Origin of the sequence: Undibacterium sp. 14-3-2, assembly GCF_016595265.1 — a bacterium.
Lineage (GTDB): Bacteria > Pseudomonadota > Gammaproteobacteria > Burkholderiales > Burkholderiaceae_D > Undibacterium > Undibacterium aquatile.
Genome location: NZ_JAENGS010000003.1, coordinates 1 through 460836, shown reverse-complemented (window position 1 = coordinate 460836; position 460836 = coordinate 1). Strand labels below are relative to the sequence as shown.

Genomic DNA, 460836 nt, shown 5'->3' with positions numbered 1-460836 from the left:
GAACAGGACCGTGAAACGACTCTGCGCCAATGATAGTGCTGCAACCAGTGTGAAAGTAGGTTATCGTCAGGCTTGTATTCTGCGAACCCCCCGTTACCCAGCGTAACGGGGGGTTTTGCTTTTAGTGAGAGTACTAGTTTTTTAAATGTTTTTTCGCTGAAATTAAGCGAAAAAACGAATTGAGAGACTAGACAAAAAGCAGATGTTAAACTATAATGTTGCTTCTGTTGACGTTGGTGACACAGCGTTAAATGTTTGTCTGACTAAGCAAAAATATGGGTGCTTAGCTCAGTTGGTAGAGCGGCGCCCTTACAAGGCGTAGGTCGGGAGTTCGAGCCTCTCAGCACCCACCACAGATAAACATCGCAGTACAGGTTAAGTAGTTTCGGAGTGGTAGTTCAGTTGGTTAGAATACCGGCCTGTCACGCCGGGGGTCGCGGGTTCGAGCCCCGTCCGCTCCGCCAGTAATTGAGAAAACGAGTTGCGTAAGCAGCTCGTTTTTTTATTTGTACGTTCTGAATTCAATTTACCATGCGCTGTGTCACTTATGGTGCATCACTGTATTTTCCCGGACGTGACGCTAAGCATCAGGTATAAAAAAAGACGAGTGAGATACTCGTCTTTTAAATTCTCCCATCAAACTTGCTTACGCCGTTTTAGAACTTTCGAGTTCTCCATCCAGTGCAAACACAATGTCATCGAGCATTTTTGCTAATTCGGCCGTCATCAACATAAAGTCGGCATCGAAGCGTTCTTCCTCGTTGGTTCCTTTGTCTTTATCTTCGTCGAGAATATCCAGTGGCTTAATGCGTTTAATCGTCAGCGTATCTGTCAACACAAAGCTGATGCGGTCATCCCAGGTTAATGCCAGCTTAGTGCACTGCTTACCAGCCGCGATATGTTTCTGGACATCGTCAGGGTCAAGCGTATGACGCACATAGCGCACTGTCGCTTTATCTTCGGTTGACGATTTCAGCTCTGTATCCTGGTCAATCGTGAAGCCTTTTGGCGCTTCATTGCCAGCCAGCCAGCCTGTCATTGCAGCCTGAGGTGAGGATTTGACCCGTAAACCTTCGAGCGGAAGCTTGTCACAGCACTTCAATAGCAATTTGACGACTTCATCGGCACGAGACGGGCTTGATGCATCAATCACCAGCCAACGATTCGCCGGGTCGATCCAGACAAAGGTATTTCGTTTGACGCCAAATGCACGAGGAAGCAATTCGTCGGTAACGCGCTCTTTTAAATCTTTCATGGCTTTACGGCCGGGAGCAAAACCTTGCTGCTCTTCTATCTCAGCTGCACGGGCTTTTGTTACCTGATTGATGACGCTAGACGGCAGCAGTTTTTTTTCTGTTGCCAGTGCGATCAGAAACTGATGATTGACACTGTGAACCAGCATATCGTTGTTGCGAGGCGATGCCCAACCTTGGCTTTGCATTTCATTCGATGCACACTGCGCGAAAGAGATTCTGGATAATTGCGCATTTAATTCCTCTGCGCTGATGTTCCAGGGAGAGGTAAGACGAAAAACCTGTAAGTTCTTAAACCACATAGCGTATCCAAACGAAGAAAACTGACATTCTACACGCCGCCCCATCGCAACTCACGTCGTAAAACGCCAGCTTCACGACATTAAGCGTCCACTGGTCACATAGGATTGGAACGCAGTTCAATTGCCCACCATACTTCGCTCACAAATACATCAATTCATTATTTACCGAAGGGGGCAATCATGTTGCAACAAATTCTGATCAATACACCAATCTGGGTATGGGCGTTACTGGCTTTTCTTATCTATCGCGGCGTATTGATGAGCCTGGACCGTCAGGTCACGTTACGCGCTGTATTTATCTTACCTCTGCTCATGTTGGGACTGTCTTTGCAAGGGCTGATACAGCATTTTGGCATTCGCTTTGAATCAGTAGGGCTGTGGCTGCTTTCTGCCGTTTGCGTTAGCATTTTGAACGCTGCCTTTTTCGGTAAAAATAGTGTCCGTGTGGTATCAGAAAAGCTGATTCAGTTGCAGGGCAGCTGGATGCCACTCATCCTTATGATGTTGATTTTCTTCTTGAAATACTGTGAAAACATTGTTGTTGTAGTGCAGCCAGAGCTGCGCTCTAACGCTATGTTCATGAATGTCTGCAGCATCAGCTTCGGCATCATGAATGGTCTGTTTTTCGGTAAGCTTCTGAGAGTGCTGAGTTTACTGGCAAAACATAAACAACCTGCTTTGATGAAAACCACATCAACGCTTACACTTGCAGACGGACATGGCGCGGGGGAGACAGTATAATGACCGCTGTCCTTATTTAGATTTGTTGCGCAAACGCGATGAACCCTATGTGCCATGTTAGCTGAACAAAAACAAGAAATTCTCAATTCCTTAAAAAACGCGGTTGCCCCCATTTTGGAAGGCAGCGATTTGCAACCTACGATATTGCTTGAACGCCCGCGAGATCCTTCGCATGGCGATATCGCTTGCAATATCGCCATGCAGATCGCCAAACCTTTGCGTAAAAATCCACGTGAAATCGCTCAGGCAGTTGTTGCGAACCTGGAGGCACAAAATAATCCTCTGATTAGCGCCGTAGAGATTGCGGGTCCGGGCTTTATTAATATTCGTATCGCAACGGCTGCTAAACAGTCTGTAGTCAAAACGGTGCTGCAGCAAGGTGCTAATTACGGTCAGAGCCAACGCGGAGCCGGGCAAAAAGTTATCGTTGAATTCGTTTCGGCGAATCCGACCGGCCCCTTGCATGTCGGCCATGGTCGTCAGGGCGCGCTCGGTGATGCGCTCGCTGCCTTGCTGGATGTTCAGGGATACGATGTATCGCGCGAGTTTTACTATAACGATGCCGGTGTGCAAATCGGTAATCTCGCTTTATCCGTGCAGGCACGCGCCAAAGGCCATGCGCCGGGCGATGCCGCGTGGCCAGAATCAGCGTATAACGGCGATTACATCGCTGATATTGCGCGCGATTTTCTCGACAAAAAAACCGTTTCTGCCAGCAATGGTCAGCCAGTCACAGCAACGGGTGATGTCGACGATATAAATTCCATCCGCGAATTCAGCGTGACTTATCTGCGCCGCGAACAAGATACCGATTTGCTCGCATTTGGTGTGAAATTTGATAATTACTATCTCGAATCCTCTTTGTACACTGACGGTAAAGTCGAAGCCACAGTCAGTGCGCTCAAAGCTGCCGGTAAAACATACGAACAAGATGGCGCATTGTGGTTACGCACCACTGAGTATGGTGACGACAAAGACCGTGTGATGAAGAAGACCGACGGCACCTACACCTATTTCGTGCCGGACGTTGCCTATCACGTGACCAAGTGGGAACGCGGTTATCGTCAGGCGATTAACGTGCAGGGCAGCGACCATCATGGCACGATAGCCCGCGTCCGCGCTGGTTTGCAGGCATTGAATGTCGGTATTCCACAAGGCTACCCTGACTACATCCTGCACAAAATGGTCACCGTTATGAAGGATGGTGCCGAAGTCAAGATTTCCAAACGGGCAGGTTCTTATGTGACCGTGCGCGATCTGATCGAATGGTCGGGCGGCGGTGATGAACAGCGTGGCCGTGATGCAGTGCGTTTCTTCCTGATCTCGCGTAAAGCTGATACCGAATTTGTATTTGATGTCGACGTTGCCCTGGCGCGTTCGGACGAAAATCCTGTGTATTACGTCCAGTATGCGCATGCGCGTATCTGTTCCGTACTTGCACAATATGCGACCGATGAAGCCGCTTTTGCGCCATTGCTGAATGCTGATCTGTCGCCGCTGACAGCGCCGCGCGAAGCCAGTTTGCTTGCAAAAATTGCGGAATATCCTGAAGCATTGGAAAAAGCGCTGGATGAACTCGGCCCGCATCAGGTTGCTTTCTATTTACGCGATCTGGCTGGTGAATTGCATAGTTATTACAATGCCGAACGGGTATTAGTGGATGATGAGCCGACCAAGCTGGCACGTCTGGCACTGATGCTGGCAACCCGTCAGGTGATCCGTAACGGTCTGGCTCTGATCGGTGTATCTGCACCGAATAAAATGTAATCGTCATTTCCTTTCTGTCGTTCTGGTTGCAACTGTTGTTATGATTTTCAACCAGAATGACAGATCGCCTAAGCAGTACCGGTCAGTATTCACAGAGTACAATTTTTTCGTCGGAGACGCATGAAATCACATCACTCAACGCTGCAGCGTCAGCAAGGTAATACCTTAACAGGCATCATTATTGGTCTGGTCATTGGACTGGGCATTGCGGTGGCAGTCGCATTGCTGATCACAAAATCATCGACGCCTTTTACAAACAAAGGTGGAAAATCTGACAAACCCGATCAGCCGGTAACGCAGCTGCAGGATCCGAACCGACCTATGTATGGTAAGCCTGATGCGGTTAAAGAGGCGGCAAAGGAGCAGGCAAAAGACGCCGCAGTGGCCAAACCAGCCGACGTTGCACCGGCGCAGGCGGCTGTCCGCCCACCTGAAGTGAAAGCCGAAGCAAAGCCAGCGCAGGAAAAGACGGCAGCTGATAAAGTGAGCGACAAATCGGAAAAAGCAGCAGATGCGGCGGCGGATGATAAATACATCTATTTCCTGCAGGCCGGCGCTTTCAAAGAGCAGGCCGATGCTGATAGTGCCCGTGCCAAGCTGGCTCTGATCGGCTTTGAAGCCAGAGTGACAGAGAAAAATTCAGATACCGGTACGATGTATCGCGTCCGTGTCGGTCCGATAAATAATGCCGAAACAATGAACCGAATGAAGGCCAAATTGTCTGAGAATGGCGTTGATGTGGCAATTGTCAGAACTGCGAAGTAATCAGATTCAGTAATTCAGATTAATAAAGGAAAAGATATGCGTAGATTTACTCAAGCGATATATGCAGTATTTTTGCTGGGCTTAGGCCTGGTTTCAGCAGGTGCAGGAGCCTCTCCGGCCATGCCGCAATCCGGCGTTGAATACCGCGTACTCGGTCGTCCGCAGCCAACAGAAGCTGGTAAAAAAGTTGAAGTCATCGAATTTTTTGGCTATTTTTGCCCGCACTGCAATGCGCTCGAGCCTTTGATCGCAGAATGGGTCAAAAAGCAGGGCGACAATATTGTGTTTAAACGTGTCCACGTGAATTTTCATAATTTGGTGCAACAGCAAAAACTGTATCTGACACTGGAAGCAATGGGTAAAGCCGACGAGTATCAGATCAAAGCGTTTAATGCTTTGCACGTCGAACGTAACCGTTTGCAATCCGATGCAGAAGTCATGAGTTTCGTTGCCAAGTCTGGTCTCGATAAACAGAAATTTACTGATGTTTATAATTCCTTTGCGATTCAAAGCAAACTGAACCGTACCAATCAATTGCTGGAGTCGTACCAGGTTGATAGCGTTCCTATGGTCGCGGTGGATGGCCGTTTCCTTACTTCACCGGTAGAGTCCGTGCGCACCATGGGCCGTGTTTCTGAAGATACACAAAACCGTTCGCTATTGCAGGTACTCGATTTCCTGGTCAGTAAAGCGCAAAAAGAAAAAGCGGTTGCAGCGCCTGCTGCTGCGGCTGACAGTGGCAAGAAAAAATAAGCTGAAGTACGATGCAATAAGTCCGCTTCTGGCGGACTTTTTTTTTAATTGGACACTATGAAAAACGTTTTTATTACGGGTGCATCTTCCGGCATAGGCGCTGCGCTTGCGCGTGAATATGCGGCACAAGGCGCGACGTTGGGCTTGCTGGCTCGTCGCCGCGACAATCTTGAACAATTGCGCCGCAGCCTGCCAAATCCCGAGCTACATCATATTTACGCGCTCGACGTCACCGATCATGCGGCCTTAGCTGCTGCCGCTGCCGATTTCATACAAAAGACCGGCAAAGTCCATGTAGTGATTGCGAATGCAGGTATTTCCGTCGGCACCTTGACCGAATACGCTGGCGATCTCGCTGTTTTTGAACGCGTTGTACAAACCAATCTGACCGCCACCGTGGCGACGTTTGCGCCATTCATCCAGACCATGAAACGCGATGCGCAACAGGATGCATGCCGGCTCGTCGGGATTGCCAGCGTCGCCGGTATCCGTGGTCTGCCCGGCGCTGAAGCCTACAGCGCCTCGAAAGCCGCTGTCATCAGCTATTGCGAATCGTTGCGCGTTGAATTGAAAAAAAGCGGCATCCACGTCGTGACGATTGCGCCTGGCTACATCGATACGCCGATGACGCAGATCAACACCTATCGCATGCCCTTCCTGATGCCGGTGCAAAAATTCGCTGCGAAAGCGGTGCAGACGATAGACGCGGGTTGCTCTTATCGTGTTATTCCGTGGCAGATGGGCGTAGTCGCCAAGTGTTTAAGGCTGTTGCCAAATGCGCTGTACGACGCCGTATTTTCACGCGCCCCGCATAAGGCGCGGGCAGACGATCAGTGATAGATCAAATCAGATACCAGCGACGACTATGGTCAAAAAATGACGAACGATATCTTCCTTACCGATGCCATTGGGCAGCAACATCAGCCCGTGGCCGCAGCGCAAGCCAGAATCGTCAGTCTGGTGCCATCAATAACTGAGCTGATCTGCGATCTCGGTCTTGCATCTTCTCTTGTCGGGCGTACCGGGTTTTGTATACATCCCGCTGAGGCCGTGCAAGCGATTCCCAAAATCGGCGGTACCAAGGATGTGAATATTGAAAAAATCCGCCGGCTCGCACCGACGCATCTGATTGTGAATATCGATGAAAATGAAAAGCCGACGGTGGACTTGCTCGCAGAATTTATCCCGCATGTGATCGTGACGCACCCGAATACCCCGCGCGACAATCTTGCTTTATATCGTCTGCTCGGTGGAATTTTTCAGGTCGAGGCTGCGGCCGAACAACTCTGCTCGGCATTTGACAAGGCTTATGCCGATCTGACCGTGCCTGTCAGCCCACAACGCGTTTTGTACTGCATCTGGAAAGACCCGTGGATGACCATTGCGGGCGATACCTATATCGCGAATATGCTGAAGCTGGCGGGTTGCCAGGTCTGGGCTCCGGAAAACAATACCTTGCGCTATCCGGCTTTCAGTTGGAGCGACACAATGGCGACGCAATTTGACCACGTCTTATTGTCGACCGAACCTTATCGCTTCACGGAAGCCCATGTCGATGCGTTGGAACGCCAACTCGGCAAGCCTGTGCAACTGGTCGATGGTGAAATGCTGTCGTGGTACGGTAGCCGGGCGATCAAAGGCTTGATGTATTTAAAAACATTGAAATTTTAAATCTGAAAATATTTTTACAAATTTTGGCTATTCCGCATAAATGTCACACTGAGGACACAAACCAGACACACCAAGATTGACATGTTTTTCTTCAGGGGCTGATACTCAAATGCATAGAAATCTGTCTGAAACCAAGGGCTGGCCTGCACTTCGATTGGGCGTGGCCTGACGCGCTTGCTGCTTTGCCCGGCTGACAGATTTCTCATCAAATTGAATATCTCCCAATCAACATTGCAATTCTAAGGAATCTTGTCATGACCAAAATGCGTAAGGCCATTTTGCTCGCCCTCTATGGTGCCAGCTCTGCCGCAGCGTTGACTCCGGTTTGCGTGTACGCGCAGACCAGCCCGGAAAAAGCCTCTGATGCACCGGTACAAACGATGACCATCGTCGGTTCCCGCCGTATCAATTCTTCGGCCACGGAAACGCCATTACCAATCGACTTTATTTCTGTTTCCAAATCCGCTGAACAAGGTGGACAGTTCGATCTTGCTCAGACTCTGGCGAATATCTCGCCTTCGTTCAATTCCACCCGCCAGACTGGTGCCGATGGTGCCGATCTGGTGGATTCTGCGGCATTGCGCGGCCTGGGCTCAGACCAGACGCTGGTGCTGGTGAATGGCAAACGTCGCCACACCGTGTCGCTGGTCAATCTGTTCGGCGCGCGTAACCGTGGCAATACCGGTACTGATCTGAATGCGATTCCTGTCATGGCGATCAGCAATGTGCAGGTGTTGCGTGATGGCGCAGCGGCGCAATACGGTTCCGATGCGATTGCCGGTGTGATGGATATCAGCTTGAAAAAATCGCTAGGTTGTGAAGCCAGTTTCGGTTACAGCCAGTATTCTGTCGGCGATGGTAAAAACTATCTTCCGTCTGCCTATTGCGGCATACAGATTGGTGAAAAAGGCGTGCTCGGCGTGACGGTGGAATACACGGATCGCGGCCGTTCAAACCGGGCAGATCCGGGTAATCCGCGCACCATCGGTGACACCAAAGTCACAGGGCCTACCGTGTATCTGAACGGTGAAGTGCCGAATGGCGGCAACGATAAATTCTATTTCACGCTGGGAACGCAGCAACGTAAAGCCTCTTCAGCAGCATGGGCGCGTGGCGGTGTAGGTTCTGACGACATTCCTTCGCGCAATTCTACTGCGATGTACCCGAATGGCTTTGTGCCTTACATCAATGGCGATATCAACGACATCTACGGCATCGCCGGTTACCGCTTCAGCATAGGCGAATGGCGTGCGGATTTGTCGCAGACTTACGGTTTCAACGAACTCAAGTACAACATCAGCAATACTCTGAATGCATCCATCGCGAATAAAGATTTGCTGAGCGGCGGCAAAGGCATCAGCCCGAGCAGTTTTGATGCGGGCGGCTTCTCATTTTCACAAGCAACGACGAATCTGGATTTCAGCCGTTTCTTTGATGGTTTCATGAATGGCGTGAACGTCGCGTTTGGTGGCGAATACCGCCGTGAAAATTACAAAATTTTTGCCGGTGAACCAGGCTCTTACAATGATGTCGATGGTGTTGGTTTTGGTGGTAATGCTGGCAGTCAGGGCTTTCCGGGTTTTCAACCGGGGGATCGTACCGATCGCAGCCGCAACAGCCTGGCAGCGTATGTCGATATAGAAACCGATGTGACGAATCGCTTTAAAGTACAAACCGCAGTGCGTGGCGAACGTTACAGTGATTTCGGCTCCACGCTCACCGGTAAAGTTGCTGCGAGCTACAAAGCGACCGACGACGTGAATCTGCGTGGCTCGTTGAGCACAGGTTTCCGCGCACCGTCGCTGCAGCAAGTGTATTTTTCGTCGACCTTCACCGACTTCATTTCCGGCGTACCGATGGATGTGGTACTGGCACCGAATGGAGGCACCATTGCGAATGCCGCTGGTATCCCGAAACTACATGAAGAAAAATCGAAAAACTACACGCTGGGTCTGACGTATAAACCAAGCAATACGTTTTCTATGACAGCCGATTTGTACCGCATCGATATTTCTGATCGCATCGTTTTATCGGGTCGTTTTGATGCGAATAATTATCCGGCGCTGGGTGCAACGCTGTCTGCGCTGGGTGTTGGTCAGGCACAGTTTTTTGTGAACTCCATCAATACCAAAACGCAAGGTATCGATCTGACCGCATCGCATAAAACCAATCTTGGTGCAGGCAAACTCTCGACCTATCTGGGCCTCAATTACAGCAAAACTGAAGTCACGAAAGTGAATGCGCCGACATCGCTGAAAGGCTATGAAGATGTGTTGCTGTCCGAGCGTGAACGCCTGTTCATCGAACAAGGCGGCCCGCGCGTGAAAGGCACGCTGGCATTTAACTATGAGCAAGGGCCGTGGGCCAGCGAATTCAAAGTCATCCACTATGGTTCGCAAACACTGGGTACTTTCTCTGGTACGGCAGCAGGTGTGCCGAATGCGTATTACGAACCAAAAACCTCTGCCGATCTGGCAGTGACGTATGCATTCAATGACACCACCAAACTGACGGTTGGCGGTACGAATATTTTCAACGTCAAACCGACGCGTCAGAATCCGAATGAAACCGACAACGGTTTCTATTACGACAGCGTGCAGTTCGGTCTGGGCGGTGCGGCGTATTTCGTCAAACTGTGGAAAAAATTCTGATCAGGACACTGATCTTTCCGCCTGTATTTCCGGCGTAAAAAAAGGAGGCAAATGCCTCCTTTTTTATTTGATCATCGATGCAGAACATGCGCTGATATTATTGCCGGTTGGTCAGTGATACGCCCGCGATCACCAGCAAACCGCCAACGATCATCGACAACAAAATTGGTTCGCCCAGCAACAGCGCGGCGAGCGTGATACCGAACACCGGCACCAGATTATTGAATACCGCGGTTCGCGCCGGGCCGATGGCTTTCACGCCTTCGTAATACCAGACAAAACCGATCACCGTACCGAATGCACCCAGATACACGATGGCGGCCAGTACTGGCCAGGTCAGACGGCTGGTATCGAATTGCGGCCATTCCGTGACCGCGCCGCAGACCAATAGCGACAAGCCCCACAGCGATGCATACGTGGTTGCTGCGATCGGTGACAAACCGCGCAGCGCATGTTTGCCGATGATGGTGTAGGCAGCCCAGCCGCAGACCGCACACAGCATGAATAATTCGCCTTTACCGACTGATTGTGAGATATCACGGATCGCGCTGCCCAGATCGCCACGCGTGATCACCACCGCCGCACCGGCAAACGCAATCGCGATGCCCAGCCAGCGCCGCGCGCCGAGGCGTTCACCAAACAGTGCCGCCAGTGCCAGCGCCGTGACAATCGGATTCAGCGCGACAAACAAGGCCGTGCGCCCGGCGGGCATCAGTGCCAGTGCTGAAAAAAAGCAGATGTTATATAAAAAGATGCCCGTCGCACCGAGCGCAAATGTCGCCTGCATTTGCTGCCGCGTCAGTTTCGGCAAGCCGCCTTCGAGCTTCCACGCCAGCAACCACAGCAGGCCGCTGGCCACCGCAAAACGCAGCGCCGCCGCTGTCATATGCGGAATTTCACTCGCCACAATACGACCGGCAATAAAAGTGCCGCCCCAGAACAAGGCGACCGCAACCAGTTTCAGATACGTGGTGACAGGAACGGGAGTGTGGGCAGATTTCACGATTGCGCGCTTCAACAGAAAGCGTGAAGGGTACACGAAAATGCCGGTTCGCCGCATCAGCGCGACGCTGAGTTGTGCTATATCGCGTAAAGCCCGGCACGAAAGGAGCTGAAAATTCCCCGAAAAATGCCATAAAAAGCGAAAAAATGGGGAGTATCAGCCATTTTCGCCTTCATCTCCTTATAAACAAAGGGCGTTAAAAAATACTAGGGGGAGTATATTTTTGACTTCTGAAGGCCGGAATCACCGTTGCCGACGACTTGCAAGCGGATTGCCAATCGATCTGCATGCGGTTATCGTGCTGTGACCAGCAGAAAGATACGGAGCTCATCCATGCATCCCGACAAAGTTGACCGAAACCACCTGCGCCAGCTGACGGATTTACCGAATATCGGCAAGGCCGGTGCCGCCGATTTGCGTTTGCTGGGCATCAGCGCGCCTGCGGATTTGGTGGGGCAGTGTCCGTGGCAAATGTATGAAAAGCTGTGCCAGCTGACCGGCGTGCGGCACGATCCCTGCGTGATCGATGTGTTCATGTCGGTCACCGCATTCATGAATGGCGAACCTGCGAAACCGTGGTGGGAATTTACGGATGCCCGCAAGCTGGCGCAGGCGGAAAAAGCCGCTTTCTGAGTAAAAAGCGGGGAGTATCCCGGTTTTTTCCATTGATCTCCTTATAAACAAAGGGGATTGAAAAATACTCCACCCAGTATGTTGATGGTCTCAACAACGGCTTTGCTACGTTGTTGTGTTGCACAGCTGAGCCGTTACCTGTCGTATTCCTGATTTTTTGCCGTCGTTTTAATTGTCTTGTTACAAACCCCTTGTATAATTTTTGCAATAACTTCTTTGCTACTGATCGTAGTGATTGATTGCTGAGTAAACCGACAAAATAAGCCGACAAAAAGGAAGATGGATGAATACCTGTGTGAGCTGCGGTACTGACAACCGTGATGGTGCCAAGTTTTGTAAATCGTGTGGCACGTCGTTGTTACCGGCAGCGCCGCCGACGCCTGAGTGTCATCAATGCCATGCGCCACTGACCCCAGGCGCGCGTTTCTGCAAAAAATGCGGTGCCAGCACTGGCGCTGATGTGGCCGCTGTCACGGCAACGGATGTTGTGGCGGCAAATGCCAGCGAGGCACCAGTCAGCACGACAGAACAACCAACAGAACAGCCAGCAGATCTGCCGACAGCGCAGGCATTTATCGCCAGCATTGCCAGCGAAGCCGCGACAAATCCGCCTGTGCAAAGCGTGAGCGCCGCTGCTGACGATGTTGTGCCACCCGCAAACACGGATGTCCCTGTTACTGCAGCAACGCCAGCCGCAAGCACCGCGAGCGTCATTGAGACGCAGGCCGCCGCTAATGCAGCGGCGCAGCCATCGCTGCCAACTGGCGCTGACGGTTCCCCTTCCTATAACGCCCTGCCGGTCAGCAAGACGGCGACGCCGGTGACGGCCATCGTGCTGGTTGCGGCGGTCGTCGCAATTGCCGCAGGCGCTGGTGCTTACGTCTGGTATGCAAAATCCCGTTCGCAGACCGAGCCCGTTGTGACCAGTGCTGAACCCGTCGCCGCCTCATTGCCGAGCAGCCCGCCGGCGGATGTTGCACCGGCTCCAGCTTCCGCCGTTGCAATGCCGGAAGTGACGACAGCACCGACGACACCGGCAGCCACGGAAGCGCCTGCACCTGTGACCACCAAAAAGAAACGCCGGAACGACGATGATGAATTTGACGAAGATGACGATTTTTACGATGAACCAGTCAACGCTAAACGCCAACAGGGGGCACAGGCACAGCCAGGCGGCGAAATGATGCATGGTAAGGCGACGGCTTTGTTAAACCGTGCCGACAGTTTCATCGCCAGCGGTGATTACGATAATGCATTGGCGACGGCGCAGACGGCGCTGGCGCTGGACCCAGGAAATACCGCGGCTCTCGCAAAAATCAGGAAAATCAAACAACTGCGTTCACGCTATTAAACCAGTTCAGCACATGGGCATACGCATGATTTCGTGTGCCTATGTTCCGGCGTAGCATTGATAGCCCGCGCCGCACATCTTCCATCACCCATCATTGTTAACCCCGTCCAGAGTGACGACATCCATCGGAGACTACATGAGCAGCAATCCAAAGACTTCCGGCAGCCCATTTGTGTTGCTGCGTGCCGCAGAGGCCGCAACGAACTGGCGCGCGCTTGCCATGACTGGCATGGCAGCAATGGCTTTTTTCCTGTCTATGGCGATGACCGCCTGGCTGACACGCCACAGCTTTTTGCTGGGTGGCCTGTTTTCCATCGTGACGTTGATTGTCGGTATCACTGGCTATTCGGCGGTTGGTATTTTGCTGATGCGCCAGTCACAGGGACGTGAACTCAGTTTCACCGATGCGATTATCCAGGGCATTTTTACGGTACATCGCATGCTGGGCGTGGCGCTGGTGTTGCTGGTGATTTTTTTGCTGGTGGCGCTGCTTGCGTTTGCCGTGCTTTTTTTGTGTAAGTTGCCCGGGCTTGGTTCCTTGCTGTATGCCGTTATGTTGCCATTGCTGACGGTGATCATCGGCGTCACTTTTGCCAGTATATTTTATGTAGCCATGCCTCTGGCGGCACCGGCAATCTGGGCCGGTAACTCGGTAATGGAAACGATTGCCCGTTTGTTTGTGATTGTCCGTCAACGTTTGCTGATGACGATTACTTATATCGTCGTGCTGTCTTTCCTGGTGCTGTTTTTGTCTGGCGTGGTGTCTTTCATTTTGTTTTCCGGCTATGTCACGACAATGGGAATTTCTCAGGCCGTCGGCATTAATCCTATGGGAAATGTGATGGGAATGATGTCAGGCATCATGGGAAACCATATGGGAAATCAGATGGGATATGGCGGCGGCTTTGAGGCTCTGGAGAGCGGCATGGCGTACACCGGTGCGTTTGGTTTCGCAACCGGGCTGCTGTTCAGCGTTGGCATGGTCATTCCGTTTCTGACGATGATTAATGGTACCTGTCTGATTTATCTGCAAGTGACGGATGGTCTGAATTTCACCGAAGCGGAAGAACAATTACAGGCGCAGATGCAGGAGGCAAAACGTCGTGCCAACGAAGCCAAAGACCGCGCCGGGGCAAAATTGCAGGAAGCAAAAGACGCCGCAGCTGCGTCTGCGGCCAAGAATAATCAGCCGACGACGAAAGCCGAAGCAGATATCGCCCCAACAGTGACGCCAGCAACGCCGCCTGCGCCTGTTGCACCAGTTGCCAGAATATGTTCTGCCTGCAAAGCACCATTGGCAGCAGACGACATTTTCTGCGGTGAATGCGGCACAAAAAATGCGCTGTAAAAACTCTTATAAATCCGGTGCGATACAAGCTTCAGGCCAGTCGTCAAAGCGATATTTCAGCGTTGTACGACTGGCCTGACAGATCAGCTCAAACGCCATAGGCGGGTTGTTTTGGACGACAGAAATTTATGCGGAAATGGGTCGCACTCAGTTATATTGTGAATGCCGTTCGTGTTGAAGGCAGTGGATTTTGACTGAGTGACGATAGCCGATTTTCGGGAGCATTTCATGGGCATGAGCTGTTTTTATCTGACGCTGACACAGGAAAAACTGGATGAACTGAAACAGCATCCCGGACAAGTCCGCCAATTTATTTTTGCCAAAAACGGCGGCAATGACGAAGCGGAATTGTTTGATCTCGAAAAAGCCTGGCACGGCATACAGTATTTGCTCAATGGTGCGACTTTTGGCGGTGACGAACCTTTGGGGTGGGCGGTGTTTGGCGATCAGGAAGTCAGTGATGATCTTGGTAAAGGCCCCGCCCGTTGCCTGACCGCGCATCAGGTCGCCGCAGTCAGTGCCGCGTTGCAGGAAATGCCCGCATCCGCGCTGGCGCAGCGCTTTGATGCAGCAAAGATGGAAAAAGCGCAGGTTTATCCTGAAGGGATGTGGATCACCGACGGGGTGCAGGCATTAAATTATTTGCTGGAACATTATTCCCATCTGCAAAATTTTTATGCAAATGCCGCCGTACATGGCAAGGCGGTCATCTGTTTTATCAGTTAGATCGTTGAGGTGTGTGTTATCCAGATTAGTTAAGGAGCGGTGTGATGCATACAGCAACAGGATTCAGAAAGCGTTCATACATCGGTAAGTTGATCGGTTTGACGGCATTGATGGTCGCGTCTACTCAGGTTGTCGCGGCGGAGCGTATTTCGCTGACGCGTCAGGATGGTCAGAGTGTCCCCGCTTTGGTGTATCAGAATGTGTTGCCATGTCAGGGCGTGGCAATTATTTCCCATGGCGCTGGTGGTTCGGAAAAAGGCTATGTCTATCTGGCTGAATTCATGGCGAAAGAAGGTTTTCTGAGCATCGTTCCCGGACATCTGGAAAGCGGCAGACAATCTTTGCGTGAAGCCAGGCGTGGCGGCAGTTTGCAGGATGGTCTGACGGAATTAGTCACCGATGCCCCCGCTTATGCGGCGCGGCTGATGGACATTAATGCAGCGCGTCAATGGGCTGCATCACGTTGTACTGGCAGACGCGCGGTTTTAGTCGGTCATTCCATGGGGGCGGCAGTGGCCATGATGGATGCTGGTGCCGACAATAAAATGGGCGTGACCGGCGCTGCCAGTTTCGATGCGTATATTGCCTTGTCGCCACAAGGTGAAGGATTGATTTTTCCCGCCCATGCCTGGTACAAAATCAGTAAGCCAGTGTTATTGATGACAGGAACCAGAGACGATGATCTGGCACATGCTTCCTGGCGTACCCGTACCGAACCGTTTGCCGACATGTCTCCGGGCTGCAAATGGCTGGGTATCGTGAATGGTGCGTCACATATGAATTTTGGCGGGAATGGTTTATTGCATCGTACCGAAGGACTGACCACGCAAACCATCCATGCGTTTTTGCAAGGTGAGCAAAGCGGAAATTGTGCGGCGCCGTCACCGTTGGCGGGCATGGAACTCAGAACAAAATAGCCGCCTGCCATCAGTTCGTGTGAACCGTTGCAGGCAGGTCAGCTTGCTTGTTACCGCAATGTCAGTGCCTATGTTCTGGCAACAAAACGGATGATGCCGTCATCACTTGTTTGCCGCTGCAAAATGCCGTCAAACCACAGTTTGTGCAGATGCGCGAGTGCTTCGCCGATAGCAAATGTCAGCTGGTGGGCATCGAGCGGGCGGCGGAACATCAGTGGCACGATGTCACAGGCCGATTGCGGTGTCGTGCAAGCAGCAACGACTTCGGCCAGGCGTTCAGCGTGATGTTCTTCTAATTGCGTGATGCGCGTATGCAGACCCTTGAATGGTTTGCCATGCGAAGGCAGGATCAGCACATCCTCAGGCAGCGGCAGGTATTTTTTGAGGGAGTCGAGATATTGCTGAACCGGATTGGCTTCCGGCTCAATCGCAAACACGGATACATTCGTGGAAATGCGCGGCAACAGCATATCGCCAGAAATCAGAATATTCAGGTCAGCACAATACAACGACGCGTGTTCTGGCGAGTGACCAAAACCGGTGATGATTTGCCAGCGGCGCTGATGAATCGTCAGGTCGATGCCTTCCTGCAAGCGGCGGTAAGAAGTCGGCACCGTCGGCACCATGCGGCTGTAATGGCTTTTTCTTTCCTGTATCTGTTCCTGCATTGCCGGATCTAGCCCATGTTTGCGGAAATGCGGAAACATTGCTGTGCCATCCGCACCCGGTAAGCCAGCCGACATCATGCGGGCAAAGCCATATTCGCCCGCTGTCATCCACAGCGGCACGTTCCACAAGGTGCACAACCAGTCTGCCAGACCGATATGATCAGGATGGCAGTGGGTGGCAATCACCCGCACCACCGGCAAGCCGCGCAGATGATTGTGCAGATCACCGAACAACACTTCCCAGGCATCACGGGTGGCATCGCTGGCGATGCCGCAATCGACAATTGTCCAGCCATGTACCCGCCCCTGCGCGGTCTCGACTTCATCTTCCAGCAGCCACAGATTGATGTGGTTCAGTGCAAACGGCAGGCCCATCCGTATCCATAAAACGCCGGGCGCTATTTCCACCGTCTTGCCAGATTCCGGCAGGGTTTCGCCAAACGGATAATCGAGTTGTTGTTCCAGGTGATTCATTGTTGTCTCTTCTCTTTTTGGTACGTACGTTGTAGCCGGAATAGCCTACAATGCGTTTTTATGCAATTGACGTTAACGTCAATTCGATTTCAGCGATTGTAATCAGAAAAACGATTTTGTGTACTAAAACTATGGCCACCTACACCATTACCGACTTAGCCCGCGAATTTGATATCACGCCACGAGCGATACGTTTTTACGAAGATCAGGGCTTGTTAAGCCCGACCCGCGAAGGTCCCAGCGGTCGCAATCGCGTCTATACCGCGCGCGAACGCACGCAACTGAAGCTGACCCTGCGTGGTAAGCGTCTGGGTCTGAGCCTGTCGGATATCAAGAGCCTGGTCGACATGTACCGCTCACCAAAAGATACCGAAGCGCAATTACAGAGCTTTCTGGTGGTGCTGGCACGGCACCGCGCTTCACTTGAGCAGCAGCGCGAGGATATCGAAGTCATGCTGGCGGAAATCAGTGCACATGAAGATAAAAGCCGGCGTTTGCTGGCCTTACACACGAAAGCTGGTCAGACCGCGTAGAAATACCAGTCTGCACAAAACGCAATGAATTGACGTTTACGTTAACGTCAATTAGTCGTATTATTTCCTACGCTCAGATTTTGTATTTTCGGGGAACCTTTATGTATCAGGACGCCACATCCGCAGCACCCGCCGCACTTGATCACATGCTGGCGCTGACCTTGCTGCAGAGCTTCAACGGGCAGGGTGCGTTGATGGCGTGGAATGCGAAACTGACCGGAATGACGCCCGGCACCTGTGAGATCAGCTTGCCATACAGCGATGCTGTCAGTCAGCAACATGGCTATTTTCATGGCGGCGTGATTGGCACGCTGGCGGATGCTGCCGGTGGTTATGCCGCAAATACATTGTTGATGCCTGTAAGTGAGTGCTTAACTGCCGAGTATAAAATTAATATCGTTGCACCCGGCATAGGCGATACCCTGATCGCCCGTGGCAAGGTCTTGAAATCAGGAAAACCCCTGGTCGTTTCAAGCGCCGAGGTGTTTGTCGTCAATCAGGGGCAAGAAAAATTGTGCGCGATCATGCAACAGACTTTGTTTGTGATCGCAAAAAAATAACTGACGGTCCGCCGTGACGGTCAATGTAGTCGCAGCAAAAAATAACAGTATGGATGCAAAATTGGTTTCGCAAGGCTATCGCTGCGAAACCGGGATTGCGCCACTCTGATGAATAAAAAAGATTCTGTTCCATCATTACAGTGAGGATGACATGCTCCATTTACCCGGTTTAACTTTTGATCATGGCGACGATATCGCCGCTTTGCGTGAAGCCGTTCAACAATTTGCTGCCGCCGAAATCGCGCCGCGTGCGGCCGAAATCGACCGCAACGACCAGTTCCCTATGGATCTGTGGCGCAAGATGGGCGATCTCGGCATTCTGGGTGTGACCGTCAGCGAAGAATACGGCGGCGCCAACATGGGCTATCTCGCCCACATTATCGCCATGGAAGAAATCTCACGCGCCTCCGCTTCGGTTGGTCTGTCGTACGGCGCGCACTCGAATCTGTGCGTGAACCAGATCAAACGCAACGGCACCGAAGAGCAAAAACAAAAATACCTGCCGAAACTGATTTCCGGCGAACACATCGGTGCGCTCGCCATGTCTGAGCCGAATGCCGGTTCCGACGTCGTCAGCATGAAATTGCGCGCCGATTTCAAAGGTGACCGCTGGGTGCTGAATGGCACCAAGATGTGGATCACCAATGGCCCTGACGCCGACGTGCTGGTGGTGTATGCAAAAAACGATCTGGAAGCTGGCCCACGTGGCATGACCGCTTTCCTGATTGAAAAAGGATACAAAGGTTTCAGCATTGCGCAAAAACTCGACAAGCTCGGCATGCGCGGTTCCCATACCGGTGAACTGGTCTTTGAAGATTGCGAAGTACCTGCAGAAAACGTGCTCGGCGGCTTGGGCAAAGGCGTGAACGTGCTAATGTCCGGCCTCGATTTCGAGCGCACGGTTTTGTCCGGAGGCCCGCTCGGCATCATGCAAGCGTGTATGGATGTTGTTGTGCCTTACGTGCATGACCGCAAACAGTTTGGTCAGCCGATTGGCGAATTCCAACTGATGCAAGGCAAACTCGCCGACATGTATTCGACCATGATGGCTTGTAAAGCTTATGTGTACGCAGTCGGCCAGGCTTGCGACCGTGCCACCAATCCGGAACAAGTCCGCGCCTTACGCAAAGATGCTGCTGGCGCGATTTTGTACTCGGCAGAAAAAGCGACCTGGATGGCAGGTGAAGCGATCCAGACGCTGGGCGGCAATGGCTATATCAATGAGTACCCGGTCGGCCGCCTGTGGCGCGATGCCAAACTGTATGAAATCGGTGCCGGTACCAGCGAAATCCGCCGCATGCTGATAGGCCGCGAGCTGTTTGCGGAAACGAAGTAAACTGGATTTATCGTACTCGTGCGCACTCCCTTAAGCCACGCTTACACGTAAGGGATTGCGCGTACACAGCAACTATACTCAGTCATGACCCAATTACACATCACGACACCGGTGCTTGCGCATCGCCCGCTTTCCGCTCAGCTACATAAATCAGTCTGGCTGAAGATGGATAATTTGCAGCCCTCGGGCTCGTTCAAATTACGCGGCATCGGTCTGATGTGTCAGCGCGCTGCTGCGCTGGGGGCGCAACATTTTGTTTGCCCTTCAGGCGGCAACGCTGGGTTTGCGGCTGCGGTTGCGGGTGTGGCGCTGGGTCTGCCGACCACGATTTTTGTCCCTGAAACTACCGCTGAAAGTGTGCGTGCCGAAATTCGCGCGATCGGTGCGACCGTGATCGTCAATGGCAAAGTGTGGGACGAAACCAATCAGGCGGCTTTGCAAGCCTGCGAACAGCCGGGTGCGGTGTATATCCCACCATTCGACCATCCTGATATCTGGAATGGCAATGCGACTTTGATCGACGAGCTTGCTGGTACGCTGGATTTTGACGTTGTGCTGTGCTCTGTCGGCGGTGGCGGCTTATTAAGTGGCATTGTGCAGGGCTTACACCGCAATGGTCTGGCGCATATTCCTGTTATTGCTGTAGAAACAGAAGGTGCGGCATCTTTACATGCATCAGTACTAGCGGGTGAACTGGTGACATTGCCTGCGATTACATCAATCGCCACCACATTGGGCGCGCGTCGGGTGGCGCAACAAGCGTTCGACTGGACGCAGAAACATGAGATTCACAGTGTCATCGTCAGCGATGCACAGGCAGTTGCCGCCTGTCTCGCGTTTGCGGATGATATGCGCACGCTGGTAGAGCCCGCTTGCGGTGCCACGCTGGCGGTGGCGTACCAGAACCTGCCTGTATTAAAAGAATTTAAGCGTCCCTTGATCGTGGTATGCGGTGGTATCGCTGTTGATATGGTAAAACTAGAGGCTTGGAAAACCCAGTTCAACCTGCCCTGAGCCATCGCTATGCCAAACACGCATTTTCCTAAGTTATTGTCGTCCCAGATCGCGTTTGATATCGCGCGCACGATACTGGACGGCTTTGACAAGCATTACCATTTATTCCGTATCAGTAGTCAGCAGGCAAAGCAGTTTTTTGAGGCGGGCGACTGGAAAGCGGCACAAATCGCCGCCCGTGAACGTATTCAGTTTTACGACACCCGCGTGCGGGAATGTGTGCGCGTGCTGGAAGATGATTACGATGAAAACGATCTGACAGATGAGGTCTGGCGTGAAGTCAAACTGCATTACATGGGTTTGCTGATCGACCACTTACGTCCGGAACTGGCTGAGACTTTTTTCAATACCGTCTGCACGAAATTACTTAACAGAAATTATTTTCATAATGATTTCATTTTCGTGCGCCCGGCAACTTCAACTGAATACATAGAACGTGACGATACGCCGCCGACTTATCGCGTGTATTACCCGGCAACTGACGGTCTGAATTACACGATCAAACGCATCGTCACGAATTTTCAGCTCAATACCCCTTTTGAAGATCTTGATCGCGATGTCGCCGTCGTCGAGGCACGTTTGCGTGAACATTTCGGGCGTGAAAAGCTGGAACCGAATCACCAGATTCAGGTGTTGGCGAATTTGTTTTACCGGAATAAATCTGCCTACATCATAGGCAAAGGCATTAACGGCAATCGCGAATATCCGTTTGTGATTCCGCTGATGCATAAACGGAAAAATGAGCTGGTACTCGATACGATCTTGTTTGATGTGATGCAGATTACGGTGCTGTTTTCATTCACACGTGCGTATTTCATGGTCGATATGGAAGTGCCATCGGCGTATGTACAATTCATCCGCAGTATTTTGCCGAAGAAACCGCGTAGCGAAATCTATACGATGATCGGTTTGCAAAAACATGGCAAAAACCTGTTCTATCGCGATTTTCTGCATCATCTGAAATACTCGTCGGATCGCATCGAAGCGGCACCCGGTATTCGCGGTCTCGTTATGCTGGTGTTTGCACTGCCTTCTTTCCCGTATGTGTTCAAGCTGATCAAAGACAGTTTCCCGCCGCCGAAAGAAACCACCCGGGCGCTGATTAAAGAAAAATATCTGCTGGTGAAAAACCATGACCGTGTTGGTCGCATGGCCGACACGCTGGAATATTCCGATGTCGCTTTTCCACGTTCGCGGTTTTCTGAAGAATTGCTCGAAGAAATCCGCCAATACGCGCCGTCCATGCTGGAAGTGAATGATGAAGAAGTAGTCATCAAACATCTGTACATAGAACGCCGCATGACACCGCTGAATATCTGGCTGACAGAAGCTGAGCAGCGTGGTGATATGCAGGCGATGGAACAGGGCGTGCTGGAATACGGTAATGCGATTAAAGATCTGGTCTCGGCGAATATTTTCCCGGGTGACATGTTGTATAAAAACTTTGGCGTGACACGTCATGGTCGTGTCGTTTTTTATGACTACGATGAAATTGAGTACATTACCGACTGCACTTTCCGCAAGATACCGTTGCCGCGCAATGAAGAAGACGAGATGTCCGCTGAACCGTGGTATCCGATTGCAAAGAATGACGTATTTCCTGAGCAATTCGGCACTTTCCTGCTCGGAAATCAGAAAGTAAAAGAATTTTTTATGAAACACCACGCTGACTTGCTGACCGCCGATTACTGGCAGGGTCGCAAGCTACGTATCGTGGACGGCAAGGTGGATGATGTCTTCCCGTATCCGCAGGAAGTCAGGTTTATCAATAAAGAGTTAGCACAGCAAAAATAATTTTTTTATGTCTTATCAGTATCAACAGTCTTAATCGCGCTTGCAGATGTTTTCAGAGAAAAACAGACAAGCAGAAATTTTGTATCACCTCACATTCAATGGAGAAAAACATGACAGATCCTATCGTAATCGTTGGCGCAGCCCGTACCCCTATGGGTGCATTTCAGAGCGATTTCGCTTCCCTGACGGCAAGTCAGCTCGGTGCCGTGGCGATCAAGGCCGCGGTTGAACGTGCTGGCGTCAAGCCCGAGCTGATTGAAGAAGTCCTGTTTGGTAACTGCCTGATGGCAGGTCAGGGTCAGGCGCCTGCGCGTCAGGCCTTGCTGGCGGCAGGTTTGCCTATGTCCACCGGCGCGGTGACCTTGTCCAAGATGTGTGGTTCTGCGATGAAGGCAACCATGATGGCATTCGATTCCATCAGCGCAGGCAGCAATGAAGTGATGGTGACTGGCGGTATGGAGTCCATGACCAATGCACCCTACATTATTCCAAAAGCCCGTGGCGGCTATCGTATCGGCCACGGCATGATTTACGATCACATGATGCTCGACGGTCTGGAAGATGCCTATGACAAGGGCCGTTCCATGGGAACTTTTGCTGAAGATTGTTCTGCCAAATACCAGTTCAGCCGTGAAGATCAGGATGCATTTGCGATCGCTTCCGTCAAGCGTGCGCAAGCAGCGACAGCAGACGGCTCGTTCGCGTGGGAAATCGCACCGGTTACCGTATCCGGTCGTGGTGGTGACATTGTGATCGATAAAGACGAAGGCCCGCTGAAAGCCAAACTCGACAAAATCCCAGCGCTGAAACCAGCCTTCAAAAAAGACGGCACGATCACTGCTGCATCTTCTTCCTCCATCAACGATGGCGCTGCAGCGCTGGTGCTGATGCGCGAGTCTAAAGCCAAAGAACTCGGCCTGACACCGATCGCAAAAATCGTCGCTCACGCATCACATGCACAGGAACCAGGTTGGTTCACGACAGCGCCGATCGGTGCGATACAAAAGTTGTACAAAAAAACCGGCTGGACAACGGCAGATGTCGATCTGTTTGAAATCAACGAAGCTTTCGCTGCCGTACCGATGGCTGCAATGAAAGATCTCGGCATCTCCCACGACAAAGTTAACGTCCACGGTGGTGCCTGCGCACTCGGCCATCCTATCGGCGCATCCGGTGCACGTATCATCATCACGCTGATCGGCGCGTTGAAAAAACAAGGTAAGAAGCGCGGTGTGGCATCGTTGTGTATTGGTGGTGGTGAAGGCACAGCGATGGCCATCGAGTTGTTCTAAATAGTGTGCGCTGCGTTCATCCAATATCCGGACGCATAGCGGCGTTGCAAAGCCTCGCAATACCGACGTATTGCTGCGTTTTGCGCCTTGCTCTGCATCCCGGATATTGAATGAACTTGCGCACTTGAATTGCGGACGTAGCGTACGCCGCGCGCATCGTTAATCGCGGTAAGCGTGTCGACAATGAGATTGCAGCTACATTGTCGACATGCGGTTGAAAACACGAAAAGGAAGCAAGATGCCCACAGCACTTATCATCGGCGCGTCACGCGGTATCGGTCACGAACTGGCTTTGCAATATAAAACGGCTGGCTGGCGTGTGATTGCCACGGCGCGTAAGGCGGTTGATCTGACAACTTTGCAGGCGCAGGGTTGTGAGGTCGTTCCTTTGGATGTCACGAACATCAATGATTGCGGTGGTCTTGGCTGGCGGCTCGATGATGAAAAAATCGACGTCGCTATTCTGAACGCCGGTGTGTATGGCCCGCGTACGACAGGATTGCAAACGCCGCATGACACACAGTTTGATGAAGTGATGCACACCAATGTGCTGGCCGCGATGCGGATTCTCCCTATCGTGCTGCCGCTGGTCGAGAATGCCGGTGGCCGTCTTGCCGTCATTTCATCGATGATGGGCTCCATCAGTGAGCGTAACGGTAGTCACGGCTGGTTATATCGTGCCAGCAAAGCCGCGTTGAATTCTGTACTCAAGGATGTGTCTTTACAGACGCGACAAGCGATTTGCGTGGCGTTGCATCCGGGTTGGGTTAAAACAGAAATGGGCGGCGTCGGTGCTGAACTTCCGGTGGCAGACAGTGCGCACGGCATACGCAAAACACTGGCGGGTTTGCAGTCAGACGACAACGGCCAGTTTTTCAATTACAACGGTGCCAGCCTGAACTGGTAAGCAGAAAAATCAAAAAAACAGACAGAACAACATCAGAACGAGACCAGGTATGTTACTTACAGCAGAACACGAAATGATCCGCGATGCGATACGCGCATTTGCACAGGAAAAACTGGTGCCGAATGCGGCGCGCTGGGACAAGGAACACCATTTCCCGGCAGCAGAATTAAAAGAACTGGCGCAGATGGGCGCGTATGGCGTTGCGGTGCCGGAAGAGTTTGGCGGTGCCGGGATGGATTACCTGTCGCTGGCGCTGGTGCTGGAAGAAATCGCCGCCGGTGATGGCGGCACCTCAACGGTTGTGTCCGTGAATAACTGCCCGGTCTGCAGTATCGCGATGATGTATGCGAATGATGTGCAGAAACAGCAATGGCTGCGCCCGCTTGCACAAGGTGAGATGCTCGGTGCGTTCTGCCTGACCGAGCCGCATGCAGGCAGCGACGCGTCTGATCTGAAAACCACCGCGCGTCGCGAAGGCAATGACTATGTGCTGAATGGCGTCAAGCAATTCATCACCAGCGGCAAGCATGCAGATGTCGCGATTGTTATGGCCGTGACTGATAAAGCTGCGGGTAAAAAAGGCATCAGCGCATTCTGGGTGCCGACGAACACGCCGGGTTACATCGTCGCCGGGCTCGAAAATAAAATGGGTCAGCATTCTTCCGATACCGCGCAAATCCTGTTTGAGAATTGCCGTATCCCCGCTGAAAATCTGATCGGTGAAGAAGGCATGGGCTACAAGATTGCCTTGTCCGGACTTGAAGGGGGTCGTATCGGCATCGCTTCTCAATCGGTCGGTATGGCGCGCGCGGCATTTGAAGCTGCGCTGGCGTATGCCAAAGACCGCAGCAGCTTCGGCAAATCGATTTACGAACATCAGGCGGTGCAATTCAAACTGGCTGATATGGCAACCCAGATCGAAGCTGCGCGTCAGTTGATCTGGCATGCAGCGAGCATGAAAGATGCTGGCAAGCCTTGCTTGAAAGAAGCGGCGATGGCGAAACTGTTTGCGTCTGAAATGGCAGAAAAAGTCTGCTCCGATGCGATACAGATACACGGCGGTTACGGCTATGTCAGCGACTTTCCGGTGGAGCGGATTTATCGCGATGTGCGCGTATGCCAGATTTACGAAGGCACCTCAGAGATACAAAAAATCCTGATTAGCCGCGCGCTGGCCTGAGCGTACACCTTATCAACAGCATCCTGCATTTTCAAAAGGACACCGTGATGAAAGCACCCGTGGAATTCTGGTTTGATTTTGTTTCGCCGTATGCGTACATCGCTGCGCAATCCATAGAACAGCTGGCCGCCAGGCATGGGCGTGAAGTGAGCTGGAAACCAATGTTGCTGGGTGCCGTATTCAAAGTGACCGGCTCCAGCCCGCTGACAATGCGGCCACCGCAAATGGCGGATTATTTCAAGCATGATTTTTTGCGCTCTGCGCGTTATGCAGGAGTGCCGTTTGTTTTGCCGGAACTGTTTCCTATCGCAACCCAGAATACCTCACGGGTCTGCCTGTGGCTGCAAGACACTGCACCGCAGCGTGTCGGTGAATTCGTGCGTCAGGTCACACGTGCATATTTCTCCGGACCGGCAGCATTGAATGACACCGGCTGGCTAGCGGCGCAGATAACGGCGATGGGGCTGGACGGTGCCGCCGCAGCGGCTGCCTGCGAAGATACTCATTACAAGCAGGCGCTGAAAGCGCAATGCGAACAGGCGATAGAAAAAGGCATCTTTGGTGCACCGTGGATCATCGTTGATGGTGAATCGTTCTGGGGTAATGACCGTCTGCCGCAAGTCGAACATTGGCTGGCGCAAGGCGGTTTTTGATCAGTATCGCAAAGATAAAGTCTCGCATTCATAAAAAATAATCAGACAGAAAACGCAGAATTTTTCTGTGTCACGAGGAGAGCAGTATGTTAAAAAAAGGCTATCAGCAGTTGGTAGACGAAGCGTACGCACAGATCAAGACTTACAGCGTCGCCGAAGCGCTGACGAAGCTGGATAAAGGCGACGTGCAATTCATTGATGTGCGCGACATCCGTGAGCTTGAGCGCGAAGGCGTGATCGCTGGCGCATTCCACGCGCCGCGCGGCATGATCGAATTCTGGGTCGATCCGGATTCACCTTACTTCCGTCCTGTTTTTGGTGAGAACAAAGAATTTATTTTATTTTGTGCAGCAGGCTGGCGCAGCGCCCTGACCACTAAGACTTTGATGGATATGGGTCTGGAAAATGTTGCCCATATCGAAGGCGGCTTTACTGCCTGGAAAGCCGCGGGCGCACCTACTGTTGCCAAGGAAATCAAGAAAGTTGTATGAGTCGTCAAGAGCAAAAAAATGCTAGCCCGTGTCCCTGTGGTTCAGCAAAAAAGTATGAACAATGCTGCGGCGTGTATATCAGCGGTACTGCCGCCGCACCAACCGCGGAAGCGCTGATGCGCTCACGTTACAGCGCGTATACGCGCAATGATGAAGCCTATCTGCGCGCGACCTGGGATGAACGTACTTGTCCGTCAGAGCGCATCACACATGATGATCCGACCAACTGGCTGGGGCTGGAAGTGAGGAAACATCAGCAGGACGGCGCTCAGGCCATCGTGGAATTTGTCGCCCGCTACAAAATTGCAGGTAAAGCGCACCGCCTGCACGAAGTCAGTCGTTTTGTGAAATATGACGGCAAATGGTTGTATGTCGATGGCAGCTTTCCTCAAAAATAAATCAATACCGGAATCCAAATAATGACAATCCTAGAATCCAAACTGAGCCCACGTTCTGATGATTTCAAAGCCAACGCCGCTGCAATGCAGGCGGTGGTGGATGATCTGAAAGCAAAAATAGAAAAAATCGCGCTGGGTGGCGGAGACGAAGCGCGCAGCAAACATCTGGCACGCGGCAAACTGTTGCCGCGTGATCGCGTGCAAATGCTGCTGGATGCCGGCACACCGTTTCTGGAATTTTCCCAGCTTGCGGCCTACGACATGTACAAAGAAAAAAGCGGTAATGATGCGGCGCCGTCAGCCGGTGTGATTACCGGCATCGGCCGCGTGGCTGGTCAAGAGTGTGTGATCGTCTGTAATGATGCGACCGTCAAGGGCGGCACTTACTATCCGCTGACCGTCAAAAAACATCTGCGCGCACAAGAGATTGCGGAGCAAAATAATCTGCCATGCATTTATCTGGTCGATAGCGGCGGCGCGAATCTGCCGAATCAGGATGATGTGTTCCCGGATCGCGATCACTTCGGTCGCATTTTCTACAATCAGGCAACGATGTCGGCCAAAGGTATACCGCAAATCGCGGTGGTGATGGGGTCCTGTACTGCTGGCGGCGCGTATGTGCCGGCGATGAGCGACGAATCCATTATCGTTAAAAATCAGGGCACGATTTTTCTCGGCGGCCCGCCATTGGTAAAAGCCGCAACGGGTGAAGTCGTCAGCGCCGAAGACCTCGGCGGCGGCGATGTGCATACGCGTTTATCCGGCGTGGTCGATCATCTGGCACAAAACGATACCCATGCGCTGTCGCTGGCGCGTACTATCGTCTCGAATCTGAACCGCCAGAAGCCACAAACCGTGGTGCTGAAAGAAGTCGAAGAACCGAAGTATCCGGCCAGCGAATTGTATGGAGTGATTCCGGTCGATACGCGCAAACCTTTCGATGTGCGCGAAGTGATTGCGCGGATTGTCGATGGCAGCCATTTCGACGAATTCAAAGCGCGCTATGGCACGACTTTAGTCTGCGGTTTTGCGCATATTCACGGCATGCCGGTCGGCATCATTGCGAACAATGGCATTTTGTTTTCTGAGTCTGCCTTAAAAGGCACGCACTTCATCGAACTGTGCTGCCAGCGCAAAATTCCGCTGGTATTTTTACAGAACATCACTGGCTTTATGGTCGGGCGCAAATACGAAAACGAAGGCATCGCGCGTAACGGCGCGAAGATGGTGACGGCGGTTGCAACGGCGAATGTGCCGAAATTTACCGTGATTATCGGTGGCAGTTTTGGTGCTGGCAATTACGGTATGTGCGGCCGCGCTTTCTCGCCACGCTTCATGTGGATGTGGCCGAATGCGCGCATCAGCGTCATGGGTGGCGAGCAGGCCGCCAGCGTACTGGCGACCGTGAAACGCGATGGCATAGAAGGCAAAGGCGGTAGCTGGAGTGCCGACGAAGAAGCTGCGTTCAAGCAACCGATCAAAGAGCAATACGAACATCAGGGGCACCCGTATTACGCCTCCGCCCGTTTGTGGGATGACGGAGTGATCGATCCTGCTGATACCCGCATGGTGCTGGGGCTGGGCTTGAGCGCCGCGCTGAATGCGCCGATTCCGGATGTGAAGTTTGGTTTGTTCAGGATGTAAGGATCATGAGACTCGGCGACTTTTCTTCTGTTTTTTTATTGGCGCTTGTTTTCTTGTCTGTGCTGACACCCGCACAGGCACAGGCACAGGCACAGAATGCCGATGCGTTGGCTGCTGCACCAGCTGCCGCAGCGGTAAAGCTGGCAAAAGATTTAAACGAGTCGGTCACGGGAATCGATGTCACGGTGAAAGATCTGTATGGTCGTACCATTACAGGTAAAGTCGTTATCACGCAATTTAAACCCGATGGTGATGGACCATTTCCTATCCTGATTCTGAATCATGGTCGCAGCGCCACCAACCGTGCTGAGCCGCCGCGTTTTCGTTATACCCAGCAAGTACGTTATTTTGTCCGGCGCGGATTTGCAGTATTTGAACCAACCCGTCTTGGTTACGGTGAAATGGGAACGAATCCCGATCCCGAAGAAAGCGGCGCTTGTAACCGCAAGAATTACGCGCCGATGGCAGAAGCGGCCAGTACCGAAATTCTGGCGGTACTCGACTACGCGCGTCAGCAAAAATTTGTTGATGCCAGCCGTGTTGCAATCGTTGGTCAGTCCGTTGGTGGCTACAGCACGGTGGCAACGACAGCGAAAAATCCGCCTGGCCTGATTGCTGCGATTAATTTTGCCGGTGGTTCGGGTGGTGATCCTGTGGGGCATCCCGGTGAACCCTGCGAAGGGCATAAACTGGAAAAAATGTACGCCACTTTTGGCGAAACGAGTAAAGCGCCTATGCTCTGGATTTACACCGAAAACGATCAGTATTTTTCACCGCGTTACAGCCAGGCATGGCATGCCGCATTTGTAAAAGCCGGTGGCAAGGCCGAGTTCAGATTAATGCCGCCGTTCGCGAAAGATGGCCACAGCCTCTTTTCGTCGGGGATAAAAATCTGGGAGCCGCTGGTCAGCGAATTTTTAGATGCCAATGGCTTCCGTCAATAATCAAAAAATAATTGCAGAATATAAGAGACATTCACAATGACAGTTAATAATGATTCCCTGCAAACGCTGACCATTCACGTAGATCAGCGAGTTGCCACCGTGACCCTGAATCGTCCCGATGTGCGCAATGCGTTCAATGAAGCGACGATTGCTGAAATCACGCAGGTGTTTCAGGCACTCGATGCCGATGCCTCGGTGCGCGCCATTGTGTTGGCGGCGAACGGCCCGGCATTTTGTGCCGGTGCTGATCTGAACTGGATGAAAAAGATGGCGGATTACACGCATACGGAAAATCTCGCTGATGCGGGGCAACTGGCGGCGATGCTGGCGGCGATTTACCGTTGCAGCAAGCCGGTGGTCGCTAAAGTACAGGGCGATTGTTATGCGGGTGGCGTGGGGCTGGTGGCCGCATGCGATATTGCGGTCAGTGTCGATAGCGCGAATTACTGCCTCAGTGAAGTGAAGCTCGGCCTGATTCCGGCGACGATTTCGCCGTATGTGATCAAGGCCATGGGAGAGAGCGCAGCGCGGCGTTATTTCATCACAGCAGAGCGTTTCAATGCCGCAGAGGCGCAGCGTATCGGCTTCGTGCATGAAGTGGTAACCGCTGACATGCTCGATAGCAAAGTGGCAGAGATCGTCAAGGCGCTGGTATCGAACAGCCCGCATGCCGTGCGTCAGGCCAAGCGTCTGGTACAGGACGTTGCCAGCCGTGAGCTGACGCCGGAACTGATCGCGGCGACGGTGGAAGGGATTGCGCAGATACGCGCGTCTGATGAAGGGCGTGAGGGCGTGCGTTCTTTCCTTGAAAAACGCAAACCGGAGTGGTTAGTATGAAAAAGCGCACCTTATTGACCGGGGCCGTCGCAGTGACGGCGCTGGCAGCAGCAGGTCTGGCGACGTACCGCAAATCGACTGTAGAAATCACATCGGTAGAGCGTATGCTGACCCTGTTAGATAGTCTGAAGTCACGGCAGTTGGTCGCCAAAAGCGGCTGGTCGCCGTACAAGGTGTTTGTGCATCTGGCGCAGAGCATACAGTATTCGATGAGCGGCTATCCTGAGTTGAAATCAGAAGTATTTCAGCACACGGCGGGCAGTGCGGCTTTTTATGCATTTTCAGTTGCCGGTGCGATGCGCCACAATCTGACCGAGCCTATTCCCGGCGCCCCGGTTATTGCTGACGAGGGCAATGTGAATCAGGCGATTGATCTGGTGATTACTGCCTTGCAGCAGTTTCAGGCATATCGTGGTCAGCTGCAACCGCACTTCGCGTATGGCTTGCTGAGTAAGACTGAATTCGCGCATGCACATGTGATGCATATTGAAAACCATCTGCTGGAAATGCAGACCTGACCTGATTAGTGGCAGATACGGCAGGTGCATCGACTTGCAACAATGGCTGTAATGGCTGCATTCTCCGCTCAACGTGCGGCTTTCAGGCGGTAATAGCATGGTTTTTTGAAAACTTTCAATACAGATGCCCAGTATTTATGCGGCTTGCGAAATTAAATTAGCTGGAAATGCCCGTAAAATGTGCGGGTTTTAAAAGTAGTCTGGAGCAAGTTTGAATTTCAACACACAAAATGATTGGGTCGCACGCAGCCTGCAACATGTATGGCATCCGTGTACCCAGATGCAGCACCATGAAACGGTGCCCCTGATTCCGGTCAGTCACGGGCGCGGTGCATGGCTGTACGATATGGATGGCAAGCGTTATCTGGATGCCATCAGCTCATGGTGGGTGAATCTGTTTGGTCACGCCAATCCACGCATCAATGCCGCACTCAAGGATCAGCTCGATCAGCTGGAACACGCGATGCTGGCGGGCTTTACGCATACGCCAGTAATTGAATTATCAGAAAAATTAGCCGCGCTGACCAGTCATCAGCTCGGTCATTGCTTTTACGCCTCCGATGGTGCATCGGCGGTCGAAATTGCGCTGAAGATGAGTTTTCATTCGTGGCGTAACCGCGGGCAGACCGACAAGCAGGAATTCATCTGCATCCAAGGCAGCTATCACGGTGAAACCGTCGGTGCGCTGGCGGTCACTGATGTCAGCCTGTTCCGCGAAGCGTATGGCCCTATGTTGCAACGGGCACATGTGGTCGCTTCGCCTGATGCGCGTCTGGCGCAGGAAGGTGAAAGTGCAGCCGATGTGGCATTGCGTGCCGCCGCCGATCTGGAACGTGTGTTGCAGCAGCGCGAAGGCAAGATCGCCGCAGTGATTATCGAGCCGCTGGTGCAATGTGCGACTGGCATGGCGATGCACGATCCTGTGTATCTGCGCCGTCTGCGCGAGTTGTGTGACCAATACCATGTGCATCTGATCGCCGATGAAATTGCGGTAGGTTGTGGCCGCAGCGGCACTTTCTTTGCCTGTGAATCGGCACAGATCTGGCCTGATTTTTTATGTCTGTCGAAAGGCATCAGCGGCGGTTATCTGCCCTTGAGTCTGGTGATGACGACCGATGCGGTCTATCAGTCATTTTATGATGCCGATGTGCGGCGCGGCTTTTTGCACTCGCATTCGTACACCGGCAATCCGCTGGCCTGCCGTGCGGCACTGGCGACGCTGGCGATTTTTGCAGAGGACGATGTGCTGGCGCAGAATCGCCGTAAAGCACAGATGTTTGCCGATGCATTTGCACCATTGCGCGATGATCCGCGTGTGCGGCATGTGCGCCAGCAAGGGATGATTTTTGCGTTTGATGCGATTGTCGATGACGCTGAAAAAGCCGCGACATTTTCGCGCCGTTTTTTCAGCGCCGCCTTGCAGCAGGAATTATTGATGCGCCCGATAGGGCGCAGTGTCTATCTGATGCCGCCGTATATTCTGAGCGATGATGAAATCGCTTTGCTGGCACAGAAGACCATGAAAGTATTTGAAGAGGTTATGGCATGAGTGGCATAGGTAGTAATCAAAATAATCAAAGTAATCTACACCAGGATAGTAAAAACCTGGTGAATCAGAGTAATGAAAAGAGCGGCAATCTGCGGGTTGCTGCTGCCAGAATGCCGCTGTTGCAAACCCTGCGTGACGACCTTGATGTGCTGGAAGCACAGCATCTGATTCGTCGTCGCCGCACCGTAGAAACGCCATGCGCACCGAATGTGCGTGCCGATGGTAAAGACTACGTCGCCTTTTGCAGCAATGATTATCTGGGGTTAGCGGCGCATCCGCTGGTGACGCAGGCATTGCAAAAAGGTGTCAGTCTGTATGGGGCAGGAAGTGGCGCATCCCACCTGATCAGCGGTCACAGTCGCGCTCATGCGAATCTGGAACAGAAGCTGGCAGAATTCATGGCACCGAATATCGATCAGGCGCGTGCTTTGTATTTCTGCACCGGTTACATGGCGAATCAGGCCGTGATTACCGCCTTGGCAGGAAAAGATGCCACCGTGTTTTCAGAAGAACTGAACCACGCTTCGCTGATCGATGGTGTGCGTTTATCGCGCGCCGCAACCCAAGTTTTCGCGCACCGCGATTACGCTGCGCTGGAAACCATGCTAAAAAATTGCACGAGCAAAAAACGTATCGTCGTCACCGACAGCGTTTTCAGTATGGATGGCAATATCGCCGACATTCCTGCCTTGCTGGCTTTATGTGAGCAATACGATGCGTGGCTGATTGTCGATGATGCGCACGGCTTTGGTGTGCTGGGCGAACATGGTCGCGGTGTGTTGGAACATTTCCATCTGCGTTCACCGAATCTGGTGTACATGGGCACACTCGGCAAAGCCGCCGGTGTCGGCGGCGCATTTGTCGCTGCGCATGAAACCGTGATCGAATGGCTGATACAAAAAGCCCGTGCCTATATTTTCACCACTGCCGCCGCGCCCGCGCTGGCGCATGCGCTGCTGACCAGCATCGATATTATTGCAGGTGAAGAAGGGCAGCAAAGACGCGCACATCTGAATAAACTGATACAGATGTTCCGCCACGGGCAGGATTTAAAAGTCTGGCAAGGTATGCCGTCCGACACCGCGATTCAACCGGTTGTCATCGGCAAAAATGATGCGATGCTGGCCGTTGCAGGCAATCTGCTGGATCAGGGTTACTGGGTCGGGGCGATACGCCCGCCGACTGTGCCTTTGGATACAGCGCGTTTGCGCGTGACCTTATCCGCTGCACATACGGAAGTGCAGGTGCTGCAACTGGTGCAGGCAATTAACCGTCTGGATCAGATGCATTATGTGGCGCAGTGTTTTGCGGAGGTGGCCTGATGTCTGCGTTGCGTCCGCACGATTATTTTGTGACCGGTACTGACACCGAAATTGGCAAGACGCTGGTCAGCAGTGCTTTGTTGCTGGCCTTGTCACAACGCGGTGTACGCAGCCTGGGGATGAAACCCATCGCGGCTGGTGCTGTATTACAAGATGGCGTCTGGCATAACGATGATGTCGATAGTCTGGTGCAGGCGTCTGACGTAAAAGCGCCGCAACACATCGTTTGTCCGTATCTGATGCAGACCCCGGCAGCACCGCACATCGTGGCGCAACGCGAGAAGATCCGTATTTCGCTGCCGCAGATTGTGGCTGCGTATCAACAAGCTATGCAGCTCGCTGATGCGGTGATCGTCGAAGGCGTCGGTGGTTTCTGCGTACCGCTGGATGACCGCCACGACACCGCCGACATGGCGCAGGTATTGAATCTGCCGGTGATCATGGTGGTTGGCATACGCCTCGGTTGTATTAACCACGCCTTACTGACGGCGCAGGCGATTACAGCACGCGGGCTGCGGCTGGCGGGCTGGGTCGCGAATATCGTCGATACACAAATGCTGTATCCCGACGAAAATATCGCCGCATTACGTGATCGTTTGACAGCGCCGCTGCTGGGATGTATTCCGCGTCTGAACCTTGAGGATACGCAGAAGGCAAAAGCTGCCGCCGCATATCTTGATCTGAATTTTTTGAAGTGAAGGAAGTTTTATGCAAGCCAATGACACTCAGCAACATGCCGTACAGTTTCAAGCTCCCGTCAAAAAAATCGAAGCCGAAACCTGGCCGGTTGACGATGTGCTGGCGCTGTTTGATTTGCCATTCAACGATCTGATGTTCAAAGCACAGACCGCGCATCGCGCCAATTTCCCGGATGGCGATGTCGAGCTGGCGACGCTGCTGTCGATCAAGACCGGCGGCTGCGAAGAAGATTGCGGCTACTGCCCACAGGCAGCGCGTTACGATACTGGCGTGGAAGCCAAAAAAATGCTGGATGTGCGCGAAGTGTTAGACGCTGCTAAAGCGGCGCGTGAAAACGGCGCGACCCGTTTCTGCATGGGCGCGGCATGGCGTTCACCGAAAGACCGCGACATGGAAAAAGTCGAAACCATGGTGCGCGAAGTCAAAGCCATGGGTCTGGAAACCTGCGCGACGCTCGGCATGCTGAAAGAAGAACAGGCACAACGTCTGGCCGCTGCCGGTCTCGATTACTACAACCACAATCTCGATACCGCGCCGGAGTTTTACAGCAATGTGATTTCCACCCGCGACTATCAGGATCGCCTCGATACGCTCGGTCATGTGCGCACCGCTGGCCTGAAAGTTTGCTGCGGCGGCATCGTCGGTATGGGCGAATCACGCCGCCAGCGTGCTGGCCTGATCGCACAATTGGCGAATCTGAATCCGTATCCTGAATCGGTGCCGGTCAATCATCTGGTGCAGGTCGAAGGAACGCCTTTGCACGGGCTTGATCCGCTTGATCCGCTGGAATTCGTCCGCACGATTGCGGTCGCCCGCATCACCATGCCGAAAGCGCGTGTGCGCTTGTCCGCAGGCCGCCGTCAGATGGGCGAAGCCGTGCAGGCGATGTGTTTCCTCGCTGGCGCGAATTCGATTTTCTATGGCGATAAATTGCTGACGACAGAAAATCCCGAAGCCGCCGATGATCGCGTTCTGCTAGATAAATTAGGTTTGAAAACCCGTGGCAAAGTCGAAGCAAAAGCGGGTAGCTGCAGTTAAATCATTTCAAAAAAAGAGCCGATACACGCCGTAAAACATGTTCCCGCCTGTCTGACAGGCTTGTATCTGCTACTCCAAAAAATAAGGACAACGAGACATGTTCACCAAAATCCTGATCGCCAATCGCGGCGAAATCGCCTGCCGTGTCGCTGCTACTGCACGCCGCATGGGTATCAAAACCGTCGCCGTTTATTCGGAAGCGGACGCCAATGCCAAGCATGTGGCTGTCTGCGATGAAGCGGTGTTGATCGGTCCGGCTGCCGCCAAAGAAAGCTATCTGTGCGCTGACAAAATCATTGCAGTGGCATTAGCGACGGGCGCACAGGCGATACATCCGGGTTATGGTTTCTTGTCTGAAAACAGTGAATTTGCCGAAGCCTGCGCCAAAAACGGCATCGCGTTTATTGGCCCGCCAGCCTCCGCAATTCAAGCGATGGGCAGCAAATCCGCCGCGAAATCACTGATGGAAAAAGCCAATGTGCCGCTGGTGCCTGGCTATCACGGCGACAATCAGGATGCTGATTTTTTGCAGAACGAAGCGGATCGCATCGGTTATCCGGTGTTGCTGAAAGCCAGCGCTGGCGGTGGTGGCAAGGGCATGCGTGTGATCGAACACAGTAAGGATTTCAAAGAGGCGCTGGCATCGTGCAAACGCGAAGCGATCAATTCTTTTGGTGACGATAAAGTGCTGGCAGAAAAATATCTGCAACGTCCGCGCCATATCGAGATTCAGGTGTTTGCCGATACCCACGGCAATTGCGTGTATCTATTTGAACGCGATTGCTCGGTGCAACGTCGTCATCAGAAAGTATTGGAAGAAGCACCGGCACCCGGCATGACGCCGGAACGCCGCGCCGCAATGGGCGAAGCGGCGGTTGCTGCCGCGAAAGCGGTGGGTTATGTCGGCGCGGGCACGGTTGAGTTCATCGCTAACCAAGACGGTTCTTTCTACTTCATGGAAATGAATACCCGCTTGCAGGTTGAACATCCGGTCACAGAAATGATCACCGGCACTGATCTGGTGGAGTGGCAATTGCGTGTGGCAGCAGGCGAAGCCTTGCCACTGCAACAGGAACAATTACAGATACACGGCCATGCGATTGAAGCCCGCGTGTATGCAGAAAATCCGGAAAAAGGTTTCTTACCATCGATAGGCACGTTGCGCCATGCGCGCACCCCGGCCGCAGTTAATTTTGAACTTGGCGGCAGCGCAGAACCAGCGGCTTTCCGCATCGACAGCGGCGTGCGCGAGGGCGATACGATTTCGCCTTTCTATGATCCTATGATTGCCAAAATGATCGTCTGGGGCAAAGACCGCACCGAAGCTCTGGCACGCATGGCGCAAGCCTTGTCGCAATACCAGATCGTCGGTTTGTCATCGAATATCGCTTTCCTGTCGCGCCTGATACACAGCGACGCCTTCGCCAACGCCGATCTCGATACCGGCCTGATTGCGCGTAACGAAGCACAGCTGTTCCCGCCAGCCCAACCAGCATCTGTGGATGTGGTCGCATTGGCTGTCGTGTCGCTGTTGTTGTCTGAAAAATCCGGCGGCAGTGACCCGTGGCAGAGCAGCCACGGCTGGCGCATGAACGGCCTGATGCAGCGCGCCTTGCAATTTGCTGAAGAACATCACCAACACAGCGCACAGATCACGTATCTGGCCGATGGCTGGAAATTACGCACCGATAGTGGTGCGGTAGAGATCAAACTCGCATCGGCGAGTGGTAGCGGCGGCAACGATCTGGTATTGAAAATCGCCGACCGCACCATCAGCGGCACCGTCGTGCGCGATGGCGAACACTTCCACGTCTTCAGCCAGGGTGCGCATACCGATCTGCATTACAGCGATGCACTCGCCCATGCCGGTGAAACCGAAGCCGAAGGCGGCCGCCTGACCGCACCGATGCCGGGCAAGATCGTTGCGGTGTTGGTCGCGAAAGCACAGGAAGTCAAAAAAGGCGATGCGCTGCTGATCATGGAAGCCATGAAAATGGAACACACGATCTCCGCCCCACACGATGGTGTGATTGATGACGTGTTGTATGCCGTCGGCGATCAGGTCACGGAAGGCGCACAGTTATTGGCGTTTGCGCAGTAAGAGCGAAAATGGAATGAGCAGTCAGAACCCTTCGCCCGCGCGCGGGAGAAGGGCAGGGATGAGGGCGCTGGATCAGCCGTGGAATGATCAACGGCATTGCCCTCACCCTAACCCTTCTCCCACCAGTGGGCGAGGGGAGTAAAAAGCAGCGTTTGCCGCAGGTGCAGAATGAAGGCATTTGCGCAGTAAGCGCGAAGATAGAATTTGCAGTCAGAACCCTTCTCCCGTGCGCGGGAGAAGGGCAGGGATGAGGGCGCTGGATCAGCCGTGTAATGATCAACGGTATTGCCCTCACCCCTAGCCCCTCTCCCACCAGTGGGCGAGGGAAGCACAAAGCAGTGTTTGCCGCAGGCGCGGAATGACTAGCGTTGATGCAGTAAGGCAGTAAGCGCGAAAATAGAATAAGCAATCAGAATCCTTCTCCCGCACGCGGGAGAAGGGCAGGGATGAGGGCGCTGGATCAGCCGTGTAATGATCAACGGCGTTGCCCTCACCCCCAGCCCCTCTCCCACCAGTGAGCGAGGGGAGTAAAAAGCAGCCCTCTCCCGAAAGCGGGCGAACGAAGCACAAAGCAACATAAGCAGTTTTTGCCGATCGTAAGCGTTGAGAGTGAACAATATGCCCGACCTCTTTCCTCGTCATCCCAGCGTTGTGCCTGAAGATTTAAAGCGCTATGCCAGGGCAATGCGAACGTCGATGCCGGATGCAGAGGCCTTGTTATGGAGTTTGTTACGCAACCGTCGGCTGGCGAATGCCAAGTTCCGGCGGCAACATGTGATTGCGCCTTACATCGTTGATTTTTATTGTGCAGAACACCGACTGGTGATCGAACTCGATGGCGGGCAGCATAGCGAACAGCAAGACTACGATCAGCGGCGCGATGCATTTTTAGAACAGAAAAATATTACGGTGCTCCGTTTCTGGAATCATCAGATGCTGAATGAAACAGAGGCCGTGCTGGAAGCAATTTACCGTATTTGTGTCAACCGCGATCACGCCGGTATTGGACGTATCGCCTAAGGAATAAGCATGACTCTACTCTCTGTCAATATCAACAAAATCGCCTTACTGCGCAATTCACGCGGTCGCAATTACCCCGATGTCGATGCGTTTGCCGCGCGCTTTCTCGATCTTGGCGCGGCGGGCATCACATTGCATCCGCGTCAGGATCAACGCCACGCACGTTATTCTGATGTCGAAAGTCTCGGTCAGTTGTGCCAACAGCGCGGTGCTGAATTGAATGTCGAAGGTTATCCGGCCACGGAATTTATGGAAGTCGTCTATCGCTATCGCCCCGCGCAATGCACGCTGGTGCCCGACGCGCCGGATCAACTGACTTCCGATCACGGCTGGGACATGCGCAAAGATGCCGCCTTATTACAGCCAGTGCTGGCGGGCTTGAAAGCCGCTGGCATACGCAGCAGCCTGTTTGTGGACGCCAGTATCAGCGATGCCGATCTGGCGCTGGCAAAACAAATGGGTGCCGACCGCGTTGAGCTATATACCGAGCCGTATGCCGAAACCTATGGCACAGCGCAAAACGATGCCGTGTTGCAGACCTTTGCCGACACCGCCTTGCGCGCGCAACGCGCTGGTCTGGGCGTGAATGCCGGGCATGATCTGAACCTGCAAAACCTCGGCAAATTTTTGCAGATCAAAGACATACTCGAAGTCTCTATCGGCCATGCCGTGATCGTTGAAAGCCTGGAACAAGGCATGGACAATGTCACGCGCCAGTATCTCGACATCATCCGTCGCTCAGTACAGGCGCAGGCATAAGCATAAACATAAGCCAGCCGCCGCCATCCACAGACTATGCAGGCAAAAGGAAAACAGATGACACCATCACTACCGCAACAAGTCAAAATCGTTGAAGTCGGTCCGCGTGACGGCTTGCAAAACGAAAAAGAAAGCATCCCCGCCGACATTAAAATCGAACTCGTCAATCGCCTCACTGTTGCCGGTTTTGCGAACATCGAAGCCGCCTCTTTCGTCTCGCCAAAATGGGTGCCGCAGATGGCGACGTCGGCCGAAGTCATGGCAGGCATCAGCCGAAAACCCGGCGTGATTTATTCGGTGTTGACGCCGAACATGAAAGGCTTTGAAGCCGCGCTCGCTGCCGGTGCCGATGAAGTTGTGATTTTCAGCTCCGCCTCCGAAGCCTTTGCGCAAAAAAATATCAACTGCTCGATAGAAGAATCGATAGAACGTTTCCGCGATGTCGCGCTGGCGGCCAAGCAAAATAATATCCGTTTGCGCGGCTCCATCAGTTGTTCGTTTGGTTGCCCGTATCAGGGCGAAGTCGCACCTGCCAGCGTCGCCGATGTCGTCCGCCGTCTGCGCGATCTGGGTTGCGATGAAATCGACATCGCCGACACTATCGGCGTCGGCACTGCGCGCCAGGTGCAAAACGTGATGCAACTCGTCGCACAGGAATTCCCGCTGCACAGTTTATCTGGCCATTTTCATGACACCTACGGCCAGGCGCTGGCGAATATCTACGCCAGTCTGGAAGTCGGCATCAGCATCTTCCACTCCAGCGTCGCTGGCCTCGGCGGCTGCCCTTACGCCAAAGGCGCCACCGGCAACGTCGCCACCGAAGATGTGCTGTTCCTGATGCAGGGATTAGGCATCCACACCGGCATTGATCTGAATGCCGTGGTCGACGCCGGACAATTCATCTCCACCCACCTCGGCCGCAAAGCCGTCAGCCGCGCAGGCAACGCGATTGCGGCGAAACGGGCGGGGTGAAACAGAAAGGGTGCTGCTGAGGAGTGAGAAAGTCAGCGGTGCTCAAGCTGCTAAAAATAGTGGCGGGGAATGGTGTAATTTGACACTCGTTTTGAGTGGGATGTGAGGTATGACGATGTGTTTTTTTTGTATCTGCTACTGACTTTTTGTCGGGCGGTTTCAAGCGGAAAACGTTTAAGCTAAGGAGCGGACTTTAGTTTGTCCCTGCGAACGGAGTGAGCGATTTGAGCGCATAGCTATGTAACAGATTCCATGAATGACGATATTAAGTGCCAAGCCTCTCGGTACTGTTCAAGGTTTTCTACATTTTTCATGCTTACTTTTCCCCAATTGGCGCTACGGGGCAAAGAGGTTATAAGGCCAACTGGCAAAACATAGTAATCAGGAGCCGTAACTTCCTTGCGCCCGTCTTTGGAGCCCCGATTGAGGAAAACCGCAACAACAAATTCGCAATCAAAGTTCTTGATTGGGAAATCTTTTGCACCAGTGTTCCAGCGACTTTTTACCTGTATGCGTGCAGATGTATTTTTTTCTGGATTAGTTGCGACCAGATCATAGCCGGGCATATTGGTATATGTTTTATACGCAGGAATTCTGTGAATTAGTAGCTGGCCCAAAACAAGAAATTCTGCACCTTCACTTTCTAGCCTTGTGTCTAAACGACTCATGAATAACCTCTGTTACCTAACGCTGCTCAAGGAGCGAAGCGACTGTGCTTGAGCGACTTGTTTGAACTGTATACTCCTGATTTAAACTGTGACCAATTCTGCAATTTTTTTTGCAATCACGCTCATTGAATCCTCTGAAGTGTCCAGACCGCTTCTTGATGCGAGCAATGGGCTGACATTTCGCAGAGCTTCATATGTGGTGTTATGAACTATTGGTACGAGTTGATTGGTTGCTAACAGTGCAGAAAGCTCTTTATCAGCAACGCCCTCTCTCGGTAGACCAGTAATCATTGCTGGTGTCACCAACACAAGTCCAATTCGAGAGTTCGCTAGACCTTTGTCGATCGCTCGCATCATTGGTACGCCCAACCCAAGATCCTTTTCACTAAACCATACTTTTACGCCTTCCGCTTCAAGTAAGTCATGCAACTCTTTTGCTGCGCCCTTTCGGTCGTCCCATGCGTGACATAAAAAAACATCTCGGAGATCAGGTCTAGCCTCAGCTTTAGTTTCAACAGTTTCTCGAATTGGCGTTAGTGATTGAATTTGATTTACGGTATAAAAAACACTTGAACTCGATTTAGACCATTTAGGTTTTGAACTACCACTGGATCTAGTTCCTCCACTACTGTAACTATTGTAACTACTATTGCTAGATGAGTATGGCGAACTATAACTGCTATAGCGTCCGCTTTTGTACCGGCATGCTGGGCAGGCCGCTGCTGCATCCGCAGAGCTATGCCCTCTAACTGGTGCTGTACATCTTGCCATAATATTTTTCTCCCTCTTTGGGTTGTAGTTCTAACGTTGATCTGCCTGGAACTGCGCACAACACACAAAAACCAGAGAGCAAGTGATCAAAAAATGCCAAACGTCGAAATGCCTACATGCGAAGTTTCCGCGTCCAGCGTCGAGTTATAAGCTGCATCGTCCGACGCACTAATCCGCCGATATTCGTCTGATGCTCAGGTAGCTCACAATCTTCGACTTGTCATATACGATTGTTAGCTTTGCAGTGCCTTCAAGCACAGTGTATTTACTCCCAACCTCATCATATGCTTCAGGCTCGCCGAGCAAGATATGAATCTGTTCATCCGTCATACCAGATTTTATTTGAAACGGTAGATCTTCTTGGAACGATGAGTGTGTATTCGAACTTTGTACGTAAATTTGAATGTCAAAAACATTGTCTCGTTCGAAGAGTAAATCAACGCCTTTTGCAGCGGAACCAACATAATGGCGAAATGGCGGATCAACATACACGTCTCGAAGAGCGTATCGATCGATAGCACCAATTACCTCGTTCGTTCTAGCATCCTTGCCGAGGGTATCGAGCAAGTCTTCAGCGAAGGACATTATGACTTCTCCATACAAATAGGCTTCGATGTCTGGAACTGCGCGCGACACGCCGAAACCAAAGCCAAGATGGTTGAGGAAATGCTGAAAATAGAGATCCAAGTGCGCGCAGTTTCCGCGCCGAGCATCCTGTTAAACATGTTTTATTTCCTCACAGATACCATCAAAACGCGAAAAAAACTGTTGCTCGAAAGAAGACTCGGAGAGCGAAAAAGACTCACTAGAAAAATCCAATAATAGCTTTTTAGATTGTTCTGCGGCTTCTTTTTGCCAACCTGCATACATTTCACTCGCCTGACTAATGTCGCCAGCGTTGCGCATGCAATAGTCTGCTACCCACAAACAATAAATAAGTCTTTCTTTGGGTGACATCTTTGCGCCGTTATTGCCTGCCATCTTTCGTATGACTTCATCTCCCGCGTCAATAATCCAAGTCTCATTTTCGAAAGACGAATTCATATGTATAACGTAGAGCTAACCGGCGCTGCGCGGCTTTATCGCGCAGCGTCCAGCGACCGAAGGGAGCGAGGTTGAGCGCCATGTTAGACCTTAGGCGCGCTGTCGCCAGCGCTTGGTGAGCCAGAGTGCGCGTACAGGGTTAAGAGCTGCTTGGCAAGCTCTGCCTTTGTTTGGCTCTTCAGCTCAGCGCTCGCCTCAGGGATTGTTGCGATGACTTGTACCGCCATGCCAACGGCGTTGATTCTCTCAAGGACGGTAACGTATTCCTTGGACTGAGCCAGAATCGACCGATAGATGAGCAGGAAAGAGCCGCCAATGAAGCTAATGAGTACGCCAGAAGCGGCAGCAACAATTGATACGGGTAGCTTTTCGGGATTCTGGGATGCCTGAAACAGCCCGTAGCTAACAAAGCCGAAGCCGCAGAGCATGACGATCAGGGTGAGCCAATATATCGACCGTACCTGGCTGAGGTTGCGATCTAGGTAGCTTTCGAGCTTGACCCTAGCGAGATCCCATGCGAGTTGGGGTTTCTCGGGATGTTCGCGAAGGCGCTGTTCCACCGTCTCGATTTTTTGTTCTCGGGCCTCTTGCTCTGCGAGGCCTTGGTATGCCGCAACGCCAACCGCGACAAGCCCGGCCAGTGCACCTATTAATCCAGCAATTGTTTCGGTGATCTTTTTGTCGACCAACCCGGATTGGGCAAGCAGCGCGATCGAGATGGCGATAGCTGTGGCAGCAGTTGCCAGCAATAGCGCTGCCCGAACACGCTTGTCGTCGCGCTTCCATGCCTTTACCAGCGATTCAAAAAACGATATGTACGGGTCGAAGAGCATGATTTCCTAAGGTCTAACGTGAGTTAATTTTCATTTTTGAAAGATAACTGACTGCCAAAATAAATGCAATTTGTTTCCATCCTTTTGAAACCCGCATGGCGCTTGATTGTATTTGCTGATACCTGATTAATAGCAGGTATCACTGAATCGACAAAAAGTGCAGATCAAATCAACTCAACACGCATCTTGTCTGCACGAGGCAGGCAGTAAAAAAATCAGCCAAAGCCCCCGTTTCTCATCAAACCAAAAATCAGAATCTGACATTGCCCGGCGTAGGGGGAAACAGAGCTACATCACTCTTCAAATCATGCCGCTTTTGGCAAAAATAGGGGAGTATGTGCCAAAAATGCCTTATTCTCTGAATAAAACAAAGGGGTTTTAAATATACTCCACCCAGTATATTTTCAGCCCCAGCAGGCAAAAAAGAGGCAAAAAACAGGCAATGCTGGTCTTAATGTTCCAGCGATGTCAGCAATTTGGGGACGGCGGAAACGCCGCTGCGGGCGAGTGCGGTCAGTGGGGTGACGCCGGTGTACCACGTTGCGCGTATGAGGTCGGCGGCGGTTTTTTCTTCCGGCGAGAGTCGGGCTTCAACGCTGGTGATTCTTTCTTTTAACTGCGGCGTCACTTGCGGTGTCGCTTCTTTGTAGAGCAGCAACAGCGCGTAGCCGGTCGCCAGATCGGGCGTATCGTCGAGGCTCAGGTAATGGGCGAGCTGGCTGGTGGCGGGGATATTTTTTTGTCGTGAAGCACGTTCCAACCAGAGCGCGGCATTGCGGATGTCGCCTTTTTTAATCAGATGCAGGGCGATATCTGATTGCGCCAGATCGTAACCGGCTTCGGCTGCGCGTAGTTTGTATTTCCATGCGAGTTCTTCGTTCACTTCCACCGTGCCGGGAAACTGTCCGGCGTAATAGCAGCCGGTTTTATACGATGCCAGTAAGCTGCCTCCTTCGGCTGCTTCCAAAAAATAACGAAACGCGCTTTTGCTATCGCGCGCGGTGCCGATGCCATTTTGGTAGAACATGCCGAGGTTGTATTTCACTTCCGCATTACCACTGGCAAGCTGCTCATGCAGTTTTTTGAACATGGCGTCGGATGACAGATCAGCCGCGCTGACGCCAGCAACGCCGCAGCAAAGAAATGCAATTATCGTCAAGCGTGATGCCAGTGTGCGCATGGTTCAGTGAATCCGGTAGGAAGTTAAAAATCGGTGAGGATGATGTGATGCCCGCAAGTGCTGCCGCTCTTCCTGATTATGCCGCAATGTACATCAGCATTCGGCGTTCAGCGTTCAACATTGCGCGATCATCGCGCCATCATTGCCGCCGCGTGAGTGTATCGCGGGCAAAGGTTTTGCGGGTGCCATCTTTGGCGACGGATTGCAGATGGCAGCTCCATGTTTTTGTTTCCGGGTCCCAGGTGAAGGTGTTGAAGAAGGGGCCGTCGGGATATTCAAAGCGAAATTCCACCGAGTTGCCGTTGCGCTTGCCACGCCCAACAGCCGAAAACTGCGCGCCGAAATTATCGATCCAATGCGCGACGTATTCGGCACGTGCATGTGAATAGCCGATGTAGATGTCTGCTTCATAGCGTGAAGGGATGCCGGCATCGCGCATTTTCAGCAGCAGGAACTGATGTTGCAGCACCCATGTTGCAGAGGCGGTGTTGTTAAGTTTTTTGCTGCCGATGCTGCGCGTGAGCGACCAATCGCCTTCGAGATTACTAAACAAGTCATCGTCAAAGCGCCCGCCACGGCCATCCTGGGCGATGGCGAGCGAAGCCAGTGTTGTTAATGCGAGTGCGAGTAGTGCGCGACGATACATCAGGGGTCTCCGGGATGATGAAGTGTGAGATTGATCGATTGCTCAACGCAGCGGGGTGCGTTCACAGCATAGGATGGCGAATGATGGTTTTCCAATTGGCGGGGTTGGCACGCCGGATATCACTGAGATAAATTTCGTGGTGTTTGCCGGTGCGGCTAGCGCGGGCGTCGATGAAATCATGCAGACGTTGTATCGTTGGCCCTTCTGCAGAAAACGGGCCGATATGCAAAATCTGCGCGCAGCGTCCTTCGCTGAATGATTCCAGGCGCAGTTGCGATACGGCCAGCAATTTTTTCTTTTTCAACACTTCTGTCATCGCTTGTGCAATCGTTTCTGCATCAACGAATGCCGGTTGCATGATCATCATGGTCCATTTCCATTGCGCTTTGTCGTTGGCAACAAAGGCGGCCATATCGTCGGCCCACCACAAGCCTTCCAGCGGCATGACTGCGTAATCGAGCGCCTGCACGCCTTTTTTGAGCATGAACTTTGCCGTGTACGACACCGAAAATAATGCCTCCACAGCTTCAGTATATTCGGGTGAAGAATTGGGGTCGCCCTGACCATCGATCATCAGATATCTGAACGTTGGTACGTCCACCTCGGTCACTTCTTTTGCAGATGCTTGATAGAGGTCGGAAAGCTCTTTTTTCAAATCAACTTTTGCCATACGTTTCCTGATGAGGTGCGAAGGTTTGTGGTTTGGAGGTTGCTGATTTTGACTGATTTTGGTTGATGGCGAATGCGATCATCTTCATCGCGTTTGCTAATAGCGCGTGCCATCTTTATGCGCAAATTGCCATGTTCCGTCATCACCAAACACCGCCTGTAAATCATCATCGGGATAACTCACGCTATCACTTGGGCTGCGATCACCGATGTCGAGATACAGTACATCCGCATCGGTGCGGTTGACCAGATGATGGGCGTTTCCCGTACCCGCCTTGAATCCCGAACACATACCCGGCGCCAGAGGTGTTTCGCCATGATCGGTGATGAGTACCGGATAGCCTTCGAGAATGTAGATAAATTCGTCCTGCGTCGCATGTGCATGGCGTATCGCAGAGCCTGCACCGGGAACGAGTCGGGTCAGGTTGACGCCAAAGTTGGCAAGACCGAAAAAATCACCCAATGCGCGTTTTTCTCTTCCGGCCATGCGTGCCGCAAACGGCTCAGGATAATTGCTCGGCTTTGTTCTTGGTGGAACATCCAGCGCGACGACGGCTATCGATGAATCTGCTTGAGACATAAAAGGCTCCGAAGTGTAAGCATGCTGACACATTGCTTGGCATGAAAAAATGATGCGCGTTACTTCACGTAGGTGCCATCACCATGCGGTGCTGCGCGGAATTCTGGCAATGCTTCAAGCGCTTGTGAATACGCTGCCAGAAGTGGGAAGCTTGCCTCTGGCACGGCTTCTGGAATCATTTGCTGCGTGAAATGCCAGGCTACGCCGATGGTGACGCCAGCCTGACTCAGGCTGGCACTGGTGCGCGCGAGCGGCGTGGCAGCTAGTGCTGATTCCAGTTCCGTGTAGGCGGCGAGTACCTGCTCTGAAATCCGGTTCAGCCACGGTTCGTGCAGTTTTTCTGATGGACGGAGATTGCGCTCGTACACGATCTGCACACTTTTTTCAGTGGCGGCCAACGCCAGGCCAATCAGATGCAGTTCGTGCTGCAAGCCTTTTACATCGGAAGGAACCAGTGTGCTTGGCCGCGCAAGCGCTTCTGCATACTGAAGAATCAGCGTCGAATCCATGATCACGCATCCGTCATCACAGACGAGCGTCGGCGCTTTCACGACGGGGTTGATCTGCTGAAATTCAGCGTAGCCGCGGAATACCGATAGCGATTGGTGCTCAAAATCGATGCCCAACAACTGCAGTGAAATCGCCACCCGGCGAACGTAGGGTGAATCAAGCATGCCTATCAGTTTCATGGTTACTCCTGTGATGACGTTGGTATAGTTTCGATGCTGCTGCGATGTTGTTCCCATCAGAAAAGTCATTCACTGTAACCCCCTGCTTGAGAAAAAACAATTTTTAAAACCGTAGAAAAGTCGCATTGAGTAATGCATACACATCGCCGTTCTTCGTCTCATGTGGCGCACCTTTTACAGCCTCACTTGCCACTTCGCTTGCCACGTTTTTGCATCAATTTTTTCTGCCGTGCACGACACATATTACCGCACAGATGATGCTTTTTTTCCGACCGCCCAATATGCCTGCGCCGATGGCGGGAGTGTCGCTAGCACCCGCTCAAAGGTCACGAGATCAACATTTTTTCTGAGTGCAGCGGCAACGGCTTCAATCGCGTTGTCTGTAGCAAAATTGTGCTGTCTGCGAACCGAGCGTACGTCTTCCAGCATTTCCTCACGCGAACCAAATTCTGCTATCGGCTGATCGATATCCCAATTCTCAACAAAGAGCGCTCTGAGCACCAGCGGCAAGGCATCGGCAAAGGCCAGCGCCTGTTTGACAGAAAGCCGTCGACGGAAGGTATGAAAAACGCCCACCACCATATTCCACGCCATATTGGTTGTCGGCAAACCGGCAAAATCGCGCGCATCGACCATAAACTGATCGAACTGCAAAGACGCATTCTGGTATTCAAAAGGTAAGGGCATGAGTTACTTTTCCTGATATGTTCAAACTGGAATTTTACGCAAGATCATCACTGTTCAGCTTGCTCGTACCACCTGTCCCGCCCGGCATCAAGACAATAGTTCCATGGGCGAAGGCACAGGAATAAAGGGCATATATTCTTTCCATCCAAGTACAAGCGAGAACACCACATGAATCACCGGCGAACTGAACAAGGCCAGTATCAGATACAGCCTCAGTTCTGAGACACTCATCCGGAACACGACTGGAGGAAGAAGCAAGGTTACTAACGCGGGGACAGTGTAATAAATCCACCAAGGCAGCCCCATGTTATTGCCGTACTTGGCAAACAGCATCCCACCGACCACCACAATTGCCATCACTAGCATCAAGCTGCGGGTTTCTGGTTTGATTTCACGTTGCCGTAACGAGAACCGGATCAACCAGAAAAATACGACCATCGATACCAGAATAAAGATAATGAAACGAGCGATAGGGGGCATGGTATTCCTGAATGACCAGAGGCAGAGAGGTGCAGCTTAACATTGTGAATTGTCAGGCATATTCTGAACAACACAAAAAAGCAGCCATTCAAGATGTCGTGCTGAAATGAATTTACTTTTTATGTTGGGTAAAACTTTTGATGAGCCAACTTTTTGGCGTATCAGATTCACCGGCATTCTCAAGATCAAATATTTCTTTCACCTTCTTTCCTATCGCGGTATTCACTTCCACAAGTGAATTCTGGTGAATCTGAGTTTGATACTCCCTCATTAGTGCTTCGTTGTTTTGAATATTACAAAAAATATGATCTGTAATATCACGCATAAAATCCCGAACAATTTTTTCTGCGTAGTCATTTGGTTTTGACATTATTAACTCCATTCTTTTGGGGTGATTGTTAGGTGTTAATTTTGGATACCATGAACATTCGCTCTCCTGCTGGAATGACCGTGAACTTAGGTGGTACACCCCTTGGCCATGGCGCAAGGCTAGATGCTAATAGCCACTCTCCGATTTCTTTGTTTATTACCTCGTGACATGTCTTGTTCCAAAACGAGGGCTTCTCAATATTTAAAGCGACAATCTTGAAACCGCCTTCAACCGGTAGCATAAATTGCACGCTCTTCCAGTCAGTCTTGAAATACTTGTCGCGGCCTTCTATTGATAGTTTCAACCCATAGCCTGCGCCAGTTTTATGATGTTTGCCGTTGTTCCAGGCGCTGCATTTGAATGCCATTTCCTTACCTCCATTTATCTCTCAGTCGTCTGATAGAAGTCGCGAAACCAAGTTTTGTGCAATGTTGTGTGCCTCATCTTTTGTCACATCCTGATAAAGCATGTTGTCGAGCGACATTTCAAAGAGTTCGCGTATTTCTTTCAGTAGTGCTGTGCCGCCTTGTTCCTTGGCGAGTCTCTGAATACTCATCAAAATCGGCGGAATCAGGGTGTAGCAAACTTGGTTGCTCATCCTCAGATACTCCAGTTTTTTATCAACAGACGAATTGCTCGATTCAGACATAGAGGGCTCTAACTTGATTTAATTTGACAAAATGAAGCTTATCTTGGAATGTTAAAAATAACAGTTTTCTTAATATGCCCTGAACGCCATACGTGTTGTGCCTATGACGCGCACCATCAAAAACGTTGGCACTCCGCCCCCTACATCGATACCTACGGATAGGCAGCGGCTTCTGCTCCGGAGGCAAAAGCCATTTGGCTTTCTCATCGGCAGGGGGCAAAGATAATGGCTTTAAACGCTGGAATAAATTCTGATGTATACAACGGCTGCCGTGGTTAGAAAGTGATCACCACAGACGCTGAGCTGCGGCTTGCTTCACCGTGAAACACCGCTTCGATATTGTTGCCATCGGGGTCCACGACGAAGGCCGCGTAGTAACCGGGATGGTAAGCACGCTCTCCGGGAGCGCCGTTGTCTTTGCCGCCATGCGCGAGTGCGGTTTGGTAAAAGTGATCGACCATGTTTCGGTCCTGCGCCTGAAATGCCAGGTGATGGCGGCCAGTCAGCACACCCAGCGCAGCCGGGCTATCAATGGCGGTCACGAATAATTCGTCTGCCCAGAAGTAGCCGTCGCCAGTGCCACCCATCGGTACATTGAGCGCTGCAAAAATGGCTGTATAAAAAGCTTGGCTCGCTGAAATGTCTTGCACGACCAATTGAATGTGATCGATCAGCCGACCTCGATGTAGTTCTTGCGTTTCCATAAAATACCCTCTTCGTGATAAATTCAGTGACTTGCGCAAGGTCTGCGCGGCATAATGTTTGACCTGAGGGGGCTGCTTGCTTCCCCTCGAATGTTGGGTTTGGTGACACTGCCCTAAAGTTTAGATCTGCATTTTTTGCACTTCACTTCTGGGAACAATCCGGTCGGGTTTGGGATGACGCCAAAGAGCGCGTCAGCGTTTTCTTGGAAAAGATGATGGCAATAGCTGAACACACCTTCGATGTTCAGTTCGGACACTCCCTTATTCATCGGATCGTCGAGATGGTGCACGAGCTTATTGGCATGTTCACGTAACACCTTCAAAGTGGGGAACAGTCTTTCTCGGATTATGTTTTGGCCAATACTGGCTTCGTTGCACCGACCACAGCTAGTCGATAGTGTAGGTGCCAAATCTCCTTGAATAAGTTTCATGAGCTTTGTGTCCGCTGAACGCGTGGCGAGGGCAACAACATATGCGGTAGAAAGCTCCTCCATCCAATCTCGACCTTTTCCGAAGGCGTTGTATGCACGTAGAGCCGTTGTTCTTTGTATGATTGCAAATGCTATGAGGACATTTGGCCCATCACCCGCTCTCATGCCCACAGCATCAATTGTTTTGGGAACAAACTTCAAAAAGTCGTTAGTGCTCATGCTTGTACCACCCAACTTGATTTAATTCGACAGGCGTAAAGCTTAACTTGGAATGTTAAGAATAACAATTTTATCCAGCCGCCCTGAACGCCGTATGCTCCACCCTAAAATGCCTACGGATTTGCGTCATCCGTAACGCCAACATGCGCATGAAAATTCCCGTTTGAAAACAATGATTTTTATAAAAATGGGGGAGTATGTGCCAAAAATGCTTAAATCTCTTAATAAAATAAAGGGGTTGTAGATATACCCCACCCAGTATATTTAGCCCTTTAACGAGCGAAAAACTAGCCCTGGCGCGTGCTTGGGCGATTGACGCAGACCGTGCGTTGGCGTGTTACGCCATGTGTTCTATGTCGTCCGGCAGGCTTACCCAGGCGTGTTTGCGTTCTTCGTAGACAGAGAATGTTGGTGAAGGAAAGCCCGGTTCGGCAAACGCGCCGACGGGGATCATAATGTCGGCGTCGTTTCCCTCGATGTTGTAGTACACCGTTGCGCCACAGTGGGGGCAGAAATTGAAAATGGCTTTGCTGCCTTCATCCCCGATACGAACATATTGTGTCGATTCGCCTGTGATGGTGACGGCGTCGCGGTGAAAGCGTGCCTGTGCGCCGAAGACGCTGCCAGTCCGCCGTTGGCACGCGAGGCAATGACAGACTGAAACCCGTATTGGGTTATCGCTGGTTGTGGCTGAGAGTTGTCCACAGCTGCAAGAGGCGGTACGTGTTGTCATGGTTCCGAGCCAGGTATAGTCGTAACATTCGCGGAAAAAAAGCAGATTCATCAACGTATCAGCATGCGCAATTTTTCGCCCATTGCTTTGTCAGGCATGTTTGACCAGCCATTTTTCGCATTCTTCTTTGATGTGTCTTAGAAACTGAATTTCAGCCTGATCTCGCGGTAAATGGGTGTAATAAAAAATCGTTGAACCATCCCTGCAATCCCAGACTTCCCGCAACCAACAAAATATATATTCAAGACCGAGATTGCTACCTAGATATTCGCTTTTGGGCAGATCTTCTTCTACTTCAGGATAGATGTTCGAGTAAATAAAATTGGCACCTTCCATTAAATCGATTTCACCTGACACCATTTTTTGCATCGTATCTCTTAACAACGATTTTACTGCGTCAATTCTGGTTGGTATTTCTAATCCCAACTCTTGCATTGCCTCCTCGAACAGCGGTCCAACTTCCGCCATGATCGGGTGATCACACATGAAAATACAATTCAGCGAATAGGTATAAATGCCTTGATCCAGCCATGTGTTAGCCAGATTCACGATCATGTCACTCGACAGCTGATCGAGCTTGTAGTGTGCAATGGCGAGTTCTGGTTTCATACTGTATTTTGTGTAATGTGAGACGTAATCGGGACGAGCTACCAACGGAAAAAATCAGCGATCAAGTGAGATTCCTTGAATGGTATTTTTTCTCAACACGCGTTTTGGTAAAGAGTGCCACAACATTTTAATAGCGTCCATGATCACGTCTTAGGAGCGTACTCTGGTGGGCGATTTGACAGGTATGTCCCGGAACGGTAGAGGGCAGCTTATTCGCTGTTAGCTGGATCAATGGGCTTACTCATTGTGAACGAATGCGTGGCAAACCCGGCGCTTTCATACAGAGAGGCCGCTGGTTGATTGAACTGCCAAACGGTGAGACGCATCTCGTTGGCGCTGTGCTGTGCCGACCATGCCTCGGCAGTCGCGAGGAGCGATCGCGCAATGCCCTGATGCCGGAAAGATGGTGAAACACAAATGACACCGAGTCGCGCGTAGCGAACGGGTTGCGCGAGTGGATGCGTTTCGTCAATGACTTCAACGGTGCAGTAGCCTGCGACGGTTTGATCGATCTCGGCCACAAAGCAAGCCGCATTGGGCTTGGCTAACAGCGCAAGCCAAGTATCGTGTGCACCTGTAATTGCCTCGGGAGCGCGGAAAACCGACGGTGCCGCTTCGTAATGAGTGCGATTAAGTTCCTTCTCCAACTCACAGAGGGCGGAAACATCAGCGGCGATGGCAGGGCGACATGGATGCATTTTGGGGGTGATGTTGTTCTGCGGTTCAGTTGCGCATCTGTTTGAACTTATAGTTAGCGTATTTTGCATTTAGCTAGAGGATTCAATACTCTCCAAGAATCGCATGACACGAAGAAGCTCCGTGTCATCACGATTACCGAGAAAGGGTTCGACACGAATATGACATTTCGGCTGCCGTGCAATCTTCTCAGGGCTGTCATCAACGATCAGGATTTCTTCTGTAGCGTAGCCGAACTTTTGAACCTTTCTCAAATCTTTCACGTACACATAGCCATTGCTCTTTGCGTCAATGCGTTGAACGCAACGCGATACGGACCAAGCAAACTTGGGTTGAATGTTAAAAAAGAGGCGGCCGACGACTTCCGAAACGTATTTGTCGCTAGACGAGGACCAAACCGCTACGTCAAATCGGTTACCGGCAAATTCGACCAGTTCTTGAGCATGCGGACGTCGATAAACTCGATAAGGAGGAACCTCAAAATCGCAAGAGTAACCGAGGTCCCGCTCGGTGGCATGAACCAAGGTTTCGTCTAAATCGAAGATTATGAGGCGAGGCTTCATCGCTAACTCTTAGCGGTCCGGAACTGAGCGCAACCCACGGAAATCAAAGGCCAAATGATCGAATAAATACCGGATATCGAGGTACCAAAAAGAAGAGTGTCCGCGCTAAGTGTCCTGTTAGCGCTCATTTTATTGCCCCTATGATATACGGATTGATATTGCTGAGGTATTGCAAGGCATTAAGTTCAGCGTCGCGTTTCGACGGGAACGTACCGACGGTGTTTGCATCACGAATATCATAGATGACCAACTTCCATAAGCCAGCTGCCTCCTGAATTTCGATATCCCAACTGAGTGCCCCCTTCGGCAAACCGTTTTCCTTTACGAAATTCCGAACTTGCTCGGCAGTTACCGGAAGCTCGCTTTTGAACCTGCTGGGAATAAGCTCATTTGGGAGACTGCTAATCGCCTGGAATCCGATAACGTCTCTCAATAGAAACTTTGCTGATCCATCTAGTACTGCGATGATACGTTCAGTCAGTGGCACATCTGCAGGTGCTCGGTAAGGTTCAAAGCCATAGGTTGGACGTACTGCGTCGATCCTCGACGGTCTGAAAAAAAAACTCAATAGAGACTTGAACATGATCGCTAACGCAACGGTGGACGGCGGGTCGTCAACCAGATTAAAAAATTCTGAACCGCATCGCGGCCAGTCAGATTGACTATCTTGTTATGCTGGTCTTTACTCAAAAAAATCTGCAATTTCTTTATCATCAACGACCATATGATCAGTGATGTGGAATACATCGCTAATCCATTTATGTGACAAAGCCGATTCACGGTCAAGTATTTTTCCCAAGAATGTTACGTGGCTCCACGGTGACTTTTCTTTGTCAATTAGTCCGACTTGAAAATTATCTTCTTTTAGCCAAATTTGAAATGGAAATGCGACACGATGTTCAGAGGCTAAACTATCATCTCCCCATTCTCCAAGACCGATAATTCCGCTAAGTCGTTTTTCAGGGTGACCTTTTGTGAACGACGCGTAGTAAACAGCAAATGCATTATTATCTTTATACACATATCGGGTTAACCGAATTGTCGTGTTACCGCAGCACTCACAACGCGACTCTGTTGGTTCTTCAAATTCGATTTTAAGCATAGCGGTTATTAAATTTAGCAAAAATGAAGCTTAGCTCGAAATGTTAAAAATAACAATTTTCTCCAAAAGTCTCGAAAGTTTTATATAGCTTCGCTGTATTTGACTATGCTGAATAGAGATGCACGTCAGGTTGATGTGCTTATCGCGGGACGGAATCTTCGGATATTGGATGCAATGTGCTAAGCGTGGGCGATAACGCCATCCCGCTTGAGCGCAGGGTTTGCCTCACAACTGATGCCATACCTGGCGCAGACCAACCAGATGCACCAGGCCGATGATGAAACAAATTCCTGATGTGACCAGCCAGAATGTGTCGCTGTTGTCGGGAAAGGCGGGTTTCAGCAATGGGAAAGCCAACGCACGCAGAAGGTAGATTCCAGTGATTGCGCTCAGGACTAATTGAACAAAGGGCAGCCGGATCAGCAGCCCCGCGCCCGACAATGCGTAAGCGGCCCACACAGCGAGGAGTGTGCCGATCGCAAAAGCGATGAAGTTCGCATACCAATGTCCTTTTTCCGCCATTCGCGCAATCGGCTCACCGGCACCTAAAAACCGGAACAGTGGCGCACCCCAAATCATGCAAGCAAAGTGCAACGCTGCGGCCATTGCGCTCAGGGCTGCACCAAGAATCAGAAATACATTGTATGAAGATGACACGGGTAATACTCCGTTTGATTTGATAGTGATGTGTGATGCCTTTTGTGGCCGAACGTAAAGTTGATCAACACACTTGCGTGTCGATATCGGACGAACTGTTAGCGCAATAGTCACGCATAAAACTTGTCTCTTAAAATGGATATGGGTGCTAATTCACATAAAACGATGTTTGCTTGAACTCGTGCATCCGTCCATGCTTTATGCCGCATGTTTTCGACTGACTCCTGCGCAACTGTGGTCCAACGACGAGCGTCCGCTGGAATTGCCTCGACATTTTGTACTAGCTCCTGAATGGCTTTACGCTGATCTTCTGTCATGACCTGAATTGGATCAGAAATCATTAGTCTGACTTTTGGGATGAAGTACCAGAGTTCATGTGCGACATTGTAATTTCCTTGATCCTCAGAACAGTCTTCAGGACTCATCGCCAGTGATCGCACGTGACCTATGAACCAGTCGTATTCCAGATAGAATAATTCTTCCTCACTTATCTCATCTGGCATATGCGTCCTATTGCGTTAACGCTTATTTAACGTAACAAAAATGAAGCTAATTGGGCATCTTTAAAAAGACAATTGCTCCCAATGCCTTGAAAGCCTTATGCACCCTTGTTGTCTCTGCTTATGCTGAATATAGGCGCATAAACAAGCGGGCAAAAACATCACTTCACCACATCGCCAACACCCCGTTGACCAGACAGGATTTGTAGGCGTACATCGCTACTTGCTCACAAGCGGGCCAAGTGCCAGCGCTACTGCGTCAGATACCTCGCCGTCGTTGTCAAACAAATCCGGGCGAAATTCATTTTGCTTGGTGATCAGGTTGGCTCGCCATGGTAGCGACGCCCCGCCGTAGGTGCGTAACGCCAGTGCGCCATTCGACGTCAGGGCGATGAGCTGCACCGACACTCCCTGAGTATTGCCGTCGTAACGAATGGATCCGCCATCGAGGCCGAGCGTGGGCACGCGCCGCTGCTGACCATCCCACACCGCGCCAGCGCCTGTCAGCTTGGCGGTGCGCATGATCAGGCGCGGGCGCAATATCAATACCGCTTTGGTTTCCGCGCCTACCCTTTGCGCAAGCGCGACCAGTGCGCGCGAAAATTCGGTTTCGCGAGGGTTGCCGGTAACGGGGTCGTAGATGCCGCCAACTACCTGAACTTCCTGCGCCCAGATGGTTGCGTAGTTGCTTTCATCGAGTATGGCGACTCTGTAGCCCGCCGCCCTGAGCTGCTTGTGAAGCTGTGCCTTTAACGGCGCAAGGCCGGGTTGCAATTCGGGCAGCTCGGCTTCGGGCGGCAGCATGACAATGAATGCACCCGCATCGGGGCGCTGGAAATTAACGGCGACGTGATTGTCTGATGGTAAGGCGGGTGCAACTGAAGCGCATGCGACCAGCAACAGCGCAGAGAGAATGATTAGCAGTTGATTCATGAGAATGGAGTAGGGTTTTTAATGCAGAGCTGATGCCCACGCAGCGAGAGCTGCGATGGGTATTATTTTTTGTTCGTCACTATATGGACGAGTTCGATGCTGAAAGACTACTTCTGACCTTCAACATGGCGCGCAAAATTATTGAGAATTGCCTGCCACCCGTCTCGCTGCTGTTCATCAGAGTGCGTTGTTTCTGCATCGAATGAAACTCTTACTTTGACACCTTCCGGGCTTGCGCTGAATTCAACTGTTGCCGTCCGGTCGCCAAACGAATATTCAATGAGATGATTGGGGACTACGTTGGTATAGGTGCCGGCAAAGTCAAATCCAAAGCTGCCGTCTTTCGCTTCCATCCGTGATGAGAAAGTGCCGCCGATTCGAAGATCAACATTGGATCTGGTGGTGTGCCAGTCATCGGAAGCAGCATTCCATTGGACGATGTCGTCTGGCGTGGTATAGGCCTGCCAGACTCTTTCTATCGGTGCGCGGACATTGGTCTCGACGATAATTTTCATAAATTCTTCCTTCGTTTCAGTGGCAGTGAACGCGATGTAATTTGGAGACGACGTAGCTTAACTTGGAATGTTAAAAATAACAATTTTCTTACTATGCCTTGAAAGCCTCATGCGCTGTGCCTGTGGCACAGGCAACACCGAAAAATGCTGATGACTTCGCGCCGCTTGAAGCGCTTGCCTGCGCACGAAAATCGCCGTTTAAAAGCGGCGATTTTTATAAAAAAGGGGGAGTATGCTCAAAAAACGCCTGAATCTCTTAATAAAATAAAGGGGATGTAGATATACCCCACCCAGTATATTTTGCCTCTCCAGAGGCAAAAAACACCTCCGGCGCATGTATTGCTGGTGACTGCGCTTGGGTTGACGGTGGGTTTTCTGCTGTAGTGGAGTCACCGTTTGGTCGTTGTCTGGTCGCTATCGGGTCGTTTTTTGATCATTCTTTGATCGCCGTTTTGTGCGTGATTCCTGGCCTTATTCTGCGCTTTACGCTGTGCCCTGGTCTGCGCACTAACGAATACCATTCACGCCATTTTGCTGATCGTTCGCGACAGGAAATGGCAGGTAGTCGCATTCCTGTCGCACGTCTTCATCCCTCTCCTTAAGCTGGCATCTGCTGTCCCCACTTTCATTTTAAGGAGAACACGATGTCCACCAAATATACCGCTGCCTTGTTGCTCAGTCTGTGCGCATCTATGTTGACGATGCCTGACGCCAATGCGTATTCCGAAGCCGATTTTCAAACAGCGTTTCAATCTTTGCGCGCCGGTGCCGGGAATGAAGAACGTGCCGCTAAAGCGTTTCAGAATTTACTGAATGCCGAACCCGGCCAGCCTTTGCTGATGGCGTATGCGGGTTCTGCGACCAGCCGTCTGGCGGTGACGACGATCTTTCCGTGGAAAAAAATGTCGTATGCGGAAGAGGGGCTGGCGATGATAGATAAGTCGCTGATATTGGCGGAAAAGGAACCTGCGCAGTTGCACGGCAATACCTTGCAACTCTTGGAAATCAAGCTGGTGGCGGCATCCACTTTTCTGGCGGTGCCGGAATTTATGAACCGTCATGCGCGCGGTCAGAAACTGCTGGATGACATATTGGTTCACCCGCAGTTGTCGACGGCCGATCTGGGGTTCCGTGGTGAGGTCTGGATGCGCGCTGCGCGTCTGGCGCAACAGCAAAAGCGGATAGAAGATGCGAAAAAACTGGCGGAAGAAGTGATCCGCAATCAGGCACCGCAGGCAGAAAAAGCCAAACAATTATTGCAGGGCTTAAGCGCATGAGCGCCATCATCGAATTGCTGGGCGTGCATAAATCGTATCGCCTCGGGCAACATCTGGTGCGTGCTTTGCGTGGCGTCGATCTGCAAGTGCAGGCGGGCGAGTTACTGGCGCTGACCGGCCCTTCGGGTAGCGGCAAGAGCACGATACTGAATCTGTGCGGGCTGATTGATCAGGCAGATCAGGGCAGCGTTTCGATACTGGGCAGAGACATCGCCAGTTGTTCTGAACGCGAGCTGACGCTGCAACGACGCCAGACGATCGGCTTTATTTTTCAGAGTTTCAATCTGGTGCCGGTGATGACGGTGGCTGAAAACGTTGACTATCCGCTGTTCCTCAATGGGGTGCCGGAAGCCGAACGCAAAATCCGCGTGGCAGAACAGCTCAAAGCCGTTGGCCTGGAAGAGCATGCGCAGCACCGGCCCGATGCGCTGTCAGGTGGGCAGCGTCAGCGCGTCGCAATTGCACGTGCACTGATCAAGCGCCCCGCTTTAGTAATCGCCGATGAGCCAACGGCCAGCCTGGATTCTGTCACCGCCGATCAGGTGCTCGATCTGATGCGCGAGCGTGGTCAGGCAGAAGGCGCTGCATTTGTGATCGCCAGCCACGATGATCGTTTAACCCGCCGTGCGGATCGCATCGTGCATTTACTGGATGGGAGGCTGCAATGAGATTCGTGCGCTTTGATACAACCTGGCTGCGCTTTGCTTTTCACAATGCCTTGCGCAACCGCCGCCGCTCACTGGTGACAGTGAGTGTCGCGGCATTAGGCACGGCGGCGCTGCTGCTGGCAGGCGGCTTTGCGTATTCGACTTATGAAGGTCTGGCGCAAGCGGCAGCACGCACCAGCGGGCATCTGATCGTTGGCACAGCAGCGCATTTCGACAAAGAAGAAGACACGCCGTTGCAATATGGGCTGAGCAATGTATCGCAACTGGAAAAGCAACTGCTGAGTGACGCTGCGGTGCGCTATGTATTGCCACGGGTGGACTTCAGCGGACTGATCAGTAATGGCGATAAATCCACCATCATGCTGGGTGTGGGCATCGATGCGAATGCCGAGTTCGCGGTCAAAGGCCCGTTTCTGAAAGTCGTGGCGGGCAAGATATTGGAAGATCAGAAGACCGCAGAAATCGTGCTTGGCGAAGCCCTCGCCCGCAGCCTGAAAGCCGCGCCGGGCAGCAATCTGACGCTGATGGTCAGCACGACTGAAGGTGCGCTGAATGCGATAGATGTGAATGTCAGCGGCATCGTGACAACAGGCATTCCGGATATCGATAAACGACTGGTGTACACCGATATCCACACAGCACAAAGCCTGTTGCATACCGATAAAGTCAGCAGTCTTGGTGTGTTTCTGAGCGACATGAATGCGACGCCGATGGCGCAACAACGTCTGCAACAGCAGTTGCCAAGGCTGACCATACAGACATGGGAAGATCAGGCGTTTTTCTATAAATCGGTACGCGATTTGTATAACCGTATTTTTGGTGCACTCGGCCTCATCATCAGCCTGATCGTGGTGTTTGTCGTGGCCAATGCAATGGCGATGGCGATTATTGAACGTACCCGTGAAACCGGCAGTCTGCGGGCGATGGGCACGCTGCCTGCCGAGCTGATCCGCAGCTTTTCGTATGAGGGTATGTTCCTCGGTGGCAGTGGTGCGCTGCTGGGCGCGGCGATTGCCTTGACGGTGGCCTTGTTGCTGACATTTTTTCCGGTACAGATGCCACCGCCACCCGGTCGTTCTACCGGTTATCCGTTAATGATCAGCCTTGATCTGAGCATGTATTTACTGACCATCAGCGGCATGATTTTACTGTCCATGCTGTCATCTGCATTGATAGCGCGCCGCACACTACACCAGTCCGTCGTCGATGCACTGGCCCATACCTGAACCGAAAGACGAGCATGAAAAAAATATTCTATCCAGCCCGCATGAGTTTGCTGAGCCTGCTCAGTCTGAGCTGTATGTTGAGCATGACCACAGCGCAGGCCGCCTCGCAGTTACCTGATGTGAGTCAGATGTTGAAAGCCACCGACCAGTTGCGTGTGGGTGGCGGCAATATGCAGGTGGAAACTGAAATCACCACGTTTCAACGCGATGGCAGCGTTGAAAAAGAGCGCAAATACCGCGTCTATAGTCAGGCGCAACGGCAGTCGCTGGTATTGATGCAGAGCCCGGCTGAGAAAGGGCAGAAAGTGCTGATGTCGGGCGATGATTTCTGGATGCTGCTGCCCGGCAGCCTGCGGCCGATGCGCATCACGCCTATGCAGAAATTACTCGGCGATGCTTCGGTCGGTGATATCGCCACCATGAACTGGGCAGAGGATTATCAGGCAAGCCTGGTTGCGGAAGAAAAATGCGACGACAAAGCTTGTCTGCATTTACGACTGGATGCCAGCCGCAAAAGTCTCGCCTATCAACATATTGAACTCTGGATAGGTAAGAAATTTTATGAACCCTTGAAAGCCGATTTGTATGTGCAGTCGGAAAAATTGGCGAAGCAGGCGCGCTTTGTGATGGATAAAGCGCAGGCACCGACAGCGGTGGTGGAAATGCTGCTGGCAGATCAGCTCAGCAACCATAAAGAAACCCGCATACGCTATTTGCATCGTCAACCGAAAACCGTCCCGGAACAATGGCTGAACCCCATGTTCCTGGCAAAAAATCCGACGCTGGAGTGAGCAGTATGCGCCACACCCATCACACGCTGACTTGCCTGATGCCGTTGCTGTTGGCCGCCTTCAATTCAGCAGCGCACGCGGCGGATACCGCAGCGCTTGCCGCTATGGCTGACACGAATGAAGCGACGGCGACAGCAGCGACAACTGCCGCAGACTTCAGTTATAGCGGCAACTGGCGCACGCTGCTGAACTCCGCACAGATCAACACTGTCGGGCCTGCAGCACTCACCGGGCAACTTGAGCCCGGCATATTAACGCCGATACAAACGAGTGTGCAAAGTGAGCTGGAAATGAAGGCGCAGTACAAAAACTGGCATACCACGGCCACCCTGCACACAGAAAAATCCGACAGCAACAGCGCCCACAATACAGGTTGGGTCAATGAGTTCTATGGCAATCTGGATCTGGGCGCGTGGCAATTGAGCGCGGGAAAAAAAATCATTGCCTGGGATGTCGGTTATGGCTTTCGTCCGAACGACGTGATTCAGCAGGAAAAACGGCGCAGTCTGATCAGCCAGACGGCGATAGGCAAACCCCTGGCGAGTCTGGATTTTTTTACCGCAGATCAGGCGCTGAGTCTGGTCTGGGTGAATCCTGCGCAGAATGACGCCATCAATAATATCGAAGAACAAGCCGTCGCAGCGCGTTGGTACCAACGCAGCGGCAACGTTGACTGGCATGGTTTTGCGCGCTATGGCAAACATACACAAGCCAGTCTTGGCGCCGCTTTTTCGTGGGTCGCCAGCGATGCGATTGAGCTGCATGGGTCTTTGCGTGTACAGCAAAAAGCGGCGATATTGCAGCAAACCGCATTCACTGGTTTGGCACGCAGCGCGCCGTGGCAATGGGAAATGCAGAATCAGGTCAGCCAGTTGCTGCTCGGCGCGAATCTGACGACAGAAGATCAGCACAGTTTTTTTGTTGAATACTGGTATGACGGCGGCGCTCGCAGTCAGTCTGACTGGCGGCGGTGGCTGACGCAGAATCAGCAATTACTCAGCATGGGTCAGCAAGCGGTATGGCGTCTGGCGGCCGCAGCCAATCTTGCATGGCAGAATGATGCTTTTAACGCCAGCAGCAATTTGCGCCAACAGAACGTGTTTGCCCGCTGGAGCTGGCAACGTGACGCGTGGCAAACGGCGGTTGATGTGCTGTGGATGCCGGAAGACGGCGGCAGGATAACAACCTTCAGTCAGGAATGGCAGGGTGACCGCTGGCATTGGCAGACCGGCCTGCGCGTATTCAATGGCCCGCAACAGGCCATCGCGCGGCAATTACCGAATACCCACTCGGCCTATGTATCGGTAACATGGGCGTTCTGAATGAAGTGATTTGTGTGAGAAGAAACCGCGAGCGCTTACTTAATTCTGCTTCATCATCAGGCCGCGCACGACATCGTTGAACGCATTCACCAGTTTGGGATCAAACTGTACTTCGATGTTGGCATTGATTTCTGAAATCGCACTCAGCAAACTTTTTTTATAGCTGCGATCTGAGCGTTCGGTGGTGATAGAACAAAAGGTATCGACAATTGCCAGTATGCGTGCCCCCGGATGAATTTGTTCTCCGGATAAACGATTCGGGTAGCCGGTGCCATCGTAGGATTCATGATGATCCAGCACCATGCGTGCGGCCTCATCCCAACCCGAAAAGCGTTGCAGCATCTGATGGCCGATACGCACATGTTCCTGAATGATGCGTTGTTCTTCGCGCGAGAGATGGCCTTCTTTGTTAAAAATCGCATGCGGAATAAATGCCATTCCCATGTCATGCATCAGCGCCGCTGCCTGCAACTGTACCGGGTCAACGATCTGCCCAACTGCCTGATTTAACGCCTCGGTGAGCTGGGCTGTCTGCGTGCTGCGGTTCTTACGGAAGATGCTGAGATTATCGATATACGACGACCACTGCTGCATCAGTGCCAAGTCCGGTGGCAGCGGTAGTTCCACACGCTCATTTTTTTGCGCGTCACCTTTATCCGTCGCCCTGCCACCCAGCGCTTCAATCGCTGCGCGGAAATGTTCAACCTTCAGACCGTTGACGGTACTTTTTTGTAAGTTGTCACAAACTAGCGCAAGGCGGGCACGACGATGTTCGTCACCGACACCTTCGCTGATAAGCTCCGTGAGCAACTGCTCAATCTCATCGGTGGCGAGTAATAAAAATTCACCAAGCTCAGGAAAATACTGTTCCGGATGCGCACGTAATCTGGAAAAAATTTCTTCGACTCTGTGCATTAATGCATTGAGCGGCGCCAGCCCCACCATCTGGCAATTACCTTTGAGCGAGTGCATAGAACGAAACATGCGATGTATGTATTCCTGCCCGCCTTGCTTGTTCAGGGCTTTGACGCAGGTGTCGACTTCGATGCAACATTCTCGTGTGCAATCGACAAACTCATCAATAATCGTACGTTCCATCGTCAGGAACTCGGGACAGGTAAAGAAATTGTTTTGGTCGCTGGCGTTCATTGTTTCCTGGCTTTCATAGACTGAGATGGCATGAGTATTTAGGGCACAGCGAGAATGCGAGTGCCAGGCGATGGAGACATGACCAGCGCGGAATACAGCTATTTATTACTATAGGGCAATTTTTGAGCGAATAAAAAAATGCTGTTTGTACCGAAATACAAACAGCATATTTTTTTCAAACATTAACAAAAACGTCGGTTTTTCACGTCATTGGCAAGAGCATATTTTCAACATTTGTCGCGCCAGCAGATGCGGCAGAATATTGGTGGTGATGTCTGCCGGAAGGCAGGCAAGAGGATGGTGATCAGGACGCTAAGGTTAACCGCTAGTTAGGCTGTACGGGCACTCGATGGTGTAATGACGGGGCAATTTGAGCAGTTCACTTTGTGTTTTTAAGTACGTAATAGACGCTGACGATGACCGCGAGACCGAGGGCTGTGTTGATTACTTGTGAGCTGGTTGAGTTGCCATGGATAGCACGATTTGCAAAGCTTTCGCAATTGTTGACGACAAGATCATACGCAGCGTTGCCTTGCTTAACTTCTGAAAGTGCCCGCTGAGCTACTTGTGCGTTGGAGTTGGGGCCTTGATTCGGCTCTAGTCGTATTTGCCCGTTTCCCGCATATCTGCGATGAAAGTCAGTGTATGTCGTAATTTGGTACCCGTGGCTCATCAGTTCAGCGATGTAGATCTCGCCATCGAAGATGTTTTTGCCGAGGATAACCGCATGATGTTTAGGGCCGTCAAACCCAAGTTCCTTTGTTATGGCACCGACTATTCGTGCGCCCGTCACGTCAACCTGTTGCAGGTGCATATCTATTCCTTGAGGCCTAACGCGGCGTTCACCGGCCTGTCCGGTGAAACGCTTTGTTATAAATTTTTATTAGTACCTTCGATCAACCGAGAATTTAAATACGTTACCGCCAGTCAAATTCGCACTGTAGTCGGTGTTTCGTTTAAAGATCTCGGGAAGTAATTTCTTCGCAGAACCTAATTCCAGCTTCAATTTATTATCAACATCCACATACTTTATAGCCTCATCCTCTAGGGCATCATTCAAAAGCCATGATTCTAGAAGTACAAGTTTGTCATTTTCGTCGAAATTGTCGTGGTCATTCGCGGGAATTTTTTTGGAGATATCTACCGAACCTTTGAACGAACCCTGCAGCTTCATAGCTTGTCTGATCTCGTGGCATGCAGGGCCTAATGCAGCTGCAATTTCAGATTTATCACGTTTACCAGAATATTTTGCCGGGGTCACACCTACGAGATCAGAAGGAACATGAAGGTCTACATTGTCGGGCATAACGATGAAACAACGCCTCTTCCCAAGTTTTCCGATAAATAAGCCAAGCTCAAATAAAACGTTGTCTCTAACAGTCTCCGAGACATTGCCTCTCATTTTCGTTTCATCGTCTGGAGAGAATACAAATATTCCGAAATCTGAAGACGACAGTGCGTCAGTTATCGAATCTAATGGTGTGACAGAAAGAGAGAAAACACCCTGACTCCAAACAGTAATGTCTGCATCATGTTGGAGATTAACTTGGAGTGGATATGCGACATCTAATCCTTCTACAGACGACGCGACAAATACCTTCGGTTTCAAATGTTGCTCCTCAATTCGATGAATTTATAACGCTGAGATGACGAGATCGCCAAAACAGTCATAAAATTAATAGACATAGTCATTGGCGATTCTCTGTCGATTGATTTGTTATGCATAGCTCTGCATCATCCATTAGTCTCTATCTTTTTGAAGATGAGACTGAAGTAAAGCATGTGAAGCATTCATCACCGAGGTCACCTTTGGATGCTCAACTTTATAGAATTGTGGAAATAATGCTTTACGACATTCAATCATCAATTCATCAATTTGATTTTGCAAAGTGCTCCAATCGAGCATTTGAAGAACTTCGTTAGCATGCATTCTCAACGGCTCCCACTCAGAGTTCTCAAAGATATCATAATCATCGCAGTGAAAGGCTGGCTGGCTCAGTGAATTGCAAATTACCCATATCGCTTCAAGTTTTTCGCGCAAACTCGCACTGATCGGCTCAGAAAATGATTTTAGAAAGTCGTCTATAGGAAGCATCATTTCTGACCATGTTTCACACGCCGGACAATAAGGAATCAATGTGCTTTGCTCCAAAGCAGGAAAAGACAAAAATTCGAGAGCCTTAGCCAATTCACAAACTTTAAGAACTGGCTTGAACTCATCGACCGCATACCAACCCCATAGATCCAGTGAAATTTGATCAGCATTCATGATGCCTAACGTTTGACGTGAGGGGCCGCCGTAGCGGCGAAGCCGCGAAGGGAACCCACAAGCGCAGCTTGTGGGCGGTCCCTCTCGACGGAATTGTTAGGAGATTGGGCGCTTAACTTCAAGGTTGTCCTCTCCGATTAGCACCCCTTCATACTTGTACAGATACGGCAACTGCCCTTCAACCGGAACACAAAGGCACCACGTATTGCCTTGTGGATCGCTGTAGAGATGATCGCTACATCCGTAATCCCAAAGGCGTGCAACGGTCTTGGGCTTCTTGAGATAGGTCTGAAGCATCCAGGCAACTCGATCCGTATCTCTAATCTCTACTTCGTTTTCCTCGGGTGCACGAGCAGCCGCTGCAATCCTTCGCTGACGCTCCACATACCAAGGCGGAGGCTCTCCTGTTTGGATGAATTGGTAGAACCCGCCCCAGTCTTCAGGCTCTGGCCAATTAACTTGATAGCGCGTGCGCTCGATTTCTGGCAATGCAGAGAAGAACGAACACCATTCGTGCCAATGCTTTTCGCCAAACCCCATTCGCCATCCTGCGCTACCCCAAGGGATGCGAGGGAACGCTTTCCACGGAGGCTCGATCATTGGCATTTCCTAACGTGATTTAATTTTCATTTTTGAAAGATAACTGACTGCCAAAATAAATGCAATTTGTTTCATTTCTTCTGAAACTCGCATGGCGCTTGATTGTATTTGCTGATACCTGATCAATAGCAGGTATAACTGAATCGACAAAAAGTGCAGATCAAATCAACCCAGCACGCATTGTGTCAGCACCAGGCAAGCAGTAAAAAAATCAGCCAAAGCCCCCGTTTCTCATCAAACCAAAAATCAGAATCTGACATTGCCCGGCGTAGGGGGAAACAGAGCTACATCACTCTTCAAATCACGCCATTTTTGGCAAAAACAGGGGAGTATGTGCCAAAAACGCCTTAATCTCTGAATAAAACAAAGGGGTTTTAAATATACTCCACCCAGTATATTTTCAGCCCCAGCAGGCAAAAAAGAGGAAAAAACAGGCAATGCTGGTCTCAGTGTTCCAGCGATGTCAGTCATTTTGGAATGGTGAAAACGTCGCTGCGGGTGAGTGCGGATAGTGGGGTGGTGCCGATTGCCACAATGCGCCACGTTGCGCGGTGGATGTCGGCGGTGGGTTTTTCTTCTGGCGATATCCAATTACGCCAGATCGTCAGCAGGATGTGATCGTTAGTTGTGGCTATGCTGGAGATGGTGATTGCGGTCGTGGATGGCGGTGTGCATTTGTGCGCGCATGGCATCGGTCAGCGCTGCGCGGCGGCGATATTCGCTGCGTTTGTTGGAAGGCCGGGATTCAATCGGCTTTTCATCCGGTGCATGCGGGATCTCGAAATTTCCTCTGTGATTTTGATATCCGCCAGCGAGCAACCATAGCTGGTCATACTCAGCATGAATACATTTTTTCAGGCGATAACGCCATGCGCGGTGTATGTGGTTTTCTTTACTGACGCATTCTATCGTTGTGCAATGGATTTGCGAGGCGAGGTTGCGTAATACATCGATCAATAACAGGCGTGGCTGAATTCCGTGCAATGCGCTGGTGGCTGTGCGTGCCAGTTGACGACAATTGCCGCGGTTTGATTGAATGCCGCCGACCTTAATCGCATTGCCGTGGTGATTTTTTACCAGGGTGAACGTGACATAAAGCAGCGTCTCGTCATTCATACTCAGTGTAAGTGTGAGGCCGCCTTCGCGCTTAAATGCATCATCCCGCAACAGGTGAATGGTGAAACTTTCTTCGTTTTTTCCGGCAAACCGGGACAGTAAAAAACGATGGCCACTGACAATATCTGCGGTATTTTTTGCACCCAACAGACTATGCAGTAATTCGAAATGGCAGGCGAGCATGTTAACCCGTTCCATTACGCCGAGATTGCGGTCAAAGAATGGGCGATGAATAACATCAAGCAGGTTGGCATCGCGACCAACGAGCTGCCGTAAATAACTGCTTCTGACAAACTGATACCACGACAGGCTGGGTTTTAAATTGAGCAGCGTGCGGGCTACAAATTTACTTTTTCGCTCAAGGCTGACGGTGTCTGCGGCGGACGTCATTTTGTAGGCCCATGCCAGACTGGCTGTGACCTCATTTGTCCACTGATAGCATCGCTTCAGATGTGCAACCAGGCCGGGCGTACATAAAGCGGAAATATTTTGTTCAAGCTGTGACACAGCGCTACCTATTCATGCAACATAATGTGGCTGATTGTAACTCAATGTATCAACTTTACAATTGGAGCGATGCTTCAGGAAGGGGGAAAGCACCGCACAAATCTGGCTGATTTCTAACGATTTAACAATATTTATAGTTTTGAGGTCGCTTGCTGGTCAGGTTCGGGGCAACGGTGTCCCGTTGATCTGGAATGTCGCAAGAACGAACCGTGTGTGCCGGGTGCGACCCATGCCGCTATCAGCACTGGAAGATGAGCGCGTCGCCGTTTGTGCAACAACGCCGCACGATTGTTTTATCTATGTTGGCAGCGGGGAGGCCATCCCGCAATTTGAATGTCAAAAGACTTGCGCGTTCACTGGCCTTGCGGCGCTTGCCACAGTTCGACTTTATTTCCCTCAGGATCAATCACCCAGGCGAATTTTCCATATTCGGATTCATCTGTCTGATCGAGGACGTGACAGCCTTCGTCCTTTAACGCCTTGACTAATGCGTGCAAGTCTTCCACCCGGTAATTCACCATGAAGGAGGCCGAACCCGGTGCGAAATGATCGCTGTCTTGCGGGTGTATGCACCAGGCAGTGGTGCCCGCAACTGGTTTGCCATCGGCATCTGCCCAATCAAAAGCTGCGCCGCCCCAGACCTGAACATCAATTCCCAGATGTTGCTTGTACCACGCCTGCAATGCCGGTGCATCGTTGGCTTTGAAGAAAATGCCGCCTATGCCTGTGACTCGCTTCATAGCAACTCCGCTGTGATGGTAGAAAAAGAAATGGGCTGATCATGGGGGTATCTGAGAAAACAGAAACCTGAACGCAGGGAGAACAGCCATCGGGCGTGTCCAGCCGTTGTGAAGGATACTTGCCGTGCGCTATTTCTGCAACGATACCGCGCTCAGGCGGCAGCAATCAGGGCAACGATTTTTGCGATGGCGATCAGTAAATCCTGACGGTCGGCATCGTCGCTGATGGCGGTTTGTATGGCTTTCATTTGCGCCAGTTCTGCATCGCTGGTAATGGTGCCAGCTTTCAGCAAACGTGCCTGATAGTCACCGTAGTCTTGCAGCAGTTCTTTGAGTGGTGCGATCAGCACGGCTTTATCATCCAGTGTGGCAGCGCGATACTGGATTTGCAGATCGGTGATGGTGTTGCCCATCACGCGCAACATTTCAGCGTCATTGTCTTTGACTGGCATGGTTTTTCTCTCCTAAACAGCACATTATTTCTGGCTGACGACGGCATCCAGCAAAGGACTGAGCGCAGCGTCATTTTTCAAGTTTGCTTCTACGCGATTGATGCTGTTGATGGCGCTTTGTGCTGTGGCTGCGCGGTCGGTGATGGTGCCGTACAGGGCAGAAAATTCTCTGAGCGATTCCAGCAAATCAGCCACTGTCATCTGATCGTAATGGACGCTGGTTTGCGCCAGTTTTTCTCCGAGTACAGTCGCTTTTGCAAACTGGTTGAGGATGAGGTCGCGGCGTTGTGCCTCGTTGGTTTGATTCAGCAGGATATCGTCAGCAACACTGCCGAGCAACGCGGCGCGGGCTTTTTCGTCAGCAACGGCCATGGCTTTGCTGCGGGCTTCGATAATGCGGATGCGGGAAATATTATCGCGGCCGGTGGATGGTAATTCAGCAAAGATGTGGCCCAGTCTGGCAAAACGTGCCGTGACATTGACCACGAGTTTTTGCGCTTTTTTTACCTCATCCGTTGCCAGCAGATAGCCGCGCGGCAAATCGGTATACATAGCGGCGAGCTGCCGGTGTGCCTCGCACGCCTGATTCAGGGCAGTCAGCGCCGGGGCGTTTGCGCTGTCGGTGATGCTGTTGTCGGCATAGATTAAATCGAGCTCAGTAGCGCCAAATTTCTTTGCCTGCGCCAGTGATGTGGCAATGTCTGAGCGGGTAAGTGCTGGCATTGCCACAGCCGCTTGCAAACTATCGGCACCCATCTTGCAGGCGCGGTCTGCTTCATTGCTGAACGTGGTCGCGGCAAGCTGCAACGCCTGCGCTTTTTCCTGATTGCACGCGGAAAGACAACAAACGCTCAATAAGATCAGGGCGCACTTGATTGCTGGCAGGGTATTCACGCGATGCTCCTTGAGTTAGATGGCAAGGGAGTCAGAACTTTGAATGGCTGTTGGCAATTTAGCAGTGATTTTTAAAATGTCAATAATTTAATAATTGGCTGGATAGTTCTATCACACCGGAATCGCATCCAGCCCAAATCCGGTGTGATAAAAAAAGGAAGGCATTGATGTGATGCGCCTTGGCGGCTGGAATGTGGCCAGCACGCGCATCTTGATTGGGGGGTATATGCCGCTTATTTTTTTACGGCAGGCAGATTGTATTTTGCACGGCAGGATTGGCGCATTTCCATTTCCTGATTCAGGGTTTCTTGCAACGGTGTCTGATTGGCGGCAGATTGCGATTTGAGTGCGCGTTCGAGGAATTTATCCGCAAAACATTTGCAATAATCATCCAGCTTAGGATTGCCTTTGAGGTCGCTTTCCCCTGTCGGCATATTCACCGATTTTTTGCACATATCAGCATAACCATTCGATGCCTGAACGAGTTGTGCGGCGGTCTGTGCGGATGCCGTGACACTGAACAATGCGGCAGCAGCGCAGGCGGAAATGACGGAAGCGAGGCGAAAAGCTGAAGGGCGATGCATAAAATTTCCTTCTGATGTGAGTTGAAGCTCTATTTTTGAAGTTCTATTTTAACAATGCACGCTTTTTTATCTCTTGATAAAAGTGTAAGTAAATGTACGCGTGGCGACAGATCGGCGCGCTGCGTATGTTGAGTTGATGCAGCGCTGAGGAGATGATTAACTCAGTGTTTGCTGTATGACCCAGGCGGGATCGTCGAGTGGCAGGTCGTGTCCAGCCTCAGGGTGGATGCGCAATTCGACCTGCCAGCGGTGAGCCAGAGTGGCGGAGCATTGCGGGCTGACCAGCACGTCCTTGGCGCCACCCAGCATCAGCAGCGGCACTTGCGGTGCCTGTGCGGGCGCGCGGTAGCGCATCGCGGCGACCAGTTGACGCAGGATGTTGCGGCGGCGGATAGGGTATTGCTGCGCGTAATGAACCCAGTCGTTGAGCAGTTGTTCTGCTTGAGGGGCATCGCTCTGATGGCTGGTCAGGCGCAGGATCAGTTCTTCGCGCTGGCGCTGTGAGCCTGTCAGCATGGTGCTGATGATGGCGGGATAGTTGGCCGGGCGCAGGCGCTGATAAAACGGGTTGTGCGGCGCGAGGCTGGTGTTGATCAGCACCATGCGTTGCAGCTCTTGCGGATAGCGTTCTGCCCATGCCACCGCGACCATGCCGCCGAGCGAGATGGCGAGCAGTTTGATCTTGCCTTTGACTTGCTGCTGAAGTTGTTGTTGAACTTGCCCGCGCGCCTGTTCAACCATCGCGCCTATGCTGGTGGCGCTGGCTTGCTGATATAAAGCGCCATTACCGGCAAAATCGAGGGTGATGATGCGTTCGTGCGGATGGGCTTGTGCAAACTGTTGCGTGAAGTTGCCCCAATGCCGTTGTTCGCGCATCAGGCCACGCAGCAGTACCCAGGTCATGGACGATACCAGCGTTGCACGGCGCGCTCTTGCAGGCGCAGGCGGGTCGGGCCTTGCGCCAGCCATTCCTGATGACCACAGGTGGCGCGCATTAAAAAATCCAGCCACGAAGTATGCCGCCGTAAAACACGGTGCAGGCGATGCTCTGCCACCGGATTGAACATGCCGTGACGCGAAAATAATTGACGCGGATTTTTTTTGACCCACAGCCACGAGCCCATTTCCAGCGTCAGCGGCAGAAAGGTTTTGCCGGGCTGTTCTTGTGATTGCAGGTACAGATAATCCCAGACATCGCCATGTGTGCGGTATTGCAGGCTTTGCGGCTCAAACAGGTAGCGATGATTCGGATGAGTTTGCTGGAACAGTTCTTCGAGCGACAAAATATCGGCCAGATGCGGAATCGGATGCACGCTGTGCGCATGCGGGAACCAGACGCGGTCGCGCAGGCCAAAGCCGGAATGGCAGTCGATCGCGATGCTGAACTGGCGCGATAATAATTCTTGCTGAACCGTGCGTACCAGAGCAATATTTTCAGCTTCCATGTCAGCGTCTGCCGGCCCCCGGTACCACGGCAAGTGTCTGCTGATGCGATGCCCGCCGAGCAGGAATGGCACTTTTTCGGTTGCTTCTACCGGCGCATTGCGCATCAGATCGACGCCATTCGGATTAGCGCGCGTTGACTGCCACATGCCGCCCGGATTCACCAGCGGCATAAAAACCAGCCGCACATCCTGCAGCATGTGTTGCAGGCTTTTATCCCATTTCAGACGGGTCAGTAATCCACGCAGAAAAGATAAAAGCACTTGCGAGCCTATACGTTCCAGCCCGTGGATACCACCAAAAAAACCTATCGCAGGCAAGGATGGGTCGGGATTGCCCAGTGCCAGTTTGTACACCGGAAAGCGCTTGTGCTGGACATCGATCTCGCACAGTACGTCAACCTCCAGATGCGGATGTCCGAGTTGAATAATGTGTTCGAGTTCTTTTAATTCAGGCAAGGCGGGCATGGAGGTGTGCTTGAAAATGGACTGTGCCATGCTAGGGGAGTGGCGGCAAGAATGCAAGAATATCCTTGCGCAGTGCACATGGATCAGACGCTGACGGCCGACGGCCGCAGGTGCTCAGAAAAATAGCTGCCGGGCGACGAACTGATGTGTTTTGTATCGCGGTATTTTTAGAAAAATATTACCGGGCGAAAAACTAGCGTTCGCGCTGCTGTTCTGGCTACAATGCCGCTCGCTGTGTTTTGCACCGGTCAACCCTTTTTCATCAGGAAAATTCATCATGGCAATGGACGTTATTGATTATCAGATTTTCGGCGACGACATGCAGTTTGTCGAAATTGAACTCGACCCGAATGAAGCGGCAGTTGGCGAGGCGGGTGCGATGTTTTACATGGAAGATGATGTGCAGATGGAGACGATCTTCGGTGACGGCTCCGCTGCGCAAAGCGGCATTTTCGGCAAACTGCTGGGCGCGGGTAAGCGTCTGGTGACTGGCGAATCGATGTTCACCACGGTGTTCATGAACGGCGGCAGACAAAAACGCAAAGTGGCTTTTGGTGCCGCATATCCCGGCAAAATCATTCCTATGGATCTGGCGCAACTCGGCGGCACTTTGCTGTGTCAGAAAGATGCTTTTTTGTGCGCGGCAAAAGGCGTCGCGCTCGGCATCGCATTTCAGAAACGTCTGGGCGCAGGTTTCTTTGGCGGTGAAGGTTTTGTACTGCAAAAGCTCGAAGGCGATGGCCTCGCATTTATTCACGCCGGTGGTGCGATCATAGAAAAGACTTTGCAACCCGGCCAAACCTTGCGCGTCGATAGTGGCTGCGTGGTTGCCTTTACGCAAGACATCGATTTCGATATTCAGTTTGTTGGCGGCGTGAAGACCGCCTTGTTTGGCGGTGAGGGCATGTTCTTTGCGACCTTGCGTGGTCCGGGCAAAGTCTGGCTGCAGTCGCTGCCGTTATCCCGCCTGGCTAACCGCATTGTCGGTGCGTCTAAAATCGGCGGTGGTAAAGGCGCAGAACAGGGTTCTGTGCTTGGTGGCATTGGCAATCTGTTTGAGGACGAATAAGTCGCTCTGACTGAATAAAGAAGCCGCCAACAGTCTGATCTGTTGGCGGCTTTTTTAATATTCATCAAATCAGCATCGTCGTTACATCAGCTTTCGCAGCATAACTGACTGGATGTGCGGGAACGATAATCGGTGATGAACTCATCAAAGCTACCGGTTTGCGATCGTTCCATTTCTTCCTGTTCCGCGACGGAGGCTCTGGCCAGTTCTTCGAAATAGCGACGTTCTTCCTCGCTTGGCGGGCGGGAGCGGAATTGTTCTGCCAGTACCTTGCTTTGTTTCAGAGCAAACTGATAAAACGAATTATTTTCGGCACGTATCGCAGCCAAAACTTGCGCCGATGGTGTCAGATCGGGGTTTTGTAATTTTTCGCGCTGCACCTGCAGAGAATCGGCATGCACATGATCGCTGCGTTGTGCATCCAGCAGTGCGGCTACCGGTGCAATTTTTTCTAATAATTCCAGCCCCCAGGTTTGCAGGGAAATTTCTTGCCCGCCATGACGCAGCATGAGACCAGGGCGACGTCCTTCTTTGACTGTCAGCGCAAAATTGCGGGTATTTTCCTCGCCTTCGGCCTGATTGGTCAGCGGGCTTTCATCCAGCGCACAGAACAATAAAAACGCATCCAGAAAACGCGAGGTTTCCAGATTAATCCCCAGCGGATCAAATGGATTCACATCCATACAACGCACTTCGACATATTGCACACCGCGTGCGCAAAGCGCTTCGATAGGGCGCTCGCCGGTGCGGATCACGCGTTTCGGGCGTATGGTCGCGTAAAACTCGTTTTCGATCTGCAGGATATTGGTATTGATCTGTACCCATTCACCGTTGACTTGCGTACCGATTTTTTCATACGCCGGATACGGTTTGCGAACAGCGATGGACAGGCTGCGCATGTAATCCATCAGGCTGTTATACGGCGGAACCAGACCATCCTGTGCGTTATTCTGATAACCCAGATCGCTCATGCGCAGGCTGGTCGCGTAAGGCAGATACAGCGTGTCTTCTGACAGGCTTTGTAACTGATGCGTACGGCCACGCAAAAACGATGTTGCCAGTGCTGGCGAGGCGCCGAACAGATACATCAGCAACCAGCTGTAACGTTTGAAATTGCGGATCATGGCAATGTAATTTTCTGACTGCACGTACATGGCGTCGCCGCTGGTGTTTTCCGCTTTTTGTAATACCTTCCAGATGTTTTCAGAAATTGAGTAGTTGTAATGAATACCGGCAATGCATTGCATGCTTTTGCCATAACGCAATGCCAGGCCACGACGATACACATGCTTGATCATGCCGATGTGCGAGTTGCCATACCAGGCGATCTGTATGTCTTTTTCGTCTGGCAAAGGACAAGGCATGGACTGGCTCCACAGCATTTCATCGCCCAGTTCGGTATAGGCGAAACGGTGAATCTGATCCAGTTTTTCCAATGCCAGCGAGATATCCTGTTCTGCCGGCGTGATGAATTCCATCAGCGACTCGGCATAGTCGGTTGTGATCTGCGGGTGGGTCAGCGTTGCACCCAATGCGGCCGGGTGTGGCTTCGGCGACAGGTGTCCTTCTGCATCAACGCGCAGGGTTTCGCGTTCTATACCACGCAAGCCCTGTCCGAGCAGAGGGCGGTACGTGTCGTGATCCAGTAGTGCCAGTCGTCGGTTTAACAAGTTGCTCACGAGAATTCCTTCTAAATTACGGTGTTTTGCATCATCTGCATCAATTTTCGAGCAAGCATAGCCGAAATTTGGATTTGGCATCGTGACCCGCATCAGTGTTTGCTTTTCAGCGATTAATGAATCTGAAAATAAAAAAGCAAAACATTGTAATTTTGGTTATATTGTAATGATGACGCTGAGAAATTGTAGGGTGGATTTATTGCAGGCATATTTTCCCGGGTGGAGTCTCTTGTTGAGTCTGTTTTTAGTTCCCGGCCGCCTTAATCATTATTCATGGGGAGTCAGTTAATGCAATTTGCTTACACGATTATTTACGTACCTGACGTTGCCGCTTCGCTCAGTTTTTTTGAAAAAGCTTTTGGTTGTCGTCGTCGCTTTTTAGATGATTCAGGCATGTATGGCGAACTCGATACCGGTGCAACCAAGCTGGCATTTGCGGTGCATGAAATGGGGACTTTTAATTATCCCGGTGGTCATGTTGAAGCCCATCAGTCTGCGCAACCACTTGGTTTTGAAGTCGCCTTTGTCACTGATGATGTAGCACAGGCACATGCGCACGCTTTGCAGAGTGGTGCCAGAGAACTCTCACCGCCTTCACAGAAACCGTGGGGACAGACGGTTTCTTACCTACGCTGCCCCGATGGCATCATGGTTGAGTTGTGCACGCCGTTGCCAGACTGAATTCGTGAACGACCGGCGCAAGGAAGTGCTTAAAAAACTTGCAGATCTGTGGCGATAGTACAGAATACAGTGCTGTCCTCATCGTAATTTTTCAGTCGGAGTCCGCCATGATGACCGTGCCTATTGTGATCGCGTTTGAAGCCTCGGGTTTTGGCAGAGGCAGTTATCCGGTTGAAGTCGGTTTTTCTCAACGTCACGGCGAAGGCTGGTGCAGCCTGATCCGGCCAGAACATGACTGGAATTTGTGGGACGAGATTGCTGCTGGTTTACACCAGATTCCACGTGAAATTCTGGTGGCGAATGGTAATCCCGCGCGGATAGTGGCCGAACAGCTTAATAGCCAACTCGATGGATATACCGTGTACACCGATGGCTGGGTGCATGATTACATCTTGATGGCACGTTTGTTTGAGGCGGCGGCGTGTTCACCGAATTTCCGATTAGCCGATCTGCGCGAAATCATTTCACCGCAGCAGGAATCCCTGTGGCAGGCAACCAAAATACAGGTCGAGGACGAACTCAATCTGGCGCGTCATCGTGCCAGCAACGAGGCGCGGATACTGCAATTGACATGGTTACGTACATTTGATGCTTGCCGCATCCTTCATTAATGAGCGCAACGCCTCATTTTTTGCGGGCGCGGGTTGTTGCAGAAACTAGCCATTTTCCTCCTTTAACATCGGCCTGACAGGCTAGATGTCGATTCCATGTATCGCCATTGCTTCCCGTAACTGATCTGCAGCGGCGGCAAAATTAAAATCATGTATGGCGGATGCAAGTGTAATAAAACGTTCACCTAGAGCTGCCCGCATCAGCGCTTCGTGCTGATCAAAGGTATCGCCGCTGGCAAAATCATCCGCCGCAAGTTCTGCGGCGAGACGAATGCTTATTTCACGCAATTCGCCTAGGTCAACAGCCACAGCGGCCTGTACTGACTCGGCTACCGGGAAGTGCTTATCGATTGCGCTAACGAGTTCCGCCAGCGAGCCTGGAACGAGTTTTAGTGTTGCTTGAATTTTCTCCTTCGGCTCTCTATTCCTGATGGACTGTTCAAGTGACTCGGCCATCGTGCGCAATTCTCCGGCACCAATTTGTCCGCATAAACCTTTGAATGTGTGTGCCAGGCGTTCCGCCAACACCAGATCGCCTTGTGTCATTGCTTCTGCCAGCCGCTCTGGAAAATCTTTCTGGCCGTCACTGAACTTGCGTAGTAAAGACGTGTACAGCGCTTCTTTTCCCAGCGCGTGATGTAAGCCAGCCTTCACATCAAGCCCGGCAACAGGCGCAATCGTGACAACGTCAGATTGCTTATGTGCAGGTTTGACGGTGGCGAGAGTCACTTCCCGCAGCGGTTTAATCCAGCGCCGCAGAGTTATCCATAACTGATCAGGATCGATAGGTTTGACGAGGTAATCATTCATACCGGCGTCGATGCAACGGTCACGGTCGCTTGCCATCGCATTGGCTGTCATCGCTATTATCGGCAACGCCGACCACTTTTCCTGCTTGCGAATTTCGCGGGTTGCGGTGACGCCATCCATGACCGGCATTTGCATATCCATCAGCACCATATCGTAGTCCTTGTCCTGATTGTTCAGCATATTCATCGCAATCGCGCCGTTATCAGCAATCTCGACCAGAAACCCAGCCTGATGAAGCAGTTCCATCGCGACTTCCTGATTCAGTTCATTGTCCTCAACCAGTAAGATGCGGGCACCGGTAATCGCTGCCAGATCGGTTCCTGGCGCTGGATGTTCTGCCGAGCGCAACTGGCTGGTCTGGGTGGTGCCGAGGATGCGCATTGTGGTGTCGAACAAGAGTGACGAAGTCACAGGCTTGATCAGAACATCATCGATTTTAGCATCGTCCGCCGCCTTCATAACTTCATCGCGACCATAGGCTGTGATCATCACCATGTGCGGCGCATTCGTCGGCATGCTCTCGCTGATTTTCCTGGCGGTGGCAATACCGTCCAGACCGGGCATCTGCCAGTCTAGAAACACAATTTCATAGGGCTCGCCTGCGTTTGCGGCGCGTACAATTTCGGCGATACCGGCTAACCCTGAAGGCGCGAGTGAAACCGCAAACGACATGTTGCTTAACATGTCGCCAATCACTTCGCGGGCGTGATCGTTATCATCAACCACCAATACACGGCGGCCACGCAGATCCGGTGCCGGTAGCAATTGTTGTTGTTTTCCCTCGCGATGACCAAGCGGTACAGTGAACCAGAAAGTGGATCCTGTTCCCATTTTGCTGTCGACGCCAACCTCGCCGCCCATCAGGCTGACCAGTTGGCGCGAGATGGCCAGTCCCAGACCAGTGCCACCATACTTGCGGGTTGTGGAGGAGTCGGCTTGCTCAAAACTTTGAAATAAGCGGTTACGTTGTTCCTCATTCAGACCGATGCCAGTGTCGCTGACTGAAAAATTGAGAATCAGCTCGCGGGACGAAGCACGCGCAACGGCAACCCGGATCGCGATATTGCCTTGCTCAGTAAACTTGACGGCATTATTGGCATAGTTAATCAGCACCTGACCGATACGCAATGGATCTCCGATCAGGCTGTGAGGAACGTCTGCATCAATTTCCAAGATCAGTTCGAGGTTTTTGGCGGCTGCTTTTTCGGAAATTAACCCGATCACATTTTCTAATACCTGATCCAGCTCGAAATCGATGGATTCGACAGCCATCTTGCCAGCCTCTATCTTCGACAGATCCAGAATGTCGTTGATGATGCCGAGCAGATGCTGGCTCGACCACTGTATCTTTTTCATGTAATCGCGCTGGCGTGGCGTCAATTCAGTCTTCATCGCCAGATGTGACATCCCGATAATGGCATTCATTGGTGTGCGGATTTCATGACTCATGTTGGTGAGAAAATCCGATTTCATGCGCACTGCGTTTTCAGCCAGTGTTTTGGCCGCGCGCATTTGTTCTGTGGCGGCACGTTCGGCGGTAACGTCCTCGAAGACCACAACGTTGCCGCGCGTCGGATCAGCCGGATCAATCGCCCGGCTGAAGGTGCGGCACCAAAGCGAGCTGCCATCTTTGCGTAACAGATTCATCTCGCGGACATCGATTTTTCCATGCAGGATGTTCGGATAAATCTGATTGCCTGCGTTAATGTAGGCATTTTCATCATGGAACCAGATGCGGGTTGATTGTCCGATTTGTTCGCCGAAGGCATATCCCAACATTTCATCCATGCGCCGGTTGCAGCGCATGATGATTCTGTTTTTGAGCAAGACAATTCCGGTACTCGCCGCATCAAACAGCGCGTCCCGCTCGTGTATCGTGGTATTCAATTCGGCGGTTCGTATATCAATCAGTTGCTCAAGGTGTTCACGATGACGTTCAAGTTCATCGAGCATCGCCTTTTTCTCGGTGATGTCTTCCTTGATTGCAAGATAGTGCGTTATTTCGCCATCGGGTTGACGTATTGGTGCAATGTTGGCGAACTCCACATATTCGCTTTGATCTTTGCGCCGGTTGACGAGCTCGCCACGCCAGATTTCACCGCGCGAAAGCGTCGCCCACATGTCGTCGTAGGTTGACTGTGGTGTACGCCCGGATTTGAGGACGCGGGGATTGATGCCGATGGCTTCTTCTTTTGTGTATCCTGTGTTGCGCTGAAAAGCATCATTGACATATTCGATTCTGGCATCGATATCGGTAATGACGATACTTTCCGGGCTTTGCTCGACCGCAAGAATCAATTTACGTAATTGATTTTCCTGTTGCTTCCTGACGGTAATATCCTCTTTGATCGCAACATAATGGGAAATACTGCCATCCGGCTGCCGTAGCGGCACAATAATCGCCGCTTCTATCTGTTCCCGCCCCGCGCGATCGAGGTTGATGAATTCGCCATGCCATGTCGTGCCGTTTGTCAACGCCTGCCACATGGAATCATAGACTGTCGCCGTTGTTTTACCTGACTTGAGCAAGCGGGGGTTTTTGCCGATCACATCTTCGCGTGTGTAACCGGTATTGCGGGTGAAGGCATCATTCACATACTCAATGCGGCAATCCAGATCGGTGATGATAATGGAGTTGGGGCTTTGTTCAATGGCCAGCGACAGTTTTCGTATTTCTGCCGCGACTGCCTTCTCAGCAGTAATATCGCGCCAGATCGCCACCAGATAGTCGCGCTCTTTTTGCCGAATTGCCTTGACGTTGACACGAACCTCGATGACCGAGCCATCTTTGCGCCGATGACGATTTTCGAACTCCACTCGACCGTGGTCTGCGACGTTTTGCCTGAGCGCGGCGAATTTTTCTTCAGTGTCCATCGTTGCCTGCGTATCCGTCACGCGCATGCTGAGCATTTCTTCGTGCGTATAACCCAGCAGTTTGCAGCTCGTTGCATTTGCTTCGATAAAGCGCAGGGTTTTCATGTCCACGAGTTCAATGGCATCCGGTGCTTCAGCAATGACAGTGTCAATCAGTGCCTGCCGATCCGCTTCCTCGGCAGCGATACGGTGCCGCTCGACGGCAGCGGCCATGTGGGTCGCGATGGCTTCCAGCAGGAACTGTTCTTCGGGAATAAATGGCGCTCCCGCATCGGCAGGCAGCGTTGCGGTGTACACGATGGAGACCCGCGCATTTTGCCCCTGAATTCCAATGAAAGAGGTACTCAGGCGTTCCCCTGTTGCTTGCCTACCGTAATGCTTGTCACCGCAATCGATGAATCCTGTTGCCATATCGGGAAAGCGCATCGCCGCTGGCAGCCGCGCTGCGACTAAATCAAACATACTCTCAATCGCGATGTCGTCGCGGACAGTGATACGCAAGATATCGAACAGGCATGAAAGCTCTTTCATACGCTCACCAAGATCATACTGTGCTTGGCGGTGCGCCAGACTGGTCTCGCGAAAGGCAAGCACGGCACGCGCCAGATCACCCAGCAGACTGCCTCTTTTTTCTGCGATGACTTGTACGTCTGGCAGCGATTTCGGGGTCAGAACACCTTCTGATAAACCATCCAGAGCAGATGTCAGCATCGACAAGCGACCAGTCAGGCGCATGATCAGGCGTAGCCATATCACGATCAGCATCAGTATCAGCAAGCCGCCGATCACAATATTCCGGATCGCATGTGTCTGAAAGTTTTTTTCCCGTGCCGCACTGCGTTGTGCCATCTGATCGTTGAGGCTGGCCGCGACGATGCGCACTTGTTGCGAGATATGTTGCTGACTGAGGGTTGCCTGATACGTATGGCTCATCGCACTGGACGTATCGGTTACGGCCAACTTTGTCGCCGCAAGGACAGCGTCGCGATAATCCTGAAAATTTTTCTGCAAATCCCTTAGGTTCTTCTCATCCACCGCTTCTTTTGCTGCTACCAGCTGTTGTTCCATTTCGGTCAACTGCTTTGCCAGTTGCTGATGAATACGGCTGGCAACCGCCTCATCAATCTTCTGCAAACGGGCTTGCTCTATCAGCGTGGCGAGCTGAACCTGAATCGCTGTGATGCCATTGTTGATATTCCTGTTGAGTCTCAGTTTTCTTTGATCCTCGGCTGTTTCGGCAAGCGCGGTCTGATGTTCCTTGTTTAGTTCGCGGAAGGACAGCAGATTAAGCGTGCCTGCCAACAGCACAAACAGTGCTACCGGCAAAAAAAAGCCCATTATGTAAGGTAGCATCGGGCTACGTAAAAGCTTCATTTGTAATCCTGACGTCATTGATGAAATGTCTCAGCACTTACTGCAATCCCGACAAACTCTGTGGTGTTGACCTATGACCGACCGCCGCGACTAATCTGAGTGATGGCCGGTGTTGTCGGATAAATTTTCGTTGAAGTCTTTCTGACTCAGCTTTGCTCTGTGACAGGGTCAGCGTATCGCGCAGCAATCTCGGCAAAGCGTTCGCGGCAAGCGACAAAAGCATCAACGACCGCTGGATCAAAGTGCTTACCCTGGCCATCCATGATGATTTTTGTTGTCTCGTCGAGCGTCATTGGTGGTTTGTAAACACGGCGTGTCATCAGTGCATCAAAGACATCTGCCAGCGCCATCAGGCGTGCCGAAACCGGAATCGCGTCACCGGCAAGACCGGCGGGATAGCCGCTGCCATCCCATTTTTCCTGATGACTCAGAGAAATTTCGCGAGCTACCTTGAGAAACGCAAACGCACTACCTGCAATTTCTTCCATAGCGCCATCGGCACCAGCTAATGCCTGCTCCATTGCCTTGGTAATCGCATCGGCACCGATCGTCGTATGTGTTTTCATGATCTCGAATTCCTCCACAGTGAGACGACCCGGTTTGAGGAGGATCGCATCCGGTATGCCAACTTTGCCAAGATCGTGCAGCGGCGCTGCTTTGACAATCATGTTAAGTCTGGGGCCTGCCAGCGCATCGCGGAAACGTTCGTGCTCAGCCAGATTTCGTGCCAGCAAATCCACGTATATCTGGGTCCGCACGATGTGCTGACCAGTCTCGTTATCACGCGCTTCAGCAAGACAGGCGAGTGCCCGTATACTCAAATCCTGTATCAGCAGGTTTTCGCGCATACGGCGTGCCACCTCGCGTTCTAGCCAGTCGTTTTCATTGGCAAGGCGATCGCGTGCGCGCTTGAGTTCCAGTTGCGTATGAACGCGCGCCAACACGATAGAAGGATTGAATGGCTTGGTAATGTAATCAACCGCACCGAGTTCGAGACCAAATTCTTCGTTTTCCGCAGTCGCCATGGCGGTGATGAAGATGACGGGTATGTTTTTTGTATTTCCGTTAGCGCGCAGATGGCGTAATACTTCATAGCCATTCATTCCGGGCATCATCACGTCCAGCAGAATGAGATCAGGGCGAGGGTCAGAGTCGGCTGCATGCAAAGCCCGTTCACCGGAGTTGGCGGCACGGATGTGGTAGTCCTGTTTCAGGAGTTCTCCCAGCACCTTGATGTTTTGTGGGGTATCGTCGACGATCAGAATGGTGGTGGGTGACGCAGAGTCCGAAAGGGAACTTTGCGGTATGCTTTCATGCATGACATTATTCTCTTATTGTGACTGGCGATTGTAGGAGCCCCGAAACCAGTATATCTGAGATGCTATGGTCTGGAAAGCGGTGCATCTGCAGCGTTTTATCGACTACCTGACTACCTTTGATGTTGATGCGCAAGACAATTTTTCGCTGTATGTTTTCCCATCGGCATGAATATTTCCCCCCTCCTGTCTGCCGTTTCTGCATTTCATTCCTGGGTTTTGACACGCTGTCGCATGAACATCGCTTCGTGCTGAATAAATCCGTATTCTGTTTCCATCGTATCCGGAAACAGAATCAGGGAGGGAACATAGCATGACTAAAACCGATTATATGAATGCACTCAAGCTGGCTCTGCAAGATTTGCCGGGAGATATTCAGGAAGAGCTGTTGTGGACGTATGAGGGAAAGTTTATTGATGGCATGGTTGCAGGAAAAAGTGAGCAGGAAGTCATTGCCCAGCTACCTGCACCCGCGCTGGTTGCCATCCAGCAAAAAGCAGCAATACATCTTCGTCAGTTTAAAAACAAAGTTAGTGTCGGTAACCTCGCACGCTTAACTGTTGCTTTGCTTGGACTGGCGATTTTCAATCTGCTGATGCTGATTCCTGCGCTGTTCTGTTTCGCCATGTTAAGCAGTGCATTTATTACGGCATTGTCTTTGTATTTCGCGGGCATTTTGCTGACCGCTGGCGGTATTACAGGCGTTGATGAATTGCATATCCATGACACGCCGTATCAGCTTGTTATTGGTCACTCGCCTGTGACTGCAGATCGTCAGATAAATAATCAAGCCCGGGTCGATATTTCAGCGTCCGGGATTCAGGTCAATGGTGAATCTGTTGCGGAAGATGAGCAGCAGACAAAACGACTCCGGATCGCGGAGCCGGTCGATATCCAGATTAATCTCGGCAAACAACTTGATCTCTACGATGTATTCAAAGGTATCGGCATGATCATAGGATCGGTGGCTTTGCTGATGTTGAGTATGTTTCTGACCGGGCTTAGTTTCCGTGGATTCAGACAGTATCTGCGCTGGAATTTTTCGCAACTCAGACTCACCCCGGTGACCTGAGTCAATGCAAAATCTGATGAATATCATTCCCCCGTTACTGTTACTAACAGCGATTAACCAGAACGACTGAAAGGATTAGGAAATGAAATACATACTTCGCACAGGAGCAGGCATGCTGGTGCTGGCAATCATCCTGACCGCTGCTTCGGCTTTTATCATGCAAGCACATGCCGCTACCACGTTGAAAGAAGCTGCTGCCGGTAATTTTTTTTCCAGTGACAGCAACGATACCCGCCCGGTGACAGCACAGGTCACGCAAGTAGTGTTAAGTGGGCCGATTGATTTGCTGTTGCGCTCGTCTGCCGTTCCATCTTTGTCGGTGAAGGGCGACCCTAAGGTGGCTGGACGGGTGACCACCAAAATTGAGGGCAATACTTTATACATTGCAACGCGCGGCATTTTTATCATTTTAGGTAAGTACGAACCTATCAAGGTGGAACTGAATTTACCCGTGCTTGAAAAATTACAGTTGTCTGGCAGCGGCGAGACGAACGTCAAAGGCTTTAAAGGAAAGAGGCTGGAGTTCAGTATGCGCGGTTCCGGCGATCTGATATTTGACGGCGATTTCACTCAGATACAGGGCGGGATGAGTGGAAGTGGCGACTTAAATTTATCGCTGGCGAATAGTGAGCAAGTCATGTTAGGCATGCAGGGGTCAGGTGATGCGATGTTAAAAGGTCAGAGTGCTGCACTGACTGTCAAATTATCGGGTTCCGGAGACTTACATGCGGAAGCGTTGAAAGCGAAGCAGGTGTTCATAGAATCACGGGGTTCGGCAGACAGCAAGATTTTTGCGACTGAAGAGGTGAATGCGCGTCTGATGGGGAGCGGTGATCTGTCGGTACAGGGAAATCCGCTGCGGAGAAATGCTGAACGACTGGGTTCGGGCGACATTATCTGGCGATAAAAGTTGAAAACATCCGAAAAGTGTTGCAAATTGAACTCAAAATTTGCCTTGTTTTAGTGCGAAACAAAATTTTGAATGGTGCATTGAATTTTATGTAATTCAAAATATTGTTTAGTTGCCTGTATAAAAAATTAAATTGTATTTCGTCAGACTTGGTATTGAAACTCTATTTATCTCGAAAAAATTTCTGCAATAATCGTTTCGGAAATGTAAATATTTGTTTCAATTTGATTGATGCAACAACAAGTAACAGCGTAACTCAGCGTAAACAGACTGTTTCCTTGTATCAGAGACAGTCGTGCTGGTGAGTTTCGCATGATCCCTGTTGTTGCCATCTGGAAAAGATGAAACGCCCATCTGCGCAATCCTTGCGCAGTTTCGTTTTTAACCTGACCAACCAAGAACCATGACTGCTAAGCTAAGTAAATGCCTGACCGTGTTATTTGTTGTGTTTAGTTTCATCACTGGCGCGACAGCCCAAGAAAACCCCGTGCAATTCATGAGCCGTGCCAACGCTAAAGTGGCTCGCGCCGCCGCTTTAAAAAACCGCTGGGAAGGGCCGGTGGATGGCCCAAAGATACACAAGAAAAAGAAAATTATTTTTATTGCCGGTGATATGAGTGATGCAGCGATTGCAGGTGTCTTTCACGGTGTCCGTGAAGCCAGTGCGGCGGGTGCCTGGGAGACATTGTCGATTGATTGCCGTGGTCGCTGTAATCAGGGCGCAGCCATCATTTCTCAGGCAATCGATATGAAGGCGGATGGCATTATTCTGGCGGGTGTCGATGTCGCGACACAGGCCAAAGGAATCGCGGCAGCGGCAAAAGCGAAAGTACCTGTCGTTGGCTGGCACGCCTCTGTCAAGAGTGGTCCGACTGATGGTTTGTTCACAAATATCACTTCGAATCCAAAAGAAGCTGCGCAAGTAGCGGCCTTATTTACGGTCGTCGATTCGAACAGCAAAGCTGGTATCGTCGTTTTCACCGATTCCAGCAATCCCTATATGGCAGCCAAGTCGGCGGCAATGATAGAAGCGATCAAGCAATGCGACGGCTGCCGTATCCTCAGCGTCGAAGACGTACCGCTTAATGACGCGTATCTGAAAATGAAAGGTGTGGTGGAAAGTGTCGTCAAACGTCACGGTGCGAAATGGACGCATGTAATGGCAGTTAATGACTTTTATTTTGATTTGTTGGATGCCTCAAGTATCGCGCCATTGGTGGCGTCCAACAAACTCACGGGAATTTCTGCCGGTGATGGCTCTGCGACTGCCTACCGTCGTATCCGTAGCAAAGGAATACAAAGTGGCACGGTTCCTGAGCCTCTGACTATGCATGCGTGGCAACTGGTCGATGAACTTAACCGTGCATTCTCAGATCAGCCAGCCAGTGCGTTTGTGACGCCGGTACATCTGGTGACATCGCAAAATATCGCCTATGACGGTGGCGAGAAAAATACCTTTGATCCCGCCAACGACTATCGCAGTCATTATCAGCATATGTGGGCGAAATAGCTCGCAAGTACAGAGGCGTATCATTACGCCATCAATAAAAAAGGCAGCTCACGCTGCCTTTTTTATTATTCATCGATTTTTTTACATCAATCAATCACCCATAGTTTGTGCGCATCCAGCTCCAGGCGGGCGTGAGCAAACAAAGCATCGATTTGCGCGGCTTCAGCGGCGAGTGTCGCATCAATCGCATTACGACGGATTTGCAGTGTATCGCTGAGTGAGACTTCGCCCAGCTTATAGGCGGCCAGCGCCGTTGTTGCCTGCGCCTGGCTTTGCTGCTGTACTGCGTGCATGGTTTGCCAGATCGTATACTGCTTTTGACTTTCCGATACCACGCGCTGCGCTTCACGCGTTACTTTGAGCCGGGTGAACTGATATTTTTCTTCCGCCATTTTTGACTTCAGCGCCGCTGCACTGGCATCCGCTTTGCGGGCAGAACCTGATAAGGGGATAGAGATGCTGATGCCGTAAATGCGTTCCTGCCCGCTGCGCTCGCGCGCTGCGCGTATGGCCACGGTCAGGTCGGGCATCGTTTCGGCAGCAATTCTCGACGCCTGTAATTTTGACAGCGCCGCTTCTGCTTCGGCCAGTTCCAGCTCATGATTATCGTCCATGATCTGATCGACCCAATAGCTATGGCTTTGTTCTGTTTTCAAGGGCACCGGCAGTTGTGGCAGCTCGCTGATCTGCAGCCCTGAATACAAGGTTGCCAAGGCCTGTTTCTGCTGTTCTTCACGCAGTTGCGCTTGCTGCAATTGGGCTTCCACCCGTTTTGCTTCGGTATCTGCCAGCATCAGTTCCAGTCTGGCAGCGTCACCCGCTTTCACGCGTTTTTCTGCCATGCTGCGCAGTTGTACCGTGATATCGACTTGCTCTTGCAGGCGTTGGCGATAGGCGACCGCGCGCAAGGTGTCGAACCAGTCGTTGAGTAAGCTGCGACCCGCTTCATGCCAGCTGTCGGCATACGACAGTTGTGCCATATCGATGGTTTTGTCGCCGATGGCGGCATCTTTACTGGCTTTACCAAACCAGCGCAATGGCCGTTCTATGGCGATTTCCTGATCGCGTAAGCTGTCGCCATTTTGTTCGGTGCGGCGTGCTTGCGAGACCCGCATAACCCATTCGTGGTTACCGGCTTCCAGACGTTGCTTGCTGGCCTGTGCGAGTTCTTTATTCAGTGTGCCGGAACGCAGTTGTGGTAGATTTTCCAGCGTTTTTCTTACCACTTGCTCCGGCGGCAGAATGGCAGCGATATCTGCTGGCGTTGCCGGAGGCAACACATTGGTCGCTCCTGCGATGGCCGAATAACTGGCGATACTGATCAGAGCCAGACGCATGGCGGTAGGTAAGATGTTGTTCATGACAGTCTCCCGAATTGCAAAACGGGGGTAATCCAATAGCTGATGTCCTGGCTTTTGATTTCCAGCGACAATTCTTTTAACAGCTGGCGCAGTTTTTCCTGCTCGCCGACGACCAGGAACAGCTTGCGTTTGCAGCGCCCCTGCACCTGTTCCATGGAACTCAGCAGATTGGCGCCTTGTCCCATGCCTTGTGCTGCGACGATAGTGAAGCCGCTCGCCAGCCCCGGGCGGAGTAATAAGAAGTCAGCAACCTCGTCTTCGAGTGTCACCGGGATCGCCAGATTCAGCAGGGCATCCATGTTTTTTTCAGATTGAGTCATGCCATATCCGTTCAGTTTTGTTTCGCGCGTTTGTCGGTGGGAATGCCGAAACGCTGAAATAGTATCGGTAACAGGATCAGGGTCAGCAGCGTCGCTGACACCAGACCGCCGATCACCACGATCGCCAGCGGTTTCTGGATTTCAGAACCCGGGCCGGTCGCCATCAGCAAGGGAATCAGACCAAAACCCGTGATGCTGGCGGTCATCATGACCGGGCGGAAGCGCCGTAATGCGCCTTCAGAAACCACTTCTTTGAGGGCAATACCGCGCGCCACAAGTTGATTGAAATAGCTGATCATGACCAGACCATTGAGCACCGCAATCCCCATCAGCGCAATAAAGCCGACCGACGCAGGTACCGACAGATATTCGCCAGTGACTGCCAGAGCAATCACGCCACCCAGCAACGCAAACGGAATATTCACGAACACCAGCAAAGCCTGACGTATGCTGTGCAGGGTCGTGAACAGCAGCAGGAAAATCAGTGCCAGTGCGACCGGCACTACCACCGCCAGCCGTGCGGCGGCCCTTTGTTGATTTTCAAATTGTCCGCCCCAGCTCAGACGATAGCCCGCTGGCAGCTTGACCTGCTGCGCCACTTTTGCTTTCGCTTCATCAACGAAGCTGACCAGATCGCGATCACGTACATTCGCTCTGACGACAGTCAGGCGCGAGGAATTTTCGCGTTCGACTTTGACCGGTCCTTCAACCGTGCGCAGACTGGCAACTTGCGACAACGGAATAGACAGATTGTCGGTCACAGGCAAACGCAATTGCTGGAACAGTGAAGGTGATATCTGCATCTGATCGCTGCCGCGTATCAGTAAAGGCAGACGTTGCCCTTCCTGTATCACGACGCCGCTGATCTTGCCTTCCACCAGCGTACGCAAGTCATTTTGTATCTGCTCGACGCTGAGGCCTAATCTGCCTGCGGCTTCGCGGTTGATATCGACTTGCAGGTATTGCACGCCCTCGTTCTTGACGCTGAGTACATCCTGGCTGCCACTGACGCCAGAGACGACTTTCACGATCTGTTCTGCCAGCCCACCCAGAATCTGAGTGTTCGGGCCATAAATTTTAATCGCCAGATCACCGCGCACACCTGACAACATCTCGGATGTACGCATTTCGATCGGCTGCGTGAAACTGAAATTCACCCCGGAAAATTCCATCGTCACTTTACGTAACTGGTCGATGAGTTCGTCTTTGCTTTTGACCTTCCAGCTGGCGCGTGGCTTCAGTACCAGAAAGGTATCGGTTTCATTGAGCCCCATCGGGTCCAGACCGAGTTCATCGGAACCCGCGCGGGCGACAATGCTGGTCACTTCCGGCACTTTTTCCAGAATACGCTGTTGTACCGCCATGTCGATGCGGGCGGATTCCTGCAGATTGATCGACGGCAGTTTTTCTATCTGCATGATGATGTCGCCTTCGTCCAGAGTCGGCATGAATGACTTACCGATGAACGGAAACAGACAGGCGGTCAGCAGCAGGGCGGCGACGGAGGCAAATGCAACTTTGCGTCCGTTGACCAACGCCTTCGTCAGGGTGGCGCGGTACATCGCTTCCAGCTTCAGTACCAGTTTCGGGGTTCCGCTATGGCCGTTTTTGAGCAGGAAAGATGACAGCACAGGAATTACCGTCAGCGACAAAATTAATGACGATGCCAGTGCAAAAATAATCGTCAGTGCGACTGGTATGAATAATTTTCCTTCCAGTCCTTGCAGCGACAACAGCGGTAAAAACACAATCATAATCACCAGCATACCGGCGGTTACTGGTACCGCGACTTCCTTCACTGCGCGATAAATCACATGCAGGCGGCCAAGTTTAGGCTGACCGTGGTCACCACTGTGCGCTTCAATATTTTCGACCACGACAACGGCGGCATCGACCAGCATACCAATCGCAATCGCCAGCCCGCCGAGTGACATCAGATTGGCGGTCAACCCGAAACTTTGCATCAGCAGGAAAGTACCGAGTGCGGATAAAGGCAGGATGCAGGCCACGACCAGCGCCGAGCGTACATTACCGAGGAACAGGTATAGCAACACCACGACCAGGATGGTTGCTTCTGCAAGCGCTTTGGTGACAGTGGAAACTGCACGTTCGACCAGATTGCCGCGGTCATAAAAAGGCTTGATGGTCGTGCCTGCCGGCAGCGTCTGATTGATCGTGATCAGCCGTTCGCGAATGTTATCGACAACTTGCTGCGCATTCGCACCACGCATTGCCAGTACCAGTGCCTCGACCGCTTCGCCTTTACCGTCTTTCGTGACGGTACCGTAGCGGGTCAGCTGACCGATTCTGACTTTCGCCACATCGCCGACTTTGATTGATACACCATCTCTTTGAGCGATGGCGATCGCCCGCACATCGTCGAGTGTGCGGATGTTGCCATCACTGCGCACCAGCAAGGATTCTTCACCTGAGGATAAGCGGCCTGCACCGTCGTTACGATTATTCGCTTCCAATGCCGCCTGCAATTGCGTGAGCGAGATGCCACGCGCAATCAGTGCATCGGTATCAGGCACGATCTCAAAACTCTTGACCATACCACCGAGCGAATTGACATCCGCGACACCGGCGATATTGCGCAATTGCGGACGTATCGTCCATTCCAGCAAACTGCGTTTTTCCATCAGCGACAACGGGCCTTCAATGGTGAACATGAAAATTTCACCGAGTGGCGTGGTGATCGGTGCCAGACCACCGCTGACGGACGCTGGCAAATCTTTCATTACATTGCTGAGGCGTTCACTGACTTGCTGGCGCGCCCAGAAAACATCGGTGCCATCCTGAAAATCGAGTGTGATATCGGCAATTGCATATTTGGATTGCGAGCGTAGTATCGCCTGTTTAGGAATGCCCAGAAGTTCCTGCTCAATCGGCGCAACGATACGCGCTTCGATTTCTTCCGGGGTCATGCCCGGCGCTTTCATGATCAGTTTGACCTGCGTCGTCGACACATCCGGAAAGGCGTCGATAGGCAAGCCCTTAAAGGCCTGATAACCGGCCGCAATCATCAGTATGCTGGCAACGATGATCAGCAGACGCTGAGCGAGTGAAAATGCAATCAGTCGGGATAACATTATTTAGCTCCGCCTTCGTCAGCGCCAAGTCCGGCTCGTGCGCCTTTCAACTGAATAATGCCCTGTGTGGCAATCTGGCTGCCGACTTGCAATTTCGGATTACTGCTATTGACCCAGGCATGTTGTCCGACTGTGCTTAATAGCTTGACTTTGACTGCTTCAAATCCCTGCGCATTTTTGACGAAGACATAGTGTTCGTTTTTACTCTGGATCAGGGCTTTCGTTGGGACACCTATGCTATTGGGCGGTATCACGCCGCTCTGGTGACGCGCATCAACGAATTGATTGAGTTTCAGACATTGATTGCCATCGATGACTTGCGTGCGTATCAGTGTGGTCTGGTTACCGCTCTGAATCTGGGACGAGATGGCGGTGACTTTGGCACTGGCGCAGTTATTCACCTGCATCAGGTCGCCGATACGGATGCTGGATGCCTGCTGGGCCGATGCCTGCAATTCGACCCAGAATGCGCCGTCTTTGCTGATGCTTGCGATCGGTGTTCCCGCCTCTATGCGTTGCCCGGGTTTGACATTGATTTCAGTCAGTATGCCGTTACTGTTGGCGCTGATTCTGAGCACCGACGTCAGATTCTGATTACTGAGTAACTGACGAATCTGGGTCTCGCCCATGCCGGCGCTGCGCAGCGCCTGATAGCGTTCTCTGGCAGCGACATCGGCCTGTATCGCCGCGGCACGACTGTCTTGCAGACGGCTTTGGGCGATGATGCCTTCGTTGAATAAGCCTTCATCCCGTTCGCGTTTTTCTTTCGCCAGTCTGGATTGAGTGGCGAGTTGTACGTATTCACGCTGCATCTCCATCAGTTGCTGGCTGAAGATAGTCACAATCGGATTACCGCTGCGTATCGGCTGCATAGACTGATGCTGCACTTCCTGCACAACGCCGCTGACCATGCTACTGATCATGCTGACTGCATTGGGTGGTGCCACGACCGTACCGGATAAATGCTGACCTTCGGCCGCACTTGCTTTGCCGTCGCTTTTGGCGGTATCTGCTGCAATCGCTGCTTCGGTTTTGATTCCCGCGCGCAGTATCTGCTCGTTTGTCAGTTTGATCTGGTTATTGGTTTCTGCGACTGCCGCACCACAGCTCAATAACGCTGACAATGTACAGAAAATCAGTTGTTTGCGGACGCCGCTACGGTGTTGCAGTTGTCGTTTTTTCGTGATCATCATGATGTACCCTTGGCTTGAATAGACGTATTCTGGAATGAATATCTTAAGAACTCCTTAACAACTCGCCGTTACAATGCATTCGACAGTTACAGGAGGCCACAGGAGGTATGCAATGCGCATATTATTAGTTGAAGATGATCCCCAATTAGGTCGGGCGACACAAATCGGGCTGGATCAGTCCGGTTATGCCGTTGACTGGGTGCAGACAGCGGATAGCGCCTTATCTGCGGTAAAAACACATGACTATGCTTGTATTCTGCTCGATCTCGGCTTGCCTCAGGTGGACGGCATGGTGGTGCTGACGCGGCTGCGGGCATCAGGATTTGCCGGAGCGATACTGATCGTCACAGCACGCGAACAGATTGCAGATCGTGTCGCAGGCCTTGATGCCGGCGCTGATGACTTTATTATAAAACCTTTCGATCTCGATGAACTCGCGGCGCGTATCCGTTCTGCATCACGCCGTAGCGGCGGGCGTACGCGCGAAGTGATTCATCATGGTGACATTGTGATGGATATTGCCGCTCGCTCGGTCACGGTGAAGGCGGTTCCTGTCGTTCTCACCGCCAAGGAGTTCCGGGTGTTGCTGATGTTATTTGAACATCTGGGTCGGGTGCTCACCCGCGAACAACTCGAAGAAACGCTGTATAGCTGGGGCGAAGAAATCGAAAGTAATGCAATTCAGGTACACATTCATCATCTGCGCAAAAAACTTGGTAAACACCTGATCCGCACGATACATGCCGTGGGCTATGTGATTGATAAGCCCGGTGCAACTGCGCCAGAGGAGGCGCAATGAATATGAGCTTGCCCGCGCGCTGGTCGCTGCGCCGCACTTTATTGGCGCTGGTACTGACGCTGACGGTCAGTATCTGGTGCTTCAGCGCCGTGGTTGTGTATCTGGATGCCGATACCGAAAGCCGCGAATTGTTTGACCAGTCTTTATCCGAAACCGGACATTTACTGCTGGCACTGGCTGATCACGAACTCGAAGAACATGTGGAAATGGCGGCGCCGACTCTGACCGAAATACATGATGGCAAACACAGCAAATATCTGTTGTTTCAGATCTGGGACGGGCAGCATCGCCTGATCTATCGCAGCGCTGGGGCACCGGAAACGGCGTTCACGTCCTTATCGCCGGAAAGCGATAATCAGTTTGGCTGGATACGTATGGAAGGGCAGGAATGGCGCACATACAGCAGCTGGAACGCGCGTCAGAATATGCAGATACAAGTCGCCGAACCGAGTAGTCACCGCAAGGAAATCAGCAGCCGTTTTGCGTATAAATTAATGTTGTTCGCCTTGTTGGTGGTGCCATTACTTGTCGTCGGCTTGTGGTGGAGTGTGAACCGCGTCTTCCGTAGTCTGCAAACGGTGGCGAACGAGGTTTCTCAGCGTATGCCGGGAGATTTGCATCAGTTGAACCTGCGTGGTGCGCCGACAGAAATCCATCCTTTGCTGCATGCGATTAACCGGCTGTTTGAACGCGTCAGCCAGACGCTGGAACGGGAACAACGATTTACTGCCGATGCCGCGCATGAGTTGCGCACACCGCTGGCGGCCATTAAAACCAATCTGCAAGTCATACAGCGCGCACGTAACGATGATGAGCGGGCAGAGGCCGCAGCGGGCTTAGGCACCAGCGTTGATCGTGCGACCCGGCTGGTCGGGCAATTGATGACGCTGGCAAAGCTGGAGCCACCCTACGACAAAAACCTGGTATTGCAAGAAACCGATCTGGCGAATTTACTGCAACCGCAAATCGCAGGTTGGCAGACGCAGGCAGAAAAAGCGCAAATCAGCTTCAGCGCAGAGCTGCAGTCTGGGATTGCCTTGATCCATGCGGAAAGCATACTGATTTTATTCCGCAATCTGATGGACAATGCGCTACGCTACACGCCATTGGGTGGGCGTGTACAAGTCGCTTGTGGTCAGACCGAAAATGGCGTGTATCTGCGTATTGCCGATAACGGCGCCGGTATCCCAGAGGAGATGCGTGAACGTGTATTTCAGCGTTTCGTACGCTTGTCCGACGCGACGATTCCGGGCAGCGGTCTGGGATTATCGATCGTTAAAAGCATCGCCGACAATCATCATGCGACGCTGACGCTGGCTGAGGGGCTGGATGAACGAGGCTTAGGTGTGACGCTGGTCTTTCCTTTGTACGCTGCTGCGGTTCAGCCCGCCATACAGTCAACAATACCGCCAACGCCGTCAGCGCAGTAATAGTGCAGTAATAGTTTTTCCGGCTGCGCTGCGGCAGACGTATCCAGCGTAAAATGTCGCCGCTATCTACTTTTTATGCCTCGCGCGGTGTCTGCGTTCCCAGCACCGTGCATGTTCTGTTCAGCTATTCATGTCAATCCGATCCGCTCCTCATTCCACCACTTCAGCCACACCTGCGAGTAAACCTCATGTGATCGTGATCGGTGGCGGCCCTGCAGGTCTGATGGCGGCAGAAACGCTGTCCCAGCAAGGTGTGCAAGTGGATTTGTATGACGCAATGCCTTCGGTTGGACGCAAATTTTTGCTGGCGGGTAAAGGCGGCATGAACCTGACCCATTCAGAAGAATTTTCTGCGTTCATCCAGCGTTACGGTAGCCGTGCCGCCGATTTGCAGCCGCTCTTGCAAGCGTTTGACGCACAGGCATTGCGTGCCTGGGCGCAGGGGCTGGGCGTAGAGACTTTTGTCGGTAGTTCTGGCCGGGTGTTTCCGGTGGATATGAAAGCCGCACCTTTGCTGCGCGCATGGTTGCATCGCTTACGTGAACAGGGCGTGCGCTTTCATATGCGGCATCGCTGGACAGGCTGGGGCGAAGCACCGCAGACGTTGCGTTTTCAGACGCCTGAGGGTGATTTGAATGTCAGTGCCGATGCAGTGATACTGGCGCTGGGCGGTGCCAGCTGGGCGCGGTTGGGGTCTGATGGTGCCTGGGTGCCATTATTGCAGCAGCATGGCGTTGATATCGCGCCTTTGCAGCCTGCCAATTGCGGCTTTGATGTGCCGTGGACAGATTTTCTGAAAAACAAATTTGCCGGTCAACCTTTGCTGACGGTGGCCGCCCGTGCCCACGATGCTGATGTGCGCTCCAGCATGCGCAAAGGGCAATTCGTGATCACGGCCGGCGGTGTTGAAGGCAGCCTGATTTACGCCTTGTCTGCAGCCTTGCGCGAGCAGATCAATCGTCGCGGCCACGCGGTGCTGGAACTGGATCTGCTGCCCGATAAAAGTGCTGATCGTGTGCTGAGTGAAGTCAGCGCAGGGCGCGGTTCACGTTCTTTATCGAGTCACTTGCAGAGCAAGCTCGGTCTCGATGCATTGAAAATCGCCTTGCTGCATGAAGTGTTGAGCAAAGAGCAAATGCAACAGGCAGACGTTCTTGCGGCCACGATTAAACAGCTGCCACTGCGCCTTATTTCACCGCGTCCGATTGATGAAGCCATCAGCACTGCCGGTGGCGTCCGTTTTGAAGCTCTTGATGCCAGCGCCATGTTGCGCGCTTGTCCTGGGGTCTTCTGTGCCGGTGAAATGCTGGATTGGGAAGCACCTACCGGTGGTTATCTGCTGACCGCCTGCTTTGCCAGCGGCCGCCATGCGGCGCAGGCGGCGATGCAGTATCTCGACGCCCGCTAATACCCTCGCGCATGGCAAGGTTGTCGCCAGTATTTTTCTGATTCATTGTTACAATTCATAAAGTTTCCATATAGTAATTGTTATTGCATCAGTTGCATTGTTTCTTTATGAATGAATCCAGAAATACTCCGCGCCTTCCTGTGTCGTGGCGGGCTGCAATACAAGTTGTTCCCGGTCATATCGTTCCTGCCAAAGTCGTCAATTTTTCTGCGACCGGCATACAACTGCAAACCAGCGTGATGCTGAAAGAAAAACAGTCTTATCAGATGATGATGGAGATCCCCAGTGTCAAGGACGCATCGGCACGTACGCAGGTTGTTGTTAAAGCCAGTTGTGTATATACGATACTGAGCGGTGACGCCTATCGCGCGGGTCTGAAATGCACCGATTATCCGCCTGAACACCGTCCTTTACTCGAGAGCTGGGGCGGCTGATCGTCAGCTTCCTCGCCAGGTTCTTGCTACGTTTCGCCAGCGGATGTCCGGCAGCAGAGATGCGGCTGTGTTATAAACACTGCGTGCCAATAACAGAATTTTGTCTAAGCAGATGACTATGAGTACAGAGAATGCTCTTCCGGATACCGCGCAGCGGGTCGCCAGTTTGTTACGCGAATTAGGCCACGATCAGCCGGTCGTGATGCTGCCTGAAAGTGGCAGAACGTCCGCCGAAGCGGCAGCCGGATTAGGCTGCAGCGTTGCCGAGATTGCCAAATCCATCGTTTTTCGCCGGGTTGCCGATGATGCGGCAGTGATGGTGGTCGCCAGCGGCAGCAATCGGGTTGACGAGAAAAAAGTGGCGGCAATCGTCGGGCCGCTGGCGAAAGCCGATGCCCGTTTTGTCCGCGAAAAGATTGGTTATGCGATTGGTGGTGTGTGCCCCGTCGGTCATCTGCAAAAAAGTGTGATGCTGATCGATCAGGATTTATTGCAATACCCTAAAGTCTGGGCGGCGGCCGGTCATCCGCACGCTGTATTCAGCCTGACCCCACAACAACTGGTCGCCATGACCGCTGCGCCAGTTGCCGATATTGCCTTGCAAACATGAGTATTCTGTACGACTACGATCCAGATTCCGCCAGCCCTGAGCAGGCAGTTCCCTCACCATGCGTCGGCGTTTGCCGCATGGATGAAAAAAAAGCCTGGTGTGCCGGTTGTTTTCGCACCATAGACGAACTGACGGGCTGGAGCACGGCCAGTAACCCAGTCAAATTGCAGATCTGGCGTCAGGTAAAAGAACGGATGTTTTAAGCCAGCCAGCGGGAAAAATCCTATGCCAGACACGCTTATTCAACTTCCTGCCAGCATGCGTGTGTTTGAGCGCGGCTGGTTGTCGTCGAACAATATCCTGTTTATGGATGACGATACAGCGGCGCTGGTGGACAGCGGTTATGTGACCCATGCGCCGCAAACGCTGGCGCTGTTACAACATGCCTTGCAAGGTCGTGCGCTCGATTTGCTGGTCAATACCCATTTACATTCTGATCATTGCGGCGGCAATGCCTTGCTGCAGCAGACTTACGACTGCTGCACCCTGATTCCCGTTGCCGACATGCCTGCCGTGGCAGCGTGGGATGAGGAGGCACTCACCTACGCCGCGACCGGCCAGCAGTGTGATCCTTTTCGTTTTGATGGCAGTATCGCGGATGGCGACCAGCTGCGGCTGGGCGGACTCGACTGGCAGGTGCTGGCGGCACCCGGGCATGATCCGCATTCGATGATTCTGTATTGCCCGCAGGAATGCATACTGATTTCCGCCGATGCTTTGTGGGAAAACGGCTTTGGTGTGATTTTTCCTGAGTTGGAAGGTGAATCCGGCTTTGCCGAGCAGGCGGCCATTTTGCAGACCATCCGCGAACTCGATGTGCGGCTGGTGATACCGGGTCACGGCGCGCCATTCAGCGATGTACAGGGCGCCTTGCAACGCGCACGTCAGCGGCTGGATTATCTGAGCGCCGACCCGCAGCGTAATGCCCGCAATGCACTGAAAGTCTTGCTCGCGTTTATTCTGCTCGACACGCAGCAGTTGCATCTGGATCAGGCGCTGCTGCAATTCAACAGCAGCCGTTTGATGCGTTCTGCCGCCCGTCAGCTAGCCATGCCCGCGCAGGAATTGCTGCAACAGATCGCCGCCGAGTTGGTACGTGCTGGCGTTGCCCGCCTGGAAGACGGGCTGTTGCTCAATAATCGCTAAGGTCTGACTGCGGGCTTATTTCAACTTATTTCAACTCTTATTTCAACTGATAGTCAGCCTCAGTGAACGGATGCAGCGGTGCCAGATCACCGAATTGCGTCGCGCGCTCCTGTTGTTTTGCCATAAACGCTTCCATCAGATTCGCGCTTTGCCAGATTCCCGATTGCAGCCAGCCCATTTGTTGCAAGGCATCGTGGGTAGAATGATCGCGGGCATAATGTATTGCCTGCTTGCTGCCCCAGATCGCTACTGGCGGTTTTTCAGCAATTTCTTTCGCCATTTGCAAGGCCGCTTCCAGCATTGCTTCCTGCGTATCAAACACCTCATTCACGAGTCCCACCGCTTGCGCACGCTGGGCTGGTAAACGGCGTCCGGTGTACGCCATTTCATGCACGATGCCTTCCGGGATCAGTTTTGGCAGGCGTTGCAGTGTACCCAGATCGGCCGTCATGCCGATATTGATTTCCTGTATGCAGAAGAATGCGTCTTTGCTGGCGAGGCGGATATCGCTGGCGCAGATCAGATCGACGCCGCCACCGATACAGCCGCCTTGTATCGCCGCAATCACGGGCATGCGTAATTGTTCGATCAGGTTGAATGACTGATGCATATCCTGCAATACCAGCGCAATATTGGCGCGGCCGATTGCATTGTTATCGTCCAGCGTGATGCCGTTGCCGGAAAATACATCCAGTGCCATGCCAGCGGTGAAATGCTTACCCGTGGATGAAATGATCAGCACCCGCGCCGATGCTTCACGCTGTAATTTTTGCAGTATCTCGACCAGCTCGCGGAAAAAAACCGGTTGCATGGTGTTGAGGCTGTCGGGGCGATTAAAGCGCAGATGGGCGATTTTCTGATCGATGCTGAAGTCAAAACATTGGTAAGTCATCGTGTTTCCTTGTTTAGCCAGGTGGATGTTGAAGTGAGATCAAAACGGCGCGTACAGCAGATTGGAACAGCTCATCAGCATGTTCCTGTTTCAGATAAAAACCTTTCAGCTCCAGGCTGATGACGCCATGCATGGCAGCCCATAACAGACGCGCCGCAGCACTGGGGCTGGATGGCGGCAGGCTACCGGTTGCCATACAGTGTTCAAATTCGGCTATCAGCGGCGTGAACGATTCCCATGCGGCCTGGCGCGATTCCGGCGGCGGCACAAAGCCAGCAATCGCATCGCCAAACATCACCATGTAATAACTTGGATAACGGCGCGCAAACGCGTGATAGTTGTTCGCATACAGCCATAAGCGCTGGATGCCGCGGGCTTTTTGCTCGTCAGCTAAAGTGGCTTCGTAGCTCAGAAATTCACTTTTGAAACGCTCAAATCCTTCCAGATACAGCGCATTGGATAAGCCGTCTTTGCCGCCGAAAATCGAATACAGCAAGGTCGTCGAGCAATTCACTGCTTCCGCCACTTTACGCACCGTCAGCGCGGCAGCGCCTTCGGTTTGCAGCAAATGGCTGGCGGCATCCAGCATTCCTTCGCGCAGCGAGCTGCGCAGCGCTTCCTGACTCTGGCGGAAATCAACAACTTTCGGTTTCATCGGGTTCACTTGAATGGCAGGTAGGTTAGCTTTCGAGGCGGTTCATGCTGACGCCCATGAATAACAACGTTTTTTCTGATAACATCATATCAGGCTTGTAAAAAAATACCAAAATAGGACTGACGCAAAGTTGCTCCAGCAAGGCATGGCGACGAAGACAGTACGAATAGTACGGCGAGGAGCCATAACGCCGCTGGGGCAACTTTGCGTAAGTCCTACAAAAAAAGCAGCAAAATATCCACTACGATCTGTTCACCGGAGACCATCAGTATGACCAGTACCTCTCATCTGCCGAAAGCCTTACAAAATCTGGCTTTACCCGTTATCGCATCACCTATGTTCATCGCCAGCGGCCCTAAGCTGGTTGCTGCACAATGTAAAGCGGGTATCGTTGGCTCGTTCCCTGCGTTGAATGCCCGTCCGGCGGAATTGCTCGATACCTGGCTGACCGATCTGCAAAATGAATTAGCTGCCTACAAAGCCGCCAACCCTGATGCGAAAGTTGGCCCGATTGCCGTGAATCAGATCGTGCATCAGTCGAATGACAGGCTCGCGCATGATGTCGAGGTGTGTGTCAAGCATCAGGTTCCCATCATCATCTCGTCGCTGCGCGCGCCGCCGCCAGAAATGCTGGATGCGATACACAGCTACGGCGGCATCGTCCTGCATGATGTGATTTCTATCCGTCACGCGCAGAAAGCGCTGGAAGCCGGTGTCGATGGCCTGATTCTGGTCGCCGCTGGCGCTGGTGGTCATGCCGGTGGCTTATCGCCATTTGCGTTGGTCGGTGAAGTCCGCAAATTTTTCAAAGGGCCGATTGCGCTGTCCGGTTCGATTGCGACCGGCGACGCGATTCTGGCGGCACAGGCAATGGGCGCCGATTTTGCGTACATTGGTTCACGCTGGCTGGCAACGCCAGAATCGAATGTGGATGAGGCTTATCGTCAGGCCATCATAGAATCGAGTGCAGCGGACATCGTGTATACGAATCTGTTTACCGGGGTGCATGGCAACTACCTCAGAAAATCGATTATTGCCGCCGGGCTTGATCCCGACAACCTGCCTGTTTCGGACAAATCCAAAATGAATTTTGGTTCCGGTGGCAACAGCGGCGCGAAAGCCTGGCGCGACATCTGGGGTGCCGGACAAGGTGTCGGTCTGATGGATGATGCGCCGAGTGTCGCAGAAGTCGTACAGCGCTTCAGCGCCGAATACCAGGCAGCAAAAGCACGTCTGCTGGCGCTGTAAGCAGCAACCTAATCACACAGACTGACCGAAGACGGACTGGCAAGCGCAGCATGTCTTTCGTCGGCCAGTCTGTGGAGGATTGTTAAATTGCCTGATGGAATTCAAGCGGAATTCAAGTTTAAACAGCGCAGGCCGTAAACAGACTATCCCGACCTGAATCCGTCTAATTATGCGCCGCTGCTCTGCTCTCCTGATTTCCCTGATGCTTGCGATCTCCGCTCAGGCGAATGACGCGTCAACACCTCCGTCCAAGCCGATCAAACAGGCATCCGCTTCTGCGAAAGAAGAGGCGTCCGCGCCGAAGGAAAAAGAAAAAGAGACGCGCAAATCTTCCAAAGAAAAAGAGTCGAAGGAAAGCAAAGACGCTGCCAAAGATGCAATGGCTGCCGATGAACTGGCGGTCAAAATTGCAGAACGTCTCGCCCTGTTGCGTAAAGAAAAAGACGATGTGGCACGCGCCTCAACCCGTGCTGTTGCTCGTTCTCCTGCGTATGTCGCGCCAGTCAGAAAAGTAACGCCAGCCAAATCGAAAGAAGGAAACGAACACGGTTCTTCCGCGATTATCGCGGCGATGGGTGGGCACGGTGCCGTGCATTGGAGTTACGACGGCGAAGGCGGCCCGACCAACTGGGGCAAGCTCAACTCGGCGAATGCGAAATGCGATATCGGTGATCGTCAGTCACCGATCGATATCCGTGACGGTATCCGCGTCGATCTCGAACCGATCAACTTTGATTACAAGCCATCCGGTTTCAATGTGATTGATAACGGCCATACGATACAGGTCAATGTTGCGGCGGGTAATTACATCAGCATCATGGGCCGTAATTACGAACTGCTGCAGTTCCATTTCCACAAACCATCCGAAGAGCGCGTCAATGGCCGGAGTTTTGATATGGTCGTGCATCTGGTGCACAAAGATTCCGACGGCAAACTGGCGGTGGTCGCCGTATTGTTAGAACGCGGCAAAGCGCAGAATATCGTGCAGCAGATCTGGAACAATTTGCCGCTGGAAAAAAATCTGGCTCTGGCCGCACCGACAGCGATTGATATCAATCAGCTCTTGCCAGAGAAACGCGATTACTACACCTATATGGGCTCGCTCACCACGCCGCCATGCAGCGAAGAAGTGTTATGGATGGTGATGAAAGAAGCCGTGGAAATTTCCTCTGAACAGATCGCGATTTTCGGTCGTCTTTATCCGATGAATGCCCGCCCTTTGCAAAAAACGGCAGGCCGCCTGATCAAAGAATCTCGCTGAGAATTCAGCATACTCCCCCTTTATTTTATACAAAATCCCCTAATCTCCCTGAGAATAAAGGGCTTCAAAATATACTGGGGGGAGTATATTTTAACCCTCATGCGCCACGCTGTTCTGGACTACGCGTAGTCTGCTCAGAAAGTTTTCTGATTCTTCCTGTCAGATTTAGCCTATGCCGGATATTTTCAATGCAGATATTGACCGTCCTCAGGTCGATCAGAGCGAAAAGCCTGCACACTGAACACGTGGTTTCGCAGAGGGTGCTTGTTAATGCTTTCTTACCACTTTCGACTATGAGCACGTCTCATTTGCGTACATGACGATCGTACCAAATCGAGGTACCATATTCGACATAAAGCACAGAAGTGCCTGACCGCGGCGCTGTCCTTTCTCCAGAAAAAATAGGTTCGATATGAATTTGCATCCTCTCGCTCAGAGCAATACACCGTCGCCTGCTTGCCAGAAATGTAAAGAAGGTCAGCAGCTGGATTTTGATATCGCGTTTGCTTACCAGCCCATCGTTGATCTGCGCAGTCGTATTATCTACGCGCATGAAGCGCTTGTGCGCGGGCCGAATGGTGAGTCGGCTTTTTCGGTGTTGTCTAAAGTGACGGATGAAAATCGCTATTCATTCGATCAGGCGTGCCGGGTAGAAGCGATCCGGGGTGCCGCAGAACTCGGTTTGCAGGAATATTTGTCGATCAATTTTCTGCCAAACGCGGTCTATCAGCCCGCCGCCTGCATACGCAGTACGTTTGAAGCGGCGCAGCGCTATCAGTTTCCTATCGAGCGTATTATTTTTGAAGTGACCGAAGGCGAGCGGGTCGATGACCGGCCACATCTGGTCAACATTTTCCGCGAATACAGTCGCTTCGGTTTCCGTACCGCGATCGATGATTTCGGTGCTGGTTATGCAGGTTTGAATCTACTGTCAGAATACCAGCCGGACATAGTCAAAATCGATATGGATCTAATCCGCAATATCGACACCAGCAAGCCTAAACAAGTGATCGTCAATGGCATTGTGGCGATCTGTGCCGGTTTGAATGTGCGCGTACTGGCCGAAGGCATAGAAACAAAAGCGGAGCGCGACTTCCTGCGCGATGCCGGTATCGAGCTAATGCAAGGATATTTATTCTGCAAACCGGCATTTCGCGCAATCGGCGTGATCGATCCTGACGCCTGGGATTAATCAGTTAATCGTTACAGAGCTATTGTCTTAAGCAACGTGACGCCCGCGTTTAGTTTTGTAGTTTAGTTCTGTGCGTGTTGTTTCTCCACTGCCTCTCTCTGTCCTGCATTTGTCCGCAGGAGGGTATCCGGGAACTATTTTGCAATGCCTCAGGTGCACCGTTGATAGCTCTGATACATCTCATACTATCTGAACCTATTGCTGGTAAACCCGGATACCCAGTAAAACGTCAGTTTTCCTGCTGTTCCAGATAACGTTGTGCATCGAGTGCTGCCATGCAGCCGGTGCCGGCACTGGTGATGGCTTGACGGTAGATCTGATCCTGCACATCGCCCGCTGCGAAGACCCCGGCGACGGAGGTCGCGGTGGCCATGCCATCATTGCCGCTGTGGGTTTTGATGTAGCCGTGATGCATGGCTAGCTGGCCTTCAAAAATGGCGGTGTTCGGTTTGTGACCGATAGCGACAAACAGTCCGTGCACGGATAAGGATTCCAGTTCGCCGTTTTCCTGTTGCAGCATGAGGCCGGTCACGCCGCTCTGATCGCCGCACACTTCATGCAAGCGGGCATTGAGCTTCAGTGCGACGTTCCCCTGTGTGACTTTCGCCATCAGGCGATCTACCAGTATGGGTTCGGCACGGAATTTGTCGCGCCTATGGATCAGCGTGACTTTGGCGGCGATATTCGACAGGTAGAGTGCTTCTTCCACCGCGGTATTGCCGCCACCGATGACGGCGACTTCGCGTCCGCGGTAAAAAAATCCGTCGCAGGTGGCACATGCTGAGACGCCGCGCCCCATGAAGGCTTGCTCTGAGGGTAAGCCTATGTATTGTGCCGATGCGCCGGTGGCGATGATGAGGGCATCGCAGGTATAAACACCAGCGTCACCGATCAGGCGAATCGGTTTTTCATTCAGATGGGTGGTGTGTATATGGTCGGCGATCATGCGCGTACCAAAGCGTTCGGCATGGAGACGGAAGCGCTCCATCAGTTCCGGGCCTTGCACACCCATGGGATCGGCAGGCCAGTTTTCGACCTCGGTCGTGGTCATTAACTGGCCGCCTTGTTCAACGCCGGTGATCAGCGTCGGTTGCAGGTTGGCACGGGCGGCATAGACGGCAGCCGAGTAGCCAGCCGGGCCGGAGCCCAGAATCAGGAGTCGGGAATGAATAGTCATCAGGGGTTCTCGCTCAGTTGGTGATGCGCTGAAGCTGGCGCAGGAAGGTGTCGGGCGGCATGAAGCCGATCACGCGGGCTTGGGATACTTCGGCACCGCGGGCATTGAACATAATAATGCCCGGTGGACCGAAGAGCTGAAAGCGTTTCATCAGCGCACGGTCATCTGTGTTATTGGCGGTGACATCGACCTGAATTAACTGCATACCTTGCAGCGCCGCAGCAACGCGGTTGTCTGAAAATGTCATGCGTTCCATTTCTTTGCAGGCAACGCACCAGTCTGCGTAAAAGTCGAGCATGACAGGTTTGCTGGTCGCTGCCAGCACTTTGTCCAGATCGGCGAGAGTGCGGATGCGGGTGAAGTGTGTGTTTTCCTGAGCTGCTGTTTTTTCTCCGGCAAACGCTTTGCCGCCGCGCAGATGCGCCAGTGGCTGCAGTACATCCGTGCCGGAACTGGCGGCACCGATCAGTTCAAACAGACCAATCAGCAACATGACGATACCGAGCGCTTTGGCGGCGTAGGCTCCGATGCCAGCACCCGGCGGCAGGGCTTTGCCGGTGGGCAGGAAGGCAGCACACAGAATAGCGAATGTTCCCCACAGAACCATCATGGCGTTGACCGGCAGTATCGGGCTGATCATCCAGATCGCCACCGCAATCAGCAGCAGGCCGAAGACTTTTTTCACATTATTCATCCATGCCCCGGCGCGTGGCAGCAGACTGCCCGCGGACAATCCTGTCAGCAGTAATGGTGCGCTCATGCCGATTGCCATGGAGAATAAAGCCCAGCCACCGGTGGCTGCATTGCCGGTCTGGCTGATGTACAGCAGTGCCCCCGCCAGCGGCCCGGCGACACAAGGGCCGACGATCATTGCTGATAACGCTCCCATGATAAAGACACCGGCGATTTTGCCGCCGCTCTGACGTCCGCTCGATTCGCTCAGGCGGCTTTGCAGCGCGCTCGGCAGTTGCAACTGGTAGACATCAAACATCGACAGCGCTAACGCAAACAACAGTGCGCCAAAGGTCAGCAGCACCCACGGCTTTTGCAGTGCCCCTGCAAGTCCCTCACCAGCAAGCCCGGCAGCGACGCCCAGCGCTGTGTAGACGAGCGCCATGCCCAGACTGTAAGCCACTGCCAGCAGCAGGCCGCGTTTGCGTGTGACGCTGCCTTCGCCAACGATGATCGATGACAGAATCGGCACCATAGGCAATACGCAGGGTGTAAAAGAGAGCAGCAGACCAAATACCAGAAATGCGCCGCCGATACGCCATGCGCTGCCGCTTTGCAGGGTGCGTTGTGCGAGCGAGGTATCGTCTTCTGGTGCAGCGGCAGCCGGGGCTGGTGCTGCAGCTGGTGTGCTTACCTGCGTGGCAGCAGGTGCGGGAACGGGTTCATCCGTAGAGGCTGCCACCAGTTCCCCCGGAATGGCAGGGTTAACGGTGTAGGTGCGCGCGACAGGTGGGTAACACAGACCAGCATCGGCGCAACCCTGATAGCCCACGGTCAGTTCAAATGGTGCGGTGCCGGTGTAATGGACATCCAGCGCAAGCGACCCATAATAAACTTCCATTTCTTTTCCGAGGTTATCGTCAAACTGACGTTTTCCATTGGGCAGAGATGGTTGTTTGACGCCTGGTCCGGTAAAGGATAGCCGTTCGCGATACAGGTGATAATCCGGTGGCATCGTCCAGTGTAGCCGGATGGTGTGGGCATCGCGTAGTTCTGCTTTCAGCACAAACGCCTGCTCGGGGGAGAGAAAATCTTCTGCTTGTGCAGATGGCAGCCACACCGCGAACAGCAGCGCGCACAGCCAGTGAATAAAGGAACTCATTGTGTTCTCCGAAAAATTTGACCTTCGTCATTGATGGCCAGGTAACTCATGCCGGAACGCTCGAGAAAGCCGAGCCCGTCTTTTTCCAGCAGCATGGTCGTTGTTGTACAACTGCCTGCAGTAATTGCCAGCGGAGCCAGCACACTGACGGAACGCCAGTAAGACACCGGCATACCATTGTGTGGATTGAGTACATGACAGTAGCGCCTGCCATCGACTTCCATAAACCGTTCGTAATCGCCGCTGGTGGCCAGTGCCCCCCGGTTGACCGGAATGCTCGCCACGGTGGCATCGCTGGCACGCGGATCCTGAATGCCGATATGCCAGCTGCTGCCATCGGGGCGCGGCCCCATAAAACGCATGTCACCGCCGAGGTTGACGTAGCCGTGCTGCACACCCAGATGCGTCAGTATTTCAGCCGCACGGTCGACGGCATATTCTTTGCCGAAACCGCCGAAATCCAATTCCATTCCCAGTGTGGGCAGAAAGACGCCCGCCTTGTCGCGTACTACTTTTTTCCAGCCGATCAGCGGCAGTAATTTTTCCAGGTCGGCTGCATGTGGTATCGCGTTGTGGCGAAAATTCCAGGCCTGACGCAGAACACCGGAAGTGATGTCAAAACGCCCATCGCTTGCGGTGTACAGCATGTCGGCATACGTCAGCAGTGCCACGGTCTCTTCGTCACAGGCAACCGCATGCAGACCCGCAGCCGCATTGATGCGGCTGAGCACACTGTCGCTCTGGTAACGGGAGTATTTGCGTTCAATGCGATGGACTTCAGCGATAGCCCGTGCAGCGATGTGTTGCCCTTCCGCTGCATTTGCCGCTGCGATACGTATCTCGCAGCGGCTGCCCATGGCAATGAACGCGACAGTGTGAACCGGCATTACCACAGTCGTGTGAATCCTACTTGCAGGCTGGTTGCGCGTAGCGGTGCCAGACCCGGACTGCCGCTGCCAAACAGACGCCATGAGCCGCGTTGTTCGTAACGTTCCAGTTTCATATCCACACTCCAGTCCTGATTGATTTGCCGGGCGATTTTCAGCCCGGCGGTGATCGCACCGAACGCTGACAGACGTTGATCCGCCGAAGTCAGCGCCGGACCACCGAAGATATAGCCGGGCGGGAATGGCGGGCCGATTCTGGCATCGTAGACCGGGTCGAAATAGAAGTTGGCAGCGCGCTGCGAATACGCCCGCAGTGCCGGTGTGATGGTCCAGCCGCCGGATAAGGATTGCACCCATTCCGCCGACACGGTATTGGCACTGATGCCGAAGCTGTCGCGGTAATAGCGATAGCTCAGGCGGCTGCTGGCATCGGCATTGATGAAGCGATGATTCCATTGCAGCAGCAAGGTGTTCTGATCACGTGTACGCGGACGGTTGTCTGCCAGTTTATACGGATCGGAATAGTAGCCATGTCCGGCGCTGTGGGTGTAAGTCAGCTGCGCAATATCGACCGGCGTGAAGACGCGTGTGATGCCCGCGAGGACATTGATTGTCTGACGGCTTTCGCCTTTGACGATACGGTTTGTTGGATTGATGGCATCGTCCGAGCCGCCAACGCCGAATGTCCAGGTCGTGTTTTTATCTTCGCTGAGAAGGCTGCCTTGCAGCGACAGCGCACGTGAGCGATAGTCATGCTCGGTGGAGAATGCCGCACCGATGCTGATACTGCTTTGCGGCAGATAGCGCGTGACGGCAACATCGCCCGCTTTGCGCAAATCGGACATCCGCGAAGCACCTGAGACGGCGGTGTGGTAACGCGGTGAGGCACCCGAGACCTCATCCGTGGTCACGCTGGCCGCCAGCGACCACTCACCGGCGATCGGTGCCAGTACGGACACCGCAGGCGCATGTACCCGTATTCTGTCCATGCCCGGCTGGTCTTCTTTGTATTGCAGGTATTTGACACTGATGGCACCGCGTTCAGGTGCCGTTTCAGCGTGAACGACACCCGGCAGCAGCATCGCTGCCGCCAGCAGTGCCTGTCCTAAAGAGGGCTGTTTCTGTTGATCCATGGTAGTCCTTGTCAATTGCAACCGCAGCCGCCGCCGCCAACGGCACTGCCGCCGGATGCCGCTTCTTTGCTGGTGTAGATATGTTCATTGAAACGGGTGGCGAGCCCATCGTTTTGCATCAGCATGTCGGGACGCGCCAGCTCGCCTTTTTCCCAGGCTTTCACCGGCGTCAGCGCACAGCCGGAAAGCCCGCTGACGATGGCGCACAGAAGGAGTGCCGGACGGATTGCCTGGCGAATCTGAATATGGCGGCTCATTTGGCGACTCCCAGTGCTGTTTTGATGCGGCTTTCCAGCTGCTCGCGGTCAGCAGCGCGGAAGCCGCTGTGTTCATACAGCACCTTGCCGTCTTGTCCTATCAGCACGCTGCTGGGCATGCCCTTGATGCCATACGTGCGCGGCGCAGTACCGCTGGGATCGAAAGCGATAACGAAGCGGGCAGGGGTGCTGGCGAGGAAGTTGCGGGCGTCATCCACTTTGGCATCGACATTGATGCCGATGATTTGCAGTCCCTGATTGCCATAGCGTGCCTGCATTTCATTCATCCAGGGAAAAGACTGGCGACAAGGGCCGCACCATGAGGCCCAGAAATCGACGTAGATCAGTTTGCCCTGATACTGATCGAGTCTGACGCTGCCGTCAGGCCCATTGAGTGTGAAGGCTGGTGCAGGTTTGCCTGTTTCCAGCGCCGATGCCGGTGCAGGCAATGCGAGTACGGCGCAGGTTGCAACGCCAGCCAGCGTTGTGGCAATAGTCGCAGCGGTTGCAGTGGTCGCTGCGCTGGCACGGCGGCGTCGCCACACCAACACACCCGCAGCAAGCACAACGAGCACCGCTAACATCGGGTCATTGCCATCTTGCGCTACGGAGCAGCCGCCACCGCCACGATTCTGTGACTGTGCGCCCGTGTTATTCACCGGAGCAGCGGTTTCACCCTGACCGCTGAGAGCGATCGTCCAGTTGCCGTTGCTGGCCTGCAGTTGCAGACTGCCGCTGATGCTGCCAGCCGTTGACGGACGAAAACTAACCGGTAAATCGCAGGACGCACCGGCAGCCAGTGTCAGTGGGAAGGAAGCACAGGCGTTACTGTCGCTGACGATGGCAAATGGTCCGCTGAAGCTGGCGCTGTTGAGCGTCAGTGCGGCACTGCCGGTATTGGTCAGTGTGAAGCGTTTCAGCACACCCTGACTGCCGATGGTAGCCTTGCCGAAATCAAACGACTGGGGGTTGCTTGTCAGGCTGGGTGTTGTTGTCGGTACGGCGATGCCGTTACCGCTGAGGTGCACGCTGAATTGCGCACCGCTGTCTGTCACCAGCAGCAGATCGGCATTCCGGATGCCGGTGGCAGTCGGCTTGAAGCTGGAATCAATGCTGCAGTTGCCGCCGGGGCTGACTGTGGCACCGGTAACGCAACTACCTGCCAGTGCAAAATCCCCGGTATGACTGCCGCCGATGACCAGCGATGTGATCTTCAGCGCGGCATTGCCGTTATTGCTCAGCGTGGTGCGGTGTGCGCTGGTCTGCTGCCCGACCTGTGTATCAGCGAAAGCGATGGCAGCAGTATCCGACAGCACAGGGCGTGCAACGGCAGCGGTGGTGCCTGAACCGCTGATACTGACAGATAGATCCGGTGCATTGGAGCGTATCAGCAGTGTGGCGCTGATATTTCCTGCCGCCGTCGGTGCAAATAAGAGTGGCACGTTGCAACTGGTCGCGACCGCCAGCGTTCCGGCGCAACCGCCGCTACCGATCGAGACTGCCGGAGCGCCACTGACAGCAATGCTGCTGAAGTTAACCGGTACATTGCCTTGATTGCTGATGCTGATATTTTGCGTTGTTGCGGCGGCACCTATCGTTTGTGCGCCGAACGACACTGCGCCCGGATTGGCAGCCAGCGACGGTGCGGCGGCACTGGCACTGCCTGCCAGGCTGACGGTGACATTATTGTTGCTGGCGTTCGAGGCAAGATTCAGATTTGCGCTGAATGCACCGGCAACAGCAGGATTGGCGGTGACGGTGACGGTGCAACTGCCGCCCGCCGCTACCGGAGTGGATGTCGCGCAGGTGCCGCCCAGTCTGAATGTCGTGGCATTCGTACCGGACAGCGTGATGGCACTGAAATTCAGCGTTGCTTGTCCGGCGTTGTTCACCGTGATGGTCTGTGCCGGTGAGGTGCTGCCGGTCAGCAGTGAGCCGAAATTCAGGGAGTTGGCGGAAATAGCAACGGTGGCCGTCGGCACCGCATTGCCCGTGCCACTCAGCGGGATACTGCTGCTGCCACCTGTGGCGTTGTGACTGATCGTCAGCGTGCCGTTGCGCGCACCGGCTGCAGCCGGACGGAATACCAGTTGCACCTGACATGCGGCACCTGCAGCCAGTGCGCTGCCTGCGCTACAGCTACCGCCGTTAATGACAAAATCACTGGCATGACTACCGCCGACACTGATAGTGCTGATGTTCAGTGTGGCATTGCCGCTGTTGGTGAGGGTGGTACTGAGGGCGCTGCTGTTCTGGCCGACGGTGGTGCCTGCAAATGACAGACTTGCCGGTGCCAGCGAGGCGACTGCAGAGGCGGTCACATTCGGGTTACCGATGAAGGCGGCAAGATCGGCAATCTCGGTGGCATTGAATTTACCGTTGTACAGCGATCCCATACCACCACGGTTAGCGGCAATCGCGCCGCTGATCACGCTCGGGTTATTGGCGGCAGCGAGAATACCACTCACATTATTTGCGGGGGAGGCACTGTGACATGAAGCACATGAGGTGCCGCCGGAAGCGGGACCGTTCAAATACAGGCTCTTCCCATTGAGCGCATCGGCTGCCTGTGCTGCCGGTGTGAGGACAAAGAAAGCCCACATGCCGGCTGCGTATAACGCATGACGGTGTGGGGGGCGGATTTTTTTCATCGGTTCTCCAATCAGTTTAAGAAACACAAACATCAATCACCAAGAGATTGCACAGGCCATGTATCAGCGCGCACAGCCGCCAGTCCCGCCAGCGCTGGTAAATCGCGCCGAACAACAAGCCCGGCCAGAACACCAGCATCGCTGCCATCAGTCCCGCACCTAAGTGCAGGGCGCTGAAGACAAGCGCGCAGACCAGCAGCGCTGGCAGTGCTGCTGTCCGTTGCAGCAACCACGCATGCAGACCCGCGCGCATGATCCATTCCTCCAGCAGCGGAGCTACGAGGACGAGGCGCACAACGGTGCCCACGTCAGGAAAGAGAAGTGCATAGCTGCAAAAGAAAGGTGGCGAAGCAAACACGTTGGTCGGGCAATCCGTTATTGTTGTGACGGTCAATACCCGCATCCGTGAAAATGGTTCAAAATTGCGGCAAAAAATTATTTTTTTATTTGATTTGAACTTTTCTCCCCCCGCCCGGTATAGACGTGCCAGAAGGAGAAATTGCATGCGGACAGGCAGGAGCGCTGGTGTGGCGGATGAATTGGATGAGAATGCGGTATTACGGCGGATATGCGGCGGGGATAAACTCGCCTTTCAGGTGCTGTATCGTGTTTATTTCTCCCGTCTGGCGCGTTTTCTGAACCGTCTGACACGCAATGTGCCGCTGATTGAAGAGATCATCAACGACACGATGCTGGTGGTCTGGCAGAAGGCCGCTACGTTTGACGGCAGTTGCAAGCCGTCGACCTGGATTTTTGCGATTGCCTACCGTCAGGGTCTGAAAGCCTTACGCGGACTGGATGAACCGCTGGAGCCACAGGAGGAGCCGTCAGGCGAAACAGGAAACGGGCCGGAACACGCGATGGTGGCGCATCAGTTGCGGCAGGGTGTGAGCCAGGCGATTGATCGCTTGCCAGTCGAGCAACGCGTTGTTGTCAGCCTGACCTATTACCACGGCATGGCCTATCAGGAGATCGCTGACACGATGGGGTGTCCGGTAAATACGGTGAAAACCCGCATGTTTCACGCGCGCCAGAAACTGAAGGATATGCTGTCTGATCATATGGAAGAAATGTAATGAGTACCCCAATCACAATGAGTGACGCAGAACATGAGGCACTGCAGGAATTGCTGCCCTGGTACGCATCCGGTGCGCTGAGCGAGGCGGATGCAGGTCGTGTGCAGGAACACCTGCGCCACTGCGCCGTCTGTCGCGAAGAACTCACCTGGCAGCGCAGTCTGCTGGCAACGGAGAGCCCTTTACCTGCCGGTCTCGATCCGGAACGTGCCCTGGCGCGGCTGATGCCGCAGCTGGATGTCGCCGCGACCGCGCAGCCGGTTCACTTGTTTGCCCGCCTGCAGCGCTGGTTGCAGACGACCCGCTGGCAGGGGTGGGCGTTGGCCGGGCAGTTTGCCGTCATTGTTTTGCTGGCAGTTCAACTCTTGCCGCATCACGAAACGCCCGTATATCAGGCGCTGGGACGTGGTGCCGCTGCCACGCCGGATGTGCTGGTCGTTTTCAGGCCGGATGCCCGCCTGCAGGATCTGCAGCGTATTTTGCAATTGCACGGGGCGCAGATTATCGGTGGACCAACCGTAACCGGCGCCTATATGCTGGAAGTCGAACCGGATCATCAGATGCCATTGCTGCAGGCATTACGCGCTGAGCGCTCAGTGGAAATGGCTGAATCGCTGACCGCCGGAAGCCAGCCATGATGCGCGTTCTGATGCTGGTGCTATGTCTGTTCTCCGGTGCAGCGATAGTCGCAAGCGGGCAGGATTTACCCCAAATTGTGTCGTTTGCTGACGTGAAAGCTGAGCCGCCAGCGGTGGAAAGCGCTGAGATACTGGTGATGTTGCATCTCCCTGCGCCACACTTCCGTGCAGATGCTTATGGCAGCCTGAATTATCGTGAAGATGCCGGGCATGCAGCGCGTAAGCGCATTGCGGCCGAACTGGCACAGGAATATCAGCTGGAGCTGATAGAAGGCTGGGCAATGCCGGTATTGAATGTGGATTGTTACCGCATGCGCCTGCCTCCCGAAAAAGCAGCGGCACCCGTATTGGATGCGTTGTTGCACGACCGTCGTGTCGAATGGGCGCAGTTGATACAGGGATTTGTCGCACAAGCGGCCAATGATCCCTTGTATCGTATGCAGCCTGCTGCTGCGCCCTGGCACCTGGATGAGGTGCATAAAGTCGCAACCGGGCGTAAGGTCAGGGTCGCCGTGGTTGACAGCGGTGTGGAGAGCCGCCACCCGGATCTCAGCGGGCAGGTGGCAGTGGAGGAAAATTTTGTCGATGAACAGCAACGTGTACCTGAACTGCATGGCACGGCCATCGCCGGTGTCATCGTTGCGCGTGCTGGTAACGGTATCGGTATCGAAGGCATTGCGCCGGATGCGCGACTGATGGCTTTGCGTGCATGCTGGCAGGCAGGCACGGCGACACGCTGCAACAGTTTCACACTGGCCAAGGCCTTGAATTATGCAGTGTCGAACGGTGCGCAGATCATTAATCTCAGTCTCTCAGGTCCACCGGATCGGTTATTGCAACAGTTGGTTGAAGTGGCGCAGGCACGTGGGATCCGCGTGGTCGGTGCGGTAGATCCGGCGCGGGCAGATGGTGGTTTTCCGGCCAATATGCCGGGTGTATTTGCAGTGGCATCGGATGGTGGCGCATCGCGCTATGGCTTGCACCCCTTACTGGCACCCGGTCGCGACATTCCTACCACGATGCCGGGTGGTCGCTGGGGAATGGTGACAGGGTCATCTTATGCGGCTGCGCATGTCACCGGTATGCTGGCGCTGCTGGAAGAGCTCAGGCCTCAGGTTCCGGCAGCCAGACTGCATGATGCGATTGTACTGAGTGAAGGCACGGCGTTGACGGGGATAGATCTTTGTGCAACCCTTATGCGTATTTCAGGAAAATGTTCATGCGCGTGTCAACCCAGTTCCGGCAGCCGATTCTCACGCTCACCCTGAGCATTCTGTTCTTCCTTTCAGTACCTGCCGCGCACGCACAGATCAGTGGCAGCGCCGGTATTCTTTCCAATTACATGTATCGCGGTGTCTCGCTCAGCGATGACAAAGCGGCCGTGCGTCTGGCGTTGAACTATGACGATACGGCTGGCTGGTTCGCTGGCGGACAAGTTGTGTCAGGTCAGCTTTCCACGGAAAACAGTCGTCACGCACAATGGACAGCTTACGCGGGCTATGCGCAGCGTCTGTCGTCTGGTCTGGCGTGGGAGACGGGCATGACTTCCTATTCTTTTCCTTCCAGCCCGAACTGGAATTTTCAGGAAATTTATGCAGGCCTGTCAGGTGAGGCGCTGAATGTGCGCCTGCATTATTCTCCCGATTATCTGGGATTTGGCGAGCGCACACTGTATGCCGAGATCAACAGCGGCTGGGCCTTGATGCAGCGCTGGCAGGCATTTCTGCATGGCGGCTATCTCTATTCCCGCGACAATGCGCGAAACAGTCTGAGCGAAGCACGCATGGGTATTGCGACTTCGTACTATGGCTGGCAGGCACAGGTTTCTCTCGATCTGACCCGACTGCATGGCGCAAGGAAATCCGAATTCTATGGGACAGCAAGCAGTGGCGAATGGCAACGCAAAATCGTCTTCTCGGTAGGCCGTTCCTTTTGATCCAACTTATCGCCGCTGCCGCAGTCTTTAATTTTTTCGTAGAGATGCATTTTGATTAAGCCGCAGATGAACGGTGTTGAATCGCATGGCATCGCTGGCACGGCAGATTTATTTATAGACACCGCAAGCAAAAACCAGATCGCCTGCTTTTTCATAATAAGTGGATTTCTGCTCGATGGCCTTGGTGGTTGGATTTGGCCACTTGTAATCAACCCAGCCTTTTCCTTTGGTTGCGACGCCGGCCAATACTTCTTCAACAAATGCCTTGTTATCGACATCGCGCAGGCTGCGTAAATCTTTGCCGACCAGACGTGCATTCGCACCGTGTGCCAGTGCTTTGCCATTCAGTTCAGTGACCCAGATATACAAATCCCGGTCGACGAAACTGCCTTTAGGATTATTGAATTCGGCCAGCGCTTTTTCCTGACCATTCGCCTTCAGATAGGCTATCGCTTTTATAACCAAGGCTTCCGCTTCCTGCTGCGTCCCATGTTCCGCCGCCATTACCGACTGGCTGATGAACAAAGAGAAAAAAGCAAAAGTAAAAAATTTCAATATTGCACGCATAAACTTGTCTCCGGTTTAGATATTTAAGATTTATTTTTTTTAAAAAATACTGAGCACGTTGCCAGACTTCAGCAGCTCAGATGCCTGTTCGTAATCGGCTTGCCAGGATTACCCACAAGGCAGGAATGATCTTACTTCAGGTGCTACGGCTGTCGCTCTGTTTTTGCATGTTAACGTCGCGTTTTCGCAAAGAAAAAGTATCTCAGGATTGAAATTTTTTCAGCGTGATGCTTTGGTCATCGTTGGAATCCCATACTCATTCCGCTACTGGCAGCGACAAACGGAAAAACCTGATCCAGAATCAAATTTCATAGTGGCCTACGTGAGATTTTTTCCGTCGTGGAATATTCGCCGAAAGTGATGTGAATAAATAGAAAAACGGCGCATCGCTGAGTTAGCCGATGCGCCGTTTTTTTGGGTAGAAATAAGAGCTGATACAGAGTGCTGTCGGCCCGGTTTATTTTTTTTGCCGGATGATTTATGCCAGTTTAAATGGCAATTCGCGTAAGCGTTTTCCATTCAGGCGTGCCAGCGCATTCGCAAACGCCGGGGCGAGTGCTGGCAAGCCGGGTTCACCCATGCCTTTTGGTGCGTCGGCGCTTGGCACGATATGCACCGCAACTTTTGGCATGTCGGTAATGCGTGGCACAACGTAGTCGCCGAAATTGCTTTGTTCGACCACGCCGTCTTTGAGTGTGATCGCCGCGCCTGGCAGGCACATCGATAAACCCATCAAGGCGCCACCTTGTACCTGTGCTTCCACACTCTTAGGGTTGACTGCCAGATTACAATGCACGCCAGCGGTGGCGGTCAGCAGTTTCGGCACGCCGTTTTTGATGGTGGCGGTGACAACATAGGCCACTACGGATTCAAAAGACTCATGCACGGCAACGCCCCACGCCTGACCTGCGGGCAGTTTCTTTTTGCCATAGCCAGATTTTTCCACCGCCATCTGCAGCGCTGCTTCATGACGCGGATGTTTGCCTGCCATGAGTTTCAGGCGATACGCGACCGGGTCTTGCTTTGTGGTGGCAGCGATTTCGTCGATCAGCGTTTCCATCACAAAGGCGGTGTGGGTTGAACCGACGCTGCGCCACCACAATACCGGCACATTCTGTTTAGGATGATGCACGGTCAGGCGCATTGGCATGGTGTACGGTTCTTTCATGCCTTCAACCGCAGTACCGTCGATACCGTCTTTGATCATCATGGATTCAAACAGGGTACCGGCAACAATCGATTGTCCGACGATCACATGATCCCAGCCGAGGATATTGCCGCTCGCATCAAAGCCCAGATGCGCGGTGTGCAGATGCATAGGACGGTAGTAGCCGCCTTTGACGTCGTCTTCGCGGCTCCATAAAGTGCGTACCGGCGCTGTCAGACCTGCGCTCTGTGCGGCCTTGGCAACCTGACAGGCTTCGCTGACGTAATCGCTGGTGGTGACGCCGCGACGCCCGAAACCACCGCCTGCCATCAGTGTGTGTACCAGCACTTTTTCAGGGGCGATGCCGAGTATTTTTGCCGCCGCCATGCCATCGAAACCCGGCATTTGCGTGCCTGTCCACACTTCAGCGCTATCGCCTTTGATCGCAACGGTGCAATTCAGCGGTTCCATCGGGGTGTGTGCCAGATAAGGGAACACGAACTCCGCTTTGATCTGATGCGGTGCGGTTGCCAGCGCAGAAATATCATCCTTGTATTTCTGATTGCCGGGTTGTTTCGCCAGTGCTTTGTAGCTCGCTAATTGCGCTACGCTGTCGACTTTTTCAACGGCGCTGGTATCCCATTCTATTTTCAACGCATCGCGGCCTTGCTTTGCCGGCCAGTAGCCATTCGCAATGATGGCAACGGATTCGCCACCACGGTCGCCAGGAATGCGCAGTACTGCCTGTACGCCTTTGATTGCTTTGGCGGCACTGTCATCGACGGATTTAATTTTTGCGCCGAATACCGGTGGGCGGGCGATCACGGCAGTCAGCATGCCTGGCAGATGCGCGTCGATACCGTAGTCTTGTGTGCCGGTGGATTTGGCTTTTGCATCCAGACGCCCGATCGGTTTGCCGATCAGTTTGAATTGTTTCGGATCTTTGAGCACCACGGTTTCCGGCACAGTTTGTTGCATCGCTGCTTCTGCGAGTTCGCCGTAACCGAGCTTTTTACCGCCAGGCCCGACGACGAAGCCATTTTCAGTGACTAAACCAGCGGCATCGACTTTCCATTGTGCTGCCGCGGCATTCACCAGCATGGCTTTGGTGCGGGCACCGAGTTCGCGATATTGAGTGTATGAGTGCTTGATGGAGTTAGAGCCGCCGGTCAGGTGAATGCCGTAGGCCGGGTCTGCATAAGCAGGGTTATTGGTGCCGTGTACGCTGCGGACTTTCGACCAGTCAGCGTCAAGTTCTTCAGCGAGTATCAATGGCAGGCCGGTTTGCACGCCCTGACCAAAATCGAGACGGTTAATGGTGACGGTGACGATACCATTTTTGTCTATGCTGACGAAAGCGCCAGGTTGTTGCGTCGGCTTTAATGCGCTGGCGGCCTGTGCCGTTGCATCTGTCTTATTGTCAGCCGCGCTTGCCAGCAAAGGGTAGCAACCCAGTGCGAAGCCGGAAGCACCGGCAATTTTCAGGAAAGTACGACGCGGCAAGTGTTCTGTTTGTGGCAGATTTTTTTCTGTAATTGCCAGTAGGTGTTTCGGCATGTCCAGATGATGAGATTCAAAATGCATGTTGGTTCTCCTGATTAAGCCAGCATGCTGGCAGCATCGTGAATCGCAGCGCGGATGCGCACATACGTGCCGCAGCGGCAGATATTGCCTGCCATTGCCGCATCGATGTCGGCATTAGCGGGTTTTTTATTGGTTTTGAGCAAAGCCGTGGCGCTCATGATCTGGCCGCTTTGGCAATAGCCACACTGAGCGACATCATGTTTGATCCATGCTGCCTGCACCGCTTTGCCGACTTTGTCGTTGCCTATGGCTTCAATCGTCGTGATTTTCTGTCCGGCGACCGCAGAAACCGGCGTCACACACGAGCGTGTCGCCTGGCCGTTGACGTGAACAGTACAGGCGCCGCACAGCGCCTGACCGCAACCGAATTTTGTACCGGTCAGACCCAGTGCGTCACGTAATGCCCACAATACGGGCGTGGATGGATCAACGTCCACCTGATGTTGTTTGCTATTGATATCGAGCGTCGTCATGGAATGGGTCTCCGGCCAGATGAGGGTAGGGAATATTAAAAACGGGCAAAAAAGCGTTCCGTGCGGATGCGCTTTGCCGTGCACTATAGGATATTTTGAACTTTTCTGCGCGGGAGCGAAAAAATGGGCGCTGTTCAGCGCCCAGTACAGGCGAACAATCAGTGTCGTGTGTCTTAAATTCTGCGTAATCAGCAGTTCAGAGCACCTCATTCATAGCGGCGTGTGTCGTCGATCACTTTGCCATCATTCGGCAAACTGCCCGCCGCTACAAACAGTACCTCGCCACGCAATTTGGTCACGTCGCGCAAACTGGCGATGATACTGGCGTGCAGTGCATCACTGCGGTCTGCCGTTTCGCAATGCAAGGTCATGACGTCATTCGCCATTTCACCGCTGACTACCAAACGCGCCTTTTGCACTTGCGGATGGCGTTTAACAACTTCCGCGATCTGCGACGGATGCACGAACATGCCTTTAACCTTGGTGGTCTGATCGGCGCGCCCCATCCAGCCTTTGATGCGTTGATTGGTGCGGCCGCAGGGTGAAATGCCGGGCAGTATTGCGGACATATCGCCGGTCGCGAAACGTATCAGCGGGTAATCCGGGTTGAACGAAGTCACGACAATTTCACCGACTTCGCCTTCAGCGACAGGATCGCCGGTGCCAGGCCGCACGATTTCGAGAATGATCTCTTCATCCAGCACCATGCCCGGATTGAGCACGCCATCCGTCATGGTTTCATAGGCGATATTGCCGATATCGGCGCTGGCATACATTTGTAAGACATGCGGCACGCCGTGATCTTTCAGCCATTGGCGCAATGAAGGCGGCAAAGCTTCTGCACCGACCAGCGCTTTTTTGATACTGGAAATATCGGCACCGCTATCGGCGGCTTTTTCCAGAATAATTTTTAAAAAACTCGGTGTGCCGATATACGCGTCCGGACGCAGTTCTGCCATTGCCTGCACCTGCATTTCCGTCTGGCCTATGCCCGCCGGAATCACGGTGCAGCCGAGCTTGACCGCGGCGCTTTCGACCATAAATGCCGCCGGGGTGAAATGATAGGAAAAACAATTCTGTATCAGATCACCGCTGCGCAAGCCCGCCGCATACATAGGTCGCGCAAAGCGCCACCAGTCCGGCGATTTTCCTTCAGGGTCAAAAATCGGTCCGGGGGACATAAAAATCCTGGCTAGTCCGCGCGGTGCGGTGGTCGTTAATCCACCGAATGGCAACTGTTGTTGCTGCAAGGTTTTGAGATCTGATTTGCGCGTCACCGGTAACTGCGCGAGTGCCTGCCGCGAGTTGATGTCATTTGCCGACACATCTTTCAGTATCGTTGCCCATCCTGCGGCAGTCTTTGCCTGTGCAATCAGTAATGGCAGCCGCTGCATCAGCGCCTGCTCGCGGCTGTGCGGGGTGCGGGTTTCCAGCGCGTCCAGATATTCAATCATGACGTTCTCTTCGTAATAGGAAAGGGGAGGCCGATGTTCTGCGATGTTTTACGATATGTTGTTGTGTACGGCTATGCGAGCCAGCGTTTGCGACGACGATAAAATTTCATGTCGCGGAAACTCTTGCGACCGGCACCGGACACACCGAGATAAAATTCTTTGACGTCTTCATTACTCGCGAGATCGCTGGCATCACCTTCCATCACGACGCGCCCGTTTTCGAGGATGTAACCGAAGTCGGCATAGCGCAGCGCGATATTGGTGTTTTGTTCGGCCAGTAAGAAGGAAACCTGTTCCTGCTGATTCAGGCTTTTGACGATTTCAAAGATTTCTTCCACCAGTTGCGGCGCAATACCCATCGATGGCTCGTCCAGCAAAATCATGCTGGGCTTGGCCATCAATGCCCGGCCTATCGCGCACATCTGCTGTTCGCCACCCGAGGTGTAGCCCGCTTGCGAATGACGGCGTTCACGCAGGCGCGGGAAGTAGTGATAGACCTTTTCCAGCTCGGCTTTCAGCTCTGTCCGGCTGAGCTTGCGCGTGTACGCGCCCGTCAGCAGATTTTCTTCCACGCTTAAATGACCGAAACAATGGCGTCCTTCCATCACTTGCGACAGGCCGCGTTTCACCAGTTCGTTCGGCGTCAGATGATCGACACGTTGCCCCTGAAACGTAATGTCGCCTTTGGTAATATCGCCACGTTCGTTTTTCAGCAAGGTGGAGATGGCTTTCAGCGTGGTCGATTTTCCGGCGCCATTCGCACCCAGCAGTGCAACGATTTTTCCTTGCGGCACCTGCAGGGAAATGCCTTTCAATACCAGAATCACGTGATCGTAGATCACTTCGATATTGTTGACGCTGAGATAGGCGGGGTTGTTGATTGCGCTCTCAGACGAAATGGAGTGTATGCTCATAATATGCCTGTATTGACGGTCGGCGTAACAGAGATATCCGTTGCCGGATATCTCCTGATTCAGGAAAAATTACTTCAGACAAGCCGGTGTGATTTTTTTCTCTGCGGCATATTTGTTCGAAGATTCTTCCAGCATCGCGCGGGTCAGCGCTTTATCACCGACGACCCAGTTCGGCGTGATGGCTTTCCACTTATCGCCTGTCCATTGCTGCACTTTGACCGCGCCTGAACCTTCATGGTCTTCACACGAGGTTTTCACTGGCGGGAACATACCAAGTGCACCAAGAGCTTTCTGACGTGCTTCGTCCACATTCAGATTTTCAAAGCCCCAGCGAATCTGCTCGGAAGTCATCTGCTTGCCTTTACCGTATTTTTCCTGGGCTTTCAGAATCGCTTCCGACCACAGGATAGCCGCAGTCACACCGCGCATGTGATAGACCGAGCCGATGCGGGATTTGTCGCTGAGATTACCTTTGCCAGCCGCATACACTTTATTGCGCAATTCATCGAGTACAGGATAATTGCCCGGCGTGTTAAAGGTCATCGAGGTGTAGCCTTTTGCTGCGTCGCCTGCAGGCACCGCATCTTCCTCAGAGCCCGCCCACCAGACGCCCAGCATTTTTTCACGCGAATAACCATTACGCTGCGCCGTTTTAATCGCGACCGCATTCATCACGCCCCAGCCCCACAGAATCACATAATCAGGATTGGCCTGACGGATTTGCAACCATTGCGATTGCTGCTCGTTGCCCGGATGTGCGACCGGGATTTTGATCAGCTCAAAGCCATATTGTTTGGCCTGGGCTTCGAGGACAGGAATTGGCTCTTTACCAAAAGCGGAATCGTGATACAGATGAACGATTTTTTTCCCTTTGAGTTTATCCAGACCGCCGGATTTATCACCCAGATATTTCGTCATCGCCGCAGCCTGATTCCAGTAGCTGGTGATCAGCGGGAAAATATACGGAAACACTTTGCCGTTAGCCGCATCGGAACGACCATAGCCCAGCGTTGTCATCGGAATTTTATCTTCGGCAACGCGATCCAGAATGCCGTAAGCAATGCCGGTGGACAGTGGCTCGACTAATGATGCGCCGCCCTGGGACTTTTTCAATCGTTCATAACATTCAACACCGCGCGAGGCATTGTATTCAGTCTCGCACTCTTCCCATGTGATCTTGACGCCATTGAGTCCGCCTTTAGCATTGATCAGATTGAAATAATCGATGACGCCGCCATAAAAGCCGGAGCCGCCCGCCGCATACGGGCCGACGCGGTATGAGAGCAGTGGAATGTACTGGTCATCTGCCTGTGCGACATTCACAGTACCTATCATTGCCGATGCCAGTAGTATTGATTTCATCAGTTTCATGTTGTCTCCTGTTGGTTGGATGGGTAGAACGACGCCTTCAGCATGGCGCTCTGTATTGATAAAAAACGACGACGGTAAAAACTTAATGCGGGAAAGGCCACAGTCTCAGTTTCTCTTTCGTGATCTGCCACAAACGTGCAAGGCCATGTGGTTCAACAATCAGGAAAAAAATAATCAGCGCGCCGAATACCATCAATTCGAGATTCGATGCGATATTGGTCGGTAGCGACAAAAAATGGGCGATCAGATTCAGAAACACCGGCAGTAAAACGATAAATGCTGAACCAAGAAACGAGCCGAGAATAGAGCCGACGCCGCCGATGATGATCATGAACAAAATGCGGAACGACAGATCGAGGTTATAGGCTTCCGGTTCGACCGTGCCCAGATAAGCATAGGCATATAAAGCACCCGCGATGCCGCAGTAAAACGAAGACACGGCAAACGCCAGCAGCTTGGTACGCATCAGCCGGAAGCCGATGACTTCTGCCGCCACGTCCATATCACGCACTGCCATCCACGAACGGCCAACATTTGAACGCACCATATTTTTTGCCAGTAATGCCATCACACAGACGATGCCTAATGTCAGCAGATATTTTTTGACTGGTGTGTTGAAGCTCATGCCCATGATCACAATTTCCTGCGCGGTGATCACACCGGAAGAACTGTAATTGGTGAACCATTGAATTTTTGTCAGACACCAGACCACAAAAAACTGCGTTGCCAACGTCGCAGCAGCCAGATAAAAACCACGTATGCGTAAAGATGGCAAACCAAAAGCAATGCCGACCATCGCTGCTGAAATGCCGCCGAGGACAAATGCCAGCAAGATAGGAATGCCAGGCACACGCAACATGAAATTGTAGGAAGCAAACGCACCGACTGCCATGAACGCAGCTGAACCCAGCGATAACTGTCCGGCATATCCGGTCAGAATATTCAGGCCCAATGCCGCCAGTGAAAAAATCAGAAACGGAATAAAGATCGCGGAAAAAGCGTAATCAGAGGCGAGCAATGGCACCACAAAAAAAGCCGCGCATAGCAACAGGGCAACGCCGATTCTGTCCTGACGTAATGGAAATATCTGGTTGTCTGCCTGATAGCTGGTTTTAAATTGTCCTGCTTCACGATAGAACATAGTGTTTCCTTAAGTCTTAATATAAGTCTTAGTATGAATCTTAGTATTCATGCGCCTTCCCAGCCATTTTTGTCTGGTAAGGCAGAATATGATTGGAGCTTGCTCAGAACAAGATTGTTTAAATCCTGCGTATGATTTTTTCGCCAAACAAACCTTCCGGCCGCACCAGCAAAAACAGCAATGCCAGCACATACGGGAACCAGCCCTCGATACCGCCACCGACCAGCGGGCCGATATACACTTCCGCCAGCTTTTCCGAGGCACCGATAATCAGTCCACCAACGATTGCGCCGGGAACCGAGGTGAAGCCGCCAAGAATCAGCACTGGCAAAGCTTTCAGCGCAACGAAGGTCAATGCAAACTGCACACCATTACGTGCACCCCACAGCAAACCCGCCACCAGTGCGACAAAACCGGCAACTGCCCAGACGATGCCCCAGATTTGTTGCAGGGGAATGCCGACCGCTAGTGCGGCCTGATGATCGTCAGCGACAGCCCGCAGCGCGCGCCCGATTTTTGTTTTGGAAAACAGCAGTGCCAGACCGGTGACGAGAATGGCGCAGATCAGTGCGGCAATCACATCGAACTGCGATACCAGAATATTGAATTTTTCCATCAGAAATTCGATGGGAACATCTTCGATCGGTAATGTCAGCTTGTGTGGTTGCGAACCCCACAGTAACTGCGCCAGCCCTTCGATGAAAAAAGTCAGACCTATGGTGGCCATGAACAGCGTGATCTCCGGCTGATTGACCAGTGGTCGCAAGACGATTCTTTCTATTGCCAGACCCAGGACGATCATCACTGCCATCGTCAGCGGTATGGCGACCCACATCGACAGATCAAATTTTTCACTGAGGCCGACGCAGGTCAGCGCAGCAAAAAACACCATCGCTCCTTGCGCGAAATTGAAGACGCCAGAGGCTTTGTAGATCAGCACAAAACCTAGCGCAACCAGTGCATACATCACGCCGGACAACAGACCACCGATGAGCACTTCAAAGAAAAAACTGAGATTCATTTTGTTTTCCTCAAGACGGTGGTGTCAGTGTGCAACGCCAAGATAGGCATTGATCACTTCCTGATTTTCCAGCACTTCTGCCGGTGTGCCGTCGCCGATTTTTTTACCGTAATCCAGCACGACAACCCGGTCAGAAATATCCATCACGACGCCCATGTCATGTTCGATCAAAACGATGGTGGTGCCGAGCTGATCATTCACATCAAGGATAAAGCGGCTCATGTCCTGTTTTTCCTCGACGTTCATGCCTGCCATCGGTTCATCCAGCAATAAAATTTCCGGTTCGGCGGCAAGCGCTCGACCGAGTTCAACCCGCTTTTGCAGACCGTAAGATAAGCGTCCTACCGGCGTTTTGCGGATGTGCTGAATTTCCAGAAAATCGATGATTTCTTCGACTTTTTCACGGTGGGCAATTTCTTCTTTGCGTGCAGGCCCGAGATACAGCGCCTGCATCAGAAAATTACATTTCATTTTCAGATTCCGCCCCGTCATGATGTTGTCGAGCACACTCATGCCTTTAAATAAGGCGATGTTCTGAAACGTGCGGGCGATGCCGCTTTTGGCGGCTGCATAGGTATTCATATCCTTGCGCTGGCGGCCACGATAGGTGATCTGTCCTTCCTGCGGCCGGTAGACGCCATTGATCACATTCAGCATCGAGCTTTTACCTGCACCGTTCGGGCCGATAATCGCGCGGATTTCGTGTTCTTTGACGTTAAACGAAATATTTGTCAGCGCTTTGACGCCACCGAACGACAAGGAAATGCCTTGCAAATCAAGAATGACTTCACCGGTTTTTCTGTTATTGGTCATTGCTGTTCCTCATGCCGCATGCTGCCGGGCAGCAAATGTTTTGACATCACTGATGTGCAGATCCGCACTGACAGTACCCTTGCGGCCATCTTCAAATTTGACTTGTGTTTCTATGTATTGCGAGCGTTTGGCTGAATACAGCGCTTCTATCAGTACGGCATATTTTTCTGAAATAAATTTGCGACGGACTTTGCGTGTACGTGTCAGTTCGTCGTCGTCAGGGTCGAGCTCTTTGTGCAGGATCAGGAAGCGATGAATCTGTGTGCCCGCCATCAGCGTTTCATTGGCCAGATCGGCATTCACTTTTTCTATGCATGACATGATGAGCTGATACGTCTCAGCTTTTGCGGCCAGATCGGTGTAACCGGAATAGGCGATGCCGCGTCGCTCTGTCCAGTTGCCAACGGCTTCCATATCAATGTTAATGAAGGCGCAGACATGGTCTCTGTCATGGCCGAAAGCGACGACTTCTTTAATGAAAGGGAAGAATTTGAGTTTGTTTTCGATGTAGTTAGGCGCAAAGATATCGCCGTTGGTGAGCTTGCCGACATCTGCTGCGCGGTCGATGATTTTCAGATGTCCTTCGGCATCAAAAATGCCGGCATCACCGGTATGGAAATAGCCCTGTTCATCGATGACTTCGGCGGTGGCATCCGGCCGTTTGTAGTAACCGGTCAGCATGGCGCTCGATTTCACCAGCACTTCACCATTGTCTGCCAGCGTCACTTCCACGCCGGGCGCAGCCTGGCCGACGCTGTCAAATTTGATGTTGCCATCCGGTTGCAGGCAAACGTAGGCACAGGTTTCGGTGGAGCCATACAACTGCTTCAGATTGATGCCGATGGAGCGATAGAAACGGAACAGATCAGGGCCAATCGCGGCACCAGCGGTATAAGCAACCCTGACGCGGGATAAACCGAGTACATTTTTCAGCGGCCCGTAAATCAGAAATTCGCCGACGCGGTAATTGAGTCTGGCTAACGCAGAAACCGGTTTGCCGTCGAGAATGTCGGAGCCATATTGGCGGGCGATTTCCATGTAATACTGGAACAGATGTTGTTTGATAGCGCCTGCATCTTCCATGCGTATCATGACGGTGGTCAGCATGTTTTCAAACACGCGTGGCGGTGCAAAATAATACGTAGGGCCGACTTCACGCAGATCGGTCAGCACGGTTTCGCTGGATTCCGGGCAGTTCACAGTAAAGCCGGTGACCAGCGCCTGCGCAAATGAAAACAAGTGATCGCCGACCCATGCCATCGGCAGATAGGAAAGTATATCTTCGTTGGCACTCAGGTGATCAAAGCCTGCACCGCCGACGGCGGCCGTCATGAATGAGCGATGACTCTGGCATACGCCTTTCGGCTTACCGGTGGTGCCTGAGGTGTACAGCATGACGGCAGTGTCTTCTGGCTGACCGAGTTCGATCTGATGCATGAAAAATTCAGGGTGGGTACGGTCGTACATGCGCCCGGCTTCCTGCAAGGCGGCGTAAGAACTCAGTTCGGGCTGGTGGTAATGCCGCATACCGCGTTCATCTTCAAAGCAGATGTGTTGTATGCCGGCATATTGTTGTTTGATGTCGAGTAATTTATCGACCTGTTCCTGATCTTCGACAATCGCAAAAACGATCTCGGCATTCTCAAGCACATACGCCATATCGGCAGCCGGCGCGTCTTGATACAAGGGCACAGGGATACCACCGAGACATTGCGCAGCCATCATCGCCCAGTAAAGACGCGGCCGGTTGTCGCCGATAATCGCGAGGTTCATGCCGCGCTGAAACCCTTGTGCGGCCAGACCGCAGGCGAGCGCGCGCACTTCGTCGTTGACCTGTTGCCAGTTCCAGGTTTGCCAGATGCCCAGATCTTTTTCACGGAACGCCGGCTGTTGCGGGCGCATTTTTCCATGTTCCAGCAATAATCTCGGGAACGTTGTGTTCTCTGTCTTTGTCATGTCTCCACCATCAGCCTTATTTGTATTGGCCTGTCTGGTCAGCTGTACGATACTTTGATCGTTTAAGCAGCCAGTATGATTGCTACTTTTTTTATGAGTTTCTGCACTACGTCTTACATCAGACTTACTGCAGGTGTTATCTGCGGCTATTGAAACTGTCTGGCATTGTCGATACCGGTCTGCGTATAGCAATCAACGGTGTTTAATTGGCTCGATTGCATGTCAGCTCGCTTACAATGTCTCCATCAGGACTAACGTCATTTATTCCAACAAGTCAGTGTGCAGTGTGGCAACGCGCTGGACGATTCTGCGTCAGTTCTGAATAATTTTTTGTTGATCAGATACTAGTTACTTGTACCCGCTGCGGCTGTCGTTTAACTGACAATCTGACGGAATGAACCAACTTTCGGTGGTGCGTTGCACAAATATGGCGAATATAAAAAGTGAACTGAAACAAGGCTTGGCAAAGACAATGTGGGCGCACATGCTGGCGCCGGATCATGTGCAAAAAGTCGAAGATGAGATCATCGAGCGCTTTATCCCGGCCGGTGGTTATGTTTGCCGAAAAGGTGATCCTGTCGATCATTGGATGGGAGTGCTCGATGGTTTTCTGAAAATGAGCAGTATTTCGCCCGAAGGAAAAACGGTCACCTTCAGTTGTATGCTGGCGGGCGGCTGGTTCGGCGAGGGTTCATTATTAAAAACTGAACCGCGCCGTTACGATGTCGTTGCACTGCGTGATACCCGCGTCGCGTATATGCCGCGCAGCACCTTCACTTTTTTGCTGGATAACAGTATTCCATTCAATCGCTTTCTCTTGCATCAGTTGAACGAACGGCTGGGCTTGTTTATTTCTTTGGTGGAATATGATCGCATGCTTGATCCGGACACGCGCGTCGCACGTTGTCTCGCAGCGATGTTCAATTCCTATCTGAATCCCGGCAGCAGTATGCAATTGCAGATATCGCAGGAGGAGATTGGCTATATTTCCAGCGTGTCGCGGCAACGAGCGAATCAGGCTTTGCAACTGCTCGAAAAGAAGCAATTGCTGTCCGTTGATTATGGCGGCATCACGATTTTGAATCTGGAAGGTTTGCGGCGTTATCCTGAACTGGTGAACGCATGAAGACCTTGGCGATAGTTGGTGCGGGTAAAGTCGGTCAGGTATTTGGCCGCTGCTTTCAGCAGCAGGCCGTGTTTTCAGTCACGCAGATATTGAACCGGACACTTACCAGCGCCCAGGCTGCCCGGACGTTTATCGGCGCCGGTGCTGCACTTGCCAACTTGCAGGAGTTAATCGCAGCGGATGTGTGGATGCTGGCGGTTGGTGATGATCATATTTCTGAGGTCTGTACTGCCTTATGCGAACGAGGACTGATCAATGAACATACCATCGTGTTTCATTGCAGCGGCTCGAAGGCATCCACAGAACTCGCAGCGGCGGCTGCATCAGGTGCTGCGGTTGCCAGTGTGCACCCGGTACGCAGCTTCGCAGATCCGCAAGCTGTGGCAGAGCAATTTTCCGGAACGATATGTAGTCTTGAAGGCGATCGCCGGGCGCTTGCTGTGTTGCTGCCAGCGATGCAGGCCATCGGTGCACAGACGGTTGAGATCAGCGCTGAATCAAAATTGTTGTATCACGCAGGCTCAGTGTTTGCCAGCAATTATCTGGTGAGTCTGTTGGATACAGCATTGCGCGCTTATCAGTCGGCGGGGATTCCATCTGAACTGGCGCTGGCAATGGCTGCACCGTTGGCGAGACAATCGCTGGAGAATGTCTTCACGCTGGGATCAGCCGCAGCACTGACCGGGCCGATCGCGCGCGGTGATATGACAACGGTCAGCAGGCAGCAGGCGGTCGTGGCGCAGTGGGATCCGGCTGCGGGAGATTTATATCAGGCATTCGTTACTCCCACTGTCGAATTAGCGGCCCGTAAACATCATTCAGAGAAATAGACGCTGTTACGCCCGTTGGCTTTTGCCTGATACAAAGCCTGATCCGCACGCTCAAATACACTATCCTCGGTTTCATTGCTGCGGCATTCTGCAACGCCCATACTGACAGTGACGCCGAGTCGTGTGCGGGTGAGGTCGGTGGTGCGCGAAAAATCATTGTTCTCAATGGTACTGCGCAGGTTTTCTGCGATTGAGGTTGCTTTTTCGAGTGTGCAGTTTTTCAGCAGAATAAGAAATTCCTCGCCGCCCCAGCGACAGAGCACATCGCTCTCGCGTAAGGAACGTTTCGCGATGGCGGCGATTTCTTTGAGCACGTGATCACCGACCAGATGCCCGTGTTTATCATTCACCTTTTTGAAAAAATCAATATCCAGCAAGATCGCACACATAGGTTGGCGTGTACGCTCGGCGTCGAGCAGGCTTTGCTGAAAGACGAAATCAAATGCGTGACGGTTCAGCAAATTCGTCAGAGAGTCCGTTGACGCTGATTTTTCCAGACGTTTCTGGTAGCGACGCACTGTGAGCAGAACCATGACCATGATCAGAATGGTGATGGTGGCGCTGATACCAAGATTCAGCAGGAACACATTCTGAATCGGCCTGATACCAGAATTCGCCTCTTGCTCCACCAGCAAATGCCAGCCCAATTCCGGAATATAGCGCGAGTTGACCAGTACGGTTCCATTGTCTCCCTGATATTCCAGATGCATGGATTCACTTTGGCGATTCGCCAGAATTTTCTCGGAGATACTCTGGATGCCACTGATCGTCTGGATGTTGTCGCCTCGTTTACTGAAATTACTTCCGGTCAGAGTGACTTTACCTTTCTGATCAGCGAAGTAAATCTGGCGATCAAAGCGTTTTTGATAGCTGTCAATCAGATGTTTCAGTGTATTCAGCGTCAGCCCTATACCGGTTGCGCCGATGAATTGACCCTGATAGTCAAGAATCCGGTAATTGACGAAGATCGTGACTGCGTCGTGATTGGCGAGATCCAGATCGACATTGGTTTCGTAGGCGGATTTGAGATTTTTTACACGAAAAAACCAGGTGTCACGCGGTTCGCCTTCTTTGATTTGCTTTAATAAGCCGTCAGCATGGTAGTAGTTGCGGGATTTATCTGAAATCAGAAAGCTGGATATCGCTTTATTCTTGAGTTTGATTTCTTTCAGATATTTCGTGATCCTTTCCTGCTCTTCTTCACCGTTGATGATCCAGTCGCGAACAAAAGTGTCATGTGCCATTTGCGAAGAAACGAAAACCGGTCGCAGTATGTCTTTTTGTATCTCAGAATAAACATTGTCTCCGGTGATAGGCAGTGTTTGTTCCGAAATTCCTTGTTGTATCGTATCGCGCGAGACGATATATCCGGCAACGGTGGTGAAGACAAAACCGGCAATCAGAAATAGAGATAGCCATACCAGCAGACCGTATTTTTTTAGCATGTTTTTCATGGACTGGAGACGGAGCGAATGCATTAAGTTTGGGCAAGATCATACTATAAACCCATGCTATTTCGGTCGGATATGCGCCGGAAATTACTTTCCATGTGGAAATGTTGACGAAAAAAATGCCGCAATTTGCGGCATTTTGTATTCAAGCAACGGTATTTAGCGATTTCTGCTGACGGTCAGACGGTTTAAGGACGAGGTGTCAGGGAAACGTGCAAGCGCAGACGTGAACCAGGATCATATGGCATGACTGAGGTGTAAGTCCGACCGTTGTACTCATAAGTGACGGCATAACCATTCGTACGGGTTTGCCAGCTATCGACGGTTCTGCATTGACGAACCGGGCGGCTCTCGTAACCTTGCTGACCATTGTTGCTATTGTCCATACGGTCACCAACCAGAGCGCCAGTAATTGCCCCCGCTGCAGCAGCAGCGATCTTACCGTTGCCGCCACCAACCTGACTACCGAGCAGACCGCCGGCAATACCGCCGATAATGCCGCCAGAGTTGCTGCGTTCTTGTGGACGTTGATAAGTCTCGTATTCAGTCCGGCAATCCTGACGTGGCATGTTGATCTGTTCAACTTGCGGTGTGACGTTAACGACGCGTGCATAATCCTCAAAATCAGCTGCCTGCGCAATGGAACCGGCACTGGTGATCGCCAGCAAAGCAGCGGCAGTGGAGAGTTGTTTCAGTGTGAATGTCATATATACCTCGATGCAAGTGATCATCAGTTCAGTTTAGTCCCCATTTAACGCAGCAGGTTCCGATAAGGACGACAAGAAATATGTAAATCTATGTTTCAGCCATGTTTCTGAACATTGCGTACAGATTCCAACGTAGGTTATCAGATCGCGCATAACGATGCTGGTCGCAAAAATATTGCCGGGGTGCCGATTAAATATCCTTGTTTTTACCGTCGCTGGATTCGCCTGCACTATGTTTTAATGCGCGTATTGTGGCAGTGACGCCATTTATTGGTCGGTGGTTTTGATGACGGCAGTGGGTCATCTCTTATAAAAAGGAATTCGCATGATGGTAACGCCAAAACTCAGTGCTTCAGTATATGCATCGTATATCGTTGTGGCTGTCAGTTTATTTTTAGTCTTGAAAGCGGGCTTGTTACTGGCTTTATTTTCCGGATTGCTGGTGTATTCACTGGTACATATGCTGACGCCGATGATTGCGCACCGCTTCAGTCATCGCCAGCCGCGCATGATTGCGGTCGCATTATTGTCCGCGATATTAATCGTCAGTTTGTTGCTGGCAACCTGGGGGGGTCATGTGTTTTTGCGCAGTGATGCCGGGAATTTGCATAATTTGCTGCAAAGACTGGCAGATATTCTTGAGTCATCGCGTAGTCAGGTACCGCTGTGGATGAGCGCCAATATTCCCGAAGACGTTGATGCGCTGCAGACGATGATTACACATTGGTTGCGTGAGCACGCGGGGGAGGCAAAATTGCTGGTACCGGAAGCTGGTCATCTGATTGTGCATTTATTGCTCGGGATGATCATCGGCAGCATGGTGGCCTTGCGCGATGCCAGTGGTGATAGCAATCACAAACCATTTGCTGCCGCGTTACATCAACGTATTGTCGCCTTTGCACAGATATTTCATAAAATTGTCTTCGCACAATTCAAAATTTCTCTGATTAATACGGTATTAACCGCGATTTATCTGCTCGTCATTCTTCCTGTGGCCGGCGTGCATCTGCCGCTGACCAAAACTATGATTGCGATTACCTTTCTGGCTGGTCTGATTCCGGTCGCTGGCAATATCATTTCTAATTCTGTGATCGTGATTGTTGCGTTATCACACTCATTGAATATGGCAATGGCTTCATTGGTCTTCATGATCGTAATTCACAAAGCGGAATATTTCCTGAATGCGCGCATCATAGGAGAGCAAGTCAATGCGCGGGCCTGGGAGCTATTGACTGCCATATTGGTAATGGAAACCCTGTTCGGTGTACCGGGTGTTGTCGCCGCACCGGTGTTTTATGCGTATCTGAAGAAGGAATTGAGTGATCGCGGCTTAGTCTGATTTTTACCCGTTTGGTGCCATAATAGGATTCTGCAACAGACACTTCAGACATTTCATTGTAAATAAAGAGCTAAACATGATTCTCGAACTTGCCGACATCCGCATTCACCCAGGACAACAAGAACAATTTGATGCTGCCATTCAGCGTGGGCTGGATGAAGTCATTTCCCAGGCCAAAGGGTTCAGCGGTTTTAAAGTGAATAAGGGGATAGAGTCCCCTGAACGCTATGTCCTGATGATTTTTTGGGAAACACTGGAAAATCACACGGTAGATTTCCGCGAATCTCCGGCCTTTTTGCAATGGCGCTCTATCGTTGGTCCGTTTTTTGCGGCACCACCAACTGTGGAGCATTTCAGCCTGCTGACAAAATCATCCTGAATTCCGTAGGGATATTCCTTGGCTTGACTTGATTCTCTTCGTTTCACCCCAAGCTAAGAGAGTCTTAAAAAGCCGGCACGCTCCCCAGATATTTGCGAAAGCTGCCGGCGACTCAGGCAGCTTATCAAAAAGGTCACTATGGTTCCGCATCTTGTCACGGCTCTCAACGGGCCACTGCACGATCTCGAAAAGAAAATTCTCGAGGCGACTCCCGCCATCGAACGCTGGTTCCGTCTGGAGTGGCAGGAACATACGCCGCCATTTTACTGTTCCGTCGATTTACGCAATGCAGGATTCAAATTAGCCCCTGTCGATACCAATTTATTTCCGGGTGGATTTAATAATCTGGCAACAGAAATGCTGCCATTATCAGTGCAGGCAGCAATGGCGGCGATAGAAAAATATTGCCCGGATGCTAAAAACCTGCTGCTGATCCCGGAAACCAATACGCGCCATCCCTTTTACTTGCAAAACATTGCCCGCCTGATGCAGATATTCCGTCAGACTGGTCTGAACGTGCGCCTCGGTTCTTTATCTGCAGATATTACCGAACCGACGCCGATTGATCTGCCGGATGGCGGCCAGCTGATACTCGAGCCTCTCGAGCGCTCCGAAAATGGCCGTCGGCTGGTGCTGAAAAATTTTGATCCGTGCACCATCGTTCTGAATAACGATTTGTCGGCAGGGATACCGGCGATTCTGGAAGAGCTCAATGAGCAAACCTTGTTGCCGCCGCTGCACGCGGGCTGGTCTATGCGCCGCAAGAGCAATCATTTTTCGTCGTATGATGAAGTCGTGAAAAAATTTGCCAAACTGGTCGACATTGATCCTTGGATGCTCAATCCGTTTTTCACCAAAGTCAACGGCATTAATTTTGATGATGGCACAGGCGAAGACGCGCTGGTCGCCGCAGTCGATACGATACTGGCGAAAATCCGTAAAAAATACAAAGAGTACGGCATTAAAGAAAAACCGTTCGTGATCGTCAAGGCGGATGCCGGAACCTATGGCATGGGCATCATGACGGTGCATCATTCCGACGAAGTGCGTGAACTGAACCGTAAACAGCGCAATAAAATGTCCGTCAATAAAGACGGAATTGCAGTCACTGATGTGATTGTGCAGGAAGGTGTGTACACCTTTGAGCAGATCAAAGATTCCGTCGCTGAACCGGTCGTCTATATGATCGATCGCTATGTCGTCGGCGGCTTTTACCGCGTGAACGAAGAGCGTGGCATTGATGAAAATCTGAATGCGCCGGGGATGCAGTTTGTACCGCTGGCTTTTGCCCAGCAACATGCGGTGCCAGACATGAAAGCAAAACCGGGCACAGCAGCGCCGAATCGTTTTTACATGTATGGTGTGGTGGCGCGGCTGGCATTGCTGGCGGCTTCATTGGAGCTGGAAAAAACAGATCCTGATCCCGAAATCTATTAATTGGCCCACCGGCTTGTCGCCGGTTTGCCGTCATTTTCTTTAAAAATTGCCATGAAAATCGCCTTTCTGACTGACCCGCTGTCGCAGTTCAAGACTTATAAAGATTCCACTTTTGCGATGATGCGCGAGGCAGTCAGGCGAGGTTACACGGTGTATGCGTTTGGCCCGGCAGACATGGCGCTGGAAAATGGCAAAGTGGTTGCCAATATCAGCCGTATCACCTTGACCGGTGACAGCGAAGACTGGTATCGCGCCGAAGCACCTCAGGCATTGCCGCTAAGTGCTTTCGATGCTGTATTGCAGCGTAAAGATCCGCCGTTTGATATGGAATATATCTACGCGACTTATTTGCTGGAGCTGGCGGAACAACAGGGCGCACGCGTCTTCAACAAACCGGCAGCGATACGCAATCACAATGAAAAACTGAGCATTGCGCAATTCAGCCAGTTTACCGCACCGACGTTGGTGACCCGCGATGAGCAGCGTATCCGCGCGTTTCACCGCGAACATCAGGACATTATTCTGAAGCCGCTCGATGGCATGGGCGGCGCCGGTATTTTCCGGATTCGTGCCGATGGCATGAACCTGGGTTCCGTGATCGAAACGCTGACGCTCAATGGCAGCCGTACCATCATGATCCAGCGCTATATTCCCGAGATCGTCAATGGTGATAAACGTATTTTGCTCATCGGTGGCAAGGTCGTGCCATTTGCGCTGGCGCGGATTCCGCAAAATGGCGAAGTGCGTGGCAATCTGGCGGCCGGTGGTGTTGGCGTGGCGCAGGAATTGTCGGCGCGCGATCTTGAGATTGCGCAGACTTTGGCGCCGCAGCTTTATCAAAGAGGCTTGTTGCTGGTAGGATTAGACGTGATTGGCGATTGCTTGACCGAAGTCAATGTGACCAGCCCGACCTGTTTCCAGGAAATTACGCAGCAAAAAGGCGTGGATGTGGCCGCGATGTTTATTGATGCGCTTGAAACAGCCGTTTCAGGGCGTTAATATACTCCCCGGGGTATGTCGTAACCCCCTAATGAAATCAAGGAGAGTAAGTGCAAATTGACACATACTCCCTCTATTTTGAGAAATTATGGTTGGAATACTGTTGATGACCCACGCGCCGTTAGGCTCGGCATTTATCCAGGCTGCAGCCCATGTTTTTCGCGGTATGCCGGAGCGCCTGGAAGCGATCGATGTGATTGCCGATCAGAACACCGATGACGTGCACCGTCTGGCGCTGGAAGCGGTACAACGACTCAATGACGGCTCCGGCGTGCTGGTGATGACCGATATCATGGGTGGAACGCCATCCAATTGCTGCCGCCAGCTGGGCGAACCCGATCAGGTTGCCACCATTGCCGGTATCAGCTTGCCGATGTTGTTGCGGGCGATTACTTACCGTAATGACGCGCTCGATGTGGTTGTGGAAATGGCACTCGCGGGTGGTCAGAATGGCGCGCTGCGGATTGATAACCGTATCCGGCTGTCACCGAATTAATCAAGGAGTTGAAAGTAGAGCATGATCCAACAAGAAATTGAAATTGTGAACAAACTTGGTCTGCATGCGCGCGCATCGGCCAAATTTACGCAACTGGCCAGTAAATTCAAAAGTGAAGTCTGGGTGACACGCAATGGTCGCCGTGTGAATGGCAAGTCGATCATGGGCGTAATGATGCTGGCGGCGGGTAAGGGCAGCAAAATCATGCTGGAAACCGATGGTGCCGATGAGCAGGAATGCTTTGATGCCATCGTCAACCTCGTCAATGATAAGTTTGGTGAAGGCGAGTAATGATTTTTTCCGCGCAGACCATGTGAAGTGTTCCAGGTGCGATGGTTCTGCAGTGTTGTATCCGTTTGCTCATTTTCCTGAAGGCAGGTGAGTAAAGACAATTAAGAACATGGGGCACGAGGCATGGCATCATTTACATTGCAAGGCATCCCTGTTTCACGCGGTATCGCGATAGGTCGCGCGCATTTATTGCGTCCGGCTGCGCTGGATGTGAAGCATTATCTGGTTGCGCAGGAATTAGTCGAAGCGGAAGTACTGCGCCTGCAAAACGCAATTGCGCAAGTCCACGTTGAATTACAGGCGATCTGGGCCGATCTGCCGCAGGATGCACCGACCGAGCTCGGCGCTTTTCTGGATGTACACGCTCTCATTTTGTCCGATCCCATGGTATCGGAAGCCCCGCTCGATATTATCCGTACCCGCCATTACAACGCCGAATGGGCGCTCGTGACTCAGGTCGATGAGCTGTCGGCGCAGTTCGATGAAATCGAAGACGATTATCTGCGTGAACGCAAAGCCGATATTCAGCAAGTCGCCGAGCGGGTGTTGAAAGTGCTGACCGGCTCCTCCAGCCAGGTTCCTTCTTCCGATGGGATAGATGAGCGCACCGCCAACATGGTCGTAGTCGCCAGAGATATTTCTCCGGCAGATATGATGCAATTCCGCGATGTCGCTTTTACCGGGTTTGTCACCGATGAAGGCGGGCAGAATTCGCATACCGCAATCGTGTCGCGCAGTCTTGGTATTCCTGCCGTGGTCGGGATGGGGAATGCTTCGCAACTGATAGAACAGGACGACTGGCTGATCATCGATAGCGATGCTGGTGTGGTCATCGTTGCGCCGCCGACGATGGTGCTGGAACAATATCGTGAACGTCAGGCGCTGCTGCTCAAACAAAGAAAAAAACTCTCCAAACTCAAAAAAACCCCGGCGATCACTCAGGATGGGGTTGAAATTACCTTGCTGGCAAACATTGAATTGCCGGGCGATGCTACACCTGCGCTTGAGGCTGGCGCTAGTGGTGTTGGCCTGTTCCGTTCTGAATTCCTGTTTATGGAGCGTAGCGGCGAACAGCATCAGTTACCGAGCGAAGAAGAGCAGTTTGATGCTTATCGTAAGGCGGTACTTGGCATGAAAGGCCGTCCTGTCACCATCCGCACTTTAGACGTGGGTGCTGACAAACCACTGGAAGCGGCTGAACACAATATTCTGAATCCTGCCTTAGGTTTGCGGGCAATACGCTATTGCCTGGCTGAGCCGCAACTGTTTCTGACGCAATTACGGGCAATCTTGCGTGCGTCTGCGTTTGGGCCGGTCAAAATTCTGATTCCCATGATGGCGCATGGATTTGAAATCGAGCAGACCTTGCAACTGATCGCGCAGGCCAAGAAAGAACTGACGGCAGAAAAGAAAGAATTTGATGCGGACATACCGATTGGTGCGATGATAGAAATTCCCGCTGCTGCGCTGGCGCTGCCGATGTTTGTTAAAAAGCTCGACTTCTTATCTATCGGCACGAATGATCTGATCCAGTACACGCTGGCAATTGATCGCGCCGATCACGAAGTTGCACACTTATACGATGATTTACATCCGGCGATTTTGCAGTTATTGCAGATCATCGTCAGTACGGCAGAAAAAGCCGGGATTCCTTTGTCGATTTGTGGCGGTATGGCAGGCGATTTGCGCCTGACCCGCTTATTGGTCGGAATGGGGTTCCGGGAGTTATCTATGCCAGCGGCGTTGTTACCAGAGATTAAACAGGCGATTCTGAATACCCGGTTTGACACCTTGCAACCATATGTGAAAAAGATCTTGCGCAGCTATGATTCTGTTGTGATACAGGAAACGCTGGGTAATATGGAAGCGCTTGGCAAAACGCTGCATTGAAGCCGACTAGGTTTGACGATGAGGCTGGAGTTCGTTATCCTTACCGACTTATTCCAAATCTCATTAAATACGATAACGTCGTTGCTGTGCCCTCGCCGTGCTGAAGCACTGTCTGCGGACACGCGCCTTGTTCTCCTATTTAATCAGAATTGGAATGAAATACAGGCGCCGATTTGAAAATCAGCTTGCGGGCGCGGTCTGGACAATTTCCGGACAATAAATACGGCTAAAGCGAGCTTGAATGCAGCTTTCCTTCCTTCACATTCAGCCCTTCTTTTAGCCTTCCTTAGTTTTTGAACGAGAATTTTCTCGATGGAAGAGTGTATGTCAGCCTTACCAAGATCCGTTGGTGCCGTGACACCACAGGCGTTTCAATTTGAAGCACCGTTGCCTTTACAAAGTGGTGCATCAATTGCCGGTTATACCTTGATGGTGGAAACCTATGGCAGCTTAAATGCAGATAAATCGAATGCCGTACTTATTTGTCATGCCTTGAATGCATCTCATCACGTCGCAGGTTACTACGCCGACCAGCCAAAGAACGTGGGATGGTGGGACAACATGGTCGGCCCGGGCAAACCGGTGGATACCAACCGTTTTTTTGTGATCGGCGTCAATAATCTTGGTTCCTGTTTTGGCTCCACCGGCCCCATGCACACGAACCCCGCCACGGGCAAACCTTATGGCGCTGATTTTCCGGTGGTTACCGTAGAAGACTGGGTCAACGCGCAGGCGCGTCTGGCAGATGTTATGGGGATAAAGCAATTCGCTGCGGTCATGGGCGGCTCGCTTGGTGGTATGCAGGCGCTGGCGTGGAGTATTTTGTACCCGGATCGTTTGCAGAACTGCGTGGTAATCGCATCGACGCCAAAACTGTCGGCACAGAATATCGCGTTTAACGATGTGGCGCGACAGGCGATATTGACCGATCCGGATTTCCACGGCGGTGATTTTTATGCACATGGCGTCGTTCCGCGCCGTGGCTTAAGAGTGGCGCGCATGATAGGTCATATCACCTATTTGTCGGATGACGATATGGCCGAAAAATTCGGACGTGATCTGAAGTCGGATGATTACCAGTTTGGCTACGGCGTTGATTTTGAAATTGAATCTTATCTCCGCTATCAGGGCGATAAATTTTCAGATTACTTTGATGCCAATACGTATTTGCTGATCACCAAAGCGCTGGATTATTTTGACCCGGCCCGCCATACCGATGGCGATCTGACCAAAGCGCTGGCGGCAACTAAAGCACAGTTTTTACTTGCCTCATTCACTACCGACTGGCGTTTTGCGCCTGAGCGTAGCCGTGAAATTGTGAAGGCCTTAATCAGTAACAAGCGCACCGTCAGCTACGCTGAAATTGATGCGCCTCACGGACACGATGCATTCCTGCTGGACGACTCCCGTTATCTGAATCTGGTTGCGGCGTATTTCGATCGCATTGCGACAGAACTGAAAGGAGTGTCAGCATGAATTTTTCAGAATTAAACCAATTACGTCCCGATCTGGCTTTTATTGCCGACTGGATTCAGCCGCAGTCACAAGTATTGGACGTGGGTTGCGGTGATGGCGTCATGCTTGATTATCTGCAAACCGACAAACAATGCAGCGGCTATGGCATAGAAATCGCGGATGACAAAACACTTGCCTGCGCGAAACGTCATATTAATGTGATACAGCAAGACATGGAAAATGGTCTGGGCATGTTCGATGACAATGCATTTGACACCGTGTTGTGCTTATCGTCGTTACAGATGATGAAGCATGTAGAACCTTTGTTGCGTGACATTGCCCGCGTCGGTCGTGAAGCCATCGTCTCTTTTCCGAATTTTGGTTATTGGCCGCATCGCACCGCATTATTGCTGGGGAAAATGCCTGTATCGAAATCCCTGCCATATCAATGGTATGACACGCCTAACGTTCGTTGTGCAACGATTTATGATTTCGCCGATCTTGCCAACGAAGTCGGTCTGGAAGTCATGCAATGTGTTGCTCTGCATGAAGGTCAGCCAGTGAATTTTTTACCGAATTTGCGTGGCAGTCTGGCGGTGTTCAGGTTGCGTAAGCGTCAAGCTTAGTGTTTAAGAGATCGATTCGGGCAAATAGCGATTTTTATTGCGGTATCTTTAAAACCAGCGGCATGATCACCATTTCTCTGGGTAACCTGTTTACTGGCTTGTTTACTAGCTTAAATTATGAAACTGCATACACTCTTTGCTGCTGTTCTTTTTGTGACGATGGGCTCTGCATTGGCGCAGAATGCAACGTCGCAAGATGGCGTAAGAATTGGCGGAAACTCCTTTTTAAGTAAACTCGCTCCGGTCGGTACGCTGGAAAACCAGGCTGCGATGCAGTATGCACAAACCATGCAGCAAGCTGAAAAGCAACATGCGCTGGGACCCGATAATCATCCGCAAGTATTACGTTTACGTGCGATTGCCAATAAGCTGATTCCCTATTCTTTAAAATGGAATGAGCGTGCCAAACAGTGGAAGTGGGAAATTAATTTGCTGGGATCCAAGCAAATCAATGCCTATTGCATGCCCGGTGGCAAGATTGCTTTTTATTCCGGGATTCTGGATACCTTGAAACTGACTGATGACGAAGTCGCGATAGTCATGGGGCACGAGATCGCCCATGCCTTACGCGAACATGGTGCTGAAAGAGCAGTGAAATCGAGCGCGGCTAATTTATTCGTCAAAGGGGTAGAGATTTTTGCCGGAGCGAAAGGATATGACCCGAATATCGCCGGCTCGATTGCAGGCGGTGCCGCAAACATGACCATGCTGAAATTTTCCCGCGATAATGAAACAGAAGCGGATATTGTTGGGCTAGATATTGCGGCACGTGCCGGTTACGATCCTCGTGCCGGCGTTGCTCTCTGGCAAAAAATGGGCATGGTCAATAAAGGTGCTCCGCCGCAATGGTTGTCCACCCACCCCGCTGGGCAAAACAGAATTGCTGAAATTCGTCGCCATTTACCGGAAGTGATGCCTTTGTATGCGAAGGCGAAAGCATTGTCTCTGAATGGCATTGCGCCATATCAGACCAACGTCAAGGGTATTGATCCGGTTACCTATCCATAGTTTCTATGCCTGTGGCAGCCGTTCACCGCCACCGGGATTTTTCTTCATCTGAAAGAAAAGTTTCTTTCAAAGCATCTCAAAAATAAAAATTACGCAGATTTCACCCAAAGTAAGCAGATTCGCTAAAAAAAGCACATCTGTTGTGCATTTGTGACATTTTCATGCATGGAAAACCACGATGTCATCGTCCTTTCACAATTGGGTGTAACACTTTGTAATGTTGAAAAAATTATGTGATAGACTATTTTCACATATCAATATACAGCTGATTCACTCGAATTTACTTGTCCGGTCAGCACACAAAAATCAACAGTGTCATATAAAAATAGACGATAGAACCTGGTGTCTGTTTTTTTAAAAATCAAAAGAGCAATCGTTTGCGTATCAGCCGATTTATGTTTTTCAGCGGTCGCAATCGATTGCGTGTTGAAATCAGGCATAAAAAATGCATGACATCGTTGCTAGTAAGCTTTTTTTATCGCGGTTGCAGGTTGAAGTTTTTATAAAGCCAGTGTGTTGGCACTAAAGTGTGGTGATGGAGATGTCATCAAGCGGTGTTAAAAGCTTGAGATGATGAACAGGGTTCAGCGCAATTTTATTTTATTTACCGTAATTTGATCCGGGAGCAGTCAATGAAACAATCTACGAAGCCTTCAGCGTTTCCATCACGTTTGTCGATGGTCGCGATTGCATGCCAGTTGGCATGCATGGGTATTTCCACTGCGCAAGCACAGGAAGTCAGCAACGAACAAACAAGCTCAACACAAGTCACTATTACCGGCAAAAAAGTCGGTATGGGTTTGATGGTTCAGGAAAATGCGCCAAAAGCACGCAGTACAATTACTGCAGAAGAACTGGCAAAACAACGTCCTACCGGTAATGCGTATGAAGCGCTGGAACTGATGCCTGCGGTCAACAGCTACAACTATGACGCAACTGGTTTGTTCGGCGGCGGTATGACTTTGCGTGGTTTTAACAGCGATCAGATCGGTGCAACGATCAATGGTGTGCCTGTCAATGATTCCGGTAGCTTCTCAGTGTATCCACAAGAATTTGTGGATCAGGAAAATACCTGCACACAGTTCGTCACACAAGGCTCTACCGACGTTGATTCTCCACAAATCGGCGCAACTGGCGGTAACTTCGGCATCACGACATGTGACCCTTCCAAAACAAAACGTTTCCGTGTAATGCAAACCGTTGGTGGACTGAATCTGTCCAAAACTTATCTGCGTTACGATACCGGTATGTTGTCGGATAATCGTTCCCGTTTGTTTATTTCCTATTCTCATGCGCAAGCTGATAAGTGGAAAGGTGATGGCGGAGCTAAACGTGATCACGTCGATTTTGGCTTCCGCACAGACTTTGACAAATTCAACTCTATCAGCGGCGTTGTTCTGTACAACCGCGCGATCAACCAGAATATCAGTTCATTCAGCCTGGCTGATCTGAACAAAAACGGTTACTACTACGATTATTCTACGAAATTTATTGGTCATGTGACGCCGACCAAAGGCAAAGCAGACAATGATCCTAGCCAAGCCAATGCTGATTCTTTCTACAAGCTGACACAGAATCCGTTCGAAAACGTGATTGCCTCTGTCACTGGAAAAATGCGTATTGGTGAAAACACCGACGTCAAAGTCATTCCTTACTACTGGTATGGTTACGGTAATGGTGGCGTTCAACAAAAACTGGTTTCCGAAGTTGGTTTCCTGAACGTTGCAACTGGCAAGAATACCGGTGCAGTGGATCTGAATGGCGACGGTGATACGCTTGATAAAGTGATTGTTGCGAATGCGAGTGTGACACGCACGAACCGTCCTGGTATTACAGCTTCCGTTACCCATAACCTTGGTAATCATCAGTTGCTGGCTGGTTTCTGGTACGAACGTGCAACGCATGAGCAATTTGGACCGATGGTTTCTGTAGACGCTGCTGGTAACGCGAGCGATATCTGGTTGCAGAACGGCATGATCATGCGCCCTGATGGCACGCCTTATCAATCCCGTGACTGGAAAACAATCAGTACGGCATATCAATTCTTTGCTCAAGACACCATCAGTCTGTTAGACGACAAATTGCAAGTCAACATTGGTGTACGTGCGCCAACGATGAAGCGCGATTTCACTAACTATGCGAATGAAGGTTCAAGCTCGGGTACAACATACAATATTTCTAAATCATATTCAGAAGTATTGCCACAATTAGGTGCTCGCTACCAAATCGACAACAATAATCAAGTGTTCGCAAGTTTGGCTAAAAACATGAAAGCGCCGCCAAACTATGTTTACTCGACAACGAACAACGTTGTACTGGTCAATGGTGTTCCAACGATGCCAGTTGATGTGAAAGCGGAGACATCGTTGAACCTGGATTTGGGCTATCGTCATCAAAGCGACAAGCTCACAGGTCAGTTCACGGTATATTCTGTTGATTTCCGTGACCGTCAGGCGACTGCGTACGACGTAATCAGCAACACCAGCAGTGTTACTAGCGTTGGTAAAGTGAAGACCAAAGGTTTTGAAGTTGAACTGGGTAATACTCCAGTCAATGGCTGGTCTTTCTACAGCTCAGTTGGTTACGCTAAGAGCGAGATTCAGGATAACCTGATCGCAAGCAAAACTGCCGTCTTGCCAACAGCTGGTAAAGAAATGACACTGACGCCAACCTGGAAAGCAGGCTTGAGCGCACAGTATGAGACAGCAGTATGGTATGCACGTCTGAAAGCCAAATATACAAGCAGCCAATGGGCAACGATGACTAATGATGAATTGGTTCCTAGCTACACATTGCTTGGTCTGGACGCTGGTTATCAGTTCGCAAACACTGGCTGGTTGAAAAAGCCAACAGTACGTCTCAGCATCAGTAACCTGACAAACGAGAAATATCGCAATCCATCCAGCTTCAACGTGACAAATGCTCAGGCATATGGCACAGCGGCTGCGAAGACTGTGTTTTACTACCTCGGTGCACCACGCTTCACATCTGTCACATTCTCTGCAGATTTCTAATCGCATAAATGCGCAGTTGCTGTAGTCAGTTTTCAAGGTAAAGCAACGACAATTCAGGCCTGCAACGATTTCTTGTTGCAGGCCTTTTTTATTTGATAGTGGCAAAGATATGAATAAATTCAAACTCATCAGCCTTGCTGTTCTTGTCGCCATCGGCGGCTGCTCGACAACCACAGACAAGAATGCCGGGCTCAGCAACATCACCATTTTCAGTATTAATGATTTTCACGGCAACTTGCAGTCTGATCAGCCTGTGCCTTACCTTGCAAGCAAGGCGGATGCCGCCAATCCGGGTAAAACAGTGAATGTTCCAGCTGGTGGTTATGCCTATCTGGCGGCGAAGTTAAAAGAGCGTCGCGCAACGGTGCCATTCAGCATACTGGTGGGGAGCGGTGATTTGATGGGGGCATCTCCTATGGGCTCGGCGTTGTTGAAAGACGAACCAGTCATCGAAGCCTTGAATCAACTTGACCTGACGGTAACAGCGGTCGGAAATCACGAATTCGACTCTGGCACGGCTGATCTGATGCGTAAAATTAAAGGCGAATGTGCTTCCTCTGGCTGTGCGTATGCGGATTTTCACGGTGCCAAATATGCGTATCTTGGTGCGAACGTCTATGAGCAGGGCAGCAATACGCCGTGGCTGACCCCTTATGTGATACGCCAAGTCGGGGATGTGAAGGTCGGCTTTATCGGCGCGGTGACGTCCGATGTTCCTAATCTAGTGGCTGGCGACGCGATTAAACGCCTGCGTTTTGACGATGAGGCGGCGTCGATTAATCGCTATGTACCTGAGTTGCAAAAGCAAGGTGTGAATGCGATTGTTGCGCTGATTCATGAAGGTGCAAGCTACAAAGGCGCTGAAAACGACCCGAGTTATCGCTGTGAAGGCTTGCAAGGGCCGATTATCGATATCACTAAAAAGCTCGATAAAGCCATATCGTTGGTTGTCTCCGGTCATACTCATCAAGGCTATACGTGCAAAATTGATGGTCGCCTGGTCGTACAAGGCCGTAGCTATGGCGCGTTTCTGACAGAGTCCACGCTGACCATAGACCGCAACACCAACACGGTGGTGAACGCTGTCGCTATCAATCACCTGATTGATCAACAGCAAATTAAAGCCGATGCAACGGCGCAGGTGCTGGTAGATAAAGTGGCGACACAAACGGCGGCGTTGCGCCAGCGTCCGGTCGTTACGATAGACAAAGCATTATTACGGTCGAGTGAGTCAGGTCGTTTCGACAGTGCATTAGGTAACATCATCGCCGATGCACAACTGCATTACGCTCAGCATCATGGCGGTGCTGACATTTCGTTGATGAATGCAGGTGGGATTCGCAGTGATTTGCCATCCGGCAGTCAGAAAACACCGATTAACGTCACTTTTGGCGATTTGTATGCCGTGCAGCCATTTGGGAATAACATCGTACGAATGACATTGTCGGGCGCCCAATTATTGCAGGTACTGCAGCAGCAGTGGGTCGGTGGACGCCCTGCAGAAGAGCCTAAAAAACTGTTTGTCTCGCACGGTCTCAGCTACGTCTGGAATCCGGCAGCGGCGATAGAGCAGCGTATCAGTGATGTCAAAATCAAAGGTAAAGCACTTGATCCGACGCAGCAATATCAGGTGGTCGTGAATAATTTTCTGGCAGATGGCGGTGATGGCTTCAGCGTATTGAAGCAGGGAACCGATAGGCAACTGATAGGGCGCGATCTGGATGCATTTGAATCGTATATCCGCGAACGCGGTGATCGCATCACCGATGTGCAGCTGGATAGGGTGCAGCGCCGTTAGTCGCACGACTCATCAGGAAAAATTGCGAGAAATTTAAGCTGTTATCCTAATATTTGTGCGGGTTTCCAGTCATTTTGGCTTGGAAGCCCACTTTTTTATTAGGACTATCGAATTAAACGTAGCTGATAATCAGCGGCGAATGGTCAGAAAAACGCTGTTCTTTGTAAATGGACGCAGTGTGTGCTTTCGCTGCGATACCCGGCGTTGCGACATGGTAGTCAATTCGCCAACCAACGTTATTGGCCCAGGCCTGACCACGATTGCTCCACCAGGTATAGGCTTCGCCCGTGGTTTCAGGATGCAGGTGGCGATACACATCAACCCAGCCTTGCTCGTCCAATAAACGTGTCAGCCACGCGCGCTCTTCAGGTAAAAAGCCGGAGTTCTTTTGATTGCTCTTCCAGTTTTTTAAATCGATTTCCTTGTGGGCAATATTCCAGTCGCCGCAAATCACCAATTCCCTGCCTTCTGCCATCAGCATTGTCAGATGTGGAAAAAATTCATCCATAAAGCGGAATTTTGCTTCCTGTCTTTCCGGTGATGAGGATCCGGAGGGGCAATAGACAGAAATGACCGAAACGTCGTCAAAATCGCAACGTACGTAGCGGCCTTCAGGGTCGAATTCTGCGCTGCCAAACCCGATGTGTACTGCGTCTGGTTTTTTCTTGCTATACACACCAGCTCCGGAATAGCCTTTTTTTTCAGCATAGTGAAAGTGCCCGTGATAACCGTGCGGATTCAGAAAATCAGCCGTCATATCCGGCGCCTGCGCCTTCAATTCCTGCACGCAAACGATATCCGGGCTTTCTTTCCCCATCCATTCAAAGAAACCTTTTTTTGCTGCAGAGCGAACGCCGTTTAAGTTGGCGGAAACAATTTTGGTCATGTTTTGGAGGCGTAAAATAGGTAAATTCAAAAATTAGAGGCACCGGGGAAGCACAAGTTCTTTTATGCGCTGAGTTGCTTCAATCCGTGTCCGGTGTTTTATCTGTCATCCAGACTAGACAATTTATATAATTAAATTAATTGTTTATTTGATACTTTATGCGACATTTTTCTAAATACCTTTGCAAAAATCCATGCTGAAAGTATGCGTGTAAGGTTGTAGGTGAGGGAAAATTCACGGGATACAGCACATTTCACAATGTAACTTTGCTTGCGGCTATCTCTCGATTTTGAGACTCTAAGCTGGAGATTACTAAACGCTTTAGCATTATAATAGCGCCTGCCCACTGTTTGAGCACCTCACCTATTCACGCTAAGGGCGATCACAAAGCTAATGACGAAAAATCCCATTTCCCCTTTTTATGCAATTCATTCCTTGTGGCAGCATCGGCAGTTAATTCTGGATATGGCTGGCCGCGATGCCTTAGGTAAATACAAAGGGTCGAGGTTGGGCATTATATGGTCGTTATTGACACCGGTGTTTATGCTTGCTATTTACACCTTCGTATTTAGCGAAATATTCCGGGCACGCTGGACTCCCGCCAGCCAGTCGAAAGCTGAATTTGCCATCGCATTGTTTTCCGGAATGATTATGTTCAATCTTTTTTCGGAGATCATTAATCGCGCTCCGACGCTGATTGTCAGTAACGCTAATTTTGTCAAAAAAATTGTGTTTCCTCTGGAAATTCTCGCTTGCGTCAGTTTGTTTTCAGCGATGTTTCATATGCTTGTCAGTACGGCAGTGTTGCTGCTGTTTCAGTTAATTATGAATACGTATCTGCCTTGGACAGTGTTGCTGTTACCTTTTGCCGTTTTACCATTGGCACTGCTGTGTTTGGGCATTTCATGGTTTTTGTCGGCGCTGGGAGTGTTCATCCGTGACGTCGGGCAGACCATAGGTTTGTTAGTGACGGGCCTGATGTTCTTATCGCCGGTCTTTTTTCCTTTATCTGCCATTCCTGAAAAATGGCAGGGGTTGGCGCGGTTGAATCCTATGGTGTTTCCGATTGAAATGGCGCGGGATGTGCTGGTATGGGGGAAAACTCCTGACTGGGCAGAATGGGGAATCTACTTATTAATGACGCTGCTAGTGGCATGGGCAGGTTTCGTTTCTTTTCAGAAGACACGCCGGGGATTTGCTGATGTCATCTGAAGCGATCATTAAAGTTCACAACGTCAGCAAGTGTTATCAGATTTATGATCGACCTAATGACCGTCTGAAACAGGGGCTGTTTTCATTGGCTGCCCGACTCTGTCCAATCACCACATTAAAACAGTCTTTACTGCAAAAGGCGCATGCATGTTCGCGCCAGTACTGGGCTTTGCATGATGTCAGTTTTGAATTAAAAAAAGGCGGTGCTTTCGGCATCATCGGACGCAACGGTTCAGGCAAAAGTACCCTGTTGCAGATATTGTGCGGGACCTTAAATCCTACGCATGGCAGTGTGGAAATTCATGGGCGCGTGGCGGCATTGCTGGAACTCGGTTCCGGCTTTAACCCAGAATACACTGGGCGAGAAAATATCTATATGAACGGCCAGTTATTGGGGCTGAGCAGAGAACAAATTGATGAACGTATCGACGACATCATCGCGTTTGCCGAAATCGGTGAATTTATCGAGCAGCCAGTTAAAACGTATTCCAGCGGTATGTTTGTCCGTGTCGCGTTTGCGGTGATCGCCCATGTGGATGCCGATATATTGGTTATTGATGAGGCGCTCGCTGTCGGCGATGCATTCTTTACGCAAAAATGCATGCGTTTTTTACGTAATTTCATGGAAACCGGCACAATTTTATTTGTCAGTCATGACACCGCTGCGGTGAAAAGCTTATGTGAGCATGCGATCTGGCTGGAAAAAGGCCAGATGCAATTGCTGGGAACGGCGAAAGATGTTTCTGAGCGCTATTTGCAAGCTTTCTATGAATCGGTGCAAGGGCGCAGCACGACAACCAGGATGCGGCCAACGGCGACATCTGTGCCTATATTGCCGGCGCAACGACGTGATGCGAGAGCTGACTGGATTAATCAGAGCAATCTGCGAAATGACATCCGCCTGTTTGAGTTTGATGAGAAGGCAGCAAGTTTCGGTACCCGCGATGCGGCGATTCATGCCGTTGAGTTTTTTGATCAGGAAGGTCAGCCGCTGAGTTGGGTGGTTGGCGGTGAACCTGTTACCTTCCGCATGAAAGCGATGCTCGCAACCGAGATTTATTCGCCGATTCTCGGTTTTTATATCAAAGATAAACTGGGCCAAATTTTGTTTGGCGACAATACTTATCTGACTTACCAGGATACGCCGTTATCGGCGGACGCCAATACCCTGATCGAAGCTGAATTTGAATTCATCATGCCGATCTTGCCCAAAGGCGATTATTCCGTCTGTGTGGCGATTGCGGCTGGTTCGAATGAGAACCATACTCAGCTTGAATGGATGCATGACGCCATGATTTTACGATCTGAGTCCACCTATGTTGCGACGGGTCTGGTCGGCGTACCCATGCAGAGTATTGTGCTCAGAACAGTTAACCTCAATTAATAATATACGAAAAGGTAAGAGCAATGCATATCAGCTCAATGGATAAAATGCGGGCGTTCCGGGAGAAATATCTTGAGTCCCGGACTAATACAGCATTGCAGATTCTTGACATCGGTAGTCAGGAAGTCAACGGCAGTTATAAGTCGATTTTCAGCGATCAGCCGCTTTGGAAATATCAGGGATGTGACATGGTCGAAGGTAAAAATGTCGATATCGTTCTGACAGACCCTTACGACTGGAAACAAATTAAATCAAATTCAGCAGACGTTATCATTTCTGGTCAGGCGTTCGAGCATGTCGAACTTTTCTGGATCACAATGCTGGAAATTGCACGCGTGCTGAAACCGGGTGGCTTATGTTGCATAATCGCGCCATCTGGTGGTTTCGAACATCGCTATCCTGTCGATTGCTGGCGTTTCTATCCCGATGGTTTCAGTGCATTGGCAAAATATGCGAAACTGAGCGTGGTAGAGTCTTACACTCAATGGGAAGATTTGCCACAGTATGACAACGACAACAATTGCTGGCATGATTCAGTGCTGATCGCTCGTAAAGACCGGGCATTTGGATTCCGTGATGCTCTCAGGCAGCAGTTAATCCAGTGGAGCCGACAGCTGTAATTGTCGAATTGAAATATGCGCGACAATATTTTCTTGCTGCTGTCAAAAAGTTGTCAGTAACACGGCGTATAACATCAGGTAATCGAAGGTGGAATGACGCGGATTCCAGGTATCGACGTAGAAGTTAAGCTGCACAGGCCAGCGTCGGTCATCTGTACGCCAGCCTGATGCGTTTGATCATGCACATCCGGAAAATGAAAGTACATTTTCTGCGGTTGCACTTGAAATAATTGAATTGAGAAACAGGCTTTCCGCGCAGATGGATGATCTGGCGCACAAGAATAAGCTGAAGCACAACTGAATGTACAGATATTTGAATGAGCAGCTGCGGCGCCGTCGCCAGCACTATTGCTTGTTCAGGTACGCAAAAAAGACACAAAAATGAATCAATACGAATATCAATTTGATGTGGAATCTGAAGGTATCGCTTCAAGAGTGGTGCGCCTTGCCGGTATGGATAAACGGGTGCTGGAGTTAGGCTGTTATTCGGGACACATGTCAAAGATATTAGTGGATCGTGGCTGCGAAGTTGTTGGTCTGGAAATGGATGCAGAGGCGGCAGAGGCTGCGCGTAAAATTTGCTCACAAGTCTACGAAGTCGACCTCGACGATGATCAATGGGTGGCGCTGCTGAAAGACCACCCCAAATTTGACGTGGTGATTGCTGCAGATGTTCTCGAACACCTGCGTGATCCCGGCAAATGCTTATCCCGGGTTCGTAGCTTGATGAGTGAAAACGCAACCCTGATCGTTTCGACTCCAAATATTGCTCACGGTGGCGTGATTGCCAGTTTGATGCAAGGAAGTTTTCAATATCGTGATACGGGTTTGCTGGATCGTACTCACGTCCATTTTTTTACCGAGCAAAGCTTGCGCGATATATTAAAAGAGCAGGGCTTTGTCGTCGGGCATTTTGATAGTGTTGAAGCTGGTGCTGATCATCCTGAATTTTCAGAGTACTGGAATCAACTGACGCCAGAGTTACGCGACACCATCTTACGTATGCCGAATGCAATGGCATTCCAGTTTGTTGTCAGTGCGACTAAGCGCAATACTTCTGTTGATGCAGCGACACTTTATGAAACGCAGCGGCAGTTTGAGATCACCAAGCGCAGCATTCGCGCTTTGCAAGACCAGGCACAAGCACAGATCGCAACAATTCAGGAAGAAGCGCAGCGGCATATCACACTGGTAGAGCAGAGAGCGGATACGCTTGAAGCGCATCTGAGAGTAATCGAGACTCAGCTGAGAACGGCGGAACAGCAGCTTGATGCTGACCGTCGGCAACTGGCTGACCTGAAAAACGACACTGCGCAGCAACAGGCCTTGATTCATGAGCAAATAGACGTCATAGAAAGTCAGCACAAATCTCTTGAAAGCCAACGTATTCTTGTCGAAGAAAAAATTAGTGCACTGGCGCAGTTAAATGCCGAGTTGCAGAATACCCAGCAGATATTGCATTCAGTCGTTAACTCCAGCAGCTGGAAACTGACTTCACCGTTGAGATTTCTCGCAAGAAAAATCCCGCAAAAACCGCGCTGGTTCCTGCATGTCTGGCTGCACAGATTTTATATGGTCGGTAAGATTTTGCTCACCAAACCCATATCTGGTTGGGCCGAAGTTGCGCGTGCACGTCAGCAAGCGCAAGCTACCCCGGCAGCGGTTGCTGCCGGACCGCATTTTTCACCTCCGGTGGACGATCATAGTGTTGCCATGCCTTTGCAGTACGATATTGCGCCGTGGGAAAGTACACCGTCCCTCGCAGTCGTCTGTCACATGTACTATCCTGACCTGGCGGAAGAGTTTGCGAACTATTTTTCCAATATCCTGTTTCCGTTTGATTTGTATATCACGACCGATACGGCAGAAAAAAAAGCCATTATCGATACCTTTTTTTCTGACTGGACAAAAGGCAAAGTTGAGGTGCGTATCGCGCAGAACCGTGGAAGGGATATTGCACCTAAGCTGATCAGTTGCAGGGATGTCTACGATAACTACGAATATATCCTGCATGTACATACTAAAAAGTCTCCGCATCGCGGCCACGAAAATGGCTGGCGCTCGTTCTTGCTGGACACCCTGATAGGTACGCCTAAAACGGTTGATAGCGTGTTTGAAGCGTTCAGAACAAATCCTCGTCTCGGCATGATTGCGCCACAACATCTCGAAGACATCAGACCTTATGTTGGCTGGGGCTGGAATTTTGAGATTGCGCGACAATTCGGGCAGCGACTGGGCATCCCTTTATCGCTTGATGGCGCGGTTGATTTCCCTTCGGGGTCGATGTTCTGGGCGCGCTCTGCCGCACTGAAACCCTTGCTGGATATTAATCTGACGTTCGAAGACTTCCCTGAAGAGGCGGGGCAGATTGATGGCACGCTCGGCCATGTGATCGAACGTTTTTATTTCTTGTGTGCAGAGAAAGCGGGCTTTGAATGGATGAAAATCGCTTTAACGCCGATGCATCCACAGTTTGCGGATCGGGTTCTCGACATCAAGAGTCGCGAGCAGTTACAGCAGTTCATGAAACAGCATACGCAGAATTTGCTGGAAACCCATGAGAATGCAGAACCGGTTCGCTCTGGTACAACTCCGTTAGTTAGCCGGGCACAAAAATCACAATATTCCAGGGCTTTTCAGAAATCCAGCTATCGCACGTCTATGAGCCTTAGCCAGTTCATTGAACAGGCCGCCTTACTGGCATCGGGTCAGGAAAGTGAAATTGATTTTGACGAAAAATTTTATCTCGAGGCAAACCCCGATGTTGCTCAGCAGGTGAAAATCGGTGCTGCCCCTTGTGGTTATGTGCACTATTGCCTGTCTGGTCAGTTTGAAGGTCGCTTATGGAGCGACAGGCAATTGACGCGGCATTTCAGACAGCGTCCACGGCTGGCACAGGGTTTTGCGACACCTGTGAATTTACGCTCGTCCCCTGTATATGGCCCTGATCTGCATGCGTTACCGGAAAGTGATAAACCATTTTTACTGATCTTCTTTTCGCATTTGCAGGACGATTTATTTTTTGCAGGTTATACCGAATTCTTTAAAGATTTTCTGCCTGTTTTCGAGGCGTTCAACCGGGTCGTGTTGTCGGTAGCAACGCCACACTTCAATCCAAAACTGGCAGTGCGTTATTCAGACAAAATTGAAGTCATTCACGACTCAGATTTAAGCAAGTTGCATGTTCGTCCGAACGTGGTTGTCAGCTTCAACAGTGAATTGTTGCTGAAAGCCCGCGATATTTTCGGTGATCTGTCCCGCACGATTTATTATTGTCAGGATTTCGAAGCTGGGTTTTTCCCGATGGGAACCAGCTATGTGCGCTCAGAAATGGCGATTGCCAGCTCACGCAACATCATCGTTTCCAGCACTTTACTCAAGAAGTTTCTGCAACATCGAGGTTTGCTGACAGAGCAGCAAAATGTTTATGTGACGACTCCCGGGATTGAGGTCGTCGAGGTTGTACCTGAAAAAAGTAAGCGCATCTTCTTCTATTTCCGTCCTGAGCAATTTAACGCCAGAAATCTGCCGGAAATGCTGATGGAAGCGGTTGAACAGTTCTGTGCAAAACACACGGGTTATGAACTCTATTTACTCGGTTCAGTAGATACCTGTCTTTCTTATTCTATGAATGGTAATCAGATTTTTGTGATTTCCAAGCTGAGTAAAGATGAGTACATCAAATTCCTGAAAACCTGCGATGCGGCGGTCTCCATGATCTATTCGGCTCATCCCGGCGTGATTGCATTCCAGACGGCAGCATCGGGAATACCGACAGTCACCAATGTGTTTGATAACCGCGATGCTGAATTCCTGCAAAGCGTATCGGCCAATATGGTTCCGTTTGATCCGGTTCGGGAACGTCTGCTTGATCGCCTTGAAGTAGCATTGGCGATGCCGAAGGGAACTCCATCTTTTAACCGCGACCTGTATCAGACGATGGAAAGCGTTAGCCTGGCTCAATACGTTGACGCCGTATTGCATTCTGAACGGAGTTGACATCAGTGCATGGCTGAATCATTCATGCATTTATCGGTAAATATAAATTAGGGCTGATCTGCCAGATGACAGGTCAGCCCTAATTATTTTGCACCGCGTTATATCATGTGTTTATTGGTCTGTGCCTGATGCTCAGAGCTCAGGAGCCAGATAAACTCAGCACTTCATCCACGGTGGTAATTCCTTGCCATACTTTCAGCATGCCGTCGTCGCGCAATGAGCGAATCTTTTTACCGCGCAGATAATTAATGATGTCCGCCTCGCTGACTTGCGTCAGGATCTGATGTTGCACAGTCTCATCAATTTCAAACAGCTCATAGATCGCCACTCGACCTGAAAAACCGGTGTGGTTACACTGCTTACAGCCCACAGGAGCGCGTAATTTAGGTTCCGGCACAAGTGCATCACGCCATTCTTTAACGCCTTCCAGCAGCACTTTATGCGTTTCCAGTGAGACTTCCGCCGGAACCGCGCAGGACTCGCACAGGCAGCGTACCAGCCGTTGTGCCATCACACCTTTCAAACTGGAGCCTAGCAGGAAGGGTTCTATACCCATATCCATCAGACGCGTTACCGCACCCGCAGCACTATTCGTATGTAAAGTTGAGAATACCAGATGCCCGGTGAGTGCTGATTGCACGGCGATAGACGCTGTTTCCTGATCGCGGATCTCACCGATCAGCACCACATCGGGATCATGCCGCAGGATAGAGCGCAAGGCAGAGGCGAAGGTAAAGCCGATATCGGCATTCACCTGAATTTGCGAGATGCCTTGCAGACGATATTCGACCGGGTCTTCGACGGTGATAATTTTATTTAAACCATCGTTACCTATATCGAGAGCCGTGTAGAGCGTGGTCGTTTTACCGGAACCAGTCGGCCCTGTCACCAGCACGATCCCGTTTGGCATCTTGATCCAGCGTTTAAATAAGGCCGCGTGATCAGGCATCATCCCCAGATCTTCGAGGTGATAAGGTTTGCGATCCTGACGCAGCAAACGCATTACTACCGATTCGCCCATGGCGCTGGGTAACACCGAGACACGCACATCAAATACTTCGCTGTTGACCCGCGCGGTCATGCGGCCATCTTGCGGTAAGCGCCGTTCAGCAATATCCAGCTGTGACAGGATTTTAATACGGCAAACGGTCGCGTCGAATTTATCCAAAGGAAAGCGGCTCAGATCCTGCATTACGCCATCGACCCGCAGGCGAATAGCGAATTCATATTCGCCCGGTTCTACGTGAATATCCGAAGCGCGTCGCGTCACAGCTTGCGATAACACGGTATTCACCAGTTCGATAATCGGGCCTTCTTCCGCCAGTTCGCGCAGATGCATGACGTCGCCGCTCATTGCCATCTTCGGCTCGCGGCGCTCCAGTGCCGCATAGAACGCCTCGAAAGAAGACGGGCGTACCAGCGCAAATTGCAAAGGCGTGGTGGCAGGTGATTTTAAACGTAAGACTTCCAGCACGCTTGCATTCAGTGTTTCTTTAGAGGCACAGCAAGTGACACCGGTTTCTTCGTTGCTCCAGATAATCATGCCTTGCGACTGACACCAGTGCGGCAGGATTTCCCATTGTGTGATCGTGCTGTGAAATGTCGATTGGGCATGGTGCAGCTCATCATCGCTCAGCAGCGGCAAACCAGTGTACTCAGACAGATGCTGATACAGCACCTCTTCGGATAAGGCGCCCATACGCACCAGCATTGCTGGTAGCGGCGTGAACTGATCGAGCTGAAGCAGGCGTACATTATCGAGCACCTCAGCCGGAACAAGATGATTCGTTTGTAAATACTGATCGAAAGATAATTTTGTGCTCATGGATACTGACTACAAATGCTATATGGCGGATAAAAAGAACGAAGCGGAACGCGGGCTGAACTCTTCAGCACAATCTGCTTGTCTAGGAAAATTATTTGGTCGCAATTTTGATGTCATTCGCGACGCTGTACCAACGTCCACCAGCTTTGACCACCAGAAGTAAATCGGCGTTTTTACTGAACTTCGCCTTAATTTTTGCCTCAGCCTTGCCTATTCCCGGTGTTGAGACCGCGGTGATAAACATAGGCTCTTTGTCTGCCGGAGTCTGGTTAAACAGAATGAAAAATTCAGTACCGGGTATTTCGCTGACCATGCGTATGCTCATGATGCCAGCGACTGCGATCGTGGGTGAATCCAGCAGCAGATAGTCTGATTTTGTCAGTGTCGTTTTACTGACGGGGGGGCGCATCATGGCCAGCACAGCATCGACCGTAGCAGCTTTGGTCATTTCCGGTATCAGGTCTTCTATGCTATTGACCACTTTGGTCGGAGCGGTCTGCGCTTGTACAGAAACGGGAGCGACGCTGGAGAGCAAAGTGAAGGAAAGCAGGCTTAATGCGCAAATGCTGCGCGACAAACGACGCACAAAAAATTTATTCGAAGACATACGAATCCAGTAACAAAACAAGAATAAAACAGCGGTAAAACAAGAAAAATAAAGCCGTATCAAGATTAACAAGCCATCGGTCCATCAATTCAACCGTCAAGCAATGCTTAACAAAAGCAGCTTTGCCGCATTACTGGCGTTGCCGGTTACCGTGCCATTGTGGGAAACCGTGATATTGAACAACATATCACAAAGAAAGCCAAGCGTTGATTCCGGGTGAAGGGTTTAAGTTTGGAGTCCAGGCTATGAATCTGAGCCTTGATGAAGGAAATCAATAAGTCAGATTGATCAATAAAGCGTGGATGCATAAAAAAAGGGAGGCTTGCGCCTCCCTTTTTAATCAGTAGAACTAGTTAGCAATAACCAGAATTACTTAGCCAGACCGCGTTGTGCGTCTTGATCGTTCAATTGAGAATCGTATGCACGATCTGTTGAAGAATCAAAGTCAACGCCTTGTGAAGAGGAAGCTTCGATGAAGTTACCGTTAGAACCGTTCAACAGGTAGTTCTGAACTTTCAACGCGCTAACGCCTTCAGCTGTAACACGCAGACGCTCACCCAAGCCTTGTGCTACTGGAGCAACAGCACCTGCAACATAGCCAGTACCGTTAGTTACTGGTGTACCTGTCAACAACGCATCGATTTGTGTCGAAGAGAAGTTAGCAGCAGCACGTGGTGCCAATGTTGTGATCTGACCCCAACCACCGTAGGAACCATCAGAGTGGATCAACTGACCGTAGATCGTTGCTGTGTTGGTTTCACTTGGGTTGATCAAACGGATGTAAGATGCCCAACCTTGGTTTTTGGAAGTAGCGTAGTTACGAACGTCCACTTTTACGCCACCAACCAGACCAGCCAATGGTTTTGTGCATGAGTTGTTTTGTTCGTTCAGGAATGTTGGCGAAACACCTGCTGCTTTTGTCAGAGTTGCAGTAGCAGAGAATGTAGATACTGGGATTACTGAAGTACCTGGTACTGTGTAGAACACATACAAAGGTGCTGCCAATTCAGCTGCTGTCAGCGTTGCGTTGCTGAAAGTGATAGTGTTGCCAGTAGTAGAAGTTACTGCTGGAGACAGGATCGCGCCAGATGCTGGTGCTGTGTATGTATCAGCAGTTGTAGACAGACCTACTGTAGAACCAACAGCAAAACCTTGGCTAGCAGTGATAGCGATATCGTAAGATTTCAACTCAACAACACCAGTTGTTTTTGTCGCTGCATTTGCACCGAAAGTAACGCCGGAAGCAACTGCATACACTGTGTTAGAACCAGAGTCAGAACCGTTAGCATCTTGCTTAACAGTGATAGAACCCAATTGAGCAACTGTAGTAGAACGGAAACCGTTCAGTGCTGGCAATGCGGAAGCTGCTGCAGTACCTTTGAACAGTGTGTTACCTGTTGATGGGTCAACACGTGCCAGATTAACGGAAGCTGCTGTCAGACCCAAAGACAAGTTTGTTGGGAATGTGAACAGTGTACCGTTGTTAGTGCTGCCTGAACGTTGGTGTTCATTCGCTGCATTTGCGTTCAATACGTCGTCAGCTTGTGCTGTAGAAGTAACGTTAGCAAAGTGTTTGAACGCTACGCCCAGAGTTGGGATAGTGTTAGTACATGGTTGAACAGCGCCAACCAGTGTGTACAGACCGGAAACAGTTGCAGCAACACCTGCTGTACCGTTAGAACCTGGACCACCAGCACCTGGAGGAGCAACTACTACGCCAGTGTTAGTAACTGTATCGTTGAAACGTACAGCTGGAGTAACGAATGTTGTACCTGCAGATTGTGGGAATGTAACGTTCGCGTACAGTACTTTTTTGTCAGCGCTCAGAGTTGGAGTCGTTACAGTGTATTTTGTGTAAGGAATACCAACACCGTTTGCATCAACCAGAGTGATCGCAGATGCGTTACCAGCTGTCGCGAATGTGCCGTTAGACAATACCAATTGGATCTGGAAAGTTTGAGAAACCAGAGTTGCATCGATATCACCAGCGAAACGATAAGAAACTGGAGGAGCTGAAACAGCTTGTGCATCATTTACGATAACTTCGTGAGCGATAGCAGAAGATGAAGATTGGATTTGACCTGCGGAAGCTACGTTAGCAGCGAAGGCAGCAACCAGGCTAGCCGCCAGGATACTTAATTGTTTTTGTTTCATTTGAATAGCCTCTCTAGAAAAGACATTAAATTGTTACGTAATAAATGTACAACGTACGTTTGCTACAAGTACTTGTCATACGAGTACTCATATGACTAGCCGATGAAGATTAAAACATGTTTTTTCAATTGCAGCAAGTTCCCATGTGCAGTTATGTCGAAAATATAACTTTCTCTTCTTTCGCCAGGCATATTCCTAAGATCGACAACGATATAATACGTAGCGGCGTGATTCTGCGCTGTATTTCTTACGTTTGTACACATGTGTGTTGTGTATAGGATACACTTCCAGGCATTAAGTTTGATTAATTCCGGATTTTGGCTTGCTTTCTCATTCTTTTTTTAATTGGGGATGTTGTAAAGCGGCTCTGAGTGAGTGCATTTAAGAGTTTCACTACTGTTGTATTCCGTTGTCTTATACAATCCGTGCACGTTCGCTGCGCCATGCCTTGTCAGCCTGGAACGGTTTTTTTCGCTATATATATATGCTGAGTTTTTTAAGTTTCCCTTATGCCGGAATTTCGTTATCAAGCTACTGACGCGCAAGGCGCCGTGGTGAAAGGTGTGCTGACTGTAGAAGATCAGACTGAGGCGATGACGCAATTGCAACGTCGCGGTTTAATGGTGTTTGAAATACAGGAAGTCGCCGCTTCCCGCAGCAGTCGTATCTCTCAACCCAAGCGCGCGGGGCGCGATGCGATTCTGGTGGTACTGCAGGAACTGGCTACTTTACTGGACGCAGGAGTGACGTTGGCGGACGCAGTAGAGAATGTTGCCAGAGGGTATCAGGACTCACCTCTGGGTCTTGCCTTTAATAAAATCTATTCACAATTGCGCGGTGGTATTGCTTTCTCTAAGGCGTTAATCGATGTTGATTTGCGCTTACCTAATTATGTTGTCGAGTTATGCCGTGCCGGCGAATCTACTGGTAAGTTGGCAGGTTCTTTGCGTTCTGCAGCAGAGCAGCTTGAATTAGAGCAAAACTTCCAGCGCGAGGCGCGTAACGCACTGATTTACCCTATGGTGCTGATCGTTAGTGGTTTTCTGGCAACATTGCTGGTGTTTGTCTTCGTGGTGCCTAAGTTTGCCAATATTCTGAGTAATCCTAAAGCGGATATACCGACGATTTCTCTGTGGGTGTTGGCAACGGGAATGTGGCTGACAAAAAATAAGCTCTTATTAGGTACTTTACTGGCGGGTGTTGCCGGTAGTGCTTTCGCTTTGTTGCGTCAGGAGAAAGTACAGCAAAATTTATGGAACTGGGCGGCAGGTTTGCCTGTCATTGGTAGCTGGATTATGCATACTGAAATGGCGCGTTGGAGTTCTATGTTCAGTGTGTTGCTGCAAAACCATGTTTCGATATTGGAAGCGCTGGCACATGCGCAGAATGCCTTGCGCGGTGATGCCTGGCGGCAAAAAGCCGCGCTGATTTTGAGTGATGTGCGTGGTGGTAAGACTTTGGCGGAGTCTTTGCAGTTGCATCAGTTTATCGACGCGACCGGCGTCAATCTGGTGCGGGTGGGCGAACGTTCTGGTGCTCTCGGTAAGACGACCGCTTCATTGGCGCAGATGCATCGCATGCATAGTCAGCAGCAGATGCGTCAGTTTTTGATTTTGCTGGAACCGGTGACGATTTTGCTGGTGTCGGTGGTGCTGGGCGGCATCATGATTTCGGTGATGCTGGCGATCACCAGTCTGACGAATGTGATTTAAGGCGGTGGGCGGAGTCGCCCGCTTTGGCCGGGCGTGGTCCGTCATCATGTCAGTAAGTCGCTTGCTGATTTTATTTTTTAATACGAAGATTATTTTGAAAGGTTGTGCTATGCGTCGTAAGCAACAATTACAAACAGGGCTGCTGAAGAAACACGCAGGTTTTACACTGCTGGAAATGCTGGTGGTGATGGTGATCATCGGTTTGCTGGCAGGTCTGGTCGGACCGCGTATTTTCGGTAAGGTAGATAGTTCTAAAGTGCAGACGGCACAAACGCAGATCAAGATGCTGGAAAGCGCATTGAATATCATGCGTCTGGATGTGGGGCAAACGCCGCCGCAGGATCAGGGTTTGCAATGGCTGCTGGCGGCACCACAAGATCCATCGTTGCAATCCTTGTGGAAAGGCCCGTATATCGAGGGTTCGGTACCGGCTGATCCGTGGGGGAACCCTTATCAATACAAAACGCCGGGCGTTGATAACAAGGCGTTTTCAGTCTATTCGTTTGGTGCCGATGGTAAAGCCGGTGGTGAGGGCTTGAATGCCGACATCGGTCTGGGTGCGAATGTTGCCCCGACGACCAAATAAGCAGAACAGATTCTGACGCGTTGTATCCGTTCATTCCCGCTGCTTATTTTGCCGAATCTTTTGTCGCCTCTGCTCTGTATGGATAAGCACATTGCTTGTCGTCGTTTGCCGATTCTGCGAACGATGGCGCTATTGTCACACCGACCCAGTGTGCGTGCGCAGGGTTTCACGCTGATAGAAATGATGGCGGTGCTGACGCTGGCGGCGTTGATGGCGGGTGTTGCCATTCCTGCTATGCAGCGTTGGTTTGAATCGATTTCTGAACGGGCGCAATTGACTGAAGTGTCGATACAGTTTCAGCGTCTGGCTTCGAGAGCGGCATTATTATCGCAAACTGTGAAGCTTGATAAACAAAGCTGGAATAGCAAGTTGAATGACGGCGAACCCGCATTGAGTTTGCCTGAGGGGTGGGCAGTCAGCAGCGACAAGAGCGTGATTTTTTATCACAGTGGTGTTTGTGCCGGTGGCGAGGTTGATCTGAGCGCGCCGCAAAAACGCCAGATACGGCTGCTGATTGCGCCAGTGTCTTGTGACGTCAGTATTGTCAAACGCTAATCCATGAAGAGTAACCGTTTCCACCTTCGTTATTTATCTTCCGGACAGCAAGGTTTCAGCCTGTTGGAGATGATTGCTGCGCTGACCATTCTGACGATAGGTTCGGTCGTGTTGTTTAGCTGGCTGGGGCAAACGATGGGGCAATTGACACGTTTTCAGTTACAGGAAACCGAGTCGATGGCACGCATACAGGCGGTGCAGTTTCTGTCGAATCAAAACCCGGCAGCGATACCTGCGGGTAAGCAGATATTTGATCAGTTTTATCTCGAGTGGACGTCGGCAGCGATATCCGAAACGCGTGAATCCGTTTCCCCGCAAGATGGATTGGGTTTGTATCAGATCACTTTATATAACGTGCAGTCCAAGGCATTTCATCATGACGGACGTGAATGGTTTGCATTTTCGGTAAAACTGGCGGGCTACAAACAGGTGCGAAATCCGACAGCGGATAAGCCGTTTTAATTGTGAAAATGACTTCCCCCATGCTTGTACGCATCACGACTTCCCGACCCGGCTTGCAGAAGCAAGCTGGCCTGACGCTGATCGAATTACTGGTCAGTCTGGTGATACTGGGTTTTGTGGTGACAATTATGTCGGGTGCTTTTTATCAGGTCGCGCAGGTGGTGAGAATCGCCGAAAACGTCAATGGCAACTTTCAGGGCCAGTGGGTGAGACTGAATGCGCTCAGGGATCTGGTAGCGAATCTGGCTTTACCTAAAAACGTGGAAAAGCCTTTTACCGGTAATGACACCAGCTTTGAAGCCTACACACTGGCGATGCCCCAGGGCGACTGGGGGCAGGTGACGCTGGCAACGGCGACGCTGAAGCCCAATGCGGATGGCGGTACTGACTTGTCCATCAGTGCCGAAAATGTGCCGCCGCTGATTGTCGCATCCTGGAAAATGCCGGTGGTACTGGAATACCAGACGATACAAGGCACGATGGAATCCATCTGGCCGCCGATGTCCGGCAAGGCAGAGGATGGTTTGCCGAGAGCAGTTGTGATTCGCGCAAAATCTGGCGAGCAACGCGTGCATATGTTAGCCGTGTACGATGGCATCCGGAAGCCAGAGTCCGACGGTACTAAAGATCTGGCGCGTTTATTGGGTATTGAATCGAAATGATTGCGCATCGCTTACGTTTTCCGAGGGAGCAAGGCTTTGCGCTTGCAGCCGTGTTGTGGCTGCTGGCAGGTCTTACGATATTGGCAGCGATGATCAGTCAGTCGAATCAGATATTGGCAGAGCGTCAGGCAAAGCTGAAGCAGCGAGCCGATGCGGAGCAGGCATTTTTGTCCAGCCGTAGCGAGGCTTTATTCTGGATATCAACCAGTCGCGCCACGAAGGACGGTTTTGGTTGGCCCGGAACGTATTTGCAAGTTGATGGGCGTGGCTATGCTGGGGCTGAAAAAAGTACAATACAGTTGCAGGACATTAAAGGCTTATTGTCGCTGAACCGGCCAGACAGGGCGAAGCTGGCGCGGCTGCTGGTCGCGTGTGGCGCTGCCGAGGGAGACACGGATGCACTGATTGACGCGCTGGAAGATTATCAGGAACCCGGTAAGCTCAAGCGAGTCAATGGCGCGAAGGATTTTGAGTATGCCGCAGCGGGTATGCGTCCGCCGCGTGGTGCACCATTGCTGGCCGAACCGGAAATCTGGCGGGTCTTTGGCTGGGCAGCATTGGAAAAAAGCTGGAATGAACAACGCTGCTTTGAAGATGTCACGGTATTCGGTGATAAATCTTTTAACGCTAGCACCGCGACGCCGCGCGCGCTCGCTGCTTATGGCCTGACCGCGGAGCAGGTGTCTCAGGTCGAGCAGGAGCGCGTTAAAAATGAATCGACTCTGATCAGCCGGATACAGCAGGCCAATGATGCCAGCGGATTTATGGGCTTTGCGACGGGCAGGGTGCCCTCTCGCACTTTCCGGATAACGCATACTGCACCGGATATGCCGTGGGCATTGAGATATGAATTAAAAATAGCAACAAATACAGAGGGAGTCCCGTGGTTCATTTTTTCACCACGCAGATTGCCTCTGGCATCGGTTATGATACCGGCTGGTCGCGCCGAATGGCCGAGAATTGACCAAATATCTGAAACGGACAAGAATGCAATTACGCAACCGATTTTACCTTTCTGACATTGCTGAACCAAAAGCAAAAGAAATTATTGCAAAGCAGAATGCGCGAACTGCCTGGTTCAAGCCGCTTTGGATTTTGCCAAGATCATGGTGCGTGACGACTTCGCTGCAGGCGAAGGGCGTGCCATCCCATAAAACGCAAGCGTTTGTCCAATTACATTTACATCGTCTGGCGCCTTTTGCTGACAGCGGTGTGTATGCCTGCCGTTCCGGTGACTGGGTACACCTGTGGTTTTGGGAGAATCGTAAGGTCAGGGAGATCTGCGAAAAGCATGGGCTGGATATCAGCAATATGCAATTTGCTCCGGAAAGCGTATGTTTTCCGAAGCGCAAAGATGGCGCCGTGTTGATTCAGTGTCAGCAGGGTGTGGAAGCGCAGTTATGGCATCAGGGTTTATTGGTGGACAGCGCCTGGTGGCCAGAGCGTGTCAGCGACGATGAATGGCAGACATGGCGTCCGAGTTCGGCGGCAGTGACTGGCGCACGTGCGCAGATTGCTTCGTGGCCGGAGCAGGTGCCGGCGCATGTGCAGTTAGCCGAATCAGGTTTGAATGATCCCACCTATCGTCTGGCAGAACCATGGGGGCGCAATCTTCTGGGCGTGCAATGGTGGCATGCGCTGAAAAATTTCCGTGGTGATGTGTTGGCGGTGGTCGCGGTGGTGGTACTGGCTTCGTACGGCGCGTATCTTGGTGCCCAATGGTGGTCGCTTGAGTCTCAGTTGAAAGTTACCGATCAGGAAATTGATTCCTTGTCCGCCAAAGTTGAGCCTATTAACACTGCGCGCAGTAAGGCAATGTCTTTGCAGCAGTGGACAACAAAACTGGCGGCGCTGCGTAGTCGCGATGAGGTCAGGGAACTGCTGAAAAACTTGCGCCCGCTGTTGCAGAAACAGGATGCGGCTCTGCGGGAGTTTGAATATCAGGACGGAGAAGTACGCCTGATGCTGGTTCCCGTGAACACAGAATTGAATATCGTTGGCGTGACACAGGATCTGGAGTCGATGAAGTTACTCAATAGCATACGTTTATTGCCGGATAGCGATGCGCGTCTGATGAAGATATCAGCCAAAATCGCGCCGAAAGTCGTGAAGCCAGAAAGTAGTGCGAATGGAGCACCGGAAACAAAAACACCAGTAACGCCTTCAGCACTTGCATCACCGAAGACAGCAGAGCAGAAAAAAACAGGACAGATGGATTCTTCAGTAATACCGCGTAGCGGCAAGCGGGAAAAGGGCGAATAAGATGCAAACAGGTGAACGTTTCTGGCAATTAGTTGGTGCTGCCATCTTCATACTCTGCGCTTATGGTCTGGCAGAATTATTTGACAGTAATACAGCCCGGCAAAAGCAACTGGCGAATCAGCAGCAGTTGTTAGTGCGCCAGCAGGCGGCATTAAAAGAGAGTCGCTGGGATCAGAAGTTGAAGGATGCAGAGCAGGTTCAGAAAGCCTGGCTTGCTTATTTGCCGGTTGAAAAGTCTGCCACTTTTGCGAAAGCACGTTTGCTGAGTGATGTGCGACAGTTGGCAAAAGACGCAGGTATTGTCGGCGCAACGGTATCGGCGCTGGACGCCGAGGGCGGAGAGAAGACCGGTACGGCGTTAACCAGTTACGGCGCGGGTAGCAGCTCTTCTGTTCAGGATAAGACAAAGCCGAGCAGCCTGCCATCGGGCGTACAGATGATTAAAGTCACCTTGATCGGTCGTTTTGATCCTGTGCCTTTCGGACGTTTGCTTGATACTCTGGAAGATGCGCAGAAATTTACGGTTGTTGAACGTGTACTGGTGCGCGGTACGCAGTTAGAAGTCAATATCCGCTGCTATTGGCACTTAGATGCTCAGGCCGATAAGTTAGCTGCAGTCGTTACTGATTCTGCGCCGGTTGCGAAAGATATCTGAACCATGAACATAATGCTTAGTTTAAAAAAAATATCGAGGCAGCAGTTGATTGCTGCCGGCGTGATTGTAGTTGGCATTGTGGCGGGTGCAGTCGCAGGATTTTTCTCGATTTCCGCCGCTGGTCTGGTGCCGCAGAACAGTGCTGACGAGCCTGCCGCGAAAGATGCTCCGTTTGTATTGCCAGCTTCTCCCCCGGTAAAAAAAACAGTCAGTCCCGTGACAGAGGATGCGGCACAGCTGGCCTCGAAGAGTGCACAAAAAGCAGAAGAGGAATTAGCCGATCAGCGTATGTGGGAAGCAACGGCCAAGCAGCCTTTGCCGCCACGTAAAGAGCCGATGACACCACCGCGCTGGCGCGTTGTCGGTATCACCTCGGTAGGATCAGTAAAAAGCGTATTGCTATTGTTCGAAAATCAGCCAGTTACAGAGGCGAGAGGAATCGGAGATAAGCTTCCTGGTGGCGCAAAAATTGTCGACATCGCTCAAGACCATTTGAAGATTGTACTCAATGGTCAAACTATGAAATTGAATTTACGTAAGCAATGAAAAAATTTCCTTTTGGCCGTCATGGCAATAAATCTTTGTACAGCGCCTGGCCCGTTTCTGCGCTGGGACTGGTGCTGGCATTGAGCGGATGTGTAGACACGAAACTGGTTGTGCCTAAACGTATCGACTTTGAGCGCAGTCCTCAGACTGATGCGGCATCTTTGCTCGGTGAGCAGCAGATGAAGCGGACGTATTCTGAGACAGATACGCCGAAAATGCCGGCGACGATCAGCGGCGAAAAACGGCCAGTGCAAAATCAGGCTGCTCCTGCCAATGACAAAGCTGATCTGACGGTTTCTTTCGATCAGATGCCCTTACCTACCTTTATTCAGGCGGTTTATGGCAGTGTGCTGAAGGCAAATTATTCTATGGATGGCGCGGTCGCAGCGCGTACTGATCTGGTGACTTTCCATATTCCTCAGCCAACGACGAATGCTGAATTATCGCGTTTGTCACGGATGCTGTTGAAGAGTTATGGCGTTGCTGTACAGGATTTTGGTGGTGTGGTTCGTATCGTGCCTGACAATGCATCCAGTAGCTATTCTCCAGCAATACGGCGTGGTCGTGCCAGCCCGGAGACGCCGCAGAGTCTGCGCCCGGTATTCCATTATGTTGAGTTGGATGCTGTGCGGGTGAATGACTTCAGTAGTTTGCTTAAGACCATGTTTGGCGCCAAGATTCAGACGACCGACGACTTAGCAAAAAATGCGATTCTGATCAGTGGTCAGCCGGACGATGTCGCTGCGGCAATGGAAGTAATACAGGTATTTGACCAGCCGTCCATGCGTGGTCAACGCACCAAGCGCGTCAGCCCGGTATTCTGGACAGCCGAAGAATTCAGTAAGCGCTTGGTGGAAGTTCTGAGTGCAGAAGGCTATGCCGCCAGCACCAGCGTTGGTGCGGGTACGCCGATTCTGATACTGCCGATTCCACCAATTAACAGCGTAATTATTTTCTCTTCGTCTGAAACGGTGATGAATCACGCTTTGCAGTGGTCCAAAGAACTGGATAAGCCCTCTGAGAGTCAGGCTGGAGGTGCTTTCTTCACCTACCCAGTAAAATATGCTGATGCGCAGGCACTGGCGAAAACCTTGTCTGAACTGATAGGTGGTTCAACTTCATCCACAGTGCCAGCAGCCACCGGAACCGGTGCGAACGCAGCGGCAACTGCTACGGCAGCAGCATCAGGAAATCGCGGCGGCTCTAAAATTGTTGTCAACAATGCGACTAATAGCCTGATTATTCAGGGTGGTGGCGCTGATCAGTATCGCCAGTGGATGGCATTATTGGCTGAGCTTGATAAACCGAGCAAATCAGCACTGATAGACGTGATGGTGGCCGAAGTGACCGCCGGAACCAGTAATTCGCTTGGTGTTGACTGGAGCGTAAAGAATGGCACACCGCTTTCTGGAGCTTTGCCGATGAGTAAGCTGGGCTCCAGTGGCTTGGCATTCAGCTTTCTGAATTCAGCGCACTCCATGCGGGCCGATGTCACCGCATTGGCAAGCAAAAGTGATGCGCAGATTTTATCCAGCCCTAAACTGATGGCCAGAAATGGTGAGACTGCAACGATACAGGTGGCAGATGAAGTGCCAATTTTGACCAGTACCACCACTACACCGGGTGTGCTCACTGGTTCCACAACCACAAACACTGTGCAGTATCGTACGGCGGGTATGATTTTGAAGGTTCGCCCTATTATTAATTCCGGTAGCCGTATCGATCTCGATATTTCACAGGAAGTTAGTAATGTGAAATCACTGACCAGTGGCGCGATCACATCACCAACGATAGGTACCCGCAAAGTAGATACCAAACTGACGCTGCGTGACGGTAGTACGGTGATGTTGGCCGGGTTAATTTCCAACGACAACAATTCCTCCGATGGTGGTGTGCCATTGTTGAAAGACATACCGGGTATAGGTAGTTTGTTCAAGAACGAAAGCATGAATAAGAATAAGAAGGAATTAATTATTCTGATCACGCCTTATATTATCAACGATGATTTTGAAGCCGAATCGATCACAAATGCTTTCCAGTCGACACTGGGTGATTGGGCGCGGGATTTGAAATCAAATGCCGATATGACCCGTTTGCGTCGTCCGCCTAGTCTGGAAAATGCGAAGCCGGCAGTAGAAGTTCCGGCCCTGACTCGCGATGCAAAATTGGTAAAACCAATGACAGAAGTGGTACCGTCATCTGAGCCTCAGGTGTCTTTGCCTGCGACTTCTGTTGAGCCGTCTGTGACAACACCGTCAGCGGCCGTGAAAGAAACACCGAAAAAAACTGATGCGGACGACCTTGGCGGTGTAATTATGAGTAAGCCGGTTCCTGCTCCGGTGCAAAATCCTGCTTCAACGACAAGTGTTGCCGGGCAGGAAAAATCAGGGGCTAAAACAGCGGCCAAACCTGCACCAGTTAACAAGCCTTCGAACGTCGTGATGCCGCCGATTCCAGGTGCGAAACTCGTTGAAGATCCCGAGCTTCTGGAAGAGTTGCGGCGTGCAGCCGGTTTGCCAAAACGCTGATATGACGATCTGAAGTTTAAGCACAAGTAAAAAGGATGCCGTTTGGCATCCTTTTTTTATTCCTGCGAGAGTTGATTGTTCTTCGTGTTGATCACACCAGACTCAGATTGCTCCATAACGCTGGCGGTATGCGGCAACGGCATCTTTGTGCTGGGTCAGTTGTGCGTCAGCACCCGCTGCTGACAGGTACTCAAACAAGTCATTCAGGTTACCGATAGAGACGACAGGCATGTTGTACGCCTGACTGACTTCCTGCACTGCGGATTGCGCAGAGAGGTTGTCATCTTTACCGGAGCGCTCCATACGGTCGAGCGCGATCAGCACGGCGCATGGCGTAGCGCCTGCCGCGCGTATCATTTCCACTGATTCGCGCACGGAAGTACCGGCAGAAATCACGTCGTCGATGATGACGACTTTGCCTTTCAATTCAGCACCGACGATGGTACCGCCCTCACCGTGATCTTTGGCTTCCTTGCGATTGTAGGCAAATGGCACATTACGACCCCGCGCTGCCAGCGCGACGGCAGTAGCACTGGCCAGCGTGATGCCTTTGTAGGCAGGGCCGAACAGCATGTCGAATTCGACGCCGGAATTAATCAGGGTATCGGCATAAAATGCGGCCAGTTTGCCGAGATTAGCGCCGTCATTAAATAAACCTGCGTTAAAAAAATACGGGGAATTACGTCCGGCTTTGGTGACAAAATCACCGAAGCGGATGACGCCGGCATTGACTGAAAATGCAATAAATTCTTGTCTTAAATTACTCAAAATATTCTTCCTCAAAGGATATTGTGGCGTCTTTAGTATTTAGTCCTTAGCTCGCCAGTTTTTTCTTCAGCAACTCATTGACCTGCGCTGGATTGCCTTTGCCTTTGGTTGCTTTCATCGCTTGACCGACCAGCGAGTTGAATGCTTTTTCTTTCCCCGCGCGGTATTCATCGACCGACTGCTGATTCGCTGCCATCACTTCATCGATAATTTTTTCGAGTGCGCCGATATCAGAAATTTGTTTCAGGCCTTTTGCTTCAATCACCTGATCGGCCAGATTGACGTCTGCCGATGGTGCTTGCCACATTGCCGCAAACACTTCTTTGGCAATTTTGTTGGAGATCGTGCCATCGGCAATGCGTTGCAATAACACTGCCAGTTGCGCTGCGCTGACCGGGATGGCGCTGATATCAACACCTTCACGATTCAGGGTGGATGCAACATCGCCCATCATCATGTTTGCTGCAGGTTTTGCCTGAGCGACGCCAGCCGCTTGTACGACGGCTTCAAAATAGGTTGCGATACCTTTTGATTGCGTCAGGATGGTGGCATCGTATTCAGGCAAGCCGAATTGCTCAATGAAGCGCTGGCGCATTGCCGACGGCAGCTCTGGCATGGTGGCGCGCACTTGCTCGACCCACTCGCGACTGATTTTCAGTGGTGGTAAATCCGGGTCAGGAAAATAGCGATAATCCTGTGAGTCTTCCTTGCTGCGCATGGAGCGTGTTTCTTTGCGGTCAGGATCATATAAACGAGTTTCCTGCACCACGGTGCCGCCATCTTCTATCAGTTCAATCTGGCGACGCACTTCGATATTGATCGCTTCTTCGAGAAAGCGGAACGAGTTCAGATTCTTGATTTCGCAACGTGTGCCGAATTCTTTCTGACCGACCGGACGCACAGAGACGTTGGCGTCGCAACGGAAAGAACCTTCCTGCATATTGCCGTCGCAAATATCGAGCCACATCACCAGCGAGTGCAATGCTTTTGCATAAGCGACCGCTTCGGCGGCACTGCGCATCACTGGTTCTGTGACGATTTCCAGCAAGGGCGTACCAGCACGATTGAGGTCGATGCCTGTCATGCCCTGATAATCTTCATGCAGGGATTTACCTGCATCTTCTTCCAGATGTGCGCGGGTCAGCTCAATGACTTTGACTTCGGATTTACCATCTTTTTCCACCACACAAGACACAGTCCCGCCCTGAACTACCGGGATTTCAAACTGGCTGATCTGATAGCCTTTTGGCAGATCGGGATAGAAATAGTTTTTACGGGCGAAGATCGATTCCGGCGCGACGACCGCGCCGACAGCGAGACCAAACTGGATCGCTTTTTCTACCGCACCTTTGTTCATCACCGGCAAAACGCCCGGCAATGCCAGATCGACAGGGCTGGCCTGGGTATTGGGTTCTGCGCCAAATTGAATCGAAGAACCGCTGAATATCTTGGAGTTTGTTTTGAGTTGCGCGTGCGTCTCAAAACCAATAACGACTTCCCATTGCATAATCATTCCTTGTTTCGTTGTTGCATGTGGTGTCAGCAAATGCGCGACACACTTCATCCATCAATCGGATGCTGCCGTTGGGGCTGGTTGATGTACCAGCGGCAGCAATGTTTGCCTATTACTTTTATGCCGCTTATTCCGGTGCGCGTTGATGCCAGTCAGTGACTTGCTGATACTGATGCGCGACATTCAATAAACGTGCTTCATCAAAGTAATTACCTATCAGTTGCAAGCCGACCGGACGTTTTGCATTTTTGTCGCCCTGACCGAAACCGCAAGGGATGGACATGCCGGGCAAACCGGCAAGACTGGTCGATAAAGTAAAAATATCGGCCAGATAGTTAGCGACCGGATCATCGGATTTGGAACCCAGATCCCAGGCCACTGTCGGTGCTACTGGTCCCATGATGACATCGCACTTTTCAAAGGCGGCCGCAAAATCCTGCGCGATCAGACGGCGGATTTTTTGTGCCTGCAAGTAGTAGGCATCGTAGTAACCATGCGATAAAACATAGGCACCGACCAGAATGCGGCGTTTCACTTCCTCGCCAAAGCCTTCGGTACGCGATTTCCTGTACATATCGTTGAGGTCTTTGTAGTCAGCCGCGCGGTGGCCGTAACGTACACCATCAAAACGGCTCAGGTTCGATGACGCTTCTGCTGGCGCAATGACGTAATAGACCGGAATCGATAACTCGGTTTTTGGCAGCGAGATATCAACCAGTGTCGCGCCAAGTTTTTCGTATTCGGCGAGTGCCGCACGTACTGACTGTTCCACATCCGGGGCCAGACCTTCACCGAAAAATTCTTTCGGTACACCAATGCGCAGACCTTGGATTGATTTGTTCAGGTCACGATTGAAATCTTCCGGTTTGCGATCCAGCGAGGTGGAATCTTTTTCGTCAAAGCCGACCATGGCGTTGAGCAACAGGCCGCAGTCTTCGGCTGTCCGGGCAATCGGTCCGCCCTGATCGAGCGATGAGGCAAATGCGATCATGCCGTAACGGGAAACGCTGCTGTAAGTCGGTTTGATACCGGTGACGCCGCAAAATGCGGCTGGCTGGCGAATCGAGCCGCCGGTATCCGTGCCGGTGGCTGCGGGTGTCAGGCGAGCTGCGATCGCGGCAGCAGAACCACCGGACGAGCCGCCAGGAACTGCGGTTTTATCCCACGGATTTTTGACCGCACCAAAATATGAGTTTTCATTCGCTGAACCCATCGCGAATTCATCGCAATTCAGCTTGCCTAGCGTGACCATGCCTGCTTCAGCCAGTTTTGTGACGACCGTTGCATCGAATGGGCTGACATAGTTTTCCAGCATGCGTGAACCTGCAGTAGAGCGCAGATTTTTTGTTACAAAAATATCTTTATGAGCGATGGGGATGCCGGTCAGCGCGGTGGCATCGCCATTGGCAAGGCGTACATCGGCAGCGGCAGCCTGTTGCAGCGTCAGTGCCGGATCGACATGCAGAAATGCATTCAGATCACTGGCGGCGATACGTTGCAGAAAGTGCTGAGCGAGTTCAGTCGCGGAGATCTGCTTGCTATGCAGCAGTACGGATAATTGGGCAAGAGTTTTGGTATGCATAGAATCTTTTCCGGGAAGCTTATTCAATGACCTTAGGCACCAGATACAGGCCGTCCTGAGTTGCCGGTGCTGGCTTTTGGTATTCGTCGCGATGATTGGTTTCAGTAACCACATCGTCACGCAGGCGCAGTGCGAGTTCGGGTAACAGGGCACCGATAGGGTGGCTCAGTGGTACAACGCCAGTGGTATCAACGGCTTTTAATTGTTCCGCCAGTAAAAAAATACCATTCAGCTTATCAAGCGTGGAATTCGCCTCGGACTCGGAAACTTCAAGCTTTGCCAGATTCGCGATGCGGGTAACATCATTAAGTGTCAGTGACATGATTTAAGGGCGCGGCAAGGCGCAAAAGGGTGTCAAAAATAATGCAAAAATATACAAATTTCGATACTGAATTTTTAGGTGTTGGTATCGAGTAAATTTAAGAAGATTATAAGGTAGAATGGCGGGTTAATGCCCTATAAGGTGCGCTAAATCCCCGAAGTTGCTGCGGACTGGCCTTGAATATGAGGATCCGGTTGATGCGGACAGGGTCAAATTTTGATGAAATTTCGTGGAACAGCGATCTGCTTGAGACGCTGTACACACAATTGTTAAATACAGGACAATACATGTTTGGTTTTCTACGTAGCTATTTTTCAAATGATCTGGCAATCGATCTTGGTACTGCAAATACCTTAATTTATGTCCGTAGTCAGGGCATCGTGCTGGATGAACCTTCTGTGGTGGCGATTCGTCAGGAAGGCGGTCCTAATGGTAAGAAAACCATCCAGGCCGTCGGTAAAGAAGCGAAGCAGATGCTGGGCAAAGTGCCCGGCAATATCGAAGCCATCCGCCCGATGAAAGATGGCGTGATCGCTGACTTTACGGTGACTGAGCAGATGCTCAAGCAGTTTATCCGCATGGTGCATGACACCAAATTCTTCAAGCCTTCCCCGCGTATCATCATCTGCGTTCCTTGCGGCTCTACGCAGGTGGAACGTCGCGCGATCCGTGAATCTGCGCTGGGCGCTGGTGCCTCGCAGGTATTTTTAATTGAAGAGCCGATGGCGGCGGCAATCGGTGCCGGTTTACCGGTTTCTGAAGCGACCGGTTCTATGGTGGTGGATATCGGCGGTGGTACGACTGAAGTTGGTATTATCTCGCTCGGCGGTATGGTGTACAAAGGTTCTGTGCGGGTCGGCGGTGATAAATTTGACGAAGCGATTGTCAATTACATCCGTCGTAACTACGGCATGCTGATCGGTGAACAGACTGCGGAAGCGATCAAAAAAGCGATCGGCTCTGCCTTCCCTGGTTCCGAAGTCAAGGAAATGGAAGTCAAAGGTCGCAATTTGTCCGAAGGTATTCCGCGGTCGTTCACCATTTCCAGCAATGAAATTCTGGAAGCGCTGACTGATCCGTTGAACAACATTGTTTCTGCGGTTAAAAACGCGCTGGAACAAACGCCGCCGGAACTTGGTGCCGATATTGCAGAAAAAGGCATGATGCTGACCGGTGGTGGTGCTTTGCTGCGTGATCTGGATCGTTTGCTGATGGAAGAAACGGGTCTGCCGGTAATCGTTGCCGAAGATCCGTTGACTTGCGTGGTGCGCGGTTCGGGCATGGCGCTGGAGCGCATGGATAAATTGGGCTCCATCTTTTCTTACGAATAAAACTCTGAACCAGGCGGGGTGGTATATCACCCCGCCTATGCAGATCAGAGTATGAGCAATACGATCCGGCGAGGCATGAGATCACAATGTATGTGTCTGTGAATGTAATTCATTGTCTTGTCGGTAGGACGCATCAGTTCTGCAGGTAGCAGAGTCGGCATTTATGTCGGCTTTTTGTTTTTTGAGCGCATGCACATAGCCCAGGCTTCTGCTGTGGATAGGTAACCGGTTTCTGACGATTGATATAGTATGGATTACAGTCCGCCACCCCTCTTTAAACAAGGTGCATCTGCACGTGTCAGAGCCGTTTTTTTTACCGTTTTTGCGGTTTTCCTGCTGGTCGTTGATTCTCGCCTGAATACCTTAACGTTTGCCCGCCAGGTATTAGGAACGGTGTTGTACCCAGCACAAATGATGGCAGTGATTCCTGCCGACATTGCGCGGCAGGTGTCACATTATTTTGTGACGCAGACAGATCTCGAAAAAGAGAATTCCCGCCTGAAACGCCAGCAAATCATCAATGCAGATTCTTTGCAGAAAACTGCTCAGCTCCAGTCGGAAAATAGTCACTTGCGTAACCTGCTTGGTGCACGTGAACGTTTGCCAGTGAAATCAGTTCTTGCTGAAATTATTTATGATGCCCGCGATGCCTCAACCAAAAAAGTCATCGTTGACCGGGGTATCAAAGATGGTGTCGCACTGGGCCAGCCAGTTATTGATGATCTGGGTGTGGTGGGGCAGGTCACAAGAGTTTTTCCATTCACGGCTGAAGTGACATTGTTGTCCGATAAAAATCAGGCGATTCCGGTGCAGATACTCAGAAATGGTTTGCGCAGTGTGGCGTATGGACGCGGCAAGTCATCCTATCTTGATATGCGCCTGACCTCGAATGCAGATGTCAAAGTGGGTGATCAGCTTGTGACCTCAGGTATCGATGGTATTTATCCCGCCGGGCTGGCGGTAGCGAATGTCGTGCAAGTCGAAAATAAGGCGACGACCACTCTGGAAAACATTTTATGTGCTCCGGTCGCTGGCATAGACAAGAATAAGCAATTGTTGATTTTGCAGGTATCGACGACCAATCTGCCACGCCCTGACACCGAAGATGTGCGGGCGAGAAAAGAAAAATTCAATCGTAAAGTAACGCGTGACACTGCGCCGCCTGGAAGTGATGTGAAACCGGTCGATCATCAGGCGATCACGCAGACCGATATGAAAGACGCGGTAAAGGAAGTGAAACCTGAAGATAAAAAGGATGCCACAAAATGAATCAGCCCCATTACATTTTGTTGCCAGTTAATTCGCTGTTTATTGCATTCAGTTTTATTGCTGCTTTTTTTCTGAATTTTTTACCTTGGGGTGGCATGGCTGGCGTGCCGGATTTCGTTGCCCTGGTATTGGTTTTCTGGAGTATTCATCAACCGCTCAAGGTTGGCATCGGTGTCGCTTTTGCGATGGGGCTGGTGATGGATGTGCATGATGCGATTTATCTTGGTGAAAACGCACTGGCATATACCTTGTTGTCGTATTTTGCGATCACCATACACCGGCGCGTATTGTGGTTTCATCCTGTGACTCAGTGCCTGCATGTATTTCCGTTATTCCTGTTTGTACAAGGATTGCAGACGGGCGTCCGGCTGTTGATCGCACCAGAGGCACATTTTCCAGGCTGGTTGTATTTCTCTCAGAGTCTGGTGACGACATTATTGTGGCCGGTAGCAACGCTGATTTTGCTGGCACCACAACGACGTGCCATCGATAAAGACCATAATCGTCCTATCTGAACCGCTGCGGACGTGCGTCAACAGTGTGCCGCATGTTGCTGAGTAAATTTAAGAAATCATGACTGAACTAAAGAACACCGAGCGCGAGCTTTATCTTTTTCGCCTGCGGCTGATTTTCCTTGGCATATTTGTGCTCGCCTGTTTTTCTGCGTTGGTCACACGTTTTGTCTGGTTACAGATAGTCAAGCATGACGATTACGTTTTACTGGCGGATGAGAACCGCATTGACGTTGTTCCGGTGGTACCTAACCGTGGTCTGATCCTGGATAGAAATGGCGTCATTCTCGCCAGAAATTATTCAGCCTATACGCTGGAGATCACTGCTTCCAAGATCAATCAGGACATGGATGTGCTGATCGATGAGCTCGCGGATTTGGTCGATATTCAGCCTAAGCATCGCAAGCGTTTCCGCAAATTACTGGAAGATTCCAAGAGCTTTGAAAGTGTTCCTATCCGTACCCGTTTAACCGATGAAGAAGTTGCCCGGTTTACTGCACAACGCTTTCGCTTTCCCGGCGTCGATATACAAGCCCGCTTGTTCCGCCAATATCCTCAGGGCGATGTGGCCTCGCATGTAATTGGCTACATTGGTCGTATCAGCACAAAAGATGCTGAAATTATCGATGATATGGAAGACAGTGCGAACTATAACGGGACGGACTATATCGGCAAAGAAGGACTGGAAAAAAGCTACGAAAAGATTTTGCATGGAAGTACCGGGTTTGAAGAGGTGGAAGTATCCGCTGGTGGCCGTGCCGTGCGCACCTTATCGCGCACGCCGCCGACGTCCGGTAAGAACCTGATTTTGTCGGTCGATATTGAGCTGCAGAAAGTCATTGAAGAAGCATTTGGTGATCGTCGTGGTGCGCTGGTAGCGATTGAACCGGCGACTGGTGACGTATTGGCATTCGTATCCAAACCCACCTATGATCCGAATTTATTTGTCGAAGGAATCGATCAGCAAAGCTGGAATGAGCTTAATACTTCTGAAGACAAGCCGCTGTTAAACCGGCCACTGACCGGAGCGTATCCACCCGGCTCGACCTATAAGCCGTTTATGGCGCTGGCGGCATTGGAGCTGGGCAAACGGACCGCAACGCAAGCGATTGCCGATCCCGGTTTCTTTGCATTCGGTAATCACATTTTCAAAGACGATAAACCCGGTGGTCACGGCATGGTAGATATGTATCGATCGATCGTGCAATCGTGCGATACGTATTACTACATGCTGGCCAATGACATGGGTGTCGATGCGATGCATGATTTTATGAAGCCGTTTGGATTTGGTCAAAAAACGGGCATTGATCTTGAACATGAGCGTACCGGTTTGCTGCCGTCGACCGCTTGGAAACGCACAGCATTCAAGAAGCCTGCACAGCAACGCTGGATACCGGGCGACACGATTTCACTGGGCATAGGACAAGGGCAAAATACTTTTACGCCATTACAGATGGCGCATGCAATTGCAACGCTGGCCAATAACGGCGTAGTGATGAAGCCGCACCTGGTGAAGATGACGGAAGATCCGCAAACCCGTGCCCGCACGCTGACTGTGCCAAAAGAAAGTTTCCGTATTCCATTGAAACAGGAAAACATCGATTTTATTAAAAATGCGATGGTCGGGGTGGTGAAAGAAGGAACTTCTGCGCGGGTATTTGCGAATGCAGAATATGTATCCGGCGGTAAAACCGGAACAGCGCAGGTCATCAGTATCAAGAAAAATGAAAAGTACGATGCTAAACGGATGGCGGTCAGACATCTGGATCACTCTTTGTACACCGCCTTCGCGCCCGCCGATCAGCCCAAAATTGCATTGGCAATTATCGTAGAGAATGGTGGTTTCGGCTCGGAGGCGGCTGCACCTATCGTACGTAAGGCGCTGGATTATTATTTGTTGGGAAAACGCCCTGAGGTTAAGGAAAACAAAGAGCTTCCTGTGCCAGCACCGAAAGCACAAAGTGACATGGCTTTGTACCGCTCTGATGCTGAAGTAAAAAATCCGCCAGAGCCAGCCCCGGGCCCGAAACCTGGTGGCGAAACAACTGGGAATAAGGACTGATCATGCATAATTTCGGTGTCTACTGGCGTTCCTTGCGTTCTCGCATCATGGTGTTTGATGCGCCGTTGGCAATCATCATTTTTCTGATTTTATCTTGCGGAGTTGTGACGCTGTATTCTGCCGGTATTGATTTCCCAGGCAGGCTTGAAGATCAGTTGCGCAATATCGTCGTGTCATTTGTCATTATGTGGATAGTGGCGAATATTCCACCCCGCACGCTGATGCGTTTTGCGATTCCGATTTATAGCTTTGGCGTGGCTTTGCTGATTGCGGTCGCTGTATTTGGCCTGGTAAAAAAGGGCTCGCGCCGCTGGTTGCATATAGGTATAGACATGCAGCCTTCAGAAATGATGAAAATTGCGACACCGCTGATGCTTGCCTGGTATTTCCAGAAAAAAGAAGGCGCATTGCATTTCAAGGATTTTGTCATCGCGACAGTCATACTCGGTGTGCCGGTCGGCCTGATTGCAAGACAACCAGATCTGGGTACCGCATTACTGGTGGTCGCTGCCGGATTCACCGTGATCTTTCTGGCAGGTTTGTCATGGAAAGTTTTATTATCGATCGTCGCCTTTATCGCCGTGGTGACGCCGACAGTGATCTGGCCGTACCTTTTACATGATTACCAAAAAGACCGGGTGCTGACTATGCTGGACCCGACGCGGGATCCGTTAGGTAAGGGCTTTCATATTATTCAATCGACGATTGCGGTTGGTTCCGGAGGCGTGACGGGTAAAGGTTTGCTCAAGGGAACACAAGCGCATCTGGAATTTATTCCTGAACGCACGACCGATTTTATCTTTGCCGTTTTTTCAGAGGAATTCGGCTTTATCGGCAATGCTATTCTGGTTAGCTTGTATTTTTTGCTGATCGTTCGCTGTCTGATGATCGCCGCAAATGCCCCAACGATGTTCTCCCGTTTGATGGCCGGTTCCGTGTCTATGATATTCTTTACTTATTCATTCGTGAATATGGGCATGGTGAGTGGAATTTTACCGGTAGTCGGCGTTCCTTTACCTTTTCTCAGTTACGGCGGCACCGCATTGGTGACCTTGGGAATGGCGGCAGGAATTATGATGAGTGTGCAGCGTAATCGTAAGCTGGTGCAGACATGAAAATTTTCTTTTCTCAATCAGTCAATTTCAGACGACCAGCTTTGCTGCTGGCGTCGGCATCATCAGTATTGTTAGTCGCTTGCGGCACTGCGCCTAAGCAGCCCATCATCATTGCTGATCATCCCCGCCCTGCATCAACCAATAAGTCTGCCACAACGACCGCTCCCGCTCTGCCAAAAGCCAACTCAGGTAAAGGTGGATATTACAAAGACGATGGCCCTGGCGATAATCCACCGGAAGGACTGGAGTTTACGGTGGATCCGATTCCTGTCGTTGAAGATTTTGCCAGGGGAGCTAACCGGCCCTACGTGGTTTTTGGCAAGACCTATACACCGATTACCGACACGACCACGCCTTATGTGCAGCGCGGTGTGGGCAGTTGGTACGGTAAAAAATTTCACGGACAGAAAACGTCTTCCGGTGAACTGTACGATATGTACAAAATTACGGCGGCACATCCTACCTTACCTATTCCGTCTTATGCCAGAGTAACCAACCTGTCGAATGGAAAGCAGATTATTGTGCGCATCAATGATCGTGGACCATTTCATTCAAGCCGCATTGTTGATTTATCGTATACGGCCGCATTGAAACTGGACATTCTTGGTAAAGGAAGCAGCCAGATTGAAGTTGAGCGCTTACTTCCAGCAGACATTGAGCGTATGGTGGAGAATCGTAAAAATCAGCCTCAGCCGACGACTGTGGCTACTGCAAGTAACGACAATGTCGCCAGACCCGCCGCCGTAGTTCAGGCGGTTTCTTCCCCGGCAAGCAATCAGATGACGATGGAAGAACTGTTGGCTGCGCAGGATAGTCGCCCTGTAGAAAAGCTGAACTCGCCTGTGCAGGCGAGTGGCGGTTATTACCTGCAATTTGGTGCTTACGCAATCCGTTCAAATGCCGAATCGATCATGACCCATCTGAAAAACCGAATTGAGAACCGGTTACCGAGCTTTGATATTGTGCAGCAAGGAAGTTTGTATCGCCTTGTCAGCGGTCCTTTTAGTAGCCGTTCCGAGGCAATGTCGGCGATTGCACAAGCGGGCGATCTGGGCGTCGGACGCCCGCTGGTTGTTCAGCGTTAGTCTTCGGTTTTCATTTCCAGCGCAAGCTGATACAGGGCATTTTTTTTCAGACCAGTCAGCTGCGCCGCCAAACCTGCTGCCTGTTTGACTGAACATTCTTCCAGCAAAATACTGAGCACGCGGCGCGCTTCGCTATCGTCGTTTCCTTCTGCGACCGGCTTGGCATCGACTAAGATTACATATTCGCCTTTTTCGCGGTGGCTATCGGCACTCAGCCAGGCTGGCGCATCGCTCAGCGAACAGCGGTGGATTTCTTCAAACAATTTGGTGAGTTCACGTGCCAGCACGATCTGTCGCTCGCCACCAAACACAGCGAGCATCGCCTGAACAGTGTCAGTAATACGATGTGGGGCTTCGTAAAAAATCAGCGTTGCATCAGTACTTTCAAGCTTGTGCAGCATGCTGTCGCGTTGTCCTGCTTTTGCCGGTAAAAAGCCGACGAAATAAAAGCGCTCATGCAAGAGCCCGCTGGCGGATAAAGCACTGATAGCGGCAGACGCCCCGGGTAATGGCGTGACATGAATACCGGATTGCTTCAGCAATTCAACGATTTTTGCGCCAGGATCAGAAATCCCCGGCGTACCGGCGTCAGACACCAGCGCAATACGTTCGCCCGCTTGCAGGCGCGTCAGAATTTTTTCTGCAACTTCCCGTTCGTTATGCTGATGTGCTGCAATCAGTGGTTTATTGATACCATAGCGCGAAAATAATTGTGCCGTATTCCGGGTGTCTTCGCAGGCAACCGCATCGACCAGAGAAAGCAGATGCAAGGCTCGTAAAGAAATATCGGCGATATTTCCAATCGGTGTCGCGACTACATATAATGTGCCAGCCGGATATTGTTGTCGGGTGACGGCTTCAATAATGGTGTTGTTCGTGAACAGTGTGGATTCTGTGCTATTCATACCTGTTCATTCCAATTTAATCAAAACCAGATTGTACGACAATGAGACGTGCGCCGACGCTGTCAGATGCAAACGAAGACAAACGTACCAGTCGTCGCCGTGCTGGCGATGAAGGTGAATTACAGGCGCTGCACTATCTGGAGCAAGCCGGCCTGCGTTTGATACAAAAAAATTTTTTGTGTAAAGGCGGCGAGATTGATCTCATTATGCGCGATGGCGACGGCCTGGTATTTATTGAAGTAAGAACGCATACTTCCATGCAATTTGGCGGTGCGCTTGCCAGCGTGACTCCTGCCAAGCAAAAGAAAATGTGGCATGCTGCCCAGGTTTTTCTGCTTCAACAGAGCGGGCAACCTGCATGTCGTTTCGATGTTGTTGCGATTGATGCGGGTAAAATCCATTGGTTACAAAACGTAATTCTAGGCTAGTCCCTGCCTTATAATCTGACACACTATGACAAACCAACTAAACCAACGTATCTTGGCGCACTTTCAAGAAAGTGCTGAATTAAAAATCCAGGCTGCCAACGAACTGGCCGTGCCTATTTCACAGGCAGTGGAACTCATGTTTCTGGCACTGTCTAACGGTAACAAAATCCTGGCATGCGGCAATGGTGGTTCGGCTGCAGATTGCCAGCATTTCGCGGCCGAGTTAGTTGGGCGGTTTGAACGTGAACGTTTGCCTTTACCGGCGATGGCGTTGACGACAGATACCTCCATAATGACTGCGGTTGCGAATGATTACAGCTTTCAGGAAGTATTTTCGAAGCAGGTGCAGGCGTTTGGTCAGTCCGGTGATATTTTGCTGGCGATTTCGACTTCCGGTAATTCAGCCAGTGTGGTGAATGCAATCAATGCTGCGCTTGAGCGCGATATGCGTATCGTTGCCTTTACCGGAAAAGGCGGTGGTGAAATTAAGAAGTTGTTAAGCGAAGCGGATGTACATATCTGTGTTCCGCATGACCGTACTGCGCGGATTCAGGAAGTGCATTTGTTAACGATACATTGTATTTGCGATGGCATTGATGCCGCGCTATTTGGAGGTGATGCAGATGATTGAAAAAAACTGGAACGGATTGAGCCGTACTCTTGCCACTGTCAGTTTGTGCTGTGCAGCGGCGATGAGCCTGCAGGGATGCGTCGAACTGGTCGTTGGCAGCGCGGTGATGGGGACTTTTGCCGCAAGTGATCGTCGTACATTCGGCGCACAGACTGAAGATAAAGCGATCGTCATCAAAGGTGAAACTCGTCTTGCCAGATCTCTCGGAGATACTGCGCATGTGAATGTGAATTCTTTTAATCGCCGTGTGTTGCTGACGGGTGAAGTCGCCGATGAGCAAACCAAAGCTGCTGCAGAGCGTGAGTTGCGTGGGGTGGAAGGTGTTTTATCTGTGATGAATGAAATTCAGATATCCGGTATTTCCAATTTCTCCGCACGTTCAAACGATGCGCTGATTACGACCAAAGTAAAAGCGTCTCTGGTTGACACTAAAGATTTGTATGCGAATGCGTTTAAGGTCGTTACCGAGGGGAGCGTTGTCTATCTGCTGGGGCGTGTTACTCAACGTGAAGGCAATCAGGCCGCTGAGGTTGCGGCCAGCGTCGGTGGGGTCCGTAAAGTGGTGAAGGTGCTGGAATACATCAGTGAAGAAGAACTCAAAGCGATGACAGTTCAGCCGAATAAGACGGAAAAGACAGAAACCAATAATTAAGTGAAACAAACCGGCGAATTTTCGCTGGTTTTTTATTTTTATCCGGAGAAATTATGATTGCTTTACTCGTTCTGTTGGTCATTATCGCGGTTATCGTATTCTGGGTTATCGGTGTGTATAACCGTCTGGTCAGCTTGCGTAACCGTTTTAAAAATGCGTTCGCGCAGATCGATGTGCAACTGAAGCGCCGCTATGATCTGATCCCGAATCTGGTCGAAGTTGCTAAAGGCTATATGAAGCATGAGCGGGAGACGCTGGAAGCCGTGATTGCTGCGCGGAACCAGGCAGTGACTGCAAATAGTAAAGCGGTGGTGGATCCATCAGACGCCGCATCGGTACAGCAACTCGCGGCTGCGGAAGGGACGCTGACTGCCTCGCTCGGAAAAATGTTTGCCCTGTCTGAAGCCTATCCTGATCTCAAAGCGAATGAGAACATGATACAACTGACCGAAGAGCTGACCAGCACAGAAAATAAAATTGCGTTCGCCCGTCAGGCTTACAACGATAGTGTCATGCAATACAACACCGGCATAGAGCAGTTCCCCGGTTCAGTGATTGCAAATTCTTTCGGCTTTAAAGCCGGTGAATTATTACAGGCAACCGAATCCGCTGAAGAGCGTAAAGCGGTCAAAGTTTCTTTTTGATTTCATATCGCCCGACTCGCAACGGATATGGATTTTTTTGAGCAGCAGGACCAGGCACACCGCCAGACCAGAAAATTATTGTTTCTGTTTCTGTTGGCGGTGATTGCCATAGTCATTACTGTTAATGTCAGTCTGGCGCTGATCTGGTCCTGGGGTTTTGGCGGAGCGCACGGCTCGGTTGCTCCGGCATATCCTCGCGGATTTTTTCTCGTCAATACCTTTGTGACCTTGCTGTTTATTGCTGGGGGAACCTTGTTTGAAACCTGGCGCCTGCGCGACGGAGGCGATGCGGTTGCCAAAATGGCTGGCGGCAGATTGGTTATGCCGTCGTCGACCGATGTGCGGGAGCGCCGCTTACTGAACATCGTTGAAGAGATGGCCTTGGCATCGGGCATCGCCTGCCCGCGAGTGTACATTCTGGATAACGAAGACGCGATCAACGCTTTTGCCGCTGGCTATCACCAGAATGAAGCGGTAGTTGCTGTGACGCAGGGAACCTTATCCCGACTCAGCAGAGATGAATTGCAAGGTGTGATAGGGCATGAATTCAGCCATATTCTGAATGGCGATATGCGCATGAATATCAAGCTGATCGGGATCTTATTTGGCATACAGATGATCGCTGGCCTGGGACAGGAATTACTCTATTGGGGGACGCGTTTCGGCAGTTCTCGCAGTCGTGACGATAAAGGCCCGCCGCTGCAAATCATCATGCTGGCGGTTGGCGCTGTACTGTTTGTAATCGGTTACGTCGGTATTTTTTTTGGTCGCCTGATTAAATCTGCGGTGTCGCGTCAGCGTGAATTTCTGGCCGATGCGAGTGCAGTGCAATTCACGCGCAATCCTGACGGGATAGGCGGCGCTTTGCGTAAGATCGGTGGGCTGACTGCAGTCAATCATTGTGGCTCGCGCATTGATAACCCGCACGCGGAACAACTGTCACATTTATTTCTTGGCGCGGCCCGGCCACAATTGTTGTCCGGTTTGTTTGCAACGCATCCGCCTCTGGAAGAACGTTTAAAACGTGTTTATGGCAGAAACGTGGCATTTCTTGATGCCAGTGTGATGTCAGAGGACACTGCTGCGCAGAAAGAGTTACCAGAGGGGGTGTATGGTTTTGGCGCACGTAACGTCGAGGCGATGCGGCAGGCGGCGATTCCGCCACACTCAGCGGTAAATATGAATGGCGCTCAGCAACCGGGTATCGTTTCTGCACAGACTGACGAACGGCGTAAGATGAGCTTCAGCCCTGTGCTGCTGCAGGCCGCACGTGATACGCAATCTGCTCGCGCCCTCGTGTATGCATTGCTGCTCGATCGCAATCAGCCTGAAGCCTTCGTTGTGCAACAGAGCCTGATCAGTCAGGTAGCAAATTCTCAGGCAAATCTGGCGCAACAATATCTGCTTGAAATCGAAGCGATGAAGAACAGCGTTCGCTTGCCTTTGCTGGATCTGGCAATGCCAGCTTTAAAACTGCTGACAACGCCGGAAAGAGCGCAGTTGTTGTCAGTGGCAGCCAAGTTGATTGCGGCTGATCAGCGCATGACACAAGCCGAATTTGTCGTGCTGGCTGTGTTAGAGCGTCGGCTTGGGCCGCAGGCCGGGCGTTCGGTTCCCGTGCGCTACGCGAATGTTGCAGCGTTGCGTTCAGAGGTCTGTTTATTATTATCGTTGGTCGCGCACAGCCATACTCAGCAAAATATCGCGGAGGCCGCATTTATGCGTGCTGCTGCCATTGTGCCTGAGCTGGAATTCAGTTCTTCCGATTTGATGGCAACGGCTTCTTCCGATTTTTTTGACGTCAGGCAGGCACTGGAAAAAATACATCAGTTGGCTCCGCTCGCCAAACCCTTCCTGATACGCGCAATGCTGGCAGCGGCTGCGCGTGCACCGGATGTTCACATCGAAGCGCAGGTCGCTGATTTATTGCGCGGTGTTTGCGCTGCGATTGATGCGCCAGTGCCGGAAGCAGTTGTCAATGCCGGTGGCAATATCAGTAACTGACAAATAAGAAAAGCCGGTAAGCACTGCGCGTTTCAGTGTTTACCGGCTTTCCCGTATTTATTTGCAGATATTTCCTGAGATGATGTCAGGTGCGCCCGACGATCGATGCCGTCGCCATTAATTCGTCTATCAGTGACAGCAGCATTTTCCCGGACATCCCATGTGGATCTAACACTGGCAACGGTGAGTATTTCAGCAGAATAGATGGGTTAATTTTGCTCATGTTCGCCTGCCCCATGGTCCAGCCGGCATAGCGACGTTCTGTGATTTCTTCGTAATCAAGCAGCATCACATCCTTGTGGCGTGGGTCGCGCAAGATATGACCGTACAACGTGTTGACCGCCTCACGCCCGCCTTCCAGTACTTGCATGAACACTTGGTCAGTATGGCACAGTACACCAGTAATGCCATTCGCCGGATTATGCAGACGTGATTGCTGCATAATCAGTTGGACGGTATCGCAAGTTTTTTCATCAACGGCACGGCTGGCATATAGCAGGCGGACTAACATGATCTTTCCTGTCTGGATTAACGTTTAATGAGGGATAAAAATTCGCGGCGCAGATTCGGGTCTTTCAAAAACGATCCGTGCATGACGCTGTTAATCATCTTTGCTTCGGTGTCTTTCACACCGCGCCAGTGCATGCAGAAATGATCGGCTTCCATGACGACGGCAAGGCCATCCGGCTGCATTTTTTCTTGCAGCGCATCTGCCAGTTGTACGACTGCTTCTTCCTGGATCTGCGGGCGACTCATGATCCATTCCGCAATCCGCGCATACTTGGATAAACCGATCAGATTGGAATGCTCATTCGGCATCACACCAATCCATACTTTCCCCATGATCGGGCACAGATGATGTGAGCATGCGCTGCGCACGGTAATCGGGCCGATGATCATCAGTTCATTCAGATGTGACGCATTCGGAAATTCAGTCACCGAAGGCATAGGGACATAGCGGCCTCCAAAGACTTCATTGATGAACATTTTAGCGACGCGGCGTCCGGTATCCTGAGTATTGTGATCGCTTTCGGTATCAATCACCAGGCTCTGCAATACCGCGCGCATTTTTTCCTCGACCTCCGCCTGCAGTTCCGCAAGCTCACCAGGCTCAATAAAGCGGGCGATGTTATCGTTGGCATGGAAGCGTGTTTTGCTCGCCTGTATCCGTTCACGGATGCGTTGCGAGACTGGGATATTGACCGCTTTGTAAGCGATGAGGGTATCGTTAGACATTGCAGTATTCCTATCAGGAAGGCTGATTACTCGAACGCGTATGGTAACTGAATTCATTCAAGCTTGTTTTTTTCTGCTGCAATTTCCGCTTTCCATTGCGGCAGACAAATCGGGCACAAACAACTGGCATTGGCGGGGATTTTCCCATCCGGAAAACAAGAGAAATCTAATGGTGGCAGAGCGGTGCACCAACACTCCTGCCCTGTATTGTCAGCCATTGCGCAGGTGAATTCTGTATGACAACGCTGGCAAATGCTCATGCTGATTTCCTTTTATTAATTGATCCGCTGCTAAAGTCATGCGTTCGGGGTGAATTGGCCATCGGTTCGTCTGCATAATCCTGTAAAATCCGGGATAACCGAATAAACCTTTCATGATCTTCAGGATACCGTCATTATGAGCGATTTGAACGCAAACCCAGCAGCAGAAGCAGAAGATAAATTAGCCGGTGTCGAGCCAGTGATTAAAGCCGAAATTCTGGCTGAGGCGTTGCCTTATATCCGCAAGTTTCATGGAAAAACCATCGTCGTTAAATACGGCGGTAACGCGATGACAGAAGAGCGCCTGAAACATGGTTTTGCACGTGATGTGATTTTGCTGAAGCTGGTCGGCATGAATCCTGTGGTGGTGCACGGTGGCGGTCCGCAAATCGATAACGCACTGAAAAAAATGGGTAAGCAGGGCACTTTTATACAGGGCATGCGTATTACCGATGATGAAACGATGGAAGTTGTTGAGTGGGTGCTTGGTGGTGAAGTTCAGCAAGATATCGTGATGCTGATTAATCATTATGGTGGTCAGGCTGTTGGTCTGACTGGTAAAGACGGTGGCCTGATTCGTGCCCGCAAAATGATGATGCCGGATAGGGAAAATCCGGGAGAAATGCTGGATATCGGCTTTGTCGGTGAAATCGATGCAATCAATCCGGCCGTTGTGAAAGCCTTGCAGGACGATGCTTTCATTCCGATTATTTCTCCTATCGGTTTTGGTGATGATGGTCAGGCTTACAACATCAATGCAGATCTGGTGGCAGGCAAGATCGCTGAAATTCTGAAAGCAGAGAAGTTGATCATGATGACCAACATTCCTGGTGTGCTGGATAAGCAAGGTAATCTGGTCACCGATTTGTCGGCGCGTGAGATTGATGAGATGTTTGCGGATGGCACCATTTCCGGCGGTATGCTGCCGAAGATATCGTCAGCACTGGACGCCGCCAAATCTGGCGTCAATACGGTGCATATCATTGATGGCCGCATTGAGCACTCATTGTTACTGGAGGTGCTGACTGAACAGGCTTTCGGTACCATGATCCGCAGTCATTAATCCGGATGACCATCCTTCGTTTGTCTTTGCGGTTGCAGGCATGAGGCAGCGTGCGTCGCAGCGGGTCTGGCTATTTGATCTGGACAACACGCTGCACAATGCCTCGCATGCGATTTTCCCGCAGATTAATCTGAACATGAATGCCTACATCGCCCGTTTGCTGGGTGATGCTGGCAAACCGGCGGATGAGGCGACTGTCAACGCATTGCGGCTGGACTATTACCTGCGCTATGGCGTGACGATGATGGGGCTGGTCAGGCATCATGGCGTTCAGGCGGAAGAGTTTTTGCAGCATGCACATACTTTCCATGATCTGCCATCCATGATCCGTTCTCAGCGTGGCCTTGCCCGTTGTTTGCGCACGCTGTCCGGTAAGAAAATTTTGCTGACGAATGCCCCGGCGCATTATTCCCGCCGGGTGTTAATGCATCTGAATCTGCACAGACAATTTATGCAGCATATTCCGGTGGAGGAAATGCGTGTTCATGGCAAATTGCAGCCTAAACCATCACGCCCTTTTTTGCGTAAATTTCTGGCAAAAAACCACCTGCGTGCTTCGCAATGTATTCTGGTTGAAGACAGCATTGATAATCTGCGTGCCGCTAAAAAGGAAGGATTGCAGACAGTTTGGGTGCACGGATACATTCCGCCGCAGCAGCAGAAAATTATCCATCTTCGGCCACGCGCTGCTTGCATCGACGTGCAGTTACGCTCGGTGCAGCACTTACTGAAGTGCAGAAGACTGCGATAAATTGGCATTTATAGATGATAAATAGCTATTGTTAGTTACATTTTGCAAGAATATGCGTGTTTGCTTATATCTGTTATATAAATAAAAAATGCCTAAATTTTGTGCAGATGCACAAAGAAGCGATTACAATACAGCCTTAAAATTTTCCGTGTGGAAATTGTGGGTCGCCGGATAAACTGATTTATCCCCTTCGTTATTCCCTCCGCGTTCAACGCTATCCCGCCAGTTCCATTTCCTGAAACCGTTTGCCAGGTGTTACCCGGTAGGCGGCTGTATTTTTATTGATTGTATAAAGATGATATTTCGTATTCTGTTTCTGAGTATTTTCAGTGTTTTTTTGAGTTTGAATTCTATTTCTATAGCTGCGCCTGCCGCCGGTCCCGCGCTGCGTCTGCTGGTTCAGGAAGGTACTTCCAGCAGCGGCGAATCTGAGTACAGTTCGAAAAAATATCAGCAACTTGCCACGGTTCTTGGTACTTACCTGAAGCGTGAAATACAGGTAACGGGACTATCCCCTTTGCGTCAGTACGATGCGGAAGCGATACGTCAGGGTGATATTCTGATTGCCCGCCCGAATGCGGTTGCCGGAATGGCGATCCAGACTTTAGGTTTTGTCCCAGTTGTTGCCCTTGATTCGGGTATCAAAAGTCAGATGACACTGGTTGGACCGGCCAGCCTGAAAAAGAATTTCAAGTCACCTGATGAACTGAAAAAACTACGCTTTGCGATGCCACCTGCGGACAGTGAAGTGACACGTCAGGCATTGCGTCTGCTTGCTGGTCTGGGATTCAAACCGGAGACAAGCAATGTGTACAACGTACAATTACAGGCAACAATTCCTTTTGCCTTAGAAAACAAACTGGCGGACGTCGGTGTGGTGAAATCGGATTCCACGGTTGCGCCTAAAATGGCGGCTGCGGGTTACGTTGTTCTGGCTGAAGGTGAGAAGGCAGCGCCGTGGGTGATGTTGGCGAATAAAAAACTGGGCGCTGAACTGATTGATCAGATCCGTGTTGCGATGACGGGTATGATGTCAAATGCTGAACATAAAGCTGCATTGCAAGGTATTCGTGTGCAAAATGTTGTTGAGGCAGATCCGCAGCCATATGTGAATGCATACAATCGTTATAACGGTAAATAAGACCATCAGCTAAAACCGTCTCTGGTAACCATCAGCCAGTATTGAACGAAGAACGGATAGCTGTATAAAAAGCCAGTTGTCAAGAGTATTTGAAAAATTAAAGTTTGCAAGATTGCTTCACATGAGCAGCGGGTTTCACATAGAATCTGACACCCGCTGTTCACAGGTAGTGAGTCAGTAACAGGCAAGATCATGCATCTACACGATGCATTTTGTACTTTTGTACCTTTCATTCAGATCAGAGAAAAATGGCTAGTACCAAACCGGGCGAGCGTAAGCACCAAATTTTGCAGACGCTGGCAGCAATGCTGGAAAATCCTAAAGGCGAGAAAATCACCACCGCAGCCCTCGCGGCAAAGGTGGAGGTGTCTGAGGCCGCTTTATATCGTCATTTCGCCAGCAAAGCGCAGATGTTTGAAGGCTTGATCGAATTCATTGAAGCATCCATTTTTGGTCTGATTAATCAAATCAGCGAGCAGCAGGACGATGGCTTGTTGCAGGTGCAGGCAATTGCACAAATGCTGTTAAATTTTGCAGAACGTAACCCCGGCATGACGCGGGTGTTGACTGGCGATGCGCTGGTCAATGAAGATGAGCGCCTGCAATTACGCATGAATCAACTGGCAGAACGGATAGAAATGGCGTTCCGGCAGTCTTTCCGTCTGGCCGCAAGTCAGGGCAACGCGATTGATACAGAAGCGCAGGTCCGGGCCAGCCTGTTATGTAGTTTTGTCCTTGGCCGTTGGTTGCGTTTTGCAAAGACCGGATTCAAAAATTTACCCACCGAGCAGGCAACGTTACAGATCGCGATGATGTTGCATTAATTCTGCCGTTCTTGGTATTCAACAGATTTCCAAAGTATGATGCTGTACGCCGACAGCGCGACAGACGCTGACAGGTCATATCACATAAAAATCGACAACGCATATTGTTACCGCAGCAGAAAATTAGCTGGTGTGGTGCGCGATATGACGAATATCAGGAGACAACATGGAACAAACCCAAACCCACGCCAAGCGTCGGCAGGTGGATATTTTGCTGACCAAATATGCTGAAAGTCACTTACATCCGACGAATGAAATCATTCATTGCATCTGTGTACCGGCGATCGTCTTTTCTTTTCTCGGTCTGATCTGGGCCGGGCACCCGTTAGCAGCGTATGCCGCCGTGATGACCAGCCTGATTTACTATTTCTTTTTATCGCCGCGCTTCGCGCTCGGCATGCTGTTGATGTCGGCGCTGATACTGGCGGTTTTGCAGTATCTGCCACAGGGCAGAATCTGGCAGATTTCTCTTACCGTTTTCATCGTCGCCTGGATAGGTCAGTTCATCGGGCATAAGATCGAGGGCAAAAAACCATCGTTTTTTGATGATATCCGTTTTTTGCTGATAGGCCCTTTGTTTGTGTTGGGCTTTCTGTACCGGCGTATCGGCATCACGTATTGAATCTTTGCCGGTGGAACATCCTCTGTTATACGCAAACAATGCATGTTCCGCCGGTCTGATTTCTGCTTCAACTTTGGCCTGCCGACAATGGTTGTATGGTATTCGTCAACCATAGTTATGAACAACGTCGCCAGCCGCTGCCTTGATAAGTTCAGATGCCTGCAAGGCTGCTCATCTGCGGGTAAACTGCGACTCTGTCTCATGCTTAAGTCTGACCGTGTCTGATATTTCTCTATCCAATTTTTCTTTATCACAGCTGTTGCATTCCGCTCAGCCGTTTGCATTGCTTGATGATGCCCAGGCGGATGCGGCACAGTCGCGCTTGTATTATGGCTTTCAGAGAGTAGTCGAATGCCGGAATTTACAAGACTGGCCACGTTTTATTCAAACGCTGGAAGCGGCGTTACAGGATGGGTATTATGGCGTCGCCTTGTTGTCCTATGAGACCGGCGCGCAATTACAGAACATAGCTCCGCGCGATGGTGCTGCCGTCTCCAGGGTGGCGATTTTTCAGCATTGTCAGCGGCTGAACGGAACTCAGGTAGAACAGCTATTGAGCGAAATCCCAGCTTCTGTGACGGGGGTGGCAGATATCTATGCGAATGTGGATGAGCCAGCTTTCGGCGAGGCGATAGAAAAAATACAGACCTATATCGCCGCCGGTGATACGTATCAGGTCAATTACACTTATCGCCTGCACTTCGATGCCTATGGCGACCCGCTTACTTTATACCGGCGCCTGCGCGAACGTCAGCCTGTGCCTTACGGTGCCCTGATTTACATGCCGGAGGGTGACATCGTGCTTTCCATGTCACCGGAACTCTTCATCCGGCATCAGCAAGGAAACTTATACGCCAAACCCATGAAGGGAACGGCCGCCGCCACGGGCGACACGCTGCGTGATCAGCAACTGGCAAAAGAACTGGCCGCAGATACCAAGAACCGTGCAGAAAACCTGATGATCGTGGATCTGCTGCGCAATGATCTCGGTCGTATTGCGGATATCGGATCGGTGAAAGTGCCGCAACTATTTGAAGTGAGTCGTTTTTCCAGTGTACTGCAGATGACCTCAACGATACATGCGCGTCTGCGTCCAGAATTAGGGCTGGCCGATATACTCAACGCGCTGTTTCCTTGTGGTTCGATTACGGGCGCACCTAAGCACAGAACCATGCAAATCATCCGTGAAATTGAACCTGCCGCACGTGATTTATATACCGGTGCTATAGGCTGGTTTGATCCGCCGCAGCATACCTCTGTCCCCGGTGATTTTTGTCTGTCGGTGCCTATCCGTACCTTGCAATTACACGCCCCGCAGATGAATACGTCAGCTGGCACAACCGTGCGGCGAGGCGTCATGGGCGTGGGTGCCGGAATTGTGTACGACAGTCGCGCCGACGAAGAATTTGCCGAATGTCAGTTGAAGGCAAAATTTCTGACAGGATTACCAGCGCAGTTTGAATTGTTTGAAACCATGCATGCCACGCGTGAACATGGCTGCCGTTACTGGCCGCGTCATTTACAGCGTTTACATCGGTCCGCTCAGTATTTCGGCTTTGTCTGGAATGAAGAAGAGATCTGCCGCACAGTACAAGGGTTCTGTACCAATTTGCCGCCACAGACCGCATATCGCTTACGTCTGGCGATTAACGCGCAGGGGCAGATTGCTGTCACGTCGGGCGTGTTAGCGCCGCTGAACGCGCATCCTCGCGTGATACTGGCGCAGCAGACTACATCCAGTGATGAATTATTTTTACAGCATAAATCGAGCATCCGGCAACGCTATGACGATGCTTGGAAAGCGGCTGAAGCCTACGGGGCTTTTGACATGCTGTTTTTCAATGAGCAAGGACATCTGACCGAAGGTGGTCGCAGCAATGTCCTGATTCAGAAACAGGGAGTATGGCTGACCCCGCCTTTATCTGACGGCGTGCTGCCCGGGGTGATGCGTTCGGTATTACTGGAAGAGCCTGAGTTTCAGCAGCAATACCGGGTGCGCGAACAATCGCTGACCCGTGCTGATCTCGACAATGCCGATCAGATCATGTTGTGCAATGCCTTGCGCGGTGCATTTACAGTCAGGCTCTTACAACGGTAGTTGCTGCATAATGCCTGCTGAAATCATTACGGGTTGTGCCGCAGATCGCTGACGGGTTACACTCGGAATGGCAACAGCAAGCATATGCTGACAAATTCCAACGACAGACAAAAATAGACAAGATCATTTGCATGATCTCAACAGGAGATGACCGATGAAAAAACGCTACGCCCTCGCAGCTTTGCCTGCATTGATTGCCCTCATGTTTAGCGCGAATGTCGCGGCCCAGATTAAAGTCGGCGTGAATGTTTCCGCTACGGGTGCCGGTGCCTCGTTGGGCATACCTGAAAAAAATACTTTTGCTTTGTTGCCGAAAGAAATTGGCGGCAAAAAAGTCGAATACATTATTCTCGACGATGCTTCTGACTCAACGACGGCGGTCAAAAATGCGCGCAAATTGGTATCCGAAGATAAGGTGGATTTACTGATCGGTTCGACCATTGTGCCGACTTCTCTGGCGATGATCGATGTGGCGGCAGAGACAGAAACGCCGATGATATCGATGGCAGCGGCCGCCTCCATTATTTCTCCGTCTGATGCAAAGCGTCACTGGATATTCAAGACGCCGCAAAATGATTCGCATATGTCAACAGCGGTCATCAGTCACATGGCCGATGCCGGTATTAAGACAGTAGGCTTCATCGGCTTCAATGACGCATACGGCGAAGGCTGGTACAAAGAATTTTCCAAACTGGCGGAGTTACGCAAAATAAAAATCGTGGCAAACGAACGCTTTGCCCGTCCGGATACGTCGGTCACCGGACAAATCCTGAAAATTATCGCCAGTAATCCCGATGCAGTGTTCATCGCTGGCGCTGGCACACCTGCAGCCTTGCCACAAAAAACTTTAAAAGAGCGCGGTTATAAAGGGAAGATTTATCAGACGCATGGCGTTGCGAACAATGATTTCCTGCGCGTTTGCGGCAAAGATTGTGAAGGCACCTGGTTACCGGCGGGCCCTTTGCTGGTCGCTGAGCAGTTACCGGCAGATAATCCGGTGAAAAAATCTGCTTTGCGTTACACCGGCGTCTATGAAAAAGCGTACGGAGCAGGCTCAGTCTCGACCTTTGGCGGGCATGCCTGGGATGCCGGATTGTTGCTGGAAAACGCAGTGCCAACGGCGTTGAAAAAAGCCCAGCCGGGAACCAAAGAATTCAGGGCAGCGTTGCGCACGGCGATAGAGAACACCACGAATCTGGCCGTTTCTCATGGCATCGTGAATATGAACAGCGGCGATCATGTTGGACTGGATCAGCGTTCCCGCGTGATGGTGCAGATCGTCGGCGGCAAATGGAAACTGGCGGGGCAGGCGAAATAAGCCTTAGCATTCGCTATAAAAGGGAGCTGCGGCTCCCTTTTGCTTGGTCTTCGGGATGCACTTTGAAGTCGGCTTTTAAATGTAAATCAGCATAGACTGTCACGCTTCATCGGCAGCGATAGTTCAGATCTGTTTGTTTCAGCGAGAAAGTTTTTTCCATGGATTTTTCGATTGCCGCCATCCTCGCGCAGGATGGCATCACTAGTGGTGCGATATATGCGCTACTGGCGCTGGCACTGGTGCTGGTGTTTTCTGTTACCCGCATCATTTTTATTCCTCAAGGTGAATTTGTCGCTTTCGGTGCGCTGAGTCTGGCCGCGATACAGTCGGGGCAATTTCCACATTCGGCAAGCTTGTTGCTGTCATTGGGCGTGCTGTGTCTGCTCAAAGAAATTTATCAGTCTCTGCGCGCGCCGCAGCGCAGCGCGAATTTTTTACGTGCATTGTTGCCAGATACAGTAAAGCTGTTGTTGTTGCCGTTGCTGCTCTGGCTGTTGATGCGCTATCTGCCATTGCAGGAATTGCCTATGCTGGTACAGGTCGTGTTGGCGTTGCTGCTGGTGATACCTATGGGGCCGATGATGTACCGGCTCGCCTATCAGCCGCTGGCTGAAGCCAGTACGCTGGTTTTGCTGATCGTTTCCGTCGGGCTGCATCTGGCGCTGACCGGTCTTGGCCTGGTGATGTTCGGTGCCGAGGGCTCACGAACTGCTGCTTTCAGTGACGCACAATTACAGCTAGGTTCGCTGATGATCTCAGGTCAGAGTCTGGTCGTGATTGCCGTTTCTGTCACGCTGATGATCGCTTTGTATGTCTATTTTGAGCGTAGTTTATCTGGTAAGGCGTTGCGGGCGACTGCCGTCAATCGTCTTGGTGCGCAACTGGTCGGGATAGGGACGACGCAGGCAGGGCGTTTGGTTTTCACGCTGACGGCAGCCTTAGGTGCCTTGTGCGGCGTATTGATTGCGCCAATGACGACCGTGTATTACGACAGTGGTTTTCTGATCGGGCTGAAAGGATTCGTCGGGGCGATTGTCGGCGGTTTGTTCAGCTATCCGGTGGCTGCTGCCGGTGCCTTACTGGTCGGTTTACTGGAATCGTATTCTTCGTTCTGGGCCAGCGCTTACAAAGAGGTGATCGTGTTTACGCTGATCATTCCGGTGTTGCTGTGGCGTTCTCTCAGCAGCAAACACAATGACGAGGAGGAATCATGAGTCACCTCCTGCGTTATGGAAAATATGTATTGCTGGCGTTGGTGTTCATTTTTCCGGCACTACCGGTTCCTGAATTCTGGATCACGTTATCGAATTACATAGGCTTGTATGCGATCGTCGCGCTGGGTCTGGTTTTACTGACCGGTGTCGGTGGTCTGACCTCGTTCGGGCAGGCGGCGTTTGTCGGTATCGGCGCGTATGCCACTGCTTACCTGAGCACGACGGCGGGCTTATCACCGTGGCTGGGTTTGCTTGCCGGTTTGCTGATTACTGTCGTGGCAGCTTTGGCAATCGGGATGATTACGATGCGCTTATCTGGCCACTATCTGCCACTGGGGACGATCGCCTGGGGCTTGTCCCTGTTTTTCCTGTTCGGGAATCTCGAATTTCTGGGGAAATACGATGGCATCAACGGCATTCCGTCGATTGCGATCTTCGGCATCAGGCTTGATAGCGGCCGCAGCATGTATCTGCTGATCTGGGCCATATTGTTGCTGGCAACGCTGGCGGTGCAGCATCTGCTGCAGTCGCGTCCCGGTCGTGCGATACGTGCGCTCAAAGGGGGCGGTGTGATGGCGGAAGCGATGGGCGTGAATACCGCGCGCATGAAAGTCATCATCTTTGTGCTGGCCGCGATGCTGGCGAGTATTTCCGGCTGGTTGTATGCCCATTTACAGCGCTCCGTGAACCCGACACCGTTTGGTTTGAATGCCGGTATCGAATACTTGTTTATGGCCGTGGTAGGCGGTGCGGCGCATGTGTGGGGCGCTTTGCTGGGCTCGGCATTGCTGACCATTCTGAAAGATAAGCTGCAAGCGATACTGCCTGCTTTATTGGGCAGTAATGGTAATTTTGAAGTGATTGTTTTTGGCGTATTGCTGATCTTATTGCTGCAAACGGCGCGTGATGGCGTCTGGCCTTATCTTGGTCGCGCTGCGAAAAATATATTCCGGCCGTGGTTGGCGACAGAACCGGCCATCGTGGTCAACACTCACAGTGCGCCACTCGCCAGTCGTATTAAGCCAGCCAGTGGTAACGTGATTTTAGAGATAGCGCAGGTGCGCAAAGAGTTTGGTGGTCTGGTCGCTGTGAATGACATGCAGTTCAGCGTCAGCGCTGGTCAGATTGTCGGTCTGATCGGGCCGAATGGTGCCGGTAAATCGACGATGTTCAATCTCGTAACAGGTGTGTTGCCGCTGACCAGCGGCATGGTACGTTTTTATAGCAATGGTCAGTTAAAGGACATTACCGGTCTCGCTTCGCGCGACATCGTCAGACTCGGCATCGCCCGCACGTTTCAGCATGTACGTTTGCTGGCGAATATGAGTGTGCTGGAAAACGTTGCTATTGGCGCGCACCTGCGACACAAGCAGGGCGATATCAGTGAAGTGTTTGCCAGTATTTTACGTCGCGACCGGAAAATCGAAGGCAGCTTGCTGGCCGAGGCAGCACGCCAGCTTGAGCGGGTTGGATTGGCGCACCTGATGCATGAAGAAGCAGGTAATCTCGCGCTGGGTCAGCAACGTATTTTAGAAATTGCACGTGCGCTGTGCTGCGACCCGGTTTTGCTGTTGCTTGACGAGCCTGCCGCTGGTTTGCGCTATAAGGAAAAGCAGGAACTCGCAGAGTTGTTGCGAAAATTGCGCGCCGAAGGAATGAGCATTTTGCTGGTGGAACACGATATGGATTTCGTGATGAATCTGACCGATCATCTGGTCGTGATGGAATTCGGCAGCAAAATAGCCGAAGGTTTGCCGCAAGAAATTCAACAACATCCGGCAGTATTGGAAGCGTATTTAGGTGGAATAGACTGATGACACAAGAAAATTCACAGGCAAATTCACAAGCGCTGCTGGTCACCGATCAATTGCAGGTTTTGTACGGCAAGGTCGAAGCCTTGCAGGTGACGAATATCCGGGTGGAGCGTGGACAGATCGTCACCGTCATCGGCCCGAATGGTGCCGGTAAATCAACGATGCTCAACGGCATCGCTGGCGCTTTGCCTGCCAGCGGTAGCCAGCGTGGGCAGGTCCTTTTTAACGGGCAGGATTTACGCGGCGTCAGCATAGAAAAACGCGTCGCGATGGGGATGTCGCTGGTGCCGGAAAAGCGCGAATTGTTCGCCAGCATGAAAGTGGAAGACAATCTTTTGTTAGGTAGTTATCGGCGTTATCAGGCAGGGAAAAAAAACTATGCCGATCAGCTCAGCGTGGTGTTTGATTTATTTCCGCGTCTGAAGGAGCGACGCCATCAGCAAGCGGGCACCTTGTCCGGCGGCGAGCGACAGATGCTTGCGCTGGGGCGCGCACTGATGGCAAAACCGCAGTTGCTGATGCTCGATGAACCTAGCCTTGGTCTGGCGCCATTGATCGTCAAAGAAATTTTTCACATCATTCAGCGGCTCAGGCAAACCGGCGTCGCCATATTACTGGTTGAACAGAATGCGCGCGCTGCTTTACAGGTGGCCGACTATGCGTATGTGTTGGAAACCGGCGCGATTGCACTGCAAGGAAATGCCGCAGAACTCGCCAATGATCAGCGCGTGATTGATACCTATCTGGGGCTGACGAAAAAATCTCACTGATGTGGTATGAGCATAATGAGGGGATGCGATGCTATCTCATGTATTTATTGGCGTGAATGATTTTCAGCGCGCTTTTCACTTCTATTCGGGAGTGATGACTGAACTGGCATTACAACTTAAATTTTCAGAAGAACATAAGGCGTGGGCAGGATGGATTAAAGCCGATCAGCCGCGCCCTCTATTTTTGATCGGCAGACCACTTAATGGAGCGCCAGCCTCGGCAGGAAATGGGCAGATGATTGCCTTACTAGCGTCTGATCGCGCGATGGTCAGGCGAGTGTATGCAAAGGCGATACAGTTGGGGGCGACTTGCGAAGGTGCTCCGGGGCTGCGGCCGCAGTATCATGCAGATTACTACGGCGCATATTTTCGGGATCCGGATGGCAATAAATTATGCGTCTGTCGTCATACGCCGGAGTGACAACAGACTAACAACAGACAGACATCACTGCGTATCCTGCATCCAGGCTTTCAGTCCGTTAACCCATTTTGCCGCCGGCAATTTCATGCTGAGTCTGATCTCTGTTGCGCGTTCATACAGCACATCGAAATCGACTGCCGGTGCCTGTTTGAAGGCGATCGCAACCGTGTTCGCATCGTGCACCATCGGTAGCCAGACGACCGCATCAAAGGCGGCATTCAAGGCGTCCAGATTCGCATTGCAATTAGCTTCGTAGTGTTCGGGGTTGCCGAATAAATTGACTGTCAGCATGCCGTCATCTGTCAGACAATCTGCGCAAGCCTGATAAAACTCCAGACTGCTGAGTGCAGGAGCTTCGGCGGCGGCATCGTACAGATCGACCTGCATCACATCGGCTTTGCCATGATGTTCGGTATCGGTCACAAAAGTCATGGCATCCATGGCGACGACATGCAGCCTGTCGTCGTTCGGTGGCAGGCGAAAATGCTGATAGCAGGCGGCGATCACATTCGGATTCAGCTCGATGGCGGTGACTTGTGCATGTGGGAATTGGCGGTAACAGAATTTAGTCAGCGCAGCAGCACCGAGTCCCAGCTGGACTATGTGTTGCGGTGTCTTGTTGAACAACAGCCACATCATCATTTGCTGCACGTATTCCAGCTCAATCTGATCCGGCATGGCCAGTCGCATGGAGCCTTGTATGGCATCGGATGATAAATGCAGAGAGCGCACACCGATGAATTCGGAAATACTGATTTCCGGATAACCGACGATCTGGGTCACAGCGTATAAATCGGTTGGCTTACTCATACGGTTTTGTCCTCAGGCCAGATATCCACGCCTTCTATCTCCATCATTTTTTTCCAGCTCGGGCGATTCGTGATCAATTGCACCAGATGATTCAGTGCCGGCCATTCGGTTGCCGGATGCGGCATCTTACGTGACCAGCGCATCAATACTGTCAGATACAGATCGGCGACTGAGAATTGTGTACCGAGAAGATACGGGCCATGCGCGTTCAGGTGTTGATCTAACTGATCCCATATTTTTTCTATACGCGTTTGCAGGGCATGACATACCTCATCGGGATGCGTTGCATAACCAAGTTCTGACGGATAAAACCAGAAACGATAAGTGGCCTGCAGATTGTGAGTCAGATAAATCATCCACTGACGCCATTCGTCATATTGTTCCGGCGTGCCGGCCAGACCAGCCGCCGGATGGCGTTCAGCGAGCAACATCATCAAAGCGGCCGTTTCTATATATGGCTTACCATCGCACACCAACGTCGGCACGACCCCGTTCGGATTCAGACGCAGGTAAGCGGTATCTTTCTGCTGATTTTTTTCAAAATCAAGCAGTTGCAGTTCGTAGGGTGCTCCTGTTTCCAGTAAGGCCAGATGCACCGCCATGCTGGCGGTCGCCGGAGCGTAATAAAGTGTGTACATGATTTTTATAGAAAACGGGGGCGGCCGGAAACATCCGCCGGCAAACATGATTGAAATGAAGGAATCGCTTAGTGTTGGTCACCGCATACCGGGCAACGCGGATTTTTTTTCATTCCTATCGTCCTCCATTCCATGCTCATCGCATCCAGCAGCAGTAAGCGGCCTTGCAGAGATTTACCCGTTTGCATAATCAGCTTCAAGGCTTCGGCTGCCTGCATGGTGCCGATGATCCCGACCAGCGGCGCAAAGACACCCATGCTGGAACACAGAACTTCCTCGAATTTCTGATCAGGTGGAAACAGACATGCATAGCAAGGCGATTCTGTATTACGCGCATCGAAGACGCTGATCTGGCCATCAAAGGCAATGGCCGCACCGGAGACCAGCGGTCGTTGATATTTGACACAGGCAGCGTTCACCGCATGACGCGTGCTGAAATTGTCACAGCAATCAAGCACAATGTCCGCTTGCTGTATCAGCTCTTCGAGCCGCTGATCTTGAGCCCGTTCTTGCAGGGCGATGACATGAACATCAGGATTGATCTGTTGCAGCGCTGTCCGGCCGGATAAGACTTTCGCCATGCCGACCCGCTCAGTTGTATGCAGAATTTGTCTTTGCAGATTTGTCAGATCGACGAAGTCATTATCGACCAGGGTAAGGCTGTCGACACCGGCGCTGGCAAGATACAGAGCGGCAGGCGAGCCAAGGCCACCGGCACCGATGATCAGAACTTTGGCTTCAGTAATTTTTTTCTGGCCTTCTATGCCTATCTGTTCAAGCAGAATATGGCGCGAATAGCGCAGGAGTTGATTGTCGTTCATGAGATAAAAAAGGCCGCTGTGCAGCGGCCTTGAAGGTCTGATTATTTTTTCTTGTGATCAGATTTGCCGTCTTTGTCGGTTTTCTCTGATTTTTCCGCACCGTCTTTTGCCGCGTCTTTTGTTTCTTTCACTTCTTTTGGCTCAGTCACTTTGACCGGCAAGCCTTTCAGATGATTCAGTGCCTGTGCTAACTGGAAATCTTCTTTGCTGCCGTATTCCAGTGGTTTGCTTTTCTTGGCCAATGCCAGCAGGCGTTGTTCTTCTTCCAGTTCATCCACTTTCGGGCGGACAACTTCTTTTTCTTTGTCGTTCGTCAGATGTTTTTGCAAATCTGCTTCACGTGCGCGGAAACTGTTGAAACCATCGCCTTCGGCTGTTTCTTCCACATTCAGATCAGGCACGATGCCTTTTGCCTGTATCGAGCGGCCATTCGGTGTGTAGTAGCGCGCAGTCGTCAGTTTGACTGCTGTATCAGCAGAAATCTGGCGTATGGTCTGCACAGAACCTTTACCGAAACTCTGAGTACCGATCACCGTTGCACGTTTGTAATCCTGCAAAGCACCGGCGACGATTTCAGATGCGGAAGCAGAACCGGTATTGATCAGCACAACCATAGGCACATTTTTAATGGCTTCCGGTAATTTGGCCAGCGGGTCACCCATCGCGCGGCCTGCATAATATTCACGTTTGGCGTAGAAGGTTGCTTTCGAGTCTGCCAACTGTCCATTGGTGGAGACCACCGGCACGTCCTTAGGCAAAAACGCAGCGGACACACCGACGGCGCCTGGCAGTACGCCGCCCGGATCATTGCGTAAATCCAGCACCAGACCTTTGATTGCAGGGTCTTGCGCATACAACATCTGGATTTTCTTGGCCATATCTTCGACGGTTGGCTCCTGGAATTGCGAGATGCGCAGCCATGCATAACCAGGTTCAACGATCTTGGCTTTCACACTTTGCTGTTTGATCAGTTCACGTGTAATGGTGACGATAATTGGTTTGTCTTCCGTTTTGCGGGCAATCGTCAGCGTGATTTTGGTATTCGGTTCACCACGCATTTTTTTGACGGCTTCATCAAGCGTCATGCCTTTGACGGGCAGTGAATCGAGACGCGTGATCAGATCACCGGGCTTCAAGCCGGCGCGGTAGGCAGGGGAATCTTCAATCGGTGAAACGATTTTGACGTAGCCGTCTTCCATCCCGACTTCAATGCCGAGGCCGACGAATTTACCTTGTGTGCCTTCCTTTAATTCTTTAAAGGATTTCTTATCCAGATAAGCGGAGTGCGGGTCCAGCGATGCCACCATGCCAGAGATTGCTTCTGTCAGCAGTTTATTATCATCGACAGGTTCGACATAATCTGACTTGATCAGACCGAAGACATCAGCCAGTTGGCGCAATTCTTCCACTGGCAGGGGGCTGCCGGCATTTTTTTGCGCAAGAGCAGAAAACTGCATGGAAACCGCCACGCCAGCGACCATGCCCAGGCCGATTAAACCGAAATTCTTAAATTTACTGCCCATGATTCACCTAATGCCTATTTAACGACGATCCAGTTAAGTGGATCAAATGCCCGTCCCTGATGACGGATTTCAAAGTATAAACCTGATTCTTCATTGCCGCCGCTGTTACCGGCACTGGCAATAATGTCGCCCGCTTTGACGCTGTCGCCGACATGTTTCAATACTGCCTGATTATTGCCATAGATGCTCATGTATTGATCGCCATGACCAACAATAATCATATTTCCGTAACCTTTATACCAATCTGCAAAAATGACTTTGCCCGCTGCGATGGCTTTAATTTCACTGCCTTCACCGGCTTTGATGAATAAACCTTTCCAGCTTGGACCATCGCCGCGCTTGCTGCCAAACTTCGCCAGAATTTCGCCTTTGACTGGTAGCCTTAATTGCCCTTTCAGGCGATCAAATTCACCCGCTGGCGGTGCTTCTGACTTCGCCTGTTTCGGTGGCGGTTCATCGGCATCAATCGCATTCGGATTCGGCTTCTTACCGGCTTTCTTATCCAGCGCCGCCTGCTTTGCTCTTTCTTTTTGCGCAGCAATTCTTTCCTGGCGCTGTTTCTCTTCCTGTTCTGCGCGCAGTTTATCGGCTTTCAACTGCTCTTCTATCAGTTGATTCAGACGTGAGACAAGATTACTCAGTCTTTGTTCATCTTTTTGCAGATTATCTGCCTGTTTTTTTTGTGCGTAGAGTTTGTTTGATAACTGTCCGACCAGCGTCGCATGTTTTTTCTTTTCTTTTTCTAACGCGATCTTGTGGTCTTTTTCTTCTTCGGCGATTTCATCGAGTTCGGCTTTGGCCTCTTGCGCATCCTGGGTATTTTTTTCTGCCGCTTTCAGACTGCTGCGCAGGCTTTCTATCATTTTTGCCTGGGTTTGCGAGACATAGCCCATGTATTGCAGATCGCGGTTAATCCGGTTCGGATTGTCACCGGACAGCAGCAGCTTGATACGATCACTGTCACCGTGCATGTATTGCCGGCGCAGGAATGTCGACAGTTGCTTCTTTTGCTTTTCTATCTGTGCGCTTAAGGCTTGTTGTTGCTCGGTCAGTTGCCGGAGTTTTTCTTCAGTCTGCGCTTGTTCGTTCTGCAAATCGCGTAAAGACCGGTTCGCTTCCGAGATGGCTTTTTCAGACTCGGCGAGCGCATCGCTGGCCTGATCTTTGGCGCTCTCGGTTTTATTGATGTCTGTTTTTAATGCTTTCAGTTTTTGCTGCAACTCTGCACGTTCAGCTTCTGCTTTATTTTTTTGCAGGGCGCGCGAGTTACTGGCGGCAAAGCCTGATGCTGCTGTACCCGTGATAGACAGGCACAGCAGACTGGAAAGCAAAAAGCGTGTGTGTTTTTGCATCTAGGATTACTTGGATTTACCCTGGCTGGCAACGGCTTTCAGTGCGGCTTCAATCGCCGACTGGTCACCGAGGTAATAATGTCTGATCGGCTTCAGATCGGCATCCAGTTCATACACCAAAGGCTGACCGTTAGGAATATTCAGATTGACGATATCGTCATCGCTGATGCCATCGAGCATTTTGATCAGGGCGCGCAGGCTGTTGCCGTGTGCTGAGATCAGGATACGTTTGCCAGAGCGGATCGCAGGTGCAATGCTGTCTTCCCATGCCGGTACGACGCGTGCCACTGTGTCTTTCAAACACTCTGTCAACGGGATTTGTTTGCGATCCAGACCGGCATAGCGCGGATCATTGAACGATGTGCGGTCATCGTCTTCTGCCAGCGGATTTGGCGGTGTGTCATAGCTGCGGCGCCATACCAATACTTGGTCATCACCGTACTTGGCGGCGGTTTCTGCTTTGTTCAGACCTTGCAGCGCGCCATAGTGGCGCTCATTCAGACGCCAGTCGTGTACGACAGGCAGCCACATCAGATCCATTTCATCGAGCGTGCCCCACAGCGTGCGGATTGCACGTTTGAGAACGGAAGTGTAGGCCAGGTCAAATGTCAGACCCGCTTCTTTGAGTAATTTCCCCGCTTGCTTCGCTTCGGCGACGCCTTTCGGGGTCAGGTCAACATCGGTCCAGCCGGTGAAACGGTTATCAAGATTCCAGGTGGATTCACCGTGTCGCATTAATACGATTTTGTACATAGTGGTCAGTTTAAGTCGTGGTTAGTATGCATTTAAATATGTTCGCTGCATCTATTTTATAATGACGGGCTTCTGATAACCATTTTTACTACTGGAAACCTGTGAAATTCATTCTTGATAATATTTTTCTGATCGGTATTGCGTTGATTTCTGGTGGTGCTTTATTGCTGCCTTTGTTACAACGCCGTGGTGCCAAAGTGTCGCAATTACAGGCGACACAATACATCAATCAGGGCAAAACGCTGGTGCTGGATGTGCGTAGCGCAGACGAATTTGCGACGGGCCATCTGCCGAATGCAAAAAATATCCCGCTGGCAGAAATCAATAATCGCTTGAAAGAAATCGAAAAGTCCAAAAATACAGTGGTGATCACTGTCTGCGCGACGGGCGTGCGTTCTTCGAATGCCGTTTCTGTGTTGAATAAAGCCGGATTTGCGCAGGTATTCAGTCTCGATGGTGGCACCGAAGCCTGGAAAACCCAGGGTATGCCGATTGTTAAGTAAGCTGTAAAGTAGCTGGAGAAGTGTATGAAACCGCAAGTTCGTATGTATAGCACGGGCGTTTGCCCGTATTGCACGATGGCTGAACGCTTGTTGAAATCCAAGGGCGTCGATGAAATCGACAAAGTGCGCATTGATCTTGATCCTGCCGAACGCGACGCGATGATGCAGAAAACCGGGCGCCGCACGGTGCCGCAGATTTATATCGGCGACACCCATGTCGGCGGTTTTGACGATCTGTCGGCTCTTGATCGTGCCGGTAAGCTCGATGCTTTGCTGAATCCTTGAGCAAAAAATCCGGCTTTGACCGGATTTTCTACGGGCTTGCTGTTGAAGTGTCTGCGAAGTTGTGATTTTTGCAGTCTCCTTGCTACAATAAGGCGGCGCGATCTTGAAATGGCCAGAATCGGCCCTATCTGCCCATCTCGCTGTTCATTATTAATCTTTTAGAATTTTAGAAAGTCTCACATGTCTGACGAAAATCTGCAGCCCGTATTCCAAATCCAACGCGTATATCTGAAAGATTTGTCGCTTGAACAGCCAAATTCTCCAGCGATTTTCCTGGAACAAGAAGCCCCTGGCATCGAAGTTTCTGTTGATGTCGGCAATGAAAAACTGTCGGATGGCATTTTTGAATCCACAGTGACAGTGACTGTGACAGCTAAAATCGGCGACAAAGTAGCGTTCCTGGTTGAAGGCAAACAAGCGGGTATTTTCGAAGCGCGCAATATCCCTGAAGATCAGCTCGATCCATTGCTGGGTATCGGTTGCCCGAACATTATCTATCCATACTTGCGTTCTAACGTAGCGGATGCGATCACCCGTGCCGGTTTCCCACCGATTCATCTGTCGGAAATCAACTTTGAAGCTTTCTACGCGCAACGTTTGCAAATCGCAGCAGATCAGGCTAACGCAGCTGAAGCACCTGCGACTATCCAGTAATTTTCCTGATACCCGCCGGATCGCCATCTGATTGACGATCCGCGCGGGTGAAGAAAGAAGTTCATGCGCGGCTTGATTTCCATTTCTACCCTGAGTCTGTTAGCGACGCTGGTCACAGCGCCGGCGCAGGCTTTAGAGTTCCGTTCGGTTGGTGCGACGCCTGTGATTATGTACGACGCGCCTTCGGTGAAGGGTGGCAAAGTCTATGTGGCGCCACGCGGCATGCCGGTGGAAGTGATTTTCACCTCGGGTGCGTGGAGTAAAGTCAGGGATATGGCGGGCGACCTGAGTTGGGTCGAATCCAAGGATCTGATTACCCGCCGCAATCTGATTGTGCGGGTTGCTAATGCGAAAATCCGCGCCAGTGCTGATGATAGTGCCGCACTGGTATTCAGCGCTGAGAAAAACGTCTTGCTGGAAATGGCCGAGCCTGCTTCGGCCGGTTGGGTCAAAGTCCGGCATCGCGACGGGCAGCTTGGTTACGTGAAAGTGAACGAGGTCTGGGGTTTATAATTCCGCGCTGATCGCTGGTTTGACGGCAGTAATTCAAAAGAGGACAGCGTGCTGTCCTCTTTTTGTATGTGATGCGCAATGACGGATTGTATTTGCTGGCGTAAAGCTGGCAGAACCGGTCACTGAAGACAGCCGGCATTTCAGGGCGAAATTCGCATACTCCCCCTGTTTTTATTAAAAAGCCACTGATTGTCGGCATAAATAAAGGGCTTCAAAATATACTGGTGGGAGTATATTTGAGCCGTTTCTGATGATTTCCATCGTAGGTAAGAGCATGAATATCAGCGTATTAGGCGCAGGTGCCTGGGGCACTGCAGTGGCGATTGCCCTGACAGCAAAAAACAAAGTGTTGATGTGGGGCAGAAATCATGCCGCGATGCAGGAAATGCAGGCGCAGCGTGAGAATGTCGCCTATCTGCCGGGGTTTCCGCTGCCAGACAATCTCGAAATCACTGCGGATTTTTCCGCTGCAATGGCGCATGTTGCGGGGAATGACAGCCTGCTGGTGATTGCAACTTCGGTATCCGGTCTGCGCCCGACCTTAGAGGCTTGCCTCCCGTTTGCACCGCAGAATGTGATCTGGCTGTGCAAAGGTTTTGAAGAGGCTACGCAGATACTGCCGCATCAGATTGCCCGCGAAATCCTTGGTGACGCGGTGGCGATCGGTGCTTTGTCCGGCCCGTCGTTTGCACAGGAAGTCGCGCAGGGATTGCCTTGCGCGCTGACGATTGCCTCAACTTCGCCAGCGCTTTGTCAGCGTGTGGTGCAAGCATTGCACGTGAATGCGATGCGGGTGTATTCCAGCGATGATCTGGTCGGTGTTGAAGTCGGCGGGGCAGTCAAAAATATTCTGGCGATTGCCACCGGTGTGGCGGACGGATTGGGTCTTGGCCTGAATGCGCGCGCAGCCTTGATGACGCGCGGTCTGGCAGAAATCAGCCGGCTTGGCGTTGCGCTCGGCGGTAAAGCGGAAACCCTGATGGGCCTGACTGGCGTTGGCGATTTAATTCTGACCTGCACCGGTGATTTGTCGCGTAACCGCAAAGTCGGTCTGGCGCTGGCACAAGGAAAGTCGCTCGCGGTAATCATCGAAGAGCTGGGTCATGTAGCCGAAGGCGTACGTTGCGCGCAGGCGGTGCGCAGTCTGGCAGCCCGACTGGGCGTCGATATGCCGATTACGAATGCGGTGGCGGGAGTCTTATTTGATGGCGTTTCTGCCAGAGAAATGAGTATGCGTTTGTTGGCGCGCGATTCTAAGCAGGAAGTCAGCTGAATCAATAACGGCGGCGTTGTGCTGGGTATTCCAGCACCCGCGTGATCACCGGTTCGGCAATTGCGTGGCGCTGCATCAGCTCTCTGGTTTTTGCGAATCCCAGTATGTCCAGATAGTGCAGCCCGATATCTACCAGTAAGCGTGAAATCACATCTTTGCGCCGCAATGGCTGACAATATTTGCGTAAAGCTTTACGGCGGCGGCTTCCTGGCATGACGGGCTCCGGCTGGTAGTATGAGCCGAGTATAAAGCCAGCCATGCAGCTTTGCCACTATCGTGTTGTCAAATGTGCATAGATCATCAATTTGCCCTGTGTCATTGCCGTTCTGAGCGACGATCAGAGCGTGGGAAAATCGGTGGCGTTGATGAATTCAGCTAGCAGCGCTTCCAGCCCTTGCTGATCTTCTGCTGAAAAACGGTTCAGATGAGGGCTGTCGATATCAAACACACCGGCGACCTGTCCATTCACGATCACAGGAATCACGATTTCAGAATTTGATGCAGAATCACACGCGATATGTCCGGGAAACGCGTGTACATCGGCAACCAGCACCGTGCGTTTTTCCGCTGCCGCAGTACCGCAGACGCCACGTTTAAATGGAATGCGTGCGCAGGCGACTTTGCCCTGAAACGGCCCGACCAGTAAATCATGTGGAAATTCTGCTGTGGGGTTTTTAGCTGCTGCGCACAGATAAAACCCCGCCCAGTTCAGGCCAGTGAGGCTGTGATAAATAAAGGCTGAAAATTGCGACGCGTTGGTGCTCAGATTGCGCTCGCCTTCTAAAATGCTGCGGATCTGTTTTACCAGGAAGGCATAATCTGGTTTTTCGCTGGCAGCTGAAGTTTCAAACATGGTGTTTTCTCTTGAAATAAAATGTCGCGCTGACTTACTTTTGGTCAGGCAATAAGGCAAGGTTGATCAAAAAAGCTCAGGCTTTATTCAGCCTTGGCCTTTAGCCTGGGTTTCGCTTTTGCTTTTGCTGTTGCGTTCGCTGTGGCCGGTGCCGGATGTACTTTGGGCTTTGTGCCGGATGCAAGCTTTGTCGCATGATGTTGTGCTAAGTGGCGACCCACCTGCGAAGGCTCAACACGGAATTGCATACGCTGCCGTGTTGCCAGTGCTTTGTTTGCCATGTTGAACCTCGCAGAATGATCAGGTATGCCGCTTACAGCACGTAGCGCGACAAGTCTTCATTAACCGACAATGCGCCGAGTCGCTCTTCAACATAGGCCGCGTCTATCGTCACCACTTTTCCAGCGTTTTCGTGTGCTGCGTAAGAGATTTCCTCCAGCAGTTTTTCCATCACAGTGTACAGCCGGCGCGCACCGATATTTTCGGTCGTTTCATTGACGGAATAAGCGATGCTGGCGAGTTTTTCCACGCCTTCCGGAGTGAAGTCCACCGCAACATCTTCGGTTGCCAGCAAGGCCTGATACTGACGTGTCAGGCAAGAATCCGTGCTGGTCAATATGCGTTCAAAATCGGCAATCGATAAGGATTCAAGTTCGACCCGGATAGGGAAACGGCCTTGTAATTCCGGGATCAGATCGGACGGTTTGGCGAGATGGAAAGCACCCGAAGCAATGAACAAAATATGATCAGTTTTGATCATCCCATACTTGGTATTGACCGTCGTGCCCTCAACCAGCGGCAGCAAATCACGCTGCACACCGGCGCGCGAAACTTCGGCACCGCCAGTTTCTGAGCGTGATGCAATTTTATCGATTTCATCCAGAAAAACGATACCGTTCTGCTCTACGTTTCTGATCGCGTCCTGTTTCAATTCTTCTTCGTTGACCAGTTTGGCCGCTTCTTCTTCAATCAGCAATTTGAATGCTTCTTTGATTTTCAGTTTGCGGGTTTTCTTGCGGCCATTGCCCATGCCCGAGAACATGGTTTTAATTTGCTCGGTCATTTCTTCCATGCCCGGCGGCGCCATGATTTCCATGTGGGTTACTGCTTCAGCCACTTCCAGTTCGATTTCTTTGTCGTCCAGCGCGCCTTCACGCAGACGTTTGCGGAAAGTCTGGCGGGTCGCATTGTCAGCGGCTGGCGCAGCTTCGCTGCCTTCAGGATGAATGCCGAAATCGCGTGCCGGTGGCAATAAAATATCGAGAATGCGGTCTTCTGCCGCATCTTCCGCGCGCAGCCGGACTTTGCGTGTCGCAGACTCGCGGGTCTGCTTGATACCGATATCGACCAGATCTCGGATGATGGTATCGACGTCGCGCCCGACGTAACCGACTTCGGTAAATTTAGTCGCTTCAATTTTAATGAAAGGGGCATCCGCTAGTTTCGCGAGACGACGGGCGATCTCTGTTTTACCGACGCCTGTCGGGCCTATCATCAAAATGTTTTTTGGCGTGATTTCATGGCGCAACGGCTCTTCGACCTGCTGGCGACGCCAGCGATTGCGCAGGGCAATCGCGACTGCCCGTTTCGCTTTGGCCTGACCAACCACGTGTTTATCGAGTTCAGAGACGATCTCTTGCGGAGTCATATTCATGCTGTTTCCTATCTGCTTCTTAAATCCATACCGGCGCCGCAGGCGCTCATCAGGCATGGTGAATCAAAATTATTCCAGGGTTTCTATGGTGTGCGACAAATTAGTATAAATACACAATTCACCTGCAATCGTCAGCGACTTCTTGACGATCTCGACTGGTGACAAATCGGTATTTTCAAACAGGGCAATCGCGGCTGATTGAGCAAAGGTACCGCCTGAGCCGATCGCTCCTATGCCCTGATTCGGTTCAAGCACATCACCATTGCCGGTGATGACCAGGGTCGTGTCTTTGTCTGCCACCAACAGCATTGCTTCCAGGCGACGTAACATACGGTCGGTACGCCAGTCTTTGGCGAGCTCCACCGATGCACGCATCAGATGCCCCTGATGTTTTTCCAGTTTAGATTCAAAGCGTTCGATTAATGTGAATGCATCTGCGGTACCGCCAGCGAAACCCGCCAGTACTTTATTGTGATACAGCTTGCGCACTTTGCGCGCCGTACCTTTCATAACGATATTGCCAAGGGTGACCTGACCATCGCCGCCGAGGGCGACTACATTGCCGCGCCGTACCGTCAGGATGGTGGTGCCGTGAAATTGTTCCATAAGGACCTCATAAATGGTTGAAACTATGTTGCGAAGCTTCGCAGGCTCGCGCCGGCAGAGATTAAAGCAGAACGAGACTGCGTACTGAGCGGATCTTGTTACGTGAGTGCTCGCTACCGCTATACTTATTTGAAAATCGTCTTTGTCAGACGGATGACAGATAGGCGCAAGAATAAAAAGCGACAACACACACGCGATGGCGCATCGGAACCAGAAAGAAAATGGGGTGTGTCGGCAGAATTACAAGAAGTCTAGTGCTTACGCAGTGAGATGCTGGCGATATTTTTTAAACCCATCGCGTTAAATAACATCATGACCAGATAATTCACTTCTTCAAACCGGATAGTCACACCGGGTTTGCCGACGATGGGTGCCAGGCCGTTTAATAACTCAGCGGAGGCACTGAATTCCACGCGGTCAAGTTTCGAACAATCGATGATCAAAGGCTGGTGCTGTGCTGCTTGTTCAGCAATTTTTTTCACCAGCGTGTCGACGCTGCCATCCACCATTGCAGGCATGAAGAAACGATCAGAAGGCGCTTCTTCCTCTTCATGATTGAGCTCTGGGAAGGCATCGGTGACATTATTCTGAGGTGCTTCGAACGACGGCGGAGACACTTCAAACGTAATGCAGTAATCCATGCTGGCTTCTTCGAATGCTTTTTCAAAGTGCAGCAATTGCAGAATTTCTAATAACAGCAGCCACGGGGCCTCTGTTTCATCACGCCGCCCGACCTGCAAAATGGCGCGAATTTTATCTGTCAGGCTTTGTGCACCGACCAGCATCAGATCATGCCCGGTCTTTTTCAGATTTTTGAGTGTCCGTAACAATAAACCGCAGCCGACAGGATCAACTTCTTTAATTTTCGAGAAATCCAGACGCAGGCTAGGACTTTTTGCGCTCGCAATATTAATTTTTTCCAGTATTTTGACAATGGTGGCGTCAAGTTTTACCGGGAAAAGTATGCTTGGTCGGGACGCATCCTTAGGATGCGTGTCGGCTTCTGGCTGCGGTGTATTTTCAGGCCACAGCGGAGGCGAAGTTTCAAATTTGTTGGCGTAATCGAGCGAGAGGCTTTCAAACTTATGCTGATTATTCGTGATCCGGTATAAGTCAAATAGCATCTGCCAGCCTATTTCAGTCGCCAGTCCCAGATGTTGGTGATGTACGGCGGCATCCAGCATTTGCTCTGCCACTTCATTTTGTCCGCTTGCAAACAAAATAGCTGCTTCTTCGAGAACCGGTACGGATTCACTATAGGCAAGTGCTGACCCCGGAATTTCTGTATTGTGGCCGAGCAGATAATCTGACGGCATCGGCATTGGTAGCGTTGTTTGAAAATCCGCTACAGGACCGCGATTTGTCAGGGGTTGTGTGTGTTCGGTGAGATCAAATTTACTGTTGCCGAGTTTTTTTGAAATATCGGTTTTGGTGATGACCGGCGGGCGCGTCTTGACGATGTCGCGCGACATTTCAAATTCTATGGCATCAATTTTTCGTTCAGTAGCACGAGCGACGTGGCGCTGGGCAATGACAGAATTGCTGAAAACCTCGCTGTCATGGAAACCTGTAATAACAGTGTTACCAGATTTAGAGCGAGCTTTTCTTGAAGAAGATTTCTCGGTGGAGCGATCTTCTTTTTTGCCACCTTTTTTACCGAAAAGAGAAAAAATCCCCACACTATTCCTAAAAAAATACGTCTTAAACGAGTGAAATTTGTACTTGCTAAGTATATTCTTAATTGAGCGTAAATAGTAAGCTGCGCTTTTCTGACTTAACAATGTTTTATTTTTTACAAAAATCAGTTTTTAAAAAATATCTTAGAGAAGTTAGCATATTAAGCTCATATACACAAAAATGGAGGCATTTAGCCTCCATTTCGCATTTAACTACGCCATCTGTGTAAATTTAATTTTACATTTCGTAACAAGGCAGAAATTAAAAACTGGTTCTGACTCCGGCGATAAAGCTTCTGCCTGGTTGTGGAACACTTTCTCTCAATATCGAGGTGGACAGGCGTATATCCCGATTCAGTAAATTTCTGGCCATCAGGAACCAGGTAATTTGTTGTCCTTGATACGGATGAGAGTAACTCAGATTGGCGTCTATTTTGGTATACGAGGGTGTGACGTAATTTTCAAAACTGGCCAGTCTGTCCTGACGCTGTGCATGCAGGATATTCAGCGACGTGCGCCAAGCCCCTTGTTTGAATCCCAAATCGAAACCAACACGTGTGGCCGGTTGCAAAGGTAAGTTTCCGAGATCAGTCAGTGTACCGCGCGAGATATCAGCAAAGGCGCGCGCAGAAAATCCTTCTCCCAAGTGGTTATAACTGATTTCCGCTTCGCCACCGCGAATCTTCGCAGTCGCCTGTGACCAGTTGCGCAAAGTAAATTCAGCGTCCGCCTGAGGGATACCTTCTCCATCTACTTTGGTGCCATCCGTATGACCATAGATATAGTTGTCGACTTGATTAATAAATGCATTCAACTTCCAGCGCAGCAATCCGGTGGATTTTTGCAGGGTGAATTCGAGATTATGTGAAATCTCTTTTTTCATGTTGATATTGCCGATATCGAACGTCGCTGTCGATTCGTGCGGGCCTGCTGAATACAATTCTTCTGTTGCCGGAGCGCGTTGCGCTAGTGACAAACTCAGACCGGCGCTATAGCCCGGAGTAAATTGCCATAAACCACCGGCAGACGCGGAATACAGATTGAAGTTTCTGTGAGCGAGTGCACTGATTTCGTCGGGTTCACGGCTGACATTTTCAAGTCGTACACCTGCGCTGCCAAGAACATCACCAAACTGACGTTGTTCCAGCGCGAATACCGCAACCGAGGTTGATTTGGTCGAAGGAACGGTATCAGCGCGGCCACTTGCAGCCGACAATGCTGAGAATTTGGTCTGTTCCGTCTGCAGCCCCCAACTGCCTTGCCAGCCGGACCAGTTCGCATGCGACAGGACGATGCGACTTTCCAGCATTTTGTTTTTAAAGTTTGTGACCGGGGTGCCGTCTTCAGCTTTTTCGGTGTGCTGATAATCAGTGCCGCTGAGTTTAAATTTCAGACTATCAAAACCTTTTAGTGGCGAGTTGAGCTGGCCTTCCAGATCAAGCCTGTTCTGCCGCAGATCGATAAAGGATTTTTCTGCAGTTGGTATGCCGTAATGGTCGTTCAGAGTTTGCACCGCTGCGCCCAGATAACCCCACGATTGAATCAGGGATGCACCGGCAGCGAGACTGTTTGAACGGGTGAAACTGGAAGGTAGTTTGCCATCTGCTGATGCCGGATCTGACAGGTTTGCTTTACCCGGGATATCATAATTTCTGGTTTCACGGCTGTTGCCGTCTACATGTAATCCTATGTTGCCGCTGGAACCATCCACGGAGAATGAGCCACTTTTTTCCTGATTCACTGTGCCGTATCTGAGCTCCGCTTCGCCAGTGATTTTTTTATTTAATACGGTGGGAATGCGATTGTCGATGACGTTGATCAAACCACCGATGGCACCGCTGCCGTAGAGCAAAGCCGCCGGGCCGCGCAAAATTTCGATTTGTTGTGCGGTCGAGCTTTCACTGGCGACTGCGTGATCGTTTGAAAGGCTGGAGACGTCGGCAACACCCATGCCGTTTTGCAGAATTTTTACCCGTGGACCTTCCAGACCGCGGATGATAGGTCGTGATGCACCTGCACCAAATCCTGAGGCGGATACGCCGAGCTCGTTGCCCAGCGTTTCACCGAGTGAGGTGCCAATTTTTGCGCGCAGCTCAGGGCCGGAAAGTATTTTTGCCGGCGTCAGTACTTGCATGTCTTCGCCATTTCCCAGTGGGTTGGAAGTGACCGTGACAGTATTGATCGCTTGTGCGTTGGAGTTGCAATGAGCAAGGGCGGAGAGGACGGCGGCTGCGGCAATGGTGCGGTGAAATTGCATGATTTTTCCTGAAACATGAAAATGAACAAAGCAGACCGCTCAGAAGAGCGATCTGAAAAACGAACTGAGTGCCGGATGAAATTGAATTCCGGCTGAGATTTTCAATGCTTCAGAAAGGTGGGGCGCGTGAAGAGAATGAGAGCTGTATGCTGGCCAGCCAGACGATATTGGCGGCAAAGGTGTTAATGAAGTCTGTTGTATCGATGGCCGACAGTGTCGGCATTCTGGCATCGAGATAATCCGCAGCGACGGTCGCGTCAAATAACGCGCAGGAGTGCAGTGCTCTTTCGTCGGAATCCGAAGTGACTTGCCAGAACGTGTAACTGTTGCTGAGCGCGGTGACTTGCGCTTTGCCACCGGGCCAGCCCGCGTGCGCGAGTTTATGAGAAAGACTGACCCATTGCGCCAGCAATAAAGCGGGCAGCAGCAGACACAACAGCCAGTGGCTGCTGCGTCTGTGTCTGAATGGATAAGATGAGCTCATTTGTATCGAAAACTTGACCGGATATTGCTATAGGTATTGCGTTGTAAGTTGTGTTGCAAAAAGCCAACATTCTTTCCTTGATTGGCAGGTGCAAGACGCGGCTTGGATAGCTGAATATCTACAAAGTTCCTTATTGGTGCAACACTGTTGCAGTTTCTTGAGTAAAAAAAGCGTGTAACTGATCACACGCTTTTTACTTTAACGCTTTTTTGTGACAGTGGAATTAATCACCGTACAGTTTTTGTTTCATTTCGCGTCGTTGCTGAGCTTCGAGTGACAGCGTTGCTGTCGGACGTGCCAATAAGCGTGGAACGCCGATAGGCTCGCCTGTTTCTTCGCACCAGCCGTAGTCACCTTCATCGATGCTGGCGATGGATTGCTGAACTTTTTTCAGCAATTTGCGTTCGCGGTCACGGGTACGTAACTCAAGCGCATGTTCTTCTTCGATCGTGGCACGGTCTGCCGGATCGGGAACTAATACGGTTTCGCGAAGATGCTCGGTAGTTTCGTCGGCATTCTTCAATAAATCCTTTTCAAGCTGTTGCAAACGGGCCTTGAAAAATGCCAGTTGTGCAGCGTTCATATAGTCCTTCTCTCCCATCGCGAGGATTTGTTCCTCGGTGAGCAGGGCTTCGGGGGCGCTGACTGTAGCAGTCGATTTAGATGATTTAGTTGCCACTTCGCTTACTTTCGATACAACGGGTTAACACATAGAAAAAGTCTGAAACGATGAAGTTTTCAGATAATTTATCCTCCCCTTACTGATATGAAAAGCAGCATTTTTACTCATGCCACTTGCACAACAGACAATGCCTGATATCAGTAGCCCGACAGTTTATACTAAACAATGCTCCAGACCTTGAATAAATATGTCTTTTGGTAGATTTTTGCCAATAAACACCATTTTGCTTTCTTTCGTTTCTTCATCCCCCCATTTCGCGCCGACATCGGTTCCCATAATCTGATGTACCCCCTGGAAGATTACCTTACGGTCAGCACCTTGCATGTACAGCACGCCCTTATAACGCAGCATGCGCGGGCCGAACACCTGCACCAGTCCACCTAAAAATTCGTCAAGCTGCCCGGTGTTGAACGGGCGTGTGCTTTTAAACACAAATGCGGCGATATCGTCAGAATGATGGGCGTGATGATGATTATGCGTATGTTCGTGCCCGTGTTCATGTGTGCAATGTTCATCACAGTGTTCGTCATCGTGCGCATGTTCAGCATGATGTTCGTGGGAATGTTCTTCTTCACTTAAAAACTCAGGATCAAGATCCAGTTTTGCGTTCAGATTGAAGCCTTTCAGATCAAGCACTTCTGCGATGGCAATCTTGCCGAAATCGACGGTGCTGATTGGCGCGCGTGGATTGATATGCGTCAGACGTGAGCGCAGAATCGCCAGTTGTTTCGCATCAACCAGATCGGTTTTAGACAGCAGAATCTTGTCGGCAAAGCCCACCTGACGCTGCGCTTCTTCATGTTCATCGAGTTGTTGCATACCGTGACGCGCATCAACCACGGTGACGACGGCATCAAGCATGTAGTAGGTGCCGACTTCTTCATCAACGAAGAAAGTTTGCGCAACCGGGCCGGGATTGGCCAGACCTGTGGTTTCGATAATCACGCGGTCGAAATCAATCTTGCCTTCGTTCTTTTGTTGTATCAGCTTGCTGAGTGCGATGATCAGATCACCGCGCACAGTGCAACAGATACAACCATTGTTCATTTCGACGATTTGTTCATTGCTGTCCTGAACCAGAATTTCATTGTCGATATTTTCCTGGCCGAATTCATTTTCGATCACGGCGATTTTATAGCCGTGGTTTTCCTGCAGGATGCGATTGAGCAGGGTCGTTTTTCCCGCGCCCAGAAAGCCGGTAAGAATAGTGGTTGGAATCAGTGCCATAGGGTCAGAAAGAAAAGTTAATTGGAACAGTCAGCACACCAGCCCTTGATGGTCAGCTCGATGTCATGACTTTGAAAACCGCGCCCAAGCGTTGCCTGCAGGGTCGCTTGCAATTGCTCGCGTAAAGAGGCCGGTTGTTCTGCATCATCGAGACAAAACACGCGGGCGCAGCGGGTGCATTTGAAATGGCCGTGCTGGTGCTGCGTCACGCCGCTTTTCGAATCGCCTGACTGTTCACTGCCGGTGCTGTAGCGGAACACCCGGTCATCGCCCGGAATTTTATGCGTCAAGCCAGCTTCCGTCAGGCAATCCAGTGCGCGGTACAAGGTGACTCTGTCCATCTCAGGCAGCGCATCCTGCACTTCCAGATGTGACAACGCACGTTTGGTATCCAGCAATACAGACAACACGCCCAGCCTTGCATCGGTAACGCGGACGCCGCTGGCCCGCAACAAGTCCGAGGCCTGTGCCTGATCGCTGACGGTGTGGCTGTGATGCGCAGATTTCATATCGAATGCAGAAAAGAGTAAGCAAGAATAAGTACGAGTAAGCATGCATTATGCCTGAAAATGCAATTCAGTTGCAAAAGTGCGTCTGATCAAAACAACGTCAGGCAGACGTCGTGTGAACACGGCGGTGTTTCTATTCATCGTCTTGTCATATTTACTTTTTAAACTGCGTAGCGGTGAATCCGCTGATGCGTCTCGTTCTGCGTCGCGGATTCTTACTAAATTTGTGCGCCGCGCATCGCTGATGCCCGCGTTTTGACGTCAATTATTCTGGAATTCTACTTATGTCAGATCAACCTCAATCAGGCCGCCGCAAGGCATTAAAATTCCTCGCTGGTGCACCGTTGCTGCCGCTCGGTGCAATGTCCACAGCATCGCTGCTGTCTGCCTGTGGTGGCAGCTCGGCAGTTGCTGCGGCTCCGGCTGCTCCGGTGGCGAATTTTGTTTCTGCAGATTTCACTGCAATGGCTGCGCCAACATTGACGAATGCCGCCGCGATGGCAACGACGACAGTGGCTTCCAGCCTGAATGTGACGTTTAGCGACAACTCTACGCAAACCTACAAACTGGCCTATCAGCCTTTCTTCCTGACCGGTGACATGGTACCGAACGGTAACGGCGGCACAGTGTTAGCCGGTGGTTACTACGACATCAATAACAAGCCGATTATTGATGCGACCGTTGCGGGCAAAGAACGTCAATACTTCTCAGATTCGCCGGATGGCACTTCCCTGTTATCGTTGCCGAATCCGACAGTGACAGGCATCAAAGGCAAAGCAGTATTTGCGGTGGTGCAGTTCGAATACACAACCTGGGCGCAAGATGGCAAAACCGATATGTACGGTAAATTGCCTTCACCTATCGCTGTACTGACACTGGATCAGGATCAGACAACCGGTAAATTGAGCCTGGTGAAATACCATAACGTCGATACATCCAAAGCCAATGGTTTGTGGATTACCTGCGGTTCCAGCCTGTCGCCGTGGGACACACATCTGTCGAGCGAAGAGTATGAGCCAGATGCGTTCACGATTTCGTCGAATGCGATGTTCGCGGCATACAGTACCAATTTGTTTGGTGACGCAACGAAAGCAAATCCGTACCACTATGGTCATTTACCAGAAGTGACAGTCAATCCTGATGGCACTGGTTCGATCAAAAAACATTATTGCCTGGGTCGTATTTCGCATGAGCTGATTCAGGTTTTCCCGGATAACCGCACGGCATTGATGGGTGACGATGCAACGAATGGCGGCTTGTTTATTTTCGTGGCAGACAAAGAAAAAGACCTGTCTTCCGGTTCTTTGTATGTGGCTAAAATCGGTGCGGGTTTCTCACTCGATACTGCAGCTGCCGGTGCGTCACTGAGCTGGATTAAACTCGGCTCCGCGACCAGTGCAGAAATCGAAGCACTGGCAAACAAACTGAAACCAACTGACATCATGGATGTGGCCAATACCGATCCAAAAGATGCGACTTACACCAAGATTTATATCAGTGGAAAAATCCAGTGGGTACGCGTCAAAGCCGGTATGGAAAAAGCAGCGGCTTTCCTCGAAACACATCGTTATGCGGCGATGATGGGCGGCAGTATGGCCTTGACGAAGCTTGAAGGCACGACCGTCAATGCGAAAGACAAGATTGCGTATTCTGCTTTGCAAAACATGCAAAGTTCCATGGTGCGCGGTAATGCAGCCTGGAACGAAGCATTCGGCGTGACTTTAGAAAAAGCCTTGAACGCAGGCGGTATTCTGGCGCATACACTGGCGGGCGGTCAGAAAGATACTTCTGGTGCGGCCATCAACAGTGAATGGGTGCCGACTGTCACCAAAACTTTGCTGATCGGTGAAGATATTGCGGCGGATGCTTTGGGTAATACAGCGAATCCGGACAAAATCGGCGCGCCGGATAATCTGAAATTCTCCGAAAAACTGCGCACCTTGTTTATCGGTGAAGACAGCAGCTATCACGTCAACAACTTCCTGTGGGCTTACAACGTCGACACCAAAAAACTGACCCGCGTTGCATCTATGCCTGCCGGTGCCGAGGCAACTGGTTTGTCGGTGGTGGATAATCTGAATGGCTGGACCTACATCACCAGCAATTTCCAGCACGCTGGCGATTGGGGCAGTATCCACAATATCGTTAAGCCTACACTCGATCCGTTGGTGCGGGCGAACTACAAAGATCGTTTCGCTTCTGCGGTTGGCTATCTGACTGCCGATGTCAGCAGTGTCAAACTGGCGAAATAATTTCTGATGAACGCACTTCCGGCGCTGATATGACTGGAAGTACGACGCAGGTTTGAATGAAAAAGGGCAGATGATTCTGCCCTTTTTTACGTCTGAATATACTGGGGGGAGTATATTGGGATGCCCTTATTCTATAAGGACATCAGGGGTATTCATGGCTCAATAACGGGGAGTATCTGATCTCTGTGTTTGAGCGCTCATTACAGCGCGGTTGATCTGCGTACAAATCAATCAAGAAAATCCGCATATTCTTTTTGCGCATAGCCTTTTAAATTTTGCCATGGCAGCTTAGTGCTGAGCGGAGCTTGCAGTTTGACTTCAACGCGGCGGAAGAAAGTACCGGCTTTATCGCCGCTTTCGATGATCAGCGGAATTTGCTTTTGCTCATCCCACAATACTCTCTGGAAATTGCCATTCATTTCGCGTTCACGCCATTGCGCACCGCTGATGGTCGATGCCTTCTTTGATAGCGGCATGGCTTTGACGAGTTTAGGATCAAGCAGATAAAACGCGTTTTCCCACGAGCCATCGAAGTTCACATTGTCGTATTCAGAAACAGGAATAGCGATAATTTCTTTATCTTTCGTGTTCACGAATTCGATCTGGGTTTTATTATTTTCCTGGAACACATGGCGCGGAAGCACCACATGATTGAAGTGTTTGTGCTTGGCTTCTTTCGCGTTGCCAGAATTATTTTTCTTGTTGGTCTTCTCGTCAGAATGATCGCCGTCTGCATGGTCATGCATACCGGCTGGCAAAACGCGGGCGATCCAGACGTGTTTGGCGCGGCGTAACAGGGTTTCTTCGTAACGTGCTTCGCGCGTCACACCTTCCGGTGTTAACACACGACTGTAATTTTGTATCCGGATATCCAGATCCGGCGCTGCTGTCTCAGGCGTCGCTGGCGCTGCCATCGCAAAATGGCTGAGGGGCAGGGTCAGGCTCAGTGCGGCGATAAGGTGCTTGAATTTCATTTTTAAATAAGACTTTCGTACTCGTGAATATTGCGATATCAGACGATATGCGCTGATAGTTGTAAAGATGAAAAAAACCAGAGGGCAACACCCTCTGGTTTTTGTATATATTCAGCGATGGAGGAATCAGAAACCGTAAGCTGATTTCAGCAGTGTGAATACTTTAGTGTTGTCCAGTGTGCCTTTGAATGCTTTTGCACCCGCGCCAGTGGCAAACAATTTCACATCACCGCCACCATGCGTTTCACTGGCCAGACGAACGCCGGTTTCTTGCAAGTAATTATCAGCCAATACGGTTGCACTGTCCAGATTCGTACGCAGGTTAGGACGGTTAGGACCGTTACCGAACACCAGTGTGGTGTAGGTATTACCATCCGCATCTTTTGTCGGCTGACCAGTTTTGTAATCGCGGTTAATGTCCAGAATCGGATTGCCGCGTTTGCCATAGCCATTGAATGCCAGCGTGTGGTCATGATCTGCGGTGACTACGATCAATGTATTGGCCAGCGTCGGATCAGTCAGTTTTGCTTTGTCCAATGCTGCCTTCACTGCGTCATCAAATGCGATGGTGTCTGTCAGTGCACGCTTGGCGTTGGTGCCGTGCAACGCATGGTCAATACGACCGCCTTCAACCATCAGGAAATAGCCGTTCGAATTTTGCGACAGAATATCCATCGCTTTGGTCGTCATCTCGGCCAGACTAGGCTGGTTTGCACCTTCGCCAACCGGTGGTGTTGCGGTACGGTCGAGTTCATATTCCAGATGACTTTTACTGCTGTACAAACCGATGAATTTTTTATTCGTCGGCGCTGCCAGCATGTCTGCTTTAGTCGCCGCAACGGTGTAGCCTTTGGCTGCGAATTCATTCAGCAGATTGCGACCATCGGCACGGCCGAGCTTACCCATGCTGGTGGTGGCATCGTAAGGCAGGAAGTGATTGCGGCCGCCACCCATCAGCACGTCCACACCATCCAGCAAGGCGCTGTTGTAGCCTGCGCCACCTGGCACTGCCTGCGCAGCAATCGCGTATTGCGCATTGCGGTTACAGATATGCGAGAAAGTTGCGGCTGGTGTTGCATGTGTCAGCTCAGTTGTGGTGATGGAGCCAACTGCTTTGCCTTTGGCTTTTGCCAGTTCCAGTATGGTGGGTACCGAAGTGCCGTTACCTGTCGCGGCGCAATTGTTGATACCCAGATTGCCATTCGCATCTTTGCCCGGATTCGTCGCAACGGTGTCGGCAGACATGGAGATGACTTCGTTGTTCATCTTCACGCCTGTCATGTAGGCTGCCATCGATGGTGCGCTGTCGGTCGTCTGCGCATCGTTCGAATAGGTTTTGATACGAGCCGTGCGTTCCAGCTTGTCCATATTCAGGCTGCCATCTTCACCGTATTTAAAAATGCGGGATGCCGTGATGGTCGATGGGCCCATGCCGTCGCCCAAAAAGAAAATAATATTTTTTGCTTCGCCTGCAGCGTTTGCAGCATTGGCAAAAGTCATCGCCAGTGTGGCGGCTAAAAGTGTGCGTTTCATAATCAGTTATCCGTTCTCAACAATGTTGAATAATCACAAGCCAGAGGCCGATTTCACCAGACCGAAGACTTTGGTGTTATCGATCGTACCGAGGAAAGTATCGGCACCTTTACCAATCGCACCGAGGAATACGTCAGTACCGCCGTGTGTTTCGCTGCCTGCTGCCACGCGTACCACCGCTTCCTGATGGTAGGTATTGGCGCTGGTTGTGGTTTCATCGAGACTGATCATGCTGCTGCGGCTGCCTTGCGTGCGGTTTTCACCATTACCGAAACCGATAATCGAATACGGTGCACCATCCAGATCTTTTTCGACTGCGCCGGTGACATAGTTTTTCACCACGCCGAGTACACCCGGATTGCCGCTGGCTGTTTTACCTGTACGTTTTGCGTAGCCGTTCAGTACCAGCGTATGGTCATGATCAGCAGTAACCACGATGAGTGTGTTTTTCAGATCAGGATCGCTGATCTTCGCTTTAGTAATCGCGGCTTTGATCGCATTGTCGAAAGCCACGGTGTCTTGTAATGCTTTCTTGGCGGTTGTTTCATGCAGAGCGTGGTCAATACGGCCGCCTTCCACCATCAGGAAATAACCTTTGGAATTTTTCGCTAACACGTCCATCGCTTTGGTGGTCATGTCTGCCAGGCTTGGTTCTTTTGCTGGGTCGCGATCAAGGTCGTAGCTCATATGGCTGGAAGTGAACAGGCCGAGCAGGCGATCTGTTTTGGTGCCGTCAATCGCATTGAATTCGGTCGCGTTGCTGGCGTAAGCGTAGTTTTTCGCTTTCATTTCAGCGACTAAATCGCGGCCATCAGCACGTTTGCCACCATTTTTAGATGGGGTGAAAAATTGCAGGCCGCCGCCCATCAATACGTCCAGACCTGTTGTGCCCAGCGCTGTGTTGTAGCCTGCACCGCCAGGAACGGCTGCTGCTGCGATATCATTTTCCAGATCGCGATGGCAGATATGTGAGTAGGTTGCTGCAGGTGTCGCATGTGTAACGCGGGTTGTCGTAACAACGCCAGCGGACAAACCTTTGGCTTTGGCCAGTTCCAGTAATGTGGTGGCGCTGGTGCCATTTTTAGTGCCGCAATTATTTCCCAGTTTGTTGCCGTTCGCGTCCGCTACCGGATCAACTGCAACGGTGTCCGGTGACATGGAAATCACTTCATTATTCATCTTGACGCCAGTCATGTACGCCGACATCGACGGCGCGCTGTCCGTGACCTGTGCATCGTTAGAGAAGGTTTTAACGAAAGCGGTTTCTGGCAAGGTATCCATGGTCAGTTCGCCATCTTCACCGACAGAGTAAATACGCGCTGCTGTCATGGTCGTCATGCCCATGCCGTCACCCAGGAAAAAGATCACGTTTTTCGGTGCTTCAGCGACCGGTGCCGGATCGCTCGTGCTGGTGCCGCAACCTGTGACCGAGAGAGTAAGTGCGGCGCCGAGAACAGCGACGTAAAGAGGCTTGAATTTCATTTTCGTTCGTCCAGAGGGGGTTAAAAGTATCCCAATGTAACAAGGCATTATTACCTGTCAGTGACCCTGGCTGAGGACGAGGCGGACTGTTGTATTCAGCGTCGTTTTCCTGATTTTGCTGAAAAGATGAGGAAGCTGTATGCGTGCTGCTGAGCAGTGCAGACGCTAGCAATCATTCTTTTTCGATGAAATAAGTGCCAAATATACTGGGGGGAGTATATTTTGACGCCCTTATTTTATAAGGACATCAAGGGTGAAATCATGAAAACGAGGGGGAGTATGCTATTTCTTGGCGCGCGGATGCGCCTGATCATAGACTTTTGCCAGATGCTGAAAATCGAGCGAGGTATACACCTGCGTCGCGGCAATCGAGCTGTGTCCCAGCATTTCCTGTACCGCGCGTAAATCGCCGGACGATTGCAATACATGCGATGCAAAGGAATGACGCAGCATGTGCGGATGGACGTTGGCAGGTATGTCCAGACTTTGTGCATGGGCTTTGATGCGCAATTGCACCAGACGTGCCGAAATCCGTGTTCCGCGCTCACTCAGAAACAGCGGATGTGGGTCGGCTTTGACCAGACTGCCACGGATGGCCAGCCAGTCGCGTACTGCTTCCAGCGCTGGCGCGCCGACTGGCACGATGCGTGGCTTGTTGCCTTTACCGGTGACGTGCACTTCGCCTTGATCCAGATCGATCCAGCCTGCCGATGCATAGCCAGGCTCTTGTACTGCAGCGACATCCAGGCCGACCAGTTCGGAAACGCGCAAACCACTCGAATACAAAAGTTCAAACATGGCGCGATTTGCGCGCGGTGTTGCCTCATCGCCACCGCGATGCGACACCAGACGTACCGCATCGTCGGCGCCAAGTGCTTTGGGCAAAGGCTTACTTTTTTTGGGGGCGCGTATGCCTTCGACCGGGTTGCTGCTCAGGTCATGCTGCTCCATCAGCCAACGGTAAAAGCCGCGCCAGCTCGACAGTTTGCGTGCGATGCTGCGGGCGTTCAGACCTTGGGCGTGGAGTTGTGAGGTAAAGCGGCGGATTTTCGCAGCGCTCAGTTCGGCGATCGCTTGTGACCCGGCGCATTGCTGCAATTCCCGCAGATCGAGTGCATAACCACTGAGCGTGTGCGGCGACAACTGGCGCTGACTGCGTAAGACTTCCAGATACTCATGCAGAAAATTGTCGCCAGCGGCAGTCGTTTCTGGTTCTTGAGCTGGCGTTGCCATGGCGACTCCGGTCTGGCGTCAGTGAATTAAATATCGATCAGGCAGGTCAATGCCGCGCTGCTGGTATCGGCGATGTTGACCAGAAAATCGGTGGCCATGTTTTTTGTGTAACGCGCCGGATCGGGCGAACCCAGTACCAGCAAACCGAAGGCCGGTGATGTTGGCGACAGACGCAGCGGCAGCATGGCGATGGATTGTACCGGTGCGCTGGCTTCTATCCAACTGGCTGCCTCGAAATCCTGATTCGGACCGCAAAATGGCGTTGTCAGGCCTTTTGCAAACAGAATTGCATCTTCACTGGCGGGCGCAGCAAACCAGGTGTGAGAAAACTCGGGTGCGACATTCCACAGGCGTAAGGTGGCGTGCGGCAGCTGGAAAATATCTTGCAAACCCTGTGTCAGAACAAACGGCAGATCGACATCATTGCGCGCCAGCAGCAGGGCACGCGTCCATGCCTGAAATTTTTTGCTGATGTCGTGATTTTCTTCCGCGATCCGCATTAATTCGGACAATCTGAGTTCCAGCGCGCGATACTTTTCACGCACGACTTCCATTTGTCGTTCTTGCAGAGAAATGGTACGACCCATGACCGGGCTCGTCAGTTTGACCGCACTCAGTAATTCTGCGTGCTCTTCAAAAAAATCCGGATTCTGGATCAGGTAGGTTGCGATGTCAGTTGAATTCATTACATTGATCAGAGATTAATTTCGCCTTCGAAGACCGTGACTGCCGGGCCGCTGAGCATAACAGAGCTGCCTTCGCCTTGCCACGCGATAGAGAGTTCGCCGCCATGAGTGGTGACGCGCACCGGGCTGTCGAGTAAGCCGCGCCGTATACCTGCGACAACCGCTGCGCAGGCACCGGTACCGCAGGCCAGCGTCTCACCCGCACCGCGTTCATACACGCGCAAGCGGATATGATGACGATCGTTAATTTGCATAAAACCAGCATTCACGCGTTTCGGAAAACGCGGATGATGTTCGATCACAGGGCCATCGGCCGCGACCAGAAAAGTCTCCGCATTATCAACCACCTGTACCGCATGGGGATTGCCCATCGAGACCACAGAAACAGAGACCGTTTTGCCATTCACATCGAGTGGCCACAACACATCATCGGCCGTAGGAATTGCAGTCAGTCCGGAATTGTCGAAAGGAACTTTTGCCGGTTCCAGTATCGGTGCACCCATATCAACGGTGATGCTGCCGTCGCTTTCCATGCGCGGCGCGATGATACCGGACATGGTTTCAACACGGATCGTCGATTTGTCGGTGAGTTTTTTCTCAATGACGAAGCGCACGAAAGCGCGTGAGCCATTACCGCATTGCTCGACTTCGCCGCCGTCGGCGTTATAAATGCGGTAGCGGAAATCAACATCCGGCGTGTCGGATTTTTCGACGACCAGAATCTGATCTGCACCGATGCCAAAGCGGCGGTCAGCGATATGCTGCCACTGTTCGCGGGTGAATTGTACCGGCTGATTAATCGCATCGATCACGACAAAATCATTGCCGGCACCATGCATTTTGGTGAATTTGAGTTTCATGGATGCATTATATCGCGGGATAAGCGCGATGATGCGCCCGATGCTGTGATTTAGCTGCCGTCGGCTTTATATACGCCGCAACCCAAAACAATGTCACTCGTCACTGCTTCGATATACGAAGTTTTACCTTCGACTTTATTCGAGACAGGATTCAGGATGGTGTAATCGACCCAGCCGCCCGATGCCGGCAGGCTGAACGCATCGGCCACCAGTTTGCGGCCATCGAGGCCCGTCAGTTGGAACAGATTCAGTTTCAGTTTTTCTGCATTGCCGCCGAATGCCAGATACTGGCCATCCCGGTTGAAGGCAAACACATACATGTCTTTGTGGCTGAAATAGTGGTCTTTATCGCCGGTGATTTCTGCTAATGCAGCCCTGCCTTTACGTTGAAACAGTTCGATCGCTTTCTTGACCATCAGATAGGCTTCGTCAGCCGTACCCTGTCTGAGGTGGAAGCTGGCGACGGCTTTGGTCAGATAGGCGGCACGCTGTTCGAGATGAATCGCTGTGCTGCGCGCTTGTTCTGCCATGCCGCCGTTACTTTGTGTGATTTCATCGAGATGCTTCAGCGCTTCAGAAATTTGCGCCAGACCATTGCTTTGCTCATCTGACGCGCTGGATATTTCGTTAATATTGCCCGCCAGATCGCGTATGCCAGAGACGATGTTATTGAGTGTGGTGTTGACGTCGTTGATCTGACCGACGCCATGTTTGACCTGATGTACCGATTGATCGATCAGATCACGGATTTGTTTTGCAGCGTCAGCACTGCGCTGCGCCAGACTGCGGACTTCGGTTGCCACCACGGCAAAGCCGCGCCCTTGTTCACCGGCGCGCGCTGCTTCAACCGCTGCATTCAGCGCGAGTATATTGGTTTGAAAAGCGATGCCATCGATCATGCTGATGATTTCATGCATCTTCAGCGCACTTTGTTGTATGCCCTGCATAGAGGTTACTGCGGCGTGCATCGCATCACCGCTGGAAGCCGCAATCTGACTCAGATTCGAGGCCAGATGATCTACTTCGCGGGCGCTTTCAGCATTTTTTTTTACTGTTACCGACAGGTCTTCGACACTCGCTGTTGTTTCTTCTAGGCTGGACGCTTGCTGTTCGGTTCTGACTGCCAGATCACCGATATCGCTGGCCAGATTCTGACCAAGCTGTGACACCTTGCTCGCATTCGTGCGTACATTTGCTACCAGGCCCGACAGGCTCAGATTCATAGTTTCAAGGGTATTCCCGGTTTCCGCCAGTTCATCTTTGCCGTTGATATGAATTTGTCTGGTCAGGTCACCGGAAGACACCGACAACGCGGATTCACGCACGGCGTGCAGCGCTTGCATAAAGCCGCGATAGAATCCCACTAACAGGTAAGATACCGTCAAAAATAAAAACACCAGAACGGCAAAGATCAGATTTCTGCGGAAACTTTGTTTTGCCACGCGTTCGCTGAGCAGGTCAGTCAGTCGCTGATGCAATTGCTGTTGCAGTCTGACGGTTTTTTCGATGGCCTGCGTCCCTTGTTCGAAATAGCTGCTGGCGTCACCGCTGACGTTCTCTCCCAGCAAATTCTGCCTTGCCAGTACGGCGAATTCCTCACTCGATTTGATGCTTGCCTGCTGCTCAGCCGGGACGGTTTCGCCAGCCCGTTTCAGTTGTTGTTCCAGATCGTTGACCGCTTTGATTGCGGTCTGTAAAGCACTCAGGCGCGAGACTATGGCCGCTTTACCGGAAAAATCGATCGTACCAGATTTGATATAACCGGCACCCAGACCCCGCAGCAGTGCTACTTGTTCTATCCATGTGGGAATCTTGACGACGGCGGCATCCATCAGAAAATAAGTGGCAGCTTCGGGGTCAAAAAATAAGCCACTACGTTCACTTGCATACAAAGAGAAATCCTGAATTTTGGCAATCAGACTGGTGTGCTGAGCGAGGCTGGCGGCGGACGTTTCTGCGATCTGCCCCGCTGCCAACTGGCGTAATTCGGTTTCCAGCGGTTTCCAGTTATCGGCGAGCTTGAATTCGGGGTTGGTGACGATTTCCTGACTCAGTCGTGACAGGCTATCCGACAAGGCTTTTCTGGTTGTCGCCAGATCTGCATCAATATTCCCGCCAGATAACTTCAGATTGACCTGACCGCGATGTTTTTGGGTCTGGATCATCACATCCATAACCTGACGGTTGATCTGTATGCCACCCAGTTCATTTTGCGCGACTTCAACATCCGCCTGCATTTTCGACAACATGTACATGACCAGCAGCAGCGTCGGCAGCATCAAGACGATAAACATCGACAGCAGTTTGGTGCGCAAGCTGAGCTTGCTCATCATGGCGGCACTTGGCCGCATGAGCGTGGACAGCAATTTGTCTCTTGAGGCTGGCATAGTTTTTTTTCGTTGGATTAAAAGCGCTCTTGCATTTTCCCAGAAAAGAACCGGCAGAACATTGTCTTCAATGGAAAAACAACAATAACAGCCCGATTACAGCACGATACAGCTATTTAGATGATAGCTTAAAAAACAGGCTATATTGTTTCTCTCAGAAACCAGTACACTTTATCTCACTGTCAGTCGTACTGTACTGGTATTTTTGTGCGTGACTGTGCATGGGGACGTACCATGCTGCATGCTAATGTGCGACCAGAATTAAAAAGTATATGATTCACTCACAAGGTGATTCTGATTAGTGGCAAATACCAATGCCATACAAAAAAAAGCACGGAGACCCCATGAATGCACCTCTCAGACCCGAGCAGCAGGCGCTGATCGACAATTCTATTTCCCTCGACGATAAATTCACGCTGGAGCGCGGACGCGCTTTCATGACCGGCACCCAGGCCTTATTGCGCCTGATGATGCTGCAGCGGCAGGCGGATGAAAAAGCCGGACTCAATACTGCTGGCTTTATTACCGGCTATCGTGGTTCGCCTTTGGGTAACGTCGATCTGACCGCCAGTAAAGCGAAAAAATATCTGGAAAAAGCGCACGTCAAATTCCATCCTGGTGTGAATGAAGATCTGGCGGCAACCTCGGTATGGGGTACGCAGCAGGTGAATCTGTTCCCGGGGGCGAAATACGATGGCGTGTTTGCGATGTGGTATGGCAAAGGTCCGGGTGTTGATCGCTGCGGTGACGTGTTTAAACATGCGAATCTGGCGGGAACATCGAAACATGGTGGTGTACTGGTCATTGCCGGTGATGACCATGCTGCAAAATCGTCTACCGCGGCACATCAGTCTGAACATATTCTGAAAGCATGTGGCATTCCGGTGTTATATCCGTCGTCGGTACAAGAATATCTGGATTACGGCTTGCATGGTATTGCACTGTCGCGCTACACCGGCCTCTGGGTCTCGATGAAATGTGTGACCGAAGTAGTGGAATCCGGTGCCTCAGTCGATATCGATCCTGAACGGATCAAGCCAATTATTCCCGGCGATTTCCAGATGCCTGCTGATGGCATCAGCATACGCACACCCGATCCGGTACTTGCGCAAGAGTCGCGCATGATCAATTACAAATGGTACGGTGCATTAGCCTATGCTCGCGCCAATAAACTGAATCAGATCATCTGGGATAGTCCGCGTGCCAGAGTCGGCATTATCACTGCAGGTAAATCGTATCTCGACACCCGCCAGGCGCTGGCGGATCTGGGCATCGATGAGCAGGCAGCGGCCGACATTGGTATCCGCCTGTATAAAATCGGCATGACCTGGCCGCTGGAATCGCAAGGTGTGCGCGAATTCGCCAAAGGTCTGGATGAAATTCTGGTGGTCGAAGAGAAGCGTCAGATTCTCGAATACGCGCTCAAAGAAGAACTATATAACTGGCAGGATGATGTGCGTCCACGCGTGGTCGGTAAGTTTGACGATACCGGTGAATGGAGCGATCTCGATCATACCGGTCATGGCGACTGGTTGTTGCCAGCGACTTATGAACTCAGCCCGGCGCAGATCGCCCGCGCGATTGCGTCCCGTATCACCAAGTATTTTTCCGGCCATCCGGTCGAGCAACGCGTCAAACAGCGTGTCGCTTATCTGGAAGCCAAAGAGGCAATGCTGAACGTTGCAGCAAAACCTGATCCAAACAAAGATCGCGTCCCGCATTTCTGTTCAGGTTGCCCACACAATACCTCGACCAAGTTGCCAGAAGGCAGTCGCGCTTTAGCGGGTATCGGTTGCCATTACATGGTGACGTGGATGAATCGCGAATCGACGATCTTCAGTCACATGGGCGGTGAAGGCGTGACCTGGGTAGGTCAGGCACCGTTCACGAATGAAAAGCATGTATTCAGCAATCTGGGTGATGGTACCTATTTCCATTCTGGTTTGCTGGCGATACGCGCGGCGGTTGCCGGGCATGTGAATATCACCTACAAAATTTTATTTAACGACGCCGTTGCGATGACGGGTGGTCAGGAATTTGACGGCCCGCTGGACCCCGGCATGATTTCACGCCAGATCGCGGCAGAAGGTGTCACACCGATTATCGTCGTGACCGATGAGCCGGAAAAATATCCGGCGAATTACAACTGGGCACCCGGCGTGACTGTGCGCCATCGTAGCGAACTCGATGCGGTACAGCGCGAGCTGCGCGAAATCGAAGGCGTATCCGCGATGATTTACGATCAGACCTGTGCGTCTGAAAAGCGTCGCCGCCGGAAAAAATTTGACAAGGATGGCAAGCCTGGCTTCCCTGACCCAGCCAAACGCGCTGTGATCAATGAAGCTGTCTGTGAAGGTTGTGGCGATTGTTCGGTGCAATCAAACTGCCTGTCGGTCGAACCTTTAGAAACCGAGTTTGGCCGTAAGCGTCAGATCAATCAATCCTCGTGCAACAAGGATTATTCTTGTGTGAACGGCTTCTGTCCAAGTTTCGTCACGGTCGAAGGTGGCAAGCTGAAAAAACCTGCGAAGGCCAAAGTAGAACAAGGGACTGCGCTCGATGTCGCCAGTTTGCCAGCACCGGTTTTACCGGCAACGACAGAACCACTGAACGTGCTGGTGACCGGCATCGGCGGCACCGGCGTGATCACGATTGGTCAGATCATGGCGATGGCGGCGCATCTCGAAGGCAAGGCGTGTTCCGTACTCGATATCACCGGTCTGGCGCAAAAAGGCGGCGCGGTCATGTCGCATGTGCGTCTTGCGGATAATGCTGCCGATTTGCATTCCACCCGTGTCGGTACCGGCATGGCGGATCTGGTGATCGGTTGCGACGAAGTCGTGACCGCCAGTCGTGATGCGCTGTCGCGTATGGGCGAAGGTCGTACCCGTGCGGTGGTCAACTCCTCCATTTCACCAACGTCAACGTTCATTAAAAATCCTGACTGGACTTTCCCGGGCGAGAGTGCGGAAGCAGAAATCCGCCATTCCTGCGGTGAAGACCGCGTCGATATGGTTGACGCCACCCGCATGGCAACGGCACTGATGGGTGACAACATCGCTTCGAATATGTTCATGCTGGGTTTTGCATGGCAAAAAGGCTGCGTGCCTCTGAGTGAAGCTGGGTTGATGCGCGCAATTGAACTCAATGGCGTCGCGATCGACTTTAATAAGCAGGCATTTAACTGGGGACGTATCGCAGCGCATGATCTGGCGGCAGTGAAGAAACTGGTGGCTCCGGCACAGGTGATTGAGCTGAAACGCGCACAGACACTTGATGACATCGTCACCAAACGGATTGCTTTCCTGACGGATTATCAGGATGCTGCTTATGCCTTGCAATACAGTGACTTCGTTAATAAAGTCAAGGCGGGTGAGGCTGCGATTGCCGATGGTAAGCCATTACGTCTGACTGAGGCAGTGGCAAAATATCTGTTCAAATTGATGGCGTACAAAGATGAGTACGAGGTCGCACGTTTGTACACCGATGGCAAGTTCCAGAAAAAAATTGCCGATATGTTTGAGGGCGATTACGCGGTTCACTTCCACCTCGCACCGCCGTTGTTTGCCAAACACGATGCCCAGGGTCACCTGATCAAGCAACATTATGGGCCGTGGATGATGAAAGTATTCGGTGTGCTGGCGAAGATGAAATCTTTGCGTGGCACCATGTTCGATGTATTTGGATATACAGCAGAACGCAGAACCGAACGTGCGCTGGTGATTGAATACAAACAGACGATTCAGCAATTGCTGCCGTTACTGAATACAGGTAATCTCGCCAGTGCGGTTGCGGTTGCCAGTGTGCCCGAAGATATTCGCGGTTATGGCCATGTCAAAGAACGTCATTTGCTTGCCGCTAAAAATAAACAAGCGACATTGCTGGCGGAATTTAATACGGTCGCGGCGCCGAAAAAAGCAGCGTAGTTCAGACTACTTAAAAGAATGGTCGACGCAAGTCGGCCATTTTTTATTTCCTGATCCGGAAAAAGTGCAGGTAGCCAGCGCTCTGCTTTACAATGCACCCGACATTCAAAGGAGTACATTTTGTCCACGATTAAACAAAAGCTTGCCACCATACCTGAGGGCTCGGCAGCCCTGTTTTTTATTCAGATATTTGCGACACTCGGTTTCGCTGTGTTGTATTCGACACTGGTGCTGTACGCAACCAAGAAACTGAATTTTTCCGTCAAAGAAGCCACGGCCATCATGGGCGTGTTTGGCGCCTTTAATTACGGGTTGCATTTATTCGGCGGCTATCTTGGCGGACGCTTTATCAGCAACCGTAATTTGTTCGTCGGCGGCATGGTATTGCAGGTGTTGGGCTGCGGCTGTATTTCTTTAGGCAGTGCCGAGCAACTGTACTGGGGGCTGGGATTATTCCTGACTGGCAGTGGTCTGAATGTAACCTGCATCAACATGATGCTGACCCAGCGTTTCAAGCCCGAAGACGACAGGCGAGAAAGTGCGTTTCTGTGGAATTACGCGGGGATGAATCTCGGTTTTTTTGTCGGCTTTAGTGCTGCCGGTCACTTTCAGTTACTGGAAGATTATGCCGGTCTGTTTGTCTTTGCGACGATAGGCAACTTTATGGCGATTGTGCTGGCGCTGTTGAACTGGAAGCGGCTGGTCGATCTGAATACGCCGTTGTTGCAGGCAACGCCAACGGAATTCAAAAAACGTCTTGCGGTCGGGCTGGCGATTTTGTTTGGCCTGGTACCCGTGATTTATTTCATGCTGCATAAAGCCGAGCTGACCGGTAATCTGGTGCTGATCATCAGTATCTGTATCGCGTTAGTAATCGCCTATCTGACATTCAGGCACAAGGATCAGCGCGAACAAAAAAACATGTCTGCATACATTTTGCTGACCATAGGTTCACTGGTGTTCTGGACGCTGTATCAGATGGCACCGATGGGCTTGCAACTGTTTGCGGTGAATAATGTGGACCGCATGGTCTGGGGCATAGAAATCGCGCCGCAATGGATACAAAACATCAATAGCTTCGTCATTATGGTTGGTGGCCCGCTGATGGCGATGCTGTTCAAAAACTTACGAGATAAAGGCTGGCAGATTGATGTGCCGATGCAGTTTTCTGCCGCATTATTACTGATTGGTATTGGCTTTCTGGTGCTGCCTCTGGGCATAGGTTTTGCTGCCAGCAACGGTCTGGTGGCATTCCGCTGGATATTCATCAGCTACCTATTGCAAAGCGTCGCTGAGCTGCTGATTTCACCGGTTGGTTATGCGATGATAGGCCGCCTTGCACCGGCGAAGTATCAGGGGGTGATGATGGGCACATGGATGCTGACGACAGGCACGGCGTCGATACTCGCCAGCTATTTTTCCGGCATGATTCCTGAGGCCAGCGAAGGTATGGCAGCGTCAACGAATCCGACGTATCAGCATATTTTTTCCATGCTGGGCTGGGGCGCTGTCGGCGTTGGTGTTGTCTTGATTTTGCTAATTCCTTTCTTGCGCAAACTGATTACTAAAGGCGCCGATCAAGAGGCGACAGCATGAAACCGCATCACTGGATCAGTGTTGCTGCGATGAACATGTTGATCGCAGTCGGTGCCGGTGCATTTGGTGCGCACGGCCTGAAATCCGTGTTGAGTGCCGACATGCTGGCGATCTGGCAGACGGCAGTGCAATATCAGATGGTGCATGCACTGGGCTTGCTGGGATTAAGCCTGTTGCAGGCGCAGTGGAATGAGCGTTTGCTACGGTATGCGGCGTGGACGATGTTGTCCGGCATCGTTATTTTCAGTGGCAGCCTGTATGCGCTGGCGTTGTCTGGTTTGCGCATCCTCGGTGCGATTACGCCGGTGGGCGGCGTCGCATTTTTGCTGAGTTGGGCAATGCTGGCGCGGTGCGCTTACCGCCGTCAGCATTGATGTTCGATGCCGTCACAATCTGGCCGCCGGATAGCGTGTCAGATTGTGATCTGATGACAGTGCTTGCTAAGACTGGCGGGTGAAGCGGCAAAGCTTACTCGCCATTTTTTTCGACTGCGCGTTGGTAGGCAGGGCGTGCTTCTATCATATCGACAAAACGCGTCAGATTCGGAAATGCATCGCGTCCGGCACTTCTGACGCCGATTTGCACCACAAAAGATAGCTGGACATCTGCACCAGTGAGTTCATTACCGACGAAGAAATCGCGCCCTTCTAATTCCGCATTCAGATAGCCAAGATGATTGGCTATTTCGCTGTTGATGCGTGGATGCAATGGAGCACCTGCCTCGCCGAGCCGACTGACGTACAACTTCAGCAACAAAGGCAACATGGCTGATCCTTCGGCATAGTGCATGAATTGCAGATAGCGGTAGTAATCAGTCGAGCCTTTTTCCGGTACGAATTTGCCGTTGCCATATTCAGCGATCAGGTATTCCAGAATGGCGCCGGATTCGATCAGAATTTCTTCTTTATCACGCAGCACCGGTGCTTTTCCCAGCGGGTGAATTTTCTTGAGTTCTGGCGGTGCTAGTCGGGTTTGCGGATCGCGGTCATAGCTGATCACCGCATATTCCTGGCCTAATTCTTCCAGCATCCAGGTGATACGACGTGAACGGGATTCTTTCAGGTGGTGAACTTCAATCATAGTAATCCTCAGGGGTAAAAAGAGAATGCTGATTATGCCGATATTTCCGCATCCTCGTTGGCATCAGCGTGAAATGGCTGTTTCTTCGTTCATTTTTTTTCTGGCATAGGGTAGCTGGCAACGCTGACATTGCCATCTTGATCGACTGCTTGTACGCCAAAGAAATAATTGTCCTTGGATTTTCCTTTGACGGTATAGGAGAGGACATTCCCTACCATCACGCCGCCTTGCCAGACGCTGCTGGTCGTGTCTCGCCAGACAATGCGGTAACCCGCAAGATCGGCTTCAGTATTGGCATTCCAGCGCATGCTGGTGTCATTTTCAAGTTGCGAAGTATTCATCTGCACCTGTGCTGGTGCCGCAGGTGCGAGCGCCAGGCTGGCTAATGCAGCCGCATTGATGCGGGCAACATTCGCGGTGTAATCGGTATCGACAAATTCTGGTAAGTCACCCATCTGTACACCATTTTCCACACGGACATTCTGATGCTGATGATGGAAATCTTCATTCGGCTCAGTAAAGCGCAGCGCGGCGTAACCCTGTTCGAGGAAAGGGATATGATCGCCACCACGCAGATAGCGATCGCGTCGGTGGATGATATTCACAGTGAAGCCGGGCACATAGCGTTCACCGGTTTCTTTGACGTGGCGTGCCAGTTGGCGGGAAATTGAATCGCTCTCACCACCCGTGGCTATCAGATTGCGGGTCGCGTCCGGTAATTCTTTGACGGCGGGTATCCCTTCTGCAAACAGGCGCACCGACTTGTTATCGATCTCGCCGTGTTCCGAGCGTGAGCTGCCGATAATGTCATTCGTGAACATACCGGCGATATTCAGATTTTTTTCTCTGGCTTGTTTCGCCCAGTGTGTTGCGCCATACAGCCCTTGCTCTTCCGCAGCGACCGACATGAAAACGATGCTTGCATCAAAGCGATGTTGTGCCATCACACAGGCCATCTCCATGACAGCAGCAGTGCCTGACGCATCATCATTCGCGCCCGGCGCAAACGACGTGGCATCCATTACATCAGTGGCGCGCGAATCATAATGCCCGCTGACGACGTAATAACGGCCGGGGTCTGTTTTCCCCTTCAGGGTCGCGACCACATTCACAATTTCGGTCGGTTTGCTGATACGGCGGCCGCCTGCTTCGACATAGCTGTCGAATTGCACGTCAAGCTGACCGGCACTGCAGCGTTCAAGTTCTGCTTTGATCCAGCGTCTTGCTGCGCCGATGCCGACAGTATCTGACTGCGTTTCTGACATCGTATGACGGGTATGAAAGCTGACCAGTTTGCGGACGTAAGCATCAATCCGTTGTGGTGAGATTTGTTGCACGATCTTTGTTATTTGTGGCTTTTTTTCATTGATGTTTGGTTCGGTGATCTGGGCCGACACTGGCAGTACGCAGGCCAGTAACGTGGTACTGAGCAGCACTGAATGAGTCAAAGGCGATTGCGGCATGGTGCATGTTCCTGAAAAAGTGAGAGCAAAAATACGTAGACGTCATCGAGCGATATTACGCGAAACCACACTGGCAAGCAGAGACGACATATTTTTTGCGCCAGCACAAATCTGGTGCAAATGTCGTCTGCATGACTGCGCTGCAACATGCTTTAACGCTAACATATAAATTCGCAGGAGACCGACTACTAATTAACACCACAGAGAGTGCCACAACATGATGTCTGTTCAGGAATTGTATCGTCAAAAACATCTTTCCCCGGAAGATGCCATCAACCAAGTTAAGGATGGCGATTTCATCGTCGTACCAACAGGCGTTGGTGAGCCGCCCGCTTTATTGTCCGCCTTATCGGCACAACGCCGCCGCTTTCATGATGTGAAGGTGGCGCAGATTTTACCAATCAGAAAATTCGACTATTTTGATCCTTCGACGGCAGAGCATGTCCGTCACGTTTCTTTCTTTTTTGGTGCGGCTTCACGCGCTGGCGGACAAGCAGGCGACATCGATTTTATTCCCAGCTATTTTTCTGAAATGCCGATGCTGATAGAGCGTGGCATGATCCCTTCCGATGTCGTGTTCACGCTGGCTTCTCCTATGGATGAGCATGGTTACTTTTCGCTGAGTCTGGCAGCGGATTACACCATGGCGGCGATTGCCAAAGCGCGTGCGGTGGTGCTGGAAGTGAATCCCAATGTGCCGTTTGCGAATGGCTCCTGCCACATTCATATTTCCCAGGTGGCGGCGCTGGTTGAAAGCAATAACGCCGTCACTGAGGTCGGTCTGCCGGTAATCGGCCCTGTACAGGAGGCTATCGGCAAATACGTCGCCGATATGATTGATGACGGCTCGACTCTACAGATCGGTTACGGTGGTATTCCAGATGCGGTGGTAATGCAACTTACCAACAAGCACGATCTTGGCATTCATACAGAAATGATCGGTGACGGCATACTGACACTGGTGGAAAGTGGAGCCGTCACTAACCGCAAAAAGACGTTCATGCCGGGAAAAATGATTGCTACTTTTGCGCTTGGTTCAAAAAAACTGTATCAGTTTATCCACCGCAATCCGGCACTGGAAATGCATCCGGTGGACTTTACCAATGATCCGTATCTGGCGGCCAAAAATGACAAGCTGATCGCGATTAATGCGACCTTGCAAATTGACTTGCTGGGACAGTGCGGATCGGAAAGTCTGGGGCCAGTACCGTATTCGGGCACTGGCGGGCAGGTCGATTTTGTGCGGGCGGCGAACCGTTCCCGCGATGGCAAGGCGTTCATCGTCTTACCGGCAACGGCGAAAGATGACAGCATCACCCGTATCGTGCCGACACTGACTCCGGGCACGCATGTTACGACCGGTAAAAACGATATCAATTATGTCGTCACTGAATTCGGCGTTGCGCAGTTGCGCGGTAAATCGGCGAAGCAAAGGGCGCAGGAAATGATCGCGATTGCTCACCCGGATTTTCGCGCGGAATTAACACAGGAAGCCAGGCGCTTGCATCTGCTGTAAGCGCGATGATTGTCGCCAGCCTTTGCCTGAGTAAACGCCCCTGATTCGATGCGCCTGCTGGCATGAAAATGCCTTGCAGGCCTTATTTTATGCGGGGTTTTCTTTTAAGCGATGCGCGATAAAAAAACTGCTCCGATTGCCATGATTTATCGTGATTTGAGCAAAGGGACAGAAAGCATAGCTTATAATTGCTTAAATTTTAACAATAGAGGCGTTCGGCTGGCTTGCCAGCCTGCGTCAGTCACAGCGATGCGCGCATCCTGCAATCGATTAATTAATCAGGTAACGAGAATGAATAAATTACTGAGTGTGCTGGTGTTGTCTCTGGCTTTTCCTATGATCAGCGCGGCGCAGACGCCGGTGTTCAAATGTGAGGTCGATGGCCGCGTCGTCTGGTCGGATAGCCCATGCAAAGGTAAAGGCAAAGTAGTGCAGGTGAAATCCGTTGCTTCGTCCGAAAAGAAAAAGAATGGTGAAGCTGCCGGAGCCCCGCCGGAGGCAAGAAAGTAAATTGAGCTTGCTACGCGGTGTGCTGACTGCATATTCATGGAAAAATTTGATGATGCTGATTAAATCAAATCAGCATCCCGCAAATTTGTTGTCTCGGGAATGACGCAGTCTCGTCCCAACATACGGGCGGACGATGAATGATCTCTGATCCAGAATCCGCTTTTCGCTGCTGTCACTTGCGGCTACACTGACGCTCTTTGTCCAGATCGTCTTGCCGGAGCCCATCTATGAAAACCTCATCTTTACGTCGTACTGTTATTGCTGGTTTGTTGCTGGCGACGACGCTACCTGCGAGTGCCGGTTGGCTGGATATTTTCCGCAAAGCTAAAACAGTGGCTGGTTCCGGCAATATCCAGAAACAAGTCAGAGTCGTGAGTGGATTTAACGAAATTGCGCTCGATCTTCCCGCGTATCTGGAATTGCGTCAGGGAGAAAAAGAAAGCGTCGAGATCGAGACCGATGATAATTTACAGAGCCTGATTGAAGTCGTGGTGGAAAGCGGCGCGTTACAAATACGGCCGCAGCAGAAAAATGTTTACCCTGACAGTAAAGCGCTGAAGATTACGGTGTTTCTGAAAAATCTGGCGGAGCTGAAAATCAGCGGCTGGGGTAAGGTAAATGCGGAAAAATTACACATTCCCGGTCTGCATATTGCGGTCAGTGGTTCCGGCGATGTGCGGATACAGGATTTGCGTACCGAGATACTGGAAATCGATATCAGCGGCAGCGGCAGCTTCAGTGCCGCCGGAACTTCAACGGAAATCAGCGGGAAAATCGGCGGCTCCGGATCGTTGCTGATGGATACGCTGGAGGCCAACGATGTGCGTATCCGCATCGGCGGTTCCGGCCATGTCCGCACCTGGGTTCATAATAAGCTGGATGTGACTGTCGGCGGCTCCGGCGAAATCGAATATTACGGTGATCCCGTCGTTACCAAAACCATCGGTGGTTCTGGTCGTCTGATTCGTCTGGGCAGCGCACCGCACTAATCACCGCTGTCGAGCAATGCTATTCTTCCGGTAAGAAACTGCACAGGAAAAAGGCGATGCATCCTATAATCTCGCTCTCTTACTGAATTGTTTTTTTTCTGTCATCAATGAGTGTTCGTCAACGCGTTTCTATGGCTGTCCTTAGTCTCTTTATCTTGTTAGCAGGTGCTTTGTTTCTGGGTTTAGCGATCGCCTGGGCACCTGACAAATCTGTCGATGACCTGAAACAAAAATGGGCACCCGCACCTTCAAAATTTATTGATGTTCACGGTTTACAGGTGCATGTGCGCGACGAAGGCCTGGCGGACGATCCCGTTCCGGTGATGCTGATCCATGGCACCTCATCCAGCCTGCATACCTGGGAACCGTGGGTGAAAGCCTTGAAGGAACAACGCCGCGTGATCACCATGGATTTACCCGGTTTTGGCCTGACCGGGCCGAATCAGGAAAACGATTACAGCACGACGGCGTACGTGCGTTTCATTCTGGATCTGATGGATAGCTTGCATCTGTCTAAAGTCGTGTTGGGTGGTAACTCTCTTGGTGGGGAAATCGCCTGGGAAGTCGCTGCCGCTGCACCGGCGCGGGTAGACAAACTGATCCTGGTGGATGCAGCAGGTTATGCGTTCACACCAAAATCGATACCAGTTGGTTTTCAGATTGCGCGCATGCCTATGATGTCGTGGGTAATGGATCACTGCCTGCCGCGCTCTATGGTTGAATCCAGCGTCAAGAATGTTTATGCCCGCCCGGAAAAAGTCACGCCAGCCTTAGTTGATCGCTATGAAGCGATGATGCTGCGTGAAGGAAACCGCCCCGCTTTACGTCAGCGCATCAGCCAGCTCGCGATCGGCGATCATGCCGAACTGATCAAAACGATACGTGTACCGACCCTGATACTCTGGGGTGGCAAAGATCAGTTGATACCGCCGGAAAACGCAGAGTGGTTTCAGCGAGATATTGCTAACAGCAAGCTGATTATGTTTGATGAACTCGGCCATGTTCCGCAGGAAGAAAATCCCGTAGTCACCGTCGCTGCGGTCCGCATATTTTTGCAGTAATCTGAGGAACCCGTCATGTCCGCTTTTCGTCTGTGTATTTCTTACGGTCTTGTCGCGCTGAGTTTGCTTGGCACCGGTATTGCAGGGGCCGAAGATGTGATGGCCGAAGGCAAGAAAATCTTCAATCAGAAAGCCGAGCCGAAATGTGCGATGTGCCATAGCCTGAAACATGCGGATTCGTATGCAGAAGGCGGCCCCGACTTGGACGAGCTGAAGCCGGATGCGGCGCGGGTAGAAAAAGCAGTACGTAACGGCATAGGCGAAATGCCGGTGATTACCGGATTGACAGATGCAGAAATTAAATTGGTGGCGCGCTATCTGGCGGAAGTTGCAGGTAAAAAATAAGCTGCTAAGAAATAATTCAGTGCAATCTGCACAGACCTACAGACGCACAAACCTTACATCTGCGCTCGTTCTGATCGGCCAAAACAAAAGCGGCAGACAACAAAAAGCCCACCATACGGTGGGCGATCCATTCATTGCAGTGACTCGTCAGCAACCCATGCTATCTGCGTGGTGCCACTGACTGTAACAATGCCCGTGCTATCTGCGCGGTGCTTGTCGTGGTGAGTCACTTTTTTCTGCGTTGTCAGTCAATACTGGCAACCTCAGAGGGTCAAACGAATGCGTACCTTCGCCGCTCATTCATAGAATCATTGCTTGATACATCGCGCATCAGCGAGCAAAGAGTATGAATGAGTGCATAGCAAAAAGCAGATGCTTTCCAGTGAATCACTGATCAACTACGCCATTTCCCGATAACCCATACTATCTGTATGGTGCCACCAGCCGGTGAGAATTGATTGCCGCTAGAGTCACTGCGTGAGAGCAGTGTACTGGTATGCGAAGGCTTGCTGTAACGGTCAGTCTTTGTTCATCAGCAACCCATGCTATCTGCATGGTGTCACTGGCCGGTATTGCAGAACAAATTTTTCATCACAGCAAAAACGGTTGGCGCTGTTCTGGCAAGCATCGCCTGCCGGAATATGCCGGGAGACTTTAAGCCAGAATCTGGATATTGCCTGCTTTGTCGCCTTTAGGGCCTGTCGTGCGTTCAAAAGAAACACGCTGATTTTCGCTCAGGCTTTTGAAACCACTGGATTGGATGTCCTGAAAGTGGGCGAACAAATCTGCACCACCTGCATCAGGAGCGATGAAGCCAAAGCCTTTAGCGTCGTTGAACCATTTTACGATACCTGTTTGATTACTCATTTTTATTCCTTTACGTGAAACATAGGCGAAATTGCCTTGGGGCACTTGAAACCAAGAAATAAAACCGGAGGAGAAAAAACAGAACAGCCAGAGGATACAGCTATGCGGAATTGGGACCAACAATATAAGGACTTGATGCAAGTACGAGACGGAATATACACGGTAAAACAACAATCACCTAATTTTATTTTCACTACCTGTCAGTGCTGAGTGCGAAAAACTGGCGCGTCGCGCGACCAAAAAACCTGCGGTTTTCATAGACAAAAAAAGGCTCAGAGACAGGTATATAAGTGCTTGTTTTTATTGCGAAAATAAGTCGAAAATATTTTTTATCATCTGGGTTTTATATGATTCTTTCGTGGTTTTTTTCATATTCCATATATTTTTTTCATATTTTCAAAGTGAAAAAAGGTCGTTGGGCAGCCAGCCCTCAGCACGTAGCATGAATCTCCATCGCTGCAGTCATTTTCTGACTGCGTTATCAGGCGTCCGTTTTGCCAATTACAAAGAGGTTTATTCATGCGTGCGTATCAAACTTTTTCTATTCCCGTTCCCCGCCGTTCCATCAGTCTGCTGATCGGTGCCTTATTCAGTGGTCTGCTGGTGCCGACTGTCTATGCGCAACAAACGGAGATCGCTGCTGCCGATACCGTGATTGTTACAGGCACGCGCAGCATCAAGCGCACCGTTTCGGATTCCGAAGCACCTGTCGATATTCTGACCAGTAAAGATTTGCAGGCCAGCGGCACCGGCGAATTAGGTACTGCTTTAAGCCGTTTACTGCCTTCATTGAATTTCCCGCGTCCGGCTGTTGCTGACGGCACTTCTGCGAGTCGTCCGGCACAACTGCGCGGCTTGTCGCCGGATCAGACGCTGGTGCTGGTGAATGGCAAGCGCTGGCACACGACGGCGATTGTCAACGTCAACGGCACGGCAGGGCGCGGATCTTCGCCGGCTGATCTGAATACCATTCCTATTTCTGCGATTGAAAAAGTTGAAGTTCTGCGCGATGGCGCCGCAGCTCAATATGGTTCTGATGCGATTGCTGGCGTGATCAACATCATCCTCAAAAAAGGCGCGGCGGGTGGCGAGTTACAAGCAGGTGGCGGCCAATACAGCAAGGGTGACGGCACGCAAGGCGCGCTGAGCGCCAACTTCGGTACCCAACTGGGCGACAAAGGCTGGGTACGTTTTACCGCAGAACAAAAATATCAGGGCGAAACCAACCGCGCGGGTGCTGATTTGCGTAATCCGGCCGAGCCTTTGTATGGCAAGGTCACGCAGAAACAAGGCGACCCTAAAGTACAGCAAACCAATCTGGGACTGAATGCATCTTTGCCGCTGAATAATGATCTTGAACTGTATGCGTTTGCGAATGTCAGCCAGCGTGATTCCGATGCGGCCGCGACCTGGCGCACGGCTTACACCAGCGGCACGACCTTGCGCACACCGCTGTATCCACAAGGCTTTTTACCGAATGAAGCGGCAAAAAATACCGATGTTTCCACGGTTGTCGGGATCAAAGGGCGAGCCGATGGCTGGCGCTGGGATGCGAGTGCCAATTACGGTTCGAATGAATTCAGCCTCGATGTGAATAACAGCGTCAACCTCAGTTTAGGTGCTGCCAGCCCGACCAGTTTTTATGCTGGTAAATTAAAAAATTCGCAGACGCTGGCGAACTTTGATGCGGCCAAAGAATTTGAATTTGCCGGTCTGGCGAACCCGCTGACATTGGCGGTCGGTGCCGAATACCGGCGCGATCAATATGAGATCGGCGCCGGCGAACCGAACTCGTATTTCGGCAGCGGTGCGCAGGGTTTCTCCGGCTTCCAGCCATCGAATGCCGGCAGTTTTAATCGCCACAGCACGTCGGTGTATGCGAACGTCGAAGCCGAGCTGACAAAACAACTCAGCGCTTCAGTCGCGGTGCGTCATGAAAATTACAGCGATTTTGGCAGCGTCACTTCCGGAAAATTATCGGGCCGTTTTGCTGTGACACCGGAATTTGCGTTGCGTGGTGCAGCGTCCAATGGCTTCCGCGCACCATCGTTAGCGCAGCAAAATTACACGATCTCGACCACCAATCTGATCACCATTAACGGCACCTCGCAACTGGTCGATACTGGCACCTTTGGCGTTGCTACTGCGGCGGCAAAAGCGTTGGGTGCGAAACCGCTGGAAGCTGAAAAATCGCGCAACTATAGTCTGGGTGCGGTGTTGCAGCCGAATAAAAATGTCTCGCTGAGTGTCGATGCGTATCAGATCGATATTGATAACCGCATTTTGTATTCCGGTAATCTGGTGTTGCCAGCGGCCTTGCAAAGTGTGTTGGCGAAACAGGGCGTGCTGGTGGGCGCTGCGCGTTATTTCACGAATGCGCTGGATTCGCAAACGCGCGGTGTGGATATTGTCGGTACGTATCAACTGAGCTTGACCGGCAGCGATAAACTTGGGTTGACGCTGGGCTACAACCACAATAAAACTACCGTCAGCCATGTGGCGGCGAATCCGGCGGTGCTGGCACAAAATAATCTGTTGCTGATTGACCGGCAATCACTGTTGCGCGCGACTGATTCTGCACCGAAAGATAAGCTGACCCTGAGCGCTGATTATGCGGTCAATCAATGGACTGCGCGCGCGCAGGCAACCCGTTACGGCAGCTTCGTTTCACCGCAAAATAATGCGACACTGGATCAGACTTACGGTGCGAATGTGGTGGTCGATATTTCTGCCAGCTATCGCATCGGCAAGTGGACGCTGACCGGTGGCATCGATAATCTGGGCGACAAATATCCGGATCAGGTGACATCAACCGGGAACCTGAATACCGGCGGCACTTTGCCTTACAGCACCTTCTCGCCTTACGGTTTCAATGGTCGCTATTTCTATGCGAAAGCGGCTTACGCCTGGTAATTTTCAGGTCAGCAGTCAGAACGAAAAAAGCCGGAAAAATTTCCGGCTTTTTTTCTGCATTTTTGTGCATTTTGGGGGAGTATATGGCGATTTGGCACTATTCTCAGCGTTAATGCTGGGCTTTAAAATATACTCCCCCCAGTATTTTTAAGCCAAAAAAAGCCGTTTTTGCGCCTGTTTTCAGCACATTTTCTAGCTGGTCCGTATCAAAAAATCGCGCAGATATTCCAGCAAAATTTCCGGCTGTTCGAGTGGCGACATGTGGCCGCAATCGTCGATGATGCGGAAAGTCGGATCAGGCAGCGCGGCGACGATATCTTCAGCTTCCTGCAAGCGCCGCATCTGGTCTTCGCGGCTGGCGACGACCAGCACCGGACAAAAAATCTGCGCACAATCGGCATGCCCGTCTTGCCGGACGATGCTTAACTGTTGCATGAAAATATCTGCGCCCAGTGTCAGTGACATTGTTTGCAGATGTTGCAGTAACAAGGCGTTGTCGCTACGCGCCGGGTGCAGTGCGCGCTTCAATGCGGTGATGGTCTGTCCTTTATACGGAAAGACCTTGAGCATCTTGATTTGCTGCTGATTGCGGGCGATTTCTTCGGCGCTGGTGGCGCGCGCCGAGGTGTTCAGTAACACCAAATGGCTGACGCGTTGCGGCGCTTTTGCGGCGATACGGCGGGCGACATAACCACCAAGAGAAAAACCGATCAGCACACAGCTGTGCGGCAGGCTGGCAATGATGCGCTCTGCCATCGCGTCGATGTCGCTGCCCTGATTCAGATCCGCAAACGAGACCGTGCCGAGTTGCTGCAAGCCGCCCAGCACATCCTGCCACAGGCTGGCATCGCACATGAAGCCGGGAATTAGTACGATATGGCGTTGTGTTGTGGCGGCGCTTTCTGAGTTGTGCGTGATGTTCATTTCTGAGGCTGTCATGACTGCGATTTCATTTCATTCAATGCGGCTGTGGTGCTGTCGTTTGCCGCACCGAATGCATAACGCTGCACCAGTTGAAACGGTGCGCCCGGTGCGCTTTCTGTGAACAGCGCGAGGCCGTTCAGCTGCAAAGGCGCGTCGATCGTAAAGAAGTTTTGCGCTGCCTGACAGATCGCCTCTGCCTGATCCGCATGAGCTGACTCATGCAATGCATCGGTCAGCGTCATATGAAAACGGAACTCTTCTTCGGTGTACGGATAACCCCAGCGCTGCAGGAGTTGCATTTGCCGGTCGCTCAGTGGATGCCGCTGGCGACGCGCGATGTCGGCGGCACTCAGCGGTGCGCGGAAGCTGTCGAAGGTACTGACGCAATCCATCGCTAACCGATTGATCGCGCTGACGTCGCCCTGCGGACGCAGCGCCAGAAAATTTCCCATCCATTCGACTCGCGGTGCCGGAATCATCAGGCTGCGCTGTTGTTGGCAAAAATCACGCAGGGCAGTATCGAGTAGCGCGGCTGTGCAGCCTTCAGCGAGCCTGAACGGTGCTTTCAGCGTCGCATGAAAACAATAACGGCGGGCGTCGCTGGTCAGTTGGTGAAATGCAGTCGCAGTCACGCCTTCGCATGTTGTTTGCGGCAGCGCGGTTGCCGATGCCGGATCACGTCCCAGCCACCGGCAGCCAGCCTGCCACCACGGGCTGTTTTGTTCCGGCGCAAAATACAGCGCATAACGTGCTTGAGGTTTGGGGGTATTACTGGACTCGTTCATCAGTCGTTTTTCTCACATTTTTTCATGTTCATTTTGTTCGCTATCCCGCATGGCGTAACGTTGTGGCGACATTGTGATCGCTCATGTAGCCGCCGTTCTTCAATACAGGAAACCAAAGTAAGCGCATTTTCAGAAGAATATTTTGTGTCTGATATGACATAGTATGCGGTGAATGCGTTGTCATTCATCATTCTTATTCCATAGGACTGACGCAAAGTTTCCCCGGCAAGGCATGGCGACGAAGACAGTACGAATAGTACGGCTAGGAGTCATAACGCCGCTGGGGCAGCTTTGTGTATGTCCTGCATCTGAAAACAGGGAGAACTCATGATAGATCACCTCAGCACTTATGCGACAGATTATCCGGCCACAAAATTATTTTATGAAGCGGCTTTTGCGCCATTGGGATATACCCTGCAAACAGAATTTGTCGCTGAGTGGAATGCCGATTTTCCTACCCAGCGGATGTGCGCATTTGGTGTGAATGGAAAGCCGACATTCTGGATTATCGAAACAAAAGAAAAATCGACGCCACGGCATGTCGCTTTCAGTGCTGCTTCTCGTGATGCCGTCGATCAATTCTATGCGCAGGCGATGACGCATGGCGGCAAAGACAATGGACAACCTGGCCTGCGCCCGCATTATCATGCAAATTACTACGGTGCTTTCACGATAGATCCTGACGGGAATAATGTCGAAGCTGTGTGCCATGCACCGGTGTGAATCAGACATGTAGACATACGCTAAAGGGAAAAAATGATTTCACAAACAGCAGTGATGCGGGTGGCGCGGCCCACCGATCATCTCAGCGTGATCACCAGAATGTATATCGACGGGCTGGGGTTTGTTTTACTGAGCCAATTTGCAGATCACGATGGCATAGACGGTACGATCATCGGACATCCGCAGCACAACTATCATCTGGAATTTACTCAGCATGCCGGTTCGCATGCCGACTCGTATGCATGTAAGGCACCGAGCCAGGATCATTTGCTGGTTTTTTATCTTCCCGACGAGGCAGAATGGCAGCGTGCCTGCGAAAGCATGCAACAAGCCGGATTTTTACCGGTGCGCTCCGCTAATCCTTTTTGGGACGTGGCCGGTAAAACGTTTGAAGATGCCGATGGGTACCGGGTGGTGTTACAAAATCGCGCATGGTCTTTGTAGTGCATTGCCGAGATCAGATCTTCATCACGCCGGAAAGTTTTGCGTAAATCCTGTTCCTGTTCAACAATACCGGATCGCAGCAGTAAAATTTGCAGACCCGACGGTTAATTGGTTTCTCAGATTATTTTCAGCTTGTTCACCGCTTTTCAAGGATGTATTGCTTCATGAATTTTGCTTCGCATACAGCGTTCTCTATCCGCAACGCACGCGTCGTCACTGCGGATCAGGTGCTGACTGGCGGTATCGCCGTTAGTCACGGGCGTATTGACGATGTCAATTCAGGCGCGGCGACGCTGACGGGTACTGACTGGCATGGCGATTATCTGTTACCGGGTCTGGTGGAGTTACATACCGATAATTTAGAAAAGCATCTGATGCCGCGCCCGAAAGTGAGCTGGCCGGTGCTGCCCGCCATCATCGCGCATGACGCGCAGATCGCCTGTTCCGGTATCACTACAGTGTTGGACGCGATTGCCATCGGTGATATCGACCCCGACAGCGTGCGTACACAAATGATGCAGGCCTGCGTACAAGGGCTTGCCGGTGCCAGGCAGGCGGGCGTACTGCGCACCGATCATTTTCTGCATTTGAGGCTGGAGCTGGCAGAGGCGCGTTTGCTGGAATTATTTACGCCATTTTTAAATGACGAACGCTTGCGGCTGGTGTCCCTGATGGATCACACGCCGGGGCAACGACAATGGACAGACCTTGAACATTACCGCGTCTACGTCACTGGCAAGCGTGGCTGGACGCACCAGAAAGTCGATCAGATGCTGGAAGTGCTGAGTGATCGCCAGCAGCAGTATGCAGAACAAAATCGCGCGCAGATCGTCAAGCTATGCCGCACTCAGGCGCATGGTATTCCACTGGCGACCCATGACGACACCACCCATACTCACGTGCTTGAAGGCGTGCGCGATGGCGTGACGATTTCCGAATTTCCGACCACGCTGGCAGCAGCACAGTTTGCGCATCAGCACGGCTTATCCATCGTCATGGGCGCACCGAACCGCGTGCGTGGCGGCTCGCATTCCGGCAACGTCTCTGCGAGTGAATTAGCGCGCCATGATTTGCTCGATATTTTGTCGTCCGACTATGTTCCGGCCAGCTTACTGCATGCCGCATTTTTATTGCAGGAAGATGGTTACTCTTTGCCGAAAGCAATCTCCACCGTCAGCCTGCAACCCGCACGGCAGATAGGTTTGCAAGATCGCGGTCAGATCGCACCCGGACTGCGCGCTGATTTTATCCGCGTCCGCATCGTTGAAGGTATTCCCGTTGTGGCGGGCGTCTGGAAGCAAGGTTTGCAGATTGCCTGATATGCTGCCGGAGGATTTTATGTCTGTGAAGAAGAGTGCTATTCGCCCGTTTTAACTTCCGGAGCCCAATATCATTCTTCGGTGATGGTTATACCAAGGTCTGCAGGCGTTAAATTGCTGATGGGAGTTGCTCTTATTTTTTTTGCCAGGCTCTTAGAAAATAAGATGTATTTACCTTCTGAATTGGGTTCTCGCAGAATAAATATTCCGCCACTTCCATCTTCGGCGTCATACATCTTATTCAGTAATTCGATAGTCAGTTTGCCTTGGCTACGTTCAGAGATTTGTTGATTAATTTTATCTGTGAAGAAAACCTGAATTTGTCCGACACCATTTTTGTTTTCTTCAAACACACGCCTCACTGGATGCAATAGCAACGTGGTTGGTTTTCCGTTGGGATTAGCGAGCAGGTTTCTTTGGTAGCCGAGCAAAAAAATATTTGCACAAGCGGAGGCACATATACCGCGCGCAAAAGTAGATAATTTTTTTCGCTCAATACGTTTTCTGAATTCTTCTACAATCTCAACGCCATCATTCGCCGCACCGAGAGAATTTGATAAAAGGATGCCTTTGATCTCAGGGGCAGCAACCAACGCCTGATCATAATTTTCAAGATGTTTCTTTGTTATTTGTCCGGTTATTTCAAATGTTTTTGGGAGAGCGGCGTTATCAGCTAAGGCGATTTGTGAGACTGAGAATATCAAAGCAATCACACTGAGTTTTTTAAAGAACATATACGCCTCAACATTTTTCAAAAAAAGAATTAACTATTAGTCAGTGTACCTCTTCCGAAAATTCGAACCATGCACAATTAACGCTCTCCAGGCAGACTCAAGTTCAAAAAAAGAACAGAACTACGCCAGGCCAGATACAACGAAATTCAGTTCGCCAGAATATTTAAAGCCGCTAGTCCTATTGCCTGGTCGTAACTAGAATCACGCGATATTAGCGTGTGAAATTACAACACTTGAGTAATTATTTTGCACTGACAAAAATGCCTGTATCGCAAACTAATTCTGGGTAGTCTGCCAACCTTTACTCAGGCATACGTATTGATACGTATTGCATTGCGGAAATTTTATGCGATTGATTTATGTTGAAAATCAAGAAGGCACTTTGTTTTTTAATTTATATTTCCAATTGACAACTATATGGTGCGCGGTTACGTTCTCAGCACGAGAAAATCTGCCCTGCTATTTGCGGTGTCAACATGCCGGGGTGTTTAATAAAATTGGAGATAAAAATGCGCATTCGTTCGCTACTGAGTAGTCTTGTATTGTGCCTGTGCGGCGCAGCATACGCGGAGGAGCCGCCGATTCGTATCGGGGTCATTGGCCCGTTCACCGGCAAATCATCAACCGATATGGGTGAAAGCATGCGCGGTGGCGCGCGTGTATTTCAAGCTGATTTGAATCAGATTGGCGGCGTACTCGGGCGCAAAATTGAACTCGTTGAACGCGATGATCAGGCCAAGCCAGAGCTGGGTGTGGCGATGGCTAAAGAACTGATAGAAAAAGAAAAAGTCGTAGCGGTGGTTGGTTTTGCGAATACGGGTGTTGCGCTGCAGGCGGCGAAAGTATTTCAGGACGCGAAAATTCCGCTGATCGTCAGTGTTGCCACAGGAGCTGGCTTAAGCAAATTCATGCCGCCAGCGGTTCCGCACAGCTATGTGTTCCGTTTATCGGCCAGCGACAGTATTCAGCCGGTTGCGATGCTGCATGATGTGGTCGACAAACGTAAGCTGACGCAGATTGCGATTCTGCATGACGACACGCCTTACGGTCAGTTCGGTAAAGATAATCTGGTTGCTGAGCTGCAAAAACGTAAGCTGGCACCAGTCAGCGTGCAGAGTGTGAAAATCGGTGAGCAGGATATGACCAGCCAGATGACGCAGGCGAAGCAGGCTGGCGCGCAGGTCATTATCTTGTATTGCCTGTCGTCTGAGGCTGCAGCAGCAGCGAACAGCATGAGCAAGGCAAAAGTGAATTTGCCATTGGTCGGCAGCTGGATTCTGTCGCAAAAGAGTTTTGCTGATACTGCCGGTGGCAATGCAGAAGGTGCGCGTATGCCAGTGACATTTATCGAGAGTGATTCCACCCGCAGCAGCAGTTTTTCTTTATCTTATCTGCGTTTAAATAATGCCAAAATTATTCCTTCCGCAGTAGCTGCAGCGCAGACTTATGATGCCCTGCGTTTGTTGAGTCTGGCGATCATGCAGGCAAACTCGACCGAATCTGAAAAGATCAAAGATGCGTTGGAAGATATGAAATACGAAGCCACCTCGACGGTCGTCACGCGCTATAAAAAGCCTTACACGAAAGCAGATCATGAAGCGATCACGCAATCGATGGTCGTCATGGGTGAAATCCGTAAGGGCAAAGTTTCCTACGCGTATAAAGAGGATGCCAGCAGCGGCCTGATTGTGCGTACTAAATAATTCAGAAAGCACCTGACTTTTCTGCAAAGGCAGCAGGCAGCTTATTTTTCGGTCGTTTTAACGACCGTCACAGTACAGGCTGCCTCTGCCACCACCTGCGCGGAAACGCTGCCCAGATAGCGTCGCAGCGCTGACGTGCCGCGCGAGCCAATGATGATGTGATCGACATCGTTGTTGTGCGCATATTCGATAATCGCACCTGCCGGGTCCGGCGCTTCAATCACGTGAAACGTGATTTTGTCCGCGCTGATATTCAACGGTCTGGCCCAGTGTTTGAGATCGACCAGTTGTTTGACGTGGATGTTTTCGCCCTGTTTGATCAGACTGTCGTCCATTCCTATGCGGCTGGTTTTGCGTATGGTCAGGCAGGCCAGCCTTGCACCTGGTTCGGTCTGCAGCATCCGTCGTGTGATATTTCTCAGATTTTCTGCCAGCGCTTCAGAGCCGCGCGTCAGATCAAGCGCAGCGACAATGATTGGCGCCTTCGCTAATTGTTCCGAAATACTGTGTTGCAAGACTGGCTCTATGCCTGAGGCTTTCAGACGGCGTTTGATCACAGACAGATAGCCATCCTGTTGCGCTTTTTCTGCACGCCCGGTCAGCGTCAGTTGTTCTGGATACTGCAGCAAAAACGCTAGCTGTGACGCCGTATCAAAGCGCGCCGCCGGTTCTACTTCCAGACAACGCAGAATAATTTCTTGCAGCCAGGCTGGGATATCCGCCCGGTGGCTGCGCGGCGGAATCGGGTCGCGGTATAAGCGTTTCTTTAAACCTGAAACGGAGGTCGGATGACCGAAAGGCCGTTCGCCAGTCGCCAGATGGTAAAGCAAAACCCCGAGTGAAAATAAGTCACTGCGCGGTTCATTGCGCACACCCAGCACTTGTTCCGGCGAGATATACGGCCCTGTGCCCATAGGCAGACGAAATTCTTCATCCAGCAGATCAGGCAGGCGATCATGGCGTGATAGACCAAAATCGATCAGCACCGCTACTCCATCGCGGAACATGATGTTGCTTGGTTTGATATCCAGATGAATCACATTCTGCCGGTGTAAATCCTGTAAAGCATTCGCGACTTTAATGCCGATAGTTACAACTTCGCTGATCGGTAACGGCGCTTGTGCGAAACGACTGCGTAAGGATTCACCTGCTATCTGTTCCATCACGATATACGGCTGCGCATCAAAATCACCAGAGCCGAAAAAACGCGGCACGTGTACGCCTTTGAGCTTAGGCATGATCATCTGTTCGACTTCAAACGCGACGATAGCGGTCGGGTCGTCAGAAGAGTACAGCAGCGGTACTTTCATGATCAATGGCGGCACACCGTCTTCCAGCCCAGGTTTGCCGACATGACGCTGGCGTAAATCGGTGACGCGCCAGAGTGCGGCCATCCCGCCGGTATGCAATTTTTCTTCTAAGCGGTAGCCATCAAATTCCATCCCGGCCTGCAGGCTGTGCGGGCTCATCTTAATTTCCTGTCAGAAGACGGGAAGCCAGTGCGGCTGGCAGACCCGCGCGCAGAATTTTTGCAGAAGCGGTTTCGTGATCGTAAGGAACGCGGTAATAGGTCAGTTCCAGCGTCTCGGTATCAAAGGTCGCGTAGCATGCCGCAGGGTTGCCATCACGCGGCTGGCCGACGGAACCGGGAATGACCAGCCAGCGCCGCTGCTTGCTCAGCGGTATGCCATTTTCCGGCGTTGGCAGAAACTCCCCGGTTTTTCCAGTCATCGTCATGTGATACAGCGTTGGCACATGCATGTGCCCGCAAAAGGTGATAGCTGCTTTCGAGGCATGCATGCTGCGCATGGCTTCCATAACACCGTCGATGTATTCCCATTTTTCCGGCGCCCAGGCATTGGCGTGGACTAACAGCAGATCCTGTAATTCAATCCGGTAGGGCAGCTTTGCAATAAAATCGATTTGTGCCGGATTTAACTGAGCACGTGTCCATTCAATGACCTGACGCGCGGTCGGATTCATGCCTTGTTTATCTTCCTGCAGAATCGCGACGTCGTGGTTACCCATCAGAACGTAAGCGCCTTTGCCGACATACTCCATCACGGTTTGTACAACCCAGGCAGGATCAGCACCGTAGCCTATCAGGTCACCAAGGAAAGCGTAGCGCGTTACGTTTTGTTGTTCTGCATGTGCCAGACATGCGGCAAATGCTTCGCGGTTCGCATGCAGGTCGGTCATCAGCGCGAGCAGCATAGATCTCTTCCATTTATATAATTAGTTTTATCTGTCTTGCGGATATCATTTTAAGTTAGCTGGCTAACGGCCAGCTTACAAGCTTATTTTTAAGCTTATTTGGGTAATGATGCCTGATATTGATGATAGCCGCGTGCGCGCAATTCGCAGGCAGGGCAGGTACCGCAACCATGACCCCAGTCGTGCAATTGACCGCGTTCGCCGAGATAGCAGGTATGCGTATCGGCGCGGATCAGATCAATCAGGCTTGTACCGCCGAGCTGTCCCGCAAGTTCCCAGGTTTGCGCTTTATCTATCCACATCAGTGGTGTTTCCAGTTTGAGCCGGGTCGCCATGCCCAGATTCAGAGCGACTTGCAAGGCTTTCATGGTGTCGTCGCGGCAATCCGGATAGCCGGAAAAATCGGTTTCACACATGCCTCCCACCAATACATTCAAGTCGCGGCGATAGGCGAGTGTGGCTGCTACCATCATGAACATCAGATTGCGCCCCGGTACGAAGGTATTCGGCAAGCCGTTAGCCTGCATTTCTATGGCAATATTTTCCGTCATTGCCGTATGGGATAATTGCGAAATCAACGACAGATCTATCATGTGATCTTCGCCAAGCCGCGCTTGCCATTCTGGCGAGAAACTGCGGATTTTCTCCAATAAGGTCGGACGCACCGTCAACTCGATTGCATGGCGCTGGCCATAATCGAAACCGATGGTTTCCACGTGGGCATAACGCGACAATGCCCATGCGAGACAAGTGGTGGAGTCCTGCCCGCCGCTGAACAACACCAGCGCACGGTCGTTATTACTAAATTTATTCATTTTGCAAACTAAAAATAAGGATGGATGAAGTAGGGAGAAACCCTTTGTACTTCATTCTGTCATGATGGTAAGGTTCGTGTGAGATGAATGTTATCGCAAGCCCATGAGTTTTCCTAAAAAATTTCTATCCTCCTCGTTTTTGTCCGTCATCGATCAGGGCATGCTGAGTGCCCTGAACTTCTGCATCGGCGCTTTGCTGATCCGCCTGGTAGATAAAGACGATTATGGCCTGTATGGTCAGTTATATGCTGGCGGGCTGCTAGCGGGTCTGATCGTAGATTCATGGATAGCCGGGCCGCTGACAACGGTCGCCAGTGCTGTGCATGAAAATACCCGCAAACTTTTGTTACGCCGTTACTGGCAGCGGCAGATATTCTGGACGGTGGCGATGGGCATAGCGGCGTTTCTGATCGTCGAATTTGTCCCAGCCGCCACGCATCATAGTAATAAAAACTGGTTAATGGCGGCCGCGTTCGGCCTCTACGTGATCGGCAATGGCCTGCGCGAATATGGTCGCACTGTCGGCTTTATACAATCCGACATTCACAGCGTATTGCGGCAGGATCTGGTGTACGTCGCGGCGGTGTTGGCAGGGATGCTCAGTTTGTATTTATTTGAAGTGATCGATGTTGCCCATGTTTTTATCGTGCTGGCATCTGCTTCATTTCTATGTGCGTTATTTGGACGCCATCGCATCATGGATCGCACGGCAACGCAGGCCAGTCAGGTTGATGCGGAAGACGTTGATATTCTGCATGAACATCAGGAAACCATACGCGGCCATGGTCGCTGGGCGGTGCTGGGGGTCATCGTAGGCTGGCTGTCAAATTACAGTTACGTCTATCTTTCCGGCGCCTGGCTGGGGCTGGCGGCGATTGCTGACCTGAATGCGTCGCGTTTGTTGCTGATGCCTATTCCGTTGGCAGTGGCAGCCTGGTCCCGGGTCGCACGACCAGAAGCGAGTCGTCTGATGGCAGAGCATAACTGGAGCGGTCTGCGCAAGCTGACCATCGTTTCTATCTTAGGCATCGAACTCGTTGTGTTTGCGTATGTGGGCGCGATGTTACTGACTTTGCCGTGGTTGGAAGCGTATGTGATCGGGAGCAAATACAGCGGCCTCGGACCTTTGATTATGCTGTGGGGTGGCTATTTCGCAATCAATTCTGTACGCACGATAGGAACGTCATGGCTGATGAGCGGCGGCGCTTTTCGCTCTATGTTTTTTCTGGGAACGGTCACCTTGATACTGGTGGTGCTGATTACCTATCAGGCGATTCCGTATTGGGGCGCTGCCGGTGCAATCTTTGCGCTGATCGCTGTCGAAGTGTTTGAAACGGTGGTGGTCTGGAAATATATTTTGCCCGCTTTACAGAAACGCCCTCAACCGCAATCACCCGCCTGAACAGTGATGTTACGACCGCCTCATCGGTGTGGATGGCATTCTGAAGCATTTTTTGACCGGCTGGAGACCCAATAAATACGCGGGGTTCCAGCGGTCATTCATTTGTCGGTATTGGTGCAGCGATGCACGCCATATTCCATCATTCCGGCCATACTCATCGTTATTTCTTCACGCTTTCTATGATCTGATCAACATAGTCGCCATCCGCATCGCTGAATTTCAGACGTACCGGATACCAATCGAGGGCAGGTGCAAGCCAGATATCGAGCGCCTGATCTTTAGAATCCGGCGGCGGAGCTTTACTGATATGGATCGTCGAGAACTCACCCAGAGGCGTGCTGGTTTTTTCACTTGCCAGCACTTTGAAACTCCAGGGCTCGGCATCGCGCCGTCCGGCGACAAACATTTTCCACTCGCTGCCCGGTTTGAACTTATCACCAGCGGCACGCGCATACGCAATCAGTTGCCAGGTGGCGCTGGTTCTGTCTTGTTCGCCGCCTTTCAGCGTGTAGGTTTCATCCGAGGCGGTAAAGCGCAGGGTTTTGCTGTCGTGCTCGAAGCTGGTGATGGTCTCTGGTTTGCGAAAACGTTTTTCGACAAATTTTTCCGGTGCCAGACCGTAATCACTGATATGACCCTGACTGCTGGCATCGAGGATTTTGCCGACCAGCATCGCGCGCGTTTCTGTCACGATGCTGTATTTTTTGTCGTTGACTTCCCATTTGACGGTCGCCGCACCACCCAGCGGAATGCCGCTTTGCTTTGCCTTGATGGTGTATGAAAGTTCTGCTGTCGGTGGTAGATTAAAGGCCATCTTATTAAAATGTTCCGTTGTGCCTGCGTTTGCCAGCGTAGTGCTAAGAGCAGCGCTGGTAAGTACAGCGGCGATCAGACGAAGAAAAAAAGGGTGGGACATATCATTTTCCAGAAGTGGATTGAAGCTGAATTTTACTGACCGTCTGCGTCGTGACGGCGCCGTTCGTTTCAGTATTGCGGATTTGTACCGGATACCACTGATACGCAGGTGCGAACCAGAGTTCCAGCGTGGAGTTATACAGTCCAGTGCGCGGCGGGCGCTTGACGTGCCAGGTCATGATTTTGCCGAGCGCCGTATCAATTTCTTCCTGGCCGATGACGACGAAGATGAACTGGTTCGCATCACGATCCTCTGCAACTTGCACTGATATTTGTCTGCCCGGCTGAAACTGTTCGGGCGAGGCGATTCCTAATCCCGCCAGTTGCATAAAGATTGTCGCCCGGTCTTGCGCACCTTTGCTCAGCTCGGTGTTTTTATTCGATGATGAAAAGCTCAGCTGGTTGGCATCGTAATCAAAATACGTGGCCGTTTCGCTGCGCCCCCGCCGCGTTTCGCTCATACGCTTAGGTTGTATTCCATTCGCGGACAGATTGCCTTCGCTTTGCAGCTTGTACAAATTCAGGCTGGTGAACAGCAAATCCAGCGATGCCTGCACTTGCATCTGATATTGGCCGTCTTGCGCTTGCCAGCTGATCTCGCCGAGGCCATATACCGGGTTCATATTCGGCGAAATGCGCACGACTTTCATATGCATTTTGCCGGATGGCGGCGCGGTGATTTTCAGTCCGGCTAATTCGGTCACTGGATTATCCGCATTATTGGTGCTGGCTGCCGACGCTGCGGCTGTTGCTGGCACTGGTTCCGGCGCAGATATCTCTTGTGCCGGAGATGCAAGCTCCTGATTTGGTGCGGGTTCGGCTACGGGTGTTGTTGGTGCTGCTTCCGCATCGCTTGCTGCCGTGGGCGGCGTGTCGTTCAGTGTTTGATCCGACTTGACTGCTGTGGTCGCCAGTGTTGCTGTCTTTCTGCGTGCCTGTGGTTTTGGCTTTACTTTTTGGGGAGCTTGAACAGCGTGCGCGATGGTAGCCGGGGCTTCTTTTAACTGAACTTCTATGCTGGTGGTTGCCGGTGTCGCCGCTGGCTTTTCGGTAACAAGGCTTCCCGACAGTAAATGCCATAAAAATAGGTGAAAAGCGATCGCCATGCCTGTAAAGATCAGGGCGCGAGAGCGGAAGCGGGCAGGTAAAGTGGAAAGGGTAATGCGATTCATGGCGACAGTGTAAACGCTTGCAGGTTTAGCTGCGATGACATTGCAGGAATTTTATACGGCGTAGAATGCAGGTCTTTGCCTCAGTATCACTTTTGATTATTTATTTCTGGTTATGACATTTTTTCTGCGCGTCACTATAGCTGCATTCCTGAGCCTGCCGTTTTCAATATCCCTTGCCGTAACGTCTAAAGAACCTTTGCCACCGATACGCATTGCGATGATCGATGGGATGAGCGCGGCGTTCACGAATGCTGGTGAAGCGGTGCAGCGTAATCTGCAAATTACGATCGACAACATCAATGCGCGCGGCGGTGTTCGCTTGCCGGATGGCCAACATGCGCTGAGCCTGAGCGTGTTCGATAACAAACAAGGTGTGGAAGAATCCCTGACCTTGTTACGGCAGGTGACTGATCAGAAAATTCCTTTCGTGGTGCAGGGCAACAGTTCTGCGGTTGCTGTGGCGCTGATCGATGCGATCAACAAACATAACCAGCGCACGCCTGATCACCGTGTATTGTTTCTGAATTATTCTGCCGTTGACCCTGTGTTGACGAATGAAAAGTGCAGTTTCTGGCATTTCCGTTTTGATGCGCATGCGGATATGCGCATGAACGTGCTGACCGAAGTTATTAAAGACGACAGCCGCGCCAAAAAAGTGTATCTGATCGGGCAGGATTATAGTTTTGGGCGCCAGGTTGGTAAATCGGCACGCGCGATGCTGGCGCGCAAACGGCCGGATATCAGCATTGTCGGCGAAGATCTGCACCCGATAGGCAAGGTCAAGGATTTCGCACCTTACGCCGCAAAAATCAAAGCCAGCGGCGCGGATACTGTGATCACCGGCAACTGGGGCAATGATCTGACTTTGCTGGTAAAAGCAGTCAAAGAAGCCGGGATGAACATCAAGTTTTACACTTTCTATGCGAATGGCTTGGGCGCGCCGGCCGCGATCGGTGACGCAGGCATAGGGCGGGTGCGTGCGGTGGCCGAATGGCATCCGAATGTCGGCGGCAAAGCGAGCGACGATTTCTATCAGGCATTCCGTAAGCGCTATCCTTTGGCAAAGGATGATTACGTGCATCTGCGTATGCAACTGATGCTGGAAATGCTGGCCAGCGCGATAGAAAGGGCTAAATCTACCGAAGCAGCAGCGGTAGCACGGGCGCTGGAAAATGCGAGTTTCAGCAATGGTTTTCACCAGGCACTGATGCGCGCGGAAGATCATCAGTTATTGCAGCCTTTATATGTATCTGTTATGCAGAAAAAAGGGGATGATGGGACACGTTTTGATAACGAAGGTAGCGGTTATGGTTTTAAAACCGAGCGATTCTTTGAATCCGGATTGACTGCATTACCCAGCTCATGCAAGATGGAGAGACGTTAGCAGAACGCTATTCAGTCTTCACATGCAGTGTCATCATGGCGTTCAGACAGCGCCTACATAAGGAGTCTACCGATGAGCAATCCTTTTTCTGGTTCTGATATTCCCGGCATGAATTCTATGGGTGACCCGCTCGGATTTATCAAAAAACTCTGGGGCAGTATGAATGTTCCGGGCATGGTCGCACCGCCGATGTCGGTTGATGAACTGGATAAAAAAATTCAGGATCTGAAAACCGTAGAATCGTGGCTGAATGTGAATATGAACATGTTGCGCGGCACGATACAGGCGCTCGAAGTGCAGCGTGCCACGATTGCGACATTGCAATCACTGGGTGAAAATTTTGCCCAGCACATGCAGCAGGCAAGTGCGCAAGCCAATGCACAAGCCAGTACCGCGCAGACGGATATTCCGAAACCCGGTTCGTTTAACGCTTCTGATCATACCAGTTGGCCTATGCCACCGGCAGCGGCGCCTGCACCAGCGCCAGAGCAGGAGTCAGCACCTGAGTCGGTACCAGAGCCTGAACCAGAAAGTATTCCGCCGCAAGCAGCGGAGACTGCAGAGAAAACGCCAGGCTCCGCCTCTGGCAATGATGCCGGCACGCCGTTTGCGAACCCGGCAGCCTGGTGGAATTTGCTGCAGAATCAATTCAAGCAAGCGGTTAGTCAGGCAATGGAAGGCGATGGTCTGGCAAAAGAAACACTGAGTAAAGCGGATGCGACGAAGCCAAAAACGAATGCACGCCCAGGAAAATCTGCGACAGCTTCAGCAACAACAGCGGCAAAACCAACAGCGAAAGCGAGTGGCTCTGCTGCTACCAAATCAAAAAATAAAACCGGAGTGAGCAGCAAGACCGCAAGCAAAAGTACACCAAAAACGGCCACAAAAACAGCAGCTAAAGCAACTACAAAAACGCCGCAAAAATAATAAGTCATCTGTGTCTTTTGCCCCGAAAATTCAACGTAAAGTGACATCATGCGACATATAGAACGACACAAAACGCACCGCATAGGCTGGCTGCGTGCCGCTGTGCTAGGGGCTAACGACGGTATTGTTTCAACGGCCAGTCTGGTACTCGGTGTGGCGGCAGCCGGAGCGGCCTCCAAAGATATTCTGATTGCGGGAGTTGCTGCGCTGGTAGCTGGCGCAATGTCGATGGCAGCGGGGGAATACGTATCGGTCAGCTCGCAGGCGGATACTGAAACGGCGGATCTTGAACGCGAGCGCAAAGAGCTGGCGGCAGATCCTGCGCATGAGCATGAAGAATTGCGGGATATTTACATTGCCCGTGGCCTCGATGCAGAACTGGCGGCTGCGGTGGCGACTCAGTTGATGGCACACGATGCACTCGGTGCGCATGGTCGCGACGAGTTGGGGATTTCCGATGCATTGGCGGCAAGGCCTGTACAGGCGGCTCTGTCATCGGCAGCCACTTTTTCAGTGGGAGCAGTATTACCTTTGCTGGTGGTTTTCTTGTTTCCCGTTCATTGGCTGATGTGGTCGGTCGCAATCAGTGCGCTGCTGTTTCTTGCTTTACTGGGGTCGGTTGCGGCGTATGCCGGTGGTGCCTCGGTGATGGTGGCTGCTGCCCGCGTTACCTTCTGGGGGGCACTGGCGATGGCGCTGACGGCCGGCGTCGGTGCCTTGTTTGGCGTTGCGGCCTGAGGCTGTCTGCATTCTTTCCGTAGCTGTCTTGAATTCTTGTGAATGCGTATCAGTGTGTCAGTATGCAAAATGACATCCGCAAAAAAGCCCGGCTCGCCGGGCTTTTTTTACACTGACAAAATTGAATCAGCTAAGAGCCAGTGCCAGTGCTGTTTTTACATCTGTATCAGTCCAGTTAATCACACGGCTTTCCGACGTGTTACTGCAGGTGAGTTTGACCTGTGTGGTTGAAACGAATTGCACGCCAACATTGACGCATGTCGAACCTGCGGTACCGACAGCCACCGTGTATTGTCCGCTGGCAGGACGCTGACTCATATTGGTTGCGTCAGCATTGACGACGAGATTGCTGGATGTGACAACCCGATTGGCGTTGCCATGATTACGGGTATAAGTAAAGCCGCTGGTCGTACTCAGGCTGCTGCCGTTATTGGTGCTGATGCTGGAAACCGACCCCACGCTGAAGCTTGAGCCAGTTGTCAGGGAGATACCCAGGGTGCCATTCATCACCTGCGTCATTTCCTTGCCCGCAGTTGATGTGTCGTCGGTCGCGCTGAAATTGATGGTGTTAATCGTATAGCGTGTTGTGCCTATGCTGCTGCCATCTTTTACAGTGATATCGCCATTATTTTGCAGTGTCGCTGATTTGATGGTGCCGACTTGTACCGGGATACCGGTCAGTCCGCCCAGGTAGCCGTTATCTGCCGGGAATTTACGGATGCAATTGCTCATCGTTGTCAGACTGGTGATATACGAAGCACTACCGCCACCACCACAACTGCCGCTGTTGCCAGCGATGACTGCCAGATCGTGAAAATTTGCCAGCATTTGCGTACCAGTCCAGCTTTCAGCGAATACCGTCAGTGCTTCGGTTAATCCCGCGCTCGTGGTTCCTGTTGTTGAGCCTGATGTCTTGCTGGTATCGTCGCCACCACAAGCGCTGAGAGCGGCGATCATAGTGATCATGAGCAGACTGTTTTTGATAACTGATTTCATATACGTCCTTGAAAAAATCGGCTGACATTTCATGATGAGCAGGTCAGGTCTGCCCCATAAACAACATGGTAAACCTGTATTGTAACGGGCAATATTCAAGATGGCAGTTCTATTCACACGGATTCAGTCATCAGAAGGAAGTTTATGAATTGTTGTCTAGCCTGCGTATCGCCGCTAATGCTTCTCTGGTCCATTGTATGCGCCCCTCTTCGTAGGCGATTCCTGCTTTCAGAATCAGATAGTGAATTTCGCCTTCACGTGACAGCGATGGCGCGTTGAAGTCTCGTTCTTCGATTTTCCGGTAATTGGCTAATTCTTGTTCATGCAGATGCAGGCGTTTTTCCAGTTCCTCGCTGATTCCCAACGGACCGATGGCCGCTTCAGCCCGCAGTTTCAGCATCAATTCATCGCGCAGGCGCAGCGGGGTGGCGCTTTCTGCTGCCCAGCGCTGCAATTCTGCACGTCCTGCGGGCAAAACGTCGAATTGCTTTTTACCCGCGCGGCCACCTTCGACCTCACTTGAGCTGACCCAGCCGTGTTCCTCCATACGTGCGAGTTCACGATAAATTTGCTGATGCGTCGCATGCCAGAAATAGCCGATGGATTTATCAAAGCGGCGTGCCAGTTCATAACCGGAACAGGGTTTTTCAATCAGGGAAGTCAATAAGGCGTGGGGTAGAGACATAACAGCACTAGAGGAATTATTCGAGCTTGGTTGACTACATTTTATATGCAACCAGTTGCATATATAAAGTTGTTTCGTTATTCTCTCGCTATCTCTTGTATCGTCTGTTCCATATGACAGATACTGTTTTTCTCCAATAAGGAAACGCCATGTCTTTCTATCCTCACCTGAGCAAACCGCTTGATCTGGGCTTTACCACTTTGCCAAATCGCCTGTTAATGGGTTCCATGCACGTTGGCCTGGAAGAGGTGGACAATGGTTTTGAACGTATGGCGGCATTCTATGCAGAACGCGCGCGCGGTGGCGTTGCGCTGATCGTGACTGGTGGTATCGCGCCGAATGAGCGCGCGCGCCCCATGCATGGCGGCGCGATGCTGACGACCGAAGGAGAAGCGGCACATCACCGCATCGTGACTGATGCTGTGCATCGTGAAGGTGGCAAAATCGCGATGCAGATTTTGCATTTCGGACGTTATTCGTATCAGCCTACGCTGGTCGCACCAAGCGCGATCAAAGCGCCGATTAACCCGTTCACGCCGCATGCGTTGACGACCGAGGAAGTTGCTCAGACGATAGATGACTTCGTTCGCTGTGCCGGTCTGGCGCAATCTGCAGGTTATGACGGCGTCGAGGTGATGGGTTCGGAAGGCTATCTGATCAATGAATTTATCGCTGCTCGCACGAACCAGCGTGACGACGAATGGGGTGGCGCGTATGAAAACCGCATCCGTTTTCCTGTCGAAATCGTGCGCCGTATCCGCGAAAAAGTCGGCAGCAATTTCATCATCATCTATCGCCTGTCCATGCTCGATCTGGTTGAAGGCGGCTCCACGCTGGACGAAGTCATTCAACTTGCCAAAGCAATTGAGGCCGCAGGAGCGACGATTATCAATACCGGCATAGGCTGGCATGAAGCACGTATCCCGACGATTGCAACTAAGGTGCCGCGTGCGGCTTATGCCTGGGTAACGCAGAAACTTAAAGGCCAAGTGAGTATCCCACTGATCGCGACGAACCGTATCAATACACCGGATGTGGCTGAGCAATTGCTGGCAGATAATTTCTGCGACATGGTCTCGATGGCGCGTCCTTTATTGGCCGACCCATTGTTCATGCGCAAGGCAGAACAAGGCAAGGCAGATGAGATTAACACCTGCATCGGTTGTAATCAGGCGTGTCTGGATCACACTTTCGGCGGCAAGATTACGTCTTGTCTGGTGAATCCGCGCGCGTGTCATGAAACCGAGCTCGTCAATGCAAAGCTGGATAAGCCCAAGCGTATCGCTGTTGTCGGTGCCGGACCTGCAGGTCTGAGTTTCGCAACGACTGCCGCCAGCCGCGGGCATGATGTCACCTTATTTGATGCGGGAGCCGAGATCGGTGGGCAATTCAATATTGCGAAACAAGTGCCGGGCAAAGAAGAGTTTTATGAAACCCTGCGTTACTTTGCGAAGCAGATCACGCTGACCGGAGTCAAACTCCGTTTGAATACGCTGGTCACTGCCGATGAATTGAGTTCCTTTGATGAGATCGTGCTGGCAACGGGCATCACACCACGGACGCCGGAAATTGAAGGCGTGACTCATCCAAAAGTATTGAGCTACCTCGACGTGCTGCGGGACAAGAAAGCCGTTGGTAAGAGCGTGGCAATTATCGGCGCCGGAGGCATAGGATTTGACGTGGCGGAATACCTGAGTCATAGCGGCACCAGCCCTAGTCTGGACCCGAAAAAATTCTTTGCGGAATGGGGCGTGGATACCAGCTATCAGACTGTTGGCGGTTTGGCAGAAGCAGATATTGAAAAGCCGGCTCGACAAATTTTCTTGTTACAGCGTAAGGTCTCTAAAGTGGGCGACGGACTGGGTAAAACCACAGGCTGGATACATCGTACCGGGCTGAAAAACCGCGGCGTGCATATGTTTGCCGGTGTCACTTACAACAAGATTGATGATGCGGGCTTGCATGTGACTATCGATGGTCAGCAAAAAACACTGCCAGTCGATAACGTCATTCTGTGTGCAGGTCAGGAACCGCGCCGTGATTTGCAGGCGGCTTTGGAAGCAGCAGGAAAAACCGTGCATCTGATCGGCGGCGCTGATGTTGCTGCAGAACTGGATGCCAAACGGGCGATTAATCAGGGTACACGCCTGGCAGCAACGATCTGATAAAAAAAGGGAGGAGACATTGATGAATCAACTGCACCCACAAGCAGCGGCATCTTTACAACGCTGGCATCAGATGATTGCTGCACGTGATCTTAACGGACTGGAGGAGATCGTTCATCCCGAAGCTGTATTTCGCTCACCGATGGCGCATCAGCCATACGCCAGCGCGCAGGCGGTCGTGCTGATCCTGAGTACGGTGATACAGGTATTTCAGGATTTTACTTATCACCGCGAATTTGTGTCTGACGACGGGCTCAATGTGGTGCTTGAATTCAGTGCCCGGGTTGGCGACAAGCAGCTCAAGGGGATTGACATGATTGCATTCGACGATACCGGCAAGATACGGGATTTTGAAGTGATGGTCAGACCGATGAGTGGCTTACAGGCGCTGGGTCAGGAAATGGGCGCAAGACTGGCACAATATTTACCTGCCTATAAAGCTGCTAAAACTGCTAAAGCAGCAGAGTGATTCTGACAAATACCAGATACTGCGGCAGGTATTGCCGCATATTCGGTATGCGCCTACTTGTTCGCTGCCCGCTTTAAAAAACGCATCAGACCGCCGAGCACCGGGAGCTTTTCGTACAGTTCTTCTGCAGCATCCCAGTAATCCCTGTGCATGGTGACACGTCCATCGGTGGCAAAGCAGATATGGGTCGCACCGCGTATGCATTGTTCTTCCCTGCTGAAACGCTTCATCGTGAACAGGAAATCCCAGCATAAAAATGCATTGTCGCCTTGCAGTACGGTGGAGGTGACCAGAAAACGCGGTTGATCCACCTGCTCAAACATATGCAGAAAAATCCGCCTGATATTGTTGGTGCCGCGCACTTCATTAAACGGGTCTTTGAAATACGCATCTTCGGTATAAATCCGGCCAATATCATCGACCCCGTTGAGGCTGATGGTTTCAAAAAAACTCACCAGTTTATCCAGACTGGCCTGATGTTCCTGAGGGCTCATTTATAGTCCTGTCACTTTATGTACAAGATAAAAATAACCGCGATAAGGCAGCAAACGTGCCAGTCGCAGCCAGTTGGTAAAACGTTTAGGGAAATGAATATGAAATTCTCCTTGCTCCAGACCCCGCACCAATGCTTGCGCTGCAGCCGGTGCTGTCATTAAGGCCGGCATATCAAAATCGTTATTTGCCGTCATCGGCGTGGCGACAAAGCCGGGATTAATCATGTACACCCCAATATTTTTCGGATGCAGATCCACATATAGTGATTCGCACAGATTTATGATCGCCGCCTTACTTGGCCCGTATGCCAGTGCTTTTGGCAACCCGGAATAGCCAGCAACCGAACCGACGATGCCGATACCACCTGCACCCTGTTTTAACAAGGTGGGCAGTATTACCTCCAGGCACTGATACACCCCACGCACATTGACGTCGAGCACGTGGTTGGCGTCAGCGAGATTAAAACTGTCTGCCCGCATTTCATTGTAGGCGCCGGCGACCACTAAAACCAGATCAAGCTGTTGCCACTCTGCGAGCAACTGCGTATGCGCTGTTTGTAAACTGACGAGATCTGTCATGTCCAGTGGCAAGACCAGTGCTTTCGGGTAAGCTTGAGCAATGTGTCGCAGTTGCTCCCGGTTACGGGCAGAGAGAGCGACTGTCGCGCCTTTAGTCAGCAGCAGCCGTGCTACTTCGGCGCCGATCCCGGTTGATGCGCCGATGATCCAGACACGTTTTCCTTGCCAGTCGCGGATGCGCGGATTCATTTTGTCTGCCCATCGCGTTTCGTGAATGACAAGGTGACACCGCCGAGATCAACGCCAAATTTGCGCATGATCGCGCGGTTCAGCATGACTTTGTCATCCATCAGCACCATCACATCGTCAAAATCAACGTGATACACAGTGCCGTCAACAGGAAGTGCCAACACATAATTCCAATGCAGCGTGTTACCTGAAACGATGCCCTGCGCTTCTCCGATCACGTCCGGGGCAGTACCAGTAAAGCGGCCAGGCGCAGTCTGTTTCAAGGTCCAGATACGTTTTTGCTTAGTGCCGTCAGAGTAAGTAAAGTCTTCATCCAGCGTGCCGGTATCGCCATTCCATTGGCAACGCATGACGACGGTGAAGCGTTTGACTATCTTGCCGGATCGATCCTGAAACATACCCCAGGCGTCGAGCGTGCCATTAAAGTACTGCTGCAATACGAGCTGTGGTTTTTCGCTTGCATACAGTGCAGGATCGTATTTGCTGGCACAAGATACTGACAATAAACATGCCGCCAGCAAGACTGTATTTTTAAACGCGTGGTGTAGTTTCATAGTGTCTTTCAGCGGTGACGGGAACGAATTATTGAGACGTATCCTGATTACCCAGCAACTTGTTGCGTAAATCAGGCGCAGAGGTTTTTTTGTCTAACCAGATCGCAAAAAAAGAGTGTGCAAATTCCGGGTCGCGAATTTCACCGAGGAGTCTGCCGTTCAGATAAAAACGCGCCGCTTCATTCGGAATATGAATGCCGGTAATCCGGCTGCCTTCTTTGACATCCGGAAAAATTCCCTTCATCTGAAGCAGCCATTGCTGCCGTTTTTCCGTTGTGCCGAGTTTCAGTTTGCCGATTTCATCGATGCTGGCTTCGGCGATTTTGCTGCCATAGAGATTTCTGGCGTAGGTCAGATCCAGCGCGAAACGTTGGCGGATGTCGGGTGGGCTTCCTGCCGACATCCAAAGCGCCGCGTCATAAATGGCCAGACCGAACCAGCGATAGGTGCCTGTTCCCTGCAATACTGCCTGCGGTATCTCATCGCGTATCGGCGGCGGTGCCTCAGTTGCCGCAGCCTGAACACTAAAGGCCAGACTGCAGATGCTCAGCAAGAGAGTCGACAGATACCGGTGTGCGGTAACGGTTATCATTTTTTGACCAAGGTAAATTGCGCCACGTCGATATTGCCAGCGCGGAATCCTGCTTCGCAATACGCGAGATAAAATTCCCAGGTACGTAAAAATTCGTCGTCGAATCCCTGTGCCCTTACTTCCGCCAGTTTTTCCATGAATGCTTTGCGCCACTCAAGCAATGTGCGTGCGTAATCCAGACCGAAGGTAAAAGTATCAATGACCTGTAAGCCGTATTGCTCAGCCAGTTGGTGAAATTTTTCTATCGACGGCAACATACCGCCGGGAAAAATATATTGCTGAATGAAATCGGTACCTTTGCGATAACGCTCAAATAATTCATCAGCAATCGTGATGCTTTGTATGCAGGCTCGCCCGCCTTGTTTCAGATTACGTTGAAGACAGGCGAAATAGCCAGGCCAGTATTCTTCTCCGACTGCTTCAAACATTTCTATCGAAGCGATGGCATCGTAGTCACCGTGGGCATCGCGGTAATCCTGTATCTGCAGATCGCTGCGTGCATGCAGACCGGCGCGTTGCAGGCGTTCGCGGGCAAAATGTAATTGCTCGGTGGAGAGTGTCAGTCCTGTCACATGCGCCTGCGCATCGCGTGTTGCCATCTCAGCGAAACCACCCCAACCGCAACCGATTTCCAGCACTTTCGCTTGCGTGGGCAGATTCAGTTGTTGCAGGATGCGGCGGTATTTCATCTGTTGCGCATCGTGCAGACTTTCCACCTGATCCGAGGAAAAGATGGCGCTGGAATAGGTCATGGAAGGGTCCAGCCACAGACGATAAAAGTCGTTACCGATATCGTAGTGGGCATGAATATTTTTTTTACTGCCCGCTTTCGAGTTCCGGTTCAACAGATGTTTGATGCGGTACAAAAGATTGCCCCACCAGGTGCCGTAGATGACGGATTCGAGTTGTGCGCGGTTGCGCGTGATCAACTCTATCAGTCCCGCCAGATGCGTGCTTGTCCAGTGACCGGCAATATAGCTTTCGGCAAAACCGATGTCGCCGGATTTCAGTACTGCGCGGCAGAGCTGCCAGTTGTTCATTTCCAGCATCACGTGGCGGTTGCCGTCATCGGCACGGCCAAAGCGCGCGATTTGCCCATCCGGAAACTGTATGCTCAGACTACCGTGCTCCAGCCGGTTCAGTAAACCAATAACGAAGCGGGCTTCGGCAGGAAACTTCGTGGTGTTCAGTTGTTTAGTCTGACTGCTGTCGGGTAACAAAGTAGGATGCAAAGTGCTCATCGGCTAACCTCTTGCGATGGTGGAGTTGGTTTGGAAAAAAATGGAACTCGTTTTAACCACAGGCGCAATGCTTGCAGATGGATGCGGGCAACGACACCGAAAGTCATCAGCGGGTAGCGCAACATCACTTTGACGATCTGTTGATCCGTCATTGCCTGCTCCTCACCAGAAACGCTGGTGATCAGCAGCGGTCCCTGGTGGTCGTCATAATCAATTCTGGCAATGTGACGGATGTTGCGCAGCGCATCGTGCTGCTGTGTCTGCAAAAAACGGAAGCGATAATTGCCTTCTACTTCACAGAAAGGCGAGACATGAAAGATTTTTTTTGCATGTAGTTCCTGTCCGTTGAGCAGCGTGTCGCCTTGCTCCAGTAAATAGACATGCTTTTCACCAAAGGTATTGCGAACCTCACAGACAATCGCTCTGAGGCTGCCATCGCTGCGGTGGCAAAACCAGAAAGACACAGGATTAAACACATAGCCAAGCACACGTGGAAAACATTGCAGCCAGATTTCGCCATCAGCATCGTTGATGCCGTGCTCGTGCAATATCGCATCGAGCCAGTTGCTGAGCGGCTGCTGACCATCGCCATGATCTTTGTCAAAAAATGACAGCAGATTGAAGCGGTTATGTGAAAAAAAACGGCTGCCTGATTTTATGGTTTCAGTCGTTGTTGTGTTCGTCAGCGAGCGTAGCGGAATACGGATAAAAAAGACGCCGTAGCGAAACGCATTTTTTGCCGGGCGCAAGCGCTTATGCATGACTTCGCCCGTGCACAGACGTATTGTCGATGCAGCAGTTTGCTGGTTCAGGAATGAGGTGTCTGGCTGTGTCATTTCTTTCATTTGCCTGATGTGTAACAACAAGGTTTAGGCGGCGAGTACGAGAGGCGATGCCAGCGTCTGGCCAGCAATAATATTTTTTGCGACTCGCAAGCCAGATTTCAGCCCATCTTCGTGGAAGCCATAAGCTGTCCATGCACCTGCAAACCATATCTGACGTTGCCCCTGTATCTGATTCAGCATTGTTTGTGCCTTGACTGCCGCAGCATCAAATACAGGGTGGGCATAATCAAAGCTAGCGATCACTTTTTCCGGTGCGGGTGCATCAATCGGATTCAGGCTGACGATGACCGGGGTTGTGAATGGCAGCGGTTGCAACTGATTGATCAGATAATGCACGCAGACTTGTGGCTCTTTTCCATTCGCACTCTGGTAATTCCATGCCGACCAGGCTTTGCGGTTCTCTGGCAGGCAGCTGGCGTCGGTGTGCAGTACCGCCCGGTTAGGCTGGTATTTCACTGCCGATAATATCTGTTGTTCCGCGGTGGTGCTGTCTGTCAGCATTTTCAACGACTGATCGCTGTGTGTCGCCATGACGACGTGGTCAAACTCTTCAATGCCTCGTGCTGATATTACGCTGACCCGTCCTGATGCACTGTTCTGTACCGCACTGACTGGCGCATGCAGATAGGTGTGGGCAATATGTGGCAGAAGCTGATCGACATAATGTCTGGCTCCGCCTTTGACCGTGCGCCATTGCGGCCTGTCGTTGACCTGCAATAAGCCGTGGTTGTGGCAAAAATTGACGAACGACGATAAAGGAAATTCCATCATGGTCTCAGTCGGGCAAGACCAGATGCAGGCGGCCATCGGCAACAGATACCAGTGAATAAACTCCTCACTGTAACGATGCTGCTGCAAAAATTGACCTAGCGGAATGTGGAAATCATGCGTTGCGTCCGCTTTTGCCAAGGCGGTCGTCTGTTTATTAAAGCGCAGGATGTCACGTAACATGCGCAGAAAGCGTGGGTTCAACAGGTTACGTCGTTGCGTGAATACCGTATCCAGGTTGGCACCAGCCCATTCCAGATGGCGTCCGGCTATCGGCATTTTGACCGAGAATGACATGTCAGTGGCGACGGTTTCTATCTGCAAATCTTTAAATAACCTGACGAGATTTGGATAGGTTTTGTGGTTAAACACAAGGAAACCGGTATCGACACCATAAGTTTTTCCTTCCAGCGTCACATCAACGGTATGCGTGTGTCCGCCAAAATAACTGTCTGCCTCAAACAGACTGACTTCGTGGTGTGCGCGGGATAATTCATAAGCGCAGGAGAGGCCGGAGATGCCGGAACCAATGACCGCAATTTTCATCATTTTTTATCGATAAAGTTTTCTGTATTGATGCAGACCAGTCTGTCTGCATCGCCGACTTCTTCTGCCGCCAACGGTGTTAATGATTCGCAGGGACACGCATTGCATGTTGATTCTCCCCCGTCAGCGATACGCATGAGTTAAAATGTGACCTTGAATTTCATTTCGTGACTGATCAGTCACGAAATATACTACAAAGTCTAATGTCGTACATAAAAAGATGCTAAAACTGAAAATTCCCTTTAAAAAGCAACAATTTGATGCGCGCGAAGAGGCGATCATTGATGCTGTTAATCGCCTTTTGTCCGACAAAGGGTATGACTTGATGACGATGGACGATGTTGCTGATGCGGTCGGTATTGCGAAGGGCAGTCTGTACAAACATTTTTCTTCGAAAGAAAAGCTTGCTGCAGCGGCGCTGACACGCTTGTTAAAAGCGACGCAGGAAGAATTAGATACCTTACCAGAAGACTTGCCTGCAATAGAAAAAATTAAACATATACTCGCATGGTCGCTACGCTTACGTTTGCAAGGCGGCGTGCCGCATTTACCGTCGACGAGCCGCGCTTTGCAACGCAGTCTGATGCTCAATTTTGATTATGTAACAGTCGCTTTACGGATCAATAAGCGTTTTTATGCGCTGGTGGCCACCGCGCGCGAACAGGGGGCTTTGACAGCCATGGTGCCAGATGATGTGCTGGTGTACACCTTGTATTCGCGCGCCTGCGATCCGACGATGGAATTCCTGGTGCGTGACCAGCGTCTGAGTCACGAACAGATCGTTGACGCTATGGTGCACGCCACCATAGGTGGATTTTTATCAGAGCAGGCCAGAACACCGATTGCGTAACGCAAACTCTCTTTTCTGACTGTTCCTGCAAACCGACGCTGTACCACATCAGAAAAAAAAGGCTGGAAGCCCGCATAAACAGGGGCTTCCAGCCTTTTTTTCAACGGCGTTTGTATGTAGGCCGTCAGCTTATTCCGCCAGCGCTTTTTCTATATCGGCGACCAGCTTTTTATCGTCCGGCTTAGTCATGCTGCTGTAAGCGGCAACAACGTTGCCTTTACGATCGATCAGGTATTTGTAGAAATTCCACTTCGGCGTTGTGCCTGTCGCTTTGACCAATTGAGCGTGCAGCGGATTGATGTCTTTGCCGGTCACGGATGACTTGGCAAACATAGGAAACTTCACACCATAGGTGTTGTAGCAGAAATCGGCGATTTCCTTACTGTTGCCCGGCTCTTGCTTGCCGAAATCATTCGACGGAAAACCGAGCACCACCAGACCTTTGCTACTGTATTTGGCATAGGCTTTTTCCAGCCCTTCGTATTGATTGGTAAAGCCGCAATAACTGGCGGTATTGACGATCAACGCAACTTTGCCTTTGTACTGGCAAAGATCTTGCGGCGCATCGTCTTGCAGGCGATTGAATTTGTGATTCAGGATGGCCGGGCAGGCATCCGCTTCCTCAGCGAAGGCCGGGCTGCTGATTGCAGCCAGACTGCCAATGATGGCGGAACAAACAACAGAATACACAACAGAATGTCGCAGCATGGAGGTCTCCTTCATGAAAGAAGCACATAGTAGCCCAGCCGCTAAAAAGCTGCTGATCAGGCTCTTTATATGAAAAATGAATATAGATCGTAAAAATACTTCGTTTTCAAATATAAAGTCGCGAATTATTCTGACATCCTCGTTAAACACTGATTCCAAGGATTCCAGATGAAAGCAAAAAAATTCCTGCTCCTCGCCAGCTTCGCGTTTGCCGGTGCGATTCACGGTGCAGCCCAAGCTGCAGACATCACGCTGCTGAATGTTTCCTATGATCCGACGCGCGAACTGTATCAGGACGTGAATCAGGCGTTTGCAAAACAATGGCAGGCAAAAACCGGCGACAAAGTCACGATCAAACAGTCGCATGGTGGCTCCGGCAAACAGGCACGTTCGGTGATCGATGGTCTGGATGCCGATGTCGTGACACTCGCGCTGGCGTATGACATCGACGCGATTGCGAATGTGGGTTTGCTGTCAAAAACCTGGCAAAAGCGTCTGACACACAATGCTTCGCCTTACACATCCACCATCGTTTTCCTCGTGCGTAAAGGTAATCCTAAAGGCATTAAAGACTGGGCCGATCTGATTAAGCCCGGCGTATCTGTGATTACTGCGAATCCGAAAACTTCCGGCGGTGCGCGTTGGTCGTATCTGGCGGCGTATGGTTATGCGCTGAAATTGCCAGGCGGTAGCGACGCGTCGGCAAAAGAATATGTGCAAAAGCTGTTTAAAAATGTGCCTGTGCTGGATTCCGGTGCGCGCGGTTCAACGGTGACATTTACCGAACGCGGTATTGGCGACGTGCTGTTGTCATGGGAAAACGAAGCCTATCTGGGACTCAAAGAATTCGGCGCGGATAAATTTGAAATCATCACACCGTCCATCAGTATTCTGGCTGAGCCACCGTTGTCCGTCGTCGATAAAGTGGTCGATAAACGCGGTACACGCAAAGTGGCTGAGGCTTATCTGAATTACCTCTACACCGACGAGGCACAAGACATTATCGGTAAAAATTTCTATCGTCCGGTCAGTGAAAAAGCGGCGAAAAAATATGCCGGACAATTCTCGAAAATCAAGCTATTCAATATTGATGACACCTTCAGTGGCTGGACTGTCGCTCAGAAAACCCATTTTGCCGATGGCGGTGTATTTGATCAGATTTATCAGCCAAATAAAAAATAATTGACGCTATCGAGCGCATTGAAGGAATCACTATGACTATTCTCCTGCTTTCCGGTAGCCCGTCTTCGCCGTCGCGCTCCACTCGTCTGCTGCAGTATGCCGGTGAGAAACTCAATGCGCTCGGACAACGTACCGTCAGCCTGCATGTCCGCGATCTGCCGGCGGAAGCGCTGATGAATGCGGATTTTTCCGATACCGAACTGAATGTCGCCAGATTATTGGTCGAGCGCGCCGATGCGCTGGTGATTGCCACGCCGATTTACAAAGCGGCTTACAGCGGCTTGTTAAAAGCATTTTTAGACATACTGCCGCAAGATGGTCTGAGCGGAAAAATCGTATTGCCATTGGCGACAGCGGGTAGCCAGTCGCACATGCTGGCACTCGATTACGCCTTGCGCCCGGTGCTGACATCGCTGTCGGCACGTCATGTACTGCCGGGCGTCTATGCAACCGATGCACAGGTTCAGTGGCACGAACAGCAAGGCTTACAGTTGGATGCCGCGATAGCGCAGCGAGTTGCTGACGGCGTGCAATTGTTGGCCGAGAGCCTCTCGTCTTTACGGCATATACAGGCATCGAAACCAGCAGTCGCAGAACTGATGTGCTGTCGTGCCTGAATTGTGCCTGACTTGCACCTGAGCTCATGCGGGTTCAGGAAATGACAGGTTCATCAATCGTGCTTTTCTGAACCGCTGCAACACCGGATATTTACCAGCAATCCCGTAAGCGTTACCGCAATGCCAGATTTCCGGCAGGGGTAAGTCTTGCCTTATCAGTCAAGGAAATGAAATGAGTGAAGATCAGAATACTATCCTGCAACGCCGTCATGCACGTTACGTTGAACAGGTGAAAAAGACCACTGCACTGCGCCGCAGCGTGCTGACAGGCATGCTGGCATTGACAGCGATTGCTTTTGCCGGAGGCCTGAATGTCGCTCATGCGCAAACGAAAGTCGCAGCGAAAAGTGTCTTGCGCATCGGCTACCAGAAGTACGGCACGCTGACTGTGCTGAAAGGCAGTGCCAGCCTCGAAAAACGCCTTGCGCCGCTGGGTGTGGAAGTGAAATGGACAGAGTTTCCGGCGGGCCCGCAATTGCTGGAAGGTCTGAATGTCGGCAGTGTCGATTTCGGTACTACTGGCGAAGCGCCGCCGATTTTCGCGCAGGCGGCCGGTGCCGATTTACTGTATGTCGGCAATGAACCTGCGGCTCCTGCGGGCGAAGCGATCGTCGTACCGAAAGGCTCTGCACTCAAATCGGTGGCGGATCTGAAGGGCAAAAAAATCGTGCTCAACAAAGGCTCGAATGTGCATTACCTGCTGGTGAAACTGCTGGAAAAAGCCGGGCTTGCCTACAAGGATGTGGAAGTCGTATTTCTCGCACCCGCCGATGCGCGTGCCGCGTTTGAGCGCGGCAGCGTTGATGCCTGGGCGATCTGGGATCCGTTTCTGGCGGCCGCTGAAAAGCAGCTCGGCGCACGCGTGCTGGCTGACGGTAAAGGCGCTGTCAGCAACCACCAGTTCTATCTCGCTTCACGCTCTTATGCACAGAAGCATCCAGAGATCATCAGTGTGATTCTGGATGAGATCGCCAAGACCGGCGACTGGAGCGCAAAGAACATCAAGGCAACCGCAGCAATTCTGTCGGTGCAGGTTGGTCTGGAACCGACAATCGTTGAACTGTCCGTCGGCCGTTTTTCTTATGGTGTGAAGCCCTTGTCTGAGGCCGTGATTCAGGAACAGCAAAGCATTGCAGATACCTTTGCCGATCTGAAGCTGATCCCGAAACGCATCAACGTACGCGATGCAGTCTGGCTGCCATCCGGCGCTAAAACATCTGTCCTGAAATAAAGAAAGAAATGCGATGAGCTTGAATATTTTCTGGTTTATTCCTACCCACGGCGATACGCGCTATCTCGGCACCAGCCACGGCGCGCGCGAAATCAGTTACGACTACCTGCGACAAATCGCGGTGGCGGCGGATACTCAGGGCTACGATGGTGTGCTGCTGCCGACCGGTCGCTCTTGCGAAGATGCCTGGGTCGTTGCTTCGAGTTTGATCAGCGCGACGAAAAAATTGAAATTTCTGGTGGCAGTTCGTCCCGGGCTGAGCAGTCCGGGTCTGGCAGTGCGTATGGCGTCCACCTTTGATCGCTTATCGAACGGGCGCTTGCTGGTCAATATCGTTACCGGTGGCGATCAGGGCGAACTCGAAGCCGACGGTGTGTTTGCTGATCATGAAAAACGCTATGAAATTACAGAAGAATTTTTACATATCTGGCGCGCATCGCTGGCGGGTGAAGGTGGTGATGCCGGTTATGATTTCAGCGGCAAACACCTGACCGTGAAAGGTGCGAAGACCCTCTATCCACCGGTGCAAAAGCCGCATCCGCCTTTGTATTTCGGCGGCTCATCCGCACCGGCGCACGAGCTCGCAGCGGAACAGGTTGACGTTTATCTGACCTGGGGTGAACCACCTGCGGCCGTGGCTGAAAAAATCGCCGACATGCGCGCACGCGCCGCTAAGCATGGCCGCACTTTGCGCTTTGGTATCCGCCTGCATGTGATTGTGCGTGAAACCAATGAAGAAGCCTGGGCGGCAGCAAATGATCTGATCCGTTATGTTGATGATGACGTGATTGCGCGGGCGCAGAAAGCGTTTGCGAAGATGGATTCGGTCGGTCAGCAAAGGATGTCGGCGCTGCACGGCGGCAAGCGCGACAAACTCGAAGTTTCACCGAATCTGTGGGCGGGCGTCGGGCTGGTGCGCGGTGGTGCCGGAACGGCGCTGGTCGGTGATCCGGAAACGGTGGCTGCGCGCATTAAAGAATATGCGGCACTCGGCATTGAGACCTTTATTTTTTCCGGTTATCCGCATCTGGAAGAATCGTATCGTTTCGCCGAACTGGTCTTTCCGCTGATAGGAAAATCGGTGCCGCGTGTGACGAGTTCGCTCACAGGTCCTTTCGGCGAAGTGATCGCGAATTCCATCGCACCGCAGGTTTCGCAAAGCTAGGAGCACAGCATGGCGTCGCCGCTTATTACTGAGATCAATGAATTCAATGAGTTTGCTGCACTTGCAGACGACTTGTCGCAGACCTTCGGTGGGCGCGGACTGACGCGTCCAGCCACGCCGTGGCGTCTTCATGCCTTGCGCATTTTGCGTGCCTTGGCACCGTGGGCGGTGCCGTTGTTATTGCTGGTGATCTGGCAGGTGTCGGCGCAACAGGGCTGGTTATCCAGCCGTATTTTGCCGGAGCCGCTGGCAGTCGCGAAAGCCTTCTGGAATCTGAGCGTTTCCGGAGAAATTTTTATCCACGCAAAAACCAGCCTGTGGCGTGCGGTATCGGGTTTTGTGATTGGTGGCGGTCTGGGCTTGTTGCTCGGTCTGCTGACCGGTACTTTCCGCAGCGCTGAAACCCTGCTCGATACTAGCCTGCAGATGATACGCAATATTCCGGCGCTGGCGCTGATACCGCTGGTGATTTTATGGTTTGGTATCGATGAAACGGCGAAGCTGTTTCTGGTGTCGGTCGGCGTATTTTTCCCGGTGTACCTGAATACCTTTCACGGCATACGTTCCGTTGATCAGGGCTTGATAGAAATGGCGCGCAGCTACGGCTTGTCGGGTTGGGCTTTATACCGCGATGTGATTTTGCCCGGCGCTTTGCCTTCTATTCTGGTCGGCGTGCGTTTTGCGCTGGGGCTGGTGTGGGTCTTGCTGATCGTTGCTGAAACCATTTCAGCGCAGGCGGGTATCGGCTACATGACTATGAATGCGCGTGAATTTTTGCAGACCGATGTCGTGTTGGTGGGGATTTTGCTGTACGCCCTGTTGGGAAAAATCGCCGATGTGTTGTCACGCGCACTTGAACATTACTGGCTGCGCTGGCATCCGGGTTATCAGAGAAAGCTTGCATGATGTCGAAGCTCATATATTCCCCCTCGCCAGCGGTGGCGCGTATCGCCGCGCTCAGGCAAGAGCTGGACGACGGCATTAGCCAAGTCACTGAATATGCGGCGCAGCCGACATCTGCTGCGGACGTGATCAGACAATACAGTGGGCAGGACAGCAGACAAGACAGTAGAAAAGAACTGAGCCCAGCGCAGAAATCGCCGCAGATTTCACCTCTGCCACATTTGCCACGTCAGACGCCGCAATCTGGCACGGCCATCCGTATTCAGAATTTGCAAAAATCATACAACGGCCGCAGCGTGCTGAAGTCGTTGCAACTAAATATCGAAGCGGGTGAGTTTGTCGCCGTGATCGGTCGCAGTGGCTGCGGTAAAAGCACCTTGCTGCGCCTGATCGCCGGTCTCGAAAAAGCCGACAGCGGCAGCCTGAAGTTTGCCCAGCAGGATGTTCAGAACAACGGGCAGAACAACAGCCGCCCGGAAACCCGCGTGATGTTTCAGGATTCGCGGCTGCTGCCGTGGAAAACCGTGCTCGATAACGTCGCCCTCGGTTTAAGCGGTCGTCGCAGCGATGCAGTTGCGGCGCTGAACAAGGTCGCGCTGGCTGAGCGCGCTGGCGAGTGGCCATCGGTATTGTCCGGTGGTCAGCGTCAGCGCGTTGCGCTGGCAAGAGCGCTGGTGCATGAGCCGACCCTGTTGCTGCTGGACGAGCCGCTGGGTGCGCTTGATGCATTGACGCGCATCGAGATGCAAAGCCTGATTGAGCAACTCTGGCAGCAGCGCGGCTTCACCGCTTTGCTGGTCACGCATGATGTGCAGGAAGCGATTGCACTGGCCGATCGTGTGATTCTGATTGAAGACGGGCAGATCACGCTGGATCAGAAAGTCGATCTGCCGCGGCCACGCGCGCGTGGCAACCCGGTCTTTGCCGCGCTGGAAGAACAGATACTGGCGCGGGTGTTGCAGCGCCCGGCGCAGCAGCCGGATGCGGAACTCGGCGACGTGTCGCTGCTCCGCACGGTCAACCAGGTGACTTGGGCGATTTAAGTCTCAGCTCTGCTGGCAGCTTCAAATCAGCATCAAATCAGTATAAAACATACTCCGGGGGAGTATGTTTTAAACCCCAATGAATTCAAGGACATTAGGGGTATTTTATTAAAAAAGCGGGGGAGTATCTGTTTTTCGGGATATTTTCCGCATCACAAGGGAAGAAAAATGACGATTCAGGCGATTAATGTACGTAACCAGTTCCGCGGCAAAATCAAAGCGATTATCGAAGGCGATGTTGTCTCCGAAGTCGATGTCGAAACCCCGGCCGGCATCGTGACATCCGTGATCACGACGCGTTCTATCCGCGATCTGAATCTGGTGGTCGGCAGCGAGGTGGTGGCGCTGGTGAAGGCAACCGAAGTCTCGATCGCGAAACTGTAACTAGGCGTACTACGTGTCGTCACAGCGACCACGCACTGATAGCGTTACTACTGACGGCGTTGCTGGGCGAAACAACGCGTGGCCGCTGAAGGGAGGAAATATGCATCATCTGACATTACAAAATTATCTGAGCCGCCTGCGTCATTCTATGGCCAGCAGCCATCTGTGGCTGGACGAGCAGGGGCGCGCCCGCGGACGCTATTTCAATGCGAGCCTGACCAGCGCGTTTCAGGCGATACGCTCGGGTCAGGATCATCAGATCGTTGCTTATGAAGCCTATGCCCGCAGCTATGATCCGGGCGATCAGGGACTGAATATCTGGAAGCTGCTGGAATACGTCGCGAATGATGATGAATCGGTGGAGTTGGATCGTCTCTGCCGCTTGCTGCATACGCTGAATTTTTATCGTCAGCAGCCAGAGTCGGGGCTGGATTTGTATCTGAGCGTGCACAGCCGCTTGCTGGCTGCCGTGGAAGGTAATCACGGTAACGCATTTCGCCGCATACTCAATACACTGGAAATACCGCATGAACAGATTATTCTGCAACTGCCGCTGATCACGCCGAGCCAGCGCTGGGTGCTGACGCATGTCGCCGAAAATTACCGCCGCAATGGTTTTCGCATCGGCGTGAATGCCAGCACCTTGGAACAAGCGGGTGATTTACTTGACCGCATACGGCCTGATGCGATCAAAATCGACATCAGCGCCGCCAATCATGCGCCAGCGCAGATCAGTTTGCTGCAACGTGCAGATCAGGCGCAGTGCAATATCATTTTCCGGCGCATAGAAAATGAAGCGCGCTTGCTATCGCTGCAACAGGCGAACGACACGGCCAGTCCGTATCTGGTACAGGGCTTTTTGTTTGACTTACCGAAAGCAACGCTGGTCGGACAAGCAGTGGCGCTGCCAGCGGCCGCATCCCATACAGGCGCGACCGTTGCGGCTGCCGGGGCGGAACTGCCGGGCTGAGCCGCATTGTTTCGGTTGCCTCGGTTACCTCGGTTGTTACAGTCGACGCAGTCGCCCTGGTGACTGACTTCGGCCTTGCTATATGTGTTTATCATCTAAAGACATAACAAAAAATTCGTTTTTCTTATATCAAAATCCTGCCAATATTTGCCATCTTTAGTTGAATCAGTAATAAAGGCTGACTATGGCATCTGCTGCAATTGCAACAGGCGGTCAACCGACCAGTAAACGCGTGCTTCCCGGCTTTTATCTTTCGCTGGGATTTACCTTGTTTTACCTGGCGTTGATTGTCTTAATCCCGCTTTCTGCGGTTTTTCTCAAAACTTTTACCATGACCTGGCAGGCGTTCTGGGATACCGTGACATCTGATCGTGTCATGGCATCGTATCGCCTGACTTTCGGTGCGTCTTTTCTGGCCGCGCTGATCAATGTGCTGTTTGGCGGCATCGTTGCCTGGGTATTGGTGCGCTATAAATTTCCCGGCAAGCGCCTGATTGATGCCCTTGTCGATCTGCCATTTGCCTTGCCGACAGCAGTCGCCGGTATCACGCTGGCGACCTTGTATGCGCCGAATGGCTGGATAGGCAAATTGCTGACACCGCTCGGCATCAAAGTCGCGTTCACGCCTTTAGGTATTTTGATCGCCCTGACATTCATAGGCTTACCTTTTGTGGTGCGCACAGTGCAACCGGTACTCGAAGAAGCCGAAAAAGAACTCGAAGAAGCAGCGCTGAGCCTGGGTGCCAGCCATTGGCAAGTGTTCACACGGGTGATTTTCCCAACGATATTGCCTGCGATGCTGACCGGCTTTGCGCTCGCGTTTGCGCGGGCGACCGGCGAATACGGCTCGGTGATTTTTATCGCTGGCAACATGCCGATGATTTCGGAAATCACACCGCTGTTCATGATTACCAAATTAGAACAATACGATTATGCCGGTGCCACTGCCATCGCGGTTGTGATGTTGTTGCTGTCGTTTGTCTTGCTGTTGTCGATTAATGCTTTGCAGGCATGGACGCGCAGCCGGCAAGGAGGAAAAGAATAATGAGCACCACCACTATTTCGTCAGCCTTACCGGTAGCAAACCAACGTCGTGCTGAACCCGCGATCACTCCGGCAGCGACGCTGGAACCTTTGTGGATACGCGTCACGCTGACCCTGATCGCATTCGCGTTTCTGACCTTGTTTTTATTTGTGCCGCTGACGGCGGTGTTTGCCGAAGCCTTGAAAAAAGGCTGGCAGGTGTATCTGGAAGCGATCGTCGAACCGGATGCTTTGTCGGCGATTAAATTGACGCTGATTGCGGCGGGCATTGCGGTGCCGCTGAACCTGATTTTCGGTGTTGCCGCCGCCTGGACGATTGCGAAATTTGAGTTCCGCGGCAAGAGCGTTTTACTGACGCTGATCGATTTACCGTTTTCAGTGTCGCCCGTGATTTCAGGCTTGGTGTATGTGTTGCTGTTCGGTGCGCAGGGCTGGTTTGGCGAATGGTTGCGCGATCACGATATCAAAATTCTGTTCGCGGTTCCCGGCATCGTACTGGCGACGATTTTTGTGACTTTTCCGTTTGTTGCGCGTGAGTTGATTCCATTAATGCAGGCGCAGGGCAGTGAGGAAGAAGAAGCCGCGCTGGTACTGGGCGCATCGGGCTGGCAAACCTTCTGGCATGTGACTTTGCCGAATATCAAATGGGGTTTGCTGTATGGCGTGATCCTGTGTAATGCGCGGGCGATGGGCGAATTCGGCGCGGTGTCAGTGGTGTCCGGCCACATTCGCGGCGAAACCAACACCATGCCTTTGCAGGTCGAAATTTTATATAACGAATACAACTTCGTTGCGGCGTTTGCGGTGGCCTCGTTGCTGACTTTGCTGGCCTTGCTGACACTGGCGTTAAAAACGATCGTTGAATGGCGCACCAATGAGAGTCGCGCCCCCATTTCTGAAGAATAAGCTGGAGCGAAAATCATGAGTATCGCCGTTAATCAATTAAATAAACGTTTTGGTCAATTTACTGCGCTGAATAATGTTTCGCTGGATTTTCCCGATGGCGAACTGACGGCCTTGTTAGGACCATCCGGCTGCGGCAAAACCACTTTGTTGCGCATCATCGCCGGTCTGGAATTTGCCGACAGCGGCCAGGTCTTGCTCGATGGTCAGGACGCGTCGCAACAGCATGTGCGTGATCGTCAGGTTGGCTTTGTGTTTCAGCACTATGCCTTGTTCAAGCACATGACGATATTTGAAAACATCGCATTTGGTTTGCGGGTGAAACCAAAAAATGTGCGTCCGTCGGAAGCGCAGATCAAAGAAAAAGTCACGAAACTGCTGGAACTGGTGCAGCTGGATTGGCTGGCAGACCGTTACCCACCGCAGTTGTCCGGAGGTCAGCGGCAGCGTATCGCGCTGGCACGTGCACTTGCCGTGGAGCCGCGCGTGCTGCTGCTGGATGAGCCTTTCGGCGCGCTCGATGCGAAGGTGCGTAAAGAGCTGCGCCGCTGGTTGCGCCGTCTGCATGATGAATTACATGTGACCAGTATTTTCGTCACGCATGATCAGGAAGAAGCACTCGAAGTTGCTGACAAGATCGTGTTGATGAATCAGGGTCAGGTCGAACAGGTCGGTGCGCCTGCTGAGGTGTATCAGCATCCGGCCACACCGTTTGTGTATGGATTTTTGGGTAACGTCAATCTGTTCCGTGGCCGTGTTCATGAAGGCATACTCGATGCAGGCGGTGTGCCGTTTGAAGCACCGGGTCATGCCGATACCAAAGATGCCTTCGGCACGGCCTATGTGCGTCCGCATGAATTCGAGATCGACCGCTACGCGCCGGGCGCCGAGGGGTTGGTTGTGCAATTGCGGCGCGTGCACAGCATAGGCCCGCTGGCGCAACTAGAAATGGAGCGTGATGATAACGGCGATCTGGTCGAAGCGATGATATCGAGCGAGCGTTATCTGCAATTACAACTGAAAGTCGGTGAGTCTCTGGTGGTCAAACCCAAGCGCTTGCACGTCTTTGTCGATAACAACTGACCGGAGATATACAATGAACTTTCAACAATTACGCTCGATCAGAGAAGCATCCCGACGTGGCTTTAATTTGACCGAAGTTGCCAATGTGCTGTTCACTTCGCAGCCAGGTGTCAGCCGCCAGATCCGCGAGCTGGAAGAAGAACTGGGCGTGGATATTTTTGAACGCAATGGCAAACGTCTGACCGGCCTGACCGAGCCTGGAAAAGGCATCCTGCCTATCATAGAACGTTTGCTGCTGGAAGCTGAAAATCTGCATCAGGCCGGCAGCGAATATTCGGATCAGACCAAAGGCACATTGGCGATTGCCACCACGCATACGCAGGCGCGCTATGTGTTGCCGAAAGTGGTGCAGCAATTCCGCCGGGCATTTCCGGAAGTACGCATCGCTTTGCAACAAAGCTCACCCGAACACATCGCCGAATGGGTGATGTCAGGCAAAGCCGATATCGGTATTGCGACTGAGGGCTTATCGCAATTCAAGGATCTGGTGTCGTTCCCATGCTACGAATGGAATCACGTGATCGTCGTGCCGGAAGGCCATCCTTTGTTGCGTAAAGAAACGCTGACGCTGGAAGATCTGGCAAATTATCCGTTGATCACGTATGACGTCGGTTTCACCGGCCGCGGTCATATTGATGCGGCTTTTGTCGATGCCGGTTTGCGCACCGACATCGTGCTGACCGCAATGGATTCTGACGTGATTCAGCAATATGTCGCGCTTGGCTTGGGTGTAGGTATTGTGGCGTCGATGGCGATAGAAACGAATCGTACCAATGGTTTGCGCACCGTCGCCGCCGATCATTTGTTCACGCCAAATGTGACCCGGCTGGCAGTGCGGCGCGGTGCGTATTTACGCACCTACACTTATGATTTTATCCGCCAGTTTGCGCCGGCACTGAGTAAGGAAGATATCCGTAAGGCAATTGCAGACGCTGACAATAACTGATTGACCGCAGAACGCTGCTTGCGCCGCCTGCATAAATACTGGCATTCACGTCTATCTGCGTGATGGCCGAAATACGCCGTGTACAATGGCCGCTTTTCCTGGCGGCTATTTTTTCGTCGCTATTTTTTGAATGAATCCGTATGCCTGCATTTGAACAAAAAATCTGTACCCGCGCTGTATTGGCCGAACGGGTTGCTGCATTACCCAAACCTGTGGTGATGACGAATGGCGTCTTTGATATTTTGCATCGTGGTCATGTGACCTATCTTGCTCAGGCCAGAGAACACGGCGCGTCGCTGGTGGTGGCACTGAATACGGATGCTTCGGTCAGACGTTTGGGCAAGGGTGATGACCGCCCGGTGAACACCTGTGCTGATCGCATGGCCGTGGTTGCGGCATTAGAAGCAGTCAGCCTGGTGGTGGATTTCGATGAAGATACCGCGTTAGAAGCGGTACTCAGCGCGCATCCGGATATCTATGTCAAAGGCGGCGATTACGATATGAGCGCGATTCCGGAAGGGCAGGCGGTACTGGCGTATGGCGGTCAGGTGGCAGCGATTGATTTTGAACACGATCGTTCCACCAGCAAGTTGCTGGCGAAAGTCCGGGCGCAGACCTGATATCGGCGTCCGGCTTTCTGCAATGCCGGACACAGTTTTTCTAAGGTCAGGCGCCGCCGGCAAATCCGTTCTGGCGCCAGGCTTCGTAAATGACGACCGCCACGGTATTCGACAGATTCAGGCTGCGATTGTCTGGCCGCATCGGCAAGCGTATGCGTTGACTGAGCGGAAAAGATTCACGCAATTCGGTCGCAAGTCCGCGGGTTTCTGCGCCAAAGACGAAATAATCGCCGGGGTGAAAGGCGACGCTGGAAAATGCCGTCGAGCCATGCGTGGTCATCGCAAACATTCTTTGTGCGTCCGGTTGTTCACTCGCCAGAAACGCTTCCCAGTTCTTATGCACTTTCATCGTCGCATAATCGTGATAATCAAGACCAGCGCGTTTCATCTTGCTGTCGTCAAGTGGAAAACCAAGCGGTTCTATCAGGTGCAACTGGGCTCCGGTGTTTGCACATAAGCGGATGATGTTGCCGGTATTCGGCGGAATTTCAGGTTCTACGAGGACGACGTGAAACAAGGCGTTTCCTTAATAAGTATGATGTGGAGTGCGGGCAAAAACATAGTTGCTGACTTTGCGTGCGCCAAAACGTTTCAGCATTGTAGCGATTTCGTGAAGGGTCATGCCAGTGGTGATGACATCATCCACGATACCGATATGCTTGCCTTTGATGGCCAGCAACAGATGATCATCGGGCACGAAGGCGTTTTTCACATTGCGCATCCGTGCATCGGGCGCCAGGCTGCTTTGTTTGGCGGTTTCCCGGGTTTTGTGCAATGCCTGTGGATGCAAGGGGATGCCCAGATGTTGCGCCAGTGGTCTGGCTATCTCCAGTGCCTGATTGAATCCACGTTCTGTCAGCCGGTTTTGGCTTAATGGCACGACGCAGAGAAAATCGGGCAAATCCTGATGCTGCTGGCGCAGAATGGCATCGCGCAACATTGCGGCAAACACCGGGGCGAGCGCCAGATGATGGCCGAATTTTAATGACAGCACCAGACGGTCTTGCGGTGCTTCGTAATCGCAGGCAACGATCGTGCTGTCGAAGGCTGGTGGATTTTGCAGGCAGTCGCCACAACGCGGCGTATTGGCGCCCGGCGGCATGCTCAAACCGCACTGTTCACAACGACAGATGTCGCGCGGAAAATAGGTGATCAGACACTGTTCGCAAATGACATCCGGATTCTGGGCATGGCATAAGGCACAACTGCACGGCAGCAGTTGCGTCAACGAAGCTTGCCAGCTTTTATGCAATATTTGCCGTAAGTGCGTCATCTGTTTGTGCCGTCATGCAGCGGCCGTAATCACAAGCGTGTAAACTCCCGCATTATCTCATCCAAACAGACGCCAAGATCGTTTTCCTTATGCTCAGTGCACCTATCGACACAAGGCTGGTTCGTCAGCTTTTTTCCCATCCGGCAAAAGTTGCCGGTTCTGATTTTTTACGTCGGGAGATTGCCGGGCGTATGCGGGAAAAGCTGGAACTCGTGCGGATTACACCCGCGCAGATACTCGATGCAGGTTGTGGAACCGGTGCCGATGTCGCTGAGTTTCAACGCATGTATGCCGGAGCGCAAGTGCTGGCGCTGGATGCCGCACCGGCGATGCTGACAGAAATTCAGGAGCAACAACGGGCAGCGATGAGTGCGGTTGGTCGTTTGTTTGCAAAATGGACACCGGTCGCCTTACGTGGCGAGCAGGGCGCCAATCTGATTTGTGGTGACTTTGCCAAATTGCCTTTGCCATCGCAGTCACTCGATCTGATCTGGTCGAATCTGGCCTTGCACTGGCATCCTCAACCCGATCTGGTGTTCGCAGAATGGCGCCGGGTCTTACGCACCGATGGTTTGCTGATGTTTTCATGCTTCGGGCCGGATACTCTGAAAGAATTACGCCAGGCTTATGCGGATGTCGACGAATTTCCACATACTTTGCCGTTTGTGGATATGCATGATTTCGGCGACATGCTGGTGAATGCCGGTTTTTCTACGCCCGTCATGGACATGGAGAAAATCACGCTGACGTATCAGGATACAGAAAAGTTGCTGGCCGACGTGCGGGCGCTTGGCGGCAATCCGCTGCTGAGCCGTCGTCAGGGGCTGAGCGGAAAACATGCGCATCAGGCAATGCTCAAGGCGTTGGAGCAGCAACGCGCTGCCGATGGCCGTATTGCCTTGAGTTTTGAGGTGGTTTACGGGCATGCTTTCAAGCCAGTCAACAAGAAAACGGCTGTAGGCGAATCCATCGTCCGCTTCGATTTGCCAAAAAAACGACCTTAATTTTGTTTGATCTGGATTAAAGAAGCATCTTAAAGTGATAAGCAAGCGCTATTATTCGTTGTTTCATTTGCGCCAGATCATTGATTTCTTGTTTGTATTCTGCTTGATATCCTTTTAAGTTACACCTTATACTCACGACGTTGTAGAAGTTGCCAGCACGCACTTTGTAACAATATTCCGCGTCCTGGTACGACAAATTCATAAGAATTCTAAACGGGGTTTTGGGGATATCATGAAACATGGAAAGCGATTAAAGTCGTTCATGCTGGGTGCCTCGCTCCTGGCGGCAGAACTGCCCGCGTGGGCAGTGGTCGACAGCCAGGGTGGACCGGCAGTGCGCCAGTTAAATTTACAAACACCTGTCACACAAATAGCGGAACAAATTTACTCGATACATAACCTGATGCTGGTTATCTGTCTGGTCATTTTTGTTGCCGTCTTCGGAGTCATGTTTTACTCCATCCTGAAACACAGGAAATCTCTCGGCCATAAGGCAGCCTCTTTTCACGAGAGTACGACAGTCGAAATTGCATGGACTGTGGTGCCTTTTCTGATCGTGATCGGTATGGCTCTGCCAGCGACCAAAACAGTCGTGGCGATGAAAGATACCTCGAACGCTGATATCACGATTAAAGCCACAGGTATGCAGTGGAAATGGGGTTATGACTACCTCAAAGGTGAAGGCGAAGGCATTTCTTTCTTATCGACCTTGTCCACACCCCGCACCCAGGTTGGCTCTCCCGGCGTCGCGCCGACCGAAGCCCGTGGTGATAATTATCTGCTTGAAGTTGATAATCAGGTCGTCGTCCCCGTGAATAAAAAAGTACGCATTATCACCACTGCCAACGACGTGATTCACTCCTGGACGATTCCGGCTTTCGGTGTGAAGCAGGATGCGATTCCCGGCTTCGTCCGCGATACCTGGTTCAAAGCAGAAAAAATCGGTGTCTATCGCGGTCAGTGTGTGGAGCTGTGCGGTAAAGAACATGCGTTTATGCCTATCGTCGTGAATGTGGTTTCTGACGACGACTATAAAAAATGGGTCGATACCAAGAAAAAAGAAATGGCCGCCAAAGCGGATGACCCGAATAAAGTCTGGACGGTCGATGAGTTGAAACAGCGTGGTGAGAAAGTCTATGCAGCTAACTGTGTTGCCTGCCATCAGGCGAGCGGCAAAGGTGTTCCGGGTGCCTTCCCTGCATTAGAGGGGTCGCTGATTGTCAATGGTGCCAAAGCGGGTCAGGTTGGTATTTTGTTGAACGGCAAAAATGCGATGCCATCGTGGAAATCCACTTTGTCCGACACGGAAATCGCCGCCGTCATCACCTATACCCGTAACAGCTGGTCTAATAAAGCCGCTGAAAATATCGTCCAACCAGCTGAAGTTCTGGCTGCGCGTAAGTAAACGTACTAAACGTACCGGAAACAGGAGACAAGATGAGCACCACAACTGTTGATCACGCTCACGATCATTCGCACGACCACGCGCACGACCATCCTCATGGTTTCCGCCGCTGGTTGTTTGCCACCAATCATAAAGATATCGGTAGTCTGTATTTATGGTTTGCATTCACGATGCTGTTATCAGGCGGCGTTCTCGCCCTGATTATCCGCGCTGAGTTATTTCAGCCCGGGCTGCAACTGGTGCAACCGGAATTCTTTAACCAATTGACGACCATGCATGGTCTGATCATGGTGTTCGGCGCCATCATGCCGGCCTTCGTTGGTTTCGCCAACTGGATGATTCCGCTGCAAATCGGCGCATCCGATATGGCGTTTGCGCGGATGAATAACTTCTCATTCTGGCTGATGCCACCCGCCGCGATTCTGCTGGTGTCGTCATTCTGGGTGCCGGGTGGTGCAACCGCAGCAGGCTGGACGCTGTATGCACCGCTGTCGACACAAATGGGACCTGGTATGGACATGGCGATTTTCGCCGTGCATATCATGGGCGCATCCTCCATCATGGGTTCGATCAACATCATCACTACGATTCTGAACATGCGCGCTCCAGGCATGACGCTGATGAAAATGCCGATGTTCTGCTGGACCTGGTTAATTACTGCTTACCTGCTGATCGCGGTGATGCCGGTATTGGCTGGTGCGATCACCATGACCCTGACTGACCGTCATTTCGGCACGTCCTTCTTCAACGCTGCCGGTGGCGGTGACCCTGTGATGTATCAACACATTTTCTGGTTCTTCGGACATCCAGAGGTGTACATCATGATTTTGCCTGCTTTCGGTATTATTTCCCAGATCGTGCCTGCGTTTGCGCGCAAGCCTTTGTTCGGCTATGCATCGATGGTGTATGCGACTGCATCCATCGCGATTCTGTCGTTTATCGTCTGGGCGCATCACATGTTTACAACCGGTATGCCAGTGACGGCGCAGTTGTTCTTCATGTATGCCACCATGCTGATCTCGGTTCCTACCGGTGTGAAAGTATTTAACTGGGTGGCAACGATGTGGAAGGGATCGATGACATTTGAAACACCGATGTTGTTTGCGGTTGGTTTCATTTTCGTCTTTACCATCGGCGGTTTCACCGGTCTGATACTGGCGGTGACGCCGATTGATATTCAGTTGCAGGATACTTACTACGTGGTCGCGCATTTCCATTATGTGCTGGTCGCTGGTTCGCTGTTTGCCTTATTCGCGGGTTACTACTACTGGAGCCCGAAATGGACAGGCTTCATGTACAACGAAACCCGCGGTCAGATTCATTTCTGGCTGTCGCTGATCACTTTTAACATCACCTTCTTCCCTATGCATTTCCTGGGGCTGGCCGGGATGCCACGCCGTTATGCTGATTATCCGGCGCAATTTACTGACTGGAATACGGTCGCTTCGGTCGGTGCGTTTGGTTTCGGTCTGATGCAGGTGTATTTCATTCTGGCGGTCGTGATTCCTTCGATCAGAGGTGGAAAAGCTGCGCCAGCAAAACCATGGGAAGGCGCAGAAGGGCTGGAGTGGACAGTACCAAGTCCGGCACCGTTCCACACCTTCGAAGAGCCTCCTGTCGTTAAATAATGAATAAAGGCAGAGGTGCCGGATAATTTTCCGGTACCTCTGAATAAAAATGAAAAACGACAACAAACCTAACAATTTACGAACTGCACTAATCCTGCTTTCTGTCGCGTTGATATTTTTTATCGGCGTGTTTGTCAAACAGGGCTTATTGCGGTGAAGTGGAATACCTGATGTCCGGATCTGACGAAAACACGAAGACTGAAGCCCATCAGCTGAATGCCAGAATGTTTGGCAAGCTGCTGTTGATCGCGGTCATGATGTTTGGTTTTGGCTATGCATTGGTACCGATTTACAAACAGATTTGTGAGTTGACCGGTGTGAATATCCTGACGCCAAAAGATATTTCGTTAAAGGAAGTAAGCAATTCTCAAATCGACAAAACGCGTGAAATTACTGTGGAGTTTGATGCGAACACGCAAGGGCCATGGCGTTTCCGCCCTACGGTTTCCAGCATCAAGGTGCATCCCGGTGAAATGGCGCAAGTTGTTTATGAGGTGGTGAACAAACAGTCTTACAAGATGGATGCGCAGGCGATACCGAGCTATGCACCGCAGCAGGCAAGTAATTACTTCAAAAAGATGGAGTGTTTTTGTTTTCAACAGCAGACGCTGAATGCGAACGAGGCACGGCAAATGCCAGTGGTGTTTTACATCGATCCGGCATTACCGAAAGATGTGAAAACCATCACCTTGTCATATACGTTTTTTGAAGTCGGTGGCAAGAGCAAGGTAGCAAGTTCTGGCACACAAGGAAAAACATGAGTGATCTGAAGCAGGCGACGCAACGTAAGGTATCGTTTCTGGCGACGATGAAAGCGGTGTTCTGGTCATTTTTGGGTATCCGTAAGAAAAATGATTACGAGCAGGACGCCGCGCATCTGAATCCGGTGCATGTGATCATCGCGGGCGTCATCGGCGCCCTGATCTTCATTTTTGTGCTGGTGCTGGTCGTCAAGTCTGTCGTCGCAAAATAATAATTCGAGTAGTACATTCAAATGTATCGGGAGATGGAAATGAGTACTTCAAACGCGAAAGCCCCTTATTACTTCGTGCCTGGACCGTCAAAGTGGCCGGTGCTGGCGGGAGCCTCCTTGTTGCTGACCATGATAGGCGCCTCTGCCTGGGTGAATGCAGTGAGCTGGGGCTCTTATGTCAACTTTGCTGGTATTTTTCTGACGCTGGTAGTGTTGTATAACTGGTTTGGCGATGCGATTGCAGAATCCGAAAGCGGCAAATACAGCGCCCGGATTGATGTCTCTTACCGCTGGAGCATGAGCTGGTTCATTTTTTCCGAGGTGATGTTCTTTGCCGCTTTTTTCGGCGCCTTGTTTTATGCCCGCAGTATTTCCATGCCATGGCTGGCAGATCTGGATCACAAAGTCTTATGGCCGGATTTCGCAGCGCAGTGGGGTAATGCTGGCCCTGCCGGCACGGTTGAAGCGTTTAAAACGATGGGACCATTTCCTATCCCGACGATTAACACCGCATTGCTGCTGACATCTGGCGTGACGCTGACGATTTCGCATCATGCCTTGCGTGCAGGCCACCGTGGCACCACGGCTTTCTGGCTGGCGGCAACCGTCTTGCTGGGTGCGGTGTTCATGGGCTTCCAGGTCTACGAATACATGCATGCTTACAGCGAACTGAACCTGAAACTGACCTCGGGTATTTATGGTTCGACTTTCTTCATGCTGACCGGATTCCACGGTTTCCATGTGACGATGGGTGCGATCATGTTGTCGGTGGTTTTGTACCGTGTTCTGAAGGGGCACTTCACACCAGAGCAGCATTTCGCTTTTGAAGGCGCAGCGTGGTACTGGCACTTTGTTGACGTGGTCTGGCTGGGCTTGTATGTCGTTGTCTACTGGCTCTGATTCGCGCAGCAGACTGAGCTGATTCGTTTTCAAATAAAAAAGCCGCACATGTGTTGCGGCTTTTTATTATCGCTAAAGATGTTGGTGACTTATCTGATGCCGGTAGGCTGAATCAACCCGAAATGATTGGCCAGTAATATCAGGATAAACAAACTGATGGAAAAGCCGACTCGGAAAGCGAGTGCTTTGACAGTGCGGTTGCTGCGCCCTTTGTCCTTCATCAGATAAACTAATGCCGATCCCATGCTGAAGATGATGAGAAAAAAAGCAATGGCGACGAGAATTTTCATACTGACTCTTTGACAAAGCGTTATGCTGGGGTGACCGATTTCTTATTGTTAGGACTTCCGCAAAACTGCCCCAGCGGTGTTATGGCTCCTGGTCGTACTATTCGTACTGTCTTCGTCGCCATGCCTTGCTGGAACAATTTTGCGTAAGTCCCATTGTAATGCTTTTTATGCCTATTTCTTTCCGTTTCAGACTATTACCTTTCCTCGCGACCATTGCTGTCGTTGTCGTGGGGCTGAATCTGGGCATGTGGCAAAGCCGGCGTGCTGCGGAAAAAGAAGCGATTGCCGCAAAGATGGCGGAACGTATGCACAGCCCTGCCACGCAATGGCGCAGCGACACACCGGAAGAACAATTACAGCCTTTCAGTAAGGTGACGTTGCGCGGGCAGTTTCTCGATACCTGGCCTATGTATCTGGATAATCGCCCCATGCAAGGCCGGGCGGGACTGTATGTATTGATGCCATTTAAGCTTGAGGGTAGTCGCCGCCATATTCTGGTTGCACGTGGTTGGCAAGCCCGAAACCCGCAGGACAGAACCGTGTTGCCGCGCTTGTTCACACCTTCAGGTACGATAGAAATTCAAGGCATTGTCAAAGAGCATCTTGATCGTGTCATGCAACTGGGGCAGCCTGAGCCGTTTAAACCTAGCGCAATTTTGCAAAATCTGGAGATCAACAGCCTCGCGGCTGAAACCGGGTTACAGTTTTACCCTTTGATCGTCGAGCAGACGTCGCTAACCGAAGACCATCTGCAACGCGATTGGCCAGCGCCTTCGCTGGGTATCGATAAACACAAAGGATATGCATTTCAGTGGTATGCCTTGTCATTAATGGCAGGGATTTTTTTTGTAGTGACAGGAATACGTCGTGGAAAAAACGCAGAATCAAAAAACTAAAGGACGCTGGAAATTATTCATCGTGCTGGCCGTCTGTGCCGCACCGATGATAGCGTCTTACCTCGCTTACTACGTGATCAAGCCAGAAGGCAGAACCAATTACGGCACGATACTCGATCCGCGCCTGTACCCCATGCCAGAGTTACATGCGCGCTTGCTGGGCGCGGGCGATGCCAACGATACAAACAATGCGGACAAGCAAAATGGCTTGATGGCGTATCGTGGTAAATGGATCATGCTGACGATAGACAGCGGTTCCTGCGATGCCGCATGTCAGAAAAAGCTGTATGACTTGCGCCAACTGAGGCTTGCGCAGGGTAAGGAAATGGACAGAATCGAACGGGTCTGGGCAGTTGTCGATGAGCAACCTGTCGATACCTTATTACTACGCGAATACGACGGCATGCATGTGCTGAAAGCCGATGCAGACGCGCTCAAAAAATGGTTGCCGACAGAAGATGGAAGCCAGATCAGCGAACACATTTATATGATCGATCCATTGGGGAATCTGATGATGCGCTTCCCGAAAAATGCCGATCCGAATAAGATAAAAAAAGATATCAGCAAGCTGTTGCGTGCATCTGCGATCGGGTGATGCATGTTTTTACAACTCGCTCTGATAGGTTTGTGTGTCGCGGTTTTGCCCTTGTCTGTCGTACTTTGGTCGCGGGACACCGACAAACACCGCAAGCTGATTGCGGTTACCGTGGCGCTGACGTTTGAACTGATTATGTTCGGTGCTTTTACCCGCTTGACCGATTCCGGTCTCGGCTGTCCTGACTGGCCCGGTTGCTACGGTCAGGCGAATCCTTTGCAATCGCATGCCGATATCCGTGCCGCAGAGGCGGCGATGCCGCATGGCCCGGTGACACTGCAAAAAGCCTGGATAGAAATGATTCACCGTTATCTGGCGATGAGTGTCGGCGTACTGATCATCGCCCAGGTTTATCTTGCGTGGCGGCGACGCAATGCCACAGGCATCTCTCCTTGGTTGGCCAGCTTTTTGTTGGCATTTGTTTGTCTGCAGGGCGCTTTCGGCGCGTGGACGGTCACACTCAAATTGCAACCCGTCATCGTGACTACGCATCTGCTACTGGGGATGGGCTTACTGGCGCTACTATCGGCATCGCTCGAGCAGCATAGTCAGGCGCATGTCATTCAGACGGCGCAGGTATCCGGCTTGCGCTGGCCTGCGACTATTGCCTTAGTCTTACTCTTCATACAAATTGCATTGGGTGGCTGGGTTAGTACCAACTATGCAGCATTGGCTTGCTACGATTATCCATTGTGTAACGGTGCGGTGGTACCGACAATGGATTTTGAACACGGGTTCAGTTTGTGGCGGCAACTGGGGCAGACTGTGAGCGGCGATTATTTACCATTTACGGCCTTGGTTGCCATTCATTGGGTACACCGCAATTTCGCCCTGCTGGTCGCGGTTGTGGTTGCCGTGGTTGCGTGGCGCGCCATGCACTTACCCGGATTCGAACGTCTGGGTCGTCAACTCATGCTGGCGATTGCAGCGCAATTCCTGATCGGGGTTTCGACCGTCTTTTTTTCCTGGCCTTTGTTGCTGGCGGTATTACATAACGGTGGGGCGGCCACCTTAGTGCTGCTGCTGACCATGTTAAACTACCGGGTCAGGCAGACGAAACTGATTGCCACACACTAATTGATATGACGACAATAAGCCTGACCTCTAACCGTTTTGCTCAATACTGGGCGCTGACCAAACCGCGCGTGACGCAACTGGCGGTGTTTTGTGCCGTCATCGGCATGTTTCTGGCCACGCCCGATTTACCCGACTGGCGTGTCGTGGTGGCCGCAACCATAGGCATCTGGCTGTTGGCGGGTGCCGCTTTTGCGGTGAATTGCCTGGTCGAGCGCGAGATCGATTCGCGTATGGCGCGTACCGCAAGGCGCGCCACAGCCGCCGGTGAAATCAGTGCATCCCAGACCTTATTGTTTTCAGGCGTGATCGGTGGTGCTGGTATGTGGGTGCTGTATACGCTGGTGAATCCGCTGACGATGTGGCTCACGTTTACGACTTTTGTCGGTTATGCCGTGGTGTACACCATTATTCTGAAGCCAGCGACGCCGCAGAATATTGTGATTGGCGGTTTGTCTGGCGCGATGCCACCGGCACTCGGCTGGGCAGCGGTAGCAAACGATGTTCCTATGCAAGCGTGGTTGCTGGTGATGATTATTTTTGTCTGGACGCCGCCGCATTTCTGGGCGCTGGCGATGTACCGGCGCGATGACTATGCGCGCTCAGGTCTGCCTATGCTGCCGATTACGCATGGCCCTGAATTTACCCGTTTCCATATCTGGCTATATACCATCGCCTTGTTTGCGACGACGATGCTGCCGTATGCCGTGCAGATGAGCGGCCTGATTTATCTTGTCAGTGCCGTCATTCTCGGGGCGATTTTCCTCTGGTACGCATGGCGGATTTATCGCAATTACAACGATATTCTCGCCCGCAAAACATTCGCTTATTCGATCATTTACCTGTCGCTGCTATTTGCTGCGCTGCTGGTTGATCACTACATACGACTATGAACTTACTCAAAAAATTATTCGCTTGCGCTCTGATTGCAGGGCTGGCGGCTTGCGGCAAACCCGGAGAAAAATTTAATAATACCGACCTCACCGGGCTCGATTATGCGCAGGATTTTTCCCTCACCGATCACAATGGCAAAGCCCGTACGCTGAAGGATTTTCGCGGCAAGCTGGTGGTCATGTTCTTCGGTTACACCCAATGTCCTGATGTCTGCCCGACCACGATGGTGGAAATGGCGAACGTGATGCAAAAAATGGGGCCGCAGGCAGATAAGGTGCAAGTCTTGTTCGTCACGATCGATCCAGAACGTGATACGCAGGCATTGATGGCGGCGTATGTGCCGAACTTTGATCCGCGTTTCCTCGGTTTGTATGGCGATGCCGCCGCGACGGCAAAAGTGGCAAAAGACTTCAAAGTGTATTACCAGAAAGTGGACGGAAAAACGCCGACCAGTTACACCATGGATCACACGGCGGGCAGCTATGTCTTTGACACCGAAGGCCGCCTGCGTTTATTCCTGCGTCATGGTCAGGGTGCAGAACCTATCGTTCACGATTTAAAGCTGTTACTGAAGTAATTTTTCTGAACAGCCTGGTGCGGGCATATAAAACGGCCTGCTGAGCCTTAAATATACTGGGGGGAGTATATTTAAACGCCCATTGTTTTCAAGGAGATCAGGTGCAGAATCACAGATACTCCCCTTATTTATCGGTTTTCAGGGAATAAACAATAAAAAAAAGGCACTCCGCAGAGTGCCTTTTTTCATGTGCGGTGTGATCAGGAAAAGCTGACCAGCGCACCTTTCATTTTTTTCAGCGCCGCACTTTCAATCTGACGGATGCGTTCGGCTGAAACACCGTATTCATCTGCCAGTTCGTGCAGCGTCGCACCAGAGCCATCGTCATTTTTCAACCAGCGCGATTCGATAATGTGACGTGAACGCGCATCCAGTTTTGATAACGCTGATTCCAGCCCTTCGCTTTGCAAACGATCGTATTGGCGTGATTCCAGTACCTGCGTAGGCTCTTCTGATTCTGTTTTTAGATAAGCGATAGGTGCGAATTTATCGTCATCATCATCAGTAGGTGCATCCAGCGCGATATCGCGACCAGACAGACGCATTTCCATTTCGATCACTTCTTCGCGTTTCACATCGAGGGTCTTCGCCAGCGCATCAATTTGCTTAGGCGACATGGTTTCCAGACCTTCTTTGTGGCTGCGCAGATTGAAAAACAGTTTGCGTTGCGCTTTGGTCGTCGCGACTTTGACTAAACGCCAGTTTTTCAGAATGTACTCGTGCATTTCGGCTTTAATCCAGTGCATCGCATACGACACCAGACGCACGCCCTGATCAGGGTCAAAGCGTTTAACCGCCTTCATCAGGCCGATATTGCCTTCCTGGATCAGATCGGCGTGTGGCAAGCCATAGCCGAGGTAACCACGGGCAATGGATACAACCAGACGCAGATGCGACATCACCATCTGTTGCGCAGCGGACAGGTCATTATTGTCACGCAGGCGGGTCGCCAGATCGATTTCTTCTTCATGCGTCAGCATAGGCAGGCGATTGACCGCAGAAATATAAGCGTCAATATTGCCCAACGTACCTGTAAAGCCGAGCGCCAGCGCTGTGCTGTCTGATGCTGGAATAAGTTGTCTTGAAGTCATTGTGTTGTTCCTCTCAATTACTGCAGTCCGAGCAAAAAAATAACTCTGAACAAACGTACTATTTCCTAATATTAGCACTCTCTTGAGAAGAGTGCTAATTCTCGTGAAAATGATGATTTCATCAAGATGAGGTCAGAGGTAAAAGCGGGTATTCCAGACCCTCGCCGAGTATTGTTGCCAGTGGTCGCCACTGGTAACTATGCAGAAATTTCTGGAATCAGCTTTCTTACTCTGCTTTAAACAGGCGGTTAGAGCAGCGATTTTTGGGAAAGTTGCAAATCATTATGTATCAGTTTGTTCGCGCCAGTTGACGGCGGACGGACAGATAAGCGCCAGCCAACCCCAGTAACATGCTGACACCCAGCAACATCAGACTGGGTAATATGCCCAGCGGTACCAGACGGAATTCGGAGGCATACAGTTTGGCAAACTCCGCAATGGCCTGATTCAATGGCTGCAGAGAGGCCGCAATGGCAGCCAGCGCCAGGCTTCCCGCCAGGAGACCCAGCAGCGCGCCGGTGTAATAGTAGGGGCGATGAATGAAGCTGTTGGTCGCACCTAACAAACGGGTAACGGAAATCTCAGCCTGATGCGAAATCACTTGCAGACGGGTCGCGTTAAACACGACCACAATCACGACTACACCCAGTGTCGTTGCCAGAAACAGCAAACCTATCTGCAATATCTGCACAAGTGCCGCCAGTCGCTTGACCCAGGCTGAGTCAACCTGAACCACCTCAACATCGGGCAAGGCCTGCAGTTGTTCGACCAGTTTATCGAGTTTTGCTGCATCATTATTCGACAGCGAAAGCACGTAAGCATCCGGCAGGGGATTGCCGCCCAGTGTTGATAGCACTTCTGCGAGGCTGGACGCATCCTGCATCGCCGCCAGTGCTTTTTCTTTTGGTGTAAAGCTCAGTTTGCCGCTGATATTACTGTCTTTCAGCAGACGCTTGATTGGTACTGACAATGCAGTTGCATTTTCACGCGCGGTGTCGGTCGTCAGAAATATACTGATTTCCGGTTCTATCGATAACTGTGAAGAGATAGGACGGATATTTTCAATCAGCGTGAGTCCGGCAATCGGCAGCGCCAGCGCGATGGCGACCACCAGCACATTGAAGATGAAATTTCCGGTACCGGCGCGCAAGTGGGTGAATGCGCTTTTCAGTGCAAACAGATGTTCACGAAACCAGATGGTCATAGGGATTTCCTTGAAGGCGTAATAGCAGACGGAAGTCAGGCGGCAGCGCCTGTTGTCCATGAATCCGAGATTTGTCCATTGCTCAGATAGATCACGCGGTCGGCCTGATCTAAGAATTGCTCATCGTGACTGGATATGATGCAAGTGACGCCCGCACTCTGAAACGCTTTCAACGCGCTCAGCACTTTGTTGGCATTGTCTCTGTCCAGAAAAGCGGTGGGTTCGTCTGCCAGAATGATTTTAGGGCGATTCACGATGGCGCGCGCAATCGCAACACGCTGCTGTTCACCACCGGAAAGCTCCAGCGGCAAGGCATTGGCTTTATCCAGCAATCCGACTTTTTCCAGTGCGACGCAGGCACGCGATTCTGCTTCATTCGAAGTAGCGCCGGTCACAATCAGCGGCAGCATGACGTTGTCGAGAACGCTGCGGTCGGTCAGTAATTTCTGATCCTGCAAAATTAATCCGAGCTTACGGCGCAAATACGGCAGGCTGCCGGTTTTGAGTTTGCTGACATCCTGACCATTGACGATGACATGGCCGCTGGTCGGCTTTTCTATGCCAGCGATCATTTTTAATAAAGTCGATTTTCCTGCACCAGAGGGGCCCGCCAGAAAAATGAGTTCTCCATCCTGTATGGTCAGAGAGATATCGCGCAAAGCGTAGGCATCACGCGAATATTGTTTAGTGACGTTATCGAATTCGATCATGATCGTTGCACTGACTGTCTGTGATTTTAATTAAACAAGGCGTCGACGAATTCCTGCGCGTTGAATGGTTGCAGATCCTCGATCTGCTCACCGATGCCGATGAAATAGACTGGTATCGGGCGGGTTTTCGCAATCGCTGCCAGAACGCCGCCTTTTGCTGTGCCATCTAATTTTGTAATGATCAAACCGGTCAGTTGCAATGCATCGTCAAACGCCCTGACTTGTGCCAGCGCGTTTTGTCCGGTGTTGCCATCAATGATCAGCAGCACTTCCTGCGGTGCGCCTTCCATGCCTTTGGCAATCACACGTTTGATCTTTTTCAGTTCTTCCATCAGATGCAATTGAGTCGGCAAACGCCCTGCGGTATCGACCATCACCACATCTGTGCCGCGTGCACGTGCGGATGCAACAGCGTCAAACGCCACCGCTGCCGGATCGCCGGATTCCTGCGAAATCACCGTCACATCATTGCGCTCGCCCCAGACCGATAATTGCTCGCGCGCTGCAGCACGGAAAGTATCGCCAGCCGCCAGCAATACAGACTGATGGTGAACCTGCATGTGCTTCGCGAGCTTGCCGATGGTGGTGGTTTTTCCTGCGCCATTGACGCCTGCAATCATCATGACCAGAGGTTGATGACGACCCAGTTCCAGCGGTTTTTGCAAAGGTGTGAGCAATTCCAGCAACAACGTTTTGAGCGCGGCTTTGACTTGTTCTGCTTCGGTTAATTTTTCTTCTTTGACTTTCTTTTTCAGCGTATCGAGCAAAAACAGCGTCGCTTCGACGCCCGCGTCGGATGTCAATAAAGCCGCTTCGAGTTCGTCATATAGCTCATCATCAATACGCGCGCCGATAAACAGCGTGGTCAGATTCGACGAGGTCTTGGCCAGACCAGCTTTCAGACGGCTCAGCCATGAACGCTTTTGTTCAGGTTGTGGCGCGGGCGCTGATACCGTTTCTACGGCTGCTGTTACTGGCGCCGCCGCAGCGAGCGGTTGTATTGCTGGTTCGGCAATTGTCTGCGGCAGCTCGGCAGGCGTAGTCGGTATTGCCGCAGAAGCAGGCGTAGCAACGACTTCAGGCGTTACTACCGGTTCTTCTTTGGGTTTTCTTTTGAAAAAACTAAACATCGGATGATTTTGTCGGAGAGGGGAAGCTGCAAACTGCTGACCCAAGTATTAGAATGCAGCCATTCTAACAGACCGCGCCGGGTAATTTGACTTACCAGTGTCATTCAACTAATGAAAACCAAGACTAAAAAACCCGTATCTCCTCAAAGAGTCGCCCATCAGGTGCGAATCATCGGCGGCCAGTGGAAGCGCAGCTTGTTAAGCGTGATTGAGGCCGATGGCCTGAGACCAACGCCAGACCGTGTCCGTGAAACGACATTTAACTGGCTGAACCATCTTTTTAACGCGAATTGGGCGCAAGTCAGTTGTCTGGACTTATTTGCCGGTAGCGGTGCACTGGGATTTGAAGCAGCCAGCCGTGGCGCGCGTCTGGTCACGATGGTGGAGTCACATACGCCGGCGTTCAAGCAGCTCGAACAGGTTAAAGCTAAACTCGAAGCGCATCAGTGCCAGTTGCTCAGGGGCGATGCCGGTAAAGTGATCACGAGCGCTGCGGCCGAAGGGAAAAAATTTGACCTGATCTTGCTGGACCCGCCTTTCGGACAAGGCTGGCTGGCAAAAATTTTGCCTGTTTGCCGCGAAGCGCTGAACAATAATGGGTATGTTTATGTCGAAGCAGAATTCCCGCTCGACGAGCAAAGTAGTGAGCCGGATATGCTGGAATTGCTGAGCGGATGGCAGGTGATACGGGCGGATAAAGCCGGAAGTGTGTATTTCCATATTCTGCAACGCAACATTTTGCAGCATAATGCGCACGAAAATCAGGCATAATGCCAGATCAATTTAGTGCATATCATTATGCAAACAGCGCAAATAGCGAAAATAAGGAGTCAAGATGGTCACAGCCGTTTATCCGGGAACATTTGATCCGCTGACCCGCGGTCACGAAGATCTGGTGCGTCGCGCCTCAGGTCTTTTTGATACTTTGGTGGTTGGTGTTGCCGACAGTAAAAATAAACGGCCATTTTTCTCTCTGGAAGAGCGCCTGAGCATTGCGAATGAAGTGTTGGGACATTATCCGAATGTGCGGGTGGAGAGTTTTTCTGGCTTGCTCAAGGATTTCGTCAGGAAAAATGATGCGCGCGTGATCGTGCGTGGTCTGCGGGCCGTGTCGGATTTTGAGTATGAGTTTCAGATGGCAGGGATGAACCGTTATCTGTTGCCGGATGTGGAAACGCTGTTTCTGACGCCATCTGACCAGTATCAGTTTATCTCAGGCACGATCGTGCGTGAAATCGCGATGTTTGGCGGTGATGTATCCAAGTTCGTTTTCCCTTCGGTTGATCGTTGGCTCAAGCAGAAGGTTGACGCGCTGAACGAAAGTAAATAAAGCGTTACTGCCATGCCGCAGATGCGCAGATGAAATGAAAGTGAAGTAAGTATGGCCCTGATGATTACCGACGATTGCATTAACTGCGACGTGTGTGAACCCGAATGCCCGAATGACGCGATTTTTATGGGGCCGGAGATTTATGAAATCGACCCGCATAAATGTACGGAATGTGTTGGTCACTACAAAGAACCGCAATGCAAGCAGGTTTGTCCGGTGAACTGCATTCCATTCAATCCTGAATGGCGTGAGACGCCAGCGCAGTTGCAGGCGAAATACGAACATTTACAAGCGGCACAAGTTAAATAATTTCGTTGCCGCTGCCGGTTATTCGCAACGCACCTGATTTCTGCCTGAGCGTTTAGCATCATATAAGGCGCGGTCGGCGCGAGAGATCATTTCTCTTGCCACCGCAGTCGCCTCGCCCAGATTGTGTTTCTCCGACACGGTCGTCAATCCGATAGAAATCGTGGTGGAACAATGTCCCTTATCTGACAGTGTAAATGGTTTGCCTGCGATGCTGCGACGTATGCGTTCTGCTACCAGCATGGCGTCCTGCAGATTGGCGTTAATCAGTAAAACTACAAATTCCTCACCACCGAAACGCCCCAGCGTATCGCTGAGCCGTAACTCTGCCTTGATCCGCTTTGCCACTTCACACAAGACATCATCACCGCCCTGATGACCGTGCTGATCATTAATTTTCTTGAAAAAATCGATGTCCAGATACATACAGGCGATGCCGTAAGACTGGCGACGGGCGCGGGCAATTTCCTCCAGTGTGCGTTGTTCGACATAGCGACGATTACTGACATTCGTCAGTGGGTCTGTCAGACCGATATAAACGAGTCGTTCATTATTCAGTACATTTTCTAAACAGATCGCAATGATTGAACCCAGGCGTTCTATGAAATCCGTTGCCATCGTCGTCAGGAAACGCTCTGCACTGAAGCTGCCCAGATTCAGATAGCCGATCAGGCGGTTTTGCCGCACCAGCGGAATGACCGCAACACTGGCGGGTTTTTTGGCGCAGCTGCGATATAAGTTACCGTACAGATGACCCTGATATTTGCCTAACAAAGGTTTGTAAGACAGCAGTGCTTTGGTCTGTAATTCGTGTTCGTGGCGGACAAAGAGCAGGCCGGGAAACTCTTGCAGGTCAATGCGCAGATCGTTCAGCATTTGTTGTAAATCCTGACGCGGATCGACCAGCGCGAGGGTCACGATATCAAGATCGGAAGTGTTTGCCAGTTCGCTGAAAATATAGCTGATCAGTTCTTTGAAATGACTCGCACCGATGATTTTCAATTCAAAACTCTGATGACGCGCGAGTATGCTTTGATTCCTGTGAGCCAGTTCCAGGATATCGTCGAGCTGTGTGCGGAGGGCGTGATTCTCCACCCGGAGATTTTCCAGACTTTGTGCCTGACGTCTGGCGTTCACATTGGCTCTGTCCATACTTCCTTATTTTTTCGAGAGAATGCGGTATTCAAAACGCAATCGGCATCTCAACTTCATCGCCGATGCGTAGCACTAAACCCGCACCTTGTTCGAGGATGACGTTCATGCCAAATGTAATTTCGCCGTCAACAATCGGGTTGGCGCGATAGCTTTGTAAAATGTCGACGGGGCTTGCGCCGACTTCACCCGTCAATTGATCGACCGCCGGAATCGGGCAGCGTGGGCAGGGTTTAACAGGACGCAGCTGTACGCCATTCTGCAAAAGATAACTGGCAGCGTAGTCTTCCTCGAATGCCTCAACGCCATCAATGACGATGTTAGGGCGGAAGCGGTTCATGGGGACGGCCTGACGTCCTTGTGCAATGGCTCTGCGATTCAGATCTTCGAGTGAGGCCTGCGCAATCAATAGTAAAGGGTAACCATCCGCAAAGCGGGTCGGCGCCAGTGTGTCGCCAGTCCATTTGGTATTGGCATAACGCTGTGCTTGTGGCGAGAAACGCACCAGCCGACATCGCGTACCTAAGGCTTGGCTAAACCAGATCGCCGCTTCTTCACCGGCATCATCTGCGATGACTTCCGTTTCCCATATCTGGACAGTGATTTTTTGCGCATTGGCATTAGCTTTCAGCGAAATACTCAGCGTTGCCATCGTATCGGTATCGACGCGTAAGGTGTCACCAGCAATTGTTATCCGCAGACAGGCCATGCGGGGATATTCACGTTGCGTCAGAAAAAGACCGCTCCCATCGACCAGCATCCATTCACGGTCGAAGACCCCGGCGTAGCTCAATCCACTCGCGGTCATCACTGCTTCTGTCAGCGTGATACCTGCGCAGGATTTGATCGGATACATCGTGAGTTCGGAAATGGAGGGCATGCGGTAAATCTGAGAGTAAATGCGGTCAGGTCAACTATTTTAATGCCTTATGGCAAAACGGGTGAGTTTAAATTGTCAATCACATCACTTTTAAGATGCATCAGCGGTGCCACGGAATTGCAGACGGTAGGCGGAAGGCGAAATTTTCAGCACTTGTGCAAAATACCGTCGCATCAGTAAGGCGGAGCCGAAACCGGCAGCGGATGCAATCTCTTCGATAGTCTGCCGGCTCGATTCCAATTGCCGTTGCGCAAAGTTCAGTCTTTGATGCAGCAGCCACTTACCAACCGTGGTTCCAGTCAGTTGCTGAAAATGACGGGTAAATGTTCTGCGACTCATCAGCGCTTTATTGGCCAGCATATCCAGCGTTTGCGTCTGATCTAAATGACTGTGCATCCAATGTAAGACTTTCCCTAACCGGTCGTCGCTGGCAAGTACCGGTATCGGTTGCTCTATGTATTGCGCCTGCCCACCCTGACGATGGGGGGCAACCACCAGCCTGCGTGCAACCTGATTCGCTAATTCAGCACCCAAGTAGGTGCGAAGCAGATGAAGGCAGCAATCAATACCCGCCGCGGTTCCTGCCGAGGTCGTGATTTTGTCCTGATCAACGTAAAGGACATCCGGCTTGACATGGACTTGCGGATAGCGACTCGCAAACTCCTGCGCCAGTGCCCAATGGGTCGTTGCCTCGCGTTGATTCAGCAAGCCCGCATCGGCTAATGCGAAAGCGCCGAGGCAAAGGCCAACGATATGTGCCCCGTTTTTGTTAGCCATGCGCAGCAATTTGATTAACTCGTCCGGCGTCGTCCGTAAATCTTCGTGCCACGATGGAATGATAATGATGTCGGCCCGCCTGAGTGTTGACAGGCCATATTTGGTTTCCAGCGTATAGCCTGCGCTGGTTCTGATTTTGTGATTTCCCGCTGTGCCCGCCTGCGAGCAGACACGTAAGCGTATTTCAGGGGTGTCAGCGTATTTATGCAAGTCACCGAATACCAGGCTGGGTACCGATAAATGAAACGGGCTGATGCCATCAAACGCCAGCACGCCAATCGTGAGCGGCGATGCAGCGGATTTTATTAATGTGGCAGATGGATTCGGCATGGCCTGATTGTATCTAAATATGTCAATCGGGTCACTCTGAAAAATAGCGAATTTCACGCAAAATATTCGTTCATACAGCACCGCTTTTGTTGCTGATACTGAGTTGCCTCGCTTATCTGAAAAAGGAAAATATATGTCTGCTCCCGCATTAAACCCATCCGCACCGCGCCGTGCCCTGATTGTGATTGACGTGCAGAATGAATACTTCAGTGGTCAGATGCGCATCAGTTATCCCGACCCGCAATCGTCTTTGCAGCAGATAGGCAGGGCGATGGATGCTGCGCATCAGGCTGGTATTCCGATTTTCCTTATTCAGCATTCTGCGCCGGAAACTTCCCCGGTGTTTGCCCGTGGCTCCGCAACCTGGGCATTGCATGACGAGCTTATGCAACGACCGTTTGATGTGTTGATAGAAAAAAACAAGGCCAGTGCATTTAGCGGAACAACACTGGATGCGCAATTGCAGGCCTTACAGATCGATACGCTGAGCATCGTTGGCTATATGACGCATAACTGCAATGCCAGCACCGTATTTGAGGCTGCGCATCGTGGCTATCAGGTCGAAATCCTGAGCGATGCCAGCGGCTCGCTGCCGTACCGCAATGCAGCTGGCGCTGCCAGTGCGGAAGAAATCCACCGCGTATTTCAGGTGGTATTTCATTCAAATTTTGCCAGCTCCTGTACGACAGACCAGTGGTTAGCTGCACTTGAGCAACAAGTCCCGCTCAGTCGCAGCAATGTCTATACATCGCACCAGGACGCAATCAGTAAACCGTCAGCAAGCCGTGAGCAGCCCTAAGCGCTGACGCCAATAAAAAAGCGGAGCCCGGTTATGGGCTCCGCTTGCTAGCGTGCAATCAGGCCTGAACAGATCTGACTTTTATTGTCTGACTCAGACGTTAAACAGCAATTGGGGGCATAAGGTCTTGATTCTAATGGGCAAGGTGTCTGTACTGCTCATAACTTGCCCCTTTTTATGCCCCGAAACGGCGCGACTGCTGATGAACGTCTGCGAACACTGGGGCATGGTCTCAGATTAAATCAAGGCCAGAACGCTTGTTCCGGCCCCATCATTCTACTCAAATATCACGCGCTCCACACGCTCAAAATCAAGGTAGCGGCTGTGCAGTGCCGTCGCCATGTCTGCATCGCCAATGGCACGGAATGCCTCGATGCAGTGGTCCAGCGTGACGGCCTGAAAACCGGAGACAGCGGGATCGTCCGACACCAGATGTGACTGGTAGGCATGCATCGCCCCGGCACACAGATTGTTCTGCCTTGGATAGATGACGATGAAGCGCCCGGACTGGTACAGCCCGTTTTCGATCATCGTTTTACTGAGCATGTGTTCGCGCCACAATTGCTGGAGCGGATTGCAACGCAAGGCGGCTGCGCCCGGCGCGTTGTACACGCCCATGCGGCCCGACAGTTCATCGTACCGGGGGCGAAGCGTAGCCGGTGGCTCGCTCATCGATTCCGTGTACTTGACTTCGATAGCGATAAAGCCTTTCTGACCATCGACGGTTTGGACCACCACGAACACATCAAACGCGGTGTAGTCATGGGTGAAGTCGGGCTTTCCGCGTCCGGGCGAATGCTCGAAGTAGATGCCATCGACGGATTCCACGTAGTCCGGGAAGAGATGCCGGAAGTAACGATTGGCTTGCTCGTTGTCCAGCTTCAGCGGGCCGAAAAGATTGAAGCACAGGGGCTGGCTGGAAAGCATATTGGTCCACAGCCGTTCCTCATCGATCAGCGCGCCGATCTCTCGATAGACGCATTCACGATAGGTCAGCTTGGCAATCTCTGGCGAAAGGAAGTTGCTGCCGTTCTTGGCGCTCTGCGGATCGATTCGGCTGCCGAGCTTGCGGCACTTTCCCTTGATGTCGCGGTGCGTCCCAATCGGCAAGCCCTTCTCTTCCCGCCACAGTGCTTGCAGCAGGCGTGCCGCGCACATGAAGCGGCTGTCGTTGGCCTCATGCACTTTGTGGGCCTTCAAGATGTGCGACGGCACGAGGGGCAATCGGTTTTGCAGCATAGTCTACTCCTTGTATGGTGAAGGCCAGGGTGGCCTTCGCATACAGATTCAACTAAGGCTGCGTTGAATTTATCCCGAGATGATGGGCGTGCCGGGGCGTTGGGAAAGGAACGCGGCAGCTTGGCTTGCCTTGGCGGCGGCAGTGAAGATGGCGCGCTTGTCTCCCTTCAATATCTTGAGCCACGATTCGATATAGCGGGCATGGTCGATCCGGGGCTCAGCGGAGATGCCGGTTTCGGCACAAAGAAAAGCAGCACCCAGTTCCGCGATCAATTCCTCTGCTGCATAACAGTCGCTGCCAAAACGTCCATGTAGATCACGGTCGCAACGGTCGGCATGCGCTGTACAGTGGACTAGCTCATGCAAGGCCACGCTGTAGTAGCCCTGCGTCTCATAGAATGCCCCAGCGGAAGGAAGATGGATTTCGTCATGACTTGGAATGTAGCAGGCATGCTCTCCATCGTGATAAATGCGTGCGCTGCTGGCATGCATCAGCGCATCAGCAGCCGCATGCCGTTCAATCGGCGGCAACATCGGCGCGGCAATGGGTTCGTATCCATCGACTTGCGCCGCGTTGAAAACGTATGCGGCCTTGGCGACTAGATGGCGTTTCGGCTGGCCTGTGTCGTCTTGCGTGGCGTCGTCGCGGGATTCGGTGGCCTTATAGAAAACGGTGACGGTTCCCTTCTCACCTTTGCGCACTTGCGCTCCTGCGGACTGCCATTGCTTGAACGTCGCCCATGTGGCGGTCTGATAGGCATTGCTTTGCTGGCTGGCCCATAAAGACAGGATGTTGACGCCTCGATAGCCATATTGGCCTACTGGATTGTGCGGCAGGCCGATGGTGGCACCTGTGCACAGCTTGGCATTCCAAGGCATCTGGTAGTCGCCCGCCCCGCCCTCGATGGACTCAATGATCTGATTGGTGATGCGCTGGTGTAGGTCGTTCTTCTGTTCGTTCTGCATTGGTCACTCCCGACAGTAATTACCGGGGTTCAGTGATCGCGTGGAGAACTTGATCCAACTTGCAGCAAGGTTCCGTAGAAGATTGTGCGCTAGCGGACTATATGTACGTCAGACCAACGATTTCGAGTACGTAATGAAAAATGGCGAAGACCGCTTCGATCCTGAGTACGATAAAGTCCGTGGCTTGATGGCTAGCGGCGATATGGGATGCCACTACGGTGAGCACTATCCGGCTGTCAGTGGCAACACTCTGGCTGGAAAGATTTGGCTGGCAGCGATGGGTAGTACTCGTCAAATTCACGAAGAAGCCGCAGCACAAGCCGCCAACGATCCGTGGCGAGTGCAAATCTTTGAGAATAAGGTTCGGGCAGCTAGGAAGCTCCGGTCCATGGGAAGACTTGATGCCCGAAAATATGGCATTACGGAAATTACGCTGGCAGACCCCGATGTCATGCCCCGCTACATGGAGACGGAAGACTTCGTGAACCTGTACAGCGGCGTAGCCTATGCAAACACTATGGGCAAGGTCTTTAATGCGCACCTGACAATCAGCTGGCGCGACCTCGGGTGCATGCTGGATGCCGATGCCGAGTCCCGCCTGTCCCTTGAGTTCATACCGCAATTCAGCCAGTGGTGCCGCGATAACCAGCTTAAGTGCCACTGGATTTATTCAAATGAGTCCAGTCACAATGTAGGGCTGCATACTCACTTTCTGACGGCGATTCCTGATGACCGGCTGAAGCTGTTCAAGCTGTTTGTGGCGATGCGCATGCGGAAGATCAATCGGAAGAAGACGTTTCTGCCGAGCGCCTTCAAACTGTCCGCGCCGCGTGGGCAGAATATCCAACGGCAATGGTTTCGGGTTCAATATCTCTGCAAGGGCGTCAATCCGAATGCCCAGCTGCGCCATGCGAACGGTCACGATAAAATTTTTGTGGCGGACCTGATCCGCTTCGGCTATGAAAGCCCAGGCGACGTTGCCTGCAAGCGCAGGTGCGGGATATCCCAAAATATCAATAGGAAACAAAGAGACAGTGCTGGATATAAATCGCTAATGGAACGCGGCCTGTTCAACGTTAGAGTGCTGTACGAGAAAAAGGTCGTCCCGTTGCTTCAAAGCGAACACGAGGTCTGGCAGGCTCTGCAACTCTTGAATTTTTAGGGACCGCCCAGCATGGGTAAGCGGCGGCGGCGATCACAGTTACCGATTTCCCTCGTCAGTCTAAACACTAGATTTGCATCGCCAGACCGGCAGAATTACGCTTATAAATCATGGACTTATGAAGCGGCTTCAACCAGCCAATGTGACTAGCACTTGAGCCCGCATTTTCGGGGCTAATTCATAAGATAGTACGCATCACTAGCATTGTAGCGTGGCGATGCGGCGGCGGCGTCTCAGTCACTCGCGCAACCATATAGCAGGGTCATCAATCCATGAAGCCCTTTTTCTGGCCGTCGCCCGCACTCGCCGTCAATGGTGATGGTGCCGGTTCCGGGCCAGAAATTCAAGGAACCGATCTTGAGTTGGTGGGGTGGCAGATAAAGATAGCGGATGCTGTGCCCATCAAGCCATGCGCGGGCGTCCTGCATTGCCGTTGCGCTCTTATCCTGCATCCCTCTTGTAGTCTGCGGCGTTAGCGTCATTTCGTTTCCTCGGTTGGTCAATCAAGATCGGCAGTGCAATCCGCCGCATCGGCGGTATGGGGATGCAGAGTCAGGAGAGCGGTAAGGCAGAGAGGCAAAGCAGAGCGGGAGGGAAAGCAGGCAGGGCCACTGGGGCAGCGAGGGGCGGTGGGTGGGTGGGCAGTTCGATATCCCGCCAACGATCCCGGCTTCTTAGTTCAACTTGAAAATTCTTCAAACTAATCGTGCGCCAAAGAAAAAGCGGCATCGCCAATTGGTCAATGCCGCTGAAATTTGATCCTCGCAATTTAATGGCGGAGGCAGTGCCGTCATCTACAGCGCCGTTGGGGTGGCAGTGACGCAAGCCAGCGCTCGGCCTCACTCCGAAGAATAATGGTGCGACGCCCCAGCTTCCTCGCCATTAGTTGCCCTGCACTCATTTCGGCGTAGGCAGCTGTACGCCCAATGCCTGCCCACCGGCAAAAGTCATCGACTGAAAATGCACCGCCTGTGCTTGATACTGATTGCTGTTGTTCCATAGTTCGCTCCCTGCTAGTTGATGGTGCAGAGATATAGGAAAATCTCGCCAAGTCTCCTAGATAGATTTGTGCTCCAAACGTCATCTTCGCCTAGCTCAGCAATGGCTCAAGAATGGCGCAAAAAGCTCGGCAGACCCATCGAGAACGTGGGGTGAAAGTCTAAACAAATGGGCCGATTTTGCCAGTGTCTCGTTGATCTTCGCCTCGTAGATTAAAGCTTATCCTACAAGTCTAGAAAGTTGCGGATCGTTGCGCAAGAGCAAGCACCAACGGGCGACCGCCGACAGTTCCGCAGCCGGACTGGTCATTTCGCGCACACGTGCCCGAACTTCAGTCAACTTCGCTTTAGCTGCCGGGTTGTTACCTGCGCCACAACGGGCTTTGGCCTTAGTGAAATCGTCGATCAACCTGTCTACTTGTTGCCAAACTTTGCGCCGCGCCTCGGCCAGCGGTGCATGTTCGTTGAGTTTGAGTCGCCTGACAGTCTCATCAACACGCGCCCGCTCCCAAGTGGATATACCGGGCATCGGAATGACCTTTCCTTCTTCATCGAAGGCAATCAGGGCCACATCATCGTCGTCAATCGGATCCAGCAGGTAGCGAGTTTCGGATTCTTCACAGGGCAGCGCGTGGGTGGAGCACAGGGAGCCATCCTTAAGTGGAAACCAGCCGCCTTTCTTGCGGTTGCCAACATTACCGCAAACACGAAAATTCATGTAGTCAAAAGCTAGCCACCAATATCCATCGCGAACCGTGGCGTCTAGCGCCTTAGCTTCCTTCTTTGGTCGGAAATGCTCAACGTCGTAATGCGAGTACAGCTCGCGCACCTCCGAGAACCAGCACTTGCCGGCCGAAAGGGCCAAAAGCCATTCTTTCAGTGCACCCCAGTGAGCGCTGTTGGCATCGATCAGTGCATTACGTTCGTCACGCTTACCAACTGAATCCAGCGCGGCCAGGTCGGCCACCAGTTGCGCAGACTTCGCAATCCAAGCATCCCACTGTGCTTGCGTCCACGGCACCCAGTTCAAGATGTTGCTATCGGTGGGCAGCTTGTTTTCAAGATCTATGAAAATCACTCGCCAGCCTCCTCACGCAGAATTTCGTCGATGATGGAATCGGCAATCGCATCCTGCTCGGCTTGCTCTTCGGGCGTCAGCACAGGCTTACGGAAGCGGCGGTGTTGCGCCATCTTGCGCACGAACAACGCGTAATCTGGGTCACGAAAATCAGCGGTCGAAAAACCTAGGTCGGCCAACTCGGCAGACAGACGGCTCAACTCGGTATCTTCCTCGGGCGTGCGCGGCGATTTCACGAACAACTCATTGCGCCGGAACAAGCGGCGCTCGGTTTCGATGTCCAGCGTGGACGATAGACCGAACAGCTCACTTTTCAGTAGACCAGTCACGCCCATGCCCTGCGGGTGTTCATCCGGCGTATCCACCACCGTGCGACTGCCATCGCGACGCAGAATATGTACCTGCTCGCGCTTGAGGCTACCCACCATCATCGGGTCGTGGGTAGTGATGAGGATTTGTGATTCACCCAGCATCAAAGCGCTGTCGTCCGATGTCAGCACGCCTTCGATATCGTCGAAGTAGCGCAGCTTCCAGATCGGGTTCAGGTGGGTATCCGGCTCGTCGAGCAGGAAAAGGCAGTGGTCTTCGCGAGTGATGCGCATCAGGCCCAGTACGGTGAGCATTTGCAGCTCGCCTTCGGACAGCTGGGTAAAACTTACCTTGCCGCCATGCTCGTCGCGCTTCTTGACGGTGATGCGCACCTCGTCGATCAGATCGCCAATATAAGCGCCCTCGGCATAGCGGAAGAAGCTATCGGTGCCGCCGACCAGCTCGCCCAGTTGCTTGAGTTTGCCTTGGCTAGGTACGAACAGATAAAGCTGTTTCTGTTTCTCGCTGCGGCCACGAAAGTCGATCTGCTTGGTAGTCTCTTGTTCAATGGGCGCCCAGGCCACTTGCCAGAGCTTGTCGAGAAATTCGCTCACCACATTGCCACGTGCATACCAGAAGCGCGGGTCGCCCTCATTCAGCTCCTGTTCGTCGAATTTGCCACCACGGCGCTTTTCGCGCAGCCGGTGAGGCTCTTTTAAAACGAACAGTGCGGATTCCAGCGACTCAATGTGCAGGTTCTTGAGCACTTTTTGAAACACCGGGTCATCGGAAAGCAAACAGGCCAGCAGCACCAACTGGCTATGCCCGCCACGACAATAGAACAGGCGGCGCAGACGGTCGTCGCCCGTTTGTTTCATTCGTGACTCGCGGCGGCGCCTGGCCTCTTCCACGGCGCGAATATCAGCCTCGGAGCCGGTAAAATTTTCCAGCAGCTGTTCGGACAATACCTCGTCGGTGGTGATTTCCTGACGCTGGTTAAAGCGGCGCTGATGCTCCTGAAACAGGACTTCAATACGTTCGTTGCGTCCGGAATAGTAAGCAAAGATATGTGTTGGTAACAGGCGTGGACCACGACGAAGGTCTGGTGCCACCTTGTCAGGCGGATCGTTCTTAGTCAAGTAATCCTGTTTGACACGATCACCATCCACCCAAACTAAGGGGCGCTTTTCTTTGGTTGCTTCAATGCGCACCGCGTGGCCGCGAATACTGTACTCCAGCACGTAGTCCAAGGCTGCTTCGCGGTCCAAATCCACATCACGGAAGATGGTGATCAGCGCCTCGATCAGGTTGGACTTGCCGGTGCCGTTTTGCCCGATCAGGGCGTGGCTGCGGATACGTTTTGGTAGTGCATCCACAGGCGCACCCGCAGTGGGCTGCAAGTGCGAATCGAAAGAGATGTCAAGATCACGCAGATTGCGGAAGGCCGGGATACGGATACGCTGCAGTTGCATATTAGGCGTTCTCCGTGTCAGCTGGCTTTTCACGCATCTCGGCGGGGGCCGGTTCAAGAATCCAACCGTTGGCCACCTCGATTTTTAGCTGCGCATAAAAGGCATCGATTTCGCCAGCAAAGCGCTGCCACAAGTTCTTGGCGCTCATCTCACCGTTGTGGCGAGCCAAAATAGTGGCCAGCGGTGCCTCGGCTTTGATGTCAGGTGCTGCGCCCAAGCGCAGCGGGGCAATCAATTCGATTTGCGGAGCTTTCATGGGTTCCTCTTCTTGTTCGATAGCTATACCGGTGAAGGCCGCCACAGTTGCATCTGCGAGCAATGAAGCCAAACGTTGCTTTCTCTTCAGCTGATCGCGCCACACGCCTGCTTGCTCGGTCAGCGCATCAAGCTTGGCCAAAACTGCGCGCTGCTCGTCAAGCGGCGGAATGGGCATTGGAAAGCTTCGAAGCTGCGTCATATTGATCGATGCCAGATTGGTTGTCTGTTTTGACGCCCTGGAAAAATAGTTGCGGCCAACGCCAGAGTTGAATACAAGTTCGACCCACTCATTGAGCAAAGACGACGAGGGTACCCGCGCCTTGAAGACATGGTTTTGATGAAGACAATTATCGACAGCGCCTCGCCAAATGGCAGTGCGACCAACCTTGTCCCAATCGCCGCCTTCTGTGATGAGCAAATCACCTTCATTGACGAGGTACTTGTTCAGTTCCTCTGTTCCGATCTGGATTGTTTTCAGCTCAGTCAGCTTGAAGAACCCGCGTTGGACGTTGGCTACTGCCAAATAAGGGCAAGTGACGACGTCACGACCGCGCAAATCGCGGCCTTTAGTGACGCCACCGATAACCACAGCAACCTTATCGAACGATGCAATTCTCCAATGTTCAGGATACAAAACATCCGTTTTTGCAATCGAGATGAGTTTCTGACGTCGCATTAGCCCTGATGTGATGTAGTGATCACGCAATCTCTCGCAATCAGCCGCGATTTCATCTATAGGGGAAAGCGATGTTGATGGCAAAGAGAGCAAACCACGGACAGCCATATTTTTTAGTTCTGCAACAAACTCCGTCACATCCTCCGGCGCATGAAACAGCCGTCCAAAGTTATCGGCCAGCCGCGCCCACGTGGTTTGCAGTTCGTGCGGGGTGGTGGCGTTGGCGACGGCTTGCAGGGTGGACTGGCGCAGGTTGTTTTGCAGCTTGCGGCGGGCTTGCTGTTGTGCCTCCAGCTTGTCGCACAAGGCCATTAGTTCATCGACTTTGGCGACGATGCGGGATTGCTCTTCCTTCGGTGGAATTGGCGTTGGTATCGGCCGCATCCCACCAAGTGAAATATTTGCAATGTTGGTTGTCTGACTTGCAGTAACACGCATCCGCGCCTGCATGTATGGACTACGTAGCACGAGATAGAGGTAGTCGGGCTCAAGGACGTGAGGGCGCACTGCAGCAATAAATCCGCCAAACGTCGCGCGCTCTTTGACATCTCTCACTAGCGCTACTTTTCCAACAAGCTCATAGCTATTGGCCATTGAGATCATGGTGTCGCCCTTTTGAACCCATTGATCTTCTCTGCCAACGAATTCCGGGTCGATAAAGATTAAATCATCCCAGTCGATTTCAGCCTGGACATTGCTGGTTCGGAGACAAGCAACAGCTCCAGATGCTCGATTCGTCTGCTTCTGCGAGGATGGGAAAGTGACGCCTCGAACAATTTCACAGACGTTACCTAACCGCTCAAAGGCCCAGTTTTCCGGGAGTTCGAAAGTTAGCTCAGATTGTGCAATTCCAGGCTGCGGTATCGGTCTACGAAGTTTGCCCGTGCGAACTAGTTCTAGGCGAAAGCTTTCAATCTCCGAAAGTAGGATTCGGGCATTGGCGGCTCTATCTGGCGCGGTGAGCAGTTGGCCTCTGATGGCCAACTCAAGAATCAACTGACGTAATTTTCCAATACCTCCCGGCGCATTCGCGATATGCCCAAACTCCACCAAAAACTGCTGCGCATCCATCAGGCATCCTCGCTGAAAAAGTGATGCGCCAGTGCTGCGGCCAGTTCGCTCTTGATCTGGTTTTCGGTTTCTTCAATATCGCCCACCAGCTTTTTGTATTTCTCCAGCAGCAGATCCGGGTCGTGGGTTTCCTCTTCCGGTGCGTTAGGGTTTTTGATATCAAGGTTGAAGATCGGCCAGTAAATACGGTCGCCCGCCGCCTGCGCATCACGTGCTTGCAGACGCAGCGGCTCGGCTTTGGCGCGCAGCTCAGTGATCTGCGCGTCGATTTTTTCGCGATAGGCGGCGTCCGTCGTGCCGATCAGGCTCTTGCGCAGATTGCCCGCGTCGCCTTCCAATGCGGCGGCTTGATTGTTCAGGTCTTCGGCGCGCTGCCAGTGCGGTTGCGCGGCGGCTTCGGCTTGTTCGCGTTTGGTTTTGAAATCGACTTTCCAGGAAAATTCGTTTTCCACTCGGTCGGCAAAGTCGTTCGCCTCATCGCCCCACCATTCCTGCTCGGATTTGAACTCTTCGAGCCTGATGGGCTTGGTTTTGGAATAACTCTTGTAGCCCTTGGGATAGGGGTGCTCGTAGAACCAGATAGTATCAGTGCGAAAATGTTCAGTGCCATCATCCGCTGCCGCACCCTTGGTGAAGAACAGCAGGTTGGTTTTGATGGTGGTGTAGGGAGCGAACACGCCCTTGGGCAAGCGAATGATGGTGTGTAGCTTGCAATCGCGCAGCAGCAGCTTTTTAAGCGTGCCCTTGATGCCATCGCCAAACAAAAAACCATCTGGCAGCACCACAGCGGCGCGGCCGTTTTCTTTCAACAGCTTTTTGATGATGAGCGCTATAAACATGTCGGCGGTTTCGCGGGTACGAAGGTCGGCCGGGTAATCGCTGCCCACGCCATCGTCTTCATAGCCGCCGAAGGGCGGGTTGGTGATGATGCAATCGACTTTGTCGTTGGCACTCCATTCGTTCCAGCCTATGCCCAGCGTGTTACGGTGTTCGATCTGGCTGGGCACGTCGATGCCGTGCAGCAGCATATTAGTAGTGCATAGCAGGTGCGGCAGTTGCTTCTTTTCGATGCCATGAATCAGCTCTTCGATGGCTCGTTTGTCTTCTGCGCTGGATTTTTTGCTGAGCTGGTTACGGAAGTGATCGATGGCGGCGGTCAAGAAACCACCGGTGCCACAGGCCGGGTCCATAACAGTTTCGCGTTTGTCTAAACGGGGGTTAACGCGGTCGGCCATAAAGGCGGTGATGGCTCGCGGGGTGTAAAACTCGCCAGCATTGCCTGCGCCGCGCAAGTCGTTGAGCATTTGCTCGTAGACATCGCCCAGGCTGGCCCTGGTCTTGAAGTCGTGGAAATTGATGGCGGCTTCCAGCTTCTCAATTACAGCCAGCATCTGTGGGCCGGATTTCATGTAATTGTTAGCGTCTTCAAAGACCTGCTTTATGACCTTATGTTGCGGGCTCTTGCTCGCATCGATCTGGTCTTTGAGTGAGGGGAACAGTTCGTTGTTGACGAAACTGATCAACTCGCTGCCAGCGATTTGTGGTTTCTTCTTGCCATCGGCATCGGCCTTGTAGGCGGCCCAATTTCGCCAGCGGTAACGCTCGGGCAATGGCGACTTGTAGGCGGCGTTGTCGTCTTCCCATTCTTCCTCGCGCTGGTCGAACACTTTGAGGAAGAGCATCCATGTGAGCTGGCCGAGGCGCTGGGCATCGCCGTCGACGCCGTCGTCCTTACGCATGATGTCCTGGATGGATTTGATTGTGCTGCTTAGATTCATTGAATTCTTCTCGTATCGTTCGACCTGAGCGATGCTCAAGCCTGTTTCTGTTCAGGTGTTTCGTAGAGCGCTTGTTCGAGCTCGTATAGGGCTTGAGTGTATTGCTCGATGCTCCCAAAGATGCCGCGCCGGATTTGGGTTTTACTGCCGAATTGATCAAACGGCGGTAGCTCCAGCACTTTGGCGTCCTCAATGTCTTGCACGCCGTGGTCGGCGAACTTGTCGAGCAGGGCTTCAAGCACGGCGCGGGCTTGTTCACCATATTTACCAAACACATTCCGCCTTTTTACGTTGTTGGCACGCTCGCGGCGGGTGAGCGGCTTCTGGTCGAAGGCCACGTGGGCGACTAGATCGAAGACATCGAGCTCGCTGCCGTTGGCCACGGCCTGCTGTAGTATTTCGAGCGGTACGCCGTGCTCGGCCAGTTCTTCTAGTACTGCCTGCTTGCGCTCTGCACTCTTCCAACGGCGCAGGAAATCGACCATCGTGCCAAACTCGGCTTGCAGCGCTTTCTTGATGTCATCCTTAAGCAAAACGCGGTAGTCCTCGGTAATGAGCTTGCCGTCGGCATTCAGGTATTGCGACCGCTCAACAGCCACGCGCACGTTGACATCGTCGATCACGTATTTGGTGCGGCCTTCGCCGATACCTCCATCGCCCGTATTGCCGCTTGTGTCCTCGCCAAGGCTCGCGCCTAAGCCATACGGAGGAGGCTCAGGTTCGCTAACACCAGGTGGGTTCGTGTCTTCTGGCGGCACCACGGGTTCATCAGGCTTGGGTTCGTAGATCACCACCGGTTCGCCATCGAAATCCGGGTCGGCGAAAAGGCGCGTGGCGCCTTTGAAGTCCATGATGGTGAAGTACAGCTTTTGGTAATCCTCACGCAGGCGCGTGCCACGGCCAATGATCTGCTTAAATTCAGTCATCGAGTTGATGTTCTGGTCCAGCACGATGAGCTTGCAAGTCTTGGCATCAACCCCGGTTGTTAGCAGCTTGGAGGTGGTGGCAATTACGGGGTACGGCTCGTCGTTGTCGATAAAGTAGGAGAGCTGCGCCTTGCCTTCAGTGTCGTCGCCGGTGATGCGCATCACGTAGCGGCGATTGCTGGCAGCGGCGGGGATGAGCTTCACTAACTCTTGCCGCATCCGCTCGGCGTGGTCCTGATCGTCGCAAAAGACGATGGTTTTAGCCATCGGGTCGGTGGCTTTGAGGTATTCCCACACCTTGCTGGCGACGAGCTTGGTGCGCTTTTCCAGCACCAGGCTACGGTCGAAATCCTTGGTGTTGTAATGGCGCTGCTCAACGGCCTGGCCAAGTTTGTCGAGCTTGCCTTTTTCGGGAGTGTAGCCCACAGCATCGACATCGGTTGCGATGCGAATGACCTTGTAGGGGGCTAGAAAGCCGTCTTCGATGCCTTGCTTGAGCGAATAGGTGTAAATCGGATCGCCAAAGTAAGTAGCGTTGCTGACTTCTTTGGTTTCTTTCGGTGTGGCTGTCAGGCCAATGTGTGTGGCGCTGCTGAAGTATTCGAGTACGTCGCGCCAAGCCGAATCATCTGCAGCACTGCCTCGGTGGCATTCATCGACGACAACCAGATCGAAGAAGTCTGCCGGGAACTGTTTGTAGATTTGCTTCCATTCTTCCTTGCCGGTGACTGCCTGATAAAGGGCAAGGTAGATCTCGTAGTTCTTCTTAATTTCACGATTGCTGACCTTGTGCATGACCTCGCCAAAGGGGGCGAAGTCTTGCTGCATGGTTTGGTCAACGAGTATATTACGATCGGCCAAAAACAAAATGCGCTTTTTTGCCTTGGCTTTCCACATACGCCAGATGATCTGGAAGGCGGTGTACGTCTTGCCAGTGCCAGTGGCCATGACCAACAGCACTCGCTTCTGACCTTTGGCGATAGCTTCGACGGACCGGTTAATAGCCACGCGCTGGTAATAGCGCGGCTCGCGGCCACTGCCGTCCGTGTAGAACGGTTGCTCAATGAGTTTGACGGCGTCAGGTGCCGCAAGACCTTTCCACTGCTGGTAAAGCGGCCAAAGATAATCCAATGATGGGAACTCACTAAGCTGATACTCACGTTCGACAGGTTGAGTGATGCCCGTGCGGTCATGAATCAGGAAGCCCTCGCCATTGCTGCTGATGGCAAAGGGGGCATCCAACATTTCAGCATAGACTAAGGCTTGCTGCATGCCGTGCCCTACGGAGAACTTGGCTTGCTTGGCCTCGACTACCGCTATCGGAACATTCGGTCTGGCGTAGAGCACAAAATCGGCCCGCTTGGGACCGCCTTTGGCGTCGGGGTTCTTGATACGCGCAGCGAGCTTGCCTCGCACCATGACACGACCGTCGGTGAGATTTACTTCCTCACGAAACTGATTCTGTTGCCAGCCCGCCTGCACAATAGCAGGGGTAATGAACTTGGTGCAGATATCACGCTCACTGAGCTGGTATTTGTCCATGCCGTGCACTCCCTGTTACTCATGCTCTTTTTCTTCGTCGGCGCCACCCACGCGCACCCAGTCATCCACCTCAGAAACCTGGAACTTCCACAACCGTCCAACGCGGTGTGCAGGTAGGCCTTTACGGTCAATCCAGCGATAGATTGAATCTCGCGTCACACCCAGATGCTCTGCAATCTGTTCGACGGACACCCAAGGCTCAGAAGTCATGGCTGCACTCCAACATAACGGGATCGAGTCGTACTAAGTCGACTTAAGTGGCAAAGGTCGTAGTTTATCACCTTGACGTGCGGTAAGCGAGTGCTCGATGTTGTAGCGCCAACTTTCGCTTGGCTTCTTAATCGATCAATTCGTGAGTAACGTAGCATCAGTCGCAATTGGAAGATGACTGCTAGACACGTATAGCGAAATAGCGATTCACAGTCCTGAACAAACTTAAATTGGCCGTGTCGCAAAATTCCTGATTCTGCGACACGTCATCTCACCTATAGACGATTGATATCAAGCTGAAGCAGTTTGCTTTGGCGGCACATTTGCTTCCGCTTGCTTCCACTGATCAAGTAGATCCGCCCATGCCTGCATCATCGTGGCACGGTGCATGAAATAGTCCGCGTGATTATATGCACGCCGCACGCCGTTGGTGTCCATATGTGCTAACTGGCGCTCGATCCAGTCCGACGAATATTCCAGCTCATTGAGGCGCGTGCTTCCCGTCGTCCTCGTCGCGTGAGGGCTGAACTTGCCTGACCAGCCCAAGACCTTCAACATTTGCCGGAACGAGGCAGTTACCATCGGCCTAGCTCTATCGTCACGATGCGGAAATAGGTGCTTCCTGTCGCCTGTGAGCGTTGCCATTCCGCGCAGCCACTTCACCGCCTGACGAGGTAAGGGAATATGGTGTTCCTTACGCTTCTTCATGCGCGCTGCCGGAATGCGCCAAATGGCGGCGTCAAGGTCGAACTCAGCCCATTCGGCCTCAACCACTTCAGACGGGCGGGCGAGCGTCAGCCACATCAACATAAAGGCGGACTGCGTTTGGTGGTTGCCGCCATGCCCCTCGACATCGCGCAACAGTTTCCCGATATCCCCGACTTCCAAGGGCGTTTTGTGCTGGGTCTTGTTTTTCGGCAATGCTTCGCGCCACCGATGCACGGGGTTGACATCGACACGGAAGGTTTCGGTCGCCAATTCAAAGATACCGAACATGGTGCGTTTGGCCTCTGCCATGACAGTCGGCCCATTTTTCTCAGCAGCTTTTTGGAGAATTGACAACACTATGGGCGGCGTGATTGCCTTCAACGGCATTTTGCCGATGGTTGGGAATACGACGCGCTGAAGCATGTCCAGCCTGCGTTTCTTGGTAATGTCTTCCCAGTCTTTCCGGGCGATCCATTCTTTGGCAATGGCCTCGAAGGTGTTGGTCTGTTCGTGGGCGGACTTTAACCGAACAAGTTGCTGCTCCCGCGCCGGGTGCAAACCTTGCTTGACTTGTTTGCGGGCGGCCTCCGCTTTCTCCCTTGCAACCTTGAGCGAGGTTTCAGGATAGCTGCCCAACGCGAAGCGGTTTTCCTTGTCAAACAACTTATATTTGAACCGCCAGAGCTTCGAGCCGCTGGGCATCACTTCAAGATACAGCCCGTTACCAATGGTGAACCTGTGAGGCCGGTCGGTGGCCTTCAAGCTGCGCAGGGCGAAATCGGAAATCCCGCGTTTCGGGGCAGGTTTTTTGGAGGATTCTGGGGCATGATTTTTGACGCTATCGCCAGCATACATGCGGGTTTCAGGGCATTGCAGGGGCATATACTCTCCTTGGTGGAGGGGCATACACCATGCATGCCCCATTCCATGCCCCTATATAAGAAGATTGCCCACGTACACACTAGTACATCTACGGACAATCCACCTATTGTTTTCAATGAGTTAGCCGAGCGAGCGAACGTCGGCGAACACAAGAAAACAGCTACTGCTACTTAGACGTTAAACAGGAAGTTCAGTACGTCGCCATCTTTCACAACGTATTCCTTACCTTCAGCGCGCATCTTGCCGGCTTCTTTAGCGCCCGCTTCGCCTTTGTGGGCGATGTAGTCATCAAATGCGATGGTCTGGGCGCGGATGAAGCCGCGTTCAAAGTCGGTGTGAATCACACCTGCTGCTTGCGGTGCGGTATCGCCAATGTGGATAGTCCATGCGCGTACTTCTTTGACACCTGCGGTGAAATAAGTTTGCAGACCGAGTAATTTGTAGGCTGCGCGGATCAGGCGATCGAGGCCGGGTTCTTCCATGCCCATATCGGCCAGGAAATCGGCTTTGTCGGCGTCATCCAGATCGGCAATTTCAGATTCGATCGCAGCGCAGATGGCCACGATAGGTGCATTCTGGGATGCGGCGAAGGCGGTCAGTTGATCCAGCAATGGGTTATTCGTGAAGCCGTCGTCGGAGACGTTGGCGACATACATTGCTGGCTTGGCGGTGATCAGGCACAGTGGTTTGATCAATGCCATTTCGTCGGCATCCAGACCCAGTGCGCGTACTGGTTTGGCTTCGTTCAGCGCTGGCATGATACGTTCCAGCAAAGCGACCAGCTTGGCCGCATCTTTGTCGCCGGAACGGGCTTTTTTGTTTTCGCGGTGGATTGCTTTTTCCACGCTGCCCATATCGGCCAGCGCGAGTTCGGTTTGTATCACTTCGATGTCATCCAGCGGGCTGACTTTACCGGCAACGTGAATCACATTGTCATCTTCAAAGCAGCGTACGACGTTGACGATTGCATCTGTTTCACGGATGTGCGCGAGAAACTGGTTGCCCAGACCTTCGCCTTTGGATGCGCCAGCGACCAGACCGGCGATATCGACAAATTCCACAATCGCATTTTGTATGCGTTCAGGTTTGACGATTTCCGACAATTGTTTCAGGCGTGGATCGGGCACTTCCACTACGCCGACGTTAGGCTCAATGGTGCAGAAAGGATAGTTTTCTGCCGGGATGCCCGCTTTAGTCAGTGCATTGAATAAGGTGGATTTGCCGACGTTAGGCAGGCCGACGATGCCGCATTGGAGACTCATAGTGTTTTGCCGATCAGATTGAATTAACCCGCTATTTTACCGGATTTGACCGCCATTCTGACCCGGATACTGCTGATACGCTGCAAATAAGCGAGTAACAGGCCACCGGCAATAGTTAATCCGAGGATCAGACCGATCCAGAATCCTTGCGATGCCATTGGTGACGATGGCCGCCACGGCATCCATTCCGGTGCCAGACCCAGCAGGCAGCCTATCGGCAGGGCAAAGCCATAAAACGCCATCAGATGAATCAGCATCGGGGTGCGGGTGATTTTGTAGCCACGGATCGCGCAGGAAGCCGTAACCTGCGCCGCATCGGATAACTGGAAAATAGCGGCGAACAACAGCAAATCCGCTGCCAGTTTTTGCACTGCCGGGTCTGATGTATATGCTGCCGCGATACTGTCGCGGAACACGGTAATGCCGGTTGCAGAGACAAATGAAAAGGCAAGCGAGAGGCCGACCCCGACCCAGGATACAAAGCGCGCGCGCAGCTCATCGCCTTCGCCGAGTGCCTGACCGACACGGGTTGTCATGGCGATGCCTAAACTCATCGGCACCATAAACACCAGCGAAGAAAAATTCAGCGCAATCTGATTCGCCGCGACTTCAATCACACCGAAACGGGCGATCAGCAAACCGACCGAGGCAAATGCCGATACTTCGGCAAAATACGTGACACCAATAGGCAGACCCAGCTTAAGCGTGGAGCGAATTTCAGCCCAGTGTGGCGGCTCGACATGCGAAAACGGATTGGTCGCACGATACGCCGGAGCGCGTCGCATCCACCAGATCATCGCTCCAAACATCAGCCAGATACCGACGCCGGTCGCGACCGCGCAGCCGCTGGCGCCGAGTCGCGGCAGGCCGAAATGGCCGTAGATCAGCAGCCAGTTCATGACGACATTAAACAGCAGTCCGCCGAGCGCCATCACCATCACAGGCTTGGTCTGATTCAGGCTGGTGGTGTAGCCATACAAGGCGCGGTACATCGCAAAAGCAGGCATGCCTATGCTGATGATATGCACAAAGCGGCTCGCTTTAACCTGCACTTCCGGCTGCAGTTGCAGATATGAAAATACTAATGTGGAGGCATTCAGTAACAGGCAGGCGATTAAACCGACGCCAAGACCCAACCACAGCGATTGTCTAACGATATGCGGGACGCGCTCGTATTGTTCAGCGCCGACTTCATGCGAAACCACGGCATTGACCGCCATCATGATGCCCATCACGGTGACCAGCACGATGGTCCAGAGTGAAGTGCCGAGCGAGACCGCAGCTAGCTCTTCGGCATTGAAATGCCCGGTCATCGCAACGTCGGCGACACCCATGCCTACTGTGGCAAGCTGGCCGATTAAAACAGGCCAGGCAATTTGCCAGAGAGCGGCGGCTTCGGTACGGATGCGGGTTTTCATGCTGAACTTCTGTCTTTCTTGAAAGGATCAGCATCTTAACCGATCACTGTGACAGACTCAAAAAAACTGCACCAAAATTGGGATGATTGGGATAATTTTTATTCCATCACCAAGTAAATATGCGCCGTACAGAGCATTTATCTCTTGTAAGGCGCATATTGATTGGGACTATATATTTTAAATTCAGTTCAGCGATGTCAGTTCAGTGATTCAGGAGACGAACTTGTGACATGTCCGGTTGCGCGATGAAAGCAGCGAGATCATCGCGCATACGGGCGCTGTCTGAGATGGCGATTTTCCATTGCTGAACCCGCAGCGCATGATTCAGCCCGTAATGAAAGAAATCCTGACGATCCGGCAGTTTGCCGCGCGGCAGCTGGCGTACAAATTCAGCCGAAGGCGAAATCATGATCACATTATCGACCCAACTGCGATGGCGGCCTTGGCCTGCACGTCGCCACGGCAGCGCTTTATCGAGCCAGCCGGGGATGATGCGGTCAGTAAAATGCGGATACAACACCAGCCCGGCATCACCCTTGTCTGCATTGCTTAGTATGCGCTCGTAAGGCAGAGCCAAATGGTAATCGATCATGCCGCCATCCCAGTAGGTGCCAGCCGGTGCGCCGGGAATCTGCCTGACTGGTTCCATCACCAGCGGCAATGTGCCAGACGCCAGTAATGCGGGCGCAAGATTGTCGGTGCTTAAGTCGCACAAATGGGTAGGGAAATGATCGAATGGCTTCTCCAGCCAGTTGCTTGATGCAGCATGATTGCCGATGACCACGCGTTCTATATGCCGCGCCAGAAAATCGCGTGACAGCAGATTAGCGAATGCGGCGCTGGCAAAACCGGCTTTCGCCTGCATTGCGGTGGTGGGCGACTGCAACAGTCCACGCCCGCGATTCGCCAGTATCTGCAAATGTTGTAAAGGGTGATTGACGATTTCATGTTCGTAGCCGCTGATGAAACGCTGCAATAATTGCGTGATCTCTTGCGTCACCAGCGCGGCGGGTGGCTTTTCCGGATACTGCTGTTCGCAATACAGATCGGCCAGCCTTTGAAATGCCGCGACAGGATTCGCACAACTTGCAGCCGCCATGCGCCACGCACCGATGGATGCGCCGATCAGCGTGCGCTGACGCGGTGCCGCAGCCAGCCATTCACCGAACAGCCATTGATCCAGCGCTTGCAGTATCAGGCCTTTGGGGCCACCGGCAGCAGCGGGAATCAGCGCGATATCCGCCGCTTGCAGACCATGTTGCTGAAGGTGCGCAAAGGCCGCTTTTCCGGCAAAAATCTGTATGGAAGAAGGCATGTCCAGGTTGTCCCGCTTACTTTGCGCTGGTATGCAGACGGGTCATCGCTTCGGCCGTCTGACCTTCGACCATCAGGGGCAGCACATCCAGACTTTTTGCTATCGCCTCGTCGATCAGTGGCTGCTCTTCTTTACGCGGACGATGCAGTACGAAGTCGGCGACACCCTGATTCAGATTCAGCGTGCGCGGATGACCGATGCCAATGCGCAGCCGCCAGTAATCCTGCGTGCCTAGTGCTGCCGTAATATCTTTGAGCCCGTTATGGCCGCCCGAAGATCCGCCTTTTTTCAGTTTGGCGACACCGGGCAGCATATCGAGTTCATCATGCACCACCAGCACCTGATCCGGCGTGATTTTATAAAAGCGGCAGATCGCACCGACTGACTGGCCAGAACGGTTCATAAACGTTTGCGGTTCCAGCAGCCAGACTTCTTCACCTGCAATCCGGGTTTTACCGACCAGTGCGTTAAAATTTTTATCCCGCTGCAAGCTGACCCGCAGCTGATCGATCAGCCAGAAGCCAGCATTGTGACGAGTTTGTTCATACTCAGGCCCCGGATTACCGAGGCCGACAATCAGACGAATAGACATGGTGAGACTACTTCTTGCGTTTCTTTAAAAGAGGTAACAGGTATTTGCCGGTCACGCTGTCGGGGTTCGCTGCAACTTGTTCCGGCGTGCCGGTGGCGATGATGCGACCACCGCCAGCGCCACCTTCGGGACCCAGATCAATCAGCCAGTCAGCGGTTTTAATCACGTCCAGATTATGTTCGATGATGACCAGTGTATTGCCCTGATCGCGCAGTCTGTGGATCACTTTCAGCAAAAGGGCGATATCGTGGAAATGCAGACCTGTCGTTGGTTCATCGAGAATATACAGCGTGCGGCCGGTATCACGTTTCGATAATTCCAGCGACAGTTTGACGCGTTGCGCTTCACCGCCAGACAAGGTGGTTGCGCTCTGACCCAGGCGAACATAACCCAGACCGACATCCAGCAAGGTCTGTAATTTACGCGCAATCACGGGCACAGGTTTGAAGAATTCATGCGCATCTTCGACGGTCATTTCCAGCACCTGATGGATGTTCTTTCCTTTGTACTGTACTTCCAGCGTTTCGCGGTTATAGCGCTTGCCGTGACAGACATCACATGGCACGTACACATCCGGCAGGAAATGCATTTCGACTTTGATAACGCCGTCGCCCTGACAGGCTTCGCAGCGACCGCCTTTGACATTGAATGAAAAACGGCCTGCGCTGTAACCACGTTCTTTGGCGGTTGGCACGGTCGAAAACAAATCGCGTATCGGTGTGAATAAACCGGTGTACGTCGCCGGATTAGAGCGAGGTGTGCGTCCGATCGGTGCCTGATCAACCGAGATCACTTTATCGAAATGTTCCAACCCGCTGACATGATTAAACGGTGCCGGTTCAGTTTGCGAACCATACAGATGACGCGCCGCGACGTGATACAGCGTGTCGTTCACCAGCGTGGATTTGCCTGAACCAGAGACACCGGTCACGCAGGTCAGCAAACCGACGGGCAAATGCATGGTCTCATTTTTGAGATTATTGCCACGCGCACCGGCGATGACTAATTGCTTATCCGGATGGCTTTCATGACGCTTGGCCGGTACAGAAATTTCCAGCTCACCGCTCAGGTATTTCGCGGTCAGTGAACGTGTGTTTGTCATGATGTCATCCAGCGAACCCTGCGCGATCACTTCGCCACCATGCACGCCAGCACCGATGCCCATGTCGACCACAAAATCGGCGCAGCGTATCGCATCTTCATCATGTTCCACCACCAGTACGCTGTTACCAATGTCGCGCAGATGTTTGAGTGTATCGATCAGCCTGTCGTTATCGCGCTGATGCAAGCCGATGGAAGGCTCATCCAGTACATACATCACACCAGTCAGCCCGGAGCCTATTTGTGAGGCGAGACGGATGCGCTGAGCTTCACCGCCAGAGAGTGTATCTGCGCTACGTTCGAGCGACAGATAATCGAGGCCGACGTTATTCAGGAAAGTCAGACGTGCCGTGATTTCTTTGATGATACGGTCGGCAATATCGCGTTTCGCACCGTGCAAGGTCAGATGTTCAAAGAAATGCAAAGTCTCGCGCAAAGGCATGGCGCTGATATCGTAAATCGCTTTTTCCTGTTTGCCTGTGCCAACTTTGACATTGCGTGCCTCTACCCGCAGACGCGCACCGTCACACGATGGGCATTGTTTTTCATTGATGAATTTCGCCAGCTCTTCCTTGACCGCCATCGAGTCGGTTTCACGATAGCGGCGTTGCAGGTTGGTCACCACGCCTTCAAACGTGTGCTCTTTGATGACGGTACGGCCTTTTTCATTGATGTAAGTAAACGGTATGGTTTGTTTGCCGGAGCCGTACAAAATGATTTGCTGCGCTGATTCCGGTAATTGCTCAAACGGCGTATCAATATCAAATTCATAGAATGCCGCCAGATTCGACAGCATCTGGAAATAAAACTGATTGCGGCGATCCCAACCTTTAACGGCGCCGCTCGCTAATGATAGATTCGGGAAAGCGACGATGCGTTTAGGATCGAAAAATTCGATATGACCCAGTCCGTCACATTCCGGACACGCGCCCATAGGATTGTTGAACGAAAACAGGCGTGGTTCCAGCTCTTGCAAGGAATAGCCGCAGATAGGGCAAGCAAATTTATTCGAAAATAACTGCTCCTGATTACTATCCATATCCACGATCAGTGCGCGGCCATTCGCAATCCGTAGGCAGGTTTCAAAAGACTCCGCCAGACGTTGCTTGATTTCTTCTTTGACTTTCACGCGATCAACGACAACATCGATCGTATGCTTTTCAGTTTTCTTCAGCTTAGGCAAATCATCGACTTCATAGATCTTTGCTTCATGCGTGCCGCTTTGCACACGAAAACGAACGAAACCCTGTGCCTGCATTTGCTCGAACAGATCCACATGCTCGCCCTTACGGTTGGATACCACCGGCGCCAATATCATCAGCTTGGTATCTTCCGGCATTGCCAGCACGGTATCGACCATTTGCGATACCGATTGCGCGGCCAGCGGGTTTTCAGGATGATCCGGGCAATATGGTGTGCCGACGCGGGCGTACAGCAGTCGCAGATAGTCGTGAATCTCGGTGACGGTACCAACGGTCGAGCGCGGATTATGCGAAGTCGCTTTCTGCTCTATCGAAATCGCAGGTGACAGGCCTTCGATCAGATCGACATCCGGTTTTTCCATCAGCTGCAAAAACTGCCGTGCGTAGGCCGACAGCGATTCCACATAACGACGCTGGCCTTCAGCGTACAACGTGTCAAACGCCAGCGACGATTTACCTGAACCCGATAAGCCAGTAATCACGACCAGCTTATTGCGCGGCAAATCGATGTTGATGTTCTTCAGGTTATGCGTACGTGCGCCGCGTACGCGGATCAGCTCGCGCTTCTGCATACGGGCAATATCGTCCGCATCGAACTCGATTTCGGCTGGTTTTGGTGCTTTAGCGGCTTTTGGTCGTGTCGTCATGGTATTTGATCTGAATTTGGGCTGAGGCAAGCAACCTGCTACTATAACGGGTTTTTGAACATTACCGCAGGCTCGTCTTTGCTTTGCGCAAATTACCTCACGTGGGCGAGTTTTTAATATGACTATGGCAACAAAATCCGATAGCACTGGTGCAATACAAAGTGAATCATCCGGGATGAGCCGCGATGAAATCCGTTCCGCCACATCATTAGCGTCGATCTTCGCCTTGCGCATGCTCGGTTTGTTTCTGATTTTGCCAGTCTTTGCGATACACGCGAAAACGCTGCCGGACGGCGATAACGCTTTGTTGGTCGGGCTGGCGATGGGGATTTATGGTCTGAGCCAGGCATTTGGTCAGATTCCATTTGGCATTGCATCCGATAAATTCGGTCGCAAACGTATCATCGTCATCGGTCTGATTTTATTTGCGGTCGGTGCGTTTGTCGCCGCATCCGCGACCACTGTCATGGACGTTTTGATCGGACGGGCGATTCAAGGCGCAGGTGCAATTTCCGCCGCCATTACTGCCTTAATCGCTGACTCGACGCGAGACGAACACAGAACCAAAGCGATGGCAATGGTGGGTGGCTCCATTGGTCTGACGTTTGCCTTGTCGCTGGTGATCGCCCCCTTGTTGTATCAGAGCATAGGTATGGGCGGCATTTTTGCGCTGACTGGGGTACTCTCGCTGATCGCGATTGGTGTCGTTTTGTATGTCACACCGGATGCCCCAGCCTTGCAGCACGAGCCTGTGCCCTTGTCCGTTGTCTTGAAAAACCGCGAACTGATGCGCTTAAATTATGGCGTGTTTGTGCTGCATCTGTCGCAGATGGCGATGTTTGTCGTCGTACCATCGGTGTTGGTTCAGTTTCTCGATTTGCCGGTTGCATCGCACTGGAAAATCTATTTACCGATTATGTTTGCATCGTTTATTGCGATGCTGCCAGCGATTTTTATCGGTGAAAAATATGGCAAGATGAAACAGGTGTTTGTCGGTGCGATTGCCTTACTGTTGTTGGTGCAGCTGGGTTTCTGGCAGTTCCTGCAACAGCCTTTTGCTTTGGTCAGTTTATTGTTTGCCTTTTTTGTGGCTTTCAATATTTTAGAAGCGAGTCAGCCATCATTAGTCTCGCGTATTGCGCCGCCTGCAGCGAAAGGTGCGGCACTGGGCGTGTATAACACCTTGCAAGCGATAGGCTTGTTTTGTGGCGGCGCTGTGGGTGGGTGGATCAAACAAAATCTTAGCGGATCAAGCGTCTTTATTGTGTGCGCAATAATGACGGTGCTGTGGCTTATAATCGCGATCAACATGCCCGACATTGCTAAACGTACGAAAGCAGCGCCCGCAGTGCAGGCTTAATTAATACACATTTGAATTACAGGAAAACAGGAGAATTACATGGCATCCGTGAATAAAGTCATCATCGTCGGCAATCTTGGCCGCGACCCTGAAACACGCTACATGCCAAGTGGTGACGCGATGACCAGCATTACCGTCGCGACAACCGATAGCTGGAAAGATAAAGCGACTGGCGAAAAGAAAGAACAGACCGAATGGCACCGCATTACCTTCTTCGGCAAACTTGCTGAAATCGCTGGCCAGTATCTGAAAAAAGGCTCACAAGTCTACGTCGAAGGCAGCTTACGCACTCGCAAATACACAGACAAAGACGGCGTAGAAAAATACGCAACCGACATCAAGGCGGACAGCATGCAGATGCTGGGCGGTCGTCAGGGCATGGGCGGCGGCGCAGCCATGGATGACAGTGGTTACGGCGGCGGAGCACCTGCTCCCGCGCCTCGCCAGGCCGCAGCGCCTGCGCCACGTCAGACTCCAGCTTCTCGCCCGGCACCGAACTTCTCAGACATGGACGACGATATTCCGTTTTAGAAATTACTTTTCGGATTTTGTAAATAAAAAAGCCTTGATTTATCAAGGCTTTTTTATTTGCAGAGAAAAATAAATACAAATTTTTCTTTATAAGATGTTTGCAATTTTATTGGCAAAAAGAAATATCTTTAATAACGATAAGTCTTTGATATATATGGAATTTTTTCCTCAGAAATAAAGAAAATTTATATCTTTAAAAGAAATGTAAATCAATGTAATTGTTAAAAAATAATTTCTTATATTGCATTATGATTTTCACGCATTAATCCGTCTCATTTTTTGGATAAATCGTCGGAGATTGATGACTGTATCCAAAAAATCATATCGGTCGCCGACATCGTACTCAAGGGTAATCCCGCGTAAATTGATCGTAAAAAATAAGCGCTGATCTCTATTCCGGTGGTAGTAGCGTGTACGCAGTGGCGACACGTTTTTCTGTCATTTGATCGCTCTTATTGATCTCTGCGACTCGATGGAAAAGAAGAGTATCCGGATTTATTGATTCCCTGCTGGCGAACATCGTTGTTGCCAGCAATAGGTTGATCTCAATTTCAAATTTAGTAGGTGAGGATTCCATATGTGGTCAGGAAATAAAACGCCGTCTCTCAAGCAAAGTATCGCTTTGACACTTTTGATATGCACAAGCGCTTGTGGGAATAGTTCCGGCAGTTCAGCCAATCCGGATAGCAATAACAATAGCTCAGCGGGATCGGGTTACGAGGTGGTAACGGTGACAAAACCTGAGAACCTTTCGCAGTATCGCGACTGGTATAAAAATGGCTACGACGCCTGTGTCGGTTTCGCGCAAATAAAAAATCTGCCAGTCAAGTCGTTTGTTGATATTCCAGCTGATTTCATTATCGATAAAGATACATACGTCAGCGATGGAAAAAATTATTCGCATACAACGGTCAGTAACGTCATCAAGGTCGATATGACTCCGGAAAGCGGCTGTGCCTCGTCGATCGCAAAAACGGAAACATTACGTGTTGTGAACAACGGAAACAGCTATCACATTGATGTTCAGGAAAATGGCGAGCGTGTCTCGCAGCCCGTGCAAGCAGAGACTAAAGGTGGCGAGGAAAATAGCGCAATCTATACCGATGCCAAGGTGGTCAATGGCATCCCATTGAAATGCTTGCCAGAAAGTGCGACGACGCAAATTGCAGGTCAGGTGTGCATGATTGAAACTCAGGGTTCGACCAAATTTATCGGCTACGACGGTAAATACGTGGCAGGTTATGTCAGGGCATTGACTGCAAAAGATCAGTTCGGTGTCGTCATTACTGAACCGGTTTCGGTGAAAGTCAGCGCGTCCATAGACCCTAAGGTTTTCAATATCAAATAATGACACAGTTGGCGCACAGTCGATTTCTACGCGGGCAAGCCATGATGGAATTTCTGGTATTTGTCGGCGTTGCAATCAGCCTTTTTTCAGGCATCTTATATCTTGGTAAATTCCATGATATTCAGGCCAATACGATCCAGGCGGCTCGTTATGCTGCATGGGAACGGACTGTGCACGATAACGCCAACTTATCAGGATTCCTGATTCAACAGTGGCTTCTGACGTAAAGAAATTTCAGCAATACGGACGCTAGAAAATCGGTGTGATCCGATAAAAATTTTGGCACAAATACATTGTAAAAATTTAACAAATATTTACTTAAGTTAAATCTTGTGTGCTGATGTTTTTTTATGAAAATATCAGCATATTATTCCGCCTGTTCTGACATGAATAAACTTCCTGTGTTTCTTTGAATCAGGTTTCTTGGGCAGAACATGCCTGCTGACAATGAACTCGTGTTCATTATTTTTTTATGTGGCAGGTTGCTCTCGGGAAAATAAATGGGGGCGTAGCGCCGGAGTTTGCGCTAATGCATAAAAAATGAATCTGGAATATGGTGCTGAAATGAAAGACATATCCAGTTTGCACAGATAGGCACAACTTGATATCGGTCAATATCGATCGCAGTGCGTCAGTCCTAGAATCGGATATGACATGCGCAAACAGTGTGTTTGTCTGACCGATCAAATTCAACAAGAAAAAGAGTCTACATTATGAAATGGTTTAACAACTTAAAAATTGCCTCCAAGTTATTGCTGTCATTTTCGATCGCAATCGTGCTGAGCATTTTTCTCGGTGTTTTTTCCATCGTCCAGTTAAGTAAGGTCAATGAAGCTGCAACTGCGGTTGCTACTAACTGGCTGCCAAGCATACAAGTCTTGGGCCGGGTAAAAATGGCGATGGCACGCATCCGCAGTTTTGAACAACAGCATATTCTGGCAACGACGCCGGAGGATATGCAGACCGCAGAAAAAAATGCTGCAAAGCAGGTCGACGATTTGATCTCTTTACAAAAAAAATATGAGTCGCTGATCAGTGAAGAAGAAGAGAAAAAGATTTATCCGGAAGTAGCAAAAAGCATTACTGTATTTCTGGCGGAGCACGCCAAGATCGTTGAGTATTCTTCTAAGCGGACGAAAGAAGAGGCCATTACGTTGATGCGCGGCGAATCGACGAAGGTGTATCGTGCCATGCTGGCCGAGGTGGATAAGCTGGCCGACGTGAATGATGCCGGTGCTGAGAAGTCGAGTGAATTTGCAGGAAAAACTTATAGCGATTCCAGAACCTGGATCGTCGTACTGATTGTCGTGATTGCGGTTCTGTCATTTACGTTCGCTTACTGGATTGCGCGCTTAATTTCCATGAAGCTGAATGAGGCCGTGACGATTGCAAATACGATCGCAGGCGGTAATCTGAATCAGCAAATTCAAGTCACTTCAGAAGACGAAACAGGCCTCTTGCTGCAGGCATTAAAAGAAATGAACGGTAGTTTGCAGAATATTGTCGGCCAGGTGCGCGATGGAACAGATACGATTGCGACAGCGTCGGCGCAGATCGCCAGTGGTAATCTGGATTTGTCTTCGCGTACAGAACAACAAGCAAGCTCGCTTGAAGAAACCGCATCGTCCATGGAAGAACTGACCTCCACCGTAAAACAAAACGTGGACAATGCCCGTCAGGCCAATGTGCTTGCGGTGGCAGCTTCTGAAGTTGCGGTCAAAGGCGGTGCAGTTGTTTCGCAGGTGGTCGATACGATGGGGGCGATCGATACTTCGTCTAAGAAAATTGTCGATATCATCAGTGTGATTGATGGCATCGCTTTTCAGACAAATATTCTGGCGCTGAATGCTGCCGTTGAGGCTGCGCGTGCTGGTGAGCAGGGACGTGGTTTTGCTGTGGTTGCCAGTGAAGTGCGTAGTCTCGCACATCGCTCCGCCAGTGCTGCGAAGGAAATCAAGCAGTTGATTGATGATTCCGTTAGTAAAGTTGATACCGGTAGCCGTCTGGTGGACCAGGCTGGTGTGATGATGGAAGAAATTGTTAACAGCGTGAAACGTGTCACTGACATCATGGGAGAAATTACCTCAGCCAGTATTGAACAGGAAGCCGGAATCGAACAAATTAATCAGGCGATTACGGAAATGGATACTGTTACCCAGCAGAATGCCGCACTGGTGGAAGAGGCCGCCGCTGCCGCTGCTTCTTTACAGGATCAGGCTGCAGATCTGGCGCAAGTGGTCAGCGTGTTTCAGTTGTCCGGTGGCAGTGCTATTAATCTGAGAAGCACAGCAAAAGAAGTGAGAGAAACGAAGACTCAGAGCCGCATCAGCCAGGCAAAACACGAGCCTGCATTGAAGAAAAGTAAAAAGGCGACACCACAACTGACCAGCGTAAGCGCAGCTAAACCTGCCAGAAATGATGAGTGGGAAGAGTTCTGAGTTTTAAGTTCAGAATAACGATATTAAGATAAAAAATGCACTCGACATAAAATCGAGTGCATTTTTCATTTTGGCAGAGCGCTGATAGAGCAGACCAGTCTGGCCATTTTTCCGGTACTGGAAAAATCATGTTCGGTGCTTATTTTTTGTCAGCTTTGGCAGTTTCTTTTTTGGCTGCGTTGGCTTTTGCTAATTCAGTTTTTTGCGCTTCGTACCAGATCATTCCTTCCATACCAACTTCTTCACCCTGAGCGCGCGCCTGCACCAGTTCAGCGACAACTTCGGCACGGGTCTTAGGGGCTGGAGTCGTTGTTTCTGCTGCAAAGACTGCATTTGTGCTGAGGCTGATCAGGCCAGCAATGAATAAATATGTCGTTTTCATTTAAGTTTCCAATTCAGTTATCAAGAGTCAAGATGCCCTATCCCTGATGCTTATGCTGCCGATAGCATTGCGGCCTACATACAACCCGGTAAAAGTGGTCTTTGAGTGTGCCGAACGACGATCTATAAGGTGGGGATCTGGCTTTGTTGAATAAGCGTATGGTGTAAAAGGCTTATTGACGGACGAAGTGTAGGCTTTTCTTTTTAATCAAAAAAGACGAGTATCGGGAATATACTATTGCTTATAGCGGAATAATAAGGGGCTTGAAAAATGGACAGGCTACAATCAATGCGCATATTTTCCAAGGTCGTTGAGTTGGGCGGATTTGCCAGAGCCGCAGTTGCTCTGGAGATGTCAAATGCCGTTGTGACCCGCTACGTCGCAGACCTTGAATCACATCTCGGTACGCGCTTATTAAACCGGACTACGCGCAAATTATCGCTTACTGAAACCGGACATGTTTATCTCGAACGCGTCCGCCAGATTTTGGCTGATATCGAAGATGCTGATGCGATTGCTGCAACATCAGCAAAAAAGCCGAGTGGCACCTTGCGGATTTATTCGGTGCCGGGCTTTGGCGTGTCACAACTGGCCCCTTTGCTGCCACTTTTTGCAAAAAAATTCCCCGATATTATTCTGGACATCAAAATTTCTTCGCATTCTATCGATATGGTGGAAGAGGGGATTGATGTTGGTTTTTTTCTTGATTTACAAAAAATCGATAGCAGTATGGTCGCCCGTCAACTGGCAGCACCGGAAGTCATGTTGTGCGCGACACCTGAATATCTGCGAGTCAACGGCACACCGCAAACTTTAGACGATATCTCTCAACATCGGTGCCTGAATTATGGCTTTGATTTTATGCGTCATAATTGGATGATTCACGAGCGGGATGCGGAAGAGTTTTCTTATCCCGGGAAATCAAAACAAGCGTTAAAGCAGATACCAGTCAATAGCCGGGTTGTTTCGAATAACACAGATATTCTTCGGGAATGCGCTCTTGCTGATATGGGCCTGGTCTTGTTGCCATCCTATTCGTTGGAAAATGATATCCGTAGCGGTCGCCTGATCCGGCTGCTTCCTGATCACTTGTTTGGTAGTGTCACTATTTTCATGGCTTACCCCAGTCGCCGTTTGCTTTCTGCAAAAGTCCGAAGTTTTATTAATTTCATCGTTGAAAAATTTCCGCACGCTGGCATGACGCAGCAGACACTTTGATCTGCCATAAAAAAATTGCATGTACCCTGAGCTAGAACAGTCTGTGAACTGATGATTTCACTTATTATTAGATTGGCATCCTGAAGGTAGGCGTTTTTAACACTGGTGTTGTATCACTTGGCTCACTTGTTCAGTCAGGGGTGGTGATTTTAGTCGCCGTATGTTCAGGGTATCGCTGTCAGCGAAGTTGAATCGGTATTGATCTGAGAATCAACAGTGCGGCTGAGGAAATTTCCACTAGACGTCAGGAACAAAGGTGATGAAGTATGTTGCATGGATATCGGTATCAAAAATCCCGAAATGATCGCTCTGACGATGTATCTGCCGGACTTCCTGGGCAGCTGATATCAATGACGTCAGTGACGCTGCTGCTTGCGTTGCTGGCAGGCTGTACGTTATCTGCACCGGCACATCAATCGTCTGCATTGCCTGTTGCTGAGGTTTATACCGAGGCACCGGCGCACGATGCAGGTATCCCTGCCACTCAGATCAGTTGGCAAACGTATTTTACTGACCCGGCTCTGCGTCATCTCATTGAGCTGGCCTTAGCCAATAATCGCGACGTGCGCATTGCTTTGTTGCGTGTGCAGGAAATGCGCGCGGCTTACGGCATACAACGGGCAGATCGTTTGCCTACGATTGCTGGCAGTCTGGATGCGACGCGTACTGCTGTGCCCGGCGATCTGAATGTATCGGGTCGACCAGTTGTTGGTAACCAGTTTCAGCTTGGTGTTGGCTTCAGTAGCTGGGAGATTGATTTTTGGGGGCGTGTGAGCAGTCTGAATGCGGCTGCATTGGAAACGTATCTTGCCAGCGATGCGACCCGCCGTGCGACGGCACTGAGTCTGATCACACAAGTAGCGAACAATTATCTTGCTTTGCGCGAAACGGATGAGCGTCTGATAATGGCACAACGCACTGTCGCGAGTCGCGCCGAATCCTTGCGTATATTTCGTCGTCGTGTCGATCTGGGGGCAACTTCCAGACTTGAACTGACGCAGGTCGAGTTGTTGTCGCAACAGGCAATGGCATTGCAGGCGCAACTCGAACATACGCGTGCGACCCAGATCAATGCGTTGACCTTGTTGGTGGGGGGACCGCTGCAACTTCCGCCTGCGTCCGGGCAATTCAATGCTCTGCCTCCATTACCTGAATTGAAGGCTGGGTTGCCCTCAGATCTGTTATTGCAGCGACCGGACATACTCGCTACCGAACATGCGCTGCGATCAGCACAAGCGAATATGGTTGTCGCCCGAGCCGCTTTTTTCCCCCGAATTGCCTTAACCGCATTTGCTGGTACGGCAAGTGCCGAGTTAAACGGATTATTCAGCAGTAGCAGTCAGGCATGGACTTTTTCACCGGGCATTACCTTACCGATTTTTGACAGTGGCAGACGCGAGGCAGTTACTGAAGTCGCCCGGTTGCGGCGCGAGCAGGCTGTTGCCCATTATGAGCAAACAGTGCAGGCTGCTTTCAGGGATGTTGCTGATGCTTTAGCTGCGCGCCACTGGTTGGCAGCACAGGAAGGAATTGCGCGCGAGACCCTGAAAGTGCAGGCTGAGCGTGCACGGTTGGCGAAGCTACGCTATGACCATGGTTCGGCGCGCTATCTGGAAGTGTTGGATGCAGAACGTGATTTGCTGTCGAGCGAGCAGCAATTGGTACAAATACATCGCGCCAGCCTGTCAGCACAGGTCGCACTTTTCGCAGCACTTGGCGGCGGCAGTCAGTTTGCTGATGAATTATCTGTGTCTACTGTCGATCCCGTATCGGTACCCAAAAACAATAAGGAATAAACGCATGAATCCGACTATCAAAAAAATCGTCTTGCTTGTTACAGTAGTTGCCATTGCAATCACTGCCTATGTTGTTTATCAGCGCCGGAATGGGGCAGATCCTAGTGACAGTGTGGTGAGCGGTAATGGTCGTATTGAAGCGACTGAAATTGATGTCGCGACCAAGCTCGGTGGGCGGGTGCAGGAGATTCTTGTTGCCGAGGGTGAGTTTGTCAAAGCAGGGCAATTGCTGGCGCGTATGCAAATCGATAGTTTGCAGGCGCAAAGAGATGAAGCCGTAGCACGTCAGCAGCAAGCTGAATATGCGGTGAAAGGTGCCGAAGCACAGGTGGCCTTACGCGAGAGTGATTTGCAGGCAACGCAGGCGTTGGTCGTGCAGCGCGAAAGTGAACTCGATGCGGCACAACGGCGTTTGGCTCGCTCAGAGACACTGTTCAAAGAAGGCGCCTCATCCGGTCAGGAACTCGACGACGATCGCGCACGTGTCAGCAGTGCGGCTGCCGCACTTGCCGCTACCAAGGCCCAGGTCCGGGCGGCAAATGCGGCAGTGACTGCTGCGGTGACGCAGGTCACAGGTTCACAATCGAGTGTCAGGGCCGCTGCCGCGACCACTGCCCGCATCGATGTTGAACTGGCTGACAGCGAATTGAAAGCGCCGCGTGCCGGGCGGGTTCAGTATCGTGTTGCGCAGCCGGGTGAAATTCTGGGCGGCGGTGGCAAGGTGCTGAATCTGGTTGATCTCTCAGATGTCTACATGACGTTTTTTGTGCCGGAAAGCATTGCGGGGAAAGTTGCACTGGGCAGCGAGGTGCGTATTGTTCTGGATGCGGCGCCGCAGTTTGTGATCCCAGCCAAAGTGTCGTTTGTCGCCAGCACGGCGCAGTTCACTCCGAAGACCGTTGAAACTGCCAGCGAACGTCAGAAATTGATGTTTCGTGTGAAAGCCAGAATTGATCGTGATTTATTGCTCAAGTACCTGCAACAGGTAAAAACGGGTTTACCTGGCGTGGCGTGGATTAAGCCAGATACGCAGGCTGCATGGCCAGCATCGCTGAATTTGAAAGCACTGCCGTGAGCCTGTCTGCTTCAACATCAACTGTCGTGCGTGGTCAAAACCTGCGGCTGAATTACGCCAAGGTTTGTGCGCTGGATGATATTACGCTGGATATCCCAGCAAATTGTATGGTGGGGATTATTGGCCCCGATGGTGTTGGTAAATCCAGCTTGTTATCGCTGATTTCCGGCGCACGCGCCTTGCAGCAGGGATATCTTGACGTGCTCGGCGGCGATATGGCCAGCCGTCACCATCGTGAGCAGGTCTGCCCCCGCATTGCGTATATGCCGCAGGGGCTCGGTAAGAATCTTTCCCCGACTTTGTCGGTTGAAGAAAATCTGCAATTCTTTGCCAGTCTGTTTGGACATGATGCGATCGAGAGCCGTCGTCGCATTGATGAATTGACGCGCAGTACCGGCTTGTCTCCTTTTCTGGATAGGCCAGCGAGCAAATTATCCGGCGGTATGAAACAGAAACTCGGTTTGTGTTGTGCGCTGATTCACGATCCGGATTTACTTATTCTGGATGAGCCGACTACTGGTGTCGATCCACTGGCTCGTGCGCAATTCTGGGATCTGATTGCGCGTATTCGCGTCAGTCGTCCAGGTATGAGTGTCATCGTTGCGACGGCGTATATGGATGAAGCGCAAGGGTTTGACTGGCTGGTCGCGATGGATGATGGTCAGGTGCTGGCAATCGGAACACCTGCCGAACTGATGCAGAAAACGGCGACCCTCTCGCTGGAGGCAGCCTTCATTGGTTTGCTGCCGGAGATCAAGCGGCGTGGACACCAGCGAGTCGAAATCCCGCCGCTGACGATGGCTGACAGTGCTGCTGTCGCAATTGAGGCACAAAATCTGACGATGCGTTTCGGCGATTTTGTGGCGGTTGACCATGTCAGTTTTCGTATCCGGCGCGGCGAAATATTTGGCTTTCTCGGTTCCAATGGTTGCGGTAAATCGACCACGATGAAAATGTTGACAGGTTTGCTGCCTGCGACTGAAGGTGATGCATGGTTGTTTGGTCAGAAAGTGAATCCGCACGATATCGCGATTCGTCGTCGTGTCGGTTATATGTCGCAGTCGTTTTCCTTGTATGCCGAGCTGAATGTGCAACAGAATCTGATATTGCATGCGCGCTTATTCCATGTGCCTGAATCGGAAGTCGCGACGCGTGTGGCGGATATGGTGGCACGTTTTGATTTGCAGGATGTTGTTGACATGCTGCCGGATAAACTGCCACTCGGCATACGGCAACGTCTGTCACTGGCCGTTGCGATGGTGCACCAACCCGAATTGCTGATTCTGGATGAACCGACGTCTGGCGTTGATCCTGTCGCACGTGATAATTTCTGGCGATTGATGATAGAGCTGGCGCGGCGCGACCACGTTACCATTTTTATCTCCACTCATTTCATGAATGAGGCTGAACGCTGCGACCGTATTTCGCTGATGCATGCGGGACGCGTACTTGCCAGCGATGCACCGGCAGCATTAGTTGCACAACGGGGTGCAGCAACACTGGAACAAGCATTTATCGATTATCTGCTTGAAGCCGATGGGGGCGATGTTCCGCAACCAGTTTCTGATGCTAACGTGGTGGATAGTGTCAACAACGCAGTACTGCCTGCGTCTTCCGCCACATCAGCATCAAGCTTCAGACAACGTTGCCGGCGCAGCCTTGGACGTATCTACACCTATACCTGGCGTGAAGCACTGGAATTAAGGCGCGACCCTGTTCGCAGCACGCTGGCGCTACTGGGATCCTTATTGCTGATGTTTGTGATGGGGTATGGCATCAGCATGGACGTTGAAAATTTACGCTTTGCCGTACTCGACCGGGATCAATCTGTATTAAGCCAGAATTACATCCTCAATCTTGCGGGATCGCGTTATTTTGTTGAGCATGCGCCGATTGCTGATTATGCCGAATTAGATAGGCGAATGCGTAGCGGCGAGTTGTCACTGGCGATAGAAATTCCACCTGGCTTTGCCCGCGATGTAGAGCGAGGTAAATCTGTGCAGATTGGTGCCTGGGTGGATGGCGCTATGCCACAACGCGCAGAAACGGTGAATGGCTATGTGCAAGGCATGCACCAGCAATGGTTCTTACAGCAGGTGCATGAACGTACCGGATCAACTTTGTCAGGTGTCACCAGTGTGGAGACCCGTTATCGGTATAACCCTGATGTGAAGAGTTTGCCATCAATGGTGCCGGCGGTGATTCCGTTATTGTTGTTGATGTTGCCTGCAATGCTGACGGCACTGGCGGTTGTGCGTGAAAAGGAGTTGGGTTCGATTATTAATTTTTATGTGACTCCGACAACGCGCAGCGAATTTTTGCTTGGCAAGCAAGTGCCGTATGTCGCGTTGGCAATGCTGAATTTTCTTTTAATGAGCCTTGCTGCCGTCACGATATTCGACGTACCCGTAAAGGGAAATTTCTTTGTTTTATTGCTTGCCGCGTGGTTGTTCAGCATTTGTTCAACGGGAATGGGGTTATTAGCTTCAGCATTAACTCGCAGCCAGATTGCAGCCATGTTTTTTACCATGATAGGAACGATGATTCCGGCCGTTCAGTTTGCCGGGCTGATCAATCCTGTTTCTTCGCTGGAAGGTATCGGGCGTCTGGTTGGACAGATTTATCCGGCAACGTACATGTTTAATATCAGCCGCGGCGTCTTCAGCAAGGCACTGGGTTTTGATGATTTGCGCGCGGCATTCTGGCCCTTGTTGCTGGCAATTCCCGTTATTCTCGGCGCGGCGATTGCCTTGCTGAAAAAGCAGGAGCGCTGATATGCAACGTCATCTGGCAAATATCTATCGTCTGGGCGTCAAAGAGTTATGGAGTCTCTGGCGTGATCCCATGATGCTGGCGCTGATTATTTATACGTTCACTGCGGCGATTTATGTGGCCGGGACGGCGATGCCGGAAACCCTGAACCGCGCACCGATTGCGATTGTGGATGAAGATGATTCTGCTTTATCAGTGCGGATCATCTCTGCATTTTATCCACCGCAATTTACCAAACCAGTACGTATCAACCAGGCTCAGGTTGACCCCGGGCTTGATGCCGGACTCTACACATTTGTTCTGATCATTCCACCTGATTTTCAGCGCGATGTTATTGCCGGGAAGGCACCTCAGCTTCAGTTGAATGTCGATGCGACGCGCATGAGCCAGGCATTTTCCGGCAACGGTGCGATACAGCAAATCATCATGGGGGAAGTCAATGAATTTGTGCAACGTTATCGTGACACGCCCACACAGCCCGTAGAACTTGCACTACGTTCGCGTTTTAATCCGGCACTCAATCCATCCTGGTTTGGCTCATTGATGGAGCTGGTGAATAACATTACGATGCTCTCAATTATTCTGACGGGCGCGGCGCTTATTCGTGAACGCGAGCATGGTACGGTAGAACACTTATTGGTGATGCCTGTGACACCGACTGAAATTATGTTGGCAAAAGTCTGGTCGATGGCATTGGTTGTGCTCGTTGCCGTGTTGGTCTCGCTGACCGTTATTATTCAAGGCGCCTTGCGTGTTCCGATTGATGGCTCCATCCCCTTATTCCTCATTGGTGTGACTTTGCATCTGTTTGCAACAACATCTATGGGAATTTTTATGGCAACTCTGGCACGGAGCATGCCGCAGTTTGGGTTGTTGATGATGCTGACGATGATGCCGCTGGAAATGTTGTCCGGTGGTATGACACCACGCGAAAGTATGCCCGTTTTTGTTCAATGGCTGATGTCTCTGGCGCCTACGACGCATTTTACCGAGTTGAGTCAGGCCATTTTGTATCGCGGTGCCGGTTTTGAAGTTGTGTGGCGGGCTTTTTTTGCATTGTTAGTAATTGGTTCGGTGTTGTTCATGCTCTCGTTGGCACGTTTCCGCAAAACCTTAGGGCAGATGGCTTAAATCGAAAACTAAAAAATTATTAAAACGATAAATAATAGGCCGTATTAACAAGCGTAAGCGCTCACCAAATTTATATTTTGGAAATAAAAAAGCTGATGAAATTCAGTTTTTTAAGAGAATAATAAATTTTTTATAATTTCAATGAAAAAAAAGTATAGTTTTTTTTAGTTTCGTAACATTACGTGTCAACCGAAGTGGCTTCCGGCTCGTTTTTCGACTCATAGAATCTTTGCCCGTACTTTTAACGCAGCGGAGATTCCCCAACAGGAGTCTGAAAAATGATTTACGAAATTTTGGTTCGCCCTTCCGATAATAAAAAGATGACGTCTGACAATCTGATCTGGATTGAGACCGATATGCCTTCCCGTTCCTTTGAAAAATGGATGCGTGATCGTGCATTGTTAGATGGAAGTGGACATGCGCCTATCGTTCGCTGGAGTATCGTACAGACTCAGCGTCCAGCGCATTTCAAATTGGCGACCCAGGCTAAAGCGTTGAAAAGCCGTATTTCAGAATTAATGAGCGGTATCGCGGAAGTAACAGCGGTTCCAGATGCGACGAAAGCACTGAGTGCGTTCCGCCTGAAAGCAAAAACACCAGAATTGGCTGGCGCGTTCCACTAAGTACGATGCCGCATAAAAAAAGCACGACAGACAGCAATGTCGATCGTGCTTTTTGTGTTTTGACCGTATTAACGCGGAACGTTCAGCGTTAATACATCCCGGTCAGAATTCTTCCCAATCCTGATTTGACGTTGATGCCGTCGTAATTTGTTTGCGAGGTGCAGGCGCAGCTTTGACCGGACGCACCGCCGCAGTGGCTGGTTTAACAGTGCGTACTGGTGTTTTGGTTGCCGTACTGGCCGTTTGCAACTGACCTGCAATTTTGAACTGCGCCACGACTTGCGTCAGATTATCCGATTGTTCACGCATACTTTCCGCCGCAGCAGCCGCTTCCTCAACCAGCGCAGCATTCTGTTGCGTCATCTCATCCATCTGATTGATCGCCATATTTACTTGCTCAATACCCGCGCTCTGTTCCTGACTGGCCGAACTGATTTCCGACATGATGTCAGCGACACGCTGCACGCTGGTCACGATTTCCTGCATTGTGCTACCGGCGTTATCCACCAGACGACTACCGTGCTCCACTTTACTGACAGAGTCATCAATCAACTGCTTAATCTCTTTCGCTGCCGAAGCACTACGTTGTGCCAGATTACGCACTTCCGATGCAACCACTGCAAAACCACGACCCTGTTCACCCGCACGAGCGGCCTCGACTGCTGCATTCAACGCCAGAATATTCGTCTGAAAGGCAATCCCATCAATCACTGCAATAATATCGACAATCTTATTCGAGCTGGCCTTGATTGAACCCATCGTTTCGACGACCTGATCAACGACCTCTCCGCCTTTAATTGCCACACCCGTTGCCGTCACCACCAACTGATTTGCCTGACGCGCATTGTCCGCATTTTGTTTCACTGTTGAAGTCAGCTCTTCCATCGAAGACGCCGTCTCTTCGAGCGAACTGGCCTGAGATTCTGTTCTGGAGGATAAGTCAGCATTACCGGAAGCGATTTCAGCAGCGGCAACATTAATCGCGTCGGTGCCATTACGCACATCGGCAATCACATGACTGAGACCGCTGCTGACACCGTTAATGGCAGTGATCAAGGTACCGATTTCATCATTACGGTGAACATCAACAACCTCCGTCAAATCGCCCATCGCCATTTTCTGAGCGACATTCGTTGCCTGAATCAAGGGTTCTGTAATCGAACGGGTGAGCAGCCAGCCGGTAACGATAGCCAGAGTGGTGGTGAGAAGAATCAAAACGATGAGTAAAGTGCGGCTGCGTTCGTAATTCGCCTGGATTTCAGCGGCCATTGCGTCGATCTGTGAGCGTTGCAATGCCTGCATTTCTTCTACTTTTTTCACATAGCTTAGCGCAGTCGGCATGAATGTCTTTTCAAGTAACTGGTTCGCTTCGTCGGTATTTCCCTCTTTTTTCAGTGCCACGACTTTATTACGCGTGGACAAATAGGCTTCACGAAGTTTTTCAACCTCTTTCAAGAGTTTAATTTCTTGTTCACTCTGAAGTTGTTTTACGATTAATTTGAATAAGTCTGCTGAGACTTTAGTTGATTCAGCCCCTTCTGCCTCAAAAAAAACGGCTAAAGAAGGATCACTACTTTTAGCGATTGCGGCTGTTCTGCGGATTGCTGTGTGTATATAGCGATACCAATCGCTGATCAGGCGCTCGGTTGCAAGAGGTTCTTCTAATAAGGTTTTGGTCGATGTGGCAACTGTGTTGAGTTGAGTTAAGCCGACCAACGTAGCGAAAATAGAAAAGACGAGGATAAGGGCGAAGCCCAGGCCTAGTCGTTTTCCGACGGAGAGCTGTTTGAGCAGTGAGTTCATATATATTCCATTTCTCTAATGCATGAGGTGCACTGATTGAGGATTGTTGTAATGTGATGATTGCGAGGGTATTCGGATATGAAAGAAAAAACATTGCCGCAATTGCTGCGGTTTCATATGTCCGGCATTATATTCGTTAACCAGCGAAGGACATAGGACGTTTTTTTGTTCCAAAGCAACATCGTGATCTATATAGTTTTGTGTGGGTTTTTACTTCACCGGGGCTTTGCTGGATTGTTGAAAAAATTGTTGAGTCTTTTTAATTTAGCTGTTCTCTTCAGCTTAGCAAGATCTGATGCACTGATGGCCTGAAGTATATTCAGTCATTGATCGGCGTTGTTAACGAATGCGCTTTCATATTTTTCCACGATGCCGCATAAAAAAAGCACGACAGACAGCAATGTCGATCGTGCTTTTTGTGTTTTGACCGTATTAACGCGGAACGTTCAGCGTTAATACATCCCGATCAGAATTCTTCCCAATCCTGATTTGACGTTGATGCCGTCGTAATTTGTTTGCGAGGTGCAGGCGCAGCTTTGACCGGACGCACCGCCGCAGTGGCTGGTTTAACAGTGCGTACTGGTGTTTTGGTTGCCGTACTGGCCGTTTGCAACTGACCTGCAATTTTGAACTGCGCCACGACTTGCGTCAGATTATCCGATTGTTCACGCATACTTTCCGCCGCAGCAGCCGCTTCCTCAACCAGCGCAGCATTCTGTTGCGTCATCTCATCCATCTGATTGATCGCCATATTTACTTGCTCAATACCCGCGCTCTGTTCCTGACTGGCCGAACTGATTTCCGACATGATGTCAGCGACACGCTGCACGCTGGTCACGATTTCCTGCATTGTGCTACCGGCGTTATCCACCAGACGACTACCGTGCTCCACTTTACTGACAGAGTCATCAATCAACTGCTTAATCTCTTTCGCTGCCGAAGCACTACGTTGTGCCAGATTACGCACTTCCGATGCAACCACTGCAAAACCACGACCCTGTTCACCCGCACGAGCGGCCTCGACTGCTGCATTCAACGCCAGAATATTCGTCTGAAAGGCAATCCCATCAATCACTGCAATAATATCGACAATCTTATTCGAGCTGGCCTTGATTGAACCCATCGTTTCGACGACCTGATCAACGACCTCTCCGCCTTTAATTGCCACACCCGTTGCCGTCACCACCAACTGATTTGCCTGACGCGCATTGTCCGCATTTTGTTTCACTGTTGAAGTCAGCTCTTCCATCGAAGACGCCGTCTCTTCGAGCGAACTGGCCTGAGATTCTGTTCTGGAGGATAAGTCAGCATTACCGGAAGCGATTTCAGCAGCGGCAACATTAATCGCGTCGGTGCCATTACGCACATCGGCAATCACATGACTGAGACCGCTGCTGACACCGTTAATGGCAGTGATCAAGGTACCGATTTCATCATTACGGTGAACATCAACAACCTCCGTCAAATCGCCCATCGCCATTTTCTGAGCGACATTCGTTGCCTGAATCAAGGGTTCTGTAATCGAACGGGTGAGCAGCCAGCCGGTAACGATAGCCAGAGTGGTGGTGAGAAGAATCAAAACGATGAGTAAAGTGCGGCTGCGTTCGTAATTCGCCTGGATTTCAGCGGCCATTGCGTCGATCTGTGAGCGTTGCAATGCCTGCATTTCTTCTACTTTTTTGATGAAGGTGGCCGACGCAGGTATAAACACTTTTTCCAAAACTTTACTTGCTTCTTCTGCATTGCCTGCTTTTTTCAACGCAACTATTTGATCCCGCGAGGATAAATAGCCAGCGCGCAATTGCTCAACTTCTTTCAGCATTTTTTTCTCTTGCTCGCTTTGGAATTTTTCTGTAATTCCTTTAAGTAGTGCCGACGAATTCTTAGTGGACTCTGCTTGTTCTTCTGCAAAAAAAGTCGCTAAAGAAGGATCGCTACTTTTCGCGATTGCGGTCGCCCGTCGTACTCCTGTGTGGATATTACGGTACCAGTCGCTGATCATACGTTCGGCAGCAAGGGGTTCTTCCAGTAAGGTTTTCGTTGCGGTCGCGACATTGTGCAATTGTGTTAAGCCGACCAACGTAGCGAAAATAGAAAAGACGAGGATAAGGGCGAAGCCTACGCCTAGTCGTTTTCCGACGGAGAGCTGTTTGAGTAGTGAGTTCATATGTATTCCATTTTTCTAATGCAAGAGACGCATTGATTGAGGATTCTTTTATTTGAGTATGATGAAAATCGGATATGAAAAAAAGCAGTGATACGAACACTGCAGCGTCATACGAAATCAAATTATATGGGGGAACTACTTACGTAATTGCACTGATTTTTTGTTTCGGCGCAATTCCAATGTAGATAAAAGAAATTTTGTCTCTATTTGTCCGCATGGTCTTCTCCGGCTTCTTCAATTCAAATCAGTCATAAGATTTATGTGGCCTTGTTTTACAATGAGTTTTTTGAGCACAGATAATTGTTATGGCAAGGCTTCCCCGTTTAGTAATTCCTCAGACTTTGCATCACGTATTACAGCGAAGCCATGAAGGGATACTGTTATTCAGGGATAACGAGGATTACACGACTTTTTTGAGTTGGCTTGCGCAGGCGGCAAAGCAGTTTCAAGTTGCGATCCACGCTTATATATTGATGCCGGATCATTTTCATCTTTTACTGACACCCTCAGATGAACAGGGTTTGAGTAAATTTATGCAATGGGTGGGGCGTTACTACGTACCTTATTTCAACCGGAAATATCAGCGATCCGGGAGTCTGTGGCAGGGACGATATAAAGCGACCGTGTTGGAGGCAGAGCGGCATTTCCTGCAGTGCAGTTTGTATGTGGAGGGCAGCCCCCTGCGTAGTGGATTGGTTACCGATGCGAGTGAGTATCCGTGGTCAAGTTACCAGCATCATATCGGACAGAGGACAGATCCTCTGGTATCAGATCACCCCATATTTTGGGCTTTGGGAAATACACCCTTTCAACGGGAAGCAAATTACAAGGAAATGATGAGCCAATCCTTATCTGTCGCGGATATGGCACAGTTAGACAATGCTGTGCAAAAAGGATGGTTGCTGGGATCCGCATCGTTTCAGAAAGAAATCAGCAAGTTGACTGAGCGGCGCGTCGCTCCGGCGAAGCGTGGACGACCAAGAAAAATGCCAAAGGCCCCGATAGACTGACGTTGTGTGAAGTCGACGCGAATCAAGATAAAAATTTGAATTAAATTACTCTGACCCTATTAAAAAACAGGTTAATTTAATTCTTATTTTATTCATCTCTGACCCTAATTATTTAGATTGAACTTTCTTTTGCGCTGCACTATTCTCATCACCAGACTTTCAATTTTTCCATCTGGAGATCGCTATGCATGCCCAAGGTTTATACGACCCATCCAATGAACATGATGCCTGTGGCGTCGGTTTTATTGCACACATTAAAGGCAAGAAAAATCACGCTATTGTCGAACAGGGTTTGCTGATCCTGAAAAATCTTGACCATCGTGGTGCCGTCGGTGCCGATCCTTTAATGGGCGATGGTGCTGGTATCCTGATTCAGATTCCAGATCAGTATTATCGTGAGGAAATGGCAAAACAGAACATTCAGTTGCCGCCGCCAGGTGAGTATGGCGTTGGTATGATTTTTTTGCCAAAAGAACATGCGTCCCGTCTGGCTTGTGAACAGGAAATCGAGCGGGCAGTCAGGGCAGAAGGTCAGGTAGTATTGGGATGGCGCGATGTTCCGGTTGACCGCGAGATGCCGATGTCGCCAACTGTGCGTGACAAAGAGCCGGTCATCCGCCAGATATTCATCGGACGCGGCGCGGACATCATGGTGACTGACGCACTCGAGCGCAAGCTGTACGTTATCCGCAAATCTGCGGTGCACGCGATTGAAGCGCTGCATTTGCTGCATGGCAAAGAATATTTCGTACCGTCGATGTCGGCACGTACGATTGTATACAAAGGTCTGTTGCTGGCAGATCAGGTTGGCGTTTATTACAAAGATTTGCAAGATGAGCGCTGTGTTTCTGCGCTGGCTTTGGTGCATCAACGGTTTTCTACCAACACTTTCCCGGAATGGCCGCTGGCTCACCCATACCGCATGATTGCGCACAATGGCGAAATCAATACTGTCAAAGGTAACTTCAACTGGATGCGCGCACGCGAAGGGGTGATGAAATCTGCCGTACTGGGCGATGATTTGCAAAAGCTCTACCCGTTGATTTTTGAAGGTCAATCCGATACCGCGAGCTTTGATAATGCGCTTGAATTGCTGGTCATGGCAGGTTATCCGATCGCACAGGCAATGATGATGATGATTCCTGAAGCATGGGAAAATCACACTCTGATGGACGACAATCGCCGCGCATTCTACGAATACCACGCTGCAATGATGGAACCATGGGATGGCCCAGCCGCGATGGCGTTCACCGATGGTCGTCAGATCGGCGGTACGCTCGATCGTAATGGCTTACGTCCTGCCCGTTATATCGTAACCGATGATGATCTCGTAGTGATGGCGTCGGAATCTGGCGTATTGCCTATTCCTGAATCAAAAATTATTCAGAAGTGGCGCTTACAGCCAGGAAAAATGTTCCTGATCGATCTGGAAGCGGGTCGCATCATCGATGACAAAGAAATCAAAGATACCTACGCCAACGCGAAACCCTATAAGCAGTGGATACAATCTGTCCGCATTAAACTCAGCAGCCTGAATGCTGAGCTGGACGTTGCGCCGGAAGCCGCCACTTTGCTGGATCGCCAGCAAGCCTTTGGTTATACGCAAGAAGATATCAAGTTCCTCATGGCACCGATGGCGACCAACGGTGAAGAGGCCATCGGTTCTATGGGGAATGATTCCTCATTGGCCGTGATGTCGAACAAGCTCAAGCCGCTCTATAACTATTTCAAACAGCTGTTTGCTCAGGTAACAAATCCACCTATCGATCCTATCCGCGAAGCGATGGTGATGTCGCTGGTATCGTTTATTGGGCCTAAACCTAACTTACTCGATACGAATAACATCAATCCGCCGATGCGTTTAGAAGTTTCGCAGCCGGTATTGGATTTCGCGGATATCGCCAAATTGCGCAACATCAGCGCAAATACCGGTGGTAAGTTCAAATCGTATGAATTGGATATCTGTTATCCGATCGCCTGGGGCAAAGATGGTATTGAAGCTCGTCTCGCTTCTATCTGCGCAGAAGTGGTCGATGCGGTGAAATCCGGTCATAACATCATGATCATCACCGACCGCAAAATGAATGCTGATTTTGTGGCGATTCCAGCATTGCTGGCAACTTCTACCGTTCATCAGCACTTGGTCAGCAAAGGCTTGCGTACCACAACCGGTCTGGTCGTCGAAACTGGCTCCGCTCGTGAAACTCATCACTTTGCTTTGCTTGCAGGATATGGCGCAGAAGCGGTACATCCGTATCTGGCGATGCAGACGCTGGCCGATATGGCGAAAGATTTGTCCGGCGATTTGTCGGCAGAAAAAGCCATTTACAACTACACCAAAGCGATTGGTAAGGGCTTGATGAAAGTGATGTCCAAAATGGGCATCTCTACCTATATGTCCTACTGCGGTGCGCAGATTTTTGAAGCGATCGGCCTGAATAAATCTCTGGTTGACAAATACTTCAAAGGCACAGCGTCGAATGTCGAAGGTATAGGTGTTTTCGAAGTAGCAGAAGAAGCACTGCGCCTGCATAAACTGGCGTTTGGCAAAGATCCGGTATTAGCCACTGCACTCGATGCCGGTGGTGAATATGCGTACCGTGTCCGTGGTGAAGACCATATGTGGACGCCGGATGCGATTGCAAAACTGCAGCACTCGACCCGCGCGAATAACTACAATTCTTACAAAGAATACGCGCAGATCATCAATGATCAGTCGAAACGCCACATGACTTTACGTGGCCTGTTCGAATTCAAAATAGACCCATCCAAAGCGATTCCTGTAGAGCAGGTCGAGCCAGCAAAAGAAATCGTTAAACGTTTTGCGACTGGAGCGATGTCTCTCGGTTCCATCAGCACCGAGGCGCATGCAACGCTGGCGGTGGCGATGAACCGCATCGGCGGCAAATCAAATACCGGCGAGGGCGGTGAGGATCCTGCGCGTTATCAGCAAGAGCTTAAAGGAATACCTATCAAGCAGGGTGCAACACTCGCTTCGGTGATTGGTAAAGAACAGATAGAAGTGGATATCCCTTTGCAGGATGGCGACTCCCTGCGCTCCCGTATTAAACAGGTCGCATCCGGTCGTTTTGGTGTGACTGCGGAATACCTGACATCGGCTGATCAGATACAGATCAAGATGGCGCAAGGTGCGAAGCCGGGTGAAGGCGGGCAGTTACCTGGTCATAAAGTATCTGAGTACATTGCGAAATTGCGCTTCTCAGTACCAGGCGTAGGCTTGATTTCTCCGCCTCCACACCATGATATTTACTCGATTGAAGATCTGGCGCAGTTGATTCATGACCTGAAAAACGTCAATCCATATGCATCAATTTCCGTCAAGCTGGTATCTGAAGTGGGTGTCGGTACGATTGCCGCTGGTGTGTCGAAAGCCAAGGCAGATCATCTGGTGATCGCGGGTCATGATGGTGGTACCGGCGCTTCACCGTTGTCATCGATCAAACATGCTGGCACACCGTGGGAACTCGGTTTGTCCGAAACCCAGCAAACGCTGGTACTCAATGGCTTGCGTGGACGCGTACGTGTACAGGCAGACGGTCAGATGAAAACTGGGCGTGACGTTGCAATCGCTGCGATGCTGGGTGCGGATGAAATCGGATTCGCAACTGCGCCGTTGGTTGTGGAAGGTTGCATCATGATGCGTAAGTGTCACCTGAATACCTGCCCTGTCGGCGTCGCAACACAAGATCCGGTACTGCGGGCGAAATTCTCAGGTAAGCCCGAATATGTCGTGAACTATTTCTTCTTTGTTGCTGAAGAATTACGTCAGATCATGGCGCAACTGGGTGTGCGTACTTACGATGAGCTGATCGGGCGGGTTGACCTGTTGGATAAATCCAAAGCCGTATCGCACTGGAAAGCCAAAGGTCTGGATTTCAGCCGTATCTTCCATCAGCCTGAACTGGCAGATGGTGCAGCAATTCGCCATGTTGATGTGCAGGATCATGGCCTCGAAAAAGCGCTTGATAACAAACTGATTGCGCAGGCAAAACATGCGCTGGAAACTGGTGAGAAAGTTTCTTTCATTTCTCCGGTGAAGAATCTGAATCGTACTGTCGGTGCGATGCTGTCCGGTGAAGTGGCGAAGAAATATGGTCATACTGGCTTGCCAGACGACACTATCCATATTCAGTTGCAAGGAACGGCAGGACAATCTGCCGGAGCATTCCTCGCGCATGGTGTGACGCTCGATCTGGTCGGTGAAGGCAATGACTATGTCGGTAAAGGTTTATCTGGTGGTCGCATCATCATTCGTCCGAATACCGAGTTCCGTGGCTGGGCGGTCGATAACATTATTTGCGGCAATACCGTGTTGTACGGTGCAATCTCCGGTGAGGCGTTTATTAATGGCGTCGCTGGTGAACGTTTCGCTGTACGTAATTCAGGCGCGGTTACTGTGGTGGAAGGAACTGGCGATCATGGTTGCGAATACATGACTGGCGGTACGGTTGTCGTGTTGGGCAACACTGGACGTAACTTTGCTGCAGGTATGTCTGGTGGTATTGCGTATGTCTATGACCCGGAAGGAACGTTTGAAAGTAAATGCAATATGTCTATGGTGACCCTGGAACCTGTGCTGGCAGGCGATATTCAGGCGACTTCAATCGATAAATCGATCTGGCACAGTATGTTGCGTGGCGGTGAAGGTGATACAGATGAGGCGATTTTGCGTCAGCTGATTGAGCGTCATTTCAAACACACTGGTAGTACCCGTGCCCGTAACTTGTTGGATAACTGGGCAAGCAGCCGCGCTAAGTTCGTCAAAGTATTCCCGACGGAGTACAAGCGCGCGCTGGCTGAGATGTACGCAGCCAGAAACGCTGCCAATGAAAAAGACAAAGTCGTCGCGTAGTTGAGATGAGGTACCCCTTGCCGGGGTGCCTGCTCTTGTGTGATTCACGATAGATAGGGCAACAGCCCGTAACGATATTGAGGTTAAAAAATGGGTAAAGTCACCGGCTTCATGGAATATCAGCGCTTGCAGGAAGCAAGCGAAGCACCACAATCACGTAAAAAACACTACAAAGAGTTTTTAGTCCATCTGGGCGATGCCCAGGCAAAGACGCAAGCGGCCCGCTGCATGGATTGCGGCATTCCGTTTTGTAATAACGGTTGCCCTGTGAATAACATCATCCCTGACTGGAATGATCTGGTGTATCACGGAAATTATCAGCAAGCTCTGGAAGTCCTGCATTCAACCAATAATTTCCCGGAATTTACCGGACGCATCTGCCCGGCACCTTGCGAATCCGCGTGTACTTTGGGTATCAATAATGATGCCGTTGGAATTAAATCGATTGAGCATTTCATCATTGATAAAGGCTGGGAAAATAACTGGGTAGTACCGCAGATTTCCAGTGTTAAAACTGGTAAGAAAATTGCGGTTGTCGGCTCTGGTCCTGCCGGGTTGGCGGCCGCACAACAACTCGCACGTGTCGGGCACGATGTCACCGTGTTTGAAAAAAATGACCGTGTTGGTGGCTTATTGCGCTACGGTATTCCTGACTTCAAAATGGAAAAATCCCATATTGATCGCCGTGTCGAGCAAATGAAAGCGGAAGGTGTTACTTTCCGTACCGGCGTCTTCGTCGGTAAAGATTTTCCTGCCACAGTGACCAACTGGTCGAAAGAAACGATGTCACCGGAACAGCTGCAAAAAGATTTCGATGCAGTGATTATCGCCGGTGGTGCAGAAACTCCGCGTGATCTGCCGGTACCAGGGCGTGAACTCAAAGGTGTGCATTTTGCAATGGACTTTTTGCCAGTGCAAAATAAGGTTAATGCTGGTGACAAAGTGAAAGATCAGATTCTGGCGACCGGTAAGCATGTGGTTGTCATCGGTGGTGGTGACACTGGTTCAGATTGCGTCGGCACCTCGAATCGTCATGGCGCTAAATCTGTGACGCAATTTGAATTAATGCCACAACCGCCGGAGCAAGAAAATAAACCTCTGGTGTGGCCATACTGGCCAACGAAGTTGCGTACATCATCTTCTCACGAAGAGGGTTGCGAGCGTGACTGGGCGGTTGCGACCAAGCGTCTTGAAGGCAAAGGTGGCAAAGTTGAAAAACTGATCGCCTGTCGCGTTGAATGGAAAGACGGCAAAATGCAGGAAGTTGCCGATTCCGAGTTTGAAATGAAAGCCGATCTGGTGTTGCTGGCAATGGGCTTTGTCTCACCAGTGCAGCAGGTGCTGGATGCGTTTGGTGTTGATAAAGACGCACGCGGTAATGCTAAAGCGACCACCGAGGGCGATGCCTGCTACAAAACCAATGTACCGAAAGTGTATGCTGCAGGCGATATGCGTCGCGGGCAGTCATTAGTGGTCTGGGCTATCCGCGAAGGGCGTCAATGTGCGCGCGAAGTCGATGCGTTTCTGATGGGCGAGTCCGTCCTTCCACGCTGATAAAAACGACTGATTTCTCTTGAAAAAGGAGAAATCAGTCAGTTTTTTTGATGAATCCAGTCAAATTTTTAAAATTAATGACTTCAAATTCATTAATTTTTATCTTAATTTATTCTCGATTTTGAATTAAATATTGATTTAAATGCTATTTCGGAATTTAATTCAAAAAATGATTGCCATTTCAAATAATAATTAATTTGTTATTTTTTTGCTTATACTTGCCGATACAACTTCATTTCCAGTTCTGCATTACAATCTAGCCTTTGCAAAACTTAATCCCTCGTTGTGTCAAATCTCGTTGAAATTCGCGATGTTCATTTCGGATATGGAGAACGGACAATTTTATCCGGACTTCATATGGACTTCCCGCGCGGTAAAGTGATTGCCGTCATGGGGGGCTCCGGCTCCGGTAAAACCACTATCCTGCGTTTGATAGGCGGACAAATTCGTCCGCAGCGTGGCAGTGTCAGCGTCAATGGTCAGCACGTGCAGGATCTTGCCAGTGATGATCTCTATGCGATGCGGCGTAAAATGGGTATGTTGTTTCAGCACGGCGCATTATTCACCGATCTGAGCGTCTTTGATAATGTCGCTTTCCCGATGCGCGAGCATACGGATTTGAGCGAAGCGATGATACGCGACCTGGTGATGCTCAAACTCGAAGCAGTCGGATTGAGAAATGCTGCATATCTGATGCCGGCAGAAATTTCCGGCGGTATGGCGCGCCGGGTTGCGCTTGCGCGGGCGGTTGCTCTGGATCCGCAGCTAATGATGTACGACGAGCCGTTTGCTGGGCTTGATCCGATTTCTATGGGCGTGGCCGCAAATCTGATCCGGAACTTGAATGATGCCTTGGGGTCTACATCAATACTGGTCTCACACGATGTTCATGAATCGTTTGCGATTGCAGACTACATTTACTTCCTGTCACAGGGAAAAATCGTGGCTGATGGCACGCCTGAGCAGATGATGGCATCGGAAGATCCGTATGTCAGACAGTTCGTACATGCCCAGGCGGATGGTCCCGTACCTTTCCATTATCCCGGCAAAACTTTGCTGGATGATCTGGGTCTGAAAGGAGCATTATGATCATTGAATCTGTCGGTAAGTGGACGCGCGGAATGTCCAGTGATCTGGGGTATGCCACGCGCAGCTTTTTCTCAATTTTGTTCAGCGGCTTTGGTTTGTGGCGGCGGCCGCGCCTGATTACCGATCAGATTCATTTCATTGGTAATTATTCGTTGGTCATTATTGCAGTATCCGGTTTGTTTGTCGGATTTGTGCTTGGTTATCAGGGCTATTACACCTTAAACCGCTTCGGCTCAGGTGAATCACTTGGTTTGCTGGTGACAATTTCTCTGGTGCGTGAACTTGGTCCGGTTGTCGCTGCCTTGTTATTTGCTGGTCGGGCCGGTACTTCTCTGACAGCAGAAATTGGATTGATGAAGGCGGGTGAGCAACTGGCTGCGATGGAAATGATGGCAGTTAATCCGATACAAAGGGTATTAGCGCCGCGTTTTATTGCTGGTTTGATTTCCTTGCCGATTCTGACTGCCATTTTCAATGCCATGGGTGTGATTGGCGGATATATCGTTGGCGTCCAGTTGATCGGCGTGGATAACGGCGCGTTCTGGTCGCAGATGCAGGCCGGTGTGGAAATCGGTCAGGATATCGGTAACGGTGTATTGAAAAGCATCGTCTTTGGTTTTGCTGTGACGTTTGTGGCTTTATTTCAGGGCTATGAAGCGCAGCCAACACCGGAAGGGGTGGCCAGAGCAACAACGCGTACCGTTGTGATTTCCTCTTTGCTGGTGTTGTGGCTGGATTTCCTGATGACAGCCTGGATGTTCCAATAAACGTGGCCTTGCACATACTCCGGGGGAGTATGTGCATCTGTGCGGCGGAAGTCTTTTTAAATAAACGGCAAATTAAGAATAAATGCAGATACTCCCTGATATACGGGAGTTTGAAATAGGTAAGGATTGATGATGCAAAAAAAATCTCTGGACTTCTGGGTTGGACTTTTTGTTTTACTAGGTGCCGCCGCTTTACTATTTCTGGCATTGAAAGCTGGCAATATGAGTTCGCTTTCACTAGAGAAAACGTATGAAGTGGTAACGCGTTTTGACAATATCGGCGGATTAAAACCACGCGCTGCAGTAAAAAGTGCCGGTGTCGTCGTCGGACGGGTTTCGGAAGTCAGATTTGACGATAAAACCTTTCAGGCAACGGTGATACTGCAATTAGAAACACGCTATAAGTTTCCGAAAGATACATCTGCCAAGATTCTGACGGCAGGATTATTGGGTGAGCAATATATTGGCCTGGAAGCCGGTGGTGACACCGCGAATCTGGTTGCCGGTGACAGGATAAAAATGACGCAGTCAGCGGTCGTTCTGGAAAATCTGATCAGTCAGTTTCTTTTCAGTAAAGCCGCAGACAGCAATGCGGAAGAGAAAAAATGAAAAATACATTCAAGCAGTTAAACGCGCGCTTTTGCGCCTTACTGGTACTGAGCATGACTGTGTTGCTGACAGGTTGCAGCACCGTCTCAGTCGATAAAATCAAAGACAAAGCTGACCGTACGCTGGACGTGATCAGTACCAAAACCAATATCGGTAAAAATCCACGCGATCCTCTCGAGGGGTTTAATCGCGCAATGTTCAATTTCAATGATTCGCTGGATCAGGCGGTATTGAAACCGGTCGCGCAAACGTATCGCGATGTGACGCCATCGTTTGTTCAGACCGGTGTCGGTAACTTTTTCAGCAATATCGGCGATGTCTGGAATGCGGTCAACAATCTGTTGCAAGGCAAAGTTGCTGAAGGTAGCTCCGACGTAATGCGTTTTGCGTTTAACTCAACATTTGGTCTGGCTGGTTTACTTGATATCGCTTCGCCGGCAGGTCTGCCTAAACACCGCGAAGATTTCGGTCAGACGCTAGGTCGCTGGGGTGTCCGTTCGGGGCCTTATCTGGTCTTACCACTATTGGGTTCGTCTACCGTGCGTGATGCGTTGGCAACGCCGGTCGACATGAAAGGTAACCTGTGGTCGTATAAAGAGCCTGTTTATGTTCGCAATATCGGTACTGGAGTGCGTCTGGTTGATGCCCGCGCATCCGTGCTGGACGCCGGTTCGCTGATAGAGGAAGCTGCTCTGGATAAATATGTGTTTATCCGTGATGCATATTTGCAGCGTCGCGCCAGTCAGATCGCTCCGGAAGAGGATTAATTCCCGTAGGGATTTGTAAAACAATATAACAACAGTCAACCCATCAACGCCCCGATGAGTTAACTGGCGACACAGACGTCGCAATCAGATGGATATGAAGGATAAAGAAATGAAAACAATCATGACCCGATTTTTATTAACGATGTTTGCCACTCTGGCATTTGCCAACAGCGGTTTTGCCGCCGCTGCTGCTCAGGAAGCACCTGATCAGTTGGTCAAACGCATCAGTCTTGAAATTATTGATCTGGCGAAAGCGGACAAAGAAATTCAGGCCGGCAATCAAAAGCGTGTTTATGACCTGGTCGACAGCAAAATTTTGCCTTACATCGATTTTCAGCGCATGACTTCGCTGGCGGCAGGTAAAAGCTGGAGAGAGGCGACACCGGAACAGCAGAAGCAACTGATTAACGAATTCCGTACTTTGTTGGTATTTACTTACTCTGGCGCTATCGCTCAGATTAAAGACCAACGCGTTGAATTCAAGCCGCTTCGTGCTGCACCGGAAGATACGGAAGTAGAAGTCCGTTCGCAGATTATTCAAACCCGTGGCGAGCCTATCCAGTTAAATTATCGTCTTGAAAAATTGCCAGCAGGCTGGAAAATCTATGACATCAACGTACTGGGTGCATGGTTGGTAGAAACATATAAAGGCAGTTTTTCTGCTGAAATCAGCAAGTCTGGCATTGATGGTCTGATCAAAACTTTGACTGAAAAAAATAAAAAACTCGCATCTGCACCAATCAAAGCGGCATCCAAATAAGTCTGACGAAGGATTTATTGTGTACAAACTAGCAGGCGAACTTTCTCAGAAAAATGCCCGTACCGCGCTGGCAGAAGGGAATGTTGCCATATCGCAGGGACAGTCCGACTTCGACTTGTCTGGCCTGGAGCGGATAGATTCTGCTGCCGTTGCCGTTATGATTGAATGGCAGCGACAGGCTCTGGCAAAAAAGCAAACTCTGCAATTTCATGCGTTGCCAGCAAGCCTGATCAGTTTGATCAGGCTTTACGGTCTGAGTGAGCAGTTTATTACCCCATCCTCCGAGCGACATTGACGCTCACCCTGGGAATGCGTCGGTTTCCTGCACGCAGTTTCAGCCTCCATGCTGAAAATCCCCTATAATCAAGGGTTCGCCCAGCGGGTGAACTCTTGAATTTTCTCCGTATCCGATTTCTCTTACGCACGTAAGTGCAAGCATGCCAGATGGCCGCCATACAAATTAGTAATATTCAAAAACGCTACCAGTCTTTGCAAGCTCTGGGCGGCGTGTCGCTTTCTATCGAAGAAGGCGAATTTTTCGGCCTGCTCGGGCCAAATGGTGCGGGTAAAACGACATTGATTTCTATCATCGCTGGCCTGAATCGCGCCGATGCCGGTAATGTCACGGTGCAAGGACATGACGTTGTCAGCGACTACAGGAATGCGCGCAGGAATCTGGGCGTCGTACCGCAAGAATTAGTTTTTGATCCATTTTTTACTGTACGCGAAACCTTGCGTATGCAGTCCGGTTATTTCGGCCTCAGAAACAACGATAAATGGATAGATGAGGTTATGGAAAACCTTGATCTGACCAACAAGGCCGATACCAATATGCGCGCTTTGTCGGGTGGCATGAAGCGCCGCGTGCTGGTTGCGCAGGCGCTTGTGCACAAGCCGCCCGTAATCGTGCTTGATGAGCCAACGGCAGGCGTTGACGTTGAATTGCGTCAGACTTTGTGGCAATTCATTGCGCGTCTGAACCGCGAAGGTCACACCATCGTGCTGACCACACATTATCTCGAAGAAGCGCAGGCCTTATGCAATCGTATCGCGATGCTGAAATTGGGTAAGGTTGTCGCCCTCGACAGCACCGCTGCGCTGATTAAGCGCATCTCAGGATCGCAACTGCGGGTAACACTGGCAGCATCCGGTAATACGGCTTTACCTGTAACGTTACGCGACAAGATTATCAGCCATGAAACCCTGGCCGACCCACGTCAGTTTGCTTTACGTGTCACCGACTATGGTCAGGTTGAAGGAATCTTAGGTGAGCTGCGCATGGGTGGATGTGTGATTGAGGATATGCAATTGTTGCAAGCCGATCTGGAAGATGTCTTCCTGCAAATTATGGAGGGCAAGCAATGAGTAATATGACCGGTTTTAACACCCTGTTTTACAAAGAAGTACTGCGTTTCTGGAAAGTCGCAACGCAAACGATCACAGCGCCTATCATGACCGCGTTGTTGTATTTGCTGATTTTCGGCCATGTGCTGGATGCGCATGTGCAGGTGTATCCGGGTGTGCGTTACACCGCATTTCTGGTGCCAGGATTGGTGATGATGAGTGTGTTGCAAAATGCTTTTGCGAATTCATCGTCGTCACTGATACAGTCGAAAATCACCGGCAATCTGGTGTTTGTATTGTTGCCGCCTTTATCGCACTGGGAGCTTTTTGGTGGTTATGTACTGGCGGCGATATTACGTGGTGTCGCAGTCGGTGCGGGTGTGTTTATTGTGACGGTGTGGTTCACTGACCTGCATTTTGAAGCGCCAGGGTGGATTGCTCTGTTTGCGTTGCTGGGCGCGGCGATGCTGGGAACGATGGGGCTGATCGCCGGCATCTGGGCAGAAAAATTCGATCAGCTTGCTGCATTCCAGAATTTTTTAATCATGCCGGCGACGTTTTTATCCGGCGTGTTTTATTCGATACATTCCTTGCCGCCGTTCTGGCAAACCGTATCGCACTTTAATCCATTCTTTTACATGATCGATGGGTTCCGGTTTGGTTTCTTCGGTAAATCAGACGTGGCACCGTTGTATAGTTTAGCGATTGTTTCTGTTTTCTTTGTTTTACTGTCAGCGATTGCGGTGCAGATGCTGAAGCGTGGTTATAAGTTGCGTGATTGATTGATGCCAGGTATCAGTCCTTCAGCGTGTTACTAATTGAGTTTGAAAGAGATATACGCCGTGTTTCCTACCCCTGAACAAATTAAAAACTACATTGCTGCTGGTCTTGAATGCAGCCATCTGGAAGTTGAAGGTGATGGTCAGCACTTTAATGCCGTCATCGTTTCCACCGCATTCGCTGGCAAACGTCCGATACAACGTCACCAGATCGTCTACGCGGTTCTGGGTGATCGTATGCGTGAAGAAATTCATGCTTTGTCGATGAAAACACTGACACCTGAAGAGTACCAGGCATAATGGATAAATTACTGATTACCGGCGGACACCGCCTGAACGGAGACATCGTTATCTCCGGAGCAAAAAATGCCGCGTTACCGATTCTGTGCGCAGGTTTGCTGAGTGCCGATGATGTCGTACTGAGCAATGTTCCATCGCTGCAGGATGTCAACACCATGCTGAAATTGCTGCGTCAGATGGGTTTGCGCGTCACGCAGGAAAATGGCGTCACCACAATGAATGGGCAGGGTATTGATAAACTCGAAGCACCTTACGACATGGTGAAAACCATGCGTGCCTCGATACTGGTACTCGGCCCTTTACTGGCGCGTTTCGGTGAAGCGAAAGTCTCATTGCCGGGCGGTTGTGCGATTGGTTCGCGCCCGGTGGATCAGCATATCAAAGGCTTGCGTGCGATGGGTGCCGAGATCACGATTGAAGCTGGTTATATCCATGCCAAAGCCAAGCGCCTCAAAGGTGCGCGTATCGTGACCGATATGATTACCGTGACTGGTACCGAAAATCTGCTGATGGCAGCGACGCTGGCGGAAGGCGAGACTGTGCTGGAAAACGCCGCGCGTGAACCGGAAGTGACCGATCTGGCGAATCTTCTGGTGGCAATGGGAGCGAAGATCGAAGGCATAGGCACTGATAGACTGGTGATACAGGGTTGCGATAGTTTGCATGGCGCTGCCCATACCGTGATCGCGGATCGCATTGAGACCGCGACTTTCCTGTGTGCAGTGGCGGCAACGGGTGGCGATATCACCTTGAAAAATACCCGTAGCGATATTCTTGATGTGGCACTCGATAAGTTGCGTGAAGCTGGCGTCGTTCTGACGACCGGCCCGGACTGGATACGTGCGCAAATGAGCAGCCGTCCTAAAGCTGTCAGCTTCCGTACCACCGAATATCCGGGTTTCCCTACCGATATGCAGGCGCAATTCATGGCGCTCGATTGTGTTGCGTCCGGCAGTAGCCGCGTCACAGAAACAATTTTTGAAAATCGTTTCATGCATGTGCAGGAGATGAATCGTCTTGGCGCAAAAATTGAAATCGATGGACATACCGCGCTCATCAATGGCGTCGATAAACTTGTCGGCGCGCCGGTCATGGCAACCGATTTACGCGCTTCAGCATCGCTGGTGATTGCCGGCATGGCAGCGGAAGGCGAAACACTGATAGACCGGATTTATCACCTCGACCGTGGTTACGACCGCATGGAAGTGAAATTGTCGGCGGTTGGCGCACAAATACAAAGGCTTAAGTAATGACTGCACAACTCACTCTGGCTTTATCCAAAGGGCGGATTTTTGAAGAAACCCTGCCTCTGCTGGAAGCTGCCGGCATTCGCGTGACCGAAGATCCGGAGAAATCCCGTAAGCTGATTCTGGCAACGAATGATCCGGGTGTGCGCGTGATCATTGTCCGCGCTTCCGATGTGCCGACGTATGTGCAGTATGGCGCTGCTGATTTCGGCGTTGCCGGTAAAGACGTGTTGCACGAACATGGCGGCGAAGGTTTGTATCAGCCGATTGATCTGAACATTGCAAAATGCCGCATGTCGGTGGCTGTCTCGGCCGGATTTGATTATCAGAGCGCTGTACATCAGGGCGCTCGTCTGCGCGTGGCAACCAAGTACACCGAAACTGCACGCGAGCATTTTGCCAGCAAAGGTGTGCACGTCGATCTGATCAAGCTGTATGGTTCTATGGAGCTCGCGCCGCTGGTTGGTCTGTCGGATGCGATTGTCGATCTGGTCAGCACCGGCAGCACTCTGCGCGCGAATAATCTGGTTGAAGTCGAACACATCATGGATATTTCCTCGCGTCTGGTAGTCAATCAGGCAGCATTGAAATTGAAGCGTGAACGTTTGCAACCGATACTTGAAGCTTTCGAGCGCGCCACCAGTTTAAAAGCATAATTAAAGAGAATGAGCATGGCATCCCCCGCATCCCTGATTACCCGGCTGGACTCAACTGAGGCAGATTTTTCCGCAAAGCTCTCTGCCTTGCTGGCTTTTGAAGCGAGTGAAGATGAAGCGATTGATCGTGCTGCCGCACAAATTTTAGCCAGCGTGAAAGCGCAAGGTGACCGTGCTGTGCTGGACGCGACCAATCGTTTTGACCGCCTCAGTGCGGACAGTGTCGCGGCGCTGGAATTGTCGCAGCAAGAGATGCAGGATGCGCTGAATTCACTCAGTGCCGAACGTCGCCATGCGCTGGAAACTGCAGCACAACGGGTGCGTGCGTATCACGAAATACAAAAGAAAGAATGCGGCTCCGAAGGCTTCAGCTATATCGAAGCAGACGGCACTGTGCTCGGTCAGAAGGTCACGCCACTCGATCGCGTCGGCATCTATGTGCCCGGCGGTAAGGCGGCTTACCCTTCATCGGTATTGATGAATGCGATTCCTGCCAAGGTTGCCGGTGTGCAGGAGATCATCATGGTGGTGCCGACCCCTGATGGTGTAAAGAATCCGCTGGTGCTGGCGGCAGCGGCGATTGCCGGTGTCGACAGAGTCTTCACCATCGGCGGCGCGCAGGCAGTCGGTGCGCTGGCGTATGGCACCGTGACGATTCCGCAAGTCGATAAGATAGTCGGGCCAGGTAACGCTTATGTCGCGGCGGCAAAGCGCCGCGTGTTTGGTACGGTGGGTATCGACATGATCGCTGGTCCATCAGAAATTCTGGTGTTGTGCGATGGCACGACGAATCCGGATTGGGTCGCGATGGATTTATTTTCGCAGGCTGAACATGACGAACTTGCACAGTCGATTTTATTGTGCCCCGATGCGGCATATATCGAAGCGGTGTTGGCCAGCATCGCCCGCTTGCTGCCGGAGATGCCGCGTCAGGAAGTCATCCGCACTTCGCTGGCGAATCGCGGTGCGCTGATTAAAGTACGTGACATGGACGAAGCCTGTGCGATTGCGAATAGCATCGCCGCAGAACATCTGGAAATTTCGGCTGAACAGCCGCAGCAATGGGCAGACAAAATCCGCCACGCCGGTGCGATGTTCCTCGGTCGCTATTCGTCGGAAGCCTTAGGCGATTATTGCGCGGGCCCGAATCATGTGTTGCCGACATCCCGCACCGCGCGCTTTTCATCGCCGCTGGGTGTGTATGATTTCCAGAAGCGCTCATCCATGATTCATGTCAGTGAACAAGGTGCGCAGACGCTGGGCAAAGTGGCCGCCGAGCTCGCTTATGGCGAAGGTTTGCAAGCCCACGCGCGTAGTGCCGAATTCCGCCTGAAGTGACTTTCGACATGAATTCCTAGCATGGCAGCCGATTGGCGGAATCAGATATTTTGCGAGGACGCGCTGCAAGGGCTGGCGCGTCTGCCCGATGCCAGCGTTGATTTGTTGCTGGCCGATCCGCCGTATGGTCTGGGCAAGGATTACGGCAACGACTCCGACAAAATGGAAGCCGCCGCCTACCTTGACTGGATGACCGCATGGGTCGATCTGGCCTTACCCAAGCTCAAGGCGAATGGCAGTCTGTATATTTTTCTGACCTGGCGTTATTCTCCGGAAGTGTTCGTGATGCTCAAACAGCGCATGAGCATGATGAATGAAATCATCTGGGACCGGCGTGTGCCATCGATGGGCGGAACGGTACGTAAATATTCTTCTGTGCATGACACCATCGGTTTCTTTGTCAAAGCGCGGGATTATTATTTTGATCTGGATGCGATCCGCATTCCGTATGACGCGGCGACCAAAAAAGCCCGCAGTCGTAAGATTTTTGAAGGTGCCAAATGGCTGGAACTGGGCTTTAACCCCAAAGATGTGTGGAGCGTTTCGCGTCTGCATCGTGAACATGCCGAGCGTGAAGAACATCCGACGCAAAAACCCTTAGAAATTATCGAACGCATGATCAAGGCATCCTGCCCACCCGGCGGCATCGTCCTTGATCCATTTATGGGCAGCGGCACCACCGCTGTCGCCGCACAACGTTGCGGGCGCGATTTCGTTGGTTTTGAACTGAATCCTGATTATTGCGAGATGATACAAAAACGCCTCGCTCAGGCGCATCCCGTATAACTCTCTGGCGTGCAGTTTTGGGGGAGTATATGAACAACGTCTCGTACAACCTAATTAAATAGCGGATGTTTTGGTGCTAATCGAACATACTGCCTGGAGTATATAGTGAGTATCACGGATATTATCCGCCCGGAAATCAGCAGTTTAGCGGCTTACCACGTGCCCGATGCGGCAGGTTTGCTGAAACTCGATGCGATGGAAAATCCTTATCTGTTGTCAGCAGAAATGCAGCAGGCGCTGGCGCAGCATCTGGCGCAGGTGGCGCTGAATCGCTATCCGGTGCCATCATATTCCAGCCTGAAGCAGTTGATCGCCGACAAGCTGGGCGTGCCCGCTGATCGCGAGATTGTGCTCGGCAACGGTTCCGATGAGCTGATCGCCATGATCTCGGTGGCATGCGCCAAACCGGGCGCGAAAGTGCTGGCGCCGGTACCCGGATTTGTGATGTATGCGATGTCAGCGAAATTTGCCGGTCTGGAATTCATCGGCGTGCCGCTGCAGGCTGATTTGACACTCGATACTGCCGCGATGCTGGCCGCCATCCGCACGCACCGCCCGGCGATCACTTATCTTGCGTATCCGAATAATCCTACCGGCACTTTGTATGATGCCGACGATATCGTTGCCATTGCGCATGCCGTTGGCGACAGCGGCGTGGTGGTGGTGGATGAAGCGTATCAGCCTTTTGCGCCGTCGAGTTTCATGCCGCGTCTGGCGGAATTCGACAATCTGGTGGTCATGCGCACGGTGTCAAAATTAGGTCTGGCTGGCATACGTCTTGGTTATATGGCAGGCAATAACGCGCTGATGCATGAATTTGAAAAAGTGCGCCCGCCATACAATATCAATGTGCTGACGCAGGCGGCGGCAGAATTTGTGTTACAGCGGGTCGAAGTGCTGGATGCGCAGGCAGCCGAATTACGCGCGCAGCGTAGCCAATTGGCAATGGCATTAAGTGCCTTGCCCGGCGTGCAGGTTTTCCCCTCGGCTGCGAATTTCCTGCTGATCCGTGTGGCGAATGCTGAACAAGTCTTTGCTAAATTGTTGGATCACAAAATTTTAGTCAAAAATGTAGGTAAAATGCACTCTCTGCTTGAGAACTGTCTGCGCATCACCGTCAGCACTCAGGAAGAAAATGCTCTTTTTATGGCTGCGCTTGCAGCATCTCTGACATCAAAATGAATAAGCCAACGCAAAATGAATATCAGCCGCGCATTGCGGCGGTATCACGCAATACCAATGAAACGCAAATCCGTGTCGCGATCAATCTCGATGGCACCGGTCAGCAAAAGCTCAATACCGGCGTGCCGTTTCTGGATCACATGCTTGATCAGATCGCCCGTCACGGATTGATCGATCTTGAGATAGAAGCGGTCGGCGATCTGCACATCGATGCGCACCATACCGTCGAAGATGTCGGTATTACGCTGGGTCAGGCATTCGCGCAGGCGGTCGGCGACAAAAAAGGCATCCGTCGCTATGGTCACGCTTATGTGCCACTGGATGAAGCATTGTCGCGGGTGGTGGTGGATTTTTCCGGTCGTCCCGGGCTGGAATATCACATTCCTTTCACCCGTGCGATGATAGGTCAGTTTGACGTTGATCTGACGCGTGAGTTTTTTCAGGGTTTCGTGAATCACGCGCTGGTTACGCTGCATATCGATAATTTGCGTGGCGATAATTCGCATCATCAATGCGAAACCGTGTTCAAGGCGTTTGGCCGTGCATTACGGATGGCCATCGAGCTGGACCCGCGTGCCGCCGGTATGATTCCGTCGACCAAAGGTTGTCTTTAATATTGTCAGTCGTATCCCGATCCCGGCGACAGTCGGGCGATCATTATGAATAAAATTGTTGTTGTTGATTACGGTATGGGAAATTTGCGCTCAGTAGCGCAAGCCCTGCGTGCCGTTGCACCTGAAGCGAATGTATTGATTTCGGGTGAGGTGGCCGATATTCAGAGTGCTGACCGCATCGTGTTACCAGGACAGGGCGCGATGCCCGACTGCATGAGCAGTCTGCGTGATTCCGGTGTGCAGGAAGCTGTACTCAATGCCAGCCGTAACAAACCCTTGTTCGGCGTGTGTGTTGGCGAGCAAATGTTGTTTGATCTGAGTGAAGAAGGCAATACGCCTGGTCTGGGACTATTGCCGGGCAAGGTTGTACGCTTTGATCTGGATGGTCAGCTGCAAGCCGATGGTTCGCGTTTTAAAGTGCCGCAGATGGGCTGGAATCGTGTGCAGCAATCTCGGTCTCACGCTTTGTGGCAAGATATACCCGATCAGGAATATTTTTATTTTGTGCATAGCTATTATGCACAGCCTGACAATGCGGAGCATATTGTGGGTATGACAGATTATGGTCAGCTCTTCGCCTGTGCCGTTGCCCGCGATAATATTTTTGCGACGCAATTTCACCCTGAAAAGAGTGCGCATGCCGGCTTGCAGTTGTATAAGAACTTTGTTCACTGGAATCCCTGAGTCTCTGATCGGGCGAAATGTTGTTGCTTTGTGCTTTGCCGGATAGTCTGATTTTCTGTTGTACTTTCGTTTCTTTTTTGTCTCTTTTTGTCTGATACCGACACCTTAATTTCTTTAACATCATGTTGCTCATCCCTGCTATCGACCTGAAAGATGGTCACTGTGTACGCCTGAAACAAGGTGATATGGAACAAGCCACCGTGTTCTCCGAAGACCCGGCTGAAACTGCCCGTCACTGGCTGAAACAAGGAGCACGTCGTCTGCATCTGGTTGATCTGAATGGCGCTTTTGCCGGTAAGCCGAAAAACGAAGGCGCGGTGAAATCTATTCTGAAAGCGGTGCGGGAATATGCCGAAGAAACCGGCACTGAGGAAATCCCGGTTCAGCTCGGCGGCGGTATCCGTGATCTCGATACGATAGAACGCTATCTTGATGGCGGCCTGTCTTACATCATCATCGGCACGGCAGCGGTGCGTAACCCCGGCTTTCTGGCGGATGCCTGCAGCGCATTTCCAGGTCAGATTATCGTCGGCATCGATGCCAAAGACGGTAAGGTGGCGACCGATGGCTGGAGTAAATTATCGGGTCACGAAGTGATTGATCTGGCGAAAAAATTTGAAGATTACGGCGTGGAATCCATCATCTATACCGACATCGGTCGTGATGGCATGATGGGCGGCGTCAATATTGAAGCGACAGTCAGACTAGCGCAGGCAGTCAGCATTCCGGTCATTGCTTCCGGCGGTGTACATAATCTCGCCGATGTGGAAGCCCTGTGCGCGGTACAGGATGAAGGTATTGAGGGCGTTATCTGTGGCCGCTCTATTTACGAAGGCACGCTGGATCTCGCCTCGGCACAGGATCGGGCTGACGAACTCAGTGGTGAGCCGCTTTTGGATGAAGAAGACGCTGAATGACATTAGCTAAACGCATTATTCCTTGTCTGGATGTGACCGCAGGTCGCGTCGTCAAAGGCATTAATTTTCAAGAGCTGCGCGATGCCGGTGATCCGGTGGAGATTGCCCGTCGTTACGATGCGCAGGGTGCCGATGAAATTACTTTCCTCGATATCACCGCATCATCTGATGGGCGTGATCTGATATTGCCGATTATCGAAGCGGTGGCATCGCAGGTTTTCATTCCTCTGACGGTTGGCGGTGGCGTGCGCACGGTTGCCGATGTGCGACGCTTGCTGAATGCGGGTGCCGACAAGGTTGGGATCAATACGTCTGCGGTGACCAATCCGCAATTGGTGGCAGATGCAGCGCATAAATATGGCTCACAATGTATCGTGGTCGCGATTGACGCAAAGAATGTCGCACCGGGAAAATGGGAAGTGTTCACCCACGGCGGCCGCAATGCAACCGGTCTGGATGCGGTAGAGTGGGCACAAAATATGGCGCGTCTTGGTGCCGGTGAAATTCTTCTGACTAGCATGGATAAAGATGGTACCCGTTCCGGTTTTGATCTCGGCCTGACCCGTGCTGTATCTGACGCGGTGTCCATTCCGGTAATCGCTTCTGGTGGTGTCGGTGGTTTGCAGGATCTTGCTGACGGTATCAAAGTCGGTGGTGCAGATGCGGTATTGGCTGCCAGCATTTTCCATTACGGCCATCACACGGTCGGAGAAGCGAAGCAATTCATGGCAGCGCAAAATATTCCTATGAGGTTGGTATGAGTGCCGCGACGTGGTTAAACAAAGTGAAGTGGGATGATCAGGGGCTGGTACCCGTGATCGCACAAGAGGCGAGCAGTAACGACGTGTTGATGTTTGCCTGGATGAACCGCGATGCGTTAAGCAAAACAGTTGAGATCGGCGAAGCCGTTTACTGGAGCCGTTCACGTAAAAAATTATGGCATAAGGGCGAGGAGTCCGGTCATGTGCAGAAAGTAAAAGAAATCCGCCTCGATTGTGATCAGGACGTGGTGCTGATTAAAGTTGAGCAGGCAGACAGCATTGCCTGTCACACCGGGCGTCATTCTTGTTTTTTTCAGAAATTTGAAGGCAGCCTGAATGAAGGTGATTGGCAGGCAGTGGATCCGGTATTGAAAGACCCTGAGAGTATTTATAAATGAGTACACAAGTACAAGTGCTGGAACGTTTGGCAGAGATTATTGAAAGTCGCAAACTGGCCAATGGCGGCGACCCTGATAAATCGTATGTCGCGCGTTTGTTTTCCAAAGGCGACGATGCAATTTTGAAAAAAATCGGCGAAGAAGCAACCGAAACTGTGATGGCTGCAAAAGATGCGCGTGTCTCTGGAGATACCAGCAAAGTGTTATACGAATGTGCTGACTTATGGTTTCATTCGCTTGTCATGTTGGCCCAGTATGATTTGCGCCCTCAGCAAGTATTAGATGAGCTGGCAAGGCGCGAGGGCATCTCCGGTATCGAAGAAAAGGCCGCACGTCAGGAGTAAGACTTGCGGCTTTGGTTCTGAGAATTATTTCCCTTGTTTAATTTGATCGGATAAACGTGGATAATTGTATCTTCTGTAAAATTGTTGCCAAGCAAATTCCCTCAACGATAGTGTATGAAGATGAGAGCTTACTGGCGTTTAAGGATATTCATCCTGCTGCACCGGTGCACTTATTGATTATTCCAAAAAAGCACATAGATACCTTGTCTTCCGCACAGTCAGAGCATACGGAATTGCTGGGAAAAATGCTGGCGCTGGTGCCTAAGCTTGCGACTGAGCATGGTTGTGCACCAACGGTGATGGCAGATGGAAGTTTATCGGGCGGTTATAAAACCCTGATTAACACAGGGCCGGATGGCGGGCAGGAAGTGTATCATCTGCACACGCATCTGATCGGTGGTCCGCAGCCTTGGCGCGGACAACGCTAATTTTTTTAGAGAGCATTGCTCTCCTGGGAGTCAAACATGGGTTCATTCAGTATCTGGCACTGGCTAATCGTTTTAGTCGTGGTTATATTAGTTTTCGGCACCAAAAAACTTGGTAACGTTGGTGCTGATCTTGGTAAGGCTGTCAAAGGATTCAAAGACGGCGTTAAAGGTGAAGAAGAAAAATCATCTACTGCGACTCAGCAGGTTGCAGATAAAAGCACGATTGATGTTGACGCCAAAGAAAAATCGAAACAGTGAAGCAAGTATTGCTGACTTCTGTGGGATGCGGCCATGATTGATCTTGGTATCAGCAAGCTGGCATTGATCGGTGTCGTTGCCTTGATCGTCATCGGTCCGGAAAAATTACCGAAAGTTGCCCGCATGGCGGGCACTTTGCTTGGGCGTGCCCAGCGTTACATCAGTGACGTGAAAGCAGAAGTCAGTAAAGAAATTGAACTCGAAGAGTTGCGCAAAATGCAGAAAGATGTGAAGGAAGCAGCTCAGAATGTAGAGCAATCTGTCAGCGCCTCACTGCAGGAAGCAGAAAACGAGCTGCGTTCGATTGAACGCGATGCTCAAGATGATTTGCAGACGCCATTCACCGTTACCCATGCTCAAGTGAGCGAGAAAGCGAAAGATTTCCGCCGCAAGCGTCTGGCAAAAACGTCAGCAGTTCCTGGCTGGTACAAAAGCCGTCATGGCCAGCGCAGTCATATCGTGTCTGGCTCCGCGCGGATGGCAAGACACAGGGCAAAAGCCCGTCCACCTGTCAGTTTTTTTTGATTCCTCTTTTATGTCCCTGCGCTCTTTATTTTGGGTGGTATTCGCATGAGCGATAAGATTGAACACGGCGCTGAGGAAACCTTCATTTCTCATCTTGTTGAGTTACGTGACCGTCTGGTGAAGGCGGTCTACGGTCTCGCCGCTGCATGTATTGTGTTGATGCTGTGGCCGGGGCCGGCAGCCATTTATGATTTTCTCGCCCGGCCCATGCTGGCATCGTTGCCCGCCGGATCGAAAATGATCGCGACGGGCGTGATATCGCCATTTCTGGTGCCGATGAAGGTGACCTTGTTGCTGGCATTTATGCTGGCATTACCGTGGATACTGTATCAGGTCTGGGCCTTTGTCGCGCCAGGCTTGTACACCCATGAAAAGCGACTGGTTGCTCCACTGGTCATTTCCTCATCTCTGCTGTTTCTGGGCGGCGTCGCGTTTTGTTATTTCCTGGTGTTTGGCCGGGTATTTAAATTCATCAACGAATTTTCGCCAGCGTCGATCAGCATCGCACCGGATATAGAAAATTATTTAGATTTTATTATGTCGATGTGCCTTGCGTTTGGCGTGACCTTCGAAGTGCCCGTCGTCGTCGTTGTTTTGGTGCGCATGGGCCTGGTGACAGTTGAGAAACTTAAAGCGATACGACCTTATGTCGTGGTTGGGGCGTTTGTGATTGCGGCTATTGTGACGCCACCGGACATTGTCAGTCAGTTTTCACTGGCGTTGCCAATGTGGTTTTTGTATGAGCTTGGTTTGCTCATTGCACCACTATTTGTTCGCGTAACGCAGTCACCTGACACGGCCGAGTAGATGCTGCGGGACAGAACGTGTCCCGTAGAATTATGCGGCGCGCAGCCATTGAACCAATGGCAATGCACTTTGGAAGCCTTGTAACAAGGTACGCTTAACCTCGTCACTGTCCATGCCTTTGAGCGGACACTCTGTCCACACCATGAAATTTTTGAGTTTGATGTACTCGATGTGTTTCAGTTCCGCATCAAACCCTTTCGGTGGACGACTCAGTTTCCCTTCTTCTTGCAGTGCCCCGAAAGCCTGTTTGAGTTTTTTATCTTTCAGCACTTTTTCAAATCCTGCTGCGTCATCAACGATGTGCTGACGGATTGCCCGCAACCTGTCAGATGGCGGCATATATTCGCCCACGGCAAAAAATAATCTGCCTGTAGCATCCATTTGAAAATAATAAGCTGGCCCGCCGCCTTCGCTGGGTTTTTTGCGTCCGCTCGGTAAAATGGATGACGAGAACGTTGTTTTGTATGGCGATTTATCTTTGGCAAAACGGACGTCGCGATTAATCCGGAACAGGGCCTTCTTCGGTTCGCAACCGGCGATTGCGGGGTCGAATTTCTGTATGCCTAGTATGAGTTCCGTCACCATCTGTAAAAACTCAGCGCGCAAAATATCGTAACGCGGCTTGTTCATGACGAACCACGCACGATTATTGTTTTCAGATAACTCAGATAAAAAAGCTTGCAGATCAATCAGGTGCATATATCAGCCTATTCTTCGCGTCGGCTTGGTGGACGTTTGCCGACGGTGACTTCTAAAGTGGGTTCCTGTTTATTTCTCACCACGGTAATTTTTGCGGTATTCCCTGGCTTGAGTTGTGCAACCAGATTCAGCATTTCGGTTGTATCTCTGACCGGCTTTCCTGCAATGGAGACCAGAATATCACCCGGCTTCATTCCCGCTTTGTCTGCCGGCCCACCGCGTATCACCCCGGCAATAATTGCCCCCGATTTCTGTTTGAGTCCAAAGCTTTCTGCCAGCTCTGGCGTAATGTCTTGCGGCTCAACACCAATCCAGCCGCGTACCACTTGTCCCTGGCTGATAATTTGTTCCATGACCGCTTTGACAGTCGAGACCGGGGTGGCAAAGCCAATGCCGACCGAGCCGCCACTCTGAGAGTAGATCGCTGTATTGATTCCAAGCAGGTTGCCATTGATATCAACCAGTGCGCCACCGGAATTACCCGGATTAATCGCTGCGTCGGTTTGTATGAAATTCTGGAATGCGTTGTCGGTCAGATTATTGCGCCCCAGTGCAGAAATAATACCCATCGTCACCGTTTGTCCGACACCGAAAGGATTACCGATCGCCAGCACAACGTCGCCGACCTTGGTGTCGTCGGGTTGTCCGAGTGTGATGGCAGGAATATTCGGCAGATTAATTTTGATGACTGCCAGATCGGTTTCCGGATCGGTACCGACGACTTTTGCCGCAGCAGTGCGTCCGTCGGCAAGGGCAACATCAATTTCATCCGCCGATTCGACTACGTGGTTATTAGTCAGAATATAGCCTTCAGCACTGACAATAACGCCCGAGCCCAGGCTGGATTGTCGCTCAGTTCTCTGATTTGATTGCTCGCCAAAAAAACGACGCAGAAACGGATCATTTAATAATGGATTGCGCGCACGTTGGATTTCTTTCGAGGTGTAGATGTTAACCACCGAAGGCATGGCTTTCTGTGCCGCGCCGCGATAAGAGCTTTGCGCACCGACACTGTTTGCCGGTGCTTCTTTCAGGCTGAGTGCCGACCCCATCGGGCCGCCCTGCGCTGCGTTGAACGGCTGATTTACCCAGCCTGGTTTTAAGGTGGTTACAATAAACCAAATCGCCAGACCAACTGTTACAGTCTGGGCAAACAATAACCAAAGACGTCGCATAAGGTAAATGATGAAAGTAAATTCAATAAGTAGGGATGAACTTGCCCAATTTCTAGAGACAGAATTGCAGCTTGCCCGTGTTCGTGATTATTGCCCAAATGGCGTACAGGTGGAAGGACGAAATGAAATTAAGCACATTGTTACCGGTGTTACGGCAAGTCTGGCGCTGCTGAATAAAGCTGTCAGCCTGCAGGCTGACGCTGTACTGGTACATCATGGCTATTTCTGGCGCGGCGAGGATACGCGCGTCATCGGGCAGAAACATAAACGCTTAAAACTTTTGCTGCAACATGACATCTCTTTATTTGCCTATCATTTACCGCTGGACATGCATCCGCTGATAGGAAATAACGCACGTCTGGCGCATGAACTCGGTTTGCAGGCAGAGGGAAGATTTGGTGACGATGACCTTGGTTGGATCGGTCATTCAGTTATGCCGGAGATCGTGACGGTAGGACAATTTGCCTTGCATATTGAAGCTTGCCTCGGACGGCAGCCATTGTTGATCGGTGAGCCGGAGGCGCCTCTGGGCAAAATTGCATGGTGTACCGGCGCCGCGCAAGGAATGTTAGACGCGGCGATCACAGCAGGAGCAAACGTCTATCTGAGTGGTGAGATTTCGGAGCCCACGGTACATTTGGCGAGGGAGTCAGGTGTTGCCTACCTGGCATGTGGTCATCACGCGACCGAACGTTATGGTATTCAGGCGTTGGGCGGGTTGCTTGCAGAAAAGTTCGGAATCGAACACTTATTTGTAGATATTGATAATCCGGTTTGATATCCGTTGGGATTGCCGGCGTCGTCAGGCAATCCCTTTGAAGTTGCGTTATTGTTATTTTTTCAGTGAGTCGCGAATTTCTCTGAGCAACAACACATCTTCCGGCGTTACAACTGGTGCTGGGGCGGGGGCAGGTTCTGCCTTTTTCATTTTATTAAACAGACGCACCATCTGAAAAATGATAAAGGCCAGAATCAGGAAGTTGACCGCAACTGTAATGAAACTGCCGTAAGCGAGTACGCCGCCGGCTTTTTTCGCCTCGATCAGCGTCAATGTGGTTCCTTGTCCATTCAGCGGCAGATAATAGTTGGAAAAATCCAGACCGCCGAAGATACGCCCGATGATAGGCATGACAACATCTCCCACCAGAGAGTCAACGATTTTGCCGAAAGCACCACCGACAATGACACCTACCGCCAGATCAACCACGTTGCCCTTGCTTGCGAAAGCTTTAAATTCCTGCATCATGCTCATTATTTTTTCTCCGTAAATATATCGATTAATATATTGGCAAACGCTGCCAAGATAGTTAGATTGTATTTTAAGGCCGAAAGTAGCCTGAATAATCAGGATGCTTTGTCAATTATCTTTTCATAAATTTTTTGCTTTAGTCACAAAATGCAGGAAAAGATCTGAAGTAAATCAAAAAGTGTGTAAGTTGTTGAAAAAAAGGCCTGAAATGGGTGTTTCGGGTATCTTTTGCTTTAAAAGCATATCCAGCTACTTTATAATTTAATGTTGCTAGAAGTTGGATTGAGCTTCATCGGGTTTTGATTTTTGACAGATTGGGGTTGGTATGAGTAACGAAAAGCAGGTCGATTCTGGCCGTCGCGGTTTGCTCGTCGCCACTTGCGCGGCGGGTGGTGTGGCAGGTTTGGCAACAGCAGGAGCACTGGTGAGCACTTTCCAGCCATCTGAGCGAGCCAAAGCAGCTGGTGCTCCGGTGGAAGTTGATATTTCAGCTTTGAAACCGGGTGAGATGACAACAGTCGAGTGGCGCGGTAAGCCCGTCTGGATTCTGAAACGTACTCCGGAAATGTTGGCGAGTCTGGCAAAAACGGAAGATAAGGTTGCGGATCCTACCTCCAAAAAGCCTTACACGATGGATATGCCTGAGTACTGCGACAAACAAAGCCGCTCACGCAAAGAACATCCTGAACTGTTAATTACCGTTGGTATCTGCTCGCATCTGGGTTGCTCTCCGAGTTCCAAATTCCAGCCTGGCGCACAACCTTCGTTGCCGGATGACTGGCAAGGCGGCTTTTTGTGTCCATGTCACGGTTCCACTTTCGATCTGGCTGGTCGTGTTTATAAAAATAAACCGGCTCCTCAAAATCTGGATGTACCGCGTCACATGTTTCTGTCAGATACCAAAATTGTCATCGGTAAAGATGAGAAAGGCGAGGCTTAATCATGGCATTTGTTGAGAAAAAACTCCCGGCGGACGCTCCTGTCGTGGATAAAGCCTTGAACTGGGTCGATTCGCGCTTTCCGTTAACGAAATTATGGAATGACCAGTGGGGCAAATACTACGCGCCTAAGAATTTCAATTTCTGGTACATCTTCGGCTCACTGGCGATGCTGGTGCTGGTGATCCAGATCGTGACCGGTATTTTCTTGGTGATGCACTACAAACCAGATGCGAATCTGGCGTTTGCTTCCGTTGAATACATCATGCGTGATGTGCCGTGGGGTTGGTTGGTGCGCTACATGCACTCGACTGGCGCTTCTGCATTCTTCATCATTGTTTATCTGCACATGACCCGTGCTTTCCTGTATGGCTCATATCGTAAGCCACGTGAGCTGATCTGGCTGTTCGGCTTTGCGATTTTCCTGTGTCTGATGGCGGAAGCTTTCTTCGGTTACCTGCTGCCATGGGGACAAATGTCTTACTGGGGTGCTCAGGTTATTGTGAATCTGTTTGGTGCGATTCCTTTCATCGGCCCTGATCTTTCCCTGTGGATCCGTGGTGACTATGTGGTGTCAGATGCGACATTGAATCGTTTCTTCTCTTTCCACGTGATCGCGATTCCTCTGGTGTTGCTGGGCTTGGTCGCTGCACATCTGATTGCTTTGCATGAAGTGGGCTCTAACAATCCTGATGGCATTGAGATCAAAGAAAATCTTGGCCCTGATGGTCACCCTGTTGATGGTGTTCCGTCACATCCTTATTACACTTTCCACGATATTTTCGGCGTGACAGTGTTCCTGACGATCTTTAGCGCAGTGGTGTTCTTTGCTCCTGAAATGGGCGGTTATTTCCTCGAATATAACAACTTCATTCCAGCTGATTCTCTGAAAACGCCGTTGCATATTGCGCCGACCTGGTACTTCACGCCTTTCTATTCGATCTTGCGTGCGACAACATCTGAATTCTTGTACGTGGTTCAGGCTGGTGTTGCTGCTTACGTCGCTTTGATCTGGTTGACAACCAAGTTACCGCAAATCGTCAAAATGGCGATTGCCGGTGTCGCATTGCTGGCAATTATCGGCATGCTGCCATTTGGTCTGGATGCGAAATTCTGGGGTGTTGTGTTGTTTGGCGGCTCCGTTGTGATTCTGGGTTTCCTGCCTTGGCTCGACCTGTCTCCTGTGAAATCCATACGCTACCGTCCTCACTGGCATAAGTATGTCTATATCGTGTTTGGTATTGCGTTTGTTGTCCTCGGTTATCTCGGGGTACAGCCACCATCCCCAACCGGCGAACGTGTTTCCCAGGTTTGCGCCGTGATCTATTTCGGCTTCTTCCTGCTGATGCCTTGGTGGAGTGCAATGGGTACATTTAAGCCAGTGCCGAAGCGCGTTACATTTTCGGCACACTGAGCGAACTAAGCGAGGAAGAATAAGCATGAAATTACTTAAAAAGATAATCGCTATCCTGGCGTTTGTTCCTGCATTAGCGATGGCTAGTGGCGCAACATTCCCTCTGGATCGTGCTCCTGACCGTTCTACAGATATGGCGGCATTACAGAATGGCGCGAAGCTGTTCGTCAATTACTGCCTGAACTGCCACTCGGCCTCGGCTATGCGTTATAACCGTCTGAAAGATATTGGTTTGACGGATGATCAGATCAAACAAAACTTGCTGTTTACTGGCGAGAAAGTCGGCGATCTGATGAAAAATACGATGTCTGCCAAGGATGCTAAAACCTGGTTTGGTGCCGTGCCTCCGGATTTATCCGTGATTGCCCGTGCCCGTGCTTCAGAAGCAGGTTCTGGTGCCGACTGGCTGTACACCTATCTGCGCACCTACTACAAAGATGATTCCCGTCCTACAGGCTGGAATAACATGGTCTTCCCGAACGTGGGTATGCCACATGTATTGTGGGAGCTGCAAGGTGTTCGCGATGCTAAATTTGTGGAAGAAAAAGATCCGCATGATGCTTCTAAAACCGTACACAAATTTGTTGGATTTGAAAAAGTAACCGATGGCTCGCTTGATCAGGCTGCTTACGATAATCAGGTTGGCGATCTGGTGGCCTACTTGCAATGGATGGGTGAACCAGCGCAAAATACGCGCAAACGTCTTGGTGTTGTTGTGCTGATTTTCATGGCATTGCTGGCAACACTTGCATGGCGTTTGAATGCTTCTTACTGGAAAGAAGTAAAATAAGGTATTGTTTCCTGTTTTGCGTCTGCGATTCATTAAATCGTAAGGCAGGAATTTCTAAGATCGTCCGTTTCTATCCGTCGTAAACGGACGAGTAATCCTTGGGGTGAGGCGCGCAAAATTGGCTCCTCGCCCTGATTGTTTCTAAGGAACTATAAAAATGATGGTTCTCTATTCGGGTACAACCTGCCCATTTTCTCAACGTTGCCGTTTAGTGCTGTTTGAAAAAGGCATGGATTTTGAAATCCGTGATGTTGATCTGTTTAATAAACCGGAAGATATTTCGACCATGAATCCTTATGGTCAGGTACCGATTCTGGTTGAGCGCGAATTGATTCTGTATGAATCCAATATCATCAACGAATATATCGATGAACGCTTCCCGCATCCGCAACTGATGCCGGCAGACCCGCTGCAACGCGCACGAGCACGTCTGATGCTGTTTAACTTTGAAAAAGAATTGTTCGTTCACGTTCACACGTTGGAAAATGACAAGAGCAGCAGTTCCGCCAAAATTCAGGACAAAGCACGCGCTGAAATTCGTGATCGCCTGACGCAACTGGCACCTTTATTTATCAAAAATAAATACATGCTGGGCGATGAGTTTTCCATGCTCGACGTAGCGATTGCACCTTTGTTGTGGCGCTTGGATCACTACGGTATCGAATTGTCGAAAACCGCTGCACCTATCATGAAATATGCTGAGCGCATTTTCTCCCGCCCAGCCTACATTGAAGCGTTGACACCTTCCGAGAAAGTGATGCGTCGCTAAGCTCTGAGTGATACGTCTTCTGTATCAACGGTATTTCACAAGGCTGACTTATTCCATCAAGTCAGCCTTGTTGTTTTTATCGGTCCCATCTATTCTTAAACTTTGATCTGTTGAGTAAGCATCATGCAAGAAACATCGACGAAACCTTATTTCATGCGTGCCATTTACGAATGGTGTACTGATAATGGCTATACACCTTATATGGCGGTGAAAGTGCAGGGCGGTGCGCGGGTGCCTATGGAATTTGTCCGGAATGGCGAAATCGTACTGAACATCAGTTTTGGCGCGACCAGTGGCCTGAAAATGGATAACGAAGCCGTGACATTCAAAGCCAGATTCGGCGGCGTTTCCCGCGAGATTTACGTTCCTGTCGCGAATGTGATGGCAATTTATGCAAGCGAGAATGGTCAGGGAATGGCGTTTGAGCTGGATTTTGCCGAGCTGGAAGAAACGCAGGAAACAGTGCGATCCGCAGAGGAAAAAGAAATACTTGAAAATGAAGCGCCGCCAAGAAAATTAGGTTTGGCCGCAGTCAGTTCCAAACCGGAGAGCGAAGAAAAAGCGGATTTATCCACTGAACAAAAAAAATCAGAAAAAAAATCAGAAAAGCCCTCGCTAAAAATAATAAAGTAGCCTATAATCTTGGTCTTCGGGAATGCAACGGCAACGAAGCAAACACGATAAGATTTTCGCCGGCTTAGCTCACTTGGTAGAGCAGTTGACTTGTAATCATCAGGTAGCCAGTTCGATTCCGGCAGCCGGCACCAATTAAAAACCCATCGTTAGCAATAACGGTGGGTTTTTTCTTTTCCGACGTATTTTCTATCCCCGGTGTGGTTCTGATTTCCATCGGTTTTATCCTTATTAATTTCCAGTCTTTCAACTGCAACAGTGAACTGTGCACAGCTCTGCATGGTCATACTGCGCAAGCGCGTGCTGATGAGTCAGTGTTGGCGGCACGGAATAAAAATACACAGAGGAGTTTCATGAAAAAAATAATCAACAGTGGCTTGTGTTTATTTCTCGCCGCCAGCGCAGTGATGGCGAATGCTGACGATGGCAAGCTGAGTCTGGAGATGCTGTATCACCCGCTGAAGAAAGAGAAATTCGATACCCGCCCGCTGACCCGTTTGTCGTGGGACCAGCAAAATCGTCTGATCGAGTCGGAAGTGAAAGACGGTGTCGTCAAGCTTTCGGTTGTGAATACCGATACCTGGGAAAAGCAGGCGCTGACGGTTGATGGGAATATTCTGCGCTATCTTAAATCCGCGGGCATTGACGATAAAGCGGCCCTGACTCTGGCGGAAAAACTGGGGCAGCAGGTGCAACCTGAAGTGAAGTCGTATTTGTTCACCTACAAAAATGATTTGTGGCTGCTCGATCTGCAAAATGCCCGCGCGCGCGAACTGACGCATACGCCGGATCAGGTCGAAGACGAGGCGATACTCTCGCCGGACGCGAAATCGGTCGCGTACCTGAAAGGGAATGACCTGTATCTGACCGACATCGCCAGCGCGACAGAGAAACGTCTGACGACCGGTGGCAGCGAGACGAATCTGAATGGTCGTCTCGACTGGGTCTATATGGAAGAAATATACGGTCGCGGCAAATTGCGGGCATTCTGGTGGGCGCCGGATTCACAGAAACTCGCCTTCCTGAATTTCGATGAAAGCAAAGTGCCGGTCTACACCCTCAGCGGTGATCATGCGCAGCCTTTGAAAACTAATCTGACACGCTATCCGAAAGCGGGCGACCCGAATCCCACAGTCAGATTAGGCATCGTTGATAAAGACGGCAAACTGAGTTGGACAGTCAATCCTTATCCCGAAAAAGAAACCCTGATCGTGCAAGTCGGCTGGACGCCGGACGGCAAGCTGCTGGCCGGTTGGCAGGATAGAGTGCAGACCTGGCTCGATCTGCGTTTGTATGATGCGCAATTACAGCAGAGCAAAGTGATCGTGCGTGAGACCAGCCCGGCATGGACTGAGCGTCTGCCATTTCCGGTGTTTCTGAAAGACGGCGGTTTTATCTGGGAATCGGATCGCAGCGGGCATCGTCATTTGTATCGCTACGATCAGCATTATCAGCTGCAAAAAGTGATCACCAGCGGTGACTGGGATGTGCGCAGCGTGTTTGGTGTGGATGAAGCGCGGCAGCGGATATTGTTTGCCGCGAATCAGCGCAACCCTATCGGTAACGATGTCTACAGCGTGAATCTGAATGGTGAAGGCTTGCAGCGCCTGACTGAAGAATCCGGTACTCACTCGGTTCGCTGGAACAAAACGTTTACCCACTTTCTTGATAGCTGGAGCAGCCTCAAACAAACGCCGAAACAGGCCTTGTTTAACGACGAAGGAAAACAGCTCAGACTGATCGACGACGTTGGCATGCCAGAGAAAATGCGTACTCTGCGTCTGGCCAAAGTCAGCCAGCAGCAGATCCGCGCACGCGATGGATTTTTACTGGAAAGCCTGTTGTACCTGCCGCCGGATTTCGATCCTGCAAAAAAATATCCGGTATATCAGCACCTGTATGCCGGGCCGATGGCACCGCAGGTGAATGACCGCTGGTCGAATGATTTGTACCATCACTTCCTCGCGCAGCAAGGCTATATCGTGTGGGTGCTGGATAATCGCAGCGCAAGTAATAAAGGCGTGGCAAGCGCCTGGCCTATTCATAAAAAACTGGGGCAGCTCGAATTGCAGGATCAGCTTGATGGCCTCGCATGGTTGCGTCAGCAAGGCTGGGCAGACATGGACAGAATTGCGCTGAACGGCTGGAGTTTCGGTGGCTATTTCACCTCGTATGCGATGACGCACAGCAAAGCTTGGAAGATCGGTTTTGTCGGCGCGCCGGTCACCGACTGGCGTTTGTATGACAGCGTGTACACCGAGCGTTACATGGGCTTGCCGCAAGAAAATGCAAGCGGTTACGATCAGGGCAGTGTGCTGAAAGCGGCGAAAGATTTGCATGGCGAGATCCTGATCATGCACGGCACGATGGATGACAATGTGCATCCGCAAAATACCGTGATGCTGATCGACGAGCTGATCAAAGGCGGCAAGGATTACAGCCTGCAACTGTATCCGGGCGCAGGTCACGGCCCGCGCGGTGACTGGACGATCTGGTCTTTGCAAAAGGCAAAATGGAATTTCTTAAAGAGCAATCTATAATTTTTTCTGTTGTCTTTAATAAAAAAGGATGCTTTGGCATCCTTTTTTATTTCCCCCAGACATCTTATCTATTGATGCCTGGGCTTGCGCATTCTGGTTATTGTCTATTTGTTGTTTTATAAGGCGGAGGCGGTATTTCTGGCTGAATAAAGCGATTGAAGGTCTGGTATTTTCAGGTATATTATCTTAGCAATAATGCATTCTCCCGGGAGCTACTGTGCACAGTCTTACCGAGCAAGAGATACATCAGATATTTCCTTTGCTAATGGAAGTGATGCCATTAGGTATTGCGGTTCTCGATAGAAATTTATATCTGAGATACATTAATTCCCGGCACGCTGAGCTCAATCACCTGACGGTTGATGAGCAGATTGGTAAGCATTTGCGTGAGTTTTTGCCACATGCCGCCGATGTGATTGAGCCTAAATTGCAATTTGTGATCAGCAATGGACGTCCGCTGATTAATCAGGAAATCCGTGGGTCTATTCCGCGCTCAGATGGCAGTTATCTTTATCGTCTGGCGTCTTACTACCCAGTCATATCGAATCAGCAGCAGGTCAGTCATGTCGTCGCTGTTATTCAGGATTCGACTATCGATCAGTTTCAACATCAGATATATAACGAGACTCAGCAGCGCTTATTGCGTGTGTTGGATAATTTATTCGCATTTGTAGCGGTACTAGATCTGGATGGTACGCTGATAAATGCTAACCGTGCTCCGCTGGACGCGGCGGGAATCACGTCAGCAGATGTAATTGGAAAAAAATTCTGGGATTGCTATTGGTGGTCTTATTCCACAGAGATACAACAGCAACTGAAAAGTGCTATAGCAGATTGTCTTGAGGGGAAAACATCGCGTTTCGACGTACCTGTCCGTATGCTGGCTGGCGAGCTGATGTGGATAGATTTTATGCTGGCACCACTCAGGAACGCGCGCGGCGAGATCACGCATCTGATTCCGTCTGGCATGGACATCACGAAACGACATCAGAGTGACGCGGCGTTACATCAATCGGAAGAAAGATGGCGCTCAGTTATTGAATCATCTGATGATGCGATCATCACCAAGTCGCTGACGAGTATTGTTACCAGTTGGAATCCTGCTGCAGAGCGATTGTTAGGCTATACCAGTGAGGAAATAATAGGGAAGTCTATTACGATTTTGTTTCCTCAAGAAAAAATAAGCGAGGAAAAGCAACTCATCAGACGTATAGCGGCGGGTGAGCAGATCGCACCATTTGAAACGGAACGCATACATCGTTCCGGGCGCATTGTGCACGTCTCTGTGACGATTTCACCTCTCAGGGATCGTCTTGGGAAAGTGATAGGCGCATGTAAGCTGGCGCGGGATATTTCCCAGCAAAAGCAGCAAATGCAGATGCTGGAACACGCGGTGGAAGAAAAAACAGCTTTGCTGCACGAGGTACACCACCGGGTAAAAAATAATTTGCAGATCGTATCGAGTCTGCTCAATCTGCAGGCACGTAAGGCGACCAAAGAAGTGGCCGACGCCTTGTCTGAAAGTCAGGGCAGAATTAAGGCGATGGCACTGGTTCATCAGTTGTTGTACGAATCCAGTGATATGTCCGAAGTAGTCTTGTCTGATTTTTTAAAAAATCTGACCAGCTTATCGGTGTCGATGTATGGCATAGATAAGAAGGGCATACAGCTCAGGTTGGAGGATGATTCCCAGGGCGTCAGTCTGGATGTACAGAGAATGATTCCTTGTGGTCTTGCTGTGAACGAATTAATTATGAATGCAGTAAAGCACGCATTTACAGACAGATCCTCCGGACTCATTATTATTCGGGTTGCGCTGTTGAATCGCAGTATTCAGATACAGGTTAAAGACGACGGCTGTGGCCTGCCTGCCGGATTCCAATGGAAAGCCAGTTATGGCCTCGGTAGTCAGCTCATTCCGATGTTTGTACACCAATTTCACGGTGAACTGATTACGGATACAGACCAATCAGGAACATGCGTTACTATCATTGTTCCTGGCGGAATCCAAGAGGGACAATATGCAAGCTGAACGTATTCTGATTGTCGAGGATGAACCGGTAGTTGCATTGGATCTGCAGCAAACGCTGATGGAAATGGGGCACCAGGTTGTATCGATTGCCACCAGTTTTAGTGAAGCTATAGCCGCAGTGCATCAGGATCAGCCCAGCCTGGTTCTGATGGATATTCACATCGATGGTGATACGGATGGAATTGATGCTTGCGAGGCGATTTATCAGCGCTGGAAATTGCCGGTGATATTTCTGACTGCGTATGCAGATGATCTGACCGTCACTCGTGCAGCCAATACTAAGCCGTTTGGCTATGTGATGAAACCGTTTGAATCTAAGGAGTTGCTGGCAGTGATACAAGTGGCACGTGCACGCCACGATACCGAAGTCATGCTGGCCACATCTGAAGAGCGCCTGGCGATGGCACTCGATGCTGCACAACTGGGTACCTGGGAGTTATCACATCAGTGCGGAAAACTGGATGGGGACGAACGTTTTTATCAAATTGTCTGTGGAGGTTTGCGTCCGTTCCAGAACACACTTGATGAGTTGCTGAATCAGGTGACGGACCACGACAGGAATAGGGTCAGCGCCTTGTTTCAGCAGACCGGTTTTTTCAGTGATACCTTTCGCATCCGTCGTTCTGGAAAAGAGGTGGCATGGATAGAAATTTACGGCAAACTGATTTGTAATCTGCGTGGCGAACAGGTCTTGATTGGTGCTGTGCGCGATGTCAGCTTGCGTAAGTCGATGGAAGAACATCTGCGTCAGGCCAGCGTTGTATTCAGTACGGCAGTCGAAGGCATGCTGATTGTCGATGCCAACGGTCAGATCGTGAATGCCAATCCAGCTTTTTTTCAGATGACCGGATTTCAGGAGACAGAAATCATCGGCGTACGTCCGGATGATTTTCTCCTGATCCGACGCGAAAGTGACCCCTTGTATTCGGTGATCGCCGCCAGTGAGGCCGGTTTTTGGACAGGAGAAGCGCGTTGTAAGCGCCACGATGGCACGTTGATCTCCATCCTGCAGCATGTATGTGTTGTCAGGAATGACGAGGGCGAGACAGAGCAGATTGTCGTCTCTATTTCTGATATCAGCTTTATCCGTGAAGCGGAGCAGCGACTGGAACATCTGGCTTTCCATGATCCTCTGACAGGTATGGGAAATCGCTATCTGCTTGATCAGCGGTTGGCGCAGGAAATGTCTTTGAGCCAGGTAAGTGGTGGCAATGTCGCTATTATTTTTATCGACCTCGATGGATTTAAAGCGATCAACGATTCGATGGGGCACCACATTGGCGATCGGCTGTTGCAAGAGGCGGCACGACGCATTTCCGGGCAGATCCGGCGCTATGACGAAGCCATCCGACTGGGTGGCGATGAATTCGTGGTAATCGTACCGCACCTGACTCAGCACGGTGACGGCAGACTGGTCGCTGAGAAGATACTTCATGCACTGGCGGTGCCTGTCAAGATTGATGAACAGCAGTTCAGGATAGGTGCCAGCATCGGCATCGCCACCTTCCCACATGATGGCTGCGGCTTAAGTGAAATACTCAGTGCGGCAGATAGTGCAATGTATGAGGCTAAACGCCAGGGCAAAGGACGGATTTGCGAATACTCCAGTGACATGACAGAAACCGTGCGTACCCGGTTGAGTCTTGAGCAGGATTTGCACCAGGCGATAGAGCAGCAAGAACTGGAAGTGTATTATCAGCCGGTGATCCGTTTGTCTGACGGTGCGCTGCTGGGTTTTGAAGCTTTAGTGCGCTGGAACCATCCCATTTCCGGATTGGTAATGCCGGATCAGTTCATCCGGATTGCAGAAGAATGTGGCTTGATCGAAAGTATAGGAACTTGGGTCTTAGATGCAGCCTTGCGTCAGCTCAGTCTCTGGACCGAAGCCAGCGGAACCGCATTGGTGATGGCTGTGAATGTCTCACCTAAACAATTTCTGCAAGAGGAATTTGTATCCATACTGGATGCCGCATTGAAACGCTACAATCTGCCCGCGCACCAGTTGGAAATCGAAATCACCGAATCCACTTTGCAGGATTTTCAACGTAGCCGTCGTATTGTCAGCGCCGTGCGGGCGCTCGGCGCCAGTGTTGCAATTGATGATTTCGGCACCGGTTATTCCTCACTCGCTTTGCTCAAGCACTTGGCGGTGTCCCGTATCAAAATCGACCGTTCCTTCGTCATCGCTTTACCCGACAACGCTCGTGATTACGGCCTTGTCGCTGCCATGATGAATATGGCAACCAGCCTGGAACTGGATGTGACTGCAGAAGGCGTAGAAACCCAGCAACAGGCCGCAGCCTTACACACACTCGGTTGCCCCGTGGTGCAGGGATATCTCTATGGCAGACCTCAGCCTGCAGGTCGCTATACAGACGCGATTCTGCTTTCACGAAATAATGCGGCAGGCCAGTAGCTAATAAAATTTACCGATTCAGTATTCCAACGGTTTTGCAACTTTTATCAACAACCGAGAGATTACTTTCAGCTTTTCAGCCCAGCCCAGCGCGGTGTCAGCTCGTGTGGCAGGGCGAGCATATCGAGTACGCGACCGACCGTGTGGTCGACCATTTCCTGTATCGATTGCGGGCGGTGGTAGAAACCGGGGAGAGGGGGGAAGATGATGCCGCCCATTTCGGTGACGGCGGTCATGTTGCGCAGATGCGCGAGATTGAATGGGGTTTCCCGCACCATTAATATCAGACGGCGGCGTTCTTTCAGCACCACATCGGCAGCGCGCGTGATCAGATTATCTGACATGCCATGTGCCACCGAGGCCAGCGTTTTCATCGAACACGGTGCAATCACCATACCGTCAGATTGAAACGAACCGCTGGCGATGCTGGCGCCGACATCACGCACATGATGCACGACATCAGCGAAGGCCTCGACATCCTTACGCTTCATATCGAGTTCCTGATGCAGATTCAAGACCCCGGCTTCAGAAATCAGCAGATGCGTTTCGACATCCGGGTTTGCCTGTAATACTTGCAGCAAGCGCACGCCATACACTGAGCCGGTCGCGCCGGTGATGGCGATGATCAGGCGTTGTTTCGGTGGTGCGCCGGTGCTCGTCATGACTGTGCTCAGTCTTTCAACAAGGTTTGCAGTTCGCCGTTTTCAAACATCTCATTCATGATGTCAGAGCCGCCGATGAATTCGCCTTTGATGTACAACTGCGGTACGGTTGGCCAGTTAGAAAAATCTTTGATGCCCTGACGCACTTCTGGGTCTTCCAGCACATTGACTGTCACCAGATTCTGTACGCCGCAGGCTTTCAATACCTGCACCGCACGACCGGAAAATCCGCATTGCGGGAATTGGGCAGTCCCTTTCATGAACAACACGACAGGGTTTTGGGTAACGGTTTCTTTGATCCAGCTTTGAACGTCGCTCATGGCTTTTCCTTGGTTAATAATGTGCCGCCATTATAAAGGAAACTCCGGTAGTGCTCCCGCGCACCAACAGCGTGACTACAGGCGCTGTTTTGTACTCGGGGAATAAATATACTCCCCCAGAGTATATGTTTAATACCCAATGAATATAAGGAGGCCAGCATAGTTTTGTAAAAATATGGGGGGAGTATATGATTTTAACCAGGATTGACCTAACTCAAGAATTTCCAATCCGGCTCGCGCAATACCGACGGAGCGGGGCGCGTTTTATCAGGTGCTACGACCCCGCGCCGACAGAACCAAGGCCTGAACTGTGCAGTAACAGCACCTTTCCGTTGCGACGAACCAGCGTATCCGTGCTGCGCGAGCGGATATGCATGAGCGTTCCGGCAACGTCCAGCGAACTGCTGACATCCACCGTCGCAGTTTTGCCGTCCGGCGACAGCGAGATGCTGTGTATCGTGTATTGAGAATCCAGTTGCAGCAAGCCGCCCATCTTCTCGCCGAGCTTTTCCCAGGTCGCATACAAGTCACGATAGGCGTCGCAGGCCTGCTGCTTGTTTTGGTTTACCGTTTGCCTGTTTCCAGCTGTGCTGACGCTGCCGGTGGAGTGAAAATCCGGCGCCAGCAGCGCACATATCGCGTCAGGCTGACGCTGCAGCGTCGCGATTTCAAGATCGCGGTAAAAACCGTTGACATGTTCGTCCGACAGCTTTCGCCCGCCGATAAAATACCACCAGCCGCCAACAATAATCAGAACAAGGAGTAATACTTTTCGCACTTAGGTGTTCATCCAGATATCGGGGTTGTAATGTCTGCCGCGGCGGGCGAAACTGGCGCATGGGACGAGCCGTAATTACCGCACGTCACACGCCATTCGTCAGAAAATCAGAAACATCAAGACAGAGTTCGGCCTTAGTGCGGCTTACTCACAAATTCCCCCTCCACATCCGAGCTGGGGTCTGCTAACTCCGCTTGCAGCGATGCCACGATGGTCGCAATTGTGGATGCCGTCGCTTCGCCAGTTTCACTTTTGCGCGCGTTAGCAATATGGCGAATGACATCGGCAAGCATGACACCCCAGGCCTCCGCTTCGTCATGGCCATTTTCTTCAAAGAAGCCATAGTTCAGTGCGCAGTGAAGACCCTCTTCAGCAATCCACGCACCCAGCATGTGAACAGAATTATCATCGCGCAGAACGGCATCAGGCAGAGGAAGTGTATGCATAATCGTATTGTGTAGGATAAAGGAGAAGTGCGGAAATTAACGTCACAAATCAATTCAAAAAAATGCAGACATTATTGGCAATTCCCCGTTGGGCGTAAAGCAAACGCAGGGTACATTTCACCAACTGCGTCGGGTGTAAAAACTAATAACAAAGCGTGAGAATATTCATGTGATTAGCTGTTCGCCTTTGGTCATTGGTATCTAAAGGCCTTCTTGTTCAATTAATGTATGAACACGCTAAAGGCATATTCAGGAGTGCTTGCAAAAAAAGGTGCGTGAAACGCACCCTTGCTACAAAATATAACGCCGATTCCGGCGGAGACACGACGTGCCGAAGCGATGGCGCAACGACTTGTTATGTGATTTTTACATATTCACTCTAGCAAGAAATTCAGTTACGCCTCGACACATCAGATCAACTTGATCTTTGCTATATGCTTCATATTGTCCATGAGCAGCCTTATTTCGCAAATCAAGCCACATAGTTACTGCTTTTTGATCAAGTTTGTTATAAACCTCAGCTGTAGCCAAATCAGAGTTTAATCTGTCAGCTTTTTTAGCGATAAAGTTTCCATCTTTCTCCAACTCTGTATCAATGCTATTCGCTTTGCATAATTGGCGTAAATTTTCTTCTAATACGCTTCCAATCATTACTGCTGCAGGATCTTTATAGCCTTGCTCTAAAAGATGCTGGGCCATTTCAAGAAAATCTGAAAATATTTCAGCTGTAATTAACTGCTTTACCGAAAATACCCAACCGCCTTCAATTTCATTTTGTATAGATAATAAAATGGAGTGGCCTTTGCTTGCATTTGATACAAAATTTTTGTCAGTAGCAGAATCGAATTCAGAGTAATGAGAATGACTGCGACCATATACCATTGCAATAAATGATAAAGATGCTGCCCTTAAACCCGCTAGAGCACCAGAATCAACTGAAGTTCCCATATATGCATTTGCTTTTTGAGTGTCCAACACAGCCGATGACTGATCTATCAGTTGCTGAATTCGTTTCGATAAATCTTTAAGCTTCATGCTTCCCCTCATTTTCACATAACGCAATTTAACTAGTCAGGAGTCAAGCTTAACTCGAAATGTTAAAAATGACAATTTTCTTCAAATGCCTTGAAAGGCGTATTTAGCCTTGTTTTATTTGTTCTTATCGACCATAAAACCCACTTAGCAGAATGGAAAGCAACATCAGTTCATCTACATCCCCAAAACCGCGTTGATTGGATCAGATGTGGGAACGCTTGTGTTATCAGTTTGAGCAACCAAGATTCATCGAACCGCAATCGCAAGAAGAATAGCGGGCAAAAAAACACCCCGGTAAAAACCGGGGTGTGCTCATGGCAATCTTGTGAGTGCAGTCGTAAACTCAACCACGTAATTTCGCAAACGCAGCTGCCATCGCGTTGCCTGCGGGGGCGGCTTCTTGTTTGCGTTGTTGCTGGTGTTGGCCGAGGCGTTTGGCGTCGTTGCGGTCGCCGCGTTGTTCCGGTTTGCTGCCGGGTTGCGGTGCGCTGTCGGTGAGGCGCATGGTGAGGGCGATACGCTGGCGTTTGACATCAACTTCCATGACTTTGACTTTCACCACCTGACCGGCTTTGACGACGGTGTGCGGGTCTTTGACAAAGGTGTTCGACAACGCGGAAATGTGCACCAGGCCATCCTGATGCACGCCGATATCGACGAACGCACCGAACGCGGCAACGTTGGTGACGACGCCTTCTAAAATCATATCGGGCTGCAAATCTTTGATGTCTTCCACGCCGTCTTTAAAGGTGGCGGTGGTGAATTCTGGGCGCGGATCGCGGCCCGGTTTTTCCAGTTCTTTAATGATGTCGGTGATGGTCGGCACGCCGAATTTGTCATCGGCGTATTTGGCGGCGTTCAGCGATTTCAATAAGCCGCTGTCGCCGATCACGCCTTTCACATCTTTCTTGATATCGGCCAGAATTTTTTCGACCAGCGGATACGATTCCGGGTGAACCGCCGATGCGTCCAGTGGATTGCTGCCGTTCATCACGCGCAAAAAGCCAGCCGCTTGTTCAAAGGTTTTATCGCCGAGGCGCGGCACTGCGCGCAGGTCGGCGCGGGAACTGAACATGCCTTTGGCATCGCGGAAATTGACGATGCTTTGTGCGACGCTGGCAGACAAGCCGGACACCCGCGCCAGCAAAGGCGCAGAGGCGGTATTCACATCGACACCCACCGCATTCACGCAGTCTTCGACCACCGCATCGAGCGAACGGGCCAGCTGTGTCTGGCTGACATCATGCTGATACTGACCAACGCCGATGGATTTCGGATCGATCTTCACCAGCTCCGCCAGCGGGTCTTGCAGACGACGTGCAATCGAGACCGCGCCACGGATGGAGACATCCAGATCAGGCAATTCTTTAGAGGCGAATTCTGAGGCGGAATACACCGATGCACCGGCTTCAGAGACAACGATTTTGGTCAGCTTCAATTCTGGTTTGAGTTTGATTAAATCCTGCGCCAGTTTGTCGGTTTCGCGTGAGGCAGTGCCGTTACCAATCGAGATTAACGACACCTGATGTTTCTCAGCGAGCTTCGCCAGCGTATGCAGCGAACCATCCCAGTCATTGCGTGGCTGATGCGGATAAATTGTGGCGTGTTCCATCACCTTGCCAGTCGCATCCACAATCGCGACTTTCACACCGGTACGCAAGCCGGGATCAAGGCCCATCGTGGCGCGCGGGCCTGCCGGTGCGGCCAGTAATAAATCTTTGAGGTTGCGGGCAAACACGTTGATGGCTTCGATTTCTGCACTCTCGCGCAGCTTGCCCATGAGCTCGGTTTCCAGATGCATGAAGACTTTGACGCGCCATGCCCAGCGCACAGTATCGGCCAGCCATTTATCGGCCGGGCGATCTTTCTGACTGACACCGAAACGTGCGGCGATGCGGCTTTCACATGGGTTCAGCGGCGCATCCCATTTTGGTTTTTCTTCTTCGGTATCGAGTCGCAAAGTGACGGTCAGCATTTCTTCGCGGCGACCACGGAACAAGGCCAGCGCGCGGTGCGACGGAATGGTGCCCAGCGTTTCCGAGTAATCGAAATAATCGGCAAATTTTTCGCCAGCATCTTCTTTGCCTGCCACGACTTTGGATTCGACGATGCCGTGGTCATTCAGATATTCGCGCAGTGCCTGCAACAGGCTCGCATCTTCCGCAAAACGTTCCATCAGAATCTGACGTGCGCCATCGAGTGCCGCCTTGGTATCGGGCACGCCAGGGTTGTCACCGTTGTCTGTGCTGAAAGCAGGCTTCAGATAATTGGCGGCTTCGGTTTCTGGTGTCAGCGTAGGATCGGCCAGCAAAGCATCGGCCAGCGGCAGCAAACCGGCTTCAACGGCGATCTGCGCTTTGGTGCGGCGCTTCGGTTTGTACGGCAGATACAAGTCTTCGAGACGGGTTTTGTCTTCGGCGTGGGTAATCGCATCGAGCAAGGCGGGCGTCATTTTGCCTTGTTCGTCTATCGAGGCGATTATCGCGGCGCGGCGGTCTTCGAGTTCGCGCAGATAACGCAGACGTTCTTCGAGCAGACGCAATTGCGTATCATCGAGGCCGCCGGTCACTTCTTTACGGTAACGGGCGATGAATGGCACGGTCGCGCCTTCATCCAGCAGGGCGACAGCAGCCGCTACCTGTACCGGTTTGGCGGCGAGTTCTACGGCGAGTCTTTGTTCAATCGAAGGCAGCATAAATCCAGAATCCAGACATTAAAAAAGCAATGAAGGCGCAGATGATACGCAATTTGCAGCGTTGCGCCAGTCTTGACAGTCGTTCTGACTGCGGTTAATAGTCGGCATTCTGGCGTGGCTTGGTTCCCGCAGCATCCCGGAAGGATGACCCGCAGCGCTGCAAAAAGCCTGCTCAGGAAGTAAAAAAGGGGGGAGATGAGGGGGAGTATGTGGCGATTTACGCTTATTCTCTTAATGAAATCAAGGGTGTTTACATATACTGGGGGGAGTATTTTAAGAGTGATTTTCATGTTTTTTGGCCTTCCCAAACAGATCAGACATGCCGCTGTATGGCTGGCGGCGGGCTTGCTGATTTGGCTGATGTTGCTGTCGTTGGTGATACGCCCGGCGCTGGCTGGCCCCGCGCCTGCTGACAACAGCCGTGTTGTTCCTGCTGCTGTCATCTCCGCAATCACATCGGCAGCTTCAGCTTCGGCAGCAACCGCCAGCAGCACATTGCAGCCATCAACATTCACCTTTGCCGATGGCGGCGTTGCCCTGTTTTATCAATGGGATAAACAGCCGTGGCAGGCGGAAACCGCTGTGTCTGCGCCGACGATTTCCGTGGCTGCGCCGGTGAATCTGATCTTCGTTGTCGCCGGTGCTGGTTGCGGCAGTATGGGACGATACTTGCCGCAGTATTTCACCGGATTGGAAGGTGAATCAGGGGCGACCCGCATCAGCGTTTTGCAGAAGCGCCATATCAGCGATCAGGCCAGCGGCGACGAATGCAGTGAGGCATTTATCCGTGCCGATCATCTGAGCCAATGGCGCGCCGATCAACTGGCGTTTATACAAACGCAGTTACGCCAATTCAAACAACAAGGCATGCAGCCACGGCGCGTGATTTTGTTGGGCATTTCTGAAGGTGCGGAGCTGGTGCCGCTGTTGGTGCCGCTGCTGGCGCACGATCTGCCGCAAATCACGCATCTGGCCTTGCTGGCGAATGCGGGAAACAGCGCGATTCCCACGTACCGTGCGCTCGCTGGCATCTATCCACATATGCAGCAGGGCTGGAATGTTTTATCCCGCGCATTGGCAAGTTCCCCTGCCGACCCTGAGCAGTCACGTATTCATGGGCGCAGCTGGCGCTACTGGTCGGAAATCGCTGGCGTTGATCAGACGCGCAATCTGATCGCCGCTCGCTTGCCGGTGTTCGTTGGTATCGGTGAGGCGGACACCTTAATCCCGCCGGGCGCGGCAAACGCCTTGAGAAAAGCGTTCAGCGATGCCGGGCGCAGCAATTTGCAATTGCGTGTTTATCCCGGTGCTGATCACGGCTTGCGTGGTGAGCATAAAAATTATCTGCCAGATTTTATGTGGCAACTGGATCAGTGGTTGCTGGATGAAGAGAATCCGAAGCCCAGCTTCCGGTGATGGAGTTTGATTAAAAGCAAAGTTTATTTGCTGCAAAAATAATAATTTTGAAAAAGTGTTGTTTTGTATGTTTTGCTAACAATTTTAAGCATTACAAAAACAAACGCGCTCTTTATAATTTCCCGCTTCAATGTTGGTAATGCCTTGGTAATACCTTATTTTGCAGGGCAGTATTTATCACTTTGTACGATGTGTACCTGATCGTTACAAAAATGATGTTGCTAGTCCGGCCGCCTTTTTCAACACTCAAATATATAAGCTAAATGCGCCTCTCTTCCTTCTCGCTCACACCTCTGGTTGCTGCTCTGGTCCTCACTGGTTGCGTTACGACGCAAACCCACGACAGCAAAGTCTCTAACTCACTTGCAGTTGTTAAAACCGGGCAGATCGAAGATGCGATCCGTCAGGTGGAAGAGCAGACTAAAGGTGCTAATCAGAATGATTTGTTGCTGAATCTGGAAAAAGGCGAACTGATGCGTATCGGTAAGCGTTATCAGGACAGCTTGAATGCGCTGACGATTGCCGACACCAAGGTGAAAGAGTGGGAAGAAAACGCCAAGAGCAACCCACAGAAATTGATGGGCCAGATCGGTGCCACCATCATGGGCGACGCCAGCCGCGATTACGAAGGACAGGATTACGAAAAAGTGATGCTGACCGTGCGTATGGCGATGGATCGTATCAATCTGGGTGATCTTGATACTGCCCGTGTTGACATCAAACGCACGCATGAGCGTGAAGCGGTGATTGCTGAATTCCGTTCCAAAGAAACAGAGGCCGCCGAAAAGGAAGCGAAAGAAAAAGGTGTAACAAGCAGTAACAAGGAAATTAACGGTTATCCGGTTGAAACCCTGAATGACCCTGAAGTGCTGAAGCTGAAGAACGGTTATCAGAATGCACTGAGTCATTACCTCGCGGGTTTTGTATACGAAGCCCTGAATGAACCAGGTCTGGCGGCACCAGGCTATCGCAAGGCGATAGAATTGCGCCCGGATTTACCGGTACTGGAAGATGGTTTGAAGGGCCTTGATCAACGCACCAGCTTCCGTCGCAAAAAAGGCGTGACGGATGTCCTGTTCGTGGTTGAAACCGGCAATGCGCCAGCCCGCCAGTCGCAGAAATTTGCGTTGCCTTTGCCAACCTCACGCGGTCTTGTTACTGTATCGCTGACTTTCCCTGTGATCCAGCCGGATAAAGAAGCGGCGGTGATCCGTTCGGTGAATATCGCGAATCAATCTTTGCCAACGGCATTGATCACTGATTTCAACGTGATGGCACGTCGTGCATTGAAAGATGAAATGCCAGGCATTTACACCCGCGCTGCGATTCGTGCGATTACTAAAGGTGTGGTGCAGGATCAGGTCAATAAAAACTTCGGCGCACTCGCTGGTCTGGCTGCTAATATTGCCGTGGTAGCGACTGAAGGCCCGGCAGATGATCGTATGTGGCGTAGTTTGCCAGAGCGCGTCTTTATTGCTCGTGCGTTTTTACCACCGGGCGAATATGATGTGAATTTTTCGGGTCGTCCTGGCGAAAGCACCAAGCTGAGTATTGATGGTCGTTACATGGTGGTGCCAGTGCGTTTGTATCCGAACAAAACTTATGTCGGTGATCTGGCAAAATTCGGTAGCGTGACACCAGCGGCGCAAATCGCGGCAGAAACGCCAGCGGTAAAAACCGCACCGACGAAGCCAGCGAACAGAAAAGCAGCGCAAAAGCAGGTGAAACCAGCTGCGGCTACTGCTGGTGCTAACTAAGTAAAACTGGCAAGACGACAGAAACCAGTCGATTTAATTGATGTACAAAGTTACTAAGGAAAAATCATCCATGATGTCTAAAAAAATTGCCGTTTGTGCGGCTGTCATCGCAGCCTGCTTTGCTGCACCGGTCATGGCCGAAGATGTGCCAAATGCAGTTTCTCCTGGCATTGCAGCGAAATTAATGGTGCGCGGCACGCTCGAAGGTGTGCAGGTCACTGATCTGCGCGGTCAGCGTCGCAATGATGTGCTGGTCGTGCAGGCCGAAATGTATAACACCACTGCGAAAGATGTGCGCGTGTATTACCGTTTCCGCTGGACAGATGCGGCCGGTATGCAGGTTGGCGACGGCGAAGTCTGGAAACCATTGATGATACTGGGTAAGCAAAGCCAGCTCGTCAAAGGCACAGCCTATGGCCCGCAAGCGACAGATTTCAAAATCGAAATGAGTGCTGAGCCACGTTAATCACAGATTTGTTTTAAAAAAATTGTACAGAACTACGGAGTTATTATGAAACGCATTTCCTCTTTATCCACCACTTTGTGCCTGATGATTCTGGCTGTGACTTCTCTGTCTGCCTGCCAGACAAAATTATCGCAGCCGACAGTCAGCCTCGCGCGTCAGGTCAATTATGGCGACAACAAAGCGGTAGAAACAGTGACGAATGAATTCGGTTCGACTGATCTGCAAATGATTGCAGAAAAAATGGTTGGTTCCTTGCTCGAAGATCCGGCACTGGCAAATCGCCCGACACTGACACTGGCTGGCGTGCGCAATAAAACCAGCGAATACATCGACACTAAATCGATCATGAACAGTATTCAGACTGCGTTGGTGAAAAGTAAAAAAGTAAAATTCACACGTAGCGCGGATGAAATGCAGCAAGGCGTAGATGAGTTGCAACGTCAGAATCAAAGTGGCTTGTACAAGTCCCAGGGTAAAGCAAAAGTGGGCAACATGACGGCAGCGAAATATTCACTCGAAGGTGAAATCGTTTCTATCGTCAAACAAAATTCCACGACTAAAGATGTGTTCTACAAGATGACATTGAAACTGTATGACATCGAAGATGGTTCCATCGAATGGCAGGATGAAAAAGAAATCCGTAAAACATCGAAAAAATAATCAGCCCTGATCAATCTTTAACCGGTTTTTAACCGGCTCCTGAAGGACGCAAGATGTTGAATATGAAAAAAATTCTGGCAGGCGTTTTCTGCTCCGCAGCGGCATGCAGCGCGCTGGCAGCTGAACCGAAAATTGCCGTGACCGATCTGACTTACGAAGAAAAAGTCAGCGAGTATTTCCGTGTCGTTTCTGCCAGCAGCAAAAGCAGCGTCAAAGGTAGCTACAGCGAACGCGAAACCGATCGCAGCTATTCACAACGCGGCAAAATTGATGCCAAGAGCGAAAGCAATTACTACGAAGCGGAAGGTTTTTATACCTATATCGATCGTGGCGAATTAAAAACCTACACGGCTGATTTAAAAGGCGCGATGATCAAAGGCGGTGGTGTGCATCTGATTCAGGCGCGTCCGTATGTTGGTAAACCGATGGAAAAAATTTACGACATCATCGGTCGCATCAAACAAGGTATGTATCCCGGCGCGGATTATGTGTTGTTCGGCACAGTCAGCAATATCCAGTTCCGTCAGGAAAGCAATCAACTGCAATACGGGAATTCGATGACAGCTAGTCTGTCGCTGGATCTGGTCGCTGATTTCAGCCTGATTAATACCAAAACCTATGAAGTCAAAGCGGCTTTCAGTGCGAGTGGTTCCGGTGTTGATACCAAGATCATCAGCCGTGCCGGTGATCGCGTTGTCTTCAATCGCGGCAAGGTCATGCAGGAAACGTCACGCAGTCTGGCAGATGCTGCCTATAACGAGCTGATGGTGCAGTTCGGTTTACCACGCGGCGCGAACCGTCCGGCGAATGTCAATGGTCAGCCAGTGGTACCTGCAGTGCCTGTGCAAAATACAGAACCAGTGACGGTGTATCGTTAATCGCTTATCGCTGTTTTAGTAATTGAAAAACCAGCAGAAATGCTGGTTTTTTTATGGAAGTTTCATCCGAGAAACTGCGTAATATCTTGTGTGAAATTGTTGCGTGAAATGGCATTTTTAGGGGAGTATAAGCAAAAAATGCCATCATCTCCTTATGAAATAAGGGCTTTAAAATATACTCCTGGGAGTATATTTGATGCCAAATGACAGGCTGGTGCCGTCACTGAACACCTGGTCGGTCGCATAGCTGATCTGCGTGAGATGTTTATTTTATGCGCCGTGTTGCCGGAAATGTCTGTCTGAATTTTTTTGAATGGGTGATTGAATAATGAAACATAAACCGTTTGCACAGTTGTTCTTCGCCGCTATTTTTGCGCTTGCCGCGAATGTTGGTAATGCCGCGAATGCCGCTGGGGCAGATCGATATGTCCCTGTATGCGTTGATATGAAAGGCATACAGGCAGAAGCTGAGTGCCTCTCTCATGAGCTTGATTTGAAAGAGGCTCAATTTAAAAAATACTATCTGGCAGCGCAGAAGCAGGATATAAAAATATACGGCGGCAACGCCGAGGAATTAGCCGAATCACAGCAGCTATGGGAACAGTATCTGCGAAAGCATTGCGACTATCTGTACAGCCGTGAGCAAGGTACTGCCCGGATACGCGATTCTGCCGAGTGCCAGATGCGGCTTTACGATGAGCGCATTGACGAAATATGGATTTCGTATTTAAGGTATTTTGGTTCTGCTGAACCGGTTCTTCCCGATCCCCGGAAATAATGTTTCTTCATGGTGCAGATGCTTTGCAGCGATTGTAGTTGCGCCATGCATGAAATAGGCAACGTGCGTGGTCATGATGGCCTATACTGAATCTTCACTTGCATACGCGGGTGCTTATCCGGAGTCAGATTATGAGCAAAGTTACCAAGAGCAATAAAGAAACCAAGAAGCAGGCCTCATCCACTCCTAAAGAAAAAAAGGCAGCAAAGGAAGCGAAGAAAGTAGCGAATGCCGTTATCCCCTGGACACCGCGGGCATAACCGCGTTGACTTGAGCGAAAAAAAAACGATGCGTTGAACTGCATCGTTTTTTTTCGCCGGTCAATGTTAGCGATCAATGTTCGCGATCAACATCAGCGATAAATATCGGGCCGATGAATTTCCATAAAATTTTCTGGTGTTGCCGGTGAGCGGAAACCAAATTTTTCATACAGGCCACGGGCAGAACTGCTGACCAGTATGAAGCGGCGTATGTTTTGCAGATCAGGATGATCCTGTATCACTTCCAGCAGATGGCGGCTATGACCTTGGCCACGGAAATCCGGCAAGACAAACACATCCATCAGATAGGCAAATGTGGCATGGTCTGTGACTACCCTGGCAAATGCGATTTGTTTGCCGTCAATAAATCCGCCAAAGCACAGGGAATGTTCAATAGATCGTTGTACCGTTTCCAGCGGAATACCTTGCGCCCACGGTGATGTCGTGGATAAAAAATCGTGTATCAGCGCAATGTCGAGCGCGGTTTTATCTGTCGTAATGTGCATAAAAATTCTTTTCCGATCAGCTGCGTTGTCCGCCTGTGACGCGTTCTATGCCAGCGAGGTCGCGCCAGCTTTGTACTTGCGTGTAGTTCGCTGCGTTTAACAAAGCGCGCACATCCTCGGCCTGATGATAACCATGTTCCATCAGCAGCCAGCCTTGTGGCGCAAGATGCGTATGCGCGCCGCTGATGATGTGCCGATAGGCGCTGAGCCCGTCTGCATGATCGGTGAGGGCGTTGATGGGTTCAAAGCGCAGATCGCCCTGGCTCAGATGTGGGTCATCTTTGACGATGTAGGGCGGGTTGCTGATGATGGTCTGAAATACCTTGCCAGTAAGCGCGCTGTACCAGTCGCTGTGCAGCAATTGCAGACGATCAGGCGGCAGCAAACGCGCGGCATTTTTGTTTACTACCGTGAGTGCCTCAGTGCTGATATCGACCGCGCAGACATCCAGATCCTGGCGTTCGTTGGCAATCGCAATCGCAATGGCACCGGAACCTGTGCCGAGATCGAGTAGGCTGGAGTTTTGCGGTGCGAATTGTAAACCGAGTTCCACCAGCAATTCTGTGTCCGACCGAGGAATCAATACCGCTGGTGAGGTATAAAAGGGCAGACCGAAAAACTCACGTTCACCGGTCAGATACGCGATGGGCTCGCCAGCTAAACGACGTCGCTGCAATTCGTCAAACTGAGACATTTGCTGCGCGCTGAGCTGATAGTCCGAGCGGGTAATCAGTTGTATGCGGCTAAAGCCAGTCACATGCATGAGCAACATCCGTGTTTCCAGCTTGTCCAGCGGCGACAAGCGCTCATGATCGGCAATGCTGAGCGGCTGTCCTTCTGTCATCAGTGACGCTTTCCGAACATTCCGGTTTTTTGTTTTTGAAAAAACAGTACGATCAGCGTGAGACTGAAAATAACAAACCAGATCATGGCCCAGGTCGGAATCGCCAGACCGAAGATAGGTGGATATGGTGTTTCACACAAACCGTCTGCGCGGAACAGGATAGGAAACCATTCCGACAAGAAGATTTTGTTGAGCCCGGTTTCCAGAGGATCGATACCGCAGGAAAGCGTAGGATTCGACAAGACATACAAATGTTTGCCTGCGATGCCGATGCCGCCGAATGCTGATAAACCTGCGAGACCGATGCCGTAACGGCGTGCATCGGCAGGAAGAAAAGCAGCGATCAGGCTGAACAGCGCGATGGCAAGGAATGCGTAACGCTGGAAGACGCATAAGGGACAGGGCAGCATCAGCTCAACGATTTGCAGATAGAGGGCAACCGCTATCAGTAGCAGGCAGGTGGCAGAGATGCCGAGTAAGACGAATTTAGAGGAACGCATGTAGGTCATTCGTAAAATGAAAGCGGATGCCAGCTTACACGCTATTTAAAGCCTCATGTTTATAAGAAACTAAATAGTATGGAATGCTGGTGTTGCTGGCGCTGTTGGTACCGTGACTTGGATAGTTTAATCGTCTCCAAGTTCCGCAAGGAGTTCTGCCTGGTGTTCTGCGATCAGGGCATTACTCAGTTCGGTCAGATCGCCATCCATAATGAAATCGAGTTTATATAAAGTCAGATTGATGCGGTGATCAGTCATGCGGCCTTGCGGATAATTGTAAGTGCGTATGCGCTCACTGCGGTCGCCGGAACCGATCAGGCTCTTGCGGGTTGCTGCCTCTTTCGCCTGTTTTTCTCTTAACTGACCATCCATGATCCTGGTGGCCAGCACCCGCATCGCCTGCGCCTTATTCTGATGCTGGCTGCGGCCATCCTGACATTCGACCACGATACCGGTAGGAATATGCGTCAGGCGCACCGCAGAATCAGTTTTATTAATGTGCTGCCCGCCGGCACCACTCGCGCGGAAAGTGTCGATACGCAGGTCGGCATTGTTGATGATCACATCGGCGAGCTCATCGGCTTCCGGCATCACGGCAACCGTGCAGGCGGAAGTATGGATGCGGCCTTGCGTTTCTGTCGCCGGAACGCGTTGCACACGATGTCCGCCGGATTCAAATTTCAGCTTGGAATACGCACCCAGACCGGCGATACGCACGATCACTTCTTTGTAGCCGCCAAGCTCAGAAGGCGACTCCGACATCATCTCTACTTGCCAGCGGTTACGTTCAGCGAAACGGGTGTACATGCGCAATAAATCACCGGCAAACAAGGCAGCTTCGTCACCGCCGGTGCCGGCGCGGATTTCCAGCAGGATGTTACGTTCATCGTTGGGGTCTTTGGGTAGCAGCATTTTTTGCAGATCCGCTTCCAGCGTCTGCATTTTTTCTTTTGCGGCTTCTATTTCATCTTGCGCAAACGCTTTCATGTCGGGATCGTTGAGCATTTCCTGCGCTTCGTCCAGATCGGCTTGTGCCTGCTGATAGTTTTTGTAGAGAGCGACGAGGGGGTCTAATTCTGCATGCTCGCGATTGAGTTTGCGGTAATTGTCCATGTCATTGGTGGCGCCTTCCTGCATCAGCAGGTGACCAACTTCGTCGAGACGTTCAGCCAGCTGATCCAGCTTGGAGAGCATTGATGGTTTCATACGGGAAGAATAGTAGGTGAATCCGGAGGGAACTGCTTCAGCCTTGAAAACAGTCACCGAGAAGTTGACGCAGAGAGTCTGCATCAGAAAGAAAAGCAGAATCCGCTAACGCTTGGTGCGGAATAATTGTGGCAACAAGCTCGCCAGACGAGCCCGTTCATCGCCACTGGCCTGATGCAATGCCTGTTGCGGGCCATGCAGGAATTTGGCTGTGATACCTTTGGAAAGCGCTTCCAGCACAGCGTCGATGTCATCACCGCGCGCCAGCATTTTGCGTGCACGTTCGAGTTCCATCAGGCGGAGTTGTTCGCTGTTTTCATGTAAGTCCTGAATCACGGGCACCACCGCACGGCCATCGATCCAGTGCATAAAAGACTGCACCCGCGTTTCGATAATCGCTTCTGCCTGCGCAACGGCTGCCTGACGGCTTTCTATGCCGGTCTGCACCACACTGCCGAGATCATCCACAGTGTATAAAAACACGTCATCGAGTTTACCGACTTCCGGTTCAATATCGCGTGGCACGGCCAGATCAACCATGAATACAGGACGATGTTTACGCGCTTTGACAACACGCTCGACCAGCCCTAATCCTATGATTGGTAACGAAGATGCAGTGCAGGAGACGATGATGTCGAACTGTGCCAGTTGTTGCGGTAAGTCAGCAAGGCGGATCGCTTTACCATTAAAGCGATGGGCAAGAGCCTCACCACGTTCTAAGGTGCGGTTGGCGATGGTCAGGGATTTTGGATTTTGCGCCGCGAAATGCGTGGCGCAGAGTTCTATCATTTCACCTGCGCCGATAAACAGCACATGCTGATCTGCAATTTTGTCAAAAATACGCTGAGACAAGCGCACCGCTGCTGCAGCCATAGACACGCTGTGTGCGCCGATTTCCGTGGTGCTGCGAACTTCTTTGGCGACTGCGAAAGTGCGTTGAAACATCTGATGCAGATAGGTGCCAAGACCACCGGCAGCTTCTGCCTGACGTACCGCATCTTTCATTTGCCCCAGAATCTGCGGCTCGCCCAGCACCATGGAATCCAGGCCGGAAGCAACGCGGAACGCATGACGGACGGCATTGTCTTGTGGCAGCGTGTAGAGATGCGGGCGTAAATCCGCGTAAGGCAACTGATGAAAATCTGCCAGAAAATGTGCAGTAGCGTCGACCGGATTTGCTGCGGCACAAGCTGCATACAACTCAGTGCGGTTGCAGGTCGATAAGATCGCCGCTTCATTGCCATACGAATGCGTGGAGTTTGCTGCGTTGTTGCCGAACCATGCACGTGCAGCCACCACCGCCTGACCTATTTGTTCAGGCGAGAAGGCGACTTTTTCGCGCAGCGAGAGCGGCGCAGTCGTGTGGTTGAGTCCAACAGCAGTCAGTTGCATGCGATGTGGGGCGTAAGATGAGACCATCATTATAACGCGTTGGCGGCATTAATTTCCGTCCGGATGGGCTTGATGTAGCTCAAATGGTGCTTGATGGCAATCTGATATTGAAAGTGGTGCCTTCATTCGGTGCGCTGCTGAAATCGATCTGTGCATGATGGCGATCGAGAACCGCTTTCACAAACACCATGCCCAGTCCTATTCCATCATTTTTCGGTTGATCGGTGCTGTTGAAGCGTTGAAAGCGTTGAAATAGCTTGCTTTGTTCCGCGCGGGGTATACCGTAACCCTGATCGCTGATGCTGCAGACGATATTTGCCCCAGCCAGTTGTTGTTCGTAGGCCAGTGTGCAGCTAATGATGGTGTCGCGCGGGCTGTATTTGACGGCATTCGACAGCAGATTCGTCAGAACCCGCGTGAACAGTGAGCGGTCGGCGCGAATCGGATATTCTCCATCGGGTATCGTGCACTTGATGCGTATGTTTTTACTCTTGGCCAGCGACCACATTTCTTCCGTCGCATCCAGCAACACCGTCTGTAAATCAAGCTCTTCAAAACGGTAATCCTGCGATTCGGCGCGAGCCAGCTGGACGAAATTATCGGCCAGCCCCAGCGTGATGCGTGAGGCTTTTTCAATCCGGGAAATAAATTCCGCCTGCGGCAACGCGGTTGCTGCATCCTGCTGCATTTCCAGCAAAGCAAGTATCGATGCCTGCGGCGCGCGCATATCGTGTGAAATGAAATGCAGGGTTTCGTCACGGCTGCGCTCGGCGGCGCGGATGGCGGTGATATTGATGATACTGACTATCCAGCCGACCAGTTGCTGGCTGGCGCTGTAACAAGGGGCGCTTTTGATCAGTAAATCCTGACCTTGCGGATCCCTGACTTCGACGCCTTGCTTCATGCGTGCAGTATGTTTGAGATCCAGCAGATTCCACCAACTGAAACTACCCGTCTGATTTTCGTCAGACTCCATTGGCGCAGACATTCGGGCGAATAAATACGGCAGCAGGGAATCGTTCACTTTGGGTAATCCCTGACTGGCAAAATAACTGAGTGCCGGCGGATTAGAGAGTAAAACATTACCGTCGGTGGTGGTCACCAGTGTCGCATCTGGCAAGCTGGCCAGACTGTCGCTGACGAACTGGCGTAAGTCACGAACTCTGTCGGCAGCGACGCGCACGGCATTGATACTTTGTTCCAGCGTATCTGTCAGAACCGGCGCGCTTTTTTCTTCTTCGTCATCAATAAATTCTGGCAGCAGATGAGGCTCTTTTTCCAGAAGAGTAAATTCTTCGCCCAGATACTTAATCGCTGCTTCCAGCCTGCGCCAGCTCCACACCGGGTAGGCAATGATTAAGGCCAGCAACGAAGTCGACGGCGATATCCATTTTCCTGCATAGCACATGGCAAGGAAACTGCCTGCAGCAGCACCGAAGATAAACAGAATAGTCAGTAGCAAGGCTTTTCTTGGTGACAGTAACTGATAAGAGATCAGTGCCGCCAGCAGCAACAACAGGTTGTATAAAGCCACCTGCCAGGCTGGAGCAAAATCAATGGCACGTTCATCCAGCAGGCTGGCCAGAATATTGGCATTGATTTCAATTCCTGAGATGGTGCCATCGTTGCCGGATACCGGTGTCGGAAATGAATCGGCCATGCCCAATGCCGTTGGACCAATCAGAATATACTTATTTTTTAAGAACTCTGCGGGAACTTCGCCGCGTAGCACTGACACATACGGCACGGATTTAAAATGTCCGCTGCTGCCGTAAAACGGAATATGCATTTGGTAATCACGCTGCCACAGGTCGGCCTGATTATTCTCTTTGCGCAACCGCACGGGTAGTCTTTCTCCCGGCAGATATTTTTCGGTACCGTAAGCAGTATTTTGCGCAACATCTTTCAACGCTAGTGCAAAGTGAGGCCACCATTCACCTCTTGATCCTTCACGCAGAAAGACACTGCGTGCCACACCATCTTTGTCGAGTTCGATATGAATATGGCTGATCTGCCGTGCCGCATTTGCCAGCAGGGGAATAGGGCGCGCAGCTACCAAACCTTTTCCGCCATTTTGTGAGACCAAGGGTAAAACGACCTTGTTACTCTGAGCGATAGCATCCGCCAGCAGTTGGTCGCCGTTGATCTGATTGCCGACCTGTGGATATTCTGCTTCCGTCAACAGAATATCCATACCAATAGCGGCCGGTGTTGCCGCATTGATGTGCCTTAACAGTTCCGCATGCCGTTGCCGTGGCCAGGGCCATTTCCCCAGCTCGCTCAGGCTGTAATCATCAATCGCCACAATCAGAATGTCGTCACGCGCTTCGCGGCTGTTGAGCTGCATGTAGCGATCATAGGCAACCATATCCAGCCGTTCCAGGCTTTTTAAGTTAACCAGAGCAACAGTCAGAATACAAAGCAGCAGACTTAGTATCAGCCACTCGCGAAACGCGATGCGCTCCACCTGTATATATCTGGTTGCCATACCTTAGCCGTTAAAATCCACTGCGAATGGCACCGCTGCCACTATTGATTGCCTCGCCATCACTTGTCGTCCAGCGCGACTGGATGGTGATCTTCTGTGTGGCGGAGAAGGCACCAACGTAGCCATCGGCATCCGTTGCCCGCACGCGGATATAGTATTCACCGGCCGTCGGGCGTGGAATTTTTAACTCAGCCTGATCTGATTCCTGTGATAAATACAGTCGTTTAAATTCTGCATCAAGTGCGATTTGAATCAGGAATTTTTGCCCCGGTTCTGCTGTCCAGTTGAACGAAATCTGTTTGCTCTGAGAATCGCTGAAAGAGGCTGCTGCTTGTGGTGGCAATTTTTGGAAGCTCTGTATATCGCCGTACGGCCCCTGATCAAATTGGCCATTTTTTTGTATGACAGTCGCAATGCGCCAGAAATATTCTCCTTGTGGAAATGTGCCGGAGAATTGCACATCCTTGATGTCTGCCTGATCCAGAATAATGTTTTTGAACGCTGCGTCTTTCGCGACTTGCAAATGGTAAGCGTAGGCGTGCGCCGCTTCTGTCCATGTGAAGTCAACATTGGCCGCCCGCACTTTATTTTTCGGTTGTATCGAGAATGGTGGCTCTGGTCTTGCTTTCAGAGTGAAAGCTGTAGTGAGTGGCAAGCCCTCCAGCCCCATTGCATCAATTGCCGTCAGGCGGACAAAATACTGGCCGTCTTCCAGTCCATCAAATTTGAAGCGATTTTCTTTGAAACGGTTCTCTGCCAGGACATCCAATGCCTGTGCATCTCTGGCAATCTGCACCCGATACGCGGCGGTCACCGCAGATTTCTGTGCGATGAACTGCACGGTGGGGCGCGTTTGAATTGCATAACCTGCTTCTAATACTGGCGGTGGCAGCAAATCAACGGCTTTTCCGACACCATTTGCGCCGACGATGTTTCCTTTGCCCGCTGGCAGTATCAGTTCGTTCGTCTTTTTGCTACCCGTTCCGACCGCAACACCACCTTCCAGAACTTCATTCGCGGTACCGTCAGGGTTGATGCCAACGCGGAAATGTGTACCGCGCACACCCGCAACCGCCAGAGGCGAGCGTACTTCAAAACGTCCTTTGTTACTTGAAAGGCTGGTAACGCGGGATTCGACTTTTCCTTCAGATAAAGAAATCTCAGTTCTGGGACTGGCGACGTACTTTGTTTTGCGTAATTTACTCAAGCTGACCTGGCTATTCGACGGAATGGACACGCGCGATTCGTCTGGAAATGCCAGCGTTAAAAATCCGTTTTTTCCGGTGGTGATGCTGGTTCCTTCTTTCACCACAGTCCCGATGGACAAGGCTGTTTCTGTACCATCGACTGTTTTAAACGTCGGGTTGCCTGCCAATGCAACAACACGGGCTTCACTTGCTTCTTCCGGTAACAGATCCGCCGGGATCAGGATCGCTGTGCCGATGGGGATAGCCCTGTCATTGGCAATATGATTGCGTTTGCTGAGCACTTCCCAGTTTTGGGATTTATTGGTAAATCGTTTTGCGATGCCAGTTAAGGTGTCGCCTTGTAAAGCGTAATAGGTCATGTCCGGTGGTGTGGCCGCGATACTACCAGGTTCGCCGGTGACTTTTGCCGCCAGCAACAGCGGGGAGTAGGTAAGAAAAACCGCAACCAGAGTGCAGACTGATAATTGCCGACGGAGTGTAGGTGAGCCTGAACTCATGCGCATATCCTATGTATCAAAATTCTGTGCATTAAATGCAAACCGGGTCAGACTATGCTGACCCGGAAATTTACTCTGCTGTAACCTGTTCTAGTCTGTAGCCATAACTATAAACAGGTGCCAGCCTGTAGCCGTTTTCAGGCCTCAATTCCAGTTTGCTGCGCACCCTGGAGATATGGGTGTCCATGGTTCTGGACGGAATATCGACATCGCGCGACCAGACCGCTTCCAGTATGTATGCGCGGGATAAGGGGCGACCGAGATTCCTGAATAACAGCAGCGCGAGATCGAACTCTTTTTGCGTCATTTCTACCGGCTGATCGTTAACGCTGACACGACCAGCGCGCGTCTCAAACTTGTAGATGCCGAATTGCAGATGTTCTGATGCCGTCTGCGTCGGATACGCCCGGCGCAACAGCGCCTGCACCCTTGCCACCAGTTCACTGCGGCGGATAGGTTTGATCATGTAGTCGTCTGCACCAGCAGCGAGGCCAGCGACGATGTCGTCTTCACCGGAGCGGCTGGTCATAAACAAAACCGGCAGCGTTGGTGAGAGCTTTTCCCGCACCCAGTGCAGAATTTCAGTGCCATTCAGATCGGGAACCTGCCAGTCCAGTATCAGCATGTCGTAGCTTTCGCGACGCAGCTGATGCAGCATTTCTTTGCCGCTTAAAAAAGGATGACATGTATGACCAGCCGCATTCAAAATAGTGCAGACCAGCTCCAGCAGATTATTGTCGTCGTCAAGTACAGCGATTCTCATGGATAGTTATCGTTAATGTCTGGCAATTGAACAGGGTCTTATCATTATATCGAAAGCAAGTAAGAAAAATGAAATTTGTTAAAAAATGTAACCCGTAAAAATAACATTTGCAACGAAATTTATTTATTTATTACCGCATCGATCATTCTTTTTTAAGCATTACCTCGTTAAGTGATGTGAAACACCGATCTGATTCATTCCAGGCGAACGCATTGCAGACTTGTCCGCCTCTGTAGCTCATCCAGTTGCTGACTCAACTATTTAATTACGTAGTTCTAATTCAGGCAAAACAACATTCACGTCCAGCACTTCAAGATTCCCTTGCTTATCAAGAGAGACGGTAATGTCCTCCGGGCTGACTTTGGTGTATTTTGAAATGACAGCGATCAGCTCCTCGCGCAACGCGGGCAAAAAATCGTAACCTTCACGACCTGTGCGTTCACGGGCGATGATGATCTGTAAGCGTTCTTTTGCCACATTGGCAGTTTTTGGTTTGCTATTAAATAAAAAAGAAAGCAAGGCCATGTTTATTTACCTCCGAAAATACGCTGCAGTAAGCCCGGCTTTTCGTAAGTGATGAAGCGCAACGGAACTTCCTGACCGAGGAAGCGGGTGACAACATCTTCATAAGCATCAGAGACATCGCTGCCTTTCATGTGTATAGCAGGGTTACCCTGATTCGATGCATGTAATACAGCCTCTGATTCCGGGATCACACCAATCAGAGGGATACGTAAAATTTCCTGTACATCGGTATACGACAGCATTTCACCGGCTTCAACACGTTTTGGTGAATAGCGTGTGATCAGTAAATGTTCTTTGACTGGCTCGCCGCCGGCTTGTGCGCGTTTAGACTTCGCCTGAATGATGCCGAGGATACGGTCAGAATCACGTACAGAAGACACTTCAGGGTTGGTAACAACGATTGCTTCGTCAGCAAATGTCAGCGCCATGACGGCACCGCGTTCGATACCCGCCGGTGAGTCGCAGACGATGAATTCAAAGTCCATTTTTGCCAGATCATTCAGCACGCGCTCAACACCTTCTTCTGTCAGTGCATCTTTATCCCGGGTCTGTGAGGCGGGCAGTATGAACAGGTTATCGCAATGCTTATCCTTGATTAATGCCTGATTCAGGGTTGCTTCACCGCTGATGACATTCACCAGATCATAGACCACGCGGCGTTCGCAACCCATGATCAGATCCAGATTGCGCAGACCGACGTCAAAATCCAGTACGGCTGTTTTATGCCCGCGCATTGCCAGACCTGAGGCAAAACTTGCGCTGGAGGTGGTTTTCCCTACGCCGCCCTTGCCGGATGTTACAACAATGATTCTTGCCACAAAAAACTCCTTTTTCTATTCGAAATAACTGAAATATAGGGCGTTATCCGACCGTTTTTACCGATGATACTTCAATACTGTCACCAATCAGCCTTACTTGTGCGGGATGTTGTGCCTGCAAATCCGGGAAGCCATTTTCAAATGTCCGGTAGATGCCGGCAATCGACACCAGTTCCGGTTCCATTTGCAGTGCAAAAATTCGTGCTTCCGTATTGCCGGTAGCGCCAGCTAATGCGCGCCCGCGCAGTGTTGAGTAAATATGGATGCTGCCGTCGGCGATAACTTCTGCGCCGTTATTGACTGAGGCTGTAATAATCAGGTCTGCGCCGCGTGCATAAATACGCTGACCAGCGCGGACCGGTGTGTCGATCACCATTGCCGGATTATTGCGGATAATCACTTGTGGTTCAGCTTTTGCTGCCGGTGCTGGTACTTCGGCTTGCGCTGCGATCACCTCTGGTTCGTGGCGTGGTTTGCTTACCACATCAATACTTAAACCATGTGAACGGATGATCGCATAATCCTCTTCGCGCGCATTGCGAACCGCGACCGGATGCAAGCCATGTGCTTTGAATAGCGGGATCAGCGCGTCCCAGTCAACGGTTTCTGCCGCGATGCTTTCAACGTCAATGACTGCGAATTCATCGTCAAAAAAATCCGGTGAACCAGCAGTCATTTCCTTTAAGGCAGCTTCCAGCGCAGGAGTGGACGCTTCATGCAGCAATACAGCGACAGCGACAACGGTGGAAATTTTTATTTCTATGGGCTTACGCGTCAGACTGTTTTGCATGGCATTCATCAGAAAAGGAAAGGCAGTCGCCAGCGTATCATTATTTTGTGGCCAGGAAATCATCCGCAGGATATCGATACGCGTTTCGGCAGGTAAGCTTGATACCTGCTAAAAGGACTCATCCTACCAATTGACAGAAAAGATTGCAAAAATAAGCAAGGTTTTCTTGCGCCAAGCGGCAAATCCACGACGCTTATCTGTAAAATTTTCCATATGGAAAATTTATGTAACAGACGTAAGTGGATATAAGCAGAAATCATCTCTGTTGATGAAACGATGCCTAGAACGCATGCGCAGCATGCAAATTGTCCAGGATTTCTGCTTTTAACGGTGAGAGCGTCGCTTGTGCACGATTCCTTGGTCGTTGAAGCCCGGGACGGAAGATGGATCTGACATTGCCGGCATCGCGATCCAGCAGAATAATGCGGTCGCTCAGATACAGTGCCTCATCAATATCGTGTGTGACCATGATTATCGTCAGTCCATGTTCTTGCGCCACGCTGAGCAGCAAATCCTGTAATTTCATGCGGGTGAACGCATCCACCGCAGAAAATGGTTCGTCCAGTAGCAGTAACTTCGGGCGGGAATACAACCCCCGGGCGATTGCTACGCGTTGTGCCTGTCCGCCGGATAACTGCTTGGGCAGTGCATTTTCATATCCGGATAAGCCGACTTCCGACAGCAGATGTGACACCGATGAGTGTTCTGTGGCTGTTTGCGCAGAGTCGAAGGCAATATTGGCGGCGACGCTCAGCCACGGAAATAGGCGGGGTTCCTGAAATATAAAGCCGATGTCCTGGCTGACACCATATAGCCGCTTACCTTCGAGTTGTATTTGTCCACGGTAATCACGATCAAGCCCGGCAATGATGGAGAGCAGGGTGCTTTTGCCGCAACCGCTGGCACCGATCAGGCTAACTATCTCGCCGCGCTGTATATCGATTTGCAGCGAGCGCAATACCTGGCGGCTGCCGTAGTGTTTGTCGTCGATACTGATATGCAGGAAATCGCTCATGCGGAGGCTCCTTCTGCCTGATAAGTATCGCGCCAGGAAAGCAGGTGGCGTTCCAGTTGCTGCATACCCCAGTCACTGATCTTGCCGAGCAAGGCGAGTAAGGCGATCGCGGCCAGAACAATGTCGGCACGGCTGGTTTCGCGCCCATCGGTCAACAGATAGCCGAGCCCCTGACTGGCGGCAATCAATTCAGCGGCGACCATAAACATCCACGCCAGACTCAGCCCGTTACGCAAACCAGTCAGAATCGCAGGCAAGGCAGCCGGTAGCAAGATGCGGCACGTCATCGCATAAGGTGTCAGACGATATAGTTTTCCTACCTCCGTGAGTCGCCGGTCAACGCCGCGAATGCCGGAAACAACGCCCATATACACCGGAAAAAAAGCGCCGATCGCGATCAATACCAATTTCGGTGCTTCATCAATACCTAGCCACAACAGCAATAAAGGAACCCATGCCAACGAGGGAATCGCACGCAATGCCTGAAAGCTGGGATCAAGCAATGCGTCCAGACGTCCGCTGAGCGCAACCATAGAACCGGTGGAGATTGCCAGCACCGCACCGATGACAAATCCCGCTGCAACCCGGGCGCTGCTGACGCCGATGTGGCTGAGCAGATCATGCTGCCAGAGATACAAAAGCGTACCAAAAATCTCAGACGGCGCTGGTAGCAGATGAGACGGAATCAGCGCAAAGCGGACACTGATTTCCGCCAACAGTAAAACAGTCAGCGGCAAGAGCAGGCCCCACAATGCCCGTGGTAACACCGGGCTCTTTTTTTGTGCTGCCGGATTTGTGCTGGCAGCAGTCATCGCAATGGCAGACGTGTTCATGATGTTCAGCTGCGGCTAATCAGTGATTGGGAAAAACGTGTATCGATCAGTGCATGAATCACCGTTTTCAGATCGGTGCCTGGCTTGACCAGTCCTTCCTCCAACAGAATGGGTGCGGCGGTTTGCAAAGCCTGGATATGTTCATTCGTAGGCAAAGGCTGGCTGAAGTCGCTGCGCAATTTGATTTGCAATAAAGCGACTGGCAACGTGACTTTGGCTTCTTCCGACAATATCTTTGCGGCCTCCGATGGATTATTGATAATCCACAGGCGTGCTTTTTCATAGGCGCGGATGACACGCGCGACCTCGGTCGAGCGACTGCTTAGGAATTCTTCGCGCACATTCAAAAAGCCATAGGTGTTGAATGCCACATTACGGTAGATCAGTCTGGAATGTGACTCCAGTTCGCTGGCTGCCATGTGCGGATCCAGCCCTGCCCTGGCATCCACTTTACCTTGCTCCAGCGCAGCACGGCCATCAGCGTGTTGCAGGCTGACATGTTCTATGTCGCTACGTTTTAATCCCGCCGTTTTCAGCGCACGTAACAAAAACAGATAAGGATCGGTGCCCTTGGTAGCCGCTACTTTTTTCCCTTTCAGGTCGGCGAGATTCTGGATGAGAGAGTCTTTCCGCACCAGCAGCGCGGTCCATTCGGGGCGTGAAAAAATATATGGCGTCCTGATCGGGTTGCCATTGGCTTTGGCGAGCAAGGCCGCCAGCCCGGCACTCGACCCGATATCAATACTGTTGGCGCTCAGATATTCGAGTGCACGATTGCTGCCTGCGCTCAGCACCCATTTGATACTGGTACCGTCGGCTTTGAATTCATCTTCCAGCCAGCCGAAACGACGTAATACCAGACTGGTGGGGGAGTAATACGCGTAGTCCAGCCGCAATTCTTTGAGCGGTGTCGCAGCGTGAGCAAATGTGGGTAGCAAAGCTGCGGTTGCAGAAGCGGAAGCAAGTTCGAGGAAATGACGACGTTTCATGAGGCGCTTTCAAAAAAAGAAATAATCAGGCTGCAGCTGTAGCTGCGACCGGGGGCGTGATGCTGACCCGGCGTCCGACATGATTTGTAGGTAAATAAGGGCCTTTGCCGAACAGCTGATGTCGCAAGCTGCCGCTGGCATACCTGGTCTTGTAGCGTTTGCGGCGCTGTAATTCGGGAACGATCAGATTCACGACATCGCGCATCGTTTCGTGGGCGATGGCAAACGCAAGGTTAAAACCGTCGATACCTGTTTCATCGACCCAGGCTTCTAACTGGGTAGCGATTTGTTGCGGGTCACCGATGAAGACCGGTCCCCGGCCACCGAGCGCAATGAATTCTGCCGCTTCCCTAACCGTCCATTTTTTTGAGGGATCTGCTGCACTGAACGAGGCCAGCGCCGATCTGCCTGCATCTGACTCGATGTAGTCTATCGTGGCATCGAGTGGAAATTGTGAAAAGTCGACACCGGTCCAGCCAGATAACAAGGTCAGCGATGCTTCTATATCGAGGTACTGCCGATAATCCAGATATTTGGCTTGCGCTTCTTTTTCGGTTTCGGCGGTGATGATCAGTGCTTGCGCATAAATCAGAATGTTGGACGGCTGGCGGCCAGCGGCAACAACCGCTTGACGAATATCATCGACATAGCGTTTGACGACTTGTTTGCTGGGGCCGCTGACAAACGTGCATTCAGCATGTCTGGCGGCAAATGCAGTACCGCGCTTGGAAGTGCCAGCCTGAAACAAGAGTGGCGTTCTTTGTGGTGACGGTTCAGATAAGTGAATACCCGGTACTTTGAAATACTGGCCTTCGTGCGCAATCGCATGCACATGTGCCGGGTCGGCATAAATACCGCGCAATTTGTTGCGCTGAAGCGCTTGCTCATCCCAGCTTTTTTCCCACAATTTATAGACAACCTCCAGATATTCATCTGCCAGGTCATAGCGTTCGTCGTGACCGAGTTGCTTCTGCAGACCCAGATTGCGGGCGGCGCTGTCGAGATAGCCGGTGACGATATTCCATCCTATGCGCCCTTCGGTCAGATGATCGAGCGTCGATAAGCGACGCGCAAACGGATAGGGATGTTCACTGGTTAATGCACATGTCACGCCAAAGCCCAGATGTTTGGTTACGCTCGCCATGATAGGCACCAAGGCCAGTGGGTCGTTTAAGGGGATTTGTATCGCATGTTTCAGTGCCGCATCCACCTTGCCCTGAAAGACGTCATACACACCCAACACATCGGCCAGGAATACGGCGTCAAACAAACCGTATTCCAGTAAGCGTGCGAGCTCGGTCCAATGCCGGGCGCTGGTGTATTGATGGCTTTGATCGCTGGGATGTCGCCACAGCCCCGGCGACTGATGGCCGACGGTATTCATCTGAAACGCATTGAAGCGGATGACTTTGCTCATGGCCTGATTTATTTTCCGCTGTTTTCCAGCGCTTGCTGATAATCCGGTTTGGAGAACCCGGCGAAATGTTTATTCGTGATATCCAGAAACTCGCGTGAACGATAAGCGGCTTCCAGATCTTTCACCCAGGCTTTGCTTTTATCGGCAGTACGGATCGCGACCAGGTTTTGATAATTGGCAGAGATTTTTTCACGCGCCAACGCTTCGCTCAGTTTCAAGCCAGACGCCAGCGCGAAATTGCCATTCACAAACGAGTAATCTGTGTCTTGCAACGAGCGTGGTAACTGCGCTGCTTCCAGCGGAATCAGTTTGATTTTTTTGATGTTGTCGGCAATATCTTTTTCCGAGGCACGGATAGGATCGAAATTTGCCCGCAGTTTGATCCATCCTAACTGGTCGAGCAGCACCAGTGCTCTGGCCTGATTGGTCGGATCATTTGGTAAGGCGACGGTCGTGCCTTCTTTAACTTGGTTCAGTGAAGTATGTTTTTTGCTGTAGATCGCAATCGGTGCCGTGGGGACTTTAATCAGCTCGCTTAATGGCAATTTGTTTTCAGTCGAAAACTTGGTCAGATAGATGATGTGTTGAAACGCATTCGCATCGAGTGAGCCTTCGGCGAGGGCAAAATTCGGTTGTATATAGTCGTTAAATTCGACGACTTTAACTTTGTATCCCTGCTTTTCCAGTACAGGCTTAATGCCTAATTTCACCTGATCGGCATACGGGCCTGCGCTTGTACCGATGACTAATTCTTTCGGGTCTTTCGCCAATGCCGGAACGGAAACGGCGAGCGCTAAGCTCGTCAACAGGGTAGTCAAAAATTTACGACGCAGCATAGAAATTCCTTCAGAAAGTTGAGTATGAAAGTGAATGCAGTAAAGGTAACGGTAGCGGTGACGGTAACGAATCAGCGATGATCAATTTTTCTGGCGATACGGCTGCCGGTGAACTGAATCAACTGCACCAGAACAATCAGAATGGCAACAGTAAAAAACATGACATCGGTCTGAAAGCGGTAGTAGCCGTAACGGATCGCAAGATCACCGATGCCACCGCCGCCGACCACACCAGCAATGGCGGAATAACTCAGAAAGCTGATGGCCAATACCGTCAGGGCGAGCACCAGACCGGAACGGGCTTCGACCAGCAAGACCCGCCAGACGATTTGAAATTCGGTTGCGCCCATCGCATGGGCAGCTTCGATGACGCCGCGTGGCACTTCTTTGCAGTTTTGTTCAACCAGCCTTGCGAAATAAGGAATCGCGGCAAACGACAGCGGCACTGTTGCTGCCAACGGGCCGATGGAGGTGCCGACGAGCCAGCGTGTGAATGGCACCAGCGCAACCAGCAAAATGATGAAAGGAAATGAGCGTACGGTATTGACCAGCCAGCCTAGCGCCAGTGCGAGGGGGCGGTGCTGTAGCGATTGCCCGTCGCCGACCAGAAACAACAGAATACCTAGTGGCCCGCCGATGATGACGGCGGCTGACAAGCCTATACCCAGCATGGTCAGCGTTTGCAGCAGAGCCGTTCCGAGTTCAGGTAACAGTGAGATCAGATTTTCAAACATGGGCAAGATCTTTCCACTGTCCGGCGCTGCTTTCTTCGCGGCTGTAATACGCCAGTTCACGCCCTAATGCGGTTTGGCGTGGGATGTCGGTATCAGCCAGCGCAAAGCTTTCAGCGACTGCGCCATCGACGATCACCGCGACATGATTACAAATACTGCTGAGGACGGATAATTCATGGCTGACGATCACAATCGTGACTCCTAAACGTTGATTAATATCGCGCAAAGTGTCCAGCACTTCGCGTGTAGTTTCTGCATCGAGAGATGAGGTCGGTTCATCACACAACAGCACTTGCGGCCTGCTCGCCAGCGCGCGTGCGATTGCAACGCGTTGCTTCTGCCCGCCGGATAACTGCGCCGGGTAGCTGTTGGCTTTATTCGTCAGGCCGACGATATTCAGACATTCCTCTACACGTTCACGGATCTCGTGTTTGCTCAGATGTGTGTGTATCTTCAGCGGGAACGCGACGTTGTCGAACACGCTGGCATTTTGTAAAAGGTTGAACTGCTGAAAAATCATGCCTATGTTCTGGCGTGCTTCGCGCAATTGTTTTTTGTTGAGCTGCGTCAGTTCGTTACCGGCGACCGTGATGCTGCCAGTGTCTGGCCGCTCCAGTAAATTGAACAGACGCAGCAGCGTCGATTTTCCTGCGCCGCTTTTTCCTATCAGACCAAAAATATCGCCTTTTGCAATGTCCAGACTGACGTTGTTGACCGCCTGAAAAATGTCGCCGTGCGGCAGCACAAAGGATTTGCTGGCAGACTGTATTCGTATGATCTTGTCGCTCATGATGGACTCCGTATTACGAATAGGCGGTCGGTTCAGGCACGCTGCCGTTTAGTGCATAGCGCCCCAGATCACGTAGTTTGTAATCAATCGGGTCGTGCAGGGTGTGTACCCGGACATTGCGCCAGAAACGGTCGTAGCCAAAGCGGCTGGAAGTCGAACTGGCACCAGTCAATTCAAACATTTGCGAGCTCACCTCAATACCTGCGCGGTGCGCAAGGCATTTTGCCTCTGCGACCGAGATAGCAAGCGCACCTCGCTCTGCGGCAGTGACCAGCGCCCCTTTTCTGAAAGTGCTTTCCAGTTCTTGTGCCGCCAGATCGGCAAGTGCCGTTGCCGGGCGCAGCAATAACCAGAGCTCACCATAACGATGCTGAATGTAAGGGTCTTCTGTGGCGGTGCTGACCCCTGAGGAAAACCAGGCTCTGGCCTTATCCCGCGTGTAGTTGCGGGCGGCATCAAACGCACCGGCAGCAATCCCCAGATACAGGTTTGCCATCATCAGTTGGGCAATTTGCGAGCGCAGTGTGGCTTGCGCCGTCGGTACTTGTCCCGGTGCCTGCAACACCAGATCGTTATGCAGGAAGACATGGTCGAAATGTACGTTGCCGCTATCTGTCTGGCGCTGGCCGAAGGCATCCCAGTCTGCCTGTATGCGTATGCCGGGTTGGGTGCTTGGTATTGCCGCAATCAGCGCGCTTTGCGTTGCTTCATCCCAGGCTGAAATGGTCAGCCAGTCTGAACCCACGGAGCCAGACGAAAAACTTTTAATCCCGTTGAGCAGATAGCCATCTTTGGTACGTGTCGCCAGAGTGCGTTTATCCAAAGGGTTCAGCGCATTACCCCAGAATAATTTCTGCGCGACAGTGGCGCCGTACAAGCGCCGGCGTTGCTGTGCGTTGCCATACAACTCTATGCCTGCAATTTGCAAGTGGTGAAACGCAAACACATGCGCGAGGGCGCTATCGGCTTTGGCGAGCAATCGTACGATCTGCAAGATCGTTGCCCAGCTCGCGCCCTGACCGCCAAATTCCTCAGGAATGGATAAGGTCAACAAGCCGGATTCACGTATCCATGCGCGTTCGGTTGCTGCATGACCGCCAGCCTGATCGCGTTCGATGGCGCTCTGCGCCAGACGATCAGCCAGGTTAGTGGCGATGGTAATCACCTCGTTTTCAGGAGATGGAAAATCGATGGCGTCACTTAATGTTTGTAGTCGTCGGGACATGCGAAAACCTGATGGATGAGCAATATGTCGGATCAGTATTGCATCTGGCTTTATTGCGGTACACGAAGATATTTCGCCTTGCTTATGCGGAATTTTCCTATGTTGAAAATCAGATGGTGATAGTTGAAATCTGTTGTTTTTTGAATTTCAACTATAGAAATATGAAATGCTTCCTTGTCAGGTGTTCTGGCGCTTTTTATGATCATCACAGCTTTTTTCAAACCATCTCAAACGACAGGAAACCATCAATGAAACTGGAAACTATTGCTGTTCACGGCGGTTATTCGCCAGACCCGACGACACGTGCAGTTGCGGTGCCGATTTATCAGACCGTTGCCTATGCTTTCGATAACACCCAGCATGGCGCAGATTTATTTGATCTGAAGGTGCAGGGGAATATTTATTCACGGATCATGAATCCAACCAATGATGTGCTGGAAAAACGCGTTGCTGCACTCGAAGGCGGCATCGCTGGACTGGCATTGGCATCGGGGCAAGCCGCCATCACGTATGCGATACAGACGATCGCTGAGGCTGGCGACAACATCGTCTCGGCATCGACGTTATATGGCGGTACCTATAATCTTTTTGCGCATACCTTGCCACAATTCGGCATAGAAACCCGCTTCGCGGATTATCGTGACCCTGAGTCGTTTGCCAAGCTGATTGATGATAAAACCAAAGCAGTATTTGTTGAATCGATTGGTAATCCGCTGGGTAATATCACCGATATTGAAGCGATTGCCGCAGTTGCGCACAGACATGGTGTGCCGCTGATTGTGGATAACACGGTGCCATCGCCATATTTATTGCGTCCGATTGAATTCGGTGCAGATATTGTCGTGCATTCGCTGACCAAATATCTGGGTGGGCATGGCACGACGATAGGCGGTATCATCGTTGATTCTGGCAAGTTTCCGTGGGCAGAACACAAGCAACGTTTTAAGCGTTTGAATGAGCCTGATGTGTCATATCACGGTGTCGTTTATACCGAAGCTTTAGGCCCTGCCGCCTACATAGGTCGCGCGCGCGTGGTGCCATTGCGTAATACGGGCGCTGCCTTGTCGCCGTTCAATGCCTTCCTGATATTGCAGGGCATAGAAACGCTGGCATTAAGACTGGATCGCATTACCGACAATACACGCAAGATTGCCGAATATCTGCAACAGCATGCGAAAGTGAAGTGGGTGAATTATGCTGGTTTGCCTGATCACAAAGATCATGCGTTGGCGCAAAAATATCTGGGTGGTAAGCCATCGGGGATACTGACTTTTGGTCTGCAAGGCGGACGCGAAGCAGGTGGGCGCTTCCAGGATGCCTTGCAACTATTCACCCGCCTGGTGAATATCGGCGATGCAAAATCTCTCGCATGCCATCCTGCGACGACGACGCACCGGCAATTAAATCCGGAAGAACTCGCCAAAGCAGGCGTGACCGAAGACACCGTGCGCTTGTCGATCGGTATTGAACATATCGACGATCTGATCGCTGATCTTGAGCAGGCATTAGCCGCTTCATAACATGAAATGCGCCCTGATCGCAGGCTTTGCGTCAGGGTGCATCTCGCTGATTTTCATCCGCAGTAAGGAATGGCAATTTTTTGCTCATTCTGTCAATGACCCAAGTCAATGCCCCGGCCTGATGGCGTCCTATAATTCGTTTGCCCTGAATTCCGCACGGATGTGCTATTTTCAGTCGACTGTTCTGCGCCGATATGCTGTCATAGTAGTAATATAAACATATGTTGTCTGAGTGAATCAGGCAGTGCATGCGTCGCATATGCCGCATGTTTCATATATGGCGGATTTGTTCATACGCAGCCTCTTACTTGCCAGAAGCAAATTATTTTCCTGAACATGTTGTCTGAGCTGCATTCTCATCCGGCGACCAGCCTACCGTCACAGAGCGGTGCTTAACGAAAACTTAAAAATCATGTCAAACCAACAGAGACCATTGCAAGAGCGCGCATTGACAGACCTCCGGACCCTCGCTGAACTTTTCACATGGCGCGTAGCGAAAACGCCGTCCGCAGAAGCTTATCGGCAGTTTAATGAACAAAATGGTCAATGGATCAGTTACACATGGGAAGAAACCCATCAGCGCGTGATGGGCTGCGTGCGGGCGCTGTCGTTGTTGAATCTGGAGCGTGGTGCACGTATCGCCATTTTGTTGCCGAATGGATTGCAGGCGGTGTGTATCGATCAGGCTGCGTTGCAGATGGCGTGCGTGCCGGTTCCTATGCATGCGCTTGATAATCCTGAAAGTATTGCTTACATCATCGGTGACAGTGATGCTTCCGTTCTGATTGCAGCAACGGATCAGCAATGGAAAGACATAGGCAATGCCGGCATTGCGCTGCCTGCTTTACGTCAGGTCGTGGTGCTGGAAAAAAATCTGACAGCGGCTGATTATCCCGCCGGTGTTCCTGTCGTTTCAACCGAAGAATGGTTGTCTGCTGCCGCGAGCGTGAATGCTGCCGGGGGACTGGTTGAGGCTGCTGCGGATGATCTTGCCGCCTTGGTTTATACCTCAGGAACTACCGGCAAACCCAAGGGCGTGATGCTGACACACAATAATGTCATGTCGAATGTGAAAGCCGTGGTTGCACGTGTGGCACCGGTGATCAGCGATGTATTTCTGTCGTTCCTGCCTTTGTCGCATACCTTTGAGCGTACAGCCGGTTATTACCTGCCAGTGGCGGCCGGTGCCTGTGTTGCATTCTCGCATTCGGTCAAACAGTTGCCTGAAGAGTTGGTCACGATTAAGCCGACAATTTTGATTTCTGTACCGAGGATATATGAGCGTGTGTACAGCGTGATTCAAACGAAGCTGGCTCAGTCAAAAGTACAGTCGTTTTTGTTTAATGCGGCGATCGCAGTTGGCTGGCGGCGCTTCACGCGCGCGCAGCATTTATCATCAGACGGCGTGTTGCAACGTATTAGCGATGCTATCGTCTGGCGTGTGCTGGAGCCTGTAGTTGCCAGCAAATTGAAAAATCAGTTTGGTGGTCGCCTGCGCGTTGCTGTCAGTGGCGGGGCTGCACTTTCCACGTCGATCTCGCGTTGCTTCCTCGGCCTCGGAATTCCTATTGTGCAGGGATACGGTATGACAGAAACCGCGCCGGTTGTGGCATTCAACGCACCGGACGACAATAATCCTTCCACCGTCGGGCGAATTCTTGAAGGTGTTGAGGTAAGGGTAGGCGAAAACGCGGAGCTGCAGGTGCGCGGTCCTAACGTCATGCGGGGTTACTGGAAGCGTGAAGAAGATACCGCCAAAGCATTTATTGATGGCTGGCTGCGTACCGGTGATCAGGCAGAAGTCGTCGATGGTCGAGTGCGCATACTCGGCCGCGTCAAAGAGATTATCGTGACATCGACTGGTGAAAAAATTGCGCCTGTCGATCTGGAAATCGCAATTTCCACCGATCCGGCATTTGAGCAGGTGTACGCTTTTGGTGAGAATGCGCCTTTCATCGGTTGCGTCGTTGTACTGAGTCAGTCTTACTGGGCACAGTTAGCGCAAACGCTAGGGGTGGATGCCACGGATCTGAACAATTTAAAATCCCCCGCTGCAACTGACGTGGTGTTGAAGCGTGTGCGTGAGCTGACCAGCAGTTTTCCGTTTTACGCCCAGCCTAAAGGTGTGATTCTGTCGACCGAACCCTGGACGATAGAAAGTACCTTGATCACACCAACGCTGAAGTTGAAACGTCTGAATTTGCAAAAGCACTTTGCAGAAGACATGGCACGTATTTACGCTCCACGAAAAAAATAGACCTGCCATCGTCGGACATCGGTTTCTGCAATGTCTATTCAGAGAATGCAGAGACTGGTGTTCGTTATTCCCGCGCGTTCCGGCGCATGCTTGCGCATTCCGCGATTTTGTTTTTCCCGCCTTTGTATCGTTCCCGATCAACGGTGCAGGGGGGGGCTTTTCTATTTTCGGTGTGATGGCGACCTTATCGTAAGGTAGCGCATCCAGCGATCTGCATATTCCGTGCAGAAAAATTCTGATGACGTACTGATTCATCTGCATACGGCAGCGTGACGCGTTACCGTCTTAGGGTTACACTGGCAAGCTTGTTTCAAATCGCCTCACGTCATGCCAGGTATTTTCACTTTCTCACAATGTCAGCGCACTTACGATGAATGATCTCAAGGTCAAATCTTATCTGCCATGGGTCGTCGCGATTGCTCTATTCATGGAACAGCTCGACGCGACTATTCTGAATACCGCGATTCCTTCTATGGCGGCGAGTTTGCAGGTGACGCCTTTAAGTTTGAAGGCTGCAGTAACCAGTTATATTCTCAGTCTGGCCGTTGGTATTCCTGTCAGCGGCTGGATTGCAGATCGCTTTGGGACACGCCGGGTTTTTGGTTTTGCCGTCGCAATTTTTACCGTCGCTTCGGTTCTGAGTGGTCTGGCAGTCAGTGTTCCTATGCTCGTCGCAACCCGCATTTTGCAGGGCATCGGAGCCGCCATGATGATGCCCGTCGGGCGACTGGCGATTATCCGTACTTTCCCAAAAACAGAATTACTGACTGCGATGAATTTTGTGATCATCCCTGCACTGATAGGCCCGTTATTGGGGCCGACGGTTGGTGGACTGATTGTGCACTGGTTGTCGTGGCGTGTGATTTTCTTTATCAATGTGCCGGTTGGCATCATTGCGCTGTGGCTGGCGTATCGCCACATGCCGGATTACTACGGGAATGAGGAGCGCCCGCTGGACGTGGTTGGATTGGTCTTATTCGGCACCGGAACTGCTTTGCTGTCGTGGCTGCTGGAAATTTTTGGTGAGCACCGCCTTGATATTACGTCGGAGTCAGTTCTGTTTGTAATCTCGCTGATATTACTGGCAGCTTATGGATGGCATTCGCAACATACGCCATATCCGTTGTTACGCTTAAATCTGTTTCAGATACGCACGTTCCGGGTGTCTATTGTCGGTGGTTTTGTCACGCGCTTAGGCATAGGTGGGCTGCCGTTTTTACTGCCTTTGTTGTATCAGTTGGGGCTGGGACTGCCTGCATGGCAGTCCGGATTACTGATGATGCCAGCGGCTGCAGCCGCGATGGGTATGAAGCTGATCGCCCGGCATTTGCTGCGTCAATTTGGCTATCGCAAAATCTTGATTACAAATACGTTCATGATAGGCGTGACGATCTGCTTGTTTGCCCGTGTTTCCTCTTCCACACCGTTGATATTGATTGTGGCGCTGAGTCTGGCGCAGGGATTTTTTAACTCACTCCAGTTTTCCAGTATCAACTCGATGACATATGCCGATATTGAGCCCGTCGATTCCAGCATGGCCAGCACAATAGGCAGTTCTTTGCAGCAGATGGCCTTGAGTTTTGGACTGGCTTGCGGCTCACTGGTCGCTGCATGGTATCTCGGCGCGCTTCCACAGAGCGATCAACTGGCGGTAACCAGTGCGTTACACCACGCCTTCCTCACCTTAGGTGTGGTCACGATGTTGTCGTCGATATTTTTCTGGACCTTAAAAAATGAGGACGGTGAAAACGTCACGAAGGGCGTTGTTGCAGATAAGGAGTCATAGCAGCTTTGCTGCATCAGAGATGGCGCTGTCGGCGTACTCCCAGTAATGCTGCGCGGGTGACTGGCGCTTGCAGTTGATCAAGCCACCATTGCAGCGCACGTCCTTGCATGGCTTTACTGCTTTGACGCCACGCGTAACTTGACTGTACCTGCTGCTGTGCCCGTTCCACTTTTCTGACGACCAGTTTTCCGCTGTCTATGCATGGGTTAGCAAGGCAGGTCGGTAAAAATCCTGCTCCCAGTCCTCGCACCTGCGCCTCCAGTTTGGCGGACATATCGGCAACAGTGAACACATCTTGCCCCGTCAGCAAACCTATCGACATGCTGGTTCCTTGTTTGACAGAGTCGGCAATAGCGACGGCACGATACTGGCGTATCACCTTGTCAGACAAGGGCTCTGTCGCGGTTGCCAACGGGTGATGCGGCGCGACGGCGAAGGCAAAATCGACAGTGCCCAGGTGTTCGCGTTGTAAGCCGGTTTTCGTATTGCTGTCCATCACGACACCGATAGCCAGATCGGCTTGTCCTGATGTCAGCGCCTCCAAGGTGCCGGATAAGGTTTCCGCCCTTAGTTTAAGCCGCGTTGGTGGATTCATCTGAAAGAACTGTTCACACAATTCCATGATCGTTGTGCGATCAATGATGCTGTCAACGGCGACGGTGAATTGTGGCTCCCAGCCGGTAGCAACGCGTTTCACGCGATTGGCGATGGCGTCGATTTCTTCCAGCAGACTGTTTCCCTCGCGTAGTAATTCCATCCCTGCAGCCGTTAATTGTGCCTGACGGGAACTGCGATCAAACAGCAATACATCGAGCGCTTCTTCGATCTGACGCACGCGGTAGGTCAGGGCACTTGGCACCATGTTACTGGCGCGTGCCGCCGCGGCAAAGCTGCCGGTATCAGCGATGACTTGCAACATCGCCAGCGCAGCAGGGGTCAGAACATCACGTGGAGTATTCATAGTGTATTTATTCGTTCAGTTATTCTGAATGATGACATCAAATTTCAACCATGGAAACAGCGTGTTTGTCAGGCGTGATGGGGAGGTGGGATCAGGCTGCTTATTGCTTGATGGGTGATATTGATGAGAGACGGTCGCCAGGATTTTCAAAAAACGCCAACGCGAAAACATCGCCGCAGTGTGATCGCAGCGATTTGCTACTTGTTCGCGCCAGAACAAAACTGAAATGGTAGACTGCGGAGTCAGCTTTATCGGGAACATTCAAGTCGGTCACAATGGAAAATATCACCTCTCTTTTTTCTCAGCATGGGTTGCTGGCACTGTTTTTTGGTGTACTGGTCGAGCAACTCGGTGCTCCTATTCCCGCCCTGCCTTTTCTGTTGTTAGCAGGTGTCGCGGCGGCGGATAACGGTGTGTTTGCGGTTCAGGCGCTGGCAGTGGCGACGCTGGCATCGATGATTGCCGATTCTGTCTGGTTCTATGCCGGGCGCAGGTTTGGTCATCGCGTATTGGCATTGCTGTGCCGGATTTCAATTTCTCCCGATACTTGTGTACGCCAGAGTGAGCTGAGTTTTGCCCGCCGTGGTATCGCAACTCTGGTCGTCGCCAAGTTTGTTCCGGGACTGTCGATTCTCACACCGCCGCTGGCAGGGGCAATGGGCATGCGGGTGTCATCATTTGTGATATTTAATATTGCCGGCACGCTGTTATGGGCAGGCAGTGGTATTGCAGGAGGTTTACTGTTTCACAATCAGGTCGGGCAACTGCTGGCTTACCTGAGTCAGCTTGGCGATACCGCCATGTTGCTGGTTGCTTGTGGGGTTGCTTTATACATTGCCATACGTATCTGGCGGCGCTGGCGCGTGAAACGCTCGGTGGCCAGTTTGCCGCGTGTGGCGCCTGCTCAACTGGCTGATCTGCTTGAGCGCGGTGAAGAACTCGTGATTGTCGATGTCCGTGTTTCTTTAGCCCCGGGCGCGCTGGAGACACATATTCAAGGTGCCAGACACATAGAATTAAGCGGCATAGAAACTGCCCCTGTTGATACATGGCCGGCAAGCGCAAAAATTATTACATATTGCTCGTGTCCGAATGATGCGTCCGCACTCAAAGCAGCGTATTTGCTGAGTCGGCGTGGAATTGCCGCCAGTGTTTTACATGGCGGTATCGACGCCTGGATCGATGCGGGGTATCCGGTAGAGACAATCGGCCACGCGTAATGTCTGATATCTCAGGCTATTGGCATACGTGATTCAGATGAGGCAGGATAATTTTCTACCTGTCATTTAATTTAATAGGAGTTTGATGATGACGATTTCGGTTGATTGGCAAGCCGCCAGTGGCAGCACTGCATGCAATATTGAATTTGAAGGTTTGCAATGGATTTCTGATATCGATAAAAAATCGGGCGGATCAGGGCAACATCCTTCGCCGCATGAGCTGCTTGATTCCGCACTCGGGGCATGTACCGCGCTGACGCTGGAGTTGTATGCGAAGCGCAAAGGATATGCTCTTGCAGGCATACATGTGGAAATTGACCGGGAAGAATCGGGTGGTATTTATCGCCTGATCCGGCGCATACAATTGCTTGGCGAGCTGGATCAGACAACGCGTGAAGATTTACTGCGTATTGCGAATAAGTGCCCGATACATAAAGCGCTGAGTGGGCAGTTTCAGATCGATAGTGAGCTGATCTGAAGCGATTCCTGATATCGCGTAGCAAAGAAAAAAGGCGTCTGGACGACGCCTTTTTTTATATTTGCCGAGATTAACGGCGCCGAGAATTTGTCGCCATACGAGTATCAATACTCCATGCACCCGCGCCCCACGCGGCCAGTGTCAGCAAGCCACCAGCAACGGCAATATTTTTAAAGAACAGCAATTGCGTGACATATTGCTGATCAGCCTGAACCGCCCAGTAAGCGTGAAAAACAAATGATGCGACCAGCGTGAACAGCGCAAGTACCAAGGCAGCAATGCGTGTGCCAGCACCGGCAATCAGTGCTGCGCCACCGCCGATTTCAACGATGAGCGCGGCTGCCGCAGCTAGTGCAGGCATAGGCAGCCCTGCCGAACTGATATAAGCGACGGTGCCCGCAAAACCCGTAAGCTTACCGATCCCCGCAGGTAAAAACAGCGAGGCCAGCAATAAGCGACCAGCGAGTGCCAAAGGTTTTTTTAATGCATCAAACATAGTGACTCCGATTCTTTAGTGAAACAGCTTGTTCAGGCAGTCAGATCAAACACTAATACTTCAGCGTCTTTGCCATTGGTGAGGGTAATCTTGCTTTCATTCTCAATTTTGAAAGCATCACCGCCACTGATGCGCTGACCATTGACTTCCAGTTCTCCGCGTATCAGATGCACATACGCTTTACGTGCAGGATTTAAGATCAGTTCCGCTTTTTCATCGCCATCAAACAAGCCGGAATACAGCGCAGCGTCCGCATTCATCGCAACAGAATCCTGCGCGCCGTCAGGGGACGCAACTAAACACAAAGTGCCACGTTTTTTCGCTGCCGGAATCGTTTTTTGCTCGTAGCCCGGCGCGATTCCTTTTTGTTTTGGCGTAATCCATATCTGCAGAAAATGGGTGGTTTCACCTTCTGCGTGATTGAATTCACTATGTCTGACGCCGGTACCCGCACTCATTCTTTGCACATCTCCTGGCGGAATGCCTTTGATGTTACCCATACTGTCCTGATGCGCGAGTTGCCCGGATAACACATAGCTGATGATTTCCATGTCGCGATGGCCATGAGTGCCAAATCCAGTGCCGGGAGCAATAACGTCTTCATTAATCACCAGCAGATTGCCCCAGCCTGTGTGGTCGGGATCGTAATAATCTGCGAAAGAAAATGAGTGATTACTTTTAAGCCATCCATGATCCGCACGACCACGACTTTGAGATTTTCTGAGTGTAAGCATGATAGGTTTCTCCTTGTTGATGGCAGTGATTATTTCATTTCTCTGCGACCTGATGCCGCGTGCCGTTTGACGACATTATTTAAAAAATTTGAATGACCAATCACTTTGAATTGCATATTGATGACACTCATAGAGTCATAACAACAATGTTATTTCCGCATATGGGAAATTTTGATCTTGCTCAGGATTGAACAAGATCATTGCTGCATCCGGCAGGGCATATCCGTGATGAATCCCAGAATATGAAAAAAGAAAACAGAATACGTATTACATTTTTATCGCTACGTTGTTCCGTCTGTGCCAATTGGCGAAAGATGCGTGTTTCGGCTCAAAGCAGCACAGGCTGATCCGGTAACTCATTGCGGGTGTTATGTTCTGTTGCGTAGTGCCGTATCAGATGCTGTGTCACAGCCTGTATTCCGGCGATCACACCGGCCTCATATTCTGCTCGTTGAAAGTAGCTTTCCATATCACGGCAGATTTTTTCCCATTCGGCGTTACCAGTTTTCGTGTGGATCCCGCGATCCGCAATGATTTCGACACGTTTGTCGGCCAGCAGCAGATAGATCAGAACACCGTTGTTGTGTTCTGTGTCCCATATACGTAATTCGGAAAACAGATTAATCGCGCGTTCTCGGGAGGATTGATCCCGGAATAGCGGCGCGCCATCGAGTGAGGCTTCGACAGCAAAACGTATTTCACCCTGATGCCGGGTCTCGCTGAGCTTAATTGTCTGTTCAATGGCCTGCAGAGATTTTTCAGGGAAATAGCGCCGCAGTTGCCAGCGGCTTATCGATAAATGTTTGATTATGCGTCTCAGATTCATGATTACCACCGTCCGGATGCTCCGCCACCGCCAAAGCTGCCTCCGCCTCCGCTGAAACCGCCACCTCCAAAGCCGCCGCCACCAAAACCACCATGATCTCCGCCGCCACGGTAAGTGCCAACCCTACGTCCTCCGATACTTCCGCTGAACAGAGTGAATATCAGCGCAATGATGCCGGCGATCAAAGCGACCGTGATCGCACCAGCGAGTATCCAGGTTAAGCCTGCAACAACAGCGCCGGTTATCATCGCGCCGGGAAGCCGGCCAAATATCGCACGCAATATTCCGCCAGCGGCCATCGCGAAAATAAACAGAACCGGCAGATATTGTCCAATACCATCGTCATTTGTCGCCTTTCTCTGTCTGACTGCAGGCAGAGGTTCACCATTCACGACCTGGATCATCTGATTGACTCCGGCGGAGATACCGCCAAAGTAGTTATCCTGCTTAAATTGCGGAATGATCGTTTCGCTGATGATGCGTTTGCTGGTCGCGTCATTCAACGCACCTTCGAGCCCATAACCGACTTCTATGCGTAAAGTGCGATCATTCTTGGCAATCACCAGAATTGCGCCATCATCAATTTTCTTGCGACCTAATTTCCATTGTTCAGCGACACGCAGTGAATATTGCTCTATCGTTTCCGGTGCCGTGCTGGCGATAATCAATACTGCAATCTGGCTTCCTTTTTTTTCTTCGAAAGATTGCAAGGTCTGTTCCAGACTGCTTTTTTGTTCTGTGTTGAGCGTTCCCGTCTGATCGGTGACATGCTGACTCAGCGCAGGAACGGCAAGTTCTGCCGAAGCAAAAAATGAGCAGCATAAAGAACCGGCAAGAATCAGCATTCTTGCCGTTTTCAGAATAGTCATTTCTGATTTCCGTTATTCCCTTGCGGCGCACCGAAATCAACTTTCGGCGGCACTGCAAGTGCTTTTTCGTTTTCAACAGTGAAATTAGGTTTTACCTGATATCCAAAAAACATCGCGGTCAGATTGGAAGGGAAAGAACGAACGGTGACGTTATATTCCTGCACGGATTTAATGTAGCGATTTCTGGCGACAGCAATACGATTCTCAGTGCCTTCCAGTTGCGCCTGCAAATCGCGGAAACCGGCGTCAGATTTCAACTGCGGATAATTTTCAGTAACAACCAGTAACTTTGACAGTGCACCTGATAATTCGCCTTGTGCACTCTGAAATTTAGCAAAGGCTTCCGGATTATTGATCAGTTCAGGCGTTGCTTGTAAGCTGCCAACTTTCGCGCGGGCATTGGTGACACCGAGCAGCACATCTTTCTCTTGTTCCGCAAAACCTTTGACCGTGCTCACCAGATTCGGCACCAGATCTGCTCGTCGCTGATACTGGTTTAACACTTCTGACCAGTCTGACTTAATTTGCTCGTCTTCAGTCTGTATCGTATTGTAGCCACAGCCAGATAAACAAAGGATCAGGATGACGGATACGGCTTGCCATAATTTACGCATAGAAGTACTCCATAAATGTTGAATCATCATTCGTTAAGAATAGCGTAAGCGCTTGTTACCTGCATCAAAAAAGATATCGTAACGGAAAGATAGTTTAGTAATTGAACTGCCGTGAGTGCATTACTCTTCAAGCTGCGGACCAACTGCCTCGCCTCGCTGCAACTAACTCACTTTAACGAAACTTAGTTAAGTTTAATTGGAATATCTAGCTGCGCAAGGCTGATTTCAGCCTGCTTCTCACTTATCTGAGTACTAAATAAGCTACCATTTTTCAGTGACATCGCTCGACGAAAGTATTTTCGATCGCCTCATTTTCACTAAAAACAAATACCGAATTGTGACAAGACCAGCGCCGTAGGCAGCTTTTAAAAACCTGTTTTTGTACTACCCTGAGTGATAGAAATGACCCTTGGGAAGATCATGAATATTCACTTCAGTCAGTTAAATAAAGTTGCATTCGCGTAACACTTTGAAACAGAAGATGAAATGAAAAGTTAATACAATTGCTGACCTCATTTATTGTAAGAGGCACACCGTTGTCAAAAGTAAAGATATCCAGAATTAACAAGCGTCTGGCTTGCCGCCTCCCGATTATCTGTCAGGTCGTCGAGCGGTTATATAACCCGGATAGCTCGATTCTTCATTGCTTGGCAATGCCAAATACTGTGTTGTCCAGAACCGTATTTAGTGACGAAAAGGTGGTATTTCAGGATGACCGCACTATCATTTCGACCAATGATTACTTTACCCGGTACATTCGCATCGCCTCAGATGAATTGTGTCCGACCGGAAAAAAAATTTCGCAATTTCAAGGGAATAAAGAATTTTCTGTCGGCGTTCTGGTACTCAAGCTCAATCATGAAAATCGACATGTGATTGATAACATCTATATTGATGACGCATATCGTCGTCAAGGTATCGCCTCGTGGCTGATCGAAAGAGCCTTTTCTGATTTTCCTGATCTGTGTCTGGATGGGCGCTTTACTACCGAAGGCATTTCATTCTTTGGCGCAAAGCATAGAAAAAAATAGGCATACAACCAGCTTTCTGATTTGTCGGTGACAACTATCGGAGATCAGAGTTTTCAAAAAACGTTGGCCGATCGCAGGTTGAGAATATCCGATCTCGAATTCGTCGGTATCTTAGCTTTTATCGACGATTATGCTGCTTTATGGGCGTGTGCGCATCCTACGGTACAAGATGCGATGGACTTGGTATTGTGTACCGGCCAGCGCCCGGCTGATGTGCTGAAATTTAATGTGACAGATATTGCTGATGGAAACCTGAGGCTAACCCAAAATAAAACGGGCAAAAAACTGCACATCGCAATTGAGGGCGAACTTGCGGACGTAATCGACCGGATTCTGGCTAAGCCGCGAGATAAAGTGAACAAGGCGCTATTGCAAAATCCTGACCGCCAGCGTTTGAATTATTTTGCTTTGCGCTTTCGCTTTGATAAAGCAAGGGAAGTAGCGGGCGTGGATTTTCAGTTTAGAGATTGGAGAGCAAAGGCTGCGACTGATACTGAAGATCTGGGGCATGCCCAAAAATTACTTGGACATAAAAACCGTAGCTCGACTGAAATTTATACCCGAGACCGCAAAGGCGATATTGTTTCTCCACTATCTAGAAATCGACAACGCTAAAATTTAGTAATATTTATCTTATATGTCGATTTGCATACTTCTGTTTTGTACAGAGTAATTGGTTGTTCGCGTTCTTCAACCCATTTTACTAACCATTTCAATGGTACTTGCTGTTGCTTGTGCTCCGAAAATTAAACCTGTTAGATTTTGTGGGCGGAACCTAATTACACGTGGACCTTCATCGTAACTTATCAATCGCCACTCGTTCTCATATTTCCATTGATCTGACTTTGTTAGCAGTGCTTTTTCTATTTGCGTTTGATGATCGTCTCTGTATGCGTTGATGACTGGACGCGTTTTTGTATATTTGACCTTAATCGCATGTGCCATGAAGGCGAAATTTCCATCAAATTCAAGACAAATTCCTTGATGTGAGTCGGCATAGTGTGACCACATAAGTATGCTATCTTTTTTTGTAGTAACTGACAGAACACCTAATTCTTTGGTGTGATGGTCTATGATCTGCTGTTGTATCGCTTCCTTAACCAACGGATTTTTCGGGTTGCGGTTAAAGTCTCTACGAAACTGTTTATAGTCCTCCCGTCGAGCTTCTCGATTCAAATGTGGCGTATATTTTTTTTGTAACCGTCTGTAGTTTTTAATTTGCGTAGTTTTAGATGCTTCAAGCGATATGACTGGACGGCAATCAAAAGGATCATTAAATTTTTCGGGGGGCGCGAAATAAATTTCGTGATTACATATTATGTCTTTGACATATTTCTGGGCTTCTTCCCCACCGCCCATTGATTTATATTTATAGAATTTAGGAGGTAGGTTTTTTTCAGAGTCAATCTGATTTGTTGTATTGATTTGATTCATTCGACTTCCTACATTTGCCCATTGAATTGCTATATCGAGAAATAATTATTTCACGATAGGAGTAAGAAGTCGTTAAGAATTGTAGAACTCGATTGAGAATTGTAGAACTGACCGCGCAAAAAAGAAGGGCTTACATTTCTGCAAGCCCTTCTTTTTGTTACGTATTTCTTGGTGGCCCGGGGCGGAATCGAACCACCGACACAAGGATTTTCAATCCTAGATGTAGCACCAGCATTATCCAACTATATCCACCAAAACAACCACTTACAAAAGATCAACCAGCTTTAGGGCTGCATTAAACCGCTATGCGGTTGACAGTAGGTTGACGCAATTGAAGGACGCTCATCTCATTTGTGAACAATAGCTACTTTCTTAGCTGCGATGCTTTTCTTCGCAGTTACACGCTGACGTGGAGCTTTCGCAGTTACGCTCATGTCGCGAATTAATACATCAGCGGGGATATTCATGCCAACGTTTAAGTTTCGAATCATACGCAAAGTTAACGTTCTGGTACGTGCCATAACTTCATAAACACGACTTGTATTACCAATCATAGGAGCCAAATCTTTTGGAGATTTTCCTTGTTGGTCCATTCTGAATTTAATGGCTTCAATTGGATCTGGCGGTGCAATTGGATAATGCTCTTGCTCATAACGTTCAACGAGCATCATTAGAATTTCGAAGCGATCCCCTTCGGACGTGCCTGGAATTGGTTGGTTATCAAAAAATGCAGAAACTTCACTTAACGCGCTTTTGTACTCTGCAGTGGTTCTGATTATTTTAAGTTCCATATCACACCTTCATTTCTATAGTTGCGGCATTAACCTTATCGTATTCTGCGTGTGTGCCAATAAATTTAATATAGACTGAACCATATTGGTACGCGACGGAAGTAATTATTCGATAGGAATTCCCTTTAATATTAAATACAACACGATCATTGCTTACAAAACTAGCGCTAGCGTATTGATTCTTAATATCTTGCGGCGTTTTCCAAGATGCATTTTCCACTTCTGCGTGCCATGCCTTCAATGGTTGCTCTGTATCGGGGTGAATTGTCCAAAAGGCGACAAGCTGATTTTTAGAAAATATTCTCATTGGCTTAAGTTTAGTCCCAATTTGGGACTATTGCAAATTAGTCGCTATATATTGCATTAACTGCTACCAATTCACAAATTATCGTTTCGTGAATCAGGAGAAACCAAGAGGTCTACGGCGGCATTCACCGAGTGGCAGGAATGTGAGTAGTCCTGAGGGCATTTTGTTTTTAGTAGGTCAATTTTTATAATTACTTATCATGTACTCGCGCAAATGCATTTTTAACAGGGGTTAGAAAGCTTGGCAAACAATGAGAATCTAAGACGTTATCTCGATCTAAGTTCAGTACGATATCCTTTTCTTTTTTTAGAATGACTTCATCTGATTTTCTCTCAATGTTCCAGTTCCGCAGCCTGTAATCCCCTCCTTTTTTTATTTCATATATTTGCAATGCTTCCCCAATTATTTCAAGTTGGTGTATGGGAACATCTAGGCTCCGATTGAGACGTCTGTACCAAATTTCAGATATGAAAATTAGTGAGTGAGCCCGTAAGTATACAATTTGTTCAGCCAAACCTCTCCAGAAAATAAATTTATCAACTTGGTCGGCGGGGACGAAACTAGTATGTTGGACAACATGTCCTTCTTTTGAGAACAAGAAAACCATTGATAAATGATTTCCGAATTTATTGAAGACTTTTTCCGCAAAATCCGCATATAGATCAAAGGTCGAAAGATCCTTATTAATAGCACTTAGCCATTCTGGTTTTTCAATTGCCTCGTCTCGTAGCAACCGACGCGATTTCACGGAGTATGAGTCGCGGTCTGAAAATTTGACGTATTTACAGCGAAGGCCATTTACATCTACTTCGCCCAACATGTCAGAACTAGGGACCTCTTTTGAAAGTCTTCCTCCGAGATAAGCCGCTAATTTTTCACAGGCTGTGTATATTCGACTATATACATAAATTAAGGCTTGAAACAACTCATGATCTGGCAGAGTATTAGCCACCCAACGGCGATCGATTTTTACTGCAGACGCGTAAGAAATCGAATTAGGAAGATGTTTTTCTGCAACTCGAATAAGTTTTTTAACCCCAGCACTCAGAAATTCAGCACTACCTAATTCGAGTGAAATATCTTCTTCGGAAAAATACGAATAAATTAGAGAAACAGAGAGTGAGCTATATAGCTCAAGATCACCTTCTTTTTCAATGAAATTACGTGAGTCTTTTGCCCACTTCATTACGCTATCACCGCCCCAATATTTCACAATATTTTCGTCATGCCACTTGTCAAACTCTGGAATGCTTGCCTTGTCTTTAGCGATGAGAAAAGTTACCGTTCGCGAGACTGTCAAAAACTGATTAACGTTTCTACGAAAAAGTTCTGGCTCAAAATATGTTGAAGCACAATTGGTAAGGGCGTAAGCGGCATCCGAAAGTCTGCGTTCCCATTTGTACATGATTGAATTGTAAGTTAAGTTGTATATATTGACGAAATTATAGATTTATAAATTCTAATAATTTCAATTTGAGAATATTTAAATCGAAGTAGCCTCCGGCGGCGTTCGCCACGTGGCAGGGGGGCAGGTAGCCCTGCGGGGCGCTTCGCTCTTCCTGCACCCCTACCGTGAGCGTATGCCGCTACAGTCTTATCAAGGGTTCGCTTCGCCGATTCAAAAACAATTTTCCCCAAAAATTACGGCATTTCCGCAGTTGCCCTGCTTTCGAGAGTATTCGGATCATCAAAAGCAGCAGCCGGAAAATTCTTTTTCCCTCGCCCTTGACAAGTCTTCCGCTAAAAATCTACCTTGAAATGTAGGAAATATTTAGCGCGCTAAATATTTCTGATGCAATGAGGGTAAGTTTCGAATGTAGACTATGCGACTCACTTTTCAGGTTAACCATGCCATGAATCAAAAATTACAAAATGCATATGTAAAAATTAAAAAATCATGGATTGAGTCAAACAGGTCGGAGCGACTATATGCAATAGCGGGAGGACTAATATTAATTTGGGTTATCGGACAATTTTTTAAGCCTGGTGCATTGCTGAATCAGTATCTAATGTTTGTTGCGTATGGAATTTATGGCTTTGCGTTCGCAACTTGGATTTTTTCATATAAAAGCTATTTGAAATCAGAATCTGCAAATATCTTACTCAAAGTATTGCATGCGTTTGTTGCGGTAATGGCAATTGTATTTGGAAGATTCATAGTTTTTACAGCTCTTGAATTTCCTCCACAGTATTTTGAAGTGACTGTTAGTCTAGTCGCTTTGATTTCATACGTACCGCTGTATCTTCTGTTAATTGCTGCGTTTTTATTTGTGTTTTATGTCGTGGCATTGATAGCAGGATCTTTTATTTCATTTATTGAAAGCTTCTTGCAGCAAATATTTATTTTTTTCAGATGGCATGGTGTGAAAAATGCGCCATTTTTTGTTGAAATTCGACAGTTTCGGAAAAAAGCTTTCATGCACGCTATTGGATCTGCTGCTTTGGCATTAATTAGTGCAGGCTTGGCATCTTGGATTTTTTCATCCATCGAATCAACAAGTAATGTCATCCGTCAATTTGCATACTATGCTGACTTTCAACCTGCGGGGAATTATCCTGGTGTTCCATGTAACGCAAGGATTCGAATTCAAGACAATGGCGTTGTCGCGGTAGCTCGCAAAACCCAAGATGGCATACGAATTGAAAAAGCATTTTATGCGGAGGGGAAATTGGGGGCCGGGTGTTCAAACTAATTGAACTGGAGCCCTTGATATAAGTGAGGCAAAACGAAAGTTCGTGTTTTCACACACGCTAAAAACAAGTTACAAGCAAAACTCCTTTGAAAATGAAAACGGGCCGCACAAAGCAGCCCGTAGGATTCGGTAAGCCAGGTGAGACAATCGCTCAACGCTCTGCATAAATGGTCAGCACTCCCAGCTCATTTAGTATCTTACGTTACTCTTTTTTGAGTGGCAACACCCGATAACAGCCTAAAGGCTTTTTCGTAGTATTGGTAAAAATAGGTTCGTGATTTCACACACACTCAAAACATGCAACATGCTTCGGAAACTTGCGCGATCCCATACAAGTCACTGCATTTGAGGTAATAAAATGTCGCAATGATAATAAAAATATCGAAAAAGCCCCGAAAAGTTTTAGCGCGCTAAAACTTTTTCAGCCAAAAACGTTAAAAATGACATTCGTGATTTCACACACGTTTTGATATTTTTATAGTAATTTCTCACGGATTGTTGACACTTGGAGCAACAGCAAAATCTCCGTTCTTGATCCGTTATTGTTTTTCGAATGCAGGAACTGCGGCAGGAACGGCAGGCCAGAATGCGTATCGGTATTTTTATCTTGTGTAAGACCGCCAATGAGCACCAGCTCACCATCGCCAACACTTACGGTTGTTGATAGCTGGCGTTTTGTGAGCGTCGGAGAATTATTAACGCCGGTTTCTGTTTTGGCGAAATCACTGATCTGTTGATCGATGGTCATATCGACCGTGGACTCTCGGACGATTGGAGACAAACTCAGAATGACACCAGAAGATCGATACTCGACGGATTGAACGGGTTGAGAGCCGTTTTGAGAATAGGAAACAGCACCGAGTGTAGGCACGTCCTGACCGACAGTAAAACGTGCTTGTGCGCCGGATTTAACGCGAACCTGTGGCGTTGATATCGCCTTGAATCGGGTATCCCCTGATAGGGCAGAAAATACCGAATCAATACTCGCAGATTTGATCGAAACCGAATTGGCCAGCGTCGATGCACCACCGATAGACAAGCCCAGTTTTCCCCCTAAGACATTGAGTGCAAGACCAAATGCCGAGCCTTCAGAATTGCCGGTAGTCACCTCATAGACCACCGCTTTCACAACAACTTCACCAGTAGCAGTATCGACCTGTGGAAGGATTTTATTTAACTTCGCCAGTTCATCTTGCGTACCTTGAAAAACGAGCGTGTCGCTGTCCTGGTCAATCATTGCTGCGGCAGACCCTTGCGGTGCATCAGTCGGACTGCTTTTAGCACTGACCGGTGCGCGTACTGTACGGTTGACGGTAAAGCTACCGGCAGTAAACAACGGCGTCAGCAATCCAGTCAGATAAGACACCTGCCGATATCTGGGGTGATACACCAGTACATCTAATGCGGGTGCGGTTGTTTGCACTGGCTTTTTTACCGTTACGTAATCGACCCCATGACGTGACTCGATACTGATATCCAGAGAATCCAGAAAATTTTGCCAGAAGGTTTTAAGATCGCCGGTACTGGCATCAAACCGGAATGACACCAGACGTTCATCTTTCAATACAGCAGGATCAATGACGTAAGGCTGCTTCAAGGCTTCCAGATAAACAAGGCTGATGATCTGCGAGACATTGACCGACTGAAAATCAAATTTGATTGCCGCCTCATTTGTAGATGTGCCGATCGACACTGGCCGCAATTTTTGCGGTGAACTGGGCGCGGCATAGACACCAGCCACAAACAGCAACGGGAGCAATCCGAAAAGATGTTTCATTTTGCGGGTGTTCCCGTCGCTTGTGATTGTGTCTGCGTTGCTGGCTGATTATTCGCACCTGACCAGCGTGTAACGCGTTCGCCATCGATGTCACCAATGGCCGTTGCACCTTTGCCTTGAAACATGGACGGGGATTCCAGCCGCAGACGGCCGGTAGGGTTGGCGACAATCACCCAATGTATGTCGGCCATATCCAACTGACCAACGATTTTCCAGCTATCAGAAAAACCGCTTACTGCGCTTTGTGTAGTCTTAGTCGAATTGGATTGGTCGTTCGATTTAGCTGGTTGCGCAGCAGTAGTCGAAGATGTTGCAGTAACTTTATGTTGTTTCGGATCTGGATGAAAAAATTTCCATGCATTTGTTGCCGCGATCGTCATCATTACAATCGTTCCGACTGCAAAAAACCAAAGTCGTTTATTTGCCAAAATGTTTTGTCGGCTATCAATCGCTTTCTCCATACCTTGCCCACCGGTATAGCTTTGATACAAGGGGAAAATCTCAGCGTTGTATTTTTTCTGGCGATCATCAATGCGTGTTTTGGCGTTCAGCTTCCAGCCTTCGTAAATTTCCACCCGATAGCGCTTAGAGAACCCCAAAGATTTATGCTTGTGCATCTTGAATGCAAATTCAATGACGTTTTTAACTGAGCGATGCAAGCCGGTAATGTCTTGCGTCATCAGTACCACGTCGCAGGCGACTGCTGTATCCGGATGGATATAGTGTCGGTGCATGCGAAAGAACTGCATGTGTTCGTGACTCAGCTTGCCGCTATCTGTTCCCCAAAAACGCCACGCTTCATCAATTGCGACTAAATCACCACCTTTAACGATGGAGTCCAATTCTGGTTTTTCTTCATCGGGAAAAAACTGTGGCTGCATGATGCGATCATTTTCTATATGAATGATCTCGCCTAATTTTTTTGGATCAGCGTCGCGCTTGTTGACCAGGTATTCATGAATCCGGTCTTCATTGATGCCTGCCACATTGGTGACAACACGACGGCCTTCCTCAACCGCATCCAGAATGACGGATGAAACGACCTCGTAACTTTTGCCTGAACCTTGCAGGCCAACGTATGCATTGATCGCCATTGCGTTATCCGATCACTGGAATGCGACGAATAATGAAGCGTGTCACATAAGCAGAGAGCACCATGCTGATGCCCATAGAAAAACTCATCAGATCAAGAAAATACCAAACAGAACTGGGGATGCTGGTGAGCGCATTACTCAACGCAGATGCCTTACTTGATCCCGAAAAAAATCCGTACGAAGTCAGTACAGGAACAAACTCTCTGACCACGAAATAAATCCCAAAAAACACAACGAACTTGACAACGACAGAGCGGAGTACAAAAGCGAGAACACTCTGCAACGCCGATAAAAGAATTCCAAACAATGCAGCAGGCATAACGACCTCACGCAGACAATAAAATAAACATACTGACCAGCATCCAGACCACGATCATGATGGAACCAATCGCCAGCCGGTGTTGTTCAGCGAGTGTGCAATGTGAATCCATCGTGATCGTTTTGCCGAATACGTCGAATTGTGGTTTCGGGCATTCACTCTTATGCTGCGGCGCTTGATAATTCTTCAGCTCCGGGAACAGAGTAAATAGCGGATAAAGAATTTCCAGAGCGCCCGGCGTAGTTTCCAGCGTGGGCGCTGCGATGTTGGGATTGGGACCAAGATCTACACGCGGCACATTCACGATATTGACGTTATAAATAGCGTTCGGATCTGGTGTCGGGTTGGTTGTCGGATTCGGGTTAGGATTTGTCGTTGTGCTCGTTACCGAAATAGGAACGGTTGACGTATTCGGTAAGCTTGCGGGCGCGAGTAAATCATTGAGTGATGGCATGCTGGTTGGATTTTCTGCCTGCCACGTCGCAACATCTGTTGCCGTCACCGGCTGAGTGGCACTATAAGGTAGTCCTTGATAGCCCGGCTGTGCTGCTGCGTTCTTCCAAGCGGAATCTACTACTTGCGCAATAGTTGCATTGGATAATGGCTGTGACTTAATCGCTGGCGATATATTTGCAAGTGCGTCGTCCAAATTGGCATACAACTGAGGACCAAGATTAGGCGACAGTATGATCGACGATGTTATAGAGTCAAAAACAAAAGTTGTAGGTGACTTAGGTGTTGCATCTGGGGGATTTTGAAACGTCAGTTGGAGGCTACCTACTAAGCGTTTTCCGGATTGCGAGAACTCCCAATCAGGTCCTGACGTCCAACTTGCTGTAGATAAATTTGTAGCACCTTGCCATCCACCATTAAACGGAACACCAGGCGGGTGTCCCCACGGCGTCCATTTTGCTTTAAAACTTTCTATCGACCAGTAGACGATTACTACTGTTCCTGAGCCGGGAAACGTAAATTTCCACTGAATAGGAATATCTTGAGACGGTAACGGTGGAAAAGCATAGCAATCATCAGATGGATAGCAACTGGAATCCCGATAAACTTCCTGCCCTTCATTAACAAAACGTGCAAAATTCATTGGTACAGATGATGCCGATGTATAGGCTGGTGGCGACGCTACGGGACTATTTAATATTTGCAATCTATTTCCATTGCCAGTATTTGTAATCGACATACTGGATGTTCCAGCAACAATTGCGGCACCGACCGCTAATACGCCAAGTCCGCCAGCGACAGTGATCCATACCGGAGCGCCTGCAATGGCCAGACCAACACCGGCAACGGTTGATGCGGTGTTTACCGCGGTTAACGACGAACTGACGCCCAATAGTGTCGTGGCAATCCTTGGATCATTGGCAGCAAAACCACGTGCAACAGCGACTCTTGTCAGTACGCCTGCAACTGCCCGATTCATGACAAAATTTGCAGCCGGTGCTACGGGGAGCGCTTGAGAGGAGGCTTGCTGCTGGAAAAGAATGGAGGTAATGAGAAATAGAAAAAGGCACTTTTTGACCATCAACACGATGAAGAGCTTTTTCATGCAAATACTCCCTGAAACCAGTTGTAGGCTTCTACAAGCGCAAGGGGTATTCCGATCAGCACAGAGAAAAATAAAATAACGAAGGCAATGTCTTTCCAGTACGCATAGATAAGTGCAAATGGTGTCAGCGCAGCATATACAAATGGTTCCCACCATTTTTTGCAGCCTTCCATTGCAATTACGAAAACGAGAAAACAATAAGCTGATAACAGCAATATCGGTAAGGCTGAAATTAAAAAATTGGTCATGGCGCATTGTCCTGTTATTGATTATTGATGCCGTTCACCGCCGCCCAGCCACATGCAATGCCCCAAGCGAAAATAATTAAGTACCAAAGCTCATTGATCGTCATGTTTTTTCCAAATAATTCTCGCGAGGGATAAAAATAAAAAAGGGGCGGCCACCCCCTTTTCTTTGATCACGCTTATTTACCTTTGATCATGCCTACTACGGTTTTTGCACCTTTGATCGCGATGTAAACACCCATCAGCGTGGCGGAAATCGCCATGATTGCCGTAATCACAGTGCTGAAATCAACGGCAGAAGTCAGTGTCGAAAAATCAGGACCTGTACCTGCTGCCATTGCAGAGCCAGAAACAGCAATTGCGCCAACCAAAGCCAAACCGCGTTGAATGTTTTTGTTCATGTTGAAACTCCATATTTAAAATACTGGGGAAGCGCCCAGTCGCACCATCAACCCCGGCGTACCATGCCGAGAACTTGACCGATCCCGTGTGATACAAAATAGAGGCCAACAACCATGCTGAATGCCAACGACCACAGGCCGGACGCATAGGCGTAGTCGAAATCTCCTAAAGCTGCATCGATATTATTTTGCTGGCTGGGATCAAGCAGATAGGCTTGCACTTTGGTCGGTACATAAAACTGAGTCCCAACCTTTGGGCAGACTGCTTGCTGCGCTGTGCTTGCCGTTGTGGAAGGTGTGCAAACCACTACTGATTGTGTTGATCCCTTAGCCATAAATTCCGTTAATTAATTGCGTTGGAATACTCAAAGAAGGAAGAGACATTGAAGCCTTCTGTGCAATGAAAATTTGCTGTTTCAACAGCCGACTCTTCATCATCAAAACGGCCAGCTTCATGCAGCCACTGTGTATATCCAACGTCGCCAAACTGAGGACAAAGAAACAGCGCGCTCTCTCTGTCCTGAACAATGAAAACGCGCCGCATGATTAGGCCGCTTTCGGTTGTTTCACCATATCAACCGGCTTAAGCTCAGACAGTTGCATTTTTTGATTCTTACCGCTGACAACAACCTCGACTGTCGCCGTCGCCATGAACGGAAATGGCAGGTGTTTGTACTTGTTGAACTCGTCAGATAGACCGAGGTTGTATTCAGCCACGGAGCAACCTTTTGCATTGCCTTTGGAATCGTCTAACGGTGTTTCGACGTACACTTTTGTGCTGTCGAATTCCATACCGTTATCCATCTTGCCTTTGCTGGATTTCATACCGAGGACTTTGAGTTCTGTTTGAAATTTCATGACTGCTCCTATTGAGTTGATAATTGGCTATGCAACGAACTGTCATCATCGGGATAGCCGTAATCCGATGCAGTTAAAGCGAGGGGGTCGAAAACTTCTGGTTCTCGCTGCTTATGAATTGGAGTCTGGGAAAACTTGTAGTTAGGCATACGTAATCTGGCAGGCCAGTCTTCCTGATCGGACTCGACTAAATCGAGGAATTCTTTATCGCCATAAAACTGACGGGCGATGCGGATGAATTTTCCGTAGCTGAGCTTCGTGTATTTGGTGAAATGCTCCATGCCAGCTTCTGCCGTCTTTTTGACGGTCTCAGTACGTTTGCCGGTTTTATTCGGGCTGTAATGTTGCAATATTGGATATGCAGCAACAAAATAACTGGAAGGATCAATGAGGATATGAAGCGGAATCACTTTGTCGTGATTGCTAAATTGCACTTCTGCGCGTGTCCAGGGGCTATTGGGGGAGCCCAGCTGTTTCCCTTTTTGGTAACCTCGAAATAACTGGCTTCCGTGCTTCGTTCCTGCGTAGAACGTAAGTCCTTTTCCGTTCGGGTCGTTACTTTTCCATGGTCCAAAATTATTTGGCTCAGGCCGATTTCCAAACCTGTCAAACCCACCTATTTCCCATACACGATCGAAGTCATGGACTGAAAATAGAGTGCCGTCAAAATCGTCATGTGCTAAATCAACGCGAGTAATTCGTGGTGAAACACAGTCAGAGGAAGTCAAAAAATTATATAGACGTAATTCCCAGCCAGGCTTAGCAGCCAAACAGCCTTGACCGTTCAATGAAATCAAGGCCATATCACGTTGCTTTTCGCCACCAATTGCAAAGTGACCATAATTGTCCCCAAGCTCCCAAGAATGCAAAAAGAAATCTCGACCTTTGTCGTATTTATTGACGAGTCCAAAACCAAAAATTTCTTCTACGCACTTAGAGAACTCTCGCGCTATTTCGTCGTATGTAAGGAGCGTGCGGACAGTTTTGTTAAAAATCGTATTTTCATGCACAGTAAATCTTAAAGTGTCAATTGTGCAACATTCGCTATACGCAGGAATCCTGACCATCTGCATTACGACTTTGCCATCGCGCATACAGAGTTGAATCGGTGTATTTATCGGTGCTTGAAATTGATCGATCAGATCTTGATTTGGCTTGACTAAACTGTCTTTGTATTTTTTTTGAGCAGCAAGTAACGCTGTGAGCTGGTTCGCGTCAGATTGATTACGTTCCCCCGTGTTTACTGTGGGGGGGGTATCTGAGACTTTTGCGCGCCCTTGACCTGGCGCTTCGCGGCGGCGCTTCTGTCCGTCCTCGCGGCTGCCGCCGCTGCGGGCGGGCAGTTGCTTGCCGCGAATGTGCATAGCGTCATGCGCCAGGGTTTTGACCTTACTCATAATGAAAACTCCCTTGCAAGGCATTGCTTATGGAGTAAGGCAACATTTATTAATGAGTATTTTCCGATGCGATAAAGTGGCAAATATCCTCGATCCGCCCATGCAATTACAACGCCAACCGGAATGCCTATCATGTCCGCGAATTTTTCACGGCTCATCAACGTGGCACTCATTGGAGGTGCCATGCTCGTAAACTGGTCAAATTTTGGAATGTCGCCCATAATTGGATCTCTCAACGCTCTACAACTTTAATTAATACTATTAATCGCTCTAATTAACACGAACAGTAGTTTTAATTATGGCGCTTGTCAAGAGGAATTTATGGAAACAATTACTGATCGAGTAAAAAACTTAATTTCACACAAAACAACTGCGGCAAAGAGATTTAAAGAGCTAGAAGATCTAACGAAGATACCAAGCGGAACATGGCGAACTTGGTGGAATAAGGAAAGCAGGCCAAGCGGCGAAATGATTGAGGCTATTGGTCAAATTTGGCCCGAATACGCGTTTTGGTTAATTACCGGAATTCAAGACAGCGAGTATGGCCATTTACGACCCACGGATACCGACGACATGGAACTAGTTGATTTAACTAAATTCACATCTAGGGAAGATGCAGTCAAACAATTAAATTTGCTCAAGTTGTTAAAGGACGCAACAAGAAAAGTATTTACAACGCAACTAAAAATGCGTGAGCTGTCGTATCAGTACAAACACGACCATCTGATCGATTCCGAAACTTACCAATGGAAAATGCACGACCTTTACTTGAGCATCGAAATGGCTCTAGCGATTCGTAACCAACATCAGATCAGCTACGCAAAAATGAAAGATGCAATTGAACAAAAATTGACAAAATCCACTGATGAATATCACAAATTTTTAATGTGGAATTTGCGCAGAGCAAAAGATATTGCGCTTTCTACAGAGGAGAAGGAATTGCAAAAAACTAGAGAAGAATTTAAAGCTATAAAATATTCACCTTCAGATGACATACCGATTTGAGGCAACATGGCATTAAAAAAAACGGAATCTGGCTGGCTGGTTGACAGTCAGCCAGCTGGCCGAGGTGGGAAGCGTTTCCGCAAAACATTCAAAACGCAAGCAGAAGCAAAAGCTTATGAGGCTTGGTTAAAAACGAAAGTCACAGAGACACCAGACTGGCAACCAGCAAAGCGTGATCTTAGAACTCTTTCAAGTCTTGTTGATCTTTGGTACGAACATCACGGCTCTGGCCTTCGCGCTGGCAAAAACACATACAGTCGCTTGAAGCATTTGTGTGTCGCACTTAATGATCCCCTCGCTGATAAATTTACTCCTGAAATGTTTGCAGCCTACCGGCGCAAGCGCATGGATGACGGTATATCGCAAAACAACCTGAATCGAGAGCACTCATATTTGCGATCGGTGTTTAACGAACTATCGCGCCTGGGCTACTGGAAAGCAGACAACCCCTTGGCGAATATCCGGCAATTTAAAATTCAAGAAAAAGAATTGACGTATTTGACCGATGAGCAAATACAGCGTTTATTGATTGAGTTGGAGGCTGGCCGGAATACTGATGCCATTGTGATTACGAAGATTTGTCTTTCGACAGGTTCGCGGTGGAGTGAGGCGGAAGAAATGCGTGTGACGCAAATACACAAAGGAATGGTGCAGTTTGCGTTAACGAAGTCGGGAAAGAATAGGGCGGTTCCAATTGATGAAGATTTGCATGTCGAATTAATGAACATTGCCAAATCGAGTTTAACTGGGCGTTTATTCAAAAGTTCAGCTGCGGCTTTTCGGAGTGCTATTGAACGGTGTGGAATTCAATTGCCGGATGGGCAGCTTACCCACGTATTGCGACATACCTTCGCAAGTCATTTCATGATGAATGGTGGGAATATTTTGACGTTGCAAAGAATTTTGGGACACAGCAGCTTAGCCATGACGATGAAATATGCGCACTTGGCACCAGAACATTTACAGGAGGCTGTTAAGCTGAATCCATTGTCGCGCTTAAAACGCTGTTGACACTTGGTTGACAGAGCCTAAAAAGACAAAAGGCTTACATCGCTGTAAGCCTTTGTTTTTACTACGTATTTCTTGGTGGCCCGGGGCGGAATCGAACCACCGACACAAGGATTTTCAATCCTCTGCTCTACCGACTGAGCTACCAGGCCAAGACCACGCATTATAGAGATGTGTTCGGTGCTTTGCAAGTCCCTTGCGAAAAAAAGCTGCTGGCCGGGGCTAGCTCTGAATTGATGTGTCTCAGCCGGGTGCTGGTTCCGGTGCCGTATAATGCCTGCCATTGTCTATGGCGAAGGTCTTTTATATGACGGCTCAGATTCATCATTGTGATATTTGTATCGTGGGTAATGGCGCGGTGGGTAAAGCTGCCGCACTGGGATTTGCGCAGGCGGGTCTGAAGGTGGCCGTACTTTGTCGTTCTGCCGTTGCCTTGCCAATGTCGGCGCAGTGGGATGTGCGGGTATTCGCACTGAACCATATTGCGCATGATTTATTGTCTTCACTTAAAGTATGGGATGCACTTGATTTACAGCGTGTCGCGGCTGTCACCGAAATGAATGTGCGCGGTGGCAAGTCGGTTGACGATGGTCAACTCGCGTTCGATGCATACGGCGCCCGTACCAGTGAGCTGGCTTGGATCGTTGAAGATAAAAATTTAAATCACGCACTCGATACAGCAATGAAGTTTGCGCAGAATTTATCGGTAGTCACGGGTGCTGCCGCGAGTTTGCATGCAGATGAACATGGTGCGCAGATTAATCATGAGGATGGCAGCCAGATCAAGGCGAGTCTGATCGTTGGTGCTGATGGTGCCCAATCGTGGGTGCGCGGTCAGTGCGATATCGGTCTGGATTATCGCTCTTACGGACAACAGGGTGTCGTCACTAATTTTGAATGCGAGATTCCGCACCACGGGGTTGCGCATCAGTGGTTTGTCGAAGAACAGGGCATTATTGCTTTGTTGCCTTTGCCGGGGAACCGGGTGTCGCTGGTGTGGTCTGCACCAGATGCTTTGGCTGCCGAATTGTTGCGTGAGCCATTGTCTGCGCTGGTCAGTCGGCTGGAAGAATATTGTCTGGATACGCTGGGGCATCTGACACCGGTATTGCCAGAAGATATTAAGGCGTTTCCTCTCCGATTAATACGTCCGCACAGCATGATTGCACAGCGTGTTGCGCTGATTGGCGACGCAGCGCATGCCGTGCATCCGCTCGCCGGGCATGGCATGAATCTCGGCTTTGGTGATGTGACGAGCTTGCTGGCGTTGATGAAATCACGCGAAGATCATTGTGATTGTGGTGATGCCAAACTGCTGGAACGTTACCGTCGTTCGCGTAAAGAAGACGTGATGCTGATGCAGATCACGACCGACGGACTGGCTCGATTATTCGGTTCTGATCTGGCGCCTTTGCGTCTGGCGCGCAATGTTGGATTGAACTTACTGAATCGTCTGCCTGTCTTAAAGAACAAATTAATCTCCCACGCAATGGGCAAGTAAGCATTACTGACTATGGCGCAGGCCACTACACGGAATTACAAGGAATAATATGAATCTGAAGCAATGTATCGCGCTCTTGTCGCTCACCTTTACTGGTGTCGTTTTCGCGCAGACCGCACAGGAATCTGCGGTAAAAAAACTGATAGAGCCAAAGTTAGGTCAGGGCGTGAAAGTGGATTCCGTCATCAAGACACCTTACAGCGGTTTGTTCGAAGTGCGCGTCGGTTCGGATATTTTGTACACCGATGAAAAAGCGCAGTATTTATTTGTTGGGAATGTACTTGATGCCAAATCCGGTACGAATTACACCAAAGCCAGAACGGATGAGCTGAGTAAGATTAAGTTCTCTGATTTGCCGCTGGAATCCGCGCTGAAAATGGTCAAAGGTGATGGTAAGCGTGTGATCGCGGTGTTTGAAGATCCGAATTGTGGATACTGCAAACGTTTCCGTAAAACCCTGGCGGGCATGGACAACATTACTGTTTACACGTTCTTGTATAACATTTTGTCGGAAGATTCGACGGTCAAGTCAAAAAACGTCTGGTGTTCTGCTGACCGCAATAAAGCATGGGATGAGTGGATGCTGAACGGTAAAGCACCATCTGCCGCGCCAGCAAATTGCGCAACGCCAAATGAAAAAATATTGGCGCTTGGACAGAAATTACGCGTGAACGGCACACCGGCTATTTTCTTTGCAGATGGTTCGCGGGTGCCCGGTGCGATGGATGCAAAAGGTCTGGAAGAGAAGTTCGCCAGCCTGAGCTCTGCAAAATAAGCATGACGCTTTTTCCCGCGAGCTGGACTGGCATTTTGCTTGCCGCCGGGCGCGGGCGACGCTTTGATCCGCATGGTGTTGAAGATAAGCTGCAACAAACTTTGCCGGATGGGCATTCAGTTGCCCTGACCTCGGCGCAGCACTTATCCTCTGTGATGCAGCATGTCGTTGTTGTCCTACGGCCGGATAATCGGGCGTTGCTACAGGAATTTCAACATCAGTTATATGAGGTCGTTATCTGCCCTGATGCTGATCAAGGCATGGCGGCATCACTGACCTGTGGTCTGCGCCACGCTGCACGTAGTAAAGGCTGGATTATTGCTCTCGCAGATATGCCTTTTGTAAAGAGCTCGACCATTGACGCACTCTTGCGTGAGCTGGAAAACGGCGCGGATATTGTGGTGCCCGTGTTTCAGGGGCAGCGTGGTAATCCTGTCGGTTTCTCAGGTAAATATCTCCCCGAATTATTGGCGCTGAGCGGTGATCGCGGCGCACGCGGCTTATTACAGCAGTTTCCTGTGCGGGAGGTTCTGGTGGATGACGCCGGAATTTTGCAGGATATTGATCTGCCCACCGATTTATCTGCGCAATAAACCAAGAAACATTATTCATACATCTGCGATGGTCAGATATATCTAAGTCTCTGATTTCCTCTTAGAATAGCGTTTTTCTTCAATTTGACAGAAAACAGACGTTGCGACATTAGCAGCGATACTTTATGAATAATCTCAATCAGAAACTCGTTATCCGCCTTGGTTTTGCAGGCTTGATTCCATTTATCCTGCTGACTCTCGCATGCTGGCTGGTGCATCCGGAATGGTTGGGTTATTTCATTAAAGCGCAGCTCGCTTACGGCATTGCCATCTTATCTTTTCTCGGTGGCGTACATTGGGGCATCACCATTATGGCCAACGGCAAGGATGATCATGAAACCAGAAAGGCATTGATCTGGGGCGTGATTCCTACTGTGATCGCCTGGTGTTCTCTGGGTAATATGCTGCTCGGTTTTTTAGTACAGGTGATTGGTTTTATCGCGGCCTACAAAATCGATAAAAAACTCTATCAAAGCTATGATGTTCCTGAATGGTTTATTCATTTGCGCTTGCAATTGACCCAGGTGGTCGTGACGGCGCAGATATTCACCTTCATCGCTGCGAATGTGCGCAACTAATATCTCTAACAATTAAAATAGAAAGATCGTTGAGCATGGCAAAAACGATGAGCACTCAAAAAGCAACTCAAAGTCAGACAAGCCGCAACAGCGTCAAAAACGCGATTCATTATTCGATCATCCCCAAAGATTTAGCCGCTCACTTGTATCAGGTGACGCTGCACATCAGTCAGCCCGACCCTGAAGGACAGGTTATCAGCTTGCCGGCATGGATACCCGGCAGTTACATGGTGCGTGAGTTTGCACGAAATATTGTGCAGATCAAGGCAAGTGCCGCTGGTAAAAAAGTGACTCTCAAAAAGCTCGACAAACATACCTGGCAGGCCGCTCCGTGCAAAACTGAACTACTGATCAGTTATGACGTGTATGCGTGGGATTTGTCGGTGCGCGCGGCACATCTCGATCAGTCACACGCTTTTTTTAACGGCACCAGCGTATTCCTGAGCGTACACGGGCAAGAGTTTTTACCGCACATTGTTGATATTCAACGTGCCGATGCGCCCGCATGTAAGAGTTGGCGCGTTGCCACTTCTTTGCCTGAGTTGAAAGCCAAGCGTTATGGCTTTGGTACTTATATTGCCGCGAACTACGATGAGTTGGTCGATCATCCGGTTGAGTGCGGTGATTTCGCACTGGCGACATTTGAAGCGCACGGCGTGCCGCATGATTTCGTCGTGACCGGAAAAGTACCGAATATGGACATGGAGCGCATGGTCGCTGATGTCAAAAAAATCTGTGAAAGCCAGATCGCATTTTTTGAGCCGCGCGCCAAAAAAGCGCCGATGGATCGCTACGTGTTTATGACGATGGTCGTCGGTGAAGGTTACGGTGGCCTGGAACATCGTGCCTCAACCGCCTTGATCTGTAACCGCACTGATATTCCGGTAAAACATCAGCCAGAAATGAGCGAGGGTTATCGCGGATTTTTAGGCTTGTGCAGTCATGAGTATTTCCATACGTGGAATGTCAAACGCATTAAGCCTGCTGCATTTGTCAGCTACGATCTGCGCCAGGAAAACTACACCAGCCTGTTATGGCTGTTTGAAGGTTTCACAAGTTATTACGATGATCTGATGCTGGTACGCGCTGGTTTGATCGATGAGGCAGCGTATCTGAAACTGCTGGCGCAGACTGTCAATAACGTCCATCGCGGCAGCGGGCGTTTGAAGCAAAGTGTGGCCGAATCGAGCTTTGATGCCTGGACGAAGTATTATCGTCAGGATGAAAATTCGCCGAATGCGATTGTCAGCTATTACACCAAAGGCTCACTGGTCGGGCTGGGGCTGGACATGACGATACGTGCAGCAACTGCCGGAAAAAAATCACTCGATGATGTGATGCGCGCTTTGTGGCAAAAGTACGGCCGTGATTTCTATGCCAATTTTACGGCGGGAAAACAGCAGGGCTTGGCCGAAGACGAAATCGAAGCGATCATCGAAAAAGCGACTGGCGTGAATGTGCGCCGCTTCCTCGATAAGCATGTGCGCGGCACTGACGATGTGCCGCTGGCGCAGTTGTTTGCTGATTTCGGCATTACACTCGATGCCGGCAACAGCAACAAGTCTGCCAGTCTGGGCGTGAAGGTTGCACGCGATGCGAATGGCTGCAAAATCGCTCATGCATATGAAGGCCGTGCCGCACATCTGGCGGGTTTATCTGCGAATGATATTTTGATCGCGATTAATGGTTTGCGTGTAAGTGTCGCTGATGTTGGCGATAATCTGGCGGTGGCAATCGGCCGCTATCGCATCGGCGATACCGTGGAAATTCACGCTTTCCGTCGTGATGAGTTGCTGGTCGTGAAAGCGAAATTGCAAGCGGATGATGTGCCTGCAGTGAGCTTCAAAATTGAGAGTGACGCCAAGGCAGTGTTAGCGACGGCAAGGCCCGCCTACCGTAAAGCAACGAAATCGTAAGATCAGTATCGAATAAAAAAAGCCGTTAGCGCAGAGATCACGCTAACGGCTTTTTTCTATTGGCAACGATCATGTCTCAATATTCATGCGGCTTCTGGCAGGAAAATGCCTGAAAAGCCGCGGATTGATTAGGACATGCCGTCAGATTTATGTCGATTCAGAAAAATAATTTCTGTAACTCTGCACCAGGATTTTCTGCCCGCATAAATGCTTCGCCGACCAGGAAGCCATGCACATCCGCAGCGCGCATCCGTTTTACGTCGTCAGGATTGAGGATGCCGGATTCCGTGATTACCAGTTTTTCGGGTGACAGTTTCGGCAGTAAGCCCAGCGTCGTATCCAGTGTGACATCAAAGGTGCGCAGGTTGCGGTTGTTAATACCCAGTAATGCGGTTTTCAGTTTAAGTGCCGCGTCCAGCTCTGCATCATTGTGTACTTCGACCAGCACGCCCATACCGAGTTCATGCGCGCAGGCTTCGAGTTCTGCCATCAGACCATGATCGAGTGCGGCAACGATCAGCAAAATACAATCAGCGCCCCATTTTCTGGCCTGATACACCTGATACGGATCAATCATAAAATCTTTGCGCAACGCCGGTAACGCGCAGGCATCGCGTGCCTGTTGCAGATATTCCGGTGCGCCCTGAAAAAACTGCACATCTGTCAGTACCGATAAACAGGCCGCACCGTGTTGCTCGTAGCTTTTAGCGATGTCTGCCGGATTAAAATTTGGCCGGATCACACCTTTGGAGGGCGAGGCTTTTTTGATCTCCGCAATCACCGCAGGATTGCCCGCCGCAATTTTGCTGCGCAGTGCGGATTCAAAACCACGTAGTTGTGCGCGTGCTTCTTTGTCAGATTCGACTTCGTCACGTAGGCTGATCAGTGACTGATATTTTTTTCCTGCCGCAATCTCATCTTTTTTTACTGCCAGGATGTTGTTAAGTATGTCCGACATAATTTACTTTCCGAGTTGCTGAGTGACCTGAATGAAGTGATCCATCTTGGCACGGGCAGCCCCTGACGCGATTGCTTCTTGCGCCTTCTTGACGCCGTCGGCAATCGAGCTGGCAACGCCCGCGCCGTATAAAGCGGCACCGGCATTCAGGCTGACGATATCTTTCGCTGCACCGCTGACATTGTTCAGCACTTCCAATACTTTTTCGCGCGATTCTTCCGCACCTGACACACGCAGATTCCGGCTCGATACCATTTGCAGGCCAAAGTCTTCCGGATGAATATCGTATTCGCGGATTTCACCATCGACCAGTTCGCCGACCATCGTCGGTGCACCGAGCGACACTTCATCCATATTGTCGCGCCCCCATACAACCAGCGCATGTTTAGCGCCCAGTCGCTGCAACACGCGCACCTGAATACCGACCAGATCGGGGTGAAATACACCCATGAGAATATTTGGTGCGCCTGCCGGATTCGTCAGTGGTCCAAGGATGTTAAAAATGGTGCGTACACCCAGTTCACGCCGGACTGGTGCCGCACGTTTCATCGCACCGTGATGGTTTGGTGCAAACATAAAACCGATGCCGGTCTGAGCTACGGATTGTGCAATTTGTTCTGGATTCAGGTTGATGTTGACACCCAGCGCTTCTAGCACGTCGGCGCTGCCAGATGATGAAGAAACGCTGCGCCCGCCGTGCTTGGCGACGCGCGCTCCGGCGGCGGCAGTCACAAACATCGAGGTGGTGGAAATATTGAAGGTATTCGCGCCATCGCCGCCAGTGCCGACGATATCGATCATATTTTCGGTATTGACCAATGGCACTTTGGTCGAGAATTCGCGCATGACTTGTGCCGCTGCGGTGATTTCACCTATGCTTTCTTTTTTGACGCGCAGACCAATCGTTAATGCGGCGATCATCAGTGGCGACATTTCACCGCCCATGATTTTGCGGAACAGATAAAGCATTTCGTCATGGAATATTTCGCGGTGTTCGATCAGACGTGTCAGGGCTTCTTGCTGAGAAATGGTCATTGTGCTGCTCCGGTCAGAAAGTTTTTCAACAGAGCATGGCCATGCTCTGAGAGGATGGATTCGGGGTGGAATTGCACGCCTTGCAGATTGAATTCTTTGTGGCGCACGCCCATGATTTCGCCATCGTCAGTCCAGGCGGTGACCTCCAGACAATCGGGTAGCGTGGCGCGTTCAATGGCCAGCGAGTGATAGCGGATAACGGTGTAAGGGCTGGGTAAATTCTTAAAGACGCCCACGCCAGTGTGCGCAATCATCGACGTCTTGCCATGCATGACTTGTTTTGCGCGGATGATATTGCCGCCAAATGCAGCACCGATACTTTGATGACCAAGACAGACGCCGAGAATAGGAATCTGGCCGGCAAAACGTTCGATGACAGGAATAGAAATGCCAGCTTCATGCGGTGTGCATGGTCCCGGCGAAATGCAGATGTGATCCGGCTTTAAAGCGGCGATTTCGTCCAGTGTGATTTCATCATTGCGGTAGGTGCGCACATCTTCACCCAGCTCGGCAAAATACTGCACGAGGTTGTAAGTGAAAGAATCATAGTTATCGATCATCAGCAGCATTTAAATTTCTCCGTCCAGACCATCTTGTACTTGTTCGGCTGCGCGCAAAACTGCGCGCGCCTTATTTTCTGTTTCCTGCCATTCCATTTCCGGTACTGAATCCGCCACCACGCCAGCCGCAGCCTGCACATACAACATGCCGTCTTTCAGCACGCCGGTGCGAATCGCGATCGCCAGATCCATCTCGCCGCCGAACGACAGATAACCGCAAGCTCCGCCGTAGATGCCACGTTTGACCGGTTCGAGTTCGTCGATCAGTTCCATCGCGCGTACTTTTGGCGCACCGGACAGCGTACCGGCAGGGAAAGTCGCTTTCAATACATCGAGATTCGATAATTGTGGTTGCAATGTGCCTTCGACATTCGACACGATGTGTTGCACATGCGAGTACTTTTCGATGACCATCTGATCCGTTACCTTGACGCTGCCAGTCGTGGCGATGCGGCCAATATCATTGCGTGCGAGGTCAATCAGCATCACGTGTTCGGCGATTTCTTTGGGATCGGCCAGCAATTCTTTGGCGAGTTCAGCGTCGCGTTCTGGCGTCGCACCGCGCGGACGCGTACCGGCGAGCGGGCGTATCGTGACTTTGCGCGAGCCATCATTCAGGCTTTCGTTGCGGACTAAAATTTCTGGCGAGGCGCCGATGATCTGCATGTCGCCAAAATTGTAGAAATACATATACGGCGACGGATTCAGTGAGCGCAGTGCGCGATACAGTGAGAGCGGCGAATCAACATAAGGTTTCTTGATGCGCTGCCCAACCTGCACCTGCATCAGATCGCCCGCCATGATGTATTCCTTGGCTTTTTCAACGGCTTTTAAATAATCTTCTTTCGCGAAATCGCGTATGGATTCGGTGCGCACCGAGGCGGATGTGACTGGCGCATCAACGCTGCGGCGTAACATCGCGCGCAAATCCTTCAAACGCTGGCGCGCTTTCGACCATGCTTCTGCCTGTGTAGGATCGGCGTACACAATCAGATACAGCTTGCCTGACACATTGTCGATGACCGCCAATTCCTCTGTCACCAGCAACTGAATTTCCGGCAGCCCAAGATCATCTTTGGGTGCACTGCGTGCGAGGCGTTTTTCGACATGGCGTACCGCATCGTAACCAAAGTAACCGGCGAGTCCGCCGCAAAAGCGTGGCATGCCGGGACGTAACGCTACTTTGAAACGGCTTTGAAATTCTGCGATGAAATCGAGCGGATTGCCGTGATACGTTTCGATGATTTCGCCATTTCTGACGATTTCTACTTTTTCACCGTAGCTGCGCAACAGCGTATTGGCAGGCAGGCCGATGAAGGAATAACGCCCGAAACGTTCGCCACCCATGACGGATTCGAGCAGGAAAGTGTTTTTGCCCGCGTTCTGGGTCTGAGCAAGTTTCAGGTACAGGGTCAGTGGAGTTTCCAGATCAGCGAATGCTTCCGCAATCATCGGAATACGGTTGTAGCCTTGCGCGGCCAGCGATTTGAATTCGAGTTCGGTCATGGTTTTCTTTCAGCCGTCAGCCATAGCTCGCGATGCTTGCAGACACAGAAAACGAGCAAAAAGACTCGCATCTTGAGTAAGGACGGATAAGACAGATTGATAAAACAAGCGACAAGTCGTGCGGAGGATGTGCAGAGCCAGTCGCGGCATTCCAGGATTAAGAGGATTGCCAGCGTCGCCATAGCCAGGCCTCAAAGGCACCTGGTGTTATTTCGGGACGTTTGTTTTCGGGAAACATTCGTGAGTGGAATGAAAGTGATTAATGTCGAATTAATGTTGATTTTCTGTCGCCAGCAGTCGTGCCGCTTCCAACAGTGTGCCGACTATACCATCACTTTGAATCGTTTGTACAGCCTCGCCGTGGTTGTAACCATAAGGCACTGTGAGTACCGGGCAGCCTGCTGCGCGCGCTGCGATGGCGTCATTGCTGGAGTCGCCGATGGCCAGTATGTGTGATGGCGCAATGCCAAATTGTTTGCTGACTTCAAGCAAGGGTTGCGGATCTGGTTTTTTTCGCGTGAAAGAATCACCGCCGAAAGTCAGTTCAAAATAGGAGGACAAGCCCTTTTTCTGCATCAGGGGAATGGCGAAAGCGAGCGGCTTGTTTGTGACACATGCCAGCCGCAGACGCATCGTCTGCATTGCTTGCAAACCCTCGATGACTTCCGGATACAACGTGCTGTGATCGCCGTTGATGTCGAGATAATGGCGCTGGTATGAAGCCATGCCTTGCGCAAAATGTTGTTGCACTCCTGCTTCGTCAAAATCGAGACTCAGTACGCGGGTAATCAGATTTTCCGAGCCTTTACCGACCATGGATTTCACTAGATCCAGCGTTAGCGGTGACAGAGAAAAATCGTTCCGCATACGATTTATCGCCACCAGGAAATCTGGTGCGGTATCAAGCATGGTGCCATCGAGATCAATAATGACAGCGTTGATGTTGTTAAACATGGCGACCTATGGTGGATGTCTTAGTATACATGCGGTTCATGGCAGGAATTCGCGCCACAAGCCGCATGAATATTGAGAGTATGTGAAGTATAAATTGATTGACGGGAGTCAGACCTTGGCTAGTTCAGTGCGCATGGCGTCAATGACGGCCTTGTAGTCTGGTTTGCCAAAAATCGCTGAACCGGCAACAAAAGTATCCGCTCCCGCTGCGGCAATCTCGCGGATATTGCCTATCTTCACGCCACCATCCACTTGCAGCATGATGTCGCGGCCGGATTCGTCAATTAATTTGCGTACCGCGGCGATTTTTTTCAACGTATGTGGGATAAAGGATTGACCACCGAAGCCGGGGTTGACTGACATTAACAGGATCAAATCAAGTTTATCCATCACGTGCTCTAACACATGCAAGGGTGTCGCAGGATTGAACACCAGACCGGCTTTGCAGCCGTGATCGCGGATCAATTGCAGGCTGCGGTCGATATGCTCGGAGCCTTCCGGATGAAAGCTGATGATATTCGCGCCAGCTTTGGCAAAATCGGGAATGATGCGGTCAACAGGTTTTACCATCAGATGAACATCAATCGGTACCTGCACATGTGGGCGTATCGCTTCGCAGACCAACGGGCCTATGGTCAGATTCGGGACGTAATGGTTATCCATGACATCGAAGTGAATCATGTCGGCACCGGCAGCGACGACATTGCGCACTTCCTCGCCCAGTCGGGCAAAGTCGGCAGATAAAATACTGGGGGCAATTCGGTAGGTTGTCATGGCAATGGTCTTGCAAAAGGAAAGATGCGCTATTTTACCTTGCGCCATCCATGTCGTCTTTGCGATCCTCTGGCACAATAGAGATTCAATTGCAGTTGATAAAGAAAAGAGGAGACTGTGGCAGCCTACGAAATGAGTGTGTCCATCGTGACACAGTATTTACAAGAGCAATCCAATCCGGATCAGGCGAATTTTGTGTTTGCTTACACCATAACGATTAAGAATACGGGGACGGTGTCAGCGCAGGTAATTTCGCGTCACTGGATTATTACAGATGCAAAGAATCATATTGAAGAAGTAAAAGGGCTGGGGGTGGTCGGGCATCAGCCGTTTTTGGCGCCAGGACAAAGTTTTGAATACACCAGCGGCAGTTCCTTAACGACGCCGCAGGGAAGCATGAAAGGTTCGTATTTCTGCGTGGCGGAAGATGGACATCGTTTCGAAGTGGCGATTCCTGAGTTTGTGCTCTCTATTCCCCGTACCTTGCATTGATGGATGGCGTGCGCTGCCTTGCGATACGGATCGTACGGTTCCACTATAGTTGGCATGTCGTGAAAAACTGCGCGCCAGTTTGTTAATAAATAATGTGATGAAGTTCAGTTGCTGTCGTTCTTACTGTCAGTTTGTTCTTCAATGCGCGGTTTGTTTTCCGGGCGTCGTCCGGAAAACATGGTCCACCATACGATAAAGATCAATATTAAGAGCGCCATTCCGGCTTCTAATAACAATAACCACATAGATTTCCTTTGATTACAATCTGGCTGTTCTGCAAACAGATAAGCTGGATTGTTTGAGTAATTTAGCCTTGCCGCGCTGAGCGGCACATCCATTGACACTATATAGGAGACTTTCATGGAATTCGAATGCATATTAGTAGAGACAAAAGAGAAGGTTGGACTGATTACTCTCAATCGCCCGAAGGCATTGAATGCGCTGAATGATCAGGTGATGAATGAATTAGGCGTTGCTTTAAAAGCGTTTGACCAGAATGATGCGATCCAATGTATCGTTATTACCGGAAGTCAGAAGGCATTTGCTGCTGGTGCAGATATTGCCGCAATGGCGAACTACACGTTCATGGATGCTTATAAAGGTGATTACATCACGCGCAATTGGGAAACGATTCGCCAGATTCGTAAACCAGTCATTGCTGCCGTGGCAGGTTATGCCTTGGGCGGTGGTTGTGAATTGGCGATGATGTGTGATTTCATCATTGCTGCTGATAACGCAAAGTTTGGCCAGCCCGAAGTTAAGTTAGGAACCTTGCCGGGCGCTGGCGGTACTCAGCGTTTGCCGCGTGCAATATCGAAAGCGAAGGCGATGGATATGTGCCTGACCGCACGCATGATGGATGCGGAAGAAGCAGAACGCGCCGGATTGGTCTCGCGCATTGTTCCGGTTGATATGTTGCTGGAAGAAGCGCTGTCAGCGGCGAACACGATTGCCAGCATGTCGCTACCTATCATTATGATGATTAAGGAATCTGTTAATCGCGCTTACGAAACCACTTTATCGGAAGGCGTGCATTTTGAACGTCGCCTGTTTCATTCAAGTTTCGGAACCGAAGATCAGAAAGAAGGCATGAAAGCATTCCTGGAAAAACGCACGCCGGAATTTAAGAACCAATAAGTTATAAATAATTTGCGAGTTTCATTGCGAATTGGGGAAGGTTTTGCTATAGTTCGGCTCCCGCTGAGAAGCGGGGGAAGAAAGTGAAGTGAAGCAAGAAGTCACTGGCAGTCAACAAGCCAAGGCCAAGCGATCCGATTGGTGGCCGCACAACAAAA

General features: G+C 51.0%; 450 protein-coding genes and 4 tRNA genes. 241 read left to right on the top strand and 213 right to left on the bottom strand.

Features of this window, described 5'->3' with window-relative positions:
* Nucleotides 1-277 precede the first annotated feature (277 nt).
* Both Undi14_RS10085 and Undi14_RS10080 read left to right on the top strand, forming a co-directional pair.
* Nucleotides 278-353 (top strand) — tRNA-Val (locus Undi14_RS10085).
* A gap of 34 nt (nucleotides 354-387) precedes the next feature.
* Nucleotides 388-464, top strand: a tRNA-Asp gene (locus Undi14_RS10080).
* A 182-nt stretch (nucleotides 465-646) separates the two neighbouring features.
* Here Undi14_RS10080 and Undi14_RS10075 read toward each other — a convergent pair.
* Nucleotides 647-1555 (bottom strand): recombination-associated protein RdgC, encoded by a 909-nt coding sequence (locus Undi14_RS10075; protein WP_200179900.1) that lies wholly within the window; start codon nucleotides 1553-1555, stop codon nucleotides 647-649.
* 180 nt (nucleotides 1556-1735) lie between these two features.
* On the opposite strand from Undi14_RS10075, the gene Undi14_RS10070 reads away from it, so the two are divergent.
* The 7 genes from Undi14_RS10070 to Undi14_RS10040 all read left to right on the top strand — a co-directional run bounded on the left by Undi14_RS10070 (nucleotide 1736) and on the right by Undi14_RS10040 (nucleotide 9903).
* Nucleotides 1736-2296 (top strand): DUF6622 family protein, encoded by a 561-nt coding sequence (locus tag Undi14_RS10070; protein ID WP_200179899.1) that lies wholly within the window; start codon nucleotides 1736-1738, stop codon nucleotides 2294-2296.
* 54 nt (nucleotides 2297-2350) lie between these two features.
* Nucleotides 2351-4063, top strand: coding sequence for an arginine--tRNA ligase (gene argS, locus Undi14_RS10065; RefSeq protein WP_200179897.1), 1713 nt, complete (start codon nucleotides 2351-2353; stop codon nucleotides 4061-4063).
* Nucleotides 4064-4183: 120 nt separating this feature from the next.
* The gene (locus Undi14_RS10060) at nucleotides 4184-4828 is read left to right on the top strand and encodes an SPOR domain-containing protein (protein WP_200179894.1); all 645 of its coding nucleotides are present in this window, start codon (nucleotides 4184-4186) and stop codon (nucleotides 4826-4828) included.
* A 36-nt stretch (nucleotides 4829-4864) separates the two neighbouring features.
* Entirely contained in the window at nucleotides 4865-5581 is a 717-nt protein-coding gene (locus Undi14_RS10055; RefSeq protein WP_200179893.1) for a thiol:disulfide interchange protein DsbA/DsbL, read from the top strand.
* Between the two features lie 57 nt (nucleotides 5582-5638).
* Nucleotides 5639-6418, top strand: a complete 780-nt coding sequence (locus Undi14_RS10050; RefSeq protein WP_200179891.1) for an SDR family oxidoreductase — start codon at nucleotides 5639-5641, stop codon at nucleotides 6416-6418.
* A 39-nt stretch (nucleotides 6419-6457) separates the two neighbouring features.
* Complete coding sequence (locus tag Undi14_RS10045; protein WP_234030509.1) at nucleotides 6458-7252, top strand: helical backbone metal receptor; 795 nt, start codon at nucleotides 6458-6460, stop codon at nucleotides 7250-7252.
* Nucleotides 7253-7506: 254 nt separating this feature from the next.
* On the top strand, nucleotides 7507-9903 hold the full coding sequence (locus tag Undi14_RS10040; protein WP_200179889.1) for a TonB-dependent siderophore receptor: 2397 nt from the start codon (nucleotides 7507-7509) through the stop codon (nucleotides 9901-9903).
* Nucleotides 9904-10000: 97 nt separating this feature from the next.
* Here Undi14_RS10040 and Undi14_RS10035 read toward each other — a convergent pair whose 3' ends face one another.
* Entirely contained in the window at nucleotides 10001-10906 is a 906-nt protein-coding gene (locus Undi14_RS10035) for a DMT family transporter (RefSeq protein ID WP_370589929.1), read from the bottom strand.
* A 333-nt stretch (nucleotides 10907-11239) separates the two neighbouring features.
* Between Undi14_RS10035 and Undi14_RS10030 the strand changes: the two genes are divergently transcribed.
* The 5 genes from Undi14_RS10030 to Undi14_RS10010 all read left to right on the top strand — a co-directional run bounded on the left by Undi14_RS10030 (nucleotide 11240) and on the right by Undi14_RS10010 (nucleotide 15881).
* Nucleotides 11240-11539: a helix-hairpin-helix domain-containing protein gene (locus Undi14_RS10030; protein WP_200179885.1), complete on the top strand. Its 300-nt coding sequence runs from the start codon at nucleotides 11240-11242 to the stop codon at nucleotides 11537-11539.
* Between the two features lie 283 nt (nucleotides 11540-11822).
* A complete protein-coding gene (locus Undi14_RS10025; RefSeq protein ID WP_200179884.1) occupies nucleotides 11823-12890 on the top strand; it encodes a zinc ribbon domain-containing protein in 1068 nt (355 codons plus the stop codon).
* A gap of 136 nt (nucleotides 12891-13026) precedes the next feature.
* Nucleotides 13027-14238, top strand: coding sequence for a zinc ribbon domain-containing protein (locus tag Undi14_RS10020; RefSeq protein ID WP_200179883.1), 1212 nt, complete (start codon nucleotides 13027-13029; stop codon nucleotides 14236-14238).
* A gap of 228 nt (nucleotides 14239-14466) precedes the next feature.
* Nucleotides 14467-14964: a YfbM family protein gene (locus Undi14_RS10015; RefSeq protein ID WP_200179882.1), complete on the top strand. Its 498-nt coding sequence runs from the start codon at nucleotides 14467-14469 to the stop codon at nucleotides 14962-14964.
* 44 nt (nucleotides 14965-15008) lie between these two features.
* On the top strand, nucleotides 15009-15881 hold the full coding sequence (locus Undi14_RS10010; RefSeq protein ID WP_200179881.1) for an alpha/beta fold hydrolase: 873 nt from the start codon (nucleotides 15009-15011) through the stop codon (nucleotides 15879-15881).
* 68 nt (nucleotides 15882-15949) lie between these two features.
* Here Undi14_RS10010 and Undi14_RS10005 read toward each other — a convergent pair whose 3' ends face one another.
* The gene (locus Undi14_RS10005) at nucleotides 15950-17023 is read right to left on the bottom strand and encodes an MBL fold metallo-hydrolase (RefSeq protein WP_200179880.1); all 1074 of its coding nucleotides are present in this window, start codon (nucleotides 17021-17023) and stop codon (nucleotides 15950-15952) included.
* A 131-nt stretch (nucleotides 17024-17154) separates the two neighbouring features.
* Here Undi14_RS10005 and Undi14_RS10000 point away from each other — a divergent pair, with 131 nt between their 5' ends.
* The 23 genes from Undi14_RS10000 to Undi14_RS09890 all read left to right on the top strand — a co-directional run bounded on the left by Undi14_RS10000 (nucleotide 17155) and on the right by Undi14_RS09890 (nucleotide 40584).
* Complete coding sequence (locus tag Undi14_RS10000) at nucleotides 17155-17556, top strand: MerR family DNA-binding transcriptional regulator (RefSeq protein WP_186884590.1); 402 nt, start codon at nucleotides 17155-17157, stop codon at nucleotides 17554-17556.
* Between the two features lie 101 nt (nucleotides 17557-17657).
* Nucleotides 17658-18116 carry a PaaI family thioesterase gene (locus Undi14_RS09995; RefSeq protein ID WP_200179879.1) on the top strand — a complete coding sequence of 153 codons (459 nt, stop codon included), beginning with the start codon at nucleotides 17658-17660 and terminating at the stop codon, nucleotides 18114-18116.
* A gap of 151 nt (nucleotides 18117-18267) precedes the next feature.
* Nucleotides 18268-19452 (top strand): isovaleryl-CoA dehydrogenase, encoded by a 1185-nt coding sequence (locus Undi14_RS09990; protein WP_200179876.1) that lies wholly within the window; start codon nucleotides 18268-18270, stop codon nucleotides 19450-19452.
* An 84-nt stretch (nucleotides 19453-19536) separates the two neighbouring features.
* On the top strand, nucleotides 19537-20466 hold the full coding sequence (locus Undi14_RS09985; protein ID WP_200179874.1) for a pyridoxal-phosphate dependent enzyme: 930 nt from the start codon (nucleotides 19537-19539) through the stop codon (nucleotides 20464-20466).
* 9 nt (nucleotides 20467-20475) lie between these two features.
* Nucleotides 20476-22260, top strand: a complete 1785-nt coding sequence (gene aceK, locus Undi14_RS09980) for a bifunctional isocitrate dehydrogenase kinase/phosphatase (RefSeq protein ID WP_186884237.1) — start codon at nucleotides 20476-20478, stop codon at nucleotides 22258-22260.
* A gap of 110 nt (nucleotides 22261-22370) precedes the next feature.
* Nucleotides 22371-23552, top strand: coding sequence for an acetyl-CoA C-acetyltransferase (locus Undi14_RS09975; protein WP_200179872.1), 1182 nt, complete (start codon nucleotides 22371-22373; stop codon nucleotides 23550-23552).
* Nucleotides 23553-23790: 238 nt separating this feature from the next.
* Entirely contained in the window at nucleotides 23791-24459 is a 669-nt protein-coding gene (locus Undi14_RS09970; RefSeq protein WP_200179871.1) for an SDR family oxidoreductase, read from the top strand.
* A 49-nt stretch (nucleotides 24460-24508) separates the two neighbouring features.
* Nucleotides 24509-25639, top strand: coding sequence for an acyl-CoA dehydrogenase family protein (locus Undi14_RS09965; RefSeq protein WP_200179870.1), 1131 nt, complete (start codon nucleotides 24509-24511; stop codon nucleotides 25637-25639).
* A 47-nt stretch (nucleotides 25640-25686) separates the two neighbouring features.
* Nucleotides 25687-26292 carry a 2-hydroxychromene-2-carboxylate isomerase gene (locus tag Undi14_RS09960; RefSeq protein ID WP_200179866.1) on the top strand — a complete coding sequence of 202 codons (606 nt, stop codon included), beginning with the start codon at nucleotides 25687-25689 and terminating at the stop codon, nucleotides 26290-26292.
* A gap of 86 nt (nucleotides 26293-26378) precedes the next feature.
* Nucleotides 26379-26783 (top strand): rhodanese-like domain-containing protein, encoded by a 405-nt coding sequence (locus Undi14_RS09955; RefSeq protein ID WP_190481244.1) that lies wholly within the window; start codon nucleotides 26379-26381, stop codon nucleotides 26781-26783.
* Nucleotides 26780-27181 (top strand): YchJ family protein, encoded by a 402-nt coding sequence (locus Undi14_RS09950; protein ID WP_200179865.1) that lies wholly within the window; start codon nucleotides 26780-26782, stop codon nucleotides 27179-27181. Before Undi14_RS09955 ends, Undi14_RS09950 begins: the two co-directional genes overlap by 4 nt.
* 21 nt (nucleotides 27182-27202) lie before the next feature.
* Nucleotides 27203-28825 (top strand): carboxyl transferase domain-containing protein, encoded by a 1623-nt coding sequence (locus Undi14_RS09945; protein WP_200179864.1) that lies wholly within the window; start codon nucleotides 27203-27205, stop codon nucleotides 28823-28825.
* 5 nt (nucleotides 28826-28830) lie between these two features.
* Nucleotides 28831-29769 (top strand): dienelactone hydrolase family protein, encoded by a 939-nt coding sequence (locus tag Undi14_RS09940; protein WP_200179863.1) that lies wholly within the window; start codon nucleotides 28831-28833, stop codon nucleotides 29767-29769.
* A gap of 36 nt (nucleotides 29770-29805) precedes the next feature.
* The gene (locus Undi14_RS09935; RefSeq protein WP_200179862.1) at nucleotides 29806-30606 is read left to right on the top strand and encodes an enoyl-CoA hydratase/isomerase family protein; all 801 of its coding nucleotides are present in this window, start codon (nucleotides 29806-29808) and stop codon (nucleotides 30604-30606) included.
* Nucleotides 30603-31124 carry a DUF1569 domain-containing protein gene (locus Undi14_RS09930; protein ID WP_200179860.1) on the top strand — a complete coding sequence of 174 codons (522 nt, stop codon included), beginning with the start codon at nucleotides 30603-30605 and terminating at the stop codon, nucleotides 31122-31124. Before Undi14_RS09935 ends, Undi14_RS09930 begins: the two co-directional genes overlap by 4 nt.
* Nucleotides 31125-31335: 211 nt before the next feature.
* Nucleotides 31336-32673: an adenosylmethionine--8-amino-7-oxononanoate transaminase gene (gene bioA / locus Undi14_RS09925; protein ID WP_200179859.1), complete on the top strand. Its 1338-nt coding sequence runs from the start codon at nucleotides 31336-31338 to the stop codon at nucleotides 32671-32673.
* Between the two features lie 110 nt (nucleotides 32674-32783).
* Nucleotides 32784-33995, top strand: a complete 1212-nt coding sequence (bioF, locus tag Undi14_RS09920) for an 8-amino-7-oxononanoate synthase (protein ID WP_200179981.1) — start codon at nucleotides 32784-32786, stop codon at nucleotides 33993-33995.
* Nucleotides 33995-34693, top strand: coding sequence for a dethiobiotin synthase (gene bioD, locus Undi14_RS09915; protein WP_200179858.1), 699 nt, complete (start codon nucleotides 33995-33997; stop codon nucleotides 34691-34693). Before bioF ends, bioD begins: the two co-directional genes overlap by 1 nt.
* Before the next feature lie 10 nt (nucleotides 34694-34703).
* Nucleotides 34704-35732, top strand: a complete 1029-nt coding sequence (gene bioB / locus Undi14_RS09910; protein ID WP_200179857.1) for a biotin synthase BioB — start codon at nucleotides 34704-34706, stop codon at nucleotides 35730-35732.
* A gap of 97 nt (nucleotides 35733-35829) precedes the next feature.
* Nucleotides 35830-37833 carry an acetyl/propionyl/methylcrotonyl-CoA carboxylase subunit alpha gene (locus Undi14_RS09905; protein WP_200179856.1) on the top strand — a complete coding sequence of 668 codons (2004 nt, stop codon included), beginning with the start codon at nucleotides 35830-35832 and terminating at the stop codon, nucleotides 37831-37833.
* A 618-nt stretch (nucleotides 37834-38451) separates the two neighbouring features.
* Nucleotides 38452-38853: an endonuclease domain-containing protein gene (locus Undi14_RS09900; protein WP_200179855.1), complete on the top strand. Its 402-nt coding sequence runs from the start codon at nucleotides 38452-38454 to the stop codon at nucleotides 38851-38853.
* 9 nt (nucleotides 38854-38862) lie between these two features.
* On the top strand, nucleotides 38863-39612 hold the full coding sequence (locus Undi14_RS09895) for a pyridoxine 5'-phosphate synthase (protein WP_200179854.1): 750 nt from the start codon (nucleotides 38863-38865) through the stop codon (nucleotides 39610-39612).
* A 57-nt stretch (nucleotides 39613-39669) separates the two neighbouring features.
* Nucleotides 39670-40584 carry a hydroxymethylglutaryl-CoA lyase gene (locus Undi14_RS09890; RefSeq protein WP_200179852.1) on the top strand — a complete coding sequence of 305 codons (915 nt, stop codon included), beginning with the start codon at nucleotides 39670-39672 and terminating at the stop codon, nucleotides 40582-40584.
* A gap of 236 nt (nucleotides 40585-40820) precedes the next feature.
* Here the strand turns inward: Undi14_RS09890 and Undi14_RS09885 are convergent, their stop codons facing one another.
* From Undi14_RS09885 to Undi14_RS09755, 27 genes are all read right to left on the bottom strand, one after another.
* Nucleotides 40821-41252: a hypothetical protein gene (locus Undi14_RS09885; protein WP_190481219.1), complete on the bottom strand. Its 432-nt coding sequence runs from the start codon at nucleotides 41250-41252 to the stop codon at nucleotides 40821-40823.
* Between the two features lie 81 nt (nucleotides 41253-41333).
* Nucleotides 41334-42023, bottom strand: a complete 690-nt coding sequence (locus tag Undi14_RS18410; RefSeq protein ID WP_200179850.1) for a toll/interleukin-1 receptor domain-containing protein — start codon at nucleotides 42021-42023, stop codon at nucleotides 41334-41336.
* A 168-nt stretch (nucleotides 42024-42191) separates the two neighbouring features.
* Nucleotides 42192-42710 (bottom strand): hypothetical protein, encoded by a 519-nt coding sequence (locus tag Undi14_RS09875; protein ID WP_200179849.1) that lies wholly within the window; start codon nucleotides 42708-42710, stop codon nucleotides 42192-42194.
* Between the two features lie 30 nt (nucleotides 42711-42740).
* On the bottom strand, nucleotides 42741-42980 hold the full coding sequence (locus Undi14_RS09870) for a hypothetical protein (protein WP_200179848.1): 240 nt from the start codon (nucleotides 42978-42980) through the stop codon (nucleotides 42741-42743).
* A gap of 170 nt (nucleotides 42981-43150) precedes the next feature.
* Nucleotides 43151-43900 (bottom strand): hypothetical protein, encoded by a 750-nt coding sequence (locus Undi14_RS09865; RefSeq protein ID WP_200179847.1) that lies wholly within the window; start codon nucleotides 43898-43900, stop codon nucleotides 43151-43153.
* 451 nt (nucleotides 43901-44351) lie between these two features.
* A complete protein-coding gene (locus tag Undi14_RS09860; protein WP_200179845.1) occupies nucleotides 44352-45080 on the bottom strand; it encodes a tetratricopeptide repeat protein in 729 nt (242 codons plus the stop codon).
* Between the two features lie 139 nt (nucleotides 45081-45219).
* Nucleotides 45220-45726 carry a hypothetical protein gene (locus Undi14_RS09855; RefSeq protein WP_200179843.1) on the bottom strand — a complete coding sequence of 169 codons (507 nt, stop codon included), beginning with the start codon at nucleotides 45724-45726 and terminating at the stop codon, nucleotides 45220-45222.
* Between the two features lie 61 nt (nucleotides 45727-45787).
* Nucleotides 45788-46396: a GyrI-like domain-containing protein gene (locus tag Undi14_RS09850; RefSeq protein WP_200179842.1), complete on the bottom strand. Its 609-nt coding sequence runs from the start codon at nucleotides 46394-46396 to the stop codon at nucleotides 45788-45790.
* Nucleotides 46397-46492: 96 nt separating this feature from the next.
* Entirely contained in the window at nucleotides 46493-46975 is a 483-nt protein-coding gene (locus Undi14_RS09845) for a cupin domain-containing protein (protein WP_200179840.1), read from the bottom strand.
* A gap of 59 nt (nucleotides 46976-47034) precedes the next feature.
* The gene (locus Undi14_RS09840; RefSeq protein ID WP_200179837.1) at nucleotides 47035-47664 is read right to left on the bottom strand and encodes a glutathione S-transferase; all 630 of its coding nucleotides are present in this window, start codon (nucleotides 47662-47664) and stop codon (nucleotides 47035-47037) included.
* 243 nt (nucleotides 47665-47907) lie between these two features.
* The gene (locus tag Undi14_RS09835) at nucleotides 47908-48351 is read right to left on the bottom strand and encodes a DUF2267 domain-containing protein (RefSeq protein WP_200179834.1); all 444 of its coding nucleotides are present in this window, start codon (nucleotides 48349-48351) and stop codon (nucleotides 47908-47910) included.
* An 87-nt stretch (nucleotides 48352-48438) separates the two neighbouring features.
* Entirely contained in the window at nucleotides 48439-48831 is a 393-nt protein-coding gene (locus tag Undi14_RS09830; protein WP_200179832.1) for a hypothetical protein, read from the bottom strand.
* Nucleotides 48832-48943: 112 nt separating this feature from the next.
* Complete coding sequence (locus Undi14_RS09825; protein ID WP_200179830.1) at nucleotides 48944-49201, bottom strand: hypothetical protein; 258 nt, start codon at nucleotides 49199-49201, stop codon at nucleotides 48944-48946.
* A 28-nt stretch (nucleotides 49202-49229) separates the two neighbouring features.
* Nucleotides 49230-49568: a hypothetical protein gene (locus Undi14_RS09820; protein WP_200179828.1), complete on the bottom strand. Its 339-nt coding sequence runs from the start codon at nucleotides 49566-49568 to the stop codon at nucleotides 49230-49232.
* Nucleotides 49569-49589: 21 nt separating this feature from the next.
* Nucleotides 49590-49850: a hypothetical protein gene (locus tag Undi14_RS09815; protein ID WP_200179826.1), complete on the bottom strand. Its 261-nt coding sequence runs from the start codon at nucleotides 49848-49850 to the stop codon at nucleotides 49590-49592.
* Between the two features lie 275 nt (nucleotides 49851-50125).
* Nucleotides 50126-50554 (bottom strand): VOC family protein, encoded by a 429-nt coding sequence (locus tag Undi14_RS09810; RefSeq protein WP_200179824.1) that lies wholly within the window; start codon nucleotides 50552-50554, stop codon nucleotides 50126-50128.
* 113 nt (nucleotides 50555-50667) lie between these two features.
* Nucleotides 50668-51204, bottom strand: a complete 537-nt coding sequence (locus tag Undi14_RS09805) for a hypothetical protein (protein ID WP_200179822.1) — start codon at nucleotides 51202-51204, stop codon at nucleotides 50668-50670.
* A 337-nt stretch (nucleotides 51205-51541) separates the two neighbouring features.
* Complete coding sequence (locus tag Undi14_RS09800; RefSeq protein ID WP_234030507.1) at nucleotides 51542-51988, bottom strand: GFA family protein; 447 nt, start codon at nucleotides 51986-51988, stop codon at nucleotides 51542-51544.
* 39 nt (nucleotides 51989-52027) lie between these two features.
* A complete protein-coding gene (locus Undi14_RS09795) occupies nucleotides 52028-52546 on the bottom strand; it encodes a hypothetical protein (RefSeq protein ID WP_200179820.1) in 519 nt (172 codons plus the stop codon).
* Between the two features lie 209 nt (nucleotides 52547-52755).
* Nucleotides 52756-53313 carry a GNAT family N-acetyltransferase gene (locus Undi14_RS09790; protein ID WP_200179818.1) on the bottom strand — a complete coding sequence of 186 codons (558 nt, stop codon included), beginning with the start codon at nucleotides 53311-53313 and terminating at the stop codon, nucleotides 52756-52758.
* The gene (locus Undi14_RS09785; RefSeq protein WP_200179816.1) at nucleotides 53314-53805 is read right to left on the bottom strand and encodes an HAD family hydrolase; all 492 of its coding nucleotides are present in this window, start codon (nucleotides 53803-53805) and stop codon (nucleotides 53314-53316) included.
* Nucleotides 53806-53929: 124 nt separating this feature from the next.
* Nucleotides 53930-54388 carry a hypothetical protein gene (locus tag Undi14_RS09780; protein ID WP_200179814.1) on the bottom strand — a complete coding sequence of 153 codons (459 nt, stop codon included), beginning with the start codon at nucleotides 54386-54388 and terminating at the stop codon, nucleotides 53930-53932.
* A 99-nt stretch (nucleotides 54389-54487) separates the two neighbouring features.
* Nucleotides 54488-54907: a hypothetical protein gene (locus tag Undi14_RS09775; protein ID WP_200179812.1), complete on the bottom strand. Its 420-nt coding sequence runs from the start codon at nucleotides 54905-54907 to the stop codon at nucleotides 54488-54490.
* Nucleotides 54908-55132: 225 nt separating this feature from the next.
* Nucleotides 55133-55564 carry a hypothetical protein gene (locus Undi14_RS09770; protein WP_370589928.1) on the bottom strand — a complete coding sequence of 144 codons (432 nt, stop codon included), beginning with the start codon at nucleotides 55562-55564 and terminating at the stop codon, nucleotides 55133-55135.
* Between the two features lie 110 nt (nucleotides 55565-55674).
* On the bottom strand, nucleotides 55675-56067 hold the full coding sequence (locus Undi14_RS09765) for a hypothetical protein (protein ID WP_200179810.1): 393 nt from the start codon (nucleotides 56065-56067) through the stop codon (nucleotides 55675-55677).
* A 216-nt stretch (nucleotides 56068-56283) separates the two neighbouring features.
* Nucleotides 56284-56997 (bottom strand): hypothetical protein, encoded by a 714-nt coding sequence (locus Undi14_RS09760; RefSeq protein WP_200179807.1) that lies wholly within the window; start codon nucleotides 56995-56997, stop codon nucleotides 56284-56286.
* Between the two features lie 107 nt (nucleotides 56998-57104).
* A complete protein-coding gene (locus tag Undi14_RS09755) occupies nucleotides 57105-57512 on the bottom strand; it encodes an SRPBCC family protein (RefSeq protein ID WP_200179805.1) in 408 nt (135 codons plus the stop codon).
* 644 nt (nucleotides 57513-58156) lie between these two features.
* Between Undi14_RS09755 and Undi14_RS09750 the strand changes: the two genes are divergently transcribed.
* From Undi14_RS09750 to Undi14_RS09730, 5 genes are read left to right on the top strand one after another with little or no spacing between them, the layout of a single operon-like run.
* Complete coding sequence (locus Undi14_RS09750) at nucleotides 58157-58789, top strand: hypothetical protein (protein ID WP_200179803.1); 633 nt, start codon at nucleotides 58157-58159, stop codon at nucleotides 58787-58789.
* The gene (locus Undi14_RS09745) at nucleotides 58786-59457 is read left to right on the top strand and encodes an ABC transporter ATP-binding protein (protein WP_200179802.1); all 672 of its coding nucleotides are present in this window, start codon (nucleotides 58786-58788) and stop codon (nucleotides 59455-59457) included. The genes Undi14_RS09750 and Undi14_RS09745 overlap by 4 nt, the downstream gene beginning before the upstream one ends.
* A complete protein-coding gene (locus Undi14_RS09740) occupies nucleotides 59454-60683 on the top strand; it encodes an ABC transporter permease (protein ID WP_200179801.1) in 1230 nt (409 codons plus the stop codon). The genes Undi14_RS09745 and Undi14_RS09740 overlap by 4 nt, the downstream gene beginning before the upstream one ends.
* Before the next feature lie 14 nt (nucleotides 60684-60697).
* Complete coding sequence (locus Undi14_RS09735) at nucleotides 60698-61474, top strand: outer membrane lipoprotein-sorting protein (protein WP_200179799.1); 777 nt, start codon at nucleotides 60698-60700, stop codon at nucleotides 61472-61474.
* Between the two features lie 5 nt (nucleotides 61475-61479).
* Nucleotides 61480-62796 (top strand): hypothetical protein, encoded by a 1317-nt coding sequence (locus Undi14_RS09730; RefSeq protein ID WP_200179798.1) that lies wholly within the window; start codon nucleotides 61480-61482, stop codon nucleotides 62794-62796.
* A gap of 39 nt (nucleotides 62797-62835) precedes the next feature.
* On the opposite strand, the gene Undi14_RS09725 is transcribed toward Undi14_RS09730, so the two are convergent.
* The 5 genes from Undi14_RS09725 to Undi14_RS09705 form a co-directional block, all read right to left on the bottom strand.
* Nucleotides 62836-63945: an HD-GYP domain-containing protein gene (locus Undi14_RS09725; RefSeq protein WP_200179797.1), complete on the bottom strand. Its 1110-nt coding sequence runs from the start codon at nucleotides 63943-63945 to the stop codon at nucleotides 62836-62838.
* A 379-nt stretch (nucleotides 63946-64324) separates the two neighbouring features.
* On the bottom strand, nucleotides 64325-64759 hold the full coding sequence (locus Undi14_RS09720; RefSeq protein WP_200179795.1) for a lecithin retinol acyltransferase family protein: 435 nt from the start codon (nucleotides 64757-64759) through the stop codon (nucleotides 64325-64327).
* Nucleotides 64760-64828: 69 nt separating this feature from the next.
* Complete coding sequence (locus Undi14_RS09715; RefSeq protein ID WP_200179792.1) at nucleotides 64829-65554, bottom strand: TIR domain-containing protein; 726 nt, start codon at nucleotides 65552-65554, stop codon at nucleotides 64829-64831.
* A gap of 132 nt (nucleotides 65555-65686) precedes the next feature.
* A complete protein-coding gene (locus tag Undi14_RS09710; RefSeq protein WP_200179790.1) occupies nucleotides 65687-66214 on the bottom strand; it encodes a hypothetical protein in 528 nt (175 codons plus the stop codon).
* 96 nt (nucleotides 66215-66310) lie between these two features.
* Nucleotides 66311-66754 carry a hypothetical protein gene (locus Undi14_RS09705; protein ID WP_200179788.1) on the bottom strand — a complete coding sequence of 148 codons (444 nt, stop codon included), beginning with the start codon at nucleotides 66752-66754 and terminating at the stop codon, nucleotides 66311-66313.
* Nucleotides 66755-67291: 537 nt separating this feature from the next.
* Between Undi14_RS09705 and Undi14_RS09700 the strand changes: the two genes are divergently transcribed.
* Nucleotides 67292-67432 (top strand): hypothetical protein, encoded by a 141-nt coding sequence (locus Undi14_RS09700; protein ID WP_200179786.1) that lies wholly within the window; start codon nucleotides 67292-67294, stop codon nucleotides 67430-67432.
* A gap of 3 nt (nucleotides 67433-67435) precedes the next feature.
* On the opposite strand, the gene Undi14_RS09695 is transcribed toward Undi14_RS09700, so the two are convergent.
* From Undi14_RS09695 to Undi14_RS09665, 7 genes are all read right to left on the bottom strand, one after another.
* Nucleotides 67436-68437 (bottom strand): DUF535 family protein, encoded by a 1002-nt coding sequence (locus tag Undi14_RS09695; protein WP_200179784.1) that lies wholly within the window; start codon nucleotides 68435-68437, stop codon nucleotides 67436-67438.
* Between the two features lie 353 nt (nucleotides 68438-68790).
* Nucleotides 68791-69177 (bottom strand): VOC family protein, encoded by a 387-nt coding sequence (locus Undi14_RS09690; RefSeq protein ID WP_200179777.1) that lies wholly within the window; start codon nucleotides 69175-69177, stop codon nucleotides 68791-68793.
* Nucleotides 69178-69329: 152 nt separating this feature from the next.
* Entirely contained in the window at nucleotides 69330-69629 is a 300-nt protein-coding gene (locus Undi14_RS09685; RefSeq protein WP_190480183.1) for a hypothetical protein, read from the bottom strand.
* Nucleotides 69630-69653: 24 nt separating this feature from the next.
* Complete coding sequence (locus tag Undi14_RS09680; RefSeq protein WP_200179774.1) at nucleotides 69654-70523, bottom strand: hypothetical protein; 870 nt, start codon at nucleotides 70521-70523, stop codon at nucleotides 69654-69656.
* 233 nt (nucleotides 70524-70756) lie between these two features.
* Nucleotides 70757-71107: a hypothetical protein gene (locus Undi14_RS09675; RefSeq protein WP_200179772.1), complete on the bottom strand. Its 351-nt coding sequence runs from the start codon at nucleotides 71105-71107 to the stop codon at nucleotides 70757-70759.
* 156 nt (nucleotides 71108-71263) lie between these two features.
* Nucleotides 71264-72010 (bottom strand): alpha/beta fold hydrolase, encoded by a 747-nt coding sequence (locus Undi14_RS09670; RefSeq protein WP_200179770.1) that lies wholly within the window; start codon nucleotides 72008-72010, stop codon nucleotides 71264-71266.
* Nucleotides 72007-73047 carry a M14 family zinc carboxypeptidase gene (locus tag Undi14_RS09665; protein WP_370589927.1) on the bottom strand — a complete coding sequence of 347 codons (1041 nt, stop codon included), beginning with the start codon at nucleotides 73045-73047 and terminating at the stop codon, nucleotides 72007-72009. Before Undi14_RS09665 ends, Undi14_RS09670 begins: the two co-directional genes overlap by 4 nt.
* Before the next feature lie 247 nt (nucleotides 73048-73294).
* On the opposite strand from Undi14_RS09665, the gene Undi14_RS09660 reads away from it, so the two are divergent.
* Nucleotides 73295-74086 carry a TIGR00266 family protein gene (locus Undi14_RS09660; RefSeq protein ID WP_186884281.1) on the top strand — a complete coding sequence of 264 codons (792 nt, stop codon included), beginning with the start codon at nucleotides 73295-73297 and terminating at the stop codon, nucleotides 74084-74086.
* Nucleotides 74087-74172: 86 nt separating this feature from the next.
* Here the strand turns inward: Undi14_RS09660 and gshA (Undi14_RS09655) are convergent, their stop codons facing one another.
* Nucleotides 74173-75765, bottom strand: coding sequence for a glutamate--cysteine ligase (gshA, locus tag Undi14_RS09655; protein ID WP_200179766.1), 1593 nt, complete (start codon nucleotides 75763-75765; stop codon nucleotides 74173-74175).
* Between the two features lie 288 nt (nucleotides 75766-76053).
* On the opposite strand from gshA (Undi14_RS09655), the gene Undi14_RS09650 reads away from it, so the two are divergent.
* Both Undi14_RS09650 and Undi14_RS09645 read left to right on the top strand, forming a co-directional pair.
* Nucleotides 76054-76446 (top strand): VOC family protein, encoded by a 393-nt coding sequence (locus Undi14_RS09650; protein WP_190480197.1) that lies wholly within the window; start codon nucleotides 76054-76056, stop codon nucleotides 76444-76446.
* Between the two features lie 107 nt (nucleotides 76447-76553).
* Nucleotides 76554-77057, top strand: a complete 504-nt coding sequence (locus tag Undi14_RS09645; protein ID WP_200179765.1) for a hypothetical protein — start codon at nucleotides 76554-76556, stop codon at nucleotides 77055-77057.
* Between the two features lie 81 nt (nucleotides 77058-77138).
* Here the strand turns inward: Undi14_RS09645 and Undi14_RS09640 are convergent, their stop codons facing one another.
* On the bottom strand, nucleotides 77139-82115 hold the full coding sequence (locus Undi14_RS09640) for a PAS domain S-box protein (protein ID WP_200179764.1): 4977 nt from the start codon (nucleotides 82113-82115) through the stop codon (nucleotides 77139-77141).
* Nucleotides 82116-82261: 146 nt separating this feature from the next.
* Nucleotides 82262-83434 carry a two-component system response regulator gene (locus tag Undi14_RS09635; protein ID WP_200179763.1) on the bottom strand — a complete coding sequence of 391 codons (1173 nt, stop codon included), beginning with the start codon at nucleotides 83432-83434 and terminating at the stop codon, nucleotides 82262-82264.
* A gap of 310 nt (nucleotides 83435-83744) precedes the next feature.
* Between Undi14_RS09635 and Undi14_RS09630 the strand changes: the two genes are divergently transcribed.
* From Undi14_RS09630 to Undi14_RS09620, 3 genes are all read left to right on the top strand, one after another.
* Nucleotides 83745-84503: a DUF1700 domain-containing protein gene (locus tag Undi14_RS09630; RefSeq protein WP_200179762.1), complete on the top strand. Its 759-nt coding sequence runs from the start codon at nucleotides 83745-83747 to the stop codon at nucleotides 84501-84503.
* 82 nt (nucleotides 84504-84585) lie between these two features.
* Complete coding sequence (locus Undi14_RS09625) at nucleotides 84586-85410, top strand: head GIN domain-containing protein (protein ID WP_200179761.1); 825 nt, start codon at nucleotides 84586-84588, stop codon at nucleotides 85408-85410.
* A gap of 406 nt (nucleotides 85411-85816) precedes the next feature.
* Nucleotides 85817-86923: a substrate-binding domain-containing protein gene (locus Undi14_RS09620; protein ID WP_200179760.1), complete on the top strand. Its 1107-nt coding sequence runs from the start codon at nucleotides 85817-85819 to the stop codon at nucleotides 86921-86923.
* Nucleotides 86924-87009: 86 nt separating this feature from the next.
* On the opposite strand, the gene Undi14_RS09615 is transcribed toward Undi14_RS09620, so the two are convergent.
* From Undi14_RS09615 to Undi14_RS09600, 4 genes are read right to left on the bottom strand one after another with little or no spacing between them, the layout of a single operon-like run.
* Nucleotides 87010-88284, bottom strand: coding sequence for a TolC family protein (locus Undi14_RS09615; RefSeq protein WP_200179758.1), 1275 nt, complete (start codon nucleotides 88282-88284; stop codon nucleotides 87010-87012).
* On the bottom strand, nucleotides 88281-88604 hold the full coding sequence (locus Undi14_RS09610) for a DUF3240 family protein (RefSeq protein WP_200179756.1): 324 nt from the start codon (nucleotides 88602-88604) through the stop codon (nucleotides 88281-88283). Before Undi14_RS09610 ends, Undi14_RS09615 begins: the two co-directional genes overlap by 4 nt.
* A gap of 11 nt (nucleotides 88605-88615) precedes the next feature.
* The gene (locus Undi14_RS09605; RefSeq protein WP_200179754.1) at nucleotides 88616-91696 is read right to left on the bottom strand and encodes an efflux RND transporter permease subunit; all 3081 of its coding nucleotides are present in this window, start codon (nucleotides 91694-91696) and stop codon (nucleotides 88616-88618) included.
* Nucleotides 91696-92889 carry an efflux RND transporter periplasmic adaptor subunit gene (locus tag Undi14_RS09600; protein ID WP_200179752.1) on the bottom strand — a complete coding sequence of 398 codons (1194 nt, stop codon included), beginning with the start codon at nucleotides 92887-92889 and terminating at the stop codon, nucleotides 91696-91698. Before Undi14_RS09600 ends, Undi14_RS09605 begins: the two co-directional genes overlap by 1 nt.
* 112 nt (nucleotides 92890-93001) lie before the next feature.
* Here Undi14_RS09600 and Undi14_RS09595 point away from each other — a divergent pair, with 112 nt between their 5' ends.
* The 7 genes from Undi14_RS09595 to Undi14_RS09565 all read left to right on the top strand — a co-directional run bounded on the left by Undi14_RS09595 (nucleotide 93002) and on the right by Undi14_RS09565 (nucleotide 98716).
* Nucleotides 93002-93688 carry a response regulator transcription factor gene (locus tag Undi14_RS09595; protein ID WP_200179749.1) on the top strand — a complete coding sequence of 229 codons (687 nt, stop codon included), beginning with the start codon at nucleotides 93002-93004 and terminating at the stop codon, nucleotides 93686-93688.
* Complete coding sequence (locus Undi14_RS09590) at nucleotides 93685-95118, top strand: ATP-binding protein (RefSeq protein WP_200179747.1); 1434 nt, start codon at nucleotides 93685-93687, stop codon at nucleotides 95116-95118. Before Undi14_RS09595 ends, Undi14_RS09590 begins: the two co-directional genes overlap by 4 nt.
* A 130-nt stretch (nucleotides 95119-95248) precedes the next feature.
* Nucleotides 95249-96526: a TIGR03862 family flavoprotein gene (locus Undi14_RS09585; protein ID WP_200179745.1), complete on the top strand. Its 1278-nt coding sequence runs from the start codon at nucleotides 95249-95251 to the stop codon at nucleotides 96524-96526.
* A 107-nt stretch (nucleotides 96527-96633) separates the two neighbouring features.
* A complete protein-coding gene (locus Undi14_RS09580; RefSeq protein ID WP_186884297.1) occupies nucleotides 96634-96960 on the top strand; it encodes a PilZ domain-containing protein in 327 nt (108 codons plus the stop codon).
* A gap of 112 nt (nucleotides 96961-97072) precedes the next feature.
* Nucleotides 97073-97570 carry a YbaK/EbsC family protein gene (locus Undi14_RS09575; RefSeq protein ID WP_186897602.1) on the top strand — a complete coding sequence of 166 codons (498 nt, stop codon included), beginning with the start codon at nucleotides 97073-97075 and terminating at the stop codon, nucleotides 97568-97570.
* The gene (locus tag Undi14_RS09570) at nucleotides 97567-97773 is read left to right on the top strand and encodes a DUF1289 domain-containing protein (protein ID WP_186884299.1); all 207 of its coding nucleotides are present in this window, start codon (nucleotides 97567-97569) and stop codon (nucleotides 97771-97773) included. The genes Undi14_RS09575 and Undi14_RS09570 overlap by 4 nt, the downstream gene beginning before the upstream one ends.
* Before the next feature lie 22 nt (nucleotides 97774-97795).
* Entirely contained in the window at nucleotides 97796-98716 is a 921-nt protein-coding gene (locus Undi14_RS09565) for an MBL fold metallo-hydrolase (protein WP_234030506.1), read from the top strand.
* 37 nt (nucleotides 98717-98753) lie between these two features.
* On the opposite strand, the gene Undi14_RS09560 is transcribed toward Undi14_RS09565, so the two are convergent.
* Nucleotides 98754-99608 carry an enoyl-CoA hydratase-related protein gene (locus Undi14_RS09560; RefSeq protein WP_200179743.1) on the bottom strand — a complete coding sequence of 285 codons (855 nt, stop codon included), beginning with the start codon at nucleotides 99606-99608 and terminating at the stop codon, nucleotides 98754-98756.
* A gap of 13 nt (nucleotides 99609-99621) precedes the next feature.
* A complete protein-coding gene (locus Undi14_RS09555; protein WP_200179742.1) occupies nucleotides 99622-100263 on the bottom strand; it encodes a TetR/AcrR family transcriptional regulator in 642 nt (213 codons plus the stop codon).
* Nucleotides 100264-100533: 270 nt separating this feature from the next.
* Here Undi14_RS09555 and Undi14_RS09550 point away from each other — a divergent pair, with 270 nt between their 5' ends.
* The 3 genes from Undi14_RS09550 (at nucleotide 100534) to Undi14_RS09540 (ending at nucleotide 103964) form a co-directional block, all read left to right on the top strand.
* A complete protein-coding gene (locus Undi14_RS09550) occupies nucleotides 100534-101511 on the top strand; it encodes a nitronate monooxygenase family protein (RefSeq protein ID WP_186897606.1) in 978 nt (325 codons plus the stop codon).
* A gap of 202 nt (nucleotides 101512-101713) precedes the next feature.
* Nucleotides 101714-102772, top strand: coding sequence for a carbonic anhydrase (locus Undi14_RS09545; protein ID WP_234030505.1), 1059 nt, complete (start codon nucleotides 101714-101716; stop codon nucleotides 102770-102772).
* 412 nt (nucleotides 102773-103184) lie between these two features.
* Nucleotides 103185-103964, top strand: coding sequence for an EAL domain-containing protein (locus Undi14_RS09540; protein WP_200179740.1), 780 nt, complete (start codon nucleotides 103185-103187; stop codon nucleotides 103962-103964).
* 229 nt (nucleotides 103965-104193) lie between these two features.
* On the opposite strand, the gene trxB is transcribed toward Undi14_RS09540, so the two are convergent.
* Genes trxB through mrtJ form a run of 7 tightly spaced genes read right to left on the bottom strand, consistent with a single transcriptional unit; the run spans nucleotide 104194 to nucleotide 112408 of the window.
* Complete coding sequence (trxB, locus tag Undi14_RS09535; RefSeq protein ID WP_200179739.1) at nucleotides 104194-105141, bottom strand: thioredoxin-disulfide reductase; 948 nt, start codon at nucleotides 105139-105141, stop codon at nucleotides 104194-104196.
* A gap of 13 nt (nucleotides 105142-105154) precedes the next feature.
* Complete coding sequence (dsbD, locus tag Undi14_RS09530) at nucleotides 105155-106975, bottom strand: protein-disulfide reductase DsbD (RefSeq protein ID WP_200179738.1); 1821 nt, start codon at nucleotides 106973-106975, stop codon at nucleotides 105155-105157.
* Entirely contained in the window at nucleotides 106972-107862 is an 891-nt protein-coding gene (locus Undi14_RS09525; RefSeq protein ID WP_200179731.1) for an FAD:protein FMN transferase, read from the bottom strand. Before Undi14_RS09525 ends, dsbD begins: the two co-directional genes overlap by 4 nt.
* Nucleotides 107862-108995, bottom strand: coding sequence for a DUF3570 domain-containing protein (locus tag Undi14_RS09520; RefSeq protein ID WP_200179729.1), 1134 nt, complete (start codon nucleotides 108993-108995; stop codon nucleotides 107862-107864). The genes Undi14_RS09525 and Undi14_RS09520 overlap by 1 nt, the downstream gene beginning before the upstream one ends.
* An 11-nt stretch (nucleotides 108996-109006) precedes the next feature.
* Nucleotides 109007-109252 carry a DUF4266 domain-containing protein gene (locus Undi14_RS09515; protein ID WP_200179727.1) on the bottom strand — a complete coding sequence of 82 codons (246 nt, stop codon included), beginning with the start codon at nucleotides 109250-109252 and terminating at the stop codon, nucleotides 109007-109009.
* Entirely contained in the window at nucleotides 109249-111903 is a 2655-nt protein-coding gene (locus Undi14_RS09510) for a choice-of-anchor D domain-containing protein (protein ID WP_234030504.1), read from the bottom strand. Before Undi14_RS09510 ends, Undi14_RS09515 begins: the two co-directional genes overlap by 4 nt.
* 16 nt (nucleotides 111904-111919) lie before the next feature.
* The gene (mrtJ, locus tag Undi14_RS09505; RefSeq protein WP_200179726.1) at nucleotides 111920-112408 is read right to left on the bottom strand and encodes a JDVT-CTERM system glutamic-type intramembrane protease; all 489 of its coding nucleotides are present in this window, start codon (nucleotides 112406-112408) and stop codon (nucleotides 111920-111922) included.
* On the opposite strand from mrtJ, the gene Undi14_RS09500 reads away from it, so the two are divergent.
* From Undi14_RS09500 to Undi14_RS09485, 4 genes are read left to right on the top strand one after another with little or no spacing between them, the layout of a single operon-like run.
* Nucleotides 112407-112979 carry an RNA polymerase sigma factor gene (locus Undi14_RS09500; protein ID WP_200179725.1) on the top strand — a complete coding sequence of 191 codons (573 nt, stop codon included), beginning with the start codon at nucleotides 112407-112409 and terminating at the stop codon, nucleotides 112977-112979. The genes mrtJ and Undi14_RS09500 overlap by 2 nt on opposite strands.
* Nucleotides 112979-113617: a zf-HC2 domain-containing protein gene (locus Undi14_RS09495; protein WP_200179724.1), complete on the top strand. Its 639-nt coding sequence runs from the start codon at nucleotides 112979-112981 to the stop codon at nucleotides 113615-113617. The genes Undi14_RS09500 and Undi14_RS09495 overlap by 1 nt, the downstream gene beginning before the upstream one ends.
* Nucleotides 113614-114885 (top strand): S8 family serine peptidase, encoded by a 1272-nt coding sequence (locus Undi14_RS09490; protein WP_234030503.1) that lies wholly within the window; start codon nucleotides 113614-113616, stop codon nucleotides 114883-114885. Before Undi14_RS09495 ends, Undi14_RS09490 begins: the two co-directional genes overlap by 4 nt.
* Nucleotides 114837-115553, top strand: a complete 717-nt coding sequence (locus Undi14_RS09485) for a TorF family putative porin (RefSeq protein WP_200179723.1) — start codon at nucleotides 114837-114839, stop codon at nucleotides 115551-115553. Before Undi14_RS09490 ends, Undi14_RS09485 begins: the two co-directional genes overlap by 49 nt.
* Before the next feature lie 108 nt (nucleotides 115554-115661).
* Here the strand turns inward: Undi14_RS09485 and Undi14_RS09480 are convergent, their stop codons facing one another.
* The 10 genes from Undi14_RS09480 to Undi14_RS09435 all read right to left on the bottom strand — a co-directional run bounded on the left by Undi14_RS09480 (nucleotide 115662) and on the right by Undi14_RS09435 (nucleotide 127994).
* Complete coding sequence (locus Undi14_RS09480; RefSeq protein WP_200179721.1) at nucleotides 115662-116120, bottom strand: cache domain-containing protein; 459 nt, start codon at nucleotides 116118-116120, stop codon at nucleotides 115662-115664.
* A 478-nt stretch (nucleotides 116121-116598) separates the two neighbouring features.
* Entirely contained in the window at nucleotides 116599-118851 is a 2253-nt protein-coding gene (locus tag Undi14_RS09475; RefSeq protein WP_200179718.1) for a xanthine dehydrogenase family protein molybdopterin-binding subunit, read from the bottom strand.
* Between the two features lie 14 nt (nucleotides 118852-118865).
* Nucleotides 118866-119324: a (2Fe-2S)-binding protein gene (locus tag Undi14_RS09470; RefSeq protein WP_200179716.1), complete on the bottom strand. Its 459-nt coding sequence runs from the start codon at nucleotides 119322-119324 to the stop codon at nucleotides 118866-118868.
* A gap of 206 nt (nucleotides 119325-119530) precedes the next feature.
* Nucleotides 119531-120778, bottom strand: a complete 1248-nt coding sequence (locus tag Undi14_RS09465; RefSeq protein WP_200179714.1) for a phenylacetate--CoA ligase family protein — start codon at nucleotides 120776-120778, stop codon at nucleotides 119531-119533.
* A 71-nt stretch (nucleotides 120779-120849) separates the two neighbouring features.
* Nucleotides 120850-121692, bottom strand: a complete 843-nt coding sequence (locus tag Undi14_RS09460) for an ABC transporter ATP-binding protein (RefSeq protein WP_200179713.1) — start codon at nucleotides 121690-121692, stop codon at nucleotides 120850-120852.
* Nucleotides 121693-121761: 69 nt separating this feature from the next.
* On the bottom strand, nucleotides 121762-123063 hold the full coding sequence (locus Undi14_RS09455; RefSeq protein WP_200179712.1) for an ABC transporter substrate-binding protein: 1302 nt from the start codon (nucleotides 123061-123063) through the stop codon (nucleotides 121762-121764).
* Between the two features lie 82 nt (nucleotides 123064-123145).
* Nucleotides 123146-124204 (bottom strand): branched-chain amino acid ABC transporter permease, encoded by a 1059-nt coding sequence (locus Undi14_RS09450; protein ID WP_190480240.1) that lies wholly within the window; start codon nucleotides 124202-124204, stop codon nucleotides 123146-123148.
* A 118-nt stretch (nucleotides 124205-124322) separates the two neighbouring features.
* Entirely contained in the window at nucleotides 124323-125225 is a 903-nt protein-coding gene (locus Undi14_RS09445; protein ID WP_186884312.1) for a branched-chain amino acid ABC transporter permease, read from the bottom strand.
* Between the two features lie 24 nt (nucleotides 125226-125249).
* Complete coding sequence (locus Undi14_RS09440) at nucleotides 125250-126038, bottom strand: ABC transporter ATP-binding protein (protein ID WP_200179711.1); 789 nt, start codon at nucleotides 126036-126038, stop codon at nucleotides 125250-125252.
* Between the two features lie 9 nt (nucleotides 126039-126047).
* Nucleotides 126048-127994, bottom strand: a complete 1947-nt coding sequence (locus Undi14_RS09435) for a long-chain fatty acid--CoA ligase (RefSeq protein ID WP_200179710.1) — start codon at nucleotides 127992-127994, stop codon at nucleotides 126048-126050.
* A 472-nt stretch (nucleotides 127995-128466) separates the two neighbouring features.
* Here Undi14_RS09435 and Undi14_RS09430 point away from each other — a divergent pair, with 472 nt between their 5' ends.
* Entirely contained in the window at nucleotides 128467-129120 is a 654-nt protein-coding gene (locus Undi14_RS09430; RefSeq protein WP_370589935.1) for a Crp/Fnr family transcriptional regulator, read from the top strand.
* Entirely contained in the window at nucleotides 129117-129950 is an 834-nt protein-coding gene (locus tag Undi14_RS09425) for a Rossmann-like and DUF2520 domain-containing protein (protein ID WP_200179709.1), read from the top strand. Before Undi14_RS09430 ends, Undi14_RS09425 begins: the two co-directional genes overlap by 4 nt.
* Here the strand turns inward: Undi14_RS09425 and Undi14_RS09420 are convergent.
* The gene (locus Undi14_RS09420) at nucleotides 129935-131395 is read right to left on the bottom strand and encodes a sensor domain-containing diguanylate cyclase (protein WP_234030502.1); all 1461 of its coding nucleotides are present in this window, start codon (nucleotides 131393-131395) and stop codon (nucleotides 129935-129937) included. The two genes, Undi14_RS09425 and Undi14_RS09420, sit on opposite strands and share 16 nt — an antisense overlap.
* Nucleotides 131396-131589: 194 nt before the next feature.
* The gene (locus Undi14_RS09415) at nucleotides 131590-132108 is read right to left on the bottom strand and encodes a glycine zipper 2TM domain-containing protein (protein WP_200179706.1); all 519 of its coding nucleotides are present in this window, start codon (nucleotides 132106-132108) and stop codon (nucleotides 131590-131592) included.
* Between the two features lie 325 nt (nucleotides 132109-132433).
* Here Undi14_RS09415 and Undi14_RS09410 point away from each other — a divergent pair, with 325 nt between their 5' ends.
* The 10 genes from Undi14_RS09410 to Undi14_RS09365 all read left to right on the top strand — a co-directional run bounded on the left by Undi14_RS09410 (nucleotide 132434) and on the right by Undi14_RS09365 (nucleotide 142028).
* Entirely contained in the window at nucleotides 132434-133447 is a 1014-nt protein-coding gene (locus tag Undi14_RS09410) for an AI-2E family transporter (RefSeq protein WP_200179704.1), read from the top strand.
* A gap of 76 nt (nucleotides 133448-133523) precedes the next feature.
* Nucleotides 133524-133826, top strand: a complete 303-nt coding sequence (locus tag Undi14_RS09405; protein ID WP_186897619.1) for an antibiotic biosynthesis monooxygenase — start codon at nucleotides 133524-133526, stop codon at nucleotides 133824-133826.
* A 138-nt stretch (nucleotides 133827-133964) separates the two neighbouring features.
* The gene (gshA, locus tag Undi14_RS09400) at nucleotides 133965-135263 is read left to right on the top strand and encodes a glutamate--cysteine ligase (protein WP_200179702.1); all 1299 of its coding nucleotides are present in this window, start codon (nucleotides 133965-133967) and stop codon (nucleotides 135261-135263) included.
* A gap of 51 nt (nucleotides 135264-135314) precedes the next feature.
* Complete coding sequence (gene gshB, locus Undi14_RS09395) at nucleotides 135315-136262, top strand: glutathione synthase (RefSeq protein WP_200179700.1); 948 nt, start codon at nucleotides 135315-135317, stop codon at nucleotides 136260-136262.
* An 88-nt stretch (nucleotides 136263-136350) separates the two neighbouring features.
* Entirely contained in the window at nucleotides 136351-136758 is a 408-nt protein-coding gene (locus Undi14_RS09390) for a PTS sugar transporter subunit IIA (RefSeq protein ID WP_186897621.1), read from the top strand.
* A gap of 21 nt (nucleotides 136759-136779) precedes the next feature.
* Nucleotides 136780-137049: an HPr family phosphocarrier protein gene (locus Undi14_RS09385; protein ID WP_186884323.1), complete on the top strand. Its 270-nt coding sequence runs from the start codon at nucleotides 136780-136782 to the stop codon at nucleotides 137047-137049.
* Between the two features lie 123 nt (nucleotides 137050-137172).
* Nucleotides 137173-138939 carry a phosphoenolpyruvate--protein phosphotransferase gene (ptsP, locus tag Undi14_RS09380; protein ID WP_200179697.1) on the top strand — a complete coding sequence of 589 codons (1767 nt, stop codon included), beginning with the start codon at nucleotides 137173-137175 and terminating at the stop codon, nucleotides 138937-138939.
* 324 nt (nucleotides 138940-139263) lie between these two features.
* Nucleotides 139264-140415, top strand: a complete 1152-nt coding sequence (locus tag Undi14_RS09375) for a homoserine O-acetyltransferase (RefSeq protein ID WP_234030501.1) — start codon at nucleotides 139264-139266, stop codon at nucleotides 140413-140415.
* Nucleotides 140412-141020, top strand: a complete 609-nt coding sequence (metW, locus tag Undi14_RS09370) for a methionine biosynthesis protein MetW (RefSeq protein ID WP_186884326.1) — start codon at nucleotides 140412-140414, stop codon at nucleotides 141018-141020. The genes Undi14_RS09375 and metW overlap by 4 nt, the downstream gene beginning before the upstream one ends.
* Nucleotides 141021-141137: 117 nt before the next feature.
* On the top strand, nucleotides 141138-142028 hold the full coding sequence (locus Undi14_RS09365) for a M48 family metallopeptidase (RefSeq protein WP_200179693.1): 891 nt from the start codon (nucleotides 141138-141140) through the stop codon (nucleotides 142026-142028).
* A gap of 254 nt (nucleotides 142029-142282) precedes the next feature.
* Here the strand turns inward: Undi14_RS09365 and Undi14_RS09360 are convergent, their stop codons facing one another.
* Nucleotides 142283-142468, bottom strand: coding sequence for a hypothetical protein (locus tag Undi14_RS09360; protein WP_200179691.1), 186 nt, complete (start codon nucleotides 142466-142468; stop codon nucleotides 142283-142285).
* Between the two features lie 192 nt (nucleotides 142469-142660).
* On the opposite strand from Undi14_RS09360, the gene Undi14_RS09355 reads away from it, so the two are divergent.
* Nucleotides 142661-145042, top strand: a complete 2382-nt coding sequence (locus tag Undi14_RS09355) for a TonB-dependent receptor (RefSeq protein WP_200179689.1) — start codon at nucleotides 142661-142663, stop codon at nucleotides 145040-145042.
* 109 nt (nucleotides 145043-145151) lie between these two features.
* Nucleotides 145152-146840, top strand: coding sequence for a bifunctional UDP-sugar hydrolase/5'-nucleotidase (locus Undi14_RS09350; protein ID WP_200179687.1), 1689 nt, complete (start codon nucleotides 145152-145154; stop codon nucleotides 146838-146840).
* Nucleotides 146841-146952: 112 nt separating this feature from the next.
* On the opposite strand, the gene Undi14_RS09345 is transcribed toward Undi14_RS09350, so the two are convergent.
* Entirely contained in the window at nucleotides 146953-147726 is a 774-nt protein-coding gene (locus tag Undi14_RS09345; RefSeq protein ID WP_200179686.1) for an exodeoxyribonuclease III, read from the bottom strand.
* A gap of 393 nt (nucleotides 147727-148119) precedes the next feature.
* Here Undi14_RS09345 and Undi14_RS09340 point away from each other — a divergent pair, with 393 nt between their 5' ends.
* From Undi14_RS09340 to Undi14_RS09330, 3 genes are read left to right on the top strand one after another with little or no spacing between them, the layout of a single operon-like run.
* Nucleotides 148120-148938: an ABC transporter permease gene (locus Undi14_RS09340; RefSeq protein WP_200179684.1), complete on the top strand. Its 819-nt coding sequence runs from the start codon at nucleotides 148120-148122 to the stop codon at nucleotides 148936-148938.
* The gene (locus Undi14_RS09335) at nucleotides 148928-150322 is read left to right on the top strand and encodes an ABC transporter ATP-binding protein (RefSeq protein WP_200179682.1); all 1395 of its coding nucleotides are present in this window, start codon (nucleotides 148928-148930) and stop codon (nucleotides 150320-150322) included. The genes Undi14_RS09340 and Undi14_RS09335 overlap by 11 nt, the downstream gene beginning before the upstream one ends.
* Before the next feature lie 23 nt (nucleotides 150323-150345).
* Nucleotides 150346-150942, top strand: coding sequence for a methyltransferase domain-containing protein (locus tag Undi14_RS09330; RefSeq protein WP_200179680.1), 597 nt, complete (start codon nucleotides 150346-150348; stop codon nucleotides 150940-150942).
* A gap of 74 nt (nucleotides 150943-151016) precedes the next feature.
* On the opposite strand, the gene Undi14_RS18405 is transcribed toward Undi14_RS09330, so the two are convergent.
* Nucleotides 151017-151148, bottom strand: a complete 132-nt coding sequence (locus tag Undi14_RS18405) for a hypothetical protein (RefSeq protein WP_255520380.1) — start codon at nucleotides 151146-151148, stop codon at nucleotides 151017-151019.
* 175 nt (nucleotides 151149-151323) lie between these two features.
* Between Undi14_RS18405 and Undi14_RS09325 the strand changes: the two genes are divergently transcribed.
* Nucleotides 151324-154941 carry a rhamnan synthesis F family protein gene (locus Undi14_RS09325; protein ID WP_200179677.1) on the top strand — a complete coding sequence of 1206 codons (3618 nt, stop codon included), beginning with the start codon at nucleotides 151324-151326 and terminating at the stop codon, nucleotides 154939-154941.
* A 139-nt stretch (nucleotides 154942-155080) separates the two neighbouring features.
* Here Undi14_RS09325 and Undi14_RS09320 read toward each other — a convergent pair whose 3' ends face one another.
* From Undi14_RS09320 to Undi14_RS09310, 3 genes are all read right to left on the bottom strand, one after another.
* Nucleotides 155081-156766, bottom strand: coding sequence for a GspE/PulE family protein (locus Undi14_RS09320; protein ID WP_200179675.1), 1686 nt, complete (start codon nucleotides 156764-156766; stop codon nucleotides 155081-155083).
* A gap of 91 nt (nucleotides 156767-156857) precedes the next feature.
* Nucleotides 156858-157373, bottom strand: a complete 516-nt coding sequence (locus tag Undi14_RS09315) for a hypothetical protein (RefSeq protein WP_200179672.1) — start codon at nucleotides 157371-157373, stop codon at nucleotides 156858-156860.
* Nucleotides 157374-157742: 369 nt separating this feature from the next.
* On the bottom strand, nucleotides 157743-159527 hold the full coding sequence (locus Undi14_RS09310) for a hypothetical protein (protein WP_200179670.1): 1785 nt from the start codon (nucleotides 159525-159527) through the stop codon (nucleotides 157743-157745).
* 509 nt (nucleotides 159528-160036) lie between these two features.
* Here Undi14_RS09310 and Undi14_RS09305 point away from each other — a divergent pair.
* The 10 genes from Undi14_RS09305 (at nucleotide 160037) to Undi14_RS09260 (ending at nucleotide 169495) form a co-directional block, all read left to right on the top strand.
* A complete protein-coding gene (locus Undi14_RS09305) occupies nucleotides 160037-161239 on the top strand; it encodes a type II secretion system F family protein (RefSeq protein ID WP_200179668.1) in 1203 nt (400 codons plus the stop codon).
* 109 nt (nucleotides 161240-161348) lie between these two features.
* Nucleotides 161349-161825: a type II secretion system major pseudopilin GspG gene (gene gspG / locus Undi14_RS09300; protein ID WP_200179667.1), complete on the top strand. Its 477-nt coding sequence runs from the start codon at nucleotides 161349-161351 to the stop codon at nucleotides 161823-161825.
* A gap of 78 nt (nucleotides 161826-161903) precedes the next feature.
* Nucleotides 161904-162380 (top strand): Tfp pilus assembly protein FimT/FimU, encoded by a 477-nt coding sequence (locus tag Undi14_RS09295; RefSeq protein ID WP_200179666.1) that lies wholly within the window; start codon nucleotides 161904-161906, stop codon nucleotides 162378-162380.
* Between the two features lie 3 nt (nucleotides 162381-162383).
* Nucleotides 162384-162842: a type II secretion system protein J gene (locus tag Undi14_RS09290; RefSeq protein WP_200179665.1), complete on the top strand. Its 459-nt coding sequence runs from the start codon at nucleotides 162384-162386 to the stop codon at nucleotides 162840-162842.
* A 20-nt stretch (nucleotides 162843-162862) separates the two neighbouring features.
* Nucleotides 162863-163504, top strand: a complete 642-nt coding sequence (locus Undi14_RS09285; protein ID WP_200179664.1) for a type II secretion system protein — start codon at nucleotides 162863-162865, stop codon at nucleotides 163502-163504.
* A complete protein-coding gene (locus tag Undi14_RS09280; protein WP_200179663.1) occupies nucleotides 163501-164523 on the top strand; it encodes a hypothetical protein in 1023 nt (340 codons plus the stop codon). The genes Undi14_RS09285 and Undi14_RS09280 overlap by 4 nt, the downstream gene beginning before the upstream one ends.
* A gap of 94 nt (nucleotides 164524-164617) precedes the next feature.
* Complete coding sequence (locus tag Undi14_RS09275; RefSeq protein WP_200179661.1) at nucleotides 164618-165766, top strand: hypothetical protein; 1149 nt, start codon at nucleotides 164618-164620, stop codon at nucleotides 165764-165766.
* A 1-nt stretch (nucleotide 165767) separates the two neighbouring features.
* Nucleotides 165768-166421 (top strand): hypothetical protein, encoded by a 654-nt coding sequence (locus Undi14_RS09270; RefSeq protein ID WP_200179659.1) that lies wholly within the window; start codon nucleotides 165768-165770, stop codon nucleotides 166419-166421.
* A 12-nt stretch (nucleotides 166422-166433) separates the two neighbouring features.
* Nucleotides 166434-166967, top strand: a complete 534-nt coding sequence (locus tag Undi14_RS09265; protein WP_200179658.1) for a hypothetical protein — start codon at nucleotides 166434-166436, stop codon at nucleotides 166965-166967.
* On the top strand, nucleotides 166964-169495 hold the full coding sequence (locus Undi14_RS09260) for a secretin N-terminal domain-containing protein (RefSeq protein ID WP_200179656.1): 2532 nt from the start codon (nucleotides 166964-166966) through the stop codon (nucleotides 169493-169495). Before Undi14_RS09265 ends, Undi14_RS09260 begins: the two co-directional genes overlap by 4 nt.
* A 102-nt stretch (nucleotides 169496-169597) precedes the next feature.
* Here the strand turns inward: Undi14_RS09260 and pyrE are convergent, their stop codons facing one another.
* The 4 genes from pyrE to gatC form a co-directional block, all read right to left on the bottom strand.
* Nucleotides 169598-170263, bottom strand: a complete 666-nt coding sequence (gene pyrE / locus Undi14_RS09255; RefSeq protein WP_200179654.1) for an orotate phosphoribosyltransferase — start codon at nucleotides 170261-170263, stop codon at nucleotides 169598-169600.
* A 46-nt stretch (nucleotides 170264-170309) separates the two neighbouring features.
* Nucleotides 170310-171776, bottom strand: coding sequence for an Asp-tRNA(Asn)/Glu-tRNA(Gln) amidotransferase subunit GatB (gene gatB, locus Undi14_RS09250; protein WP_370589934.1), 1467 nt, complete (start codon nucleotides 171774-171776; stop codon nucleotides 170310-170312).
* Nucleotides 171777-171903: 127 nt separating this feature from the next.
* A complete protein-coding gene (gene gatA / locus Undi14_RS09245) occupies nucleotides 171904-173358 on the bottom strand; it encodes an Asp-tRNA(Asn)/Glu-tRNA(Gln) amidotransferase subunit GatA (RefSeq protein WP_200179651.1) in 1455 nt (484 codons plus the stop codon).
* A 19-nt stretch (nucleotides 173359-173377) separates the two neighbouring features.
* Nucleotides 173378-173680 (bottom strand): Asp-tRNA(Asn)/Glu-tRNA(Gln) amidotransferase subunit GatC, encoded by a 303-nt coding sequence (gene gatC, locus Undi14_RS09240; RefSeq protein WP_200179649.1) that lies wholly within the window; start codon nucleotides 173678-173680, stop codon nucleotides 173378-173380.
* 287 nt (nucleotides 173681-173967) lie between these two features.
* On the opposite strand from gatC, the gene Undi14_RS09235 reads away from it, so the two are divergent.
* The 6 genes from Undi14_RS09235 to Undi14_RS09210 all read left to right on the top strand — a co-directional run bounded on the left by Undi14_RS09235 (nucleotide 173968) and on the right by Undi14_RS09210 (nucleotide 181054).
* Entirely contained in the window at nucleotides 173968-175011 is a 1044-nt protein-coding gene (locus Undi14_RS09235) for a rod shape-determining protein (protein ID WP_186884353.1), read from the top strand.
* A gap of 249 nt (nucleotides 175012-175260) precedes the next feature.
* Nucleotides 175261-176280, top strand: coding sequence for a rod shape-determining protein MreC (mreC, locus tag Undi14_RS09230; RefSeq protein WP_200179648.1), 1020 nt, complete (start codon nucleotides 175261-175263; stop codon nucleotides 176278-176280).
* Complete coding sequence (gene mreD / locus Undi14_RS09225) at nucleotides 176277-176795, top strand: rod shape-determining protein MreD (RefSeq protein ID WP_186897638.1); 519 nt, start codon at nucleotides 176277-176279, stop codon at nucleotides 176793-176795. The genes mreC and mreD overlap by 4 nt, the downstream gene beginning before the upstream one ends.
* 58 nt (nucleotides 176796-176853) lie before the next feature.
* Nucleotides 176854-178854: a penicillin-binding protein 2 gene (mrdA, locus tag Undi14_RS09220; RefSeq protein WP_200179647.1), complete on the top strand. Its 2001-nt coding sequence runs from the start codon at nucleotides 176854-176856 to the stop codon at nucleotides 178852-178854.
* A 2-nt stretch (nucleotides 178855-178856) separates the two neighbouring features.
* Nucleotides 178857-179969: a rod shape-determining protein RodA gene (rodA, locus tag Undi14_RS09215; RefSeq protein ID WP_186884357.1), complete on the top strand. Its 1113-nt coding sequence runs from the start codon at nucleotides 178857-178859 to the stop codon at nucleotides 179967-179969.
* The gene (locus Undi14_RS09210) at nucleotides 179966-181054 is read left to right on the top strand and encodes a septal ring lytic transglycosylase RlpA family protein (RefSeq protein ID WP_200179646.1); all 1089 of its coding nucleotides are present in this window, start codon (nucleotides 179966-179968) and stop codon (nucleotides 181052-181054) included. The genes rodA and Undi14_RS09210 overlap by 4 nt, the downstream gene beginning before the upstream one ends.
* Here Undi14_RS09210 and rsmI read toward each other — a convergent pair.
* Nucleotides 181051-181959 carry a 16S rRNA (cytidine(1402)-2'-O)-methyltransferase gene (gene rsmI / locus Undi14_RS09205; RefSeq protein ID WP_200179645.1) on the bottom strand — a complete coding sequence of 303 codons (909 nt, stop codon included), beginning with the start codon at nucleotides 181957-181959 and terminating at the stop codon, nucleotides 181051-181053. The genes Undi14_RS09210 and rsmI overlap by 4 nt on opposite strands.
* Nucleotides 181960-182000: 41 nt before the next feature.
* Here rsmI and Undi14_RS09200 point away from each other — a divergent pair, with 41 nt between their 5' ends.
* The 5 genes from Undi14_RS09200 to Undi14_RS09180 are packed head-to-tail and all read left to right on the top strand — an operon-like array spanning nucleotide 182001 to nucleotide 186318.
* Nucleotides 182001-182387, top strand: coding sequence for a YraN family protein (locus Undi14_RS09200; RefSeq protein ID WP_200179644.1), 387 nt, complete (start codon nucleotides 182001-182003; stop codon nucleotides 182385-182387).
* Nucleotides 182388-182412: 25 nt separating this feature from the next.
* Nucleotides 182413-183018: a phosphoheptose isomerase gene (locus Undi14_RS09195; RefSeq protein ID WP_186884361.1), complete on the top strand. Its 606-nt coding sequence runs from the start codon at nucleotides 182413-182415 to the stop codon at nucleotides 183016-183018.
* Entirely contained in the window at nucleotides 183011-183670 is a 660-nt protein-coding gene (locus Undi14_RS09190; protein ID WP_200179642.1) for a BON domain-containing protein, read from the top strand. Before Undi14_RS09195 ends, Undi14_RS09190 begins: the two co-directional genes overlap by 8 nt.
* A gap of 53 nt (nucleotides 183671-183723) precedes the next feature.
* Nucleotides 183724-184314, top strand: a complete 591-nt coding sequence (locus Undi14_RS09185) for a LemA family protein (RefSeq protein WP_186897643.1) — start codon at nucleotides 183724-183726, stop codon at nucleotides 184312-184314.
* Nucleotides 184315-184341: 27 nt separating this feature from the next.
* A complete protein-coding gene (locus Undi14_RS09180; RefSeq protein WP_200179640.1) occupies nucleotides 184342-186318 on the top strand; it encodes a M48 family metallopeptidase in 1977 nt (658 codons plus the stop codon).
* 85 nt (nucleotides 186319-186403) lie between these two features.
* On the opposite strand, the gene Undi14_RS09175 is transcribed toward Undi14_RS09180, so the two are convergent.
* The 3 genes from Undi14_RS09175 to Undi14_RS18505 are packed head-to-tail and all read right to left on the bottom strand — an operon-like array spanning nucleotide 186404 to nucleotide 187814.
* Nucleotides 186404-186829, bottom strand: a complete 426-nt coding sequence (locus Undi14_RS09175; protein WP_200179638.1) for a BLUF domain-containing protein — start codon at nucleotides 186827-186829, stop codon at nucleotides 186404-186406.
* A gap of 17 nt (nucleotides 186830-186846) precedes the next feature.
* Nucleotides 186847-187554, bottom strand: coding sequence for a GTP cyclohydrolase I (folE, locus tag Undi14_RS09170; RefSeq protein WP_200179636.1), 708 nt, complete (start codon nucleotides 187552-187554; stop codon nucleotides 186847-186849).
* A gap of 53 nt (nucleotides 187555-187607) precedes the next feature.
* The gene (locus Undi14_RS18505; RefSeq protein WP_370589926.1) at nucleotides 187608-187814 is read right to left on the bottom strand and encodes a cysteine-rich CWC family protein; all 207 of its coding nucleotides are present in this window, start codon (nucleotides 187812-187814) and stop codon (nucleotides 187608-187610) included.
* 136 nt (nucleotides 187815-187950) lie between these two features.
* Between Undi14_RS18505 and argB the strand changes: the two genes are divergently transcribed.
* The 11 genes from argB to Undi14_RS09115 all read left to right on the top strand — a co-directional run bounded on the left by argB (nucleotide 187951) and on the right by Undi14_RS09115 (nucleotide 199850).
* A complete protein-coding gene (gene argB / locus Undi14_RS09165; protein WP_223827036.1) occupies nucleotides 187951-188877 on the top strand; it encodes an acetylglutamate kinase in 927 nt (308 codons plus the stop codon).
* Between the two features lie 40 nt (nucleotides 188878-188917).
* Nucleotides 188918-189628, top strand: a complete 711-nt coding sequence (locus Undi14_RS09160) for an HAD-IA family hydrolase (RefSeq protein ID WP_200179635.1) — start codon at nucleotides 188918-188920, stop codon at nucleotides 189626-189628.
* Between the two features lie 337 nt (nucleotides 189629-189965).
* Nucleotides 189966-190769: a PhnD/SsuA/transferrin family substrate-binding protein gene (locus Undi14_RS09155; protein ID WP_200179634.1), complete on the top strand. Its 804-nt coding sequence runs from the start codon at nucleotides 189966-189968 to the stop codon at nucleotides 190767-190769.
* Nucleotides 190770-191017: 248 nt separating this feature from the next.
* Nucleotides 191018-191593, top strand: a complete 576-nt coding sequence (gene slmA, locus Undi14_RS09150) for a nucleoid occlusion factor SlmA (protein ID WP_186884370.1) — start codon at nucleotides 191018-191020, stop codon at nucleotides 191591-191593.
* A 166-nt stretch (nucleotides 191594-191759) separates the two neighbouring features.
* Nucleotides 191760-192215, top strand: coding sequence for a DUF962 domain-containing protein (locus Undi14_RS09145; protein WP_200179633.1), 456 nt, complete (start codon nucleotides 191760-191762; stop codon nucleotides 192213-192215).
* A 217-nt stretch (nucleotides 192216-192432) separates the two neighbouring features.
* Nucleotides 192433-194313 carry an aminodeoxychorismate synthase component I gene (pabB, locus tag Undi14_RS09140; protein WP_370589925.1) on the top strand — a complete coding sequence of 627 codons (1881 nt, stop codon included), beginning with the start codon at nucleotides 192433-192435 and terminating at the stop codon, nucleotides 194311-194313.
* A gap of 154 nt (nucleotides 194314-194467) precedes the next feature.
* Nucleotides 194468-195631 (top strand): ABC transporter substrate-binding protein, encoded by a 1164-nt coding sequence (locus tag Undi14_RS09135; protein ID WP_200179632.1) that lies wholly within the window; start codon nucleotides 194468-194470, stop codon nucleotides 195629-195631.
* A 158-nt stretch (nucleotides 195632-195789) separates the two neighbouring features.
* Nucleotides 195790-196845, top strand: a complete 1056-nt coding sequence (locus tag Undi14_RS09130; protein ID WP_186897650.1) for a branched-chain amino acid ABC transporter permease — start codon at nucleotides 195790-195792, stop codon at nucleotides 196843-196845.
* Complete coding sequence (locus tag Undi14_RS09125; protein WP_200179631.1) at nucleotides 196842-198659, top strand: ATP-binding cassette domain-containing protein; 1818 nt, start codon at nucleotides 196842-196844, stop codon at nucleotides 198657-198659. The genes Undi14_RS09130 and Undi14_RS09125 overlap by 4 nt, the downstream gene beginning before the upstream one ends.
* Nucleotides 198659-199429: an ABC transporter ATP-binding protein gene (locus Undi14_RS09120; protein ID WP_200179628.1), complete on the top strand. Its 771-nt coding sequence runs from the start codon at nucleotides 198659-198661 to the stop codon at nucleotides 199427-199429. Before Undi14_RS09125 ends, Undi14_RS09120 begins: the two co-directional genes overlap by 1 nt.
* Before the next feature lie 28 nt (nucleotides 199430-199457).
* Complete coding sequence (locus tag Undi14_RS09115) at nucleotides 199458-199850, top strand: VOC family protein (RefSeq protein ID WP_200179626.1); 393 nt, start codon at nucleotides 199458-199460, stop codon at nucleotides 199848-199850.
* A gap of 24 nt (nucleotides 199851-199874) precedes the next feature.
* Here Undi14_RS09115 and Undi14_RS09110 read toward each other — a convergent pair whose 3' ends face one another.
* From Undi14_RS09110 to gpmA, 6 genes are all read right to left on the bottom strand, one after another.
* Nucleotides 199875-200660: a spermidine synthase gene (locus Undi14_RS09110; RefSeq protein ID WP_200179624.1), complete on the bottom strand. Its 786-nt coding sequence runs from the start codon at nucleotides 200658-200660 to the stop codon at nucleotides 199875-199877.
* Entirely contained in the window at nucleotides 200657-201298 is a 642-nt protein-coding gene (locus Undi14_RS09105; RefSeq protein WP_234030500.1) for a glutathione S-transferase family protein, read from the bottom strand. The genes Undi14_RS09110 and Undi14_RS09105 overlap by 4 nt, the downstream gene beginning before the upstream one ends.
* 68 nt (nucleotides 201299-201366) lie before the next feature.
* The gene (locus Undi14_RS09100) at nucleotides 201367-202119 is read right to left on the bottom strand and encodes a molybdopterin-synthase adenylyltransferase MoeB (RefSeq protein ID WP_200179622.1); all 753 of its coding nucleotides are present in this window, start codon (nucleotides 202117-202119) and stop codon (nucleotides 201367-201369) included.
* Nucleotides 202120-202160: 41 nt separating this feature from the next.
* On the bottom strand, nucleotides 202161-203642 hold the full coding sequence (locus Undi14_RS09095; protein ID WP_200179620.1) for a S41 family peptidase: 1482 nt from the start codon (nucleotides 203640-203642) through the stop codon (nucleotides 202161-202163).
* 14 nt (nucleotides 203643-203656) lie between these two features.
* On the bottom strand, nucleotides 203657-204994 hold the full coding sequence (locus tag Undi14_RS09090; protein WP_186897657.1) for a murein hydrolase activator EnvC: 1338 nt from the start codon (nucleotides 204992-204994) through the stop codon (nucleotides 203657-203659).
* Between the two features lie 6 nt (nucleotides 204995-205000).
* Nucleotides 205001-205747 carry a 2,3-diphosphoglycerate-dependent phosphoglycerate mutase gene (gpmA, locus tag Undi14_RS09085; protein ID WP_200179619.1) on the bottom strand — a complete coding sequence of 249 codons (747 nt, stop codon included), beginning with the start codon at nucleotides 205745-205747 and terminating at the stop codon, nucleotides 205001-205003.
* Nucleotides 205748-205848: 101 nt separating this feature from the next.
* On the opposite strand from gpmA, the gene Undi14_RS09080 reads away from it, so the two are divergent.
* The 5 genes from Undi14_RS09080 (at nucleotide 205849) to Undi14_RS09060 (ending at nucleotide 208975) form a co-directional block, all read left to right on the top strand.
* Nucleotides 205849-206250 carry a rhodanese-like domain-containing protein gene (locus tag Undi14_RS09080; protein WP_200179618.1) on the top strand — a complete coding sequence of 134 codons (402 nt, stop codon included), beginning with the start codon at nucleotides 205849-205851 and terminating at the stop codon, nucleotides 206248-206250.
* Nucleotides 206251-206274: 24 nt separating this feature from the next.
* A complete protein-coding gene (grxC, locus tag Undi14_RS09075; RefSeq protein ID WP_186897658.1) occupies nucleotides 206275-206535 on the top strand; it encodes a glutaredoxin 3 in 261 nt (86 codons plus the stop codon).
* A gap of 180 nt (nucleotides 206536-206715) precedes the next feature.
* Complete coding sequence (secB, locus tag Undi14_RS09070) at nucleotides 206716-207189, top strand: protein-export chaperone SecB (RefSeq protein WP_200179617.1); 474 nt, start codon at nucleotides 206716-206718, stop codon at nucleotides 207187-207189.
* 63 nt (nucleotides 207190-207252) lie between these two features.
* Nucleotides 207253-207702 (top strand): SH3 domain-containing protein, encoded by a 450-nt coding sequence (locus tag Undi14_RS09065; RefSeq protein WP_200179616.1) that lies wholly within the window; start codon nucleotides 207253-207255, stop codon nucleotides 207700-207702.
* A 274-nt stretch (nucleotides 207703-207976) separates the two neighbouring features.
* A complete protein-coding gene (locus Undi14_RS09060) occupies nucleotides 207977-208975 on the top strand; it encodes an NAD(P)H-dependent glycerol-3-phosphate dehydrogenase (protein ID WP_200179963.1) in 999 nt (332 codons plus the stop codon).
* A 1-nt stretch (nucleotide 208976) separates the two neighbouring features.
* Here the strand turns inward: Undi14_RS09060 and Undi14_RS09055 are convergent, their stop codons facing one another.
* From Undi14_RS09055 to Undi14_RS09005, 11 genes are all read right to left on the bottom strand, one after another.
* A complete protein-coding gene (locus Undi14_RS09055) occupies nucleotides 208977-209189 on the bottom strand; it encodes a hypothetical protein (RefSeq protein WP_186884387.1) in 213 nt (70 codons plus the stop codon).
* 123 nt (nucleotides 209190-209312) lie between these two features.
* The gene (locus Undi14_RS09050) at nucleotides 209313-209828 is read right to left on the bottom strand and encodes a GAF domain-containing protein (RefSeq protein WP_200179615.1); all 516 of its coding nucleotides are present in this window, start codon (nucleotides 209826-209828) and stop codon (nucleotides 209313-209315) included.
* An 83-nt stretch (nucleotides 209829-209911) separates the two neighbouring features.
* Nucleotides 209912-210109 carry a hypothetical protein gene (locus Undi14_RS09045; RefSeq protein ID WP_186897660.1) on the bottom strand — a complete coding sequence of 66 codons (198 nt, stop codon included), beginning with the start codon at nucleotides 210107-210109 and terminating at the stop codon, nucleotides 209912-209914.
* Nucleotides 210110-210141: 32 nt separating this feature from the next.
* Nucleotides 210142-211482, bottom strand: a complete 1341-nt coding sequence (gene hslU / locus Undi14_RS09040; protein WP_200179612.1) for an ATP-dependent protease ATPase subunit HslU — start codon at nucleotides 211480-211482, stop codon at nucleotides 210142-210144.
* Nucleotides 211483-211551: 69 nt separating this feature from the next.
* Nucleotides 211552-212088, bottom strand: a complete 537-nt coding sequence (gene hslV / locus Undi14_RS09035) for an ATP-dependent protease subunit HslV (protein ID WP_186884391.1) — start codon at nucleotides 212086-212088, stop codon at nucleotides 211552-211554.
* Between the two features lie 251 nt (nucleotides 212089-212339).
* Nucleotides 212340-213767 (bottom strand): hypothetical protein, encoded by a 1428-nt coding sequence (locus Undi14_RS09030; RefSeq protein WP_186884392.1) that lies wholly within the window; start codon nucleotides 213765-213767, stop codon nucleotides 212340-212342.
* Between the two features lie 259 nt (nucleotides 213768-214026).
* Nucleotides 214027-216021 carry a TonB-dependent receptor gene (locus tag Undi14_RS09025; protein WP_200179610.1) on the bottom strand — a complete coding sequence of 665 codons (1995 nt, stop codon included), beginning with the start codon at nucleotides 216019-216021 and terminating at the stop codon, nucleotides 214027-214029.
* 109 nt (nucleotides 216022-216130) lie between these two features.
* A complete protein-coding gene (locus Undi14_RS09020) occupies nucleotides 216131-216505 on the bottom strand; it encodes a hypothetical protein (protein ID WP_200179608.1) in 375 nt (124 codons plus the stop codon).
* A gap of 223 nt (nucleotides 216506-216728) precedes the next feature.
* Complete coding sequence (dksA, locus tag Undi14_RS09015) at nucleotides 216729-217133, bottom strand: RNA polymerase-binding protein DksA (RefSeq protein ID WP_186884601.1); 405 nt, start codon at nucleotides 217131-217133, stop codon at nucleotides 216729-216731.
* A 207-nt stretch (nucleotides 217134-217340) separates the two neighbouring features.
* The gene (locus tag Undi14_RS09010) at nucleotides 217341-218414 is read right to left on the bottom strand and encodes a GTP-binding protein (protein WP_200179606.1); all 1074 of its coding nucleotides are present in this window, start codon (nucleotides 218412-218414) and stop codon (nucleotides 217341-217343) included.
* A 17-nt stretch (nucleotides 218415-218431) separates the two neighbouring features.
* Nucleotides 218432-218923, bottom strand: a complete 492-nt coding sequence (locus Undi14_RS09005; RefSeq protein ID WP_186884396.1) for a Fur family transcriptional regulator — start codon at nucleotides 218921-218923, stop codon at nucleotides 218432-218434.
* 284 nt (nucleotides 218924-219207) lie between these two features.
* Here Undi14_RS09005 and Undi14_RS09000 point away from each other — a divergent pair, with 284 nt between their 5' ends.
* Nucleotides 219208-221175 (top strand): PhoX family phosphatase, encoded by a 1968-nt coding sequence (locus Undi14_RS09000; protein WP_200179604.1) that lies wholly within the window; start codon nucleotides 219208-219210, stop codon nucleotides 221173-221175.
* A 227-nt stretch (nucleotides 221176-221402) separates the two neighbouring features.
* Here Undi14_RS09000 and Undi14_RS08995 read toward each other — a convergent pair whose 3' ends face one another.
* From Undi14_RS08995 to Undi14_RS08965, 7 genes are all read right to left on the bottom strand, one after another.
* A complete protein-coding gene (locus Undi14_RS08995) occupies nucleotides 221403-222149 on the bottom strand; it encodes a hypothetical protein (protein ID WP_234030499.1) in 747 nt (248 codons plus the stop codon).
* 126 nt (nucleotides 222150-222275) lie between these two features.
* Entirely contained in the window at nucleotides 222276-223682 is a 1407-nt protein-coding gene (locus Undi14_RS08990) for an alkaline phosphatase (protein WP_200179602.1), read from the bottom strand.
* Nucleotides 223683-223715: 33 nt separating this feature from the next.
* Nucleotides 223716-225164 (bottom strand): alkaline phosphatase, encoded by a 1449-nt coding sequence (locus tag Undi14_RS08985; protein WP_200179599.1) that lies wholly within the window; start codon nucleotides 225162-225164, stop codon nucleotides 223716-223718.
* 282 nt (nucleotides 225165-225446) lie between these two features.
* The gene (xerC, locus tag Undi14_RS08980) at nucleotides 225447-226397 is read right to left on the bottom strand and encodes a tyrosine recombinase XerC (protein WP_200179598.1); all 951 of its coding nucleotides are present in this window, start codon (nucleotides 226395-226397) and stop codon (nucleotides 225447-225449) included.
* Between the two features lie 26 nt (nucleotides 226398-226423).
* The gene (locus Undi14_RS08975) at nucleotides 226424-227083 is read right to left on the bottom strand and encodes a DUF484 family protein (RefSeq protein ID WP_370527173.1); all 660 of its coding nucleotides are present in this window, start codon (nucleotides 227081-227083) and stop codon (nucleotides 226424-226426) included.
* A gap of 8 nt (nucleotides 227084-227091) precedes the next feature.
* Entirely contained in the window at nucleotides 227092-227943 is an 852-nt protein-coding gene (dapF, locus tag Undi14_RS08970; protein ID WP_200179595.1) for a diaminopimelate epimerase, read from the bottom strand.
* A 50-nt stretch (nucleotides 227944-227993) separates the two neighbouring features.
* Nucleotides 227994-230309 carry a methyl-accepting chemotaxis protein gene (locus Undi14_RS08965; protein ID WP_200179592.1) on the bottom strand — a complete coding sequence of 772 codons (2316 nt, stop codon included), beginning with the start codon at nucleotides 230307-230309 and terminating at the stop codon, nucleotides 227994-227996.
* A gap of 365 nt (nucleotides 230310-230674) precedes the next feature.
* Here Undi14_RS08965 and Undi14_RS08960 point away from each other — a divergent pair, with 365 nt between their 5' ends.
* From Undi14_RS08960 to Undi14_RS08950, 3 genes are all read left to right on the top strand, one after another.
* Entirely contained in the window at nucleotides 230675-234256 is a 3582-nt protein-coding gene (locus tag Undi14_RS08960; RefSeq protein WP_200179590.1) for an indolepyruvate ferredoxin oxidoreductase family protein, read from the top strand.
* 120 nt (nucleotides 234257-234376) lie between these two features.
* Nucleotides 234377-235852, top strand: a complete 1476-nt coding sequence (locus Undi14_RS08955; RefSeq protein WP_200179588.1) for a peptide MFS transporter — start codon at nucleotides 234377-234379, stop codon at nucleotides 235850-235852.
* Nucleotides 235849-236226, top strand: a complete 378-nt coding sequence (locus tag Undi14_RS08950; protein WP_200179586.1) for a DUF423 domain-containing protein — start codon at nucleotides 235849-235851, stop codon at nucleotides 236224-236226. Before Undi14_RS08955 ends, Undi14_RS08950 begins: the two co-directional genes overlap by 4 nt.
* 94 nt (nucleotides 236227-236320) lie before the next feature.
* Here Undi14_RS08950 and Undi14_RS08945 read toward each other — a convergent pair whose 3' ends face one another.
* Nucleotides 236321-236932 carry a glutathione S-transferase family protein gene (locus tag Undi14_RS08945; RefSeq protein ID WP_200179584.1) on the bottom strand — a complete coding sequence of 204 codons (612 nt, stop codon included), beginning with the start codon at nucleotides 236930-236932 and terminating at the stop codon, nucleotides 236321-236323.
* Nucleotides 236933-237021: 89 nt separating this feature from the next.
* Nucleotides 237022-238395, bottom strand: coding sequence for a M20/M25/M40 family metallo-hydrolase (locus tag Undi14_RS08940; protein WP_200179582.1), 1374 nt, complete (start codon nucleotides 238393-238395; stop codon nucleotides 237022-237024).
* A 220-nt stretch (nucleotides 238396-238615) separates the two neighbouring features.
* Between Undi14_RS08940 and Undi14_RS08935 the strand changes: the two genes are divergently transcribed.
* From Undi14_RS08935 to Undi14_RS08915, 5 genes are all read left to right on the top strand, one after another.
* Nucleotides 238616-239911 (top strand): acetyl-CoA hydrolase/transferase family protein, encoded by a 1296-nt coding sequence (locus Undi14_RS08935; protein ID WP_200179959.1) that lies wholly within the window; start codon nucleotides 238616-238618, stop codon nucleotides 239909-239911.
* Between the two features lie 291 nt (nucleotides 239912-240202).
* Nucleotides 240203-240421: a DUF4124 domain-containing protein gene (locus Undi14_RS08930; RefSeq protein WP_200179580.1), complete on the top strand. Its 219-nt coding sequence runs from the start codon at nucleotides 240203-240205 to the stop codon at nucleotides 240419-240421.
* A 227-nt stretch (nucleotides 240422-240648) separates the two neighbouring features.
* Entirely contained in the window at nucleotides 240649-241410 is a 762-nt protein-coding gene (locus Undi14_RS08925; RefSeq protein ID WP_200179578.1) for a head GIN domain-containing protein, read from the top strand.
* A gap of 131 nt (nucleotides 241411-241541) precedes the next feature.
* Nucleotides 241542-242471, top strand: a complete 930-nt coding sequence (locus Undi14_RS08920) for an alpha/beta fold hydrolase (protein WP_200179577.1) — start codon at nucleotides 241542-241544, stop codon at nucleotides 242469-242471.
* A 15-nt stretch (nucleotides 242472-242486) separates the two neighbouring features.
* A complete protein-coding gene (locus Undi14_RS08915; protein WP_190480378.1) occupies nucleotides 242487-242816 on the top strand; it encodes a cytochrome c in 330 nt (109 codons plus the stop codon).
* A gap of 654 nt (nucleotides 242817-243470) precedes the next feature.
* Here the strand turns inward: Undi14_RS08915 and Undi14_RS08910 are convergent.
* Nucleotides 243471-243683, bottom strand: coding sequence for a cold-shock protein (locus tag Undi14_RS08910; RefSeq protein ID WP_200179576.1), 213 nt, complete (start codon nucleotides 243681-243683; stop codon nucleotides 243471-243473).
* 519 nt (nucleotides 243684-244202) lie between these two features.
* Between Undi14_RS08910 and Undi14_RS08905 the strand changes: the two genes are divergently transcribed.
* Complete coding sequence (locus tag Undi14_RS08905) at nucleotides 244203-246596, top strand: TonB-dependent siderophore receptor (protein ID WP_200179575.1); 2394 nt, start codon at nucleotides 244203-244205, stop codon at nucleotides 246594-246596.
* Between the two features lie 192 nt (nucleotides 246597-246788).
* Here Undi14_RS08905 and Undi14_RS08900 read toward each other — a convergent pair whose 3' ends face one another.
* Both Undi14_RS08900 and Undi14_RS08895 read right to left on the bottom strand, forming a co-directional pair.
* Nucleotides 246789-247535 carry an alpha/beta fold hydrolase gene (locus tag Undi14_RS08900; RefSeq protein WP_200179574.1) on the bottom strand — a complete coding sequence of 249 codons (747 nt, stop codon included), beginning with the start codon at nucleotides 247533-247535 and terminating at the stop codon, nucleotides 246789-246791.
* Nucleotides 247532-248305, bottom strand: coding sequence for a DUF1045 domain-containing protein (locus Undi14_RS08895; protein WP_200179573.1), 774 nt, complete (start codon nucleotides 248303-248305; stop codon nucleotides 247532-247534). Before Undi14_RS08895 ends, Undi14_RS08900 begins: the two co-directional genes overlap by 4 nt.
* Before the next feature lie 327 nt (nucleotides 248306-248632).
* On the opposite strand from Undi14_RS08895, the gene Undi14_RS08890 reads away from it, so the two are divergent.
* The 3 genes from Undi14_RS08890 to Undi14_RS08880 all read left to right on the top strand — a co-directional run bounded on the left by Undi14_RS08890 (nucleotide 248633) and on the right by Undi14_RS08880 (nucleotide 250791).
* Nucleotides 248633-249028, top strand: a complete 396-nt coding sequence (locus tag Undi14_RS08890; RefSeq protein WP_200179571.1) for a VOC family protein — start codon at nucleotides 248633-248635, stop codon at nucleotides 249026-249028.
* A 33-nt stretch (nucleotides 249029-249061) separates the two neighbouring features.
* Nucleotides 249062-249472 carry a VOC family protein gene (locus Undi14_RS08885; protein ID WP_200179569.1) on the top strand — a complete coding sequence of 137 codons (411 nt, stop codon included), beginning with the start codon at nucleotides 249062-249064 and terminating at the stop codon, nucleotides 249470-249472.
* Between the two features lie 164 nt (nucleotides 249473-249636).
* Complete coding sequence (locus Undi14_RS08880) at nucleotides 249637-250791, top strand: alpha-D-ribose 1-methylphosphonate 5-triphosphate diphosphatase (RefSeq protein ID WP_200179560.1); 1155 nt, start codon at nucleotides 249637-249639, stop codon at nucleotides 250789-250791.
* 71 nt (nucleotides 250792-250862) lie between these two features.
* On the opposite strand, the gene Undi14_RS08875 is transcribed toward Undi14_RS08880, so the two are convergent.
* Nucleotides 250863-251525 carry a hypothetical protein gene (locus Undi14_RS08875; RefSeq protein ID WP_200179558.1) on the bottom strand — a complete coding sequence of 221 codons (663 nt, stop codon included), beginning with the start codon at nucleotides 251523-251525 and terminating at the stop codon, nucleotides 250863-250865.
* A gap of 509 nt (nucleotides 251526-252034) precedes the next feature.
* Between Undi14_RS08875 and Undi14_RS08870 the strand changes: the two genes are divergently transcribed.
* Entirely contained in the window at nucleotides 252035-253228 is a 1194-nt protein-coding gene (locus tag Undi14_RS08870) for an ABC transporter substrate-binding protein (protein WP_186884421.1), read from the top strand.
* 41 nt (nucleotides 253229-253269) lie between these two features.
* On the opposite strand, the gene Undi14_RS08865 is transcribed toward Undi14_RS08870, so the two are convergent.
* The 3 genes from Undi14_RS08865 to queC all read right to left on the bottom strand — a co-directional run bounded on the left by Undi14_RS08865 (nucleotide 253270) and on the right by queC (nucleotide 256257).
* Nucleotides 253270-254697 (bottom strand): bifunctional serine/threonine-protein kinase/universal stress protein, encoded by a 1428-nt coding sequence (locus Undi14_RS08865; protein WP_200179556.1) that lies wholly within the window; start codon nucleotides 254695-254697, stop codon nucleotides 253270-253272.
* Between the two features lies 1 nt (nucleotide 254698).
* The gene (locus Undi14_RS08860; protein WP_200179554.1) at nucleotides 254699-255442 is read right to left on the bottom strand and encodes a metallophosphoesterase; all 744 of its coding nucleotides are present in this window, start codon (nucleotides 255440-255442) and stop codon (nucleotides 254699-254701) included.
* Nucleotides 255443-255537: 95 nt separating this feature from the next.
* Nucleotides 255538-256257, bottom strand: a complete 720-nt coding sequence (gene queC / locus Undi14_RS08855; protein WP_186897690.1) for a 7-cyano-7-deazaguanine synthase QueC — start codon at nucleotides 256255-256257, stop codon at nucleotides 255538-255540.
* A gap of 103 nt (nucleotides 256258-256360) precedes the next feature.
* Between queC and Undi14_RS08850 the strand changes: the two genes are divergently transcribed.
* On the top strand, nucleotides 256361-257659 hold the full coding sequence (locus tag Undi14_RS08850) for a lipopolysaccharide biosynthesis protein (protein WP_200179552.1): 1299 nt from the start codon (nucleotides 256361-256363) through the stop codon (nucleotides 257657-257659).
* 160 nt (nucleotides 257660-257819) lie between these two features.
* Here Undi14_RS08850 and Undi14_RS08845 read toward each other — a convergent pair whose 3' ends face one another.
* The gene (locus tag Undi14_RS08845) at nucleotides 257820-258575 is read right to left on the bottom strand and encodes a DUF3108 domain-containing protein (RefSeq protein ID WP_200179549.1); all 756 of its coding nucleotides are present in this window, start codon (nucleotides 258573-258575) and stop codon (nucleotides 257820-257822) included.
* A 1-nt stretch (nucleotide 258576) separates the two neighbouring features.
* Entirely contained in the window at nucleotides 258577-259746 is a 1170-nt protein-coding gene (locus Undi14_RS08840; protein ID WP_200179547.1) for a DUF3108 domain-containing protein, read from the bottom strand.
* Between the two features lie 112 nt (nucleotides 259747-259858).
* Here Undi14_RS08840 and Undi14_RS08835 point away from each other — a divergent pair, with 112 nt between their 5' ends.
* The 3 genes from Undi14_RS08835 to Undi14_RS08825 all read left to right on the top strand — a co-directional run bounded on the left by Undi14_RS08835 (nucleotide 259859) and on the right by Undi14_RS08825 (nucleotide 262795).
* On the top strand, nucleotides 259859-261130 hold the full coding sequence (locus Undi14_RS08835) for a branched-chain amino acid ABC transporter substrate-binding protein (protein WP_200179546.1): 1272 nt from the start codon (nucleotides 259859-259861) through the stop codon (nucleotides 261128-261130).
* A 72-nt stretch (nucleotides 261131-261202) separates the two neighbouring features.
* Nucleotides 261203-262057, top strand: coding sequence for a PhaM family polyhydroxyalkanoate granule multifunctional regulatory protein (locus tag Undi14_RS08830; RefSeq protein WP_200179545.1), 855 nt, complete (start codon nucleotides 261203-261205; stop codon nucleotides 262055-262057).
* A 48-nt stretch (nucleotides 262058-262105) separates the two neighbouring features.
* The gene (locus Undi14_RS08825) at nucleotides 262106-262795 is read left to right on the top strand and encodes a VIT family protein (protein ID WP_200179544.1); all 690 of its coding nucleotides are present in this window, start codon (nucleotides 262106-262108) and stop codon (nucleotides 262793-262795) included.
* Between the two features lie 126 nt (nucleotides 262796-262921).
* On the opposite strand, the gene Undi14_RS08820 is transcribed toward Undi14_RS08825, so the two are convergent.
* Nucleotides 262922-263791 (bottom strand): hypothetical protein, encoded by an 870-nt coding sequence (locus tag Undi14_RS08820; protein WP_200179543.1) that lies wholly within the window; start codon nucleotides 263789-263791, stop codon nucleotides 262922-262924.
* Between the two features lie 142 nt (nucleotides 263792-263933).
* A complete protein-coding gene (locus Undi14_RS08815) occupies nucleotides 263934-264476 on the bottom strand; it encodes a PadR family transcriptional regulator (RefSeq protein ID WP_200179542.1) in 543 nt (180 codons plus the stop codon).
* Between the two features lie 149 nt (nucleotides 264477-264625).
* Between Undi14_RS08815 and Undi14_RS08810 the strand changes: the two genes are divergently transcribed.
* Nucleotides 264626-266641: an NADPH-dependent 2,4-dienoyl-CoA reductase gene (locus Undi14_RS08810; RefSeq protein ID WP_200179541.1), complete on the top strand. Its 2016-nt coding sequence runs from the start codon at nucleotides 264626-264628 to the stop codon at nucleotides 266639-266641.
* A 22-nt stretch (nucleotides 266642-266663) separates the two neighbouring features.
* The gene (locus Undi14_RS08805; protein ID WP_200179539.1) at nucleotides 266664-267110 is read left to right on the top strand and encodes a nuclear transport factor 2 family protein; all 447 of its coding nucleotides are present in this window, start codon (nucleotides 266664-266666) and stop codon (nucleotides 267108-267110) included.
* A 53-nt stretch (nucleotides 267111-267163) separates the two neighbouring features.
* On the opposite strand, the gene Undi14_RS08800 is transcribed toward Undi14_RS08805, so the two are convergent.
* From Undi14_RS08800 to Undi14_RS08770, 7 genes are read right to left on the bottom strand one after another with little or no spacing between them, the layout of a single operon-like run.
* Nucleotides 267164-267604: a nuclear transport factor 2 family protein gene (locus tag Undi14_RS08800; RefSeq protein WP_200179537.1), complete on the bottom strand. Its 441-nt coding sequence runs from the start codon at nucleotides 267602-267604 to the stop codon at nucleotides 267164-267166.
* A complete protein-coding gene (locus Undi14_RS08795; protein ID WP_200179527.1) occupies nucleotides 267605-268372 on the bottom strand; it encodes an SDR family NAD(P)-dependent oxidoreductase in 768 nt (255 codons plus the stop codon).
* The gene (locus Undi14_RS08790) at nucleotides 268369-268926 is read right to left on the bottom strand and encodes a DUF3833 domain-containing protein (RefSeq protein ID WP_200179524.1); all 558 of its coding nucleotides are present in this window, start codon (nucleotides 268924-268926) and stop codon (nucleotides 268369-268371) included. Before Undi14_RS08790 ends, Undi14_RS08795 begins: the two co-directional genes overlap by 4 nt.
* Nucleotides 268927-268954: 28 nt before the next feature.
* Nucleotides 268955-269518, bottom strand: coding sequence for a chalcone isomerase family protein (locus Undi14_RS08785; protein WP_200179522.1), 564 nt, complete (start codon nucleotides 269516-269518; stop codon nucleotides 268955-268957).
* Nucleotides 269515-270759, bottom strand: a complete 1245-nt coding sequence (locus Undi14_RS08780; RefSeq protein ID WP_200179520.1) for a cyclopropane-fatty-acyl-phospholipid synthase family protein — start codon at nucleotides 270757-270759, stop codon at nucleotides 269515-269517. The genes Undi14_RS08785 and Undi14_RS08780 overlap by 4 nt, the downstream gene beginning before the upstream one ends.
* Nucleotides 270756-271595 (bottom strand): DUF1365 domain-containing protein, encoded by an 840-nt coding sequence (locus Undi14_RS08775; RefSeq protein WP_200179957.1) that lies wholly within the window; start codon nucleotides 271593-271595, stop codon nucleotides 270756-270758. The genes Undi14_RS08780 and Undi14_RS08775 overlap by 4 nt, the downstream gene beginning before the upstream one ends.
* Before the next feature lie 33 nt (nucleotides 271596-271628).
* Entirely contained in the window at nucleotides 271629-272918 is a 1290-nt protein-coding gene (locus Undi14_RS08770; protein ID WP_200179955.1) for an NAD(P)/FAD-dependent oxidoreductase, read from the bottom strand.
* A gap of 220 nt (nucleotides 272919-273138) precedes the next feature.
* Between Undi14_RS08770 and Undi14_RS08765 the strand changes: the two genes are divergently transcribed.
* On the top strand, nucleotides 273139-273768 hold the full coding sequence (locus tag Undi14_RS08765) for a TetR/AcrR family transcriptional regulator (protein WP_200179518.1): 630 nt from the start codon (nucleotides 273139-273141) through the stop codon (nucleotides 273766-273768).
* 129 nt (nucleotides 273769-273897) lie between these two features.
* On the opposite strand, the gene Undi14_RS08760 is transcribed toward Undi14_RS08765, so the two are convergent.
* On the bottom strand, nucleotides 273898-274476 hold the full coding sequence (locus Undi14_RS08760) for a glutathione peroxidase (RefSeq protein WP_200179516.1): 579 nt from the start codon (nucleotides 274474-274476) through the stop codon (nucleotides 273898-273900).
* Between the two features lie 168 nt (nucleotides 274477-274644).
* On the opposite strand from Undi14_RS08760, the gene Undi14_RS08755 reads away from it, so the two are divergent.
* The 13 genes from Undi14_RS08755 to Undi14_RS08695 all read left to right on the top strand — a co-directional run bounded on the left by Undi14_RS08755 (nucleotide 274645) and on the right by Undi14_RS08695 (nucleotide 286567).
* Nucleotides 274645-275658 carry a sulfate ABC transporter substrate-binding protein gene (locus Undi14_RS08755; protein ID WP_200179513.1) on the top strand — a complete coding sequence of 338 codons (1014 nt, stop codon included), beginning with the start codon at nucleotides 274645-274647 and terminating at the stop codon, nucleotides 275656-275658.
* Nucleotides 275659-275690: 32 nt separating this feature from the next.
* The gene (gene ssuE / locus Undi14_RS08750) at nucleotides 275691-276275 is read left to right on the top strand and encodes an NADPH-dependent FMN reductase (protein WP_200179511.1); all 585 of its coding nucleotides are present in this window, start codon (nucleotides 275691-275693) and stop codon (nucleotides 276273-276275) included.
* A gap of 271 nt (nucleotides 276276-276546) precedes the next feature.
* On the top strand, nucleotides 276547-277506 hold the full coding sequence (locus Undi14_RS08745) for a sulfonate ABC transporter substrate-binding protein (RefSeq protein WP_234030518.1): 960 nt from the start codon (nucleotides 276547-276549) through the stop codon (nucleotides 277504-277506).
* Between the two features lie 19 nt (nucleotides 277507-277525).
* Nucleotides 277526-278671 carry an FMNH2-dependent alkanesulfonate monooxygenase gene (gene ssuD, locus Undi14_RS08740; RefSeq protein ID WP_200179953.1) on the top strand — a complete coding sequence of 382 codons (1146 nt, stop codon included), beginning with the start codon at nucleotides 277526-277528 and terminating at the stop codon, nucleotides 278669-278671.
* Between the two features lie 9 nt (nucleotides 278672-278680).
* Nucleotides 278681-279577: an aliphatic sulfonate ABC transporter permease SsuC gene (gene ssuC, locus Undi14_RS08735; RefSeq protein ID WP_200179500.1), complete on the top strand. Its 897-nt coding sequence runs from the start codon at nucleotides 278681-278683 to the stop codon at nucleotides 279575-279577.
* Between the two features lie 74 nt (nucleotides 279578-279651).
* Nucleotides 279652-280617 (top strand): ATP-binding cassette domain-containing protein, encoded by a 966-nt coding sequence (locus Undi14_RS08730; RefSeq protein ID WP_370589933.1) that lies wholly within the window; start codon nucleotides 279652-279654, stop codon nucleotides 280615-280617.
* Between the two features lie 168 nt (nucleotides 280618-280785).
* Nucleotides 280786-281001, top strand: coding sequence for a molybdopterin-binding protein (locus Undi14_RS08725; RefSeq protein WP_200179498.1), 216 nt, complete (start codon nucleotides 280786-280788; stop codon nucleotides 280999-281001).
* A 100-nt stretch (nucleotides 281002-281101) separates the two neighbouring features.
* The gene (locus Undi14_RS08720) at nucleotides 281102-281971 is read left to right on the top strand and encodes an EAL domain-containing protein (RefSeq protein WP_200179497.1); all 870 of its coding nucleotides are present in this window, start codon (nucleotides 281102-281104) and stop codon (nucleotides 281969-281971) included.
* 184 nt (nucleotides 281972-282155) lie between these two features.
* The gene (gene cysT, locus Undi14_RS08715; RefSeq protein ID WP_200179496.1) at nucleotides 282156-283016 is read left to right on the top strand and encodes a sulfate ABC transporter permease subunit CysT; all 861 of its coding nucleotides are present in this window, start codon (nucleotides 282156-282158) and stop codon (nucleotides 283014-283016) included.
* A complete protein-coding gene (cysW, locus tag Undi14_RS08710) occupies nucleotides 283016-283921 on the top strand; it encodes a sulfate ABC transporter permease subunit CysW (protein ID WP_190480450.1) in 906 nt (301 codons plus the stop codon). The genes cysT and cysW overlap by 1 nt, the downstream gene beginning before the upstream one ends.
* A 15-nt stretch (nucleotides 283922-283936) precedes the next feature.
* The gene (locus tag Undi14_RS08705) at nucleotides 283937-285001 is read left to right on the top strand and encodes a sulfate/molybdate ABC transporter ATP-binding protein (protein WP_200179495.1); all 1065 of its coding nucleotides are present in this window, start codon (nucleotides 283937-283939) and stop codon (nucleotides 284999-285001) included.
* Between the two features lie 13 nt (nucleotides 285002-285014).
* Nucleotides 285015-285947, top strand: a complete 933-nt coding sequence (locus tag Undi14_RS08700; protein WP_200179494.1) for a CysB family HTH-type transcriptional regulator — start codon at nucleotides 285015-285017, stop codon at nucleotides 285945-285947.
* 140 nt (nucleotides 285948-286087) lie between these two features.
* The gene (locus tag Undi14_RS08695) at nucleotides 286088-286567 is read left to right on the top strand and encodes an adenylyltransferase/cytidyltransferase family protein (RefSeq protein ID WP_200179493.1); all 480 of its coding nucleotides are present in this window, start codon (nucleotides 286088-286090) and stop codon (nucleotides 286565-286567) included.
* Between the two features lie 46 nt (nucleotides 286568-286613).
* Here the strand turns inward: Undi14_RS08695 and trmL are convergent, their stop codons facing one another.
* Entirely contained in the window at nucleotides 286614-287084 is a 471-nt protein-coding gene (gene trmL / locus Undi14_RS08690; protein WP_186884456.1) for a tRNA (uridine(34)/cytosine(34)/5-carboxymethylaminomethyluridine(34)-2'-O)-methyltransferase TrmL, read from the bottom strand.
* Nucleotides 287085-287093: 9 nt separating this feature from the next.
* The gene (locus Undi14_RS08685; RefSeq protein ID WP_200179490.1) at nucleotides 287094-287840 is read right to left on the bottom strand and encodes a ComF family protein; all 747 of its coding nucleotides are present in this window, start codon (nucleotides 287838-287840) and stop codon (nucleotides 287094-287096) included.
* Nucleotides 287841-287929: 89 nt separating this feature from the next.
* Between Undi14_RS08685 and Undi14_RS08680 the strand changes: the two genes are divergently transcribed.
* The 7 genes from Undi14_RS08680 to Undi14_RS08655 all read left to right on the top strand — a co-directional run bounded on the left by Undi14_RS08680 (nucleotide 287930) and on the right by Undi14_RS08655 (nucleotide 293750).
* Nucleotides 287930-288844, top strand: a complete 915-nt coding sequence (locus tag Undi14_RS08680; RefSeq protein WP_200179488.1) for a methyltransferase domain-containing protein — start codon at nucleotides 287930-287932, stop codon at nucleotides 288842-288844.
* Nucleotides 288845-289076: 232 nt separating this feature from the next.
* Nucleotides 289077-290249: a cytochrome c oxidase subunit II gene (gene coxB, locus Undi14_RS08675; protein ID WP_200179486.1), complete on the top strand. Its 1173-nt coding sequence runs from the start codon at nucleotides 289077-289079 to the stop codon at nucleotides 290247-290249.
* A gap of 32 nt (nucleotides 290250-290281) precedes the next feature.
* A complete protein-coding gene (gene ctaD / locus Undi14_RS08670; protein WP_186884459.1) occupies nucleotides 290282-291877 on the top strand; it encodes a cytochrome c oxidase subunit I in 1596 nt (531 codons plus the stop codon).
* A gap of 49 nt (nucleotides 291878-291926) precedes the next feature.
* Nucleotides 291927-292034 (top strand): cytochrome oxidase small assembly protein, encoded by a 108-nt coding sequence (locus Undi14_RS18205; protein ID WP_222610806.1) that lies wholly within the window; start codon nucleotides 291927-291929, stop codon nucleotides 292032-292034.
* Nucleotides 292035-292047: 13 nt separating this feature from the next.
* Nucleotides 292048-292638, top strand: coding sequence for a cytochrome c oxidase assembly protein (locus Undi14_RS08665; RefSeq protein WP_186884460.1), 591 nt, complete (start codon nucleotides 292048-292050; stop codon nucleotides 292636-292638).
* On the top strand, nucleotides 292635-292850 hold the full coding sequence (locus Undi14_RS08660; RefSeq protein ID WP_200179484.1) for a DUF2970 domain-containing protein: 216 nt from the start codon (nucleotides 292635-292637) through the stop codon (nucleotides 292848-292850). Before Undi14_RS08665 ends, Undi14_RS08660 begins: the two co-directional genes overlap by 4 nt.
* A gap of 39 nt (nucleotides 292851-292889) precedes the next feature.
* On the top strand, nucleotides 292890-293750 hold the full coding sequence (locus Undi14_RS08655) for a cytochrome c oxidase subunit 3 (protein WP_200179482.1): 861 nt from the start codon (nucleotides 292890-292892) through the stop codon (nucleotides 293748-293750).
* 89 nt (nucleotides 293751-293839) lie between these two features.
* Here the strand turns inward: Undi14_RS08655 and Undi14_RS08650 are convergent, their stop codons facing one another.
* On the bottom strand, nucleotides 293840-294040 hold the full coding sequence (locus Undi14_RS08650; RefSeq protein ID WP_186884463.1) for a twin transmembrane helix small protein: 201 nt from the start codon (nucleotides 294038-294040) through the stop codon (nucleotides 293840-293842).
* A gap of 167 nt (nucleotides 294041-294207) precedes the next feature.
* Here Undi14_RS08650 and Undi14_RS08645 point away from each other — a divergent pair, with 167 nt between their 5' ends.
* The 5 genes from Undi14_RS08645 to Undi14_RS08625 are packed head-to-tail and all read left to right on the top strand — an operon-like array spanning nucleotide 294208 to nucleotide 298076.
* Nucleotides 294208-294936, top strand: a complete 729-nt coding sequence (locus Undi14_RS08645) for an SURF1 family protein (protein ID WP_200179480.1) — start codon at nucleotides 294208-294210, stop codon at nucleotides 294934-294936.
* A gap of 46 nt (nucleotides 294937-294982) precedes the next feature.
* Nucleotides 294983-295531, top strand: coding sequence for a cytochrome C oxidase subunit I (locus Undi14_RS08640; protein ID WP_234030517.1), 549 nt, complete (start codon nucleotides 294983-294985; stop codon nucleotides 295529-295531).
* Between the two features lie 3 nt (nucleotides 295532-295534).
* Nucleotides 295535-296608, top strand: coding sequence for a heme A synthase (locus Undi14_RS08635; protein WP_200179476.1), 1074 nt, complete (start codon nucleotides 295535-295537; stop codon nucleotides 296606-296608).
* 5 nt (nucleotides 296609-296613) lie between these two features.
* Nucleotides 296614-297498: a heme o synthase gene (cyoE, locus tag Undi14_RS08630; RefSeq protein ID WP_186897727.1), complete on the top strand. Its 885-nt coding sequence runs from the start codon at nucleotides 296614-296616 to the stop codon at nucleotides 297496-297498.
* A complete protein-coding gene (locus Undi14_RS08625) occupies nucleotides 297495-298076 on the top strand; it encodes an SCO family protein (RefSeq protein ID WP_200179474.1) in 582 nt (193 codons plus the stop codon). Before cyoE ends, Undi14_RS08625 begins: the two co-directional genes overlap by 4 nt.
* A 200-nt stretch (nucleotides 298077-298276) precedes the next feature.
* Here the strand turns inward: Undi14_RS08625 and rpoH are convergent, their stop codons facing one another.
* From rpoH to ftsY, 4 genes are all read right to left on the bottom strand, one after another.
* Nucleotides 298277-299167, bottom strand: a complete 891-nt coding sequence (rpoH, locus tag Undi14_RS08620) for an RNA polymerase sigma factor RpoH (RefSeq protein WP_186884469.1) — start codon at nucleotides 299165-299167, stop codon at nucleotides 298277-298279.
* Between the two features lie 289 nt (nucleotides 299168-299456).
* On the bottom strand, nucleotides 299457-300371 hold the full coding sequence (locus tag Undi14_RS08615) for an ABC transporter permease (protein ID WP_186884470.1): 915 nt from the start codon (nucleotides 300369-300371) through the stop codon (nucleotides 299457-299459).
* Nucleotides 300372-300406: 35 nt separating this feature from the next.
* Complete coding sequence (locus Undi14_RS08610; protein WP_190480473.1) at nucleotides 300407-301081, bottom strand: cell division ATP-binding protein FtsE; 675 nt, start codon at nucleotides 301079-301081, stop codon at nucleotides 300407-300409.
* A 26-nt stretch (nucleotides 301082-301107) separates the two neighbouring features.
* Complete coding sequence (gene ftsY, locus Undi14_RS08605; protein ID WP_200179472.1) at nucleotides 301108-302211, bottom strand: signal recognition particle-docking protein FtsY; 1104 nt, start codon at nucleotides 302209-302211, stop codon at nucleotides 301108-301110.
* Between the two features lie 111 nt (nucleotides 302212-302322).
* Between ftsY and rsmD the strand changes: the two genes are divergently transcribed.
* The 3 genes from rsmD (at nucleotide 302323) to Undi14_RS08590 (ending at nucleotide 303850) form a co-directional block, all read left to right on the top strand.
* Nucleotides 302323-302982, top strand: coding sequence for a 16S rRNA (guanine(966)-N(2))-methyltransferase RsmD (rsmD, locus tag Undi14_RS08600; RefSeq protein ID WP_200179470.1), 660 nt, complete (start codon nucleotides 302323-302325; stop codon nucleotides 302980-302982).
* A gap of 64 nt (nucleotides 302983-303046) precedes the next feature.
* Nucleotides 303047-303541: a pantetheine-phosphate adenylyltransferase gene (gene coaD / locus Undi14_RS08595; RefSeq protein WP_186884474.1), complete on the top strand. Its 495-nt coding sequence runs from the start codon at nucleotides 303047-303049 to the stop codon at nucleotides 303539-303541.
* Nucleotides 303542-303592: 51 nt separating this feature from the next.
* The gene (locus Undi14_RS08590) at nucleotides 303593-303850 is read left to right on the top strand and encodes a YfhL family 4Fe-4S dicluster ferredoxin (RefSeq protein ID WP_186884475.1); all 258 of its coding nucleotides are present in this window, start codon (nucleotides 303593-303595) and stop codon (nucleotides 303848-303850) included.
* Nucleotides 303851-303868: 18 nt separating this feature from the next.
* On the opposite strand, the gene Undi14_RS08585 is transcribed toward Undi14_RS08590, so the two are convergent.
* The 3 genes from Undi14_RS08585 to Undi14_RS08575 all read right to left on the bottom strand — a co-directional run bounded on the left by Undi14_RS08585 (nucleotide 303869) and on the right by Undi14_RS08575 (nucleotide 306986).
* Nucleotides 303869-304999, bottom strand: a complete 1131-nt coding sequence (locus Undi14_RS08585; RefSeq protein WP_186897731.1) for a diguanylate cyclase — start codon at nucleotides 304997-304999, stop codon at nucleotides 303869-303871.
* A gap of 31 nt (nucleotides 305000-305030) precedes the next feature.
* Complete coding sequence (locus Undi14_RS08580) at nucleotides 305031-305879, bottom strand: MOSC domain-containing protein (protein ID WP_200179469.1); 849 nt, start codon at nucleotides 305877-305879, stop codon at nucleotides 305031-305033.
* A gap of 90 nt (nucleotides 305880-305969) precedes the next feature.
* Nucleotides 305970-306986 (bottom strand): GlxA family transcriptional regulator, encoded by a 1017-nt coding sequence (locus Undi14_RS08575; protein WP_200179468.1) that lies wholly within the window; start codon nucleotides 306984-306986, stop codon nucleotides 305970-305972.
* Nucleotides 306987-307119: 133 nt separating this feature from the next.
* Here Undi14_RS08575 and Undi14_RS08570 point away from each other — a divergent pair, with 133 nt between their 5' ends.
* Nucleotides 307120-307785 carry a cysteine hydrolase family protein gene (locus Undi14_RS08570; RefSeq protein WP_200179467.1) on the top strand — a complete coding sequence of 222 codons (666 nt, stop codon included), beginning with the start codon at nucleotides 307120-307122 and terminating at the stop codon, nucleotides 307783-307785.
* A 276-nt stretch (nucleotides 307786-308061) separates the two neighbouring features.
* Here the strand turns inward: Undi14_RS08570 and Undi14_RS08565 are convergent, their stop codons facing one another.
* Nucleotides 308062-309024 (bottom strand): hypothetical protein, encoded by a 963-nt coding sequence (locus Undi14_RS08565; protein WP_234030497.1) that lies wholly within the window; start codon nucleotides 309022-309024, stop codon nucleotides 308062-308064.
* 69 nt (nucleotides 309025-309093) lie between these two features.
* The gene (locus Undi14_RS08560) at nucleotides 309094-309990 is read right to left on the bottom strand and encodes an ArdC family protein (RefSeq protein WP_200179466.1); all 897 of its coding nucleotides are present in this window, start codon (nucleotides 309988-309990) and stop codon (nucleotides 309094-309096) included.
* Between the two features lie 133 nt (nucleotides 309991-310123).
* Here Undi14_RS08560 and Undi14_RS08555 point away from each other — a divergent pair, with 133 nt between their 5' ends.
* Nucleotides 310124-311152 carry a hypothetical protein gene (locus Undi14_RS08555; protein WP_200179464.1) on the top strand — a complete coding sequence of 343 codons (1029 nt, stop codon included), beginning with the start codon at nucleotides 310124-310126 and terminating at the stop codon, nucleotides 311150-311152.
* Nucleotides 311153-311385: 233 nt separating this feature from the next.
* Here the strand turns inward: Undi14_RS08555 and Undi14_RS08550 are convergent, their stop codons facing one another.
* The 13 genes from Undi14_RS08550 to uvrA all read right to left on the bottom strand — a co-directional run bounded on the left by Undi14_RS08550 (nucleotide 311386) and on the right by uvrA (nucleotide 330522).
* On the bottom strand, nucleotides 311386-311634 hold the full coding sequence (locus Undi14_RS08550; RefSeq protein WP_200179462.1) for a hypothetical protein: 249 nt from the start codon (nucleotides 311632-311634) through the stop codon (nucleotides 311386-311388).
* Between the two features lie 736 nt (nucleotides 311635-312370).
* The gene (locus tag Undi14_RS08545; RefSeq protein WP_200179460.1) at nucleotides 312371-313228 is read right to left on the bottom strand and encodes a hypothetical protein; all 858 of its coding nucleotides are present in this window, start codon (nucleotides 313226-313228) and stop codon (nucleotides 312371-312373) included.
* Nucleotides 313225-315009 carry an AAA family ATPase gene (locus Undi14_RS08540; protein ID WP_200179459.1) on the bottom strand — a complete coding sequence of 595 codons (1785 nt, stop codon included), beginning with the start codon at nucleotides 315007-315009 and terminating at the stop codon, nucleotides 313225-313227. The genes Undi14_RS08545 and Undi14_RS08540 overlap by 4 nt, the downstream gene beginning before the upstream one ends.
* A 1-nt stretch (nucleotide 315010) precedes the next feature.
* Nucleotides 315011-317014, bottom strand: a complete 2004-nt coding sequence (locus Undi14_RS08535) for a restriction endonuclease subunit S (protein WP_200179458.1) — start codon at nucleotides 317012-317014, stop codon at nucleotides 315011-315013.
* Entirely contained in the window at nucleotides 317014-318831 is a 1818-nt protein-coding gene (locus Undi14_RS08530; protein ID WP_370589922.1) for an N-6 DNA methylase, read from the bottom strand. Before Undi14_RS08530 ends, Undi14_RS08535 begins: the two co-directional genes overlap by 1 nt.
* Nucleotides 318828-321260: an EcoAI/FtnUII family type I restriction enzme subunit R gene (hsdR, locus tag Undi14_RS08525; protein WP_200179457.1), complete on the bottom strand. Its 2433-nt coding sequence runs from the start codon at nucleotides 321258-321260 to the stop codon at nucleotides 318828-318830. The genes Undi14_RS08530 and hsdR overlap by 4 nt, the downstream gene beginning before the upstream one ends.
* A 15-nt stretch (nucleotides 321261-321275) precedes the next feature.
* On the bottom strand, nucleotides 321276-321494 hold the full coding sequence (locus Undi14_RS08520) for a helix-turn-helix domain-containing protein (RefSeq protein ID WP_370589932.1): 219 nt from the start codon (nucleotides 321492-321494) through the stop codon (nucleotides 321276-321278).
* Between the two features lie 267 nt (nucleotides 321495-321761).
* Nucleotides 321762-323060: a tyrosine-type recombinase/integrase gene (locus Undi14_RS08515; protein ID WP_234030496.1), complete on the bottom strand. Its 1299-nt coding sequence runs from the start codon at nucleotides 323058-323060 to the stop codon at nucleotides 321762-321764.
* 170 nt (nucleotides 323061-323230) lie between these two features.
* A complete protein-coding gene (gene ychF / locus Undi14_RS08510; protein ID WP_186884480.1) occupies nucleotides 323231-324322 on the bottom strand; it encodes a redox-regulated ATPase YchF in 1092 nt (363 codons plus the stop codon).
* A gap of 23 nt (nucleotides 324323-324345) precedes the next feature.
* A complete protein-coding gene (locus Undi14_RS08505) occupies nucleotides 324346-325740 on the bottom strand; it encodes an MATE family efflux transporter (protein WP_200179455.1) in 1395 nt (464 codons plus the stop codon).
* A 202-nt stretch (nucleotides 325741-325942) separates the two neighbouring features.
* On the bottom strand, nucleotides 325943-327055 hold the full coding sequence (locus Undi14_RS08500; RefSeq protein ID WP_200179453.1) for a patatin-like phospholipase family protein: 1113 nt from the start codon (nucleotides 327053-327055) through the stop codon (nucleotides 325943-325945).
* 16 nt (nucleotides 327056-327071) lie between these two features.
* Nucleotides 327072-327647: an aminoacyl-tRNA hydrolase gene (gene pth / locus Undi14_RS08495; RefSeq protein ID WP_186884483.1), complete on the bottom strand. Its 576-nt coding sequence runs from the start codon at nucleotides 327645-327647 to the stop codon at nucleotides 327072-327074.
* 7 nt (nucleotides 327648-327654) lie between these two features.
* Nucleotides 327655-330522: an excinuclease ABC subunit UvrA gene (gene uvrA, locus Undi14_RS08490; RefSeq protein ID WP_200179931.1), complete on the bottom strand. Its 2868-nt coding sequence runs from the start codon at nucleotides 330520-330522 to the stop codon at nucleotides 327655-327657.
* 250 nt (nucleotides 330523-330772) lie between these two features.
* Here uvrA and Undi14_RS08485 point away from each other — a divergent pair, with 250 nt between their 5' ends.
* From Undi14_RS08485 to Undi14_RS08465, 5 genes are all read left to right on the top strand, one after another.
* Entirely contained in the window at nucleotides 330773-331957 is a 1185-nt protein-coding gene (locus tag Undi14_RS08485) for an MFS transporter (RefSeq protein ID WP_200179922.1), read from the top strand.
* A 39-nt stretch (nucleotides 331958-331996) separates the two neighbouring features.
* On the top strand, nucleotides 331997-332488 hold the full coding sequence (ssb, locus tag Undi14_RS08480) for a single-stranded DNA-binding protein (RefSeq protein WP_200179450.1): 492 nt from the start codon (nucleotides 331997-331999) through the stop codon (nucleotides 332486-332488).
* 730 nt (nucleotides 332489-333218) lie between these two features.
* Complete coding sequence (locus Undi14_RS08475; protein ID WP_200179449.1) at nucleotides 333219-333836, top strand: hypothetical protein; 618 nt, start codon at nucleotides 333219-333221, stop codon at nucleotides 333834-333836.
* Nucleotides 333837-333877: 41 nt separating this feature from the next.
* Nucleotides 333878-334063: a hypothetical protein gene (locus tag Undi14_RS08470; RefSeq protein ID WP_200179446.1), complete on the top strand. Its 186-nt coding sequence runs from the start codon at nucleotides 333878-333880 to the stop codon at nucleotides 334061-334063.
* A gap of 486 nt (nucleotides 334064-334549) precedes the next feature.
* Entirely contained in the window at nucleotides 334550-336274 is a 1725-nt protein-coding gene (locus Undi14_RS08465) for a methyl-accepting chemotaxis protein (protein WP_200179444.1), read from the top strand.
* A 139-nt stretch (nucleotides 336275-336413) separates the two neighbouring features.
* On the opposite strand, the gene Undi14_RS08460 is transcribed toward Undi14_RS08465, so the two are convergent.
* Nucleotides 336414-336656: a DUF4148 domain-containing protein gene (locus Undi14_RS08460; RefSeq protein WP_200179442.1), complete on the bottom strand. Its 243-nt coding sequence runs from the start codon at nucleotides 336654-336656 to the stop codon at nucleotides 336414-336416.
* Between the two features lie 288 nt (nucleotides 336657-336944).
* Here Undi14_RS08460 and Undi14_RS08455 point away from each other — a divergent pair, with 288 nt between their 5' ends.
* The 6 genes from Undi14_RS08455 (at nucleotide 336945) to Undi14_RS08430 (ending at nucleotide 345271) form a co-directional block, all read left to right on the top strand.
* Nucleotides 336945-337874, top strand: a complete 930-nt coding sequence (locus tag Undi14_RS08455; protein WP_370589921.1) for a LysR family transcriptional regulator — start codon at nucleotides 336945-336947, stop codon at nucleotides 337872-337874.
* Between the two features lie 350 nt (nucleotides 337875-338224).
* On the top strand, nucleotides 338225-339670 hold the full coding sequence (locus Undi14_RS08450; RefSeq protein WP_200179437.1) for an efflux transporter outer membrane subunit: 1446 nt from the start codon (nucleotides 338225-338227) through the stop codon (nucleotides 339668-339670).
* A gap of 4 nt (nucleotides 339671-339674) precedes the next feature.
* A complete protein-coding gene (locus Undi14_RS08445) occupies nucleotides 339675-340745 on the top strand; it encodes an HlyD family secretion protein (protein WP_200179435.1) in 1071 nt (356 codons plus the stop codon).
* Nucleotides 340709-343519 carry a ribosome-associated ATPase/putative transporter RbbA gene (gene rbbA / locus Undi14_RS08440; RefSeq protein ID WP_200179433.1) on the top strand — a complete coding sequence of 937 codons (2811 nt, stop codon included), beginning with the start codon at nucleotides 340709-340711 and terminating at the stop codon, nucleotides 343517-343519. The genes Undi14_RS08445 and rbbA overlap by 37 nt, the downstream gene beginning before the upstream one ends.
* 1 nt (nucleotide 343520) lies before the next feature.
* Entirely contained in the window at nucleotides 343521-344648 is a 1128-nt protein-coding gene (locus tag Undi14_RS08435) for an ABC transporter permease (protein WP_200179431.1), read from the top strand.
* Nucleotides 344649-344926: 278 nt separating this feature from the next.
* Nucleotides 344927-345271, top strand: coding sequence for a hypothetical protein (locus Undi14_RS08430; RefSeq protein WP_186897745.1), 345 nt, complete (start codon nucleotides 344927-344929; stop codon nucleotides 345269-345271).
* A gap of 102 nt (nucleotides 345272-345373) precedes the next feature.
* Here the strand turns inward: Undi14_RS08430 and Undi14_RS08425 are convergent, their stop codons facing one another.
* On the bottom strand, nucleotides 345374-347074 hold the full coding sequence (locus tag Undi14_RS08425; RefSeq protein ID WP_200179429.1) for a methyl-accepting chemotaxis protein: 1701 nt from the start codon (nucleotides 347072-347074) through the stop codon (nucleotides 345374-345376).
* Between the two features lie 466 nt (nucleotides 347075-347540).
* Nucleotides 347541-349241: a methyl-accepting chemotaxis protein gene (locus Undi14_RS08420; RefSeq protein WP_200179428.1), complete on the bottom strand. Its 1701-nt coding sequence runs from the start codon at nucleotides 349239-349241 to the stop codon at nucleotides 347541-347543.
* A gap of 305 nt (nucleotides 349242-349546) precedes the next feature.
* Between Undi14_RS08420 and Undi14_RS08415 the strand changes: the two genes are divergently transcribed.
* The 27 genes from Undi14_RS08415 (at nucleotide 349547) to tatC (ending at nucleotide 374038) form a co-directional block, all read left to right on the top strand.
* Complete coding sequence (locus Undi14_RS08415) at nucleotides 349547-350251, top strand: transposase (RefSeq protein WP_186884496.1); 705 nt, start codon at nucleotides 349547-349549, stop codon at nucleotides 350249-350251.
* A 184-nt stretch (nucleotides 350252-350435) separates the two neighbouring features.
* A complete protein-coding gene (locus tag Undi14_RS08410) occupies nucleotides 350436-355124 on the top strand; it encodes a glutamate synthase-related protein (RefSeq protein WP_200179427.1) in 4689 nt (1562 codons plus the stop codon).
* 90 nt (nucleotides 355125-355214) lie between these two features.
* Nucleotides 355215-356678 carry a glutamate synthase subunit beta gene (locus Undi14_RS08405; protein WP_186897749.1) on the top strand — a complete coding sequence of 488 codons (1464 nt, stop codon included), beginning with the start codon at nucleotides 355215-355217 and terminating at the stop codon, nucleotides 356676-356678.
* A gap of 285 nt (nucleotides 356679-356963) precedes the next feature.
* Nucleotides 356964-357767 (top strand): ABC transporter ATP-binding protein, encoded by an 804-nt coding sequence (locus Undi14_RS08400; protein ID WP_186884499.1) that lies wholly within the window; start codon nucleotides 356964-356966, stop codon nucleotides 357765-357767.
* Nucleotides 357764-358534 (top strand): lipid asymmetry maintenance ABC transporter permease subunit MlaE, encoded by a 771-nt coding sequence (gene mlaE / locus Undi14_RS08395; RefSeq protein WP_222610808.1) that lies wholly within the window; start codon nucleotides 357764-357766, stop codon nucleotides 358532-358534. The genes Undi14_RS08400 and mlaE overlap by 4 nt, the downstream gene beginning before the upstream one ends.
* Nucleotides 358535-358666: 132 nt before the next feature.
* Nucleotides 358667-359143 carry an outer membrane lipid asymmetry maintenance protein MlaD gene (gene mlaD / locus Undi14_RS08390; RefSeq protein WP_186884500.1) on the top strand — a complete coding sequence of 159 codons (477 nt, stop codon included), beginning with the start codon at nucleotides 358667-358669 and terminating at the stop codon, nucleotides 359141-359143.
* Nucleotides 359140-359910, top strand: a complete 771-nt coding sequence (locus Undi14_RS08385; RefSeq protein WP_370589920.1) for a VacJ family lipoprotein — start codon at nucleotides 359140-359142, stop codon at nucleotides 359908-359910. Before mlaD ends, Undi14_RS08385 begins: the two co-directional genes overlap by 4 nt.
* Before the next feature lie 109 nt (nucleotides 359911-360019).
* A complete protein-coding gene (locus Undi14_RS08380) occupies nucleotides 360020-360670 on the top strand; it encodes a phospholipid-binding protein MlaC (RefSeq protein ID WP_200179426.1) in 651 nt (216 codons plus the stop codon).
* On the top strand, nucleotides 360618-360965 hold the full coding sequence (locus tag Undi14_RS08375; protein WP_370589931.1) for a lipid asymmetry maintenance protein MlaB: 348 nt from the start codon (nucleotides 360618-360620) through the stop codon (nucleotides 360963-360965). The genes Undi14_RS08380 and Undi14_RS08375 overlap by 53 nt, the downstream gene beginning before the upstream one ends.
* A 149-nt stretch (nucleotides 360966-361114) precedes the next feature.
* Nucleotides 361115-362035, top strand: a complete 921-nt coding sequence (locus Undi14_RS08370) for an ABC transporter ATP-binding protein (protein WP_200179423.1) — start codon at nucleotides 361115-361117, stop codon at nucleotides 362033-362035.
* A 5-nt stretch (nucleotides 362036-362040) separates the two neighbouring features.
* The gene (locus Undi14_RS08365; protein ID WP_200179918.1) at nucleotides 362041-362796 is read left to right on the top strand and encodes an ABC transporter permease; all 756 of its coding nucleotides are present in this window, start codon (nucleotides 362041-362043) and stop codon (nucleotides 362794-362796) included.
* 60 nt (nucleotides 362797-362856) lie between these two features.
* The gene (locus Undi14_RS08360; protein WP_186884504.1) at nucleotides 362857-363093 is read left to right on the top strand and encodes a BolA family protein; all 237 of its coding nucleotides are present in this window, start codon (nucleotides 362857-362859) and stop codon (nucleotides 363091-363093) included.
* Nucleotides 363093-364343, top strand: a complete 1251-nt coding sequence (gene murA / locus Undi14_RS08355) for a UDP-N-acetylglucosamine 1-carboxyvinyltransferase (RefSeq protein ID WP_200179421.1) — start codon at nucleotides 363093-363095, stop codon at nucleotides 364341-364343. The genes Undi14_RS08360 and murA overlap by 1 nt, the downstream gene beginning before the upstream one ends.
* On the top strand, nucleotides 364343-364996 hold the full coding sequence (gene hisG, locus Undi14_RS08350) for an ATP phosphoribosyltransferase (protein ID WP_186884506.1): 654 nt from the start codon (nucleotides 364343-364345) through the stop codon (nucleotides 364994-364996). The genes murA and hisG overlap by 1 nt, the downstream gene beginning before the upstream one ends.
* A 15-nt stretch (nucleotides 364997-365011) precedes the next feature.
* Nucleotides 365012-366334, top strand: coding sequence for a histidinol dehydrogenase (hisD, locus tag Undi14_RS08345; protein WP_370589919.1), 1323 nt, complete (start codon nucleotides 365012-365014; stop codon nucleotides 366332-366334).
* A 21-nt stretch (nucleotides 366335-366355) separates the two neighbouring features.
* On the top strand, nucleotides 366356-367120 hold the full coding sequence (locus Undi14_RS08340) for a site-specific DNA-methyltransferase (RefSeq protein ID WP_200179417.1): 765 nt from the start codon (nucleotides 366356-366358) through the stop codon (nucleotides 367118-367120).
* Between the two features lie 102 nt (nucleotides 367121-367222).
* Entirely contained in the window at nucleotides 367223-368302 is a 1080-nt protein-coding gene (gene hisC, locus Undi14_RS08335) for a histidinol-phosphate transaminase (RefSeq protein ID WP_200179916.1), read from the top strand.
* Nucleotides 368299-368916, top strand: a complete 618-nt coding sequence (gene hisB / locus Undi14_RS08330; protein WP_186897756.1) for an imidazoleglycerol-phosphate dehydratase HisB — start codon at nucleotides 368299-368301, stop codon at nucleotides 368914-368916. Before hisC ends, hisB begins: the two co-directional genes overlap by 4 nt.
* Nucleotides 368917-368961: 45 nt before the next feature.
* Entirely contained in the window at nucleotides 368962-369600 is a 639-nt protein-coding gene (gene hisH / locus Undi14_RS08325; RefSeq protein WP_186884510.1) for an imidazole glycerol phosphate synthase subunit HisH, read from the top strand.
* A gap of 122 nt (nucleotides 369601-369722) precedes the next feature.
* Nucleotides 369723-370517: a 1-(5-phosphoribosyl)-5-[(5-phosphoribosylamino)methylideneamino]imidazole-4-carboxamide isomerase gene (gene hisA, locus Undi14_RS08320; protein WP_186897758.1), complete on the top strand. Its 795-nt coding sequence runs from the start codon at nucleotides 369723-369725 to the stop codon at nucleotides 370515-370517.
* Nucleotides 370514-371278, top strand: coding sequence for an imidazole glycerol phosphate synthase subunit HisF (gene hisF, locus Undi14_RS08315; protein ID WP_186884512.1), 765 nt, complete (start codon nucleotides 370514-370516; stop codon nucleotides 371276-371278). Before hisA ends, hisF begins: the two co-directional genes overlap by 4 nt.
* A complete protein-coding gene (hisI, locus tag Undi14_RS08310) occupies nucleotides 371275-371676 on the top strand; it encodes a phosphoribosyl-AMP cyclohydrolase (RefSeq protein ID WP_186884513.1) in 402 nt (133 codons plus the stop codon). The genes hisF and hisI overlap by 4 nt, the downstream gene beginning before the upstream one ends.
* Nucleotides 371673-372020: a phosphoribosyl-ATP diphosphatase gene (locus Undi14_RS08305; protein WP_200179416.1), complete on the top strand. Its 348-nt coding sequence runs from the start codon at nucleotides 371673-371675 to the stop codon at nucleotides 372018-372020. The genes hisI and Undi14_RS08305 overlap by 4 nt, the downstream gene beginning before the upstream one ends.
* Before the next feature lie 56 nt (nucleotides 372021-372076).
* Entirely contained in the window at nucleotides 372077-372448 is a 372-nt protein-coding gene (locus Undi14_RS08300; RefSeq protein ID WP_186884515.1) for a histidine triad nucleotide-binding protein, read from the top strand.
* Nucleotides 372449-372484: 36 nt separating this feature from the next.
* A complete protein-coding gene (gene tatA / locus Undi14_RS08295) occupies nucleotides 372485-372706 on the top strand; it encodes a Sec-independent protein translocase subunit TatA (protein WP_186884516.1) in 222 nt (73 codons plus the stop codon).
* A gap of 33 nt (nucleotides 372707-372739) precedes the next feature.
* Nucleotides 372740-373231 carry a Sec-independent protein translocase protein TatB gene (tatB, locus tag Undi14_RS08290; protein WP_200179415.1) on the top strand — a complete coding sequence of 164 codons (492 nt, stop codon included), beginning with the start codon at nucleotides 372740-372742 and terminating at the stop codon, nucleotides 373229-373231.
* A 45-nt stretch (nucleotides 373232-373276) separates the two neighbouring features.
* Nucleotides 373277-374038 carry a twin-arginine translocase subunit TatC gene (tatC, locus tag Undi14_RS08285; protein WP_186884518.1) on the top strand — a complete coding sequence of 254 codons (762 nt, stop codon included), beginning with the start codon at nucleotides 373277-373279 and terminating at the stop codon, nucleotides 374036-374038.
* Nucleotides 374039-374068: 30 nt separating this feature from the next.
* Here the strand turns inward: tatC and Undi14_RS08280 are convergent, their stop codons facing one another.
* Both Undi14_RS08280 and Undi14_RS08275 read right to left on the bottom strand, forming a co-directional pair.
* A complete protein-coding gene (locus Undi14_RS08280; RefSeq protein WP_200179414.1) occupies nucleotides 374069-374737 on the bottom strand; it encodes a DUF2461 domain-containing protein in 669 nt (222 codons plus the stop codon).
* A gap of 8 nt (nucleotides 374738-374745) precedes the next feature.
* On the bottom strand, nucleotides 374746-375912 hold the full coding sequence (locus Undi14_RS08275; RefSeq protein WP_200179413.1) for a Do family serine endopeptidase: 1167 nt from the start codon (nucleotides 375910-375912) through the stop codon (nucleotides 374746-374748).
* Between the two features lie 25 nt (nucleotides 375913-375937).
* On the opposite strand from Undi14_RS08275, the gene Undi14_RS08270 reads away from it, so the two are divergent.
* Complete coding sequence (locus tag Undi14_RS08270; protein WP_370589930.1) at nucleotides 375938-376690, top strand: Nif3-like dinuclear metal center hexameric protein; 753 nt, start codon at nucleotides 375938-375940, stop codon at nucleotides 376688-376690.
* Nucleotides 376691-376744: 54 nt separating this feature from the next.
* Here Undi14_RS08270 and mscL read toward each other — a convergent pair whose 3' ends face one another.
* Complete coding sequence (gene mscL, locus Undi14_RS08265; protein WP_304941613.1) at nucleotides 376745-377164, bottom strand: large conductance mechanosensitive channel protein MscL; 420 nt, start codon at nucleotides 377162-377164, stop codon at nucleotides 376745-376747.
* A gap of 322 nt (nucleotides 377165-377486) precedes the next feature.
* Between mscL and petA the strand changes: the two genes are divergently transcribed.
* The 9 genes from petA (at nucleotide 377487) to Undi14_RS08220 (ending at nucleotide 388693) form a co-directional block, all read left to right on the top strand.
* Nucleotides 377487-378101 carry a ubiquinol-cytochrome c reductase iron-sulfur subunit gene (gene petA, locus Undi14_RS08260; protein ID WP_200179411.1) on the top strand — a complete coding sequence of 205 codons (615 nt, stop codon included), beginning with the start codon at nucleotides 377487-377489 and terminating at the stop codon, nucleotides 378099-378101.
* The gene (locus Undi14_RS08255) at nucleotides 378101-379513 is read left to right on the top strand and encodes a cytochrome bc complex cytochrome b subunit (protein ID WP_186884617.1); all 1413 of its coding nucleotides are present in this window, start codon (nucleotides 378101-378103) and stop codon (nucleotides 379511-379513) included. The genes petA and Undi14_RS08255 overlap by 1 nt, the downstream gene beginning before the upstream one ends.
* A 25-nt stretch (nucleotides 379514-379538) precedes the next feature.
* Nucleotides 379539-380303, top strand: coding sequence for a cytochrome c1 (locus Undi14_RS08250; RefSeq protein WP_200179409.1), 765 nt, complete (start codon nucleotides 379539-379541; stop codon nucleotides 380301-380303).
* Nucleotides 380304-380460: 157 nt separating this feature from the next.
* Nucleotides 380461-381072: a glutathione S-transferase N-terminal domain-containing protein gene (locus Undi14_RS08245; RefSeq protein ID WP_186884523.1), complete on the top strand. Its 612-nt coding sequence runs from the start codon at nucleotides 380461-380463 to the stop codon at nucleotides 381070-381072.
* A gap of 123 nt (nucleotides 381073-381195) precedes the next feature.
* Entirely contained in the window at nucleotides 381196-381705 is a 510-nt protein-coding gene (locus Undi14_RS08240) for a ClpXP protease specificity-enhancing factor (protein WP_186897763.1), read from the top strand.
* Nucleotides 381706-381763: 58 nt separating this feature from the next.
* Nucleotides 381764-381839: transfer RNA gene (locus Undi14_RS08235), tRNA-Thr, on the top strand.
* Nucleotides 381840-382058: 219 nt separating this feature from the next.
* Nucleotides 382059-384245, top strand: a complete 2187-nt coding sequence (locus Undi14_RS08230) for a S9 family peptidase (protein ID WP_200179407.1) — start codon at nucleotides 382059-382061, stop codon at nucleotides 384243-384245.
* Nucleotides 384246-384462: 217 nt separating this feature from the next.
* Complete coding sequence (locus Undi14_RS08225; protein WP_200179405.1) at nucleotides 384463-386277, top strand: PAS domain S-box protein; 1815 nt, start codon at nucleotides 384463-384465, stop codon at nucleotides 386275-386277.
* Entirely contained in the window at nucleotides 386267-388693 is a 2427-nt protein-coding gene (locus tag Undi14_RS08220; protein WP_200179403.1) for an EAL domain-containing protein, read from the top strand. The genes Undi14_RS08225 and Undi14_RS08220 overlap by 11 nt, the downstream gene beginning before the upstream one ends.
* 68 nt (nucleotides 388694-388761) lie before the next feature.
* Here the strand turns inward: Undi14_RS08220 and Undi14_RS08215 are convergent, their stop codons facing one another.
* The 6 genes from Undi14_RS08215 to Undi14_RS08190 form a co-directional block, all read right to left on the bottom strand.
* Nucleotides 388762-389355: a UbiX family flavin prenyltransferase gene (locus tag Undi14_RS08215; RefSeq protein WP_200179400.1), complete on the bottom strand. Its 594-nt coding sequence runs from the start codon at nucleotides 389353-389355 to the stop codon at nucleotides 388762-388764.
* Nucleotides 389356-389363: 8 nt separating this feature from the next.
* Nucleotides 389364-389675 (bottom strand): Grx4 family monothiol glutaredoxin, encoded by a 312-nt coding sequence (gene grxD, locus Undi14_RS08210; RefSeq protein WP_186884528.1) that lies wholly within the window; start codon nucleotides 389673-389675, stop codon nucleotides 389364-389366.
* A 274-nt stretch (nucleotides 389676-389949) separates the two neighbouring features.
* Entirely contained in the window at nucleotides 389950-390453 is a 504-nt protein-coding gene (locus Undi14_RS08205; RefSeq protein WP_200179398.1) for a nuclear transport factor 2 family protein, read from the bottom strand.
* Between the two features lie 134 nt (nucleotides 390454-390587).
* On the bottom strand, nucleotides 390588-390899 hold the full coding sequence (locus Undi14_RS08200; protein WP_200179396.1) for a DUF5076 domain-containing protein: 312 nt from the start codon (nucleotides 390897-390899) through the stop codon (nucleotides 390588-390590).
* A 366-nt stretch (nucleotides 390900-391265) separates the two neighbouring features.
* Nucleotides 391266-391934: a hypothetical protein gene (locus Undi14_RS08195; RefSeq protein WP_200179393.1), complete on the bottom strand. Its 669-nt coding sequence runs from the start codon at nucleotides 391932-391934 to the stop codon at nucleotides 391266-391268.
* Nucleotides 391935-392277: 343 nt separating this feature from the next.
* Nucleotides 392278-394629 carry a Tex family protein gene (locus Undi14_RS08190; RefSeq protein WP_200179391.1) on the bottom strand — a complete coding sequence of 784 codons (2352 nt, stop codon included), beginning with the start codon at nucleotides 394627-394629 and terminating at the stop codon, nucleotides 392278-392280.
* Nucleotides 394630-394917: 288 nt separating this feature from the next.
* Between Undi14_RS08190 and Undi14_RS08185 the strand changes: the two genes are divergently transcribed.
* From Undi14_RS08185 to Undi14_RS18400, 7 genes are all read left to right on the top strand, one after another.
* Entirely contained in the window at nucleotides 394918-396045 is a 1128-nt protein-coding gene (locus Undi14_RS08185) for a serine aminopeptidase domain-containing protein (protein WP_200179389.1), read from the top strand.
* A gap of 263 nt (nucleotides 396046-396308) precedes the next feature.
* Nucleotides 396309-397802 carry a COG3014 family protein gene (locus tag Undi14_RS08180; protein WP_200179387.1) on the top strand — a complete coding sequence of 498 codons (1494 nt, stop codon included), beginning with the start codon at nucleotides 396309-396311 and terminating at the stop codon, nucleotides 397800-397802.
* Nucleotides 397803-397872: 70 nt separating this feature from the next.
* A complete protein-coding gene (locus Undi14_RS08175) occupies nucleotides 397873-398268 on the top strand; it encodes a YcfL family protein (RefSeq protein ID WP_186884536.1) in 396 nt (131 codons plus the stop codon).
* A gap of 45 nt (nucleotides 398269-398313) precedes the next feature.
* Nucleotides 398314-398928: a penicillin-binding protein activator LpoB gene (gene lpoB, locus Undi14_RS08170; RefSeq protein WP_186897780.1), complete on the top strand. Its 615-nt coding sequence runs from the start codon at nucleotides 398314-398316 to the stop codon at nucleotides 398926-398928.
* 53 nt (nucleotides 398929-398981) lie between these two features.
* Nucleotides 398982-399806 (top strand): penicillin-binding protein activator LpoB, encoded by an 825-nt coding sequence (locus tag Undi14_RS08165; protein WP_190480544.1) that lies wholly within the window; start codon nucleotides 398982-398984, stop codon nucleotides 399804-399806.
* Nucleotides 399807-400134: 328 nt separating this feature from the next.
* Nucleotides 400135-400584, top strand: coding sequence for a lysozyme inhibitor LprI family protein (locus Undi14_RS08160; protein WP_234030495.1), 450 nt, complete (start codon nucleotides 400135-400137; stop codon nucleotides 400582-400584).
* A 131-nt stretch (nucleotides 400585-400715) separates the two neighbouring features.
* Entirely contained in the window at nucleotides 400716-400844 is a 129-nt protein-coding gene (locus tag Undi14_RS18400) for a hypothetical protein (RefSeq protein ID WP_255422883.1), read from the top strand.
* 92 nt (nucleotides 400845-400936) lie between these two features.
* Here Undi14_RS18400 and Undi14_RS08155 read toward each other — a convergent pair whose 3' ends face one another.
* From Undi14_RS08155 to Undi14_RS08065, 19 genes are all read right to left on the bottom strand, one after another.
* Nucleotides 400937-401350, bottom strand: a complete 414-nt coding sequence (locus Undi14_RS08155; RefSeq protein ID WP_190480548.1) for a GNAT family N-acetyltransferase — start codon at nucleotides 401348-401350, stop codon at nucleotides 400937-400939.
* A gap of 16 nt (nucleotides 401351-401366) precedes the next feature.
* Entirely contained in the window at nucleotides 401367-402194 is an 828-nt protein-coding gene (gene prmC / locus Undi14_RS08150; RefSeq protein WP_200179385.1) for a peptide chain release factor N(5)-glutamine methyltransferase, read from the bottom strand.
* The gene (locus Undi14_RS08145) at nucleotides 402194-402694 is read right to left on the bottom strand and encodes a disulfide bond formation protein B (protein WP_186884542.1); all 501 of its coding nucleotides are present in this window, start codon (nucleotides 402692-402694) and stop codon (nucleotides 402194-402196) included. The genes prmC and Undi14_RS08145 overlap by 1 nt, the downstream gene beginning before the upstream one ends.
* 126 nt (nucleotides 402695-402820) lie before the next feature.
* Nucleotides 402821-403900 (bottom strand): peptide chain release factor 1, encoded by a 1080-nt coding sequence (prfA, locus tag Undi14_RS08140; protein WP_200179384.1) that lies wholly within the window; start codon nucleotides 403898-403900, stop codon nucleotides 402821-402823.
* 105 nt (nucleotides 403901-404005) lie between these two features.
* Nucleotides 404006-405292, bottom strand: a complete 1287-nt coding sequence (gene hemA, locus Undi14_RS08135; protein WP_200179905.1) for a glutamyl-tRNA reductase — start codon at nucleotides 405290-405292, stop codon at nucleotides 404006-404008.
* A gap of 79 nt (nucleotides 405293-405371) precedes the next feature.
* The gene (locus Undi14_RS08130; RefSeq protein ID WP_200179383.1) at nucleotides 405372-407780 is read right to left on the bottom strand and encodes a CHASE2 domain-containing protein; all 2409 of its coding nucleotides are present in this window, start codon (nucleotides 407778-407780) and stop codon (nucleotides 405372-405374) included.
* Nucleotides 407781-407790: 10 nt separating this feature from the next.
* Nucleotides 407791-409485: a FecR domain-containing protein gene (locus Undi14_RS08125; protein ID WP_200179382.1), complete on the bottom strand. Its 1695-nt coding sequence runs from the start codon at nucleotides 409483-409485 to the stop codon at nucleotides 407791-407793.
* A gap of 70 nt (nucleotides 409486-409555) precedes the next feature.
* Nucleotides 409556-410248 (bottom strand): response regulator transcription factor, encoded by a 693-nt coding sequence (locus tag Undi14_RS08120; RefSeq protein ID WP_186884547.1) that lies wholly within the window; start codon nucleotides 410246-410248, stop codon nucleotides 409556-409558.
* A 261-nt stretch (nucleotides 410249-410509) separates the two neighbouring features.
* Nucleotides 410510-410773 carry a cell division topological specificity factor MinE gene (gene minE / locus Undi14_RS08115; protein ID WP_186884548.1) on the bottom strand — a complete coding sequence of 88 codons (264 nt, stop codon included), beginning with the start codon at nucleotides 410771-410773 and terminating at the stop codon, nucleotides 410510-410512.
* A 2-nt stretch (nucleotides 410774-410775) separates the two neighbouring features.
* Complete coding sequence (gene minD / locus Undi14_RS08110) at nucleotides 410776-411591, bottom strand: septum site-determining protein MinD (protein WP_186884549.1); 816 nt, start codon at nucleotides 411589-411591, stop codon at nucleotides 410776-410778.
* Nucleotides 411592-411634: 43 nt separating this feature from the next.
* On the bottom strand, nucleotides 411635-412381 hold the full coding sequence (gene minC / locus Undi14_RS08105; protein WP_186884550.1) for a septum site-determining protein MinC: 747 nt from the start codon (nucleotides 412379-412381) through the stop codon (nucleotides 411635-411637).
* A 280-nt stretch (nucleotides 412382-412661) separates the two neighbouring features.
* Complete coding sequence (locus Undi14_RS08100; RefSeq protein WP_200179381.1) at nucleotides 412662-413396, bottom strand: ABC transporter ATP-binding protein; 735 nt, start codon at nucleotides 413394-413396, stop codon at nucleotides 412662-412664.
* Nucleotides 413393-414229 carry an ABC transporter permease gene (locus tag Undi14_RS08095; protein ID WP_200179379.1) on the bottom strand — a complete coding sequence of 279 codons (837 nt, stop codon included), beginning with the start codon at nucleotides 414227-414229 and terminating at the stop codon, nucleotides 413393-413395. Before Undi14_RS08095 ends, Undi14_RS08100 begins: the two co-directional genes overlap by 4 nt.
* Before the next feature lie 5 nt (nucleotides 414230-414234).
* Nucleotides 414235-415218, bottom strand: a complete 984-nt coding sequence (locus Undi14_RS08090; protein WP_200179377.1) for an aliphatic sulfonate ABC transporter substrate-binding protein — start codon at nucleotides 415216-415218, stop codon at nucleotides 414235-414237.
* Between the two features lie 25 nt (nucleotides 415219-415243).
* Nucleotides 415244-416635 (bottom strand): LLM class flavin-dependent oxidoreductase, encoded by a 1392-nt coding sequence (locus tag Undi14_RS08085; protein ID WP_200179375.1) that lies wholly within the window; start codon nucleotides 416633-416635, stop codon nucleotides 415244-415246.
* Between the two features lie 8 nt (nucleotides 416636-416643).
* On the bottom strand, nucleotides 416644-417471 hold the full coding sequence (locus Undi14_RS08080) for a MetQ/NlpA family ABC transporter substrate-binding protein (RefSeq protein ID WP_200179373.1): 828 nt from the start codon (nucleotides 417469-417471) through the stop codon (nucleotides 416644-416646).
* Between the two features lie 71 nt (nucleotides 417472-417542).
* Entirely contained in the window at nucleotides 417543-418205 is a 663-nt protein-coding gene (locus tag Undi14_RS08075) for a methionine ABC transporter permease (RefSeq protein WP_200179371.1), read from the bottom strand.
* Nucleotides 418198-418995 carry a methionine ABC transporter ATP-binding protein gene (locus tag Undi14_RS08070; protein WP_200179369.1) on the bottom strand — a complete coding sequence of 266 codons (798 nt, stop codon included), beginning with the start codon at nucleotides 418993-418995 and terminating at the stop codon, nucleotides 418198-418200. Before Undi14_RS08070 ends, Undi14_RS08075 begins: the two co-directional genes overlap by 8 nt.
* Before the next feature lie 13 nt (nucleotides 418996-419008).
* Nucleotides 419009-420220 carry an acyl-CoA dehydrogenase family protein gene (locus Undi14_RS08065; protein WP_200179361.1) on the bottom strand — a complete coding sequence of 404 codons (1212 nt, stop codon included), beginning with the start codon at nucleotides 420218-420220 and terminating at the stop codon, nucleotides 419009-419011.
* Between the two features lie 248 nt (nucleotides 420221-420468).
* Between Undi14_RS08065 and Undi14_RS08060 the strand changes: the two genes are divergently transcribed.
* From Undi14_RS08060 to Undi14_RS08050, 3 genes are all read left to right on the top strand, one after another.
* Nucleotides 420469-421740, top strand: a complete 1272-nt coding sequence (locus Undi14_RS08060; protein ID WP_200179359.1) for an O-acetylhomoserine aminocarboxypropyltransferase/cysteine synthase family protein — start codon at nucleotides 420469-420471, stop codon at nucleotides 421738-421740.
* Between the two features lie 412 nt (nucleotides 421741-422152).
* Entirely contained in the window at nucleotides 422153-423997 is a 1845-nt protein-coding gene (locus tag Undi14_RS08055) for a long-chain fatty acid--CoA ligase (RefSeq protein ID WP_200179357.1), read from the top strand.
* A 370-nt stretch (nucleotides 423998-424367) separates the two neighbouring features.
* The gene (locus tag Undi14_RS08050) at nucleotides 424368-425783 is read left to right on the top strand and encodes an MFS transporter (RefSeq protein ID WP_200179354.1); all 1416 of its coding nucleotides are present in this window, start codon (nucleotides 424368-424370) and stop codon (nucleotides 425781-425783) included.
* A gap of 13 nt (nucleotides 425784-425796) precedes the next feature.
* Here the strand turns inward: Undi14_RS08050 and Undi14_RS08045 are convergent, their stop codons facing one another.
* Nucleotides 425797-426744, bottom strand: coding sequence for a LysR family transcriptional regulator (locus tag Undi14_RS08045; RefSeq protein ID WP_200179352.1), 948 nt, complete (start codon nucleotides 426742-426744; stop codon nucleotides 425797-425799).
* A 275-nt stretch (nucleotides 426745-427019) separates the two neighbouring features.
* On the opposite strand from Undi14_RS08045, the gene Undi14_RS08040 reads away from it, so the two are divergent.
* Complete coding sequence (locus tag Undi14_RS08040) at nucleotides 427020-427964, top strand: VTT domain-containing protein (RefSeq protein ID WP_200179350.1); 945 nt, start codon at nucleotides 427020-427022, stop codon at nucleotides 427962-427964.
* Nucleotides 427965-428049: 85 nt separating this feature from the next.
* Nucleotides 428050-428442, top strand: a complete 393-nt coding sequence (locus Undi14_RS08035) for an OsmC family protein (protein ID WP_234030494.1) — start codon at nucleotides 428050-428052, stop codon at nucleotides 428440-428442.
* Between the two features lie 70 nt (nucleotides 428443-428512).
* On the opposite strand, the gene Undi14_RS08030 is transcribed toward Undi14_RS08035, so the two are convergent.
* The 5 genes from Undi14_RS08030 to Undi14_RS08010 all read right to left on the bottom strand — a co-directional run bounded on the left by Undi14_RS08030 (nucleotide 428513) and on the right by Undi14_RS08010 (nucleotide 431981).
* Complete coding sequence (locus tag Undi14_RS08030; protein ID WP_200179348.1) at nucleotides 428513-428938, bottom strand: DoxX family protein; 426 nt, start codon at nucleotides 428936-428938, stop codon at nucleotides 428513-428515.
* Nucleotides 428939-428970: 32 nt separating this feature from the next.
* Complete coding sequence (locus tag Undi14_RS08025) at nucleotides 428971-429672, bottom strand: pirin family protein (protein ID WP_200179346.1); 702 nt, start codon at nucleotides 429670-429672, stop codon at nucleotides 428971-428973.
* Between the two features lie 328 nt (nucleotides 429673-430000).
* Nucleotides 430001-430498: a TPM domain-containing protein gene (locus Undi14_RS08020; protein ID WP_200179344.1), complete on the bottom strand. Its 498-nt coding sequence runs from the start codon at nucleotides 430496-430498 to the stop codon at nucleotides 430001-430003.
* A gap of 2 nt (nucleotides 430499-430500) precedes the next feature.
* Nucleotides 430501-431367, bottom strand: a complete 867-nt coding sequence (locus Undi14_RS08015) for a YgcG family protein (RefSeq protein ID WP_200179337.1) — start codon at nucleotides 431365-431367, stop codon at nucleotides 430501-430503.
* Entirely contained in the window at nucleotides 431364-431981 is a 618-nt protein-coding gene (locus Undi14_RS08010) for a LemA family protein (RefSeq protein ID WP_200179335.1), read from the bottom strand. Before Undi14_RS08010 ends, Undi14_RS08015 begins: the two co-directional genes overlap by 4 nt.
* Before the next feature lie 653 nt (nucleotides 431982-432634).
* Here Undi14_RS08010 and Undi14_RS08005 point away from each other — a divergent pair.
* A complete protein-coding gene (locus tag Undi14_RS08005; protein ID WP_200179333.1) occupies nucleotides 432635-433012 on the top strand; it encodes a GNAT family N-acetyltransferase in 378 nt (125 codons plus the stop codon).
* Between the two features lie 27 nt (nucleotides 433013-433039).
* Nucleotides 433040-433627 (top strand): tyrosine-type recombinase/integrase, encoded by a 588-nt coding sequence (locus Undi14_RS08000; protein ID WP_370589917.1) that lies wholly within the window; start codon nucleotides 433040-433042, stop codon nucleotides 433625-433627.
* A 75-nt stretch (nucleotides 433628-433702) separates the two neighbouring features.
* Here the strand turns inward: Undi14_RS08000 and Undi14_RS07995 are convergent, their stop codons facing one another.
* From Undi14_RS07995 to Undi14_RS07980, 4 genes are all read right to left on the bottom strand, one after another.
* Complete coding sequence (locus Undi14_RS07995) at nucleotides 433703-434446, bottom strand: DUF2971 domain-containing protein (protein WP_200179331.1); 744 nt, start codon at nucleotides 434444-434446, stop codon at nucleotides 433703-433705.
* A 347-nt stretch (nucleotides 434447-434793) separates the two neighbouring features.
* Nucleotides 434794-435237: a type II toxin-antitoxin system HigA family antitoxin gene (locus Undi14_RS07990; RefSeq protein ID WP_234030493.1), complete on the bottom strand. Its 444-nt coding sequence runs from the start codon at nucleotides 435235-435237 to the stop codon at nucleotides 434794-434796.
* Nucleotide 435238: 1 nt separating this feature from the next.
* A complete protein-coding gene (locus Undi14_RS07985; protein ID WP_200179329.1) occupies nucleotides 435239-435544 on the bottom strand; it encodes a type II toxin-antitoxin system HigB family toxin in 306 nt (101 codons plus the stop codon).
* A 190-nt stretch (nucleotides 435545-435734) separates the two neighbouring features.
* On the bottom strand, nucleotides 435735-436949 hold the full coding sequence (locus tag Undi14_RS07980) for a hypothetical protein (protein ID WP_200179328.1): 1215 nt from the start codon (nucleotides 436947-436949) through the stop codon (nucleotides 435735-435737).
* Between the two features lie 448 nt (nucleotides 436950-437397).
* Between Undi14_RS07980 and Undi14_RS07975 the strand changes: the two genes are divergently transcribed.
* Nucleotides 437398-438237, top strand: a complete 840-nt coding sequence (locus tag Undi14_RS07975; protein ID WP_200179326.1) for a hypothetical protein — start codon at nucleotides 437398-437400, stop codon at nucleotides 438235-438237.
* A gap of 475 nt (nucleotides 438238-438712) precedes the next feature.
* Here Undi14_RS07975 and Undi14_RS07970 read toward each other — a convergent pair whose 3' ends face one another.
* From Undi14_RS07970 to Undi14_RS07925, 10 genes are all read right to left on the bottom strand, one after another.
* Entirely contained in the window at nucleotides 438713-440014 is a 1302-nt protein-coding gene (locus Undi14_RS07970) for a type II secretion system protein GspD (RefSeq protein ID WP_200179324.1), read from the bottom strand.
* The gene (locus Undi14_RS07965) at nucleotides 440011-441108 is read right to left on the bottom strand and encodes a zonular occludens toxin domain-containing protein (protein ID WP_200179323.1); all 1098 of its coding nucleotides are present in this window, start codon (nucleotides 441106-441108) and stop codon (nucleotides 440011-440013) included. The genes Undi14_RS07970 and Undi14_RS07965 overlap by 4 nt, the downstream gene beginning before the upstream one ends.
* 4 nt (nucleotides 441109-441112) lie before the next feature.
* On the bottom strand, nucleotides 441113-441427 hold the full coding sequence (locus Undi14_RS07960; RefSeq protein WP_370589916.1) for a DUF2523 family protein: 315 nt from the start codon (nucleotides 441425-441427) through the stop codon (nucleotides 441113-441115).
* A 7-nt stretch (nucleotides 441428-441434) separates the two neighbouring features.
* Entirely contained in the window at nucleotides 441435-442985 is a 1551-nt protein-coding gene (locus Undi14_RS07955) for a hypothetical protein (protein ID WP_200179322.1), read from the bottom strand.
* Nucleotides 442982-443233 (bottom strand): hypothetical protein, encoded by a 252-nt coding sequence (locus tag Undi14_RS07950; protein WP_200179321.1) that lies wholly within the window; start codon nucleotides 443231-443233, stop codon nucleotides 442982-442984. Before Undi14_RS07950 ends, Undi14_RS07955 begins: the two co-directional genes overlap by 4 nt.
* 176 nt (nucleotides 443234-443409) lie before the next feature.
* Nucleotides 443410-443631, bottom strand: coding sequence for a hypothetical protein (locus Undi14_RS07945; RefSeq protein ID WP_200179320.1), 222 nt, complete (start codon nucleotides 443629-443631; stop codon nucleotides 443410-443412).
* A 47-nt stretch (nucleotides 443632-443678) separates the two neighbouring features.
* Nucleotides 443679-443966: a hypothetical protein gene (locus Undi14_RS07940; RefSeq protein WP_200179986.1), complete on the bottom strand. Its 288-nt coding sequence runs from the start codon at nucleotides 443964-443966 to the stop codon at nucleotides 443679-443681.
* Between the two features lie 211 nt (nucleotides 443967-444177).
* On the bottom strand, nucleotides 444178-444489 hold the full coding sequence (locus Undi14_RS07935; protein WP_200179319.1) for a hypothetical protein: 312 nt from the start codon (nucleotides 444487-444489) through the stop codon (nucleotides 444178-444180).
* A gap of 8 nt (nucleotides 444490-444497) precedes the next feature.
* Nucleotides 444498-445886: a replication initiation factor domain-containing protein gene (locus Undi14_RS07930; RefSeq protein WP_200179317.1), complete on the bottom strand. Its 1389-nt coding sequence runs from the start codon at nucleotides 445884-445886 to the stop codon at nucleotides 444498-444500.
* Entirely contained in the window at nucleotides 445883-446107 is a 225-nt protein-coding gene (locus tag Undi14_RS07925) for a hypothetical protein (RefSeq protein ID WP_234030492.1), read from the bottom strand. Before Undi14_RS07925 ends, Undi14_RS07930 begins: the two co-directional genes overlap by 4 nt.
* Before the next feature lie 100 nt (nucleotides 446108-446207).
* On the opposite strand from Undi14_RS07925, the gene Undi14_RS07920 reads away from it, so the two are divergent.
* Together Undi14_RS07920 and Undi14_RS07915 are read left to right on the top strand one after the other, a co-directional pair.
* Nucleotides 446208-446891, top strand: a complete 684-nt coding sequence (locus tag Undi14_RS07920; RefSeq protein ID WP_200179315.1) for a hypothetical protein — start codon at nucleotides 446208-446210, stop codon at nucleotides 446889-446891.
* Nucleotides 446892-446897: 6 nt separating this feature from the next.
* Complete coding sequence (locus Undi14_RS07915) at nucleotides 446898-447902, top strand: tyrosine-type recombinase/integrase (protein ID WP_200179314.1); 1005 nt, start codon at nucleotides 446898-446900, stop codon at nucleotides 447900-447902.
* 73 nt (nucleotides 447903-447975) lie between these two features.
* Here the strand turns inward: Undi14_RS07915 and Undi14_RS07910 are convergent.
* Nucleotides 447976-448051, bottom strand: a tRNA-Phe gene (locus tag Undi14_RS07910).
* Between the two features lie 155 nt (nucleotides 448052-448206).
* Here Undi14_RS07910 and Undi14_RS07905 point away from each other — a divergent pair.
* The 5 genes from Undi14_RS07905 (at nucleotide 448207) to Undi14_RS07885 (ending at nucleotide 453262) form a co-directional block, all read left to right on the top strand.
* The gene (locus tag Undi14_RS07905; protein WP_200179313.1) at nucleotides 448207-449400 is read left to right on the top strand and encodes an FAD-dependent monooxygenase; all 1194 of its coding nucleotides are present in this window, start codon (nucleotides 448207-448209) and stop codon (nucleotides 449398-449400) included.
* A gap of 49 nt (nucleotides 449401-449449) precedes the next feature.
* Nucleotides 449450-450175, top strand: coding sequence for a DsbC family protein (locus Undi14_RS07900; protein WP_200179312.1), 726 nt, complete (start codon nucleotides 449450-449452; stop codon nucleotides 450173-450175).
* Nucleotides 450176-450177: 2 nt separating this feature from the next.
* On the top strand, nucleotides 450178-450768 hold the full coding sequence (locus tag Undi14_RS07895) for an NTP transferase domain-containing protein (protein WP_200179311.1): 591 nt from the start codon (nucleotides 450178-450180) through the stop codon (nucleotides 450766-450768).
* A gap of 125 nt (nucleotides 450769-450893) precedes the next feature.
* Nucleotides 450894-451346 (top strand): DUF3429 domain-containing protein, encoded by a 453-nt coding sequence (locus tag Undi14_RS07890; RefSeq protein WP_186884579.1) that lies wholly within the window; start codon nucleotides 450894-450896, stop codon nucleotides 451344-451346.
* A gap of 47 nt (nucleotides 451347-451393) precedes the next feature.
* The gene (locus Undi14_RS07885) at nucleotides 451394-453262 is read left to right on the top strand and encodes a M61 family metallopeptidase (protein ID WP_200179310.1); all 1869 of its coding nucleotides are present in this window, start codon (nucleotides 451394-451396) and stop codon (nucleotides 453260-453262) included.
* A 157-nt stretch (nucleotides 453263-453419) separates the two neighbouring features.
* Here the strand turns inward: Undi14_RS07885 and trpC are convergent, their stop codons facing one another.
* The 6 genes from trpC to rpe all read right to left on the bottom strand — a co-directional run bounded on the left by trpC (nucleotide 453420) and on the right by rpe (nucleotide 459049).
* Nucleotides 453420-454220 carry an indole-3-glycerol phosphate synthase TrpC gene (trpC, locus tag Undi14_RS07880; RefSeq protein WP_200179308.1) on the bottom strand — a complete coding sequence of 267 codons (801 nt, stop codon included), beginning with the start codon at nucleotides 454218-454220 and terminating at the stop codon, nucleotides 453420-453422.
* Between the two features lie 3 nt (nucleotides 454221-454223).
* Nucleotides 454224-455255, bottom strand: coding sequence for an anthranilate phosphoribosyltransferase (trpD, locus tag Undi14_RS07875; protein ID WP_200179307.1), 1032 nt, complete (start codon nucleotides 455253-455255; stop codon nucleotides 454224-454226).
* Nucleotides 455252-455824: an aminodeoxychorismate/anthranilate synthase component II gene (locus Undi14_RS07870; RefSeq protein WP_190480610.1), complete on the bottom strand. Its 573-nt coding sequence runs from the start codon at nucleotides 455822-455824 to the stop codon at nucleotides 455252-455254. Before Undi14_RS07870 ends, trpD begins: the two co-directional genes overlap by 4 nt.
* Entirely contained in the window at nucleotides 455825-457321 is a 1497-nt protein-coding gene (gene trpE / locus Undi14_RS07865) for an anthranilate synthase component I (protein ID WP_200179304.1), read from the bottom strand.
* 270 nt (nucleotides 457322-457591) lie between these two features.
* Complete coding sequence (locus Undi14_RS07860; RefSeq protein WP_200179302.1) at nucleotides 457592-458275, bottom strand: phosphoglycolate phosphatase; 684 nt, start codon at nucleotides 458273-458275, stop codon at nucleotides 457592-457594.
* Between the two features lie 108 nt (nucleotides 458276-458383).
* Nucleotides 458384-459049, bottom strand: coding sequence for a ribulose-phosphate 3-epimerase (gene rpe, locus Undi14_RS07855; protein WP_200179299.1), 666 nt, complete (start codon nucleotides 459047-459049; stop codon nucleotides 458384-458386).
* A 117-nt stretch (nucleotides 459050-459166) separates the two neighbouring features.
* Here rpe and apaG point away from each other — a divergent pair, with 117 nt between their 5' ends.
* Nucleotides 459167-459541, top strand: a complete 375-nt coding sequence (gene apaG / locus Undi14_RS07850) for a Co2+/Mg2+ efflux protein ApaG (RefSeq protein WP_200179296.1) — start codon at nucleotides 459167-459169, stop codon at nucleotides 459539-459541.
* Between the two features lie 104 nt (nucleotides 459542-459645).
* On the opposite strand, the gene Undi14_RS07845 is transcribed toward apaG, so the two are convergent.
* Nucleotides 459646-459903, bottom strand: coding sequence for a hypothetical protein (locus Undi14_RS07845; protein ID WP_200179984.1), 258 nt, complete (start codon nucleotides 459901-459903; stop codon nucleotides 459646-459648).
* Here Undi14_RS07845 and Undi14_RS07840 point away from each other — a divergent pair.
* Nucleotides 459902-460678 carry an enoyl-CoA hydratase gene (locus Undi14_RS07840; RefSeq protein WP_186884588.1) on the top strand — a complete coding sequence of 259 codons (777 nt, stop codon included), beginning with the start codon at nucleotides 459902-459904 and terminating at the stop codon, nucleotides 460676-460678. The two genes, Undi14_RS07845 and Undi14_RS07840, sit on opposite strands and share 2 nt — an antisense overlap.
* The last annotated feature ends 158 nt before the right edge of the window (nucleotides 460679-460836 follow it).

Bases quoted from the DNA above. Each gene is read 5' to 3' on its own strand.
- Undi14_RS10075 (WP_200179900.1), bottom strand. From the start codon at position 1,555: ATGTGGTTTAAGAACTTACAGGTTTTTCGTCTTACCTCTCCCTGGAAC.
- Undi14_RS10070 (WP_200179899.1), top strand. From the start codon at position 1,736: ATGTTGCAACAAATTCTGATCAATACACCAATCTGGGTATGGGCGTTA.
- argS (WP_200179897.1), top strand. From the start codon at position 2,351: ATGTTAGCTGAACAAAAACAAGAAATTCTCAATTCCTTAAAAAACGCG.
- Undi14_RS10060 (WP_200179894.1), top strand. From the start codon at position 4,184: ATGAAATCACATCACTCAACGCTGCAGCGTCAGCAAGGTAATACCTTA.
- Undi14_RS10055 (WP_200179893.1), top strand. From the start codon at position 4,865: ATGCGTAGATTTACTCAAGCGATATATGCAGTATTTTTGCTGGGCTTA.
- Undi14_RS10050 (WP_200179891.1), top strand. From the start codon at position 5,639: ATGAAAAACGTTTTTATTACGGGTGCATCTTCCGGCATAGGCGCTGCG.
- Undi14_RS10045 (WP_234030509.1), top strand. From the start codon at position 6,458: ATGACGAACGATATCTTCCTTACCGATGCCATTGGGCAGCAACATCAG.
- Undi14_RS10040 (WP_200179889.1), top strand. From the start codon at position 7,507: ATGACCAAAATGCGTAAGGCCATTTTGCTCGCCCTCTATGGTGCCAGC.
- Undi14_RS10030 (WP_200179885.1), top strand. From the start codon at position 11,240: ATGCATCCCGACAAAGTTGACCGAAACCACCTGCGCCAGCTGACGGAT.
- Undi14_RS10025 (WP_200179884.1), top strand. From the start codon at position 11,823: ATGAATACCTGTGTGAGCTGCGGTACTGACAACCGTGATGGTGCCAAG.
- Undi14_RS10020 (WP_200179883.1), top strand. From the start codon at position 13,027: ATGAGCAGCAATCCAAAGACTTCCGGCAGCCCATTTGTGTTGCTGCGT.
- Undi14_RS10015 (WP_200179882.1), top strand. From the start codon at position 14,467: ATGGGCATGAGCTGTTTTTATCTGACGCTGACACAGGAAAAACTGGAT.
- Undi14_RS10010 (WP_200179881.1), top strand. From the start codon at position 15,009: ATGCATACAGCAACAGGATTCAGAAAGCGTTCATACATCGGTAAGTTG.
- Undi14_RS10005 (WP_200179880.1), bottom strand. From the start codon at position 17,023: ATGAATCACCTGGAACAACAACTCGATTATCCGTTTGGCGAAACCCTG.
- Undi14_RS10000 (WP_186884590.1), top strand. From the start codon at position 17,155: ATGGCCACCTACACCATTACCGACTTAGCCCGCGAATTTGATATCACG.
- Undi14_RS09995 (WP_200179879.1), top strand. From the start codon at position 17,658: ATGTATCAGGACGCCACATCCGCAGCACCCGCCGCACTTGATCACATG.
- Undi14_RS09990 (WP_200179876.1), top strand. From the start codon at position 18,268: ATGCTCCATTTACCCGGTTTAACTTTTGATCATGGCGACGATATCGCC.
- Undi14_RS09985 (WP_200179874.1), top strand. From the start codon at position 19,537: ATGACCCAATTACACATCACGACACCGGTGCTTGCGCATCGCCCGCTT.
- aceK (WP_186884237.1), top strand. From the start codon at position 20,476: ATGCCAAACACGCATTTTCCTAAGTTATTGTCGTCCCAGATCGCGTTT.
- Undi14_RS09975 (WP_200179872.1), top strand. From the start codon at position 22,371: ATGACAGATCCTATCGTAATCGTTGGCGCAGCCCGTACCCCTATGGGT.
- Undi14_RS09970 (WP_200179871.1), top strand. From the start codon at position 23,791: ATGCCCACAGCACTTATCATCGGCGCGTCACGCGGTATCGGTCACGAA.
- Undi14_RS09965 (WP_200179870.1), top strand. From the start codon at position 24,509: ATGTTACTTACAGCAGAACACGAAATGATCCGCGATGCGATACGCGCA.
- Undi14_RS09960 (WP_200179866.1), top strand. From the start codon at position 25,687: ATGAAAGCACCCGTGGAATTCTGGTTTGATTTTGTTTCGCCGTATGCG.
- Undi14_RS09955 (WP_190481244.1), top strand. From the start codon at position 26,379: ATGTTAAAAAAAGGCTATCAGCAGTTGGTAGACGAAGCGTACGCACAG.
- Undi14_RS09950 (WP_200179865.1), top strand. From the start codon at position 26,780: ATGAGTCGTCAAGAGCAAAAAAATGCTAGCCCGTGTCCCTGTGGTTCA.
- Undi14_RS09945 (WP_200179864.1), top strand. From the start codon at position 27,203: ATGACAATCCTAGAATCCAAACTGAGCCCACGTTCTGATGATTTCAAA.
- Undi14_RS09940 (WP_200179863.1), top strand. From the start codon at position 28,831: ATGAGACTCGGCGACTTTTCTTCTGTTTTTTTATTGGCGCTTGTTTTC.
- Undi14_RS09935 (WP_200179862.1), top strand. From the start codon at position 29,806: ATGACAGTTAATAATGATTCCCTGCAAACGCTGACCATTCACGTAGAT.
- Undi14_RS09930 (WP_200179860.1), top strand. From the start codon at position 30,603: ATGAAAAAGCGCACCTTATTGACCGGGGCCGTCGCAGTGACGGCGCTG.
- bioF (WP_200179981.1), top strand. From the start codon at position 32,784: ATGCCGCTGTTGCAAACCCTGCGTGACGACCTTGATGTGCTGGAAGCA.
- bioD (WP_200179858.1), top strand. From the start codon at position 33,995: ATGTCTGCGTTGCGTCCGCACGATTATTTTGTGACCGGTACTGACACC.
- bioB (WP_200179857.1), top strand. From the start codon at position 34,704: ATGCAAGCCAATGACACTCAGCAACATGCCGTACAGTTTCAAGCTCCC.
- Undi14_RS09905 (WP_200179856.1), top strand. From the start codon at position 35,830: ATGTTCACCAAAATCCTGATCGCCAATCGCGGCGAAATCGCCTGCCGT.
- Undi14_RS09900 (WP_200179855.1), top strand. From the start codon at position 38,452: ATGCCCGACCTCTTTCCTCGTCATCCCAGCGTTGTGCCTGAAGATTTA.
- Undi14_RS09895 (WP_200179854.1), top strand. From the start codon at position 38,863: ATGACTCTACTCTCTGTCAATATCAACAAAATCGCCTTACTGCGCAAT.
- Undi14_RS09890 (WP_200179852.1), top strand. From the start codon at position 39,670: ATGACACCATCACTACCGCAACAAGTCAAAATCGTTGAAGTCGGTCCG.
- Undi14_RS09885 (WP_190481219.1), bottom strand. From the start codon at position 41,252: ATGAGTCGTTTAGACACAAGGCTAGAAAGTGAAGGTGCAGAATTTCTT.
- Undi14_RS18410 (WP_200179850.1), bottom strand. From the start codon at position 42,023: ATGGCAAGATGTACAGCACCAGTTAGAGGGCATAGCTCTGCGGATGCA.
- Undi14_RS09870 (WP_200179848.1), bottom strand. From the start codon at position 42,980: ATGTCACCCAAAGAAAGACTTATTTATTGTTTGTGGGTAGCAGACTAT.
- Undi14_RS09865 (WP_200179847.1), bottom strand. From the start codon at position 43,900: ATGCTCTTCGACCCGTACATATCGTTTTTTGAATCGCTGGTAAAGGCA.
- Undi14_RS09860 (WP_200179845.1), bottom strand. From the start codon at position 45,080: ATGCGCACACTGGCATCACGCTTGACGATAATTGCATTTCTTTGCTGC.
- Undi14_RS09855 (WP_200179843.1), bottom strand. From the start codon at position 45,726: ATGTATCGTCGCGCACTACTCGCACTCGCATTAACAACACTGGCTTCG.
- Undi14_RS09850 (WP_200179842.1), bottom strand. From the start codon at position 46,396: ATGGCAAAAGTTGATTTGAAAAAAGAGCTTTCCGACCTCTATCAAGCA.
- Undi14_RS09845 (WP_200179840.1), bottom strand. From the start codon at position 46,975: ATGTCTCAAGCAGATTCATCGATAGCCGTCGTCGCGCTGGATGTTCCA.
- Undi14_RS09840 (WP_200179837.1), bottom strand. From the start codon at position 47,664: ATGAAACTGATAGGCATGCTTGATTCACCCTACGTTCGCCGGGTGGCG.
- Undi14_RS09835 (WP_200179834.1), bottom strand. From the start codon at position 48,351: ATGCCCTTACCTTTTGAATACCAGAATGCGTCTTTGCAGTTCGATCAG.
- Undi14_RS09830 (WP_200179832.1), bottom strand. From the start codon at position 48,831: ATGCCCCCTATCGCTCGTTTCATTATCTTTATTCTGGTATCGATGGTC.
- Undi14_RS09825 (WP_200179830.1), bottom strand. From the start codon at position 49,201: ATGTCAAAACCAAATGACTACGCAGAAAAAATTGTTCGGGATTTTATG.
- Undi14_RS09820 (WP_200179828.1), bottom strand. From the start codon at position 49,568: ATGGCATTCAAATGCAGCGCCTGGAACAACGGCAAACATCATAAAACT.
- Undi14_RS09815 (WP_200179826.1), bottom strand. From the start codon at position 49,850: ATGTCTGAATCGAGCAATTCGTCTGTTGATAAAAAACTGGAGTATCTG.
- Undi14_RS09810 (WP_200179824.1), bottom strand. From the start codon at position 50,554: ATGGAAACGCAAGAACTACATCGAGGTCGGCTGATCGATCACATTCAA.
- Undi14_RS09805 (WP_200179822.1), bottom strand. From the start codon at position 51,204: ATGAGCACTAACGACTTTTTGAAGTTTGTTCCCAAAACAATTGATGCT.
- Undi14_RS09800 (WP_234030507.1), bottom strand. From the start codon at position 51,988: ATGAATCTGCTTTTTTTCCGCGAATGTTACGACTATACCTGGCTCGGA.
- Undi14_RS09795 (WP_200179820.1), bottom strand. From the start codon at position 52,546: ATGAAACCAGAACTCGCCATTGCACACTACAAGCTCGATCAGCTGTCG.
- Undi14_RS09790 (WP_200179818.1), bottom strand. From the start codon at position 53,313: ATGCAAAATACGCTAACTATAAGTTCAAACAGATGCGCAACTGAACCG.
- Undi14_RS09785 (WP_200179816.1), bottom strand. From the start codon at position 53,805: ATGAAGCCTCGCCTCATAATCTTCGATTTAGACGAAACCTTGGTTCAT.
- Undi14_RS09780 (WP_200179814.1), bottom strand. From the start codon at position 54,388: ATGTTCAAGTCTCTATTGAGTTTTTTTTTCAGACCGTCGAGGATCGAC.
- Undi14_RS09775 (WP_200179812.1), bottom strand. From the start codon at position 54,907: ATGCTTAAAATCGAATTTGAAGAACCAACAGAGTCGCGTTGTGAGTGC.
- Undi14_RS09765 (WP_200179810.1), bottom strand. From the start codon at position 56,067: ATGCCAGATGAGATAAGTGAGGAAGAATTATTCTATCTGGAATACGAC.
- Undi14_RS09760 (WP_200179807.1), bottom strand. From the start codon at position 56,997: ATGAATCAACTGCTAATCATTCTCTCTGCGCTGTTGCTGGTCGCATGC.
- Undi14_RS09755 (WP_200179805.1), bottom strand. From the start codon at position 57,512: ATGAAAATTATCGTCGAGACCAATGTCCGCGCACCGATAGAAAGAGTC.
- Undi14_RS09750 (WP_200179803.1), top strand. From the start codon at position 58,157: ATGTCCACCAAATATACCGCTGCCTTGTTGCTCAGTCTGTGCGCATCT.
- Undi14_RS09745 (WP_200179802.1), top strand. From the start codon at position 58,786: ATGAGCGCCATCATCGAATTGCTGGGCGTGCATAAATCGTATCGCCTC.
- Undi14_RS09740 (WP_200179801.1), top strand. From the start codon at position 59,454: ATGAGATTCGTGCGCTTTGATACAACCTGGCTGCGCTTTGCTTTTCAC.
- Undi14_RS09735 (WP_200179799.1), top strand. From the start codon at position 60,698: ATGAAAAAAATATTCTATCCAGCCCGCATGAGTTTGCTGAGCCTGCTC.
- Undi14_RS09730 (WP_200179798.1), top strand. From the start codon at position 61,480: ATGCGCCACACCCATCACACGCTGACTTGCCTGATGCCGTTGCTGTTG.
- Undi14_RS09725 (WP_200179797.1), bottom strand. From the start codon at position 63,945: ATGAACGCCAGCGACCAAAACAATTTCTTTACCTGTCCCGAGTTCCTG.
- Undi14_RS09720 (WP_200179795.1), bottom strand. From the start codon at position 64,759: ATGCACCTGCAACAGGTTGACGTGACGGGCGCACGAATAGTCGGTGCC.
- Undi14_RS09710 (WP_200179790.1), bottom strand. From the start codon at position 66,214: ATGAATGCTGATCAAATTTCACTGGATCTATGGGGTTGGTATGCGGTC.
- Undi14_RS09705 (WP_200179788.1), bottom strand. From the start codon at position 66,754: ATGGGGTTTGGCGAAAAGCATTGGCACGAATGGTGTTCGTTCTTCTCT.
- Undi14_RS09700 (WP_200179786.1), top strand. From the start codon at position 67,292: ATGGTGAAAACGTCGCTGCGGGTGAGTGCGGATAGTGGGGTGGTGCCG.
- Undi14_RS09690 (WP_200179777.1), bottom strand. From the start codon at position 69,177: ATGAAGCGAGTCACAGGCATAGGCGGCATTTTCTTCAAAGCCAACGAT.
- Undi14_RS09685 (WP_190480183.1), bottom strand. From the start codon at position 69,629: ATGCCAGTCAAAGACAATGACGCTGAAATGTTGCGCGTGATGGGCAAC.
- Undi14_RS09675 (WP_200179772.1), bottom strand. From the start codon at position 71,107: ATGCATCGCCCTTCAGCTTTTCGCCTCGCTTCCGTCATTTCCGCCTGC.
- Undi14_RS09670 (WP_200179770.1), bottom strand. From the start codon at position 72,010: ATGACCTGGGTACTGCTGCGTGGCCTGATGCGCGAACAACGGCATTGG.
- Undi14_RS09665 (WP_370589927.1), bottom strand. From the start codon at position 73,047: ATGGCACAGTCCATTTTCAAGCACACCTCCATGCCCGCCTTGCCTGAA.
- Undi14_RS09660 (WP_186884281.1), top strand. From the start codon at position 73,295: ATGGCAATGGACGTTATTGATTATCAGATTTTCGGCGACGACATGCAG.
- Undi14_RS09650 (WP_190480197.1), top strand. From the start codon at position 76,054: ATGCAATTTGCTTACACGATTATTTACGTACCTGACGTTGCCGCTTCG.
- Undi14_RS09645 (WP_200179765.1), top strand. From the start codon at position 76,554: ATGATGACCGTGCCTATTGTGATCGCGTTTGAAGCCTCGGGTTTTGGC.
- Undi14_RS09640 (WP_200179764.1), bottom strand. From the start codon at position 82,115: ATGAAGCTTTTACGTAGCCCGATGCTACCTTACATAATGGGCTTTTTT.
- Undi14_RS09635 (WP_200179763.1), bottom strand. From the start codon at position 83,434: ATGCATGAAAGCATACCGCAAAGTTCCCTTTCGGACTCTGCGTCACCC.
- Undi14_RS09630 (WP_200179762.1), top strand. From the start codon at position 83,745: ATGACTAAAACCGATTATATGAATGCACTCAAGCTGGCTCTGCAAGAT.
- Undi14_RS09625 (WP_200179761.1), top strand. From the start codon at position 84,586: ATGAAATACATACTTCGCACAGGAGCAGGCATGCTGGTGCTGGCAATC.
- Undi14_RS09620 (WP_200179760.1), top strand. From the start codon at position 85,817: ATGACTGCTAAGCTAAGTAAATGCCTGACCGTGTTATTTGTTGTGTTT.
- Undi14_RS09615 (WP_200179758.1), bottom strand. From the start codon at position 88,284: ATGAACAACATCTTACCTACCGCCATGCGTCTGGCTCTGATCAGTATC.
- Undi14_RS09610 (WP_200179756.1), bottom strand. From the start codon at position 88,604: ATGACTCAATCTGAAAAAAACATGGATGCCCTGCTGAATCTGGCGATC.
- Undi14_RS09605 (WP_200179754.1), bottom strand. From the start codon at position 91,696: ATGTTATCCCGACTGATTGCATTTTCACTCGCTCAGCGTCTGCTGATC.
- Undi14_RS09600 (WP_200179752.1), bottom strand. From the start codon at position 92,889: ATGATGATCACGAAAAAACGACAACTGCAACACCGTAGCGGCGTCCGC.
- Undi14_RS09595 (WP_200179749.1), top strand. From the start codon at position 93,002: ATGCGCATATTATTAGTTGAAGATGATCCCCAATTAGGTCGGGCGACA.
- Undi14_RS09590 (WP_200179747.1), top strand. From the start codon at position 93,685: ATGAATATGAGCTTGCCCGCGCGCTGGTCGCTGCGCCGCACTTTATTG.
- Undi14_RS09585 (WP_200179745.1), top strand. From the start codon at position 95,249: ATGTCAATCCGATCCGCTCCTCATTCCACCACTTCAGCCACACCTGCG.
- Undi14_RS09580 (WP_186884297.1), top strand. From the start codon at position 96,634: ATGAATGAATCCAGAAATACTCCGCGCCTTCCTGTGTCGTGGCGGGCT.
- Undi14_RS09575 (WP_186897602.1), top strand. From the start codon at position 97,073: ATGACTATGAGTACAGAGAATGCTCTTCCGGATACCGCGCAGCGGGTC.
- Undi14_RS09570 (WP_186884299.1), top strand. From the start codon at position 97,567: ATGAGTATTCTGTACGACTACGATCCAGATTCCGCCAGCCCTGAGCAG.
- Undi14_RS09565 (WP_234030506.1), top strand. From the start codon at position 97,796: ATGCCAGACACGCTTATTCAACTTCCTGCCAGCATGCGTGTGTTTGAG.
- Undi14_RS09560 (WP_200179743.1), bottom strand. From the start codon at position 99,608: ATGACTTACCAATGTTTTGACTTCAGCATCGATCAGAAAATCGCCCAT.
- Undi14_RS09555 (WP_200179742.1), bottom strand. From the start codon at position 100,263: ATGAAACCGAAAGTTGTTGATTTCCGCCAGAGTCAGGAAGCGCTGCGC.
- Undi14_RS09550 (WP_186897606.1), top strand. From the start codon at position 100,534: ATGACCAGTACCTCTCATCTGCCGAAAGCCTTACAAAATCTGGCTTTA.
- Undi14_RS09545 (WP_234030505.1), top strand. From the start codon at position 101,714: ATGCTTGCGATCTCCGCTCAGGCGAATGACGCGTCAACACCTCCGTCC.
- Undi14_RS09540 (WP_200179740.1), top strand. From the start codon at position 103,185: ATGAATTTGCATCCTCTCGCTCAGAGCAATACACCGTCGCCTGCTTGC.
- trxB (WP_200179739.1), bottom strand. From the start codon at position 105,141: ATGACTATTCATTCCCGACTCCTGATTCTGGGCTCCGGCCCGGCTGGC.
- dsbD (WP_200179738.1), bottom strand. From the start codon at position 106,975: ATGAGTTCCTTTATTCACTGGCTGTGCGCGCTGCTGTTCGCGGTGTGG.
- Undi14_RS09525 (WP_200179731.1), bottom strand. From the start codon at position 107,862: ATGCCGGTTCACACTGTCGCGTTCATTGCCATGGGCAGCCGCTGCGAG.
- Undi14_RS09520 (WP_200179729.1), bottom strand. From the start codon at position 108,995: ATGGATCAACAGAAACAGCCCTCTTTAGGACAGGCACTGCTGGCGGCA.
- Undi14_RS09515 (WP_200179727.1), bottom strand. From the start codon at position 109,252: ATGAGCCGCCATATTCAGATTCGCCAGGCAATCCGTCCGGCACTCCTT.
- Undi14_RS09510 (WP_234030504.1), bottom strand. From the start codon at position 111,903: ATGAAAAAAATCCGCCCCCCACACCGTCATGCGTTATACGCAGCCGGC.
- Undi14_RS09500 (WP_200179725.1), top strand. From the start codon at position 112,407: ATGCGGACAGGCAGGAGCGCTGGTGTGGCGGATGAATTGGATGAGAAT.
- mrtJ (WP_200179726.1), bottom strand. From the start codon at position 112,408: ATGCAATTTCTCCTTCTGGCACGTCTATACCGGGCGGGGGGAGAAAAG.
- Undi14_RS09495 (WP_200179724.1), top strand. From the start codon at position 112,979: ATGAGTACCCCAATCACAATGAGTGACGCAGAACATGAGGCACTGCAG.
- Undi14_RS09490 (WP_234030503.1), top strand. From the start codon at position 113,614: ATGATGCGCGTTCTGATGCTGGTGCTATGTCTGTTCTCCGGTGCAGCG.
- Undi14_RS09485 (WP_200179723.1), top strand. From the start codon at position 114,837: ATGCGCGTGTCAACCCAGTTCCGGCAGCCGATTCTCACGCTCACCCTG.
- Undi14_RS09480 (WP_200179721.1), bottom strand. From the start codon at position 116,120: ATGCGTGCAATATTGAAATTTTTTACTTTTGCTTTTTTCTCTTTGTTC.
- Undi14_RS09475 (WP_200179718.1), bottom strand. From the start codon at position 118,851: ATGCATTTTGAATCTCATCATCTGGACATGCCGAAACACCTACTGGCA.
- Undi14_RS09470 (WP_200179716.1), bottom strand. From the start codon at position 119,324: ATGACGACGCTCGATATCAATAGCAAACAACATCAGGTGGACGTTGAT.
- Undi14_RS09465 (WP_200179714.1), bottom strand. From the start codon at position 120,778: ATGATTGAATATCTGGACGCGCTGGAAACCCGCACCCCGCACAGCCGC.
- Undi14_RS09460 (WP_200179713.1), bottom strand. From the start codon at position 121,692: ATGAGCATACACTCCATTTCGTCTGAGAGCGCAATCAACAACCCCGCC.
- Undi14_RS09455 (WP_200179712.1), bottom strand. From the start codon at position 123,063: ATGAAACTGATGAAATCAATACTACTGGCATCGGCAATGATAGGTACT.
- Undi14_RS09450 (WP_190480240.1), bottom strand. From the start codon at position 124,204: ATGTTCTATCGTGAAGCAGGACAATTTAAAACCAGCTATCAGGCAGAC.
- Undi14_RS09445 (WP_186884312.1), bottom strand. From the start codon at position 125,225: ATGAATCTCAGTTTTTTCTTTGAAGTGCTCATCGGTGGTCTGTTGTCC.
- Undi14_RS09440 (WP_200179711.1), bottom strand. From the start codon at position 126,038: ATGACCAATAACAGAAAAACCGGTGAAGTCATTCTTGATTTGCAAGGC.
- Undi14_RS09435 (WP_200179710.1), bottom strand. From the start codon at position 127,994: ATGACAAAGACAGAGAACACAACGTTCCCGAGATTATTGCTGGAACAT.
- Undi14_RS09430 (WP_370589935.1), top strand. From the start codon at position 128,467: ATGTGGGCGCACATGCTGGCGCCGGATCATGTGCAAAAAGTCGAAGAT.
- Undi14_RS09425 (WP_200179709.1), top strand. From the start codon at position 129,117: ATGAAGACCTTGGCGATAGTTGGTGCGGGTAAAGTCGGTCAGGTATTT.
- Undi14_RS09420 (WP_234030502.1), bottom strand. From the start codon at position 131,395: ATGCTAAAAAAATACGGTCTGCTGGTATGGCTATCTCTATTTCTGATT.
- Undi14_RS09415 (WP_200179706.1), bottom strand. From the start codon at position 132,108: ATGACATTCACACTGAAACAACTCTCCACTGCCGCTGCTTTGCTGGCG.
- Undi14_RS09410 (WP_200179704.1), top strand. From the start codon at position 132,434: ATGATGGTAACGCCAAAACTCAGTGCTTCAGTATATGCATCGTATATC.
- Undi14_RS09405 (WP_186897619.1), top strand. From the start codon at position 133,524: ATGATTCTCGAACTTGCCGACATCCGCATTCACCCAGGACAACAAGAA.
- gshA (WP_200179702.1), top strand. From the start codon at position 133,965: ATGGTTCCGCATCTTGTCACGGCTCTCAACGGGCCACTGCACGATCTC.
- gshB (WP_200179700.1), top strand. From the start codon at position 135,315: ATGAAAATCGCCTTTCTGACTGACCCGCTGTCGCAGTTCAAGACTTAT.
- Undi14_RS09390 (WP_186897621.1), top strand. From the start codon at position 136,351: ATGGTTGGAATACTGTTGATGACCCACGCGCCGTTAGGCTCGGCATTT.
- Undi14_RS09385 (WP_186884323.1), top strand. From the start codon at position 136,780: ATGATCCAACAAGAAATTGAAATTGTGAACAAACTTGGTCTGCATGCG.
- ptsP (WP_200179697.1), top strand. From the start codon at position 137,173: ATGGCATCATTTACATTGCAAGGCATCCCTGTTTCACGCGGTATCGCG.
- Undi14_RS09375 (WP_234030501.1), top strand. From the start codon at position 139,264: ATGTCAGCCTTACCAAGATCCGTTGGTGCCGTGACACCACAGGCGTTT.
- metW (WP_186884326.1), top strand. From the start codon at position 140,412: ATGAATTTTTCAGAATTAAACCAATTACGTCCCGATCTGGCTTTTATT.
- Undi14_RS09365 (WP_200179693.1), top strand. From the start codon at position 141,138: ATGAAACTGCATACACTCTTTGCTGCTGTTCTTTTTGTGACGATGGGC.
- Undi14_RS09360 (WP_200179691.1), bottom strand. From the start codon at position 142,468: ATGCCTGATTTCAACACGCAATCGATTGCGACCGCTGAAAAACATAAA.
- Undi14_RS09355 (WP_200179689.1), top strand. From the start codon at position 142,661: ATGAAACAATCTACGAAGCCTTCAGCGTTTCCATCACGTTTGTCGATG.
- Undi14_RS09350 (WP_200179687.1), top strand. From the start codon at position 145,152: ATGAATAAATTCAAACTCATCAGCCTTGCTGTTCTTGTCGCCATCGGC.
- Undi14_RS09345 (WP_200179686.1), bottom strand. From the start codon at position 147,726: ATGACCAAAATTGTTTCCGCCAACTTAAACGGCGTTCGCTCTGCAGCA.
- Undi14_RS09340 (WP_200179684.1), top strand. From the start codon at position 148,120: ATGACGAAAAATCCCATTTCCCCTTTTTATGCAATTCATTCCTTGTGG.
- Undi14_RS09335 (WP_200179682.1), top strand. From the start codon at position 148,928: ATGTCATCTGAAGCGATCATTAAAGTTCACAACGTCAGCAAGTGTTAT.
- Undi14_RS09330 (WP_200179680.1), top strand. From the start codon at position 150,346: ATGCATATCAGCTCAATGGATAAAATGCGGGCGTTCCGGGAGAAATAT.
- Undi14_RS18405 (WP_255520380.1), bottom strand. From the start codon at position 151,148: ATGTACTTTCATTTTCCGGATGTGCATGATCAAACGCATCAGGCTGGC.
- Undi14_RS09325 (WP_200179677.1), top strand. From the start codon at position 151,324: ATGAATCAATACGAATATCAATTTGATGTGGAATCTGAAGGTATCGCT.
- Undi14_RS09320 (WP_200179675.1), bottom strand. From the start codon at position 156,766: ATGAGCACAAAATTATCTTTCGATCAGTATTTACAAACGAATCATCTT.
- Undi14_RS09315 (WP_200179672.1), bottom strand. From the start codon at position 157,373: ATGTCTTCGAATAAATTTTTTGTGCGTCGTTTGTCGCGCAGCATTTGC.
- Undi14_RS09310 (WP_200179670.1), bottom strand. From the start codon at position 159,527: ATGAAACAAAAACAATTAAGTATCCTGGCGGCTAGCCTGGTTGCTGCC.
- Undi14_RS09305 (WP_200179668.1), top strand. From the start codon at position 160,037: ATGCCGGAATTTCGTTATCAAGCTACTGACGCGCAAGGCGCCGTGGTG.
- gspG (WP_200179667.1), top strand. From the start codon at position 161,349: ATGCGTCGTAAGCAACAATTACAAACAGGGCTGCTGAAGAAACACGCA.
- Undi14_RS09295 (WP_200179666.1), top strand. From the start codon at position 161,904: ATGGATAAGCACATTGCTTGTCGTCGTTTGCCGATTCTGCGAACGATG.
- Undi14_RS09290 (WP_200179665.1), top strand. From the start codon at position 162,384: ATGAAGAGTAACCGTTTCCACCTTCGTTATTTATCTTCCGGACAGCAA.
- Undi14_RS09285 (WP_200179664.1), top strand. From the start codon at position 162,863: ATGCTTGTACGCATCACGACTTCCCGACCCGGCTTGCAGAAGCAAGCT.
- Undi14_RS09280 (WP_200179663.1), top strand. From the start codon at position 163,501: ATGATTGCGCATCGCTTACGTTTTCCGAGGGAGCAAGGCTTTGCGCTT.
- Undi14_RS09270 (WP_200179659.1), top strand. From the start codon at position 165,768: ATGCAAACAGGTGAACGTTTCTGGCAATTAGTTGGTGCTGCCATCTTC.
- Undi14_RS09265 (WP_200179658.1), top strand. From the start codon at position 166,434: ATGCTTAGTTTAAAAAAAATATCGAGGCAGCAGTTGATTGCTGCCGGC.
- Undi14_RS09260 (WP_200179656.1), top strand. From the start codon at position 166,964: ATGAAAAAATTTCCTTTTGGCCGTCATGGCAATAAATCTTTGTACAGC.
- gatB (WP_370589934.1), bottom strand. From the start codon at position 171,776: ATGATTATGCAATGGGAAGTCGTTATTGGTTTTGAGACGCACGCGCAA.
- gatA (WP_200179651.1), bottom strand. From the start codon at position 173,358: ATGCATACCAAAACTCTTGCCCAATTATCCGTACTGCTGCATAGCAAG.
- gatC (WP_200179649.1), bottom strand. From the start codon at position 173,680: ATGTCACTGACACTTAATGATGTTACCCGCATCGCGAATCTGGCAAAG.
- Undi14_RS09235 (WP_186884353.1), top strand. From the start codon at position 173,968: ATGTTTGGTTTTCTACGTAGCTATTTTTCAAATGATCTGGCAATCGAT.
- mreC (WP_200179648.1), top strand. From the start codon at position 175,261: ATGGATTACAGTCCGCCACCCCTCTTTAAACAAGGTGCATCTGCACGT.
- mreD (WP_186897638.1), top strand. From the start codon at position 176,277: ATGAATCAGCCCCATTACATTTTGTTGCCAGTTAATTCGCTGTTTATT.
- mrdA (WP_200179647.1), top strand. From the start codon at position 176,854: ATGACTGAACTAAAGAACACCGAGCGCGAGCTTTATCTTTTTCGCCTG.
- rodA (WP_186884357.1), top strand. From the start codon at position 178,857: ATGCATAATTTCGGTGTCTACTGGCGTTCCTTGCGTTCTCGCATCATG.
- Undi14_RS09210 (WP_200179646.1), top strand. From the start codon at position 179,966: ATGAAAATTTTCTTTTCTCAATCAGTCAATTTCAGACGACCAGCTTTG.
- rsmI (WP_200179645.1), bottom strand. From the start codon at position 181,959: ATGAATAGCACAGAATCCACACTGTTCACGAACAACACCATTATTGAA.
- Undi14_RS09200 (WP_200179644.1), top strand. From the start codon at position 182,001: ATGAGACGTGCGCCGACGCTGTCAGATGCAAACGAAGACAAACGTACC.
- Undi14_RS09195 (WP_186884361.1), top strand. From the start codon at position 182,413: ATGACAAACCAACTAAACCAACGTATCTTGGCGCACTTTCAAGAAAGT.
- Undi14_RS09190 (WP_200179642.1), top strand. From the start codon at position 183,011: ATGATTGAAAAAAACTGGAACGGATTGAGCCGTACTCTTGCCACTGTC.
- Undi14_RS09185 (WP_186897643.1), top strand. From the start codon at position 183,724: ATGATTGCTTTACTCGTTCTGTTGGTCATTATCGCGGTTATCGTATTC.
- Undi14_RS09180 (WP_200179640.1), top strand. From the start codon at position 184,342: ATGGATTTTTTTGAGCAGCAGGACCAGGCACACCGCCAGACCAGAAAA.
- Undi14_RS09175 (WP_200179638.1), bottom strand. From the start codon at position 186,829: ATGTTAGTCCGCCTGCTATATGCCAGCCGTGCCGTTGATGAAAAAACT.
- folE (WP_200179636.1), bottom strand. From the start codon at position 187,554: ATGTCTAACGATACCCTCATCGCTTACAAAGCGGTCAATATCCCAGTC.
- Undi14_RS18505 (WP_370589926.1), bottom strand. From the start codon at position 187,814: ATGAGCATTTGCCAGCGTTGTCATACAGAATTCACCTGCGCAATGGCT.
- argB (WP_223827036.1), top strand. From the start codon at position 187,951: ATGAGCGATTTGAACGCAAACCCAGCAGCAGAAGCAGAAGATAAATTA.
- Undi14_RS09160 (WP_200179635.1), top strand. From the start codon at position 188,918: ATGAGGCAGCGTGCGTCGCAGCGGGTCTGGCTATTTGATCTGGACAAC.
- slmA (WP_186884370.1), top strand. From the start codon at position 191,018: ATGGCTAGTACCAAACCGGGCGAGCGTAAGCACCAAATTTTGCAGACG.
- Undi14_RS09145 (WP_200179633.1), top strand. From the start codon at position 191,760: ATGGAACAAACCCAAACCCACGCCAAGCGTCGGCAGGTGGATATTTTG.
- Undi14_RS09135 (WP_200179632.1), top strand. From the start codon at position 194,468: ATGAAAAAACGCTACGCCCTCGCAGCTTTGCCTGCATTGATTGCCCTC.
- Undi14_RS09130 (WP_186897650.1), top strand. From the start codon at position 195,790: ATGGATTTTTCGATTGCCGCCATCCTCGCGCAGGATGGCATCACTAGT.
- Undi14_RS09125 (WP_200179631.1), top strand. From the start codon at position 196,842: ATGAGTCACCTCCTGCGTTATGGAAAATATGTATTGCTGGCGTTGGTG.
- Undi14_RS09120 (WP_200179628.1), top strand. From the start codon at position 198,659: ATGACACAAGAAAATTCACAGGCAAATTCACAAGCGCTGCTGGTCACC.
- Undi14_RS09115 (WP_200179626.1), top strand. From the start codon at position 199,458: ATGCTATCTCATGTATTTATTGGCGTGAATGATTTTCAGCGCGCTTTT.
- Undi14_RS09110 (WP_200179624.1), bottom strand. From the start codon at position 200,660: ATGAGTAAGCCAACCGATTTATACGCTGTGACCCAGATCGTCGGTTAT.
- Undi14_RS09105 (WP_234030500.1), bottom strand. From the start codon at position 201,298: ATGTACACACTTTATTACGCTCCGGCGACCGCCAGCATGGCGGTGCAT.
- Undi14_RS09100 (WP_200179622.1), bottom strand. From the start codon at position 202,119: ATGAACGACAATCAACTCCTGCGCTATTCGCGCCATATTCTGCTTGAA.
- Undi14_RS09095 (WP_200179620.1), bottom strand. From the start codon at position 203,642: ATGGGCAGTAAATTTAAGAATTTCGGTTTAATCGGCCTGGGCATGGTC.
- Undi14_RS09090 (WP_186897657.1), bottom strand. From the start codon at position 204,994: ATGCAAAAACACACACGCTTTTTGCTTTCCAGTCTGCTGTGCCTGTCT.
- gpmA (WP_200179619.1), bottom strand. From the start codon at position 205,747: ATGTACAAAATCGTATTAATGCGACACGGTGAATCCACCTGGAATCTT.
- grxC (WP_186897658.1), top strand. From the start codon at position 206,275: ATGAAACCGCAAGTTCGTATGTATAGCACGGGCGTTTGCCCGTATTGC.
- secB (WP_200179617.1), top strand. From the start codon at position 206,716: ATGTCTGACGAAAATCTGCAGCCCGTATTCCAAATCCAACGCGTATAT.
- Undi14_RS09065 (WP_200179616.1), top strand. From the start codon at position 207,253: ATGCGCGGCTTGATTTCCATTTCTACCCTGAGTCTGTTAGCGACGCTG.
- Undi14_RS09060 (WP_200179963.1), top strand. From the start codon at position 207,977: ATGAATATCAGCGTATTAGGCGCAGGTGCCTGGGGCACTGCAGTGGCG.
- Undi14_RS09055 (WP_186884387.1), bottom strand. From the start codon at position 209,189: ATGCCAGGAAGCCGCCGCCGTAAAGCTTTACGCAAATATTGTCAGCCA.
- Undi14_RS09050 (WP_200179615.1), bottom strand. From the start codon at position 209,828: ATGTTTGAAACTTCAGCTGCCAGCGAAAAACCAGATTATGCCTTCCTG.
- Undi14_RS09045 (WP_186897660.1), bottom strand. From the start codon at position 210,109: ATGGCAAACAAAGCACTGGCAACACGGCAGCGTATGCAATTCCGTGTT.
- hslU (WP_200179612.1), bottom strand. From the start codon at position 211,482: ATGAATATGACTCCGCAAGAGATCGTCTCTGAACTCGATAAACACGTG.
- hslV (WP_186884391.1), bottom strand. From the start codon at position 212,088: ATGGAACAATTTCACGGCACCACCATCCTGACGGTACGGCGCGGCAAT.
- Undi14_RS09025 (WP_200179610.1), bottom strand. From the start codon at position 216,021: ATGCAATTTCACCGCACCATTGCCGCAGCCGCCGTCCTCTCCGCCCTT.
- Undi14_RS09020 (WP_200179608.1), bottom strand. From the start codon at position 216,505: ATGAGCTCATCTTATCCATTCAGACACAGACGCAGCAGCCACTGGCTG.
- Undi14_RS09010 (WP_200179606.1), bottom strand. From the start codon at position 218,414: ATGGCACTGATTCCAACCACTATTCTTACCGGCTTTCTGGGCGCGGGA.
- Undi14_RS09005 (WP_186884396.1), bottom strand. From the start codon at position 218,923: ATGAAATCTGCGCATCACAGCCACACCGTCAGCGATCAGGCACAGGCC.
- Undi14_RS09000 (WP_200179604.1), top strand. From the start codon at position 219,208: ATGTCAGATCAACCTCAATCAGGCCGCCGCAAGGCATTAAAATTCCTC.
- Undi14_RS08995 (WP_234030499.1), bottom strand. From the start codon at position 222,149: ATGAAATTCAAGCACCTTATCGCCGCACTGAGCCTGACCCTGCCCCTC.
- Undi14_RS08990 (WP_200179602.1), bottom strand. From the start codon at position 223,682: ATGAAACGCACACTTTTAGCCGCCACACTGGCGATGACTTTTGCCAAT.
- Undi14_RS08985 (WP_200179599.1), bottom strand. From the start codon at position 225,164: ATGAAATTCAAGCCTCTTTACGTCGCTGTTCTCGGCGCCGCACTTACT.
- xerC (WP_200179598.1), bottom strand. From the start codon at position 226,397: ATGGCAACGCCAGCTCAAGAACCAGAAACGACTGCCGCTGGCGACAAT.
- Undi14_RS08975 (WP_370527173.1), bottom strand. From the start codon at position 227,083: ATGAATTCAACTGACATCGCAACCTACCTGATCCAGAATCCGGATTTT.
- dapF (WP_200179595.1), bottom strand. From the start codon at position 227,943: ATGAAACTCAAATTCACCAAAATGCATGGTGCCGGCAATGATTTTGTC.
- Undi14_RS08960 (WP_200179590.1), top strand. From the start codon at position 230,675: ATGAATGCACCTCTCAGACCCGAGCAGCAGGCGCTGATCGACAATTCT.
- Undi14_RS08950 (WP_200179586.1), top strand. From the start codon at position 235,849: ATGAAACCGCATCACTGGATCAGTGTTGCTGCGATGAACATGTTGATC.
- Undi14_RS08945 (WP_200179584.1), bottom strand. From the start codon at position 236,932: ATGATTGAAGTTCACCACCTGAAAGAATCCCGTTCACGTCGTATCACC.
- Undi14_RS08940 (WP_200179582.1), bottom strand. From the start codon at position 238,395: ATGCCGCAATCGCCTTTGACTCATTCAGTGCTGCTCAGTACCACGTTA.
- Undi14_RS08935 (WP_200179959.1), top strand. From the start codon at position 238,616: ATGTCTGTTCAGGAATTGTATCGTCAAAAACATCTTTCCCCGGAAGAT.
- Undi14_RS08930 (WP_200179580.1), top strand. From the start codon at position 240,203: ATGAATAAATTACTGAGTGTGCTGGTGTTGTCTCTGGCTTTTCCTATG.
- Undi14_RS08925 (WP_200179578.1), top strand. From the start codon at position 240,649: ATGAAAACCTCATCTTTACGTCGTACTGTTATTGCTGGTTTGTTGCTG.
- Undi14_RS08920 (WP_200179577.1), top strand. From the start codon at position 241,542: ATGGCTGTCCTTAGTCTCTTTATCTTGTTAGCAGGTGCTTTGTTTCTG.
- Undi14_RS08915 (WP_190480378.1), top strand. From the start codon at position 242,487: ATGTCCGCTTTTCGTCTGTGTATTTCTTACGGTCTTGTCGCGCTGAGT.
- Undi14_RS08910 (WP_200179576.1), bottom strand. From the start codon at position 243,683: ATGAGTAATCAAACAGGTATCGTAAAATGGTTCAACGACGCTAAAGGC.
- Undi14_RS08905 (WP_200179575.1), top strand. From the start codon at position 244,203: ATGCGTGCGTATCAAACTTTTTCTATTCCCGTTCCCCGCCGTTCCATC.
- Undi14_RS08900 (WP_200179574.1), bottom strand. From the start codon at position 247,535: ATGACAGCCTCAGAAATGAACATCACGCACAACTCAGAAAGCGCCGCC.
- Undi14_RS08895 (WP_200179573.1), bottom strand. From the start codon at position 248,305: ATGAACGAGTCCAGTAATACCCCCAAACCTCAAGCACGTTATGCGCTG.
- Undi14_RS08890 (WP_200179571.1), top strand. From the start codon at position 248,633: ATGATAGATCACCTCAGCACTTATGCGACAGATTATCCGGCCACAAAA.
- Undi14_RS08885 (WP_200179569.1), top strand. From the start codon at position 249,062: ATGATTTCACAAACAGCAGTGATGCGGGTGGCGCGGCCCACCGATCAT.
- Undi14_RS08880 (WP_200179560.1), top strand. From the start codon at position 249,637: ATGAATTTTGCTTCGCATACAGCGTTCTCTATCCGCAACGCACGCGTC.
- Undi14_RS08875 (WP_200179558.1), bottom strand. From the start codon at position 251,525: ATGTTCTTTAAAAAACTCAGTGTGATTGCTTTGATATTCTCAGTCTCA.
- Undi14_RS08870 (WP_186884421.1), top strand. From the start codon at position 252,035: ATGCGCATTCGTTCGCTACTGAGTAGTCTTGTATTGTGCCTGTGCGGC.
- Undi14_RS08865 (WP_200179556.1), bottom strand. From the start codon at position 254,697: ATGAGCCCGCACAGCCTGCAGGCCGGGATGGAATTTGATGGCTACCGC.
- Undi14_RS08860 (WP_200179554.1), bottom strand. From the start codon at position 255,442: ATGCTGCTCGCGCTGATGACCGACCTGCATGCGAACCGCGAAGCATTT.
- queC (WP_186897690.1), bottom strand. From the start codon at position 256,257: ATGAATAAATTTAGTAATAACGACCGTGCGCTGGTGTTGTTCAGCGGC.
- Undi14_RS08850 (WP_200179552.1), top strand. From the start codon at position 256,361: ATGAGTTTTCCTAAAAAATTTCTATCCTCCTCGTTTTTGTCCGTCATC.
- Undi14_RS08845 (WP_200179549.1), bottom strand. From the start codon at position 258,575: ATGTCCCACCCTTTTTTTCTTCGTCTGATCGCCGCTGTACTTACCAGC.
- Undi14_RS08840 (WP_200179547.1), bottom strand. From the start codon at position 259,746: ATGAATCGCATTACCCTTTCCACTTTACCTGCCCGCTTCCGCTCTCGC.
- Undi14_RS08835 (WP_200179546.1), top strand. From the start codon at position 259,859: ATGACATTTTTTCTGCGCGTCACTATAGCTGCATTCCTGAGCCTGCCG.
- Undi14_RS08830 (WP_200179545.1), top strand. From the start codon at position 261,203: ATGAGCAATCCTTTTTCTGGTTCTGATATTCCCGGCATGAATTCTATG.
- Undi14_RS08825 (WP_200179544.1), top strand. From the start codon at position 262,106: ATGCGACATATAGAACGACACAAAACGCACCGCATAGGCTGGCTGCGT.
- Undi14_RS08820 (WP_200179543.1), bottom strand. From the start codon at position 263,791: ATGAAATCAGTTATCAAAAACAGTCTGCTCATGATCACTATGATCGCC.
- Undi14_RS08815 (WP_200179542.1), bottom strand. From the start codon at position 264,476: ATGTCTCTACCCCACGCCTTATTGACTTCCCTGATTGAAAAACCCTGT.
- Undi14_RS08810 (WP_200179541.1), top strand. From the start codon at position 264,626: ATGTCTTTCTATCCTCACCTGAGCAAACCGCTTGATCTGGGCTTTACC.
- Undi14_RS08805 (WP_200179539.1), top strand. From the start codon at position 266,664: ATGAATCAACTGCACCCACAAGCAGCGGCATCTTTACAACGCTGGCAT.
- Undi14_RS08800 (WP_200179537.1), bottom strand. From the start codon at position 267,604: ATGAGCCCTCAGGAACATCAGGCCAGTCTGGATAAACTGGTGAGTTTT.
- Undi14_RS08795 (WP_200179527.1), bottom strand. From the start codon at position 268,372: ATGAATCCGCGCATCCGCGACTGGCAAGGAAAACGTGTCTGGATCATC.
- Undi14_RS08790 (WP_200179524.1), bottom strand. From the start codon at position 268,926: ATGAAACTACACCACGCGTTTAAAAATACAGTCTTGCTGGCGGCATGT.
- Undi14_RS08785 (WP_200179522.1), bottom strand. From the start codon at position 269,518: ATGATAACCGTTACCGCACACCGGTATCTGTCGACTCTCTTGCTGAGC.
- Undi14_RS08780 (WP_200179520.1), bottom strand. From the start codon at position 270,759: ATGAGCACTTTGCATCCTACTTTGTTACCCGACAGCAGTCAGACTAAA.
- Undi14_RS08775 (WP_200179957.1), bottom strand. From the start codon at position 271,595: ATGACACAGCCAGACACCTCATTCCTGAACCAGCAAACTGCTGCATCG.
- Undi14_RS08770 (WP_200179955.1), bottom strand. From the start codon at position 272,918: ATGAAAATTGCGGTCATTGGTTCCGGCATCTCCGGCCTCTCCTGCGCT.
- Undi14_RS08765 (WP_200179518.1), top strand. From the start codon at position 273,139: ATGCTAAAACTGAAAATTCCCTTTAAAAAGCAACAATTTGATGCGCGC.
- Undi14_RS08760 (WP_200179516.1), bottom strand. From the start codon at position 274,476: ATGCTGCGACATTCTGTTGTGTATTCTGTTGTTTGTTCCGCCATCATT.
- Undi14_RS08755 (WP_200179513.1), top strand. From the start codon at position 274,645: ATGAAAGCAAAAAAATTCCTGCTCCTCGCCAGCTTCGCGTTTGCCGGT.
- ssuE (WP_200179511.1), top strand. From the start codon at position 275,691: ATGACTATTCTCCTGCTTTCCGGTAGCCCGTCTTCGCCGTCGCGCTCC.
- Undi14_RS08745 (WP_234030518.1), top strand. From the start codon at position 276,547: ATGCTGGCATTGACAGCGATTGCTTTTGCCGGAGGCCTGAATGTCGCT.
- ssuC (WP_200179500.1), top strand. From the start codon at position 278,681: ATGGCGTCGCCGCTTATTACTGAGATCAATGAATTCAATGAGTTTGCT.
- Undi14_RS08725 (WP_200179498.1), top strand. From the start codon at position 280,786: ATGACGATTCAGGCGATTAATGTACGTAACCAGTTCCGCGGCAAAATC.
- Undi14_RS08720 (WP_200179497.1), top strand. From the start codon at position 281,102: ATGCATCATCTGACATTACAAAATTATCTGAGCCGCCTGCGTCATTCT.
- cysT (WP_200179496.1), top strand. From the start codon at position 282,156: ATGGCATCTGCTGCAATTGCAACAGGCGGTCAACCGACCAGTAAACGC.
- cysW (WP_190480450.1), top strand. From the start codon at position 283,016: ATGAGCACCACCACTATTTCGTCAGCCTTACCGGTAGCAAACCAACGT.
- Undi14_RS08705 (WP_200179495.1), top strand. From the start codon at position 283,937: ATGAGTATCGCCGTTAATCAATTAAATAAACGTTTTGGTCAATTTACT.
- Undi14_RS08700 (WP_200179494.1), top strand. From the start codon at position 285,015: ATGAACTTTCAACAATTACGCTCGATCAGAGAAGCATCCCGACGTGGC.
- Undi14_RS08695 (WP_200179493.1), top strand. From the start codon at position 286,088: ATGCCTGCATTTGAACAAAAAATCTGTACCCGCGCTGTATTGGCCGAA.
- Undi14_RS08685 (WP_200179490.1), bottom strand. From the start codon at position 287,840: ATGACGCACTTACGGCAAATATTGCATAAAAGCTGGCAAGCTTCGTTG.
- Undi14_RS08680 (WP_200179488.1), top strand. From the start codon at position 287,930: ATGCTCAGTGCACCTATCGACACAAGGCTGGTTCGTCAGCTTTTTTCC.
- coxB (WP_200179486.1), top strand. From the start codon at position 289,077: ATGAAACATGGAAAGCGATTAAAGTCGTTCATGCTGGGTGCCTCGCTC.
- ctaD (WP_186884459.1), top strand. From the start codon at position 290,282: ATGAGCACCACAACTGTTGATCACGCTCACGATCATTCGCACGACCAC.
- Undi14_RS18205 (WP_222610806.1), top strand. From the start codon at position 291,927: ATGAAAAACGACAACAAACCTAACAATTTACGAACTGCACTAATCCTG.
- Undi14_RS08665 (WP_186884460.1), top strand. From the start codon at position 292,048: ATGTCCGGATCTGACGAAAACACGAAGACTGAAGCCCATCAGCTGAAT.
- Undi14_RS08660 (WP_200179484.1), top strand. From the start codon at position 292,635: ATGAGTGATCTGAAGCAGGCGACGCAACGTAAGGTATCGTTTCTGGCG.
- Undi14_RS08655 (WP_200179482.1), top strand. From the start codon at position 292,890: ATGAGTACTTCAAACGCGAAAGCCCCTTATTACTTCGTGCCTGGACCG.
- Undi14_RS08650 (WP_186884463.1), bottom strand. From the start codon at position 294,040: ATGAAAATTCTCGTCGCCATTGCTTTTTTTCTCATCATCTTCAGCATG.
- Undi14_RS08645 (WP_200179480.1), top strand. From the start codon at position 294,208: ATGCCTATTTCTTTCCGTTTCAGACTATTACCTTTCCTCGCGACCATT.
- Undi14_RS08640 (WP_234030517.1), top strand. From the start codon at position 294,983: ATGATAGCGTCTTACCTCGCTTACTACGTGATCAAGCCAGAAGGCAGA.
- Undi14_RS08635 (WP_200179476.1), top strand. From the start codon at position 295,535: ATGTTTTTACAACTCGCTCTGATAGGTTTGTGTGTCGCGGTTTTGCCC.
- cyoE (WP_186897727.1), top strand. From the start codon at position 296,614: ATGACGACAATAAGCCTGACCTCTAACCGTTTTGCTCAATACTGGGCG.
- Undi14_RS08625 (WP_200179474.1), top strand. From the start codon at position 297,495: ATGAACTTACTCAAAAAATTATTCGCTTGCGCTCTGATTGCAGGGCTG.
- rpoH (WP_186884469.1), bottom strand. From the start codon at position 299,167: ATGACTTCAAGACAACTTATTCCAGCATCAGACAGCACAGCGCTGGCG.
- Undi14_RS08615 (WP_186884470.1), bottom strand. From the start codon at position 300,371: ATGACCATCTGGTTTCGTGAACATCTGTTTGCACTGAAAAGCGCATTC.
- Undi14_RS08610 (WP_190480473.1), bottom strand. From the start codon at position 301,081: ATGATCGAATTCGATAACGTCACTAAACAATATTCGCGTGATGCCTAC.
- ftsY (WP_200179472.1), bottom strand. From the start codon at position 302,211: ATGTTTAGTTTTTTCAAAAGAAAACCCAAAGAAGAACCGGTAGTAACG.
- rsmD (WP_200179470.1), top strand. From the start codon at position 302,323: ATGAAAACCAAGACTAAAAAACCCGTATCTCCTCAAAGAGTCGCCCAT.
- coaD (WP_186884474.1), top strand. From the start codon at position 303,047: ATGGTCACAGCCGTTTATCCGGGAACATTTGATCCGCTGACCCGCGGT.
- Undi14_RS08590 (WP_186884475.1), top strand. From the start codon at position 303,593: ATGGCCCTGATGATTACCGACGATTGCATTAACTGCGACGTGTGTGAA.
- Undi14_RS08585 (WP_186897731.1), bottom strand. From the start codon at position 304,999: ATGGACAGAGCCAATGTGAACGCCAGACGTCAGGCACAAAGTCTGGAA.
- Undi14_RS08580 (WP_200179469.1), bottom strand. From the start codon at position 305,879: ATGCCCTCCATTTCCGAACTCACGATGTATCCGATCAAATCCTGCGCA.
- Undi14_RS08575 (WP_200179468.1), bottom strand. From the start codon at position 306,986: ATGCCGAATCCATCTGCCACATTAATAAAATCCGCTGCATCGCCGCTC.
- Undi14_RS08570 (WP_200179467.1), top strand. From the start codon at position 307,120: ATGTCTGCTCCCGCATTAAACCCATCCGCACCGCGCCGTGCCCTGATT.
- Undi14_RS08565 (WP_234030497.1), bottom strand. From the start codon at position 309,024: ATGCTGCAAAACCGATTGCCCCTCGTGCCGTCGCACATCTTGAAGGCC.
- Undi14_RS08560 (WP_200179466.1), bottom strand. From the start codon at position 309,990: ATGCAGAACGAACAGAAGAACGACCTACACCAGCGCATCACCAATCAG.
- Undi14_RS08555 (WP_200179464.1), top strand. From the start codon at position 310,124: ATGAAAAATGGCGAAGACCGCTTCGATCCTGAGTACGATAAAGTCCGT.
- Undi14_RS08550 (WP_200179462.1), bottom strand. From the start codon at position 311,634: ATGACGCTAACGCCGCAGACTACAAGAGGGATGCAGGATAAGAGCGCA.
- Undi14_RS08540 (WP_200179459.1), bottom strand. From the start codon at position 315,009: ATGCAACTGCAGCGTATCCGTATCCCGGCCTTCCGCAATCTGCGTGAT.
- Undi14_RS08535 (WP_200179458.1), bottom strand. From the start codon at position 317,014: ATGGATGCGCAGCAGTTTTTGGTGGAGTTTGGGCATATCGCGAATGCG.
- hsdR (WP_200179457.1), bottom strand. From the start codon at position 321,260: ATGGACAAATACCAGCTCAGTGAGCGTGATATCTGCACCAAGTTCATT.
- Undi14_RS08515 (WP_234030496.1), bottom strand. From the start codon at position 323,060: ATGCCCCTGCAATGCCCTGAAACCCGCATGTATGCTGGCGATAGCGTC.
- ychF (WP_186884480.1), bottom strand. From the start codon at position 324,322: ATGAGTCTCCAATGCGGCATCGTCGGCCTGCCTAACGTCGGCAAATCC.
- Undi14_RS08505 (WP_200179455.1), bottom strand. From the start codon at position 325,740: ATGAAAACCCGCATCCGTACCGAAGCCGCCGCTCTCTGGCAAATTGCC.
- Undi14_RS08500 (WP_200179453.1), bottom strand. From the start codon at position 327,055: ATGCCTTCTTCCATACAGATTTTTGCCGGAAAAGCGGCCTTTGCGCAC.
- pth (WP_186884483.1), bottom strand. From the start codon at position 327,647: ATGTCTATTCGTCTGATTGTCGGCCTCGGTAATCCGGGGCCTGAGTAT.
- uvrA (WP_200179931.1), bottom strand. From the start codon at position 330,522: ATGCAGAAGCGCGAGCTGATCCGCGTACGCGGCGCACGTACGCATAAC.
- Undi14_RS08485 (WP_200179922.1), top strand. From the start codon at position 330,773: ATGAGCCGCGATGAAATCCGTTCCGCCACATCATTAGCGTCGATCTTC.
- ssb (WP_200179450.1), top strand. From the start codon at position 331,997: ATGGCATCCGTGAATAAAGTCATCATCGTCGGCAATCTTGGCCGCGAC.
- Undi14_RS08470 (WP_200179446.1), top strand. From the start codon at position 333,878: ATGATGGAATTTCTGGTATTTGTCGGCGTTGCAATCAGCCTTTTTTCA.
- Undi14_RS08465 (WP_200179444.1), top strand. From the start codon at position 334,550: ATGAAATGGTTTAACAACTTAAAAATTGCCTCCAAGTTATTGCTGTCA.
- Undi14_RS08460 (WP_200179442.1), bottom strand. From the start codon at position 336,656: ATGAAAACGACATATTTATTCATTGCTGGCCTGATCAGCCTCAGCACA.
- Undi14_RS08455 (WP_370589921.1), top strand. From the start codon at position 336,945: ATGCGCATATTTTCCAAGGTCGTTGAGTTGGGCGGATTTGCCAGAGCC.
- Undi14_RS08450 (WP_200179437.1), top strand. From the start codon at position 338,225: ATGACGTCAGTGACGCTGCTGCTTGCGTTGCTGGCAGGCTGTACGTTA.
- Undi14_RS08445 (WP_200179435.1), top strand. From the start codon at position 339,675: ATGAATCCGACTATCAAAAAAATCGTCTTGCTTGTTACAGTAGTTGCC.
- rbbA (WP_200179433.1), top strand. From the start codon at position 340,709: ATGGCCAGCATCGCTGAATTTGAAAGCACTGCCGTGAGCCTGTCTGCT.
- Undi14_RS08435 (WP_200179431.1), top strand. From the start codon at position 343,521: ATGCAACGTCATCTGGCAAATATCTATCGTCTGGGCGTCAAAGAGTTA.
- Undi14_RS08430 (WP_186897745.1), top strand. From the start codon at position 344,927: ATGATTTACGAAATTTTGGTTCGCCCTTCCGATAATAAAAAGATGACG.
- Undi14_RS08425 (WP_200179429.1), bottom strand. From the start codon at position 347,074: ATGAACTCACTGCTCAAACAGCTCTCCGTCGGAAAACGACTAGGCCTG.
- Undi14_RS08420 (WP_200179428.1), bottom strand. From the start codon at position 349,241: ATGAACTCACTACTCAAACAGCTCTCCGTCGGAAAACGACTAGGCGTA.
- Undi14_RS08415 (WP_186884496.1), top strand. From the start codon at position 349,547: ATGGCAAGGCTTCCCCGTTTAGTAATTCCTCAGACTTTGCATCACGTA.
- Undi14_RS08410 (WP_200179427.1), top strand. From the start codon at position 350,436: ATGCATGCCCAAGGTTTATACGACCCATCCAATGAACATGATGCCTGT.
- Undi14_RS08405 (WP_186897749.1), top strand. From the start codon at position 355,215: ATGGGTAAAGTCACCGGCTTCATGGAATATCAGCGCTTGCAGGAAGCA.
- mlaE (WP_222610808.1), top strand. From the start codon at position 357,764: ATGATCATTGAATCTGTCGGTAAGTGGACGCGCGGAATGTCCAGTGAT.
- mlaD (WP_186884500.1), top strand. From the start codon at position 358,667: ATGCAAAAAAAATCTCTGGACTTCTGGGTTGGACTTTTTGTTTTACTA.
- Undi14_RS08385 (WP_370589920.1), top strand. From the start codon at position 359,140: ATGAAAAATACATTCAAGCAGTTAAACGCGCGCTTTTGCGCCTTACTG.
- Undi14_RS08380 (WP_200179426.1), top strand. From the start codon at position 360,020: ATGAAAACAATCATGACCCGATTTTTATTAACGATGTTTGCCACTCTG.
- Undi14_RS08370 (WP_200179423.1), top strand. From the start codon at position 361,115: ATGGCCGCCATACAAATTAGTAATATTCAAAAACGCTACCAGTCTTTG.
- Undi14_RS08365 (WP_200179918.1), top strand. From the start codon at position 362,041: ATGACCGGTTTTAACACCCTGTTTTACAAAGAAGTACTGCGTTTCTGG.
- murA (WP_200179421.1), top strand. From the start codon at position 363,093: ATGGATAAATTACTGATTACCGGCGGACACCGCCTGAACGGAGACATC.
- hisG (WP_186884506.1), top strand. From the start codon at position 364,343: ATGACTGCACAACTCACTCTGGCTTTATCCAAAGGGCGGATTTTTGAA.
- hisD (WP_370589919.1), top strand. From the start codon at position 365,012: ATGGCATCCCCCGCATCCCTGATTACCCGGCTGGACTCAACTGAGGCA.
- Undi14_RS08340 (WP_200179417.1), top strand. From the start codon at position 366,356: ATGGCAGCCGATTGGCGGAATCAGATATTTTGCGAGGACGCGCTGCAA.
- hisB (WP_186897756.1), top strand. From the start codon at position 368,299: ATGAATAAGCCAACGCAAAATGAATATCAGCCGCGCATTGCGGCGGTA.
- hisH (WP_186884510.1), top strand. From the start codon at position 368,962: ATGAATAAAATTGTTGTTGTTGATTACGGTATGGGAAATTTGCGCTCA.
- hisA (WP_186897758.1), top strand. From the start codon at position 369,723: ATGTTGCTCATCCCTGCTATCGACCTGAAAGATGGTCACTGTGTACGC.
- hisF (WP_186884512.1), top strand. From the start codon at position 370,514: ATGACATTAGCTAAACGCATTATTCCTTGTCTGGATGTGACCGCAGGT.
- hisI (WP_186884513.1), top strand. From the start codon at position 371,275: ATGAGTGCCGCGACGTGGTTAAACAAAGTGAAGTGGGATGATCAGGGG.
- Undi14_RS08305 (WP_200179416.1), top strand. From the start codon at position 371,673: ATGAGTACACAAGTACAAGTGCTGGAACGTTTGGCAGAGATTATTGAA.
- tatA (WP_186884516.1), top strand. From the start codon at position 372,485: ATGGGTTCATTCAGTATCTGGCACTGGCTAATCGTTTTAGTCGTGGTT.
- tatB (WP_200179415.1), top strand. From the start codon at position 372,740: ATGATTGATCTTGGTATCAGCAAGCTGGCATTGATCGGTGTCGTTGCC.
- tatC (WP_186884518.1), top strand. From the start codon at position 373,277: ATGAGCGATAAGATTGAACACGGCGCTGAGGAAACCTTCATTTCTCAT.
- Undi14_RS08280 (WP_200179414.1), bottom strand. From the start codon at position 374,737: ATGCACCTGATTGATCTGCAAGCTTTTTTATCTGAGTTATCTGAAAAC.
- Undi14_RS08275 (WP_200179413.1), bottom strand. From the start codon at position 375,912: ATGCGACGTCTTTGGTTATTGTTTGCCCAGACTGTAACAGTTGGTCTG.
- mscL (WP_304941613.1), bottom strand. From the start codon at position 377,164: ATGAGCATGATGCAGGAATTTAAAGCTTTCGCAAGCAAGGGCAACGTG.
- petA (WP_200179411.1), top strand. From the start codon at position 377,487: ATGAGTAACGAAAAGCAGGTCGATTCTGGCCGTCGCGGTTTGCTCGTC.
- Undi14_RS08250 (WP_200179409.1), top strand. From the start codon at position 379,539: ATGAAATTACTTAAAAAGATAATCGCTATCCTGGCGTTTGTTCCTGCA.
- Undi14_RS08245 (WP_186884523.1), top strand. From the start codon at position 380,461: ATGATGGTTCTCTATTCGGGTACAACCTGCCCATTTTCTCAACGTTGC.
- Undi14_RS08240 (WP_186897763.1), top strand. From the start codon at position 381,196: ATGCAAGAAACATCGACGAAACCTTATTTCATGCGTGCCATTTACGAA.
- Undi14_RS08230 (WP_200179407.1), top strand. From the start codon at position 382,059: ATGAAAAAAATAATCAACAGTGGCTTGTGTTTATTTCTCGCCGCCAGC.
- Undi14_RS08220 (WP_200179403.1), top strand. From the start codon at position 386,267: ATGCAAGCTGAACGTATTCTGATTGTCGAGGATGAACCGGTAGTTGCA.
- Undi14_RS08215 (WP_200179400.1), bottom strand. From the start codon at position 389,355: ATGACGAGCACCGGCGCACCACCGAAACAACGCCTGATCATCGCCATC.
- grxD (WP_186884528.1), bottom strand. From the start codon at position 389,675: ATGAGCGACGTTCAAAGCTGGATCAAAGAAACCGTTACCCAAAACCCT.
- Undi14_RS08200 (WP_200179396.1), bottom strand. From the start codon at position 390,899: ATGCATACACTTCCTCTGCCTGATGCCGTTCTGCGCGATGATAATTCT.
- Undi14_RS08195 (WP_200179393.1), bottom strand. From the start codon at position 391,934: ATGAAGCTTAAAGATTTATCGAAACGAATTCAGCAACTGATAGATCAG.
- Undi14_RS08190 (WP_200179391.1), bottom strand. From the start codon at position 394,629: ATGCTGCCTTCGATTGAACAAAGACTCGCCGTAGAACTCGCCGCCAAA.
- Undi14_RS08185 (WP_200179389.1), top strand. From the start codon at position 394,918: ATGTTTTTTGGCCTTCCCAAACAGATCAGACATGCCGCTGTATGGCTG.
- Undi14_RS08180 (WP_200179387.1), top strand. From the start codon at position 396,309: ATGCGCCTCTCTTCCTTCTCGCTCACACCTCTGGTTGCTGCTCTGGTC.
- Undi14_RS08175 (WP_186884536.1), top strand. From the start codon at position 397,873: ATGATGTCTAAAAAAATTGCCGTTTGTGCGGCTGTCATCGCAGCCTGC.
- lpoB (WP_186897780.1), top strand. From the start codon at position 398,314: ATGAAACGCATTTCCTCTTTATCCACCACTTTGTGCCTGATGATTCTG.
- Undi14_RS08165 (WP_190480544.1), top strand. From the start codon at position 398,982: ATGTTGAATATGAAAAAAATTCTGGCAGGCGTTTTCTGCTCCGCAGCG.
- Undi14_RS08160 (WP_234030495.1), top strand. From the start codon at position 400,135: ATGAAACATAAACCGTTTGCACAGTTGTTCTTCGCCGCTATTTTTGCG.
- Undi14_RS18400 (WP_255422883.1), top strand. From the start codon at position 400,716: ATGAGCAAAGTTACCAAGAGCAATAAAGAAACCAAGAAGCAGGCCTCA.
- Undi14_RS08155 (WP_190480548.1), bottom strand. From the start codon at position 401,350: ATGCACATTACGACAGATAAAACCGCGCTCGACATTGCGCTGATACAC.
- prmC (WP_200179385.1), bottom strand. From the start codon at position 402,194: ATGACAGAAGGACAGCCGCTCAGCATTGCCGATCATGAGCGCTTGTCG.
- Undi14_RS08145 (WP_186884542.1), bottom strand. From the start codon at position 402,694: ATGCGTTCCTCTAAATTCGTCTTACTCGGCATCTCTGCCACCTGCCTG.
- prfA (WP_200179384.1), bottom strand. From the start codon at position 403,900: ATGAAACCATCAATGCTCTCCAAGCTGGATCAGCTGGCTGAACGTCTC.
- hemA (WP_200179905.1), bottom strand. From the start codon at position 405,292: ATGCAACTGACTGCTGTTGGACTCAACCACACGACTGCGCCGCTCTCG.
- Undi14_RS08130 (WP_200179383.1), bottom strand. From the start codon at position 407,780: ATGGCAACCAGATATATACAGGTGGAGCGCATCGCGTTTCGCGAGTGG.
- Undi14_RS08125 (WP_200179382.1), bottom strand. From the start codon at position 409,485: ATGAGTTCAGGCTCACCTACACTCCGTCGGCAATTATCAGTCTGCACT.
- Undi14_RS08120 (WP_186884547.1), bottom strand. From the start codon at position 410,248: ATGAGAATCGCTGTACTTGACGACGACAATAATCTGCTGGAGCTGGTC.
- minE (WP_186884548.1), bottom strand. From the start codon at position 410,773: ATGGCCTTGCTTTCTTTTTTATTTAATAGCAAACCAAAAACTGCCAAT.
- minC (WP_186884550.1), bottom strand. From the start codon at position 412,381: ATGCAAAACAGTCTGACGCGTAAGCCCATAGAAATAAAAATTTCCACC.
- Undi14_RS08100 (WP_200179381.1), bottom strand. From the start codon at position 413,396: ATGAGCGATTTCCTGCATATCAGTATCGACGACAAACACTACGGCAGC.
- Undi14_RS08095 (WP_200179379.1), bottom strand. From the start codon at position 414,229: ATGAACACGTCTGCCATTGCGATGACTGCTGCCAGCACAAATCCGGCA.
- Undi14_RS08090 (WP_200179377.1), bottom strand. From the start codon at position 415,218: ATGAAACGTCGTCATTTCCTCGAACTTGCTTCCGCTTCTGCAACCGCA.
- Undi14_RS08085 (WP_200179375.1), bottom strand. From the start codon at position 416,635: ATGAGCAAAGTCATCCGCTTCAATGCGTTTCAGATGAATACCGTCGGC.
- Undi14_RS08080 (WP_200179373.1), bottom strand. From the start codon at position 417,471: ATGCTGCGTCGTAAATTTTTGACTACCCTGTTGACGAGCTTAGCGCTC.
- Undi14_RS08075 (WP_200179371.1), bottom strand. From the start codon at position 418,205: ATGTTTGAAAATCTGATCTCACTGTTACCTGAACTCGGAACGGCTCTG.
- Undi14_RS08070 (WP_200179369.1), bottom strand. From the start codon at position 418,995: ATGAGCGACAAGATCATACGAATACAGTCTGCCAGCAAATCCTTTGTG.
- Undi14_RS08065 (WP_200179361.1), bottom strand. From the start codon at position 420,220: ATGTCCCGACGACTACAAACATTAAGTGACGCCATCGATTTTCCATCT.
- Undi14_RS08060 (WP_200179359.1), top strand. From the start codon at position 420,469: ATGAAACTGGAAACTATTGCTGTTCACGGCGGTTATTCGCCAGACCCG.
- Undi14_RS08055 (WP_200179357.1), top strand. From the start codon at position 422,153: ATGTCAAACCAACAGAGACCATTGCAAGAGCGCGCATTGACAGACCTC.
- Undi14_RS08050 (WP_200179354.1), top strand. From the start codon at position 424,368: ATGAATGATCTCAAGGTCAAATCTTATCTGCCATGGGTCGTCGCGATT.
- Undi14_RS08045 (WP_200179352.1), bottom strand. From the start codon at position 426,744: ATGAATACTCCACGTGATGTTCTGACCCCTGCTGCGCTGGCGATGTTG.
- Undi14_RS08040 (WP_200179350.1), top strand. From the start codon at position 427,020: ATGGAAAATATCACCTCTCTTTTTTCTCAGCATGGGTTGCTGGCACTG.
- Undi14_RS08035 (WP_234030494.1), top strand. From the start codon at position 428,050: ATGATGACGATTTCGGTTGATTGGCAAGCCGCCAGTGGCAGCACTGCA.
- Undi14_RS08030 (WP_200179348.1), bottom strand. From the start codon at position 428,938: ATGTTTGATGCATTAAAAAAACCTTTGGCACTCGCTGGTCGCTTATTG.
- Undi14_RS08025 (WP_200179346.1), bottom strand. From the start codon at position 429,672: ATGCTTACACTCAGAAAATCTCAAAGTCGTGGTCGTGCGGATCATGGA.
- Undi14_RS08020 (WP_200179344.1), bottom strand. From the start codon at position 430,498: ATGAATCTGAGACGCATAATCAAACATTTATCGATAAGCCGCTGGCAA.
- Undi14_RS08015 (WP_200179337.1), bottom strand. From the start codon at position 431,367: ATGACTATTCTGAAAACGGCAAGAATGCTGATTCTTGCCGGTTCTTTA.
- Undi14_RS08010 (WP_200179335.1), bottom strand. From the start codon at position 431,981: ATGCGTAAATTATGGCAAGCCGTATCCGTCATCCTGATCCTTTGTTTA.
- Undi14_RS08005 (WP_200179333.1), top strand. From the start codon at position 432,635: ATGCCAAATACTGTGTTGTCCAGAACCGTATTTAGTGACGAAAAGGTG.
- Undi14_RS07995 (WP_200179331.1), bottom strand. From the start codon at position 434,446: ATGAATCAAATCAATACAACAAATCAGATTGACTCTGAAAAAAACCTA.
- Undi14_RS07990 (WP_234030493.1), bottom strand. From the start codon at position 435,237: ATGGAACTTAAAATAATCAGAACCACTGCAGAGTACAAAAGCGCGTTA.
- Undi14_RS07985 (WP_200179329.1), bottom strand. From the start codon at position 435,544: ATGAGAATATTTTCTAAAAATCAGCTTGTCGCCTTTTGGACAATTCAC.
- Undi14_RS07980 (WP_200179328.1), bottom strand. From the start codon at position 436,949: ATGTACAAATGGGAACGCAGACTTTCGGATGCCGCTTACGCCCTTACC.
- Undi14_RS07975 (WP_200179326.1), top strand. From the start codon at position 437,398: ATGAATCAAAAATTACAAAATGCATATGTAAAAATTAAAAAATCATGG.
- Undi14_RS07970 (WP_200179324.1), bottom strand. From the start codon at position 440,014: ATGAAACATCTTTTCGGATTGCTCCCGTTGCTGTTTGTGGCTGGTGTC.
- Undi14_RS07965 (WP_200179323.1), bottom strand. From the start codon at position 441,108: ATGGCGATCAATGCATACGTTGGCCTGCAAGGTTCAGGCAAAAGTTAC.
- Undi14_RS07960 (WP_370589916.1), bottom strand. From the start codon at position 441,427: ATGCCTGCTGCATTGTTTGGAATTCTTTTATCGGCGTTGCAGAGTGTT.
- Undi14_RS07955 (WP_200179322.1), bottom strand. From the start codon at position 442,985: ATGAAAAAGCTCTTCATCGTGTTGATGGTCAAAAAGTGCCTTTTTCTA.
- Undi14_RS07950 (WP_200179321.1), bottom strand. From the start codon at position 443,233: ATGACCAATTTTTTAATTTCAGCCTTACCGATATTGCTGTTATCAGCT.
- Undi14_RS07945 (WP_200179320.1), bottom strand. From the start codon at position 443,631: ATGAACAAAAACATTCAACGCGGTTTGGCTTTGGTTGGCGCAATTGCT.
- Undi14_RS07940 (WP_200179986.1), bottom strand. From the start codon at position 443,966: ATGGCTAAGGGATCAACACAATCAGTAGTGGTTTGCACACCTTCCACA.
- Undi14_RS07935 (WP_200179319.1), bottom strand. From the start codon at position 444,489: ATGAAATTTCAAACAGAACTCAAAGTCCTCGGTATGAAATCCAGCAAA.
- Undi14_RS07930 (WP_200179317.1), bottom strand. From the start codon at position 445,886: ATGAGTAAGGTCAAAACCCTGGCGCATGACGCTATGCACATTCGCGGC.
- Undi14_RS07925 (WP_234030492.1), bottom strand. From the start codon at position 446,107: ATGGGCGACATTCCAAAATTTGACCAGTTTACGAGCATGGCACCTCCA.
- Undi14_RS07920 (WP_200179315.1), top strand. From the start codon at position 446,208: ATGGAAACAATTACTGATCGAGTAAAAAACTTAATTTCACACAAAACA.
- Undi14_RS07915 (WP_200179314.1), top strand. From the start codon at position 446,898: ATGGCATTAAAAAAAACGGAATCTGGCTGGCTGGTTGACAGTCAGCCA.
- Undi14_RS07905 (WP_200179313.1), top strand. From the start codon at position 448,207: ATGACGGCTCAGATTCATCATTGTGATATTTGTATCGTGGGTAATGGC.
- Undi14_RS07900 (WP_200179312.1), top strand. From the start codon at position 449,450: ATGAATCTGAAGCAATGTATCGCGCTCTTGTCGCTCACCTTTACTGGT.
- Undi14_RS07895 (WP_200179311.1), top strand. From the start codon at position 450,178: ATGACGCTTTTTCCCGCGAGCTGGACTGGCATTTTGCTTGCCGCCGGG.
- Undi14_RS07890 (WP_186884579.1), top strand. From the start codon at position 450,894: ATGAATAATCTCAATCAGAAACTCGTTATCCGCCTTGGTTTTGCAGGC.
- Undi14_RS07885 (WP_200179310.1), top strand. From the start codon at position 451,394: ATGAGCACTCAAAAAGCAACTCAAAGTCAGACAAGCCGCAACAGCGTC.
- trpC (WP_200179308.1), bottom strand. From the start codon at position 454,220: ATGTCGGACATACTTAACAACATCCTGGCAGTAAAAAAAGATGAGATT.
- trpD (WP_200179307.1), bottom strand. From the start codon at position 455,255: ATGACCATTTCTCAGCAAGAAGCCCTGACACGTCTGATCGAACACCGC.
- Undi14_RS07870 (WP_190480610.1), bottom strand. From the start codon at position 455,824: ATGCTGCTGATGATCGATAACTATGATTCTTTCACTTACAACCTCGTG.
- trpE (WP_200179304.1), bottom strand. From the start codon at position 457,321: ATGACCGAACTCGAATTCAAATCGCTGGCCGCGCAAGGCTACAACCGT.
- Undi14_RS07860 (WP_200179302.1), bottom strand. From the start codon at position 458,275: ATGTTTAACAACATCAACGCTGTCATTATTGATCTCGATGGCACCATG.
- rpe (WP_200179299.1), bottom strand. From the start codon at position 459,049: ATGACAACCTACCGAATTGCCCCCAGTATTTTATCTGCCGACTTTGCC.
- Undi14_RS07840 (WP_186884588.1), top strand. From the start codon at position 459,902: ATGGAATTCGAATGCATATTAGTAGAGACAAAAGAGAAGGTTGGACTG.
- Undi14_RS07845 (WP_200179984.1), bottom strand. From the start codon at position 459,903: ATGAAAGTCTCCTATATAGTGTCAATGGATGTGCCGCTCAGCGCGGCA.